We start from the raw sequence: 461373 nt of genomic DNA on the forward strand, positions 1-461373 counted from the left end.
ACAGTTGGATAAGACGCCGACTTCGGAGCTACCGCCTGAAGCAGAGAAAGCGAAAATACAGCATAGCGATGTGGCTACGCCAAGAGGGTGTAAGCGAGCGAAATGCTTGGAAATTAGCGATGTCAGATAAAGGTTGGTGGAGACTCTCAAGAACACCTCAAGTGAATCATGCACTTCCAAACGTAAAACTGATGGAGATGGGATTATACTCATTATTGGATGGGTATAAGGCACTGAAAATGTATTCGGAACCGCCGTATGCGACCCACGCTTGTACGGTGGTGTGAGAGGACGGAGGCCGCGAGGCCTCCTCCTACTCGATTGTATTACGCTGCACTATTTAGCTGAAAATCACCAATAAGCGCATTATAGAATTCGCTGTTATCCAAAATCCCGACTAATTGATTATGTTCAACCAGTAAAATAGGGTGATTGCTTCGCTGTTTTAGCTTTATTGCATCACGCATACTAATCTCTGGATTTGCGATAACCAGTGTTGAGTGATTGATCGAAGACAAATCTGTCGTTGATTCATTCCATTCAATTAAAGTTAGCGTTGGTTGGTCTTCAATATTCAATTTACCTTGGCGCTGATTTACCCAAAGATCTTTAGCGTCACAAATTTTCCAACAGTTATTTTCTTGTTTAAGTGAGTCTAAAGGCTGCATTAATGAACGACCTTTTAATACATTCAATGGATTAGTATGAGCGACAAAATCTTTCACGTATTCTGTTTTTGGGTTAAGCACGATGTCTTCTGGTTTTCCATGCTGAATTAGCTTGCCTGACTCCATGATCGCAATGTTATTGCCAATTTTTAACGCTTCATCTAAATCATGGCTAACAAACAAAATGGTTTTATTCAGTTTAGTTTGTAATAAAAGGAGTTCATCTTGAAGTTGAGCTCGAATGAGGGGATCAAGCGCCGAGAAGGGTTCATCCATTAATAGAATGTCCGTATCCATCGTAAATGCACGAGCTAAGCCTACACGTTGTTGCATACCGCCTGAAAGCTCATGAGGGTATTTTGTTTCCCATTCTGCAAGGCCAACCATTTCAATTTGTTCACGAGCTCTTTCTCTGCGTTCATTTTTTGCGATGCCTTGCATTTCTAAACCAAAAGCAACGTTATCTAGCACGGTAAGCCATGGCATTAACGCAAAGTTTTGGAAGACCATAGACACACGCTGAGTACGTAAATGGCGTAAGGTTTCTTCATCACACAGAGCGACATCAACAAGTTTGTCGCCATTCTTAATCATTAGCTCACCGCGGCTTACTTCATTTAATCCGTTAACGGCGCGAAGCAGACTTGATTTACCCGAACCCGATAATCCCATTAGAACGCAAATCTCGCCTTCTTTAACTGAAAGAGAGACATTATCAACACCGACAACTTGGCCTATCTCGTCGATAATTTCTTGGCGAGTTTTCCCTTGGTCTAATAATTCCAATGCTTGTTTAGTTTTTTTTCCAAACACCACGTCGAGGTTTTTTATAGTAATGGCATCCATGATTATACTTCCTTCTGATTCGGTGCTTTACATAAGCGATCAAGAATAATAGCGACAAGAACAATGGCTAATCCAGCTTCAAAACCTTGTGAGATATTTACGGTGTTAAGTGCTCGAACAACAGGTTTACCTAAGCCATCAGCACCAACAAGTGCGGCAATAACCACCATTGATAATGACAACATTATACATTGGGTGATGCCGGCCATAATGCTTGGTAGTGCCGCAGGTAATTCTACTTTGAGTAATAATTTCATGCGGCTTGCACCAAATGCTTTGCCTGCTTCAATTAACTCTCCCGGCACTTTTGTTACACCAAGATACGTAAGACGAATAGGGGCGGCGATAGCAAAGATAATGGTTGAGATTAATCCTGGCACAATGCCTAAACCGAATAAAACGAGAGTTGGGATCAAGTAAACAAAAGTTGGTACGGTTTGCATTAAATCAAGAATTGGCCTTAATACGGTATAAAGCCAAGGTCGGTGTGCAGCCATGATCCCAATGGGTACGCCAATTAATACGGAAATCGTTGTCGCTGCAAAAACAAGGACAAAGGTTTCCAGCATTTCTTGCCAATAACCGAGGTTTAGAATCGTCAATAATGCAGCGACGACAAAAATAACTAATGATGGTTTTCTGTGTAAATACCACGCAATGGCAGCGGTCATAAGAATAGGAAGCGCAGGTGGCATCCATTTAAATACATCGACTAAAAAGAGAATGATAGTTTCTAGAAAAAATGAAATGGCATCAAAAAAACCAGCGGCATTGATAGTTAACCAGTCAACGCCTGTTTCCATCCATTGCCCAACAGGGATTTTGTGCTCTGTAATAAAATTCACAATATTTCCTTAAATGACTGGTGGGCCGAAACCCACCATTATTGATTACGCTTTAATTTGTTTTAGGTATTCTGTAACCGCTTTTGTGGCCGAATCACCCTGTAGAGAGGTAACGTTTTCAAGCCATGCTTTTACTTGTTCCGGATTTTTCGTTAACCATTGTTGAGCCGCTTTTTCTGGCTGTACTTTCTGGTTTAGGATGGCTTCCATAAGTTCGTTTTCCATTTCTAGTGTGAACTCTAGATTTTGAAGAAGTTGGCCGACGTTTTTACACTCTGAAAGGTAGTTAGAACGAACATTGGTATAAACACTTGCTCCGCCATAATTGGCACCAAAGAAGTCGTCACCGCCTGATAGATATTCCATTTCAACATTGCTGTTCATTGGATGCGGCGCCCAACCTAAATAAACAATCCATTGACTACGGCGCACTGAACGAGAAACTTGCGACACCATTCCGGCTTCACTTGATTCAACAACACTGAAGTCTTTAAGACCAAAGGCATCAGCATCAATCATGGATTGGATAATACGGTTACCATCGTTACCCGGCTCAATTCCGTAGATACGGTCTTTGAATTTATCTGCATGTTTTGCAAGATCAGCAAAGCTTGTAACACCCGCGTCGTAGACATATTTTGGTACAGCAAGTGTGTATTTAGCGCCTTCTAAATTGGCTCGGACGGTTTCTACTGTGCCGGCTTCACGGTATTTAGCGATATCACCTTCCATCGTTGGCATCCAGTTACCTAAGAATACATCGATGTCACCATTCGCCATTGAAGAGTAAGTAACGGGTACAGAAAGAAGATCTGTTTTGGTTTTATAGCCCATACCTTTAAGTAATTCAGAGGTGACCGCGGTTGTTGCTGTGATATCTGTCCAACCAACATCTGCAAAACGTACGGTTTCACATTGATTGGCATACACGTTAAAAGCAAATGAGCTGATGGCTAATGTGGCAAGTGTCTTTTTTGTAAGTGACATAATAATTCCTTGTAATGATTCCTTTCGCCATTGGTTAGAACGGCGATGCTGACTGTATTTTTGTGTTTCTTATTATTTAAGAGAGTGAACTTGTCTCTCTTATTGGTGCGTTTATTCGTTGTTTCACTTCCCATTCCGGTGCTATCCAAACGGGTGCGTGCTCCCCTGTGAGCATAGGGTTACCAAGGATGAAATCGGCGGCACGTTCTGCAACCATAATGGTGGGTGCATTTAAGTTTCCATTCGGAATAGTTGGGAATACAGAAGAATCGACAACGCGTAAATTCGTAATTCCACGTACGCGGCACTGTTCATCGAGTACAGCCATTGGGTCTTCTTTATTGCCCATTTTGCAGCCACAAGAAGGGTGGTAAGCACTTTCTACATTTTGCTTAACCCATTCATCAATCGCCTCGTCAGAAGTGACCTCAATACCCGGTTGAATTTCTTCACCACGGAATGTATCCATTGAAGGTTGAGATAGAATTTCACGAGTAAGGCGAATGCAATCGCGCCAATCTTGGCGATCTTGCTCAGTCGAAATGTAATTAAAAACGATCTTTGGTTTTGCGTGAGGATCCGCTGAGATTATTGATACTGTTCCTCGGCTTTCTGGTTTATTTGGACCAACATGAACTTGAAATCCATGACCATCAAATGCGGCTTGTCCGTCATAACGCATCGCCGCAGGTAAGAAGTGATATTGAAGATTAGGCCACTTCAAGCCTTTGCGAGAACGAATAAAAGCACACGATTCAAAGTGGTTTGTCGCGCCTAACCCTTTGCGAGTTAATATCCATTCGGCACCAATGAGCCCTTTGCTAACTAAGTCTAATTTGCTGTTCAGCGTAATGGGTTCGTTACAATGATATTGAAAGTAAATCTCAAGGTGATCTTGCAGGTTTTCACCAACACCAGAGAGTTGATGCTTTACCTCTACGCCTGCGTTTTCTAAGACGGATTTTGGACCTATGCCTGACAGTTGCAGTAATTGAACTGAGCCAATTGAACCTGCGCTTGAAATGACTTCTTTATTTGCATGAACATTGATAATTTTTCCTGATTTTTCAAACTCAATACCAACGGCTTTGTTGTCTTTAAGTAGAATTTTTCTGGCGACAATACCTTTTTTTAATGTCAGGTTAGGACGCTTTAAGGCACGACGAAGATACGCGTTTGAGGTAGATGCTCTAACGCCTTTATCTACCGTCATATGCATTGGACCAAAACCTTCTTGTTGATAGCCGTTGTAGTCTGATGTTTCTGGGTATCCCGCATCTTTACCTGCATTGATGAAGGCTTGATATAGAGGGTTAAGTGTCATGTCATTGCCATTACACGTACCTAAAGGACCTTCGCCTCCGCGATATTGATCTGCGCCTTTACTCCATGTTTCAGCTTTACGAAAGTAAGGTAAGCAAGCTTGGTAGTTCCAGCCTGTCGCGCCATTTTCTTCCCATTCGTCATAATCACACGCGTGACCACGAACATAAACCATGCCGTTGATCGACGAGCTTCCACCAAGAACTTTACCGCGAGGGCAATGCAATTGACGTCCATCTAGCCCTGACTCTTGTTGAGTCTCGAACTGCCATGCGTACTTTTCAGAATTCATAGGATAAGAAAGTGCAGTAGGCATTTGGATAAAAATACTCTTATCCGTACCGCCTGCTTCTAATAATAAAACGCTGTGTTGACCGCTTTCGGTTAGTCTATCTGCTAACACACAGCCGGCCGAACCCGCGCCGACGATAATATAATCGTAGCGTTGTTCCATGTCTGTATTCTCCGTGACGTCTAGCGCATAGGGCTAGACGTTTTTATTGGAAGGGCAAATTAAGCGTAAGGGCTAGCGAAATCACCAAGCTCTATTAATATGCTTTTGGTTTGCGTGTAATGCAGTAGCGTTTCAGGGCCGTTTTCACGTCCAACCCCCGAATGTTTATAACCGCCTACTGGCATTTCTGCAGGAGAGTCTCCCCACGTGTTTACCCAACAAATCCCCGCTTGCATTTGATGAATAACTCGGTGAGCTCGTGATAAGTTTTGAGTAAAAATACCGGCAGCAAGCCCATATTTAGTGTCGTTTGCGCGACGAATAACCTCGTCTTCGTCAGTGAATTTAAGGACTGACATAACAGGGCCAAAGATCTCTTGTTGAACGTGTGGCATATCGTCTTCGCAATTTACAAAGACGGTAGGAACCACAAAGTTACCGTTTTCTAATCCTTTGTTGGTCACTTGATAGCCGCCAGTAAGCAGGGTTGCACCTGACTGTTTGGCTTGCTCAATGGCCTCTAATACTTTTGCTAAATGTGCTTTTGAAATCAGAGCACCGACTTGGGTTTCGATGTTCATTGGGTCCCCGATAATCAACTTTTCAGTACGAACTTTAAGTTGGCTAATGAATTCGTCATAAAGATTTTCATGAACAAAAACACGAGTACCATTAGTACAAACTTCACCTTGAGTGTAGAAGTTTGCCACCATCGCTGCGGATACGGCATCATCCAATTTTGCGTCATCAAAGACGACCATTGGTGATTTTCCACCTAACTCCATCGTGACTGATTTTAGTGTTTTTGCACTGTCAGCCATGACTGTTTTTCCTGTTCCTGTTTCACCTGTGAAAGACACTTTTACGATATCAGGGTGTGCAGTCAGCATCTGACCAACACGATAATCACCTTGAACGACGTTGAACACGCCATCTGGCAATCCCGCCTCAGTAAATATTTCAGCCAGTTTCAGTGCAGTTAAGGGCGTTTCTTCTGACGGTTTGAAGATCATCGCATTACCCGCTGCCAATGCAGGTGCTGATTTCCACATGGCGATCTGGATAGGGTAGTTCCATGCACCGATGCCAGCACAAATACCAAGTGGCTCACGACGAGTATAGAAGAATTGGTTTTCACCTAGTGGCTGTTGGTCGCCTTGCATTGCGGGAACCAACCCAGCGAAATATTCAATCACATCAGCACCAGACGCTACATCAACTTCTAATGCTTCTTGAAGTGGTTTTCCTGTATCCATAACCTCAAGATTTGCAAGGTCATTGTTTCGTTCTCTAAGTATTTTTACAGCATTGAGAAGAATACGGCTGCGTTCAATCGGTAACATTGCAGACCATATAGCAAAACCTCGCTTTGCTGATTCAACGGCAAGCTCAAGATCGGCTTGAGAGGCTTGACCTAGGGTTGCAATAGCTTCACCGTTAGCAGGGTTTGTACTAATAAAGGTTTCTCCAGACGTAGCTGGAATCGACTTTCCATCGATATATAACGAGTTAATTTCCATTTGAATATCTGACTTAATAATTATTATGAGTGATTTGTAGAGTGACTTGAATAAAAGGAAAGTTGCTTTTCAAGGTAGTCATTGATGATGGTACGCGCTTTATCTGCGTTAATGCCTTCAGGGTTTAATGTACCTCTTAACCAAACACCATCAATTAATGATGCGATCCCGTGAGCAACGAGTTCTGCTTGTTGGTTATTTAACATGGCTTTTAGTTCAATTCGTAGGTGAGACAGTAAACGCCTTTCATTTACATGCTGTAGACGCTTTAGTTGTTCGTCATGCATAGAGTAAGACCAGAATGCTAACCAAGTTTTAGCGACTTCGTTTTCTGCTTGATAGCCTTCAAAATTACCATTGATAATGGCATTGATGCGTAGTTGATGAGCGTCAACAGGTAAGGATTTTAATTGAGATGTGATGGTATTGGAGAGCTGACGGAGGATCTCACGCATGGTTTCTTCGAGAAGACCGTGCTTACCTCCGAAATAGTGATTTATGATCCCTGTAGATACACCTGCTTCTTTACTAATTAAAGCAATGCTAGCGGCGTGTAAACCAACACGATCAATGACCTTCATTGTTGCTTTTACAAGGGCTGTGGTTTTCTAATGTCAGGCATCCCAACCTTGGGCATCTTTCTGTCCTTTTATTTTTTATTGAACGTTCAATTAATTATAAAATGACAGAAAAATAGTTAGAGTTCAAATTATTATTTTATGGGCTTTTGATCTTTAGGCGCAGCGTTGTCTTTTTTATTTATAAAAAACAACGCATTATGAAGGGTTGGTGAGTGGGTATTTATTGTGTTAAAAATATTAATATTTGAACTATAAACATTTGAGGTGTAACTTTTTTGCGTTAAGCAAAGGTGAGGGTGGCAGCAAATTATGGCGATTTAATTTGATTCTAAATCATCTTTTACTGAGTTCACGGCATCGCGTGATGCATGTCCGATGGCTTTTGTCGTATCGCGAGTTGTATGGCCAATGGTTCTACCTACGTCTTTAAGTTCTGCACATCCATTGAGTGTAAATAATAGACCAATAGTGAGAAGAAATGTGGTGTGCTTATGCATAATCGTTCCTTTTTCTTAAGTAATATGTTCGATGTTATCGATATTTATTGGTGAAATTTATATCAGAAAATTGATAATAGGGCATCTTATTAATATCTTAATTTATTACGTTTTTTACTATGAAATTAAGAGACACCTAGATATTTAATCATAAGCAATCAAATTGCCATAAATCTTCTACAAAACTGTCATAAATCCCCTTTAGGCTACATCTAATTATATAAAACGCACTTATAAAAATAATGATTTCAAAGGGAAGTATGATGAGTAATTTTGTAGAGAAAGAATCAGATTTTAGTAACATGGTTAACGCACGTTTATCTCGTCGAGGATTTTTGATGGGGACGGCAGCAGCAAGTGCTGGTGCATTTTTAGCATTAAATCCAGTGGCAAAAGCGATTGCGGGTAGTATGGACAGCTCGTTATTAAATTTTGAGGCTATCTCGGTATCGTTCCAAAAGGGTATCGCTCTAGTACGTTAATGTCATGGGGTGATCCCATTTTTGCTAATGCTCCTCAATTTAATTCTAATGGCAAACAAGATTCAAAAGCACAAGCGCTGCAATTTGGTGATAATACCGATGGTATGAGTGTATTTCCTTTATCAAAAGATCGCGCCATTCTTGCGGTGAATAATGAATACACCAATTACGAATACCTGTTTGTTCATGAAGGTAAAGCAATGACAGCTGACGATGTTGCAAAAGCACAAGCTGCCGTTGGTATTACGATAGTAGAGATAGTGAAGAAAAATGGTCAATGGACGATGGACGTTGATGGCCGAGCAAACCGTCGTATTACCGCAAATACAGAAATGGAAGTGACAGGCCCTGCTGCTGGTCATGATTTATTAAAAACCAATGCAGACTCAACAGGTAAGAAAGTATTAGGAACATTCAATAATTGCGCTAATGGTGAAACGCCTTGGGGTACTTATTTAACCTGTGAAGAGAACTTCAATTCATTCTTTGGCTCTGAAGTAGCAACAGAGTTAACCTCAGACGATAAACGATATGGTATAAAATCAAAACAAAGTAAATATCAATGGCATAATTTTGATGAGCGTTTTGATGTTTCTAAAAACCCAAATGAACCAAATCGTTTTGGTTGGGTGGTTGAAATTGACCCTAATGATCCAACGTCTACACCATTAAAAAGAACCGCGTTAGGTCGCTTTAAGCATGAAAATGCTGCATTGGTTGTGAACGATGATGGTCATGTGGTGGTGTATCTTGGTGATGATGAACGTGGTGAGCATCTTTACAAATTTGTATCAAAAAACAAATACCAAGAAGGTAATAAGTCAGCTAACCGAGACTTGTTAGAAGAAGGGACACTTTACGTTGCTAAGTTTGCAATGAAAGGTGATAAATTAGAAGGTGATGGCCAATGGCTAGAGCTGACTTACGGTAAGAATGGGTTAACTAAAGAAAACGGATTTAATAGCCAAGCAGAAGTGATGATTTTTGCTCGACGTGCCGCGACACAAGTAGGGGCAACAACAATGGATAGACCTGAATGGGTTGCGGTTCATCCAGATAAAAAACACGTTTTTTGCACATTAACTAACAACAAATACCGTGGTGTTAAAGAAGGTCAAGAGGTTGATGGTGTTAATCCTCGAGCTGAAAACCACTACGGCCAAATTGTGCGTTGGGCACCAAGAAATGGCAACCATGTTAGTGATATATTCCAATGGGATTTATATGTGATAGCAGGGAATCCAAGGGTTCATGAGGGTAATTTGTACGCAGGCAGTGCCAATATAAACAAAGATAATATGTTTAATAGCCCTGATGGTATTGGTTTTGATAAAGCAGGACGTCTATGGATTCAAACCGATGGTAATTACTCAAACAAAGGCGATTTTGCAGGTCAAGGTAACAATCAAATGTTGTGTGGTGATCCTAATACAGGTGAGATTCGTCGCTTCTTAACGGGCCCAATTGGCTGCGAAATTACAGGATTGACGTTTTCTGAAGATCAAAAAACCATGTTTGTTGGCGTGCAGCATCCATCTGGGCACTTTCCTCAAGGTGGTAGCAATAAACCACGTTCAACCATTGTTATGATCACGAAAGAGAATGGCGGTGTGATAGGTAGCTAGTTTTTTTGTAGGATCGTTTATTCTTAAATTAAATAAGAAACGTCAGTTCACACCGATGAATTGGCGTTTTAATTTTAGTTCAATGCATTTTCAATCGCTTCGATTGCCATTGTTACACTTATCGGTGTTTGACCATGGAATGGATGTAATGCATACACATTAGAAGGCGCTATTTCATCGTCAGGAACCGCTTTTCGTACTGTTGCTTGATGTTGTGAATAAATAAATTCAGGAAGAAGGCCGACGCCTAATCCACTTTCAATTAACGCTAAGCTATTTTGAACCGTGTTCACTTGGTGCGTGGGGGTAAAATTTAAGCGGTGTGTGATTTTTGTTTTTATATTAACGAGGGAATGTGAGATCTGTTTTGATTGCCAATGGTTTGCAATATAAGGAACTGACTCTATATTTTCTAAGTTGATAAGGGAGTAATCACTTGCTACGCACAATACATCTTGTACTGTTCCAATGCGTTTTTGTTTTAAATTACTGAGTTTGGATTCTCCAACTCGGATCGCTAAATCAATTTCTTCTTGCATTAAATCGAGCTGCCCGTCATGCGCAATTAAATTTAACGCTACGCCTTTGTGTGTTTTAAAGGTGGAGCTTAATGCCGGAATAACAATACTATTCATTAATGCGTGTGGTGCGGTGACCGTTAGTTTCCCTTGAGGGAATTGTTGCTGGTGTAAGATATCACTCCATGCTTTTTCGGCTAATTGATGCATCTCGCAACATTGCAGATAAAAGCGCTCACCAGAAGTGGTTAATACTTGTTTACGAGTAGTACGTTTTAATAATGGAACGGAGAGATCATTCTCTAATTGTTTTAAGTGCTGGCTAATGACAGATTTAGATAGTTCAAGCTTTTCCGCTGCTTTAGTAATAGAACCAGTTTCAACGATTGTCATAAAGAGTGTCATTTGTTTTAGTTTGTTCATACTCTTACCAACCCTATTGTTTGAATTTATTAAACAGTGTTTTCTAATTAGTTTGTTTTTCAGTGTTAATAATGCACGTATAGTCCATCTCATACAAACATTAGGAGAAACAATCATGACTCAAGAACAAATTTTAGCAGCATGTAAAGCAGGCATTTCAACATGGCAGCAGGCGTTTAACTCTCAAGATGCAGCAGGTTGTGCAGCACAATACGCTGAAGGTACAGTAATGGAAGCTCGCCCATTTGGAACGTTTACTGGCCGTGAAGAGATCCAAGCATTTTGGCAAAATATTATAGATCAAGGCTTTGCTGATGTGGATTATACAGAGGTTAAATGGGAACCAATCGGTGAAGATGGTTATCTATTAACGGCTAATTGGACGATGAACAAAGCATTTGGTGTTGTACACCGTGAACATTGGACAATTCAAAGCGATGGTAAGGCACGTTTAATTGCTGATGATTTTGAAGTGCAAGGTGAGCGCTAAGAAGTACTTTTTAAATAATGTGGTTGAATTATTAATTCTTTTCAACCACGTTTGAGTTTAGAAGCCTCTTTAGTCATGTCCTCTGGGTACCTAAGCAGTAGTATAATATTCGGAATAGGATTGAATTTAGTAATTATACAATCTTAGATTCTGGCAATGAAAATTGAACTGATGATTTTATAAATATACACTGGCCACCTGTTTGATTTAGAGGATATTGATCACTGTGTTAATTACGCCGCCTTAAACGCTCCATCCCCCCTATAGCTATCATTGCTAACTAAGCACTGTACTCACCAGAGTATTCGGCTTAACTCTTTGCGCTTGTTAATTCTTTGCCGTACTTTCGGCTACTTTTCCGCGCTAAAACTCATACCATTGCCATTAATTAAATAGTCTATTTATTACGCAGGCAAACCACTTAAGAGCAAGGCAAAAATTCTGATAAGTAGTTATTCTACTTAAATAATTTTTAACGAAGCTATTATGTGATTTAACCAGCAATAATGACTAGAGAATTACTGGAATTGGTATTATCAAAGAAGCACTTATTTACACCCCAGATCTATTTCTGGTGCGTATTGCCGTGCATAAATTGAGAATTCAATGTTTAAAAATTTCAAAATTGACTGGATGTCTAATATCCGTGGTGACCTGCTTGCGGGCATCGTTGTTGCTCTTGCTTTAATTCCTGAAGCTATCGCATTTTCTATTATCGCCGGTGTTGACCCTAAAGTTGGGTTGTATGCTTCTTTCAGTATCTCGGTTGTTATTGCTTTTACTGGAGGTCGTTCAGGAATGATTTCTGCAGCGACGGGTGCAATGGCACTATTGATGGTCACGTTAGTTAAAGAACACGGGCTAGAATACCTACTTGCCGTTACTGTACTCACTGGAATATTGCAGATCTTAGCGGGTTATTTAAAACTGGGCAGCTTGATGCGTTTTGTTTCTCGCTCAGTGGTCACAGGTTTTGTGAATGCGTTAGCCATACTTATTTTTATGGCGCAACTTCCTGAATTAACAAATGTAACTTGGCATGTTTACGCCATGACAGCCGCCGGTTTAGGGATTATTTATCTTTTCCCATACCTACCGGTTATCGGTAAATTAATTCCTTCACCTTTAGTTTGTATTATCGTATTAACCGCCATTTCGATGTCATTTAATATTGATGTTCGTACTGTTGGAGATATGGGACACCTGCCTGATACTTTACCAATTTTCTTATGGCCAGATGTGCCTTTAAACTTAGATACGTTATTAATTATCTTGCCGTATTCTATTGGTTTGGCTGTGGTGGGTTTATTAGAATCCATGATGACAGCAACGATTGTTGATGACTTAACCGATACCAGCAGCGATAAAAACCGCGAGTGTAAAGGCCAAGGGCTTGCCAATATCTTTACGGGTTTTCTTGGTGGTATGGCAGGTTGTGCGATGATCGGACAATCAATGATTAATATAAAATCGGGCGGCCGTGGACGTTTATCAACGTTATCTGCTGGCGTGTTTTTGTTAATTATGGTGGTTTTTCTTGGTCCGTGGTTAAAACAAATCCCAATGGCAGCCTTAGTTGCTGTGATGATAATGGTATCTATCGGTACTTTTTCATGGAGTTCAATTACTGATTTAAGAAAGCACCCAATATCAACCAATATTGTTATGTTAGCCACGGTGATTATTGTGGTAATGACGCATAATTTAGCTATTGGTGTTCTGGTCGGTGTCTTGCTTGCGTCATTATTCTTTGCCAATAAAATCAGCCGTATGATGGTGATAAAGAATAATTCGGATGAAAATACATCGCGTGAATATACTGTAATAGGGCAAGTATTCTTCGCGTCATCGGATAAATTTATTGCTTCCTTTGATTTTAAAGAAGTGATCGAGAGCGTGACAATTGATTTATCGTCTGCGCATTTCTGGGATGTCACCTCTGTGTCAGCCTTGGATAAAGTGGTGGTCAAGTTTCGTAGAGAGGGGACACAAGTAGAGCTTATTGGTATGAATCAAGCAACCCAAACTATTGTTGATAAATTTGGTGTACATGACAAACCAGAAGAAGTTGAAAAACTATTGGCCGGACATTAAGGATTAGAAAATGAAAAATATAATAGCTTGTATTGATGGATCTCCGATGACGCTTGCAACGTGTGAAGCGAGTGCATGGGTTGCCTCTAAGATTAATGCGCCGCTTATCTTATTGCACGCTCTTGATAAAACGACCAGACCTGTTGTGAGTGAGCTTTCAGGGCAAATAGGATTAGGCAGCCAAGAAGAGTTGCTTAATGAACTTGCGGAGCTAGACGAAGTGCGCAGTAAAGTTGCTCTAAAGCATGGAAAACAATTGCTGGAAGAAGCGGCTGAATGGGTAATGAAAGAAGGCATTACTAATGTTGAGCAATTGCAACGTCATGGGAGCTTACTTGAAAGCCTGATTGATTTAGAAAATGAACTAAGAGTATTAGTTATTGGTAAATTAGGTGAAGAGCAGGGCAGTAATAAAACGATAGGTTCTCAACTTGAGAGTGTTATTCGTTCTATTAAATCTCATACACTAGTAGTTAATGCCCCATTTTCTATTCCAACGTCTTATCTCATTGCTTTTGATGGCAGTCCAACGAGTGAAAAATTGATTGAAAAAGCAATCAATACGCCTCTGCTTTTGGGATTGGATTGTCATTTAGTGATGGTGGATGACTTTGCAGAAAAAAGTGCGGCTTTTGAGAAAGCGGCCATTAAATTAAAAAATGCAGGACTTAGTGTGCATGAAGACATACTGTCAGGTTCTGTTGATGATGCTTTGCTGAAGTACCAGAAAGATCACCAGATAGGCATGATGGTAATGGGGGCTTATGGACATTCAACGCTAAGACAGTTTTTTTTAGGCAGTAACACAACCAAGGTATTAATAAAAAGTGAAGTGCCTCTGTTGTTAATACGTTAATTATTGATATTTAAGTAGAAGATTAGAAATGGATGAAACGCCTAAAGTTAATTGCTTTAGGCGTTTTTTATGGCTGAAGTTTAGGTAACAACATTGTCCCTGTTGGTTATGATTGTTGACGAAGCCACTGCTTGGTTACTTCGTCAATCGCTTTTCCTTCTCGGCAAACTTGATAATCGAGTGCGGCGATAATTTCATTAGAGAATTTAAGAGCATCTAATGTTTCAAGCTGTTCTGGAGTGAAGTTAATCGATTTGTCTTGTCGAAGTAATAAGACGGCACGATCAACTATCCCCAATAATCCTTCAGGTTCGGAAATTTCACGGATATTGTATTTATGGTGTAGAAATTGTGGTTTCCATAATGGAACAATAACCCACTCTTTATTCTCGACAGCTTGTTCAAATGCATCAAAGCAATCTTCTTCACTTCCGGTATAAAAGCGGTAACCTGCGTTGTTTAAACCGTATATTTCCATCATTTTGATTGAAAATCGGGTAATTCCGGCCCCTGGGTTAATGCCTTGAATTGTATTATTCATGCGTGAAATTACTTCAGGCTTCAGTAAATCTTTTACTTCAGATACTGCACTTTCTGGAATGTAATCAGGAACCCCCCAAAGAGCGTATGGCTTATAATGTAGCCCTAATTCAAGTAATTCGACTTTTTCTTCTACATCAGATTTGTATATTCCGTGACTAGAGGGAAGCCAAGCAGAGGCGAGCATATCAATGTCGCCAGATTTTAATTTCTCAAAATTTTCTTGGTGTGGAGAATAAATACGTTCAACGTCAAAACCCATATTAGTTAAAATATGTGAAATGATGGATGCCGTTACTCGATGAAAAGAAAGATCCGTGACACCAAGGATTATTTTGTTTTTCATAGCTCCGTCTCTAGTATTTTTTCACTGTAGGCTGGGTAGTCAATATAACCTTGTTCATTACCGCCAAATAACGTATTGCCATCTAATGTAGCGAGGTCATGATTGTTTTCTAAACGTGATACCAAGTCTGGATTTGATACGAATGGGACGACCAAAAGCGATAAGATCGGCATAGCCTTTATTTAGGATTTCATTTGCACGTTCCTGTGTGTAGCTACCTGCAACAATAATGGTATTAGTGAACAATTTTCTTAGTTCGATGCGGAAGTTTTCAGGAATAACAGGTGCATCGTCCCAATCTGCTTCTGATAAATGTAAATAAGCAATATCGCGAGCTTGCAATTCCTTTGAGGCTTCAAGAATCGTAGGGACAATATCAGGGCAATCCATGTCTTTAAATGTGATGAAAGGAGCAAGACGAACGCCAACTTTATCTGCACCGATCTCTTTACTTACTGCATCAACAACTTCAAGTAGAAAACGAAGACGGTTCTCACGAGAATCCCCATACCTATCCGTTCTATGATTAGAGTTAGTACGAAGAAATTGATCAATCAGATATCCATTTCCTCCGTGGATTTCAACACCATCAAAACCAGCTTCGATTGCGCGCTTTGCTGAGTAAGCGAAATCTTGAATGACTCGATTGATGTCGTCATGAGTCATTGCTCGTGGCTGAATACAATCAACCATATTACCGTTACCTTGTTCATCTGAAATCCACACTTTGGTTTCGACAGGAGCAAGTGCGGATGGCGCAATGGGCAATTCACCTTTTTGGAAAGTAGGATGAGATACACGACCCACATGCCATAATTGACAGAACATCGCAGCTCCTTCTTTGTGAACTGATTTGGTTATTGATTGCCATCCTTTCACTTGTTTATCGGTATAAACTCCTGGGGTAAATGAGTACCCTTGGGAGTCATCTGAAATTTGAGTCGCTTCAGAGATAATTAATCCGGCAGTTGCTCGTTGCTTGTAGTAGGTCGCCATCATGTCATTTGGAATGTTACCCGGCTGGCTAGTACGTGCGCGAGTCATTGGAGCCATGACAACTCGATTTTGTAAGTTCAGATTGTTTAGTTTTGTTTTTTCAAATAATGAATTCATGATTGTATGCCTCTTTGTTTTTTCATCGTAAGTATTGAAGAAGTCTTAGTCGTTTTTTAATGTGAAATTTGTATTCTGTTAATTAATTAGTGCGCCACCATCAACATCGATGATTGAGCCTGTCATGTATGGGTTTGCAATTGTCATCACATAGGCCATCGCAATATCTGAAGCTTGACCAATGTGCCTAACAGGTAAATTTTGTTTAGCGTTGTCATACATAGACTTGCGATATTTCTCATCCATATTTTGATAAGCCGTGGTGGCTGTTAAGCCGGGACTTACCGCGTTGACTCGTATTGGTGCCAGCTCTTTCGCAAGTACTTTGGTTACGGTTTCTAACGCGGCATTCATTGCTGATTTTACATAGGTATTTGCCACAACTTTACGTGACAACATCCCCGTAGTAAGGGTGATAGAACCATTTGGTTTTAGATATCGAGCTGCATTTTTTGCCGCATGAATTGAGCCCCAAAACTTAGTATCAAAGGCGTTTTTTGCTTCTTCGGTTACCACATCAACTACTTTTCCTGATGGAGCAAATGATCCAGCCGTGATAATAAGGTGATCAATTGGGCCAATAGATTCAAAGTAATGTTGAACTGATTTTTCATTGCTGATATCTAGACCTGTTGAGCGGCTAGCAACATGAATAATATTGCTTTCGTTAGTCAGCTGCTGTGCGACTGCTTCACCAATGCCAGAAGTACCGCCAATGATAACGAATGAGGTTTTTTCTTGATTCATAATGAGTCCCTTTTAAAAAATAATTATGGTTTTGTGTTGAGAAAATAAGCGTTAATTTACATACAAATAAATAAAGAACAGTGAGCAAATAATCAGAGACTTTTCTATTTTTTGTAGCAATGAATAATTAAAAATATCGATATCATCGGCCGTAAAACCGAAGGAGATTTCATTAATCGTCGTTTTATGTGATGGCTTTATTTCAGTAATACAATTGAGAGGCATCGTCATATTCCTTGATAAAAGGCTCAGGTGATGAGCCTTTATTTAACGAGTTAGTTAGCTAAGTTAGATATTGATGCTGCGGATGTTTTGTCATTACGATTCGCTTTTGCAATAAAGAACAATCCAATGATAGGAACAATGACGGCGGTGAAAGGGATCATACTTGCTCCGAATTGGCTATCAAGCACCATGCCGCCAAGGAAGCCACCGAACGCATTAGCTAGGTTAAACGCTGAGATATTTGCAGTTGCTGCTAGCTCTTGACCTTCACCACCGTTGTTCATTACTCGAAGCTGCATGGCAGGTACATTAGCAAATGATGCAATACCAAAGATAAACGCTGCAATGACAAATAAGATTTTGTTATCAACCACCAGACCAACAGCAATTAGTGAAACGATCATTGCAATAGCCCAGAACATAGAAGCTTTGTTTAAGTCTTTGTCTGAAGAACGACCACCTAATGTGTTGCCAATAATAAGACCAAAGCCAACAATAACGAGGATCCATGTTACTGCTGATTCACCATAGCCGGTGATGTGCATAGCAATTGGAGCAAGGTAACCATATAGAGTCATAAAACCAGACCATGATAATGCAGTGATCGCTAAGCTAATGATCAACATTGGATTTTTGAATGCAGCAAGCTGAGTTTTAATGTCTTTTGCTTCGCCATGACCTGTAGATTTAATGGAGGTTAGAATTGAAATCATTGCAATGGCACCAAAGGCTGCAACGGTAAAGAAAGTCGTGTGCCATCCGAACTGTAAACTGATCCAAGTACCTGCAGGAACACCAAGAACATTGGCAAGCGTTAAGCCCGCAAACATTTGACCTACAGCTCGTCCAGCCATTTTTTCAGAGACTAAATTGGTCGCAACAACAGCACCAATGCCATAAAAAGGCCCTTGAACAAGACCCGCAACAACGCGGCTAATGAGTAGTAAGTGATAGGTTGGCGCTAGTGCTGATAAAATATTACCGATAATAAATAGAGCCATTAATCCAGTTAAAACGAGCTTCTTATTAAAACGGGCTAAATAAATGGTTAGGATAGGACCGCCAATAACAATGGCTAATGCATACGCACTGATTAAGTAGCCAGCTTGGCCTTCAGTAATAGACAGTGACGTAGCTATTTGCGGAAGGATACCTGCAATAACAAATTCAGCAGTACCAATTGCGAAGGCCGCTAATGTTAATATCCAGACTTGAAATGGCATTTTTTCTTTATTCATGATGTTACCTTTAACTTATTTTATTGTTGTGACCTAATGATGATGATTATATACATTCGCTTTAATTTGATAATTGAGTAAAATATAAAATCATTGTTCAGGTTTTCTGAATAATGATGATTGGCAATATATAAGATTGAAATAACCGAGAAGGTGGCAATGGATAAGTTTTCTGATATGACAATGTTTGTAAGTGTCATCAAGCATCAAGGGTTGGCGGCGGCTGGGCGAGAGTTGGGTCTTTCTCCTGCAACGATGACAGCAAGATTACAGGGCTTAGAAGAGCGCTATGGTGTAAAGCTACTGAATCGAAGCACAAGGCATATATCCCTTACCGATTCTGGTTACCTGTATCATAAGGCGTGTCTCGAGATCCTTGATAATGTAAAAGAGACAGAGAATCTGATATTAAATGGGGTGAAAGAAGTAAAAGGGTCACTTAAAATCAGTGCGCCAAAAGACATTGGTAAGCAATATATCCTTCCTATTTTGTCTGAGTTTTGTGAAAAATACCCTGAGGTGGTGCCGTATTTATATTTGAATGATGATGTTTCAAATATTGCAGAATCAGGCATAGATATTGTGGTTCGATATGGAGAACTCGCTGATAGTAGTTTGATATCTCGACGGTTATCGTCAAGCCATCGAGTATTATGTGCATCACCTAAATATCTAGCAAAGTATGGTACGCCGTTAACGCCACAAGATTTAGTCAATCATAATTGCCTTGCTATGGTGCGCAGTAACGAAGAGCTTAAAACGTGGCATTTTCAAGATACAGATAAGAAGAATGTAATAACGGTATTACCTAAACGATTTTCAGATGATGGTGAAGTCGTTCGATATTGGGCATTAGAAGGCGCGGGCATTGCTTTGAAGTCAATATTAGATGTGCAGGATGATATTAATAACTTACGTCTTGTGACGGTGCTTAATGGTTATATGGCGAATTTCAATACATCGACGTCGGTATCCAGTGCCGATCTAAATGTGGTGTATATCAGTAAGAAATATCAACCAAAGCGAATTCGATTATTTTTAGATTTTTTGTTTGAGAAATTTGATGCGATGAAAGCAGGTGAGTAAATATCGAGGAATTAAGAGAGCAACACTGAGCCATTGAGATTGACTCAGTGTTTTGGTGTGAGTATTACATCATTACCAAACTTGCCGTTCCTAAGAAAGCAAAGAAACCGACCACATCCGTGACAGTGGTTAAAATAACAGAGCCAGCAAGCGCAGGATCTAACTTAAACTTATCTAACGTGATAGGAATAAGAACCCCAAACAGAGCCGCCGTAATAATGTTTACAATAATGGCGAGTGAAATTGTGGCACCTAACGCGAACGACTGGAACCAAGCACCAGCAAGACCGCCTATGATTAATGACCATAGCAACCCGTTGATAGAACCAATACCTAATTCATTTTTTAATAGTGCAAAACGGTTACCAGGGGTGATTTGATTGAGTGCCATTGCACGAACCATCAAGGTTAATGTTTGACTGCCAGCGATACCGCCCATAGAGGCAACAATTGGCATTAATACCGCAAGAGCTACCACTTGAGTTATTACATCCTCAAATAAGCCAATGGTTACAGAAGCCAAAATAGCGGTTAGTAAGTTAATACCAAGCCACACGCCACGTTTTTTTGAACTCTTAAGGATTGGAGAAAAAAGGTCGTCCCCTTCATCCATACCAGTACCCGCCATTAAGCGAGTTTCGTAAATTTCCCGTTGAGTATTAATCGCAAACTGCCAATCAAGTTGGCCAACTAAAACGTTATCGTCGTCAATAATAGCTACACTTGGTACCGCTGAGTGTTCAATGGCTTCAATACTTTCATTTAATGGTTGATGAACATTTAAAACTAAACAATCTTCCAATTTTAACGTATTAATTTTAACTGAGTCATCAGCAGTTAAAATATCAGTGTACTGAACAATACCGTGAAACTTATGCGCTCGGTTAATTAGGTGCATGTATTGATGAGATTCAAATAGATTGGTTTTTAAAAGCTTTTTCGCTCGGCCTACACTGACGTTAAAAGGTAAAGTTGCAATTTTTCTGTCAGCCCAGTGGCCTACTTCATCATCTTCATACTGCTTTGCATCATCATATAAGTCTAATTCATCGCGGCTGATAAGTTGCAAGGCAAGACTAAATAGTTCATCAGGTAGGGATTCTGCCCATTCAATTAACGATAAGTTATCTAGTTTTGCTAAGGTGAAATTTAATTCAGCTTCTGATAATTCTTCTAGGATTGCTACACGTGCGTCGGCGCGCATTTCTGTTAATACTTCAATGTGCATCTCTAGTGGCAAGTGACGCCATAATTGCACACGATCATCAACTGGAAAAGCTTCTAAAATACGAGCAACAGAGCCTATGTCTAGACCATCTTCTACAAACTCACCGAGTAAATTGATCTGTTCTTGTTGGTCGGCATTGAATAGTGTTTCAATTTGAAATGATAAATCTTGATGTTCGTTCAATGTCGTACTCCATGGGGAAGCAGGGGTCAAAAGTAATACGTGATTATAGTAATTAGATTTATTTTATTAAACCCTTTAATGATCTTATTTATCATAATGATAGATAAAGTTAAGGACTCCTTAGAGCCCTTAGTTTCATTTTTGTTAAATCAGGTTAATTATACCAATCGCTGTAAATAACTGATCATCCTAGCTGGTTAAAATACTCGATAACAGCGTTGAAATTTCTGAGTACTTACTTACTGTGATTGGTATTACACACTTTTTGTTACTTGGTTAGGGTTCACGTCAGTAATTTGTTTAATAAGATCGGCCTTATCACTTTTCTCTTGCCATACTAAATATAAGGCTTGTTCCATAATAGGTGCGCCTTCAACGACATATAATTCTTTATTATCAACGCATTGATTAATTACTGGGGCTGGTAAATATCCGGCACTTGGGTGTGCAATTAAATAATCTAACGCCATTCTTGATGAGTGAGTATGAAGAATAGGTGTTTTTTGTAATTCATTTATTTTGCTGTGCTGAATCGCAAAGCGCGCTCCCCAATCTAAGTAAACTAATGGTAGAGATTGAATGCTGTTAATTGTACTATCTGTCTGATTAGTAACTAATTGTAACTGATAATCTCGTATTTTATGAACACGTATCCCATCAATTTTAGGGGGTTCACTAGTAATAAATAGATCGACACTTTTATCGAGCAAGGATTTTGCTAGATCTTGTCGAGGAATAGACTCTAATCGCAGAGCTAGCCCTTGAACGGTGTCATAAATCCCATTAATCCAATCAGAAATACCATCAAATTCCCAAATGAGCGCGCTCGCACCAATGGTGATTTGAGAGTTGTAATCTTCAGTAAGAGCTACGTCTTGCTTGGCGCGTCCCCATGTTTGCAAAATGGCTTCAGCATAAGGCAGAAGTCGCTCGCCAGCAGCAGTTAATTGAACATTATGACGCTGACGAGTGAATAGTGGGTTGCCTAACTGTGATTCCAATTGGCGAACACGGAAACTCACAGCTGACTGTGTGAGAAATAGATGCTCTGCAGCACGTCCGAAATGGCGAGTTTTTGTCACTTCTAAGAAGGTTTTAAGCAGATCAGTATCCAAGTGTTTCATCTCTTTGATGGTGGTATTAACAACAATAAAATATTTTGATTGAAAGCGCGAATATTTTTTGTTTTACAAGCTACTCACTCTGAATTACATATACGTTTTCTGTGGTTATAAAGAAACATCAATGAGAATAACAACTAAGTTTTATGATGATAAAAACTTCAAAAGAGGTTTTAGCCGTAGTGGTTTCACAATCCGTGAATCAACGATTTTGGAAACGTATGGCCGCACTATGCAGTCTTTACTAAGTGGTGCATTTACACCAGAGTCAGATGCAGAAATACGATTTGTTGAGCAAGTACAGCATCAACCAACGGAAATTTCAGAATTTGCACAATGTTGGTTAAAGTATCAAAACAAGATTAATTTTAAGCCTAAATACTTTACTTTGTGCGGTACTCAACGAACTTCTGACAATAGTGAAGATAACTATTCATCAGATGATGATTGATTACTTAGATAAATAAAATATAAAAAGCCTGTTATTTACTTTCTCTAAAGTAAGACCAGGCTTTTTATTTATTTTAAATAAGGTGATAGTTCTTGCGCCATAAATTCTGCAATCCATGGCTGTGCTTCTGGTTTAGGGTGCAAGCCATCTTTCATCATCCATTCTGGTTTAATAATTACTTGCTCTAAGAAAAATGGAAGCAAAGGAATATCGTATTTCTCACTTAATGCAGGGTAAATCGAACCAAACGCTTGGCTATAACGCTTACCATAATTCGGTGGAACTTGAATTTGCATTAACAAAGGTTGCGCGTCAGCTGATTTAATTTGAGCAAAAAGCAGCTCCAAGTTTGCTTTTACTTTTTGTGGTGGGAATCCACGTAAGCCATCATTTGCTCCTAGTTCGATTAATACATAATTTGGTTGATGCAGGTTAAGTAAGTTTTGTAACCGGTCTAACCCATTTCCTGTCGTATCTCCAGAAATACTGCCATTGACGACCGTCATAGGTTTATTTATTTTAGCTAGTTGATCTGGTAATAGTGATGGCCAACTTTGCTCGATTGGCATGCTATAACCTGCACTTAAGCTGTCTCCGAGGATCAACAAGGTTTGGCTATAAGCACTTTTAAATGGAAGAAATAAGCTAGAAAAGACAATTAAAAAAAAAGTAAAAATCTTGCGCATAATATTCTCAAATAGTAAATATAATGAAGCATACAATGGAAAAAATACATTCATATTGCAATGTTTATTTTGATTTTAGTAATGAAAGTCTGTCAGTTGTTCGTATTAGACATCATTAATAAATTAACATAGACTTCATGGCATTAAGTAGCCGCTTGTTTATCAATAAGGACATTGAAAACCTCGTGCATGATAATACTAACAATAATACGACCTCAGTTATTATAAAAATCACGTTGATATTATTTCAAACTCTTATATTTACACTGATTTATACCAGTAATAATTGGTATGCAGAAAATCAAATGATTACTCGAAGTGTCATTACTGGGTTCGATTTAGCGCTTCCTTTTATTGAATGGATGATCATTCCTTATTTAAGTTCTGTTATTTATTTCTTACTTGCCTTTTTTTATATTGATGAACCTAAAAAATATCAACAATTAAATCAAAATATGTTATTTGCTGCCTTAATCTCTGGCTGGTGTTTTTATTTATATCCATTATATTTTGGTTCGATTGAATTAGTGAGCAGTTATCCTTGGAAGCTCGGTTTTGATGGGGTTTATTTTTTTGATAAGCCTTATAATCAAGCACCTTCCCTGCATATTGTCTACGGTATTTTATTATGGTTCTCACTACTTGGGCGATTTAATCGTGCAGTAAATTGGGTTATTACGATGGGTATTACACTAATGTTGGTATCAACGCTATTTACTTATCAGCATCGAATCATTGATGTGCTTAGTGGGCTTATTGTTTCTGTTGGAGTGCTAGGCTTCACTCGATATTGTCTTTTGAGTTATCTGTCACAAATCTATTTATCGTTAACATCGACCTGTTGGTTATTGAGCATGATATTGACGAGCTTTAATCCTATGTTAAGTCTATTGCTTGGTTATTTATCAATAGGGTTTGGGCTGCTATTTATTGCTTATTTTATGAATAAACCTTATGCACTCGGTAAGCGTTGTGATGGTAAGGTGGGAATGACTCATCTTATTTGCCTATTTCCTTATCGATTTGTGTATTGGTTTATGTGGAATGTTCGTTCTTTGGTTGATAAACAGCCAGTGGTTTCTGTCTTGCCATGGTTAAGTGTTGGTCGACGATTATCAATGATGGATAAACCAAGAAATTTTACACATGTTATTGATTTAAGTTCAGAATTATCGCTAATGTCGACTCTTCATTACGATGATGCATATCAAGGAGAGAATCAATATAGATGTTTACCTTTATTGGATTTACAGCCAATCACAATGGCTGATGCCGTGCTTTTTTGTGAATCTTTAGAAGTAATAAAAAACAGCAATGAAGCCTTTTCTGTTTATGTGCATTGTACGATGGGGATCAGTCGCAGCTATGCCATGATAGCAAGCTATCTTGTGTGGTCTGGTGAGTGTGAACCGTGTAAGGTTAAGGCGTATTTATCTACGTTAAATCCTCATGCTATGTTAAGAGAACGTTATTTAGAACAAGAATTATTACAGAAGTTGAGCGAATATAGCGTGGAGAGAGGCAAATAATGAGCTCTAACCTAATTTTTATGTTGATAATATTTACTTGTATCTCTGTCGCGATGGTTGCTGCTTTTATCAAAAAAGAGTTTCTTAGTTCTGAGTTTTATTTACGTGTTAGGTCATGGTGGTGGATGTTATTGGTTCTCACATTTTTTGTGTTACTACCTATCTCATTTATGCCTCTATTTATCTCATTTTTAGCGTTAATGGGAGCAAAAGAAATAGCAACGGTGAGTCGGTTAAACACATTAACGACTTGTATTTTGATGGCGTCAATGACGCTACCAATACTATTAAGCTATTGGTCTTTTTATATCATGCTGATAACCGGTGTTATAGGATTTGTTTGTATTTTAACGTGTTTGTTTATATCCCAAAATGGCTTTATTATGGGGGGGAGCAATAAGATCATCCCAATTTTAAGTATTATAATATTACTTGCTGCTTTTCTTTTCTCTTTTAGGTTATTACTTAATAATAAAGATAGTGAATTAGCGATGAGCTATGTGCTGTATCTTATATTTACGACGCAATTTAATGATGCGATTCAATATTTTGTTGGGAAGAAATTTGGTAAACATCAACTGTGTCCCACAATCAGTCCTAATAAAACGGTAGAAGGGGCAATTGGAGGAGGGCTAATTGTATCATTGTTAGCGACTGTGGTTGCTCTATCTATTACCCCTTTTTCTCTTATTTCAGCTATGGTGATCAGTTTTACTTTAACTGTATTAGGCGTTTCAGGTGATGTTAGTGTCTCTTGGGTTAAGCGCAAGTTTGGTGTTAAAGATATGGGGGATTTACTCCCAGGACATGGCGGAATACTTGATCGTATTGATAGTTTACTTTTAGCTACACCGATATTTTTCTTTATCGTCGAGCTCTTAAGACTTCACTAACAAGGTGTAAAGGTAAGTAATTTAAAAAACTGACAAGTAGCTTCATTCTTAGAGGAAAGACACTGAGAATTTTCTTCTTTTTAATGGCTTTGATTATGCAATTTACCGCTTGATGCTCTTCTAATAAAAAAGGCTTATGAGAAGCGTCTCCTCCATTTAACTCTCTGAGTTTTTGGGTATTAATATAACCGGGTGCGATAGCTGTCACGTTGATATTGTGATTTTCTAAGGTTGCCGCATAGTGCTTTGCTTGTGTGATCATATCGGCTTTTAAGCGACTATAAAGTGTTGGTGAAGAAGAGTGTACTAACCCTGCTATTGAAGCTATGGTCACCAAATGACCGTAGCCTTGAGATATCATCTTTTGTGATGCAAGCTCAAAACAGAGATTAAACCCTGTTGCGTTTACTGCTCTCATTTCGTTTTGCTCATCTTGATTGAGATCTAAGCGCCTTTCATTAAAATATTTTCCGGCACAATAGATTACAATATCCATTGGATTATCTTTTAACGAATCAAAAAATTGAATGAGGTCATTCTGCTGGCTCACATCTACATTCATCATGGATAATGAGGGTGTTTTTAACTCTGCAGGTACTTTGGTAATATCTCGCCCACAAATAACCACTTGATGATCAGAGTTTACATAATGTTTTGCTAGCGCAAGGCCAATACCACTTGTTCCACCAATAATGATGACATTCATGTGTGTTCCTTATTTGTGGTGTTGTTTAAATGCAATTAATGCTCGTTGATAACCATAATCCCATTGAGCTTGCATCATGGTACAAAATTGGTCATAACTTGGTGTATCAATCACTATTTGATTAGATAACAAGTCAATTTTTTTGTTAATTTGATGGGCTTTTAGTTCTTTTGGAGAATCCGAAGTGTTGATCCAAATATCTTGTGGTCTGTGTGGGATAGCTTGTTGAACATCATTGGGATTATAACCCAGAAGATACAAAAAAGCGGGGACGGCACTGAAATTTGAGAAGGGTTGTTTTGCTTCTAAGGAGAGTGTTGTTGAACAATGTTGAGCTAGATGAAAAGGGACTAGATCCAACATTCCTCCCATGTAGTTCTCTCCTGCAACTGAGTATGGTGGTAGGTAATAAATATCAGACACAGAGATACGAATTGCATCCTGAAAAGAGACGGAATCTTCTTTTTTAAACGTGTTTTTTATAAGTGAAGAGTGGGGAGAGTAAGGGGCATTTATTAGTGCTGATATTCCTTTTCTATTACTAAAAATTACTTCTTCAAACAGAGGCGAAGCGTGCCTTTTTGTTCCTACTTGATTATTATTAAAGCAGAGTTTTGATCCAATAATCGCAATGGTACAGTTGTTTGAAGCGTAGTTAGGAGTGAAAGGAAACAGAGGTGTGTCATTATCATTTATATTAAAAAGGGCATCATGGTGAAGATCAGGAAAAATATCAGTTGCTCTACGATGGAGGTACCGCTTACCAATATCTAAAAATACATTGATAAGAGAGTGTCTTTTATTATATTGAATTCGTTGAGACATTTGATGGATTTCATGACTAAGCAAGGCTTCTTTTTGCTCTTTAATTGACTCAAATGACCCAACAATTCCAGCGGCGATAGCTCCACCGCAAGTTGCAAAAATGGCGTCCGGTTTTTTGTTCGAGGCAATGGCTGCTGCATACATCCCAAGATAATAACCAAATCGTGAGCCGCCACCAGACATCAACATTGAATGCTTAAAAGGCTTATTTGTATTGTGGTATTCATGTACGTGGTTATTCTTGGGATTTACGATCATAACTAGAGACTCTTTTGAGCAATAGAAACCGTAAATATGCCGCAGGGATCAATGTTCATATCTACTTTTTTTAGTCCAGCTTCTGTGACTAAAGCATCCATTTCCGCTTGAGAGCGACAGCGCATTACCCATGGTTTCCCTCTATGATTATTAAGTGTTCTTGCTATGAACTCTTGTTGTGGGTGCCAAGGTTGATTGGTATACAATAAATATCCTCCGGGAGCTAGCTGTTCAACCATGCCTTTCAAGGCAGTTTTAATTAAGGTGTTATCAGGGAAAAGTTCAAATAACCCCGAGACAATGGCAAGATCATAGTTTGATTCATTAAGGTAACTCTCTTTAGAAAAAGCGTCGGCTTGAACAGCATTCGCTCGTGATGCTAAATTCATGCTTTCGATACGTGAAGCCATTATTTGAATGTTTGATGAGTCAAAATCTCTCATTTCAACCGAAGTCAGAGGGTTTGAATCCATAAGGTCAAACAGGTAACGCCCATTACCACTGGCAATATCAAGTACATGAAATGGTTGTGTAGTATCAAGGTATTTTTCGAGCAGTTTAGCGATGATTTCTTTTCTACAACGGATGCCTTGCCAGCCTGGACTGTCGAGGTAAATTCGATCCACTATTTTACCTATAAAGGTAGTCCCTTCTGCTTTATTGGTATAGACGTTATCGAGTGATTGACCTGAATCAAACCCATGCTGTAAACCAATATTGATCCCTTGGCTTAAACGGCCAATAGAGTTCAGCACGGCTTTAGTGATTGGGTAGATTGGATTTATGCTTGGCAGTAAAAGCGAATCCATTTTATCTTTGCTTGTACCATAGTGATTGGCGTTGTCGTAATTAACCTTAATGATAGGTTGCACAAAGCATTCATCAAGAAAGGTTTGGCATCTGTTGAAGACGTCTGTTGTTTTATCTTCATGGAAAATAGCGTGGTAAAGATCAGGGTAATAAGCCCATTCTTTTTTTGTTGAAGAGAGGCGATTATAAAATTTACGCTGTGCTGAGCGACTGACGACCCAATCTTGGCCTGCACACAGAACTAAGGTTGGCGTATGGATAGCTTCTGCATCATCAATGATCCGTTGTCCTGTTTGGTAGGTATCAATTAAAAGATCTGTTGAGATAGAGTTTGAAATAAGTGAGTCTTGATTATAAATCGCCTGTTGAGATCTATCATGAGTCAGAACTTTTGATTTTACGTAACTGGTGACTTTAGGTAACAGTGAGAGTTGCCTTGCTACTTTTAACAGTGGAATAGCAAAAGGGACATATAGACGAATATTAAACGCAGGAGTTGCAAGGATCATCCCTCGAATATTTGGCGCATAATCATGAACCCAACTTGCCGCAATAACAGCGCCCATGCTACTGGCAATAATAAACATATCTTCAGTTGAACGTTGGGTTTCTTTACTAATTTTTTCTACAAAAAGTTGAAGGTCTTTAGCAAAGACAGAGAAACTTTTTGCGTCATCTCGTGGCCCTTCGGATAATCCATTACCGCGTGCATCCCAAGCATAAACTGTGTAATTATGGTTCACAAAGAAATCAGCCATCGCTTCCATTCTTCCTGAATGTTCATGCCCTCGGTGTAACAACAAGATGATGCCTTTCGTATCTGGTTGTTGGTTCCAAGAGCGGTAGATTATCTTTGTCTCATCCCAAGACGAAAAGCTGTGGTGTTCTAATGTCATAATTTACCTAAATAATGATGTGTAAACGTTTATATATGGTGATAATTAACGCGAGATTGGCGATAAGCATTATCCAAAGACCGCTTGATGTGAAATCTACCTCAAACGCAATTAATAAGCCTAGCAACCCAAATAAGAAAGCCCGATCACTTTTCCCAAGAGGACCTTGATTAGCTCGGTTTTTTGTTATTTGAACAGAGAGAATTGCAATCACTTCGCTTAACCACGCAAGCAGAACTAAGCCAAATAATGCATAGGCGTTAAATCCTGTTATCGCGATAAAACTTAAATAGATAGCAGCATCAGAAATCAAGTCGCACACTTCATTTAACACTAACCCAAGTGAAGAGGCCATGTTGTGTTCTCGTGCAAGCATACCGTCAACGGCATTTAAAGCCATGCGTATAAAAAGAACAATAGGTAAAATCCCCCACCATACACTTGCCCCAATAGTAAAGAGGGTTATAGAGCTCACAAGCGTAAAAATAAGTGTAAATAGTGTGACTTGATTTGCGGTAACTCCAGAATGAGCAAGTCGATTAACACAAGGGCGTAAGAGAGATTGAAACTTAGGTTTAAGCTGATAAATGCTCATAGGGATGAGAAACCTTACTGAGAAGAAGATTGTGATGTTTGTTATTACTACGATTGATACAGCTTAGCTTATTCCAGAGGTATCATTATGTCTATTTTTGAGCAACACTAAATGATTATATTACGAGCAGTATCCCTTCCGTAAAACTTAAATGCAGTTAACAAGTAATCCTAAATGCAATGAGGTTCGTATTAAACATACTTTAGATACCTTGTAACCTTTAGTTAAAGAAGTGTAAATGAAATTGCTGTTCCACGGGCACTTGCGTATACAATACGAGTAATAGCATAAGAATAATCTCAAAAGGAAAGAGTCATGACCGTTGCCATAAAAGTGAGCTCAGTAGGAAAATCAGTACTTTCTAATGAAGCAGAATTAACTATTTTAAAAGATATCTCTTTTGAGGTTCAGTCAGGCCAAAGTGTAGCGATTGTAGGTACGTCTGGTGCGGGTAAATCAACGTTAATGACGTTATTGGCAGGGTTAGATATTCCCACATCTGGTGATATTAAATTATTAGGACAAAGCCTTTCTCAATTAGATGATGAAGCTCGCGCTCAAATTCGCAGTGAATCGATTGGTTTTGTGTTTCAAAGCTTCTTGCTTATCCCTTCTTTAACTGCACTTGAAAATGTTACCTTGCCCGCGATTTTACGTGGTGAAGGTGAAGATATTGCAAAAGCAAAACAGTTATTAGAGTCTGTTGGACTATCCGGCCGTGAAACCCATTTGCCTTCTCAACTGTCTGGTGGTGAGCAGCAACGTGTGGCATTGGCTCGTGCGTTTATGACTCAGCCGCGTATTTTATTTGCGGATGAACCAACAGGAAACCTCGATCAATCTACCGCAGAGCACATCATTGAACTTTTGTTTGAGATGAACCAAAAACACGGTACAACCTTAGTGCTTATCACTCATGATCCTAAGCTTGCACAGCGATGTGAGCGCACACTTACTATTAATGCTGGGCAGATTAATGAAGAGGTGAAGGGCGGATGAGTAAACAAGCATTGAGGCCAAATATCTCAGGAGACAATAAATCTTCTGGGAATAGAATGATATTGCGTTGGAGTTGGCGAGAGATATGGCAAGGTCAGCTGTGGCCTGTAATGGCAGCATTAACCTTGATAGTTGCCTGTGTGGTTGCTTTGTCTGCCTTGGCGATTCGAGTTGAAAAGGTAATGACAGATCAAGGTCGCTCAATGATGGCAGCCGATCTCGTGTTTCGCTCTGCTAATCCAACCCCCGAATTTATTCTGCAACGAGCGCATGACCAAAATTTAGTTTTATCTTCTCAAGTGCGTTTTCAAACTATGGCATTCAGCGACACTGGTATGCAATTAGTGAGTGTGAAATCGGTTGAAAGTAATTACCCACTTCGCGGTGAGCTCTTATTTAATGGGGCAGATAACCAAATCCATAATCAAGTTAAATCAGGAGAAGTATGGATCGCCGAGCGCCTCTTATCGTTATTAGAGCTGAGTATTGGTGATGTCATTGCTATTGGTGATGCTGAACTGCCAATCAGTGGTGTAATTGAATCGGAGCCAGAGTTAGCGTTTAACCCATTTAGAACCATGCCAAGTGTGTTTATTCATCAGTCTGATTTAGATAAAACTGGTGCGATTCAACTGGGCAGTCGTGTGCAATATCGAACCCTATTTAAAGGTGAAGATAGTGCAATATCGTTACTGCAAAGTGATTATGAATTGCAAGCAGGAGAACGTTGGATAAGCGAAGAAACTCAAGGTCGAACCGCCGATTTAATGCAAAAAGCCAAGCAGTATTTATCGCTGACTATCTTGATGGTGATACTAATGGCATCGGTCACCTTGGTGTTAACGTGTCAGCATTACGCGACCAGTCGTGCCAATACCGTTGCGATGTTAAAAAGTATGGGCGCGAGTAAACAATGGTTGAAACGTTGGTTATTAAGCCAAGTGGGTTTGATGTTCTTTACTGGCGTAGTTGCGGGCTCTCTTATTGGTCTAGGTTTAGAATTATTACTACGTATTCCATTAGCGGGGATCCTACCTGAGAATTTACCAAGTTATGGTTGGCAGCCGTTTGCGTTTGGTTCTGTCGTTGCGTTGTTTATTGGTTTACCTGCGTTGGGTATTCCATTATTGCGCTTATTAGACACTCCTGCGATAGCGGTACTTCAATCTCAAATGACCGCACCTTCTAAAAAAGGCTTGTGGTTAATTGCGGTACCAGTAGTCGCTTTCTTATTTATGTACGGCAATAACAGCCTAGTCTGGATGGTATCGGTTGGCTTAGTGGTACTGTTTGTTTTACTTGCAGGTATTAGTTATGGCTTAGTGCATCTGTTTGGACGCTTTAAATGGGGGGCAGCGATGACTCTAGCGCTTAGTCGTATTAAACGTTCTCCAAAAAACAGCATGATGCAATTAGCCGCCTTGTCGGGGTCATTGATGCTAGTTGCGGTGATTTGGTTAGTAAGAACCGATCTGTTGGGGGATTGGCAACAAACGCTTCCACCAGATGCCCCAAATGTATTTGCGATGAACATTGCCCCTTATGAACAACAAGAGTATTTACAAAAATTAGATAATGAGAAATTAGATCGATCGGAAGGCTATCCGATTGTTCGTGGTCGCTTAACTGACATTAATGGGGAAAGCACCAAAGATAAAATGAAAGGAGAAGGGCAAGGTTCTGAAGCATTACGACGTGAGATAAACTTTACATGGCGAGATGCGTTACCCGTTCATAATGAAGTGACAGCAGGCGAATGGAGGAGTTCTAATGGGGTTTCTGTAGAGCAAGACGTTGCTAATGACTTGGGTATTGAAATTGGTGATACATTGAGTTTTTCAGTCAACAGCCAGTCTTTTTCTGCTGTAGTTAATTCGATTCGAATTGTTGATTGGCAAAGCATGAAACCGAACTTCTATTTTATTTTCACACCGGATGTGATTGCTGAACTACCTGCCACTTGGTTAGTGAGTTTTAAAATAGATGACAACGAAAATACCTTATTGAATCAATTGGCTCGTGATTACCCAACCGTGAGTTTATTGGATTTTAGAACCATGGGTGGAAAAATTCAAGCCATGCTCGCTCAAATTACGTGGTCGTTAAGTGTATTAGCAGGCTTAGGTGTAGTGAGTGGTGTGCTGTTGATATTCACTTTGCTTCGTTTGAGTTTGTATCAGCGTCAACGTGAAATTACCCTTTATCGAACGCTTGGTGCAAGCCGTCAGCGTATTAGCCAGACGTTATGGAGTGAATACGGGGTAATGGCATTAGCCGCAGGCTTTGTTGCTGTGATGGGCGCAGAAGCCATCGTATTTAGCTTAGTGAAATGGGGCTTTAAACTTGAGCCAACATTGCACATAGGTATGTGGATTGTGTTGCCATTACTTGCCATGATGATTGTATTTATGAGTTTGGTGAGTGTGATTAAGCAACTATTGAAGCCACTGAAGTAATCCATATTTTCTTAATTTCTTAAAGAGTCATATAAATGCTCACTGTGTTATGAATTGAACCGCATTAACCCTGTGAGCATATGTAATGAGCTTCAAACCATTCTGTAGTGGCAGGTTTACCATAGAGGAAACCCTGACCATAATCACACTCTTCAAATTTAATGAAATCATCTTGAGATTGAGTCTCTACTCCCTCCGCTATTACATGAAGATCTAGTTTTTTCCCTATTGCTATGATGGCTTTAGTGAGCTCTCGATCTTGTTTGTTTTTTTCGATATTCATAATAAAGCAACGATCAATTTTGATAGTATCAAAAGAGTATTTCTGCAAATAGCTTAAAGAAGAATACCCAGTCCCAAAATCATCTAATGAGATACGAACTCCTAACTTCTGTAGTTGTTTAATCGTTTTTTGAGCCATGTGCTCATTTTGTAATAAGATCCCCTCTGTTATCTCAAGTTCTAACGAGGAAGCGGGTAAGTTGTATAAATTTAATAGATCAGAAATATGTTCGGCAAAGCCTGAATATTTAAATTGCATTGGTGAGATATTAATAGCGATGCGAAAATTCCCCTGTTGCATTATATGCCACTTTACAGCTTGAGCCATCGCCGTATGTAACACAAAATTACCGATCTCATGAATTTGACCATTATGCTCAGCTAAGCTAATAAATTGATCTGGAGGAACGTTACCTAATATCGGATTATTCCATCGTAATAAGGCTTCAGCGCCAATTACTTTATTCGTTTTTAAGCAGAAAAATGGTTGATAATTAAGGCTTAACTCTTGATTCTTTAAAGCATCAACTAAATTAGATTCAAGATGATAGCGCTGTTCAATGTTAAGTTGAGCCTGCTTAGTAAAAAATGTATATGGGGAGCCATCAGCCTTACTAATCCCCATTGCTGCTCCCGCTTTTTGAATCAATTCGGCGGCATCACAGGTATCGAGAGGTGCTTGAGCGACCCCTATGCAGCAAGGTATCGTAATAGAAAACTCAGCGATATTAAATGGTGTGTTACTGCAGGAGATTATCTTATTAATTAACGATATATTATTTACTGATTCACTGTTTGATAGAGCAATAACGAATTCAGCACCAGATACCCTAGCAAATAAGGCACTGTTAGTTAAGCAGCGTTTAATACGTTGGGTAAATAATTGCAACACTTTGTCGCCCATTACATAACCATAGCTATTATTGATGGATTTAAAATTCCTCAATGCGAAATAGATAACAGTGGTATGCTCGGATATCTGAGTGTTTAATTGCTGAGATAGTGCGTTGATAATGTTCAATCGATTAGGTAAACCAGTCAGTGCGTCGTAACTTTTATGATAATCAAGTGAGTGCTCAATCGCTTGGCGGCTTTCTATTTCTCTCATTATCTTACCACTGAGTTTTACTAGCTCAGTAGTGCGTTTTTGAACTTTATTCTCAAGGATTTGATTCAGATATTGTAACTCAGATTGTTGATATAAACTGGCTAGGTTCGCATTAATTGCATTTTGGAAACGCTCGAGTAAGTGACGAAAAGGTTGGCTATATTCTCGTTCTTTACTATCTAGCATACATAAAGTACCAAAAACACTTTGATCTGGCCAAGTTAATGGTAAACCACAATAAGCAATCATCCCTAATTCAATATCGGGGTTCTGATCCCACTCTTTATCTTTTAAGGCGTTAGGAACATGCAATTCACACTGATTTTTAATTACAGTCTCACAATATAAACCCTTGCCTAAACTTTCACTATCGTGCTGTTTATATGGATTACCTTCACTGTTACTCGAAGTGAAGACCGATATGTTTTTTTCGCTAACACGCATAATAAGCACTGCTGGGCTGTCGATTATTTCAGCTAGTAGATCAAGGGTTTGCTGCCAACCATTAAAAATGTCATCAGATACGATTATTTGAGCTGTATTAATCGTTAAATGATCAAATAAATGTTCATATTGCAGCTTTTTCAGCTCATCTTTGTATGGCATTTGTGTGAATCCCTACGATACTCTACTTATGATCCAATAATTGTAGTTCTTATTTTGAAAATAATCTGTGATACAACAGAAATTAAACAATCTTGTAGCATTGGTGGTCTGGTGAGATTTTTAGGTATAAAAAAGCCAACCCTTTAATTTTAAAGGATTGGCTTTTTATTTAGTGACTGAAAATTCTAAAAAATGATATTAAAGCTGAATGATTTTAGTGATGAAGTTATACTTTTCTGAGTCCGCTTTAGTTACCCAGTGCTCACCGCTTGCAGGAGCTGAATCTAAAGTGAATAGGTAAAAATCGATGCCTTTGCTGCCCATTACTGTATCAAAATATGTAGCTTGTTTACGGTGGCTTTCATCAGTATATGGGAATTCTTTAGCGGTCTTATCACCTTCAGCCCAACTATGAACACCAACTTGCTTATCAGCTTCAATTGCTGCGTTTGCTGTAGCACGCTCTAAGATTCGTTCGTTTCCAGCAGCAAATAAATCAGTACCGCCAGAGAAAACAGACCCTGTTGGAGTTACGATAGTTGTCATCTGATTCTTATTGATCATTAACCCTGTATACATATTGATATCATCGTCGGCACTGCCACGAATAGGGTTATCAAATCGCACTGTCATGTTACTGCCTTTGTACTGTTCAGTAATATCCTTAAGTTGTAAAAATGTAGTTACACCAAGGGTTGATGGTGTTTTTTCATCACAACTTGGCTGACATATAAGGTCACGGAAGAAACCTTCAAAAGCAAAAGAAGTAGTGATATTAATTTGGTTTTGGTTATCTACAGCCGTTAAAATGGTTGAACCAATACTAGTGATATATTCTGCGTCTTCGTGATTATATTCAACTTGAATTGGTAAGCTTGCATGAGTCGTCGTAGTTTGAATTAACGTTGTATCGTTAGAGATTGAACGTTTATCAGCGCCGCATTGAAAGCTGTCTACACGGTTGCTTGCTTCATGATAAATGATGCACTCTTCTACTTCATCTGCGCCTAATAAATAAAGGTCAATGTTGTTTCCATTATCATCAGCAAGCTGTATTAAGGTATTTTCGTCACCTAAGGATTCAGCAAACTTAACGTTAGAATACTGCTTTTCCATCGTAAGATAACATCATTGAATTAAGGATGCCTTGTCGCTCTTCGAGTAACTCATCACGAGCAGCATCAGTAAATTGGTAATTAGCAGCAGGCTTTAAAAGTGGTTTGGTTGTAGAAGAATTATTGCTTGATCCTGAGTTACAACCAGCTAATAAGATAAGAGGGGCTGCTAATAAAAAAGTGCGGTAATTATTCATTTGTGACTTCCAGTTGAGATGATGTAATGTAGTCTATTTGAATAAAATGTAATTTACTGTCGTTGTAATGTATGACTTTGTCATTATTATTTAACAGACTTATACTTCTTGATTATTAATCATTTATTACATAATGAGATTGTTTTAATTTAAAAATAAATAATTGAGTAAGTCTCATGTTGTGAGAGTGGTTCAATATTTAAGTGTGGTCTTGAGCTTTATAATGATTCTGCCAAGTTCTCAGGTTAAATTGTTACAAACTCCAATTAAAGGTTAAAGGTTAAAGATTAAAATGAATAAGTTAACAAACTTACCAACAAAATTATTAATGCTTATCGCTTTCTTTGTAACATTTATCTCATTCATGTCTATTTTTATTTCTGTAGATAACTCAAACTCAGATATTAAAAAAAACAGTGATGCAGTAGAAAAGACTTACGCGATTATGGGTTTGGTCCAGCACTCTTTGGAACAAGTAATAAACATAGAAACAGGTTTCAGGGGGTATATGCTAACTAATGATAAATCATCATTAATGCCTTATGAAATGGGGGTTAGCTCAATTAATGCTGATTTGGATGAACTATCTACACTTTTTTTGAATAATCCAACCGATGTTCAAACGAATAAATTAAATTTACTGAAAAATACATATTCTAATTGGAAAAAGAATGTGATTGATAAAGGAATAGATATTCGCACTACTAGCAGCTTAAATGAAGCTTTAGAGTTTATAGATAAAGCGAATGGTGGAAGCTATGTAAATGAAATGAGGGTGATATTTGATGAGATCTCAGCAGAAGAGGAAGAGTTTCTTATTCAACGTTCAGAATCTTTAGATGAATCACTCAGTAACTTAATTTCAATAACCTTGCTACTAACCTTTGTTGGTTGTTTTGTTTCTGGTATTTTATTTTTCTTTATCAATAAAATTCTTAAGAAAAATGTAAATGAAATGTCATCAGCGATTGCTTTATTGGCTGAGGGTGTTTTAAAACCATTATCTATATCTCCTTCTAAAAATGAATTCTTTAAAATTAAGCAAGAATTTAATAAATCAATTGAGAGACTATCAAATCTGATAAAGGAATTAACTGTTTCAGCGGAAAATACAAGTTCTTCTTCAGAGGCGTTAACTATTGTCATGCAAAATACAGCCAAAAACACTCAAAGTGAATTGGCGCAAGTTGAAGAAATTTCAACGGCTATTAGTGAGTTATCAAGTACTTCAAAAGAAGTTTCTTCAAATGCGCTTCAAGCTGAAGATGAAACCAAAAAAGCAATTGATAATGTAATTGATGGAAATAAGGCATTAGACCAATCTATTTTATTAACTCAAAATATTAATGAATCAGTTCAGGAGACTGCTGAGATGATTGAAGAGTTAAAGAACAGCGCCATTAATATAGGGGAAGTTACTAATGTAATTAGTTCTATTTCAGAACAGACTAATTTATTAGCATTGAATGCGGCAATTGAAGCTGCTCGTGCAGGAGAGCAAGGAAGAGGATTTGCAGTAGTTGCGGATGAGGTACGAAACTTAGCAGCTAAGACTCAAGAATCAACCAAAAATATTCAAGGGATAATTTCTAAACTGCAAGCGCAATCAGAAAAAGCGAATGATAATATGGTGGCAAATGTTACATCGATTCAAGACTCTGTTGCATTATCTCATAATGTAAAATCTTCGTTTGATGACATTGCACAATCAGTTCAAACTATTTCTGATATTAATGCCCTCGTCGCGACTGCTTCACAAGAGCAATATAGTGTTACTGAAGATATTGCTAAAAATACAACTAGAACATTTGATTTAGTGAATGAAAATGTAGCAGCAGTAAACCAGACAAAACATGCAGCGCAAGAGTTAGCGTCATTAGCAGAAACACAAAGCCAAGAATTATCTTTTTTCAAAGTGAATTAGATATATAAAATAAAACCAACTCTTGAATATAAAGAGTTGGTTTTTACTGTTTAGCGAATATATTTCAGATAAGGGATGTTAACCGTTATTCATTTGTCACTATAGCTTTAACCAGCCGTGAATTATGAATAGAAACATATTAACTCTGTAAGCCTTGAGGTGGATACATTACACTGCACACTTAGTTTATTTAAAGGATTACCATGAGAACTCTATTTTTAACGTTAGCCTTGACTTTTTCTGCTGGCGTTGCTGCAAATACGACCACTGACTCAACTGATGTGATTGAGAGTAACCCAACGATTTCTAGCGTATCTGTAGATATGAAAGCCGTCATGAAAAAGATGAGATTAGAGTATAAGTTAGGTGAGCGAGCGACCTCTATTGAGGATATGAATCAAGTTGTGACTAAATTAGAGTCACTCATTGATCAGTTAAAGCAGGGCGAATACACCCCAGAAAAACAAGCTATGTATCAAGAGGGATTCAAGAAGTTATCGGCTTCTGTTGCGTTAGTTAAAACAGAGTTAGATGCGGGTGATTTAGAAAAAGCACAAGCGGCTCTTGAGCAAGTTGACGAACTACGAGTTGAATATCACAAAAAGCGTAATCCAAGTATTTGGAGTAAGATCTTTGGATAGTAAAGCCTAGATCTCAAGAATAAAAAATGGAGCTAATCAGCTCCATTTTTATTCTTTACTCTTCTGCGATATAGAGCGATTAACTGTTATACATCTTATCAAAATTCTTCTGATTCCAGCCAACCATTACTTGATCGCCAATTTTAAGAACAGGGATAGAACGAGCGCCCATGGCTTGTAATTCCTTGCGTCCTCGTTGCATTTTTGCATTGGTCAACCTATATGCAATTTTTTTAGAATCAAGGTAACGCTGTGCGTCTTTGCAATGTGGGCATTTGTCAGCGACATATAAAACAACACGTTTCATTATTATCTCTCTAAGTAAATCTGGTTATACAATTAGCGTAGTTTATACAAACAAGTAAGGGAATAACTTACGACGCTCTTCTGGACTTAGTGCTTCAACACGAGCGATGTTAGTATCAGGGATCGCTTCTGGGTTTGGATAGTGTTTCAGTACTTTTGCCATGCTCTCTTCACGGATAAGGTGAAGTACAGGGTAAGGAGAACGGTTTGTTAAGTTCTCATCGTCTTCAGGTTCAGCACCACCAAAGCAATAATTTGGATGGAAAGTCGCAATTTGGAATGTGCCTTCCCATTCTTGCTGCTTGATAAGAGCATCAACCCAATCTAAGAAGAAGTTATAATCCATGAAGTCTTGCAGCATGTTTGGAATAGCAACTAATGTTGTTTCTAACTCTTCTGCTGTTTTAGAATCTAGGTTCATTAATTCTTGCAGTACGTCTTCAAGCAGAACTTCTTCTGTTGTTGCTTCAGATACAAAAACTTTGATTTGTTTATTACGGTTAGGCTTGGCTGCAAATGGGCAAAGATTAAGGCCGATCACCACATCTTCTAACCATTGTTGAACTTCTTGCTCTATTTTTTGAATATTCATGTCTGACTTATTACTGCTCTTGTTATTTTCAGCAAGAATAACAGATTCAATATTGTTTTTCTGTATCCATGAATACAAATATTATGCTACATGAATTGAAAATAAGGAGTGCCAATAGATGATTGATTAAATAAACCTTCTTTGAATTTCTCAGCGGTAATTGGTCTTGAGTAGAGGTAACCTTGAATAATATCCACACCTTCACGGATAACAAACTTCTCCTGATGTTTGTTTTCAACGCCTTCGGCGACTACTTTTAAATTCAGCTTTTTGGCTATATTGATCATTGCACATACAATATTTTGATCTGCGGTGTTGTATTCAATATTAGTAATGAAGCTTTTGTCTATTTTAAGAGTATCAAATGGGTATTTTTTCAAATATTGGAACGAAGCATAACCAGTACCAAAATCATCCAATGCAATAGCAACACCCATCTCATGTAATTGAGTTAAAGTATCAATCGCTAAGGCTTCATCTGCAATAAGTCCACTTTCGGTTACTTCCAGTTCTAAGTTGTGAGGAGGAAGATGATAAAGCTCTAGTAAATGCTTTATGTGCTGGACAAAGTTAGGATCTTTCAATTGGATGGCAGAAATATTAACGGCAGTGATAAAGTGCTGTGAATGTAAAATCCACTCAGCCGTTTGTTGGATTGCACTTCTCAGAGCAAAATTTCCCAGTTCATAAATTAAGCCATTTCGTTCAGCTAGCTGGATTAATAAGTCATTAGATATGGTGCCTAAATGAGGGTGATTCCAACGCAACAATGCTTCACAGCCTAACCAACGTTTCGAATGAGGGCAAATTTTAGGTTGGTAGTTTAAAAAAAGATCATTATTACGTACCGCTTCTAATAAATAGCCTTCGATTTTATGTTCAGATAAACTTGATTTAACAGGTAAAGAGCGATCAGATATCGTAAAGGTTTTACCTAAGTTTTGGCATTCGACAACAGTATTGTATGCACACTGAAGTAACTCAGTGCGAGAAGCACTATCTTTTGAGTGGATAGCTCCAATATAACTTTGTAAATGTATCGGTTCTCCATTATTAAAGAAAGAAGCTTGCCCTATTTCAGAAAGGTGCCTACATAGTTGAGGTAGTTTTTCTTTATCAGTATGAATCACTAATAAGATATCAGAAGAATCTAAGCGACCAGTGACAGAGGTTTCGGTAATTTTAGTTAATTTAGACCTATATTTAGTAAGCAGAAAATCAAAAACTGAATGCCCATGTTCTTGCTGTATTTTTCGACTATTAGCAAAATGAATGTGTAACAGTACAAATTTTTTATTGGTATCTATCAATTTATCCATATGTTGATAAAGAGCTATCGGGTTTAAAAAACCTGTCCCTATATCATGATTTTTATGATAATCAACTTTTTGCTCAGCTGCTCGTCGACAATCAATTTCATTCGCTAGTTTTACATTTATATCATTGATATATCGTGTTGTTGTTGTTATTTCTTTTTGTAATGTTCTGTGGCTTTTTAATAATTCATTATGTTGATATAAAGTACTAAGTTGGGCTTCAATCAATTGTTGGTATGTGTTTAACAACTCTTGGCTGGTTGGGTCAAAAGAATTTTCTTTTTCATCAAGAAGACAAATTGTGCCAAAAGGTGTGCTATCTGGCCAAAATAATGGGAGTCCGCAGTAGGCAATCATATTTAATGCTATATCTGGGTTATTTTCCCATTCATGAGATTTTAATGCATTTGTCACAATGAGTTGCTTTTTATGCTGAATAACATACTCACAATATAGCCCTTGTTTTAGTTTTTCTTTACTCCCTTTTTTATAGGGATTGTTAAGAGTATGGCTAGATGAAAACACTTCAATTTCATTATTATCGATACGCATAATAAGTGCAGCAGGAACGTTAACAAGTTTAGTTAATAAATTCAGCATATTTTGCCAGTCAAGTTGCATCTTATCAGGAACAGTAATAGGAAAAGTGGGTGATTGAGTCATGTTTGTATCCGGTAACCACTAAAAAGCTAATAACATAATGTTCATATTATCAGGTTATGATGCTAAATAATTGTCTTATATTTGATACTTTTACTTGTCTTTTTTTATAATATTTCGATTTTTGTTACAAAAACTAATGCATGGCGTTCATAGATAATTGTTATTTATAGATGTTACTTATAATTGATGTAATCATTAGTGGTTTTTTTTGAGTTGGTAATGTTACCATTTGGTTTTGTAGATGCTGGCATTTATGATGTCGGTGGTTTTTTTTTGTGATTTTAAGGAGGTTGTATGGTGTCATTGAGAAAGGTTTCGATTAATGTGCGCTTGTATTTTTTAACATTTACAGTGACTTTATTTATGCTAGTTCCGCTATTTTTATCTTCTATTGATTATAAAAATAACCTCTTAGAATCAAAGCGCATTGAAACTAAGCAATTAGTCTCTGTTGCACATTCGGTCATCCAATCTTTTTATGATCAAGCAACAACGGGTTTCATGAATGAAGAAGATGCAAAAGCTTTAGCAAAAAAAGCGATTGCAGCAATGCGCTATGATGGAAGTAATTATTATTGGATTAATGATCTTTCTGCAACGATGATAATGCACCCAGTTAAGCCTCAATTAAATGGGAAAGACCTGTCTTCTTTAGCTGATCCTAACGGTAAATATTTATTTAAAGAAATGGTGCAGGTAGCTAGTCGTGAAGGATCTGGTTATGTTGATTATCAGTGGGCAAAACCAGGTGTTGATATACCCGTAGATAAGATCTCATATATTTCTTTATTTAAACCATGGGGTTGGGTTATTGGTACTGGAGTTTATGTTGATGATGTGGCTAGCACTTATAATAATTTCCTTTTTGAGATCATGTATGAAGTGTTGATTGCGTTGATTATTATGTTGCCACTTGCTTGGAAAATTTCACAAAGCATTGTTGTGCCAGCTAAAAATTCTGCGATGGCAATGAAAGATATTGCCGAGGGTGAGGGGGATTTAACCAAGAAATTGGATGAGACAGGAACGGATGAGCTTAGTGATATTGCTCGTGCGTTTAATGTATTTACTAATAAGCTGAATATGACGGTTAATCATGTTAAGCCTGTTACTGAAGAGTTGTTGAACTCAGCAGCAAAGTTTGCACAAGTTGCAACGACAGCCTAGATCCCAAGAATAACCGACACACTTTGGTATAGATTAGAGAGTCAGTTGCCTATAAGCTTCAAGCTCTCACACAATCAACTAAGGTAACCACATGGGACACCAATATAAGCAACTGACACTAAGTGAAAGATACCAGATTGAAGCTTGGAATACACATAGTATTTCTGCTCGGGAAATAGGACAAAAATTAAAACGGAGCAATGGCTCCATTTCAAGGGAATTACGACGCTGTCCTGTTGGAAGTTATTCTGCCGAGCAAGCGCATAAACATGCTTTTCAAAAAAGAACACTTTCAATTAAGCACACAAAGTGTGGCCAAAAGAATAAGAAAATAATTCAAATATACCTACAACTTGGTTGGATCCCAGAGCAAATATCTGGACGAATGCATAAAGAAAAAATAGAAAATACAATATGTTGCAGTACTATTTACAATGTAGTTAAAAGAGAGCATTGGCAAAGAATGCTTGCTCGAAAAGGTAAAAAATACAAACAGCGTAAAGGTGTAGAAGCTGGCGCAAGACTAATTCCCAACCGTGCTGATATCTCTCTCCGGCCTGCTATTGTTGACGATAACTCAGAAATTGGCCACTGGGAAGGTGATACTGTTTATGGTCAAGATGGGTATTTAGTCACTATGGTAGAGCGAGTATCTAAGCTATTAGTTACTTGCAAAGTACGTAGCAAGTCTAAAAAAGCAGTCACTCGTGGGATAAATCGCATGATGAAGCCCTTTAAAGAACTTTGCAAAACAATCACATTTGATAATGGCGGAGAGTTTGCAGGTCATGCTAAGATAGCTAAGCATCTGAACTGTGACATTTATTTTGCTAAACCTTACCATTCCTGGCAACGAGGTTTGAATGAAAATACCAATGGTTTACTAAGGCGTTTTTTCCCAAAGGGAATGGCCATTGGAGAACTTGCTGCAAAAGAGGTTAAACAGGCAGAGTTTTTGATTAATTCGAGACCTAGAAAGGCATTAAATTTTCTGAGTCCGAGTGAGTTTTTAAGCGGTAAGCGTGTGTCGGTTATTGTTACGATCTAGCCAGCAAAGCAAAATACCAATGAGCAATTTAAAAATGTAGATAGTGTTGCTGCAGCTATGAACGAGCTATTAGCAAGTAACCAGGAGGTTGCACAAGCGGCATCAAATGCCGCATTAACCGCAGAAGAGGCGGATAAAGAAGGGCTTAAAGGAATCGCTATTGTGGACTCTACCTCAGCACATATGGCTGAACTAGCGGGTTCACTTCTTGAAACTGAAAAGAATACAGAAGCATTGGCAGAGCAAGCTAATACAATAAGCTCAGTTGTTGAAGTAATTAGAGGTATTGCAGAACAAACCAATTTATTGGCCTTAAACGCAGCGATAGAGGCTGCTCGTGCCGGGGAACAAGGACGAGGTTTTGCAGTGGTTGCTGATGAAGTTCGTACCTTAGCTACTCGAACTCAAGCCAGTACAAATGAAATATCGAGTATTATTGATAACTTGCAAGCGTCATCCCAGCAAGTATCTAACTCAATGAGAACAACAAGACATCAATCAGATTCAACGTTAGAGAAAGCGGAATTAACACGCCAAGCATTAACGGATATTTTAAGTAAAGTAAAAGATATTAGTGAATTGAATCATCAAATCGCTGATGCTAGTTCTCAACAAGCGACTGCGACGGATGAAATTAATCAAAATATTACTAATATGTCTGAGAGTTCTAGTTCGAACCTTCAACAAGCTGAAGATATTAGTCAGGTAAGTGAACAATTAATTGAACATGGTAACGAGTTAGAAAGCCTAATGAATCAATTTAAAACAACTAAATAAAACAATAAGCTATTGCCCTTTCATTAGATATTGATGGAAGGGCTTTTGCCTTATTGTCCACGTGCAAAAAGCATCACTTTAACGGTCATTAATAAAATATACATATCAATTCTTATCCAGCTGGAGATCGAGCTTAGCGATAAAGCATAACTATGGTCAAACCCCACTTTAGAGCGGACATCTTCAATACAAGTATCATAGCCTTGATTAACTTGAGCAAGACCTGTTATTCCAGGTAATACACCGTAAGTGCGTTCGCTGAAGTAAGGGATCTCATGTTCAAGTTTATTGTAAAATGTTGGTCTCTCAGGTCTAGGACCGACTAAAGACATATCTCCATTAAGAACATTGAAAAATTGAGGTATTTCATCTAAACGTGTTTTTCTTAAAAAACGGCCTACAAGCGTGATACGGCAATCTCCTTCGGTAGCGAGGGTTGCTCCTGTATTTACTTCGGCATCTTGCACCATGCTTCTAAATTTAATCATTTCAAAAACATGAACTTGCGTAGGCATTGCTTTACCAACACGTAATTGACGGTAGAAAACAGGTCCTTTGGAATTGAGTTTTATCGCAAGTGCTATCAAAGGAAATAAAGGTAAAGTCAGACCTAAACCAATAAGAGATAGGCAGACATCGAACACTCTTTTAGCCTTAACGGTTGAGTGATTTATTGTATAAGAAGAATCCATCATAGTAATTTCCCTTTGATTATTTATGTATACGGGTCCAAGGACTCGTTGGTTTATTGAATAAATAATTGAGCCCACCGAGGAAGTTAGCAAGGTGCCCTGCGATAAGATAAGCGATTGTCTGACAATATTTATTCGAAAAAATGCTAGGGAATAAAAAACTTAAAATCCCCAGTGAATAGCCGACAGTTTGGCCAATGAAAGAAATAAGGAATACAGGGTAAGAAAGCAATAGTGCTGATCCTATATAAGCTAAGATCATAAAGTAAGGCATGATGACTCTTAATCCTTTACCTGAAAAAAAAGTAAAAGCGGTTCCTCGATATTTAGGATTGAATAGCGGAAATAGACGTAAAAGTTGTTGAATATTTCCTGCTGATATACGCAAGCGTCGAGAAAAGTCGTCATCTTGAAGAGAAGGTTCAAGCTCCAATGCGCAGATGTTAGGGTCATAAATTGCGCGATAGCCTTGTTCGATAATTTTCATTGGTAAAATAAAGTCATCATTAATTGTATCTTTATCTAGTGGTGTAAATAACTCAGAGCGAAATAGATAAAATGCACCATGAGATCCTAAACTATCACCTAAAATTGCTTCTTGTTGTTTGATTTTTGTTTGATACTCCCAGTACCTTTTTTCTCCCTCTGAATTGGGGGCTAATAGTAGATAAGTTGGATTAACGACACCAATGCTTGGATCTTCAAAGTGTTTTGCTGAGATCAATAGTGAATCATAAGAAAGAAGTGCCGAAACATCACTTAACGCAATAATATCACTATGATATTGGGGGATTAATTGATTTAGTAGCGCGACTTTGCCTTGATTTTTTTCAAATGAAAGGACTTCTATATGCACTTCAGAGCACATGGCCTCTTGGATAGTATTATTGGCAATGGTAAGGGTATTATCGGTACAGCCATCGCATGCAATAATAATAGTTAGTTTTTTGGATGGATAATCTAAGCATGATAAATTGTATATTTTATCAGCGATCCATTGCTCTTCATTATAAGCAGGAATAATAATAGTAATACTTGGTAATACTCTGTCCTTTTTTGATTTATAAAACTTACGATGTGTAAATACTGTCTCTTTTTGGGGGTAGAGAGTTGAAATAATATGTAAAATAATAGGGTATAAAGCATGATGATAAATGACAGCTATTATACTGATAGAGGTAATAATGATAAGAAATAGAGTCATAGCGTCACTCCTTGAAAGTATAAATGCTCATAGGCTGTAGCCATTGATTTAGCGTGATTGTTTTCTAAAATGAATCGTCTTGATGAGCTAGTGATAGTTTGATAAGTCAGAGATTCAATCGCATTTGATAATGTGGTCGCATTGTTATTTGGAACTAAAATACTGTTATTTGGGCATAGTGTTTCACTCACTCCTCCGACATCATTTGCAATACAAGGTATACCACAGGCTTGAGCTTCTAATGTTGAAAGAGGAAAACCTTCATTATTTGATGGCAAGCAGAATAAATCCAGAGCGTGATAAAATGTAGGCATTTGGTCAATATGTCCCAAAAAATGGACTCTGTTTTCTAAGTGGTAGCGATTAACTAATGTGTTTAGCCATTCTTTTTGCGAGCCAGATCCCGCAAGTACAAGGTGATATTTAGAGCCTAAAAATCGAAAAGCTTCAATTAAGTTTTCTTGTCCTTTTACCACTTCTAGTCGAGCCGCATTACCAATAACAATGGAATATTCAGGTAGGTGCAATTGTAAATCGGCTCGTGCTTTTTGTTTGTTTCCTATTTTAAATTTATAAGGGTTTATGCCATTCTTAATTGTGTAAATTGGGTATTTATTAAAGATTAGAGACAGTGATTTTTTTACGAAAGCAGCGTCTGCGACTAATTTGGGGTGTGATAATGATAACGCCAAACGTTGTAGGTAACGATGCTTCTTTGCGCTTAGGTGCCAAGCATCATGTTCGGTGTGAATATGATTAATATTATTACTTAGCATAACAGCACAGCTTGAATAGAGAAGTGGGCCAATATGATGGGAATGAACGACATCAACGTTATGCTGCTTAAAAATGCCTAGTAATTTTTTTATAATAGTAAATGAGAAACCTTCGGATTTATTTAAGCAAAGAATTTGATCTCTGTATCGTTCTAACCGAGGCCAATGATTAATGGCTTCATCTACAGTGCCTTCTAAGCTGACGATTATAATATTGTGTTCACAATCAGTGAATTCCAACATATCTAATACCATACTTTCTAATCCGCCAGGAGAAAGATGTTGTACTACATGGGTTATCGTTTTCATTGCGCACTCCTTTTTAATCTAAATAAAGAGTTGCAGAGTTTGTGCCATTTTTTTTATATTTTATATTCAATAGGTTATGTGTTTTTATTTTGTAATTCTCAAAATGAGAATGAATTTACGAAAGAGAGTATAGTTTTTTATCAAGAAAAATAGTGGGATAAATGTGATGATTTAATAGTAGTAAATATTGATATATACAGTATTTCATGTCAGTACGATGTTCCATTGTTGTTAATGGAATGGTGTTTTTATTAAAGTGAATTTGAAGTCGGTTCAAAAATAGAGGATATAATGCAAAATCAAATGAAAACCATTGAGGTTAAGCTATGAAATATTCATTATTCACAGCTAGCGTTTTGCATTATTTATCTCACCAAACCTTATTGCCTCAGAAGAAGCAACAAGAGAAGACCAATATCGCTTTGTAGTGATGCCTTTTTATGTCCAAGTACAGATGCTGGTATTACTGTAATGCCTATCTGGGCTTTTATCCTGATGGAATCTAGCTCTGAAGCGTCCTCTGTTTCGTTATCGTTGATTTATACTCAACATGACAGTTATTTTGGTATAGGTGAAAGCATTTAACAGGTTGTGGTGGTATACGACTAAGTACAGGAGCAGAGCTAAGTGCCATGATTTCATCTTTTCTTCGAATCGTGGTATCGCATAACTCTGCAATAACAGCTAATCCAACTCCCAACCCAATACCTCCAGCTAACCCTGCGATAATAAAAAGAACATTAGGTAGATTAGATGGGCTACTTGGTTTATAAGGTCGATCTATGATCTTAACGCGTTTTTCTTGTTCAAAAACCCCTAGAGAATGCGTCAGTTTTGCCATTTCAAAGCGTTCAACTAAGTCGTTGTAGAGTTCTCTTTTTAATACTAAATCACGTTGTAACTGATGTAATTCTTTTTCATTCTGTCCAAATTGTGTTGCTTGCTCTTCAATGTCCTTGATCATGCTTTCGAGAACGCGAGTTTCTTCAGTTAATGCGTCGACTTTACTGGTCGCTTTTTGTAATTCTTCAAGTTGAGAGAGTAAAATAGGTGGGGCTTTAGCTAAATCTTCTACGCTATTACTACTTGCGATGTCCCATAATTGCTCGCTGCTTAGTCCTGGTTGAGTTTGAGAAAGCAGGCGGGATCGTTCTTCTTCTAAACGATTTAGATTTCTTATTTTACCCTGTACCTTACTGTGTAAAGGGGTGTATTGGGCTTGAAGCAATGTTAACTCTCCACGAATGCGGATAATTTGCTCTTCTATCTTCCCTATAACAGGATTCGTTTTCGATAATTGTAAATCAAGAGAGCCTAAACGTTTTTCTGCACCAGCAAGTTCAGCTTGTCGCTCATATAAGCGTTGTTTAAGTTTAGTTTAATCTGTCTAAACTGGAGATTTGCATTTCAGGAAGAATAGTATCTTTGCGACTTTTAAATGCCGCTAGTTTTTCTTCTGCTATATTTAGTCCTTTACGGCGTTGATCAATATTGTCGGCTAAAAATTGGCTAGAATCTTTCATTGATGATCGTTCAGGGGCTAATAATTGTTCTGTAAAATGCCGACTTACCGCATCTAAAGTATCTCTCATTCCTTCAGGGTTATGTGAGCGGTAATCAATACGGATTAAATCTTTTCCTGCCATTGTTACTGATAAATTGTTAGAGAGTTCTGCTACTGCATTATCAATCGCTTGAGGACTCATTGATTGGTGTGTGTAGCCTCTTTCCTCCGCAACAAGCCCTAATATGTGTCGACTGTGTAATAAGGTTTGAAGTGAACTCAATCGTTCTTTTAGCATGCTAGAAACGGCAAGATCTTCAAGAAACGGATTCATCTTGGCTGTTTCTTGAATTAACATACTTGTGTGTGAATCATAATATTTTGGCGCAAGCTTACCTATTATTAACCCAATGATAGGCATTAATAAAATAGGTATGACGATGAGGTAGCGACGACGCCATGCTGACTCAAAAATAATTAGAAATCGTTGGCTTAATGTGATCATAATTCATCCAACCATGTGGTTAATTGGGCGGATCTTGCTTGCCATGTATGTGATTTTATTAATGATGATTGCTTATTTCGTTTGTGTGGAACTTCCACAGAGCAAGTAATATTCTCTTTTTCCCATTTTTTATGGATTTTGTTTAACTGTAATGAAAAATTTTCAACTGAATTTACAGTGTGAATCGTCGATTTATAAGGGGATAGCGCAGGAAAATCAGTACTAATAATCGGTGTTCCTGTTGCAAGATATTCCAATAATTTTAATGGGTTACAAGATCTTATTTGCTCATTATCTACAAAAGGAAGCAGACTTACTTGCCAATGCTGACTGTAACTAGGTAGTTGGTGATGTTCTCTTGCCCCAAGGATATGAACGTTTTCTCTTTCAATAAGAGGATTATTCGGCAATTCATTTTGTCCGATAAATATAAAGTGCCAATCAGGGTTTTTCTCAATGGTGTGATTGAGTAAGTCATAATCGAGCCATTTTGATAGGCTGCCATAAAATCCTGCAATTGGACGACCATCATTAGGCAAGTCAATCGCTCGAGCTATGGGTAGGTTAAATAACGGAAAATCAACACCATGAGGTAAGTGTCGCACTTTATTTTGAGGAAACTTTGCACACAAGACAGAACTTGCTGCTAAAATAAGATCTGATTTTTGGATTAATTTTTCTTCATGTTTGAGTACTACTTCATGATCAACGCCTGCTAATGCGCCAAAGTCATCTCCACAGTAATAAACAATGCGTGACTCCCCTAAGTTTCCACATACATCAGCAACTGTAGGCAGTGATGTCCATAAAATAGGGTGTTGAAGCTGAGCTTGTTGAATAATGGGCTTGAGTTGTTTGATAATAAGTTGTTTAGCAAGCCAGCGAGCCAGCAAACCTTTAGGCGCCGGAATTGTTTTCAGGTTTACAGTTTGAAAAGGAGCAGAATGAACTTTATTTTTTATGGTTCCTTTTGATTGAGTGAGTTTTGGCTGAATTAGTTTTTTCCATGCTCGCTTTATATCATGTAATGACCATTTTGGTTGACGCAAGCCAATAGAATTGACCCAAACTACTTTGTGAGTGTGTGACAGTTGAGTAATTAGGTGTTGAGTACTAGAAGGTAAACCTCCCCAATCTTCCCCGAAAACAATCAAATCATGCTTCATAACGTATTTCCTCTTTCATTTCTTCTGAGGTGTTTATATCTAATTGCTTTATAACTTTTGCTGGATTTCCTCCTGCTAATACAAAAGGCGGGAGACTTTTTGTTACAACGCTCCCCGATGCAACAATAGTGCCTTCGCCAACAGTGATATTGCCTATGATGCTGACGCGGGAGCCAAGCCATACATCTTTTTCTAAAATTATGTCACCTACTTGGCTATCTAAATCAGCTTTGCCTAAGGCCCGTGCAAGAGGGTTAATTGGATGGCCGGGATAGCCACATATAAACCCTTGCCCAGCAATGCGAACGTTATCGCCAATTACGACCTTATTACCAACGGCAATAGTTGTTTGCCAGCAGATATCGACATTGTTTCCCACGCTTAACGTTGGGTTAGCTGAGTTAGTACGGCCACTGAAAGTTGTTTGTCCTGAAATACGACAATCATCACCAATTGTCATGGTTAAAGGACCACTAAAAAAAGGTAGGCCGCCATATAGTAAGGTTCGTTTTCCGTAGGAGTCTAATCGTCCTTTAAAAGCGGGGACATAAAAGACTAAATGAGTAAGTGCTTGCCACTGAGTGGTAAGGGTTTTGTGTAATCCATACAAAACCTGATTTATTAGACGAGGAGTAGGTAACTCGAAATGATGAATGGATTTAGCAACTCGAAATAAAGTTAAGGCTAGTGGGGTCTCTCCTTCTTTTAGCCACTGTTTTAATCGATAAATGGATAAAGTACTCATAGTCACATTCCTTTTTTGATTGCTCTTACTAAGAGTATTTCATGGATTGTGCCAATTATTTTTTTACCTATTATTCAATTGGTTACCTTAATTTTGTTTTATATTTTAGTTAATGCTCTTGTATTTTCTCATTCTGAGAATCGATTTGACTAGTGCAATTTATTATTTTTGCGGTGGTGTGTTTAATTCATTTAAGGCAATTTCACTGGTTTTACCAACAGCAACGACTAAGGCGGCTAAAATATAAATTGGCCAGTTAAACCCTTGGGTTAAAAACGTACCTGAAATAATGGTACCTATGAGGCCTGCAAAAACGGCTTGAGCACTGGTGTAAATAGCAGGGTCTATTTTATCTTGGACAACGGTGACTGCTTTTAAAGTACGGTTTGCGTTTTTGATTAATACGACAATCAAGCTGATAAATACAATAAAACCTAGAAATCCAGTTTCAGCTAATACTCCAAACCACGTGCTATGAACGGCGTGATTTAGTCCATCCCAATGAGGGCTATAATAAAAATAATTTGCGAGGAAGTTATCTAAACCCACTCCTGTGAATGGGTGAGAAAGCGCCATTTTAAAAGCGGCCTCCCATGCATATATACGTCCCATTGCAGAAGCATCAACCCCTTCTTCGGCAGCTCCACCTGAGGATCGATCTGATATGCCTGCAACGATAAATAAGATAGCACCAGCAAGGACTCCGATAGCTATTAACAGAGCTTTTGATTTGATACGTTGTAGACCATAAATACCAAATACAGCTATCATTCCTAATAATCCGCCTCGGCTTTGAGTTGCCATTACGGCCCAAAAAAGGATAGGAATAGATACCACTCCAATCATACGTTGATGCCATGGAAGTTGGTGGGTAACGAGTAATCCAACGGCAAAAGAAGTGGGGAACATTAACACTAATGCGAGATCGTTAGGATCACCAAGCATAGAGCCAAATTCCCGACCAATCGTAACGCGAGAGCCTTCAACTAACCCAATCCCTCCTAATTTGTTTTGAATTGCGACAATACCAACAAGAACACCTGATATGGTAATAGCCTTCAATGTGAATGCTAACTGTTGAGGACTACGGACTAAAACCGCAATAGCGAAAGTCATAAGGATAATTTTCCAATAAATACTTTTAAAATAATCAAGGGCAATGGGACGGTTACTGGCTAAAGCAATACCAATAATAATCAACACGAGAAAGCAGGTCAGTAAAGTAAATTCTTTACACCAAAATAATTTAATTTTTTTAGTTATGCCAACTTGCCAGCCCAATGCAGCAAGTGAGCCAAGAGAGAGGAGTAAAGGAATTTTTAAAGAATATAGTTGAGGGAAAACCTCATGAATGCGAAAGAATGAAAAAATAACAAAAAACAAAACCATTAAAAAAGGACGATTTAGGATATAAAGCACTGCCAAAGGAAGGAGTCCTAAAACGACGATTAAAGCAGGATGAGGAAATAATCGCCATAAAACCCCAGCAAAAAGCGAGCAGGTAACGGCTGTAAACCATTGTAGGGGGGTTGATTGCAGTGGCGTATTATTCATTGCCTTTCTCCTACTTATTTTGTCTTATAGTAAAGAGAGCAAGGGTAATGCCACATTGTTAATGTTTATATCTATATGATTTAATTTGTTATTTCTATTCTTTGGAAGGTGAATTTCGCAAATTGAGAACTGTCTTTCAAATTGAGAATAAGAGGTGTGAGGAGCTGCTTCCTCGATCCGAAGAATAACCGAGAACCGAGTAATAGATTAGCTTTTATAAGCTTTTATTATTATTGGCACAATGGCTTCTGTTGAAAAAGCATCTTGAATTGTTTGTTTTGCGGCTTGTTGTATTGGTTTTTTTTGCTGAGAAGAAAGTGAAAGCCAATGTGTCAGTGAGTCAGATAGCTGTTCTGGCTCATTTATCCAACCATTATTACCATGCTTGATTAGACGATGAAGATTACCTACAGGAGTTGAAATGACAGGGATCCCTCTTGCCATCGCTTCTAGTGCTGTCATCGGTAATCCTTCATAGCGAGAGCATATGATTAATAAACCTATATCTTGCCAGAGCGAATCCATAGAAGATTGATGACCATGAAAAATCACATTGCAACTTTCTTGATCTATAAGCTCTTTTTCCATTGGTCCTGAGCCATAAATATGGAAGTTGTGTTCAGGGTGGCGTTTAGCTAATTGAATAAATCGATCTGGGGCTTTTTCATGGTTTAAGCGTCCGACAAAAGCAATTTCTCTACCTTGAGATTGAGAAAGTGTCGCAGTATTAACGAAATTATTCAGAATTGTAGTATGCCAAGGTACTCGTTTATCAATTCTCTCACTAACTGAGAAGTTATAATGACTAAGCCAAGCGCTCCACCTATCTGCTAAATCATAATAGGCAAGTTTCCCTTTATTGATTTCTCCTGCATGAAAGGTATTAATAAAACGAATTTTTTGATGGGAAGTTAATAAAGATAGACGCAATAAGCGAGAATATAGAGCCGCTTTGTAGCCATGAGTGTGAATCACTGCTGGTGTATTATGGCGTACATTATGGAGTAAATCACGAAACGAACCCTTCAGAAATTGATAAGAAACATTAGCGTTATTTAACGCTAATGTTAATGGGTGTGTATTTTCATACTGGCAGAGGAAAACCACTCGCACGGAATGATTAAAGGACGTTAAGCCCTGTGCGAGCTGTAAAATATGGGATTCAATACCCCCTATATCCCGACTGTCGAGTAGTAACCAAATATCATTGGTAGATTTAGGAGTCTGACTCTTCATAGGCTTCCCAAGCTTGTTTTTTACGATATAGGGTTGATGGGCTTAGCTCAAGTAATACTGCGGCATTGAGAACATTTCCATCACAATGGTCAATTGCATTTTGGATGGCTTCTCTTTCAATATCAGCCATCGGACGAATAGAGTTGGTATTAATTTGATTCACTATTGGAGGATCTTCACTTAACGATTGAGGCACGACTTCATGGAATTGAGAAGCTTGAGCTGTTTCTGGGGATGTTGTTGGGGCAATAACCGTTCGTGGTTTAACTGTCGATGCTGAAAGTGGCTGATTCAATGGTGGTGGGAGGTGCTCGATAGCAACTTGAGTATCATTATGAAGTACGACTACATTGCGAATGATGTTTTGTAATTGACGCACATTTCCAGGCCATGAATAATTGCATAGCTTTAATTCAACATCTCGCTTCATTGAGGCGAATTTTTTATTATCTTCTTTAGCGTATTTCTTTAAGAAAAAAGAAGCGATATCAATAATGTCAGTACCGCGTTCACGTAATGGGGGCATTTGAATTGGAACTACATGAACTCGATAGTACAAATCTTCTCTAAATCGACCTTCGTTAACTTCAGTTAGTGGGTCTCGGTTGGTGGCGCAGATAATACGAATATCGGTACTGAGTTCCTTGCTGCCCCCTAATGGAGTAAAGACGTCCTGTCTGTAAAAAACGCAGTAATTTCTTCTGCATTTCTAATTCCATTTCGCACAATTCATCTAAAAATAGTGTACCACCGTTAGCGAGCATTGCCGCCCCTTTACGGTCAGTTGTTGCTCCTGTAAATGCGCCTTTAACATGGCCAAAAATTTCACTTTCCATTAAGTCTCGAGGAATAGCACCACAGTTAATGGCAACAAAGGATTTATTATGACGGTGACTCTGGTAATGAATTGCTTCAGCACAAACTTCTTTACCTGTACCACTTTCACCATAAATAAACACACTCGCTGTCGTGGGAGCAACGGCGTCAATTATTTTGTAAACGGCTTGCATTGGAAGGCTAGAACCGATAAACCCTTGATATTTTTTGCGGTTGAATGTGTTTTGAAGATCTTCAACAATACCTTCTAGCTTTGCTCGTTTGAGATGATTTCGAATCGAGGTTTTTAAGCGTTCTGCTTGAATTGGTTTTTCAATAAAATCATCTGCACCACTTTGTAATAAATTAACGGCAATGTTAATCGTCCCGTGAGCTGTTGCGACAATAACGGCAGTGGGTAGCTGATTTTCTTTCATCCACGCCAATACATCTTGCCCAGATATATCGGGTAATTTTAGGTCAAGGATCACCAATTGTGGTGGGTTCTTTTCCATAAATGCTTTGGCTTCTTTTCCGGTGGTAACGTGAAAGAATTCATAAGGTTCATCTTTCACATATTGTTTATAAAGAATAGCCAAAGAAGTTGAATCCTCAACTAAAAGCACTTTTTGTAGCATAAGCAACGTCCTGTTTTACCTAGCAATTGTTAATATAGTCACATTTTAGTTTGTGAATCCTTGAGCATTTCGTTTTTCTAAAGCAGCAAATGATAGAGCTGCAATATTTGGTAATTTTTCTGCTTTTTCAAGAGCTTCATCAAACTGCTGTTGTATACAATGTAATTCAATTTCACGTGAAATTGCAGATAAAGCAACGTTTCCGAGAGTTAGCGCACTACTTCCTAATGTATGAGCTTCAAATTCGAGAGCGTAGAGGTCTTTTTCTTTTGCTGATGTACTAATAGTACTGACTCTTTCTTTTGATTCAATAATATAAAATTTAATTAATTCAGGCATAACACTCGCATCAGTGTCATGGATAATTTGTTGAATAATACTTTCATCGATAAGAGATAGTGTGTCATTTTCATTATTGTTTGATGTATTTTTGTTCACAGTTATTCCTTTTTCTGTTGTCTTATCTTCGATGCTAGAGAAGGTTAAATAACGGGTTAAGCACTCTAATAAACTGGTTCTATTAAATGGTTTTGATAAATAGTCAGTCATTCCGGCTTCAATAAAACGCTCTTTATCGCCAGAGAGAGCATGAGCCGTTAATGCGATAATAGGCATTTCTTTATGGATTTTCGAGATTGCTCTTATTTTTCTTGTTGCGACCATTCCATCCATCTCTGGCATTGAGATATCCATAAAAATAAGATCATATTGTTGCCTCTTGAACCATGGCAATCGCTTCTTCGCCATTGTTAGCAATATCAATATTATAGCCCATATAATGGAGTGTGTTTTTAATTACGATTTGGTTGGCTTGATTATCTTCCACAACTAAGAGTTGTATTTGTTTACTTGTATGGCTGAGAGTTTGGGTATGGGGAACTTGTTGGTGTGTTTTAATAATGTCTATCTCCTTGGCACTAGAGTGATCTAATGTGACTTGAAAAGTAAACTCACTCCCTTTTCCATAATGGCTGCTAGCTTTTATATTACCATCCATCATAGTTACCAAGCGTTTTGTGATTGCTAGCCCTAGCCCTGACCCTTCATGTGAACGAGAAAAGCTATTATCAGCCATAGTAAACTCTTCAAATAATGAGTCTAGTTGTTCCGCTTTTATTCCGATACCAGAGTCTTTAATTGTGGCATTAAGTTGTAAGCGTTCGTTGAATGGTTGAACATCAATTGAGATAAGAATAAAGCCATCATCTGTGAATTTTAAACTATTACCGATGAGATTGAGCAATATTTGACGTAAGCGATTAACGTCACCACAAGCATATTCAGGTACAGTGTTTGATAATGACATACTTAATTTTAGTTGTTTTTTATCTGCTTGAGCTTGAAAGCTTTGTAAGGAACCTTGTAAGCATTCATGCATATTAAAGGTTTTATTATTGAGATAAAAAGTGTTCGTTTCCATTCGAGAGAAGTCCAAAATATCATTAATAATAGATAATAAAAGTTCACTAGAACTGGTTGCTGTCTCAACTAATTCTTGTTGATTTGGTTTTAATTGAGTCTCTTTTAAGATGGCAAGTAATCCTAAAACTGCGTTCATTGGTGTTCTGATCTCATGACTCATTGAAGCTAAAAATCGGCTCTTACTTTCATTGGCTGACTCCGCTTGTTGGCGTGCTTGCTGTAGATCTTGATAGTTTTGTTTTAGGCTGTAAGACATTGAGTTAAACGCGTTAGAAATTTCTTCTAGATCTCCGCTAGAGGTAATGTCAATTTGTGTTCCTGGACCTTTCTTTGTGATGGTGTTTACTGCATTTTTTAGCTTGTTTAGGTGACGAGTTAAAGCATTACCTAATAGAAAAGAGAGACCAATAACGATGAGTAATTCAACTGAGGCGATCGCAAATATCCAGGACTTTGCTTTATGTAAAAAGGTATTTTCATTATGAGTGCCAAAGCCTATCTCGACGGTACCAAGGAGTGTTGAACTACTTTTTATATAAGTTTGAATATCATAACTGCCGTCAGAGGCATTATCTAAAATCGAGCTATTAGGGTTAGGTATTTCATGTAATTTAGGTCCTCCTTCTGCGATTAATGTGCCATCAGGGTGATATATTTTTACATAACAAATATTTCCAAGGGCAATTAACTGGTTGACTAACTCAGTAATCGCAGGCTTATTTCCTTCTGTCAAAGGTTCTTTAATCGCTTTAGTAAACATGTGTAATGTCGCTGTTGAGCGCGTAACCAGTTGCTGTTCACTTGAGTCAGAAAGAAACTTAATAGAGCTAAAAACCAATACCAATAGCATTATGCATTGTATTAGAGAGATTCCTACGATGGTTTTAAGTCTGAATGTCATAATAAGCTCCTTGGTTTTTTATGCTAGGGCAATTAAATATCTTGGCGGTTATTGCTTCTCTATGATTAATAATAGAGCGTCATCATTCGGTGGAATACCTGCCAGAGAGTCGAACGTGTTCATGATGCTCTCTATTGCGAGTTCAAGTGGTAGTTCAAGTGTGCTTAGGAGCTTTTCCTTAATGGTTGATTCAAGAGTTTCTCGTTCTGATATGGAGTTTCCTGATTCAAATAATCCATCAGTAAAAACGGCAACTCTGTCGCCTTTATTTAGATGGAGTTGTGTTTCTTGATATTTAGTGTGAGGCAGCAAACCAAGTAATGTTCCTTCGGTATTGACGGTTTTTAGCCCTGTCTTGGTTATGCAAATAGGAGCAGGATGTCCCGCACTACTGACTTTTATTGTTGTGTCATTGGTTAAACTTAAACAGCAACTGGTTAGCATAGTTTGAGATAAAATTTGGTCTTTAAATGCATTGTTAGACAGTAATGAGAGTAATTGGCTTGGTTTTGTTATGTCTATATTCTGCATTAGCCCTCTGATATAACCGGCGTAGGCATAAGCAAAGAATTTTGCGCTTTCGTCGTGGCCCATAACATCTGCAAGTAACAGCTGGGTCGTATCTTCATTGGTCATTGATAAAACAAAGTCTCCTCCTCCATGTCCAGTATTACGTTGTTGAATTGCTAATTTCCAATGAGGTGATGTTAGTTCTACTTGAGGCAATAAAGTATTAGTGATTTTTTGATTAACCTGTTGTGATAAGGAACGATACACTTGGTCAAATCGTGCAAGAACACGTAAAATAGAGCGAACTAGCATCTCTTTTCGGATTGGTTTTTCTAGGTAATCATCAATGCCTAAATCGCTTGCATCCATTAACGTACCACTGTCTTGTAAGTGAGATAAAAAGATGAAAGGGATAGAAAAGTCCTTTTCTTGTTCTAATCTTTTTCTTAGCTCTAGCCCACCAACTTCTGGCATTTGAATATCAGAAATTATCAGGTCGACCGTATTGTTTTTTAGAAATTCGAGAGCTTCTTTTCCGTTGGCTTTAATTGTAAGTTTAAATTGGTCTTGTAAGTAAGCTTGGTAGAGTTTGCATTGAATGCTATCGTCTTCCACAATCAGAAGATGAGGTTGTTTCTGACCAGTTTTACGTTCCCATTTCATGGTAAATGTATTGATATTTTTAGTGGTTGTATAAACAAGAGCGTCCGTTTGATTTTGTATAATATCAATACCGCGGCCATTGCATTTTAATGAAAAATCACCAATGTCAGTGTTGCTTTTGTGTAAGGTAGGATCCCAAGGTTCACCGTCGTCACTAATGCTTAGTTGCCAGTATTGCTTAGTCTTTCTTAACGTAACGTTAATAACCTCAGTAGGTTTATCAGGATGAAGAACAAGGTTTGTACTCCATTCTGAAAAACACAGCAAACATTGATGCTTAAATGTTTGCTGTAAATCTAAACGGTCTAATATTTTAGAAAGCGATTGACGTAAAACTCGAACAGAGTTAAGAGATCCTGGTTGAGTGCTTTCAAAGAGTAAAATAGAGTCTGTCATAATTACACCACTGTAGATAAAAAACGATTATTTTGAATAGCAGAGATAAGCTTAGTAGATAAAAACGCGGGTAAAAATCGTAAACGTTCAATTTCTCTGCATATTTCATTTTTTAAGCTAGGTTGATATTTATCATTAAACACATGACCTATTAGATGAGCGCCATGATTCTCTAGGCTTTTTAGAGAATCTTTGAGCTCGGTATGCAAGGTTTGTCCTGATAAAATAACCATAATGGTGCCATCACAACAGCCAGCGATACTCTGCGCTGGAATATTATTGGCATTTAATTGAGATATTGCTGTGCTATCAATAATTATTTTGTCGAATTCATTGCGCCATATTTCGATCTGTTCTTGTAGTTTTTTTGGTTGACGTAATTCTAAAATTTTAGAGCGATTGTTTGGCACGGGAACGCCTGATATTACCTGAGAGCTGTTTTCTATCGTGCTTAAATAATGTGTTGGTGAATCGTCAGTAGTAAGGGTTGTTTGTGGCAAAGAAAGTGAAAATAAGCTGGGGTGTTGCAAATTTAAATCAACCAAAAGTGTTCGATAACCTGCAAGTAAGTGTCTTTCAGTAAGAGCCTGAGCTAAAGAGCTGACGCCTTCTCCTGGATTTGTGGAGGTGATGCACAAAGAATGGCAATCGTGTTGCTCCAACTGTAAGAATACTTGTTCTATTTCCATATAACATGAAGGAATTCTCATTATAGTGCTCCTATTAAGGCAATAGCGGCAACAACTTGGAAAACGTCTTTTACACCGGTGCGAACTTGCTCCATGATGCTTTCATCTTTATTCGGAATATAAACAGTATCGCCTGCACGTAGTACTGGTAGGCTTCTAAAATCAGCAGTACGACTAAATTTTACAAGATCAAAAGTACGAGCTTGTCCTTCGTCTAATGAGTGATTAACCACGCTGATTTTTTCAAGATAAGCCATATTACTTGGGCCACCGGCTTCGGCGAGTAAATCTAAAAGTGTCATTGAATCATTAAAGCGATAGCGACCAGGTTTATTAATGGCACCAAGCACTCGAATGGTCGTTTCTTTGCTATCATCAACCCAAAGACGGTTTTTTTCTGGAACATAAATGGTGTCGCCTGTTTTTACTTTTGGTAATAGAGATTCGTCACCTGTTTCAAAATACAATGCTAAATTGAGTTTGCTTACTCGTGAATAACTCTTATCTCGATGAGTAACGCGAATATTATGAATGTCAGCATCTTTAGTCGGTCCATCTGCTGCAGATAAGATATCTAAAAAGTGCATATCATTGGTAAAGCGATAGCGACCAGCGGCATTTACCTGACCAAAAACATAAATCGAACTGTCTGAGCTTTGACGAACCCACTGAGATTTATTGTCTGATGGATCTTGAGGTAAATCGTGTACTCTGATAGTCGCGCCAGCTCGAATAACGGGAAGTGCAGAGTCTGGTCTTCCTTTTGAAATAAAGGTATCGAGATTAAATGTGTGTACTTGGTTTCGACCTGTCGCATCAGGAGTAACAATTTCTATTCTTGTAGTGTCTCCTCGAAGTGTTGGGCCACCAACATGTGCAAGTAAATCTAAAAAGGACATTTCATCAGACCATTCAATTCGACCTGGGTGTTGTACCTCACCTAATACTCGTACGGCACGATTTGGTGTGATTTTAAGCCATGATTTCTCATTTATATCGGTTTTTTCTGGCACAAATATAGCGTCACCGGCTGTAATTGCTGGTGGGCGAACATAGTTAGTTCCCTCTGTATAGCCTGATAAATCGAAGTTAATTACAGCACCATTGGCTTTAATAATTCGAATCTGGCGAGATTCAGCAAACCGAGTTGGCCCACCTGCGTTGGCTAAAATATCCATAAAGGTTGCGCCTTTTTTACCTTCAAATGCGCCTGGTTTTGCTACTTCACCCATTACATACACCATGTTTGCACCTGATTTTATTTCTTCTTCTTGTTTTGGTACGAAGATAGTTGAGCCAACTTCAAGTGGCGGTAATAAGCTAGAGTCTCCAGTATCTAGATAACGTTTTAGATTAAATAAGGCTGGTTGGTTTTTTGAAATTACGCGGATCTGTTCGACGCCTGCATAGCGCGTTACTCCACCTGCTCTCATTAAGACATCAACAAGATTTGAACCAGATTTATAAGAGAAAGTACCAGGGGAATTTACTTCACCAAATACCTTGATGGCTTTTTTACCATCGGCAGCATCACCTGCTTGAGAGAGTTTCGCTGGGTCAAATTCTTGTTCAATATTACCGACCATAGGGGATGCCGGGATAAATAAAGTATCTAATGATTGAAGAGATGGCAGTAATGATTGCTCTCCAGAATCTAAAAAGGCTTTGTAGTTAAATGTGGTTAATTTATCTGCTCGGCGAAGTTGCAAACGGTTAAGTTGAGCACCAGAGCGAAGTCCGCCAGCGGCATATAAAGCCAGTTGAACAGAGTCACCATCGCTGAGTGTATATTCTCCAGGCTGCTTTACATACCCTTGAATATTAATGATTAATTGACGTTTACTGATGAAAATTTGCAGATTAGTGAGATCTTGTAATATCGTATTTAAGCTTAAACTAATACTGGATACCATTTGTTTCTCTGTTTTACCTGCAACAAAAATAGGACCAATTTCAGGAAGAATTACGCGTCCCTGTTTATCAACTTGAAAATCTTTATTTAGTGATTCTTCACCTGGTAATAAGATTGAGATAACGTCACCAATTCGTACATTATTCATCTCTGATGCAGAGCTAAATAGAGCAGAAGTTAATGCAATGATAAAAATAATAGTATGAAGTATACGCATTTTATTGGTCTCCATTAACTGAATGGTTATCTAGCATAAGAGGTTGGTCTAATTGCATTAACTCAATAGTAACTCGGCGATTTGTTAATCGAATATGAGGCTCTGTACCTGCAAAGTAAGGGTCGTTTGAACCAACGGCATCAACGTGGATTCGTTCCAGTGAAAGTCCGAATATACTTAAATAGCGCTTAACTTGTTTTGCTCTATTAAGGGCAAGATCTTGGTTATAATCTTCCTCACCAACTGCATCAGCATGACCTGTTACTAATAGCTTAAAATCTTTATGTTTATTAAGTAATTGCGATGCTTCTGATAAATTTACAACGTATTTAGGGTTTAACTCAGCAGAATTGAATGCAAACTGATTGTCTCTATTTAAGAGATCATAGATTTTTTTTGCTAAATCTAGATCTGAGTCACCACCATTTGAATGAGTAGGGGGCTTGCACGTTTCTTGACGTTTTACGTGATCTAACTGACGCTCTAAGCGTTTTAGTAGATTACGTTGAATAATTAAATCGTTCGCGGCATCCAGTTGTAATCCTCCTTCTAGTTCACGAGCAATACGAGTTTCGTTTTGCTTTGCTTGGTGTACTGTCGCAGGGAAACACCACTCTGCTTTCTCTAATATTAAAATATCGAGATGACGAGCTGCTAATTCCCAGTCAAAACGTAAACCGTGTTCAGGACCTAAAGGCTGATCTGGCATTACAGGAGAAAATGCTGCTTGTGGATAATTTTCTGCTTCACCACCTCTTCCAGAGTCAGCGAAGGAGGTGCAACCAGACATGATCAGTATCTCTAAACTGAGGATGCATATTAGTTTTATGTTCATAGTGATACTCCTATCTGATTGTGGGCGTATGATTAATGTTGAGTACTATTTACTGGAATTGCGTTTTCAATACGCAACAATTTCAATAGTTCTAAAGGTTGCCCGTGAGCATTTTGAATTTGCATCGTGCGTTCTCTTTCAATAAGGCGTTTATAAAGATAAACAATTGCCCCAATGCCTGATGAATCTAAGAATGTTACTTGTGCTAAATCTATTTGTACTTGGTGATGCTCTTGTTCAATGACTTCATCAATAGTGGGTTGAATATCTCGGCAGCCAATCGCATCCATATCACCTTGAACGGATAGCACTAGTGTTTCTGTGTTTGATTCAAATTGATGTAGTTCCATAATAAGCTCCTAAGGAATAATCCTTTATGTTGATGTTATGTCTGTATAGTTAATAGAGCAGTAAGCGTGCCACTTTTTAAACTCTTTACTTTCAATGATTTATATTTTTTTCTATCTGCTGTACTTGTTTTTCTCAAATTGCAATGCACTTTGCAGAGTGCGAGAACTCAGTTTGAAAGAAAAGAATGAAGGAGAGTATATGAATAGAGATAAGTTGGATTTTTATTGTGTTATTTCTGGATGCAAATTGAATCTCATAATAATAAATCAGGAATAGAATAAGTTTTCTTCAATTAAAACAGTTATTTATGATTGGCATGTTTTTTGATTGTTTAATAGGTAGTGCGATATAACAAGAAGGAAAAAACTATGTATCTATTTATTCGGTTAACCGTATGTTTATTTTTACTCTTCACGACAAAAGTATTTTCGTCCCCTTTTGATAGCTGTCCGAGTAAAGCGTATTTATTTCAAGGAAAGCCAGTTGCTGTTTATGGTATCAACTTAGTTACAGGGACCAATAGCATTTTGCAAAGTGATACTGGACTCAACGCGAATATTAATGGCGTTGGATTTAATGAATTTGATCGCTATATTTATGGTTTCAATACGACTAACTTTACTATGGTTCGGTTAGGGGATAATTTTCAAGCAACTACATTATCTGTTAGCGGTTTGCCTGCAAGTAAAACCTTCTTTGTAGGGGATGTTTATAACCATCACTATTACCTTTATAGAAAAGGTGAAGGGCTATATAAAGTGGATCTTTCTCCATTAGATTCAGATCCTAGCGCATTATTGATTGCTCAGTTGATTACAACAACGACAAGTGTGAATTTAACTGATTTTGCTTTCCATCCAGGTAATAGCAAGTTATACGGGGTTGATAACGGCAGTGGTGCATTGTATGAATTTGATATTAATACGGGAGCTTCGTCTTATATTGGGCCAACGGGGGAGACTGGAACCTTTGGTGCTATGTATTTTGATGTAGATGGGTATCTTTATCTTTCTCGCAATCAAGATGGACAAATTTATCGTGTGAATCTCTCTACTCAAACAATTATTGATTCAGGTGTTGTACCAGCAATAAAATTTGCAGATGGACCATTCTCGAGTCAAAACGATGGGGCTCGTTGTGCAAGTGCCCCATTGATTGACACTGATGAGCCCGCGACAATTGACTTTGGTGATGCTCCAGACAGTTATGGTTCAACGCTTGCGTCTAATGGTGCTCGACATGAAATGGATAATGTGACTTGGCTAGGTAGCAGTGTTGATGGCGATTATTATGCGCCTCAATCGCCAGATTCAGATGATACTATTAGTAATGATGATGAAGACGGAGTTGGCTTTGTTACCGCACTAGAGCCAGGTTTAGATTCAGTTATTGCAGTTAATGCCTCTACTACAGGCTACTTATCAGTATGGATAGATTGGAATGATGACGGTGATTTTTCAGATACAGGTGAGCAAGCTATTACTGACCAATTATTAAATGTAGGAAGTAATGCATTAGTTGTTTCTGTTCCCTTTGGTGCTAGTGTTGGTGAGACATGGAGCCGATTCCGTTTTAGTCAGCAAACAGGGTTAGCGTATTTTGGAGGAGCCAAATCAGGTGAAGTGGAGGATCATGTTGTCACTGTTGTTGCAGCAAATACTACGCTACGTCATTTTCCATCAGCCAGTGGCTACGTCACACTAGCTTATGAAGATAATTGGCCAGAAACCGCTGATTACGATATGAATGATTTAGTGGTTAGATATAGAGTGACAGAAGTACTTAAAGATAATCTAGTAGCTAAAATCATTATTAGCGGGAAATTAGTCGCAGTGGGTGCTGGGCATCACAGTGGGTTTGCCGTTCGATTACCATTCGTGAGCGGGGGGAATGTAACGGCAGCAAAAACACGCTTATTTTATAATAACGTACAGCAAGAAGGTAACGCTCAAGAGTCAGGAATGTCAGAAGCGAGCTTTATTCTGATTAATGATGCAGTAAATGTTGTTGGTTATGGGTGTAACTATTTTAGAACCTCGAACGATTGTCGTGAAAGTGTAGGGCTTGAATTTGAACTTCAATTTAGTTTCAACTCTCCAATTGCGACCGAAAGTATACCTTCAATGCCTTACGACCCATTTATTTTTGCGACACCGGGTTTTTATCGTGGAGATATGTTTTCAGGAGCCCCTGGCCGAAGTTATGAAATACATTTAGCGGATCAAGCACCAACGGAGTCATTCAATGCAAGCTATTTTCAGTTAGGACAAGATACGAGTGATCCAGCTGCTCAACGATACTTTAAAACCATCAATAATATGCCTTGGGCGCTGCTGATTTATGATGAGTGGAAATGGCCAAGAGAACGAGTTGATTTAATTGAGGCTTACCCAGATTTTGTTGGCTATACCGAGTCTGGAGGTGCCGTAGATCAATCTTGGTACAATATTAATAATGCAATAGCGAATAAATATTATTAAGAGAGGGTGTGATGATGAAAAATATACTAATGGTATTCTTAATGTCGCTATCCTTAATAGCGTGTGGTGGTGGTGATTCAGGTTCAAGTTCAGGGCCTTCAAATAGTGATAAGCCAGTAACTGTGAAAACAGAAGATCTTCTTGCTCCTGATGATTTTACATTTAATCCAATCACTTTACAGAAGCTGACTATTGATTTAAGTGGGTCGTTACCAGAAAGAACACATGTATCTGTTTATTCACTTTTTTCAGAAGTAGGGAAAGAAAACTATATTGTTAATTATGATAGTAAAATCATAGACAGTGCGATGACAAATGGACAGCTAACACTTGAATTCTCTTTAGCTGAAAGTCAATCTGAAATTGTTGTTGAAATATGGTCATATGATGGCAGTCAACCATTACAAAAGATGTTTGAAATTAATGGTGAAGCTCTTGTTTGGTAAATGATAATAGATATAACACTTTAATTTATCTGCGATAAAAAACCGCCGCTTTATTTGTTTAAAGCGACGGTTTTTATATTACCAACAATCGAATCTATTCAAACGATAGTTTTAGCGATGGATCCAATAGGGCTGTATCTTTAGAGGTTGAATCCATTTTGTGCCTTAATTCATAACTATTTTCTTTAATAAAATCAATGTTAGCATGCAAGCATTGAACTAATGAGTCTCTTTTTTTATTTAATGATTCAGACAGTGGCATATCGATTGTTAGAGCAAGAGCTTTACTGGCTTTAGTTGGATTATCTAAGCTTAATTTTACATAACATCCCAATAGGCCTAAACAAAGTTCTGTTGAGTAAGGATATTGGACTAATCCCTCTTGATAAAGTTCAAGAGCTTCATCTGGTGCTATTTCTTGTTTATGATAAGCAGCAGTGATTGTTTGTGATAATGAGGATAATGAATTTTTTAATTCAGTACTATTTTTAAGTATCGATAACGAATGACGAGCATAATTATCGATTTTTTTCTTTTGTTTTAACACTTCATTTATTTTTTCTATTAACCAAATTTCACCAAAAAAGCTAAGTAAATAAAGCGTCTCGACTAATGTAACAGAGCTAAGTTGATGCAAATTATTATAATAAGGGTGTAGGCTTTTTAATGTATTTTGTTTAGCTTGTATAATGTCGCCTTCTTCAATCAAGTGCTTAGCCATACTCAAGTTAAACATAATATTTAACTGCCCTCTTTGTATGGGCGTTAAGCGATATTCTGAGCGACGGATGAAGTTTTTTTGGTCTAAAATTAACTGATTTATATCACTTTCAGATTGTGCTTTTTGAATATAAGCATCGTAGTAATTCAAGCATTCGATAACATAAGAACACCAATTTGGGTCCGCAATCGGAAGATGATTTGCTAGTAGGTGAGTTGCTTTTAAAAAACTACTTTTATTGTTGCAAGAGAGCGCAAGTTTTATCACTTGTAGAGCTCTTGAGGGAACACTTGGAGTGAGGTTCAATGCAGTATTTGCAGATAAAAGAGCGTCTTCATAATATTTCTGATTAATATATAAAGAGGCTAAAAAGTCAAATGCAGGCGTAAACAAAGAGTATTGTTCACATAGCTGTTGAGTTTTTTTAAGTAATTCTTCTTTTGGTATCAGCTCAAGCTCATTTTCAACTTCTAATTGTGCAAGAAGGTAGTTCTTACGTGTTGAAAATTCGGGTTCTTGACAAAGAGAAAGTAATTTTTTCTTATCTGTAAGCATTAATAAATCAATTAGATACTGATCTAATTCATTAATATTATTGGTTTTAGCAAACTCAATTGCTTGACGTTGAAGTTCAATATCACTCTTATTATTCTTTAAAGAATATAATTGTTTAAACAAGCAATATTCTTGATGAGCATGAGTCATTTTATTACTGAGAATAGACTTATTGATAGGTTTACAAAGATAATCGCCATTTCCCTTTGATAAGGTACTCAAAACAGTTTGAGTGGTATTATCACCAGAAACCGTAATTACACGAGTATAAGGTTGAATGAATCCTTTTTCTTTGAGTAGATCATAAAGCTCTGATCCATTAAGTGTTTGCTCAAGATGATAATCAATAAATAGCAAAGAATAGGCTCTTTTCACACAGCTTTTGATTGCCTGTTGATATGATGTTACCAGATCAGGTGTTGGGTATCCCAAATGCTCAATAAGTTGGGATAAATATTTAGAAGAAACTTGGCAGTCATCAACAATCAAAATATTGAAATTCTGAATGGGTTTTTTTCTTATTATTTCAGGGGCTAAGATATCCATAATGGCCTCTTTACTTTATGTTCATTATTTTTTCTAATAAGGTTTCTTTTTTAAATGGCTTAGCAACGTAGTCATCCATACCTGATTCATAACATTTTGAAATATCTTGATCAAGTACACTGGCCGTAAGTGCGATAATAGGCGTCTTTTTTCTGTTTTCTACCTTCTCCACTTGGCGTATTTCTTTTGTTGCGGCAAAACCATCCTTAACCGGCATCATACAATCCATTAAAATTAAATGGTAAGTTTCACTCTCTGTAAATTTATCTACGGCTTCCTGTCCGTTGTTTGCTATATCAAAGGTATAGCCTGATTTACTGAGAAATAGAGAGGCAACTTTTTGGTTAACAAGATTATCTTCTACAATAAGAATGTGCTCCTTAGTTTGATTAGGAATCTCTTGGTCGTGAACGATTGTATTCTCTGGATAATGTTTCTTTATATCTCCCGAAATAGGAGATGTACTTGACAGGTTATCAGAATGAAAAATCAGAGAGTTGGTCAATGTTTTATTAAATCGGTAGCCCAATAAAGGATAAGTTATTAAACCATCAATTATGGATTCAAAATTCGTAGCTCTGTTTTTGTGTTTTTGAATTAAAACGACAGATATGTCTGGATGTTGATGACGGAGGTTTAAGAGATCATTTTTACACTCCATATTCATATAATCATCAATACAATACAAAAGAATAGGCTTTTCATTTGCTAAAAGTGTTATTTCATCAAGGGTATTAATAGAGATAAAATTAGATAAACTTTGATAATGCAACTCTTTAACAATATTGTCTTTAAATTCACAATTATTACCCATTAAAATAATAGGTGTGGTTAATAGCTCAGTTGCTGGTAGGCTATTTTCATGTACGATTGTGGTCTCTATACTAAACGAAAAACAACTGCCGTGATTCTTTTCTGAGCTGATAGATAAAGTGCCCCCCATCAACTCAATAAGTTGAGAAGTAATGGCTAAACCAAGCCCTGTACCACCATATTCTCGTGTAATAGAGCTGTCTTCTTGGGTAAAGGGTTTAAAGATATATTGTTGAGCCTGTTTATCAATACCAATACCAGAGTCAGAGACGGAGAGGTGAATGTATCCTTTATCTCTTGAAGTCGGCTCAAACCTTGCTGTTATTGTTACATGTCCTGTGTGAGTGAATTTAATCGCATTTGAGGTTAAATTCATTAATATTTGTCTAATACGGTGATCATCTAGCAGTAAATGAACAGGAAGGTCAGGTGATAAATTAATATTCAGGTCAAGATTTTTTTCTGTAGCTTTAGAGATACCGATAGAAATAGTATCAAAAATAACTTCCCGTAAATTAGTACTGTGTGTATGAAGAATTAGACTCCCTGCTTCAATTTTAGAAATGTCTAAAATGTCATTAATTAAAATTAAAAGTGTTTGAGATGATGTTTCTACGGTATTTAGGTAGTCATGCTGAATTGGTGAAAGCTTTGTTTCAGATAGTATTCCTGACATGCCAATAATGCCGTTGAGAGGCGTTCTTATTTCGTGGGACATATTCGCCAGAAAAGTGCTTTTAGCTAAATTTGCTCTTTGGGCCTCGTTTTTTGAATTAATCAAGTTTTCTTCATTTGAGGCTCTTTCTGAGATAAGAGTATTAATGTTTTGAGAAAATAGAGCTAACTCATCATCTCCTTCTACATTAATTTGGATGCTATAGTCATGGTTTTTTTCAATAAGTTTCATGGAATTTGTAATGGTGTTTAGGTTCGTAATTATTCGTCTAGAAAGTGAAATGCCAAAATATGAAATAAACATAAGAGATAGAACTAAGCCGGTGATAAAGGTAAAAATGGTCGTGTTAATTTTCTCTATATGAGCATTAATCTCTTTTTTTAGTTCGCTAGTAATTACAGTCGTTACTGATTGAATTAGAAGTAATCGATGGTTAAGAGCTTGTCTTCCAGTGTTTTTTTCTTCAATAGAGTAGTCTTTTGCTCTGTTTTTTATTACGGCATTACGAAATTGAATACTTAGTGCAAAACTATCATTACTAAAGGTCTTGAGTAGAAGTTCAATATTTTCTTGACTAGCATTCATGGTAATAAACTGTTCTATAAACAATTCCTGTCGATAAAACAAGGAATTCAATTCATCATGGTATTCCTCATTATGTATATTAAGGTCAAGGTTAATATACCAGTTCTCTTTAATTGCCCAGTAGTTTAGCCATTGTAGCTGGGAGACGATTTTTTCCTTTCTATTGAGAAGATCTGATGATGTTTTTAGGCGCTCTTTATTTTCTATAATATTGATATTTTCTAAAGTATCGGTGATCCAATCAGACCACTCCTCAACATCGACTGCGGTGTAATTAACAATTTCTGAATTAACGTTTGAGAGTTTTTGTATTGCCTCATATAACTGTGGCGAATTTTTTTTGTCGATGTGCTTAACTAGTTCATTTATTGCATTTACTGACGCCGATTTATCAATGTCATTGTGAATTGAATATAATGAATTCAAACGAAGGAAGTGCATCGCTGTAATGTAATTGGAAAGTTTTTCATTAAAAATCAGATGTTTACTCAATGATTTTAACGATTTTAACTCCTGTCGTTGAGAAGATATTTCTTTTATCGAAAGCATAGACAGAAGCATAAAAGGAAGAATGACAAGTATCAGCATTCTTGATTTTACGGAAAGGTGATTCATTAGTTTCATTAAACAATCCTTGTAAAAAGTCATCATTATTGACCTATATGTAAAGCATAGGATATTTAGTCAATAAAAGTAGTTAATATGAATTAAAGTTCATTTTTCATATACCCTTACAAAAATAATCCTCAAAAAGTAATTTTTTATATAAAACAAATACATATTATAAATGCCTGTTCGTGTCAATATAATGACGTCTTATTATTTGGAATGCTAGCGATATTCTTGTGATGAATATCACAAAGTATGCGAGTGATTTATTAAGTTAATAGGTTTGTATTGTGTGATTCAAACCTTTATACCATAGTGTATTTATACCGCTGAATATACAGTCGGAAATTTATAATTAGTTTGCTAGATAAAAGGAATTATTATGGCTTCTGTAAAAATAAATGATAAAAGTGATAGTTATGTAGGTGGGGACCTATATTCTAAATATTTAAAAGAAATAAATAAATATCAACTTCTTAGTGCCTCTGAAGAGTTGGTTTATAGTCGAAAATACCATGCTGGCGATATATCATCTCGTAATGTGTTAATTGAATCTAACTTAAGGCTTGTTGTTAAAATAGCAAATAAGTATCGAGGAAGAAATCAAACTGATTTATCACCGCTAGATATCATCGAAGAAGGTAACTTAGGGTTAATAAAAGCAATTGATAAATTTGATCCAGATCTTGGCTATCGATTTTCAACTTATGCTGTTTGGTGGATAAAAGAAGCAATTGAAAGTGCTTTATTTAACCATTCGAGAACAGTGCGCCTTCCAGTTCATATCACAAAAGAGTTGAATACGTACTTGCGAGCATCTCGTGAGTTATCAAAATCTCTTAAAAAAGAACCTTCCATTAGTGATATTTCAAAACATTGCGGTGTTGACTCTATAAAAGTAAATAAAATCATGAGGTTATCTTCTGGTGGTTTTATGGGGTATTCTGCATCTTCAGATGATACCCTTCCACAACTTATTGACTCATGTGTTAATAAAAAAGAAAATAATCCTGATAATTTATTATCAAAACTTAACCTTGAAGATAACCTATCATCATGGTTGAATTTACTTCAAGGCAGAGAAAAACAAATAATTATTAATCGTTTTGGGTTATTTGATAGTGATATCAAAACGTTAGAACAATTAGGTAAAGAGCTTCAACTTTCTAAAGAGAGAGTGAGACAAATACAGTCAGAGACACTAATAAAATTAAATTCAATTTTTATAAAAAATAAATTACATCATGATGTTGTATTAAATTCATAGCGATAAGTTTATTTACTTAAATTGGAGAGTAACTGTATGGATATGAAAATAATCTTTTTTCTATTATTAATATTTTATACGGTGATATTTTTATACTCCTTTAGGTTTATATTATCCTCTGGAAGTTATAAAACCATGAAGAAAAAAATATTGTCTATTTCCATATTTTTTCTGTATTTATTTTCTATTAAAAGTGCTTATTTAGCATATTCTATTAATGAAGAGTCAAATGTATTAAATTTTATTTTATTGACAGCATTAGCTCAAATATTATTCATTGTTTTATGGTGTGTAAATAATTTGAGTAATTACTTTATATCGCCCGGTAAAGAAAGAAATAATGAAAAAGTTGGTTTATTTAACTTTAGCAGACGTTGTAATTATAATAAGATTATTGATGATAAGATAAAATTAGGTATTCCATTTAGTGTTATTAAACTAAAAATTAATAATCATAAAAAGCTCATAGATGCTTCTTCAAGTAAAACCTTTGGGAAATTAGTGTCTTACTCTGTGTTAGTGTTAAAAAAATCATTGAGTAACAATCATATAGAGTTGTTTTGTGAGGGGCCAGAAATGGTTTTGGTCAGTTACTCTACTGACCAAAATGAAATTAAAAAGCTTGCAGATACGATATATGAGTTGGTGACAACTCCGATCTTGATGGAAGATAAGCATTACCTTCTTCAACCGATTATGGGCTGTGTGATTTTTTCAGAAGAGATAAAAACAACGAGTGAGATCATAAAGAGGGTTGACATTGCTTGCTATAAAGCTAAAAAATTAGGTATTCCGATTGATTTTTACCGCAGTACTTATACAAAATCAATTCATGAAGAAGTGGAGATACTTAATAAACTAATTTACGCCATCCCTAATAATGAGTTTGAGCTTTTCTATCAACCAATTGTAAATAGCATTGATAAATCTGTTCATGGTTATGAGGCTTTGATACGTTGGCCTCAAAAGGATGGAAGTATGATCCCTCCTGATAAGTTTATTTGTATTGCTGAGGAGAATAATTACATAAAAAGAATTACTCAATGGGTCGTAAATCAAGTAGCTTGTGACCTTGCTCAGTTTAAGAGGGAAGGTTTACATCCACAAGTTCATATTAATATTTCAGCGTTAGATTTACATGATGATGATCTGTACAAGCAGCTGTTTGAGTTAGTGACTAGTAATAAGTTGATACCATCTGATGTGATACTAGAGGTGACAGAGAGTGCATTAATGTCAGATATTGATATTGCCTATTTGATGTTATCAAAGCTATCTGAGTTAGGCTTCTATATTAGTATTGATGACTTTGGTACGGGTTTTTCTTCGTTATCTCTACTTAGAGTACTTTCATTTAATCAAATTAAGATAGATCAATCATTTATTCGTAATATGGCTATTGGTAATAGTGATTATGCGATTGTCGCCTCAACTATTTATCTTGCACATAGTCTTGGGTGTAATGTAGTTGCTGAAGGTGTTGAAAGTGAAGACTTATATTGTGAACTAAAAGAGTTAGGTTGCGATTATATTCAAGGATACGTAATTAGTAAGCCCCAAAATTTTGTTGAAATTGTTCATTGGTCTTTAAAGCAAATAGAAAGAGAAAAATTAGTTGCGATTGCTTAGAGCGCACTGATTTTTTCTTGCTAGAATCGATTATAATCAAGAATGATCCATTTTTTAATTAGATACACTAGCTATGTATGAAATGAATCTTAAAAAAATGCAGGAAACAGGTATGAATGGTGTGTGTTTCCTGCGTAAAAATAGATTATTGTAGTAGTACTGGTAGAAACTAAATCAATTAGCTAAGTGCTCTTCCATCTGTTTTTGTATTTGATCTAAACCCTCAATTACTTTATTTATAATGGATTGTTCTGGCTTGGTATTTGCTCTGGTCGCAGCTTCAACAGCTTTAATAGCTGGTAATGTATCTACTTCACATAAGTTACCTAGAGCACCAGAAAGGGTATGAACAGTATGAAATAAGCCTGATAGGTCTTCTGTTTTATATTGTTCTAAAAGAGTCTGACTGGTTGTTGAGTTTTCTGAAAGATAGAGCTCAAACAATTGCTCTGTGATCTCTTTATCCCCATCAAATATTTCTTCTAACATCTCTATGTTTATCATAATATTTACCTACTCTTTCAATATATCTATTTAATATAGAATATAAGCTATTATTATCCAAGGTAATATTGATATTTAAGAGTATTTGCTTTGGACTTTTAGTTAAATTTTCCCTATCTTTCTCTACTGAGTATTAGTTAGGGTGTATTGACATTTGTAAGTGTAGATAAAAAGGCAGAATGTGTATGATGGTAGAACAGAAGGTGTTAATCGTTGAAGATGAACCAATTAGTCGTCGAATTTTACAACATCATTTAAAACCATTGACGACCGTTTTGGCGAGTAATGGGGTTGAGGCTTTGCGGTTGATTAAGTCTGAGAGTATTGATCTGATTTTACTTGATATTCATATGCCTGTAATGGGGGGGTTTGAGGTTATTGAACATCTTAAAAGTAATGATAAAACCAAAAATATACCTATTATAGTTATTACAATAAATCACTCAGAAGCAGACGAAATCCGAGCTCTAGATCTAGGAGCTGTAGATTTTATTACAAAACCATTTAACTCTGTCATTTTACAAAAAAGAGTACGTAATCAATTAAGGTTAAAGCTTAAATCTGATTTACTAGAAAAATACGCTTCACTCGATGGATTAACAAATCTTTTAAACCGTCGTATGTTTGATTCTGATTTAGATAATAAGTGGTCAGAATCTCAAAGATGTGGGGTTAATCTAGGGATCATTATTTTCGATATTGACCACTTTAAAAACTATAATGATCATTATGGCCACTCAGCTGGTGATGAAGTATTGATTCAGGTGGCAAAAGCATTAATGAGAGTTTTACATAGAAAAACAGATCGAGTGTATAGATACGGTGGTGAAGAATTTACTTTAATTCAATTTGATACGGATTTTGATCAGTTGAATCAAACCGCTGAACTATTGCGAAAATGTATTTATGATTTAAACATTACTCATGATTACTCTTCGTATGGAAAAGTGACAATCAGTATAGGGGCTGCGTTAATGAACAATACAGAGGAAAACAATGAAAGTACCTTATTGGAGATGGCAGATGAGCAGCTCTATAAAGCAAAAGATAAAGGTCGAAACCGTATTGAGTCTGTAAAAGTTTAATTTTGTTGATTATTTAAGCGTTAAAGATAAAATTTAATCAGTTAGTTTTATATTTAGGCAAGTGAACATTTATTTTCAAAAAAGACTTGCACCTGATCTCATTTTCTCTATAATGCGCGACATCACTTGATGAGGCAGATGCTTCAGAAGAGTCCCGTGGAGGGATGGCTGAGTGGTCGAAAGCACCGGTCTTGAAAACCGGCAACCGTTAATAGCGGTTCTAGGGTTCAAATCCCTATCCCTCCACCACATTAATTATTGAGCTGATTGAGCTTAATGATAAAAAGATAAAGTGTGCCGACTTAGCTCAGTAGGTAGAGCAACTGACTTGTAATCAGTAGGTCACCAGTTCGACTCCGGTAGTCGGCACCATCTTTTCTCTTTATGAGATGCAACACCTGTTCCCTTTTAGTTCAGTTGGTAGAACGCCGGACTGTTAATCCGTATGTCGCTGGTTCAAGTCCAGCAAAGGGAGCCACCTTTAAGAACGCCGCTTGATAGCAATATCAAGCGGCGTTTTTGTATTTTCAGATTATGAAATAATAATTATTTATTTCAAATATTTTTAGGTGTTTGTCTTATCAGTTGTTGTTTCTATCGTTATGGAATGTGCTTTAATTTATTTCGTCACTTTACAACACTAGAGAGTCCAATACTGCATTAGTAGTTAGTTGTGTTGGTATAAAAAAGCCTCTCACTAATATTATTAGTGAGAGGCTTTTTTGGAATGACGTCTGTATTGTCCTAAAACGTACTTTTTAGTTTTTTCTTACTTCGACTAACTTATCTGTTTCTAGTTTTTCTTTTAACCATAAACCAGATGTTTTCATCGCGTAAGCAAATACAACACCTAAAATTAGAGATGGAATAACCAACTGCCAGTTACCGTTTGAAGCAAAAGTCGCACAAGATCCGATAAATGTACCGGGAATAAAGCTTAGCCATGATTTTTTTGCCTGAGCACACATAAAAAAAGCAACAACGGCAGTAATAACATAGCCGATAATTTCTAGGCTTACCATTGATGATAATTTAATTATCACCATCGCCCAGAACACTCCACTTAAATTAGTCGCAATACTTAGTCCTATACCTTTTATTCCATCGGTTGGTGAAGCAAAGTAAGTGGTGCAGCCAAGAAAACCAGCCCAGCTTAATAGGCCTAAACTAACAGCCACCCAACCCCAAAGACCAGAAAGAATACCTGTCGTAATGGCAATCGCAATTAATGTACTCATGGTTAACCTATTCATTTATTATTTTCTAATAGGCAATAATAATGAGTTTAAAAAAAATTTTAGTGACTAATGTCTCTCTAATAGATTCAGGTTACATCCTTCTCTTTCAAAATTGAGAGGGGTATCGATTGCAATTAATTTCCGTGAAAATATAAATATACTGGGTATTATGACGTCTATTTTCATATATTTGTAAAACTTTATTTCATTGCGAATTAAGTGCTTTATTAGCTAAATCTTTTAAAGTCACTCGTGGTTATTTGTATCTTTAGTTGTGGTCTTGGTTCTAATTGTGCGGTGCGTCGCATAATTATTTCCTTATTATTAAAAATTAAATAAGATGATGTGCGGTTATATGTTGATGTGATTCTCATTATTTTAATTTATACCGTGAAATATAGAATTATTTGTGATTCAAAGCATAAATTGCATTTATCTTAATTTGTAAAACTAAAAAACTTTTGTATTGTAATTCCAGATTTGAAATTTAATTACTTTATCTTTTAGGAATGGAATCATGTTGAAAAGAACGCTTCTTTCTACAATTATTATGGCGAGTTTAGCGGCTTGCTCTTCTACTTCTTCTGAGCAATCAACAGTTAACCAACTGGCTGAAAACCTAGATGTTAACTACACAGTGATTACTAACCAAGGTGCTGATGATGGCCTTGCATGTAAAGAACTTCAAGCTGAATGGGCATCATGTAACAAAGTAAACATGACTGTGACTAATACAGGTGAAGCGGTTGATTCAAAAGACTGGACAATCTACTTCCACAGCATTCGTTTAATTCTAGATGTAGAGAACGACCAATTTAAAATTACTCGTGTGACGGGTGATTTACACAAACTTGAACCAACAGATAAATTTGATGGTTTTGCTGCTGGTGAAGAAGTAGTTATTCCATTGGTTGCTGAATATTGGCAGTTATTTGAAACTGATTTCATGCCGGGCGCATTCGTAACAGCACCAGGTGCAGAAGCTCGTAATATTATTTCTTTAGATACTGAAGACACTGGTGAATACGTAGATGAGATCATCGGCAATCAACTAAAACGTACTCTTGCAGATAATAACGTAACAGCAACAGCTAATACGCGTTTTGAGAAGAATGCAGATGTAGCTGAAGTTGATGCGTCTTCTCATATTATCCCAACACCTTTAAAAACAACGCTAACTAATAAAGCCGTTGATTTAGCAAAAGGTATTTCAATTACAGCTAACGGTATTGATGCAGACCAACTTGCAGCATTAAATCAACGTGCTGAACTTCTAGGCCTAGAAACAGCGGGTGAATACCCAGTATCAGTTTCTGTAGATAAGAAGCAATTCAAAGATGGCGTATCTGGTGCATACAAACTAGATGTGACTGAAGGTAAAACTACGGTTGTAGCATTTGATGAAGCGGGTGCATTCTACGGCGTTCAATCTCTACTAGCTCTAGTTAGCCTAGATAGCTCAGAAATCCCAACACTAAACGTGGAAGATGCTCCTCGTTTTGAATACCGTGGTGTAATGGTTGATGTTGCTCGTAACTTCCACTCAAAAGAAGCGATTCTTGCGACAGTTGACCAAATGGCAGCCTACAAACTTAACAAACTACATCTTCACCTAACAGATGATGAAGGCTGGCGTTTAGAGATCCCTGGTCTTCCTGAGCTAACGGATATCGGTGGCAACCGTTGTTTTGATGAGTCAGAAACCTCTTGTCTACTGCCTCAACTAGGTTCAGGTGCTGATTCAGATAACTTTGGTTCTGGTTTCTTCACAACAGAAGATTACCTAGAGATCCTAACGTACGCGAAAAACCGTAACATTGAAGTGATTCCAGAAATCGATATGCCAGCTCACTCACGTGCAGCTGTAATGTCGATGGAAGCGCGTTACGCACGTCTTGCTGCTGAAGGCAAAATGGAAGAAGCGAACCAATACCGCTTGATGGATCCACAGGATGAGTCTAATGTAACAACGATTCAATTCTATAATAAGCAAAGCTTTATCAATCCATGTTTAGATTCATCTGCAACGTTTGTAGATAAAGTGATCACTGAAGTTGCAGCAATGCACAAAGCGGCGGGTGTGCCACTAACAACATGGCACTTCGGTGGTGATGAAGCGAAAAACATTAAACTTCATCCTGGTTTCCAAGATATTAATGATGAAGAAAAAATTGCATGGAAAGGGGATCTAGATTTATCTAAACAAGATTTCCCATTTGAAAAATCGCCACAGTGTCAGTCTCTGATTGCAAGCGGTGAAGTTGCAGATTTTGAGCACCTTCCAAGTCACTTTGCTGAGCAAGTTTCAAAAATTGTGGCAAAACATAACATCCCACACTTCCAAGCGTGGCAAGATGGTTTGAAGCACTCAAAAGGAGCTTCTGAATTTGCAACAGAATCTGTACGTGCAAACTTCTGGGATACTCTGTACTGGGGCGGTGGTTCGTCAGCATACGAATGGTCTGAAAAAGGCTACGACGTAGTTATCTCTAACCCAGACTACGTCTACATGGACTTTCCATATGAAGTAGATGCGAAAGAGCGCGGCTACTACTGGGCAACACGTGCGACAGATACTCGTAAGATGTTTGGTTTCGCACCAGAAAATTTACCTCAAAATGCAGAAACATCAGTAGATCGTGATGGTAATGGCTTTGAAAGTGCAGGAACGGTAGCTCCAGAGAAGCCATTCTATGGTCTGTCTGCACAACTTTGGTCTGAAACGGTACGTACTGATGAGCAATACGAGTACATGGTGTTCCCACGAGTTATCGCAGCAGCTGAGCGAGCATGGCATGAAGCGTCTTGGGAAAATGAATACAAAGTCGGTGTTAAGTACTCTCAAGATACTAATTTAGTAAATAAGAAAGCACAGCTTACTGATTGGACGAACTTTGCAAACACTATGGGTCAACGTGAATTAGCGAAGCTTGAAAGAGCGGGCATTGATTACCGTCTACCAATCCCAGGTGCAGAAATTGCAAACGGAGAGCTAAGCATGAACATTTCATTCCCAGGTGTAACGCTACAATATTCTGTAGATGGTGGTAAAACATGGGCTGCATACGACAATGCGAACAAACCAAAAGTAACAGGTGATGTTCAAATTCGTTCAGCATCATTTACTGGCGAGCGGGTTAGCCGAGTAACTAGCGTTAAGTAATTAAGCTAGAAATACATTAAAAACAGTCATTAAATAATCAAACGGCACTTCTTTTATAAGAGGTGCCGTTTTTTATTTTTTATAATTGCAAGCGATTGTTTACCAAGTGTATTTTATACCAACACGATAACGAGTTTGGCGGTTGTCGCTGTAACTGTCTTGCCTTACGTTACCAACCTCAACAAATGGACGCCATTTAGTGCCATCAGGGTTCACAAAACTATACATGATGCGGAAATTGTGTAGATAGTCATAGCTTTCGTTATCAAATTGAGGTTTTGCATCATCAGTCATTTCATTCCAAATTTGGAACTCATATTGGAAATCCCATTTACCAGTGTTATAGCCAAGCCAAGTATCTACCTCTTGAATTTTAGAGGTATAGCTTTCGCCTGCTTTATTAGTTTGTGAATAATCCCAAAGTTTCCATTTATAACGTGCTTGTACTCTAAAACCGTTATCAAAAGAGTGGTTCACACGAACATAAGGAACATAAACTAAACCGTCAGGGTTAAAGTCAAGTGATGAGCCAACTAGCCCTGTTGTATTTTCAGCAATTTTATCGTAATAGAAAATAGAGAGTTCAGAGCCATTCATGCTCATCTCATCAAACATTTGATCTTCGTCTTTATTGTTGTACCTTGCATCTAATTCAAACCCAATATTCTTCCCTGTATCTAAGAACATTTTTACTCTATCTGCATGTTTGTTATTACCATCTTTATATTCATGACGGTATTCCACAGTTGTTTTATAGTCATTTGCTAAAGCTTGAGACGCAAATACGGCTAAACCAGAAGCGATAATGATTTTGTAAGATTGTTTCATAATATTCCCTATTTATTATTAGTGTTTCACTGCTAAATCTTGAATGTGTTTTTTATATGGGGTTAATTAGGTGTAAGCATTGGCGGTATTTTTAGGTACTTCTGTTGGGCGCCAAGGATCACCTGTGTGCTCAAGCCAAGGCATTAATTCATCTTGGATAAGTTGAGTAATAAGCTTGGGTTGCTCTGCTGCTATGTTTTTCATTTGATATGGATCGGCTTGGTTATCATGAAGAACATAGGTCAGTGGTTTACCTATTTTTCTGTCAATCATAAGCGTGTATTTTTCGTTACGAATTCCGCGTCGACCGTAAGATTGTCCGCCATAAGGCATAAAGGTATAAAACTGTGAGGTTGGTTTTTCATCACCGCTTTCCCCTTTTACAGTTTTTGAAAAATCAGTCCCTTCTACTGTATCTGGGATCAAATCGTTCATTCCTATTAACCCAAAAAGTGTTGGATAGATGTCAGGAGCGGAGAATAATATGTCGTCTGAGGTCGGTTTTATTTTTCCTGGCCAACGAAACATCATTGGTATACGCATTGCTTCTTCATAATGAACATTTTTGGTTGGATTTCCATTAGAACCCATACAGCAACCATGATCTGAGAAGAACACGACTAAAGTATCTTCGGCGAGATTTAAGGTGTCGAGCTCATCGATAATACGACCAAATTGTTCATCAACGCCATTAACCATGGCCATGTATTCTTTGAAATATTCAGGACCATAACCTTCAAGATATTCCTTATCCCATATAACATTTGGGCGAGAGTTTAGTTCTTTCGAACTTTTGTTAAATCGGTCAAGATATTTTTGAGGGACTTGATCATAAGGAGAATGAGGAGGGTTCATAGACACAACAAGCGTAAAAGGTTTTGTGCTATCTCTATACTTACCATTCTCATTTCTTAGGTAGTTAATTGCGATATCAGCTTCATGCTCAGGACTCCATTGATTAATGTGAAGAGGTTTGTCTCGAGGCGTATCATTCGTCCAATACATTGGCGTTAAATGTTTATCGTAAGTCCCGTATGAATACCAAAAATCAAAACCATGGCGACGATCTGGCGCAGTCCAATCATTCCAGTAACGACCTTCCATTGGATTGTTGTAGCTAGGAACGAAAGGCGTTTCGGGAGTATCTAAATGCCATTTCCCGATATAGCCCATGCTATATCCTTCTTTGCTTAGAATATCGGACCATGTTGATTGGTTTTTTTTCAACTCAATTCCAAAGTCTTTCCCACCAAACATTCCAGGGGTTGCTGTATGGCTATTTCCTTGAATACCATTGCGATATGGGTATTGCCCTGTCATTAACATTCCTCTAAATGGAGTACATAAAGGAAAGTTTGAAACTGCTTGTTTTAATACTGAACTTTGTTTAGCAAATCTATTTAAATTAGGAGTAAGAGAAGGATCTTGGTTCATAAAACCAAGAGCTTGAGCTCTCATTTCATCAGGGAAAATAATCAGTAGATTCGGGCGCTTAACTTTTCTAGCTAGTTCGCCCATAGGATCTTGCACTGTATTTTTTTGGCAACCAGTTATTGCAGACGTTGCTGCAAGCGCTCCTGTTGCTGCGACACCTTTTAAAATGTCACGGCGAGTAATTGACATAATGTCTCCTTTCTTATTCTATTTTTTTAGGGTTACGTTATTGGTTGTTTGCTTTCGAACTGTTGCGGATCGTAAGTGATCGAAAGTTAACTTGCTGTGTTAGCGATCACAAATATTGAGAGTGGCGATGGATTTTTAATCAAAGGTGATTTTCTTTTGCCATAGATATAAAAATAAATGAAAGACAAGTCGCATTAACTATGCGTTTTATTTGGTGTTTTTACTTTCAAAGAGTAATATATGAAGAAATACGAAAATCAACGTAAGATAAAAACAAATCGAAAATTAACGAAAGAATGTGAAAGAGATCAAAAGTTTTATACTTCCATATTGTGGGAATAATTTTTAGGTGTAAGGTTAATTCGAAATCAAACGAAAGAAATTTCGTTGATTTTAGGGAGACGAGAAAAAATGATTAGTGCTGTCGAAAGGCGCATGGAAATCGTAAACGTGGTGAACCAAGATGGTAAAGCACGTGTAGAGGACCTTGCTGCACGATTTGATGTCTCTAGTGTCACTATTCGCAGTGATCTGAGCTTTTTAGAAAAGAATGGGTATGTTGTTCGTTCTCATGGGGCGGCGATTCCAAATACTGGCGTAATTGCAGAACTTACGGTTCATGAAAAACGCCATCAAAATATTGGAACGAAATCCTCCATTGGGTATGCAGCAGCGCAGCTGATAGAGAATGGTGACACCGTTATTCTGGATTCAGGTACGACTACGCGAGAAATTGCATCTAACTTAAAGTTGTTAGAGCAAGCTGTAGTCATGACTAATGGTCTAGATGTAGCTATGGAGTTAGCATCAGCTTCTGGTATAGAAGTATTGATGTCAGGTGGAGTTCTTCGTAAGAAGGCTCTCTCTTTCTCTGGATCTCAAGCAGAGGCAAGCCTGAAGAATTACCGTTTTGATAAGGTTTTTCTTGGGGTTGATGGTTTTGATTTGAGGTCAGGTATCACCACACATAATGAACAAGAAGCAAGTTTAAATCGACTTATGTGTGATATTTCAGAACAAGTCATTGCTGTTGCGGATTCTACCAAATTTGGTAAGCGCAGCTGCCATATGATTAGAGAGTTTGGAAATATTGATATCTTAGTAACGGATTCTGATATTCCCGAAGAATATTTACAAGGTCTTCGTGAAATGAAAGTTGAAGTTATTATTGTAGAGAAAGATAAATAACCTAACTAACTCCATAGCTGCATTTAGATACAGTATGGAGTTAGTAAATGAACACCTTTCAACACCTTGTACAGCGTCATAAAGCGGGTGAACAAAATGGTATTTATTCTGTTTGTTCTGCACACCCGCTTGTTATTGAAGCGGCGCTTTCTCAAGCTTTAAGTGATGATTCCTTGCTATTAATTGAAGCAACTTCTAATCAAGTTGATCAATTTGGTGGCTATACAGGTATGAAACCAGCAGATTTTCGAGATTTCGTTTTAGATCTAGCTCAATCACTTCATTTTCCAGTCGATAAACTTATCTTGGGTGGCGATCATCTTGGACCTAATCGCTGGCAAAAACTAACGGCTAAAGAAGCCATGATAAATGCTGACGATCTTATCGCAGCTTATGTTGCTGCTGGATTCAAAAAAATCCATCTTGATTGCAGCATGTCTTGTTCTGATGATCCAAGGCCTCTCTCTGATGAAATTGTTGCCGAACGTGCAGCAAGATTAGCTAAAATTGCAGAAAAAACTGCAAATACATGTTTTGGCCATAGTGATCTTGTTTATGTTATTGGCACTGAAGTTCCTGTTCCTGGAGGCGCTGCAGAAGAGTTAGATACCCTCCAAGTTACTTCTCCGGAAGCTGCTCGAAAAACGATCCAAGCACACCAATTTGCATTTGAAAGAGTAGACATTGCGGAATGTTGGCAGCGTGTTGTCGGGTTAGTTGTGCAGCCTGGCGTTGAGTTTGACCACACTGGCGTGATTGATTACCGCCCTGAAGACGCAACCGAACTGAGTAAAGTTGTGAATGACTTTGATCACATGGTGTTTGAAGCTCATTCAACGGATTATCAAACCGATAAAGCTTATCAATCTCTTGTTAAAGATCATTTCGCTATTTTGAAAGTAGGACCAGCGTTGACTTTTGCTCTACGCGAAGCCTTATACAATTTATGTGATATCGAAGAACAACTTATCCCTAAAGCACATTGTTCAGATCTGCGTGAGCATATCGAAAAAGAAATGTGTGACTCTCCAGAATATTGGCAACCGTATTATCAAGGTAATGAAGCTCAACAACGTTTCTCTCGTAGCTACAGCTTTAGTGACCGAATTCGTTATTACTGGCCAGATGAAAATATTAATCAAGCACAAACAACGTTGTTTAACAATTTATCTCGTAGTGGTATCCCACTTCCTTTACTTAGCCAACATTTATCTGCGCAATTTCATGCGGTTCGTGAAGGACAATTAAGTTCAGATCCGAAAGCATTAGTACTCGACAAAATTCGTCAAACTCTTCGTAGTTATGCGAAGGCATGCAAACAAAATAAAGAAGAAGGCATTGCATTATGAACCATTACCTTGGCTACTCAGAATCAGAATTAGAACAGCTTTCCGGCTTTTGGACAGCAAAAGAAATAACACAACAACCAATGAGCTGGAGAAGAACTAACTCAATAATTCAAGACAATATTGTTGAGATCTCAGCGTTTATGGAGGAGTGGGATACTCATACTGAACGTCGAATTATATTAACTGGAGCAGGCACTTCAGCATTTGCAGGGCAAGCTATTGCTCCTACATTATCTCGTGTACTTAAGTGTCGTGTAGAAGACATTTCAACAACTGATATTGTGTCGAACCCCGCAGAAATATTAGCGGAGGATATTCCAACATTATTGGTTTCTTTTGCCCGTTCAGGTAATAGCCCCGAAAGCGTAGCTGCTGCAAATCTGGCTAACCAGTGTTTATCTAATTGTTATCATCTGATCTTAACCTGCAATGGTGAAGGGGCGTTGTTTATTCAGTTTCAGCATGAGAAAAATGCACTTGTTTTATTGATGCCTGAAGAAACAAACGATAAGTCATTCGCGATGACCTCTAGTTTCTCGTCAATGACATTAGCTTGTTTTTCTGCTTTAACGCACAAAAACAACAAATCGAAAGAAATCGAAAGCATTTGTAAGTGTTCTGAGGAGTTGATCAAAGAAATTAATTCCAATGTCAGAGATACTGCTTCCCATGATTTTAGTAGGGTTATTTATTTAGGTAGCGGTGGTTTGAAAGGATTAGCTCAAGAGTCTGCATTAAAATTATTAGAACTTACCGCAGGTAAAGTCGTTGGTTATTTCGATTCACCTCTTGGCTTTCGTCATGGCCCTAAATCTATCGTTAATAATGAAACCATGATTATTGTTTTCATTTCAAACGACCCTTACACCCGTCAATACGATTTAGATTTATTAGCTGAACTACGTCGTGACAATATCGCTAAAAAAGTCATTGCGATCACCGCTCAATTTAATGATGTGGTTGCTGATGAGAACATTATTCGTGTACCTGAGATGGAAAAGGCTTCAGATGTTGAACTGCTGTTTCCTTATATGTTGTTTGCTCAAGCTTACGCATTCCATCGCGCAGTTGCACTTGGTAATACCCCTGATAATCCGTGCCCTACAGGTGAAGTTAATCGGGTTGTTCAAGGTGTCAATATTCATACTTTTAATAATAAAAATTAAAGCAGGGAACTATTATGACAGGACCACAAATCGTTTGGACACGTATCGATGAGCGTCTACTTCATGGCCAAATTCGAATTACTTGGGGAAAACATTCTGAAGCTAATTTGATTCTTGTAGCTAATGATGATGCAGCTGAAGGACCGAATGCTGCATTTATGCAAGCAGGAATGAAAGCATCTGCTGGTGGAGAATATGCGGTGCGTTTCTTCTCAATCCAAAAAACAATCGATGTGATTCATAAAGCATCACCGAAACAGAAAATTTTCATCTTATGTAATAACCCAACAGACGTGGCGCGTTTAGTCGAAGGTGGGGTTCCTATTACACATTGTAATGTTGGCAACATGCATTATCACGATGGAAAACGTCAAATAGCTAAAACGGTTTCAGTTGATAAAACCGACATATTAGCGTTTGAAAGAATGGTGGAGAAAGGGGTGACATGTACCATTCAAAATACACCTGACCAAACACCAATTAACGTTCTTGAACTAGCAAAAACAGCAGCCTAGGTAGGTATTTATGTTATTTGAAGCAAGTTTAGTGGCAGTGTGGGCATTCTTTTGTGGTATCGATAAATACGATGTTGCACTGAATATTCATAGACCACTTATCACTGGGCCAGTTGTTGGCCTCATTATGGGCGATATGCAAATAGGCTTAATCGCAGGTGCAACCCTGGAATTAGCATGGTTAGGCTTAGTGCCTAATGCTGGAGCTCAGCCGCCAGATGTAACTATGGGGACGATAGCTGCTGTTGCGTTTGCTGTTATGACTGGTCAATCACCAGAAGTTGCAATGGGTGTTGGTATGCCTATCGCAGTACTTATGCAAATGCTGATCATTGGTTTCTTTGCTATGACCTCATTCACTATGGGTAAAGCAGACAAATACGCTGAAGAAGCAAACACGAATGGCATAGACTTTCTCTTACTTTCAACCATTACGATGCGGTCAATGCTCTACGCTTTTGTTGCCTTTCTTACCGTTTACTTTGGCGAGCATGGTGCCGCTTGGATTGATGCCAACGCGCCAAAAACATTATTAGAAGGCTTAGGTATTGGCGCGAAGATGGTTCCTGCAATTGGTTTTGCAATGTTACTGAAAATTATGTGGTCAAAAGAAGTGGCAGGGGTGTTCTTTATTGGGTTTGTAATGACGACTTACTTACAACTACCAATTATGGCCGTGGCAATTTTAGGTGCGTCAGCTGCTGCCTTATATTACTTCTTTAGTGGAAATGGAAATTCAAATCAAGAGCCAGAGGATTTTGAAGATGGTATCTAAAACAGAAATTTTAATTGATGGTGCTGATGAATACCAAGGCACGCAAGTTGCGAATCCAAATAGCTTAGTTGATGGTATTGATGAATATCAAGATACTGAAGTTAGAAAAGTTATTTCGAAAAAGGATTTATGGAAATGCGCCATTCGTGGCTTGTTCATGGAAGGCAACTTTAACTTTGAACGAATGCAAGGTGGTGGTTTTGCTTATTCAATTGTCCCAGCATTGAAAAAAATACATGGCAATAATAAGCGTGATTTAGCAACAGCAACAAAAAACCATCTTCAATTTTTTAATGCCAGTCCAAAACTGTTTACTTTCTTGCTTGGTACTGCCATTGCAATGGAAGAGAACAAAGAAAAGCCATCCACTGTTAACGTAATGAAAGTAGCAGGTATGGGACCAACGGGTGGGATCGGTGATGCAATAGATCATATGACACTTATGCCTTTGACTCTTGCATTAGGTGCATCAATTGCAATGCAGGGCTCAATTGCTGGTCCATTTGTATTCTTCTTCCTATATCAAATTGTGCACTTCTTCGTGTATTTCGGTTTGATGTTTATGGGATACAAAGCGGGTACCGCGGCCATGGTTAACATGAGCGATGCGACTGAGAAATTGGCCAAAGCCGCTAATATCATGGGTATCTTTGTTATTGGGGCATTATCCGCTTCCTTTATTAAAGTTCAAACCACGCTTTCGCTTGAACTTGGAGGGAAAGTGGTTGAGTTGCAAACTGCGTTATTTGACAAAATCATGCCAAATATTTTGCCATTAGCTCTTGTGTTCTTCATGTTGAAAATGGTGAAAGGAACCGGTTTTTGGGCGAAACCACCAGTATTAATATTCTCAACGTTGGCGGCAGGTGTTGTTGGGCATTACTTAGGTATTTTATAAAAAAAACAAGTGAAAGCGGCATAAGGGGGAGTGATTTCCCCCTTTAATTTCAACAGATTATATAACGCATTAGTAACAGGGATTAAATCATGATTGGTATTGTAGTTTCAGGGCATATTAATTTTGCAACGGGGGTTGAGTCGGCAGTAAAAGCAATTGCTGGTGAGCAAGAGCAAATGGAGTTTGTCGACTTTGTTGAATCTATGTCGACCGATGAGTTAGAGCAAGCACTGCGAGCAGCGGCAAAACGTGTTGATTCTGGTGAAGGGGTACTTTTTTTAACTGATATCCCTGGTGGTTCTCCTGCGAATCGTGCTTTAACCATTTTAATGGACACAGAAAACGTTGAGTTGATAGGTGGTGCGAACTTACCAATGATTGCTAATGCTGCTTTTGAGCGAGACGACACAACCGTCAAAGAATTAGTGGTTACTTTATTAGAAATTGGTTCTTCATGTATGCAAGACATGCGATTACAGCTTGAATTGTTTATGGAGCCGGAACCTGAATGTGAAGATGGGCTGTAATATGCGTTATGCTTTATATCCACAAAGGGTGTTTGTCTCTGATGGTATTAAAGAAAACCATTATGTAGTCGTCAATGATGGGAAAGTAGAGGCGGTCACAGACACGCTGCCAACTGATTGTGAAATCCTATCGTTAGAAGGTAAAACATTGCTGCCGGGTTTTATTGATATTCACATTCATGGTCGAGCTGGCTCTGATGTTATGGATGCAACACCGGAAGCATTACAAACGATTTCAGACGCATTACTTCAAACAGGAGTCGTTGCTTGGGTTGGGACTACAGTTACTGCGCCATGGAGTAGCATTGTTTATTCGCTTGATGCGATAAAAACATGGTTAGAACAATCACAGCAATGTGGATCTGAATTATTAGGTAGTTTTTTAGAAGGCCCTTATTTTACAGAAGCACATCGAGGATCTCATCCAACTGCTTATTTAAAATCGCCGACAATTCAAGAATTAGAAGAGCTTTATCAAGTCGCGGATCATTCGTTATTACGTGTGGCGATAGCTCCTGAAGCTGATGGTGCGATGGAAGCCATTCAATGGTTACAGAGTAAAAACATCAAAACGTCGGTTGCTCATACTGATTCTACGTTCGAACAAGTCACACAAGCTCATCAACTTGGAGCAGATTGTGGAGTGCATTTGTTTAATGGCATGCGTGGATTACATCATCGAGAACCAGGTTGTACAGGTGCGATTTTATATCACGATATGTTAGCGGAGCTTATTGCTGATGGTATCCATGTTCATCCAGTCATGATGCAACTTGCTTATCGAATGAAAGGCTACCAAAACATTGCGCTTATTACTGATTGTATGCGAGCAGGAGGCCTTGATGATGGTGACTATCAACTTGGCGCTCAAACCATCACAGTCACTAATGGTGAAGCAAGAACAAAGTGTGGATCGCTTGCTGGTAGTACGTGCAGTTTAGATCAAGCTTTGAGAAATATGATTCAATTAAGCGGAGTTCCTGAATGGGAAGCTGTGCAAATGGCAACTTCAGTTCCTGCTAAATACTTAGAAATAGATCAACGTTTAGGAAGTATCGCTTCAGGAATGGATGCAAGTTTCACCGTCGTTAATCAAGATTTTGAAGTACAAAACACAATGATGAAAGGCAAATGGGTTTATTAACTCTTGCCATTTATATAAATGAAAATATTAAGATAATGTTTAGAGGTTTAAAATGGAAATTCGTCAACCAATTCATAGTGACCATGCAAAACAATTAGATACTGCAGGTTTACGCGAGCAATTCCTTATTGAAGGTATGTTCCAAGAAAATCACATTACGCTTACTTACAGCCATATCGACCGTATTATTGTCGGTGGTGTTGTACCAACATCAGAAACGATTCAATTTGAAGGTGGCAAAGAAATTGGTGTTGATTTCTTTTTGCAACGCCGTGAGTTAGGGATCATCAATATAGGTCAAGCTGGTCGAGTTACTGTCGATGGTGAAACCTTTGAGATTGCCGCACGTGAAGCAATGTACGTGGGTATGGGGGCAAAGGAGATCAATTTTGAAAGTATTGATCCAAAAGATCCTGCTCGTTTTTATCTTAATTGTGCACCAGCGCACCACGCTTACCCAACTCGTAAAATTACACGTGAAGAAGCTTCTCCTGAAACATTGGGTAACCAAGAAAACTGCAATGTTCGAACCATTTATAAGTATCTACATCCATCAGTATTACCAACCTGCCAATTATTAATGGGAATGACAGAATTAGCCCCAGGTAGTCTATGGAATACCATGCCTTGTCATACTCATGAACGTCGTATGGAAGTGTACTTATACTTTGACATGAAAGACGACAACATTGTTTTTCATTACATGGGAGAGCCACAAGAAACTCGTCATATGGTTATCCGTAATGAGCAAGCAGTAATTAGCCCTAGTTGGTCTATTCACTCGGGTGTGGGAACCTCGTCATATACCTTTATTTGGGGAATGGTCGGTGAAAATCAGACTTTCCATGATATGGACCACGTAGCAATGACTGATATTAAATAGTCGTTTTAATTACATTGTTATGTTGCTTGTATTCATTGGCAACATATTCTCAAAAGAATAGGGATAAACATGAAACTTTTTGATTTAACTGGCAAAGTTGCCATCGTAACGGGGTGTAATACAGGTCTTGGTCAAGGAATGGCATTAGGGTTAGCAAAAGCCGGTGCAGATATTGTAGGTGTCGGTCACCAAGCTGCACCAGAGACAGAAGAGCAAGTGAAAGCATTAGGTCGTAAATTTTATTACATTACTGCAAATCTGATGGAGCAAGAAGGATTAGAAGAACTCGTTGCTGAAGCGGTCGAGGTGATGGGGCATGTTGATATCTTAATTAATAATGCCGGTATTATTCGTCGAGAAGACTTACTTGAGTTCTCTGAAAAAGATTGGGATGACGTTATTAATATTAATCAAAAGACATTATTCTTCCTTTCTCAAAAAGTGGCTAAGCAATTTGTTAAACAGGGAAATGGCGGTAAGATCATCAATATTGCATCGATGTTATCGTATCAAGGTGGGATCCGTGTTCCTTCTTATACCGCAAGTAAGTCAGCGGTTATGGGATTAACTCGTGCTCTAGCAACTGAACTTGCAGAACATAATATCAATGTTAATGCGATTGCTCCGGGTTATATGGCAACAGATAACACAACAGCCCTCCGTGCCGATGAGGCTCGAAATGCGGCTATTTTAGAGCGTATCCCTGCAAATCGCTGGGGATTACCTTCTGATCTTGAAGGACCAGCAATTTTCTTGTCATCATCAGCAAGTGATTACATTAATGGCTATACAATTGCGGTTGATGGTGGTTGGTTAGCTCGTTAATGCAATACAGAAGGATCGGTAAAATGAAATTAGGAACAAAGCAAGACGTATTACAGGCAATGAAGCGGGTTTATCGTTACCAAGCTGAAAACCAAACAAGAAGTGTAATAAGACGGAGTGGTAAAACACGTTTTATCAAAGACACGGATTGGGAGCGTGGAGTATTTTGGTCGTGCGCCGCCGCTGCATGGAAAGCAACAGGTGATACCGAGTATTTAGATGGAGTAAAAGATTATGCCTTACATACAGGGTTTAGAACTGGGCCTAATGCTCGCTTTGCTGATGACCATGTTTGTTGCCAAGCATATCTTGATATTTACCCAGAGTTTAATCAACCAGAAGCATTAGAACCAACAATCAAAGCGCTTGATATTATGGTTGATTCACCAGAGCTAGGTCGTAAAGATTGGTGGTGGTGTGATTCATTATTTATGGCGCCACCAGCTTTTGTTGCGCTATCAAAGCAAACAGGTGATCCAAAATATTTGGATTACATGAATACTGCTTTTTGGGATTCGGCAGAACATTTATTAGATACGGAAACTGGGCTGTATTATCGTGATCATCGTTATATTCCAACGGGAAATGGCGAAGAATTACGAGAAGAAAATGGTAATAAAGTTTTCTGGAGTCGTGGTATAGGGTGGGTATTAGCTTCTGTTCCTCGTATTTTAGCGAATATGCCAGAAGATTATATGAATCGTTCTGAGTACATTACTCTATTTACGCATTTAGCGACTGAAGTTATTAAATACCAACAAGACGATGGTTTTTGGCGTACTAGCTTATTAGCGCCAGAAAATTTCCCAGCCCCAGAAAGCAGTGCAACAGCTCTGTTTTGTTATGGTTTAGCATGGGGGGTTAATACTGGTGAGTTAGATAAAGAAATCTACTTACCTGTCATCGAAAAAGCGTGGGCAGCGTTACTCGAATGCATTCACGATAACGGTATGATTGGTTGGGTACAGTTACCAGCCTTTAATCCACGTGACGTGAAGTTTGAGCATAACATCGATTATGGCGCGGGAGCATTTATGTTAGCGGCTACAGAAGTTGCTAAGCTAGCTGAATAAACGGATTTTCATCTTAATTAGTATAAAAAAAGCCAATCATCGTGAAGTGACCCCGTTAAGTTGGACATTTTAGTTAAGCGGCTTGTAAGGCCTGGTTTCGATATTCTATCGGAGTCAGGCCTTTTAGTTTTACCTTAATCCGCTTCGTATTGTAATACTCGATATATTCTTCGATCTTTTCTATTAACTCATCTGCATCCTTGAAGATGTATCCATGATACATTTCAGTTTTAAGTAAACCAAAGAAATTTTCAGCTACTGCATTATCTAAGCAGTTTCCTTTTCTAGACATACTTTGTTGAAGCCTATGCTTTACAAGTTCCTGTTGATAAGTCTTATGTCGATATTGCCAACCTTGATCACTGTGTAAAATTGGCTTCGAGCCCTTACTTAGTTTGCCTATTGCTTCTTTAAGCATATCCGTGACTAGCGGTAAACGTGCATTCTTTGTCACTTTATAAGCGATAACTTCTTGATTGAATAAATCAACCACTGGCGATAGGTAAACTTTTTGTCCGTTAACTTTAAATTCTGTTACATCGGTTACCCATTTCTCATCTGGTTTCGTAGCACTAAAATCCCTTTCAAGTACATTTGGGACTGATTTACCCACCTCTCCTCGATAAGAACGATATTTTTTGGGTCTTACTATAGATTTTAGGTTTAGTTGCGCCATCAGCCTTTGTACTGTTTTATGATTCAGCTCTACACCTTTTCTTCGCATAGCTAAATGGATCCGTCGATAGCCATAACGTCCTTTATGTTCATGGTAGATAGACTCCAATCATCTCTAACTCATGCTCATAAGTATCAGGCCTTCTACTTATTTGAGCCTGATAATAGAAGACACTTTTTGCCAAACTGGTGATACGAAGTAAATATTTTAAAGGGTAATTAGCTTTGAGAGCTAAAACAATTAACGCTTTTTCTTTGTTTGTTGGCGTTTTTTCTGTTTCAGCTCTTCGAACTTTTTTAGAACAGCATTCTCTGTTCGTAAATAACTTAACTCTTCTCTTAGCTCTTCAATGGTCATTTCGTCATCTGATTTTTGTGTAGTATTGGATAATAATTTCATTGAAGGCCTTCCTATATTACTATTCTTGAGTCCCTTAAACCCCGCTTCATTATATGTTTTAAGCCAGACTGATAGCGTGCCAGGGGAGGATAAGTTTAATACTGCACTAGTGTGAGTGAGAGACCAACTGTTAGTCCACATTAATTTCAATGCTTGTAATTTTGTTTTGGCATTATCGGCATGTGTAGTTGGTAAAAATGAGTTTTTACCATGGATAGAAAATACTTGAGTCCAATATCGTATCTGACGAGCAGATATCGAATATTCTTTAGATAATTGAATTGATGTACGACTAACTAAGCACTGCTTAGCAATAATTAGTTTTAGCTCACGACTATATTTGGACATAAAAAAGACCCTCAGTAATTGGTTGTCCAATTATTGGGGGTCAGTTCATCGATCGGCTTTTTTATTTATTGATCCTGTGTTATTTTACTGAATCACTAAGCTGCTGTTTTTGTTTTTATTAATTTCTTTGTTTGATTTTTCGTTAATACAAAAAGAATACTTAATGTAGCTATGTATGCGATAAGTTGCGCTAGACTTGGTTTTTCTGTGTATCCAAACATCACGTGAATAAATAGGCCAAACCAATTTGAATGGTGATCAAGTAAGGCTGTGCTATTCCATAATGGATTGATTATTGGGTTAATGAGCCCAGCAGAAGTAAACTTACTTACCGCATTTATAGCCATACCTGCTGCTAAAAATGACATCAATACGGCAAAGAAATTGAATACTTTACCAAGATTGATTTTGATAAAGCCAAAGTACATTGCAATGCCTGAAGCAATCGCACCAACAGCTCCAACTAAGCTTCCACTTAATATTGAAACCCCAGTGGTTACGCTATCGCTGGTTAAACCTAAAAGAAATAATACAACTTCAATACCTTCACGGAACACACAAAAGAAAGCAACTAAACTTAATGAAAATAAAGGTTTATTGTTTTCTTTGATATCATTTACTGAAGCTTTGATATCTTGAGAAGCTTTCATTCCGTTTGATTTCATCCAAATAACCGTATAGCCAATTAAAATACTAGATAATGCAAGAATAACCCCTCCGGTCATTTTCCCTTCAATTAATGCTGTAATAGTTGAGTTGTTTAACGCTAGAATGGCTAACAATAAAGAGATAAAGATTCCAATTCCTGTACCTCCTAAAATCCATCTTGATCTGTTGGGTATATCTTTTGTCGCGGCTAAAAGCAAAGAAACAATAATGGCCATTTCTAAGCCTTCTCTAAATACAATCGTCATACTGGAAAACATAAAAAACATCCTATTTCATCGAGTAAAATCATAATAATGCAAATCATTATCAATTCCATTTGCATTTGTGGGAACTTATATTGATAAAATAGAGAAGAAGTAGAGAGATAAGAGAAAGACCACAAGAGACAGTTCCTGCGGCCTTGTTGGTAGTTTAATCTTGAGTCGTTAGTTGGAAAGAATAAGACTGTCCCTGTAAACCAGAGGTATTAATGGTAATCGTTGTGCCATTTAGTACCACACGGTTTTCAATATCGTCTTTAATTACAATGTCTTGTTTATCAAAGGTAAAGTTTACGCTATCGATAGTTTGAATTGGTTCACTAACTGCAACAGTGAACGTATTTGAACTTTCTTCTTTAATCATAAAGCCCATCATCGAGTTAAGCATAATAGTATCGGTGATATCAACGGGACTATTTTTCCAATTATTTGCAGCAATGATATTTAAGGTGTTTTCTTGTACCGCGTGTGCTTGTTCATCTTGACGTAGAATGGTGACATCAGGATGTTGAGCGTAGTTTTGTACAGCATCATTGTTTTGATTAGGAAGTAGAGCATATTGATAATCAGCTTGATCTACTTGAGTTAATGTTGCTTGTAAGTACGAGTCTGAAACATCACCTTTGCTATTGCCAATATCGCTCCAATTACCATCTACATTATTTTGGCTTATTGATATGGTTTTAGGCGTTAACATAACATAGCTTAAATCACTGTTAGCGAGTGTGTCATTACGAATACTAAAAGTGGTTGGTGTTCCTTGATATGGCAGTACTGTTTGCTCTATACCATCAATAAATAATTGCGTATCTGCTAAGCGCTTTCTATTTTCAATCGTAGTTATGTTATTTCCATTACTTTGGTCTTTAATGTTAGAACCAAGCATGACGACTTCATTATCAAACATAAACCAAGATTTATAGGCACTTAGTGTGTCACTCCAGTTATAAAATTGCATACCAGCAATACCATAATTGTTTAGTGATGTACTGCCAACCCATTGCATATTTGTATTTAAATTCGTCCCTCCTCGCTCACCACTACAATCGGTCATTGGTTGATTATCAACGGTAGTTCCTGGTATGCGAGATGAATTTACGGTTGGCCAATATCCTGTGTAATGATCAAGCTGATCGTTATATAAATAGGTCATGCCATCGCCAGTGAACCAGCCTTTAAGGTTTTCACCATTCATACATTCGTAGTTACCAATACGATATGAATGCATAGCTAAAGCGAAAGCCCAATCATTTCTACGGTGCACAACACGATCCATTGAAGGGTAGTTGAAGTTACCAATCAAAGGGTCTTTAAGTGAAACCGTTGGGTCATTAACAATATGCTGAGCTGCTTGGTACGTGGATACATAATAAATTTTATCAAAAAAGTTTTGGTAAGTATCATCGGTTATTTGGGTTTTGATCAGTGATGACAGCTGTTTATTCTTATCGCTATCTGGTCCATTGGTATAGAACAACATAGAGTTGACAATATTTAATCCAACATCATGATTTTGTTCTGCACTTCGAGAAATAGAGCGACCATTAACCATATCCATCATTGCTCCTTTATACAGTAAAGGTTCATACGATTGGTTAATGATATTGTAAACGGCGCTAATGGTTTGGCTATCCATACTCCAAGGTGAGCCTGCGACTGCGTTCATTTGAATGCCTAAACCACCAAGTAATACATTGCCATATGTGCCGTTATAAGCAATATCAGAGTGCTGCAAGAATGACCCGTCAGTGTAATAGCCATCCCCTTCGCTAACATATTCAATAACCGCTGGCAGAGCCGCAATTGCTTGGCTGATTTCTTCACTATTGTTTTCAAGCATGCCACGAATAAGTACAACTTGAGCGTTGTCGGTTCGGTTACCGCCAGTTGATTCTCGATAGTTAGGATTCGTCGATTCAGCTGCACCAGGACTGACTCCTAAGTGGGTTGGGTCTGGTGTGAAATAGCGAGTGGCATTAAGGTGATTGGTTATAATGGTTTGGTAATTGTCTTTAATATCATCAAAAAGTAGTACTAAAATGTTATGAATATCTTTTGGAATTGCCAACTCCCATTGCCACCAATTTCCATATTCTAATTGATTAACAAAGTAAAAGTTTTGATTTATGTAGTTCATGGCAGTCATGATGTCGTTTAGCATTAATTGATTATTTTCTAAATTGCCATTACGCAAACGATAGGCTTTTGCCATGGTAAATAAACGTTGATAAGAGCTGCGTATATTAGGGCCGAGCGTTTTATCTTTATCTATTAATGGTAAATCATCCCAAATTCCAGAAGAGTTTGGTTGTGGTGTCATGCTATCCCAGTTATTTTGAGCTGAAGTGTTGGTGCTGGTCACCATATTTTTTAGTGCTTGATCAAATGTGGTTGTGGGATCTCCTAAATAGTTTTCTGCCCAATTGCTTCTTACTTGTTCAAAATCACTCGGTAAATATTGTGGTGACTCAGCATTTTTTGCAGCATAAGTGCCTCCTGTAAATAGAAATAACATAGAGAGAGCAATAGTATTTAAACGATGTTTTCTTGCGTTATACATAATCCATTCCCTTTAAATATTTATGAATTTGTGAAATTTATAATTAAAAAATTTACTTTCGATGAGTTTCGTTTATATGGTAATGAAAATAAATTGGTTATTTATCGATCAATATCGCAAATTATTTATTTTTGTTTTCTTTCGTTTGTTTGTGATGTCGATCTTTAAATCTTAATTTACTTTCGTGTATTGTTGTCTTGCTTTCAAATTCTTTCGATAGGGATCGTTATGGCTTCTAATGCTCAATCTGCTGCTTTCCATATGATGGCAAAACCAACCAGTTTTCATTGCAACTTGAAATGCGATTACTGCTTCTATTTAGAAAAAGATGGCGTAGTGAACAAGACGAGATCTGAGCCAAGTGAAAATATGTCGAATGGAATGCTCAAACGTTATGTACGTGATTATATTCGCTCACATCAGGGACAAGAGGTCGATTTCTCTTGGCAGGGTGGTGAGCCAACATTAGCAGGCTTAGATTTTTATCGAAATGCGGTGATATATCAGCAGCAGTATGCTGAAGGTAAAACGATTACTAATAGCTTTCAAACCAATGCTGTAGCTATTAACCGTCAATGGGCTGAGTTCTTTTCTCAACATGATTTTTTACTTGGTGTTTCTATTGATGGGATTGCTGAGGTTCATGATAAATATCGTATTTCAGTTAATGGTAAGCCTACGTTTGAGCGGGTGAAGCGAGCACTTGAATTATTAAAAGAGTATAAGGTTGAATTTAATACATTAACGGTGATTAACGATCAAAATTGGCAACGTGGTAAAGAAACGTATCTAGCATTAAAAGATCTCGGTTCAACTCATATGCAATTTATCCCAATTGTTGAAGTTAATGCGAATTGCCAAGAGCCAACCAGTGGGCATTATTCTCCACAGAAAAATGCAGAGTTAGCGCACTTCTCTGTGCCTTCTCATGGTTATGGTAAGTTCATGATGTCAGTATTTAATGAATGGTTTAAAGAAGATGTAGGCCACATTTTTATTCGCATGTTTGACAGTATTTTAGGCAGTTGGATGGGATACCCAGCATCGACTTGTGTTCAATCAAAAGAGTGCGGACAAGCGATGGTAATTGAAGCTAATGGGGATGTTTATTCTTGCGATCACTATGTTTATCCCGTAAATAAATTAGGAAATATTGAGCAGACGACATTGGCTCAAATGGCGACAAGCAAACAACAAAAAAGGTTTGGCACCGCAAAATCTCTTAAATTAACGAGTCAATGTGAGACATGCGATGTGCATCGTTTATGTCATGGAGGCTGCCCTAAACATCGACTTGTTTCTCTTGATGGAGAAAAGCATAAACACAATTACCTTTGTGAATCCTATCAGCAAATTTTTACGCAAACCGCACCTGCCATGCATTTAATGTCGCAAGCCATTCAACAGGGAGGGACTGCGATTGACGCGGTATCTCTTATCAAAAATACCCTACGGATCTAATGCAACAATATAAATTTAAAAATAATAACAAGGAGTGAAAAATGAACCTGTCCTCATCGAAGAAGACAGTAATTGCAAGCCTAGTCGCTGCTGCCTGTGTAGCTGCACCTTCGCTTTCTTATGCTGCAAATCACAATCCTGATCAACCTAACGTGTTACTTGTCGTTATGGATGATTTAGGTACGGGCCAACTTAATTTTGCCCTAGACAGTTTAGATAAAACTGAGTTAGCTAAACGCTCTGTACCTGTTCGTTATCAGGGCGATTTGGATAAGATGATCGATGCCGCACAACGAGCGATGCCAAATGTTGAAAAACTGGCGGCGAATGGCATAAAAATGACCAATGCGTTTGTGGCTCATCCTGTATGTGGCCCATCACGTGCGGGTATTTTTACAGGCCGTCACCCAACCAGTTTTGGTACGTATAGTAATGATGATGCTAAATTGGGCATCCCGCTTGATATCAAACTATTACCTGCTCTTTTCCAAGAAAATGGTTACCGAACTGCGACTATAGGTAAATGGCATAATGCTAAAATTGCTGGGAAGAATTTAGTTGATGAAGATAAACGCACCCGTGATTACCATGATAATCAAATAACAGTAACACCAAAAGGCTATGGACCAGAAGATCGTGGTTTTGATTATTCTTATAGTTTTTATGCATCTGGTGCCGCTTTATGGGATTCTCCTGCAATTTGGCAGAATGGAAAAAACATCTCCGCTCCGGGTTATTTAACGCATAACTTAACTGATCAAGCGTTGAAGTTCATCGATGAAAGTGGCGATAAACCTTTCTTTGTTAATCTTGCATTTAGCGTGCCTCATATTCCGTTAGAAGAAGCATCTCCGGCGAAATACATGGATAGATTTAATACAGGTAATGTCGAGGCAGATAAGTATTTTGCGGCTATTAATGCGGCGGATGAAAGCCTTGGTATTATCATGGATAACTTAGAGAAGAAAGGGGAGTTAGATAACACCATCATCTTTTTCTTGTCTGATAACGGTGCAGTACATGAGTCACCAATGCCAATGAACGGGATGGATAAAGGCTTTAAAGGACAAATGTATAATGGTGGGGTAAGAGTTCCATTCGTTGCTTATTGGCCAAAACATATACCTGCGGGCGGTGAAAGCGATTCATTAATTTCTGCACTCGATATCCTACCAACAGCGCTAGCTGCTGCAGGCATTGATATTCCGAAAGATATGCAGGTTGATGGTAAAAACATTATGCCTGTTTTGGAGGGGAAGGCAGAAACATCACCTCATCAATACTTATATTGGGCAGGTCCTGGAGCGAAACATTACAGTGAAGAAAATGATGCGTTCTGGTACGGCTATTGGAAATGGCTCACTTACGAAACCAACACAATTCCTGAGAATCCAAATTTAGAAAAACTGTCTAAAGGATCATGGGCTATTCGTGATCAAGATTGGGCTTTATATTTCTATGATGATGGTTCAAATAAAGTGAAGTTATTCAATGATAAAGAAGATCCGTCTGAGTCGATTGATTTAGCTAAAAAATACCCAGAGAAAGTAAAAGAGATGAAAAACGCCTTTTATAACTGGATTAAAGATAAACCAAAACCAGTCGCGTGGGGTCAAGATCGTTATCAAGTTTTAACTGAATCTGCCAAAGAGTAAATCAGCACTTTGTTTAAGCCACATAACCTCTGTGTTTTGTGGCTTTTTTCGTTTTTGAGAGGAGTATAAAAAATGAAGCAAAAAGTCGAAAATCAAACGCTTTTATATCAACCAAAACAGATAAGAGAAACTGCTCGGCCAACCATTGCTTATGAACACCCAAATTTAATGATGTATGTAATATCGATTAAAGAAAATATCATTAGATACAAAAATAAAAAGCTTGCATATACGCAACATGATGAATATATAAAAAACCTTCTTTCAGATGAAAATACAGTTTTAAAACAACAATGTGATTTCATTGTTAGTTATATTTCAGAGGCGTTTGTACATTACTCTGTATGGGATTATAGCAATGCTTATTATCCGGGAAGACCAAGCCAGCAAACAGCAAGAACAGATGCAATGGAGGGAACAAGTCGAACTTTGCCTACATTAGCTGCGTGGCTACATGCCAATGGAAAATCTAATACAATAATTACAGGTTTAAATCAGCAGCCAATTTTAGTTCCAGAGGTCCTCCGTAAGGCTTTCTTGGCAGGAACCAATCCGCAACATAAAGGATATTGGGGCACTCTTCATCATTGTGATCAGAGAGTCTGCGAGAGTGCAGATTTAGCTTTAGCATTATGGTTGAGTAAAGAATGGGGGTGGGACAGTTTCTCAATAAGTGAAAAAACTACAAATAGTGACGTGGTTTAAACAAGTTAATCATTGTGAAACGGTTGATAATAATTGGCATTTATTTGTACTTACGGTGCAAGTCGTATTGAAAGCATTGAACGGTGAAGATGTTATTCAATATGATAAATACGAAAGAATAAAAGAGTTTTATGTCGGCGATGGTTGGTTTCGTGATGGGGCTAAGGGTAATTACGATTATTACAATGCGTGGGCTTTTCATTATAGTTTATATTGGTTCACCCAGATTAATCCTGATTTTGATTCTGATTTTATAAAAAATGTATTGTCTGATTTTGTCGGCAATTATCGATATTTCTTTACAGAGAAAGGCTTACCGTTTTTTGGGAGGAGTGCATGTTATCGCTTAGCTGCTGCTGCACCATTATTAGCTGCTGTCGATTTACGAAGTAATAACATTTCTGTTGGAGAAGCCAAAAGAGCTTTCCACTGTAATCTTAAATATTTTATTAGTCATGGATCTCTAAAAGCAGGATTACCCACACAAGGGATGTTTGATGAAGATGTCCGTTTGGTAGATAACTACAGTGGACCTGCCAGCAGTTTATGGTCATTGAGAGCCCTCAATGTAGCACTCTTCTGTGGAGATAAAATCAACCTTTGGGAGGCAGAAGAGGCGCCATTAGAAATAGAACAGGGAGGCTTTGAATTCGATATTCCTGCAATTAATATGAAGGTACTTGGCATATACGAAACTCAAGAGGTGATAGCCATATTTAAAAATGAGTATATTGCGGAACAGTCCCCATTAAGTCGTCGTCTGTTAACACAATCTGTATGGCGTGAATTAAAAGAAAAGGTAACGGGGCGAGCAGATAGACCCAAGAATAATTTATTAAGAAAAGGGGTCACTTGCTATTCATCAAAAATGGAATCATTCTTTTAATATTTAGAAGTTCATAATTACGTTGCTAAAATTAGAGAAAATGCAGCCTAAAGTTATTAACTTCTTATAAGGTATATTTTATTTAATAGCATTATTTTCTAACCTTTAAATGTGTATGTAAAATGAATCTTTAAAGGTTTACTATGTTCCCAATGAATTATTTATCGAATCATCAGTATTGATAAGTAACTAACACTACGGAATGTATTATGGCTATTTCTCGACGTACCTTTTTAAAAACATCCATTGCTACTGCTGTTGTTGCGGGTGGTGGTTTAATGGTTTATCCAGCTTCGAAATTCTTTGATGATGAAGATGTCGAGGTTATTCCACACGCCAGTCATTGGGGACCATTTAATGCCATAGTCAAAGCTGGCGTGCTTGTTGGTATTCAACCGCGTAAAGAACTAGACGCAATGCCAACTGAAATGCTCACTGAGGGTTTAATTGGTCGAGTCTACGATAAAACTCGCGTTAAATATCCTATGGTAAGGGCATCTTATCTCGCTGACCCTAAAGGTGATACCAAGCCTCATTTACGTGGAAAAGAACCTTTTGTGAGAGTGAGTTGGGAAACCGCATTATCTCTAGTGGCAGACGCGATTCAAACGACGGCAACAGATTATGGTAATGAAGCTATTTTTAGTAGCTCTTATGGTGGTTGGTCGCACGCAGGCCTAATGAGGCCGCAGGTATTGCAAGGTCGGTTCTTTAACTTAATTGGTGGACAAAGCACCACTACAGGGGATTATTCAGGTGGTGCTTCTCAAGTTATACTTCCTCATGTTATTGGTGATATGGAAGTATACTCGCCACAAACCGCATGGCCTGTAATTCAAGAGAACACAGAAATCTTTGTATTGATAGGTTGTGATCCTTGGAAAAACAACCGCATTGAATTTCGCGTTGCAGATCATCAAATGTATTCTCATTGGAAGCAGTTTGCTGAAAATGGCATTCAGTTTATTTCAATTAACCCACAACAGACCCGTACCGATGATGAATTGGATGCAGAGTGGGTGAAAATTGTTCCAAATACAGACACCGCTTTATTTTTAGCTATGGCACAGCATGTTTATGTCAACGATCTTCATGATACCGCTTATTTGGATCGTTATACTGTAGGGGCTGACAAATACATCAACCATTTAATGGGAAAAAATGATGGCATTGTAAAATCACCAGAATGGGCTGCAAAGATCACGGGTATTCCTGCTGAGGATATTCAAAAAATGGCTATTCGATTAGCAACCAGTAAAACCCAATTTGCGGCGGGTTGGTCATTACAAAGAGCCGATCATGGTGAGATGATCCACTGGGCGATCATTAACTTTGCAGCCATGCTAGGCAAAATTGGTAAGCCGGGAGAAGGGGTTGGTTTTAGTTGGCATTATGGTAATGGTGGTATGCCACAATCAGGGAAAACACTTCCTATTGGCTTATCTCAAGGTAAAAATCCGGTGAGTGCGATTTGTCCTGCTTCACGCATTTCTGAAATGTTGATGAATCCAGGAAAAACCTTTACTAGAGATGGCATTGAATACACGTATCCGGATGTCAAAATGGTGTATAACGCAGGTAATAACCTCCTTTCTCATCAGCAAGATACGAATGAACTTATTAATGCACTTAATGAAAAAGTTGAAACGTTTGTCTGCCAAGACCCATGGTGGTGTGCTTCTTCTCGATATGCCGATATTGTATTGCCAGCAACCAGTACGTTAGAACGAAATGATCTCTCTTCTGGAGGAACTTACAGTAATGATAAAATTTATGCGATGCGCCAAGTTATTAAGCCTTACGGTGAAAGCTTAGATGATTTTGAAATATTTAGAAAACTGGCTGAGATCTTTAAAGTAGAAGATAAATTTACGGATGGTTTGCCATTTGATGATATTTTAAAACGTGCTTATAAAGCGTCTTCTGCAACGTTATCGTTTGATGAATTTTGGAAAAATGGCGTAGCTTTATTACCAGTGCCACAAGAAGCAAACCAATGGGTAAGGCATGGAGATTTTTATCAAGATCCAGATAAGCATCCTTTGCATACCACATCAGGAAAAATAGAGCTTTACTGCCAAGATATTGCAAACTTTGATGTGAAAAATTGTCCACCAATGCCAACATTTTTAGAACCGTTTGAATATTTAGGGAACGCAAAATCAAACCAAGTTCATGTTGTGAGCCCTCACCCTTATATGCGTTTGCATTCGCAATTGGCAAATACAGAGGTTCGCAAATATGAAAGTGTGCAAGGGCGACAATACGTACTGATCAATGATAATGATGCAGAGAAGCACGGTATTCGTTCTGGCCAATTAGTTGAGATATTTAATGAACGTGGCCGAGTGATCGCTGGGGCGAAAGTATCTGATCAGATCATGCCCGGAGTCATCAGTTTAGAAGAGGGTGCTTGGCTGCAATTTGATAGCCAAGGACGCTGTAATAGTGGGTCCATTAATGTGTTAACTTCAAGTCAAGCATGTAGTGATTTAAGTCAGGCAAATAGCGCAAATACTTGCTTGGCATATATCCAACGATGCCGTGATCCTGAGTCATCTAACCTTGCTTTTGAGCCACCAAGAATAGTCACTGTAGATACGGATATTCGCATTGATAAAGTGAATACAACATTAGGTATTGAGGGGGCAGAGGTGGAGGCTACGGCACAAAGTGTTGGTGAGGCGCTGTTCTATCAACGATGTACGATGTGCCACTCAGCCAAAGATCCTAAGCAATATACAAAAACTCAATGGCATGGAATCACTAAAAGTATGTTCCCTCGGGCTGGATTAAATCCATTAGAGCGTGAAGAAGTGATGGCTTTTTTAGAAGCCAATGCCAAAGACACACAATAATGTAAGTGAGTTCCTGTTTTATTTAAGCCCAAATAGCATTGCTGCTGTTTGGGCTTTTTTATACGTAATAATAAAAAACAAACAATGAAAGTGTTCGAAAGTTAATTTCGTCAGTTTAACCTCATTAATTCTTAGTTTTTTGCTTTCATTTGCTTTCGCTGATTGTTTGTTCTGTGATCTTGCTCATCTTATTTATGTTTTCTTTCGAATACTATAATAGCGAAAGAAAACGAAGAATTTAATTTGAGGTTATTATGTTTCTTGTATCATCCCGTGAAATGCTCCATAAAGCGCAGTTGGGTGGTTATGCCGTTCCTGCATTCAATATTCATAACTTAGAAACAGCTCAAGTTGTTGTAGAAACAGCGGCTGAAATGCAAACCCCAGTCATTCTTGCTGGCACTCCCGGTACTTTTTCTTATGCAGGGACAGATTACTTAATTGGCATTTGTAAAGAAGCAGCAAAGCGTTATCACATGCCTATTGCTCTTCATCTTGATCATCACGAGTCTTTTTCTGATATTCAACAAAAAGTAGAAGCGGGCATTAAATCTGCAATGATTGATGGTTCTCATTTAAGCTTTGATAAAAATATCGAGTTAGTTCGTAAAGTGGTTCAATTTTGTCATCGTTGGGATTGCTCGGTAGAAGCAGAGTTAGGTCGTTTAGGTGGACAGGAAGATGATCTAATTGTTGATGCTAAAGATGCACTATTTACTGACCCTGATGCTGCGGTTGAATTTATCGAAGCGACAGGAATTGATTCATTAGCGATTGCAATTGGTACTGCCCATGGTCTTTATAAAGAAAAACCATGTTTAGATTTTGATCGATTAGGTATTATTCGCCGTAAAACAGATGTCCCATTAGTATTGCACGGTGCATCAGATGTACCAGATGAAGACGTTCGCCGTTGTATCGAATTAGGCATTACAAAAGTGAATGTCGCAACCGAATTAAAAATTGCATTTTCAGATGCTGTGAAAGCATATTTTATTGAGAACCCAGGAGCTAACGATCCTCGTCATTACATTATCCCTGGCAAAGAAGCGATGAAAAAAGTCGTGCAAGATAAAATTCGAGTTTGTGGCAGTGAAGGTAAATTATAATTTAGGATTTTAATTCTGTTTTGAACCTTACATGGTTTTGCCACATTGATTTAATAAACCCTCTAATTGAATCAATGTGGCTTTTTTAGGTTGTCTTATGAAAAAAACAAAAATAGCCATCATTGGCGAATGCATGATTGAGTTAAGTGGCAATGCTTTTTCTACACAAACTCAAAGTTTTGGCGGGGATACTCTAAATACGGCAGTGTATTTATCTCGTTTACTTCCTCATATTTCCCCTCATTATATAACCGCATTAGGTCTAGATGAATATAGCTCATTAATGCTTCAAGCTTGGGAGTCGGAGGGGATCAATTGTTCATTAGTTCTACGAGATAAGGAGCGACTTCCCGGTTTATATAGTATTAATATCGATGGTGCAGGGGAGCGCAGTTTTCATTATTGGCGTGATAATTCAGCAGCCAAGCATATGTGTCAGCACCTTATGTTTGTACCGAACATAGCTAAAATCATGGATGCTGATATTGTCTATTTATCAGGTATTTCTCTCGCAATATTACCCATTCATGATCGTGAAATTCTTTTAGATGTACTGGCCACATTGAAACAACATGGTGCAACGATTATTACTGATTCAAATTACCGTCCCACTCTATGGAAAGACCAAATAGATGCGAAGTTTTGGTTAGATAATTTATATCGACTGAGCGATGTCACTTTAGTCACAGGAGATGATGAAGAATTACTTCTAGGAACTGAACACATATCAGCACAAGAAATAGCAGACCGATTGCATACTCTAGGGGTGGAGCAAGTTGTAGTAAAACTTGGAGCAGAAGGCGCTATGTGGTCTATCAATACTGGTGATACAGGTAGTATGAATGCGGAACGAATTGATAAATTGGTAGATACGACGGCTGCTGGTGATTCATTTAATGCGGCATTTATAGCTGCCTATAGTCAGGGAGAGTCCATCGCAAATTGTTGTGCTTGGGGGAATCTATTAGCCTCTAAAGTTATACAGCATAAGGGGGCGATTATCCCGATTTCATACATACAAACACTCATTACTAATATGGAACAGATTAATGAAAAATAACCTTTGGATAGAAACAGTAAAAGCATTAAAAGTCATGCCTGTAATTCAAATTGAAAACGCAGATGATGCTGTTCCTTTAGCTAAAATACTTGTCGAAAATGGATTACCTGCGGCAGAAATCACCTTCAGAACTGAAGCGGCAGAAGAATCGATTCGTCGTATTCGTCAAGCATACCCAGATATTATTTTATGTGCAGGAACAGTATTAACAAAAGAGCAAGCCAAGCTCGCTGTCGATGCAGGAGCCGATTTTGTTGTGAGCCCTGGTTTTAATCCAAAGACGGTTCAATATTGTTTAGATAACAATATTAAGATTATTCCGGGAATCAATAATCCAAGCTTAGTTGAGCAAGCGTTAGAGATGGGACTCTCGGCATTAAAATTCTTTCCTGCAGAAGCATCTGGTGGGTTGAATATGTTGAAATCATTAACTGGACCTTATGGCAATATTCAATTAATGCCTACAGGTGGGGTTAACCTGAAAAACTTATTAAGTTATTTGGCAATACCACAGGTTATTGCGTGTGGTGGAACATGGATAGCTCCAACGGATGCGATTAAAAATCATGACTGGAAGGTTATCGCTAAAAATGTACGTGAAACTTGTTCATTAATTACTGGTGATGAAGATGGAAAATAATCAAATAACGAAACACGTTGCTGTTTTACTTGCTGATGGTTTTGAAGAAGGCGAAGCGGTTGTTTTTATCGATATAATGCGTCGTTTAGATATTAAGGTTGATGTCTTATCTTGTATGAAAACGACCGCATTAGAAACCTATTTTGAAACTCGAATTTCTGCCGATTATACGTTAAAAGATAAACAAAACGTTCTGTATGATGCAGTAATGATGCCAGGAGGCCCAAAAGGTACGGATAATTTATCTGCCAACCCAATGGTTATTGCTTTTCTTGAACGCCACATAACGAAAGAAAAATACATTTGTGCATTGTGCTCTTCTGGTGCAAAGGTACTTGCGGCAAATCATTTATTGAATGGACGAAATTATACAACAGGCGGAGGTCTTGAGAAGAAGTTTTCGGATGGTACTTTCCAAGATAAGAAAGTTGTTGTAGATGGATATTTTATTAGTGGTAAGGGGCTTGGTGTTAGTTTTGAATTTGCGTTTACAGTAGCTAAATATGTGCTTTCTGACAATATTGAAAAAGTAGAGTGGCAAGCTCAGCATATTTATTTTGATTACATTTAATAAATGATCCCCCCTATTTTTTACAAACGGCACTTCTTCGGAAGTGTCTTTTTTTATTCTATTTTCTGGTTTTAATTGATCGCTGTCCTATGCTTGTTACTTAAGTGTTAAAAATAAGATTGGGTGAGATAAATGGATTTAGCTAATGTATCAATTAAAGGGCGACTATTAGGCAGTAATATTGTGATTTGTTTTTTAATAATTGCATTAAATATTGTGGTGTTTCAATCTATTTCAACGATGGAAAAAGCCTCTGAATGGGTAGAGCATACCGAAGAGGTTATCGCAAATAGTAAAGGTCTTGTTAATTCAATGGTCAATCAAGAAACTGGCTTACGAGGATTTGCTATTGCCGGTCAAGAAAGTTATTTAGAACCTTATGTAGCAGGTAAAGCTAATTTTAAAACCTATTTGCAAGAAGCCAAATCGTTAACATCGGATAACCCAGCGCAACAGGTACGTTTTGATGAAGTCTCTGCTCTGGCTCAGAACTGGTCAAATTATGCAGAATCCATTATTGAGCTAAGAAGAAGCATTAGGCAAGGAGAGGGTATAAATCATCAGCTAACGGAATTAATTCAATCGGGTATTGGCAAAAATAGAATGGATGGGTTGCGAGCAGAAGTCGATACACGAAGCTTTGGAATGGTTGGAAATATTATCATCAATGCGATGGTCAATATGGAAACAGGCTTAAGAGGTTATATTCTTAATCGTGAAGAACAATATTTAGAACCGTATTATGCCGGGCTAAAAGTGATCAAAAAACAGAATCAATTTATTGAAGGGACAGCGCTATCTAAACATGTTAATGGGTGGATAAATGATTATAGTGAAAAAGCCATATCTCTTGTAAAAACATCAACTGATTATAAAACGATGGAAGCTCTGTATACAGAGCTTGATAAAAAGAAAGGTAAAATCTATATGGATGATCTTCGCAGTAAGGTCTCGGCAATTATAGATATTGAAGCTAGCTTAATGGGTCAAAGAAAGATTGAATCAAGTAATACGGCAACAATGGCAAATAATGTCATTCTTTTTGGTAGTGTAATTGTTGTTTTACTTGCACTTATTTTTTCATACTTTACTGCTACTAGTATAACAGGGCCAATTCAAAAGGCTGTAGCTTATGCGAAGCAATTAGCTGCTGGTGATTTGAATATCAATGTTGGTAAACAAGGAACGAGTGAGGCCGGAACACTGTTACTTGCCATTCAAACGGTATCAAATAATCTAAAGGAAATGATCGGACAGATAGCTGAAACGAGTAATAAGCTTAAGGAATCATCAAACTATTTAACGAGTGCATTAGAAAAGACCGATAATGGTGCGAAAGAGCAGTTAACTCGAACAGAGCAGATCTCAGACGCAATGCAGCAGTTGTCTATTGCAGTTCAAGAGGTATCTCAAAATACAGTTAATGCGGCACATGTAGCAACTCATGCAGATGAAGAGGCTCAAGCTGGTTTTAATGTGATTCAAAGCACCATTGGTCATATTGCCCAGCTGGATAAAGAGATAAAACAAACCTCTTCACAAATAACAGACTTGGCAGAAGAAACTAATAATATTGGTAAAATTTTAGAGGTTATTGGAGGAATTGCTGAGCAAACTAATTTACTAGCATTAAATGCAGCGATAGAGGCAGCAAGAGCGGGTGAGCAGGGCAGAGGCTTTGCAGTAGTTGCTGATGAGGTTCGAGTTTTGGCTAAGAGAACTCAAGAGTCGACGACTGAGATCCATACTCTTATTGACCGAATTCAGAATGGAACAAATGATGTTGTAGCTAGCATGGAGCAGAGTACAAATTTATTAACCTCCAGCATAAATTCAGCGAGTAAATCAGGCAGTGCATTTTCAGTAATAACGGGCTCAATTACTAAGATAAATGATATGAATACTCAAAGCGCTAGTGCCTCTGAAGAGCAAAGTGTTGCCACGGAACAAGTAAATGAGAGTATGCAAGCTGTGAACAGTATTTCACACGAGAATCATACGACAATGATGGAGACGGTTAAATCGTGTGACGATCTTGCTAAGTTGTCAAATGAGCTAAATGCATCAGTTAAACAATTTAAGATGTAGTCTTTGTGTGCCTATACAGAGGATTACGTGAGGTAATAGTGAAAGTTTGCACCAGATTACATTATTGACTTTTAAACGATTATTTATAGCTCCTGATGCGGATAAATGTGCTAAACCTATAAGAAGAATATAAAAAAATGAGGTAACTGATGGATCTTTTTTCTGATTATCGGAGCGATGTACAAACTGATTCTCCTGAGAATCGAGTGCAGAAATTAGTTAAACCTTGGCGTGTTTTGTTAGTTGATGATGATGAACAAATGCATCAAATAACAAAACTGGCGTTAAGTGGCTTTACTTTTCAAGACCGAAAACTGGATTTGATCTCAGCATTATCGGGTGAAGAAGCAAGACTCATTCTAGAGTCGAATTCTGATATTGCTATTGCGCTAATTGATGTTGTTATGGAAACTGAACATGCTGGATTAGATTTAGTTCAATATATTCGAGAAAATTTAGATAATCAATTAATTCGATTGGTGCTTAGAACTGGACAAGCAGGCCAAGCGCCAGAAGATATTGTTATTCAAGAATATGAAATTGATGATTATAAAGAAAAAACAGAATTGACCACTCAGAAACTTCGAACACTACTGTATTCAATGTTAAGATCTTATCGAGATTTATGTTTGATTGATGAACAGAAAGAAGGGCTAAGTTTGGTTATTAAGGCCTCGGCGAATGTTCAAAATACTACAACCCTAAAGGCGTATGCGACTGCTGTGTTACAACAAGTCACTTCATTACTTAAATTAGAAGCTTCCGCTTTTTATGGCGTTGTTCAACCCGAACCAAACGGTGAAGAATCTCGAGCATTAACGATAGCGGCAACGGGAGGATATGTTAATTCCTATGATGAATGTGCGTACGAGCGTTTGCCTGATATCGTTTCAGAACGCTGTAAAAATGCGGTAACAAATCAATCAAGCCAGAGTTATGATGATGCGTATGTCTTTTTCATGTCGGATGAGCGAGGGGTTAATAACCTTTTATATATTAATATTAATAGCGAATTATCAGAATTAGATAAACAGCTCCTTGAAATTTATATGAATAATATAGGGCTGACTTTTGAAAATTTAAACTTGCTTGAAGATTTAAAAGAGACAGCGAAAGAGTTAGTTTACAACTTAGCTAATGCAGTTGAAGCAAGAAGCAAAGAAACTGGAGCACATGTTCAAAGAGTTGCTTTGGTATCAGAACAGCTGGCTATTTTATATGGACTTTCTGATTTTGATTGCTTGATGATTAAACAATCATCTCCGTTACATGATGTTGGGAAAGTCGCAATTCCGGATTCTATTTTGCATAAACCAGGTAAATTAACACCTGAAGAATGGCATATAATGCAAAAGCATGTGGAATATGGTGTTGATATCCTTAGTCGTTCGAAACGCAAACTGATTTTAGTCGCCAAAGATATAGCAGCTTATCATCATGAAAAATGGGATGGAACAGGTTACCCGAATCAATTAAGTGGTGAAAATATACCAATTAGTGGTCGGATTACAGCACTTGCTGACGTATTTGATGCTCTTGGTTCAAAGAGAAGCTATAAACAACCTTGGTCTAGTGAAGATATACGACAAGAAATCGCCTTACAGAGAGGGAAGCATTTTGAACCCAAATTGGTTGATTTAATGTTGGATAATTGGACTTTATTTACTTCAATTCGTGATAATCACCCTGATTAGTGAATCTCCTTTCTGATTTATACTTTATTCATTATTTTAATAAGAAGAAGGGCTCATTATTAAATGAGCCCTTCTTCTTATGCAACATACTAACTGTTAAAAGGCGAATTGTTTAATCGAGAAAGGTAAATAAATACTCTCTAGTTTTATATGTCTTTTGAGATAATTGTCAGTGGTAGTTCTTTCGGTAAAGTAAAAGTAAAATGAACCCCTTGATTCAAGGTTGAGTTGAATACTAAACTTCCAGCTAATTTTTGATGAATAAGATTGAAAACTAAGTTTAACCCTAGTCCAGAGCCTCCTTTCCCTCGCTTACTAGTATAAAATGGTTCGAATATTTTTTGATGCAAGGCTTCTTCTACACCGGACCCATTATCAACATATTCACAAATAATATTGTCTCCCTCTTCATAGAAGGAGATATGTATTTCTGCGGCCTTTGTGGTGTCGGTAAAAGCATGATTAACACTGTTCATTATTAGATTAGAAATAACTTGAGTGAGTACTCCTGGCAAGCTGTTCATGGTTAATGAATGGCTACCTGAAATGATAGGAACAACTGGTATTTTGCGTGTTTCGGAGTGTAAGCTGGCAATTAATGAATCGAGAGTTTGGTGAATAACGAATTGGCTACGGCATTCTGATACTTGATCTACGGCCGTTTGTTTGAAGTCACGAATTAATTTAGCCCCTCTGTTAAGGTTATCTTCTAGCATTGTTGTTGTTTCATTCATACGTTGCATTAGATCAGAGAATTGTGTGCTAGTTAATGTTTGATTAGCGAATGCATTGTTTAACTCTTGAGTTATTTCTTTAATGATAGAGGCTGCTGTTACTGAGATCCCTAGTGGTGTATTTACTTCATGTGCCACACCAGCAACAAGTCCACCAAGAGCAGCTAATTTCTCTGATTCGACTAATTGGTCTTGAGTTTTTTGTAGCTTCTTCATATTATCTTTCAGATCTTTAGTTCGCTCTTTTACCTTATCTTCAAGACCCTGGTTAAGTTCTTCTAAATCTCGTTTTGCTTGAGTAAGAGCTGAAATATCTAGAGCTGTGCCCCTAAATCCAATAAAACGCTTATTTTGGTAATTGGCTGTTCCTTGGAAAAGGAGATACTGAGTTCGATTATCGATATGGAGAGCTTCTTCACATAAGGAGAAATCCGTTCGTTCATGAATATAAGATAATAACGTTGTTGCCATTTTTAGAGAGGGTATATCTGTAATCATAATGTGGTGCTCTATATCTAAATTTAAACTTTTTCTCATTTCCTCTGAAGCATAAATAAGCTGTCCTAATTCATTCGTTTCCCATAACCAGTCAGATGAAATGTTGGCGAAATCAGCAAAACGTTCTTGTTGAAACTTTAAATTTTGATATAGCAAGGTGACATCTTTAGTAATTTTATTTGCCTCATCTCCAAGCCATTTTAACTCATCTTCTTTTTCCATTATGCATGGTGTATACCTTAACTTTAAGGGTTTAGGTGGTTCTAGAGGGTTAAATTGACGTAGGTATCTTGCAATAGAGAATATGCGTCGATTAATACTTTGATGAACAATCATTAGTATGATGTAGCAGATAATCGTGATCTTAAAAGCATTAATTCCTAACGAAATTAAAAATTGTTCAAGCAAATAGTTATAAATTTTCTTTGCATCAGATTGTACATATAAACTGCCAATGACTTCTGGGGTTGCTTCTTCTGAGGCTTTAAAGGTAACAGGGTATAGACTTGAAATAGTTTGCTCAAACACTGGAGTTCCAGCTGTAAATGTATAGTTTTCAGTTTCAATCTTTAGATAATCAATTTTTGATAAATTAACTAAGCCCTCTAAACGTTGTTGTAAGAGAACGAGATCAAATCGCCATAATGACGTTGCGAGTAAATCAATATGTATACTTTGTAGTTCTTGATGACGGCTCTCCACTGCATCAAATTCACGGTTGTAGTCCCAGTAGAGTTGCATAAAACTCGTTAGTAATGTCACGATACTGCTTATAATTATTAAAATTAATATAATACGTCGGCCAATATGACTGGAAATAGGATTTTTTTTATTATGTATGAACTGGTTAGTGCGATTCATTCTTATCCCTCACTTTAACTGATTTACTAAGTAAGTATAGTCAGGTTTTCTTACTTGAGTGCATAGTTAATATATCAACTACACTAAATAGGTTGGTAAAAAGAAACCGGAGGCGTAATGAAAACTTGCTTATTAGTGATGTTAACTCTGTTTAGTAATATGCTTTATGCTGGAAAAGTACTGGTTATCGAAAGTTATCATGCCGAATATTCTTGGGATAAAAGCTATTTAGCAGGGATTAATTTAATTCTAGATGGTGAACATGAAATTACTACTTTTCAAATGAATACGAAAAGACTGCCGAGTGAACAACACGAAAAAATGGCAGATAAGGCTTACCTCAAATATGCGACATATCAACCGGATTTAGTGATCTTAGGTGATGATAATGCGTTGAATTATATGTTACCTAAATTATATGACAAAGGTATTCCAATTGTATTTTTGGGAATAAATGCTAATCCAAGAAAACTTCTTGAAAAATATAGGGGAAGCTCTCAAATTACAGGAGTTTTAGAGCAACCTTTGTTAGCAAAAACGATGGGTGAAATAGGGTCGATGCTACCCGTTAATAAAAAGAAAATTCGAGTCCTTTTTGATTCTGGCACGACCTCCAAAATAGCAACATCTTATATGAAACAACAATACAAAATGCTTAACAAAAAAATTGGACTTGAAGCTGAAGTAATAATAGTCAGTCACTTTTCTGATTGGCAATCTTTAATTTTAGATGCTGATAGCCAAGGTATAGGAGCTGTCGTCATTGGTTTATATCATACCTTGATGGATGAAAATGGAATTCATGTCAATGAAGATACGGTAATTTCATGGACAAATAAGGAATCAAAAGTACCATTATTTGGTTTTTGGGACTTCTCTATTGGTGAAGGAAAAGCAGCTGGAGGGGTTGTCTTATTTGGTGAATCTCAAGGTATTGCTGCAGGTGAGATTGCCCAGAAAATCTTATCAGGTAAGGCATTAGCAAAAGATATTCCGATAACTATTGGTCGAAAAGGAAAGGCGATTTATACGCTAAAAGAGATGAAACGTTGGGACTTAACTCCCCCAAAACACTGGAAAGCAATTGAGTAAGGCTAAGCCATGCCTTTTATTCGCATGACTTAGTCCTAACTGAATATTTGCTAACTTTACTTTTTATTAAAAAAAGTTAGATACATACAAGGAATAATAATTAACACCACAGGTAACGAAAACAGCAAGCCGTAGCCAAGTGTTAACGACATTGGGCCCATAAACACATCGGTCCCACCTAATCCATAAGCTAATGGTAGCAAACCTACAACAGTGGTGATAGATGTCAATAATATGGGTCTAAAGCGACTGCTTGTTGCTTGAGTTACCGATTCTAGTGTCGATAACCCTTCAGCTACTAACTCGTTAATTTTATTAATTAATACCAATGAGTTATTCACTACAACACCTGTCATGCCTAGCACACCAATTAATGCAAATAATGATAAAGCTTGAGCATGAATAAATAACGCCATTAATGCAGAGATAACCGCAAACGGAATAACTGTCATTACCAATAGTGGTTGTAGTAATGAATTGAACATTACTGCTAAAACAAAGTAGATCCCTAATAATCCAGCAGGAAAGGCAATCATAAATCCACTCATGGTTTCATTGGTGCTTTCTGCTTCGCCACCTGCTTGAATGATCACGTTGCTTGGGTACTTTCCTTGCAGTTCAGCCAATAATGTTTCACTCAGCGCCACAGACGAAAGTTCGTCATTTATGATTTGTGCTGTTATGGTAACTTCGCGATCACCGTTATAATGTTGAATTAAACGTGGAGCATCAATGTTTTCTACTTTTGCTAAACGGCTTAATGGAACCTGTGCGCCTTTAGCTGTATATATCTTGGTTGTTTTTAGTTTTTCTATGCTGCGATAGTTTTCATCCATAATTACTCGAATATTGACTTCTTGATCGCCAAGCCAAGTCGATGTCACGCTCTCGCCCTCAAAGGCAATACGAAGTGTAGAGGCAAGATCTGAAGTGGTTAAATTATAACGAGCAAGCCACTCGTACTGTGGAATAATTTGTAATTGAGGATCTTTTAATTCCTCGTTATTCGTTATTTTATTAAGCCCTGATTGTTCTTTTAACCATGCCATTACTAATTGAACGGTAGCGTCTCGTTCTACGGTTGTTCCGCCTAATACTCTTAGTTCAACAGGCTCTCCTGGTGGGGGGCCTCCAGCATCGACAGAGAGTTTTACAAACGATAATGTATCAATGTTTGCCAATTTTGAATCCAATTCTGTGATAATTTCATCAGCGGTGCGGTCACGATTTTCAAAACTTGTTAAGGCAATTAAGCCAGTACTTACTGGACTAGAGTAGGTGATTTCTACACTTTTTAGTTCATTGTCAGGCAGTGCGGCAATTACTTCTTCTAAAGTGATGTGTGCTGCTCGGATCTTCTCTATCGGTGTTCCTGGCTTTACCTCTGTGTATATTTCTATGTATTTTGCCGCTTCAGAAGGAAATATATCGAGCTTTAAGTTTGTGACTAACCATGTGCTCCCCATTAAGCTGACAACTGCAATAACTAATACGCTTTTCTTGTAGTTTAAACAGTGGGTTAAGAAGCGTTGATACTGGTTGATAATAATTTGAAATTTATCGACTTTTTCTTCTTTCTTCGCTTTTTTATCCAGAGAGTTTGCTAAGTGAGCAGGTAAGGTAAATGTACATTCAGCGAGTGAAAATAACAGTGCAGCAATAACCGTAACTGGGATCACAAAAATAGCTTTACCCATAGTTCCAGGAATAAACAGCATTGGGATGAATACTAATGCTGTGGTGGTTAAGCTAGCAATTATTGGTTTAATGACTTTTTGAGTACCTGACACCGCTGCATCTAATGCACTTAGACCTTTCTCTTTTTCTTGGTAAATACTCTCGGCAACAATCACTGAATCATCGACAATAACGCCAATCACCAATAACAAGGCGGCTAAAGTAATGCTGTCTAAATTCATGCCTAACATTGGTAAAATAGCGATGACGCCTAAAATACAGAACGGGATAGACATTGAAACCCAAAAGGCAATTTGACGCTTTAGAATTAAACTTAATACCGCTAAGACAAGGATAAGACCTATCATTCCATTGGTTGATACAATCGAGAATTTTTCGCTCATGTCATCGGCAAGATTGAGCCCATAATCAAAAGCGAATTGGCCTTCAAATGTGCTGCCTTCTTTTTCAAGTAAGGCTTTGATGTTATCGACTGTGGTAATGATGTCCGCATTGGCGCTGTTGGTGAGACTAAATAAGATAGCATCTTGCCCATTGATCATGCCTTTTTGGGTCGAATTTTCAAAGGTATCAATGATTGTTGCAACATCACTAAGGCGGATCAAAGCGCCAGTAGGTAGTACTTTGATAATGGTTTGTGCAAGTTCATCAGTTGATTGCACTTGAGTCATGGTGACAATTTTTTGCTCACTGTTCCATGATTCAACGACACCACCAGAGAGTGATAAACTACGATTATTTACTGCATTAATTACTTCGTTAAACGTTAATTTATAACGGCTTACTTTTGTCGGGTCGATTTCAATCCAAAACTCACGTTCGTTATAACCTGTCATCGATATTGCAGCAACACCCGAGGTGTTTTTCAGTTGTTTTTCTAATTTACGAGCGTAATTTTGTAAGGCTGTTTCGCTATCTTTATTTGCTTTACCAATATAACTAACCCCAAAAGTCAGCACTTCAAATGAAGACGTACCGCGTTGTGCAACCATTGGAGGGTTGGAAATATTTTTTGGCAAACCACTCACACGATCAACTGCTTGTTGTACATCACGAATAACTTTATTCATGTCGTTATTAGGGTCTAATTCAACACTAATGGCCGATAAACCATCAGAAGATTGAGAGGTAAATAGTTTTATCCCTTCAACTGACTTTAGCTCTTTCTCTATGAGATTAGTAATATTGATTTCTACATCTTGTGCAGTAGAACCAGGGTAGGTAGTAGTAATATCTAGCTCTTCAAAAGCGACATCAGGGTATTCTTGTAGGTTCAATGTACTTAATGAGGCCGCACCAATAAACAGCACCATGATTGTCATAATGCGAGCAAGAAAACTGCGTTGTGCAAAGTAACTAATAAATGAATTCATTGCTTAGCCTTACTGTGGATTTGAAAGAATGGTAGAGGCATGGATAGACATACCTGGCTTTAATTTGTGATCTGCATTTTGAATTTCAACATCAATAGGGTAAGCAAAAGTTTGAGGGTCAATCTCTACTCCAATACGTTTTATTGACGACAATATTTTCATGTTAGGATTAGTTTCAGGCCAAACGACCATTTCTTGACCTACAGTTAATTCGGCAATATCAAATTCACTGGCAAGTAATCGAATAGTTAGGGTATCTATGTTAATAACTTGATAAAGTAAATCCCCTTGATTTACCCATGCACCATCTTCTATTGAACGATTCACCACATAACCATCAATGGCAGACGCAATAATTGTGCTTTGTAAATCTAATTGCGCTTTATCTAACTCAATTTTTGCTAATGATACGGTTGCTTTAGCACTGTCATAATCGGCAGACGCTATATCTAATTCATTTTGAGATAGGCTGTTTTTCTTTTTTAACTCTTGGTAGCGAATAAAGAGTGATTTTTTAAGTTTTAGATCCGCTTGAGCTAAAGATAAATTTGCTTTTTGTTTACTTACTTCTAATTTGAAATCTTGGTTTTTAATTGTTGCTAGTGTGGTGTTTTTTACAATTTTCTCACCGAGTTCAATATTGGCTTGTTCAACCATGCCACTGATTTCTGAAACGACGTTAAGTGGGCTTTTACTTTTGGTTTGACCGATTAATTCAACAGCGAAAAGAGACGACGAAATTAAGCTTGTTGCTAAGCTCAATGCTAATAATGTTTTTTTCATAATGATGTCCTCATTTGGTATGAGAGTAGTATCAATCATGAAATGTCGTTTTTTTGTCAAAGAGCACGACATTTATTCGACAAAAATTTGTTATGATGAAATTAAATCAAAAACAGAGAGTGATGATGTTTACTAACAAACGCATCTTAGTGGTTGAAGATAACGAAGAACTTCAAGGAATATTAGCTGACTTTTTAGAGATAAAAGGTGCAGAAGTAGATTTTGCTGATAATGGAGAATTAGGATTGCAACTAGCTTTAACTCATTCTTTTGATGCCATTATTCTTGATGTAATGTTACCCAAAAAAGACGGAATGACAGTAGCTAAAGAGTTGCGTGAACAAGGCTGTGCCACGCCCGTACTAATGCTGACAGCATTAAATGGTCAAAATGATTTGGTCAAAGGTTTTGAAAGTGGAGTCGATGACTTTGTGAGCAAACCATTTAACTTTATTGAACTTGAAGTCCGCTTACTGGCATTAATAAAACGATTTAGGGGCGAGGTTGCAAGTGCTCTATTATCCTTTGGTGATCTTCATGTTGATCAAAGTAGTCATAAAGTCATTCGTAATAAACAAGAACTTACGCTCACACCTGTAATGTATCAGATTATTGTAAAATTGATTAAATCAGCTCCTGAGATGGTAACAAGAGAAGCGCTAATTTATGAAATATGGGGAGATGATGCTCCCGATAAAGATATTTTACGCAGTCATATTCACTTGCTAAGAGCGGTATTGGATAAACCATTTAGTTATCCAATGCTAAAAACAGTTCCTAAATTTGGCTTTAAATTGGAGTTATAATTATGAGCTGGAGGCAACGTATTTTTCCATCGCGAACAACGCATTCAATTGAAGATGTAAAAAAACGATTGTTGTTTACATTTTCTGCAATTTCTCTTAGCTCAGCTTTTTTTGTTTTTTTTGGATTTTCACTACATTTAGTTTTTAATGAAGATGCACAAATTGAACACCACTTGCAATCATTTGAACAAATCGCAAAAGATCATTACGCTTTAGCTAAAGAGGATAAAGTACAAATCAGTCCTCATATTATGGCGTATTATTCCGAAGCTGCGTTAGATGCGAAACTTAGTCATAGTCTGCCTTATCAACTAGCACAGGTCAGTAAATTCAATACGTTCGATGAAGATGGTTATATGGTTTACCATGATACCTTCTATAATGAAGAGGGAGATCTAATCCCATTATTCTTAACTATTGGCAGTCGTTCTATTAATTTTGGCGATGATACATGGGATACACTCATGTTGTTATCATTTGCGTTAATGATTTTTTTAATTGGTTTTTTACGTTTCTCATTACGACGTGTCTTTGATGGGTTAATGTCGCCATTGTCTGAATTAAGTACACAATTAGAAAGTAAAAATGAAAAAGACTTTGTGGTATCAGAGCGTTCAATTGATGAGTTAAAACAATTTACGCATCATCTAAACGACTACAAACAAATGAAAGAACGATTAGCGAAACAAGAAATGATGTTTGCCAAATATGCTAGTCATGAATTAAAAACCCCGATTGCTGTTGTGTTAGGTGCTGCAAATCTTCAAGCGATGAAAGAGGGTGATGAACCATTTCAAGTCAAGCAACGGAACAGAATATTAATAGCTGCTTCTAATATGCAAGTCACGGTTGAATTACTGCTGAATATTGTGAAACAAGAAAATGTAACTCAAGATGGCCGCTATGACATTAATGAAACGGCATTGAACCTTAATTATTATGAATCTCTCTTGTCTGAGGGCGTATCGTTATTAGTTAATATTGACTCGTCTGAGCAAACCAATTTACCTGAAGGGGTTATTAATATGGTCCTGAAGAATTTACTCAATAATGCGATTCGATTTACTCAAACTGGAAGCATTACGGTTACTGTAGCCGGAGACCTTATTTCGGTTGTGGATACTGGTAAGGGGCTAAGCGGTAAACCAGAAACAGAACATGGTTTAGGTTTACTTATTGTTCAACGTTTATGTGCTAGCTATGGCTGGTGTTTTGAACTAAAGGACAATAGTGATTCTAAAAAAGGGCCGGGATGCTCTGCGATATTGTCTAGATAAAATTGAATAACATAAAGAATCCTATGTTTATTATTACACAAGGTCTTTATTCGTTGTTATGTTTGATATTAACTTTCAAGTAACCATATTTTTTAGAAACGACTTTTATTAATTTATCGGTGATTCTAGTGATTCTGTTTCACAAACTCTAAGAAAGTACGGTCGGCTCTTGAGAGGTAGCCTTTTTTTCTCCATGCAATTGATATATCTAAAAAGATAGGCTCACTAAAAGGAATGGATACAATATCGGGTTCATTTTCTGTGGCTAACTCAAGCAAGGCACTAATGGCAAAATCTCGTTTTACAATTTTTAATATTACTGGTAATAAATTGGTTTCAAAAGAAAAATCGGCAGTTAAATTCTCTCGCTTACAAATCGAATCTAGCCTTTCTCGGTGAAAGTAGCCTTGCTTAAACATCACCAATTCTTGAGAGAAAAACTCTTTAAATGACAGCGTTTCTTTTGTTGAAAATTCATGCTCAGGACTTACTACTGCAACCATTTGAGAGCGTAATAAATGGTCGGAATCTAGCTCTTCTGGTAAATTTCTAACTTGAGTAATACCGAGATCGATCTCTCCATCAAGTAGCATTTTTTGAATAGATTGAGCTCCCGCTTCTACCATGGTGAGTTTTAATTTTGGATATCGACTTTTAAAAGCCATCAGTACATCAGGAAAATAATAGGTTCCCATTATACTCGGTACGCCTAATCGAACTTCTCCCTTTTCTAGTCCCCTTAATTCTTTCATAGCTAAGGTAGCATCATCTAATTGCTGTAGGATTAGTTTTGCATGAGTAAGCAATACTTCACCTTCGTGGGTTAGTGCTATTTTTCGTTCATTACGACGGAAGAGTTCAAGTTCTAATTGGCTTTCTAATTTCTTGATAGCAACACTAAGAGCGGGTTGGGCAATGTGCAAAGCTTTGGCTGCATGAGTGATATTTTGGTGTTCAGCAACTGCAACAAAATACTTCAGTAATCTTGTATCCATCTTAATAACCCACCATAACTAAAAACTATCAAATCAATAATTATTATATATTTTCACTATTTCAATGAACTTGCTACTGTTTTGATATTGTTTTCCTGATGATGATCACTGAGATGATTGAATTTCGTAGTCGAGCCTATTACCAAGTGAGTGCTGCATTAGCCTTTGGGTCGTTTTTGGTCTTTTGTAATCTGTATTTATTTCAGCCTATGCTACCTGTTTTGGCGGATCATTTTTCGGTCTCTGCAACTCGAATCAATTGGCTATTAGCCGCAGGTACATTCGCTCTCGCTTTAATGTTATTACCTTGGGCTATTGCTTCTGAAATGATAGGTAGGCGTAGGGTATTGCTTATCAGCCTATTCTTATTGCCTGTTATTGGTTTAACATCGTTGCTGACTGACAATTTACTGTTACTTATCATTAGTCGTGCATTAATGGGCTTTGCTCTGGCTGGGTTTGCGGCGGTGGCGGTGGCCTACATGGCGGAAGAGTTTTCGGCAAAGGCATTCAGCCATGCAATTGGGGCGTACATTAGTGCTAACTCATTAGGTGGGATTTCTGGACGTATTTTGGGCGGTATGATTACTGATCATTTTGATTGGCAGACTGCCGTTATTAGTATGGCAATTCTCAGTTTAATTGGGGCCATAGTGGTCGCTTTCGTTCTTCCTAAAGAAGCTCAACCAACCGCTAAAGTGCCGCAACTTTCTCAGTATCATCGAGTTATTTTTCAACACCTTAGAAATAAAAAAATCCTGTTCGCTATGTTGATTGGTGGGGTGAATTTTGCCTTGTTCGTTAATCTATATACAGTGACAGGTTTTCGCTTAGTCAGTGCGCCTTATATGCTGCCTATTAGTATTGCTTCTATGATTTTCCTCTGTTATTTATCCGGGACTGTCAGCTCTCGATTAGTCGGGATATGGTGTCAATATTTTAGCTCGGTATCAGGAATGTTTTTTGGATCATTATTAAGTTTAGTGGGAATGTTAATTGCTAGCCATGAATCACTTCTTATGATCATTATTGGATTGAATGTGCTTAGTTTTGGCGCTTTTTTTACTCATTCTTTGGCTTATGGTTGGGTCAGTCAACAAGCGAAAACTGCGAAATCTACAGCAACGGCGTTATATTTGGTTCATTACTATGTCAGCGGTAGTTTGGGTGGTTTTTATTTGATGTATTGCTGGCAGCATGGTGGATGGGAGAGAGTAATATTAGGCGCTAGTGTCTTATATGGCATGGTTTTCTGGTTGTGTTGGCGTTTATATTATTACGCCCATACCAAAATGGAATGGGCGTAATCTGTATGGATAGATTACTTAATGAGTGCTACTTATTATAAATATGGAACCCATTTTTTCCTGAACGCTTAATATAATACATTGCTTCATCGGCATTATGCATTAAATCGTTGATGCTTGTACCGTGTTCAGGGTAGTAAGCGACACCAATACTGGTATTAAGTATATGCTTCTCACTATCTAACATGATTGGTTGATGAGAGAGTGATAAGTAAGAGCTTACCTGTGAAATAACGTCTTCTGTATCAAGTACATCATAAATAAGTACGGCAAACTCATCGCCTCCAATTCGAGCGACATAGGCATTAGTAGAAAATATATATTCTAAATTATCAGCTATGGCTTTTAAGGCTAAATCTCCAACGCTGTGACCAAAGGTGTCATTGAGCTCCTTAAAGCTATCAAGGTCAATGTAAATTAAGGCTACTTTAGTTTCTGTATGACGTGCATTTTGTAATTTCCAATGAAATAATTTTTTGAAATACCCACGGTTAACTAATCCCGTTAAACTATCATGATGAGCTAATTTTCGTATTTCATTATGGTCGATGTTTTTCTTGAGCTGAAGTCGAGTAATAATGTAAGCCATAGAAACGGAAAAGAGTAATATCACCAATAAAATATAGAACTCAATCGTGGAACATATTTTTCGGTGTCCATTGAGCTTCGTGTGGTGCAAAGGTGATTAATCGCCAACAAGTATCTTGCTTTACAATACGAACCTCTTCTAATGAGGTAACGCTTTTAGGGTAGGAGAATACAGAATCAAATGTTAATACACCACTTAGTAAGTTAAATTGGCCATATTCATTATTCTTAACGCAGTCGTAAGTTTTAGGATAAATATTAGAGTATTTTTTTTCTTCACTATTAGGGAACATGAAAGCAAATTCAAGATCAGGCCTTCTATCATAAAATAAAAAATAATCATCGCTGTTAATTAACATATGATGATCTTTATTATTTAAGTTAAATATCTTTAAACCATCAAGTAGGTGTTCTGCTAAATAGTTTAAAATAACAACACCACGCTTACGGCCATTATCGTCAAATACAGGGGTTGCAAGGCGGATCATCGGTTTATAAGGTGTTTCTATTTCACCATGCTCGATATTAAGGTCAAGGATAGAGATATACACATCCCCATCTCGCAGTTTTAAACTGTCTTTAAAGTAGTATCGACTCGCTTTATTTTGAAGTAGATTTTTGGGTACGATAGAAGGGACACCATCATTATAGTTGATCCGAATAATTTCATTCCCTTTTAAATCAAGGTAACGAAGCTGATCATATAGGCCTTTACGTAAACTTAATGCTAGGGTGTTTAATTCAGCCAATTGGATGAGCTTTTTGTCTGAATTATTATAAGCATGATGAATCTCAATAAAATCAGATAGGAGAAGTAGATCTTGTCCAATGCTATCAAGTGTTATAGAAATATATTTTTTCTGTGCTGAAATAATAGCTTTTTGTTCTGATTCAATTTTGTTTATCTTTATTTCATTTTCTGAGTATTTGTATAAATAGAACGCAGAAAATAAGAGAGTAAAAAATGTTGAAAATAAAATGATAAGGCGTGGCCAAAAATGGAATATATTAGGTTTATTGAACTTCATTACTTTAATCACTTAACACAAGTTTAACAAAAGGCATGAAATTTATGCCACGAGCGCTACTTAGTTTATCCATTATCTAAGGAAGGCGTTAATTCGATGGACTGTATAATATCTGAGTGACTCAATCAATAAGTAGCCAAAGATAGTTACGATTAGCTTGACCTATATCGTATTATTTTTGCTGAAGAAACTAGAGGTATATCTAATCTTAAGTAATGTTATTTATTATTGTTTTTATGGTTGTTTTTCACTTCATTTAAACTACATGGCTATAACCCTATATACTACGTTAAATAACATTGATTTCAGTGTTCTATTTTGGGTTTGGATAATTAATACTAATATATTCTGGCTCTTCAATCCCTGATTCTTGATTTAATACACGGGTTAGCACGAAATAGTAGTTAGCTAATACATTGGCAAACCTAGGCAGTGTTTCAGGTATTTTCTTTGTGGTCAATTTATCTACTTGAACTAATGCGCGGACTACTTTCTTACTTAAGCTACGGCATTGGTGCAATTGGATCACAGGTCCAGTTCCCCTTGGAAGAACAAAGCGTTTTCCTTTGTCTTCGACTTGTTCTTTAAAGGCGATCATTTCAGTGAGTAATTCTTGTACGTCTTCTTCAAAGATCCCACATTTACCACGAATCGAACCGTTTAAATGGAAAATTTTTGGTTGTAAGCGTTCTAATGATTCTCGGACTTCTTGATTTGAAATTTGAGAAATAGCGAGGCCAGTGTAGGTGCATAATTCGTCGGTTAAAATCTCAAAATCACACAGTGGACTGTCTTCAAAAATGAAGGGGTACGAAAGTTCACCAACCACACCAGAGGCTTTTAGTGTCATAATTAAATCACTTAGTTATCAATAAGAATTGAACGTACTTTATCATGAGGTTAGAAATTAATTCTAATTAATCTAATATTTATCTTATTGATAGAATATCTACGTTGAGCAAAGTACAATACCGCCTATCTTCGGAATACGGTGAAAGTCCGTAACGGGCGCGCCACTGTGAGAATACCTAGGTGTATTTAAGTCAGATACGAAGATCATGGTTTACAATGACGTAAGCCATTTCACTAGGTACGCGATTTACAGGAGTTGCCATGCATTGGCCGGCGTTTAAGTATTTTTTCATTATTTCCTCTTTATTCTTATCTGTATCTTCATTGGCAAATACAGTGTATCCGCTTTCTTTGATTGATGGTCTTGGCAACAAAGTTACTATAAAAACAGAGCCTCAAAAGATTTCATCTAAAACCTTATTTACTGATGCGGTGTTACTCGAGTTGGTGGATGATAGTTCACTATCCAGTTTGACTGATTTAGCTAATAATCCTAATTACTCAGCGGTAAAAGACATTCTTCCAAAATCAGTGCCTTTATTAGCGTTGAATGTAGAAATGATTATTGCTAATCGTCCTGATATTGTGTTTGCAGCCAATTGGAGTGATGCGTCAAAATTGGCGATTATTGAAAGTGCGGGCATTCCGGTTTATCGAATTCAAACACCTAAAACGATTGCTGAGATCGAATCTGAGATCTTACGTGTTGGTGAGATAGTTAACAAAAGCGAAGCGGCTAAAAAAGTCGTTGCCAAAATGAAAGCACGATTAATTCAAGATGTGATTAAGCCAAAACAAAGATTAACAGCATTAGATTACAACCCTTGGGGAACCTCTAGTGGACAAGACTCCACATGGGATGAAGTATTAGAACAAGCGGAACTGGATAATGCGATTGAAGGATTAGTGAGTGATAAATACGGCCAAGTGCCAGTATCAAAAGAAATGGTGATTGTGCTTAATCCGGATGTGTTGTTTATTCCTGCTTGGGTTTATGGCGATGACAATGGAGCAGAGCAGTTCAAGCAAGATGTAATGTCTGATCCATCACTACAATCTGTCACTGCGATTAAAGAAGGGCGTGTGTATCAAATGCCTCATGTATTAAGAAGTGTTTATAGTCAGTACATTATTGATGCTGTTCTTTTTGTTAATCATTCTGCATATAAGAAGCCCTAATGCCTTTTTATCGTTTAACTTCAGTTCAAATTCTTATTTCTGTGAGTCTTTTTGTTGGCTTATTTTTGGCGTATCTCAGCCTTGGTGCTGTTCATATTCCAATTATCGATATATTGGCGATGTTTAAGAGTTATTTGCTTAATGGTAGCGAACTCGCAGCAAAAGAATACCCATTAGCCTCTGCGATTGTTATGCATATTCGTTTACCTAGAGCGTGCGCCGCTATTCTTGCTGGTGGTGCATTGGCCTTGGCTGGGGCGTGTACTCAAGGTTTATTTAAAAATCCACTCGCGAGTCCAGATGTGTTAGGAGTGAGTTCGGGCAGTAGTTTTGGGGCGGTGATTGCGATAGTCACGGGCTTTTCATTTATGAACCCGATGTGGCTACCGATTTTTACTACAGTAGGGGCATTAGCAGCGTCAGCATTTATCTATGTATTGGCTTCTCGCAGTTCTTCTTCGCAGATCTTGTTTTTAATCTTAACGGGCTTGGCGTTATCGAGCTTATTGGGTGGCGCTCGCATGGGGCTATTATTAATGGCTCAACAATATGAAGTCAGCCAATTTGTTTTTTGGGCAATGGGTGGCTTAGATGGCCGTATGTGGCAGCATTTATTATGGCCAACGCCTGTCATTATCATTGTCTCGTTCTTATTGCTAAAAGAGAGTAGAGCCTTGAATTTATTGGCTTTAGGTGAAGAAAGCGCGCACGGCATGGGGCTTAATGTAAAACAGACTCGATTCAAGCTATTGATGTTTGCTACCTTGCTTACAGCGATGTCGATAGCGATTGCCGGACCTATAGGTTTTATTGGCTTGATGGTGCCGCATTTGGTGCGTTTATTAGTGGGCCCTGCACATGAAAAGCTGTTGCCATTTTCTGCTATTTTTGGTGTGATTTTCTTATTAGTGTGTGATTTGTTAGGTCGTTGGATTATCGCGCCAAATGAGTTAAAAGCGGGGATCATCACGTCGTTTATTGGTGGTTGTTACTTTATTGGTTTAATTATTCGATTCCAAAGAAAAGGGCGTTTAGCATGATGAATTCAACAGCGGCACTACTAAACGTATCAAACCTAAGTTATCAAGTTGGTTCAAAAACGTTATTAAACGACATCTCATTTTCAGTGAATGCGGGTGAGTTAGTTGGTGTTATTGGCCCTAATGGTGCTGGTAAAAGTACCTTGATGAAATGCATCAGTGGTTTTCAAGCCTATTCTCAGGGGGAGATATCAATTAAAGGCGAATCGCTATCGAGTCTTTCACATATTGAACGTGCATTAAGTATGAGCTACTTACCCCAATACAGTGAAGCCGCATTTCCATTCAGCGTGATGGAAACCATTGGTTTAGGGTTTCATGCGCGTCAGCAACAAGAAGTGATTTCAACTGCTCTGATTAAAAACCAAAGCAAAGACGCGTTAGAAAGAGTTGGAATAGGGCATTTACATAATCGGACAGTAACTGATTTATCTGGTGGTGAAAAACAGCTAGTACACTTTGCGCGATCGTTAGTGCAAGGAACGTCATTAATGCTACTTGATGAACCAACGGCCAGTTTGGATATTGGTCATGAATCGCAGTTAATGAATGTGCTTTATCAAGAATGCCAAAACGGGAAATCAGCTCTAGTCGCTATTCATAATTTAAACACTGCGGCAGAGTTTTGTGATCGCCTCATCTTGATTAACCAAGGTGAAGTGATGGCAGAAGGTAAGCCAAATGAGGTGTTGAGTGAAGAGAATATTCGAACCTTATATCAAGACTTAGTCATGGTGTCGAATCATGCGGTGACAGGAAATACGATAGTGTCGCCGTATAAGAAATAACTCGTATTAATATAGTGCATATCGTTTATATTAAATTAATATTTAGATTTACATTTAATATATTAGGTTTGATAATTGTGTTAATTAACAGAAGATCACATATTGAAGCTTATATTTATTAGTGAGTTTGACTGTGAAGATTAAATTATTAATTATAGATGTCCCATAATTAATAAGTTTAATATAATGAAAAAAACAAAAGTAATATTGTTGTCTTTCTTGTTTCCTTTTTCTGTTAATGCTTTTGCAGAAGAGGCTCTTTTAATCCCTGAAGCGATTACCGCTGCACAAGTGGATAGTGTTCAAGGCTCGAATACTTATACTTATGTTCGTTGTTGGTATCGACCTCATACTGATCACAATGATCCTGCTACTGATTGGGAATGGGCAAAAAATACTGATGGTAGTGATTATAAGGTTCAAGGTTATTGGTGGTCATCTTCCTCATTTAAAAATATGTTCTATAGTAATGAACCACAAAGTAAGATCCAAGAGCGTTGTGAAGAAACTTTAGACGTTACTCATGACACAGCAGATATTACCTACTTTGCGGCAGATAATAGGCTGTCATATAATCATTCTATCTGGACAAACGATGAAGTATTTCAGGCTAATACAATAAACCGATTAGTCGCGTTTGGAGACAGTCTTTCCGATACTGGTAATATTTTTAATGGTTCTCAATGGATATTTCCTAATCGTAATTCATGGTTCTTAGGGCATTTTTCAAATGGTTTAGTTTGGACTGAATATTTAGCAAAAGAGAAAAATATCCCGCTTTATAATTGGGCTGTAGGAGGTGCTGCTGGTGAAAATAAATACGTAGCTCTAACTGGGGTATATGATCAGGTAACATCTTATTTAACCTATATAAAAATGGCGAAAAACTATAAACCAGAGAACACATTATTTACATTAGAGTTTGGTTTAAATGACTTTATGAATTATCACCGTGAACTTTCGGAAGTTAAAGGGGATTTAAGTCGAGCCCTTATTCGATTAGTGGATGCAGGAGCAGAAAATATTTTGCTATTTACTTTACCTGACGCAACAAAAGCACCACAATTTAAATACTCAACTCAAGATGAAATTGTCACGATACGTAACCAAATAAATGAATTTAATTTATTTATTAAAGAACAGGCAAAATACTATAAAGAGACAGGTAAAAACGTAGTTTTGTTTGATGCTGGAGAGTTATTTTCACAAATCACGGCTGATCCACAAGAGCATGGTTTCCAAAATTCGACAGATGCGTGTTTAGATATTAACCGTAGCTCATCGCTTGATTATTTATATAGCCATAGTTTAACTAAAGACTGTGAATATTACGGATCGGATGCGTATGTATTTTGGGGTGTTACTCATCCAACAACAGCTACTCATAGATACATTGCCGATAAAATACTGGAAACGTCATTTAGTACTTTCTCATTTAAATAAATAATTAATAAACTAATCACTTACGGTAAGAATATAACCGTAAGTGATTTTTCAGAGTAAGATGTAGGTCTCCTAATGGCAGCATTTGTAGATTGTTATACTCTATAGGTATTAAGCACAACCACCATTACTTTATCTATTATTCACACGGCGGTGCCATGTGAATTAACGCTAAACCGCCGAGAGAGGTTTCACGGTATTTACGGTTCATGTCTTTACCTGTTTGATACATGGTATCGATCACTTTATCGAGTGAGATAAGACATTTGCTTGTTCGCTTAAGCGCCATACGAGAAGCGTTAATCGCCTTCATTGAGCCCATTGCATTACGCTCGATACAAGGCACTTGAACAAGACCACCAATAGGATCACACGTCATACCTAACGAATGTTCCATGGCAATTTCAGCCGCCATACAAATTTGCTCATTACTGCCACCGCGAAGTGCCGTTAAGCCAGCCGCTGCCATGGATGAAGAAACACCAACCTCACCCTGACAACCTACCTCAGCGCCAGAAATGGAAGCATTAGTTTTGTATAAAATACCAATCGCACCAGATACCGCTAAGAAGTCTTTTAGTTGCTTTGTATCAAGCTCTTTAATGAAACGATGGTAATACATCAATACACCAGGAATAACACCGGCTGCGCCATTGGTTGGAGAAGTAACAACTTGTCCACCTGCGGCGTTTTCTTCACTTACTGCAAAAGCAAATAAGTTAATCCAATCCATGATTTCCATCGGGTCGTTTTCAATAGAGGCGTTTGCTTCTAGTTTTTTCAATAAAGCAGGCGCACGACGAACTACATTTAAGCCGCCATCAAGAATGCCCTCGGTTTGGAAGCCACGTTCCATACACAGTGACATTACTTTCCAGATTTGGTCCGCTTTCGCGTCAATCGCTTCCATTGGTTGGAAAGAGATTTCGTTACGTAGAATCAGATTACCTAAACTTAGGCCTTGTTTCTCAGCTTTTTCTAGCATCTCATCTGCTGATTTGAATGGGAATTCAACCTCAACATCAGCGGTGCTTTTGCCATTAGTTAGTTCATCTGCGGTTGCAATAAAACCACCACCCACAGAGTAATAAGTTTCGATAGCAAGTTGTTGCCCTGCGGCGTCAAAAATTGAAATCGTCATACCATTTTCATGTAATGGCAGGTTGGTTTTATGAAAAAGCATATCAGTTTCATAATCAAAGGTGATTTCATGTTCGCCGGCAACGGTAAGTACTTTATCTTCAATGGCTTTTTTCATTGCCAAATTTGCGCTAGTAATCTTGATGGTATCAGGACGGTTACCTAGTAAACCTAAAATGGTTGCGCGATCGGTGTGGTGTCCGATACCCGTCAGCGAGAGCGAACCATATAAATCAACTTGAACACGAGTGACTTGCTTTAAATGAGGTTGAATAAGTTGAGTAAAATTATACCCAGCAATCATAGGACCGTTTGTGTGTGAGCTAGATGGCCCAACACCAATTTTGTAGATATCAAAGATAGACAGCATAAGACATTACCTATTTAAATGCAGTAAAACCAAAATCATAAACGTGTGAGCATCGCTTACTGGCTTTACTATTATAATTATTAAGTTTAGTTGTTTTGTAGAATTGTGCTTAAAAATGACAAATCCCAAGCACTAACAACTAGAACTTGGGATTAAGACAGTGAAACGTAACATAAATGAGCGAAGAGAAATACCCCAAAAAAGAAGGGGTAAATTGTTTATTATTACTTAATCGCTAAATCTTTGTTATTTAAATACCCTTTGAATTATTACATTCCGAAGAAAGTACCTACAGCTAATCCTAAGAAGATGATAGCAGTTATCCGATGAATTAAGGTTAGCGGCAATTTATCGGCAGAAAATTTACCAATCAATACGACTGGAACATTTGCCAGTAACATACCTACCGTTGTACCTAATATAACCCAACTTAGCGCATCTGAGTATTGAGCGCCTAGGATAGACGTTGCGATTTGTGTTTTATCACCAATCTCCGCAATGAAAAAGGCAATGAAGCTAGCAACAAAAGGACCTCTGTTTGATATTTTCTCGTCATCATCCAGTTTATCTGGGATCAAGATCCAACCCGCCATTGCAACAAAGCTAACAATAAGAACCCATTTTAAGGTTTCTGGGGTTAAAAAATCGGCAATAACAACGCCTAAATAAGCCGCTAAAGCATGGTTCAAAATGGTCGCAAAAAAGATCGCGGCAATAATAGGGATTGGTTTTCGGTATCTACTGGCAAGCAGTAAAGAGAGGAGTTGGGTTTTATCACCGATTTCAGCTAACGCGACGGTGGTTATTGATATTACTAATACACTCACGACATTACTCATTTGGGCGGGATTATAATTATAAGATCCATAGAAAAACCTCACGCCCACCCAATGGTTCGTGATGTTAATCTAAGGTCTTGCCGAACAAGCTGCTCATGCTTGCCTCGCACACCATGGTGATTTTGCACCAATTATGTTGATGTACGAACTCTCTGTTTATTTTTGATTATTAAAACAAGAAAGCGGGCTACTCCCCAAAGAGTAAGGCGGTGGATATTAAAGGATGTTATTTCTTATTTCAACTGCAAAGTGTTTTATAATGTTTCAAGGTTTAACTTTTATCTGTGGGCAATAATGGATCTTATACAACTCTCTCGTATTAACTTTAAACAGCTAACTGCTTTACACGTCATGCTATCGACTTATAGCGTTACGAAAAGTGCTGAAGTGTTGTGTATGAGTCCATCAAGTGTGAGTAAAACTTTATCTCAGTTACGAACTTTACTCGATGATGAGCTCTTTTATCGTGATGGGACTAAATTAATTCCCACGTCTTATGCGTTAAAAACAGGTCCTGTACTGCATCAAATTTTAAATAACATGAATGGGTTATTGAATCAGCCTACTTTTAAACCTAAAGACTTCTCGGGTAAATATTCTCTTTCAATGCGAGAAAGTACTTTTGAAGTATTCGCGCCAATCATTAGTGATATTTTATCTAATCAAGCCCAAAATTCTCATATAGATATTCACTCAAAAGAGCAATTGGGGTTTGATGCCTTATTAAATGGTCAAGTTGATGTGATTTTGCTACCACATGATAGAAGCCAGCCACCAACAACGGAAAAACAGTTGGTATGGGAAACGGTGATTGAAGATGAAATGGTCTGTCTCATGAATGCCGACCATCCCTTAGTTGATAAAGAGTTAACAGTTGAGGGCTATTTAGCTTATAAGCATATTGGTATTTTTGATAAGGAATTAAATGTGCCTTATTTTGAGCAATGTTTGGCTCAGCAATACCAACCAAGGGACGTTGCGATTTCTGTGGCTGATTTTGGTAGTGCCGCAACCTTGTGCCATCACACTGACTTTTTATTTACCAGTTCTAAAAAATGGGCAGAAATGGCAAGCCAAGCAAAGGGGTTAGTGATAAAACCTATGCCGTTTGATTATGGGCAAGTGGCATATAGCATGGTTTACAATAAATTAAGTATCAATGATCAAGCAGTAAGCTGGCTCTGTGATCGCATTAAGGAAAAATAAGACATTATAACTAAACAATTAATGTTACTATTTTTTGAATGATATTGGCGTAATTTTTATCGTCTATGTTTTATAACCAATTGTTTATCAAGGCAGTAAAATGGATTTACCACAAGAAAAGATCACCGCAGAACACTCTTTAGAACGCATTTACCCAAAACAGCTTAATCAAGATGATAAAGGTCATCAAGATGTGTTGGAAATCCATTTAGAGCGTTATCAATTTGCCTCAGAACAACTACGTGGCACGCATATTTTAGATATCGCTTGCGGTTGTGGTTACGGTACTGCGCTAATGGCAGAAGCGCATCCAGATAAACAATTTGTGGGTGTTGATGTAGATCCAATGGCAGTGAAGTATGCCAAAGAGCATTATCAAGCAGAAAATTTACGTTATGAATGCGGTAATGGTATGGATTTTCAATTAGCTAAAAAAGGGGGTGGTTTTCAGCTGTTTGATACCATCATTAGCTTAGAAACCATAGAGCATGTGCCTGAGCCTCAAAAAATGGTGACGCATCTTTTAACTCAGTTGAATGAGAAAGGCGTGATGATTGCTTCAGTTCCGACCACGCCAACGGTCGATGGTAACCCGCATCATTTGCATGATTTTACAGTAGCCTCTTTTTATCGTCTGTTTTCAGCCTCAAATTATCAAGCGGGTGAAACGTTTGAGCAGATCCAATATTGGGAATTTAAAGGATTGTTTTCAAAGAAAGAGTCAAAAGAAAACCGTTCACAAGGTGTAGGACGAAATATCATTAAGCACTATGTTAAAAAGCCAAGTGCGTTGTTCTTTCGAGTGCATTCGATATTAACGAAAGGGCTAAACAATCGTTATCTAACCGCTGTTTTTTCTAAGTAACCAATAATAAAAGCATCACGTATAAACCGATGGGGTGATAACTGGTCGCCCCAATCTAGTAATTAACTTGTCCTCAAATTCTTCCATTTGTGCTTTATTGCATTTATCCCACCCTAACGCTTCACCAATCACGCCATGATGTTGAAAGGCATTTAGTCGAATGTTGATATGATCGGGCAGTGTCTTTAAATACTCACTAACAGCATCGATTTCACACAGTAAATCGGTTTTATTGGGAATATACAATAAACGAACTTCGTGTAATTTTCCGTGTTGAGCCAATAAATTAATAGAGTGTAATACTCGATGGTTTTCCCTGCCGACCAACCATAAATGCGTGTCGTTTTGCCATGCTTTTAAGTCAATCATGGAGCCATCAAGGTAAGGTAAAACCTTGTACCAGCCTTGCTCTGATAAGCTGCCATTGCTATCAATAAAGCACGTAAGGTGGCTTAATGAGGGAGTTGATTTTATGGCTTTAAAGTATTCAACAATAAACGGTAATTGTAAGGTTGCTTCACCACCAGAAATAGTAACGCCACTTAAAAATGGCGCGTGTTTTAGCGTTAATTCAAGTAATTGTTGAACAGAGTAAGTGATTGTTTTTGGATTGGATTTACTTGGGCAGACATCAATGCATTTATCACATTGAGTACACAACGCTTCATTCCATATGACTTTCTTATTTGGTGAATCATCGAAGGTTAATGCTCCAGTAGGGCACGGTTCGACGCAATCACCACAATGGTCACAGTGATTAATGGTATGAGGGTTATGACAAGTAATGCAATCATAGTTACAACCTTGCAAAAAAATCACAAGTCGGTTACCGGGACCATCGACACAAGAAAAGGTCAGTATTTTACTGACCAATCCTGTTTTGTCGTAGTTGATGGTATTGCTCTGTTGAGTGATAGCGTCAACCATAATTTATCTAACTTATTCTGCGTACGTTGGTGTCATTTCTAACGCAGCAACACGAGGCGTTCGGTTTAATACTTCCGTGTTTTTCGCCGCTTCTGCTCCTAAGAACGTGGTATTGGTGCGCGAGCCTTCTGCATCATATTTTGCAATATCAGACAATTTGACCATATAACCTGTAATACGAACTAAATCGTTAGAAGCAACATTGGCAGTAAACTCGCGATAGCCTAATTGCAGTGCGCCTTTCGCTAAATTAAACATTGCTTCTGGGTTTGATTTAACTGTTTCATCAATGGTCAAAATATCACTGACACCAGAGGTGTAATATTGATGGTGTTCAGCAGTCGCTTGCACATAAGAGACTGGGTCAGGCTCTGTTCCATAAGGGATACGAACACCAGGAGTTACATCAATATCTAAACTAATACCGCCTTGAGCGTGAAGTAAGGCTTTTCCGTGATAGCCGTATTTTACCTCGGTAGAATCAACGATCTCTGATAATTGTTTTGAAATAGTGTGACCTAATTGATTTGCCATTTCGTCATGACCGTATTTTGCGTCAATGCCTTCTTTTTCCATAAGAATATCTACGGCTTCAGCCATACCGTAGATACCAAACATGGGTGCAAAGCGGTCTTCACTAATCAAGCCTTCTTTGGTTAAGAAACCTTCAAAGAAATTTGATTGTTCATGCAAAAATGCACTTCTTGTATTAATTAAGCCAAACATAACGTTGCAGTATTTAGGGAGCACGTTATTAACAAAGTCCGCTTTGTTTTGGGCTTTTTTAGCCACTTCTTTTAAGTTCATACGGACAAGGGTATTTGAGCCACCCGCTAATGGTAGCGAGTTGTAGCAACTGACGATGCCAAAGCCGGTGTTATTGTATGCTTTTGCGTGTACTGGGTAGTTTGCAATGTGCGGTTTACTGCACTCACAAATGTTCGATGCGGCGTGACGAAGCAGATCATCTGGTGTGATTTCAGCGTCGTACATAAAGGTTAAATTCGGTGCAATTTGTTTTAATTCAGCATCAACACGTAAGATAGTACGACAAATAATATTATCTGTAGGGCCAATGTTTACGTGCATGAAAGCATCAGGAAGCGTGCGATCAAGCATGATCCAAAAACGTTTTATTTTTTGATAAATTTCTTCATCACTAAGGGAACCAACAAAAGGCATAAGCACAGTATCAAGTTGGCCAAGATAAACAGGGATAGAAGTAACAGAAGGAACATGATGATAAATTATAGTTAGTAAATTTAATGCATCATCAAAATTTTCCGCTGCAGATAGCTCTAGGTATTCTGAACCTTGAGTTAAAAACTTAGCGTAATCTGGCAATACATAGCGAGGCTTAAATGGGGCGTGACCTTCAAACATGTCACATAACACACCGTCTTTTAAGGCTTGTTGGGTTTCTGAGTCAATCTCCATATATGGAAGGCTGGCTTCTGCTTCTAATGCCAAATAATTTGATTTTTGCTTTGGAGAAAGAGTAGCGTCAGTAATAATGCGGTAGAAACGTTCTTGACTCATGATAAAACCCTTTTTATTAGTATGGTTTTATTTTAAGTGATAAATCCACTTTCATTTAGTGAAATTATATAAACTACTCATTTCCTTTTTTGAAATAAGGTAAGGAGTAAAGATACGAAGCTCCCGTTGTAATCTGGGGGGATTTCATCACAGGAGCTTCGCCGACAAGTGAGTTATAACTCCATTTTGCCGTGCGATGTACTATATATAATCTAATGCTGTTTGAAAGTGAAACTAATAGGAATACTTATTTCTATTATGGAAATATAAACCGTTAGTAGTAGGGATGGTCATAACATAAAGCGTGTCGGAGTCTCTCCAGTATGTTGTTTAAAAAAGTGGATAAACGCACTGTCACTGGAGAACTCTAGGGAATGCGCGACTTCTGAAACACTTTTATTTTCGGCAAGGCGTTCAATTGCGGTAAGTAAGCGCCATTGTTGTCGCCATGCTTGATAAGGCATACCTGTTTCTTTAATGAATAAACGTGAGATGGTTTTGCTGCTGGCTCCAATTTGGATCGACATTTCATTTAATGGCTGAGGAAGAGAATGTCCTGTTTTTATCCTTTCTAACCATACAGTGAGGCGTTTATCTGTAGGTAGGGGCAATGTAAGATCGTATTTTTCTGCGTACAATAATTCTTCACAACATAAAGCCAAGGTATTTGCTTGCTCACTACTTGGTTTATCCCATTCCCAAAAAGCCATTCGTTCAATTAATTCTTTTAATAATGACGTAACGTTAAAAACCGCAAGATCGCAGGGTAAGTTATTAATTATCGAGGGATCAAAATAGAGTGAGCGATAAGCGACAACATTTCTCATAACGGCACAATGCTCAACCCCCGCAGGTATCCAAGCCGCTTTGGTTGGAGGTAGCACGCAATGCAATCCATCCAGAGTAATACTCATGCAACCATGTGGTGCAAATAACAATTGAGCACGATTATGCTTATGCATGCCGGAATCATGTTTGCCAATCTTGGCTGCAATACCTACAAAAGAGTAAGGAGTTGCATCAACATTGAATGGTGTTTTTTCATCAATCAGCATGAGTTGTCCTTATTTTGATATTTATTGTTCTATTGTTGATATTTGACCATAGCACAAATCTCTATACTTCTCTTATTCCAAATAGAAGAGAAAAGAGAATGAATAGAAAACCTCACGTTGGTCTCATTGTTATTTTAATGATGTTTCCACAAATTATAGAAACCATTTATAGCCCTGTACTACCACATTTAGCGAGTTATTTTGATGTAAGTATCGGAACGGCTAGCCAAACGCTATCGATTTATTTTATCGCTTTTGCTGTGGGTGTTGTTGTCTGGGGACGCGTTGCTGATGTTATTGGACGTCGAAAAGCCATGTTAAGTGGTTTGTTTATCTATGGCATTGGTAGTGGATTGGCAATCACCGCGAATCATTTTGACATTATTATTATTGCTCGTGTGTTGTCTGCATTTGGTGCTGCGGTTGGCTCTGTAGTGACTCAAACTATGCTGAGAGACAGTTATAATGGAAAAGAATTAGGTAAAGTATTTTCATTGATGGGGATGGGAATTTCCATTAGCCCAGTACTTGGTTTAATGAGTGGCGGTGCACTTTCACAATACGCAGGACATTTTGCGGTATTTAGTGTGCTGCTTGTTCTTGCTATTGTGTTGTTTAGTGGCTCACTATTAACACTACCAGAAACCAAACCTGATCAGATTCAGCCAACGAGCTTTATTGTTGTGTTGAAAACCATGTCAAAAGATAAGGCGATCTGGAAAAGTGCGATTCTTGTGGCTTGTTTTAATATAATGATGTTTAGTTACTATTCCTTGGCTCCGTTTATTTTTGATAGATTAGGATTAAGTTCAATGGAATTTGGCTACAGTGGTGCAGTACTTGCGCTGGCTTCCGTTATCGGCAGTGCGATGAATCGACATTTATTATCAAGAAACATGAAAGCAGACAAATTGGTAATTTTTGCGGTGTTATCTAGCCTTATCGGAGCAATTGGCGTTTACTTATTGCAAGATGATTTATGGTTTTTAATTCCGATGATGTTGGTTGTTATCGGTTTTGGTATCGCGATTCCTAATATTTTATCTACCGCATTAGTGAGTTATAAACACCAAGCAGGAACGGCTGGGGCGATTTTAGGTTTGTTTTATTATTTGATGATTGGAACAGGTTTAGGGCTTGCAGGAATGATCGGAAATCTTGGTGCGGTATTGATTATTACATCGTTACTTGCAGCTGTAATGGCTTGTCGTAAATAGTCGCCATAACTAATTCAGGATGAATCAATAAAAAGCCCTTATTCACGCCAAGGGGTAGAAGTGAATAAGGGCAAGCTAATTGACGTTGCTATTTTATTATTTTAATTAGGCTGTGTTATTAATACGAGTGTTCACCTAATACTTTTCCATTTACGGTTTTCCCGTAGTAACCTTGGTGGTTATGGTATTTTTCTTGGTTTGCTTTTAAGTCACCTTTAAAGCGAGGATCTTGAGGGCGTTCATGACTGTTCATAAAGGCTGCTACATCCCATGCTTCTTGTTTGGTGATCTGGATACTTTTTCCTAATGGCATGTTTTCATAGATAAAGAAGGCTGCTGTATTTACACGGTGCATACCTGCTCCCCAGTTAAATGAGTCTTTACCCCATAGTGGTGGGAAAGATTGCACGCCGTTAGATTTTATCCCTTCGCCATTTTCACCGTGACAACTTGCACAGGTGGTGTTGTAAACAATCTCACCACGTTCAATAGAAGGTTCTTGCTCTGGCTTATCTAATTTAGGGAAACTACGACCAGCAAGTTTACCGCGCTTTCCTGCCAGTAAATCTTGCATCATCTCAGCAGGTAAGATGAACGACTCGTCGTTACCGCCTAGTTGAATTGCAGCATCTGATAACTCAGGAATTGGAGTATCTTGCATATCATATTTATCTAATAACCCGCCCATAGCTAACCAATATGAATAAGCACTTAATGCGACTAATTCTGGAGAGTCTTTAGGTGGTGGAGTCCCGTTCATTGAATAAGTAAAACACCCTTGAATACGCTCGGCGTAGGTGTTTACTTTGTCATTCTTTTTACGATAAGCAGGATAGGCCATATACGCCCCCCAAAGTGGGGCGGAATCGGCTTTCATGCCTGCTTGCATATGACAATTAACGCAGTTTTGTTCGTTGGCAACATACTTTCCGCGCATGGTTTGAGAGTTTACAAACAACGAGTAACCTTGTTTTACTTTTTCACCAAAGGGTGTGTTTGGGATTGTACTTAAATCTCGTGGAACTAGGTGATCAGACTTTTCTGTTTTAGGATGAGCAGGCAGTTCGGCTTGTTTATCCGGTAATTCTGTCGCTGCTAATACAGTGTGTGAAAACAAGGTTGCCGCTGCCAGAGTGATTAGGGTTTTATTCATCGTAGGTTCCTTATTTCACAGTGGCAAAATAGTGTGATAATTGGGTGATTTCAGTATCTGTAAGTTGTCGTGCAATACTGCCCATTACGTCATTATGATCGCCTGAACGGGTTTTGTTTTTCCATGCTTTTAGTTGTTTTTCAAGATAATCAGGATGTTGATTTGCTAAACGAGGGAAAGCTTCAATGCCAATACCACTAGCGCCATGGCAAGTCGAACAGGCTGGAATATTACGATTCCAATCACCTTGGTAGACGAGCTTGCGAGCAGGATCTTCGATAATGGCATGATCACCACGGTGTTCTGGGGTTTTAACTTCAGGGGCAGTTAAAGAAGCGAAGTAATTAATCGCTTCGGCTTTTTTTTGTGGATCAGAAACGAGGGCTGCCATTGGTGTCATTAGCGGGTCAGAACGGTCACCATTAAGAAATAAATCGATTTGATGGCTAAGGTATTCTGCGTTTTTCCCTGCAATCATAGGGGCCATATTGGGCAACCCCATTCCTGTGGGCATATGACAGCTTGTGCAGACTGTCGCGGATGGTGGAATTGGGGTGGCAAAGGAAGAACTGATAGAGAAAAGAAGGACTCCTAACCCCATGCTGCTTTGAACGATTTTGGTTAATGACATACTTGCTCCACAAGAATTATTTTATCTTTATCGGTTTTTTTCTTTTTATTATCAGTATTATTCATAGTCTTGGGTATTGTGGTTTTCCACATTTATAAGAAGTGTGTGATGTGTATTGTGACTATCTGGTAAAAGAGGCAACTTGAAGAATGTATATGTATGACATTCTTTAAGTTGCAAGATGATGTTTTTTTGCTAGTATTATCTTATTGTGCAATGGACTGTAAACTAACTAATGCGAAAATATATTAATAAATATGCTATTCCTTGCAGTGTTCTTATTACCTTCTTCTCAATAATATTAACGATTGATAGGTATAAGAAAATCGAAGAGTCTTTTGAAAGCATTACTAAAAGCTATTTTAGGACACTCTTCATGAATCGATAAAACATTGTCTAAAAGGCATTGCAGAGATCACCAAAAAGAATTTAATTCTAGGTGGAGATGATTACCAGAAAACAATTTTCTCTCAAGTTTAAAGCTTCCCACCGTCTCTTTAGTTGAGTAGGGTTTTAATATCTACATCGTGGAATAAAGGAATAAAGGAATAAAGGAATAAGAGATTTTGCCACTCGTAGTTAAGCCAATTATCTTCAATAAATGGTTCTCGTCAATAAAAATCAAGCGACAAATATCTTTCAAGATAGGGTTAGCATTGGAAATATAAAATCAAATTATTTTATTTACAATGCCATTATAGTTTTCGGTAATGATATTTATCGGGTTGGATTTTTTATTTATATAGTGTTCAATAGTTCGACTATAAACTTTTCTAATAATTATTATTATCTCTAATGAATTTAAATTTATGGTGTTTAAATGAAATAAAGGATTTGCACCCAAGTTGATTTCAAGTAGATTAGAGTTAAATCTATCACTCAAAGTTATTGATTTAATTGTATTTCTATAGAGTGACAACCTTTTTATACTAGTTGGGAAGTTCCTGAAATTAATAGAAGATATGTTGTTTTTATATGCTAGTAATGTCGATAACTCTTTTAAATTTATTAATGATTCTGGGAGTTCTCTTATTTTACATGCGCTTATATTAAGATGTTTAATGTTTTTAAACTTAAAAATATTAGATAAGTCAATATTTTCATTACCCCTTAAATCAAGTTTTTGTACATTACGAAATACTGGTAGTGATGTTATATTCGAAAATGATAAATTTATTTCTTTTAATGTATCGATATTGCTAAGTATAGATAATATTATACTTTTATCCTTTTCTGAGTATTGTGATAAATAACTTTCTGAATATATGGAACTTTTTGAAAAGTCTATGGAGAAAATGTAACCATTATTATCCAAAGTGTATTTAGGGGTGAAACCTAATATATATGTAATCTGCTTTAATTCAGGAATGTTACAAACCAACGTTGGAAAATATTCTTTTAATTTGTAATTATCTTTACAATCAATCGCAATGCTTTTCGCAATTGAATTGTATTCTATAAGGTCTCCATCATACCAATGTATAATGATATCCAACCCATGTAATAAAAATAACAAATGATTTCGTACAATCCATTGGGATTTTGGAATGTTTATTAAATCACCTAAAATATGGATTTCAATAATCTTATTGGTTTGAATGAAATCTAAGTTTATATACTCTGATAATTTATCATCAGAGTATATAGATGCTATTATTTTATTCTTCTTACAATTTAGTTGTTCAGATAGCATTGAACATTTATTGCCACCAAGAATAAAGTCCATAATTAATTCACATTATTTATTAAATATTTATTTAAAATAGAACTGCATAAATGCAATATTTCCAAATTATAGTCGGTTTGGTTAAATGAATTTATTATTTTATAAATGCTAAGAGTGTCAGTTGAATTGGAATTCTGAATCCAAAAATCAAAACCTAAATCAATCGAACGACTGAACTCATTTGTTTCACAATAATGATTTAATGCGCCAACTCTAAAAAATGTTTTTATTAGCCTTATGTATTTTTGGTTGTATATTTCAGTATCATGCGGTTTTTTTTTGATATATAGGTTAAGTGATGATTTTTTCGTGAAAAAACTTTTAATGTATAAGTTTGTTATTTTTTTCTTTTCGGAAATTGTGATTTTATTTAATGGTGAGAGATCAATGCTATCTCCTTTTATTAAACGTGAGCTATCTTTTAATAAAAGTAAGGTGTGAAGATATTTAAGATTATTTTTATCGACATTTAAGTTTATTATCCTGATATCCATTGGTGGATTAGGCTTGAGTTGATGATTTATTTTTAATAACTCATCATAAAATGAAAGTATTTCTTCTTTTGTTTTTTTCTGTTCTCCTTTAACTCCTAATACAAAGTCGACATCCCAAGGCGTATATTTAATTTTCTCATAACTTCTGGAGGAACTCCCTCTAATATATAAAGATGACACATTTGGAAAGAAATTCCAAATGAATTCAATATAAGGTTTATATATCTCTGAACTTAAATCATAAAATGATTTGTTATCTCTATTTTTTATCATTTACAGCTATCCAACGCAAAATATCAAATATTGATGAAAGGTCATCATCTGCTAAACTGCTTTTAATTACTTTGCCATCTATATAATTTAATGGCATATCATGCCTTAATTGATGGTATTTAGCCGCACTATTTATAATTAAATCATTTAAAAACTCAAATATTCTTGTTGTATGTATACCAATAGCAATGTGAATGGATGATTTTTCCGTATAGGCTCGATGTTGTAATCCTGGTGGAATATATAGAATTTCACCTATATTAGTTTCAACAGTTAAAGTGTTTAATGGTTCTACTGGCTCTTTGATCATAAAGTCTATATGAGGGTTCTCGACAATTTTGTCACTGATTTCCCACTTTTTTGTACCATGAAGCTGCATTGCAAATATATGATAGGAGTCATAGTGTGATGGTATTCCATAAGCAGGGCCTTTGGAGATATAAGCATTCATTGTTATTTTTGTATCTATAAAAAAACTTTCTAAAGAAAACTTAATATCTTTCATTTCTGATGATAATAGATCAATGTTTTCAAGTTTTATTGTACCTAATTTATTTAGTAATAATAAAGTTTTATCTTTGTCAATTTCTTCAGACAACTTTCTTCTTGTCGATTTTGTATATAGTAATGGATTGACTTGACCTTCTGGATTGACAGCTCGTAATGTTGGGTAATAAATTATATTATTATTTATTACTCTATTTAAAAATTCACAAGGGTCAATTGTATTAGATATATGTGTTGGAAATATATAATGTTCCTTAGACCATTTTTCGTTAATGAATTTTTCAAAATTAATTTTAGAGAAAATTGAACACATAGGTTTATACTCTGCTTAAATGAACTTTAGATATGACAGGACAGCGTGGATCACCGTAGTTGTTGAACCGAGCGCTAACGCCTGGGCAGCCACCTTTACATATATTCCAAGCGGTACATTTATAGCAAATTGAGTCATTGTTGGGAGATATTGTTAATAATGACAATTTATCTTTTATTAAATCAAAGCTATCAAAATTAAAGTCTCCAATAATCTTATCTTCCATACAAGCACATGGATATACAGAACCATTGGGATTTATATATAATTTTGATCTTCCTGTGCCACAGTTGGTTCCAAAGTTTGCTAACTTAGTATTTGAAAAAAATGGATAATCTTGATTTATACTATTTATAGTAAACATTGGAGAAGCCTTAATTCTCGGAGAATTAAAAAATGAATCACTACTAAAGATAAAAGAGTTCCAAGCTTCAGTACTTAAGTCATCACTATCATCAGCTCGACCATAACCTACAATACGCTTAATACTCCATCTAGTAAAGGAAATATCTTTTAAATGTCTATCAAGAAGTATAATAGAATTGAGGTTGTTATTTGTTACTGTTGTAGCTATTTCTATTTTAAACCCTTGCTCAGATAGTTTAATTATATTGTTTATAGTTTTATTAAAAGTACCTTTTCCTCTGATCATATCGTGAGAGATACGATCGCCATCAAGGGATACCTGTATAGTTAATAGATCTGAGATATCAGTTAGAGTTGATATTTGTCTTATTTTAATTCCATTTGTATTAATAACAACATGTTGGAATTGATTGGCTGCATTTCTTACAATATTAGTAAAGTTTGGATGTAATGTAGGTTCACCACCACTAATCATGATAGTGGATTTAGAGTTTTTACTACTAACTTTTTTTATAATAGAATTAGCTAAGCTTTCAGGCATAAATGTAGTATGCTCGGGACTAGATGTCCTAATGCAGTGGGTGCAAGAAATATTACATTTACGTGTTAAAAGTAAATAGGTTTGCTGTAAAACAAACCTATCATTTTCTATAAAATTAATCGAAGTCATGATCAGCTTCAAACCAAGAACCGAATAATTCTGGCTTTTTAAGTTCATCTTTTTTGATATTTTTATCACAAAAATTCGAACTGATCTCTAATAAAACTTGAGAGAAATTAGGTAAGGTTGTTTTAGCTGTTGATGTAACAGTTGTTTGGTTCATTTTCTTATTCCTTAATGAAAAGTTGAATTTTAAATTATCCGATATTTTGTGTTTTTGTCAACTATAATGATGCTTTGTTTAGTGATTATTAGAATTAAGTACTGTTAAGTGGAGTGTTTCTGGTTATATCAGGATTAACTGGCTTCTATCTAATAGTAACCTTCCTTTTTATAATAAAATTACTACGAGATAGAACTACAATAGTGCTGAGTAACTAATTGAGATTTGTAGAATCAATGCAATATAGGTGTGCTACAAACTTTGAAATGCACCGCTTAGAAGAGGGCATTGTAGCGCCAATTTAACATCCTTCAAGTCAACAACAGAACTATGTTTTTTTGTTTGATTAAGCAACTACTAGGTAGAACTCTAAAACTTGTTACAACGATTCTCTTAAGCTCTTTGATTTAATTAGTTAAGATCTACGGTTTGCATACTATACGGGTATTGAACAACAAGTATGAGGGGGCGATAGGTTGTTTAACACTTACAATGAGGCAGGTAAAGCAAGAGCGATATATTGCTCTTGTTTATAACCTCATAATAAGACCTATTGTTTAATAGTTGGCTCTATGTAGCCTTAGTTCCCCACAGTGGCACTGTAGATAAACTATGCTTGAAGTTACCCTCTGTTTCTTTAGTCGATGCTAGCGATCATCTCTGGTGTGATTTCGCCGGTTTGACGACACGAGATTGAACTATCACTTGGATCTGCAAGACTAAAATCTGCCTCAACTGAAGCTATATGACAAGTTACCCCAGAAATTTTATCATCATCTAAATTCGACACTTTTATGTCCTTAGATGAACTCTTTATTACCAATACTGTGATAAATTCAATTTTAATTATCTAACACTTCTAATAACTGAAAAATATTCATTTTTTAAACTTAATCTTTTCATTATTACAAACCCATCCGACACAAACTGTCGCAGTAATACGTTATCATATTGGTAACTGTTATGCATTATAACAACAAGAACGTTGGCTATAGGTTTGAAACAAGACCTGAACTATTAGAAACATAAGGCTTATCTATGTTATTAAAACAAAAATTAGAGCAACTGATCCCAATCATTGAAAAACTCTCTGAAGAGTATGGATTTGAAAAACAAAGCGAACAGGCGATTAACAAACATAATCAATTCAAATTGCGTTTGCCACTTGTAGGATCATTTAGCTCAGGGAAATCGACACTGATTAACGCTCTACTTGGTGAAAAATTATTGAGTGTAGAAGTTACACCTGAAACCTGTCTTCCAACGGGAAATTAGCTACTCTGAAGTCGAATTTATTCGTTTAATGAACGAAGATAAGAAGGTTGCCGATCTATCAAGAACACAATTAAAAGACCAAGACTACCTTTTATCTTTACAGCAAAATCTTAATGATGATTTTGCGAATATTTGGATTGAAATGGGTTCTTCTCATCCAGTACTAGAACAAAACAAAGATCTGGTTTTAGTCGATATGCCAGGATGGGATTCTGGCATATCTGACAGGGCAAGATCACGAATGTTTTTTAATCAATTAAACGATCGATTTGACGATCAGATTTACCTGTGATCATATACCTCCTTTAACGAGGAGAATTCGATGCACATTGACCATTTTAAAGAACACTTTCATGAAATAACAGACCAAAGACAAGGTGCAAAAGTAACCTATTGCCTTTTTGAAGTTCTATTCGGCTCAATGTGTGCTGTTATTGCAGGAGCAAAAGGCTGGTTTGATATTAGAGAATACATTCTTGCTCATCACGCTTGGTTTGAACGTAATACTATGTTTTTAAATGACATTCCTGTCGATGATACGATTGCTAGGATTGTTTCAAATATTGAACCAGAGCAATTTCATCAAGGCTTCGTCTCTTGGATGTCTTCAGTGCATTCTTTAACTCAAGGCCAAGTCGTTGCTATTGATGGCAGACACTTCGTGGCTCTTATGATCGAGACGACCGCTCAAGTACTATCCATATGGTGAGTGCTTACGCCTCTTCAAACAAATTGGTTTTAGGGCAGTTAAAAACAGAGCAAAAAAGTAATGAAATAACAGCTATTCCAGAGCTTATTAAGATGCTTGATATTAAAGGCGCATTAGTGACTATTGATGGCATGCCAAACGGCAATAGCCAAAGTCATAATAGATAAGGGCGCAGACTACTTATTAGCAGTAAAAAACAATCTTTTCTCGTTGGAAAGGCTTAAAAAGTATCATCATGATTGAAAGCTTTCGTGCGATTAAAGGAAAACAGCCCAGTTTAGAATATCGTTATTACATTAGCTCAAAAGAATTAAGTGCAGAGCAAGCAGCAGTGGCGGTCAGAGAGCATTGGGGGATCGAATCAATGCACTGGGTACTCGATGTCAGCATGAATGAAGATGCTTGCTCCATATTCAAAGATAATGGTGCCGAAAACCTTTCCTGCTTACGACACATGAGCTTGAACATGCTCAGAGTTGAGCCCACAAAACTGAGTATCGTGGGTAAACAAAAGCTATGCATGATGAACACTTCAATGCTTGAATCTGTTTTAACGGTAGGTTTTTTCGCAGAGGTTGAAATTTAACCACTCATGCGGTTGCCCTGGGCTTGATCACCACGGTGTTCTGGGGTTTTAACTTCAGGGGCAGTTAAAGAAGCGAAGTAATTAATCGCTTCGGCTTTTTTTTGTGGATCAGAAACGAGGGCTGCCATTGGTGTCATTAGCGGGTCAGAACGGCCACCATTAAGAAATAAATCGATTTGATGACTAAGGTATTCTGCGTTTTTCCCTGCAATCATAGGGGCCATATTGGGCAACCCCATTCCAGTGGGCATATGACAGCTTGTGCAGACCGTCGCGGATGGTGGAATAGGGGCAGAGAAAGCTGAGCTTGTCGAGAGTAATAACACTCCCAATCCAATGCAGTATTGGCTTATTTTTGTTGGTGACATAGTTGCTCCACATAGGCTAATAGTTACTTATTATTATTTTTATATAGACTGGTTTTTGTTCTATTATTAACGGTATTAATAAGCTTGGGTATTGTGGTTTTCCACATTTACAAGAAGTGTGTGATGTGTATTGTGATTATCTGGTAAAAGAGGCAACTTGAAGAATGTATATGTATGGCATTCTTTAAGTTGCAAGATGATGTTTTTTTGCTAGTATTATCTTATTGTACAATGGACTGTAAACTAACTAATGCGAAAATATATTAATAAATATGCTATTCCTTGCAGTGTTCTTATTACCTTCGTCTCAATAATATTAACGATTGATAGGTATAAGAAAATTGAAGAGTCTTTTGAAAGCATTACTAAAAGCTATTTTAGGATGTCAGTCGATTCTCGTTATGACATTATCGATCTCACTCTTCATGAATCGATAAAACATTATCTAAAAGGCATTGCAGAGATCACCAAAAAGAATTTAATTCTAGGTGGGGATGATTACCAAAAAACAATTTTCACTCAAGTTGTTGAGCTACATCGTATTGGTTTTCAGGGCTATATTTATTTAATGGATCGCAATGGAAAACTCCTTTATCACCCTTATATCGCTGGGACGAATTTGAACGAGTTTCCTCACATTCAAGAGCAACTTGCTAAGCCTGAGGCGTTAATTGAGTATCAATGGAAGAACCCTGAGGATGATAAGGCCAAAGATAAAATTGTTTACTCTTTACGGTTAGATTCAGGTGAAGTGATTGGGATTTCAGCTTATAAAAGTGAATTGCTGCATTTGATCAATCAGTCAGAATTAATCTCTAAACTTAATAAGTATCAGCTTGGGGAAAGTGGATATTTATTCATTGTTAATGGAAAAGGCAAGTTATTGCTTCATCCAAGTAGAGAGGGGGTTAACATTGAGTATCTGATTGGACTATCAACTCCTGAGTTTCTTGAACGAGTAAAAGCCGATCCAGAAGGGTCATTTACTTATCGACTGCAACCTGATGCTGGTGGGAAGCGGATTAAGCCATTTGAAGATAACTCAGCGGTAATTAAAGATGTTCAATATCGTTATTATCCATATCTTGACTGGGTTATCGTCTCGGGCATAGAAAGAGATGAATTACTTTTTCATAGTGATAGTTTATTTGAAGCTGCGCTCGTGACTATTTCTGCATTATGTTCAATTATCTTAATGTTGGTTTTATTATTGAACATGAGACACCGACAATTAACAAGTGTTCTGAAACGAGATTATTTAACGGGTTTACGTAATCGCCGTAGTTTTATGGAGATGGCAGTAGAGCGAGTTGATGTGTGTAATCTTCAAAAAACTTCTTTTTAGTACCTTGTTGTTAGATATTGATTTCTTTAAAAGTGTTAATGATACCTTTGGTCACCAGCAAGGCGATATAGTGATTAAAGCTGTTGCTAAAACCATTGAAAAACATGAAGGAGAGCACTCTCTATGTGCAAGATATGGTGGCGAAGAATTTATTATCTTATTAACGGATGTTGATCATCATGAAGCGCTAAAAATAGCGAATCGTATTCGATTGGACATTGAAGCGATTAAAGGGCTTTGTCGAAAAGTGACAGTCAGCATTGGTGTCCATACTTCTGTTAATAGTCTGACACTAGAGCAGTCAATTATTTATGCAGATACCGCACTTTATGAAGCGAAAGGTAATGGAAGAAATCAGGTTGTGGATCATTGGCCTGAGGTGATCCGTAAAGTCGGTTAATGTTTGTTTAACTTGAATCGTTACTACAGTGATGTACAGTAAAAGGCTGGTGCAATATACACCAGCCTTGTTTTTTTAAGCGGTAAGGTATTAAGCTAAAGTAATCTTCGCTGGTAGCGCTTGTCTTGCTGCTGCGCCAACCACCCAATCAAGTAAGACACCTTTGCCTTCACGGGTTGGATCTATCAAACCAATGTCATTAATATTTACGCCATCGTTTGATTTCATTTTAACGGGTTGCTGAGCATCACCAATCCAGTGAGCACGTTCTCCAAGCTCTTTATGACCAAAGCCATGTTCAAAGCCAAGGGTTCCTATTTGGATACCATCAACCAGCATAGCTAACGCTTTGGTTGAGCTGCTTGGTGTTGTGATGGTAAATAGGTCTCCTGTTTTTATTCCCATTTTTTGTGCGTCTGTCGGATGAATATAAACAGGGTTTACGCCTTTAATCGAATTCAAGCGAGGAGATAGATTAGACACCGCACTGTGAATGTTTGATTTAAAGTTAGTTAACGTAAATGGCCATTCTGATTTTGGGTATTTATCACTTAACGGTGTACCATCAGCGAGTTTTTGTGGATACCAAGTTGGACACCCTACATATTGCTCTCCTGTCATGGTATTGCGAGACGTTCCTACCTTCTCATTCCAAATAGAGAGCGGTTTTTTCCATTTATGCTTCATCTCATCATCTTTGTAGGCTTCTGTAGCATCTTCAAATCGACCGCCACGAGCAAAAATATAAGCGACTTTGCCAAACTCTTCTTGCGTTAATACTCGCTGCATATCAGGGACTAGGCGCTCTAATCCTGAAAGAACAATGTCTTCCGCCGTGGCTGTTGGTGCGCCATTCGCTGCATAAGCTAAGTTTGCCGCTGAGCGTAAATAGAAGTCTTCTGCTGAGTGAATTGAGTGCCAGTTGCCTTTGGTATCTGGCATTGCATTGTCACCAAAGCCGCCAAGATCCATTGATTTTGCAATATCGATAAAGAAGTTTTCTAGGTTAATCGATCGGCCATCAGCGGTTTTTTCAGTTAATGGTTCAACAATCGGCCAACGCGCCGTCACAGCTTTGGTTGGTACGCCATGCCACGGTGTTGCCATTCCCCAACTTTCATAAGTCACTGTATCTGGTACTAGGTAATCAGATAGCGCAGTTGTTTCGTTAATAAAGGCATCGACAGAGACAATTAATCCGAGCTGTTTTGGATCTTTCAGTTTATCACCCAGTAAATTGTCGAGTCCTGGAACGCCATAAAGAGGATTCGCCATATGGTTGATCCATGCTTTAGCACGGTACGGGTAGCCATCAATCGCCGCTGATAAATGCTCTGTCAGTAATGGCGCTGAGATAGGGTACCAAGGTGAGCGAGTTGGATAAGGCGATTGGCCTGCCGCTATTTTTCGTTTGTATTCACTGGTTTTTTCATAAGGGAATTTACTGCGAGATAAAAATACGCCTTTTGGTTTTACTTTGCCTTTGAATTTAGCAAAATTATAACGAGGGCCTGCTGCGGAAGTAGGGTAACCACCGGCTTTTGCCATCGTGCCGCCTTTTAGGTTGATATTACCGATAAGGGCGTTAAGCATTAAAATAGAGAATGAATTATAGAAACCATTACTGTGCATGTTACCGCCATGGGTATCTACCACCGCTTTGGTACCATGACTGGTAAATTTAGTCGCGAGAGCAATAATATCGTCTTGTGAAATACCACATTGCTCACTGTAGAAAGCCAAGTCATATTTAAAGGCTTCTTCTTTTAGGCGTTGCAGAGAAGATTTGACGGTGACAGTGCCATTAATAGTCTCTAATTGTTGGCTAACAAATAACTTCGCAGGTTGGTTTTGCGTATTAAGTGATGGCTCATTACTTTGTGCATCAATAATGACATAAGGATCACTCTCAGACAGCGCTTTACCTTCAAAAGGAAGGCCCATTTCAGACGCACGTAAGAATGCACCGTTTCTCGGATGGTTTTCATCACTGATAACAAGGTGAGTGGCGTTACACCAATGAGCTGTGCCTGCACTTTTCATCGCATTCGCACTTGGTTGCGCTAAGAAGGTTTTATTATAACGCTCGTTAGTGATGATCCATTGGATCATACCCAAAACTAAGGCTGAATCCGTCCCTGAGTTAATTGGCATCCAACGGTTATTGTCACCTGCGGCTAGGCTTGATGAACCAGCGGGTAAACTTGGTGTAATAATGGTGTATTCAAAATTACCACGAGTACGAGCTGCCGCTAATTGGCGAGCTTGACGCTTAAATGGATTACCGGCTTGAGCAGGAGACATACCAATAAATATCGCAAATTCGGTGTGCTCTAAATCCGGTTTAACGTGAGCAAATTTATTGAGATCACTCATTAAAGCCCCTGAGCCTGCACGGAATGCATAACCACAATACGAACCATGATGACCAAAGTTACGTGTGCCATAACTGTTAAAAGCAAAGCGTTTTAAAATATCATCACGACCTTCGTTACCGGCATTAGTGACTAACAGTTGGTTTGATTTTGGACCATATTCAGGGTTATTTGGGTCTAGTGGTGTTTTAATATCACGGATCTCACGTAAGCCTTCAACGTGACCTTCACCAAACAGGTCGCCGCCTTCAACCACTTCTTTGAGGAGTTGCTCATAGCTGATAGGAACCCATTTTCCTTCACCACGGTTACCCACACGTTTTAATGGCTGAGTAATACGATATGGGCTATTACGGATCTCCATCATGCCGTTACCGCGAGCACAGGCTGTTGAGCGCCCGGCTAATCCTGCTTCACCTGCCATGCCAATGTACGCGTCTTTTACTGACGTATTGAATGGGATTTGCTGCTCGTGTGATAACGGATGGTACGGATTGCCAGAGATACGTAAGATCTTATCGCTGTCATTGTCAATACGAACTCGCAGGCCACAAAGTGTCCAACAGCCAAAACACATAGAGGGTGCTACACGCTGCTTTGGATTTGCAATCAACTTGCCGTTTTCCGTGACCGTGTATTCTGGCTCTAATGAATTACCATGATGAATATGATTGGTTTTCTTACCAGCGGTTCCATCAATGACACCGTGCGCCATGTGTGTGCCTGTGGTGGCATACCCTGCTGCAAAAGCGCCTACACCCCCCACAGCAAGGCCTGATTTTAAAAACTGACGACGTTTGTTATCCATAATTAAATCCTACTTTGTTGTGTGTGTTGTGGCTGAAGTTGATGATTTTTGAGTATTTACGATTTCGGATGCAGCTAACGCGAGTGCCATCCATAAGCCAAACATTCCTAAGATGCCAAGTAAACCTGCGCCTCCCATTGGTAGTTCGTATGGATAAGCGCCAACATCAAACTTTGGAATGGTTTGTACGTCCATCATGGTCACCCAACGCAAATAGAAGCTCGTAAATAGAGTCGTTGTGGTAATGATTATAAAGTTGATTCGATTAAGTTTTTTTAAGATTTGAGCAATAACAAAACAAGCAATAAAGCCAAGAGATAACAAGCCTAATCGAGTAATCCATGCGTGATTTTCATATAGAGAAAAAGTCGGATTATTTGAAGCCCATAACGGTACTAAAATAAGAGAAAGTACAGAGCTCAATACTAATGTGCGTTTGATAAGCGATGCATCGCCTTCACTCATTGAATGGCTGTTTATAGGGTTTGAGGGAAATAAAAATAGCAATAATGTACTAAAACCAATGGCACCCAGAAAAGCAGTCACAAACCAAAGAATAGGAGAGGCGGCTTGATTCCATAATGGACGACTCTCAATGATGGCAATTTCAGCGCCAGTATAAAGAGCAATACTCAGCCCTGATAAGGTCGTGATGGCTGCGACGATGATCATTTGTGTATGAGTTATTTTCCAATCGCCTAAGGTCAGTAAACCAACGAGTTTTGCTATGGGATTAGTGCTGTTTTTTAGCTCAGCAATATCATCGCGCAAATACAACCATGCAGTGGCTACCGCTAATGCAGAGAACAGAGGCAAGAAAAGTGAACCAAGAGACATCCAAGACCAAGGCGTAATATGGAAGAAGAAATGCCAAGCACGGCCAGGTTGATGCAAATCACCGGTTAACGCTAATGGACCAACAATCGCACCAATCGCCAGGGTTAATACCAATGCAGATCGCATTTTATGGCTTGTGAATTGTTGAAATACCAAACTCAGTAAAAACAAAATAGCAGCGGCGTAAGCAGAGCCAATGTATAAGAAATATTGCACGGCCCACGGAAGCCACGCGGTTGCTTGTGGTTGAACTAAAACTTCAGTGATGTTCATGCGTTATCTCCTTTTGGATCGTAAATCGCCGCCTTGCCCTCAATGTGAGAGGTAAAGCGCTCGTCCATACCGATATAGAACACGTGAGGTTGTGTTTCTTCTTCCGGTTTTAGTACTTTAATGTCGGCTTGGTTTTCTGCCATTAAGCGCACAATTTCACTGCTTGGATCGTTTAAGTCACCAATCACGCGCGCGCCACCTACACAGGTTTCAACACAAGCGGGCAATAAGCCTTTTTCTAAACGGTGAGCACAGAAGGTGCATTTATCAGCGGTTAAGGTTTCTTCATTAATAAAGCGAGCGTCGTAAGGGCAAGCTTGAACACAATAGGCACAGGCTACGCAGCGTTCGTTATCAACCATGACAATGCCATCTTCACGTTGGAATGTGGCTTGAACTGGGCAGACTTTGACACAAGGAGGATTTTCACAGTGGTTACACAAGCGCGGTAACATGAATGATTTGACGTTTTGAACTTCAGTATCGCCATTATCTAGCGTGACTTCATACTGTTTTACGGTTGTTCTAAACTGCCCAATAGGCGCTTGGTTTTCGATGGAACAACCCACGGTACAGGCTTGGCAGCCTACACATTTTCGTAAATCAACAACCATCGCGTAACGTTTACCCACCATGCCTTTGCGGTCTGGTTGGTTATTGTTACGGATAATGGTATTGGCTGATAATGTGCCTGCGCCAGCGACAGGAATAATCGCAGCGCCTGCGGTAAGGGTGCCAAGACGACTGAGAAATCGACGTTTGGTATTGTCCATAAAACACCTTTTTGGTTAGGAGTTAAGAGTGCATTTCATAATATGAACGGATTATTAAGAATTAAGTCAGTGTCGCCTATTGTGGTTTTCCACATAGCGTAAGGTGAGTTGATCTAAAACAAGAAAAAGCTTGGGAAATGAAGAGATATTGATATCCTAAAAAAGAACATCAATGAATTGAGAGTAAGTAATGAGTGAAAGCAGATACAATTGGCAAACAAAAAATCGACGTATTTACCCTCTGTTAGCTGGTGTAATGTTTTGTCTTATCTCTTCATTATCTTACGCTCAACCAAATGTGATTAAAGTGGGCGTACTGGCAACGAGAGGCAGCAACGAAGCGGATCTACGTTGGCAGCCCACAATGATGTGGCTCTCGCAACATATTCCGGATACTCAATTTGTTTTATTGCCATTTACTCTTAATCAAATGGAAAAAGCGGTGACTTATCAAACGGTTGATTTTGTTATTACCAATCCAGGACAAGCAGTTCGATTAGGAAGGCAATTTCCTCTTTCTTGGTTAGCAACGTTAAATAAAGCCAATGGAAATAGAGAAAGCAGCACTACTCATGCAATTGGTTCTGCACTAATAGTAAGAAACGATTCCAGTTTTACAACGATTGAATCCTTGAGTGGTCAGTCATTATCAGCCGTTAATCAAAATGCGTTTGGTGGGTACTTAACCATGCGATTTGAAGTGGCCAAATTAGGGATAAATCAAGAACGCTATTTTTCTGATATTCAGTTTTTAGGCTTTCCTTTAGATGCACAGATTTATCAATTACGAGATAAACACATTGATGGGGCAATTGTTCCTGTCTGTTTATTAGAGAAAATGTCGCAAGAAGGCTTGATCGATAAAAATGAATTTAGAGCGATAAATAACATCGCACCACAAGGGTTTGCGTGTGTAGCTTCAACGCCGCTCTATCCAAATTGGTCGTTTGCTAAGGTGGGCAGTGGCAATGAAGAATTAGCGAAAAAAATCGCACGGTCTTTGCTCGCATTACCTCAAGATAATGCCGCCGCGATAGCTGCTAATTCTCTTGGGTGGACAACGCCAATCAGTCCATTGTCGGTAGACCAATTATACCGTGGTTTGGATATGCACCCATTGCAAAAACCGTGGTGGCAAGAAGCCGTATCGTGGCTAAAGCAGAATCAGCAATGGGGTTGGATGTTATTTATATTAGTGATTGCGCTTAATGGTTATCATTTTCTACTGGAGTACCGATTCAGCCGCAGTAAACGAGAGTTAGAAAGTACGCTGCATAGCTTGAAAGAGAAGAACTCTATGCTAGAACATGCTCAGCGAGTCAGTATTGTGGGAGAGCTAGGAAGCAGTTTGGCGCATGAAATTAATCAACCATTAGCCGCCATCCGTAATTATAGCCAAGGAGGATTGTTACGTCTCAGAAAAGGATTACCAGCACAAGAGTTAATTCCCATTTTAGAGAAAATAGAGCAGCAGGTAATTCGTGCCGATAGTATTGTACAGCGGTTACGTAAACTGATTAATAAGCGCCAAATAGCCAAAGCGGAATGTGATATTAACGGCATCATTAGCGATACCTTAGTGTTATTAGACTACGATTTCCAAAAGAAACAGATACACCTTACACGAGACAACGCAGCTGAAGCGTGTCTTTTGTGGGGAGATGCGGTAGGAATACAACAGGTGCTGCTGAATGTTTTTAATAATGCAGCAGATGCCTGTATACAGCGCGAAGAACAAGACAACAATGTCACACATCAAATTCATATTGAAACACACTGTGATGACAGCAACGTCGTGATTAAAGTACAAGATAATGGTATCGGGCTTGAAGATGATAGCGAGTTGTTATCTAAAGCATTCTTTACTACCAAAGAGAACGGGTTAGGACTAGGGCTTGCGATTTGTCGTGATGTAATTGAAGCGCATCAAGGGCAATTTTTATTAGAACCGGCCTCACCGCAAGGGTGTTGTGTCACAGTAATATTGCCACGATTAAGTAAACTGTCGGTCGATAAAAAAGAGATTGAAAAATAATGGTTTTGGATAAGGAAATCGAATGTCTGAATTAAAGTTACCCGTGTATGTGGTGGACGATGATGAATCGGTACGTGACTCATTGGCTTTTATGCTTGAAGGGCATGATTTTAAGGTAACTACCTTTGATGATGGGCAGGTGTTTATTGACCAAGTAGATCTGATGACTCCCGGCTGTGTGGTGCTGGATAGTCGAATGCCAATCCTTCGTGGTCAAGAAGTGCATGCCATTCTTAATCAACAACAAAGTCCACTATCCGTGATATTTTTAACTGGGCACGGTGACGTACCAATGGCGGTGGATGCCCTAAAATTAGGCGCGGTGGATTTCTTTCAAAAACCCGTTGATGGTGAGCAACTGGCTGTCGCTATTCACAAAGCAATGACGCATTCTCTAGGTCGACATGAGTACCAAGAAAATAAAAGTATGTTTGACTCTCTAACAGAAAGAGAGAGAGAGATTTTACAGCTCATAGTAAAAGGTAAACGTAATCAACAGATTGCCGATGAATTATGTGTTGCAGTGCGCACTATTGAAGTGCATCGTTCGAGTTTAATGAAAAAATGCCAAGCAAAAACCGTGGCTGATCTTGTCATGAGTTTTGCAAAGATAAAATAAGAGAGTCGTTGAAATCACTTCAATTGATTGGCTATTTTATTCATGTGTTCTTCTAAGGTATAGAGTCGTTTATATTAGTGAGTAACATAATATAAAATAGATTATTGATAATAAAAGTAATAGAATGGTGTACATTATTAATTCGAATTTGAGATAACATGCGTAATTATTTTTTCGCGATAAGCCTCAGTGTTTTTAGTGTGTGTGCCAACGCGAAAACCCTCAATATTCCAGGAAAACCTAGCGATGATAAGTTAGCGATTACCTTAGTTAAAGAAATGGTTAGCCGCAGTGATATTTATGACAATGTGCATTTTTATTATGGTGACGCGGGTGACCCACCAATTACTAAAATGACTGCCGACTTAGATCTTGGCCATATTGATATCGCATGGTCAGGAACGACAAGCCAGTTTGAACAAGAGATGAAAGCGATTTATTTTCCTATTTATCGTGGTTTATTAGGGATGCGTTTACCTATTGTCGAACGTAATAAATCATCCATGTTTAACAATGTAAACACGTGGTCTCAATTTGTTCAATATGTACCTTGTCAGGGCAAAGCATGGCCAGATACCACTATTCTTGAAGCGAATGGTTTGACGGTTGCTAAAAGTTTAAAGTACCCAAATATGTTCCCGATGCTAGAGGGCGATCGCTGTGATTACTTTCCACGTGGTGTGTTTGAACCTTTCCGTGAAGTGAAAACCCAGTCTCAATATAATTTGGTGGTTGATACTAACGTGATGCTGCGTTACAAGATGCCTTATTACCTCTTTACCAAAAAATCTAATTCAGAACTAGCAGAGCATATTAGTCAAATATTCACTGAAATGTATAACGATGGTACTTTCCAAACTATTTTCTTTGCTGACCACGAAGTACGTGAAGCAATGACTCTTGGTGGGTTATCCGATCGCGTTATTTTTGATTTAAAGAATCCAGATTTAACAGAAAGTACCAAATCAATTCCTTCTTTATATTGGTTTGATCCAATTTCAGGGCAATAAAATGAAAACAATTACCGCTAAAATTTTAACTTCATTAATCATTGTGATGGTGATCATCGCCTCATTAGTGACCGCAACAATACAGTATCGAAATAATACGCTACTTACAGCAGAATATGACTCTCATAAGGCAGAGCTTAAAGAGCAAATGCACGTTATCTTACAAGAACCTGTATTTGTGTATGATAGTACGGTGTCGCAAGCTATTATAGAATCATTCAAAAAAGATCCGGTAATCACGGCAATTAAAGTTGTTGATCAGCGTAATCAAGTGTTAGCACAATTTTCTTCTAATAAAAAAAGTGATGATAACCTGTTGGTTGATTTAGTTTGGAATGGAGAAAAAATTGGTTCTGTTGAAATGGAGTTAACCACACAACCTATAACCGACGGTTTGGTTCAAACATTCAATCAGACTTTATTTACCGTGTTATTACTTGCAGTATTGATGGCGATATCTATTATCGTGTTATTACAAAAATTAGTATTAACACCACTGAACGAAGTGAAAGATGTACTAGCAGATATCGCGGGTGGTGGTGGTAACTTAACGGCTCGTATTCCTGTGAAATCTGAAGATGAAATTGGGCAACTTGCAGGCAGTTTTAATGGTTTTATCTATACCGTTCAAGCGATAATTAAAGATATGTCTGTGGCAGCCTTGACGCTTAAAGACGTCTCTTCAACCGTTGCTGGAATTAAAGATAAAACATTAGTAAGTACTAACACACAAATGGACTTAACAACGTCATCAGTGACCAATATTGAGCAGTTGGATATTGCAACTCAAGAGATTGCCAATAGCACTGAATCAACACTTATTAAGGCTACGAAAGCGTGTAGTGTTACTGCTGAAAGCCGCACCGCAATTAAAGCAAGTATTGATAATATCAACGCGTTAGTTTCTAACTTAGAGCATACTGCAAATGAAGTATCACATTTAAAAGAGACCAGTGATAATATTGGTAGTGTTTTAGATGTTATTAAAGGCATTGCAGAGCAAACGAATTTATTAGCATTAAATGCAGCGATTGAAGCAGCACGAGCGGGCGAGACTGGTCGTGGGTTTGCAGTGGTTGCTGATGAAGTTCGTGCACTAGCAAGTAAGACACATGACTCTACGCGAGAGATTGAAACCATTATTATTAAATTACAGACTCAAGCTGAAGCTTCTTTTCAAGCGACGCAAACCAGTAAAAATATGGTGTCTGAAACGATTGAAAAATCAGAGCAAACTGGATCAGCGCTTGATCACATAGCCCTGGAAATCACGAGTATTAATGACATGATTATGGTGATTTCAAGTGCCTGTGAAGAGCAATCGAATGTAACTGCGAATGTAAGTTCGGATATGAATCATTTACGTAATGGAGCGAATGAATTAGAGCAAGACAGTCAGCAGCTTGAACATTCGATTGAGAACTTGATTGAAGTAGGTAATACCATGGTTGGACAGATTGAGCGCTTTAAGTATTAACCCAACACATAGTATATAAATAAATTATCAGCCTGTGAATGCCATGTTCATGGGCTGTATCAATACCAATAATCACTAGCCATGCACTCAAGCTACTTTCCTGCATAATTGATTCAATGAATAATCTCAGTATTACTTGATTCTATGACTTCACAATAACCAATATTACTATATAAATTCTCGTCAATTTCTTGCCAATTAATGAATCTACACCATTGCTTCTAGCTTTATCTGTTATAATTATCGTTTCGACATAACAGACTTTCATGCTGTTTAATTATTATTAATTTCAATAGATATTCAATTATTATGCGTAGATTTTTTGTATTTATGATGTTTCTTAGCCCGCTGATGTCTGAAGCAAAAGTGCTTGAATTTTGGAGTGCTTTTGGTGACAACGTCGATACTAAATTAGCTCAAGAGTTTGAAGCGAGAACGGGGAACCAATTAATCGTCCGCAAGTTTTCTATTGATGAAATGAAGGCGGAGCTGTTACTGGCCTCGCGTTCTAAAAATTATATGCCAGATGTTGCATGGGTACCTTCTGATTTTTTAGGACTACATGAATTTATAGGATTGAAGCCAATTCCAGAACACTGGATTAACATAAAACAGCTGGAAGATGCTGCAAAACAAAGTGCTATTGTTGACAATGAATATATGGGCTTGCCTCTGTTTCTGGGTAATCATTTGATGTTATTTTATGATAAAAATAACATCAAAACACCAATCACTCAGTGGGAACAACTACAGTTACTATCAGAGCAAGAACCAACAAAAACACACATTACTTTTAGTGTGAGAAATATGTATTATTTCTCGGCATTTTTTAGTCTATTTCATCCTGACATTCCTCTTGATCAGATTAAATTTGATGATGAAAGAAGTGTCGATGCATTACGATTATTTTATGATTTTGCCAACCTTAACCATATTGGTACAAATTGTGATAGCAGCTGTAGCCGTCAGCGATTTATTGATGGGCAAGCGTCATATTTAATTGATGGTGATTGGGCTGTTAGTGATTTACTTGATGTCTTTGGTGATGATCTTGGAGTTATTTCTTTACCTAGCTATAAAGGTAAACCAATGAAATCATTATCAGGAGGTAAAATTTTGATAATGACTAAAGCAGGCTATCAAAATCCAGAAAAAAGAGAAATGATCCAACAGTTAATTGAATTGGCTCAAGATAAGGAATTTTTAACGCTACTTATTAATGAGCATCAATATATCTCAGCTTCTGTTGAAGTAAACCGAGCATCAATATCTCCGGATAAAAATATTATGTATTTAGTTTACCAGCAGTACCTTCTTTCCCAACCGATGCCTACAAGTTTACGAGTGTCTTTTATTTGGGAAGCATTAGCAAGGGGGGCCGCACGTCATGTAGATGGAATGCCTGAAGAGCAGACTATGAAATATATCGAAAACTTAATAGAACGATTTTCTAAGAAGGTGGAGGAGCAATGATTTCTCGCCCATTTTTAAGTCTACGTAAAGTATTTACTTACGTACTATTATTTACAGCATTAGCCCCATTACTATTTATTAGTCACTTTTTAACCAATAGTATCGGTCAAACATTATTAGATCAAAAAGAGCAACAGGTTCAAAATGCTGTATCGACAATAGCACAGGAAATTGTAACTGAATTTGATCGGATTCAGCAGAGTTTGAATTGGCTTTCTCGTGATAGGTTTAATATCCAAGCACTTGAAAATATTCTTTATTCTAGCGTTGTTACGCATAACCTTACTCGGTTTAGTGAGTTGTCTAATTTGATTAATAGTGTCTATATATTAAATGATGATTGGGAGCCATTGTATGACCTATATGGCCGTCCATATCATTTTGAAAATAGTCAGTTATTAAAAGAGATTAGTAAAGATAAGTCAATCTATGAAAAAGGATCAACTGAAGCTCGGTTTTATACTGAACCCAATCTAATAAAAGGAATGTCGTCTTCACGTGGTGTCGCTTTGATCACTCCGATGTTGGCGTATAATTTAGAAGGTGCGGGGCGATATCGGGCTTCTGGTTATGTAGTCGTACTAATTTCATTTGATACTATTGAAAAGCACTTTCAACACTTTCTGTTACAGGATGAAAGTTTTAATGTTAATCAACATATTGGTTCTAGCTTGATAAGGAGTTCGGTGACGGATAGAGATGATATTATTACAGACAATAATGATGCATTAGACCGATTGTTTATTTTAAATAATCCATTTTTCTCATCACCATTAAAACTAGATATTTCTTATCGATTTTCTGATATTGCTCGTTTGAAAGAGATGAAATCAACACTAGTTGCTCTATTTAGTGTTATCGGTTGGACATTTATTACCGTATTGTTCATTGCTATGGGGATCAGCCGTTGGCTCTCTAGAGAGCTTTTTGAAATGCAAGATACAATAGTTGCTTATGCTTTAAATAAATCACCGAAAGAAAAAAAATACCAATTTACTGAATTTGATCGAATGGCTGTAGTGTTAAATAAAATGAGCATAACAATTCAGAGTCAACTTTTTGAATTGAAGTCAAAAAATACCGAATTGAATGCATCTAAAGGTTTAATTGAATTAAATAATGAGAAGCTATCCAACTTTAATCAAGAGCTTGAAATACAAGTTAAAAAACAAACCTCATTAATTCGTGATGCGCTATTTCGTGAAGAGTTAAATAAGAACAATTTAGCTGCGGTTATTGAGTTTGGAACTGAGTATAAATCTCTTGATTTTCATGAGGTCCCTCATACTGTAGAGCTGCAATTATCTCAACTTTTCCCTCACACTGAGTGGGCGCTACGATTTGCGCCATTAGGTGAGCATTTAGGTATTCAAATCAACTCAAGTGAAGATAAATTATTAGCAAGTTTACGCTTTGTATCAACCCCTGAGCTTGAAGAGCAAGTGCTTGTGTTTGAGCTTTTTGTTAAGCAACTCTCTTCTTGGTTAGAGCTTGCTGATATCGCTAGAACTGATTCTTTATTATCATGTGGAAACAGAAAAGCATTTAATGAAGATTTACTGAGCTTCCAAAAGCGCTTTAGAGATTCTGAAGTCAATTGGAATTTTGGTTTATTTATCTTTGATGTGAATGGATTAAAAGCCATCAATGATAAGCACGGACACTATTTAGGTGATGAGCTAATTAGAGTGACGGGCAATAATATTTCTAATTTATTACTTGATAATATGAAGTTTTATCGTATTGGTGGTGATGAATTTGCATTATTAGCCAAAAATACGACAACAAAAGAGTGTGAACTATTCTTTGAACAGCTACAAAAAAACCAACAAAATTTGAAGTATTTAGATAATAGAGGTGAAGCTTATCTAGCGCATTATTCTATTGGTTGGTCATGCTCAGATAGCACGGAACTTATTGATATGTTTCGTGTATCTGATGAGCTAATGTACCAATATAAAAGAGCGTATTACCTGAAAAAATAAGTAGTTTCTAGGCTAGCTTTGTGATTTTGTATGTGCGTATTTATTTATGTTAACCATTTCTTATGCGCTAATGCTTGAGTGAACCATGCACATGCATTTCCTTTGTTATCTTTATGCCAAGCAATAAATAAAGGAGGATTGACTCTTGCCACTGTACACTCTTTCTCGATTAATTCTCTTGAATCTAAATAGGGTTGGATTAAATGTCTAGGCAAAAAACCAACCCCAACGCCAGCCAGTTGTGCTTGGATTTTTGCTTGCATGGTTTGGAATCGAATACGACGTTTACTTTTAAATAACCCAGTGTCTCTAGTCGGTAATAAAATAGAGGAATCAGAGACTATTAATGAAGGGTATTGCAATAAATCACTTGCTTCGATAGGACGCTTAAGTTGAGCTAGTGGATGGTGTTGTGCAACGGAAAAAACGAAAGTTCACACGACCAATCTCTGTGATTTGATACTCGCCTTTAGGTAAGTCATCTGAAACACCAATGGCAATATCTGCTCGATTACTGTGCAATGCATCCCAACCACCACTCAGAGATTCTTCTGAAATTGTGATACTAGTGCCATGTTCTAATTTATTGAACTCATTTAGAGTATCAAGTAAAGGATTTAATGGAACTATTGTATCTCGTGAAATGGTGATCTCTCGTTCCCATCCCGAATCTAGCTCTTTTACTGCGGACTCAAGTCTATCAGTTGCAATTAATATTTCTCGCCCTTGCTCTAGAATCAACTTACCTGCAGAGGTCAATTGGGCTTTCTGTTTTGAGCGATCAAACAAAACTACATTAAGGTCATCTTCGAGCTTTTTAATGGTATAAGTGAGTGCAGAAGGGACTTTAAATAAGGACTTAGCTGCAGCTGCAAAACTGCCTTTTCTATCAATGGCATCTAATGCTCTTAGTGCATCAAGCGTGATGGGTGATTGCATGATATTCCTTATTGTAGATGTATTGATTTGTAATATGACAGAATAGGATGAATTCTAGACCTCTTACCCTACCATGCCTATTTATATATTCAAAAAAATTGAACTATAAGCTCAAATACTTCCAATTTTCTTTATGAACTGATTATCTATACTGATTAGCAACGACAGAGGGAACTCCTCTTACATTGAATTTTGGTAAGGAAATAAAATGAAACAGAAAATTGAGCAACTACTAGCTTCAAATGCAGGTTTTAACACATTAGCACTTCGTATTCCTGTTGGTATTATCTTCATGGCACATGGTGCTCAAAAACTATTTGCGTGGTTTGGTGGTTATGGTTTAGCTGGCACTGGACAATTCTTTGAATCTATTGGACTAGCACCGGGTGTTGCAATGGCATTTTTAGCAGGCAGTGCTGAGTTTTTTGGTGGCCTATTTATTATTCTTGGTTTATTGACTCGACCATCGGCCTTTGTATTGGCGTTTACTATGTTGATTGCGATTGTAAGCGTTCACTTACCTAATGGATTGTTTATGTCTAATGGTGGTTATGAGTTTGGTTTAGCACTATTGGCAGCGAGTGTTTCTTTGATGTTATCTGGTGGCGGTAAAGTGGCTGTAGATAGTTGGTTAGCAGCTCGACTATCTGTACAAAAGTAACTTTCAGTTAGTTATGGGTAGTAGACAAAGGGGAAGAAGATGTTTGAATTAAGAAAAGCGAATGAGCGTGGTAGTGCAAATTTTGGCTGGTTGAATGCAAAACATACCTTCTCCTTTGGTCACTACTATGATGTGAGTTACATGGGTTTTGGTCCTTTACGAGTGATTAATGAAGATCGAGTTAAGCCTGAAGGTGGCTTTGCAACCCATGGTCATGAAAATATGGAAATCTTAACCGTTGTGTTGTCAGGTGCAATTGCTCACAAAGACAGCATGGGACAAAGTGAGAAACTTGTACCTGGTGAATATCAGCTGATGTCGGCAGGGGCAGGGGTTCAACACAGTGAGTTTAATCCCTCTTCAAATGAAGAATTGCACTTATTGCAAATATGGTTACAACCAAATGTATTTAATGGTAAGCCGAGCTATCAACAGAAGGCTTTCTCTCAAGAGCAAGGCTTTGTAGATATAGCAACGCCAACAGCTAGTGGAGATTCATTTTTAATTAAACAAGATGCAGTTATAAAACAACTTATTTTAGAACCAAATACTCAGCAATCACTTTCTATCGAGTTAAGTAATAAGGTCTTTGTACAAAGTATTAATGATGAATTATCGGTCGGTAAGACGGAACTAAACTCTGGTGATGGGCTTAAAATAACTCAAGAATCAGAATTATTATTTAGCAATAACAGTTCAGAGAAGGTTAAGGCTATCGTTTTTATTATGTAACTGTCTTTATTATGCATCCAAGCTAGCTAAAGCAGTCGATTATTTACTGATAATCAACTGCTTTACAAATTGACATTATTTCTATTTACTAGCCATAACGTCAAGATTTGAATGATGCTCTTTTAGATAGTCGATTAAGCTTAGTGGTTTAGCGATAGCATAGCCTTGGGCATAATCTATACCAGCTTCACGCAGCAGAGGAATATGTTCTTCGGACTCAACAAACTCAGCAACCGTAGCTAACTTCATACCTTGAGCAACCTGACTCATTGCTTTTACTATCGTATTGTCAATATTACTTTGTGTGATATTACGAACAAAAGATCCATCAATTTTCAATATATCAATAGGAAGTCGACGTAAATAGTCAAAACTAGCGTACCCTGTTCCAAAGTCATCTAACGCAATTTTACATCCATATTCTCTTAGTTTTTGAATAGTGGTAAAAGCGGCTTCTTCATTGTTTATTGCACTACTTTCTGTTATTTCAAAACATATTTTACTTAGGTCAATATTATATTTTTTTGCCTCTGTTAAAATAAACGGAGCTATTGAATGTGTGTTTAATGCTTGTGCTGTTAAATTTATTGAGCACCGACCCAGTGAATCCCAGTGAGAAATAAATTCGTTTAACGTTTTAAATGTCTCTTTTATTACCCATCGGTCAAGTTCTGTTTCTAATCCAAATTCAGTAATTGATGGAAAAAATTCCGCAGGTGTTAAATTAGCTTTACTTTTTTTGTCTTGGGATAAACGAATAAGAACTTCAAAATATGCAGGTGCTGTCGAGTTATTTAGGTTTAGATAGGGCTGACACACGAGAACAAATTTATTTTCTTTAAATGCCATTTGTATGCGGCTTAATTTATTCAGTTTATGATCTTCATTTTCATCTATGGTAATCCAATTAATATCACTACCGTGAGTATGAGTCTCTGATGGTGTGCAAAGACTTGATAATGTGAGGTTTATATCAACATGCTTATCAAGTTTGGTACAAATTATTTTATGGCTGATTAGATTGAAGGTCTCATGCTTCCATTTAAACTTAAATAGATGAAGTGAATTTACAAGTGCATTGATATCCAATTTAGATGTGTTATCGGTAGGGAATACATATAAAAGCCCAGGGCAAGATCACGAATGTTTTTTAATCAATTAAACGATCGATTTGACGATCAGATTTACCTGTGATCATATACCTCCTTTAACGAGGAGAATTCGATGCACATTGACCATTTTAAAGAACACTTTCATGAAATAACAGACCAAAGACAAGGTGCAAAAGTAACCTATTGCCTTTTTGAAGTTCTATTCGGCTCAATGTGTGCTGTTATTGCAGGAGCAAAAGGCTGGTTTGATATTAGAGAATACATTCTTGGTCATCACGCTTGGTTTGAACGTAATGGTATGTTTTTAAATGACATTCCTGTCGATGATACGATTGCTAGGATTGTTTCAAATATTGAACCAGAGCAATTTCATCAATGCTTCGTCTCTTGGATGTCTTCAGTGCATTCTTTAACTCAAGGCCAAGTCGTTGCTATTGATGGCAAGACACTTCGTGGCTCTTATGATCGAGACGACCGCTCAAGTACTATCCATATGGTGAGTGCTTACGCCTCTTCAAACAAATTGGTTTTAGGGCAGTTAAAAACAGAGCAAAAAAGTAATGAAATAACAGCTATTCCAGAGCTTATTAAGATGCTTGATATTAAAGGCGCATTAGTGACTATTGATGCCATGGCATGCCAAACGGCAATAGCCAAAGTCATAATAGATAAGGGCGCAGACTACTTATTAGCAGTAAAAAACAATCAAGGCTCGCTACGCAAATCTGTTGAAAAAGCATTTTCAAATCAACGCTCTACAGTAAACAAACTCATTAACCTTGAGCAAGGTCATGGCCGTATTGAATCACGTCAAAGTTATGTATTACCAAGTACAGCTCTAGAAGGTAACTTTTCTCGTTGGAAAGGCTTAAAAAGTATCATCATGATTGAAAGCTTTCGTGCCATTAAAGGAAAACAGCCCAGTCTAGAATATCGTTATTACATTAGCTCAAAAGAATTAAGTGCAGAGCAAGCAGCAGTGGCGGTCAGAGAGCATTGGGGGATCGAATCAATGCACTGGGTACTCGATGTCAGCATGAATGAAGATGCTTGCTCTATATTCAAAGATAATGGTGCCGAAAACCTTTCCTGCTTACGACACATGAGCTTGAACATGCTCAGAGCTGAGCCCACAAAACTGAGTATCGTGGGTAAACAAAAGCGATGCATGATGAATACTTCAATGCTTGAATCTGTTTTAACGGCAGGTTTTTTCTCAGAGGTTAAAATTTAACCACTCATGCGGTTGCCCTGTATAAAAGCCCCTGTGAAAAAGGGGGTAAATAAGCCTTTCCTTTATTTTTCTTTAGTAAGATTATAAATTTTGCTAAGCGTTTAATTAAGTGTATTTTACCTTCAAAACCTAAAGCTTTTAATTTATTAACCATCTCGTGAATATCAATAAATAGAACCGTATTACCATGATTATTCTCAATGTCACTTTTAAATTGTGACATTGATAGTAACCCTGTATATGGATCTAAACGTTCTTTTTGTATGGTGTTCTCAAGAGTGTAATGGTTCTTAATAGCTTGAACTGTAAGTAATAAAATAAATGTAACAATGGAGAAAAGTACCGTTATCATACTATAAAAAGTTTCTTCACTAATTAATTGTGAATTAATACTTGATATTCCATTGTGAGTAGCCAAAAGGCAACTAATTATAGTTATAATATAAGGTTCAATTATTCCAAATCGACCAACGCCGAGTGCAACAATAGGGACAATTAATAAAGAAAGTGTATTTATTGTCATTAAATTTGTTGTGAAAAACATACTTATTAATAGTACGGTACAGCTGATCGCCCATAAATAATGTAGACGTGTTTTTACTGTGTCTTTTTTCATCGAAAGATCAATCTCTAGATATTTCTTTCTAAGTTTAGGGTCAATGAAGCCAAATAAAAGATAAAAAAGAGGCGTTAAAAGTAATTGTGAAATAGCCCCTGCTAATACAGAGTAAGAGAGGAAGTTAGGTCTACCGATAAATGGATAGCCTAGTATATCACTGATAAAAATCATTGAGAGTGTGTTAATTAGAGGTAGGAAGAGACCAATAACTACAGTGTAGAAAGAAGCTCTTAACATGTAATCTTCATGATTTAAACGTGTATTAATAAGCTGATATAAGGTAACAAAGACGTAGTTTGATAAGGGCAAAAAGAAAGAGAAGGTGGCTGCTATATGTAAAGGTCGTTCGGAAATAAAGATATAGTGATATAACAAGGCCACAATAATGCTCGGAACGACTTTAAATCCATAGCGGATTAAAGCAGCGACAACAAATGCTGATGTGAATGAGATAACATGAACACGATCAATATCGGATGCAAAAAAAACAGACAGTCGCATGCTCAATAACGTTAAGGTAATGATAGATAAATAGAATATTATCTCAGTAGCCAAACTTTTTTTGGTTTGCATTTTTAAGTAGCCTGTTTTTTATTACATAACGTTTCAATTAATGGGGTATTGTACCATAAAGTAAGTCTTTAGAAAATTGCATGGCTTTAGCTTAATTCTTTAGTTTGCTTTTAGGTAATCTCCTAGTTCCTTCCCATCATCTTGATTACCCAAATAGTATAGCATGGTTGTAATCGTTTAAAAATTAATCATATAGAGTGTGTTTTTATTTATATAATGTTACGCACTCGACAAAAAAACAAATAAGTTCACAATCGAGCGCTCGAATGCTCATTTTGTTTGTTTGTGTCACATTTATGAAATGTTCTTAAGGTTATTATCCTCATATCTTCTAACACGTAAAATAGGTTAAACAATGAAAACACTAATAGCGCATCGTGGAATGTCTTCCCTGGCACCTGAAAATACACTTTCCGCTTTTTCATTATGTAAAGATCATGGTGTTCAGTGGTTTGAATGTGATGTTGATATTCTACAAGATGGCACAGTGATTATTTCTCATGATGATACATTAGATCGCTGCACTGATAAAAGTGGTCGCTTATGTGACATTAGCAATGCTGATTTGTCTTCTATTGATGCAGGTAGTTGGTTTAGTGATGATTATATTGATGAGCGTTTACCTACAGTTCAACAATTAATCGCAATGGCAAACGAAAAAGAACTTAACTTAAATATTGAGATTAAGTCATGTTCAGCAAGTGCGAAGTTGAGCCATTTATTAATTGATAATTTGATCATTGCTCTTAAAGAATTAGCCCCAGAGAGAGAGCTGATTATTTCAAGTTTTAACCACCTTGTACTATCAGAGTTTAAGCGCAAAAGCCCTCAAACTAAAATTGCGTGTTTGTTTGAAAGCCATAACTTATGGGATGACTGGAATTCAATTATTGAATGGTGTGAAGCCGATTATATTCACCCTGAAGAGAAAGGTTTGACTCGTGAAATGGTACAAAAATTCAAAGCATCAGGCATTAAAGTCAATGTTTGGACTGTGAATGATTTAGCTCGTGCAAACGAACTGTTTAATTGGGGAGTTGATGGTATTTGTACTGATATAGCACATCAATTTCCATCGAAATACAAAGCTAGAAAATAATAATTACAATATTAAAAACAATAACGTGAAAGGATACCCGCTATGAACTTATTTGAAAAAATAGGGTTTACCAGTCGAAACCAACTATTTGGCTTCTTCTCAGTCGTGATGTCAGGACAGATCATTTACTCTGCTTTTGAGGCATTTAAAGGCACATTCTACAATTTACTTTTAGAAGTACTTCAAATAGACAATACCCAAATGGGGATCTTGTTTACGCTGATTGGTTCGGCAATGTTCTTCTATATTCCTGCTGGCTGGGTCAACAACCGTTTTTCTGTAAAATCCATTTTAATGACCAGCTTAGCAATACGTTTTTTAAGTATGATGGGGATCATTTTCTTAGAACCTGGCTTTAGTGTACTGGTTGTGATTGCTGGGCTTTGGGGCTTAGTTGATGCGGCATTCTGGCCTGCAGTTGTGAATGGTGTGACATTAATGTCAGGCGATAAAAACAAAGGCATGGCGTTTGGTTTGTTAGAGTCTGTGCGACGCGCAGCTGAAATGAGTATGAATGCGGTGATCGTTGGTATCATGGCATTGGTTGGCGGTTCAATCCTTGTATTCCAAGGCGCGATTGTTTTCTATACACTATTAATTCTTCCTATGATTTTCTGTGTATGGAAATTTGTACCAGATAACCACATGGAAATTAAACAAGGTGAAAGTAAAAATAAAGAAGCGTTAAAAGGACTGCTTCATGTATTGAAAATGCCAACAGTATGGTTAGCTGCAATTACTTCTCTGACGGTATATTGGATTTACATTACTTTGATTTACACAGTGCCTTACCTACAAGCGGTATTTGGGTTATCGACAGCACAAGCGGCTATCTTCGGCATTATTAATACAGGTGCGATGGGCGTAGTTGCTGGTTTGGTTGCGGGCTCTATTGCTGATTTCGTATTTAAATCGTCGATCAAAATGATGTTTTTTGCACTAGCTTTAACAGCGGTTTGTTTAGGTGTGACAATCGCACTGCCTAAAACGGAAGGTATGTTAATGATGAACATGGTGCTGCTAATGTGTTTCTCATTTAGCATCTTCTTAGCAAAAGGTATCATTCTAGCGCCAGTAGCCGAAGCAGGTGTGCCAAAAGATTATAGTGGCTCTGCAATGAGTGTTGGTTCGTTTGCGGCTTACGCTTCTGTGTTCTGGGCTTATGCATTAAATGGTTGGATCATCGACACTTACCCTGCGATTGAAGCTTACCAAATGATCTTTGGTATTGGTTTAACTGTAGCGGTACTTGGTATGGTGTGTTCACTGATCTTGATTTCACTGAAAAAGAAAAACAGTGGTAATGACCAAGATGAAAAGTTAGTTGAATCAGAAGCCTAGTAATTCAGAACAAAGCGAATCAGAATTAACAACAGTTTAGCATTAAATAAAAACCCCAGAGTATGTAAGTGTTCTGGGGTTTTATTTGTTAGATTCCTTGAGTGGCGAACGTAATGTAAATAATTAAACGTTTAACACAAACTCTTCAATCACTTTAGCAACACCGTGATCATTATTACTGACGGTAATATGGTTCGCAATTTCTTTGATATCATCAGTCGCATTCGCCATTGCAACACCAAGTCCTGCATATTTAATCATGTGCCAGTCATTGCCTGCATCGCCCATGCAAATAACTTCATCTGCACTAATACCAAGGTGATCCGCTAATGCTTTTACGCCCACACCCTTATTGCTGTTTGGGTTTAAGAATTCTAAGAAGAAAGGGGCACTTTGCACAATAGTAAATTGTTCGTATAACTCTGCTGGCAGCTGTTTAATCGCAGCAGAAAGCAGTTCTGGCTCATCAATCATCATGGCTTTCATGATTTGCTCGTCATCTGCGAGTTCTTCAAAATCAATCACTGTAATTGGCATACCAGTGATGCTAGATTCATGTTCTGTGTAATGATTTAACTGTGGGGTGATTAAGCCTTTTTCTTGAGAGAAAGCGTGGATATGAACACCTAATTTTTTGGCTAGCTTAGCAATAGTTTTTGCATCATCACCAGTAATGATTTGACTACGGATCACTTCTTCGCTTTTTACTTTTTGAACTAATGATGCATTGTAACTAAGAACGTAATCGTCCTCTGTTGTCATGCCTAGCTCTTCAAGTTGTGGTTTCATGCCATTTAACGGACGACCAGAGGCCAATACAACCACAACCCCTTTTTCACGAGCTGTTGCAATTGCGGCTTTGTTTTCCGCTGAGATTTGCTTATCAGAGTTAAGCAGAGTGCCGTCCATATCCAGTGCGATCAGTTTATACATTATATAGTTACCATTGGATTAAAAATTCTATCTGGTAGCTTACCTGATTTTTATGAAAAAAATACTATATACTGTGGCTGATTTTCACTACCGATATAAGAGTCATGAAATTAAGTTCTCGTTTAGATACCATCAAAAATAAAGTCACAAAGCATTACGATCATATTTGGGATTGCTGCTGCGATCATGGTCAATTAGGCGTTGCATTATTGGCTTCACAACCAAAGAGTGTGATTCACTTTGTTGATGTCGTGGATGAGTTGATGGTTGAGCTTGAAAGTCAGCTTCAAAAACACGCATCGGCGATTCAACCTCAGTGGAAAGTGCATTGTATGGATGTCGCTAAATTACCATTAGTGGAGAATAAAAAGAATCTGATTATTATCGCTGGTGTTGGTGGTGATTTATTGATTGAGTTGGTTCGTTCTATTCAATTACGTAATAGTGACACTGAATTGGAGTTTATCCTTTGTCCTGTTCTGCATAACTATATGGTTAGGAGTGACCTGATAAAGATGGGCTTTGGATTGATTTCAGAAACTTTGCTTAAAGAGAATAAACGTTTTTATGAAGTACTGCATGTTAGTAATCAAACGCCTAAAATGCTTACGGCGGTTGGAAGTGAAATGTGGAATTTGTCTGATGGTGATCATCAAGAGTATCTAAATAAGACTATTTCACATTATCAGCGAATGGAAGCTAACCCTAGGTGTATGGATAGGGTTAGCGAGTTGTATGAAAGCTTGATGTTCGAAAATAGCAATTAATTATTTAATTCGTATTTATTTAAAAAACTTTGAAATGGAACTGGTTTGGCTACAAAAAAACCTTGAAAATAGGTTATACCTAATTCTTTTAGTAATTTACATTGTTCTTCTGTTTCAACAAATTCGGCTACGGTTTCTTTATTCATATCTAAACAAAAGTTATTGATGGCTTTGACTATCGAGTAGTCACTTTCATTTCGTTCAATATTTTTAATGAACTCTCCATCAAACTTGATTATGTCATAAGGCAGGTTTTTTAAATAATTAAAACCAGAACACCCTGAACCAAGGTCATCAATCGCAATTTTTACCCCTCGTTTTTTTAGTCCAATAATGTTGGACATATAAATATTTGAATCTAAAGAAATTTCACTTTCTGATATTTCAAAACAATATTTTTCAGGAATAACAGAAAACTCTGTAAATAGTAAATCTATTTTTTCTAAAAATACATCACTCGATAAGCTTTGTGTTGATATATTTAAGGATATGTAGCCAACTTTACTTAAATCAAGGTTGTTAGTATTTATTAATGAAAATGTTTTTTCTAGTACAATGAAATCTAGTTTCATAAAAAGAGAAAATTTACTCATCATAGGGAAATATTTATAAATACTTTCAATTTTATCTTTATGAACGACTCGGGTTAATATTTCACCATATAAGTGGTCGCTAAAGTTTGATTGGTACTGTTGAAAATGTATAGATATATAATCATCTGATATCAATGACTTAGAGTATATGGTTTCTTCTATCTTGCAATCTATAATATCACTTTCAATCCATAATGGTGTATTGTTAATAGATGTACTATCGCATAGTTTTGAAATACTATCTACAAGTGAACTATTACTAAGTAGGTTAATTTTCATTCCCTTAATATTTATATTGTCAATATTTAAAATATTGTTACTAACGGTAACTTCGATATTGGAAACTATATCATTTATTTTATTCAATAAAGTTTCATTATGTACATTATCTATATCTTCTGAAAAAGATAAAATAAGGCCAGAGGAGTTAGGTGAAAGGTATGAATTTACAAGGTAGTAATTTTCAAGCACGACTTTCACTTTATTATAAATTGATATTTTATCTTTGAATTTCAATCCAATATAAGAAGAAAAGAAATCTTGAAAATTAATCTCTATTAATATTAAATTATTCTTATTTTTGCAGTCATCCAGTAAGCAATTTATATTATTTATTAGTGTGACAGGGTCTCTACTTAATATTTTATTCTTGTTTTTTAATAGTGAATTATAAAAAGTTCCCTTTATTAATAATAGGAATAAAAAGAAATTTATTACAACTAAAAATAGTAATGATGAGTTGAATTCATATATTGATATTATCCCATTATTAAGCTGTTCACATTTACCTATATATATTCCGATTGAAACTATTGCACAAATTAACCATGGTTCTAATCGTCCTTTAAATCCGATTATGAACCCAATAGATGGAACGAATAAGAATAAAATTAATTCTTTATACTGTTCTGATGGGTAAAGTAAATAAAGTATAAAAACAAGGGTGAATGGTATGTAGTAAAAAATTTCTAATTTTGGCGTTGATAATTTAATCTTGTTGTTATTTAAGTAATATTCAGAAATTATAAAAAATATAGGTGTAATGCTAAGAGAGTTTAGAACATCTGAAAAATACAAACTGATCAGGGCCCCATCCATTGAGAAAATATTTAAATCTATAACCCAAATATGAGATAGCAGGTAGTAAAATAAATTATATACTATTGGGAGTGCAACTACATAGACTATCATATAATTTAATTCATTATTGTTAATATTTATCTTGTTTAAGTGTTTGAATACTATTGATGATACAAATGAAATAAATAGTGATGAAAGTAAACAAAAGAATGAAAACTTATCATTGATTAAGAAATATGGATCATAGTAAATTATGAATGAAATCAATATTGATGGTACATACTTTAAGCCACTATAATTAATTAAAGTAATGATTAAAGAGTGAACTAAAAAAATATAATAAACATTGTATTCCACTATAAAGAAAAATGAGGATAGCTCATACATGAGAATAGATAAAATAAATATAATTATACTTTTATACAAATGATTCACAATAATCCCAAGCCAGTTAGTTTTTTATAGTGTACATGAAACCGGCTTAAATAAAACACCATTCTGAAAATTTTCAATGTTAATTAACTTGTTGTTTTTAATGTTTTTTGAACGGTATTTTTTATAATTTCATTGAATTTAAAGCTTAAAAACAAAAAATTAACGCCGTTATTTTTCTTTGGTAATTAACATATATCTACATATGGTTAATGGTTTAGGTGTAATGAGTTTACATATCTTAAGGTATTGTTTACTTCAGGATGAAAAGGAATGGATTTTATCCTTTATACAGGTACTTACAGTTTCTATATGTGGAAGTCTTTAATAGGAAAAGAATATGGAGAAGCATGACAGCTTTAAGATTTATTTATCACTATAAAACGAATAAATCAGTATGTACGTACCCATTTATTAAAAGTAGGGTGCAACTTTAAGAAACTGTCATGCTGTAAATTTTATTATGAAGCGTAATTCATAATATATAGTAGAGAGGTTGTTGATATCACAACCCACAAGCTAACACCAAAGATCAATGGCTTTGCGCCTGCTGCTTTGATTTTTTCAATCGAAATTCCACAGCCGATAAAGAATAAGCACAATACCAATAGCTTTTTCGATAGTTCAAAAATACCCTCATAAACCACATGAAACTGCGGTAAGTTATCACTAATTAAAATAGCGAAGCAATAGAAAAGGATGAAGTAAGGGATCGTGATTTTTTTACTGTTGCTACGAAAAAGTAGAGCACTAATAAAGGCAACAGGAACAATCCATAATGCACGTGCTAATTTAAGCGTTGTTGCGGTTTTTAACGCTTCTTCGCCGTATGCTGAGGCGGCACCAACCACGGATGAAGTATCGTGAATCGCAATAGCTGCCCAAGTACCAAAGGCGTGTTGGCTTAGCTCTAATGCATGTCCAATGACAGGGAAAATAAAGAGTGCAATTGAGTTCAATACAAATACGGTAGCTAAAGCAAGACCTGTAGATTCTTCATCAGCATTAATCGCAGGGGCAACTGCAGCAATAGCGCTACCGCCACAAATCGCAGTACCAGATGCGATCAAATGCCCAGTCACTTTATCAAGTTTCATGAGTCGAGCGAGCACCCAACCCAGAACTAATGTACCAACAATCGTTGATAAAATGATACCAATCCCATTTGACGTTGCTTCTACCGCCTCATTTAGTTGAATACCAAATCCTAAGCCAACGATAGAGTAAGCCAATAATTTTTTAGTGACTTTACCAAGTGCAAAAGTAGTAGGTACAAAACCAAAACTTGCTAGAGCAAACCCCATAACTAAAGCGGTTGGTGAACTAACCCAAGGTGTTAGAGTTAATAGTGCTGCTAGGTAAAAAGGAAAGAAACGCTGTAAATGGGGTTTATTAAAAGTCATGTTCATTATTCATAGAGACAGGAAGGGCAAAGATATCACTTTTATCTTGTTTAGTAAGTTTAATAATTCAATATATGAGGTTAAATAAACCTTAACATAAGTAAGGGTTTTTGTAGTGGCATAGTGAATTTGGCCACCTAATTAGAAATGATATAATCATTTCAGAATTAAATAGGTGTACATAATGACAAAACGTCCAAGAAAGAACTATAGCGCAACATACAAGTTAGAAGCCGCTCAGTTAGTCATTGAGCAAGGATACTCAATTACTGAAGCTTCCCAGGTTATGAACGTAAGTAAATCCGCGATGACTAAGTGGGTTCAGCAGCTAAAAGATGAGTTAAGTGGAGTGATGCCAGCGGCATCTCCCATCACTCCCGAACAAATAGAAATTCGCGAGTTAAAAAAGTAAACTTGCTCGTCTCGAGGAGCATAATGAAATACTAAAAAAGGCTACGGCTCTGTTGATGTCAGACTCACTGAACAATTCGCATTAATAGATAAACTCAGGCAGAGCCACAGTATAAGCATTCTTTGTGAAACCTTTGGTATTCATCGGAGTAGTTATAAGTATTGGAAGGCAAAACCAAGAAATATTGACGGTGAATTATTAGAGCTATACTCAGAAGTTAAAGAAGTACATCGCATTAGTAATGGCTCTGCTGGGGCGAGAAGTATAGCAAAAATGGTATCCCAAAGAGGGATACCACTTAGCCGCTATCGTGCGACTAAGTTAATGAAATTGCTTAATTTAGTAAGCACGCAAATACCGAAGCATAATTATAAGAAAGCGGATCATGAGAGTATTATTGCCCCTAATTTATTGAAACGACAATTTGACGTTAAGCAACCAAATCAAATTTGGTGTGGTGATGTCACTTACATTTGGATTGGTACAAGGTGGGCTTATTTAGCTGTTGTTATTGACCTATTTTCACGAAAACCGATTGGTTGGTCATTGTCACTTTCACCTGATAGTAACCTTACAGCGAAAGCACTTTCAATAGCGTATGAATTACGAGGAAAACCATCAAATGTCATGTTCCATAGCGATCAAGGTTGCCACTATACAAGTTTAAAGTTCAGGCAAAAATTATGGCAATATCAAATAACTCAAAGCATGAGTCGTCGTGGTAATTGCTGGGATAATAGTCCAATGGAAAGATTCTTTAGAAGTTTAAAAAGTGAATGGGTTCCTAAGAATGGATATAAAAGTTTTGCTGAAGCAAAACATTCAATAACCAAATATATAATTGGTTACTTCAGTAATATCAGGCCTCATCAGCACAATGATGGATTACCACCTAACCTTGCAGAGCAACAATATTGGTTAGAATATAAAACGGTGGCCAGTTTTACTTGACCACTACATTTGGGAATGGGGAATAACGCAGTGTAATAGACTGGTTTTATTCAAAATAACAGTAAACTTAAGAGACTTATACTCTTATAAATTTAATGCTAATCGGTATACTTTTTAAACAAAGGGAAATGATAAAAATAAGCTAGGTAGAAGATCCCAAGGAGGGAGTATGGAAGAGACGAAAATAGCAAAGGACAACAGTAAAATGGAAGAAAGTGGAAGCGTATTACAATGGGGACGTCTTTCTCGTTTTAACCATATTATTTGGACGGTATTAGTTGGAACTCTTCTGGCTCGAACTACGTATTTTATGGCTTGGCCATTTCTCATCGTTATTCTTTATCAAGACTTTAATGCCAGTGCAGTTATGGTTGGATCTATTTTAGCTGGTTCAGCGGTAGTGGGATCATTTACTGGATTATATTCAGGTTGGCTATCTGATAAATTTGGTCGTAAATGGGTTATGGTATCTGGGTGTATTATTGCTGCATTTTCGTATTCAGGGATTGGCATTGCGAACTCTATTTTTCAACTGTTTATCTTAGTTGCTATGTGCGGCTTAATGCGACCTATGATAGAGGCACCAGCTAAAGCGGTAATTGGAGATAATTTAGACGATGAAAAGGATAGAGAGCTTGCGCTTAATGTGCGCTATTTTCTCATTAATGTAGGAGGAGCTATTGGTCCTTTGATTGGGATTACTCTAGGCTTAGCTCATCCTAAAGTACTGTTCTTAGTTACGGGGATTACCTATTTAGCTTTCGGCCTTTTTTTGTTTCTCTCTTTTGCTAGAAGTAATAGTGAAACATTACTGTCTAAAAGTACAAGTGATGTAACATCGTTTTTATCAACGATGCGTATTATTAGTAAAGATAAACTCTTTATTAAGCTAATTGCAGCGAACTTAATCATGATGTTTGTGTATGGCCAGTATGAATCGTCTATTCCCCAAGTTATTGTTCGTACCGATATTGTCGATGCGGCTAAGTTTATTAGTGGCTTGGTGTTAGTGAATACATTAACGATTGTGGTGTTGCAATTCCCAATGCTCAAGTTACTTGAAAATGTACCATTATTTACACGCACTCGGATTGGTATGGTGATGATGGCACTAGCTCAAATTGGTTTTTTAATGGTACCGGTTGATTTTCCAGAAGGCTGGTTGATGGCATGTTTTATTTTAAGTGTAGGGGAGGTAATTGCTTTTCCAACTTTGAATGTGCAAATAGATCAATTAGCCCCGAAACATTTACGAGGTAGTTACTTTGGTGCCGCAGCTATTTATGGACTAGGTTTTGCGCTTGCGCCTTTAGTGGGCGGTATTTTGATTCAATTGGGCGGAGCTACACCATTATTTATTGTGTGTTTTATTCTTTCATTAGCTATGATCGGATTATATAAATGGGCGGAGAGGGAGATTTAGTCCTCATAATGATGGCTTAACAACATTGTCGGTTCAATCAGAAATATCTCATAAACTAGCAGTCGCAATATTTTTTGATATTTCAAAACAGACTCCTAAAGTAGATAGATTAATACGAAGCATAATAATAGTATTAATATACTTATTAAATACATTAAAAAATACACCTTATATATTATACTTTTAGCTCTTATGATTAATATATTATAGTTTAAGCCGTTTAGTTGAATGAGCGGCTATTGTTATGATATAGCTTTTATATTGGTATTTTTATGATAAATTTAGCACCATTCATTGTACTGTCGGTGACCTTAATTTCCCAATCTAGGCGTGTTGCAGCTGCATGAGCAATAGCAAGTCCAAGCCCAAAGCCTCCTGTTTTACTGTTTCGACTTTTATCTAGACGAGCAAAGGGCATAAAAACTTCTTTTCGTTTGGTTTCTGGAATACCAGCCCCGTCATCTTCAATTGATATTTCGAGATAGTCATTATGGTTTATTAAGCGTATATCTACGAGAGTATTGGTGTATTTGATGGCATTTTTAATTAAATTATCGACGACTAATCTTGCCATTGTACTGTCGCATCGAATCGTTGGGCTGTTTTGAAGAGTAGAGCTAAGATTGATATGTTTATGAGAGTGAGCTTCAATTCTTAAAGGGATAAAAAGCGTCATGTTGAGATTAGAACAATGTGTTTCATAAAAAGAAGACTCCATTGAGGTTAATTTAGATAACATAATAATCTTGGTTGTTAGGTTATTAATGTCTTCAATATATAAATCAATATCATCATGCAGAGTCGCTTCACTCGGCTTACTTTTTATTCTAAGTAAATCATTTACTAATTGAATACGACTAAGAGGTGTTCGAACTTCATGAGGGATCGCTTGTGCAAATATTTGGCTTTGAATTACTCGACTTTCAATTTCATTAGCCATTTTATTGAAACTGGTTGCAAGATGACCTACAGGTGCTGGTAATGTCTCATCAGCTCTCTCTTGAAGGTTACCATTGCCAAATATTCTTTGTGTTTGCTGGAAGTTATGTGTTTGTTTCTGTAATTGACGTAAAGGGAGATAAATAGAAATACAGAGAACAAAAACAACACAGCCTGTGAGAGCTAAAATGAATATAATTTCAGGATCTTCGTACCAAGGAGTACCATCAGAAAAAAACTCTTCATGTTCACTAAAAACAAAATGATCATTCGTATTTGGAATGGGGAGGATTGTAACGTATAGGTCATTTTTGGTTAAGTAGATAGGGATTGAGTCTAAGTTGAATATTTCTTCGCAAGTATCACATGGAGGGGAACCGTCCCAATTTGAAATTATCTCTAATTTAAAGATGTAAAAAGTCTCTTTTTTTGTCTTCTCTAATTCTTTATATAATGAGTTTTCACTGCCTTTTTGCGCTTGGTATTGTGCTAAAAAATAATGACCATCGTTTAAAAATATTGCCACATCATTTTTTCTAAGGTAATTATCACTAAAGGTAAGAAAAATATATAAAGTAGCAATTAATGAAACAGTAAGGCCAAAATAGAGCCTTGAAAACATTGAGGGCAGTGATTTAAAGTGAAACAAGCATATATCCTTTGTTACGGATGGTACGAATTAAATTGTTTGGCGAGTTATTGGAAATTAATTTTTTCCTTAAACCAGAAATTCTCATGTCGATGGATCTATCATTAAACCCATAATCAATCCCTCTAAATACTTTACAGCACTCTTCTCTTGTAACTACTTGCCCCACATTGTCGATTAATACATGTAATATCTCGAACTCTGCACTGGTTAATTGAAGATCTGAAAGTTTGTACCAAGCGGTTTGTGATTTAATGTCTATAGTGATATTTTGGTGCGTAACCTTAGGTTTTTGGTCATCATTTTTAAGTCGTGTTCGACGAAGTAAAGCTTCAATTCGTGCAAGTAATATGTGCCCTCTAATTGGCTTAGTGACATAATCATCAGCCCCAAACTTAAATAGACTTACTTCACTCATTTCATCATCAGATGCAGTAAGGATTAAAATCATGCCGTTATAGAAACGTCTGGCTTCACGGCAAATATCCGCTCCGCTCATGCCTGGCAGCATAAGGTCCAATAAAATCAAGTCGGGTTTGTATTCTCGTATTGCATCGATTACAGCTAAACCATTATCAATAATATAAGAATCATAGAGTTCAGCTTCCAAATACATTTGAGTAAGACGACCTATTTCAGGATCATCTTCAACAATAAGTATTTTACCTTTAGCCATGTTATTTTCCTCGAGAATGATTTCCGGGCAATTATATATATTGAGAATGGAAAATAAAGGAATTTTTTGATGAAGTTAATGACTCTTCCTTATATTAAATAATATGACAAACGGTATTTATATTTAGGGGTAGGTTCTGAGTATTAAGGTTGTAAAACATAAAAATCAATTTATTATTAATTTCTGTAGGTTTTTTAACATTACTTGGTTTATTTTAACGTATCTAAGTTTGATTATAGTATTACACTAGGGTTTATGTATCAAAGCCTAGTATTTTAAAGATAGTAGTGAGCCTTTAGTCCATCAAAATATAAGAGGATATTAAAGACTCTGTGTTCTTTTCTATTTATATTAAATTTATTATATATGTAATTAGGTAAATGTTATTCTCCATCTTTATATGTATGTGGGCTTTATCACCTTAAATGCAGGTATTACGGAGATAAACTCATTGGAGAAGATTGAAGATATTTGGTTTGATGCGGAAGATAATTTGATTCTTGCAAAAGAGTATGGAAATAATTGTGCGTTTAAAACTAATACGTTGTTTTTTACGTCTTAGTTTTTGTACTTAAATATGTGACAACTGCACTGTGATCAGAGCCCGAAAATTGAGATAAAACCTCACGTTTACAGATGAACAATGATGAAGATTCTGTTGATCTTAACCAAAAATGATCAATGGCAATTTGAGTAAAAGAGGGGATGAATATACCGCTAATTTTTCTTGGCCAACTTTGAACGGGAGCCGTTTGATAATCTTGATAAGTATGCTCAAAACGGGATGTATTCGCTGATAAATTGAAATCACCAATAATCAGAGTGTCGGGATATGGAGAGTAATTAGCTAGGCGTTCTAAACTGTTAATTAAAGCATTCCTTTCATGCCAAAGTTGTTCTGTTCTTGGCGAGGGAGGGTGTGCAGTATATAAGCTAATCGGACGATTTTCACTACTTTGCCATACACCACTTATCATATAATGACCTGCAAGTGTATTGTGTGCTCTTAAGTTAATAGGTTGTTTACTTATTACCATTTGACCACTCGGGTAGCCTATTTTAGGTTTCCCACCAAATTGATAAGGGTACTCATCAATTAGTGCCATTAATTTATCTCCATGCCATGGTGCAGTCTCTTGAAGTACAACAAGATCAATATCATTTTTTCCCAAGTAGTCTAAAAAGGGTGAAAGTTCAGGATTGGTATAATAGAGGTTATATTGAAGTACTTTTAAAGGGTCTTGACAGGAGGCGGTCGTGTATTGTTGCGACGGACTTTGGTATAGCCATAGAGAAGCAAGTATTAAGCAAATAAATGAATAAAGATAGTACCTGCAAAGTAATAATAAAACAAAAGAGAGGCAATAAATTCCGGTGATAATACTAGGAATACCGATGATATTTTCTACCCACCATACCTCAGTAAAACGTGATGCGGCACCCCATAAAACGGTGGGCACCAATAACAATAAAGAAAACCCTATTTTTTTCATTATGCTGTACCCTCCAATAAATGACTTACTTGTTCATATAGTTAAGTATGATATATAAAGTGGTTGAGTGCTGATGATTTTAGATGAATTTATTAGTAATTTTAAAGTGCTATTTATCAATTACATTTAAGGCATAAGCAATAAAACAGTCGATCATAAGTCTATCTTCAGTGGATCTTAAGTTTGATATGTGACACTCGTCTCATTCTTAAAAGATCTGAAGGTATGCTTGTGTTGTCGGAACTGTTCTCAAAATTTAAAAATCAAAAAATAGAGCTGAACATGGTGTCTTTAATCACTATTGTTTCGTTGTATTTTGCTGTTGTGTTTAATTACCCAATTAATGAAAAGATTTATGCGCTTTCTCAAGGTCAGGCAGTCTTTTTGTTTTTGACACCCGCACTTTTAACTTGTGCATTTATCATGATTTTCTCTCTTATTGCTTTTCCTTATGTATTTAAAGGTGTTGTTACGGTATTAGTTATTACATCAGCCATGGCGTTTTATGCCGGGTTGCAGTACAACACCATGTTTGATTATGCCATGATAGAGAATATCTTTGAGACTAATGTGGATGAAGCCTCTTCCTATTTAAGTGGTGCTTCAATTTTATATGTGGTTTTTTTGGGGTTCATGCCGGCGGCACTGCTATTAAGGGTCAAAATTGTACGTCATACATCATGGGCGAAAGAACTTTTTCATCGAGCAACATTAATAAGTATAGCGATTGTAGGCATATTATTAATTTCAGTTTTTTATTTTAAAGATTACGTCTCTATTGGTCGAAATAACTCATACCTTAATAAAATGATTAATCCAGCAGACGCTTTCAATACAGTAAAATATATTAATAATGAGTATTTAACAGCTCCTTTGGATTACATCAAGATTGGTGAAGATGCGGCGCTTATTCCTGCGAAGAATGGTAAGCCAACTCTAATGGTGATGTTAGTGGGTGAAACAGCTCGCGCCCAAAACAGCACTTACAATGGTTATGTAAGAGAAACAAACCCATACACAAAAGATTTAGGACTAATAGCATTTCAGAATGTTAGTTCATGTGGTACTGCAACGGCACACTCATTACCATGCATGTTCTCTAACATGAAGCGTACTAATTACAATAAAGATCGTGCGAATAGCCAAGACGATTTATTGGATGTGTTAACCCATGCGGGTGTAAAAATAGTGTGGATTGACAATGACGGCGGTGATAAAGCGGTAGCTAAAAACATTGAAAAAGAGATGATTACCAATCATGAAAAATCAGCATTATGTAATGGCTCAAGTTGTTATGATGAAATCTTATTAGAGGGATTGGATGAGCGAATTCAACATACCAAAGGCGATCAAATGTATGTGCTGCATATGATTGGTAGCCATGGTCCAACGTATTGGAAGCGTTATCCTGAAAATATGGCAGTATATACACCGGCCTGTAATCGTAGTGATATTGAGAACTGTACAGACAGAGAGATCATCAATGTTTATGATAATACTCTGGTGTATACCGATTATGTTATAGCACAAACGATTAAAAAATTAGAAGCCTATTCAAATAAATACAATGTAGTATTACTGTATATTTCAGATCATGGTGAGTCATTAGGTGAGAATGGTTTATATCTTCATGGTGCGCCATACATGATTGCGCCAAAAGAGCAGACTCATGTGCCTTGGTATATTTGGATGAGTAATGATTACGCAAACCAAAAAGGGCTAGATAAAGCGAGTGTTGTTAAAAAATCGGCAATAGGTGACTACTCTCACGATAACTTATTTCATACCACATTAGGTTTATTTGGTGTGAAAACAAAAGCTAAAGATAACACATTAGATATTATGTTAACTCAAGGACTATAATTGGTCTATTAAGTTGAGAGATGAAATGGGGGGATCATGAGAATGATTTCCCCATTTTTGCTATTATCAGTTTATAAAAAGTAGCTATGGTATAAATAAATGAAGATACTCTTGATTGAAGACTCTGAACATTTGCGACGTAGTTTGGTCGTTGGCTTAAGTAATCTAGGTTTTACGATTGATGAAACTGGAGATGGCTCAGTTGGCTTGTCAATGGCGCTCATTAATGAGTATGATTTTATTATTTTAGATTTGATGTTACCTAACGTTGATGGCATCACGTTATTAAAAAGTATTCGTAAAATGGGCAATGACGTTAAAGTGATTATTTTATCAGCAAAATCACAGCCAGAAGATCGTATTGAGGGTTTGCTTTCAGGTGCGGATGATTATCTAGTAAAACCATTTTCTTTTGATGAACTGCATGCAAGAATTCTAACAGTTGCTCGCAGAGGTACAGTGAAAAATAATGATGATGAGGTAAAGTCAGGTGGTTTTAGGCTCGACCTTGCTAAAAAAGAGTTGGAGTTTAATGGGCAATTAATTGACTTAACGAAAAATGAATACAAAATCATTGAGTGTCTATTCTTATCGAAAAACCAAGTAATGACGACTGAGAATATTAGTAGTTACGTCGTAGGATCATTTGATTCTCTTTCAAAAAATACCATAGAGTCACACCTTTCTTCTGTGCGTAAAAAAGCAAAAGCGTTAGAGGGTGAGTTACCCATTAAAAATAAACGTGGTTTTGGTTATTACTTGGAAAAACGCTCATGTACTCAATAAAAGATAGGTTAGTTAATGCACTGACAGTAATTATTGGTATCATTTTGTTAGTCGTTTTTTTGTCTTTGGATTTTATTTTAGATGCCTGGGTGGATCAGCAGTTTGATGATGCGTTAGTTGAAAAATCAAATTACTTCAAATCTTTGATTGAAATAGAAAATGATGGTATTGAGTTTGAATATCATAAAGGTTTTATGCCTCAGTTTGAGCGACAAGAAAATGCACAATATTTTCAGATATGGACAGAAGAGGGCACCTTTGCTAAATCTAAATCACTTGATTTTTTTGATAATGTAGATTTAGATTACCAAGATGTTATGACTCATGATAGTCAAATCTTCGATATTAAGCTTCCGGATGGCAGTATGGGAAAAGCCATTTCAGCTCGATTTCAGCCACAGCTATCATCCGATGTTAAGCCAAGTGAAATTACTTATATAGAGACTATGTATCTAACTCTGGCCATCTCTAATCAAAGAGTAAGTAATATATTACTTATTGCAGATATATCCCTACTGTTTGTTTTCATTACCGTAATTTTTGGTATTCGATTTGTGGTGATCCGAGTTGTGGATAAAGAGCTTGATTCACTATATCTATTAAATAAAGAAATTTCAGAATTAGATGCGAATACTCAAAAAATAGCAAAAAATCCGCAAGAGAGCAGAGAAATAGCACCTATAAGAAAAGAGCTCAATCGATATATTGAATTGAATATTCAAAATATTGATAATGAAAAGCGGTTGTCTTCTGATATTGCCCATGAGCTTAAAACACCGATTGCAGAACTTATAAGCTTGAGTGAAATGAACATTCGTTTCCCTGATGATATTCGAATCTCAGCAACTTACAAAGAAGATGTACTTTCGATTGCATCTAATATGAAAGATATAGTTAACCAATTAATGATGTTGAATCAGAGTGCATCAGGTTATTACCGCATTGAGAAAAAAGATATTGATATAAATATCTTTGCTGAAAGGATAAGTGCAGAGTTACAATTTAAATACCCTGATATATTTACCCGCTTAACGTTTACTTCATCTTTGGAGTCGTCTTTTATTCATGCTGATAAATTTAGTCTAGAAACTATAGTGAAAAACTTACTGGATAACGCATTATTTTATAGTGCCGAGAATACCGACGTTATTGCTTCTATAAGGTATGACAGTGTTAGTCATATTATGTTAGAGGTTAGAAATACGACAGCGATCAAACTGACACAAGAAAATCTAGATAATCTATTTAAACCACTCTATCAGGCTGATAGTTCACGAACCCACACTGACAGGCATGGCCTAGGCCTTTCGATTGTGAAGAATATCGCGCAATTAAATGGTTATGATATATCAGTTGATTATACGGAAGATCAGTTAATAACGTTTAGAGTTTTGATTTCTCAAGCATAGATATTATTAGTGTTTTTATTATTAAATATAACGACAAAGCTCTGAATAATCATTATTTATACACTATAATCGGGACTAACATAATAAAAATACTCTTTAATGGATAAAGGAAAAAAGATGAAAAAATGGTTGTTATTGCTCAATAGCGTAATACTTTCTTTTGGTGTTAATGCTACGGACACATGGAAAGAGATAGAGCAGAAAGCGAAGGGACAAACTGTATATTTTCATGCTTGGGGGGGCAGCCAAGAGATAAATAACTATCTTCGTTGGGCTGATAAAGAGTTACAGCGTAATTATGGTGTGACTTTAAAGCACGTTAAAGTTGCTGATATTGCAGAAAGTACATCACGCCTGATTGCAGAAAAGACTGTTGGAAAAAATGAAGGCGGTAGCGTGGATATGGTTTGGATTAATGGTGAAAACTTTAAATCCATGAAAAATAATAAGCTATTATTTGGTCCATTTACTGAGAGATTACCGAGTTGGGAGTTTATTAATAAAACTCTACCCGTTGATAGCGATTTTGCAGAGCCAACATTAGGCTTAGAAGCGCCATGGGGTGTAGGTCAACTTGTTTTCATCCATGATAAACAGACTCTAAGCAATCCGCCACAATCTTTTGCTGAACTACTCAGTTATGGCAAGGCGTTTCCAGGCAAAGTAACTTATCCAAAACCACCAGAGTTTCATGGAACCAGCTTTTTAAAAGCGTTATTGATTGAACTGACAGATAATAATCCTCAGTTAATGAAGCCAGTAGAGCAGGCAAATTTTGCTGAAATAACACAACCGCTATGGATATATCTGGACGAGCTTCATCAAAATGCATGGCGCAAAGGAAAGCAGTTCCCATCAGGCACAGCACAATCATTACAACTACTAGATGACGGTCAGATTGATCTTGCTGTGACGTTTAATCCAAATGAAGTGTTTTCAGCACAAGCGAGTGGTAAGTTAGCGGAAACAACGCAAGCTTATGCAATGGAAGCGGGCGCACTATCAAATATTCACTTTTTAGCAATTCCATGGAATGCGTCAGCAAAAGAGGGCGCACAAGTTGCGATTAACTTCTTGCTCAGTCCTGAAGCGCAATCTCGTAAAGGGGATTTAAGTGTGTGGGGTGACCCGTCTGTTGTATCATCACAGTATTTAACTGGCTCAGCAAAAAATACCAAATTATTTAAATCTTTAGCAGAACCACATCCAAGCTGGCAGGTGGCGTTAGAGAAGGAGTGGTTAGTTCGTTACGGAAAATAATTTGAATCTAATCTAATCTAATGAAATGTTCGTTTTGATGGTTAATGTATCCAAACGAACATTTATTTTATAAAAGAATAAATATCTCACATAAGTACCTTGTTACTAATCTTGTCTATAATATCGCTGTTAGCCGAATTTTATTGAGCTATAGAGAAGAACTACCTTAATTTCCTTTTGTTTCTCCCTTTTTTTTAATTATCACCCTACCTGGTCATACCTGTTCGTTTGCTTATTTCATGCTCTAGATCTTCTTTTTGTTATTCTAACACGCATTTTTTGTGCTCGAATGCTCAATTTGGCTTTGCTGACATTTCAATTAATTATAAAAGGAGTACATTTCTCGCTGCTTAACGTGAATGCTGTATAACAATTTTTATAATAATTGAGCCCTTTATCTTGTGTAGTAAACCTGCAATGCAGAGTTTGATGAAGTGAGTTCATAACAAACAAAGGAATGAATTATGACAACTAAAAAACAACACACTCTGTTTGGCGAATGTCTCGCTGAGTTTATAGGAACAGGCTTATTGATCTTCTTTGGTGTTGGCTGTGTTGCTGCACTCGTACTTACTGGAGCTGAGTTTGGTCAATGGGAAGTGAGTATCATTTGGGGCTTTGGTGTCTCGATAGCTATTTATTGTACTGCAGGTGTATCAGGTGCACATATTAATCCAGCAGTAACTATTGCTCTTGCTGCTTTTCATGGATTCAATAAAGCAAAAGTGATTCCATATATTATTTCCCAACTGCTAGGGGCTTTCTGCTCGGCGGCATTGATCTATGCTTTATATAGTAACCTGTTTGCTGATTATGAAATTGCGAATGGTTTTTTACGAAGCAGTGAAGCTGCACTATCAACGGCTGGTATCTTTTCAACTTATCCCCACCCTTCTTTATCGATGCTAGGCGCGTTTGCTGTTGAATTTGTAATTACTGCAGTTCTTATGTTTGGTATTTTAGCATTAGGTGATGAGCATAATGGCGCATCTCGTGGTGCAATGAACCCATTACTTATTGGTATTCTGATTGCGGTTATCGGTGGTTCTCTCTTGGTCCTCTAACTGGCTTTGCAATGAACCCTGCTCGTGATTTTGGACCAAAACTGTTTGCTTACTTAGCTGGTTGGGATTACGCCCTAACAGGAGCAAAAGAAATCCCATACTTTATCGTACCAATCCTAGCGCCAATTGCAGGTGCGTGTTTCGGTGGCTGGGCTTACCCAAAAATGATTGGTGCTTATCTACCAACAGCAGGTCAAGGCTGTACAATTCCGAATCAGTGTGAAACGGAAGAAGAAGTAAAAACAGCTGAAGCTTAATATAATAAATAAAAAACTAACAAGTTTATCCCTACGAGTTAATACATTAAAACTTATATATAAAAGGATTCCATCATGACTGAGCAAAAATACATTGTTGCACTTGACCAAGGAACTACCAGCTCTCGTGCCGTCATTCTTGACCACGACGCGAATATTGTCAGTGTTTCTCAGCGTGAATTCACTCAGATTTATCCTCAAGCAGGATGGGTTGAGCATGATCCACTCGAAATCTACGCAACACAAAGCTCTACGTTAGTTGAAACCTTAGCGAAAGCGGGGATCCGAAGTGATCAAATTGCTGCGATTGGTATTACTAACCAACGTGAAACAACGATTGTTTGGAATAAAGAAACGGGTAAGCCTGTCTATAACGCCATTGTTTGGCAATGTCGTCGTACTGCAGATACGTGTGAAAAACTGAAAGAAGCAGGCCTTGAAGAATACATTCGTGAAAATACAGGTTTAGTTGTTGACCCATATTTCTCAGGTACAAAAATTAAGTGGATTCTTGATAACGTTGAAGGCGCTCGCGAAGACGCAGAAGCGGGTAAATTATTGTTTGGTACAGTAGATACATGGCTTGTGTGGAAAATGACGCAAGGACGTGTTCACGTTACTGATTACACAAATGCTTCTCGTACCATGGTATTCAATATCAATACATTGCAATGGGATGAAAAACTACTAAAAGAGTTAGATATTCCACTTTCAATGATGCCAGAAGTTAAGTCATCATCTGAAGTATATGGTGAAACAAACATTGGTGGTAAAGGCGGTACGCGTATTCCAATTGCTGGGATTGCAGGGGATCAACAAGCAGCACTTTACGGTCAAATGTGTGTTGAACAAGGCCAAGCGAAGAACACCTACGGCACAGGTTGTTTCTTACTAATGAACACCGGTAAAGAAAAAGTAACGTCTCGCAATGGCCTATTAACAACACTAGCGTGCGGACCTCGCGGTGAAGCGTCTTATGCACTTGAAGGTGCGGTATTCATGGGCGGAGCATCGATTCAATGGTTACGTGATGAAATGAAATTACTGGCTGATGCAAAAGACTCTGAATACTTTGCAACTAAAGTTGATTCATCGAATGGCGTATACGTAGTTCCAGCCTTTACAGGTCTTGGTGCTCCATATTGGGATGCGTATGCTCGTGGTACGATTGTTGGATTAACACGTGGTTGTGGCTCTAACCATATTATTCGTGCAACGCTAGAGAGTATTGCTTACCAAACTCGTGATGTTATTGATGCAATGCAAGCGGATTCAGGTATCAAATTATCAGCGCTTCGTGTTGATGGTGGCGCGGTTGCCAATAACTTCTTAATGCAGTTCCAGTCTGATGTATTAGATGTTGCTGTTCATCGTCCACAAGTCACAGAAGTTACCGCTTTAGGTGCTGCTTATCTTGCTGGTTTAGCCGTTGGATTCTGGGGTGGCTTAGATGAATTAGCTGGTAAGGCTGTCATTGACCGTTCGTTTGAACCTCATCATGATGAAGAGAAGCGTAACCAACGTTATCGTGGTTGGAAACGCGCAGTAAAATGTGCACAATCGTGGGCAGAGATGCATGACGAAGAGTAATTAATCTAATTTGATGGTTAAATAAACGAAAGGAGTGCATTTTATGTGCTCCTTTTTCTTTTCCGAACTTTGTTTGATATATATCACGCATATTTACGTCAAAAATTTCATTCCTTATATTTTCTTTAGTACACTGATTTGAGTTGAAAAATATAAGTCATTGATTGATCGAAATTAGGGGAGTAATTCGTGAAGCAATTATCAAGACACCAAGAAATAGTAAACCTTGTGCAACAACATGGATATGTTAGTACCGAAGATTTAGTGGAGCAATTCAAAGTCAGCCCACAGACCATTCGCCGTGATTTAAACGAACTGGCAGATGAGAATAAAATCCGTCGCCATCATGGTGGTGCAACTATTCCATTAAGCTCGGTTAATACAGAATACACCACCCGTAAAGTAATGCAGTTGAATGAGAAAGATACGATTGCAGAAGCGTTAGCGAAACATATCCCAGATGGTGCAACCCTATTTATTGATATTGGTACTACGCCAGAATCTGTAGCAAAGGCACTGGTTAAAAACCATAAAGATTTACGTGTGGTAACGAACAACATCAACGTAGCTATGATCTTAATGGCAAATCCAGATTTTAAAGTTATCCTTGCTGGTGGTGAAGTCCGAAATCGTGATGGTGGAATTGTAGGCGAAGCAACGCTCGATTTCATTAAGCAGTTCCGTTTAGATTTTGGTATCTTGGGGATCAGTGGTATTGATTATGATGGTTCACTATTGGATTTTGATTATCATGAAGTTCGAGTGAAAAAAGCGATTATTGAGAATAGTCGTAGTGTTTACCTTGCGGTTGATCATACAAAATTTGGTCGTAATGCAATGGTGAACTTAGGTAATATTAGTGAACTGCAAATGATTATTACCGATCAAGAGCCACCAGAAGAGATCGTCGCAATTCTAAAAGATAATGAAGTCCCTTATGAAGTAATTTCAAAGTAGCGCTCACTTCTAATAAATAAAAAATCCCTGTTCTTGACTAAGATCAGGGATTTTTTGTATCTGTATCACACTAAATGTTCGAAATCGAAAATAAAAAGTGACTAAAAACGAAAGTTAAGATATCGTATCTTTATCGTAATTAATGTTCGTTCGCTCATTGTTGGGCATTTGAGGTCACTACTATGAATAATGAAAACCAAACACACACAACTTGCGCTGTTTTAGATTTAATTGTAGTTGGTGGTGGTATTAATGGGGCCGGTGTTGCTGCTGATGCTGCTGGTCGAGGACTAACTGTTGGCTTATATGAAGCATCTGACTTTGCTTCTGCAACATCATCAGCAAGCTCAAAGTTAATTCACGGTGGTTTGCGCTATTTAGAACATTATGAGTTTCGTTTAGTCTCTGAAGCACTTGCTGAACGTGAAGTGTTATTAGCTAAAGCGCCACATATTGCAAAGCCAATGCGTTTTCGTTTACCTCATCGCCCATTCTTACGACCTGCATGGATGATCCGTGCTGGTCTGTTCCTTTACGATAATCTAGGTAAACGTACAACTCTTCCTGCAAGTCATTCAGTTAACCTTGCTGCATCAGGTTTATTAAAGCCTGAAATGACTAAAGGTTTTGAATATTCAGACTGTTGGGTTGATGATGCTCGTTTGGTGATCCTAAATGCAATGGCTGCAGAGAAAAACGGCGCAGAAGTAAAGAATTATTGTCGTGTTGAAAAAGCCACTCGTGTTGATGATATTTGGCATGTGACTATTTTTGATGAGCAAACAAACACGCGTTTTGAGCGAAAAGCCAAGGCACTTGTTAATGCGGCGGGGCCATGGGTTAAACAGTTCTTTGATGACAGCTTAGAAGATGAGTCCCCTCGTAATATCCGCTTGGTAAAAGGCTCACATATTGTCGTGCCAAAAATTCATGATGAAGAGCAAGCGTATATTCTACAAAATAAAGATAACCGAATTGTGTTTGTAATTCCTTACATGGAAGACTTTTCAATCATAGGCACCACAGATGTTGAGTACAAAGGCGATCCGAGAAAAGTAGAAATTTCAGAAGATGAAGTTAACTATTTAATTGATGTTGTAAATCAACATTTTGTTGAACAAATAGAGCGTGATGATGTGGTATGGACTTACAGTGGCGTGCGTCCATTGTGTGATGATGAGTCTGATTCACCTCAAGCGATTACTCGTGATTACACTCTAGAGTTAGAGCAAGAGTTAGACCAAGCGCCTTTATTGTCTATTTTTGGTGGAAAGCTAACAACGTATAGAAAACTGGGTGAAACAGCAATGAAGATGCTGACTCCTTACTTTTCTAAAATGGGAACCCCATGGACAAGAAATGTAGCATTACCAGGTGGCGATTTTGATTATCCGCGAACGCAATTGGTTAGTAATATTTGTAGTCAACATTCATGGTTGTCAGAGAAAACAGCAACACGATATGTAAATCAATTTGGTACATTAGTCTGGACATTATTGGAAAATATAAACTCTGAAACTGATATGGGGCGTGTATTTTCTGAAGGGGTATATCAAGCTGAGATTGATTATTTGATCAATCATGAATTCTCTCAAAAAGCTGAAGATATCTTATGGCGAAGAACTAAACTTGGTTTATATTTGACTCAAGAGCAGCAAGCTGAAGTTACTCAATATATGATTGAGAAATTAGGAACAAAAAAGAGAGCTATACTTGCTCAAGTAAGCTAAACGATAAAGCGACCCTCAAATAATCTTTATTATGAAATAACCCCCAATGTTGGATAATCAACTGTGGGGGTTATAAGATTTTAGTACTAACTAAAACATAAATTGGTATAAAAATCCTGCACTTACTGCCATACCCAAGATCACGATTAAGAATGCCGCAATCATTTGGTTTTTGAAGATAGATTTAAGTAAAATTACTTCGGTTAAACTTGCCCCTGCACTACCAATAATTAATGCCATTACCGCTCCAAGGCTCATACCTTTTGCTGCTAATGCTGCACTTAGTGGAATGACCGCTTCTGCACGAATATACAAAGGAATACCAATCACGGCTGCTACTGGGATAGCAAATGGGTTATTTTCACTTGCGATACGAGCAACAAATTCTGTTGGCATAAAGCCGTAGATCATCGAGCCAAGTGCGATACCACCAATCAAATAAGGCAATACTTTTTTAAAATCGGTCCAGGTACTGTTCCAAATTTTGATCCATTTACTTTGAGGTGCTTTTTTTGTGCCGCCACAAGTTGAACCACAACACTTTGGTTCAGGTGCGAGATACGCAGTTTCTTTTACGTATTTTTCAAAGCCCAGTTTTTCTAACGTGTAGCCTGCAATGATTGAAACGCCCATCGCAATCGTAAAGTAGAACACGGTAACTTTAAGTCCAAAGGTCACTGCAAATAGACCAATAATAATTGGGTTAAGCAGTGGACTTGCAAATAAGAATACCATCATCGTGCCAAAGCCTGCTTTTGCTCGTAATAGACCTTTCAAAAAAGGAATGGTTGAGCATGAGCAAAATGGCGTAATTGCACCTAATAAACCAGCCACAATATAGCCACGGCCATTTTTACCACTTAGGATACTTTGGATCTTTGCTGGTGGAATGTATTCCTGTAAGACGCCAACAAGGTAGCTAATCAATAAGAATAGTACGGTTAACTCAGCCGCTAAGAAAGCGAACATATTTAAGGTGTCCATCACCATGTCTTGTGTAATTGTAAACATAATCTAAATCTCTATATTTCTGGAATAGTCGAAATATATACTTAAGGATTAGTATGATCAAGTTATTTCTAGTATTATCGAAATATAAATTTAAAGAGGATTAAACTATGGACATCGAGATTGTCGCTAAAGCATTGAAAGAGCTAGGTCACCCTACCCGTTTAGCTATTTATAAAAGTGTAGTGAGAGCGGGTTACCAAGGAATTGCGGTTGGTGGGCTTCAAGATAAATTGGATATTCCGGGATCTACGTTGTCTCATCATGTATCAGGTTTAGCGTCTGCGGGGCTAATTTCACAACGTCGTGAAGGCCGTACTCTTTTTTGTGTGGCTGAATATGAAAAACTAACCTCAGTGATTGGTTTCTTACAAGATGAATGCTGCTTTGATGAAGCGTGTGAAGAAGAGGAACAATAAAATGAATGTATATACGCAATTTGATAGCCCAATAGGGATGATCACCGTTAATGGCAATGATGAAGGACTCCTTGGCGTTTGGTATGAAAGCCACGCAAGGGTACTTAGTGATTTTGGAGTGCAAGCTGATGATCATCCTATATTGAAGCTTACTGTTAGCCAATTAAAAGAATACTTTAATGGTGACCGTCGTGAGTTTTCTATCCCACTAGCTGCGAATGGTACTGAATTTCAAAATAAAGTATGGAAGGCTTTAACGGCAATCCCATATGGTGAAACTTGGTGTTATAAAGATCTCGCTATTGCAGTGGGTAACCCAAAAGCTTCTCAAGCAGTGGGCGGCGCTAATGGTAAAAATCCAATTTCAATTATTGTTCCATGCCATCGTGTTATTGGTAAAAATGGTAGCTTAACTGGTTATGCCGGAGGCATTGATATTAAACAGGCATTATTAGAATTAGAAGCGAAATCGTAAGCCTAGATTGCTGTAATACCTATAATAACGAGTGATTATTTTATTATTAACGTGGTAATTAACCTTCTAGCTCCTACACTTACCTTGTAAGGGGGCGCTATGGACGATATTAATAATAAATGCAGCTATCAAAACCTTGAAGGGTGGCAGTGCGATCAAACGTGTGGTGAGTCTGGTCTTTGCTATTGGCATGATCCTGGGGTTGATAAAAGCAAGGATGATATAAAACATCAGGTTGAAGCGTGGGCGAAATCCGGCAAGCCTCTAGATGGTTTTCAGTTAGCGAAAACTGATCTTCAGGATATCGACTTAGTAAATCGAGGTTGTAAGCAAGGGTTTCAGTGCCACGGAGCCGATTTTTATCGTGCTGATTTAAGTGATGCTCATTTCTTCGGTTTAGACCTACGTGGCACGTCTTTAATGAAGGCTAAGTTGATTAATGCCAATTTGCATTGTGCTCAGTTAGAAAATTGTAATTTGCTAGGCGCGGACCTGACTCGGGCTCGTTTAGAGAATGTCGATTGGGGTGGGTGTTTAAAACAAGAGATAGAAGTGATCAATGAGATTAAAAGTAGAGATAAGAGACTGAGTGTTGCGTTGTGCCAAGAAGCTGAAGAAGTATGTCGAAATATTAGAAAGCAGTGTGAAAAACAAGGGCTGTTTGAAACCGCAGGAACGTTTTTCAAAAAAGAAATGCGCTATCGTCGTTATCAAATGCCGCTATTTAGTTCTAAGCGTATCATATCTAAATGTGTCGACCTTTTTTGTGGCTATGGTGAATCCCCATTACGTGTTGTGATGTTTTCTTTTGTGATCATTTTCGCCTCTGCAATGGCTTATTTTTTGTTAGATACGACATCAAGTAATCCCATCTATGCAGGTATTACAGGTTGGAAATTTTACATTTTTGAATTTTTCAACGCTATTTATTTCAGTGTGGTGACGTTTACTACTTTGGGTTACGGTGATATATCCCCGGTAGGTGTCGCTCGATTTATAGCTGCGTTTGAAGCTTTTCTTGGTAGCTTTACCATGGCTCTATTTGTTGTGGTGTTCGTAAAGAAAATGACTCGTTAACTGTCACTTTAATCCTTCTTTTTCTAAGGTAATATAGCATTGATTTATTAAATTAACGTTAAGCCGCCAATTTTGAGTTTCTTTATAGGTGGCTTTTTAACTTATTCCTTCAATATTTCATTGCTTCGTTTTTGAGCTAAAAGATGCGGGGTATTTCTAAGTATTAACTTGGGTTCTAAAAGAAACTCTGTCTGTTGTATTTCTTGTTTATTGAGAGCATCAAGCATTAATTCAAAGCCACGAAGGGCAATTTGATGCATCGGTTGGTGAACACTAGAAAAGCCGAGTGATTGTGCAATAAAGGTGTCATCAAAACCAACTATCTCGACCTGTTTAGTTAGATTAGTGTTATTAAGCAGGTTATACACATGGCTCGCTGAAATATCATCAGAGCAGAAGAGTGCTTCCAATGGTGTATCTGAGCTTAGTATGTGGTTTTGTACGAACTCTTTCAAAGACTCTATTGTATAAGGCGTGAGAATACGTTCCTCGATAAGATCTCTGCCTTTACTTAATAAGGTATTTTGAAAGCCAATAAAACGGTCAGATTGCTGGTTAGTACTGCCAATAAACCCAATACGTCGATAACCTTGCTTAATAAAGTGCTCTGCGACTAAATTACCCCCCTGCTTATGGTGTGTTCCAATGCTCAAGCAGAGTGGTGAAGTTACCGTTAATAGAATAATAGGAAAGGAAGCGTTCTGAAGAGGACGAATATGTTGATCTTTTAACGAGCGAGGAATAAGAAATACCCCATCCACATTATGATGTTTACACTCCTCTAAAAAAGTCTGCTCAAGCTTTAAATTATTACGACTATTGAACAACAGAATACTGCGCCCGTGCTTATAAGCTTCCTCTTCTAATACATCAATCAATTTAGCGAAAAACGGATTACTCATATTACGTACAATCACACCAAATAGCTTGGTTGCTTTCTTTTTCTTAGGCTCTGGTTTTTGGTAATTAAATTTAGCAATAGCAGCTTCTACTGAGTGTCGTGCGGCGTCAGATACCTTGCCATTGTTATTGATCACTCTTGATACCGTAGCGATAGAAACGCCTGAATATTTTGCAATGTCTCTGATGGTCATTTTCTATCTCTTAAAAGGCGATTTGGTGGTGGCGCTCATCATACGATTATTTGTGTAACAAGTTTTTGTGTTACATCACATAAATTTAGTCAATATGCGTAAATGATAACTTACTTATCTATTGGGTCTTGTTTATAGTTTCTAAAGTGAAGATGAGACTCTATTATCAACTCAACAAGTTAATGATTGGGTATCACCGTGGATTTAGATAAATATAAAACGATTAACGCTGCAACGAAGCAAGACAATGAAAATTTTAATGCTATTCGTTGCAATACAGTATATCGACCACAATTACATATTACGCCACCGTATGGATTATTAAATGATCCAAATGGATTTTGTTATTTTAATGGTGAGTATCATTTATTTTATCAGTGGTATCCATTTGGTACTTTTCACGGAATGAAACATTGGATGCATTTAACATCGAGTGATTTATATTCTTGGAATGAACATGGAAGTAAAATAACTCCAGTAGACAAATACGAGTCACATGGTGCTTATTCTGGAGCGGCTTTTGTTGAGGATGGTTCTGCGTATTTATTTTATACAGGTAATGTAAAAAATGGCGAAGAGCGTGATGCAAATCAGTGTATCGCTATTTTAGGTAAAGATAATCAAGTGACAAAATCAGAGCACAATCCAATTATAAAGTCGTTCCCTAAAGGGTATACGGGTCAGGGCAACCGCATGAGTGGTTAAATTTTAACCTCTGAGAAAAAACCTGCCGTTAAAACAGATTCAAGCATTGAAGTATTCATCATGCATCGCTTTTGTTTACCCACGATACTCAGTTTTGTGGGCTCAGCTCTGAGCATGTTCAAGCTCATGTGTCGTAAGCAGGAAAGGTTTTCGGCACCATTATCTTTGAATATAGAGCAAGCATCTTCATTCATGCTGACATCGAGTACCCAGTGCATTGATTCGATCCCCCAATGCTCTCTGACCGCCACTGCTGCTTGCTCTGCACTTAATTCTTTTGAGCTAATGTAATAACGATATTCTAGACTGGGCTGTTTTCCTTTAATGGCACGAAAGCTTTCAATCATGATGATACTTTTTAAGCCTTTCCAACGAGAAAAGTTACCTTCTAGAGCTGTACTTGGTAATACATAACTTTGACGTGATTCAATACGGCCATGACCTTGCTCAAGGTTAATGAGTTTGTTTACTGTAGAGCGTTGATTTGAAAATGCTTTTTCAACAGATTTGCGTAGCGAGCCTTGATTGTTTTTTACTGCTAATAAGTAGTCTGCGCCCTTATCTATTATGACTTTGGCTATTGCCGTTTGGCATGCCATGGCATCAATAGTCACTAATGCGCCTTTAATATCAAGCATCTTAATAAGCTCTGGAATAGCTGTTATTTCATTACTTTTTTGCTCTGTTTTTAACTGCCCTAAAACCAATTTGTTTGAAGAGGCGTAAGCACTCACCATATGGATAGTACTTGAGCGGTCGTCTCGATCATAAGAGCCACGAAGTGTCTTGCCATCAATAGCAACGACTTGGCCTTGAGTTAAAGAATGCACTGAAGACATCCAAGAGACGAAGCATTGATGAAATTGCTCTGGTTCAATATTTGAAACAATCCTAGCAATCGTATCATCGACAGGAATGTCATTTAAAAACATACCATTACGTTCAAACCAAGCGTGATGACCAAGAATGTATTCTCTAATATCAAACCAGCCTTTTGCTCCTGCAATAACAGCACACATTGAGCCGAATAGAACTTCAAAAAGGCAATAGGTTACTTTTGCACCTTGTCTTTGGTCTGTTATTTCATGAAAGTGTTCTTTAAAATGGTCAATGTGCATCGAATTCTCCTCGTTAAAGGAGGTATATGATCACAGGTAAATCTGATCGTCAAATCGATCGTTTAATTGATTAAAAAACATTCGTGATCTTGCCCTGGTATACGGGTCATGTAAGAGATCCCAAAATCATTAAAGACGGTGATGTTTATTACATGCTGCTTGGCGCTCAAAGAGAGGCTGATCTAAAAGGTTCTATTATTGTTTATAGCTCTGATAATTTGCTTGAGTGGGCATTGAAAGGGGAGTTATCCATTGATATTGATGCTGATTTTAATGAAGCCTATATGTTTGAATGCCCTGATTTACTAGAGGTCGATGGTCAAGATGTACTTATCTTTTCTCCACAAGGGATTTCACCAAAGCAAGAGCGATTCCAGAACCGTTATAACGTGGTGTATTGCATTGGTCGGATTGATTGGGCATCACTAACATTTACTGTAACTCATTGGGATGAACTTGATCGAGGGTTTGACTTTTACGCTCCACAAACCATGAACAACAACCCAAATGAGCCAACATTAATCGCATGGGCGGGAACGGATGGTGATTTACCATCAGAGCAATACGGTTGGGTTAATTGCTTAACCGCACCAAGAAAACTGTCGATTAAAGAGAATAAGCTATACCAAGAATTAGAACCGATTAATGAGACTAAATTGAATTCGGTATTAGTAAATTTAAATATAAAGACTGAGAGAATAATTAAATTAGAGTCATTGTCATTTTTATTAGATATTGATTTTAGCCAAGCTGAAAATATAGCAGTGGTTATTTTTGACGACTTTAATAATGAGTTTTTATTTACGGTTGATAATGAAAGTAAACAACTAACACTAGACAGATCAAATTATGATCATAATGAAAAAGAGTATGAATTTGGATCAATTCGTTCTTGTTCATTAACTGAAAAAAGTAAAAATCTGACATTATTTTGTGATCAAAGCATTATCGAAATATTTTCAGACCAAGGACGTAATGTATTTACGTCACTGTTTTTCCCATCAAAAGGAAACCAATACTTAAAAATAACTTTTGATGAGCCTGCTGAAATAAAAGCAACCCTACAATATGTGAATGGAATTTAGGTATAACACTATGAATTATGACGCTATTACCAATGAGATACTCGATAGTATCGGTGGAATCGACAACATAAAAAACGCAGAGCATTGTGCAACACGCTTACGTTTAATCTTAAAAGACAATGATAAAGTTAATGTTGATGAAGCCAAAGCGATTGAACAGATCAGCGGTTATTTTTATCAATCAGGCCAGCACCAGTTTATTATTGGCACAGGTAAAGTTACTCACGTTTACAATGTACTGAAGCAGAGACTGGGTGGTACAGCTGAAGGTGGTGATTTTAAGCAAGACGCTTTCTCGGACATGACTGCAAGCCAAAAAGTGGTTCGTACTTTAGCTGATATTTTGGTTCCATTAATCCCAGCGCTAGTGACTACAGGCTTGCTAATGGGATTACGTGGCATGCTTCTGCATTCAGGTGTGGAATTTTCACCTGAGCTATTGGCACTGTTTAGCATGTTAACTGACACTGCTTTTGCCTTCTTACCAGTATTGATTGCTTTTTCTGCCTCGAAAAAATTTGGTGGTAACCCAGTTATTGCGATAGTGGTTGGCTTGATGATGGTTGCACCGCAACTGCCTAACGCATGGGCAGTAGCAAGTGGTGGCGCAGAACCGATGATGGTCACTTTATTTGGACTCTCTTTCCCATTAGTCGGTTATCAGGGCACAGTTTTACCTGCTATTTTTGCTGGTTGGTTTACCTCTTACCTTGAACGTAATCTGAGAAAGTTTGTTCCAACGAGTATGGACTTGATTGTTACGCCATTTATGACCATCACCATCGCTATTGTGGTTATCTTGTTTGGCTTTGGTCCTTTACTACAAAGTATTGAGCATGGTTGTACATCATTGGTACGTTTGGCGCTTGATCTTCCATTAGGTATTGGTTACATCTTATATGGTGCTTTCCAACAAATGATTGTAATCACCGGCCTACATCACGCGTTGGGTGTGATTGAAATTGGTTTATTAAATGACACAGGACTGAACCCGTTACAACCATTAGGTACAGCGTCTATGGCGGGTCAATTTGGTGCAGCAATTGCGGTAGCGACACTGTTGAAGAACAAACAGAAAAAGAGCAATGCGTACGGTGCATCAATGTCGACACTGTTTGGTATTACAGAGCCACTACTGTTTGGTGTAAACCTTCAATATGGCAAAGTCTTTATCTTCGGGATGGTTGGTGGTGCAGTCGGTGGTTTGGTTACTTATGTATTAAATATCAGTGCAACAGGTATGGGCATTACCTTTATTCCAGGTATCTTATTGTACTCACACTCACTGACTGCGGTATTAGGATACTTAACGGTAATTGCGAGTGCATTTGTTACTGCCTTCATGTTAACTAGAATTTATAACCCGATTAGAAGAATAAAATAGTAGATTATAAATCCCCTTATAATCCTGTTATTACTTGCCTCGATGGTTTGCCGTTGGGGCCTTTTTGTACGAGTGAAGATGAATATGAATAAAGTTTGGTTAACGGGTGATGCCGTGGTGGATCTGATCCCAGAAACAGCAAATACCTATTTGAAATGCCCTGGTGGTGCTCCAGCGAATGTGGCGGTGGGTGTTGCTCGTTTAGGTGGTGATTGTGCTTTCTTTGGCCGTGTTGGAGAAGATCCATTAGGCCGATTTATGCGTGAAACATTAAGCTCTGAAGGGGTAGATGTCACTCATCTTCAGCTTGATAAAGCGCAACGAACCTCTACCGTGTTGGTTGATCTAGATGACACCGGTGAGAGAACCTTTACTTTTATGGTAAAACCGAGTGCTGATCAGTTTGTTGAAAAATCGGACGTGCCTTCTTTCTTGGCGGGTGAGTGGTTGCATACTTGTTCAATTTCATTAGCTAATGAGCCAAGCCGAAGCTCTACATTATATGCTCTGGCAGCTATTAAATCTGTGGGTGGTTTTGTTAGTTTCGATCCTAATCTACGTGATGAAGTGTGGCAAAACCCATCAGAGATTAAAGATGTCGTGATGAAAGCGGTCGCATTAGCAGATGTGGTTAAATTCTCTGAAGAAGAGTTATTGTTTTTAACTGATACAACGGATTTACAGCAAGGTTTAGCGTTTATAGAATCACTGAATATCCCATTAGTAGCGATCACTTTAGGGGCTAAAGGCGCATTAGTTGTATTTGATGGTAAGCAACAAGTTATCTCAGGCATCTCTGTTGATGTTGTAGATACAACCGGTGCCGGTGATGCGTTTGTATGTGGTCTTTTAGCGCAATTATCTCAGCACGTTGAGTGGGATAATATTACCGTTATCGAGAAGGCCGTTTGCTGGGGAAATATTTGCGGTGCATTAGCAACAACTCAAAAAGGGGCGATGACCGCACTTCCGACGCAACAATCATTATTCGAATTAGAAGGTATACGATAGTTTGTTAGTCCGTTACACTGCTCAGACATTTTGGGCAGCTTAAGGATAGGATATGCACGCCATTTTAAAAATTATTACTGATTTGATTAATAAGCATTTTATGGCAATCAATGCGTATATTTTACTGTTATTGACAAGTGGTTATGTACTGCTTAGTTGGGTTGGGCTTATTATCACAAATGAAGCCCATTTAACTGATAATATCGCTAACTTTTTATACTATTTAGTGACTACAAGCAGTACGGTTGGTTATGGAGATTTAAGCCCAGCAACCAGCAGTGGTCGTTTATTTTCAGCCTTATTTATTATTCCATGTGGTGTGGGGTTATTTGCATTGTCCGTTGGACGAATTGCGGTTTTTTTTACGGACTTTTGGCGTACGAATCGAAGAGGAAAACAAAATTTGAACATAGAAAATCACATCATTGTTATTGGCATTAATAGCGCTAGAACACCTCATTTACTAGAAATGCTAAAAAGAGAAGAGAAAGGTCGTCGTGAAGTGGTGGTGGTATCTTGTGAGTATGAAGAATCTCCATTTGATTCAAGCACTCATTTTGTTCGAGTTAATTCATTTACTGATGCGTTAGAAATGGAACGTACAAACCTAGCGAAAGCCAGTGCGGTCATTGTAGATACCGATTTGGATGATGTAACGTTAACAGTTAGCTTGTTTGTTGCAGAGCAGAACAGTGATGCTCATTTAGTTGCTCATTTTGAAGATCCGATTAAACGTAATTTATTGCACAAATATTGTCCTAATTCTGAATGCATTTCATCACTTTCTACTGAATTAGTTGCAAAATCGGTGATGGATAAGGGTTCAAGCTTTATTCATTCTGAGCTAGTTAGTGCACATGAAGGTCAAACTCAATATTCAATTGAAGTACCAAGTGATCTTGAGAGCTTTACTCTTGAATCAATATATTCTTCATTTAAAAAACAATATGAAGCTATCATTATAGCGGTGCAGCAAAAAGATCAAGGCTGTAAAGTAAACCCAAGTTTAGAGACACAATTAGCCTCTGGTGATGTGGTTTATTACATTGCTGATGAGCGTATTATGGACCTTGATTGGCAGAAAACCATAAATAATTAAAGGTTATTGATGGTTTTATAATAAGTCTGTTGCACAACGCTTTTCTCAAGATTAGAATACGAACGATTTTCATTTGATAGGAAAGTAAACGTGTCCCGTATTTTAGTGGTCGATGACGACATAGCGTTGTGCAATTTATTGCAAGAAGTTTTACAAGATGAAGGCTATGATGTTGATTGTGTCCATTGTGGTGAAAGTGCCCTAGAGTTTATCCAGAGCCATTCAGTTGATCTTGTTTTATTAGATGTCATGCTTCCCAAGCTTGATGGCTATCAAGTGGCACGCCGTATTTGTCAGCGTTTTGCTACCCCTATTCTTATGCTCACTGCTCTAGGTGATGAAGCGTCTATGCTTGATGGCTTACAAGCTGGTGCCGATCATTTTATTGCCAAACCTTTTAATGTTCCGGAATTACTGGCACGTATTACTGCTATATTACGTCGTGTAGGGTTAGAGCGTCAGCGTCAAAATTATGTGGGTGCGACAGAAGATTTGGCAGAACAATTCTTGCGGTTACCACTGACTGAAACAGAATCGGAATTACTGCAATATTTGATTAAGAATGCCGATTTAGTGGTCTCTAAGTCTGATTTACAAATTAATATACTTAAGAAAGAGCTGTGTCCCTTTGATCGAAATTTAGATATGCACATCAGTAATATTCGTCGTAAGCTCTTGAAGTCAGGTTTATCTAAACAGCATATAAAAACGGTGCGCGGTCGCGGATACAGTTTTATTAAAGTCGTTCATGAGTAATAAGTCATGAAGATTATTTGCTGGCTTAAAATTTGCCCTTCTTTATTTTATAAACATAAAAACGGGTTAGCATTTCGTCTGTTTAGTGCTTTTGCTACCAGTTTATTTCTAATCATTTCCTTACAAAGCTTAGCTGAAATAGCATTAATGAAATCTATGCTGCGTGTCCCCTCTTCAATCCAAGAAGAAATGTTGGATTTAGCCAATCAAGCAAATATATTGATTGCAGAAGGCGATATGGATGAATTAGCTGATTGGGGCAGAGCGCAAGAATATTATCTTTTTGTTTTAGATAAGAATAAACACCCAATTACGCATCGCGACATGCATCCTCATTTTGAATTTAAGCTCCGGTATTTACGTCCATTAGATACTCAATTGGATAATGAAGTGAATCGTCCCATTATTGGTATCCCATTAGATAATGGTTTGACTATTGTGATTCAAATGCCGTATCAACAGCACCCTGCAAATGATTTTCCATTTTATTTTGGTATTATTAAGCTCGTTATTTCTGCATTGATTTTAGGTTTGTTCTCTTGGGTTATTGCTCGCTATTTACAGCAGCCTTTAGATAAATTACGAGCCGTTAGTCATAAATTATCTCAAGGTGATTTTGAGGTAAAAGTAAGTGATGAGATTGGGCACTCTGTTCGAGAGTTTAGCGAGTTGGCTCATGACTTTGATAATATGACACATGAGATTCACTCCTTAGCTGAAAAGCAACAGCGATTGATTCGCGATGTTTCTCATGAATTACGAACGCCATTAGCTCGACATAACTTAGCGCTGCATTTACTAAGAAAGAAAGTAGACAGTGAACATCAACATTTATTAGATAGATTAGAAAATGAATCTAATGAAATGAACACATTAGTTGGTGAGATCTTAGAATTTAGTCGTTTGGAGAGTGCTCGGTATTCAGCAAAACTAGAAGCGGTCACGCTAGACAGTTATAGCAGTGCTCAAATTGCTCAACGCCAAGTAGATTTAAAACCAAATCAAACGTTAAGTATGCAATGTTCTACGACTATTCCAATAATAATGGCTGATCCACGCTTGGTGACTCGCGCGATCAGTAACTTGATTGGTAATGCGATCAAATATGCTGGTGAAAATGCGATGATTCAGGTTGTCGTAACACCATACACAGAACAAGGTAATGAGTATGTTGCGGTGATCGTAGAAGATGATGGCCTTGGGATCCCAGAACACCAGCTATCAGATATATTCTCCCCATTTACCCGTTTAGAGTCAGCCAGGGATAAGCAATCCGGTGGCTATGGTTTAGGGCTTGCGATAGTTAAAGAAGCTATGTTAGTGATGAAAGGTAAAGTGAAAGCTGAGAATAGAAAAGAGGGAGGCTTAAGAGTTTCACTGCTATTTAATGTATGAAGCTAATTTCTCTTGTTAAGTGTATTTATTTATATAGGTGTATTTTTATATATAAGATGATGAAATCACTTCATATTTTATAATAGATAGGCAAATACCAATATCTTTACGAATGCAAAGAATGTAAATTCAATTGCAAATAATAACGATTATCATTTATATTCCATCTCAGAATTTAATCACCCGTTTATTAATAAAAGATTTGGAGATAATGGAATATGTTTTCTAAAAGTCAGTTGGCTCTTGTTATTGGCGCAGTTTTGTCTACCCCTCTTGCTTACGCTGAAACAGACGCATCAACCACTGATGAGCACATGGTCGTTACTGGTCGTGATTACGGTTATAAAGCAGACACAAACTCAACGTCAATGCGTATGGAAGCAACGCAATTAGAAACTCCTGGACAAGTAACTGTTATTGATGAGCAAATCATTGATGAACAACGTGCGAGTACACTAGGTGAAGTGTTGAAGAATGACTCAAGTATTTCAGAAGGGTCTAAATCAACAAACCGTGAACGTTTTTATCTACGTGGTTTTGAGCTAAGCAGCAGCTCAAGCTTCTTACGTGATGGTGTTCAACACTGGTCTCATTATCGTCAACCAATTGAGTTATTAGAACGAGTCGAAGTCGTTAAGGGGCCAGCAGGTTTACTTTACGGTAAATCGACACCTGGTGGCTTAGTGAATATGATTTCTAAAAAACCAACGTATGAAACGCAAGTAAATCTTAGCCAAGATATCGGTTCAAATAATTCAACTCGTACCATGGCTGATATTAGTGGTGCATTGAATGAAGACAAAACATTGCGTGCTCGTGTTGTTTTATCTGAAGAACATAAAGAGTCATGGCGAACTCGTTTTGATGGTACTGCCGTTGAAACTGATCGTACTGTCGGTGGTCTGTTTGTTGATTATGATATTAATGACGACATTATGTTATCTGCACACTATGACAGAACTAACGAGCAAGGCGATTTAGATAACGGTTCAAAAGTAGATACAACAACGGGTGAAGTCATTGATCCAAATACTGTGAAGGATCAACATTGGGCTGAAACTGATAACGATGTGGCTAACTATGGTCTGGGGCTTACAGCGAACTTGACTGACTCATGGTCTGTTAAAACGGGTATTAGTCGTCAGTTTTATGAGCGTCAACGTACAGAATCTGACATACATAAAGATGGTAGTGGCTATAAATCATCAGATCGTCATGATGAGTGGACATTCGATACCGCTTATGTTGATTTCACGGGGGATGTTGATGCTCTAGGTGTTAACCACCGTTTATTAGTTGGTGGTAATGGTTTGCATTATGACTACAAGCGTGAATACGACAAAACAACATCATGTACTACAGGTACAGATACGTGTAGTGACGGTTTTAATCGCCCAGATGATTTGAGTTCAAATAATGATACTGTTGGTTCTCATTCAAAGAGCCAACATTACGGAATTTATTTACAAGATTTAGTGACATTTAATGATTCTTGGCAATTACTTGCAGGGGTACGCTTTGCTGTTGATAAAACTGAAAGTAGCAAGGGTGTAAAAGCAGATTACTCAAATGTTCTTCCAAAAGTGGGTGCTATTTATCATCCTGCTGAAAACGGTTCTATTTATGCCGTGTACTCTGAAAGCTTTGAGCCAGTGGCAGATATTAACGATGAAGATGATGTTAACCACGGTAAAGAACAAGATCCTCAAAAAGGTCACTTATACGAGTTGGGTACAAAATGGGAATTATTAGATAACAGCCTATATGTATCAGGTGCTTTATTCCAAATTGTACAATCGAATATGCAAGTATCTGAAGACTTAAAGGATGGAACAGATCGTACAAGAACATCACAAGTTGGTGAGCAAGTTCATACAGGTATTGAGTTAGCAGCAACAGGCTATGTAACGGAAGCGTTCTCATTAAGTGCATCAACCACTATTCTCGATGCTAAATATGAAAATGATCCAGCGCTAGAAGGTAAAACACCTGCAGATGTACCTGAGTTTAGTGCAAGCATTTGGTCGCAGTATGATTTCAACAATGGCACAGGGATTAACCTTGGTGTTTACCATGTAGGTGAGCGTTACTATGATTCTTCAAACGAGCTTAAGAAAGACGCATATACACGAGTAGATATGGGTATTTCTCATACTATTAAATATGATGAAAATTTAGATTTTGTCGCACGATTTAATGTAGAAAATTTATTAGATACTGATTACCTAGCCGGAGGTAGTACTAGTGGTGTAGTGGTTGGTGAAGGCCGAAACTACATGGCGACACTACAAGTTAAATACTAATTTAGCGCATTAAATATAAGGGAGGCTTCGGTCTCCCTTTAGTGCGTTTATTTGAATGTAAATTTTAAGAACATAGATAGTTAAGATAAAAAATATGAATATTCTAAAAGCCAGTATTGGATTAGCGTTAGCTACTGTAATGACCTCAGCTCAAGCCTCTACGCTTGATCAAGCTCGATCTATCGAGAATAAATCAAATACAGCTTCAGCAGTTAGCCAAAGCAAAATTGATAAAAGCGCAGAAGCCACATTGACCTATAAAGCAGAGATCGAACAACTGCAAGAAGAAGTGAAAAATCTTGCGGTTTATCGTAATCACTTAGCTGGCTTGGTGAATAGTCAACAACAAGAGATGACAAATTTAAACAGCCAAATTGAAACCATAAAAGACACTCGTCAAGGCGTAGTGCCGTTGATGTATAAGATGCTGTCAGGTCTTACGGTATTAGTTGAACAAGATAAACCAATCAAGATTTCAGAACGTACCTTACGCATCGAAAAGCTTGAGCATATGATGACAAGAGCCGATGTTAGTGATGCTGAAAAATACCGCCGTATTCTGGAAGCGTATCAAATTGAGATGGATTACGGTTCAAAGTTGGGAACATACCAAACTCAAATTACGGTTGAAAATGATGAACTAATCGATGCCGATATGCTGCATCTAGGGCGTGTATCTTTGCTTGCTCGTCGCTTAGACTCTTCGCAATACTGGAGTTGGGATACTTATAACAATCGATGGACATTATTGGATTCATCATTCAATGATGAGTTAGCAAAAGCCTATTCAGTGGGTTATAAGCAAGTCGCGCCAAGTTTATTAACTTTGCCTGTTTCTCTATCACTGAAAGAGGTGAAATAACATGACAATCAAACCACTTATTTTAGCTATTTCAGTATTAAGCTTTTCAGCTAACACATCGGCAGCAAGCTCTGAATTAGTTCAAGATACAAAGCAAGCAAGCCAAATTCAAAAGCAACACAATACACAGCGAGAAGCGGGCTTTGCGTTGACTGAGAAAGGAATTTAAAGCACAAAAGAACGCCCTCATTGCAGAGCGTAAAAAACTGCAAAAAGAGAGCGATGAACTGAGTTCAACCTTCAGTAAAAACGAACAATCACTTGCTACGCTAGAGCAACAATTGCATTTAGAAACAGGCAGTTTAGGTGAGTTGTTTGGCGTGGTAAGACAAGCGGCAAAAGATCTTAATGCTGAATTAAAAAACTCAGTGACAGGTTCAATTAATGCTAATAATGCACAAGTGATTAATGACATTGTAGAGGCTAAATCATTGCCATCAATGACTCAGTTAACAGGGTTATGGCAAACAATGACTCAACAAGTGCAGGCGAGTTCAGCGTTGGAATTAATGCCAGTGACCCTAATTAATGGTGCAGGGCATCGTTCTGAAATTAATGCTTATCGTTTAGGAAATATGGCGCTTGTTGGTGACGAAGGCTTCCTACGTTGGGATAACAAAAAGAGCGTAGCAACGTATTATTCACAACAGCCTGATCTTGCGCCATCAGTCGCTACATTATCTGATATGCAACAACAGCAAGTGATGATGATGTCTGTTGATCCATCTCGTGGGATCATGTTGGAACAACTAGCAAACTTACCAACACTTAAAGATCGTTTTCAAGCCGGTGGTGTAGTTGGACAAATCATTATTGTTTTATTGGCGATTGGTTTACTTATCTCATTATTTAATGGCGTTAGATTGTTGGTTATTCGTCAGCAAATACGTACTCAATTAAAAGATCCGACAAACATTGGAAAGAATCCGCTAGGTCGTGTGTTATCTGTTTATGATGCAGAGCAGAATCGCTCAGTAGAAGCTTTGGAATTGCGCTTATTAGAAACCATTGTTGATGAGCAGCAAGGATTAGAAAAAGGCCTATCAATGCTTAAATTACTTGCCGCATTAGCCCCGATGTTAGGGCTTTTAGGTACCGTTACCGGCATGATCGAAACGTTCCAAGTGATTACTCAATTTGGTAATGGCGATCCTAAAGTGATGGCAGGTGGTATTTCAATGGCGCTAGTGACGACGGTTCTTGGCTTAGTAGCAGCAATGCCACTGTTATTAACTCACAACATTTTAAGCTCACAAGCAGAAAGTATTCGTACCATTCTTGAAAAGCAGGGCTTGAGCTTAGTTGCAGAGCAAGCAGAAAAAGAAACGTTGAATAAACCAATGGGAATCGCAGCCTAATGACGGCATTTCTATCCCACTTTATGGCACAAGGCGGCCCCATATTATGGTGGTTAGGGGCTGTTGTCGCGGTATGTTGGTTACTGGTGGTTGAGCGTGTGTTTTTCTTATTATTCACTTTTCCTGCACAACGAAAAGTATGGTTAGAGAAATGGCAACAGCGAGACGATCACGATTCGTGGTATGCGAAAACCATTCGTGATGGATGGATAAGTGAAGCGCACCTTCAACTTAATCAATATTTGAATTTTATCAAAGTTCTTGTGGCAATTTGCCCAATGCTTGGATTATTAGGCACAGTAACTGGCATGATTTCTGTGTTTGATGTAATGGCAAATCAAGGCAGTAGCCAGCCTAAACTAATGGCATCGGGCATTTCGTTAGCGACCTTACCAACCATGGCTGGAATGGTTGCAGCGTTAGCGGGTATGTTTGTTCATGCTCGTTTAGCCAAAGTGTGTCGTCGTAAAGAACATCATTTAGAAAAAGCATTAAGGAGTCAGTCATGAGACTTGGCCGTCGTTCTTCAAATCAAGAAGAAGCACAAATCGATTTAACATCAATGCTTGATATCGTATTTATCATGCTGATCTTTTTTATCGTAACCAGTTCATTTGTTCGAGAGTCAGGCGTTGAAGTTAATCGCCCTCAAGCAAGCAATGTATCTAGCCAAAAAGACGCGGGTATCTTTGTTGCTATTACGGCTTCAAACGATATTTTCATTGATAAACGCATGGTGGATGCAGAGCGAGTTCAAGCAACATTGGAACATTTGTTACTAGAGCAACCAGACGCATCGCTAGTCATTCAGGCTGATGAACATGCTTATAATGGCACGGTTGTAAAAGTGATGGATGCAGCTAAAGGTGCAGGAGTTAAAGGTATCGCATTGGCTGCGGAGAAAAACTAATGTGGCGATTATTGTTAGCGGTTCCAGTTGCACTTTCTATAACCGTTGGATTGTTTACGTTTATGGCGTGGATGGTAGACAACGGGCATAACGGTAAACCAGAAAGTGATGAGACGATTCGTTTTGATATGGTGATGGTTGAGCAAGAACAAGATGTTCAGCGCCGTCAACGTCGTGTGCCTGAAAAACCAGAAACACCAGAGCCGCCACCAGAGGCAAAACCAATGGCGTCTCAAACTCAAACCTCGATGGCGACGCCACAAAGTTCAATGCCACCAATGAGCTTGGATTCTGGAATTTCTGGTTTAGCGATTAACGCACCTAGTTTTTCTGATTTTACAGGTAATCAGCAAGCCATGCCTTTGTATCGTGTTGAGCCTCGTTACCCATCAAAGGCATTAAAAAGAGGTGCTGAAGGATTTGTTGTGATGTCATTTACCATTGATGAGCAGGGTCGCCCAACCAATGTAAAAGTGACGGATGCTAAACCACGGCGAATGTTTGAAAGAGAAGCGTTAAAAGCGTTGAAAAAATGGAAATATCAACCAAAAGTGGTCGATGGAAAAGCCATTGCTCAACTTGGACAAACGGTGAAATTGGAGTTTACGTTAGCAAAATGATGAAATTATTATCAACCTCGTCAGCACTGGTTCTGAGCTTTATTTTGTTTTTTAGTCACTCAATACAAGCAGGGCAACTTAGCCAATATAACGCAGCTAAAGTACAGCGAGCTATTCAACTCCAGCAGCAAGATAAGATGAAAGAAGCCATTGGTGTGCTTGCCGATTTATCGCCTTCACTAGAGTATGATAAAGCCTATATTCAACGTATGCTGGGTGTTTTTTATTGGCAATCAGGCAACAGTAATTCAGCGGTCAGCTATCTTTCAAAAGCCGGTTAGCAGCAAGCAATTAGCAGATGAGCAAGCATGGGTAACTCAACGTATGTTGGCAGATCTTCTACTTACCGAGCAGCGTTTTTCTGATGCCTTGCCTCATTATTATCAATTAACCAAAACGCTCCCTGAAAAGCAGAGTATTGGGGATTTATGGTTCCGAATTTCTCAAACCCATTACCAGCTATCACAATGGAATAAGGTCCTTTCTGCATTAAATAAGCATGAACGTGTTGCGATATATAAGAAACAAAGTGAAAAAAGCCAATCGCTAGTACTGAAATTAGGGGCGCAGTTGCAGTTAAAACAATGGAAATCGGCTATCCCTACATTGAACAGCTTAATTGTACTTGAACCAAATAAAGCGACGTGGTGGCAGCAGTTAACTAGTATTCAGCTTCGCTTGAATCAACCTAAAAATGCGTTAGATACCCTTATTCTAGCAGAGCGACAAGGAATTGAGTTGAGTCAATCAGAGCTGAAATTGTCGGCTCAACTTTATGCTCAACGCGGTATCCCAGAGAAAGCCGCTGAAGTACTAAGTCAGTTAGATGAAGCGCAAAGTGATATTGATTTACTGACAATGCAGGCAAGTTATTGGCAAGCAGCAAAAGAGTGGGATAAAGCCATTGTTACTTGGTCAAAAGCCGCGACACTAGATTCACGTTTTTACTGGCAGGTTGCACAATTACAAATTCAAGAAGGTCGCCATCAACAGGGCTTGAAAACCTTAGATAAAGTAAAAGATTACAAAAAGACAGAGGATATCGCGCTAGCTAAAGTGAGAGCTTATTACAAATTAAACCAAATAGACTCGGCTTTACTTTATGCCAAGAGAGCCAATGATTTTACCCCATCAAATGAAGCGAAAGGGTGGATAAAGTATTTGTCTCAACTGAGAAAGACTGTCAATAATTCAGTGTAAACTCTCTTTAATGCCCTTATTGAATGATGAGGGCTTTCACACCTTCAATAAAGATAGGCGTTAAAAATCTTCCCAAACGTAAATAATGTAAATTGAATGGCAATGCAAATCATTACCAATTACATTGCCGTCCATTATTCTTAATTGACTCTGTCTTATTCATGCTGCTTAAAAACAAACAAGTACAATTGTGGGCGCGTCGCTTACATGTTTACGTATCAATGGCGCTTCTACTCGTTGTCTTATTTTTTTCGATCACAGGGATCACGCTAAATCGTCCTGATTGGTTTGTCAGCAGCTCTCCAGACATAAAAAATACCACTCTTTCTATTCCTCATGATGTGCTTTTTTCTCTAGATGAAAAGCAGCAAGTTCTGTGGAATAAACCAAACACTGCCGCTTTGCTTAATTACTTAAATCAACATACCGATCTCTCTGGAACGCCTTCTAATGTCGATGTTTTTACCGAGGTTGAAGACGGTGAATTAGTCGAGGGTGAATTGTCATTAAACTATAAAGGACCCGGTTATAACGCGTCTGTTTATATTGATTTAACGACAGGCATAGCAGACATCGAAAGCTCAAATTATGGTGTTGTTGCGTTATTAAATGATTTACATAAAGGACGAAATAGTGGTGAGGTCTGGAAGGCATTCATTGATATTACCGCGCTATTAATGGTCTTTTTTGTACTTACGGGCGTGTGCTTAATTTTACCGAAAAAAAGAACACTGATGACATCAATGAAGTGGATGGCATTTGGCTCATCAATCACGCTTGCATTGTATTTTATTGCCGTACCTTAACCCTTTTAATCTTGTATCCATAAGGACATCACAATGGCTTCACTCTCTACTTATTTACGTCATTCAATTGCAGCAATGATATTAACGACGCCTCTTTTGGTTCATTCAGCGGCTATTTCTGAGAGTGCGAAAGTCGATATCGCTTTTGAGCTTCCTGCGATTACAACCACTATGTATGCACGCCCTTATGTGGCGGTGTGGATTGAAAACAGTGAACGTAAATCAGTAAAAACGATTGAGCTGTGGGTAGGTAAAGATGAGTGGCTAAAAAGATTTAAGAAGTTGGTGGCGCAAAGTCGGTCGTTACGATCGTGAATTAGTTGATGCTGTTACTTCTGCAACACGACCAGCCGGAAAATATAAATTCAGTTGGGATGGAAAGGATGATTCAGGTCAGGCGTTACCACAAGGTGACTATACGTTACACGTTGAAGTGGTTCGTGAGCATGGTGGTCGTAACTATTTACGTCAAAAAATGAAATTGGCCGATAGTGATATGTCATACCAACTTGCTCCAACTGAAGAGACTGGCTTAATCACAATCGAATATAAAAATTAATACAGATGTCTATTTACAGGGAATTAAACAAATTATGAGAACGACAATAATGAACAATAAAGTAAAGGCTGCAATATTAAGTGGCGTAATGGCTGCGGGTTTATTGGTTGCTACTACTGCGAACGCTCACCCTCGTTGGGTGTTACCTTCTCATTTTACTGTATCTAAAGAAGGCGGTGATTGGCTTACATTTGATGTGACCGCGTCACACGGTACATTTGTATTTGATAAACCAGCGGGCAGCGATAAAGCACAAGTTGTGATGCCAGATGGTCGAACTGAGCGTCCAAACTTTGTGGTTAAGGGTAAGCGCCGCTCAATGTTTGATTTCTATTTTGAAGAAGAAGGCACACATAAAGTTCGTATTAATAATGAACCAACGTATTACACCCAATATAAAGCAGGCCGTCGTGATACGGTTAAATGGATTAAAGCGACCAAGGCTGATCGTGCGTTAGTTCTTCCAGAGAAAGCCCGTGATATTGTGACTCAAATTAGTTTTACTCGTGCTGAAAGTTACGTGACAGTAGGCAAGCCTACAACAGAAGCAATGAAGCTTGATAATACGCTGTTAGAGCTTAAACCATTAACTCACCCATCAGATATTCTTGAAGGTGAGCCAGTTACTTTTCAGTTCTTCTTTAATGGCAAACCTCAAGCAGGCGTAACGGCTGACATTACTCGTGAAGGGACGTTATATCGAAATCATCAAGAGCAGATTGATGTAGTGAGTGATAAAGAGGGAAAGATCACCTTTACTCCTGAAACTGCGGGTCGTTACCTGATGAAATCAAATTATAAAGGTGAATTGAAAGACCACCCACTTGCAGAACAAGCAAGCGTAAATGTTCACTTAACGTTTGAAGCTCTACTTCAATAATGCAGTTAGCACCACTTTCTATAAAGGTTTGTGGTGCTTTTTTATCGAGATGTATCCATGACTAAAGTAAACCTGAAAACCCTTTTTGTTTCTTCTCTTCTTTTTTCTTCTGCGAGTTTTGCTCACTTTCCATTAATGAGCTGTTGGTTTGAATCGGATTTAGTACTGTGTGAAACAGGTTACAGTGATGGCAGTAAAGCGGTTGATTACGATGTAAATATGTATGATTACGATGATAATTTGATTGCAAAAGTAACCACAGATAAACGTTCAATTGCGGAATTTACGAATCCTGAAACGGATTTTTATCTAGTGTTTGATTCAGGACATGAAAGCCCTGTTGAAGTCGATGTTGTCGAGATCTCAGAGAAATGATCATTCAATCAGTTACTCCAGATAATGGAAGCGCAGAAGGAAAATGGATAGCACTCATTATTGGGTGCATTTCGCTTATTGCAGTGGTCGCGTTGCCATATCATCAATCGAACGATGAAGGTGTAAAGCTTGAATCACACCAAGTGCTTATTACCGATTTGACACAAGACGATTTAGCTATGATCGCTGAACTACGTTTAGCCTATGAAGAAATTTACGATATTCAGGCTGAATCAGAAGAAGAAAATACATGGCCAGATATCGCTTATTTAGCCGATGAGTGGTTGCCTCCTTTTGTACAAGACCAAAGCTGGGAGCGCCGTGGAAAGCACCAATGGCAGCATTTAGGCAATGGCATTTATTTAGGCTTAGCCTCTAAAAAAGAAGGGTCTGCATCATTCATCTTTAATGCGAAAGGCGATGATATTGAACTTTGGCTGAACCCTGATTTGATGTCTACGTCTATCTCCCCTGATTCAATCTCTTGGAATGAAAGCGAACTCATTCAACTGCATTGGATACAAGTTGTCTTTCCTGCTCATGACACTCATTTAAATTGATACCAATTAAAGATAAATAATAATGATGAAATCTATTTTATACGTACGTTCTTTTATTCTGCTTAGCTTAGTCTCTTTGTTTTCTGCGTCGGCGATGTCGGCAACAAAACCTTTAGTGATTGGCATTACCTTACAACCTTACTACAGCTATGTGAAAGCAGTGGTAGGTGATAAAGCAGAAATCCTTCCTTTGGTTGATGCTGGGTTTAATCCACATAATTATTTACCTCAACCAAACGATTTAAAACGTTTAAATAAAATGGATGTGATTGTTGTTAATGGCATTGGCCATGATGACTTTGCGTTAAAAGTAATTTCGGCAGCAAACAACAGCGAGTTAATGGTATTAGAAGCCAATAAAGACGTTCCGTTGTTGCCTGCGATGGGACAATCTGTCGGTAAAGGGGCGGTGAATCCTCATACGTTTGTTGGTTTATCTACGACGATTCAAAAGGTTTACACCATTGCCAATGAACTATCTCGAATTGATCCTGAAAATGCCTCGTTCTACCGTAAAAATGCACGTAAATACGCGAAAAAATTCCGATTAATGAAGCGTGATGCCATGCTCTCTCTTGGAGAATTAGATACCGCAGGAATGAAAGTAGCAACCACGCACAATGCTTATGGTTATATTCTTCAAGAATTTGGTGTTGATGTTGCTGCAGTCATTGAACCCGCTCACGGAGTAGAACCAAGTGCGAGTCAACTGCAAGGGACAATTGAAAAGATCCGTGAATCTGACATTGATGTTTTATTTTATGAATTGAACATGCCAAACCGTTTTGTCGACACGATTGAAGAGGCAACAGGCGTTCAGCTGTATCGTTTCTCACACATGACGCACGGCCCTTATGAAGACAATAAAGTTGAAATCGAAATGAAATCAAATTTAGACACCTTAATCGAAGCCATGAAATTTGCCGCAGATAAGGACGCTGAATAATGTCAGGACCAGCAATTTCGTTAACCAATGTAGGGTTAACTTATGGTGAAAATACCATTCTCGAAGGGGTTAATCAACGCTTTGAAGCGGGTCAATGCCATGTGGTTATGGGGCCTAATGGCGGTGGTAAAACCTCGTTATTGCGTTCAATTTTAGGATTAACCGCGTTCCAGGGTGAAATTAATATTGAGTGGCCAGAGCAGAAAGGCGTGATTGGTTATGTACCACAAAAAGCCGTTTTTGAATCTAGCCTGCCGCTAACCGTGAAAGATTTCATTTTATTGAATCAAACGCGAGTGCCTCTATTTTTAAGTGCGCTATGGCGTAAGAAAAGCAGCCAAGAAGCATTTGCAATGGCGCAGTTAGAGCGCGTTGGAATGTCTAATCGTGCCGATCGTCGCATGGGGCAACTTTCTGGTGGTGAGCAACAACGCGTGTTATTCGCACAAGCGTTACTGGATAATCCTGATCTACTTGTTCTTGATGAACCAACGACAGGGATGGATGAACACGGCGTTCGTTACCTTGAATCATTAATGCATGAATTTATCGCACAAGGTAAAACCGTATTAGCCGTTCATCACGATGTCACGGCTGTTCGCCGTCTTAAAGCATATGTTCATGTGATTAATCGTAATTTGGTTGATTCTGGTTGTTATTCAGAAGTATTAAAACCTGAGAAAATTGAACGATTATTCAATCATTATACGGGTGCAAGTGCTCAGTACGATGCATCAAAAACTAATAATGAAGAGGCTGCATAATGGAGCTGTTTCGTCAGTGGGCGTTATATGGCGTCGAGCAAGGCTTCTTAAGTGACAGTTTTTCGTATGCCTTTATGGTTAATGCTATTGTTGCTGCGATCCTTTTAGGACCATTGTTAGGTGGGTTGGGGACGTTAGTGATTGCAAAGCGTTTGGCCTTTTTCTCTGAAGCCGTTGGTCACGCCGCCTTAACGGGTATCGCGTTAGGCGTGTTATTGGGAGAGCCAGCAGAGAATCCAATTATCGGCTTATTTAGTTTCTGTATGATCTTTGCTTTGTTACTGCATTTTGTAAGAAACAGAACCAATGTGCCTTACGATACGTTAGTTGGAGTGTTCCTTGCCTTAGCATTGGCTGTGGGTGCAGCATTACTGATGTACGTAGCACGTAAAATTAATATTCACATGCTAGAGAACGTATTATTTGGTTCTATCTTAACGGTTACGGACCAAGACATTGCGATTCTAGCAGGCAGTTGCTTATTGATTGTGGTGGTATTAATTCCAACGTTTAATCGTATTTTATTAACTTGTATCAGCCCTGATATTGCCAGAGTTCGTGGTTACAAAACCAATTTTTATGACTACTTGTTTGTGATGATGATTACCCTTGTGACGATTGCATCGGTAAAAATTGTCGGTGCGGTTTTAGTTGGCGCGTTATTGCTCATACCTGGTGCGACGGCTCGATTGTTAACTAAGAACATGGGCAGTTTTGTCTTGATGTCTGCATTGTTAGCGACAATATCGTGCTTGATTGGCACGGTATTACCGATGGAATTAGAACTGCCAGTGCCTTCTGGTGCGGCGATTATTATTGTTTCAGCTTTCTTCTTTTTACTTGCGACTAGCTACCGAATTATTCGTAAGAATTAACAGAGTAGAAACCAAGAAGAATTGAAGAATATTGGTATAGATAGGATAAGAAATGAAACAGAATTTAATGAAATGGATAGCGATTGTTAGTGTATGTGTAGCATCTCTATTTAGCATCAAAACAGTAATAGCGGCAGATGTATTAACGGCAACCCCTGTGACGTATATGCTATCAAGCGAGTTATTAAAAGATACTTCATTAACGACAAAATATTTACCACCAAATCGTTATGGGATTGAGCGTTTACCCAATTGGTTTGCCAACAAGGGGTCGAAAGCCGTTCAAGATTCAGCAAAAATAGCCCAAGCGGTTGTGACTATTGGTGCGGTATGGGCAGAAGATCCTCTGTATGTGAACGCAAGATACAGCAATATTCAGATTATTGAGGTTGATGCCTCTCAAGCAATCACACCTCGTGCACAAGGTGTGGCAGCATTACGTTTATCTGATGGAACGACTTCAAAATATGCATGGTTAAACCCAACAAACTTAATCAGAATGGTAGCGATTGTGAGTGATGATTTTCAACGTATCTGGCCTGATAAATCAGATCAGATCCAAAAAAACCAAGAGCAATTTATGTTATCGGTACGTCAATTAATTAATCAGCAACAAAAAGTGATTTTAGAGAATGATATCGACTCGGTTATTTTGTTGTCTGAGCAGTTAGAAGACTTTGCCTCTGGCAATCAATTGTTTGTGGTTGACCGTTTAACAAAACCTGCTCTTGAGTGGACTGAAGACGATAAAGTACAACTGCAAGAATTATTGGAAGAAGACGATTCAGTTTGGATTATTACTACTCAAAAACCAAATAAGCAGATGCAAGCATTACTCCCAATGGAACGTGTATTAATTGTCGATGCGGTTGATCGTTGGGGCAGAGCAGGAATAAACAGTAAAGTACCATTACAGAGATGGCAATTAGCGTTATAGCCTTATCTAGATTTGGCTAGTTTACTCTAAACAGAAAAGCAGTAGGGGCTTATTGTTACGATCTAACACCTACTGCTTTTTTATTGTTTTATCATGGTTATTTTATGAGGTAATAAATTTAATGGGGGGACATTAAATTTGGAGTGTTACTGCTATTTAACGATTCATTCCAAGAAAGGCTCGCCATTAATTTAACGTGCATTTCAATTAATGAGAGTGCTTTTTCATGCCATGTTGATTGGTCTTGTTGCTGATTACAAAACTCCAGACTGAGTACCGTGAGGTGTTGCAATCGCTTTAAGCACCAATCTTTAATATCAATATCCGTTGCAGAGTTAAAGGCGGCCACTTCTAACTTTGCACTGGCGTACTGTAATGTTTGGTATGCTTTCTTCGTATTATTATACTTGGTGTGCTCAAATACTCTTAGACACCCATCCAACCAACAGGCTATCGCTTTACTTTGATCATCAGTTAATTCTGGACCCCAAATAGAATTAGGTGCAGAGTATAAGAGTGCTTCAAGCGTTTCTATTTGGTTGTATTGCTTTGCATGATACCAACCAGAAATTGAGGTTAACCAAGTATCTAATGTCATTATGCTGCCTCATCCCAATGTTTAACGAAATGGTTGTCGCCAACCTGCTTACATCCTTCTATTACAATACTGCTGCGTTTTCGTATTTCATCAGCATCTATAGAATAGTTTGGTTCACTTTCGACTAAATTGCCAAAAGGTAAATCAGGATCTGGCACTGCTGAGATTAATAGCTTGGTGTAAGGGTGCTGAGGATTACGTAAAATTGAACGAGTGTCTCCCCATTCTACGATCTGACCTTTGTACATCACAGCGGTTTCTTCTGCAATATAATGAGCAGTGGCAAGATCATGAGTGATGTACAAAAAACCAATTCCGAGATCTTTTTTCATATTCTGCATTAGATTAAGAACGCCTAACCTAATTGATACATCAAGCATTGAAGTAGGTTCATCTGCCAGAATAATCTTAGAACCAACCGCTAATGCACGAGCTAGATTGACTCGTTGACGTTGACCACCACTGAGCTCATGAGGAAACTTAGCTAAAGTGTCGTGATCCAATTCAACCAAATCCAATAATTCAAGTAAGCGTGTAGGTATGTCTTTATCATTCGCTATTTGTTTATGAATTTTAAGTGGTCGAGTTAAATGATGTGCAATAGTATGCGTTGGGTTTAATGATCCAAACGGATCTTGGAATATCATTTGCACTTGGCTGCGGTAATCTAAAATGTCTTTCGATGAATTTATCTCATTGATATTTTTTCCATCAAAGAGAATTTCTCCGTCCGTTGCTGGGTATACCTTGGTAATTAAACGTGCACAGGTACTTTTTCCACAACCAGACTCTCCAACCAAGGCTAAGGTTCGTCCAGCATAGAGATCAAAACTGATCCCTTGTAATGCTTTGAAGGTATCTTCTTGGGAGAATCCTCCTCCAACAGTAAATTCTTTAACAATGTTTTTGACTTGAATAAGAGGCTTGTCCATTATAAAACTCCTTCTAATGTTGGAGATTGACGTCTTTCTTCATGGATATTTGGGAATGAAGCCCATAATTTTTGAGTGTAAGGATGTTGCGGGTTGTTTCTGATTTCTGATGATGTACCAACTTCAACTATTTCACCGTGGCGCATAATCGCAATGCGATCACAAAGCTGGCTCATTAAGGCTAAGTCGTGAGTGATGAATAAAACTGAGAATCCAAACTCTTGCTTTAATTGATATATTTGTTGCAAGATTTCTCGTTGGACAACCACATCTAGGGCGGTTGTTGGTTCATCCATTACGATCAATTTGGGACTTAAAGAGAGCGCAATAGCAATCACGAGACGTTGTCTCATTCCGCCACTAAATTGATGGGGATAATCAGCTAACCGTTCACGGGGGATATTAACTAAATCTAATAATTTCTCTGCTCTGTCTTTCGCTTGTTCGTTTGTCATGCCCTTGTGGTGGCGTAATACGTCTGCAAATTGTTCTTGAATTGGAAGGACAGGGTTTAGTGAATTCATGGCACTTTGAAATACCATGGCAATCTCACTCCACCGGATAGTATTTAATTGTCCATCAGATAACCGAAGTAAGTCTTTATCTTGAAATAAAATACTTCCACCAGAAATAAATGCAGGTGGTTTATGAAGACGGTTAATAGCAAAGGCAATGGTACTTTTTCCACAACCAGATTCACCGGCAAGACCGAATATTTCACCTTTACCCACATCAAAGCTTACAGATTTCACAGCATTGAAATCACCGTTATCAGTGATGTAATCAACACAGAGTTCTTTTATTTGAATTAACGGATCAGGGTGAGAGCCGTTAGTGGTGTTTATATTATTCATTGCAGTCACTCGTTAAATACTCAAAAGATAATAATTATCATTAGTATTAACATGTGTGATTTTTGTAAGAAAGAGAAAGAGGCTTGTTAAGTGAAGTGACTCGAAGTATCAATGTAAGTATTTTATTGTTTCAATAAAAGATGTCGGTGATATTACTATATTTAAAGGAAGAAAAGAGGGTATTGATACCCTCCTTGAGCTGCTTTATTTTTTTTCTAAATTGTCAATTCCAGCCATCCCATTTAATACAATGTTGTTATAACTTACCATGCCAACGACCTCACCATTTTTTATAACAGGGGCACGACTGATCCCAAAGCGTTCAAATAGACGAGCGCAATACTTTACATTCATATCGGGTGAGACTGAAAGTGCAGGCTTGGTCATGATCTCATAGATATTGGTACGTTCTGTCGGGCGGTTTTGAGCGAGCACTTTTTTAGCAATATCGTTCATTAAGACAATGCCGAATTCATCATCATCATGGCGTTTTTTTACAATTAGGGCTTTGACCTGTTTCTGTTTTGCCAATTGAATTCCTTCTGCTACTGTTATTAAACCATCAACCATTACGTAGGTATTCGACATAACATTTTCTACTTTAATCTTGTTCATATTTTTTCCTCTACGACCTTGGTTAATGTTTCAACTTGATGTGCTACTCCAACGGCATCTTCAATATCGATTTGAATTGCGATTCCTTGGCCAGATTCAGTATCAAACTCACCGACTTCATTAATTTTTTCTAAAATAGATCGAGCAAGGTGTTCTTCTACCACAAATAATAGAACATCTTTTTGTACTTCAAGAGTGAGACCAAAAAAGGTTTTTTTCTTATTTAATCCTTCGCCACGTGCATGGTTGATTACGGTTGCTCCTGTCGCTCCCGCATTACGTGCAGCATCAAGAACTGCATTTGTTTTGGCTTCTTCTACAAAAGCGAGTAATAATTTAAAGCGCATTGGCTTTCTCCTAAATTAATCTATTAATTCGATTTTTCTTGGGATATAGGTTTGGTTTTGCCCCTATAGGCACTGATTTGCGCATAAGCCATTACGGAGATAATAGGAAATAGGCTTGCAAAGGCAATGAGTCCAAATCCATCAATCATAGGATTGCGTCCTGGTACAGTAGAGGCAAGCCCAAGTCCCAGAGCGGTTACTAAAGGTACAGTCACGGTAGAGGTAGTGACTCCTCCTGAATCATATGCAAGCGGGATAATCATTTTAGGTGCATAGAAAGTTTGGATCACAACAATTACATAACCAGCCATGATGTAATAATGGATAGGGTCACCCACAACAATACGATAGCTACCTAATGAGATACCAAAAGCAACCCCCAGAGCGACGGAAATTCTCAACCCGTTAACACTAATACTACCGCCAGAGACGGCATTAGCTTTAATAGCTACAGCGATTAATGAAGGTTCTGCAATAGTGGTACTAAAACCAATGGTAGCGGCAAAAATATACACCCAATAATAATCTATCCAATCAAAAGTTTGATTTAAAATGTCTTGTCCTTGATAGATAAATTCAGGTGCAGTTAATTGTGTTGCCATCGATTCACCAAGAGGAAAAAGAGCGAGTTCTAATCCCATAAGAAATAGAGTTAACCCAAGAATTACATAGAAGAAACCAAGAATTACTTTGGGTAAATTAGCGATTGGTTTTTTTAATACAGCAAATTGGAAGCCAAAAATAATTACGACAATCGGTAATACATCACGAATGGTTGATAAGAAGGTTTCAAAAAATAGAGTCAGATTGTTCATGCTAATACCATCCCATAGAGCATGACAAATATCATCGGAAGCAGGGAGGCGAAGGCGATTAAACCAAAACCATCAAGCATAGGGTTTCGTCCTTTAATGGTAGAAGCAAGACCGACACCAAGAGCGGTAACTAAGGGAACGGTAATGGTAGATGTTGTCACGCCACCAGAATCATAAGCAATACCAATAATGTTCTCAGGTGCGAACCATGTAAGAGCGACCACGGTAATATAACCCCCGATGATCATGATATGGATTGGCCAACCTTTTAAAATACGTAACACCCCAATCACAATGGCAAAACCAACAGAGAGTGCGACAGTCAAACGTAGCCCATTGGCATAATCATCCATATCGTTTTTTGTATGGGGGATCATTCCTCCTTCGGCAGCGACGTCAGCGGCCTCTGCTGCTACGGCGGTGAGAGCTGGCTCTGCTATGGTTGTTCCAAAGCCTAAACAAAAGGCGAATAAAAGCAGCCATGCAACACTGCCTTTTCTAGCAAAGGCTTGAGCCATAGACTCACCTATAGGAAATAAGCCCATTTCTAATCCAAAGATAAAAAAGGTAAGCCCCAAAACAACAAGAAGGAGCCCAAAAAGAATGGAACCAAGGTTTGGCAAAGGCTCTTGTAGTACCACTAATTGAAAGAAAGCGATGACTAAAATAATAGGCAGGAGATCTCGAAAACTTCCAAGCATGGAATGTAACATAGCTTTAATTGCGTTCACTTACTCTCCTTATAAGTTCTTTATCTACCTATTATTTATACTGTACGAATAAATAATAGAGTGTGATCAAAAGTAGATTTTAAGTTATTCCCAAAGGAAATGTTTCAAAATGTTAACTTCGTGTGATTGCATTGATTTTGCGAGAGAGTTCCAGAATAGGAATATTTAATATGAAGACATTATTAAGTTGGCATGTTTTTTTGTTTGATGGTTTTTTATATGGCTTTGACTGAATTTCAATCAAAAGCCGCCTAAGTTATATTGATTTAATTGTTAACTTGTTGATTGTAAATATAATATTTTCTGGCACACCTTTAGCAATAGGAAAGGGGAACATTCATTATTATTGATTAAAAAGGAATATAGTATGCCAACCCCAGCTTATATGCGCATCGAAGGCGAAAAACAAGGATTGATCACGGCAGGTACATTTACTGAAGATTCAGTAGGTAATATTTACCAAGAAGGTCATGAAGATGAAGTGCTTGTTCAAGGTTTTGAGCACCAAGTTTTATTACCTCGTGATCCTCAATCTGGTCAACCTACGGGTCAGCGTGTGCATAAGCCAGTACGCATTACTAAGGTGTTCGATAAAGCATCTCCATTAATGTATAACGCACTGACCTCTGGTGAGAAACTGCCAAAAGTTGAAATCAAATGGTACCGAACTTCAGCAACAGGTACTCAAGAGCATTATTTCACAACCGTTTTGCATGACGCGATCATTGTTGATATCACGGCTTCAATGCCAAACTGTCAAGATCCAGCACAAGCGCATTTTACTCACTTAGAAGACGTATTTATGACATACCGTGCAATTGATTGGACGCATGAAGTCGCAGGTACATCAGGTAATGATGACTGGCGTACAGCAATGAAAGCGTAACCACTCGCATTTTCGGGAGAGTCATTATCATAAACAACCCTAGCTGTTTATGATGGCTCTCCCTTTTTGCGTTTTAGTTGTACTGACTTCATATAATTTAGTGATAGTGCTGTTGGTATATGAGTTGAATATACATTTGTTTTTCAGGAAGGATCATTATGCAGGATGCAAACCAAGCTCAGTTTGAAATTAATGTCGCCACGATAGATATGCCTTTACAAGTCTATGCGTTTTCTGGGCATGAGGCATTAGGTGATGGCTATGAATTTGATGTTACCTTTATTTGTGATGATCCTGAATTACCGTTGGGTGAGTGGCTCCAGTTACCGGTTTGTTTAACCCTTTATCATAAAAATGACCCTGAGCTAATACCTCGATATATACATGGCATTATTGAGTCTATAGAACAGTTAGGATCTTCATTTCGCTATAGTACTTATAAACTGAGTTTGGTTCCTATTTTTTCACTTCTTAACTACCGAACGAATTTTCAGATATTTCAGAATAAAAAAGTCCCAGACATAATTAGTGAGATTTATCAACAAGCTGGAATTTTAACAAATCATTTTGAAATCGAATTATTTAACACTCATCAACCGCGTGAATATTGTGTGCAATATGGTGAATCGGATTTTGGGTTTATTCAACGACTGATGGCAGAGGAAGGCCTAGTTTCTTATTTTGAGCATACTGATGTAGGGTCTAAACTCATTATATCTGATGGCCCTGAAATCTATACAGAGCTTCCTCCTCTTTGCGTTGTTGCCGACAATGGAATGGTAAAAGATGGTAATACCATTACCTCATTAATGAAGAAGCAGAAGGTCAGTGTTGGTAAGGTATCAGTAAAAGACTATCATTTTGAAACCCCGCAACGTCATCCTGTTGGCGTTCATCAGCAAGACGATAAAGAAAATCAAGCTTCGGAGTTAGGATTAGAGCAATATCATTATCCTGCGAATAAGAGCACATCAGAAGCCGCAACCCTACAAGCTGCATTAGTATTGAAACAAGCGAGAACGAATACACTAGAGTTAATTGGCGAGAGTGATTGCGCCCAATTAACGGTAGGTCATTTTCAACCGATCCAAGAACATCCTAATTCAGAATGGAACGATACTTGGTTGCTCACTCAAGTGTTTCATAGTGGCCAACAACCACAAGTGCTCGAAGAGTTAGCGGATGGGAGTTCAAGTTATCATGCCAGCTTTCGATGTTCGCCTTGGCACCTTCCTTTTAAAACAAAATCAGAGCCGAAACCACTTATTCATAATGTCGATACTGCGATAGTCACAGGCCCTGAAAATGAAGAAATCTATTGTGATGAGCATGGTCGTGTAAAAGTGCAATTTCATTGGGATAGAAACGGCCAAGGAAATGAAAAGACCAGTTGTTGGTTACGAACTTCTCAAGGCTGGGCGGGCAATCAATATGGGCAGTTTGTTTTGCCAAGAATAGGACACGAAGTGATTGTCAGTTTTATTCACGGTGATCCAGATAAACCTATCATTACTGGCTCTCTTTATAATGGCGATAATAAGCCGCCATATACCTTGCCTGAGCACAAGACGCGCAGCACTTTTAAAACCTCAAGCTCTCCTGGTGGTGAAAACTTCAATGAATTGCGTTTTGAAGATAAAAAAGACGCAGAGCAAGTTTATATTCATGCGGCAAAAGACATGGATAGTCAGATCCAAAATGATCATACGATAGAAGTGTTTAATGATGAGCACAAAATAGTACATAACAATCAATTTAATGAGATGAAAAACAATAGACATACGACCGTTGGTGGTAGCCAATTTGAAACCATTAAAGGGGACTCTCATCATCAAATTAATGGCTCTGTTCATAGCAAAGTAGGAAAAAAGCGATTAGAAGAGATCGGCTCTGAATTGCACTTAAAATCAGGGCAAAAAATCATATTAGAAGCGGGAACTGAAATTACGATTAAAGCAGGCGGTAGTGTCGTAAAAATAGATCCGGCAGGCGTTCATCTTATTGGCTCAGCGATTAACCTAAACTCCGGCGGAAGTGCAGGGAGTGGCAGTGGTTATGAAGGAAAAATTGCAGTATTACCGATGGGGAAAGAGGTTGAGCTGGCGGGAGACGTTTCTAATACTGTAAATGCGATATCTTATGATTTTGAAGAGTTAGAGGTTAATTCATTTTCAAATGAAAAAATATCTAAAAATCAAAAAAAAGAAATAGTTAGTATATTTTGGTCTTATGGAAAAGATAATGTAAAAATTAATGAAGTATCAAAGCATTATACCGACTTGAATTTAAATATAAAAACAAAAGGTTATATTGAAGGGGATTTAGTAAAAGTAGATATTTTAAATAAATCATTTCATGTAACAATTGGGGAAAATGGTAATGGTTTTGTTGAAAATATATTAGAGCATGAATTTATTGAAATAGGTGAAAGGTGATGATTAATGAAATAATTGCAACTGTTGGTGAACAACAAACTAGCTTATATATAAAAAGACCTAGATGGATAAATATACATAATTCTTATAAGGAAATAGGAATGCTAAATGCGTATTTGACTTATCAAAAAGTTGGAGGTTATGCATTTCAATTACATGTTGAAAATCCAAATGATTATGCAAATGCTTGTGCTTTAAGAATTAGTTGGGCATTTAACTATGGTGGATATAAGATTCCATCAGGAACAATCTTCTCTGGTAGAAATATTTATAGAGTAAAAGGGGAAGATGAACTACCTTATATTTTGAGAGTTGAAGACATAATATTTTTTATTAAAAATAAATGGGGAGATCCAGAAATAGATAATATAGACTTTTTAGATATATCAAGAAAGTTATCTGGTAAAAAAGGTATCATTATATATACCATTTCTGGTTGGGATGATGCCAGTGGTCATGTTACTTTATGGAATGGCAATGGAGTTGAAGATCAGGGCAAGATCACGAATGTTTTTTAATCAATTAAACGATCGATTTGACGATCAGATTTACCTGTGATCATATACCTCCTTTAACGAGGAGAATTCGATGCACATTGACCATTTTAAAGAACACTTTCATGAAATAACAGACCAAAGACAAGGTGCAAAAGTAACCTATTGCCTTTTTGAAGTTCTATTCGGCTCAATGTGTGCTGTTATTGCAGGAGCAAAAGGCTGGTTTGATATTAGAGAATACATTCTTGGATCATCACGCTTGGTTTGAACGTAATGGTATGTTTTTAAATGACATTCCTGTCGATGATACGATTGCTAGGATTGTTTCAAATATTGAACCAGAGCAATTTCATCAATGCTTCGTCTCTTGGATGTCTTCAGTGCATTCTTTAACTCAAGGCCAAGTCGTTGCTATTGATGGCAAGACACTTCGTGGCTCTTATGATCGAGACGACCGCTCAAGTACTATCCATATGGTGAGTGCTTACGCCTCTTCAAACAAATTGGTTTTAGGGCAGTTAAAAACAGAGCAAAAAAGTAATGAAATAACAGCTATTCCAGAGCTTATTAAGATGCTTGATATTAAAGGCGCATTAGTGACTATTGATGCCATGGCATGCCAAACGGCAATAGCCAAAGTCATAATAGATAAGGGCGCAGACTACTTATTAGCAGTAAAAAACAATCAAGGCTCGCTACGCAAATCTGTTGAAAAAGCATTTTCAAATCAACGCTCTACAGTAAACAAACTCATTAACCTTGAGCAAGGTCATGGCCGTATTGAATCACGTCAAAGTTATGTATTACCAAGTACAGCTCTAGAAGGTAACTTTTCTCGTTGGAAAGGCTTAAAAAGTATCATCATGATTGAAAGCTTTCGTGCCATTAAAGGAAAACAGCCCAGTCTAGAATATCGTTATTACATTAGCTCAAAAGAATTAAGTGCAGAGCAAGCAGCAGTGGCGGTCAGAGAGCATTGGGGGATCGAATCAATGCACTGGGTACTCGATGTCAGCATGAATGAAGATGCTTGCTCTATATTCAAAGATAATGGTGCCGAAAACCTTTCCTGCTTACGACACATGAGCTTGAACATGCTCAGAGCTGAGCCCACAAAACTGAGTATCGTGGGTAAACAAAAGCGATGCATGATGAATACTTCAATGCTTGAATCTGTTTTAACGGCAGGTTTTTTCTCAGAGGTTAAAATTTAACCACTCATGCGGTTGCCCTGAGTTGAAGATGAGTCAAATTATCATAATGATGATTATTATGAGTCAAAAATTTTAAATGTACAATTTTGGGAATTAAAATAAATGAAATCGTTCTTAATATATTTAATTTTTTCTGTATGCTTAACTTCAAGCTATGCTTATTCCAAAGATTTGCATTTAGAATTAGCTCGATTATCTCTGAAAAATTATGGTTTAGTGAATTGTATATATAATGGTTTAAAAAAAGAAAATAAAATTAAAGTCGATGATATTGGTTCCGCTTCTAGAGTTTTTAGTTTTATGGGACAAGGATATTATAAAATAGAGCAAGACAGGGTAACATTTGAAGAGTTACATAATCCATATAGAGATGTTAATATTTATATGAAAAGTAGATATAATAAAGTTAATTCTAATATTAAAAATGGAACGAATAATGTAACAGTTAGATGTTTGATGATATTTGATTCTTTAGAGTTTAAAAAAAAGATAAAAGAACAAGATAAATATATTAATGATATTGATAATATAAACTTACCTTATGAAATAGACAATTAATTACAATGTTTAATATTGATTGTTAAATCAATGTCGGATGCGATGTGGTATGAATTTTTGATAATGATTCCTGCTGTTTTTTTTGCTGCTTTGTCTATGGCTTGGGGTGTGACCGCGATTATAATATTACCTACAGTCTCCTTGAGGAGCTTTAAACATATTATTTTTATTGATAAGCAATTAGATAAACTAACTCAAAAAACACTTAATATTCCAGTGAATAAAAGTATTAAGAAGACCTTAGGGGTTAATTCAACAAAGTCTCTTATCCATAATGCAGATGAAATACTGAAAGAAGGTAGCGTTAGTGAGCTAGGTAAGCGTATTGCTAATACGGCTAAATGGGTTAAACATGCAGAATCTGCGGGTAATGTAGCTGTAGGATTAAGTGGTCATAAGTGGTGTATATAATGTAACTCAAAATTGTGATGGACTTGAATCATGTACTCGAAATGTTGCAATTGAAACCGGTGGAGTTATTGGTGGTTGGGCTGGCGGAACGGCTGGAACCGTAATTGCTAGTGGATTTGTAGTTCTAATCGGGGCTTCTTCAGCTCCGATTGTTATGGTTATTGTTGGTATAGGAGCCGCGGGCTTTGGTATTCTTGGTGCAGGTGCTGGCAAGGATGTATTTGAATCATTCTATGAAATGTCTAAATTGGATGAAATTTTAGAGGGTGTTGAAAGCCGTGTAGAAAAAAGGATACCTCAAGAAATAGAAGATTACATTATAGAATCAAGATTTAATAACTTTTCAATAAATGCTTCATTCTAGAAGGTAGATGTAATGTTAGAAATATTAAAAATGTTTGTTGGTTGGTATGGGATTATTTGGGGTTTAATATATTTTTATTATCTTGTGATTTATAGCCTAGGAGATAAAAAACATATAAACCAATTAGTAGATGATTTGGTAAAAGAACCTGAAACTTTTAAAAAGAAGCATTATATATCAATGGTAAGTATTGGTGCTGGTGGTTTATTTTCTTATTTTTGCCTCATATATCCATTCATTAGGCATAGACGAAAAAATAAAAAAATCACGTTTGATTTATTTATGTGGCTGAATTGGGTGTTTTTTATTGTGGTGATCGTTGCTTATATTTATGCGTAAGTCATACGTCGTTTGAAACGTATTGGAAATATAGCGATAGGTATTTTAGCCTCTAGAGGGTTGGGATATGTAGGTCTATTGATTGGTGCTAATAGTGCAATCAATAATTTTTATGAAGCGTGTAAGGTTGATAGCTCTGGTGATTGCGGTAGGTACTGTATTGTTTGTTGTTGGCTCGACGACAGGTAAAGCTGTTGGAGATGGTATGTATGATTTTTATGAATGATGGTGGAATAAATGTCGGATGCGGAATGGTGGGAATTATTGATTATGGTTCCTGGCTCTATTTTTGCGGGATACGCTATAGCTTGGTCTGTTCCTGGTGTGATTATGAGTGCAATTGTTTCGTTGGGAAGCTTTAAACATATTATTTTTATTGATAAGCAATTAGCAAAAGACCTTGATAAATATTATGACAAAAATGGGTATATGCGGCTTCAATATCAAATGTCTTGGGAAATTGGTAGTCGTTGTTTTGATTATTGGGTTAAGTTCCCATTCATTCGTAAGCGTATAACAACTGACTCCATGAAATTTAAGGTTTTTATGTGGGTTAATGCGTTAGGGGTATGGAGCTATATTCTTTTTATTTTTTGTTCATCAATGGCTAAATTTCTTGATATTATTTAACTAAGTGTTGTATACCATATAAACAAGCTAAAACTGGCTGCCACAACAGCCAGTTTAATGGTTAACGAATAACTATCTTTCTAGGAATCAATTCAATCCCTGCTTGATAACGCTTTGCTGAAGCATTTAATCCTAATGCCAGCGCACTATCTGCAATCAATTCAAACTGCTGAGGTAAAGAGTTGATCTTAATTGGTAAGAAGTCTAATAAGCGGTTATCACCAAAGGTGCCTAGTTTTACTGTTCCCATCAGCTCAGGCTTCTCAATCAATACATCCAAAATACCTTCAAGCAGGATATAAGAGGTCGTGATGATGGCATCTGGTACCGTGTCTTCTTTTATCCACTGTTCAAAAATTTCTTTGCCAGATTCACTGTTAAAGTGTTCGCCATAACCAGTAATGCTTGTTAAGCCTTTCTCTTTGGCCTTTGCTTCAAATCCCAACTGACGCTGACGAGATATATTTAGATCTGGTAGAGCTCCAATTAAGCCTATTGATTTTACGTTCTCATTAACTACCGACTTGGTTAACTCGTAAGCCGCATCAAAATCTTCGCTAATAACACAGCCAAAGTGCTCATCATCTAATGAACGGTCAATCGCGATAATTGGCGTGCCTTTCTCTTGAATCGTTAAATAGTAATCACTGCCATCTGGTAAGCAACTTGCAACGAATAGGGCATCAATACGACGACTAATTAGGGCATGAGCCACATTTTTTTCTGTTTCAGGATCATCATCAGAACAACCAATTAAGATTTGATAGCCCGCTTGACGAGAGTTGTATTCTAAAAGTTTAGCAAGTTTGGCGTAACTGGTGTTTTCAAGATCAGGAATGATTAATCCGAACGAACGGCTACTGCCTGCACGTAATGCAGAAGCGGCATGATCTGGACGATAATTATGTTCATCAACTACCGCCATTACTTTTAACTGGGTCTTTTCACTGATGCGATATTTCTGCGCTTTACCATTAATGACATAGCTTGCAGTGGTTTTTGAGACGCCAGCAAGTTTGGCAATTTCATCTAATGTCATGACTGAGAACCTCAAATTCTGTGGGTCGGATCATATAAATTTAGATCCAATCATTTTATGGGTTGAATTATATGCTGAATCGTTTCAGTATAAAAGCTGAAAGGATTCAGCAAATTTGAAAAACGTGATATTCGCGTTATTTTTACTCTTTATGAGACATAAGTTAGGGTAGAAAACATTTGCTGAACTTTTTTTACCTGTTTTGCTGAATCGATTAAGCAGTTCTTGAACAATAGTAAACCGATGGAACAGCAAGGCACAATATAGACAAACAAGCGAGAGGCTAAGACCCATGCTGACATTGACAAAGAATGACATTACGTTGCAACAAGCAGCAACGGACAAAACAACAGCAATCAAAGCGATTGCAAAGCAACTGACAAAGAAAGGATTAGTTGCAGAGAAGTACGTAGAAGGGATGCTAAACCGTGAGCAACAAAACTCAACGTTTTTAGGCAACGGTATTGCTATCCCACATGGTACAACCGATACCCGTGATTTAGTCAATAACACAGGCGTTGCTGTTCATCATTTTCCTCAAGGTGTTAACTGGGGTGATGGTAATGTGGCTTATGTTGCTATTGGTATTGCAGCTAAATCAGATGAGCATTTAGGCATTCTAAAGCAACTAACTAAAGTGCTGTCTGCTGATGGTGTAGAAGAGAAGCTAAAACAAGCGAAAACAGAAGCAGATATTATTGCATTACTAAATGGTGACGTGCAGTTTGAAGCAGATTTCGATGCCTCATTGATTCAATTGCTATTCCCAGCAAGCGACATGATCCAAATGAGCGCGGTTGCTGGTGGCTTACTAAAAAATAGCGGCAATGCTGAAAACCAATTTGTTGCAGAGCTAGTGACTAAAGAACCTACGCATTTAGGCAAAGGTTTATGGTTGGTAAGTACTGACAAAGGCGTTAAGCGCTCTGGTATGTCTATCGTAACAACAGCGAATGGCTGTGAGTTTAATGGCTTACCTGTAAAAGGTTTGATTGCAATCGCCTCTTGTAATGCCTCTCATAAATCGTTTTTAACGACGATTACAAAAGTGGTTTCAGAGCAGCAACAAGACTCTATTTTATCTGCAACTTCAGAGCAGTTACTAGCGATGTTCTCTACTTCTACTGAAGAAACAACAGTAAGTGTTGATGCAGATAATACAGCAACGTTTAAGATTAAAAATGCACATGGCTTACACGCTCGTCCAGGAGCAATGTTAGTTGCAGAAGCGAAGAAATACGAATCAAAAATCACTGTGTTAAATGTAAATGGTGATGGTAAATCAGTGAATGCGAAGAGCTTGATGAAAGTGATTGCATTGGGCGTTAAACACGGTCACGAACTGCAATTTACAGCAGACGGTTCAGATGCAAAAGAAGCGCTAGCCGGTATTGGTGATGCGATCGCTTCTGGTTTAGGTGAGGGTTAATTTATGAGCATTAATCCAAAAAGCAAAGTGGTTACTATCACGTTGAATCCTGCTTTAGATTTAACTGGCAGCTTAGGTGCGTTATCGGTTGGCTCTGTAAGTTTAGTAAGTAAAGGCTCACTTCATGCAGCAGGTAAAGGCGTTAATGTTGCAAAAGTACTGTCTGACTTAGGTGCTAAAGTTACGGTTACTGGCTTTTTAGGCCGTGATAATGAAGAGTTGTTCTGCCAATTGTTTGAAGAAATGAAAGCCAACGATGAGTTTATTCGTGTCGATGGTGCCACTCGAATTAATGTGAAATTGGTCGAAACTGACGGTCGAGTGAGTGATATCAACTTTCCAGGAGTTGAAGTATCACAACAAGCGATTGCTGAGTTTGAAGTTCGTTTATTTGAATTAGCTAAAACACATGAATTCTTCGTATTAGCAGGCAGTCTGCCAAAAGGTATCTCTCCTGAGCAGTGCGCTGAATGGATTGATAAACTGCATCAAATGGGTAAAAAAGTCTTATTTGATAGTAGCCGTGCCGCGTTAGCAGCAGGTTTAGATGCTCACCCATGGTTAATTAAACCAAACGATGAAGAGCTATCTGAATTTGTGGGGCGTGAGTTAGATACTCCAGAAGCGTGTCAGCAAGCGGCTCAAGATATTGCACAAAAAGGCATTGAAAATATCGTCGTTTCATTAGGCTCAAAAGGCGTAATGTGGCTTGGTAAAAATGAACAAGCACAACCTGAATGGATGTATTCGCAACCACCAAAAATGAATGTAGTAAGTACCGTTGGTGCGGGTGATACGTTAGTTGCTGGTCTTTGCTGGGGTCATATGCAGCAAGATTGGGATCGTTCACAAATATTATCTTTTGCTACCGCTTTATCTGCTTTAGCTGTATCGCAGGTTGGCGTTGGTGTACCAAATGTCGAAGACGTAAAAGAATTACAAAAACAAGTAACCCTACACAACCCTATTTCTACAAACGTGCAGTAATGCGTTTAGACTTAGTTTAAGGACAGATTATGAAAAATATAGCTATCGTTACTGCATGCCCAAGCGGTGTAGCAAACAGTATCATTGCAGCAGGTTTATTAGAGCAAGCTGCAACTAAACTGAATTGGAAAGCATCGATTGAATGTCAATCAAGTGTGTTACCCGTTGAGGTTTTAACTCAAGAAATAATTGATACGGCAGATGCAATTGTTATTGCCGCAAATTCTGTTGTTGATACATCTCGCTTTGTTGGTAAAAAAGTACATCAAGGTTCAATTTCTGAATGTGCAATTAACTCGGAAGTTTGGCTAGAAAATGCAGTAAACAATGCAAAAGAACTAACGGCATCTGAAGTCACTGTACCAGAAACAGCAATAGTGACAGATGCAACAGGGCCTAAGAAAATCGTAGCGATTACGGCATGTCCAACGGGTGTTGCGCATACTTTCATGGCAGCTGAAGCGCTAGAGGAAGAAGGTAAGCGCCAAGGCCACATTATTAAAGTAGAAACTCGTGGCTCTGTTGGTGCTAAAAACCAATTAACAGACCAAGAAATTGCAGAAGCTGATTTAGTTATCATTGCTGCTGACATTGAAGTTGCACTTGATCGCTTTAATGGTAAACGTCTGTACAAAACAAGTACAGGTTTAGCGCTGAAGAAAACAGAACAAGAGATGAATAAAGCCTTCTCTTGATGCGATGGTTTTCCAAGCATCAGGTAAAGCACAATCTTCTCAAACAGAAGAGAAAAAAGGCATGTACAAACACCTTATGACAGGGGTATCACACATGCTTCCTGTTGTTATCGCTGGTGGTTTGCTAATTGCACTGTCATTTGTCTTTGGTATCGAAGCATTTAAAGAGCCAGGTACGATTGCAGCAACATTAATGGACATTGGTGGTGGCGCAGCATTTGCGTTGATGATCCCTGTTCTTGCTGGTTTCATTGCGTTCTCAATTGCTGATCGTCCGGGTCTGGCTCCTGGTCTAATCGGTGGTATGTTGGCTAGCTCAACAGGTGCGGGTTTCCTTGGTGGTATCGCGGCTGGTTTCATTGCGGGTTATTCTGCAAAATTCATTGCTGATAAAGTGTCTCTTCCTCAGTCAATGGAAGCACTTAAACCAATATTAATCATTCCGTTTGTGGCTAGTTTGTTCACAGGTCTGGTAATGGTTTACATCGTTGGTGGCCCTGTCGCAGGTATCATGTCTGCACTGACAGAGTTCCTAAACAACATGGGTTCAACTAACGCAGTATTACTGGGCGTTATCCTTGGCTGTATGATGTGTTTCGACTTAGGTGGTCCAGTAAACAAAGCAGCATATACGTTCGGTGTCGGTCTTTTGGCTTCACAAACGTACGGTCCAATGGCGGCTATCATGGCGGCTGGTATGGTTCCTGCACTAGGTATGGGGCTAGCGACATTCCTTGCTAAGAATAAGTTTGAAGCCGGTGAGCGTGAAGCCGGTAAAGCATCATTTGTGCTTGGCTTATGTTTTATCTCTGAAGGTGCGATTCCATTTGCAGCGAAAGATCCAATGCGTGTAATCCCAAGTTGTATGGCGGGTGGTGCATTAACAGGTGGCTTATCTATGCTATTTGGCGCAGAGTTGCTTGCTCCACACGGTGGTTTGTTTGTACTACTGATTCCAAATGCAATTTCTCCCGTATTAATGTATTTAGTAGCAATCGCAGCAGGTACCGCAGTAACAGGTTTCACTTACGCTTTCTTGAAAAATAAAGCAGATGAGAAAGAAGCAGTTACAGCATAATACCAATCACAGTAAGTGAGCAGAAATAGCACAGGAAAAACTCTTGAGAATAAGACGAAATTTTTCGATAAGTAGTTATTCTACAATCAAAAATTTCAACGCAGTTATCGATCATTTTAACCAACTAGGATGATCAGTTATTTACTACGATTGGTATAACATTAGTCAATATTACTGTTTGTTTTAAAATAGCTTAAACAAAATGGGCGCTTTCAATGTAGATTGGAAGCGCCCATTTCTATAGATAGTGATAACTAGAAAAAGATGTTGATACCTGCACCGATAGAAGATGCGTAATTATTTGATGATAAACCAATATATTGATATTCAAAGTTTACAGCCATTGAAGGAAATAAATAAGACATCCCTCCTACTGCAATATAAGGTTTTGTTGTAGTTTCATTTTCATCATAAGGTAGGGTTATTGCTGTTGAGCTATATTTTAATTCAGTATGATTAAACCCTAATTTACCGTAAAAAGATCCGTAATAAGTCGCAGGGAAATAGAGTTTGCTAGATATTGAGTAACCAGAAATAGAAGCGCTATCCCCTGATACGGCGATATTTTTGATGCTTCCAGTTGAAAGATAACTGATATCAGCAGCAAACATTGGGGTAAAATGATAAGTATAACCGACTTGTGTCATTAAACCGCTCGCATCAGAGCCGTTAACGTGTAAGCTAGCAATGCTTGGCTGAATATATATTTGGTTTATTGTTCCAACAGCATGTACTGGAGCTGCGATTCCTAGCAATAAAACAGGGATTATCCTTTTCATTATAAACTCATCTTTTTTTGATTGATGGTAATAGTTTATGGTGAATAAGATAATTTTGTAAAGAAGATTCAAGGATAGATATGACATTAACAATCTGGGTTTCACTTTTTATGGTTTCATTATTGGGCGCAATGTCTCCAGGCCCGAGTTTGGCAACAGTGGCAAAACATACCTTATCGGGTCGGCGGGTTAATGGTATTTCTGCTGCATGGGCTCATTCTATTGGTATTGGTATCTATGCATTTGTCACTGTGATTGGTTTAGCTGTTGTACTGAAACAATCTCCAATGTTATTTAAAACAATTAGCTATTTAGGTGCCGCGTATTTGGCATATTTAGGATATGGAGCATTACGGTCAACGGGAGGGATTGCAGCGAAATTAGAATCTGGTAAACAAGTGAGTATTCTTGAGTCGGCAAAAGAGGGTTTACTTATCTCTCTTCTGAATCCTAAAATTGCGTTATTTTTCTTAGCGTTATTCAGCCAATTTGTGGCTGTAGGTAATGATCCATTAGATAAAGCAATCATAGTGATTACGCCTATTATTGTTGATGGTCTGTGGTATACAATGATTAGTTGTTTAATATCCGCACCTAAAATTGTTGATAAGTTGCGTACTCAAGCAAAGTGGATTGACCGTTTATCTGGTGTAGTGCTTATTCTTCTGGCTATTCGAGTCGTGTTTTCTGCGTAAAATTAGTTCATCTAAATGCTTATTTTGTGTAATTTAAAAGAGGAAGTGGACTTAAAAGAAGAGTTCACTTTTTTATCCAATAGTTTTGACTTAGTATGAGCCATCTCAAGCGTATAGTTCTGTAATTTTATACGTAAAGTCATTCTATTTTTGTTATTTAAGACATAAGGTTTCTCATGACATTTCAAGCTGCAATTTTCGATATGGATGGACTGCTATTAGACACAGAACGTGTGTGTATGGGGATCTTTAAAGAGGCGTGTGAAGCTCAAAATGTTCCATTTATTGAAGAGCTATACCTTTCTATCATTGGTTGTAATGCGAAACGTATTGAGCAACTGTTTCGTGAAGGTTATGGGCCAAGTGTTGACTACCCTGCATTAAATCAAGAGTGGAGAGTGCGTTACACTGCTGTCGTTAAGCACCAAGCGATCCCTGTAAAAGAAGGCGTTATTGAGCTGTTAGAATGGTTAAAAGCCAATAAAATTCCAATGGCAGTTGCGACATCAACACAGCATGATATTGCGATTAAAAAATTGGAATTAGCAGGACTTGATGCTTACTTTGATGTACTGGCCACAGGTTGTGAAGTTGAGCATGGTAAACCACACCCTGAGATCTATTTCTTAGCGGCGGAGCGTTTAGGCATGGCAGCTGATACTTGTCTTGCGTTTGAAGACTCTAATAACGGAACTCATGCAGCCGTTGCGGCGAATATGATCACCTACCAGATCCCTGATTTAGTAGAACCAAGTGCAGAAGTGATTAAGCTTGGCCATCAAATTCTGCCTTCTATGATTGATGTGTTGGTTGATTTGAAAACGCGTAAAGCTTAAGTTGGTTTTAAATTAACTAATACTGAAATAAAAGAAAGGCGACTCACTATTTAGTACGTCGCCTTTTTTAGTTCTTGGAAGGTATTAATTTAGTTTTTAGCTAATAGTCCGTCTAATTTAGGTTGAAGGATTTTTATCCATGTAGCGTAAGCCCTTGCATTTAAATGTAAGTCATCACAGGTAAATTCATTTGATAATAACTCGTTAGGGCTTAAAACTTGATTGACGTTTAAATAATGAAAGTTGTTTTGTTGGCAATATTCCTCTAAACGTTCATTTAGTTCTGTGACTTTTACATTCAAGTGGGCTAATTTGTTGCCGCAATATAAGGTGCTTTGCACTAACACGGGGCAATGATTTTCTTGCCAATAAGTAAGCATTGTCGTGTAGTTTTCAAAGACTGAATCAACAGAGAAGCCTTGAGACAAATCGTTGATCCCTGCCATAATCGAAATAAGCTTAGGCTTTACAGCAAGTGTTGTATCAATTCGACGCAGCATTCCAAAAGTGGTATCACCAGCAATTCCACGGTTTACGTGAGTGATATCGGTAAAAACATCTTGCCATGGGCCCCATTCGGTAATGGAATCTCCAAATAACACAATATCGACTTTAGGCGTAAAGGTTTGGTGAGAATCAACCAAATGAATATAACGACTCATACTATGACCTCGATGTGCAAGATCTATCTCTTGGCAAAGAAAATTTACTTTATCTGTAGGTTCTTTAATCGAATCTAGTGTAGGTAGCAGTCCTTCTATTTGTGATATTAGAGGACTAAGTTTAGTTGTAAGCTGTAGTTCTTGCTTAATCTGTTGTAATTCATCAATTATAGTGTAAATAGAAGTAGGTTTAAGCTGATGAAAAAGCTCATATAAATCAACAGAATCATTGTTTAACATATGTTGGTTTAATAGGTGTTCTTTTAATGTTTTTTTCATAAGCTGCTTATCTTTTTATTACTTGGTAAAAGTATGCTCAATTTCATCTAGCATCCACTCCATGATATTACCCATGCCACTGTCTCTACGTTTTACAACACCCATCTCAACTTGTAAAGCATTTGGTATGTTGTAAGTGGATAATGTAATCGTTTGGTTTTTATACCACTCAGATTCAATCACATGCTCTGGAACTAAAGCCCAACCAACGTTGCGTATCACTAAAGCGGTAATATAGTAGTAACTATCGATATACCAATGATTGGCAGAAATAGCTTTTTCTTGGGAGTGTCCGACGCGATCACGAATAACCAACTGTCGATGTTGATTCAATTGAATTAACGTTGGTTTTTCTGTTTGAGCCAAAGGATGTTGTGGAGAAACGATTAAAGAGTGATTAAATACACCAAGAGAAAGATATTCTAGCGAATCAGCAAGTTGATTAATTCGAAACATAAACCCAATGTCCGCTTTTTTTTCATCTACCCATTTAGCAATATCATCTTGAGAGCCATTAATGATTGTTAGTTTTAATAATGGATATCGATTCGCTATCTTTTGGAAAAAGGCTTCAAAAATATCAATCGGGACCGCTTCATCAAGTGCGACAGTAAGCACAATTTCTTCGCCAGTGGCAACGGTATCTGCACGAGCTTGTAAGCGTTCACATTGTTCTAAAATTGCTTGAGCCTCAATAAACATATCTTGGCCATCTTGGGTTAATACTGGTAAACGAGCACTTCTATCAAATAGGTCAAATCCAAGATCTGCTTCTAAATTTGAAATGGCGGTACTGATACGTGATTGAGCTTTCCCTATTTTCCGAGCGGCGGCAGAAAAAGAGCCACATTTTACCGAGGTAACAAAAGCGTTGAGTTGATCTAAAGTCCAATTCATTCTCTCTCGCCTTTTTGTAAACGTATATGGCGATTGGAGCAATTTGGTGAAGGCTTAGGGTTAACGGTTCTTTTTTCTGACAGTAAGTGCCTAACCGCTAATATTGGATGATGAAGTAACATTCGTGGACCAGAAAAGCGCATCACCAAACGCATTTGTTCCTTTGGTTCAGGCTTATAGCAATGAATAGGGCAGGTATTACAAGTAGGTTTTTCTTCTCCATATGGACAGCGATCTAAGCGAATTTCTGCATAATTCATTAAGCTTTCACACTCTTTACATAGTTCTTTAGAGTGATGATGTTGACAAAAGATTTCAATCATTGCTGAAACGGTTTTAAATTCCGTGTTGAGTTTTCCAATAAGAATGTCACTTGTTTTCATATTACACTTATCCACGTAGCCATGAAGTTAGTAATTATAAAGTGAGAATTATCAAAGAGGAAATAATAATCAATAATAAATCCCCCTTCTTCATTGTTTTGGCTAAAAGGGTGATGATTAGGAAGTTTCAATTTATGAATGAATGTCTTTATTTTTTGCTTAGCTATTAATATTGGAGTGATAGCGAGAATAAATAAAAGTATCATGTATTTTATATCTCTTTAGAGGTATCTACATATATAAGAAAGGTAATATTAAATGGATTTTGTTAATTCAACGTTTGTTTTTTGTTATTTATCGCAAAGCAGTAAGTGGTTTGTTTATCATGAAATATGATTTTCTAGGTTGAAATTATAGTTGTAGTAAGTGTTTTTTATAAGTGAAATCGTGATATTTATTATAATGCGATGATTTTATGTTTACTTATTTCGCATGAAAACTTAATGAATGTCTTTTTTTATTTAATGGTGAATACTACTGGATATCAAGTCAGACCACTTTTCAGTTTTATTTTAAATTATATATTTGACTTTAATATCAATTAGTTGCGCTGTTGTTATTGATGTGGGTATTAGTAGTTGTTAATAGATATATTGTTTTGTGTAAATTTTCATTTGTTAATGCACCGAATTTATAATATGCTCAATAGCATTGAAATCATCAATGAATGCATGAGTTTAATAATAGAAACTGATCGGTGTGATTAATAAATTTAATTACTGTTTTTTAGATAGGGATTATAACTAGTGCACATATTGGTTGGTCTATTATATTCACTTTAGTTACCCAAAAAATAGCTTATATAGCATGATGATATTAAAAATACTTCAGCATTTACCGAGGGTTTTAGAAAGTCCATAAATGTTGGAAATAAAATATACTAGTGATACTGAGAAAAAGTATAAAAGAACAGCCATCTACGAAGTCTACAGCGTTTTGTAGGTGAATATATTTTACTAAAATAAGGGAAAAAATATGGCGAGTATTTACATGCGTATTGAAGGTGTCGATGTCAAAGGTGGCGCGACGGTTGAAGGTCTAGAAGGAACGGGTTGGTTTGCAGTTTCTTCTTATTCTTGGGGTGGTGTGCGCAATGTAGCGATGGACATCGGTAATGGTAATAATGCCGATGGTGGCATGGTTGCATTAAGCGAAGTAAATCTAAGCAAGCAAGTTGACGGAGCATCTGAAGATTTACTTTCTTACCTATTTAACCCAGGTAAAGAAGGTAAAACGGTTGAGATTGCATTTACTAAACCAGAATCAGATGGTTCAGGTGCAAAATTGTATTTCCAAGTGAAATTATCTAAAGCTCGTCTTGTTTCTTATAACGTAACAGGCAGTGATGGTTCTCAACCACAAGAAAGTATTTCACTATCTTATGTTGAGATAGCGCAGAAGCACAATTACGAATTAGATGGCGGTGAAGTTAAAGATGGCGGCATCGTTAGCTATAACTTACCTCAAGGTAAGCTACTGTCTGGCGCTAAGTAATCTTCATAATTAAGTACCTTGTAATGAGGTACTTTTTATTTATAAGCTCTTACTATCTTATGGGTCTAGATAATGTTCATGAATTTGTGAGTGTTCTAATTCATTAGAAGAAAGCTAAAAGTATAGGTACACCGATAGGAGATGTATTATGCCTACATGTAGTAACCAAGGTTGTAACATTGAATTGTCCTGGACGATTTCACAAAAAGGATTGGAATTACCTGACAGAATCGAGCGATTTAAGATTTTTGAGGTTAAGGCTGCACTACAAAAAATCCTGTCTGAAGCATTAAATGGCAAGAAAATGCCAACTATTAATAATAATATAACAATTAATGCATTATGCCCTGATTGTTGGACTGAACAAGCTCGAATTTGGGGGGATGTCAGGACATATGCAGCAGCTCGCGCTAAAACAGATGTAACTGGTGTCTATATGCAAGTGGAAAGTCCTGCATTTTTTACATTCGAAAAACCTGATCCTGCTTCAATCTTATCGTGTCTGATCCATGAAATGATGCATATATGGTCTCACAATTCCTGTGGTCTTCAAGATTATAACCGTACTCTCAATGTTGATTGGGATGAAGCAGCAGCCGATTTATTTGGTTATCTTGTTTTTAAGGAATACTACAAGAGTCAGGGGAAAAAATACATTACGCCTTATAATGAATATGCAAAATGTATTGGCGCAGCAAAAGACTCTGCAAAAGTACAATTTTCCCGTAAGTTTTTTTGGAATAAATTGGTTTCACAAAGTGATTTACATATAGATAAAAACCCTTTGTCCGGTGATTTCCCAGAAAAATTAATTATTAAACTCTCGGAATTACGAGCGGCAACACCAGAAATTCCCGAAAGTCTAATTAAGGATAAATTGGCTGAATACCTTGCTAGCAACATGCTGTATCCAACGATGGCCAACTGTTTTTTCTTTGGACCACAAGCAATACCAGAATCCTGGGGCCAGGATTTCAATAGTTTCGTTTCATCGAAAGGCATTAAACAATTGCTTAACTTAAGCCAAACTTTCCCACCTTATGATGGTAATAACAAAGCACATGATATTAGTTGATAGCAGATACTAAATACATGAAATAAATTACAGGGATTGTGATTATACTTGCTGTGCCTTATCTTCCGAAATCTTGAATAATAATTCAAATGAAATTATTCACCTCTCTCCCTAACTATTTTCTAATACCAATTCGAGTAAGTATTGAGTGCGTACTTATCTGGCTTGGTATTAGAGCTTATGATATTTATCATTTTGACTAACTAGGCAGGTTTAGTTTATCTGTATTGGTAGATAATGAACCGTTTATATTTAATTTTTTATTATGGTTAATATCAATTGAATCAGAAAGTTTTATTAAATTGGCTATATACTGAAATAAACATGGTATGTTAGTCCTGCATAATTAATGAATAAATGGCAGTCTTTTAATCGGCTACAATGCCATATAATAAAGGAATGATAATCACAATGACTCAATTATTGCATGAATCCCGTCCTCTTACGGTTAAATTAGCTGATAATAAAACTTATATTGTGACTCAGCTAGAGTGCGATGAAGTATTATCTAAAGGAACAAATTTTACGCTTTCGGTGGCGAGTAATAATGAGATTGGTGATAAAGCATTAGGTAAAAGTGTTGATGTTACTTTTCAGCAAGAGGAAGAGGAACGTCATTTTTTCGGTTTAGCGATTAGTATTGAATTAGTAGGTTATAGTGAGGAAAAGTCATTATTCTTTTATCGAATTCAAGCTTCAGATCCTCTCTCGCTCCTAGCGTATCGCCATAACCGCCAAATCTTTCAAGATATGACGACAAAACAGATTATAGATAAAGTACTCGGTGAGTCTGACTTTAAAAGTTATTTTAAATTTTCAGTCTCTGGAGAGGGGCAAAAACATAAGTATTGTGCTCAATTAGATGAAAGTGATCTCTCGTTTGTGCAACGCTTATTGTCTAGTGAGGGATGGCATTATCATGTTGATCATACTGGCAGTAAGGCCATTGTTATTATTGCTGATTCAAACCAAGGCTTTAAATCGATAGAGAAAAGCTCAGTATACTTTCAAGATGGAAGTTCAGATCCTGAGCGAGTTGTGAATACGTGGCAACTGAAAACTAGTATTGGAACTGCTAAGCTATCATTAGCTGATCATACTCAGGAGTTGGCTGAGGTTTTCAGCAGTGGTGAGCGTAAAAGTGAATTCACTCATTCACCTACATCACTTTCTTCTTATCATTATGGGCAGGGATTTACCGATAAAGGTGATATTCGTTCTGCTGTAAAACGCCAAATGGAAGCATTGGATATAGGAAAGACTTTAGCTACTTCCGAATCCTATATTGCCGCCCTTTCTTGTGGTAAACGCTTTAAGTTAGTTAAGCATCCAGTTGGTAGTTTTAATCAAGAATATGTAATTTCACAGGTAACTCATAGTATTAATTGTGATGAGTCAGGCAGAGGAGTGACTTATCAAAATTATTTTCAATGCCTTACAGCATCATCACCATATCGACCAGTATTGTTGCCAAAACCTCAAATGCATTCAGTCCACACAGCTACAGTAACTGGCCCTAAAGATAAAGAGATTTATCGTGATGAGATGGGACGCATTAAAGTCCAATTTCATTGGGATCAACAAGGCAAAGAAGATGAAAATACATCGTGTTGGCTTCCCGTTTCTCAAGGGCTAGCGAGTAAAGGGTTTGGAATGCAGTTTGTGCCACGTATTGGTGATGAAGTACTTGTGCAATACATTGATGGAAACCCTGATCAGCCTATTGTCGTTGGTTCTATTTATAATAAAGCAAATACCACACCTTACTCTTCGGCTTCTCAAAGTGGGATTAAAACGCGTACTACGCCAAAGGGCAGCAGTAAGCAAGGTAATGAATTGCGTTTTGAAGATCAAAAAGATAAAGAACATGTATTTCTCCATGCTGAAAAGGATTTTTTACTTGATGCAAACAATGATTGGATAACAACCATTAAAGGGAAGCAAACAACAACGATAGAAAAAACATCTGATCTATTAGTAAAAGAAGCACTATCTCTTAAAAGTGAAAAAACAATAGAGATAAGCAGTAAAGATAATTGGTCTTCAAGCAGTGACAAAGAAGTAAAACTAAATGCAGGCTCAAACATGTCATTGGAAGCAAAATCCTCTGTGACGGTTGATGGCAGCTCTATTGCAATTACAGGAAAAAGTAAAATTGAGCTGAAAGTCGGTGCTAGTAAAATAGAAATTAGTGCTAGCGGTATTAAGATCGATGCCCCACAAGTCAGTATTACAGGGAAAGCAAAAGCGGAAATGAAAGCGGCAATGGTGACTGTTGAAGGTCAAGGAAAAGCGGATATCAAAGCTGCGATGGTTACTCTTAATGGAAGTGCCATGACTCAAGTAAAGGCTGGTGCTATGGTTCAAATCCAAGGCGCAATTACGAAGGTAAATTAATGAAATTGTTAAAAGTTCCATATCAAAAGGCTCAAGATATTTTAGCGCTTTATTCTGCTAATGAGGATTTTTCTAAATTAGCAGATGAGACGATGACGCCCTATTCATTGATCCAAGCAGCATTAGAGCAGTCATTACATGCTGATGTCGTTTGCTATTTAGCTCATGCCCTTCCTGTTCGTGAGGCTGTTTGGTGGGCATATTGTTGTTCAAATAGCCGAGAAGATTGGAGCCCTCAAGAGTGGGATGCTATTCGTGCAGCAAAAGTATGGGTACATGCACCCGATGAAACAAATCGTCGTTTTGCAGAAGATATGGCACTTAAATCGGGTCTTGATTCTGGTGCTGGTTGGGCTGCACAATCAGCATTTTGGAGCGGAGGGAGTATGACAAGCCCTAGTGATCCAATTGTACCTCCCCCACAGTATTTATATGCCCAAGCCGTGGCTGGTTGTATTAATTTAAGTGCGGTTTTGCCTGATGGTGAATTCGCGATAGAACGTTACCAGCATTATATGGACATTGGTTTTGACATTGCTAAAGGTGGTAGTGGCGATATTTAGGAGAATAAGATGTTACCAGCAGCTAGAGCAACAGATATGCATATGTGTCCAATGCAGACTCCTGCTATTGTACCTATTCCACATGTAGGTGGGCCTTTATTACCCTTACCTACAACTGTTTTAATTGGTAATTTACCAGCCGCTACTTTAGGGCAAATATGTATTTGCGTAGGTCCACCCGACAGCGTAGTAAAAGGCAGCGCAACGGTACTTATTAATAATAAACCAGCAGCTCGAATGGGAGATATGACAGCTCATGGGGGAACTATTATTATGGGAATGCCAACAGTACTAATTGGAGGTTAGGTTGTTGTTATTTTACGTTAAAAAATAACAACAATGTGTTCGTTATATTTTGTTCATTATTAAAGGGTGTTATTGGCAAATATATTAATAATCAGTATGTATATTGTCTGTTTTTAATTTTATTGCTGAAAATACACCCTAGTTTTTATTCTTTATTTTCATTTCTTATTTATTACTTGCCAATTTTAACTCATAACGTGATGAATATTCGCGTGAGTTTTGTTCAATAAAAAACAGGCCCCCGTACTGAATATCAAGTCTGACCACTCTGTGTTTTTTTATTTTTAAAATATTAATTGACTTTAATATCAGTTACTTAAGTTGGTGCTAGGTTGTTGTTTATGATATGTGTTGTTAATGATTGTAAATATTTGTGTATTTATAAGTTTGTGCATTCATTATATTTATAATAAGCTCCAATATATCGAATTTATTAATATGTGGTTTGGGTGATTAATGGGATTTACACAAGAAAATATTCTAGAGCTACAAAATCCTATTACGGAGGACTTAACGTGCGGAGTCTATTTAAAAGTAGATAAAAGCGCATTTCGCCCTCTACGTAATGAATTTAATGTTGCTCAAACCTCTTTGCGTAAACTTAGTCAAAACCCAAGCAGTCAAGAATTAGAATCTCTTCAAGACGAAAATAATGAAAATTGGCAAGCTCTATCTACTAGCCTGATGACAACTTTTCAGAATGTCACAAGAGATATTGAGCTCATTGGATGGTATATCGCTTCTCAAGTGCTACTTGATAACTCACTTAGCAGTGTTGCACATTCAATGAATTGGCTTGCTGAATTATTAGATCAGCAGTGGGATGCAATAAATCCTATATTGCCTGAAGTAAAACTAAAAAGTGACTCAGATATTGGGCGTCTCGCTGAGCAATCTGAAGCGAAAGTTAAGGCGTTCTTCCAACTGCTTGGTGATAGTGAAGAAAGTAGCTTATTGTATGCACCGTTATTATTACAACCGTTGGTTGGTGATATTACATTTTATGATTTTCAAAGCGCAGAGCGTAAAGGCGAACTAAGCCAGCTTAAACAACAAGCGACCTCATCAATTACTCACCATCGTAATGATATTCAACAGCGATTAGAGAACGTAACTGCTTGTCTTTTTCAAATAGACCGTTTAATCACTATCACAGCTACCTATACGAAAAAAGCCAATATTAGCGCGCCTAATTTTAACTTCGTGAAAGCCTTGTTTACTAAATATAACAAGGCACTGCAGCAGTTATCTGGAATGAAAACTGAAGTTAATGTGGCAAATAAACCTCAGATAGAAAAGCAACCACCTACCAGCCAATCAGTGAGTATGGAGACTAGTGAAAACGTTATTTCACCAGATGTCACTGCAACTGGAACTCAAACGAGAGCTTCATCTACACCTCTGATACTAACAGCAGATAACTTATCTCAGGCTGGTTTAGCAAATAGTATGAATCGTGATTTAGCGTTCCATTTACTTCGAGAAGTGTCTGATTATTTCCGTCAAAGTGAACCACATAGCCCAGTATCGTTTTTGTTAGAGAAAGCGATACGTTGGGGGTATTTATCGTTGCCTGAGCTACTACAAGAAATGATGGCTGAGCAAGATGGCGATAATGTAAGTAAAATTTTTAATGCCGCAGGATTAAATCACCTTGAACAGGTTTTGCTGCCAGATGTGAGTATTCCACCTAGTGACATTAAAAAGACTTCAACATCTACTGAACGTTCTTCTTTTTCTGAACCAGTAAATGTTGACGATAAGGTATCTCAAACATCTATTAATGATACTGAACTAAAACAACATGAAGATCAGTCATCTTCGGGGCCTACAGCGCTTCGTTGGTGAATATGTGTGCTTAAAATAAGGAAGAAAAAACATGGCGAGTATTTACATGCGTATTGAAGGTGTCGATGTCAAAGGTGGCGCGACGGTTGAAGGTCTAGAAGGAACGGGTTGGTTTGCAGTTTCTTCTTATTCTTGGGGTGGTGTGCGCAATGTAGCGATGGACATCGGTAATGGTAATAATGCCGATGGTGGCATGGTTGCATTAAGCGAAGTAAATCTAAGCAAGCAAGTTGACGGAGCATCTGAAGATTTACTTTCTTACCTATTTAACCCAGGTAAAGAAGGTAAAACGGTTGAGATTGCATTTACTAAACCAGAATCAGATGGTTCAGGTGCAAAATTGTATTTCCAAGTGAAATTATCTAAAGCTCGTCTTGTTTCTTATAACGTAACAGGTAGTGATGGTTCTCAACCACAAGAAAGTATTTCACTGTCTTATGTTGAGATAGCGCAGAAGCACAATTACGAATTAGATGGCGGTGAAGTTAAAGATGGCGGCATCGTTAGCTATAACTTACCTCAAGGTAAGCTACTGTCTGGCGCTAAGTAATCTTCATAATTAAGTACCTTGTAAAGAGGTACTTTTTCTTGCTATTTAATTTATAAACGAGGACACAGCTATGGCTTTGAATTCACAGCATAAGCGAGTTAGTAAAAACCGTGTAAGCATTACTTATGATGTTGAAACAAACGGCGCAGTAGAAACCAAAGAATTACCATTTGTTGTTGGTGTTATTGGCGACTTTTCTGGACATAAACCAGAATCAGAAAAAGTTGATTTAGAAGAGCGCGAATTTACTGGTATCGATAAAGATAATTTCGATATGGTTATGGGTCAAGTAAACCCAACACTCTCTTATAAAGTTGATAATAAATTAGCGAGTGATGATAGCCAGTTTGAAGTGAATATGAATTTCAGCTCAATGAAAGATTTTCACCCTGAAAACGTGGTAGAGCAAATTGATCCACTGAAGAAATTAGTAGAAACACGTAATCAGCTTAAAGTTTTATTAAGCAAAGCTGATCGTTCTCGAGATCTTGAGCGATTACTAAAAGAAGTCCTACAAAGTACAGATGCAATTCAAGGCTTAGCGCAAGAATTGGGTTTGAATAACGAAGGAGCAGAATAATGTCTACAGAACAACAAACTACACCACAAGGTGCTGTAGAAGCGGAAGCATCATCAGTTAGTATTCTTGATCGTGCAATTACCGCTACAGCTCAAACGCCTGTTGATACAACAAAAGAGCTTTTGAGTATTCTGACTTCACAAGCACTTGACGGTACGGTGACATGGGATAAGAATTTAACCCTAACTATCGAAAAAGCAATTAGTGCAATTGATACTAAAATTTCTGAACAACTTTCATCTGTTATGCAAAACAGTGATTTTCAGAAATTAGAAGGTACTTGGCTTGGCTTACAAAAACTAGTTAAAAATAGTGAGCTTGGACCAGACCTTAAGATTAAATTAGCAGACTACACCAAAGATGAGTTGCTAGAGCAATTTGAAGATGCTCCAGCAATCGATCGTAGCCGCTTCTTTACTATGGTTTACCAAGAAGAATTTGGTACGGCCGGTGGTCAACCTTATGGTGCTTTGATTGGTGATTATGAGTTTGGCTATGGTGACGAAGACGTTGCTTTATTGCGTTATATGGGCGAAGTCGCTTCAGCTTCTCACGCTCCATTTATTGCAGCAGCAAATGCGAGTATGTTTGACTTTACAAGTTACGCAACATTTTCAGATGGTAAACCTGTCGCTGCAGGTTTTGATTCTCCAGCATATGCTAGTTGGAATGCTTTCCGTGCAAGTGACGATTCTCGCTATGTGGCATTAACTCTGCCTAAAACAATCGCACGTTTACCTTATGGTGCTGAAACTGTACCTGTTAAATCATTCGATTTTGAAGAATTAAAAACGCGTGATAATGGTCAACAAATAGTAGGTTCAGATAAAGATTTTGTCTGGAGTAATGCGGCGTATGAATTCGGTTTACTACTAACACAATCATTTACTCAATTTGGTTGGTGTACTGCAATTCGTGGTACTGAAAATGGTGGTAAAGTTGAGAACTTACCAAACTTTACTTATTACTCAAATGCAGGTGATTTACTGCAACAATGCCCAACTGAAGTTAATTTGACTGATGAGCGTGAAAAAGAGCTGAGTGATCTTGGGTTCCTTCCATTAGTTCACTACAAAAATACAAATTATGCTGTATTTATGGGTGCGCAAACGGCTCATAAACCAAAGACTTATACAGATCCAGATGCAACGGCAAACGCAGCTATTTCAGCGCGTTTACCCTACACAATGGCAAGTAGCCGTATCGCTCAATACTTAAAAGTAATGGGTCGAGATCGTATCGGTTCAAACATCGATCCTAATGATGTTGAAAAAGATCTAAACACTTGGATCCACCAATACGTTAATCCAAATGCGATTGGTAATGAAGCGAAGGCGCGCCATCCATTAGTTGAAGCAAAAGTGACAGTTGAAGAGCAAGCTGGCCGTCCTGGAGCATATTCTGCTGTGGCATATCTGCGCCCTTGGCTACAGATGGAAGAATTAAGCACATCATTACGTATGGTTGCGAATATTCCTGGTTAATCATATTCGGGGGGAGTATCTCTCCCCGAACTGTTTTGAATTGGATAGTTAATGAATACAATCAATCAATCAATAACGATTCCATCAGAGCTAACAGACTTGCCTTGGGAGGAATTATTATCAATTTCTCAAAAAGGTGACACTGCCCAATTCAAAGCATTGATAGCTAAATTGATCGCTAATTTAGATCATGTAATTAGTGATCAACTTTCAACGATCATGCAACACAAACACTTTAAAAAACTGGAAGCAAGTTGGCTTGATCTTCAGTTGCTAACAGAGCGACAGGTATCACAGCGACGAGTTAAGGTTAAAGTGTTAGATCTAAGTTGGAGTATGGTGTCAGATGATCTTAATTACTCGTTTGATATAAAACAGACTGCTCTATTTAAAAAAATATATTCCAATGAATTTGACACTGCTGGTGGGACTCCTTTTGGCCTTGTTGTTATTGATCATAAAATTACGTCTGATTATGGTGAAGATGAGAACCATGATGATCTTTACACTTTGCAACTATTATCAGAGCTTGCAGAGCGTTCATTATGTCCTGTGGCATTAGGAGTTGATGAATTCTTCTTCGGTGATGACCCTAATCGTCAACTCCATGATAATGCGAGAGTAAAGCGAATTTTAGATAGTCGTGATTTTCTTTCATGGCAGTTACTAAGAAATAAATCATCTTCTCGTTTTTTGCATTTGGTTTTACCTGAATATTTGCAACGTCCCCCTTATCAGAATTATGCTGCAGGGTTTCTTTTTACTGAAAGCAATCATCGTGATAATGCACTTTGGGGAAATAGTGCATACCTACTTGCGGGAAATGTTATTCAAGAGTTTGAACGTATTAGCTGGTTTGGTTTTTTACGTTCATACAACGAAACTGGTACATATGGTGCGATTATTCAGCATGATTCACCACTTATAGCTAAAGTTGATATCTATAATGAAGATGATGGTTTTTGGGCAGAACAAGGTTTTGTTCCATTAAGCAGTCTATATTTAACTGAGCAAAAAGGATTCTTTAGTAATCAATCGGTTTGGAAAGCACCAACAGAAGAGCTACGAATGTTGGGGATGTTGCAAACTAATTTAATGGCATGTCGTTTCGGACACTATATTAAAGCCCAGATCCGAGACCAAATAGGCCGTTACGATAGTATGGAAGATTGCAAACGCGGCTTAGAGAATTGGCTAAAACGTTACATTAGCGAAGTGGACTATGGAGAGGACTCTGTTATGGCCCGTTATCCACTAAAAGCGTGTGAAGTACGTATTAAAGAAGATAGCCAAGACAGTACACGCTATTTATGCGAAATCATGCTTCAGCCTCAATATCAATATGAAATGATGGATGCTCAAGTGTTATTAACTACCTCTGTATCAGATCAAGAAGTGGGAGAATCCTCATGAGTTTAATGGCGAAATTAACTCAATCTTGGAGTAATGATATTGATGCAATGCGTGATGCTATTATCGATAATGTATGTGACCTTATCTCTAGCCGAGCTCCTATTTGGGCAACGATAGAATCGTCAGATGAGTTAGCAGACACGATTGCGCATATTGGTTTACGCAACATGACGCGCGCACAGAGTAAATCTAACAGTGATGTGATCATTACTGATATTACTCATTTAATCCGTCGTTATGAGCCTAGGTTAATTGATGTTTTAATCGAAATTGAAGAACAAGAAAAATCAAAAAATCAATTACAGTTTCGTATTTCTGCGGTGATGTTATCTGACCAAGGTGAAGAGGCCATTGTATTGGATTCCTTTTTGGATTTAAGTCGAAACACATTGGATGTAAGGAAATCAAATTTTGTCTGATACATTACTGTCATATTTTGAACAAGAGCTGCGTTTTATTCGAGAAGAAGCGTCGCAATTTTCAGCTCGTCATCCGGGAGCTGCGGACGCACTCGGCATAAGAAAAGACAGTATTGATGATCCTCAAATAGCTCGTTTAATTGAAAGCGTTGCTTTTTTGAATGGAAAATTACAACAGCGTTTAGATGACTCTTTTCCAGAGTTTACTGAAAGCCTTATTCGTTTGCTTTTTCCTCATTATTTACGCCCAATTCCTTCATATAGTTTACTTGATTTTGTGGTTGATAATGATACTAATGCAACTCACCATATTCCTACAGGGACTGAATTTGAAGTTCGTGATGAACAGGGCAGTAGTGCTGTATTTCGCACAACAGAAGAAGTGGCACTTTTTCCATTAAAAATAGAAAAAGTAAATGTATCTTTTGCTCCGTTTGAATTAGCTAAACCAAGAGGTGCAGAGCAATCAAATGCTTTGATAGAAATATCTATATCAGCTGTAGATGACACAGTAGCACTGTCTGAGTTGTCTATTGAATCATTAAAGCTTCATCTTAAAGGTGAAACTAATTTTGCATTGCGTTTGTTTGATCTTCTGTCACAAGGAACATCTCAAATTTGTGTCTCAGAACAAGGTAAAAGTTGTGAGCTGGGGCGAAATTCGATGGAACCTATTGGTTTTGATGTTAATGATACGATTCTTCCTTATCAAGCAGCAAGCTTTGGCGGCTTTAAATTATTAACTGAATTCTTTATGTTTTCTGAACGATTTAATGGTTTTCATTTTAACTTTGGTGATGTTTTAAAGCAGATAGACAGTCATCAATTTAAGCTTCAGATATTTATTGATGAGCTAAGTGTTGATTTTGCTCGAAGCTTATCTGTCGAGCGTTTTTCGCTATTTACTACACCTATAGTGAATTTACATCAAATGGTTTCAGATCCGCTTGAGGTTGATTTTTTTAAAAAACAGTACCCAATAGTACTTGATGCAAACCAAGGGCATAGTTTAGAGCTATTTTCTGTTGATGAAGTCATGGATGTTACGCAAGCTGAGCCTGCAAAAATTGCTCAAATTTACGGTGAAAAGTTTAATGGTAGTGAATCAGGATTACGTTGGCAGTTGGTGCAGACTTTACATGAAAATGGCTTATTAGAAAGCGGATTAAAAATAGCAGATCTTGAACATGTTAGTGCTGAAAGCGAACCTCAAACGTGGTTAGTTACTGCAACCGTTACTGATGGTATGGCTGCTGGGCATTTATCATTACTCAGTAGAATAGAGTGTCGTGAATCACTAACCATTCCAGCTAATATCCAATTATTACGCCGTCCATCATTACCTATGCGTAGCAAAGAAAGCAATAAAAATGTATGGGCTTTATTGTGTCACCTACATTTTAATTATCATGCGATTTTAGGCTCAGACGATCCTGTAGAGACACTTAAGAATGTCTTTGATTTGTATAACCATAATCAAAACTCACAAAATCATGCATACATAGAATCTGTAACCTCGATTGAACAAGAACAAGTGGTTGCTCCAATTCGAGTTTCAGGAAAAACGTGTTTTGCCTATGGGACGAAGATAGTGATAACTCTTGACCCAACCAATGTTAATGGAGGGATCTGCTTATTTAGTCATCTGCTTGATCGTTTCTTTGCATATTTTGCAGGGTTTAATAGTTTCACTCAGATAGATATTAAGCTAAAAGGACAAGATGATCTTTATATGAGCTTTCCAAGGAGGGCTGGATGCAAAAATCTGCTGTAGTACGTTTAAATAATAATCAACAGGATGTTGAGTTAGATAAAGCGTGGCAGCTATTTAAGCATCAAGCTGAGTGTAATGGAGTTCGGCCAAATGTGGCTTTTAGTGCAGAGCAACTGCCAGCATATTATCAAACTCAAGTTACTGAGGTGTATAGTAACAAGAGCGGTCGCTATGTCATCAAAACCCCTCTAGCAGCTTTGTCAGGCTGCAAAGGTGCGATACCAAGACAAATGTATCGTCAGGCATTGAGTGCTCAATTTGATTTGGGTGATGAAGCTCCCGTTGATTTTTTTGATGTCTTTAACAATCGTTATTTTCGTTTGTATTGTCAAACAGAATTGAAGCATGACCTAAGCAGTCAAGCCGAGGAAGAAACTTTTACATGGAATAAGCATCAGAAGTCTCTTACGACCATGTTATCGAGTTTGTGCGGTCTTGGAGAAAATAACAACACGATCCCAAAGCAGCATTTAATTCAATATACCGGTTTATTAGGTTTGAAATTAACGTGTCCGTTTACGCTCAAGTTGTTGTTAGAAGATTATTTTGATGCAGAGTTTGTTATACAAACAAGTGAACTAGAGTATCAACCTCTAACTCCTTGTTCACTAACTCAGTTAGGTAAAACAGGACAGAATAGACAGTTAGGTATGGGGGCACTCGTTGGAAAAAGTGCACCTATGGTTGGCCAAAAATTACATATAAAAGTGTGTCCACGAAATTATCGTCACTATATTAAGATCCGTAGTGATAAAAAAATGATTGGAGCCATTGAACACCTAGTACGAAGTTACATGGGAATTAACATTAAATATAAGCTTTACATGAAAGTGGATAGCCGATATTTGCCAAGAGTCCAATTAACTAGCAGTGCAGACAAAGGCTTAAAAGTAGGTCAATCAGCCTGGATGAACAGTCGTTTAAATAAGCAATTGTATGTTGAAATGCTACTAACAACGAGTTAATAAATTATGATAAATATTGAATTGCAAAGTCTAGTAAAAAGATTAACACCGGACATGAAGGCTTCACTTGAAGCGGCAGCAGGAGAGTGTGTTCAGCGTGGTCATTTTTCAATCGAACTTGAACATTGGTTTGTTCAATTACTGCAACAACCTACGATGGGTTGGCAAAAAGCGGTTGAGCAAGCAGGAATGGCAAGTGAAAGTATTCTTGAGCAACTTAATAATCACCTGTCTAGTTTACCTCGTGGCAATGATACTGCACCGTCACTGTCACCTCAATTAGTTGAATTATTAAAAGACGCTTGGATGATTGGTTCTCTTAATCACGCTCAATTATCGGTGAATGAATTTCATGTGTTAATTGTATTAAAACAAAGGATTGAGCAGGGTGCATATAACGGTGCGTTATCTACTTGGATAAAAAGTTTGTCGTCTGAGTGGCTGAATCGTCAATCGATTACCAAGACGGCATCAAGTCATTTTTCATCAACTTCAGTGTTATCTGGTGAAAACCAAGGTATGACAGGTGCAGAAGAAGGTGATATGAGTACACCCGCTCTTGATAAGTACTCACAAAATTTAACTCAAGCGGCAAGAAATGGCGATTTAGACCCAATCTCTGGGCGTGGTAATGAGATCAGAAAAGCCATCGATATCTTGTGCCGTCGCCGTCAAAATAGTCCAATTTTAGTTGGTGACCCAGGAGTGGGTAAGACTGCTATTGTGGAAGGCTTAGCACAACAAATTGTAGATGGTAACGTGCCTCCGGCATTAGCAAACGTAGAATTACGCAGTTTAGATTTATCACTACTTCAGGCCGGAGCCAGTATTAAAGGTGAGTTTGAGAACCGTCTTAAAGATGTGATTAATGAAATTAAACAATCAGCAACACCAATTATTATGTTTATTGATGAAGCACATACTTTAATTGGTGCAGGTGGCGCAGCTGGTCAAAATGATGCTGCGAACATTTTAAAACCTGCGTTGGCTCGTGGTGAGTTTCGTTCTATTGCAGCGACAACATGGGCAGAGTATAAGCAGTATTTTGAATCTGATGCTGCTCTAACTCGTCGTTTTCAAGTGGTATCGATTGGTGAGCCGAATGAAGATGATGCGATACACATGCTCAGCGGTGTAAAGAAGAGTTTAGAGAAACACCATAATGTAAAAGTAATGCAAGAAGCAATTAATGCTGCTGTTTCATTATCTATTCGTTATTTACCTGAGCGTAAATTACCAGATAAGGCGATAAGCTTATTAGACACAGCTTGCTCTCGTATTGGATTAAGCCAAAGTGCTACACCCCGTCAGTTAGAAGCAGTAGCAGAGCAGATCCGTTATGTTGAAAATGAAATCACAACCTTGAATCATGAAGCGGCATTATGGTCAATTGATGATGGTCGTTTAGAGCAAGTTCAACAACGTTTAATTGATTTGAAAGAACAGCATCAAGAAATAGACAAGTGTTGGGAGCAAGAAAAAACCTTAGTAGCAGAGATCATTGATCTGCAAACAACACTAGATGAGCAGTTTCTAAATGGTGATGATTTATCAGAAAATGAAGATAAAGTCCTTTTAGCAACAAAGATGGCAGAGTTGCATGCAATACAAGGTGAGCAACCTTTAGTTCTTCCTCAAGTGAACCAACAGACCGTGGCGGAAGTGATCTCTTTATGGACCGGGATCCCTGTTGGAAACATGCTAAAAGAAGAAGTTGAACGCTTAATGCATCTTGAAAAGCATATCGGTGAGCGAGTGATTGGTCAAATAGCCCCTATTGCTGAGATCTCTCAAGCGATCCGTATGTCTCGTGCTGGATTAACCGACCCTCGTAAGCCTGTCGGTGTGTTTTTGATGTGTGGTCCAAGTGGTGTTGGTAAAACAGAAACCGCATTAGCGTTAACAGATCTGCTTTATGGCGGTGAGCGTAACATAACCACAATCAACATGACTGAATTTAAAGAAGAACATAAAGTGTCTATGCTTCTTGGTTCTCCTGCTGGGTATGTAGGCTACGGTAAAGGTGGAGTATTAACTGAAGCGGTACGTAAAAATCCGTACTCCGTTTTATTATTGGATGAAATGGAAAAAGCTCATCCTGGTGTTCATGATATTTTCTATCAAATTTTTGATAAAGGTTCGATTTCTGACAGCGAAGGTCGTGAAATTGATTTCCGTAACACCATCATTATTATGACATCCAATGCAGCCGATAGTGCAGTAGTGAATGGCTGTGTTGATGGTCGCCCTTCTATACCAACGTTAACTAAAGCAATTTTCCCTGAACTGCAGAGTTTCTTTAAACCTGCTTTCTTAGGCCGAACAACGATAGTTCCTTATTTTCCATTGAATGACGAAGAGATGAGTAAAATTGCTCAATTATCTCTGCGTCGTATTGAAAAACGAGTTAAGCAGCATTATAACGCGACGTTCGATTATGACACTCAAGTTATTGACTTGTTAGTGAGTATGAATCAGTCACCGGAAACAGGTGCTCGTGCTATTGAGCAGCTAATAAATCGTCAATTAATGCCGGAATTAGCGAATCAATGCATAGTGCGCATGAGTCAATCACAATCTATTAGTGAAGTAGCATTAACTGTTAATGAAAATAAGTTTCAAATAAACATCAAATAAAATATCTGTCAGGTCATGTAGATAGTGGCCTGACATTAATTATAAAAATAATAAATTAATTTTCATTTTGCATAAGAGTTCAAGATAAGAACCGTGCATATTTAGTAATTTTTTAATAGGTAACACTATGAGAACCTTAAACTTTTCGCAAGCACAATTAGAATGGATCCGTCATCACGTACATATTGCCGTGGTGCATGGGGGAGATAAAGCACAACCAGAAGGTTATGTCTTTGAGAATTTAAGTCCGCGCTCAACAAAAACGTATGAAGCGGTGGCTCATGATATGGCAAATGCACTGCGTGAATCAGGTTTTAAATTTATTAGCGTATTCGCTGAAGATATTTATTTGGCTGAAAAACTGCGTAGTGAAAAAGTTGATTTAGTGATCACTAATAGTGGTGGTTTACAAGGTTTTGATTCAATGTGTCATTTACCATCAACATTAGAAATGCTAGGAGTGCCTTATGTCGGTCATTCGCCAATGGTGGCAGGGATCTTAGATAATAAGCACTTGTTTAAGCATGAAATTCAGGCCGCGGGTTTACCTACAGCACCATTTATTACTGTGGGGGTTGAAGAAGACTTTCTTAGTGAAAGAAACCAATATGAACTGGATCTTATTTGTAAGCGCTTTTCTGATGGGTTTATTGTAAAACCTGTGTCTGGTCGAGCGTCTATTCATGTTTATCCAGTTTTTGAACGTAGTGAATTACAAGCCGTGGTTGAGAAAGTACACCAAGCAACGAATAATACCGTCATGATAGAACCTTTCTTAGGTGGTCGAGAGTTTGTCGTAGCCGTTGCTGGAGAGTGCATAATTAAGCAAGGTGAATTTACTCGACTACCAGCCCCTTTAGCGTTCTCTATTACAGAACGAATTTTAGAAGAAGATGAAGCCATTTTCACCTCAATGGACATTAAACCAATTACTCAAGACCGTCTTATTGCAGTGACAGAGGAACCTCTGCGTAGCGAGTTGGCGAAAATCGGTCAGAAAATATTCAATCAATTTGGTCTGCAAACGTTAGTTCGTGTTGATGTTCGTATGGATAATGAGAATAACTTATACGTACTTGAGACAAACCCAAAACCAGATCTTAAACGTCCAAAAGGCGACAAAGTGAGCTTGGTGTGTCACGACCTTGATCGTGAAAATATGAGCTATACTGATTTAATTCAATCTTTAGTATTCAATCGTTTGTCTTTTCTTAAAGCGAAACGTCCATCTGCTTTGGCACACTGCTTAACTGCGCAGTTTGACCTTATTAACGATATTTAGGAGCTGATAGTGGAGATGATAAAACAACACAGCCGATTAGTGCTAGGAGCTATGTTAGTCGTATTCTCCCTATCTTTGATCTTTGTTGTTGGGTATGCGCAAGCACTAAAAAGCTACCAACAACAAAGTCGAGATGCGGTTTTATCACAAACGGAAGCTGCTCGTATTGGAATTGAACAAATTTTAAGTTCAGGTGTACCTTTACAAGATATCGCAGGGATTGAAAAAGTTTTATCACCTATTGTGCTATCAGATCGTTCGGTTGTTGATATTCGAGTTATTTCAGGTAAACAAGAACTTTATCGTTATAAAACCGATGCTCTAGAAGGAAGCCTTATTACTATCCCATTAAGTAACAAATTTACTCAAGTGGGTGCAATAGAGGTATTACTTAGTAACGAAGAAGTCAAAAAAGAGATAGCTAAACGTTTCCAGCCGATGATGTGGTTAGTGGTTTTTTTAGTGATTGGCTTTATTTTTATGATCCTTAGAACTGAGAATCGTAAAATTTATTTTACTGCATTCGGTGTTGTTTTTTTTGCCATGTCCGTCAGCGTTATGCTGCTGGTTGGGGCATTGTATAAATCTGGTCTTGAGAATAAAGCCAACTCAATGGCTAATATAGTAACTCAGCGTTTAGCTCCAGTTCTAACGCTCGGTATTGCGCCGCAAAGAGTTAGCGGAATGGATCAAATGTTGGATAATTTCCGTAGCTCTAATCAAGAAGTATCAAGTATCTTGGTAGAGCATCAAACGGAAGTAATTGCATATAGCAATGCTGAACACAACATGATGCTAGTTGAAAATTTGGCTGAATTTCCAATAATAGATACATTGGGAAATCAAGTGACTATCGCTTTTGACCCTAAGATGTTATTGGTACAATTTTTAGAGATTTTAAAGAACTTTGCTATTTTGTTTGCAGGCTGTGCGTTCATTTGTTTTGCCTTTATTCGCTTATTAAGCCGTGAAGAAACTCAAAGTCATTCTGATCTTGTTTTAGCTCAAGTGAAACCATTACTTTTAGTTACTGTATTAATGGAGGCGTTAATGGCGCCTCTATTACCTCAATACTTAACTGAAATAGCGATTAGTAATGGAGGCACAGAAGCATGGTCATCGTACTTCTTTACACTTTATTTTGTTGGTTTTGCAAGCTCTCTTTTACCAGCATCACGCTTAGTTGAGTTATTTGATATTCGAAGAGTACTTGCTGCTGGAATTGTATTATCTAGCTTGGGCTGTGTACTACTAGCATCAGACAACCATTTAAGTACGGTCTTAATTGCTCGTTTTATTTCTGGGGTTGGTCAGGCTGTTATCTTTATTTCGGCTCAAGGGTATATTTTACGTTTTAGTGATAAATCTAACAAAACTCAAGCCGCAGGTATTATTGTTTTTTGTTTTAATGCTGGATTTATTTCTGGTGCTGCGATTGGAGCATTACTAGCCGATACTCTGGGTATTCAAGGTATCTTTATGATGTCAGCCTTTGTTGGTGTGTTAATGTTTTTATTTAGTTTAGTACTTCCATCAATGAGAATTAAAAATAAAGAGAATGGCAGCCTATTCAATAGCATGAAATTAATGATGCATGACTCAATGCAATTAATTCGTATCCCTTCTTTTATGCGCACCATGTTATTAGTTGGGATCCCAACGAAAATGGTCTTAACAGGCGTTGTTTTTTTTGCTGTGCCTATCTTATTGAGCCAGAAAGGCGTATCAAAAGAAAGTATTGGTCAGGTAATGATGGCTTATGCCTTTTCGGTGTTATTTATCAGTGACAAAATATCCCCACTGATTGATAAATTAGGGTCAAGTAAGTGGGCATTATGCTTAGGTAACATGATAGCAGCTATCTCATTGTTGATATTAGGGTCGGCATTCTCAATGGTTGAATCGAACTATTTTGTACTTATAGCAACGGTTTCAATGCTTGTTATGGGTATTTCTCATGGCTTAATTAATGCTCCAGTGGTGACACATGTCGTGAGTACCGTTCAAGGTAAAAGTGCAAACTCTGTTGCTGCAACGTATCGTTTTCTGGAGCGAATTGGTCATGTCTTAGGTGCTGTGATTGTTGGTCAATTACTGGCTTCATATGGCCAACAAGATGCATTTTGGTTGTTAGGTGCCTTTTTTGGTCTTGCAGGTATTGTGATGTGGTTTTCTGATCGCAGTGTAAACAAGGAGGTGTTGTCATGATAGCTAGAGCTTATTACTTGGTTATATTACTTATGTCCTTAACCGTCATGCCAGTTCTTGCTGCATGGCCAAATTGGCTTGGAGAAGAACTGAGAAATGACGACGTTTGGCAAATTAATGAAGACAAAAATTTCGTTGAGTTTATTCCTTATGCAGAGCACCCAAAAGTATGGGTTTTAGTTTCACGCAAAGCTAAATCGTACGATACAGCTTTGGGAGCAATGCTTAAAGTGTATAAACGAGAACTGAGTACTGCCACATTCAGGGTTTTCTTATTACCTAGTGAACCAGAACAGTTACAACACTTACTTAATCAGGCTGAAAAACAGGCTAGTTTGATTTATACCGTTGGATCTAAAGCGACAGTTGCGGTTCATCAACTTTATGCAGGCGGCCAACTTCCTGTGGTTTCTGTTAACGCGAAAGACCCTGTGTTACTCGGTTTAACCGACACCTATAAAAGCAGTCATAATAACTTTGCTTATACATCGCTTAATTTGCCAGCAAATATAACGTTAAGCTTTTTATCTCGATTTAACCCTGAATTGCGTCAGATTGGGGTGTTATACGCAAAAAGTAATACTAGCGCTTATGTGACTCAGTTTTTACCGTTAAAGCAAGAAGCTGAAGCAAATGGTATTTCTGTATTTGCTATTGAGGTGGATGAAAGCCAATCAGAATCATCATTAGACGCTATTATGAGTAAACAAGTAAGCTTAATGGAGAAGCAAGACCCAAATTTTGAACAGTCATTATTATGGTTAACGGGGAGTTCAAGTTTACTGTCTAGAGTTGATGATATTTATCTTTCATCGAAACAATTACCACTGCTAACAGTTGTACCAAATGCGGTGAATAATAGTGAGCATAGTGCTTTAATGTCAGTGGGTGTTGGTTTTGAGAATAATGCCCATCAAGCTGCATTATATGGCATAAAAATATTACGGGACAACGTGGAGCCTCAGGACTTGCCTGTAGGTTTATTATCACCACCTGATATTTCGATTAGTTTTATGCAAGCTGAGCGCCTTAATACTACGATCCCTTTTGTGTTACTTGAAATGGCTAGTGATATTTATGCTGACAATGGTGAAATGATCCGTTCAGCAGGTATGAGTATGGAGAAGAGTAATCCGTGAAGTCGATATTGATAGCAACTGTAATTATTGGAGCAACGCTTTTTGCTCAATCAGCTAATGCTTACAGTCGTCCTGAGCGTTTATTGCTTGCGACTCAAGAGTGGTTTCCTTATCAGTACCAAGAAAATGGTGAGATGAAAGGATCTGGTATTGAAAAGCTAAAATGCATAATGAAGAAAATGGACCAGCCCTATCAATTAATGATGACCAAATGGGATAAAGCGCAATTGTTAACGGAAGTGGGCAGTCAGCATGGTTTTTTCTTAGCTTCTCATAACAGTAAACGAGATGAATACGCCATTTATTCAGAGCCTGTGATGGATCAACACTGGAGTTGGTTTTCGCTTTCAGACTCTATTGATATCAACAGTATGATGTTTAAAAGCCAAGTAGAAGTTGTTGCATTATTCGGTTCAAATAAATGGTTTTGGCTACAAAAAAATGATTATCAAGTATCAATGAAGCCGCGAAGTGCAAAAGCTATGGTTCAATTAATGTTAAAAGGTGAGATCGGTGCGATTTTAGGTAATGATGAGGTAATAGAAGAAACCATTAAGCAGTTAGGGATTAGTTATCGAGCTATCTCAAAAAAACAAATGAAATCTCAACCGCTTGGTGTCTATTTTTCGAAAACATTTGTAAAAAAATACCCGCAGTTCTTAACTGAATTTAATCGTACGATACAACAATGTAAGGGTAAGTAATATGCCTATATCGATAAGAATAATTAGTTCACCAGATGGTGAAAGTATTTCAGAATGGAATAAATCACTACCTGAAGAAGGGGGAAGCATTGGGCGTGCTTTTGGTGCTTCTATGCAACTAAGTGATGCCACACGAGAGGTATCAGGCTCTCATGCAGTCATTAAAAAAACATCGCGAGGTTATCAAGTTATCGATGATAGTACTAATGGCTTATTTATCAATGGTTCAGATAAACAGCTTGGTTTAGGTAACCAAACAACATTAAATGATGGGGATATACTTGATATAGGTCGTTATCGTTTATTAGTGTCTTGTTTTGTTCCTGAAGACGCTCAAGCTCAGGAATTTTCAGTGTTATCTGAGAGTTCGTCGTTTGGAGATGACCCTTTTAGTACCTCAGAAGATGAGTCTTCATTTTCTTCAAATTCTGTCTATCAAGAGCCTGAATTAGATTTTACGTTTACCGATCGTAATGTTATTGATGATGACCCGTTTAGCACCGCTGATATGAAAAAAGTACGGGAACATAAAGAAGTAAATTTAAGTTTTGCTGCATTAGATGACGACCCATTTTCGGGGGCAGAATTTCAATCTAATTTGCCTCTTCAATCATTAGAAGAAATACCAAAACGAGAAAGTGTCGAGGCAGAAGAGGATAAGTATGCATTGATAGCTTATCGAAAAAGTGAAGAAAGAATGCAACAACATATGGATAGAGCATTAGAAATGGCATTAACCCGTTTGTTGTCAGACATATCTCCTCATGCAATGGAAGATATGTTTAATGATCTTTCTACGCCGAGCTTTTTTGGTGGTAAACCAAAATATTGGGATATGTATAAGCGTTACTTTACTAGACAAGTTGAAAATAAGGATTGGCAAATTAAATTCCATGCTTATTTTCATGATGCCATTCGTCTACAGCGTAATCTAGAAGGAGATAACAAATGAGAAAATGGTTAATGTCATCTCTTTTTATTTCCTTGCTGTCTGGTTGCAGTTTTGGTGGTGCAGAGCTTGCTCCTCAAGTCGTACTAAATATAAAAGCAGCTTCAAATATTAATCCAAATGTGGAAGGAAAACCTTCACCATTAGAGCTACGTGTATATCAATTAACAGATAGCCAAGCGTTTTCACAAGCAGATTTTATTCAAATTTATAATGATGAGCAGGGTGTTTTAAAAGCAGAGTTGTTACTTACTCGTCAGTTAGAAAGTATTTTACCAGGAGAGACACGCCAAGAAGTATTTCCTCTTGCAGCAGAAACTAAATATATCGGTGTTATAGCAGGATTTGCTGCCTACCGTGAAGCAAAGAATAAAGTTATCTATAAACCGATAATCTTAGGAACTACAGCCATTAATATTGAAATAGATGGAATTAATCTATCAGTATCAGGCGAAGAGGAATAATAATGGATAATAAAAAAGTCGTTTGGAGTGAAGGGATGTTCCTTTCTCCGCAGCATTTTCAACAGCAAACACGTTATGTTGAACATTTAACTCGTGAGTTTACAGAGCAGATTGCACCTCAAGGAAATGGATTAACTTTACTTGAACTTGATCGCTCTATGCTGAATATAGGCAAAGTATCTGTTCGTCGCGCAAAGGGTATCTTTCCTGATGGAACACCATTTGAAATTAATCGTGGACTTGTTCTAGATATTCCTAAAAATATGAATCACAAAAAAGTATATCTTGCTTTACCAGTATCGCGACCAGGAGCCGTAGATGTTGGCGTTGATCAGCGTTTGCGACACTCTTCTGTAGAACATCCAGTATTTGATACTAGCCGTGAGCATAGTGAATCAGTACTGTTAGAGCTCGCCGAGCTTAATATTGTTCTTAAATTAGAAGATGAAGAGCTACAAGATTATACCTTAATAGCAGTTTGTGAAGTTAGCGAGCATAAATCAGAAGGTGCAGTAATTCTGAATCAAGCTTTTGTACCACATTGTTTGCACTTTGGTGTATCTAATTATCTTAAAGATTGTGTGGCTGATGTGCTCTCTCAAGTGCAATACCGTGCAATGACGATATCTACTCGCCTTCAAGCTGAAAATGAAAGTAAAAGTTACCAAGCCATGATGCGTGATTATTTATGGTTGCAAGCCTTAGGCGCTTGGATGCCAAAACTACAACAGTGGAATCAAGATAGTACCTTATTAACCAAGCACTTGTATTTAGAATGTTTATCAATGGCAGGACAGATGCAAGGCCTAGAAGGAAAAATGCCTAAAGATTCATTAGTATGGGATCAAAATGACTTATACAGCATTTTCTCTGTGATTTTCTCTGAGTTATTAGTGCTATTGCGTGAAGTTCAAATTGATAATTTAACGACCTTATCATGGGATACACAATTATTTGTTTCTCGACGTCTGCTTCGTACATTAGTGAAAGATCGTAGTTTATATAATGAAGGGCGCTTTATTCTTGTCGCTACTTCGCCATTGGGTGCATCACGCCTTAGCGAAGAATTTCCTAAAGCTATCAAGCTTGCAGGCAACAGTGATATTGCTGGCTTGGTTCGTAACGCATTATCAGGTGTTGCATTGCGTAATCTACCTTATGCTCCTTCTGAGCTTAAATCTAAGCATGATGCTGCGTACTTTGAGATTGATACCAAATCAGAGTTATGGCAAGCCTTGGTGAAAAAAGATGAGCCAATTGCCTTACATATCGATGAGCGTATAGAAGATGTACACGTTGAATTTCACGTGATTAGGTAGGTGAGTTGTGAGCGGATTATTTAATGAAGAAGCGACGGTAGAAGTTCGTCACGCTAAAGAAAAAGTATCGGCAAAGAAAAAAATTGCCGAGCTTAAGGATGTTGATCTTTCAGGATCAGAGCGATTGATAGATAGTCTGGCAGTTTATAATAGCCCGCTACTGAACTCTGCAACGGAACTGTTTGCAATCTTAGTAACCTTGCCTCGTCAAGGAGAGCCAAGGGACATAAACCGTTTTAGACAGCGTTTATTGGATGAAATTGCCGTTTTTCGCCAACGTGGTACGTATCTTGAGTATCACCCAAGTATTATAGAAAAAAGTTGTTTTGTATTATGCGCAGCCTTTGATGAGGCCATTCTTTACACCCAATGGGGTGAGAGTGCTCGTTGGGAAAATCACTCTTTATTGAGTAAAGTTTTTTCTCAACGTAATGGAGGTGAAGCTTTTTTCACTCTGTTAGATAAAGCGAGTCAGCAGCCTGCAAAACTAGTGGATTTTTTAGAGCTTCAATACGTTCTACTTATGCTGGGATTTAAAGGGCGCTTCCGACACGATGATGAGAGTGTTCTGCATGAGATCCAATCGAATGTGTATTCCATTATTCGACATTATCGCAGTGAAAACGTATTACCTGTACCAAAAGTACCTGAACTTATTGAAGGAAAACAACCGTGGTTAATGCTGAGCATGCCCAAAACATTAGCGATTGCATTTCTATGCATTATGTCTGCTTATGGTGCATCAGAGTATTGGTATTTTAATCGCAGCCAGCCAATTCTTGCTCAATTTAATGCTATCGATATGTCTAGTGTTGGTAAGAAAAACAGCGAAGAGTTGATTTATATTAGCTCAGATGCAGATATAGGAAAAACAACTGAAAATACTGAACTTGATGAGAAAAAACAAACATCTAAAGCCACTCAGCAGTGGGAAGTTGTGCTTGCAGTGTTTACTCGTTCATTAGATGCGGTGCGATTAGTTTCAGAATTACAACAAGCGGGATATGAACCATTCACGCGTGAAACAGATCATGGTGTCGAGCTTTATATTAGAGCCGGAGATAATTTATCGGTGATACGAAAGCTTAAAAATGAGTTGAATATTCGCTTTGGCTTGAATGCTACGATTAAGAGAGCGCAGAAATAATATGATGAAAAAAATCAGTGCGGTTTTATTTGCGATATTGATGATCACAGGTACAGCATTATGTTGGGTTTACTTACCTGACGAGGAATGGGAGTGGTTAAAACTCACCACAATAGCACTCAGCTCAGTGGTATTTTTATTGTTAATGTGGTGGTGGTATAAGCAATATAAAAACGATCAATCAGTTAGTGAAAAACACGATCAACAGATTTTACTCAAACAAGATACACGTATTATCCAACAGTTGTTTAAAGTAGCGACAAAAAAAGTACGAGGTACAGGCCGAAATAAACTGGATAGTTTGTATAGCCTGCCTTGGTACTTAGTGTTAGGTGGTGAAAAAGACGCCAAAAGTTATCTACTGCAACAAAATGGACTAGAACCTGTCTTTGATAAACTCCTTGAAGGTGGAGACTCAGAGCAATACCTTAAGTTTTGGAATAACGATCAGATAGTCGTAATTGAAGTTGGTCATCGTTTATTTGATGACGAAGGAATTGATGAGAAATTATGGGAGGTATTCGCTAATCAGCTATTAAAATACCGCCCTCGCCAAGGTTTAAACGGGGCGATTTCTATCATTGGTTGTGATCGTTTACTTGAAAGTGATCGAAAAGACCGTCAAAAACTGAGTAGCATTTATCAAGAAGCAATTCTGTCAATGGGCGGAATGTTAGATCTAACACTCCCTGTTTATAGCGTTTTCTCAAAAGCAGATACTATTGCAGATTTTGTTGAGTTTTTTGAAGATTTTTCTGGTTGTGATGTAGAAAACCCATTTGGGATGACATTCCCATGTACTGAATCTCGTCGTTTTGATAAATATCAATTTGAAGAACAAAGTAAAACATTGATTAAATCTGTTGCTCAACAACAATTTGAGTTGCTGCGAAATATTAATAGCGAAAAATCTAGCTCAGTAATTGCTTTGCCTTATCAACTTCGTATTTTCCTTGAAAGAGTGAATGAATTATTGACTGATATTGGTCATGAAAACCGAGTTCGTGAAGCGGTATGGATACGTGGGGCTTATTTATTATCATCTGGCCAGAAAGGACGAGAGCATGACTTATTAACACAAGTAATTGCTGAGCGAACAGAATTTAACTCTCAAAGTTATCGTGAGCAAAAACCAAGTCGCCGTAGTTACTTTTCAACTCGTTTGTTTAGTAATGTTATTTTGCCAGAAAAAGGCATCACAGGTGTCAATGAATGGCGTCATGCTGGTTATCTTGCTGTGCGAAGTGCCATGGTTTTATTGATTATCGGGGCGATCTTTTTTACAGGGGTCTTATTAAAAAATAATTGGAACCAAGATGAGCAATGGCGTGCAGATGCCATGACGCAGTTAAAATTGTACAGTAATGATGTTAAACGTCTTGATAATAATTACTCAACCTCAGATATGATAGCCTTACTTAATGAGTTGCGTGATGTTTCGGCAAAAGGAGTGGAGCCTAAAGCTTGGTATCAACAAGTTAGTATTAAACAAGATGAAACTGCGGACCGAATCTATGAAGCTTATGAAGAGCAGCTTAATCTAATATTATTACCAAAAATTGAAGAATTGATCAGTTCTGAATTATACGTATTTGTTAGCTTAGGTAACCCAAGTAAAATCTTTGAGGTGTTACGCTATTACCAAATGTTGTTTGATGTACAGCGTTTAGATATTAATGAAATGCAAGCTTATCTTATTGATAATATGAAAGATCAAGGCGATGTCTCTTCAGATGATATTAATATTCTGTCGTTATTAATTACAGACTTATTTAATAGTAATTACCAACATCGTTTAGAACCTAATAATGCCTTGATTGCTGTAGCCACTAATAACTTAGAAGGATTATCTCCAGAGCGTCTTATTTATGCTCGTATAAAAGAGCTACCAGAATATCGTAATCAGGTGGACATACGCCGTCAACTTGGGGACAAGTTTGATACTATTTTTGAGTTCTCAAATGACTTTCATGGTTATTTAATACCTGAGATTTATACCAAACAAGGGTATAGCACTATTGATTTAACGGCAAAATCAGAACTATTACGTCGTCAATTGGGTGAATTTAAAGAGATCCAGGGCAATATGTCTGGTGCATCAGTGACGGAATTGACCGATCTAAGCAAGCAAATACAGCGCCTATATTTTGCCGATTATATTTATTACTGGAAAGATTTAGTTAATAACATCCGAATAAAAAGCTTTAACTCTCAGGTGGAATTTGCTTACGCATTGAAAAATGCACGAGAGCCAGCAACAAGCCCTGTTCTAGATGTACTGGGAGCGCTTGTGGTTAATACTACATTAGCAGTAGAAGAGCAGCCAGATACAAAAGGTAATAAAAAAATAGCCAATCAACTTGGTCTGAAAAAAGTAGCCAAAGGGCTAGGAAAAGCCGATAAAATCAATCGAGCAGTCGGTGGGAAGTTACTACGTTTACAACCATCTTATGTTGTTAATGAAGCTTTTATTGGCTATGGAAATTATGTTAATGGTAATGGTAAAGCAGGGGCTGTTATTCCGCTTGATGGGTTGATCCAAGAGTTTGATTCGTTAAATACTTATTTTGATGTTGCGTTATCAAGTTCAGAACCTGGGAAGATGATGCATGAATACTCCTTAGCGCACGCAGCAGGAAGTCAAGATGCGATTGTTCAATTTCAGCGTCAAGGTGCCAAAGCGCCTAGCCAAGTCGCGCTCTGGACAAAAGAGTTATCACAGAAAGCGTGGAGTCAGGTTATTAATGGTAGCGTTGGTTATTTAAATCAACAATGGAATGAGCAAGTATACCAATTTTATGGCTCAGCAATTGAAGGGCGTTTTCCATTCTCCTTAAATGGTCGTGGAGAGGTTGACCTGAATGATTTTTCTCAATTTTTTAAGCCACAAGGGCGAGTTGATAAATTTATTGATGAACAGTTAAAGCCTTTTGTTTACTGGGATAATGGAGTTCTTAAGCGTAAAGCGATTGATGGTTTAACGTTACCTATTAGTAATAAAGCTCTGACTCAACTTCGTCAATCTCGTAAGTTAACTCAAACTTTCTTTGGTTCAGCAGGTCAAGAATTAGCGTTGAGATTTGCATTTCGTCCTAGCTCGATGAGTACTACGGTTACTGAGTTTCAGGTACGTGAATCAGAAAGTATCTTTAGCTATCGTCATGGGCCTAGAATATGGACAGATTTAAATTGGCCAACAACTGGGGTTGATGGTTACCTTTCAACTAATTTTTACCAAGGTGAGAATCGCATTGCTACTCGTTCATATACTGGTCAATGGGCCTTATTTAGAGCGTTGTTTGAGGGAAGTTCAAGTGCGACATCAGATCGTTTGATCCGCAAGCTTAACTATAAAATTGAAGACAATAATATAGTTCTTGATTACACCCTGCGAGATACCAATCAGAGCTTGAATAAATCACTATTTACCTCTTTTTCACTTCCAAGACAATTGTAAGCGATGAGAGAAAAAGAGGTACCTTTTCACAGACCTTTCTCCCATTGTCTTTTAGATGATGAGAGTTGGGATCTATCTCAAATAGGTAAGCATTATGCTAATCAAGAAGAAATGGAAAGAGAGTGGACTGCTGTGAATGAGTGTGCAGGGTTTTATGTTCAAAAAACAGTCACGTTAGATAAGACAAATAGCGTTATTTATTTTGAATATGACTCAACAGCAAAGCCATTAAGTACCTTTGGTAAGAAAGACGCAGAACAATTTGTATGGGTGCTACCAAAAATCATAAAAGCAATAAAATATTGCCATGATAAAGGATGGGTACATGGTGATATTAAGCCGTCGAATATTTTGTTTATTCCTGCTTTTGACTCCATTCGATTAATTGATTTTGGTGCAAGTTATCGCATAGGAACTGTTCGAAAAACTTTGTCATGTTGGCAAGCTACTCCATCATTTGCAAGCCCTTCTCAACTACAGGGTAAAGGGTTAGTAAAAAAAGAGGATGATTGGTACGCGTTAGTGAAAATAATTGATCAATTAATAGATATACAAATTGAACCAAAAATTAAAAAAAAAGCGAACTCTATCCGAGAGATGCTTATTCATTGGGTATAAATAACTAAATTGTTATTGCTCAGAACAAATTTTAGCCTTTAATTATGTAGAGCTGAAATGGACTTATAATAAATAATGATAACTAGGAGGGCGTATGCCTGTTTCGATTGCTGATGTAACCAATTGTACCGATATGGAAGGGTGGAACTACCAAGAGAAAGAATTATATTTTGGTCGTGTAAATATCATTAATTATCTTGCTTCCCTTGAAGTAGACAGAAAACCAAGTGTTGCAGCAGATTTTGTTGGTAACTTCGTGATTGACACGACGGCTATTTCAGATATCGGAGGTTTTGTAAAAAGCAAAGTTAGCGACATCATGGCTAAGTCTAAAGTGTTGACGAATGTGACTAAAGTAGCAGGAGCTGTTAGCGAAGCGATAAAATCAAGCAGACCTGTTGAGTTCTTTAGAAGTATTGGCCAAGCTATAAAACATAAAGTTGAAGTAACAAAAGACAACCTAATGGAAAAGCTAACGAAATTAATTGAAGGCTTTTGTCAAAATCTGATTACACAATTGAAGAAAGCGTATAAAGATATTAAATGGGTTGCTAATTACCTAACTGATATAGGTTTATGGTTAGCTGCATCTATTATTGGTGATTTATCATCTTTAATTCCAGGATTAGGATACCTGCAAAATGCAGCTGATTTATATAAAGGTGTTAAAAAATGTGTTACAGGTTTTAGCAGCTATATTTCAATGAAATTAGCAGGACGAGGTGTGACACTAAACTCTGGTTACCCTGAAGTTATTGCGAGAGATCTACGCTCTCATATGATAGCTAAAGGACTATTAGGGCTAAAAGATATGGCTGTGAAAACAGGTCAGATTGCGATGGCTGCAGCGGGGGATGTTGCAGCAGGGATCGGTTCTATTTTAAGTTATGTTGCGAATGTTTTAGGACGTGTAGCAACTCTTATCGATTATATCATCCAACGAGTTAACTTATATAAAACATGCCAAACAGCAGAGAAAGAACAGCTTCAATTGCTTAATAGCTCTAGTATTGCTTTAGATGCAGGGCGATTTAACGATTGGTTTATTGATAAATTAGCACTAAGCCCTATTTTAGGGGCACTTTTATTGCAATCAGGCTCAATTGCAGCCCCAGGAACCTTCCTTGCTTTGCTTAATTCACGTGGACGCTTAGTGAGTGATGCCGAAGCTAACTTCCAAAAAGGGGTGGTTTATATTAATAATATGAAATCACAATCAGTGAGTTACATTAAAGAATACTCAGCTCAATACAGTTTAGAGTTTAAACCTGGTTTAGCATGGCAACGAGAGATCTTGAAACAACAGCTAAACCCTGTTGAGCTTCCTGAGCCTCCTAAGTTAAGAAGGCAAGGTGCAATAAGAAGAAAATAGTTGCTTTGATTGCCAATCTAAATAAATATTATTACTTGTTGTATAAACGATTTATCAGATTGACGTAGTAATTATAGTTTGAATGTTTCTGTCGAGAGGTGTGTTGTGTACCTCTTGACTGAAAATCAATTAAGAGAAAGTGTATGACTAGTTACATTTATATTCCAGTAGCGACTCCTGAAATGTGTGCTTTTGCAGAAGACTGGCAACAAGGCCAGATTGCGAAAGGAAAACAGCCTTATCAAATCCTTAGTAATTGTGAGAGCGGAATATTAAAAGGAATAAAACGAAAAGCTAAACTAGGAGTTCTTCGTGATGTTTCAGTTAGTGATAAAGTTTATATTTTAGCTCACGGGCATGGACTGGGTTCAAGTGCTATTGGGGCGAGACGCGGAGCAAAAAAAGAACTCAAGCTGGGAATTGAAAACTGGCAAGGCGGCGATCTGAAAAAATATACTCCACTGGATCTAGCTGAAGTATTAAAAGATGAGGGTCTGCGTACTGGCTTTCAGGATTTAAGAGTATTTGCTTGTGGCAGTGCAAATGTTCCACCAAAAGAAGGTTGTACTTCCTCTTTTGCGCAAGGATTAGCTGAAGCGTTAAGAGAGTGTGGGTATAATAGTATTAAAGTGACGGGATATCAGGGAATGGTGAAAACTTCCTATGCACATAGAACCATAGCACCTATGTCCAGTCAGTTTTCAGCTGATAAACATAAAGGTGTAGTAATAGGAAATCAGATCCTACCAGCATCAACCAAACGAGTCGTGTTTTAATCTTTCTAAAGTGTTTATATTTATATAGCGAGTACTACTTGGCTCAACTTGAAATAGATAAAATAGCCAATATTTAAACTAAATATTGGCTATTTTATTTGCTAGTGTAGATGATTTATTGATAACTCTTAATTGTTTTAAGCACTATTTTTACTAATTACGAGTAGGATTTATCGTTAGAGGCTCTAACGTTACAACGGCATTGCCACTTGCTGCTGGGTGATCTGTATAGCTAGTGTCTTGCATTAAAGTATAATATACATCGACAAAGTCATCGTCGTTGACTAATAGCCCATCAGGAATAGCACTAATAATTTTTCCAGTGATTTGAGGAATGATAGCATACGCTTGAACTTCAGGGTCTGGAATAAGTTTTAGAACTTCTTCTGCAACTTGAACCAATAGTTTTGCTAGCTCTTTATAATCAGTACCATCATCTTGTTCCATTAAGATAAGGTCCGCAGCACCCCAACGATAACGAGACCACTGAATAACGATTTGATTTGGGTGGTAATCTTTGTTGTCGTAGTCCAAATAAGGCATTTCTACTAAATCAATAGTTGGCTTGTCACGACTCGGATTGATCCCCGTTACAATTGCATAAACCTCAGCTTTACCTGAAATCCATGGTTCTTGATCATCGGCTAGACGAATTTTTTTCAACACAGTAGTAGAAATTGGTTTAGCTTCTGTAGTATCAGCACTGTTAAGCATTGGTGTCGCAACAACAGCGTCGCTTGGATTAACACTTAGTGCGATACCTTGATCTAACCTATTCATTTCTGCACGCATGGCTTGTATACCAGCTCGAAGCTCTTTGTCACTGTTACTGTCAACGACAAATACAGGTACATCAGGTAATTGGTATACATCTAACTGGTGGACTTGTCCATAAATATCAAAGGCTTCAATATACTGCCAAGATGCATCATTACCCTTAGGTTCGAAAGCAAATAGTGGGCTTTGTCCTTCTTTCCACTCTTTTACCATTGAGATATCAGCAAGACGTAACTCTAATATATCAGGGGTAAATTCTTGGATCCCTTTCATTGAACGGATCTGAGCATCTGCAGTTACCATTTTTTGGCTAAAATCAGCATTTGGTTGCTCATCTAGCAGGGTAGATACAGAGACATTTAGTTTTTGATCGTTAATTTGTGCTTTTAATGTAGTTTCAAGTCCAGCATAGCTTTGGCTAAGTTGTAATGCTAAATCGCGCTTTTGTTGTGCAATAGCGTTGGCATTTGCTTGAGAAGATGATTCAGAACTGGTTTCTTCTGATTGACAGCCAACCAGAGTTACCGCGAAAAGAAGTGAAAGGGGGGTTATATACTTCATAAATATATCCTATTTTTCTACGCAATTACCTGAACAAGAGCTTATTCAGAATGGTATTAGAGTATCAACTCTATGTAGTAACAATACCAACCTTTCAATTTATAAACCAGGTGAATGGTTACATTTTGAAACAAAATCACAGTTTAATTTATAAATTTAAAGGTGGTGTCATCGCAGATGAAAATGGCGATGACGAAATCACAAAGGGCAATGTTATTAATGAATTTGGATTATGCTCTTTAGGTTAAGACTTAGAGTAATCGATGGGAAGGAATTACAAGTGGGTTTATTTTCAATAAATATTATTTATTACTGATACATTTCAGGGCTCAGTATTGAGTTTGCTAAGTAGGGTCTTACCCAGGGCAACCGCATGAGTGGTTAAATTTTAACCTCTGAGAAAAAACCTGCCGTTAAAACAGATTCAAGCATTGAAGTATTCATCATGCATCGCTTTTGTTTACCCACGATACTCAGTTTTGTGGGCTCAGCTCTGAGCATGTTCAAGCTCATGTGTCGTAAGCAGGAAAGGTTTTCGGCACCATTATCTTTGAATATAGAGCAAGCATCTTCATTCATGCTGACATCGAGTACCCAGTGCATTGATTCGATCCCCCAATGCTCTCTGACCGCCACTGCTGCTTGCTCTGCACTTAATTCTTTTGAGCTAATGTAATAACGATATTCTAGACTGGGCTGTTTTCCTTTAATGGCACGAAAGCTTTCAATCATGATGATACTTTTTAAGCCTTTCCAACGAGAAAAGTTACCTTCTAGAGCTGTACTTGGTAATACATAACTTTGACGTGATTCAATACGGCCATGACCTTGCTCAAGGTTAATGAGTTTGTTTACTGTAGAGCGTTGATTTGAAAATGCTTTTTCAACAGATTTGCGTAGCGAGCCTTGATTGTTTTTTACTGCTAATAAGTAGTCTGCGCCCTTATCTATTATGACTTTGGCTATTGCCGTTTGGCATGCCATGGCATCAATAGTCACTAATGCGCCTTTAATATCAAGCATCTTAATAAGCTCTGGAATAGCTGTTATTTCATTACTTTTTTGCTCTGTTTTTAACTGCCCTAAAACCAATTTGTTTGAAGAGGCGTAAGCACTCACCATATGGATAGTACTTGAGCGGTCGTCTCGATCATAAGAGCCACGAAGTGTCTTGCCATCAATAGCAACGACTTGGCCTTGAGTTAAAGAATGCACTGAAGACATCCAAGAGACGAAGCATTGATGAAATTGCTCTGGTTCAATATTTGAAACAATCCTAGCAATCGTATCATCGACAGGAATGTCATTTAAAAACATACCATTACGTTCAAACCAAGCGTGATGACCAAGAATGTATTCTCTAATATCAAACCAGCCTTTTGCTCCTGCAATAACAGCACACATTGAGCCGAATAGAACTTCAAAAAGGCAATAGGTTACTTTTGCACCTTGTCTTTGGTCTGTTATTTCATGAAAGTGTTCTTTAAAATGGTCAATGTGCATCGAATTCTCCTCGTTAAAGGAGGTATATGATCACAGGTAAATCTGATCGTCAAATCGATCGTTTAATTGATTAAAAAACATTCGTGATCTTGCCCTGGGGTCTTACCGCTTTTCATGTCTACCCCATGCATTTTTGGATCTTAATCAAACCAGTATAAAAGAGGAAATGATATTGGGTGAAGTGTTCACTTTTTCGTAAGCCGATTTTGTCTTATTATTCTTTTACCCCCTAAAGCATATTTCTCCTAAGTGTATGCGCCAAAAGCCATTTAGTTTAGTACTAAGTGGCTTTTTTATTTTATTCTTATTTATCTTCAGATGTATAACTAGAGTATGAACAGTAATAGCAACCATTTGATTTTGGATATATTTCTTTAGCTGCATTTAATGCTGTGCTGCAGGCAGTATGATAGCCAAGCGGTTCACATTTTGTGATCCCTGGACTGTGGGTGCATGTTGCAGTATGAACTTCATGTTCACCATTAGCTTGTTCGTTTTTATCTACATAAAATAAACTCATAACCACCTCTAATCATTAATGTTTCATCGTAATATTGAATAATTACAATACGCCGATTAAATAGACTTGATAGCTATAATTCTAAATAGTTAGATGTATATCACTTGTAATAATTAAACTTGTGAGGCGTCTTTAATACGCTACTTTTTAATTTATCTATACCATTACAAAGAATACTTGTGAACTTATTAACTAATGATGTATATGAGTGAAGTTTATCTTGTTTAAATTACTCCAATGTAAATGATTCATAAATTTAATTCGATTTTTGTTTTTACTATAAGTATCATTTTTGAGCTATTTTTAATGAATACTGCTACTTAGTGGTAACTTTTAGTTCTATTGATCTTTAATAATGTCCTTGTACTTACTTAACATTCTTTCTAAAAATAAAGGAAATTATTATGAACAAAGCATTATTGGTGTTACTTACTCTTGCCTCATTCTCTAGCCAAGCTTTTGAAGTATCAAGCTCTGATATACACGAAGGTCAATTAATGAATAGCAAGTTTACCTTTTCAGGTATGGGCTGTGCTGGTGACAACATCTCTCCACAATTAAGCTGGAAAGATGCACCAGAGGGAACTAAAAGCTTTGCCATTACGGTATTTGACCCAGATGCACCTACAGGTAGCGGTTGGTGGCACTGGTTAGCGCTTAATATTCCTGCAAACGTAAGCAGTATTGATCAAGGTTCTCCAATGAAAGATATACTACAAACTAAGAATGACTTTGGTACTATGAGCTACGGTGGCGCATGTCCTCCTGTTGGTGATGGAATGCATCGATACCAATATACGGTTTGGGCATTACCACAAGAGAAAATAGATTTACCTGCAGATATCTCACCTGCTGTTGTTGGTTATACTTTAAATAGCATGGCATTAGACAAAGCAGTATTAACCGCGACATACGTACGCTAATTACGGCATAAACATAAATATAGGGGTATAAAATGGATAAAGTAATGTTGAATGATCCCATGTTTCGAGTTCAAACTTACTCGGGTCAGAGTGATCAGCATTTACGCAATGTTCATATTTATGCCCCTAGTATTATTTGGGTTAAGTCGGGTGTAAAAACCGTATTTCAAGAGACTGAGCAATTTGATGTTAATACGCACTTTTGGTTGCTTACATCAGCCAACCAAGGGTTAAACTTTATTAATAAAACGACAGAGGATAATTTTTATTCTGTTCAGATCTGTTTTTTCTTAGCACCACCTAAAGAGATGTTAGAGGAGAGCCAACAAAATGAAAGTATTCGTATACATACTCATGCGATTACGGTGTCACCATTGTTGGCTTACGGTTTCACATTATTAACGGATGTTAATACGCAAAAGCTGAGTACTAAGGCTCAACAATTTCATTTGTTAGCTTTATATCAACAATTGGCTGAGTTGGGTGTACTGCATGTTTTATTCTCTCCAACGTTCACTTCTTTTCAAAATGAGCTGAGTGCGTATTTTTCTAAAAATCCGTCAGAAAATTATCAATTAGAAACCGTATGCGATGACTTTTCTATGAGCCGTGCAACGCTAATTCGTCGATTAAAGCGAGATGATACAAATTTTAGAACTGTTTTATCGAATGTTAGAATGACTTATGCACTTTCTCTAATGCAAAAGAAGCGCCAAACCCAATTAGATTTGGCATTACAGTGTGGCTATCAATCAGAAAGCCGATTTAGCCAACGCTTCTATCAGCAATTTGGCATGACACCAAAGCAATATATGAATAGCATTCTTTATTAATAGAATTTTACATTGTAATTTTAAATAAATAAAGCAGTGAGATGGTTTTAAATTCTCACTGTTTTTTTGTTTATAATATAGTGGTTGTGAGTTTGATAAAACCAATTTAAGTACTGATTTATAATGGAATGATTAAATCCATCCTGTAGATGTTAACTTACTTGTTTGTTTTTTGATTTATTTTGTTATTTATTTTTTTCGTCAATGTTTAATTTTATTTATTTTTACTTATGTCTGTGTGTTTTTTATATTTAGGTTTTAATGGGTACCCTATTCTGATAGCATAAATTATTAATTGGAACTCTATTTTATAAAAACATAAAGGTGAATATGAAACTTAAGTTGGTTGGTAGCTTTATCTGTATAGCAATGTTGTCTGGTTGTACTAGTATGATGCAAAAGGACGATTTTGGTAATTTTCATGCCAAATTAGATGGAGGTGATTTTAAAGGAGCTTCAGAAGTTGCTCTTGATAATGCAGGCTATGATTCTGAAACGGGTGAAACAAGTGACTTAATCTGGACTTTACAAGCTGGAGCAACATTAAGTTATGTAGGTGAAACTGAATTATCGACTAAACTACTTGATGCTTCTGAAGTTATGATGAAGGAAGAAGATAAGGAAGGAGCAATAGAAACAGGATTGGAAACTGTTGGTTCTATCATTGGTAATGATGCGATGCTTGATTATACGCAAACGCAATATGACGGTGTTATGACCAATACTATTAAGGCTTGGAATTTTATTGCAGAAGAGAACTATCAAGATGCAAGAGTTGAATTAAATAGAGCTGAAGAGCGACAACGTCGTGCTGCTGATCATTTTGCTTCAGTAATAAAAAAGCATAAAGAAGAGATTGAATCTGAAGCGGGTGAATCTACAGAATCCATTAAGAAAACCATAGACTCAGATGCGACGCAAGCAGCATTAAAAAATGCAGGTATTGAGACGGGTCAATGGAAGCCATACGAAGGGTATATTAATCCTTTTACTACCTATACCTATGGGCTTAATTTATTATTAACGGGTAAAACTAAGTCTGATTTTCAGAAAGCAGCAGATGCATTTAAACGAGTCTATTCAATTACTGGTTCTAAATCAGTGAAAAAAGATTATGACTTAGCGCGTTCAATGGCTAAATCAGTAAGGGCATCAAAACTCAATGAAAAAGTGTGGGTGATTTTTGAAAATGGTCAATCAGTAGTTAAAGAAGAAAAACGTTTAGATTTACCTGTTTTTATTCTTTCTGAAAATGTAGCTTATGCTGGTATTGCTCTTCCTCGGTTAAAAGAAAGAGGGGTTGCATTTAATTCTATTTCTGTAAATAAAGAAAAAACAGAAGTAATTGCTGATATGGATAAAATTATTGGTTCTGAATTTGAGCAAGAGTTTCCTTATATTTTGGCAAGAGAGATCACTCGAGTTACTTTAAAAACTATCGCTCAAAAACAAATTAAAGATGAAAATCAATTATTGGGCAATGCTTTTGCTGCGATTCAAGCGTTAAGTACTGGAGCTGATATCCGTACATTTTCAGCTCTACCTAGCCAATATCAAGTTGTTCAAGTAGAAAAGAAAAATAATATTGTTGAGATAAAAGCAGGTAATTTTACAATTCCTGTAGTGTTGGATGAATTGTCTAATAAACATATTATCTATGTAAAAGCGGTATCACCTAAAACTCAACCTTTAATTAATGTTGTAAATATTTAAGGAATATAAAATGAAAAAATATCTTTTAGCTTCAGCAATTTCAGTATTAGCGTTGAGTGGTTGTCAAACAACGACTGGTTATATTGATGCAGCAGATACATCAAGCAATGTGGTAGCAACTCTTTCATACGCTGACTTCTCAAAAGCTGCAACAGGTATGGCGGAAGAAATTGTTGCGAGTAAGTTAATGACTCACCCTAAGGCAGATCAAGGTGGTCGTTATATTATTTATGTAAATGATATTTCAAATGACACAATGCAACGTTTGGATACAGATCAACTAGCTAAAACACTTCGTATCCAATTACTTCAATCTGGTAAGTTTCTTGTAACTACAGCATTTGGTGAAGATGATGCGACTAAGAAAATGCGAGAGCTCAAAGATTCTAAGATGGTTAAACAATCGAGTGTGAAAAGCAGTAATCAAGTACTAGCACCAGACTTCAGCCTTACTGGTAAGATCTTACAACGTAACTCAACTCTTGATAATGGCGATACTCGAATTGAATACTATTTCCAAATGTCATTGACCAATATTGAAAATGGTCTTGCATATTGGGAAGGTGAGCGAGTAGTTGGCAAAGTAGCAGACGGTGATTCTGTTAGCTGGTAGTTGATTAAAGATGTTTAAGGGTGAGCTATGCTCCCCTTTTTTTTAAAGAATACAATATGGCTATCATTAAGGCTTACAGGGTTTATTAGAGATAGTGTTAGTTGGTATAGGGCATTGAAATATGAATAAATTAGCACTAATGGCTTTAGGGATACTTTTAGTTACGAGTAATACTTATGCTTTTGATGAGCCTCTAGAAACTGAAGTTGATGTACAAAAGATTACCGATGCAGAGGAACAAATAAACAATATTATTGTTAATGACTCTACTGCCATTGAAGTATCAGAGTCTGAAGTTGATCTTGTGATTGATACTGTGAGTGATTCTGAAGGGTTTATTGAAGAGCAATATGAGGATTGGCTTAGTAGTCCACTTGGTAGCGATTTTGAGTCAATGACTGAAAATGATGATGGTGTGAATTACGCACAAATGCACTTTGGTATCGCAACGTCTAGAAGTTCAGATTTAACGATGCGCACTGTACGCAGAACATTTGAACAAGCATTTGAGAATGCCATTGAAAAAATAGCATTAGAAGGTCGCGCAGATGTGACAAGTGACCGAATTTCAACACTCTCCGAAAGTGTTCCTGATTTCGGTGATTATATCTGTCCAACTAGTGCTAGTGCTCAAAAGCAGCTAGTGCAAGAAAAGTTAATTCAATTGGCTGAAATAGCGTTTAGAGATAAGTTGTCAGCTGAAGGGGTATCTCAAGAAGCCATCGATCAAGCTATGAGAGAAACGGCAATTAAAGATAAGCAAACTATTCTAGAAGATTCGCTAAAGAATTCTGTGAATATTGAGACTGGCTGGCGTGGGGTTTCCTCTTTTTTTGTTCAGAAAGTATTTATGGCAGAGCAAGAAGATGGTGCAGTTTCAGTTGGTGTTGTTATTGTAAAAACAACGCCTGCTCATGAAATGATCCAATATGTCACTAAGGCTCGTGGAGATTTTGACCCTAATGCTTGGAACTTACCAAAAACATTTAAACCAATCTCACAAACGTTTAAAACACCAGATGGCGAATACAAGCAGTTCAATTCTACGAGTCAATACGTTCGTTATTTGGTAAATAAAAAACAAGATGAGACTGTTATTGGCTCGCACCTTGTTTATGATAATAATGGTTATCCAACAGTAATTTCAGTTTCATATGAATCAGTAAATAAACGTTCAAGTAATTCCGCTGAGATGCGAACGTATAAAAAAATAGCTAAGAAAAGAGCAACAACTTATGCAATGAATGAACTTTATCGCTTAGTTAATCTAAAAGCAAAAGTAAGCATTGAAGTTTTGGATGAAGTTTCATTAACAAAAAAAGCAGTAGCGAACTATTTAGATTGTTCATTGGATAGTATTGATATTGAAGATACTCAAATTAACTCAACAACGGACACTAAGGTAACTGTTCAATCTAAAGTTGATAAATTGTCGTTGAAAGGTGTTAAAACTAACACTATGTCTTTCTACAACCCATTCAACCCAAAGCAGATTTCGTACTATTCATACGCAATTTGGAGCCCTCTGCAAGATGCGAAACAGCGTAAAATAGAGAGTTCAAAAGGGACTTTTACTAAGAAAACAATTGAAGTTAAAGTGCAACCTAAAATCATGCCTACCTCTAAATCAGTTAATGGTCAGAAGAATATTTATACCGAGTCTCCAGAGCTAGGTGATGCACAATTTTAATTATTACATTTTAGTTATCAAGGTTAATCTTGATTGCTATTTTAAGGAAATATAATGAAGAAGTTTTTATCAACGGTGCTGATTTTATTCTCTATTAGCGTATCAGCTGTTGAAGTTCAACGAGAAGTTGTTGGCTATGGTATTAGTCGCACTGAAGCCATAAATGATGCTATTTCGGAAGCAGTAAGACAACAGTTTGGCGTTACTGTTTCTTCGGACACCATAAGCAAATTAGTAGCAAAAGAGACAGAGGATGCTTTAGAGTTTTCTCAATCTTCAGATACAGGTTCTAAGCAGCAATTTTCTGGTCGAGTAAGTTCGTATGACATTATTGATGTTGTCTGTGCAAGCAATGAGTGTGAAGCCCGCTTGAATGTGAAATTTGAATTAAGTCAGCGTGAGATTAATAAGAGAAAAGATCAGCAAAGTATAGATAATCGAAAGACGCTCTTCCTTGATGTTAAAGGTAAGTATGCGGATCAGTTTCACACAAACTTAGAGTCTCGATTTGTTCAAGCTAGAAAATTTGCGATTTTACAAAATAGAAAAGAGGCTGATTATATTCTGACTGTTAATGTAATTCGTGCTGCTACATCTTCTAGTAAAACAACGAAAGTTGTTGAATTAACAGGTGAAAGTTCAACGATAAATACTAAATACTCAGTCGTAAACGTTGAATATAAAGTGTTAAAAGTATCGACAGGTCAGATTGTTTCATCGAACTCACAACGAACAACATCAAGTTCGCATGAAGTCTCTACTTTACTGGAACGCTGGGCATCAGAAAAGCTGTTTAAAGATGTTCACAGCCATATATTTCCAATTCGTATTGTTATGACGAACAACACACAAATCATTATTGGTGAAGGTGGAAAAAATATACGAGTAGGTGACTATTTTGATGTTTATCGTGTCGGTGAGAATATCATTGATCCATATACTGGTGAGTCTTTAGGTGCTGAAGAGCTGCATATCGGAGTGGTTCGTATTACAAAAGTAGGTTCGAAGAAGTCTTATGCGACAAGCATTAGCGGTGAGTCTGTTTCTCGTCTAGATATTTTACGAAAAAAGAAGCAAGCTCATATAACTAATAATTCTTCTAAATCGAAATCAAGTGTACTTAAAATTGAAGAGAAAACTGTTGGTATCATTCTTTAGCCGATAAAGTTTTGATTGGGAAAATGAAACAAAAAACAGCGAGCACTCAGGCTCGCTGTTTTTATTCTTACTCACTAAATATTACTTAGCCAATTTAGTCAGCACACTCATCAACAACTTGATACGTGGTTCGATTGACTCAAGCAATAAGTACTCATCGGCACTGTGGAAGCCTGCACCGATTGGACCTAAACCATCAAGTGTCGGAACACCTAAGATAGCCGTGTTGTTGGCATCAGAGCCGCCGCCAGCTTCTTTCCAGTTGATATCAATGTTTAGCTCTTGCGCTGATTCTTCAATCATTGCCATTAGTGATACAGTTAAATCAGATGGTACCATTGATGGTTTATAAGCTTCACGCTCTAGAGTGATAGAGACACCTTCAACAAATGGCGTTGTAATCATGCCATTTAACGTCGTATCTACTTGATCATACTCTGCGTTATCCCAGAAACGAACATCAACAATCGCTGTTGCTAAATCAGGAACGATGTTAGCGCCAGCACCACCAGAAACCACACCTACATTTAATGTCGTGCCTGATTCAAAGTTAGTCATTGCGTTAGCAGCTAAGATCCAGTTAGCCATTTCAGTGATTGCACTGCGGCCATTTTCTGGTTCGTTACCAGCGTGAGCTGCTTTACCATTGAAGGTCATTTTGTAGCGAGCCATGCCTTTACGAGCTTTAACTAAACCACCGTCCGCACGAGCTGCTTCTGCTACTAATACATTTTTCGCTTTTTTCGCGGTCTCTTGGATCCAATCAACGGAATCTAAAGATCCTGTCTCTTCATCTGGGTTCATGCAGACACAAATAGACAGCTTATCTAATACCGCTTGGTCTAGGTTACGCAGTGCATATACCACGTTTAGTAGACCAGACTTCATATCAGAAACACCCGGACCATAGGCTTTTTCAGCATCCATAGACATTGGGCGTTCTGCCGCTGTACCTACAGGGAAAACCGTATCCATATGACCAATCATCATCACATCAATGTGTTCTGCATCTGGCTTGTTACGAACTTCAAGACCAACGCCTGCTTTACCACAATCAATACGTTTAATAGACCAGTCATTCATTGCTTCATATTTTGCAGCCATTTGATTGGCAATGACTTCGATGCCTTCAACAGTGTAAGTACCACAATCCACATCAATCAGTGGACGTAGCTCTTCTAGATAATCATTTAAAGAAAAATTCATGTAAACCTCTTATAGAATCATGTTCATAACAAACATTGCACCGAATGCGTTTAATACTGAAATCGCGATCATTACTGGGATGTAGCGGCCTTCAGTACCGATAGGGCCCATGATACGGCCCATGTATTGTACTTGTGAGCCCATTAGGTAAATCGCAGGGGCAAGGATTGCAATGTGAGTACCGTTTAGAATACCTTGGTCAAACAGAGTAATAACTACACCAACCGCGCCGCCCATAGACATCCAAGCACCAATTAATACGGCTGCGGCCTCACCTGGCAAACCAAAAATAGCCATGATAGGAGAGAATAAAGTCCCCATTAACTCAAGAGCGCCAGTGATTTGCAGCGCTTTGATGATAACAAACGCCATTAATACGTTAGGAACCGTTGAAGTGGTTGCAATAACCCAGCCTTTTTTAGCGCCTTCAACGAAGATATCAGTCACCATTGGTTTTTTTGCTTTAACGTCGCTCATTATGCTGTCTCCTCAGTTAGCTTCTTGTCTTGCTTATCACTGTTTTGGCCTTCTTTACCTTCTGTAATGTTTAGGTAAATACGGAATAAGTTTGCGCCAACAAATTTGAAAGCAAACATAACAATAACAGCTAGGCCGATAGAAGAAGGAACAGCTAAAGAACCATCAGGATTTGTTAATGTGAATAGCACCGCACCAGACGAGAAGAAGTTTACAATTGCTGCACCAGCAGTGAATTGGAACATAGTGAAGATGTCTGTTTCGCGCTTGGTTAAATGTTTCTCATCTTTTAGCTGACGAGTCATTGCGGCACCCGCATCGGTACTTTGTAATGATGCAATTAAGGCTAAACCAGAGTTACCAGGAATTCCCATTAAAGGACGTAGAAGAGGAGTAAGTAGTTTACGAGCTGCATTAAGTGCGCCGTAATGCTCAAGAACGTTGATCATACCTAATGCAAACATAACAGTAGGAATTAGTGTAAGTGCAAAGATGAAACCATCACGAGCACCGCTACCGCCTTTACCGCGAAGAGAAGTGGTTGCTGCTTGAACGCCATCCGCTGTTTCAGAAACAGAATAAGCGACTTGTCCAAAAGAGCCATTTAGCGTGGTAAAGTCGAGAACACCATACCATTCATTAGATTGCATTAAGCCAGAAAAGAACACAACAGCAAAGGCCAAAGCCACGTAGCTGCCAATACCGACTTTAGAATCTTTGTCAGTCGATTGAGTCATAATTACCTCGTTTAAAAGTTAAGATTAGAAATTGTAAGTAGTTAACCATTAAGTGGTATTCTGCGTTAATCTGGTTTAGAGGGTTTGATACGAATCAATAACTGTTTCTAAAAGTAATATTCTAGATATGTAGATTATTATTTTGTGATCTATCTGAAATTGTAGATTTTTATGTTGATTTGTTGGGTTTTTTGGCTGTCTGTTACTTTATTGGGTATGATGTTTTGGATGTGAATACCTTGTTCATCTTCTGTTCAGAATTGAAATGTTAAAGTAGCATTTCATTCATAAAAGAGAGTTAAAATATGAAACAGTTATTTGCTACGATTGTTGCTTTGTTTGTTGGTTTTTTTGTATTGCTTTCAAGTCTATTTTTTGCGGTTGGATTGAGTATTGTTGGGTTCTTTATATCGAAAACACACAGTAAGAAAGTAAATTCTACAGAAGATAAAGAAGCGAAGATTATTGAAGGCGAATGCTCTAATGTGACGTATTCTTAATCGGTTTAGATAAATTGGTTACTATAAAGTGAACTAAGTTCGAGGAAATAGAGAGATAGGGGTGAAATTATCGCTAGCCTATGGGATATTTACTGCTGATATTATGTAATTCAGCAGTAGAGTGAGGGGTTAGCGTGGAGAGACTGTTATTGGTCATGGATTTTTTATTAACGCATAAGATGATTTTTAGTGTGTTAATTATTAGCTTTATTTTTCTATTGCGTCATTATGCAGTTAAACGGATTAGGGGAGATATTCCTTTTTTAACCGAAGACCAGCGCAAATGGATTTCTCGAACTAAGAATGGTTCATTTAGTTTTATTCTTCTGGTTTTATTCATTTTATGGAAATCAGAAATAAATGAGTTTGCCTTATCAGTTACAGCGATTGCAGTTGCTATTGTGGTGGCATCAAAAGAAATCATTCTCTGTTTTACTGGATCAATCCAGCGTGCGAGTTCGCGTTCTTTTAGAATTGGAGACTGGATAGAAGTTGGCACATTATGTGGTGAGGTGATCGAACACAATATGATGGCAACAGTGATCCAAGAAATTGATTTACACCATGGACAATACGATTACACTGGAAAAACAGCCACTCTTCCCAACAGTATGTTCTTTACTTACCCAGTTAAAAATCTCAACTTCATGAAGCGCTATGTTTATCATAACTTTTCTATCTGTGTGAGAGAGTTTGATAACCTATACCCAATGCTTCCTGAGTTATTACAAAAAATTGATGCACACTGTGAAGAGTTTATTGAGGTGGCAAAGCGTTACAATGGCGTAATAGAGAAACATGCAGGAGTCGATTTACCAGGAGCTGAACCTCATATTCATATTACAACCACGTCAATGGGTGATCAAAAAGTACATTACATGATCTTTTGTCCAACAGAAAAGGCATCGCATTTAGAGCAGTTAATTCGACAAGATTTTATGGAAATGTATGAGGTGAAGTTTCCTAAAGAGCTTAAAGAAAAATCGTAACTACATCGGCATCTATATAGTTGTAATTAATGGTTTGGAATCCTGTCTTGAAATCGCTCAAGCTTAGCCTTGTCTCAAGACAGGATATATTTATCTTTATTTAAGTGCGTCTAGTGGTAGCCATGTCACCTCTACGCCAGCCTGAGCAAACATATCTTGGCTGATCTGAATCTTCTCACCCCAACGAGATAAGAAATCTTCAGTTTGTTCTGGGCAATATACCTTTGAAATATCAGTCTGAATGATCTTTGCTGCGCAATTAGGGCAAGGAAAATGAGTAACCCAAATATCACAGCCTTCCAAATCTCGCTTAGCAAATAAAATTGCATTTTCTTCAGCGTGAAGTGTTTTTAAGTATTTCAGTTCTCGATCATCAGTATCTGCACTGTCTGAGACGCCATGTGGATAGCCATTAAACCCAACAGAAACAATACGGTTATGCTTAGTGATCACTGCACCAACCTGTGTTGAAGGATCTTTACTCCACGAACCGACTAATTCTGCCATTTGGAAAAATCGTTTTGCCCATTTAGTTACCATAATATTGCCCTTTGTTTCTATATACATTAAGAATATCTATATACATCAAGAATAGTATTTATTTCATAAGCTTATAACATACCTTGAGTGAGTCAAGACAGATAATCAATAATTATACCAATTCCAGTAATTATCTAATCATTGTTACTGGTTGAGTCACTTAATAATTGCATCGGTATTAGCACTATTCTATCTTAAAACCGGATGGATACTAACTTTTACAATCTTAAAATCTGTTATAGACTCGCGAAATTCTTTGTTGTTACTGAGGTTAATATGACAACATTTCATGCTGAATCATCCATCACTCGTACTTTTTGGCGTTACGCTATACCATCTATTGCTGCAATGGTGGTGAGTGGTCTATATCAAATTATTGATGGGATTTTTGTCGGACACTATATTGGTTTTGAAGGCTTAGCTGGCATTAATATGGCGTGGCCTGTTATTTGCGTACTAGGTGCATTAGGCGTAATGATCGGTATGGGAAGTGGCAGTGTTATGTCGATTTACCGTGGTGAGGATAAGCTTAGTAAAACTAAAATAACGTTAACAACAGGTCTTTGGCTATTGGTTTTATTAAGTGCTGTTTGTACCGCATTTATTATTGTATTTTCAGATAGTATATTATTACTTCAAGGTGCTGAAGGACGGAATTATGAATTGGCGAAAGACTATATCAATGTATTAGTTTTCGGCGGGTTGTTTTACTGCCTGTGCTACAGCTGTTCCTATGTTAGTGCGTAATGATGAATCTCCAAATATTGCTACGTTCTTATTAGTTTCTGGGGCATTAACTAACATCGTTTTAGATTACCTTTTTATTGGTGTTTTAGGTTGGGGCCTTCATGGTGCAGCATTAGCTACTTTAATTGCTCAGTCATGTGTAACAGTGCTTGGTATTGGTTATTTCTTTACTGCTCGTTCAAGCATTCAAGTTTCATTTAATGAAGTTCTTTTCTCATGGAACAAAGCAAAGCAATCATTGATGTTAGGTGTTTCTGCATTGGTGATGTACCTATATGGAAGCTTCGTTGTAGGGATTCATAATGGATTAATGATGCATTATGGCTCAGCAACAACAGTTGGAGCCTATGCCATTGTCGGTTACTTAATGATGTTGTATTACTTTTTAGCTCAAGGTATTGCTGAAGGGGCACAACCACCGATCAGTTACTATTTTGGCGCACGTGAAACGGACAAAGTGTATCAGATATTTAAGTTGGCTTTAAAGTGGGTAGTGATTACAGGTATTGGCTGGGTGGCTCTTTTAAATATATCGCCAGAATTCACTACAGCATTGTTTACCAATGGAGATAAAGCCTTAGTTGCTGAAACTGTTGTAGGGATCCGGTATCACCTATTTGCTCTATTTTTAGATGGTATTCTTGTATTGGCCACTATTTATTTCTTGTCAGTAAATGAAGGAGGGAAAGCCATGCTTATCTCAATAAGTAATATTCTAATTCAGTTGCCATTTTTAGCTATATTGCCTCATTGGTTTGGTATTGATGGCGTTTGGTTGGCAATGCCACTGTCTAATATTGCGTTGATTGTAGTGGTTGCTCCTATGGTTTGGAAACATGTAAAATCGCAGAAAGCAACCATACCATCAATTAGAACCGCTTCTTTTAGTCATAATACTTAAAAGCGGAAACTTTTATTTTGCAGCTTTACTCTATTTACACTGCTCAATTGGAATATACTGCAATTTATATTGTTTTATATCTAATTGAGCCTTAGAGGTGAGTCATGTCAGAATTTGAAAAAATGAAAAATGGACAAATATTTAATGGGTTAGATCCAGAAATAGAAGCCATTCGTAATAAGACACAACAAAGGCTTCAGGAATTTAACCTTCACCCTTCTAAGGAAGATAAAGACTCTATTTTATCTCAAATATTTAACTCGTTTGGCCAGAGTGTTGTTCAATCACCGTTTTTCTGTGAGTTTGGTAAAACGATTTCAATTGGTGAGCAAACTTTTATAAATATGAATGTCACCATGTTAGATGGAGCTGAAATTACTATTGGCAATCATGTATTAATCGGTCCAAATGTACAGTTTTATACCGCATCACACTCTCTTGATTATACAAGCCGTAGACGGTGGGAGACTTTCTGTAAGCCGATTGTTATTGAAGATGATGTTTGGGTTGGTGGGAGTGTTGTTATTAATCAGGGGGTTACTATAGGGTCTCGCTCTGTAATTGCTGCAAACTCGGTAGTTAATCATGATATACCATCAGATTGTTTATACGGCGGTACGCCAGCCAAATTGATTAAGCGACTTGACCAAAAGTAGATTAAAAGATGCCTACTATTCTTTATGCTAGTTAAAATATTTAAGTAAATGTAAGAATATGGTGGTGTATTTTCGATTGCTTAAAATAAGGTCAATATAGTTATTGACCTTAATGAAAATCAGGAATATAAGAGTAGAAATTTTCAGCACCTTTGCTGATTTTCATTATTTTATTTTCGAGGTTTACATTGGATATTGCCATATTACTTTTTTTGATTGTGATTAATGGTGTGTTTGCTATGTCTGAAATTGCATTGATGACAGCAAAAAAGAGTCGATTACAAAAACTGGCAGCAGAAGGGAGTTCATCTGCGGCTAAAGCAATTAAATTAGCTGAAGAGCCAACACAGTTTTTATCTACTGTGCAGATAGGTATTACCGTTATTGGTATTCTTAATGGTATTTTAGGCGAAGCCGCACTGGCTGGGCCGATATCTGAGCTGATCGTATCTTTAGGAGTGCCTATAACGATAGCGCCAACTATATCAACTATCTCTACGGTTGTGATTATTACGTACATTTCTATTGTTATTGGTGAATTAGTGCCAAAACGTATAGCGCAGTTCCATGCTGAGCGTATATCTACACTTATAGCACCATTAATTAGTGTACTAGCGTCTATTTCTAGGCCTTTTGTTTTTTTGTTATCTATCTCGACAGATGCAATATTGCGTTTACTTGGACGTTCAAATCAAGATGAGGTATCTATTACTGAGGATGATATTCAAGCGTTATTGAATGAAGGTTCAGAGCAAGGCGTAATAGAGAAACAAGAGCATAATATGATGCGTAATATTTTTCATTTGGATGATCGGAAAGTAGCATCATTAATGACGCCAAGAAGTGAATTGGTTTATTTTGATACTGAACAATCATGGGATGAAAACTTACCAAAGTTATTGCGATCTGATTATTCAATTTATCCTGTAACTCGTGGTGGAATGGACAACGTGCTTGGTTTTACTACCTCGCGATTTTTACTTAAAGCATCACATCAAGAGCATGGCACTAAATGGTTAATGCGTAATTTATTACCGTGTTTAACCATATTAGAAAATAAATTTGGCAGTCAACTGCTTGAGCTGCTAAGAACGACAGGTGAAGAGATTGCTCTGGTTGTTGATGAATACGGTGACGCGCAAGGCATTGTGACTCAAAAAGATCTCTTAGAAGCGCTAGCTGGTGAATTCAAATCTGAAAATCCGAATGATTCATGGGCAGAACAGATCTCAGAACAAGAGTGGATTCTTGATGGTTCAATTCCTATTACCGTATTAAAAGATACCTTATGCTTGGCATCATTGCCTGAAGAAAAAAAAGCTGATTATCAAACATTAACAGGAATGTTTATGTGGTTAACTAGTAATGTACCTGCGATTGGCGATTCGATTCAATATCAAGATTGGAACTTTGAGGTACTTTCTGTTGATAATAATCGTGCAAATAAAGTTAGAGTGACTTATCAGGTATTTGATAGCTAAATTTAGTTTTATAGTGATTTAACTTAACATTGGTATAGGACATACTGAAAAGCCAGTAGAGGGAGTAGTTAAGCGCTTTTATTTATGAGATAGACTATCTGTATTTACAGATAGTCATCTTAATTTTCGCATTCATAAAATAATTTCAAGTAGAAATTTGAATAATGACTTATTTCTATTGGTTAAATGAATGTTGGTGCAGGAATAGATAAGATTAATGAAAGGTCTCTTTAATAAATATATGATTGGGGTGATTGCTGTATTTGTTTTTTTTAAATACGTTATTTATGCTGATTATACGCAATATGTTGAAACTAATATTAAAATCACAGTCGAAAATATTGAGACACGGTTTGATAAAATAAAAACATCAGTTCAAGAACTTTCTTCTCTCAAAGAGCAAACTTGCCAAGAGATGATGCTGTCATTACAGAAAAAAGTGGCGCGTTGCCCGTTGATTAATAGTATCTCTGTGATCCGAGATGGTCAGTACTTTTGTAGCTCTATTGTTGGTGAAAAAATATCCAAAAAAGAGGTGCCTAAAAAAGAAATATATATAAAAGAAAATAATCTGTTAACTAATCAACCAAGTATTTCATATTATCATCGGTATGATAATGATAACGGTCTTCAGTTTTTTATGAAAGAGGTACCTGTAGAGTTAGAAGATAGGCGACTTGGGCATATCGTATTATCAAATTCTGAATATACGATATCGAAAGGTAATGTGTTTGGTATTCATGATCCAATAGATGAGAAAATATACTCATCAAATAAGTATGATTTTTATTTATTACTCAAATATGACAGATGGACTTCAATTAAATCTTATCTACTTGATAATCAACTTATTATTGTTATTTTTGTATTAATAGTGTTGCCGTTATGTGCTTTATCGAGCAAGGTTACATATCTTAACTTCGGGTTCTATAAGCTAAGAAATGCAATTAGAAAAAATCAAATAACACCTTTTGTTCAGCCTATCGTAAATAGTAATGAACGAATTATCGGGGGTGAAATACTCGCCCGATGGATCATGCCTTGTGGTAATATAATTTCACCAATAGAGTTTATTCCTAAAGTGGAACGGTTTGGATTAATGGAAAAAATGACCAAATCGATATTATTTCAGCTGAATGATCATTATAAAGATTCATTGCATAATGGGTTAAGGATCAGCGTTAATTTAACGGAAAGCTGCCTGTATGATGATGAGATTTACCACTTGTGCAAACTGTTGTGTGATAAGTTTATATTAGTTTTAGAGTTCACTGAATCGACTGAATTTGAAGATAGACACAAAATTATTTTATACATGCAAAAGTTCAGAGATATCGGGGTTCAGTTTGCGCTAGATGATTATGGAACTGGGTATTCGTCATTGCAGTATTTGAATTATTATCAGTTTGATTTTGTGAAAATTGATAAATCATTTATTGATGATATTGAAACCAATAAACAGTCTCTAAAAATATTAGAGAACATTATTTTATTGGCGAATAATTTGAATATAAACCTGGTGGCTGAGGGGGTTGAAAATAAGAATCAGAAACAGATTTTGAATGATTTAAATATCTCATCACATCAAGGTTTCTTGTACTTCAAACCGATGCCACTCAGTGAGTTTTATTCAATCGTAAAGGGATAAAATTGACTCAATAGAAAAGGGAGAGACTAATTAGCCTCTCCCTTTTTTTGTTGCATGTTTGTAGGAGTTAAGCTGTTATCTTTTAAATACCCAATTTGGATTGAGTGATTGCCAAGATACCTCAGTCGTACGATACAAAGACACACTCACAAATAGGGAAATAGCACCAATAAGTGAGTAAAGCATTAGAAAGCCAACACCTGCATTAGCAAAACTCATTAATGGATTATTCGACAGTAAAATCGTTGTTGGTATCTTATAAATATGGGTTAAAAACACCGCAATACCATCCCATCCTAATATCCATGTAGACATTACTTTCAGTGCGTAACCTCCTAAAAATACGACGATTAATGGTGAATTACTGACTTGTGAAATACTAAGAATTAACGCCGCTATCGGTAACATTACAAGGCTGACTAGCATCATGCGACCCATAAATTGGAACCAGTTGGTGATAATCGAAATGAAGGATGTGTGTTCATGAAGCATCACTAAAACCGTGTCACTTGATAAACTAATAATCCAGAAGAAAAGGTTCGCAACTAACACAAGTAAAGAGAAAATTAGCGGAATAGCGATAAGACCAAAGGCCAATTTCACGGCATGCGTATATTGACTTGATATTGGCATACTGCGCCAAAATGCAGAGCTGCCTTCTTTACGTTCTTTTCTGAGCGTTTTTGAGAAGTAGGTTGTCGTTAGTGCCAATGACAAAATACCAGCCATAAAGCTCAACATCATTTGTAAATCATCAGAAAACTCAGTCGAAAATGGCGTGAAATCACCTTGAGTTTGGACTGAAATAAATAGGTTATCTTGCAGGCTCGTGTTCATCATCAAACTAATGAAAAGTGCTACGCCGCAAACAAGGATAAATAGTGGAACACGAGTAACTGTTTTGTGTTCAATAAATTCTTTTTCAAGCATAAATAGAAATGGACGCATTAGATTGACTCCTTTTGAAGCGTGATAAAGAGTTCGGCTAACGTGCCTTGTGGAATGTTATCCATGTTTTCTTGTTTCACTATTCGGCCTTGCTTCAATATTAGAACATCCGTTAATAAGTGTTCAATTTCGGACACTTCGTGGCTTGCAATAATCAAGCAGCGTTCTCCAGCATTAAACCAAGACGTTAAATGCTGATAAAAGGTGTCGCGGTACAATAAATCCAGCCCTAATGTAGGTTCATCCAAAATAAGCACTTTCGTATTTGTTGCTATTACGATGGCTAAATGAACTTGCACCTTCATCCCTTTAGACAGGCTTTTAATGGTACTTTTTAGCTTGATGTTGGTGTTTTCTAAGACGGCAGTCGCTTTATTAATATCAAAACTAGGGTGAATGCCTGAAGTGTATTTTAATAATTGCTTGACGCTCATCCATTCAGGCAAGACATTTACATCTGAAATATATGCAAGGTGTTGCATTAATTCAGCATGCTGGTCGATAGGATGCAATCCATTAATACTGATGTCGCCTTGATAGCGATGTGCACCGAGCAAGGCATTGATCAGTGTCGATTTCCCTGCACCATTGTGGCCGAGTAAACCTAAAACTTGACCTGCATTAAGATCAAAACTGATGTCATTAATCGCTTGCTGATTTGAGTCTGAATATTGTTTAGATACGTGCTTTACATGAACAAGAGACGTCATTTTGTGCCTACATTATTGAATTACTTAGTACTATTGAGTAGAAATACCATGATAAGTTCCATAATGAAAGGAGTGGGTGAGAATCTCCTTATCAAATGATCTCTCACCTATTAAAAATTCGCTATTGAGTCGCTTCTATTAGTGGACGCTCTTTTGGTTTTCTTATTACTAAATAAACCGCAACAGCAGCAAGAGCAAATCCTACTGCACCTTGGGTATAAAAATGCTCATCAAAGATGATCCATGCTTGAAATGCGGTCATTGGTGGGATGAGATAAAAAGTAGAAGCAACGCTAGAAGAGTCACCTTTTTTTATCATATAAAGCAGCAATGAAATAGCAGTAACCGAGACAACCAACACTAACCATGATAAACCAAAAATAAATTCGGCATTCCATGTTACAACCATGGTTTCGTTCAACAAAGCGACAGGCAAAAAGATGAAAGAAGCCGCACTGTATTGCCAAACCATGCTACCGACTAAATCTACGTTTTGGCAGTATCTTTTTTGGTATAACGTGCCAAAGGTAATACCAATTAACGCGATAAACGCAAATAGGTAAGCGGTGTATTGGTTGCTGGTGTCCTGCCATTCGATATTACCTTGTAATACTAAGGTTATCCCTATTAAACCAAGCACTAAGCCTAACCATTGCACTGGTTGTAGGCGTTGGTTGCCAAAGTTAACCAATAATACCGCTGTGAGAATGGGTTGAACTCCCACCAATAAAGCACACAGGCCAGAGGACATTCCAAGGGCAATTGCTTGATAGGTTCCGCCTAAATAGAACCCATGAATTAATACACCGGCAATCAAAGAATGAATTGCTTCTTTCCCCTTTGGAAGATGAGCTTTGAATATAAATAACAATATAATAAAAACGGTAATATTCCCGATCATTCTAATCAGCAAAAAAGTGGCAGGCTCAGCAAATTGCAATCCATATTGAGCGCCGATAAAGCCAGAACTCCATAAAGCGACGAAGATAAAAGGGATGAATTTAGTTAGCATGAGAATTCCTGTGTATTGTTTTATATTGTTGTCTTTCGCGTACTTTAACTGGGTACAGCTATTGAGGTAAGAGACAGTTTTCGTTATTTTATTGGGTACAGATGGTGGCTGTTGATAATTGGATTAGGGTGATGAAGAAATACCAACAAGTAAAAGCGCATATACAACGAGGAATTGAACATGGATTGTATCAAGCAGGAGATAAGTTACCTTCTATTCGAGAGTTAAGTGCGAGTTTATCTGTTGGGAAAAACACAGTAATTCGAGCGTATGAAGAACTAGAAGCAAAGCAAGTATTGGTCGTGCATGATCGTTCGGGATATATGGTTGCTGATATAAATCTGCCCAAAGAGCTTAAAAATGACACCTTGAACGCACCTTGTGATATTGATTTACTTTCACTCAGTAAAGCCATTTTACGCCAACCTAATCAACAAAACTTATTACCAATGGGATCGGCACATCCTGATATTGATTTTCCTGCGATTCGAAGTTTATATGCTGAAATTGGTCGTCACAGCCGCCAACAAGTGAATATTCCCAGTTCGTATTTATTGCCTCCAGGTAATGCTTCTTTGCTTAAATACATTGCGAATATCACTCAAGATTTAGGGATCTCAGTATCAGCAAATGAAGTCCTTATTACCCATGGAGCACAGCAAGCCATTAGTTTAAGTTTGCAAGCATTAACACGGCCTGGAGACATTGTTCTTGTCGATTCTCCGTGTTATTTCGGCTCTTTATTATTACTTGAATCATTGAATTTAAAGGTCATCGAGATCCCTAATCATTTCAATTATGGGCTAGATATTAGTGCGGTAGAGCAAGCCGTAAAAACATGGGATGTAAAAGCCATTTTGGTTAACCCGACCAATAATAACCCAACGGGATATACCCAATCTGAATCCGCACGTCGAGCATTACTAAAAGCGACAGAAGGTATTCCTTTTATTGAAGAAGATGTGTTTGGTGGCCTGACTTATGAAGGGATACAAAAAACCTTTAAATCGCTAGATACTGAAGACAGAGTGATTTATTGTAGCTCGCTTTCAAAAACCTTAGATTCGCGATTACGAATAGGGTGGATCCTGGCTGGGAAATACCAAGCACAAATAGAAAAACGATTAATGTCAGAGAACATGGGCAGCGTTAATCTTATTCAATCAGCGGTCAGTGATTTCTTGAAAAAAGGCAAATATAAACAACATATTCATCGAGTTCAACGCAGTTATAAGCATAATCAAAAACGGGTGTCTCAACAGCTGACAGAAGCGTTAAATCATTATGATCACATGAGAGAACGTTATTATATCTCTCAACCTGAAGGTGGCTTTTTATGTTGGTTAACCTTGCCAGTAGGAGCCGACGGGACTGAGATTTATAAGCAAGCGCTGAAAGAACAAATCAGTGTATTGCCCGGCACGATGTTTTGTACTCAAGAGCAGTATAAGCATTGCCTTAGAGTGAGCTTTGCCTCTTATCGAGAGAATGATAAGTGGATAAATGGCATAAAGACATTGGCTAGAATTATTGCAGATCACTGTAAAACCATTGAGAATAATTAAATTTTGTTATTAACGTAATTGATAGCATCTTAGCGTGGGATACGGTAGATTCGGATCTCATAAGATCATTAACATCAGAGGTCATCATGTTCAGTCAACGTCCCGTAAAACCTGCAAAAACCATTGATAACGTGTATGGCAGTGCTTTTTATCATCTTGAAGCCAAAGACAGAACCATTGATGAATTACGTAAGAAATTGATTGCTAAAACCGATAATCAAGAATGGATTGATACGGTTTTGAATGACTTGATTGAGCGTGGCTATCTAAAATCAGATAAGAACTTTGCGATTAACTTTGTCGAAATGGCCTTTAGTGGCGAGAAGGGCAGCCAGTTTATTTTATCTAAATTGAGAGAAAAAGGCATTAATGAATCGATTGTTAATGAAGCAATAGCGTATGTCTCTAATCGTGATGAAGTGTGTGAAATAACGTTATTGAATAATCGATTAGCGAATATGAATTTAGACTCATTATCGAGTGATAAATTATATGCAACGCTAACTAAGTTTGGTTTTAAATCTGCCGATGTCCGTGAGGCAATTAAATCTCATCCTGTTGCGTCAGCACTGCCTTCTAAAATGCAAATTAAAGCCGATAAAGCCGACCTCGTTAAAGAAATTGAGAAGCTTGCCCGTAAACTAAAAGGTAAGTCTGTTATCAAAAGGGAGTTAAAACAAAAGCTGATCGATATATCTACTTTTGATGAAGAAATTGAAAAACTAGAGATGGACGGCTCGATTGATTTTTATGAGAACTGCCAATTACGATTAGATAAAAAACGCTTTGATTTGAGCAACTCAAAAGACAAAAGCAAAGCTTATGCGTATTTGTATTCTCATGGCTTTAGCTCGGATGAAATTAAAGAAACATTGAACTAATGGTATTGATAATAGGTATAAGCTAATGGCTACCAAAAGGTGAAAGATAAAAAAGCCCCATAGTTCGAGAGAGTGAACTATAGGGCTAAAACATCTTTAGTATTACAATGAATAGAAGAAGTAAATTTGTGATTTCATACGGATAATAATGCCGCGAATTACATCTAAAAACGCCATAAAGCCAACTGGTTTCTCACCAGAGATCCAGGCTAATCCAACCGATCCAACCGGAATATCATAGCCTTCACCTTCTTGCAGTTTTAAACGAACAAAGTGGTGTTTATTATTGACGTTTAATCCTGTTGTTTGACGGACATTATCTTCTTTTGCAAGCAATGACCCTTGTGCTTCCCCTGTTGCTTCAACAATGCCTTCCACTTCAGCCACAAAGACTTTTCCAGGGTAAACCGCACTAGAGAACTCAGCAGGGCGACCAACCGTCACATTACGTATAGCTTGATGATTTACGCGCATTAGTACGTATTTCTCGTTGGTGTACATTTGCATACGTGGAACAGCACCAATATATTGACCTTCTCGTAGAATAAAGTTTGTCACATAACCATTCGCAGGTGCATATACTTTTGTGTTGTCTAAGTTCCACTGTGCTTGAGCAACGCTTTCTTTTGCACTTGCAAGCTCACTTTCTTTAGCTTTTACGCCTAACTTTGCGTTATCAAAATCAAGCAGTGCTTTTTCATTGGCAAGTTTGGCTTTATCTAATTGAGCAACAGCACTGGCTACTTCGATGTCACCAATTGATACCAAGGTGCCTTGTTCATCTAGCGTACTTTGAGTAATGGTATTTTTTACTTTACGGTTTTGATCTACGTAGCGTTTTAGTGTGATCTGCTTGTATTTCAAATCTTGTTTTTTTGCTTCAATTTGTTTTTGGCTAACCACAATATCACTTTCAGATGCGGTAATAGCTTGTTGTGCTAGTCTTACATTTTGCTTAGCGACTTCAAGAGCAACTTCGCTGGCTTCTTGTGATACATCAGCCTTGTTTAGCGCAATTTGATATAACTCATCATCAATCTCATACACTAATTGGCCTTTTGTGATCTCTTGGTTTGGCTTAACGTAGATTTTAGTGACAACGCCTTTAATCTGGGTACTTGCTGGACGAAGTTGAATATGTGGCGATTGCACTACAAGAACCGCCAGAAAGATCCATAGGAGTGAAATTAAGTAATCCCGCCCATACAAATAACAACCAAGATCCGCCGCCAATGTAAGCAAAACCTTGAGTAAATTTATTCCAAGGCATTCCAACTAGACGAAGAAGATAAATAAATAGTGCCCATACCGCTAATCCCTCAAGCATTGTGATTCTCCTCTTGAGTTGATGATGTATCTACGGTGTTGATTGCGGATGTTTGTGATGTTGTTGGTATATGAGTAACTGGTTGGTGCCAAATATCACGAATTTTAATTAATGCTTTTTCTGCATCAACAAAAGCACAAATCACGGCTAAAACCCAAACCCAGTGCCAGACAAATCCTATCCACGTGAGGGCAGTAATTAGTCCAATTTGTTGGTGTTGTTTACTGTGTGCTTTGTTGATTGGTAGCTCATGAAGTTTCCAGAAACCATAAGCGAGAGCGACAATACTTCCTATCATGACGACGCTCGCAGCAATATGTAGCCCTAGATCCTGACCTGATCCAACAAAGGGCATACTGACTAAACTCATAAATGACTTACCTCAAATAATAATGAAAGGTAATAATGAGGTCTAAATAAGGATAGATCGATAAAATAAGTTTGATTGTATCGATCTATAATGATTTTTGATGTGATTAAATGTTTATTCGTTGGGGATAAGCGTGTTTCTATATTGAATAGGAGTTACACCATACATACGCTTAAAGGCAACAGAAAAGGATGCGGTATTTTTATAACCAACCCGTTGAGCTATCTCATTCATGGATAATGAACTGTTCATGTAAGTTATGGCTTCATCACAAATACTGTGATGAACAATGTCTGTAAATGAAATACTTTGATCTTGTAAGCGACGTTGAAGAGTTAAGGGTTTCATTCCCATTTTATTAGCCACAAACTCAAGGGTAGGATAACCAAAAAACAGCGCGTATTTAGTGAGTTCAAATACGACTTTTAAAATATCTTGAGGGAGAGGAATAAGCATATAACTCATCGCTTGCTCAACGGTAAATGCTTTTACTTGTGGTGTTGGCAACTCAAAAGTTCTTGGGCAAGTGATATCTTTAACGGGAAACCAGACTTGAGTGTTTGGACTATTCCATACGATTGGGCAGTTGAAAATAGCTTCAATTTCTCCTTTGTTGCCTATAGGTGTACCTGTTAAATGAATTGAAATTGGCTGGTAATCTTTACCATGAAATAAGCGTAATAATCGAACAAAGGATCCGGCGGCTAAGATACTTTCATGAATTCGAGCTTGAGGGATCAATGTTGGTGTTAAGATGCGCCACTTACCAATTGAGCCACTTAACATCATGTTGACTTGAACACCCGATTGCAACGCATTATGAATAGTGTTCATGCGCTTTATTGCCATGCCAAGATTGGTAGAACTTGCTAGTAATTGCACAAAAGGACCAAATTGCTTAAAGCTGTCTGATTGGCTAAGTTTGGCGGTATAGGTAGGATCGTTAGTTAATATCTCAATTTTGCACAGTAAAGATTCAAGATCTCTTAATGGCATGAGTTTTAATTGATAATCCAATAAAAGAGGTGGGATATTAAAATCTGCATACGTTAACCCATAATGCTTCATGGCATGCTCAATAAGCATTTTTGCAGTATGAACACGAACGAGATAAGTCGCGGTAGGTTTTGCCATGATGCCTCATTAAAAGTCACTTTTAAACAGCATTATATCTTACTGATATTAATATCTCATGCTACTATTTTTAACTTCATAATCGATATCATTGAGAGGCTATCTTGTTTAAAGGAAAATGGAGTGACGACATTCAAGGGGCGGCATTACACCCTGTAATCATTGAAATTATTCAAAAAGTAAAAGAGCAAACAATAGAAAATACAGAAGTAGGCAACTACCCATTACCTGATGAGTCAGTCTATTTTATTGTGAATGATAAAACGGAATTGAAAGAAAATCGTCGTTCAGAGATTCACCATAAATATCTTGATGTTCAATTAATTTTGGAAGGCACTGAGACGTTTGGTTACAGTGAATATCCATTATTATCGATTGAAGATGATTACTTAGAAGAGAAAGATATCGCATTCAGTAACGATGTCCAAGATGAACAGTTTGTCACGTTAGAGGCAGGAGAGTTTATTATCTTCAATCCTAAGCAGCCACATCGCCCATTGGTTGCGGTTGATGATAAGCCAGCAGCAGTGAAGAAGCTGATCATTAAAGTGAATAGTGCGCTGTTGGTTTAGCTGTAGTTATATATTTAGATTTAAAAAACCGATGATAGTAAATATTCATCGGTTTTTTGAGATTGGTTATAAAGAAAAAGCTAGATTAAGCTCACTTCAACATCACTCTGTACTTGGCTTGAACACGCCAATGTATAACCTTGCGCTAGTTCTTCTTCGGTTAGCGTTTCAGTACTGGTTCGACTTACTTCACCTTTTTCAACCTTACACTTACACGAGCCACACATTCCGCTACGACAAGCGATAATAATTGGAACGCCGCTTTCTTCTAAAACGTCCGCTAAGGTTGCGCCTTTATCTATTTCTTTTGAAACACCAAAAGCGGGTACTTCAAACTGAACCACGCCAGAAGCGTCTTCAGTGTTACTTACTTCCGCTTCAATAGGCGTAAAGCTTTCTTGGAAGAAGTGAGCCATATCTAAACCAAGGTTTTCTACGTTGGTTGTCATGTCTTGCATAAATACATTAGGGCCGCATAAGTAAACTGTGCGCTCTGCTAGATCAGGGCAAAGCGTGTTTAACCACTCTTGGTCTAGGCGGCCTTGTGGGTGATTTGTCTGGGTATTATCTTTTAATAACAGTTTTAAATGAAAGTTAGCGTGAGTTTCATGTAACAGTTCTAACTCTTCAAAAAAGATGGTTTGTTCTTTGCTTTTTGCCATATGGATAAAGGTAATATCGATCTCAATATCTTGAGCTATCCATGTTTTAGCCATAGACATTAAAGGTGTAATGCCACAGCCTGCGCTTAATAATGCTACTTTTTTTCTTGGCTTGCAGTCGATTGAGTTGAATGGACCGGTTGGTGCTAAAACAGCAATCTCATCACCTTCATTTAATTGATCAATTAGGTAGTTTGATATCTTGCCGCCTTCAACACGTTTAATCGTTAATTGTAGGAAATCTTGATTTGGCATTGAGCTGATAGAGTAGGCGCGGTATTCCACCTTACCTTCAATTTCAATACCGACACTAATAAACTGACCCGGTTTAAAATCGAAGCTTTCTTGGTTGTGGCTTGTCAGCTGTAAGCTAATGGTATCAGCAGTTTCAAACCATTTTTTATTACAACGAAGTTGAACTGGGGTTGCTGGCCAAATAAATTGTGTCATGGTTTTCTCTATTCAGTTTATTGCGAGGATTGGTATTTGCGAAAAATGCCCCAGGTAACTGAGGCATAAATTCATTAAAAACGAAAAGCAGCGATTATGCGGCTAAAATCGTTTTTAAATCGTCTTCTACGTTACTAATGCTACGCATATCGAATTTCTCTTGCATGATAGCAAGTAGGTTATCGGTTAAGAACGCAGGGGCAGTTGGGCCTGTGTAAATGCCTTTTACGCCAAGAGCGAATAGAGTTAATAGAATAACAATCGCTTTTTGCTCGAACCAAGAAAGTACCAGCGTTAATGGAAGTTCGTTAATGCCACAATCAAACTCTTTTGCTAATGCAAGTGCGAGTTGAATAGCTGAGTAAGCATCGTTACATTGACCAACATCCAATAAACGCGGGATACCATTAATATCGCCGAATTGGTTTTTGTTGAAACGGTATTTACCACAAGCAAGAGTCAGGATAACTGAATCTTCAGGTGCTTGAGCGGTAAAGTCTGTGAAATAGCTACGTTCAGCTTTGTCACCATCACAACCGCCAACAAGGAAGAAGTGACTGATGTTACCTTCTTTTACTTGTTCAATAACAGCAGGTGCTGCTGCCATTAGCGCGTTACGACCAAACCCAACGGTGATCATTTGTTCGATCTCGTTATGTTTAAAGCCTTCTTGCGCTAATGCACAATCAACAACAGCGGTGAAATCGTCACCTTCTAAGTGAGCAACGCCAGGCCAACCAACAATGCTACGTGTGAATAGACGATCTGCGTATAGACCTACATTTGGGTTCAATAGGCAGTTAGACGTCATTACGATTGCGCCAGGGAAGTTAGCAAATTCTTTTTGCTGGTTCTGCCATGCGCTGCCGTAGTTACCTACAAGGTGAGGGTATTTTTTAAGCTCTGGGTAAGAGTGAGCAGGAAGCATTTCACCGTTAGTGTAAACGTTGATGCCTTTGCCTTCAGTTTGTTGAAGGATTTTTTCTAAGTCATGTAAATCGTGACCAGAAACAAGAATACATTTACCTTCAATGGTTTTAACGTTTACTTGTGATGGTTCTGGGTGACCAAAGGTATCAGTCTCGCCTAAATCTAGCATTTCCATGATGCGGTAGTTCATTAAACCGATTTGCATAGAACATTCTAGTAATGCGTTTAGCTCAGTTGGGTCCGTTCCCAGCCATGCCATGATTTGGTGATATTCAGCAAAAACAGCGTCATCAGTTTGACCAAGAACACGTGCGTGCTCCATATAAGCTGCTGCACCTTTTAAGCCGTAAAGACAAAGTAGACGTAGACCAATCACATCTTCATGCTCTGAATCGTGACCGCGGTTAACGGCTGCTTGTGGAGCTAATGCGATTAACTCTTCTACGTTGGTTGGTAAATCAAATAGTGCCGCAGGAGAAAGCTCTGATAATTCAGTATTGCTAAGAAGAGCCGCTGCACGAACTTGTTCTTCAAGTTGTTTTTTATAAGCGTGCGCTTGCAGTGCGAATTCGATAACACGCTCAGGATCAAAGTTAACGTTGGTTAGTGTTGCGAAGAAGGCTTTTGGTGCCCAGTGATCGATCTCATCAATCACTACATTTACTTTACGACCTTGTTCTGCCCAGAAAGATACACCTTGTAGTGTATAAACTAGGATATCTTGTAAGTCAGATACTTCTGCTGTTTTACCACACATACCTTGTGCAAAAGAACAGCCTTTCGTTGTAGGTGTTTGAATTGTTTGCTCACATTGGATACAGAACATAGTTGGAACTCCAGTCATTGAATACTTATTGTTCAAATCCTGTTAGTTCAGTACGTTCTGCTGCCTTGAGCAAATTGCTGAACTAATCGAGACTTGATTCTACATTGATGAGTTCTCTATTGCATAGGACGTGCCAACTTTAACTTGTTGATTTATAATGATTTTTAAAGTTGATAATGTTTCAGTGATGTATTTATAACAACATTCCCGATGTCATAAATACATCATTAGATGGTTTTTTATAAGATTTACAGGCCGAATTTTTTCCCCATTCGATATAAATTACCGCGATCCATTTGAAGAAACTCGGCGGCTTTTGACCATGTTCCATTCGATTCGGATAAAGCGTGCTCAATCAGCTGCTTTTGATAGCTTTCTACCAATTCTCGCATCGGTTTACTCTCTTTCGGTAATAATGCTGTTGTTATTTTAACATCATTTGTGTGCTCAACATCCCCTAAAAAGTGCGCAAGAGTAATGCTGCTGTCACTTTCTTGTATTGCTCTAAGCCCTGCACGCATTAACGTATGTTCAAGTTCTCGTACATTACCTAGCCACTGGCTATTCTCTAAATGAGTTAACGTTCGTGGATGAATATGAAGAGTTGGCACGTTAAATTGGGTACGAACTTTATCTAATAAATACCCAGCTAAAACAGAAATATCACCGTCACGATCACGCAGTGGTGGCACGTTTATTGGGAACACATTTAAACGGTGAAATAAGTCAGCTCGAAAGCGTCCTGCTTCTACTTCTTGCTCTAAATTACGGTTGGTTGCGGCGATGATACGCACATTTACCATGACGTTTTTATCAGAGCCGACACGTTGTACTTCACCTTGCTGAATAACACGCAATAATTTGGCTTGAATTAACAAGGGCAATTCACCAATTTCATCTAAGAAAATAGTGCCATTATCCGCCAATTCAAATTTACCTGCTCGGTGATTATTGGCGCCAGTAAACGCGCCTTTGACGTGACCAAACAGCTCACTTTCAGCTAAGGATTCAGGCAAGGCTGCACAGTTTACATAAATCATTGCTTGTTCATTACGAAGAGATTGTTCATGTACAGAATGAGCGACCAATTCTTTACCACAACCGGTCTCACCGCTGATCAAAACGGCATAGTCAGAAGAGGCTACCATCTTGATATTGGTACGTAATCGTTGGATCTGAGGGCTAATGCCAATCAACTCACCTTTTTGGTTTCGAGCTTGTTGGATTAGCGCTTGGTTGATGGATTTTTGTTGTTGATTGCTGTTCTTTAAGGTTTCTATTAATGCTTTGTTGTGCAAGGTAGCTGCAGCAAGGGCTGCGAAGGTTTCAATCGTGATGTTATCTATCTTTTTAAAGGCACCCACCTCTAACGCATCTAAGGTTAATAGACCGACTAAAGTATCTTCTACGTACAGGCTACAACCTAGGCAATCATGCACTTCAATACTGACGTGTTCATCCACCAATAATAAGCCATCAAAGGGGTCTGGTAAGTCTGAATTGGATTCAAAACGGACAGGGTGTTTGCTCTCTAAAATGGCTTGTAATCGAGGGTGTACTTTTGGTGGAAAACAACGGCCCAAAACCGCAGTAGAAAGCCCTTGTACAGCGACAGGTTTAAGGCAGCCATCAGCATCTAATACAAATAATGCACTGGCGTCGCAAGGGAATACGTGATGAATAGAAGAGATTAAGCGCTGATAATGCAAATCACTGGATAAGTTAGAGCTAAGATCCAATGCGATTTGAAGTAAGACTTTTTCGATAGAGGGTTTCATAAGAGCCACTTTGGTAGATGATGTTATATTAACATCATCTACCATATCATATTTAGTGAACTTTATAATTAACAATAGCACTAAGACTAAGTTATTAGTTATTCCATTGACTTAATTTTCCAGTAAATTTTGTGGTTAGAGTTTTTATTTCAGGAAAGTCTTCATAGATAGTTAAATCATCGCCATCTAATTTATATGCGTAAAATAGTAACCTATGTTCTTTTGACATTTGAATAGTATCATCTAATTTATTTTTATAATTTGGTTCAATTAAAGGTGTTCGAGTTTCAATAAAGTAAATTAATTGATTTGATAAATTAAATTGTTTTCCTGTTACTTTCCATTTTGCTATACCCTCACTATATTTTAACGTATGAAGAGCAACAAAATCACCTCGATAACAGGTCATTTTTATTTTGTGACCAGGGTTGATTGAATCTATAATGTTAATCTTATAATTACAACCGCTACCATTAATAAATGCATAAAAAGAAACGGAAGTGATAAAGATACTTAATGATATATTTATTCTTTTCATTATGATTTAAATTATTACCCATGAGTGAATTACGGTTAAAATAAAATATGTCAATAATAAAAACATTATTAGTTGGGTTGGTGATGATAAAAATATAGATTTTAATTTATTACTATCGTTAGCTATAATAATGTTATCTTTATCTATGCTTTCTTGATATATTTCCTTTTCCTTTTCCTTTTCCTTTTCCTTTTCCTTTTCCTTTTCCTTTTCCTTTTCCTTGTAGCTAAGTTTATAACCTACTCTAGGAGTGTTGATTATTAGAATATTGTCATGTTTTAGTATCTTCCTTATATTTGATATAGCGACAGCGAGAGAGTTTGGACCGATAAAATCAGGGTGGTCCCAAGCCGCAACTATTAGTGAGTTTTTATCAATAGATTTATTCGTATTTTTTATAAGAAGTTGAAGTACTTTACTTTCTGGTATTGAAATAGAGTAGGACTGATTATTTATTATAATCTCTGGCCTATCTTCTATTAATAAAATTGAGTTGTTAAGCGTGAGTCTCATTGTTGTCGTTTTTTAGTGTTAGTAATGTAAAATAATATAGCACTTGAGATTTATAAAATACAGCATTGAGATCACAATTAATAGAATTGTTATTATAATTTAGATAGTGGTGAGTTTTACTTAAGTTGATGTTTTTTAATAAATTATAACTAATTAATGTTTATTATTAACTTATAATTAGTGAGTGGTTGATACTTATGCTTCTAAAAGTTTATAAATCAACAAGCCTTAAAAGGAGAGGTTTTTATGTCGGCGGTATATTGCTTTTCATTATGTAAAAATACAAAAACGTTAAACTCTATTGAGTGCCTAACTTTAGATGAAATATCTCATCTCAATGATGTTTTTGGAATAACATTTCAGCTTGATATTAATAATGATGGGCTTTATGAGTTTGAAATAGTACTACATTAGATTTCCAAGTTTGTAATGAGTGAATCTAACTTGTAGAGATTGATTTTCACGGTTATGTATAATTAAATTCTCTTGAATATGAGTGTTTAATAATGAGTATAAAGATAAGTTTATTTAGGGTTTAATTTAATGAGTTTGAAAAATAAGATATTAACATCTACATTTATATTACTTTTTATTGTGTCTGGAGGATTAACATGGCTTGGATACTCTTCATTTAAGAATTATAATGAAAAAATAACATACACCAATCTAGATAAAACGGATGAGCTTTATTCAGAATCATTAGAAAGTGCGTTAGATAAATATCTTATAGCACTAGAAACATTTAGTGTAGAGTTTAATCGTGATGGAGAGTTATCAAATCAAGAATTAGTAGTTGAGCAGTTAAGGTTGATTTATAATAGATTAGGGGTTGATGATGCTTGGCTAGGTATGGCTGATGGTAGAGCGTTAGAGTATACAGGCCAATTTCACCCTACTTTTAATGCTATAGAAGATAAGAGAGAATGGTATTTAAGAGGTATTAAAGGAGAAGAGCGAATAGTAACGGATAGTTACTTAAACTCTAATGGTGATACTGTTTTTGGTATCGCACATCCAATAATTAATAAAGGAATAGTTGTAGCAATTGTTGCTGTAGGAGTAAAGGTTAATGCTCTTGATAAAATAATGGATAATATAGCTGAAGATGGGCAGATATATTTATATGAGATAAAAACAGAGCAGGTGATTAGCTCAAAAAATAAGAAACATATAGGAAAATTATTATTTAATATTAATCCGGATTTAGATGGATTTGTTGATGGAACTTTAAGATTTAAAAGTGTCTTTAGAGATGATTATGTTATAGCTTCAGTTGCAGATGTAGATTCAGCTGATTGGAGATTGATTATTTATCAGTATGAAGGTGAAGTGTATGCTGAAAGTAACAATATGCTAAAAGAGTCATTGATTGCTTTCTTTGTGATTTTAGTAATCTCATTAGTTCTTGTTTATTACTCGGTTATTCATCTTATTTATAAACCTATAGGTGGGGAACCTACTGAAATATCAAGTGTTTTATCTAAAATATCAAAAGGTGATTTATCACAAGAACTAGTTTCATCAGGCAAAGATACCGGCATTTATTTATCGCTTTTGGCTTTAAATAAAAGGTTGTCTGAAATTGTCACAACCAGCCATTCTATTTCAAATAGTGTATCTGCTTCATCTGAGGAATTAACTGTTGTGATGTCTGATACTGCAAAAAACTCACAGCATGAATTAGCGCAGATAGAAGAGATCTCGACTGCAATTAGTGAATTATCTAGCACCTCTAAAGAAGTAACAACAAATGCATCTCATGCAGAGGAAGAAGCTCAAAAGGCTATAACTAATGTATCAAGTGGTCGTTCGACATTAGAAGACTCTATAGCATTAACGATTAATATTAATGAGTCGGTTCAGCAAACGGCTGAAATGATTACAGCCTTAAGAGATGATGCTATAAATATTGGCGAAGTCACCGATGTTATTAGAAGCATATCAGAACAAACAAATCTACTTGCTTTAAATGCGGCGATTGAAGCGGCGAGAGCGGGAGAGGCAGGAAGAGGTTTTGCGGTTGTTGCAGATGAAGTGAGAAATCTTGCAGCGAAAACTCAAGAATCAACAATCAATATTCAGGGGATCATTAGTAAACTGCAAGCTCAATCAGAAAATGCTAATAAGAATATGTTAGAGAATGTCCATTCAATTCAAGAATCAGTGGATCTGACTGAAAGTGTAAAAGAATCGTTTAATGAAATTGTAAATGCTGTCCAGTCTATTTCTGATATTAATACGTTAGTTGCTACGGCATCGCAAGAGCAGTTTAGTGTAACTGAAGATATCGCTAAGAATACGACACGAACCTTTGATTTGGTAACTCAGAATGTTTCAGCTGTAAACCAAACGCAGCAAGCTGCTGATGAATTATCTAAGTTGGCAGTTGCTCAAAAAACAGAGTTAGATTTTTTTAAAACGAATTGAACCTAAAATAATGGCCTTTAGAGTATCATACCTAAAGGCTTTATTTATATTTAAGGTTTGATGTTCTGTAATTTTTTAGGCAAAATAGTATTGTTTATTTTCTAGGCGAGCTTGAGTATCTATGCATTCATTAAAAAACAGTAAACTACTACGATTGCTACAGTATTTACCAATTATGGTAATCGTTGTGTTTACTATTGTTTTAAATATGAATGTTATTAATAGTAACGAGAGAAAAATCACGGCTTTACTTGATGCGGTGCATAGTGAGGTACTAGAAACAAAACAACAGCAAGCACAAGTTGTTGTAGAGCAAGCCTACCAACAAATCGAGCATGAAAAAGCACTTATTGATAGAATTGCACGTGAGAAATTACGCCTTCGAGTACAAACCGCTTTTAGTATTGCCTAGATCCCAAGAATAACCGACACACTTTGGTATAGATTAGAGAGTCAGTTGCCTATAAGCTTCAAGCTCTCACACAATCAACTAAGGTAATCCCATGGGACACCAATATAAGCAACTGACACTGGGTGAAAGATACCAGATCGAAGCTTGGAATACACACAGTATTTCTGCTCGTGAAATAGGACAAAAATTAAAACGGAGCAACGGCTCCATTTCAAGGGAGTTACGACGTTGTCCTGCTGGAAGTTATTGTGCCGAGCAAGCGCATAGGCATGCTTTTCAAAAAAGAACACTTTCAATTAAGCACACAAAATGCAACAAAAAGAATAAGAAAATAATTCAAATATACCTGCAACTTGGTTGGAGTCCCGAGCAGATATCTGGACGAATGCGTAAAGAAAAAATAGAAAATACAATATGTTGCAGTACGATTTACAATATAGTCAAAAGAGAGTGTTGGCAAAGGATGCTTGCTCGAAAAGGTAAAAAATACAAACAGCGTAAAGGTGTAGAAGCTGGCGCAAGACTAATTCCCAACCGCACTGATATCTCTCTTCGGCCTACTATTGTTGACGATAACTCAGAGATTGGTCACTGGGAAGGTGATACTGTTTATGGTCAAGATGGGTATTTAGTCACGATGGTAGAGCGAGTATCTAAGCTATTAGTTACCTGCAAAGTACGTAGCAAGTCCAAAAAAGCAGTCACTCGTGGGATAAATCGCATGATGAAGCCCTTTAAAGGGCTTTGCAAAACAATCACATTTGATAATGGCGGAGAGTTTGCGGGTCATGCTAAGATAGCTAAGCATCTGAGCTGTGACATTTATTTTGCTAAACCTTACCATTCCTGGCAACGAGGTTTGAATGAAAATACCAATGGTTTACTAAGGCGTTTTTTCCCAAAGGGAATGGCCATTGGAGAACTTGCTGCAAAAGAGATTAAACAGGCAGAGTTTTTGATTAATTCGAGACCTAGAAAGGCATTAAATTTTCTGAGTCCGAGTGAGTTTTTAAACGGTAAGCGTGTGTCGGTTATTGTTACGATCTAGCTTGTAGATGGTTTACTTCAGATAAATAGAGATAAACCCCTGAGTGAAGTTAAGCAGTTGATAATAGATACATTAAGAGCGATGAGATTTGATGATGGCACAGGCTATTTTTATATTTATGATTTGAATGGCAACAATATCATGCATCCAATCTTACCTGAAATGGAAAATACACTGATGCTTGATATGGTTGATTCGCGTGGTAATTACATTATTCAGAACCAGCTTAAGTCAATAAAGGAAACTGGCCAAGCATATAACCATTACTGGTATATAAAACCAAATCAGCAAGATAGAGAGTTTGAAAAAGTCAGTTTTGATCGCTATTTAGAGTCTCTTGATTGGTATATTGGCTCAGGTGCTTATGTAGAAGATATTGAGAAGCAAATACAAGCTCAAGTACTAAGCATGCTCTCGAGTGTGAATTTGGGCAATACTGGTTATATATTTGTTTCGGATATTGACGGTAGTGTTAAACTACAGAATCAGAAAATCATCACTGATCATCCTTCTTTATTTTTGTCTAATGATAATGAGAAACACCAAGAATTAATTCAAATAGCTAAAACAGGTGATTTTTTTACTTATGAACACACTGATGTTCATTCTGGAGATATTGAAGAAAAAATCAGTTACGTTCGCCTTATTAAGGATTGGAATTGGGTCATAGGAACAGGTTTTTATACTTCTGATATCACAAAGCTAACTGAGCAAAAGAAACAAAAATTGATTGTCGAATCTCATCTCGAATTACAAATTATGTTGGCATTCAGCGTGCTGCTAACCATCTTGTTAACTGTGATTGTTCTTGTAATTGGTAAGCGAGTGACTAATCACGTTATCTTGTTAGAAGAGCAAGTCATTGGGGATTATGAGCGTCTTGAGAGCAGTAAAAATGAGATGCAGTACATGGCTGAGTTTGATTTGCTAACGAACCTGCCAAATCGCACCTTATTATCGACTAAAATTCAAAAAAATATTGGTTTATCTAGATTAGAAGATAAAAAAGTGGCGGTTGTTTTTGTTGATCTTGATGATTTTAAAAATGTGAATGATCAGTTTGGTCATTCTGCTGGTGACCAATTATTACAACAAATAGGCAAACGCTTTGAGTTAATTCTAGGAAAAAATGATTTTGTTGCCCGATTTGGAGGAGATGAATTTGTTTTTTGTTTGCCATTATTAAAAAACAGTGATGAAGCAAGGCATAAAGTTGAGCAAATTTTAGGAACCTTTGAGAAACCGTTTTTGTTAGCTGGCAACCAAGTACAAACAAGTTGTTCTATTGGTGTTTCTATGTATCCAGATGATGGACATAGTGTCGAAGAGTTAATTTCAAAAGCAGATATCGTTTTATATAGAGTAAAAGATCAAGAGAAAGGAAATGTTTTATTCTATGATGCTGAAATTAATCAGCAAGTCCAGCATGATTTTCAATTAGAAAACCATTTAAGACAAGCGTTAGGCAGTAATGAGATCGGTGTTGTGTATCAACCTCAGATTGATGCAGAAACACAACAAATCTGTGCCGTAGAAGCGTTATGCCGTTGGAATAGTGATGATCTTGGTTTTATCTCACCACTGGATTTTATTCCTTTAGCTGAACGTACTGGTTTGATCCATCAAGTGGGTGAGTTTGTATTTGAAACGGCGTGTCGAGATACATTGGCGCTTATGCCTAATGGCGTTAATGCAATAGGGGTCTCGATTAATATTTCGCCAAAGCAATTCTCATATCCTGGTTTTGAAGATAAGGTACTATCCATTGTTAAGCGTGTTGGCATTGATATTGAGCGCATTACCTTAGAGATCACTGAGAATATCTTTATTGAAGATCTACATTCTATTTCACCTATCTTAAATCGCTTTAGAGCTCATGGTTTTGGTATTTCATTAGATGATTTTTGTACTGGCTATTCGTCACTGAATTACTTAAATAACCTGCCTATTACTGAAATTAAAATAGATCGCTCTTTTGTTGATAAATTACTGAGTAATAAGCAAAGTGATACGTTAGTGAAAGCGATTATAGCGATTGGCTCTTCTTGTCATATGAAAGTGGTAGCAGAAGGGGTCGAAACTATAGAGCAGCATCAAAAATTAAAAGAGTATCATTGTGACTTACTGCAAGGCTATTACTTTGATAAGCCATTAATGATTGATGATTTAGTTGATCGCTACGGTGAGAAAAAGACATTAGCAAGTTAGTATTAATGAAAATAATGGAGTGGGTTTAACACTCCATTATTGTTTTTATAAAGATTAAACGACCGCTTTGTCTTCTGATTTTCCTTTCATTTTTAATGCGATATTAACCAAAGCGATTAAAACTGGCACTTCGATTAGAGGCCCAATAACACCAGCAAAAGCTTGATCGGAGTTCAAACCAAATACCGCAATAGAAACAGCAATCGCTAGTTCAAAGTTATTTCCCGTTGCTGTGAAAGCAATAGAGGCGTTTTTATCATAAGGTATTCCCATCTTTTTACCGATAAAGAAACTAGAGAAGAACATTAAGACAAAATAGATAGCCAGCGGAATAGCAATACGAACAACGTCCATTGGTAACTCAAGGATCATTTCACCTTTTAGGCTAAACATAAGAACAATTGTACCTAGCAGCGCAATCAAGGTAATCGGTGAAATCTTAGGAATGAAAACCGTGTTGTACCAAGCTTCGCCTTTTTTAGCGACTAAGATTTTACGGCTTAAAAATCCAGCTAGGAATGGGATACCAAGATAAATTAAAACACTTTCAGCAATGTCCATCATAGAGATATCAACCACCATGCTTTCATAACCAAATACAGGTGGAAGAACACTAATAAACAACCATGCCATAAAACTGTATGTCACGATTTGAAACGCAGAGTTAATCGCAACTAAAGCGGCACCATATTCTTTATTTCCTCCCCCAATATCATTCCATACTAATACCATAGCAATACAGCGAGCTAGGCCAATCAGAATAATACCGACCATGTAACCTGGGTGATCACCTAAAAAGGTCAATGCCAGAATAAACATAAGAATAGGGCCAACAACCCAGTTCATAATAAGAGAGAGTGTAATGGCTTGTTTGTCTTTTACGACAGTACCAAGCAAGTTGTAATTCACTTTGGCTAGTGGTGGATACATCATTAAGATCAAACCAATAGCTAAAGGAATATTGGTTGTCCCGACCGACATGGATTCATTCCATTGTGCAACTTGAGGGAGCTGAACCCCAAGTAATACACCAATAGCCATAGCGATAAAAATCCACAGTGTTAAATATCTATCTAGAAAATTGAGTTTTGGTTGCATAAAAGCTCCTTATATAACCATCGTAAATCGTCGAAAGGCGATTTTTGAGGGTGATGTTGAGAATATTAAATGAAAAGTGTTTAACTACGTGATTATCTAAATAATTAAGGTTACATTTTAGTCCAAAATCGTATGAGTTAAGTTATCAAACTTCTGAAGACAGTCTCTATTAATGCGATAGCACATTTTGGGTGGAATAGGTTCAGCCGTAATAAAACCTGCTTCTTTAAGTACACGTAGATGCTCAGATACAGTCGATTGGGCCAGACCTAAATCGGAGACTAAATCACTATTCAAACACCCGCCTGATTTTTCTAATGATGACAAAATACGTAAGATACGAATACGAGCAGGGTGTGAAAGTGCTTTTGCTAATGTAGCTAACGTCTTCTCTTGCTGATTATCTTGTTCTGTTGAGCTAAAACGACATATAGTATTAGTTTTGCAAGTTGCTGGCATCGCTTATCCTCCCTAAGTTCTTAATCGTTTAATTGCGATTAATATTAGAGGTAAGAAAGAAAGAGATCAAGTGATGATTAAAATAAATAAAAGAAACGAGAATATACTTGCAAAAAATAGTGACATACATCAATAAATCAAATAATCATGCTTAAAGATTCACAAGTTTTCTACATATTGACCGCTATAGTTATAAGAAGATGAATTATTAACCAAAAGGTAATGACAATGTTAAATGGTGTTTCTTCATATCAAAATGCAATGACATACTCTAAGCCAATGCATCCTATTGCAACGGCTGATAATCCAAGTGTGAAAGTATCTTCAATGGGTTCGGCAGTAAAGGTGAGTGACAACCAAGTAAGCCTATCAAGTGAAGGAAAAGCGTTATTGTATGCATTGCAAGATATTGAGAAAGAAAGCCAAGCAAATCGTGAGTTAAACAAGGGCGTTACAGATGATGTTGAATCTTTTGCTCATGGTGCTTTGGGCATTGATCACCCGGATAAAATCGAAGAAGAAAATGATTCCTCTTATTCTGCAGGGCAATACTTGTCTGCAGCTTTAACTGTTGGTGGGGTGTTATTAGCACTGGTTTGATAATTGGTTCTCATAATCGTGTATTCTTATCTAAACTTAGGCTATCGTTAAGAAAATACAACAATAGGCATGATTATGTTGGCTCGATTAGGAATAGCAATACAGGCGTTATTAGCGATCTCAATTTTTTATTTGGGGTACACGATTTACGCGTTTACCAACTCAGTAAATACCATTGTCGAGAAATATCCAGAGTTAATGAGTGAAGTGAATAAAACGGCTGATAAATTGGAAATTGAACAGTGGTTATTATTAGCGCAACATATTGAAGATCTAACTCCTCAAGTTTTAACCTTAGTCAGTGAAGTAAAGGACACCATTAAGGATGTAAACAAGACGGTTGCTTCTGTTGACCATAAAATCCCGATGATCCTCAATGAAGTAAAGTCCATTCGTACAGAATCGTTACCTGAAGTGATCACGGTAATGAATGTGATAAATGAAAAAACAGTACCTACCGCATTGGTAGAATTAAAAAATTATCGTGAGCAAGTTTTCCCTAAAGCGTTTGTAGAGAGTAAGGGATACCGTGTAACGACCATTCCTGCGGTAATCAAAGAGTCGGAAAGATTACGTAAAGAAATCCCACCTATTATGCTCAAAGCCGATCAAATTATAGATAAAACGGAAGAGCTTTCTCAGCAAGCAACGCAAGGTGCAGTAAAAGGCGTGATTATGTCACCGTTTAATTTATTGAGGGAAGCCGGTACAGAGATTCAATCTAAAGTTAATCAATAGGTATCAAATAAGACGTAATAAGAAGCCGACTATTGAACTGACCCCCAATAATTGGACAACCAATTACTGAGGGTCTTTTTTATGTCCAAATATAGTCGTGAGCTAAAACTCATTATTGCTAAGCAATGCTTAGTTAGTCGTACATCAATTCAATTATCTAAGGAATATTCGATATCTGCTCGTCAGATACGATACTGGACTCAAGTATTTTCTATCCATGGTAAAAACTCATTTTTACCAACTACACATGCCGATAATGCCAAAACAAAATTACAAGCATTGAAATTAATGTGGACTAACAGTTGGTCTCTCACTCACACTAGTGCAGTATTAAACTTATCCTCCCCTGGCACGCTATCAGTCTGGCTTAAAACATATAATGAAGCGGGGTTTAAGGGACTCAAGAATAGCAATATAGGAAGGCCTTCAATGAAATCATTATCCAATACTACACAAAAATCAGATGGCGAAATGACCATTGAAGAGCTAAGAGAAGAGTTAAGTTATTTACGAACAGAGAATGCTGTTCTAAAAAAGTTCGAAGAGCTGAAACAGAAAAAACGCCAACAAACAAAGAAAAAGCGTTAATTGTTTTAGCTCTCAAAGCTAATTACCCTTTAAAATATTTACTTCGTATCACCAGTTTGGCAAAAAGTGTCTTCTATTATCAGGCTCAAATAAGTAGAAGGCCTGATACTTATGAGCATGAGTTAAAGATGATTGAGTCTATCTACCATGAACATAAAGGGCGTTATGGCTATCGACGGATCCATTTAGCTATGCGAAGAAAAGGTGTAGAGCTGAATCATAAAACAGTACAAAGGCTGATGGCGCAACTAAACCTAAAATCTATAGTAAGGCCCAAAAAATATCGTTCTTATCGAGGAGAGGTGGGTAAATCAGTCCCAAATGTACTTGAAAGGGATTTTAGTGCTACGAAACCAGATGAAAAATGGGTAACCGATGTAACAGAATTTAAAGTTAACGGACAGAAAGTTTACCTATCGCCAGTGGTTGATTTATTCAATCAAGAAGTTATCGCTTATAAAGTAACAAAGAATGCACGTTTACCGCTAGTCACGGATATGCTTAAAGAGGCAATAGGCAAACTAAGTAAGGGCTCGAAGCCAATTTTACACAGTGATCAAGGTTGGCAATATCGACATAAGACTTATCAACAGGAACTTGTAAAGCATAGGCTTCAACAAAGTATGTCTAGAAAAGGAAACTGCTTAGATAATGCAGTAGCTGAAAATTTCTTTGGTTTACTTAAAACTGAAATGTATCATGGATACACTTTCAAGGATGCAGATGAGTTAATAGAAAAGATCGAAGAATATATCGAGTATTACAATACGAAGCGGATTAAGGTAAAACTAAAAGGCCTGACTCCGATAGAATATCGAAACCAGGCCTTACAAGCCGCTTAACTAAAATGTCCAACTTAACGGGGTCACTTCATATTCGATCGGCTTTTTTGTTTTTCTATCAAATTCATGTGTTATTTATTCTATAATTTGAATTTCTGTAGAGAATTTGATGGTTCTTAGTGAGATAGAAGTATGAAATTTACGAATATTTAAATCAGTATGAAGTACACGTTCTACAAAATGTTCATAGGCTTGTATGTCTTTAACTATGATAATCAACATGAAGTCGTAATTGCCCGAGATTTGATAGCATTGGGTTACTTCTAGTGCTTTTTTCATTGATTGACGGAAGTTTTGATATATATCACCTCGGTCACGTTCCATTTCTACTGAGACTAAAAAGGTCAATGTCTTTCCTGCTAATTCAGGGTTAACGATTGATACATCCCCAATAATTACGTCATTATCTCGTAATCTCTTAATGCGTTTTAAACAGGCAGGAGCCGATAGGCCGACAAGCTCGGCTAATTCAACATTAGGTATCCGATTATTTTTTTGTAATCGAACTAAGATATTACGATCAATTCGGTCTAATTCCATAATTTCCTATAGCTCTATTTAATCTGCTTAATATTTCTCATTATAATTAAAATAAGAAATTTTCTGTACTTTTTATGGTTGCTTTTGAAATATACGTCATAATTAAGTTGATAGAATAGAATCTTCTTACATTAACATATGGATATGATATGACTCCTTTCCTTAATTTTTTCAAAGAGCTCATTAGAGACATCATCAACGTAACATGGACACTATTTAAGATTATGATACCAATCATTATTCTTATTAAAGTAGTGGAAGAGATGGGAGGGATCGTACTTCTTAGTAACCTATTAAGTCCCTTAATGGAAACGGTCGGTTTACCAAAGGAAATGGGCTTAGTATGGGCAACAACGTTATTAACCAATATTTATGGTGGGTTAATCGTTTTTATTAATACAGATATGCCATTAAGTGTGGCTCAAGTTTCTATATTAGGCAGCATGATGTTATTAGCCCACTCGTTACCGATTGAAGCCGCGATAGCGAAAAAAGCAGGGGTGAATTTATCTATGACCTTGCTCATTAGGATTGGCGGTAGTTTTGTTCTTGCGTGGTTACTCCACCAAACTTACCAAACGGGTGATTATCTTAACCAACCTGCTGTGACCTTGTGGCAGCCCGATGCTGTAACGGATACTGGCTATCTTGCATGGGGAATCGGACAAGTTAAAAACTTCGGGGTTATTTTTGGGGTTATTTCTGGGCTATTGTTTACGTTGAAAATTCTGAAATTACTGGGAATTGAGAAACTGATGGCGGTTCTATTGAGGCCTTTTTTAAAAATATTAGGGATCAGCAAAGAAGCAACTAACTTAACCATTATTGGCATTACATTAGGGTTGTCGTTTGGTGGGGGATTATTGATTAATGAAGCTAAAACTGGACATATACCCGCAAGAGACGTGTTTACTGCCATTATGCTACTCAATTTACTGCACAGTTTAATAGAAGATACGTTATTGATCCTATTAATTGGTGCAGATTTTAATACGATTTTTTGGGGAAGATTAGTCTTTTCTGTTGTGGTTATATCAGCCATTTCTGCGGGTGTGAGAAGATTAAGCCCTCAATTGTGTGAAAAGTATTTCTATCGTAACGTCGCGTTATCTCATTAAGGTTAGAAAGTGATTACGGCACAAAAGAGCCGATCATAAGTGAAGTGACCCCGTTAAGTTGGACATTTTAGTTAAGCGGCTTGTAAGGCCTGGTTTCGATATTCTATCGGAGTCAGGCCTTTTAGTTTTACCTTAATCCGCTTCGTATTGTAATACTCGATATATTCTTCGATCTTTTCTATTAACTCATCTGCATCCTTGAAAGTGTATCCATGATACATTTCAGTTTTAAGTAAACCAAAGAAATTTTCAGCTACTGCATTATCTAAGCAGTTTCCTTTTCTAGACATACTTTGTTGAAGCCTATGCTTTACAAGTTCCTGTTGATAAGTCTTATGTCGATATTGCCAACCTTGATCACTGTGTAAAATTGGCTTCGAGCCCTTACTTAGTTTGCCTATTGCCTCTTTAAGCATATCCGTGACTAGCGGTAAACGTGCATTCTTTGTTACTTTATAAGCGATAACTTCTTGATTGAATAAATCAACCACTGGCGATAGGTAAACTTTCTGTCCGTTAACTTTAAATTCTGTTACATCGGTTACCCATTTTTCATCTGGTTTCGTAGCACTAAAATCCCTTTCAAGTACATTTGGGACTGATTTACCCACCTCTCCTCGATAAGAACGATATTTTTTGGGCCTTACTATAGATTTTAGGTTTAGTTGCGCCATCAGCCTTTGTACTGTTTTATGATTCAGCTCTACACCTTTTCTTCGCATAGCTAAATGGATCCGTCGATAGCCATAACGCCCTTTATGTTCATGGTAGATAGACTCAATCATCTTTAACTCATGCTCATAAGTATCAGGCCTTCTACTTATTTGAGCCTGATAATAGAAGACACTTTTTGCCAAACTGGTGATACGAAGTAAATATTTTAAAGGGTAATTAGCTTTGAGAGCTAAAACAATTAACGCTTTTTCTTTGTTTGTTGGCGTTTTTTCTGTTTCAGCTCTTCGAACTTTTTTAGAACAGCATTCTCTGTTCGTAAATAACTTAACTCTTCTCTTAGCTCTTCAATGGTCATTTCGCCATCTGATTTTTGTGTAGTATTGGATAATGATTTCATTGAAGGCCTTCCTATATTGCTATTCTTGAGTCCCTTAAACCCCGCTTCATTATATGTTTTAAGCCAGACTGATAGCGTGCCAGGGGAGGATAAGTTTAATACTGCACTAGTGTGAGTGAGAGACCAACTGTTAGTCCACATTAATTTCAATGCTTGTAATTTTGTTTTGGCATTATCGGCATGTGTAGTTGGTAAAAATGAGTTTTTACCATGGATAGAAAATACTTGAGTCCAGTATCGTATCTGACGAGCAGATATCGAATATTCCTTAGATAATTGAATTGATGTACGACTAACTAAGCATTGCTTAGCAATAATGAGTTTTAGCTCACGACTATATTTGGACATAAAAAAGACCCTCAGTAATTGGTTGTCCAATTATTGGGGGTCAGTTCATATGATCGGCTTTTAGTATTATTACAGCTTACCAACGGTAGCCCAGATTGCAGATAACGTGTCTTGACCAAAGGCAATGCTTCGCTCTGGAGACCAACCATACAGCTCATCAGCGTGGCTAATATGATCTTTAAATGGCATTTCAACAGTATAAGAAAGACATTTAAATTGCTCACCAACCCAGTTAGAGCCAACGGTTAAGTTTGCAGTGCCTGGCTCATCTTTGTCGTAACCAATCTCGTCTTGGAACTCAGGAGTAATGGTTAATAGAGCTTGTTTAAAGGTATTCTCTAAATCAGCAATACGTTCGTTATAAGAAGGAAGGCCTTCACTACCAGCAACGAAGTTGTATGGGATAGCTTCATCACCGTGGATGTCTAAGAACATATCAACACCAGTTGCTAACATACGCTCACGAACTAAAAATACTTCTGGTGATCTTTCCATTGACGGCGTTTGCCATTCACGGTTCAAATTCACACCAATCGCATTAGTACGTAAGTGACCACGGATACTGCCATCTGGGTTCATGTTAGGAACAATATGGAAAACAGAGGTATCAAGTAGGGCACGACCAACAGTGTCAGTTTCATCTAATAGGCGTGATAATAAACCTTCAATGAACCATTCCGCCATTGTTTCACCAGGATGTTGACGACCAGTGATCCAGATGTTCTTCTTACCTTCGGCTGGCTCACCAATAGTTAGTATACTGATGTCATTGTTATCTAGTGTCACACCAAGTGTTTCTAACTGACAGCTGTGGTGGGTTTGTGCACCGTGTAGTAAGTCTTGATGGCGATCGTACGAGTAAGGTGCAAAGTATGCGAAATACATTGAACGGTACTCAGGCATCACATTAAAGCTAAGTGTATCGCCATCAAATTCTGTAGGGATGCGAAACCACTCTTCGCGATCATAAGACGCTACCACATCATAATCTTGCCAACCTTCAGGGTAAGCTGATTTTGCTAACCCTAAGATCTTAAATGAATGCTGTTGTTGAGGCTGGCTTTCTAAACGAAAGTGAAACCACTGAGCGATCTCAGTTTGGTTATCAGCAGGAATAGTTAGCTGAATATCATCAGGTGTATTCGCTGCAACTACATGGATATTACCACTTTCAAAATTACTGAATATTTTCATTTATATACTACTCAAATTATAAATATCGTGATTATTAGTCTACGCCTAGTTTAGCGCTTCATTCAATACTTTAGTTAAACGACCTACCGCTTCAACCAACTCTTCAGGATTTGCATTGGTAAAGTTTAAACGTAACGCTGACGGTGCGCCTTCTGGTTTTGGATAAAACACAGGGCTTGGTACAACCGCAACACCATTAGCAATTAATGTTTTAGCCAGAGCGAAAGTGTCGCAATCTGGTAGAGATAACCAAATAAACATGCCGCCATCTACAGGGTTTAGCACGCAAGTTTCAGGTAATTGTTTTTTCAATTCAGCGAATAAAACGTCATAACGTGTTTTGTAAAGCGCTTGAATTTGTTCCATGTGCAGACCAAAATCAGCGTGTTTTAATAAGCCAACTAGTAGTGCTTGCATTGGTACGCTTGAGTGTAAATCAGCGCCTTGTTTTACTTTAATCAATGGTTCTAAGTAACTTTTCTTGCCAGTTACTGCACCAATACGTAAACCTGGAGAGGCAATTTTTGAGAATGAACGCAGTACAATAGAATCGTCAGGACAAAAAGTTGAAACCATTGGAAGTGCTTCGCCAGTAAAGCGTAGTTCACGATATGGCGCATCTTCAATGAAAGCGACTTTGTATTTAATACACAACGCAGCCACTTTTTTGCGTGTTTCTAAAGACCAACATACGCCAGTTGGGTTGTGGAAATCTGGCACTGCATAGAACATTTTTGGTGAGTCTTGAATAAAGCATTGCTCTAGCTCTTCAAGATTAGGACCAAAGTCTGTTTGAGATACAGTTGCAATATTAGCTTGAACCAAACCAAAGACTTGCATTGCACCGAGGTAACTCGGCGCTTCCATAACCACAGTATCATTCGGGTTCATATACGCGCGTGCAATAAGGTCTAAGCCTTGCTGAGAGCCAGTACAGATCATTGGCATGTGTGTTTCTGGTAATTGGTACATTTCTGTCAGTAGGTCTAACAGAGGGCCGTAACCTGCGGTAGCACCGTATTGAAAGACTTCTGGCATATCAGACAGGCTTTCTAATGTTGGTTTCATTAAATCAATAGGGAACGTTTTCTCATCAGGTAATCCGCCTGCGAGAGAGATTACATTCTTGTCCGTTGCTGCTGCTAAGATCTCTCTGATATAAGAAGATTGGATCTGTTGCAGTGAGTGAGCTATTTCCATATGTGTTCCCATCATTATCTTATTTATTTTATCCTTTGATAGTACAAGGCGTTGCACAACTATGTTTGTCCGTTTATGCTTATAAATATGTCCATTTATGCTATTTTGAATTTATGACCCAACAACACATATCAAGAATCAATGATGTTCTGTTTTATATACATAAAGACATCAGTAAAGAGCTTGCTGCAAAAGATCTTGCTGAGATTGCTGCGTATTCAGAACAACATTTTCATCGCATTTTTAAACAAGTGGTGGGGGAGTCTATTCATCAATATATTCGCCGAACTCGCATGGAGTATGCCGCGAATCAGCTTATGTTTGATACCAAATCAACTGTATTGGATATTGCAAATACGTGTGGATTTAGCTCACTCTCTTCTTTTAGTCGTGCATTTAAGTCGACTTTTGATATGTCTCCGGGGGAATGGCGCAAGCATGATTTACAGATATCAGATAAACCGTATTTGAAAGATCCTGAAATTGCAGAGGGGTATTTAAGTGTGGCTGATAGAGTATTACCTCAACCAAAAATCACAGAGGTTCCAGAGTTATTGGCCGCCTATGTGAGACATGATGGCTATAACCGTTCAATTCGAAATGCGTGGCTAGTATTAAAAGCGTGGGCAAATACTGAGAATCGAGATTTCTCTACTCAGTTTGGCTTACACCATTCAAATCCTGCATGGGTTGAGCTTAATAAGTGTCGTTATGTAGCGTGTATTGCGATTGATAAACCATTGAAATATCGTGGTGTGGTAAATCAAATGGTGATCCCTGGTGGATTACATGCGGTGTTTCGGTTACATGGTGTATATGGGCAACTACTGCCACAAATCAGTACAGTATTAGAGAAATGGTTGCCGGCGTCAGGCTTTAAATTAAGATCGACACCAGCGTATGTACGTTACCATAAAAACCATTTTTTAAATGAAACCGAAGAATTTGAGTTGGATTTTTATCTGCCAATTAGCTTTTATTAGCAAGATTCGGCTTATTTGGTTTCTTCATTTTGATGTTAGCAACCATGATAGAAAGAATAACCAATATTAGGGCACATTTTTGACCATTAGAGATAGGCTCATGATAAATCCATATTGCTAAGGCGAGATGCAAAGTCGGTTCAATATATTGAAGTAAGCTTATCTTGCTTAATGGTGTTTTGAGAATAGATATACTCAATAGCAGAATTGAAGCGAGCTGCAATGGCGCCGTTCCCATTAACTTGCCAAAATCTGCCAATAAAAGGCCATCAGAATGAGTCATGATGTACCACAAGGCAATAGGTGCAAAAAGGATATGCTCAAAGAAAATTGCACCAAACGTATTTAATTTAATCAGTTTTTTAATGGCAATATAGCTAGCAAAAGAGAGTGAAATAGCCAAACTTAAAACAGGCAATTGTTGATCTAAATAAACATAACTAACAATGGCCAATACCATCAAAAATAGAGCAATTTTTTGGGGTGATTTAAGCTCTTCTTTAAAAAAGACAAAGCCCATAAAGAACACAAAAACAGGCGTAATATAAAAGGCTAATGATGCTGCCATGATATTATTGGTGATGGTTGCATACACAAATCCCAACCATGATAAATTCATCATGATCCCTGCCATAAACGCAATTGAGATATTTCTAGCCGTACATTGCTTTTTGTCTATCAAGTTGGGTTTAAAGCAAAAAACAGCAATTAGAATCACAGCCGACCAAAAGATACGGTTAGATAGAATTAATGCAGGGCTGAAGCCTTCCAGTTGGTGGAAGTAAACAGGAACTAATCCCCATATAATAAAAGCCAAAGCCCCAAAAAATGTATACATAACGAACCTTTTAATAATCTACATCAACATGACAGTAGTGCGCTATTTGAATAGTGTCGATTCTATGCCCTTCTTTGATATTTTGCTATTAAGTAATGCATCCCATATGATGAAAGGAATTATTACTGATATTAATATAAAGGAATTAAATTATGTCAGAGGAAAAAGCGATACTTTATTACGTCTATGATCCAATGTGTTCATGGTGTTGGGGCTATAAGCCTGTATGGGAGAAAGTAAAACAAGCTATCTCTAATGACGTTGAAATCGTCTATGTTCTTGGTGGGTTAGCGTCAGATTCAGCCGAGCCTATGCCACAAGAGATGCAGACCCAAATTGCGTCGTATTGGCAAAAAATAGAAAATTACTTAGGTACTTCTTTCAATCATGACTTTTGGGATAAAAACACACCGCGTCGTTCTACATATCCCTCTTGCCGTGCCATTCTTGCTGCGCGAGCTCAAGGTGCTGAATTAGCAATGCTTGAAGCAATTCAAACCGCTTATTATTTAAAAGCGATGAACCCGAGTGATAATGAAGTATTGCTTTGCTGTGCGAGAGACATTGGCTTAGATATGGCGAGATTTGAGTTGGACTTATTATCTCCAGAGACGCACCAAGCATTGTTAGATGAAATTACATTTTCTCGTTCAATTGGTCGAAGTGGTTTTCCTTCTTTATTTTTTAAAACAGAGGATGAGTTGATTGAGTTCCCAATTGATTATGAAAAATCAGAAGGGACCGTTGCACTGTTAAAAAGTCGTCTATATTAATAAGTAATAAAGAAATTTACACCAATCTCCTCACTGGATAAGGAATTATCAATGGCTGCAGAATACACACCAGCAAAAATTTGGGTTAATGACACTGATGGCGGTAATAAATGGGCAAATATAAATAGCCCTGAATCAGGTGCAAGGCATGAGAAAAAGCTTCCAGTAGGTGAGCATTCTTTACAGCTTTATTCTTTGGCGACACCAAATGGACAAAAGGTAACGATTCTATTAGAAGAGTTATTGGCACTAGGCATTAAAGAGGCTGAATACGATGCCTACTTAATCAATATTGGTGAGAGTGACCAATTTTCATCAGGCTTTGTGGATGTTAATCCAAATTCAAAAATTCCTGCATTGGTTGATCACTCTGTTGATCCTGAAGTTCATGTTTTTGAATCCGCTTCTATTTTGGTTCATCTTGCTGAAAAGTTTGATAAGTTTTTACCAAAAGAAGGCAGTGCAAGAACCCAAACCTTTAATTGGCTATTTTGGGCACAAGGCTCAGCCCCATTCTTAGGTGGCGGTTTTGGTCATTTCTATGCCTATGCTGATGAAAAACAAGAATACCCAATTAACCGCTTTTCTATGGAAGCAAAACGCCAACTCGACGTACTTGATAAGCAACTTGCTAAAAATACTTATGTTGCAGGAGAAGAATACAGTATTGCTGATATGGCGATTTGGCCGTGGTATGGCAACCTAGTATTAGGTAATTTGTATGATGCTGCTGAGTTTTTACAAGTAGAGAGTTATACCAACGTAGTGCGCTGGGCAAAAATGCTTGAAGCCAGAGAAGCGGTGCAACGAGGAAAAATCGTAAACCGTTCATGGGGTGAAGAGTGGGAACAAGCTCCAGAGCGTCATAGTGCAGAAGACATTGATGTGGTGTTAAAAAAGCAATAGTAAATTTCTAACTTTATTTAGATAAATAAAATGATGATTCGAAAGAGTGAGTTGTTTTTCTACTTACTCTTTCTATCATTTTTGTTGTAATAGCTATAATTCCTCTCAATAATAGTCATTAACTGGTGCGAAGTCTGTATCGAAGATACCTTCTATGCAAACATTATTTACAAATAATTTAGTACCATAAACTAGGTCTTGGCGACCATTGTCACCTACTTTCACTGAATGCTTAATTTCAACAATATCATGGCTATTCGTATCAATATATAAGACATAATTTTCCAAATCTATCTTGTAGTCCATAGTTTTTTTAAAGTTACTTAATCTAACGTACTCATTTATTTATTTGTAAATGGCGATTAATTAAATAATAAAAATAGGCATGAGCTGGATATTATGATGGCACTGGCGAAACATATAATGAATCCTTTTCTTCTTGATGGTTTAATTAACACCACTGATGAATGTGTAGGTATGCAGTCAGGCTTGTTTTGATGTAACTCTGGGATGTAGTCATAAAAATCATTCATTGTGTCTCTCCTCTAAACTATGCTTAAAGGATCTATTATTGAAACTTTATCTGCAATTGTTACGATAAAAGTGACGTTATATGATACCTTGAAGGTATTGGTTAGATACGAGTAGATGAGATGGATAAGTTAAAACAATGAAACTTGTGAAGTAATAAAGAGAGAATTAAAAAAAGCTAGCTTATCTTATAGAGATCTAAGTGAGAATATGGGAGTCTCTGAAGTTAGTATAAAAAGAATGTTGAATGGACACCAATCGTTATCTATTTTAAGGGTTTCAGAAATATCTGAAATAATCCAAGTTTCTTTATCTTCCATTATAGCTGAGGCAGAAAAAAATATAGCATCTGTTCCATTATTTACTAAAGAACAAGATATCGCTTTTACTAAGTCACCAGAGTTATATACATTATTATATAGTATTCTTAGTGAAAAAATGAACTCAAAACAATTGATGAATTTTTATGATTTGAATGAATCATCAATGTATCTTTATTTACGAGAGTTAGAAAAATTAGATTTAATATCAATAATTTCTAATCTAACGTTTAAGTTGATTGTTCCAAGACATATTGCGTTTCCTGATACGTCAAGATTTCAAATATATTATAAAAATCATGTAATTGATGGATTGAAAAGAAGGGTAGAATACGTTAACCCATTGAAGAAAGATGCTTATTTTATTACAAGTAAGCTACGTTTAACGGAAGAAGAGTTTTTCGAGTATAATCTGAAATTAGAAGAGTTAATGATGAATGCATTAAAATTGAGTCAAACGAGGAATTCTTCTGTGGGTGATACTTTTGAATATACGATTGTTGATATGGGAGCAAAGGGGGCTTATCACCCTGAGTTAAAGAGACCTGAAAATCTAGTATAAATTATCGATAGTAGAATCGCCTCATTATTAGAGGCGACGTATCTTTACTGCTTATAATTTACATTTCAAACAAGAAGTAATAACCATAACCAACCACAAAGGCTGGAACTGCTGAGTAGAAGGTCGCAACCATTGCCGCTTTTGGTGCTAATGCAATCGCTGGGAATAGGGCGTCACCATCGTTTGATATTGCATTTGAAAGCTGTGCTGACATTGGCATTGCGCCGGATAAATACAGGCTCGTAACTAAAATCTGAGGACCACAACCTGGAAGTAAACCAATCGCCAAACCAATCAGTGGCATCCACATTCCATAGCCTAAGAATACCGTTTGTAAATTGATGCCTGAAAAGTAGGTGGTTAGTTCAAAAATTAAGAAAGCGACAATTACCCAAGCTGAGACAAAGTTAGTGTCTTGTGCTGCCTTTTGCATTGGATGAGAACTTACACACTTATTATCTTCTGAAACTGTTGATTGATAATCACTGATCTCTTTGGTTAATGACCATAACATCATGCTGCCAATCGCTAATATTGCGCCAATCCATTCAATGCTGTGTTGGGGTAAATGAAACAGCTGATTTATATCCACTTGGAACGAACCGAGTAGGGCAATCACTGTTGCAGGAATTAATACCCATTTCCAAAATACACCCTGTAAGTTGATCGCCTTTACTTGTAAGCATGATGTGCTTTGCTCTGAATTTTCAGAGTTTTGATCTTGTTGTTTATCTTGAGTCTCAGGGCGTAAAAAGTCGTCTTTATGTAATGCATTTACAACAATGCCTGAGATGGCACCAACCACAACGCCTAATGCCATTACACCAAACCCCACTTTAGGTTGCGCTGCAATTAATAAGAAAGCCGCATCACCCATAGTAGCCGTTAAAACCGCAACCACTGACCCAAAACCTACTTTGCCACTAATGTATTGGGTGGTAACTACAATGGCACCGCCACAGCCAGGCAGAGCACCAAGTAAAGATGAAAACACCACTTGGTTGGTACGAGACTTATTATAAAGCGCAGTAATACGATTGGTTTTACCCATTATATTCGAGAGGTAATGGTAAATAACCAATGTGAAAGCTACGTAGGTAGATACCGCCCAAAAAGCATCAGATAAGGTTGTGACGGTGATCTCTCTTGTCGTTTCGGCCCCCACTAAGGCTAATAAAGTGATAGGCAATAATAGACGCTTGTGTTGCAGTGAAAACTGCGAAAGCGAGAGTGATTGTGAGAAAGAATGAGTAGTCATCATAATAATAAAGCCATCAGTAAATGCGAATGATTATTAGTATATGCAAATGAGAATTATTATCAACTATCATTTTAATAGTTTTTCCTGATGAATAAGTAGCTGGTCACCGTATAAATTATGATATGACCCAGCGTTGGAATAGAAATCTGCATAGATATTTGATTACGGAGAATAGTTAATTAAAATCGCGTAAATGTTAAATAAAAGTTGTGATTGCACGCTTGTTTGATGAGATTAAATGCTGCTGACTGAGTTTAATTTGCTACTATCAGCGAAATAGATTGAGTCAAAGAACTCAATACGCAGTAAAGAACAGTCATGAGGGAATATATGAAAGCAGTTGAAGCGAATTTTGATGGCCTTGTTGGGCCAACGCATAACTACAGCGGTTTATCGGTAGGGAACATCGCCTCTAAAAATAATAAATCCGGCGCATCGAACCCAAAACAAGCAGTAAAGCAAGGCCTAGAAAAAATGAAGGCTCTGCATGATATGGGCTTTACTCAAGGGGTGTTAGCGCCACAAGAGCGTCCAGACATTCATACTCTGCGTCGTTTAGGTTTTTCTGGTTCAGACGCAGAGGTGTTACAAAAATCTCATCAATATTCACCACAACTACTCGCTGCGTGTAGCTCAGCCTCAAGCATGTGGACAGCAAACGCAGGTACGGTTTCTCCAAGTGCTGATACCTCTGATGGCAAAGTTCATTTTACTCCTGCTAACTTAATTAATAAATTTCACCGTTCAATTGAAGATGAAGTGACGGGTAATATCTTAAAAGCCACGTTTGCGGATGAAAAACACTTTGCTCACCATGAAGCGTTGCCTCACAGTGATTACTTTGGTGATGAAGGTGCAGCAAACCACACTCGTTTTTGTAATGAATATGGCGAACAAGGCGTCGAGTTTTTTGTCTTTGGTAAAAGTGCGTTTGATGAGAGCTACCTTGCTCCGAAAAAATACCCAGCACGCCAGACATTGGAAGCGAGTGAAGCAATTGCACGAACGCATGGTTTACGCGAGCAATTTACGGTGTTTGCACAACAGAACCCTGATGTTATTGACCAAGGTGTATTCCATAATGATGTTATTGCTGTTGGTAATAAGAACACCTTATTTTGCCATCAACAAGCATTTTTGAATCAAGAACAAGTGAAGTTAGAGCTAAGTGCTTCTTATGGTTCTGACTTTAATGTTATTGAGGTTCCAACAGATAAGGTATCGGTTCAAGATGCGGTTGAAACTTACCTATTTAATAGTCAATTAATCACTAAACCAGATGGGACTACCTTGATCATTCTTCCACAGCATTGCCGTGAGAATCCAAGAGTATGGGCGTATCTAAATGAGCTTGTAGAGCAAAAACGTGGCATTGATGAATTGCATACCTTTGATTTAAAACAGAGCATGCAAAATGGCGGTGGGCCAGCGTGTTTACGTCTACGTGTGGTGTTAAATGAAGCAGAGCAAAAAGCCGTCAATCAGCATACCTTGATGAACGCTCAGCTATTTACAACGTTAAATTTGTGGGCTGATAAGCATTACCGAGATCGTATTGAAGATAAAGATCTTGCGGATCCACAATTGTTATTGGAATCGCGTGCAGCATTGGATGAGTTAACACAAATCATGCAGTTAGGCTCGGTGTATCCTTTCCAAAAATAAGTGATTAATGGCTTTAAATCAGATTATGCTTAAGCGAATTAAGTCGTAGTTAAGTATAAATTTGATATAAAGCCATTTTTTATTCTTCAATTTAGCTTATAGAGTAAAAAAGTGAGATTCTAACGCTTCATAATCCTGGTGTTGATTGAGTGTCAATAACCACTCCTTTTGGCTGTTTTCTATTTTATTACTAACAATAAATGCAGCCTGTAAGTGTGAATTAGTCAGCACGATTTGACGATATTCTCCTTTTGGCTCTAGTATTAGTTTTTTATCAATCTTATTGTTTTTATTGGCTAACAAATTACTTAGTTGGATTATTAGTTCTATTGTGTTCAGTGCGCTAGCAATGCGATATAAATAGCCATTTGGTATTTTCTCTATCACCCAATAATCAAACTTTACAGTGTTTATTTTAGTCTTAGTGATAAATAAGGCTTCGCTCTTGTGTTGCCATGCTTTGATATTAACAGGTGTGTGTTTGAATTCCGGTTGGCCTGATATCTCATCTACGTAGGGGTTAATTAATAGGCAAGGCTTGCTGTTTTTAGCCGTTGAACTGTTCCAATGAATTGGCATAAACAGGGAGGACTCAGTAATGTCGTCAGTGATTTTTACTCGTGCTTGAATTTCACTGTTTACATTGTAAATCGTCGCTATATGGTCGTTTTCGAGTTGATATGCCTTTGCTGTATTAGGATGAATTTGCACAAAAGGCTCAGGAGCGTGAGAGGCTAATGTTTCTGATAATCCAGTTCGGCTCATGGTGTGCCAGTGATCTCGTGTTCTTCCCGTATTTAATAACAAAGGAAAAGTAGCCGTTGTGGTTTGTTGAGGAGGTTGATAGTTTACTGCAATAAAATGAGCCTTTTTATCTGCAGTATAAAATTGCCCATCAGAAAATAAACGCTGATGCTCAATTTTGGTTTGTAACTCTAATACCGGCCATTGCTGAGGCGATAATTCACTGTAGCCTTGGTCATCTAGCGTTGTTAAGCCAATTAAATTAAGATCTCTAGACTTATCTTTCTGCCCTAATGTGGTCATCTGTGCGTATTCTTTAAATACATCTCCTTCATGTCGATAACTAAATTGCTTTTTAAAGCCCATTTGTTGGGCAACTTGAGAGATTATCCACCAATCAGGTTTGGCTTGTTCAGGGCTAGGTAAGATACGGCGTTGACGTGAAATCCTTCGTTCTGAATTCGTTACCGTGCCTGATTTTTCACTCCAGCCTTGAGCAGGAAGCACCACGTCGGCAAATTCCATGGTATCGGTGTTATTAATACAATCAGACACCACAACAAAAGGACATTTTCTTAAAGCGGACATGATTTTTTGAGTATCAGGTAAGCTCACCACAGGGTTAGTAGCCATGATCCAAATCGCTTTTATCTTTCCGTTATCCATTGCATCAAACAGATCAATCGCTTTTACCCCTTCTTTTGTTGCAAGAGCGTCTGTTTGCCAAAAATCAGAGACCAATTGATGATGTGTTGGGTTATCAAACTCCATATGGGCGGCAAGGGTGTTGGCTAATCCACCGACTTCACGGCCTCCCATTGCGTTTGGCTGACCGGTAATAGAGAAAGGACCACAGCCTTGATAACCGATTTTCCCCGTAGCTAAATGGCAATTAAGAATACTATTTACTTTATCTGATCCCTGTGATGATTGGTTTACACCTTGAGAGTAAATGGTAATTACATTTTTATATTGGGAAAACCATTGATAAAACTGCTCTATTTGATAATGGTTAATATTAGTTACTTCTTCTATTATGCCATCACTTTCGGTGCTATGAGCTGCATTATCGAAGCCGTTAGTGTGTTTGCTTATGTAATCATGATTAAGCTTATTGTGCTTGGCAAGGTAGCTAAGTAAGCCATTGAATAAAGCCACATCTGATCCAGATTGAATAGGAAGGTGGAGATCGGCAATGTCACAGGTTTCTGTTTTACGAGGATCAATAACGACAATTTTTAGATCCGGATTATCCTGCTTTGCTGTTCGTAAGCGTTGAAATAAAACGGGATGACACCAAGCCAAGTTTGATCCGGTAATAACAACTAACTCGGCGTGTTCAAGATCATCATAACAGATGGGAACCGTATCACTGCCAAATGCACGTTTATGCCCAACCACGCTAGAAGCCATACAAAGTCGTGAGTTACTGTCGATATTAGCACTGCCGATAAAACCCTTCATTAGTTTATTTGCGACATAGTAATCTTCAGTTAACAGCTGTCCTGAAACATAAAAGGCGACAGAATCAGGACCGTATTTTTGTATGGTTTGCTGAAATTGCTCTGCAATGTGTTGAGTCACTTCAGGCCAATTACTAGTGGATAGATTATGATCTTTTCTAGCTCTTAACATTGGGTGAAGTAGACGATTATCACTCTTTACTGTCTCACCTAATGCGGCTCCTTTTGTGCATAAACGACCATAATTGGAAGGATGATCTTTATCTCCTCTGATGGTTAATGAGCCATTGGAATTCGGAATTGCTTCTATACCACAACCGACACCACAATACGCACAGGTGGTTTTTGTCCATTTATCATCACTCATCTCTATTCCTTATTAAAATGCTATTAATAAAGATAGAGCAAAGTTTGAGCCATTATTTCACTATTTCAAAATGAGTCTTTATTTAAATATAATTCTTATTATTCAGTGGTTTATTGGATGATTTGTCATGGTGTAGATTGTGGGCTCTACTAGAGTGATAACTTTAATTTAATAATTGCACTGTTTTAGATAAAAATGCACTACAAGTGAGCATTTTTAGTTATTTTAAATGTATTTATGTTTTATTTTCCCTCATGTAACTAGAGATTTTATTTATTAACGTATTGAAAATAATTGATAATTTAAATTTGTTTATCTTAATTTATCTAGAGTGGCACTCTCTTTGCTGAATGTGTTTATATACTTTTAAAAAGGATAGCCATATGAGTAAGCAAAGGATTGTTGTGGTTGGTAATGGCATGGTAGGGCATAAATTTATCGAAACCCTCTTAGCCTCATCACAAAGAGAAATAGAAATTATCACTTTTTCAGAAGAGCCGAGATTGGCGTATGACCGTGTGCAATTAACGTCTTATTTAACAGGTAAAACAGCCGATGATTTAGCACTGACAACGCATGATTATTATCAACAAAATGGGGTTAAATTTGTTGTTAATGAAAAGGTGATCCGTCTTGATTGCGCTAAAAATCAAATATTGACTAATAAAGGTCGAATTGAAAGCTACGATAAATTGATACTTGCTACAGGGTCTTATCCTTTTGTTCCGCCGATCCCTGGAAATGATCAAGAGCATTGCCATGTGTATCGGACATTGGAAGATTTAGATGCTATTGAAGCCTCAAGCAAAGAGAGTAAAACAGGGGTGGTTATTGGTGGAGGCTTACTAGGGTTAGAGGCGGCTAATGCGGTACAAAACCTTGGTTTAAATACTCATGTTGTTGAGTTTGCGCCTCGATTAATGGCGGTACAGCTCGATGAAGGCGGAGGCGCTTTATTACGTCGTAAAATTGAAGACTTAGGGGTGTCAGTTCATACCGAAAAAGCGACCACAGAAATTATTGCAGGGGAGACGTCTCGTTATCGAATGAATTTTGCGGATGGCTCCTATTTAGAAACTGATATGATCGTTTTTTCTGCAGGCATTCGACCACAAGATACATTAGCAAAAGGGACTGAAATCCAACTGGGAGAGCGAGGTGGGATTGCGATTAATGATCAATGCCAAACCTCGATTGATAATGTGTACGCTATTGGTGAATGTGCGTTATGGCAACAGCAGATCTTTGGCCTAGTTGCTCCTGGCTATCAAATGGCTAAAGTCGCAGCTAAGCATATTTTAGGAGAAGTCTCTGAGTTTTCTGGTGCGGATATGAGTACCAAGTTAAAGCTATTAGGAGTAGATGTCGCCAGTATTGGAGAAGTTCATGATAAAACGGAAGGCGCACAATCATATACTTATCATGATGAAATCGAGCAAGTGTATAAACGACTAATTATTTCAAAAGATGGTAAGAAAATTGTGGGAGCAGTACTTGTTGGCGATGCTGATGCGTATGGCACGCTACTTCAATTAAAGCAAAATGACATGCCATTGCCAGAGCAACCTTCAGTGTTAATCTTACCCAATGTAAAAGAGGATAATTCATCAGCTATCGGCGTTGAAGCCCTGCCTGATACCGCGGTAATTTGTTCGTGTTTTGATGTAACTAAAGGCGATATAAAGCAAGCGGTAAGTGCTGGCTGCACCAGTATGTCGATGCTAAAAGAAACCACAAATGCTTCTACTGGGTGTGGTGGTTGTTCTGCCCTAGCAAAGCAAGTATTAGACAGTGAGTTAAGTCAGCTAGGTGTCGAGGTGAATAACCATTTATGTGAACACTTTTCTTATTCTCGACAAGAGCTCGCAGATATTATTCGTATCAATAAGATTAGTACTTTTGATGAGGTGCTAAACAGCCACGGCTCAGGTTTAGGCTGTATTACTTGTAAACCTGCGATTGGGTCAATTTTGGCTTCTTATTGGAATGAGTACGTTCTTGAAAACCATCATGCAGAGTTACAAGATACTAATGATATTTATCTTGGCAATATGCAAAAAGATGGTACTTATTCGGTTGTCCCACGTATTGCAGGGGGAGAGATCACTCCTGATAAATTGATTGTACTAGGAGAGGTAGCGAAAGAGTTTGATTTATATACCAAGATCACTGGTGGGCAACGAGTGGATCTGTTTGGTGCGCATCTTAGTGAGCTGCCTGTTATTTGGAAAAAGCTGATTGATGCTGGATTTGAGACGGGTCATGCCTATGGTAAGTCGGTGCGAACCGTTAAGTCGTGTGTTGGTAGTACATGGTGTCGTTATGGTGTTAATGACAGCGTTGGTTTAGCGATTAAATTAGAAAACCGATACAAAGGGTTACGCTCTCCTCATAAGATAAAATTTGCAGTCTCTGGTTGTACTCGTGAGTGTGCAGAAGCGCAATCAAAAGACATTGGCGTTATCGCGACAGATAAAGGTTGGAACTTATATGTGTGTGGAAATGGTGGAATGCGTCCACGTCATGGGGACTTGTTTGTTACTGATTTAGATGAAGATACGTTAATTGCTTATATCGACCGGATCTTAATGTTTTATATTCGTACCGCTGATCGCCTGCAACGTACCTCTGTCTGGCTTGAAAATCTGGAGGGCGGATTGGAGTATTTAAGATCCGTAATTATCGATGATTCACTCCATTTAGCTGAAACGCTAGAGAAAGAAATGGCGTATAACATTAGAAATTATCAATGTGAATGGAAAACTACGATTGAAAACCCTGAGAAACTGAAACGATTCCAACACTACATCAATAGTAATGATGTGGATGAAGGAGTTAAGTTTATAAAGGCGCGTGAGCAAAAATTTCCCAAAGTTAAAAGCGACAGCTCTGCTATTGAAATCACATTGGTCGAATAAGGAATAAGATCATGAGTAATTGGATTACCATCTGTAAAATTAATGAGTTAACGCCACAATTAGGGGCGTGTGCCAAAGTCGAGGATAAGCAAGTTGCGCTATTTTACTGTAAGCGAAGTGAGCGTCTGTATGCGTTATCAAATTACGATCCGATAGGCCAAGCGAACGTGATCTCACGAGGAATGATGGGGTCATTAGAGGGTGAACCTTACCTATCTTCTCCGCTTTATAAGCATCACTTTCATTTAGAAACCGGGGTGTGTATAGAGCAACCGGATATATCGTTAACGATTTACCCTGTGCGGGTGATGGATCACCATGTACAAATATGTCTAACTCATTAAAGGACTCAATGATGACCGATAAATTTTCACTGTTTTCATTTTCAGGAAAGATGAAAGTACTGCATTTAAGCTGGATGGCTTTTTTTATTACATTCATGGTGTGGTTTAACTTTGCCCCTTTACTTAATGTTGTTAAAGAAACGCTTGGATTAAGCTCTGAGCAGATAAAAACCTTATTAATTCTGAACGTCGCTTTGACGATCCCTGCACGAGTTATTGTCGGAATGCTAACGGATAAATATGGACCGAGAGTGCTCTATTCTGCCTTACTTGCAGTCTGTTCTCTTCCTTGCTTTATGTTCGCTTTTTCTGATTCGTTTATGCAAGCAGCCATTGCTCGCTTTTTACTTGGATTCATAGGAGCAGGCTTTGTCGTCGGTATTCGTTTAGTTTCTGAATGGTTCCCTCATCATGAGCTAGGTACTGCTGAAGGCATTTATGGCGGCTGGGGTAACTTTGGCTCTGCCGCCGCGGCCTTTACGTTGCCAACGGTTGCCTTATGGTTTGGTGGTGATGAGGGCTGGCGTTATGCAGTTGCGATCACCGGAGTAATGAGTTTACTGTTTGCTTTTGTATTTTATGCGAATGTTACTGATACACCAAAAGGCGCTACGTATTTTAAACCTGCCCATTTAACGGCAATGGAAGTGACCTCTATCAGTGACTTCTATCTGCTTTTGATTATGAAAATCCCAATGTATGCCGCATTAGCGTTGTTGGCTTGGAAATTGTCACCATCGGGCATCGATATGCTTTCAATCATGATGGTTAATGCAATTTATATCGCGTTAATTGTGATTTATTTTTATGAAGTATCGCAAGTCTGGAAGGTTAATAAAGACATATTTACTAATGATGTTGCGCCACATCACCAATACAAATTTAAGCAAGTCGCGGTATTAAACGTTTTGTATTTTGCGACCTTTGGGTCAGAGTTAGCCGTTGTATCTATGCTGCCATTATTCTTTTTAGATACGTTTGAGCTGACGCCCTGTTATGGCAGGGATGGTAGCTTCGGCGTATGCGTTCATGAACTTAATGTCACGTCCTGGAGGCGGATGGATATCGGATCGATTTGGTCGAAAACCGACATTAATGATCTTAACCGCAGGGTTGGCAGTCGGCTATTTTGTTATGGGGCAAGTTGATAGTGAGTGGCCACTATGGCTTGCTGTAGTGGCTGCGATGGCATGTTCTTTCTTTGTTCAAGCGGGTGAAGGTGCCGTATTTGCTACGGTGCCATTAATTAAACGTCGTATGACAGGACAAATAGCGGGGATGACTGGGGCGTATGGCAATGTAGGCGCTGTGGTTTATCTAACGATACTTTCCTTTGTTGAGTATCAAACCTTTTTCTTGGTGATAGCAGCAACGGCAGTGCTTGGCTTTGCAACGTTATTGTTGATGGAAGAGCCAAAAGGGAAGATCACCGAAGTGAATGATGACGGCAGCATTACACTCATCGATGTCTCTCATTAAACTAAGCTTTAGGTAGCCATCTTTGAAAGTGGCTTTTCGATGGGTAACAGCAAGGAGGCGTGTTTCATGTCGCATCAAATGATCTCTCAGCATGAGTTAGATTTACGTATTGGTGGTTACTCGACTCAAGGAAAGAGAGAGGTTAATCAAGATGCATTTATCGTTAAACACGCCTCTGTTTCTGAGCAACGATTTAAAGGTGATGTGGTTTGTATTGCAGATGGCGTCAGTTGCAGCGATAAAGGACAACAAGCGAGTCATACTTGCGTGACTCAGTTTGTTGATGATTACTTTTCAACGCCTGATAGTTGGAGTGTAAAACAATCGGCAACCAAAGTATTACTCTCGATAAATTCATGGTTGTATCAGCAACGAAAAGACAATGATCTTCATCATAATGGTTGGCTAACCACATTTTCAGCGGTGGTGATTAAATCTAATACGGCGCATGTTTTTCATGTTGGAGACAGCCGTATCTACCTTTATCGAAAAGATAAATTACAACAGTTAACACATGATCATCAACGACAAGGCGTAAGGAGGGAAGCTTACCTTACCCGAGCATTGGGGATGGACAGTAAATTAGATGTTGATTATCACTCTGTCGCTTTAAAAGAAGGCGATGTATTACTGCTGACCACGGATGGAGTTCATGATGTATTGTCTAATGAGGAGTTGAGTCTTGAGTTGTCGCAAAAGGGCATGAGTCAACTGTCATTAGAATCAATGGCGACGCATCTTTGCCATCAATCACTGGATAATGGCTCACAAGATAACGTAAGTTGTTTATTGGTTGATGTACTTCAACTGCCCAATAAGACCTCACAAGAGCTATTACACTTATTAGATCAGTGCCATATTCCACCAGTATTGAAAGTAAGCCAGAAGATTGATCATTATCGAATTGAAGAGACTATCTATTCAGGAGTTCGTAGTCATGTGTATTTAGCTACCAATGAAAAGAACGCTGAACGTTGCGTCATTAAAGCACCATCACAACAATTTAGCGAAGATAAGCCCTATCTGTATTCATATCTCAGAGAGCAGTGGATAGGAGAAAAGGTGAACAGCAAGAGAGTGATGAAAATACTGCCACGCGTGAGTGATAGTCGTTTTATCTATCATGTGTGTGAGTATATTGAAGGCATTACACTAAGACAATGGATGCGAGATAATCCGACGCCTGAGCTTAGTCAAATGCGCTTTATTATTGATGGCATTATAAAATCGGTAAGAGTGCTACAACGATTACAGATTGTGCATAGAGATTTAAAACCTGAGAATATTATGATCACTCTAGACAATATCGTCGTGGTGATTGATTTTGGTGCAGCAACAGCGGATGGATTGGAAGAAGCATTGCAAGTGTTAGGCGATACTTATCCTTTGGGCGAGCTAAATTACACCGCGCCTGAATATATAACAGGTGATAAAGCAACGCATCAATCTGATATTTATTCCATAGGTGTTATTTGTTATGAGATTTTATCAGATAAAGATCGTACTCATTGTTTGCCCTACAAGCAGATAACTCAGCAAGGATTATTGACAAGGCACCCACAACAAAGCGAATACTATTCGTTGTTATTACACAATGTAGATCTTCCAATTTGGATTGATGAAGCGATAAAGAAAGCGTGTCACATTATTCCTTCAAAGCGTTACCAACACATGAGTGAGTTTATGGCTGATTTAACCATACCAAACCCTCAATTACTAATAAACAAACGCGCCCAACCCTTAATGGAAAGAGAGCCGCTTTTGTTTTGGAAAGGGCTCTCTATTGTTCTCGGTTTAATAGTTATTATTGAGTTTGTTTATTTGATGTAATTAAAATATGTTTTCGCTTAATTATGCTTTTGAGTGAAGCACACTCATTAAATCATCGGCAAAATGATTCAATGCTCGTTCTTCAATAGTTCTAATTTTTAGCTGCTGAGAGTCACTTAGCATGTGGTACATACTCGCGGCACCAAAGTCGCCAAAGATAATATTTGCGTCTGCATCAAATAAGGTGTTATGCGCATATAAATCCCCATGACACACTTGGTTATCATGCAGGTGCTCAAACACATTACGCATTTCAGCGGTCATTTTATTAATGTGCTCTAGTGATAGTGTGAAACCATCAGGGAAAGTATCACGCGTACAGCTTTCTAAGCTTGGTGGTAAACCTAAGTTTTGGTAATGCGATGGGATCAAATTCATGATCAACGCGAGATGATTGTCTTCACTTACTTGCGCTAATGATTGCACTACGCTTGGGTGATTGCCCACTTTCAAGCATGCTTGTAATTCATCTTCAGGGTAACCGTCGCTTGTGACCTCACCTTTAAATACTTTAACGGCAATTTCTTGTGGGAAATCAGTTTGTTCTTTATTCCAACGAGCTTTAGAAATAACACCTGAAGCCCCTTGGCCTAAAACGTTTTCTAAGGTGTAACTTGAAGACGCAAGACTCGGCACTGATTTTACTTTTAAATCCGATTTACAGAATGGATTACCCGCAAAGGCAAACCACGCCAGTTTTGGTAAATCAAATAGCTGTTCTGGACATTCGATTAACTGATTTGCTGAAATACGCAGTAATTCCAAGTTGTGTAACTGGGACAGGTTACTTGGTAATTCTGTCAACTTGTTGCCTGCTAATGCCAATTTTTGCATTAAGTGGCAATCACCTAATGAGTTAGGTAATGCTTCAACTTGGTTATCAGTTAAGATCAACCAACGCAATTTTGGTGGAAAGGCATTTTCAGGAACATGCTGAATTTGACACGATTTGAATCCAATCATCTCAAGGTTTTGACACTGCGCCAGAACATCAGGGAACACAGTAAACGGGTTATTAGAAGCAAAGAAGATTTTTAGCTTGGTTAACTGGGTGATTTCTTCTGGTAGCGTAGTTAGTTGATTATTCGATAAATCTAAGATCTCCAAAGAATCAGCCAAAGATAAAATGTCTAATGGGAATTCGGTTAGGTTGTCACTTAATTGAAGTCGAGTAATACCTTGTAGTTCACCAGAGGTTAACTGAGCTAATGTATGCAAACTTATCTTCCTACTATTGAAATGTTAACGGAAATTAGCCGCAGATTGTACGGTGTTTATGCTCAGAAATCTAATAACAGTGAATCTCGATTAATGCCTAGTCATCTTAGGGGGCAAAATGTTATCCACTAATCGTTCTATCCACTAATCGTTCTATCCAGTTAAACTTTTCTGAATTCATATACTTAGTATTGTAAATTAATGCGATTTTCATCTCATGCCGCTTTAGTTTGTCTTCTACTTTAACAAGAGCGTATTTTTTAGGGTCAAGTACATCCATTAAGCTCTGTGGGGCAATAAACAGCATGTTTGAGTTTTCAAGAGCTTTCAAAATGGGATTGACTTGCTGAGAGCGGAATTCAGGTTGATTGGTAATATCTCTATCTGAGTATTGAGGCGCTAACATGGTTTTAAAGTTAAATTCAGGAACGATTAATCCGGCAAGGGGATAATTAAAAACTTCTTGAAGGTCGATAGTCTTATTTGCCATCGGATGGTTAATATTACAGATACCAGCATAAGTAAATAAACCGACCGGTACTTGTCGTAACTCTTTGGATACATCAATAGGATAATAGTTAAGAGCAAAATCGAGCTCGCCGTTAATTAAATCATCCGCAGTTGTTTGAGTAAAACTGTGGAGTTCAATGCTGACATTAGGCGCATCTTTTTTAATTGCTTGGCAGATCTGATACCCATGAGTTTCAATCACAAAACCATTCATTGCGATCTTGATTTGTCCTGTTAGTTGCTTGGGCGAGAAGCTGTCGTTCTGTAGTGTTCCTTCAAGCGCTTCGAAGATCTTAGGTAAACTGATCGCCAATTCTTCAGCTTTTGGTGTGAGTTTTAATCCGCGAGACTGCCGGATAAATAAAGGATCATCAAATTCTTCTCGGATCTTGGCTAGAGTACGACTTACTGCCGGTTGACTAGTGTTAAGCCGTTCCGCTGCTTTATTGGTGTTTTTTTCTTGCAGTAGCACTAAGAGGGTTTTAAGTAGATTAAGATCAAATTTGGCTAAATCCATTTTATGCCCTTATTGATAGATATCGATTAACTATAAACTAACGTCATTCATTAGAAATATCAAATCTGTTATATCAGAAATACATATATGCCATTGGTAGAGCGCTTCGTATTCGTTACTTTAATTGCATCAAATTTAGATGTGCCATTTTAAGGAATAAGAGGGCTTTTAAATCTAGGGATAATAAAAATTTAAAGAGTGGTGGCAATATGCAGATACACCCTACAAGTTTAGAGTTTGAAAACCTCCCTAGTGTTTATGCACTTCTCGATTCCATTGTATTTATGTGGTTTATCATTTTAGTTACGGTTGGCATTATTTCATGGGTAGCCGCTAAGATTTGGCATATTCATTCTATTCCAAAGCATCTGGCAAAAGAAAAGGGATTAGCACAGGCCAAATTGATTTTTTGGATGTGTATTTTAGGTCTAGTGTGGAAACCATTATGGGTGCTTGCAGTTCTTGCCATTGTCACCGATTGGGATAAAGTCCAAATTTGGTTTAGAGGAGCGCAATCATGAAAGAGATTATGCTGCCGTATATCTTAATCGTTTGGTTATTGTTTAAATTTAATGTCTTAAAGCGAACCGCAGGGAATTACTTTGTCACAACGTTTGTCGGTGTAATTTTAGCGCTAGCACTATTTTTTGGACATCGATTCTATTCGCCAGCGGATTTAACCAATTCGACCACAGTGAAAGCGCCTCATGCCGTATTATCTCCTTCTGTAGGCCAACATATTGATAAGATTTATATTGATCATAATCAAAATGTCAAAAAAGGTGAGGTTCTTTATTTACTCAAAGATGACAAAATCACTTCTGCCATTATTGAGGTGGAATCTGCTCAACTTGAGGTAGAAAAAAGCATTGAAGCAAAGCAAGTCGCATTGCAACAAGCGGAACGCAACCATAAACGTAATGTAGGAATGAAAGAGCATGTCTCGGTTCGTGATACTGAAGAGTCTTTAGATTTGGTTGAAATGCTTATTGCCGATATTCATGTACTTGAAGCGAAGCAACTTGGGTTAGAAGCACAATTAAAAAACCTAAATTTTGAATTAGACCGCTTAACGATTACTGCACCGTTTGATGGCATGGTGACACACATATTTATTGCTGATGGCTCTCGTATTGGTTCACTCCATTTGTGGGATACGAGTAAAAAGTTTGTTGAAATGCGTATACCAGATCAATCGTATAAAAATATTAAGCCGGGGCAATTTAGTGAGTTTTTTGTTAGTGCTTACCCTGGTGAGATTTTTAGATCAAGAGTGCATAGCGTAGTAAAAGCAACAGGTGAAGCTCAAGGCAGCTTATTACCTCAAGAGCAGTCAGTATCCAGTCATATTCAACGGGGGTCTGCACCAGTCGGCCGAACGGTTATTCTTGAAATAGATCAAGATACGATGGATATGCTACCTATTGGAGCGACAGGTTCGGCATGGATCAGTGCTGAGAAGCCACATTCAATCTTAGGGTTTATGGATATTATTGGTGGAGCGACGGTTCGTTTAACTGCGGCAAAGTCATATTTACAAGCTTTGTAGTTATACTGTTTAGTCTACATTTTAAAGAAAGCGAGTTAACTGCGGAGAGGGCAGTTAATTCGCTTTTTTTGATCCTTACTTATGATGTCGTATTACCAAGCTAAGTACTATGCACTTTTTGTTTGTTTAATTATTCTGTTTAAGTATGTGGTACCGATAGGTCTAAAATACGAATAGCCTATTACTATAATTGTCATGAAAATTATGACATAGTGGATTTTTAATGATGAAGGGAAAGTATGAAAGTTGAAGATTTAACCTTGTTTACTGTCGTCGTTAAGCTTGGTAGTTTTACTGCGGCGGCTAATGCTTTGGATCTACCAAGAGGGAACGTAAGCCGTAGAATAAGTGAGTTAGAACAGCATTTAGGTGTTTCGTTATTCTTTCGTACTACTCGACAATTATCTCTGACGCAACATGGTGAGGCTTATCATCAAAAATTATTGAAAGCGTTAGAGGCGTTAGAACAAGCCAATGATGCGGCTCAGCAGGTGTCTGATTCTCCGAAGGGTAAAATCAAATTTGGTTTACTTCCAGAAAGTAATGGCCCGTTGCAAGACATTATTTTTTCATTTCAAGATAAGTATCCAGACATTGAGTTGGATATTCGTATTATTAATAATGGTTTTCTAGACATGTACCCACAAGGATTAGATTTGGCGGTACATGGAGGGGAATTACACAACAGTAATATTATTGCGAGAAAAGTATTTGGATTGAAACGAATTTTAGTCGCAAGCCCTGAGTATCTCGCGCTGAATCCGAATATAAATAAAATACAAGATATTGAAAACTGCGATTGTGTTTGTTATCGCTGGCCAAATGGTGAAATAGAAAACCAATGGCATTTGAATGATGAACATCTACAGGTCGGGACTAAATTAACCAGTAACAGCATTGGTTTTGTGAAAAACTCCATTATTCATGGGCGTGGAATTGGCTTTTTACCGCCAATGCTTATTGGGGATGAAATACGAAATGGGCAGCTCATTCATATTTTGCCAGAGTATTGCTCAGCAAATGAGGATGTTTGGTTACTGTCACCTGAAAAAAAAGGGATCTCTCGAGTCACTCGATTATTAATTGACCATTTATTAATCGAAATGCCGAAGCTTGTATCATTGTCTTGAATTTTGAGACAGTGTTTGTCGCGTTTACTGGCTTATCTCACTCCTTTATATCTATACACTGACTCTAAAATCTTAGGAGTCAGTGATGAAAAAACAACAATTAATAAGTGTATTGGCGTTATCTAGTGTAGCGTTGGTTGGCTGTAACCAAACTCAGCCTTTGGTTGTACAAAAAACACCTCGTCCAATTGAAGTTGTAGAATTAAGCACACAACAAACTCATAGCATTAAACAATTTTCTGGTACGTTACAAGCCAGTGAGACTGCGGAGCTGTCATTTCGTGTTCCCGGTACTATTCATGATGTTTTGGTACAAGAAGGCCAGAGCATTTCTAAAGGGGATGTGATTGCACGTTTAGATCCACACGATTACAAAATATCAGTATTAGAAATTGAAGCGCGATTAAGTGAAGCAAAAGCCGCGCATCAGTTAGCGAAATCAGAATACCTTCGAGTAAAACAAGCTACAGAAGATGATGCAATAGCTAAAGTGAATCTTGATCGAGCATTAAGTGGTTATAAACGCAGTGCTGCAATGGTAAAAGTGGTGCAACAAAACCTAATCAGAGCAAATGATGCATTAGGCTATACCGAGTTAAAAGCCCCATTTGATGGTGTGATCTCAAATCAAAAATTTGAACAGTTTGAGCAAGCCATTCCGGGAATAAGCATCTTTACGTTACATCAACCAAACCAACTGGAAGCGGTGATTGATGTACCTGAAAACCTCGCGCATTTATTTCAAGAAAACCAACGTGCCAATATCAGTTGGTATCAAGAAAAACAGATTTACAGTGCCTCATTAAAAGAGGTCGGAACGCAACCTCATCCTATTAAGCAAACCTACCGAGTCACTTTTCAATTAGATGGCTTTGATGTGTCAGAAAAGCCGGCCTATTTACTTCCGGGTAAAGCCGTAAAAGTATCAGTCCCTTTTGCCTATGCAAATAATGCGTACTGTTTACCTTATTCTGCACTTATCGGGCAAAAAGACGAACAAAAAGTCTTATTGGCGAATGACCATGAAATTGAAAGTAGACACGTAGAACTGGCTTCATTAGATGCAAACCAAGCGTGTATTAATACGGGGCTAATGGTTGGCGATAAAGTCGTGGTTACGGGTGCTGATTATCTAAAAGACGGTGACCCTGTTGGTCCACTGCGCTTTGTTACTCAATAGGAGGTTATGATGAATTTAGCTGAATTTGCTATAAGACAACGAACCTTCGTTATTTTCTTTACCGTGTTGTGTGTGATAGCGGGTGGGTTATCGTATTTTAAATTGGGTAAATTAGAAGACCCAAGCTTTACGGTAAAAAGTGCCGTGGTTGTCACGCTATATCCTGGCGCTTCTGCTGAAGAAGTTGAACAGCAAGTGACAGACAAAGTTGAAACAAAATTACAAGAAATGGGATCGCTTTGGAAATTACGATCGCTATCTAAACCGGGTATGTCGATGGTGTTTATTGATTTGAAAGAATCGATTTCATCAAAGCAATTACCTCAAGAATGGGATTTATTACGCCGTAAAGTTTCGGATGTGAAGCTTGGTTTACCAGCCACAGCACAGATAAGTATTGTGCAAGATGAATTCTCTGAAGTGTACGGCATGCTTTTCTCTGTTTATGGAGAAGATACGTCACCTGCCGATTTACGTTTATACGCGAAAGAGTTACAACGTCGTTTAAAAACGGTCGATGGGATTAAAAAAATTGAGCTACATGGTGTTCAAAACCAAGTGGTGAATATTGATATTACCGATGAGCGTTTAGCGGCTTATGGTTTATCTACCGTTCAAGTATTGAACCAATTAAATAGTCAAAACATGGTGTTCGATGCAGGCAGTATGGCAGCAGGTCATGAACGTATTCGTATTGATCAAAGTAGCTCATTCCAATCGCTGCAAGATATTCAAAACTTCACTCTAAAAGGGGGGATAAGCGAGCTAGGTACTGGACTTATTCGATTGCAAGATGTTGCAGATGTATCAATGGGTTATCAAACGCCTGCGTTATCTCTAAGTCGTTATAATGGCATTGATGCAGTGACGTTAGCGGTGAGCCCTGTGAGTGGTATTAACGTAGTGAGTTTAGGATCAAGCATTGATGAGGTCATTGCTGAGTATCAATCAACATTACCTGTTGGCGTTGAAGTTGGGATTGTTGCTTTTCAGCCCGATGAAGTACAAAAATCGATTGATAATTTCGTTTTAAACTTATTAGAAAGTGTGCTGATTGTTGTCGTTGTATTGTGGATCTTTATGGGATTCAAAAGCGCGACCATTGTTGGGACCAGTTTGCTCGTTACGATATTATTAACGCTTATTTATATGTACCTAGCGAGTATTGATTTACAGCGAGTCTCATTAGGTACCTTCATTTTAGCTCTGGGTATGTTAGTTGATAACGCCATTGTTATTACCGATATGTACACCTCAAAAGTAAAAAGTGGCATTGAAAAAACCAAAGCCGCGACCGATTGTATTCAGGAAACAGCATTGCCATTATTAGGGGCAACGTTCATTGCCATTATGGGCGCTAGCCCTGTGTTATTCTCACAAACCGATGCGGCTGAGTTTGCTGGCTCTGTGTTTAAAATCATGTGTTCATCGTTGTTACTTTCATGGTTGGTTGCAATGACCATTACGCCATTGATGTGTTGGTTATGGCTAAAACCAGAAGTGGGCAGTGAAGAGTTCGTGAAGCCAAGTCGTTTTAAAAAGGTGATAGGTTGGACAGTCGATAATCCTAAAAAGAGCGTTGTCTGCGGTGGTTCCGTTGCTGCTAATGACGGCGGTGGTTATCCCTCAAATCTCGGTTAACTTTATGCCAAGTTCGGATCGTCCTGTTGTATTCCTTGATTATTGGTTGCCAAATGGCGCTAAAATTGAAGAAACCTCAAAAGACATGAAGCGTATAGAAGCGTGGTTATTAGAACAACCTGAAGTGGATTTAATCTCAACCTATGTGGGCGCAAGTGCTCCTCGATTCTCAGTGACGGTAGAGCCTGAGCCGTTTGATCCAAGTTACGGCCAAATCGTGATTAATACGACTGATTACGACGCAATTAAGCCGTTAATTAAACGTGGTGATGCATGGTTAGAGAGTGAATTTCCTCAAGCTGAACCAAGATTCCGTTCATTGAAACTGGCAACGAAAGATAAGTTCAGCATTGAAGCGCGATTTACAGGGCCAGATCCAGATGTATTACGTGGATTGTCTCAAGAAGCTCAAGCGATTTTTAACGAGAACCCATACACCAAGTACGTGCGTGATGATTGGCGTCAAACCAGTAAAGTATTAGTACCCATCATTAACCAAGAACAGGCGCGTCGTGCGGGGATTAATCGTGCTGATATTGCAATGGCATTAAAACGCTCGTCAGATGGCATGATATTAGGGGCAATGCAGCAAGGTGATGAGTTAATTCCATTACTATTAAAAAGCCCAGAATCAAGCATGGCATCATTAGAAACTATCCCAGTAAAATCATTGTTAGGCATTCATTCTGTACCATTAGGGCAAGTTGTTGATGGCTTTGAATTGAAAAACGAAGAAAGCATGATTTGGCGACGTGATCGTGTGCCATCAATCACGGCTCAAGCGGCGATTACAGAAAAAACCGCAGCGCAAGTTCGCTCACAAGTACTCGAAGAGATTGAAGCGATTCAATTGCCTTATGGTTACACATTGGAATGGGGTGGGGAATATTATGATGAACATCGCTCAATCATGGATACCTTCTCACAACTACCAAAAGCACTGATCTTTATGGTGATTATTTTGGTGGCAATGTTTAACGGCTTTAAGCAGCCTGTGATTATTCTAACCACCGTGCCTTTGGCGGCGACGGGGGCAAGTTTAAGTCTGCTGTTATTTGATAAGCCTTTCGGTTACATGGCGTTAATTGGTGCAGTAGCGCTGTCTGGCATGATAGTGAAAAACGGCATTGTATTGATGGACCAAATTGAACTAGAACGTAAGCAAGGCAAGTTATTAGATGATGCGATTAAAGACGCAACGCTAAACAGAACCATGGCGATTTCATTAGGTGCATTAACCACGGCATTAGGCATGATCCCATTATTATCAGATAGATTATTCGATCAAATGGCGGCAACCATTATTGGTGGACTTGCAGCGGCAACGTTCTTATCACTGCTAGCAATGCCTGCAATGTATAAATTGTTCTATAAAAATGATCGCGCAAATAACGATGTAAATGTGGAAATGGCGTCAATCAAAAATGAACTTAACATGAAGGGTATTCGTCATGAAAATGCATAAAGTATCGACAATAACAAAAGCGTTATTCTTGGCTGGTATGCTGACAGGTTGTAGCATGACGCCAGATTATACTCCGCCAGAAATGACGATGAGCGAAGCCTATACGCAGATTGAAGGCGTAAATGGTTCACAAACATTATCAAGTGATCAAGCGTGGTGGAAAGGGTTTAATGACCCAATATTAAACCAATTGGTTGAAGACGCACAGCAGCAGAATATTCCGTTACGAATTGCTTCTGAGCGCATTAAAATGGCGCAGTCTTATCATGAAATGGTGTCGTCATTTAAAGTGCCAACCGTTAGCCTTGGTGCTGGGTATGTCAATTATCAAATCAGTGAAAATGATCCTTTATTAGGCGCTGCGGTTTCGCCTATTGGAGTACCTGCTGCGGCTCAACCTCTTGTTGGTTCTAGCGTGACATTAATGGATCAACAGCAAGATGGCTTTGGTGTAGGGGCCACCATCGCTTGGGAAATGGATTTATTTGGTCGCATTGATAGCCAAGCTGATGCGGCTGAAATAAGAAAAGAACAAGTCGAGATTTACCGTAGTGGGTTAAACACCTTGGTAACGGCTGATGTGATAAGTAACTATTTGCAATATCGCGGCGCAATAGAGCGTAAAGCGATTGCAATGGGAACGATTGAAGATCAAAAAAGCACGTTGAAACTGGTGAAAAAAGTGGTTGATAATGGTTATGGCTCAGAGCTTGATATTTCTCAGGCAAGTGCCATGCTGGCGGCGACAGAGGCGATTATTCCTCAATTAGACATTGCAGCGAATATTCACAAGCAGCGACTGGCTATTTTGTTAGGGCAACCGACCCGTTCATTAAACCTAGGAGATGATTCGATTGAACAAGTCACTCCAGAATTAGCCGGTATTATCCCTACTGGGCTGCCGTCAGATTTATTGCAACGTCGCCCTGATGTTCGTATGGCAGAGAGAGAAATAGCGGCAATGAATGAAGAGTTAGGTGCCGCTATCGCAAGTCGTTATCCGAAAGTATTTTTAACCGGCACGCCAGGATTAGTTGCAGGAGATTTTGATGATTTGTTTAACAGTGGTTCATTTGGTTGGATGGCAAGTGCAGGCGTAAGTTGGACTGTATTTGATGGTGGTCGAGGAGAGGCAATGGTCGATATTCAAGAAGCGCGTCTTGAAACGTCCGTTCTTACTTATCAACACGCGGTAAATGGCGCCTTTGCAGAAGTAGAAACGTTGCTGTTTGCTTATGGTAACAGCCAGAAATACCAAGCAAGCATTACCGAAGCACAGCAACAAACAGAGACCGCGTTAAGCAAAGCCAATGCTTTATACAATGCAGGCTTGATTGATTATCTGTCAGTATTAGATGCACAACGACAACATAATATGATGAAAGACAGAGTCGTGGCCGCTAAGTTACAAACGGCGCAATCAGTGGTGGGGTTACACAAAGCTCTGGGTGGAGAGTGGGAGATTTAGTGTCACATAGTAAATGACTTACACCGTGAACGTTCATTGATAGTTCACGGTGAGAGTGGCCTCAAATTACCACGTTATTACGGCTATTAAAGTACCGTTTCTTATGTACTTCATTACGTGTTTTCAACATAAAGAGAATGAATTTATGTCCATTATTTCGATACTTAGGCAATGGCCTTTTATTATTTTATGCACCACATCCTTAATTGGTTGTTCAACTAGCGCTCCTTTCATCGCCGTTCCAAGTGAACAAAGCGATCAGGTTTATCCTTTAGGAAAAGACAATTTACGCTACTGGGGTGACAGCAGTGATCTGTTTTTTGATGAAGTGTACTTATCTCATTTCCAACAAGAAAAAGACGATCATCATTATTTAGCGTTATCTGGTGGTGGCGCTAATGGGGCTTATGGTGCAGGCATTTTAACCGCATGGAGCGAGATGGGTGGAAGACCCGACTTTGATATTGTGACGGGGGTAAGTACAGGGGCATTAATCGCGGTGTTTGCGTATTTAGGAGAAGACTATGATGATGAACTCACCGAATTTTATACCACAACAGAAACTGACGATATTTTTATTACCAAACGTATATTCAATATGCTAAGCGGAACGGCATTGTTAGACAGTTCACCACTTGAAAACACAATAAGAGAAACCGTCACAACAGAATTGCTTGATAAAGTGGCTGAATATAATGCTCAAGGTCGCTTGTTATTGGTCGGTACAACCGATTTAGGTAGCCAGCGATTGTCGATCTGGAACATGGGAGAGATTGCAGCGTTAAAATCTGACGAGAGCCAGCGTTTATTTGAAGACATTATTTTAGCGTCAGCGTCCATTCCTGGAGCGTTTCCGGCGGTAAGAATTAACGTAGAAGGAGAAGATGAAACCTATCAAGAACTTCATGTTGATGGTGGAGTAACAAGGCAAGTCTTTTTAATCTCAGATTCTTTATCTGTAGTGAATAATCAAAATAAAAATCATCACATTTATGTGATAAGAAATGGGGAATTTGAACCCAAGGTTGACGATCCAGAATTGAACTTAAATTACGTTGCTTCACGCTCATTATCTACGTTAATTAAGTATCAAGGTCGAGGAGATGTCATGCGAATTTATAACTTGGCGCAGCGCTCAAACATTGATTTCTATTTTAGTCACATGGAAAGTGATATGGCATTGGAGGTAGAGCAAGATCCTGATCAGCCGTTTGATTCGACTTACATGCAACATTTGTATAAATATGGGTATGAACAGACTTTAATTGGTAACGTTTGGGATGATAAGCCACCTCAGTTTAATACCTTCTCGGTTGATCTTTAAGGTTCTGACTTAATGCATTAAACATGTGATGTTGAATTAGGTTCTATTGATGCTATTGGTAGTGAAAGCGTTCGTTTAACCGCGGCAACATCATATTTACAGGCAATGTTTATGGATGGCGTTAAATAGGTGTGATAAAAATAATCGTGGTAAGTGATCTTTTTACACGGACTGTTCGTAATAATAAAAAGATAAAGTTAATGGAGTTAACGATGATAAAGAAGATAACAAAATTTGGTGTTATAGGCGCAACGTTGATGATGCTAAGTGGTTGTTTAGGAATGCCCAAAGACGTTCAGCCTATTTCAGGGTTTGATCTTAATCGCTACCTTGGAGAATGGTACGAAATTGCGAGATTGGATCATTCGTTTGAGCGTGGGTTAAGTCAAGTTAGTGCGACTTACAGCGTGAACGATGACGGCTCGGTTAAGGTTATTAATAAGGGATTTTCGGCAGAAGATAATGAATGGAGCGAAGCGCTTGGCAAAGCTAAATTTGTTAATCAACCAGATGAAGGTTATTTAAAAGTGTCTTTTTTTGGGCCTTTTTATGGTTCATACGTTATTTTTGAATTAGATAAAGAAAACTATGAATACGCATTTGTGTCGGGGCCTGATTTAGATTATTTATGGCTACTCTCTCGAACAAAAGAAGTTGACCAAGATGTGATTGAGCGCTTTGTATCAACCGCTCAATCTCTAGGTTTTAAAACAAATGAACTTATCTTTGTTGAACAATAATTAAATTGTCGCGTTAGTTAACGGATATTGGATATCCCCGCCTATTAACTAGCGCGCTAATTTATGATGTGCTCGTGAAAAATGTCCCGCACAAAATGCACCTACAATAGATAGTTCACCTGCCAAACAGAGTGCTGCACATACTTCAGCTAACGCTTGTGATTTTCCTGAACCGTGTAATCCCATTATTTCCAAACAGGCTTTTTGACTTGGTAATCCGGTACCACCGCCAACGGTTCCTAGCATTAGGTTTGGTAGCGTCACACTTGCGTACAATCCGCCATCTCTATCCACTTCAATTCGTGTCATACCAACGGCCGACTCTGCAACACACGCCGCATCTTGGCCACAAGCAATATATAACGCAGCCAGTGCATTGGCGTAATGCGCATTAATACCAATAGTGCCACTGAGCGTAGCCCCAACCGTACTCATTTGAGTAAATTGCATCATTTTTTCTGGTGTGGTGTGCAGATATTTCTGAACTAATTCAGCAGGAATATGTACTTCTGCGGTTACTTTCTTACCACGAACGCTACGAAGAGACTGGCTACTGGCTTTTTTATCGCCTGATAAATTGCCATCTAAATAGGCGTTCTCAGGAGTGATTGGAGAGTTTTCTAAGATATAACCGAAAATCGCATTAGTCGCAATGGTCACCATGTTCTGACCAGACGCATCACCAGTTAAAAATTCAAATACTAAGTAAACGTGATTGCCTTCAATACTGATATTAATATCGCTGAGTTTTCCGTGAGAAGTGGTCGCTTCAGCCAATTGTTTGAAGGTATCGTATTGAGTGACGGCCCACGCTACAAATTGCCCAGCTTCGGCTAAGTTATAAAAGGCAAATGCAGGAGTTCGAGTAACACCTTCATTTAATAACATGGCACTTGCACCACCACTGGCAGTGATCAGCTGTGAACCTCGGCTATAAGAAGCCACTAATGCCGCTTCAGTCGTAGCAAGAGGAACTAGGTAATCGCCTTTGGCAAATAAACCATTCACACGTAAAGGGCTCGTTAGTCCGACAGGGACTTTGACAGTACCAATAAAGTGTTCAATGTTTTTTTCGTAGGCTTGGCTTTGTGCTTGGGTATGAACATCAAACAGTTCCGCTTGCAGCGCAGGATTCGCTAGCTTATCCCAACGACGGATAAGGTTTTTATCGGTGAGATATGGGCTTGGAGTCAGTTTTTTTGTTGGTTTTTCAAAGTTAGGTTTGAGCGATTGCTCTAACTTATCTGCGGAGATATCGCCTCCTAAGATAGATACATAGTCACGACGGTGCAGATTCAATTTTGGCATAAAACATATTAATTACAGCAAATGTTGAGAGGGATTTTACTGAGTAATGAGTGAGAAACAAGAGGAAGATATAAACGGTTACAGTTTGCTTAGATTTATCGTGTTTATTCGAACCAAAATAAGGTGATAAAACCGCACAATAAAGGTCACATTTAGCGACAAGTTTTTTTGATTGTAACGATAAATATTAATGATTGGACTCATTGTTGATTATATAAGTTAATGCGTATGGACATGATTGTAGACTTACGATCCTTGTCAGGTTTTATCTCGCATTCCAACGAGGTATTTTCTGTTGATGGCCCTATTGTGTGAGGTCTCTAAATTTGGAACATTCGGTTAATTTGGAACGCATCCGTGCTGAGTATAATGTAAAGCATTGGAGCCAAGGTTTTTACGGTATTGATGATAATGGTGAAGTGTATGTTTCACCACGTAGTGAATCAGATCATCAAGTACCACTAAGTCATATTGTGAATCAATTAGAGCAGCGAAATATTGGATTGCCTGCTTTGGTTCGTTTTCCTCAAATCGTACATCAGCGTGTGCATAATATTTGTAACGCATTTAACCAAGCGATTGAAGAATACCAATATGAAAACCATTATCTTCTTGTTTACCCTATTAAAGTAAACCAACAAAAAGAAGTGGTTGATGAAATTCTTGCAAGTCAGGCGCAATTAGAGCAAAAGCAATTAGGTTTAGAAGCGGGCAGTAAGCCTGAGCTATTGGCCGTATTAGCATTAGCTCAAAAAGCGAGTTCAGTGATTGTATGTAATGGTTATAAAGACCGTGAATACGTTCGCTTAGCACTGATTGGTGAGAAACTTGGTCACAGTGTTTTTATCGTTCTAGAAAAATTATCAGAATTAGATTTAGTTCTATCTGAAGCTAAAGCATTAGGTGTTAAACCTCGCCTTGGTTTACGTATTCGTCTTGCTTCTCAAGGTGCGGGTAAGTGGCAAGCAAGTGGTGGCGAAAAATCGAAATTTGGTTTGTCTGCCTCTCAAGTATTGACGGTAATTAATCGTCTAAAAGCAGAAGATCAGTTAGATATTTTAGAGTTGGTGCATTTCCACCTTGGCTCACAAATGGCGAACATTCGTGATGTACGTAATGGCGTAAGTGAAGCGGCACGATTCTATTGTGAATTACGTGATATTGGCGCAAAACTAAAATATCTCGATGTGGGTGGCGGTTTGGCGGTGGATTACGACGGTACTCGTAGTCAATCATCTAATTCTATGAACTACGGTTTGGCGGAGTACGCACGTAACATTGTGATGACTATTGGTGATATTTGTCAGCTTTACTCACAACCAATGCCAGTGATCATTTCTGAATCTGGACGTTCGTTAACAGCGCATCACGCAGTGTTAATTACTAACGTTATTGGTACAGAAAGCTACACGCCAGAAGCGATTGAAAAGCCTCATGGTGATGATCCTCTGTTATTACACAATATGTGGCGTAACCTAGAGCAGTTAGAGAATGGTGGTGATGACCGCGCACTTATTGAGATTTATAACGATACTCAATGTGACGTAGCTGAAGCACATAACCAGTTTGCGACAGGTATGATTAACCTTCAGCATCGTGCATGGGCAGAGCAAGTTTCATTACGTATTAACTATGAGTTAAGCGTAAAAATGAGTACCAAGAACCGTTACCACCGTCCAATTTTAGATGAATTGAGTGAGCGTTTAGCGGATAAATTCTTTGTGAACTTCTCTCTGTTCCAATCATTACCAGATGCATGGGGCATTGATCAGGTATTCCCTGTGATGCCATTAAGTGGTCTTGATAATGCGGATGAACATCGCGCAGTTGTATTAGATATAACGTGTGACTCAGACGGTACTATTGATCAATACGTTGATGGTCAAGGTATTGAAACCACATTGCCAGTACCAGCGTGGAACCCAGATGAGCCTTATTTGATGGGCTTCTTCTTAGTGGGTGCATACCAAGAGATCTTGGGTGATATGCATAACCTATTTGGTGACACCCATAGCGTTGTTGTAAATGTTGATGAAAATGGTGAAGCGAATATTGATTACATCAATGAAGGTGACACCGTTGAAGATATGATGCGTTATGTGCATATCGATGTAGATTTGATCCGTCAAAATTACAAAGACATGGTAACAGCGAAAGTAGCAAAAGAAGAACAACAAAGCGTGCTTGAAGAGTTAGAGCAGGGCTTGATGGGCTACACCTATTTGGAAGATTTTTAATGAACGATTTATTCACTAAAAAAGATTACTCATTGTACTCAAATGCAATGACATTTATGCGTCGTCCATTGGTACAGAACCCAATCGATAATGATGCAGATATCGTTGTATTAGGTGCACCGTTAGATATGGCAACTTCTGGTCGTCCTGGTGCACGTTTAGGCCCTGACGCGATCCGTCGTGCATCAGTAAATCTAGCGTGGGAAGGCAAAAAATTCCCATGGGATTTCAATGTATTTGATCATACTAAAGTTATCGATTCTGGTGATTTAGTATTTGATACCGGTGATGCAGAAGATTTTACTGTACGCCTTGAAGCCGCTGCTGATGCGATTTTAGATAGTGGTAAAACGTTATTAGGCTTAGGTGGTGATCATTTCATTACTTTGCCATTGCTTCGTTCTTATGCGAAAAAATACGGTGAAATGGCATTGATTCATTTTGATGCACATACTGATACTTACAGTCATGGTAGCCGTTACGATCACGGTACTATGTTCTATCATGCGCCTAACGAAGGGTTAATTTCACCAGAGCATTCAGTGCAAATTGGTATTCGTACTGAATATGATCAAAAAGATCATGGCTTTAATGTGATCAATGCGATGCAAGCGAATGACATGAGTGTTGATGCGATTATTGAACAAGTAAAAGGCATTGTTGGTGATAAACCAGTATACCTAACGTTCGATATTGATTGTCTTGATCCAGCGTTTGCTCCGGGTACAGGTACACCTGTTTGTGGTGGCTTGAACTCAGATAAGATCTTAAAAATCATCCGTGGTTTACAAGGTATCAATATGGTTGGTATGGATGTGGTAGAAGTATCACCCGCTTACGACCAAAGTGATATTACAGCACTCGCTGGTGCGACAATTGCACTTGAATTGTTATATGTTTGGACTGCAAATCGTTTAACCAAATAAGCGTTCTTAGAGCTAAGTAAATAATATAAACCCGTTGAATGAACGTTCAACGGGTTTATGCTGTTCAGGATTCAGGATTCAGGATTCAGGATTCAGGATTCAGGATTTAAAGCAGCGAGACTTTGATACTTGTGCTTTCTTGTTTATTGCTTGCATAACCGCGCTAGGGTTTGCTTTATATAGGCGATTTAAAGAGGTCGTTGTTTTTAATTCAGTTTTTAAATACGCGCTGTAATCTTTGAATTTATTCATGTTTTCAGAACCATAATTGTTCTGGCAAGATTGAACCCAACTAACATAGTTTTTAAAGAAGGTAGATGCCTCTTTGGTTGGCATTGTTGTCATTAAATACGCCATATCACGACTGGTTTGAAAGTGTTGAAAATCAATCGGTGTATCCCAATAGCCACCCCAGTAGACAAACCCGTTACTGGTAAAGGTACTTATTATCTCTTCTGCAAACCCCTTTCTGTCCTCTTTTCCGAAGCGCTGTAGCATTCGGTTTGCGTATTCGTGACCCTTAAGAGGTTTGAATGTCGCCGTGCCCCAAGAGGTAAATTCAACAAATGGGTTTTGTAATGGATTGATGTCAACGGCCACGCCATAAGCGTGTAATGAAAGAGAGGACTTGCCAGCAATAGGACGATAGTTAAAAGCTGATGTGTTATTTGCATCCATTGATTTGTTATCATCACCGCCAAATTGTTCAATCGGTTGTGCTTGAGCAATAGGAAAACCTTTCTTATATAACTCATTAAAAATGCGATCCACATAAGGAGCTACGGCATCAAGTACCACCACTTTTCCTGTGGCGGTTTTTCCTTCAAAATTATAATGAGTGAAGGTCACATTACGCAAGCGGTCACATTGCACCGGGGCTTTGGCTGACATGACATTCTTATTTGTCATGGCTTGGCATTGTGATGGAGTAACGTTTGAAACACTTGCCAGAACAGAAGTCGAGCAAAGTCCCAGTAGTAATGATCCAATTAGATGAGTGTTATTCATAATTCGTCCTAGCTACGTTTATATTTTTGATTATAAAAAAGGCTATGCCATGGTTTGCGTATTGATCATAGCAACAAGAAAGAGTGCATTATTTATTCATGATACGTCATGATCCTTATTCCAAACTAAATATCTTTGGATTTTGTGAGCCGATGGGGTAAGAGCGGTAGACATCCTTACGCCGTAGGGATAAAATTTTCATGTTACCGAGAGTTTATAGACAACAGTAACAGTTATATTTATGCCATTGATGGCCATTATTTAGAATAATCAGGGATAAATACTTATCTGAATAAGTTTCTTAAACGAGAGTTACCCAGATGAGTATCAGATTATTGTCGATATAGACGTAGGAGTAGAGAGTCATAATGTCGAACAAATTTAAAGCAGCAGTTGCAACGTTTCGTGCTTTTCCTCGATACATTCGTTGGAGTGCGTATACATTAAGCGCATACCTTTTTTATGCTGCTTTACTTGGGCTACTTGTTCCTTATATTGCGAAGCAACAAATCCCAGAGCAAGTATCAAAACTGATTGAACGTCCTGTGACATTAACAGATATTACAATCAATCCTTTTACACTTCAGCTTGATGTTCATCAATTCGCTATTTTAGAAGACGACAAACCGTTCGTACAGTTTGAACATGCCAGTGTTCAGGTTAATTTTTGGCAATCTATTTTTAATGCCGCTGTTTCGGTCGAATATATTTCCCTTGATAAGCCCTACATTAATCTTGAGCGTGTAAATAATACGAATGAATTGCGGTTTAATTTTAGTGATATTATCGATGCTGTTGCTCGTAATACGGTGACAACAGAAGAGCCAGAACCAAAGACTGATGAAGTCATTGATAGAAACGCACCGTTATTTCCTGTATTGATTAAACACACCGCCTTAACTCAAGCTGAGGTTCGTTTATTAGATGGAGTAACAGGAACTCAGCTTGCTTATCCAAATATTACTATCACGCTTGGTGAGTTTTCGACTCAAAGCTTGCTAACGGATATAGAGAAAAAGAACGACTACCGCTTACATATTACTGATGTGGATTCAGGCACGGTTGAGTTGACTGGCCAAGTTCAATTAAAACCGCTAGAAGTTGTCGGTGATATTGATGTTCAGCATATTCAATTACCACGTTTATGGGGCTTTATTGAAAAAGATATTATTGCCAAATTAACATCGGGTAATGTGAATTTTTCATCTAACTATCATTTGGCTCAAACCATCGGTAATACCGAACATGATGATTCGATGAGCATTACTAGTGATAAGGGCATGTTCTCTGTTAATGATTTGAATTTTAATACTGAGGGGAAATCGATTGTCTCTTTGCCTGATTTTTCAGTCAATGGTATTGCGACGAATGTAGAGAAGCAAACCGTTAACATTGATTCTGTTACTTCTCATGGTTTAAATGTATCAGCAAAGGTTGATGATAAAGGGGCAGATCTTGTTAGATTATTCACTCCTAAATTTATTACTGAAGCATCAAAAGAAAATAAAGCAAAACCTGTAGAAAAAGAGTCAAAATCTACTGCTGATGCTCCTACATGGTTAGTGACACTTGATGGCGTAGAAATTAAAGACTACCAATTAAACGTTGAAGAGAAAGTCGTTACTAAAAAAGCCCATCAATGGCAGATCTCTCCAATTAATATAACCACAAGTCAGATCGTGAGTGATTTATCTAAACCGATTGATTTTGATTTCTTTACGTCGGTTAATGGTAAAGGTGATATCAGCATTAAAGGGCAAGCGGATGCGAAACAACAAGCGGTATTAGCGGATATTGATGTTAAATCATTGAAGCTAGCTCAGTTCCAGCCTTACCTAGCAACCGCTGTCAATGCGACGCTAACTAAAGGTGAAGTGAATACCCAAGTAAAATTAGATGCCAATGCAGAAGGTAACGTTGAAGTGAGTGGGGGCGTGCAAGTTAATAACCTCTCTATTCGTGATAACAAATTAAGAAAACCGTTTGTAAAATGGCGCTCGCTGGCAGTCAACAAATTTGATTTTAATTTACAAAAAAATAAACTGGCGGTTGATACATTAAGTGTAAGTCAGCCCTATGCACGAGTTGTGATTAATGAAGACCGAAGCACTAATATTGGTGATTTGATCGTTGCTCAACCAACAGCTAAAAAGAAGAAGCCAGCACCCACTGCGGCAAAGGGTAAGAAAGAGAAGCCGTTTGCATTAAGCGTCCGAAAAATCGCGTTTAATAACGGCTCAGCGTTCTTTGCAGATAATTCTTTAACGCCAAATTTCTCATCGGGTATCGAACAACTAAAAGGTAATATTGGCCATGTGTCTAGTATTCCAGGAACAAAAGCAACGGTGGATATCAGCGGTAGTATCGAGAAATATGCACCAATGAAAGTAAAAGGCGAGATCAACCCATTAATAGAACAACCTTACTTAGATCTGGATGTTATCTTTAAAAGTGTTGAACTAACCACGGTAAATCCTTATTCAGGTACGTATGCTGGACATTACATTGATAAAGGACAGTTAACGTTAGCGCTTAATTATCAATTAGAAAACAACCAATTAAAGGGATCGAACCACGTTATTATCGACCAATTACAATTAGGTAAAGCCAGTGATAGTGATATTGCGACGTCACTGCCGTTAGAGTTGGCTATTGCTTTGCTGCAAGATAATAATGGGGTGATTGACTTAGGCGTTGAAGTTTCTGGTGATGTGAATGACCCTGAATTTGGATTGGGGGCGGTGATTTGGGACACGATTACGAATATCATCACTAAAGCCGTGACAGCCCCATTTTCGTTCATTGCGGGCCTTGCCGGTTCTGATGAAGAGTTAAACATTATCGCCTTTGAGTTTGGCGCGAATACATTAACGCCTGAAGAGCAAGAGAAGTTGCAAACACTCGGTTCGGCATTAGAAACTCGCCCTAAACTGAAGCTAACCGTTGATGGTGCAGTGAATGCAGCAGAAGACAGTAAAGCGTTAGCGCTTATGCAATTTAATGAGAAATTAGCAGAGACAGCGCAAATGACAGTGGCTGAGTTACCTGCAAATTTAAGCGCCACCACCATACCAACATCTGGGCCTTTATCGAATGCATTAAAGGCATTGTATGAAACAGAATCAGGGCAAGATGCTAATGATGTGGAAGACAGGATTGAACAAGAACAAGCAGAAAAAGGGACAGAGTTAACCGATGAAGCGTTAACTCAGCGCTGGCACATTGCACTGTATAATTTGACACTTAATAAGCAAGAAGTCGCGAAAGGTGAATTAGGTCACTTGGCTCAACAACGCGCACAAGCGGTGAAAGCGTACCTAGTGGATGTCGTAAAAGTGGATGCATCACGCGTGTTCTTATTAGACAGTCGATTTGATATCGAACAAGACACAAGCAGCGTGTTGTTATCGTTAGAAGCTAAATAATAGCTGATTAAATAGCTGATTAAATAGCTGTGAAAATGACAAAAAAATAGCGCACCATGAAGAGGTTGCGCTATTTTTTTTATCTACAATTTATGATTAAAACGGCATTGGGAACTTTCTAAAGACCACATTAATATCGGCTAAAGCTTCTTCACTTAATGGTTTAGAAAACGCTTCAATGTCTTCTTTTAACTGCTCTAGAGACGTTGCGCCAATAATCGTTGATGTCACGCCATCCACTTGGTCACACCATGCTAATGCAAGCTGACAAGGTGTGTAACCGTGTTTTTCTGCAACCTCCATATAAGCCTTGACCGCTTCGTTTGCCGCTGGCGTATCACGGAAGATCCCATTACGTTGTGAATAGGTCCAGCGACTTCCTTCAGGCATTTTACCATCCAGATATTTACCACTTAACATACCTCCGGCTAATGGTGACCAAGGTAAATAGGCAACGTTTTCATGAACACAGTTTTCAATCAAATAAGGCCAATCTTTCGCATGTAATAAACTGAACTCATTTTGGATTGAAACCATGCGTGGTAAATCGTATTTAGCACTCAATTTAAGGTAAGTATTAATGCCCCAAGGCGTGTCATCAGATAATCCAATATGAAGAATTTTACCTGCCTTAATGCATTCGTTTAATGCTTTTAAGATCTCAAGCATATCGGCTTCTTCTTTTTTTGCATCAAAATCACTGAATTTGAATTGATTCGGAAAATGCTTACCAAAATGGGGAGAAGTACGATTAGGCCAATGCAGTTGGTATAGATCAATATAATCGGTTTGTAAACGCGCAAGTGAGGAATCTACCGCGGCAATAACGGCTTCACCAGTAATTGCGCCTGCGTTGCGAACCCAAGGTAAACCAGGGCCTGCAATTTTAGTTGCTAGTACAATCTCTTTACGGCGTTCTGGATTTTCGGCAAGCCAATTACCAATGATGGTTTCTGTTTTACCGTAGGTTTCTGGGGAAGGTGGAACCGCGTACATCTCAGCGGTATCGATGAAGTTGATACCTTGGCTAAGCGCGTATTCGATCTGTTGATTCGCGTCTTCTTGAGAGTTTTGTTGTCCCCACGTCATGCTACCAAGGCAGATACGAGAAACAGACACATTGCTGCTACCGAGTGTTGTATATTCCATGTAAGAAGGCTCCTTTATTTGATTTTTTATTCGATCATTGATCTAGAAAACGTACCCATACTTTCCCTTCTTTTGAGATGTTTTGTTTAAGGGTAAGGTGTAATGTAATGGTGACTGACAGGGTCAGCATAACAAAAATAGCGATTAAAATAAGTAGTTGATATTTTATGGCAACCATTGGGTTAACCCCGCCTAAAATTTGACCTGTCATCATGCCGGGCAAAGTAACCAGGCCAGTTGTCGCCATAGATGCCATTATAGGGGCAAACGCTTTTTGCATCGCAGCACGAACAAAAGGGATTGTGGCATAATGAGGTGAAGCACCAAGCGCAATGGCTGCGTGATATTCACTTTCTCGTTCTTTAAATGCCGTAAACAGGTTTTGTAATGCGACGATGTTACCACTTAGACTGTTGCCTAATAGCATTCCCGCCAAAGGGATCACATATTGTGCGCTATACAAAGGGGTTGGTTGAATAATTACGGCACTTAATAACACCACTAATGGCAATAAACCTATCAATAAACCTATTGAAACGGGAAGCAGTAAGCGTTTTTTTGGCAGTTTGGACTTTGTGATAATAGAGCTAGAGCCAATTGCTATCATCAACACAATCCACAATGTGTTTAATAATGGGCTGTTTAATTGAAAGACAAACTCTAGATATAAGCCAATAAATGCCAATTGTGCAACCATTCGAACCACACTCACCGTCATCTCTTTAGCAAGATCTAACTGATAGAGGCGATTAATCGTAAATGGAATAAGCAACGTAAGACTAAAGAGTCCCATTAATGTCCAACTGATATCTAAGGATTCTTGCATTAAGTTTACCTAGAACGGTTAATTAAGGTTATTTGAACATAAAAAAACCGCTGATGTCAGCGGTTTTTGTTATTTATGAACTTAGGGATAAAATATGCGTTAATTACAAAGAACGAACCACACGGAAACCAGTGTAGTTAGCGCTTGTTGATGGATTAAGTTCTAGAGACTCATACACTTTTGCTTTTGTTGGTGCAAAGCTCCATGCGCCGCCACGAACAACACCTGACTTAGTATTTGTCCATTCCCAAACGTTACCTGCAGTATCATAGATACCGTAAGGGTTTGCGCCAAAGCTGCCTACAGGAGATGTTGATTTGTTTGCCCAAGACGAGCCGCCCCAACCTGTATTAGCGTTACCTGAACCAATGTCAGATCCCCACCAGTAAGCTGCTTTGCTACCCGCTCGTGCTGCAACTTCCCACTGAACTTCAGAAGGCAGTGTGTATTTAAAGCCAGTTTGTTTTGTTAGCCATTGAGCGTATGTTTCTGCATCTTTTTTAGAGATACATACTGCAGGTGCATTTTTTGACTGTTCAAAACCAGGTTTACGCCAGTTTTGGTTTTGGTGACGTTTAGTTTCACCACCATTGATAGCATTACAACCTGCACCTTTTTCTGCTTCAGTGATGTAACCAGAGCTAGCAACAAACGCATCAAACTGATTTACTGTTACAGGAGTAGCAGCGATAGAGTAGGCTTTTGAGATGCTGATATTTTGCTTAGCATTTTTACCAACGTGATAATTACCAGAACCAATGACAACCATTTGTGGAGCTTGTTGATTATTACTTAAACGGTCAGCAAACTTCTTCCCTGGTTTTGGGCGGTTTTCTTGATCTTTTAACTCGGCCCAAACTGTCATATCTTTGGTTAATGACATTTGACGGCTATACGGTTCAAAGCCTGCTTTTTCAACGGTAACTTGATGTTGACCAGCTGGTAGCATGACATCTACAGGTGTGCTGCCGTAATTTACGCCATTGACGGTTACGTTATCTTCATGACGGTTTGAACGAATGGTAATACCAACCCATTTCTTTTCTTTCTTGATTTTGTCATTAGATGTTTGAGCTGTACTCTGCTCAATACAGTAACGGTTTTCTAATCCCAGCATTTGACATGCTGCTGTTGAGTTTGGACGAGCACGTAACGATGCTTGTAGTTTTGTTGTGTAGCGATTACTACCATTAAAGCCACTATCAAGAATAGCACTGTCTAATACGTGAATATTTAATGATACATTATCAATGTGTTGTTTCACTGAATCAGACTCTGTGAAACCATTGATCAATTGTTGCTGAAAATTATTTACTGCTTTTTGCATGCTCAATGTTTTACCTTGGCTTGAACAAGCACTTAATGTCATCGATATTTTACAAGTAATGGTATGAACAACATCTAAAGTATCTTGAGCAATCAATTCTTCTTGTAAACGAAGAACGCGCGCTTCTTGACGAGATTCACCTAGAATTTCAAGTTCATCTAAAGCTCGTTGTTTTTTAGAACTACTTGTTTTTAATACACGGGTTTGTTCTTGAATATCTTGTTGAATAGCTAGTTTAGCAATTTGGTTTTCTTTTACAGCTTTCCAAGAATCTTGGTATTGTTTTTGGAAAGGAGTAATGTCCAGATCTGGATCATCGATCATACGGTTATACTGCTCATCTAGATTACGCTGAGCTAGCTTACGTTTTGCATCTAATTGTTGTGCTTTCTCATCTAAAGTCGAGTTTTGGTTACGTAGTTCTCTTAGACGATTTTGGTCATTAATAACCGTACTTTCAAGTTGTTTTACTTCATTGCGTTTATGAGTCAATTTAGTATCAATTGAAGCTACGGAATCAACAGCCTGAGGGGCTGGTGGTGCGTCGGTATTAGCAAGCGCAATAGAGGTAAAAAGTGCCGGCGATAACAGTAGTGCTAGAGCGGGTAGTCCTTTACGATTCATAATAATTCTGCTTTTTATATTAGACATAACATGATTTTTTATCTTAAATTCGTTTAAATTAACCATTAATTAAGTATACGATGATAGGCATTTAACTTAACGTTATTGAAAGCCGTATCCATACAAGGGTTAATAGTATATTGATACTGATCTACAAAGGGTACTTACAAAGTAGCCTATGTAGATTAGTATCTATTATTTTGACACCATAAAACCCAAGCAATTTTTATACCAAATTTATAGGGTGTAAGTCTATGTAAATTTTGATTTTCTTGCTCATTCTTTCAGAGTTTTGAGATAATGATCAAGGCTGTGATTTCTGTATTAGAAAGGTTGATTAGAACATATATTCTAATTGGTTGTTTATTAATGTGTTTTATATTAATTTACTGAAATCATTGGTTGGTTTTACATCAACAGTATTATCATTCGTCATGATCATGCTTTCGCAGATGTCAGGGTTATATAGTTGATTGACGAATGAAGAAGGAGAGTAATGAGTATGCAATGGATTTCACCAACACAAATTATCATGTTACCAGAAGAGCGAGATCTTCATTCCCATGATTATCATCAGTTAGTCATAGGATTAAAAGGTCAAGCTGAATTTGAGATTAATGGTTGTGATAGTTTGATTTATGCAGGAAAGGTTGGAGTTATTCCTGCGCAGCATCAGCATGCATTTTCTAGTCTACATCACGCAGAGGTGTTAGTACTTAATTTCCCTAAATACTTTGAAGATGAAGCACTTGGAAATCGAGTTAATCAGTTGTTTGTTAATTCAGGTTATTACCAACTCGATAGTCAGATTCAGCATTTGATACAATTACTCGTTAGTGAGATCCAAGCGAGTTCAGATGACTATCTATTAAATAGAGCGTGCAGTGATACGATAATTTCACTTCTTCACCGTCATTTAATTGATGAAAATTCCGAAAAAAAAGTTAAACGTCTAAATTCAGATGTGATCGACAATTTTATAACGCAAAATATAGGAAGCAAGATCACAGTTTCTCAATTGGCAAGCACTATTTTTCTAGGGGAGAGTCAATTTTATGCCATTTTTAAGCAAGAGCTTGGACTAACTCCTCATCAATATATTGTCGTTCAGCGGATCCAATACGCAAAAGAATTGTTAGGGGAGAGTACATTAACTGTTGGTGAAATTGCACAGCAAACAGGATTTGCTAATCAAAGCGCGTTTAGCCACGCATTTATGAAGAATGTAGGTCACTCCCCGAGTAAATATCGTCAATTGCACTTTATTCGTAATTAAAAATTTCTGCTTTTGTTCTCATTTTGTAACTGCATGGACGATTTAGCAATTAAATCGGAGTTTTTGACAAGTATTTATTATAAATAGAAAATAGACTCTTTCGCAACTAGAACTATTAATAGACGAGATAACTAAAGGATGTTGTTCTTTTAGTTAATCATGTTAGACAAATAAGAGGAAACAGGTATGTTTCAAGCGAAAGATGTATTGTCTCCATCCATTATTGACCAACCTTTAGCGATATTATGGTCAACTATTTCCCCTCTTTATATGGTTGATGAAGCAAAGTGGTTAAAAGAATTGATGCCACTGGCTAAACCTAGTGCACGTGAAGCCATAATGATGGAAGATCAGGCTTCTCAATTGATCCAACGTGTTCGCAATGATAAGCAAGCTGTTCAAATGATTGATGCGTTATTATTGGAGTACAGCTTAGACACTAAAGAAGGTATATTATTGATGTGCCTTGCAGAAGCTCTAATGCGTATCCCAGATGCAGAAACTGCCGATGCATTGATACGTGACAAGTTAAGCGTTGCGGATTGGAAATCTCACCTTAAAAATTCAGATTCAGCCTTTGTTAATGCCTCTACTTGGGGGTTATTACTGACAGGGAAAGTTGTCAGTATGGATGTGAAATCGGATGGCTCACCTTCTAATGCTATCAGTCGTTTAGTTAATAAGTTTTCCGAACCAGTGATCCGTCAAGCAATGAATCAAGCGATGAAGGTCATGGGGCATCAATTTGTGCTAGGTAGAACGATAGAAGAAGCGCAAAAGAAAGGTAAACCAATGCGAGAGAAGGGCTACACTTATTCCTTTGATATGCTAGGGTGAAGCCGCGTTAACTCAAGCAGATGCACATAAATACTTTAAAGATTACATTATGGCAATTGAGAGTGTTGGCCGTGCGAGTAGCATTGGAAACTCTCCCGATCCCACCGTTTCTATTAAACTTTCGGCATTACACCCTCGTTATGAGGTTGCAAATAAAGCACGAGTTATGGGAGAAATGTGCGATTCTGTACTTCAACTTCTTACACGAGCTCGTGAATTAGATGTTGGTATTACTATTGATGCAGAAGAAGCTGATCGTTTAGAAATATCACTAGAATTATTTGAGAAACTATACAGAAGTGACATAGTAAAAGGTTGGGGTAAGTTTGGTATCGTAGTTCAAGCGTATTCAAAACGTGCTTTGCCTGTGTTGGTTTGGCTAACGGCATTAGCAAAAGAGCAAGGTGATACTATTCCGCTTCGCTTAGTTAAAGGGGCATATTGGGACACTGAGCTTAAATTGTCTCAGCAATTTGGCTATGCACGTTATCCGGTATTTACACGAAAAGAAGCAACTGATGTTTCTTATCTAGCCTGTGCTCGTTATTTACTTAGTGACCATGTTAAAGGGAATATTTTCCCTCAGTTTGCCAGCCACAATGCTCATACAGTAGCAGCGATAGCATCAATGGCAATGCATGATGAGTTTGAATTTCAACGTTTGCACGGTATGGGTGATGCCCTATACGATCACGCAATGGATATGTTTAATCGTAGTGTTCGAATTTATGCACCGGTTGGAAGCCATAAAGATTTATTACCATATTTAGTTAGACGTTTACTTGAGAATGGTGCAAATAGCTCATTTGTCCACCGTCTGGTAGATGCAAACTGTCCGATTGAAGATTTAACAGAGCACCCAGTTGATACATTACTTGCGTGCCCTTCCTTAGAAAATCAGTTGATCCCATTGCCGCCACAGATTTTCTCTGAACGTAAAAATTCATACAGTATTAATTTTGATGTTGAGAGCGAAGCGCTGCCTTTTGAAGCCTTAGTCAAAGCTCAAATGAGCACGTATTGGCAAGGGGGACCGATAATTAATAACGTTCGTGATTACGAAAGCATGATCAAGGAGCATGAAAATGCATTACATGTGATTTCTTCCCCATATGATCGCGGTAATGACGTAGGCTCTTTAATTTGGAGTTCAGAAGAACAAGTTGCCTCTGCGTTGGATATCGCTGATGAATACTTTCCAATATGGCAGGGTACACCAGTTGCAGAAAGAGCAGAGTATCTTGATGCCTTAGCCGACAAACTGGAAGATAATATGCCAGAGCTGGTTGCTTTGTGTCATAAAGAAGCGGGAAAAACCATTCATGACAGCATTGATGAGGTGCGTGAAGCGGTAGATTTTTGTCGTTATTATGCAGTTCAAGCCAAGCTGAATTTTACAACGCCTGAAACTATTGTTGGTTTTGATGACGTGTCACATCAAATCGCACGCCAAGGTCGTGGTGTATTTGTGTGTATTAGCCCGTGGAACTTCCCATTGGCTATTTTCTTAGGTCAAGTTGTCGCAGCGTTAGTCGCAGGTAATACTGTAGTAGCAAAACCAGCTGAACAAACCTCGTTAATTGCGGTTCGCTCGATGGAGTTGCTATTAGAAACGGGTATCGCACCACAAGCCGTTCACCTATTACCGGGGGATGGTAAAACAGTAGGGGCACCATTAACCTCTGATCCTCGTGTGGCTGGGGTTGCCTTTACAGGTTCAACGGAAACAGCACAATTGATTAATCGCACTTTGGCAAATCGAACCTTTGAAGGATGTGGCGTAGCTCCTGTTCCTTTTATTGCGGAAACTGGTGGTCAAAATGCCATGATAGTTGATAGTACAGCATTGCCAGAGCAGGTTGTTCGTGATGTAGTTCGTTCAGCTTTTGCGTCTGCAGGTCAGCGTTGTTCTGCACTGCGTGTTCTTTTTGTTCAACAAGATATTGCCGATAGGGTTGTAAACCTAATTAAAGGTGCAATGGCAGAGTTAAACGTAGGATTACCTGAATTACATAGTACAGATGTTGGCCCTGTCATTGATTTAAAAGCCAAAGAAAAATTATTGGCTCACATTGAAAAAATGACGATGCAAGGTAAGTTAATTGCCCAAGCAGAATTACCAGAATGGGCAGAGAAGGGAGATTTTGTTCCACCAACGGCTTTTGAAATTGATTCAATCAGTCAACTAGAAAATGAACAATTTGGTCCAATTCTTCATATTGTACGCTTTAAGGCGAATGAACTTGATAAGATTGTTGATGATATTAATGCAACCGGTTTTGGATTAACTATGGGCATTCATAGCCGTAATGAAGTGGCGTATACCCGTATAGAAAAAAATATCAAAGTAGGAAATTGTTATATCAATCGCGACCAAGTTGGTGCTGTAGTTGGAGTGCAACCTTTTGGCGGACAAGGCCTGTCAGGTACAGGACCAAAAGCCGGTGGTCCTCGTTATTTATTCCGTTATACCAATGCAGTAACGATTAATGCGACATTGACTAAATGAGAAAGGAGACACTCATGAATACTTTTACAAAAATTATTGATTCTGCGCTTTCTCAAGGTCAGGTTGAATGGCAAGCGGACTCATTTGCACAACGAATGGAGAAGTTACTCCAATGGTCTCATTATTTAGCAGAACATCCTGATTTTGGAGTGCTGGCTGCTAAAATGGTACGTTTTCAATGTCAGCGTGCTCAGCACCTAATTGCTGAAACAGAGTTAATGCCAGGGCCAACGGGTGAAAGTAACGAACTTTATACGGCTGCAAGAGGTGTTTTTTACATCACTTCGGATGAAAAAGCATCGGTTGTCGCATTGGTTGGGCAAATAACTGCAGCATTAATATCAGGAAACGCTATTATTGTTGCCCTTCCGAGCCAGGATACTGCAATTTCATCAATAATTACTGATGGTTTGTATCAAGTAAAGATCCCTAAATTAGCGGCTCAACAGGTAGATTCAACAACAGCAGATATAGATAATGTTCGTCTGGCTGGGGTTTGTTTTGTTGGTCATAAGCAAAAGGAGATAGAGCTTAACCAACAACTTGCAAAACGAGATGGTTTATTAGCGCAATTGATCTCAGAAACAGATCAAGATCGTTTACCAAATATTACTGATCCTCATTTTGTTTTACGCTTTATCACAGAGCGAACACGAACAATTAATGTGACAGCGGTAGGCGGAAACGCAACGCTGCTAGAACTCGGAGGTGGTAACCACTGATATTCAATAAGTGAATATCCATTGTCGTTATTGCACTATAACAATAGAGCTTTGATGCTCATACAGCAAGGATACCAATCTAGTTTTCTAGATTGGTATGGCGACGTTAAATTGACTGCCAATAAATAAAATAAAGGAAATATTAATGATAGAAAATAATTTTGCCATTACAGGTACATTCATTGCTTACCTGATAATGATGCTTGCTATTGGATTATACGCATATAAGCAAACAAGCAGTTCTTCTGACTACTTCTTAGGTGGTCGAACTCTAGGGCCTTGGCCTGCGGCACTGTCAGCGGGTGCCTCTGATATGAGTGGTTGGTTGTTACTTGGTCTACCTGGTTATGCTTATGCTGCGGGTTTAGAGTCTTTATGGCTTGCTGGTGGTCTATTGGTAGGTACATGGCTGAACTGGTTAATCTGTGCTAAACGTTTAAGAACCTACAGCATGACAACCGATGATGCATTAACACTGCCTGAGTTCTTATCACGTCGTTTCAATGATAAATCTAAACTTATCCAAACCATTTCAGCGTTGTTTATTTTGCTGTTTTTCCTTTTCTATACAAGTTCTGGTTTGGTTGCTGGTGGTAAATTATTTGAAACTGTATTTGGCCTAGATTACAAAATAGCGGTGGTTATTGGTACACTTTGTGTTGTGTCTTATACCTTATTTGGTGGTTTCTTAGCAGTAGCTTGGACTGATTTAGTTCAAGGTCTATTAATGTCAGCAGCGCTTATGATTGTTCCTATTGCTGCGATGCAAGGTGGTTTTGGTCAGTTGAGTGCTGATTTAGTTGCGATTAATCCAGAGCTTATGACGCTATGGACAGGTATGGATGGCAAACCGCTAAGTGCGATTGCGATTATTTCATTAGTGGCTTGGGGTCTTGGTTACTTTGGTCAGCCACATATTCTAGCGCGTTTCCTTGCTTCTCGCACAAACAGAGAGCTGACGACTGCTCGTCGTATTGCAGTGGTATGGACTGCGTTATCAATGGTTGGTGCTGTGTTGGTTGGCCTTGTTGGTTTACTTTATGTAAATGGCTCAATGGCAGGTCAAGCGATTGATGGCGAAAAAATCTTCATGCTATTAGTGAATGCGATGTTCCATCCAGTTATTGCAGGTGTCTTATTGGCTGCGATCCTTGCTGCCATCATGAGTACTGCAGATTCACAATTATTAGTTTCTTCTTCAGCATTATCTGAAGATCTATATAAACAACTAGTGAAAAAAGACGCAACCAGTAAAGAGATCGTCAACGTAGGACGTATTGCTGTGATTGCTTTATCACTTATCGCATTAGCGTTAGCGATGAACCCTGATAGCTCAGTGCTTGGCTTAGTTTCTTATGCTTGGGCTGGTTTTGGTGCCGCATTTGGTCCAGCAATTGTACTAAGCCTTTACTGGAAAGGAATGAACCGTAATGGTGCTCTTGCTGGTATCGTCGTTGGTGGTATCACTATTGTTGTTTGGAAACAGCTAACAGGCGGTTGGTTCGATGTGTACGAAATTGTACCGGGGATCATTTTCGCAACGACGGCAATTATTGCTGTGAGTAAGTTGACAGGTAAACCTGAAGAAGCGGTCGCTCAGCAACATGAGAAATTTGAACGTAACTTGGTTGAGTTTGAATAAGCTTCTGTAAATCAATAATAGAATTTAGCCCCATTAGAGTGTTCTTTTTTGGGGCTTTTTTGTAGGTTTGAATTAGGTGCTCTGTTACAATCACGTGAATTAAATGCGATAAAGAATAATAATTATTATTACTAGGAGAGTAAAATGAAGTTGATCCGCTTGGTGCTTGGCAAGATTATTTTAGCAGCAGATTTTGTCTTTACACCATCAGGGGCAAAACGTGATCCTGCCAAGCAGGCTGAAATTGATGCAGCAACCGCTGGTTATTCTCTGTATCAATTTGAAGCTTGTCCGTTTTGTGTAAAGGTTCGTCGTACCATTAAACGTCAATCACTTAAAATAGAGATCCGTGACGCAAAAAATAATGAGACACACAAGGCTGACTTACTGGCTGGCGGTGGTCGTGTAAAAGTACCATGCTTACGAATTGATAAAGATGGGGAGACAACATGGATGTACGAATCATCCGATATCATGTCTTTCTTGGAAGAAAAATATCCTTAAATTTCACAAACTTAAGCTACTACTTAGGTGGTAATTTTAAGGCGCATTTTCAGAATGCGCTTTTTTTATGTTTTTTTAATGTAAATTTTTCACTATCTTATTTATAAGATCTGCTTGTTAATAGTTCTATTACTAGCCATTTATCTTACTTTATGAGACTCATGTCACAAAAAGCTTGGTTTTAAGTTAATCTTCAGTTAAACTAATCTACGTGACTTGATTCACAATAAAATAAAAACATATTAGGCTAGTTATTATGGAAAGAATGAGTATGACTCATAAATGGTCAATTAAAAATTGTCCCAAGGATATAGAGAGCCAAGTTTTATCTGTTATTGGATTAATCGATAAGAAAGGTTCAGCATCAGACATGGATCTCTGTAAGATCTTTGGTGAAGTGTTATGGAGTGATGGGAAATATTTTAATTCTCATGCATTTCGTTTCTTGTTCGATCATGAGACTCTTTCATGTGAAATAACGAAGAGACACTTACACTAAAGTAAACCAGCTATGTATTTTTAAGGCCATTATTATTCCCCAATAATGGCCTTTTTTAATGTTTAAATTTTATAATTAGACTGATTAATCATTTCAATTTCTGCTTTGTTTTAATTAAGTTTTCTATGCAATTATCTGCTTATTAACTTATCTAGGTTCGATCATTTAACCCTATATATTATGCGTCTTTACAATCTTTACTTTTTTCTTGTAGCGAATGAGAGTGATTTTCATTATAGTTAGTTTAAATACGAATGGTTATCACTTGAGTGTAAATGATATGAAAAAAACGATCGCTACAATGTTATTTAGTTTGGCTATGTCTCCATTAGTTCAGGCAGAAACTATTACAATATCCCATGAGCTTGGTAAAACAACGCTAGAAAGCAAACCTCAGCGTGTGGTGGTGATTGGAACGGGTACATTAGATGCCATTGACTATTTTGGTATCAAGCCAGTAGCGGTAACCCAAGCGACAACCATGCCAGATTATTTACTTAAGTATAAGACGAAAGAGTTTGCTTCATCTGGTAGTTTGAATGAACCTGATTTTGAAACTATTTATATGCAAAAGCCTGATGTAATTATCATTGGCCCTCGTGCAGTGAAAGCGTACAAAGAATTGTCTGAAATCGCACCAACGATTATGTTCAATGCGGATTCTAAAGGCTATTGGAAAAGCACTCAAGAGCAGTGGCGTATGCTAGGTAAAGTTTTTGAAATTGAAGATGAAGTAGAAGCAAAAGTATCTAGCGTTAATGCTGAGATTAATAAAATTGCAGCGTATAACAAAGCACATAACATTGCGGCCTTAACCGTTATGAGTGCGGGTGGAAACATCACTACTTTTGGTGCTCAATCTCGTTTCTCTGCGATTTACAAAGATTTTGGTTTTCAAGAAGCCGTGAAGGGGATCAAAGAGTCTCGCCATGGTGACTTAGTATCTTATGAATATATTCGTGATGTAAATCCATCGAATCTTCTGATTGTTGATAAAGATAAATTGATCAACAAAGACAAAAGTCGTACGCGTGAAGAGTTTGCTAATCCATTAGTGCAAGCTACCGATGCGTATAAAAACGATAGCTTAACTTACCTAGATATTAATGCGTGGTATTTAGCCATCGCAGGGGTTACAGCAACAGATCAGATGATTAAAGACGTAAAACAGTCTATTCATCTTTAAGGTCTAAGACCCAGTGTTTACCTATTTTTGAACCCCTTTTTAAGCGTGTTATTTCTTTGAGATAACGCGCTTTGTGCAGGCTGAGGTTAGCTTTGAAAAAGTTATTGCTTGTTCTTATTGTATTGAGTTTTTCTTCTGTTTTTGTTGGTGTTGCGGATCTGCCTTTATCGGCTATTTTTCGTGGAGATACCGAAGCGCTAGAGTTACTTGCAGTAAGTCGTTTACCACGTTTATTGGCTATTTTATTATCGGGTGCTGGTCTCAGTATTGCGGGTTTGATTATGCAGCAGATCAGCCAGAATCGATTTGCTGCCCCTTCAACATCAGGCACGATTGAGTGCGCGATGCTTGGTTATGTTCTTAGCTTAGTCATTTTTGGCCATGGTGATAATTTACTTTTGATTTTCGGCATGTCGATTGCTGGCACATTGTTGTTCATTCAATTTATCCATCGTATTCAATTTAAAAATGCCATATTTGTCCCTTTAGTTGGGATTATTTTTGGTAACGTCGTCTCTTCTGCGGCGACCTTTATCGCTTACAAATATGATGCTGTTCAAAACCTTTCAGCATGGACCGTTGCGAATTTTGCCAGTATTCTCCAAGGTAACTATGAACTGCTTTATATTGCGGTACCCATATCAATAATTAGCTATTGGTATGCAACTCGTCTTTCTGCTGTTGGCATGGGTAAAGATTTTGCCACTAATATTGGTCTCAAATACAAACAGGTGTTGTTTGTTGGCATTATGTTGGTATCGGTGATGTCAGCAACAGTAGTTATGATTGTTGGTCAATTACCGTTTTTGGGTTTAATTGTGCCAAATTTAGTAGCGCAATTTTATGGTGATAATTTACGTAAAAATATTCCACTAACCGCAATTGTGGGGGCGATCCTTATTCTTATCTGTGATGTGGTTGGCCGTATTGTCATTTTCCCCTATGAAATTCCAATCTCAATGATCATTAGTATTCTTGGCGGTGTCGTGTTTATTGGCCTTATCGTGAAAGGAAAACAGAATGTCTGATTCAATTAAATTAGTAGGTTTAGCATTCATTACCGTTCTGTTTACGTTTTTATTTATTGGTATTGGGTTAGATGCATCAAATTACGAGTACTTCTTATCTCGTCGAGTGCCTAAAGTATTGGCAATGGTATTAGCCAGTATTGCGATTGCTCAATCGTCATTGGTGTTTCAAACCATTACACATAACCGTATTTTAACCCCAAGTATTATGGGTTTTGATGCCTTGTATTTGTTAACTCAAGTCTTGGTCGTTGTGATTTTTGGCAGCATTAGTATTTTAGTTATTAATCCATTTGTTAACTTTGCTCTATCAGTAGTCATTATGATTGGTTTTTCATTATTGCTATTTGGTTTTTATTTTAAGAAGAACAACAGCAATGTGATTACGTTATTGTTGCTTGGTGTGATTTTTGGACAATTATTCTCGAATATATCTTCTTTCTTCATGATGTTGGTTGACCCAAATGATTTTGCATCGATTCAATCAAGTATGTTTGCGAGCTTTAATAATATTAATAAAGAGTTAGTGTATTTCTGCGTTATTCCTTTATTGCTTATCAGTGGAGTATTGTTTCGAATGTCCAATATCCTTGATGTATTTTGGCTTGATAACGATAACGCGATCAGTTTGGGGGTTGATGTTGGCAAGGTAACTAAACACATACTTATTCTAGTAGCTATTCTAATTTCGGTATCTACTGCGTTAGTTGGTCCTGTCATGTTCTTTGGTTTATTAGTGGCAAATTTAGCTAAAGAATTCTTTCATACTTACCGTCACCGAACTTTGTTATTGGGCAGCAGTTTAATGGCGATGTCTATGTTGCTTTCTGGACAGTGGGCTATCGAAAACATCTTTAAATTTGAAACAACCTTAAGTGTAGTGATTAATTTTATTGGTGGTTTGTATTTCTTATCACTGCTAGTTAGACAAAAAATTCAATAGAGAAACGTATGATTTCATTATCTCAACTATCTAAATCATTCGGTCAGCAAAAAGTTGTTGATCAAGCATCTGCTTCTTTTATTAAAGGAGAAGTGACGTCAATCATTGGACCTAACGGTGCAGGTAAAAGTACCGTGTTATCAATGGCAAGCCGTCTGTTAGCGAAAGACAGCGGTAGTGTGCTGATCGAAAATCAAGAAGTGGTCGATTGGGACACAAAGGCATTAGCAAAAAAGCTGTCGGTACTTCGTCAATCAAATAATTTAAATATGCGTTTTACGGTGCGTGAATTGGTGGCCTTTGGACGGTTTCCTTATAGTCAAGGAAAACTAACGAAGCATGATAATGAGGTGATTGATAACGCGATTAATTACCTTGATTTAACGGCAATCCAAAATAAATATTTAGATGAATTGAGTGGCGGCCAACGTCAATTAGCTTTTATTGCTATGGTCGTAGCTCAAGATACAGATTATGTGTTCTTAGATGAGCCATTAAATAATCTGGATATTAAACATTCACTACAAATCATGAAAAACATTAAAACGCTAGCGCATGAGTTAGGGAAAGCGGTTGTGATTGTGATTCATGACATTAATTTTGCATCATGCTATTCAGACAATATCGTGGCGCTTAAAAAAGGCAAAGTTGTAGCTAACGGCACGGTAGTAGAAGTTATCAGAAAGGATGTTCTTTCAGAGATTTATGACACTGAATTTGATATCCATGAAGTTAATGGACAACGTATTTGTATGTACTATGGTCAGTAATAGACGATGTACAAAATAAGATAAGGAAGCGTTTATGAGTAAGCCATCACCACGAATATTAACGGTTATTAGTAGCGTACTGCTGACATCAAATATGCAGCGTATTACGTTTAAAGCCGATGATTTATCTGATTTTGAAACCGAGAGTGAAGGCGGTTACATTAAGCTGTTGTTTAATGATAATGGTGGAACGGACCTTTCTGGTATTGAAGAAGGCACTCGTCCAAAAATGCGTACTTATACCATTCGTCATTTTCGTCAAGAGCAGAATGAATTGGATGTGGACTTTGTACGTCATCATCATTCTGTTGATTGTGTGAGTGCTGATAGTGGCGGTTTTGCATCTAATTGGTCGCAACAAGCTAAAGCTGGCAGTCAAATATCCATTGTTGGTCCGGGTTCTATCAAAGGTCTATCGAAAGAGGCCGATTGGTTTTTCTTAGTGGCGGACATGACGGCGTTACCTGCGCTATCTGCAAAATTAGAAACCCTGCCATCAAGTGCGGTGGGTTATGCTGTGATTGAAATTAACCATGAATCCGACAAGCAAGCTTTAGTTAAACCAGAAGGGATGAGTATTGTTTGGGTGAGTAAATCGGAAATGAACTCAGAAGAAAGTGGATTGATTCAAGCGGTTCGTACTCAAGAGTGGAAATCAGGTCGAGTGGCTATTTGGAGTGCCTGCGAGTTTAATAGTATGAAACAACTTCGTACGTATTTTCGAAATGAAAAAGCAGTAGATAAAGATGATATTTATATTAGTAGCTATTGGAAAGAAGGCTGCACAGAAGATGGTCATAAAATTGCTAAGCATGAAGATCAGCTAGCGGATTGATAATGAGTGACAGAGTGCGTAGAGGCATTAATAGTAAATAACGAAAAAGACCTAACTATCATTAGGCCTCTTGTTATTTATGATAAGCGCTCTTATATCGAGATTTACTTATAAAAGGCTTCAACAGTGCCTTTTAATTTAATTAGGATCGGTTGACCACGACGGTCTAGTGCTTTAGGTGATGGGATTTTTACCCAGCTTTCACTAATGCAGTACTCTTCAACGTCAAAGCGTTCTTTGCCGTTTAGATTAATACCAATATGGTGCTCAAAGCACTCTGCTACATGATGTGGACTACGAGGGTTACCTGAAAGGTGATCCGGTAAAGCTGGTTTTTGTGTAGTATCGTTCATGATTTTGACCTGTAATTAACGAAAAGTGCGCTATTGTAGGCGTTATAAGCCTAACGCTCAAGAGTTGTAGTCATAAATAGTGTTGATCAAGCATATACAATATCTTAGTTGATTGATTTAACTGCGATAATATTCACTTTGTGTTGTAAACCACATTTATTTTTTTTGATAACTTCTATACTGCTAAGTAATCCAAATGAATAAGGGAATGCCGATGCTAAATGAAAACCATGCTTTTATCCTAGATTTTCCAGAGTTAAAATTAGACATTGTTCAGCTAAATCATGACGATCCTAAGTTCAAAGCCGATCTCCAACAATATCACCAATTGGATTATGATATCCGTCAGTTAGAGATATCAGGGAGCCCAATTGATGATGATAATATGCACGCATTAAAGCTTCAGCGTATGGAGTTAAAGGATATTTTGCATAAGCAGTTAGTTGCTCATCATGAGTTGGCTATTAATTAAAATAGTTATGAATCATATCAATTTCAAGAACTATTTTGTTCATCATTGAATGAGAAAACCACTTCTTAATAGTAGCGTGAAAATTAATATTGCTATTAAAATCTAGTTCACAAAAAGCCGGCTTTTATAAAGAGTCGGCTTTTCTATAACAAGATAATGAACGATACCTATTAAGCTTTAATAAGAGCACTCGTTTCTTGCTTGGATTTTTTAGTTTTAATTTGTGCCAAGATAACACCAGAGATAACCATTATTCCCCCCATTAAATGATAGCTTTCAATTTCTTCACCCAATAAAATAGCAGCTAATGATACTGCTACCACTGGCAGTAAATTCATAAACATAGCACTGGACTCTGCACCTATCACATCAATGGCTTTTACCCACATCCAAGGCGCTAAGATGGAAGCTGCAATGGAGGCGTACATAATTAATGGAAGAGAAGCTTCAGTTGGTAATAACGTCTCGCTGCTTAGCCATAAAGGTGTCAGCATAGCAACAGCAAACAGACCTTGTATATAAATAAGCTGCCAGTTACTGATGGGCATTTTCCAACGTTTAAGCAATACACAATAAGTTGCGTAAGAGAGAGCTGCGATTACCATTAGGCCATCGCCTTCTGTTATTGGTTGGTGTAAGAAAAACGTAATATCGCCATGACCTAACATAAAAGTTAGACCCGCTAATGAAATTACCGCGCCAACAATACTTAGGGCTGAAATACGCTTACCTAGTAATGGTAAGCTAAGGAAGATGCTGACTAATGGTACTAATGAGGTGATTAAGGACATATTAGAAGCTGTAGTCGTTAAGCCGGCGTAGTAACCTAAAGATTGGTTTAGAACCATCCCAAGTAAGGCTAAAAAAGCGAGTTTACTAAAATAGGGACGGATCACATGGCGTGATTTGATAACAGATGGTAGACAAAATGGAGTTAAGATCAGCATCGCAAATGCCCAACGATAAAAACTCATGGCGCTAGGTTCTATGGCAGATGCAGCCATCTTATTAATGATTGAGTTACCGCCCCAAATAAGAACAGTAAATAGTGGTAATAAATAATACATGTGATCTGCATCTCGTTAGGGGTTAATGAGATGCAGTTTGACAGGTCTATTAGAATATATATATCTCTAATCGGACACTTTGACTTATTAGAAAGACAGTGTGATTACATTTTATGTTTCATTCCAGATATTACTTTTTTGATTGGTGCTTTGAATTGCTCTTTATCGCCATTTTTGAAGTTTAACGTTACATTAATGAACTCTTCTTCTTTTAGTGGTTGAGTAAGACCAAATAGCATAATGTGCAGACCACCAGGTTTTAAAATTGTGTCTTCATTTTTTGGAAGCTCTATTGCGTTTACTTCACGCATTTTCATCATGCCATCTACTTCAATTACTGTATGTAACTCAACGGTTTTCGCGACAGGTGTTGTTGCAGAAATAAGCGTTCTTAGGTCATTACTCTGATTTTTAATCGTCATGAAAATAGCGCTGTTTGTTGCATTTGGTGGCGTTGCTCGAGCGTAAGGATTTTCAATCGTAAGATCATTTTTGGCAAAAGCTGCTGAACTTAATAAAAGTGCGCTAAGAGCAAAAACTGTTTTTTTCATCTGTGGTTCCTTTAAGGGGTAATGGTTAATTATAATATGAGTTATTGTTGTGCAAGAGAATGGATCGCTTTCACTATTGGCTCGGGTGTAATGGTATGTGGCACTTTAGTAATTAATGTACCGTTAGGTTGTAAGAAATAAAAATAGGAAGAGTGATCGATTGTGTATACCAAAGCAGAGTCTTCGAGCTCTGTTTTTTTTGAGATAACATGGTAGCGATCTGCTAATGTTTTGATTGTTTGTACAGAGCCTGAGCTGCCTTCTATATTCGAATGAAAGTAATGAGCATATTCGGCAGAATGCTCTGCACTGTCTCTTTCTGGGTCAAGAGTTACAAACACTGGGCGAAATTGAGACAAGGTGTTTTGGTCAATTTGATTCAATGCGCCAGATAACATAGCTAGCGATGTAGGACATACATCAGGGCAGCGAGTAAATCCAAAATAAACAATACGAATTCTAGGATCGTTTGGATCAAATAGATCGAGACGTTCATTGTCTAAGCCATAAAGTTCAGTTCCAGTACTTGAATAGTTCACATATGCGTGTTTTATCCCAAATCCAGAAAAGAAGACCGCGAGAATTAATAAAACTTTTTTCATTTTTTTGCCTTTAATGAAACGGTAATTATATTGTTATTATTTGCACGAAGAGTTCCAACCCATAGCATTGTATCTTGTATACAAATAGGCAGTAATATTTCACCAGTAAAAGTATCGTTAGTCGTTCGATTTAATTGGAAAATAGGGTTTCCCATATCCATATCAACGGCTTGAAGTGATAGAGTGAGTTTTTCAGCTGTAATGTTTGGCCAATTTACGATAATAGAACTAGGCTCTAAAGGCATGAGAGTATCTTTTTGCAATTGGATATCTACTCCATTTTGTGTGCATATTTGACTTGATAGCAAGCAAGTATTCTCCAGAGTAATGGGAGAGGAAGTATGAGTTTCTACAAAATCACTTAGCTCAGAAAAAAAGAACCCAATGAAAAATAACGCAATAATACCCAGGAGTTTGAATGCAGAAGAAAGTATTTTCATACAGATAGTTACCTCCAAAAAAATTGAGGAAATAGTAGCATAAGGTAAATACCGGATAGGGTACTTGTAGTTGTTATGTGAGCTTAGTTAACAACCAAGAATAAAGGTGAGTGAGGAATGAACAAAAATCGATGTGATTGGGCTGAGGTGTCAGATTTAGACAGAAAATATCATGATAACGAATGGGGCGTTCCAATTTATAACGATCGTGAATTATTTGAATGTTTAATTTTGGAAGGAGCACAAGCTGGACTTAGTTGGTCAACAGTTTTGAAAAAGCGTGAAGGGTATCGACTTTTATTTGATAACTTTGATATTGAAAACATTAGCCAGTACGAGCAAAAGAAAGTGGAAGAATTAATGCTAGATGCTCGAATTGTGAGACATCGATTGAAAATTAATTCAGTGATTACCAATGCACAAGCTTTTATTAAAATACAACAAGAATTCGGCTGCTTTTCTGATTATTTATGGGGGTATGTAAATTATCAACCATTGAATAATTGTTGGAAGACTATGTCAGAAGTCCCTGTGACTACAGAATTATCAGATAAATTGAGTAAAGATTTAAAAAAGAGAGGCTTTAAATTTGTTGGTTCAACTATCTGTTATGCATTTTTACAAGCGGTAGGAGTGGTTAATGATCATGTGATAACTTGCCATTGCTATGTCAGCAGAAAAACAAATAAAACGTAAAATTTAAATCTTATATTTACTTAATGAGTGTGAACTATGTCACATTTTGTATTTTTTGGAAATAGTTGTAATTTTTCTCAATTTTAATGCTTTCAAGTTAGAAAATCGCTTGTATTCCGTACAAAATAGGAGGATTATCCGACTTCCTTTTCACTTGTATCAAAATGTTTCTAATATGAACCAGTTCGACTCTTTATTACCGCCACAAATGGCTGAACGCGCTGCTGAAGTTGGCGTAGCAAAAGCAACTAAAGACCCATTCAAATCATTTTTATTAGCAATTACCGCAGGTATACACATTGGTATTGCTTTCATCTTTTATACTACGGTAACAACCGGTGCTGAAGATATGCCTTGGGGGATGACTCACTTTATTGGTGGTTTAGCCTTCAGTCTTGGTCTAATTTTAGTAGTAGTAACTGGTGGCGAACTCTTTACCAGTTCTGTATTAACACTGGTTGCTCGTGCAAGTGGAAAAATTAGCTGGAAAAGCCTTTGTGCTAACTGGGCTGTGGTTTATGTAGGTAACTTTATTGGTGCCATGCTACTTGTTGGTATCATGTTAGTTGCAAAACAATACATGAGTGATGGTGGTGCTGTTGGTATTAATACGATGAAAATTGCTCAGCATAAACTGCATCATGGTTTTTGGCAGGCGATTGCATTAGGTTTAATGTGTAACGTGTTGGTATGTGTTGGTGTATGGATGACATTCTCAGGTCGTACATTAACAGATAAGATTTTAGTTATGATCCTTCCTGTTGCTATGTTTGTATCTGCAGGTTTTGAGCACTGTATTGCAAACATGTTTCAAATCCCAATGGCTGTTGGTATCAAAACATTTGCGTCACCAGAGTTCTGGGCGACAAGTGGTTATACTGCATTAGATTTCGCAGATTTAACATTACGTAATTTTGTAATCAATAACCTTATCCCAGTGACGATTGGTAATATCATCGGTGGTGGTATCTTTGTTGGTATGGGTTACTGGATTATTTATCTACGCGAGCCGAATAATCATTAATTCGATGCTTAAAACTACTGATGTAGATTTTAGATAGATGTTAGATAAAGAAAAGGAGCGTATTGAACGCTCCTTTTTTGTGTCTGTTATTTGGTGAATTATTTCTTGTTTTTCTTCGCGTACATTTCTAAACCAACGACTAAGCCAATACCAAGAACTACACCAACAACAGCATAACCAATAAGGGCTGGTTGTTGTGTTACTTGCTCATAATTGAATGGTGATAAGTTGTGCTCAATTAGCGGTACTTGCTCGCCTTTTGAGTTGGTACGCCATTCAATCACTTCTTTCCAAGGCCAAATTTTACCTAATGTGCCTACCATTAAACCCGTTAAAAAGATTAAGGTAATGTCTCGGAGTTTTCTTAATAAGAAAGATAAAACATGAGAAAAGCTTAATAGGCCAATGGCACAACCTGACGCAAACAATCCCATAGTCACTAAATCAAGAGATTTAACAGCATCAAGAATGGGGCTATACATGCCGATAAGCAGAAGAATGAAGCTGCCAGAAATACCAGGTAAAATCATGGCACAAATCGCAATAGAACCAGCAAGAATATAAGTAAAGGTTGATGGTGTCATGGTCATTGGGTTTAGTACCGTAATGCTATAAGCAAATGCTGCTCCAGCCAATAACATAACAAAGCGATCTAATGACCACTTTTCAATTTGTTTTGTGATATGAATGATTGAGATGATGATCAAACCAAAGAAGAATGACCACAGAGGAATTGGGTGCGTGTGCAGCATCCATGTGATGAATTTTGCGAGTGTTAAGATGCTTGTTAAAATGCCACCAAAAAGAGAAATAAGGAAAAAACCATTAATGTGGGCAAATGCCGCTTTAAAGCCTTCGCGTTTCCATAACCCTAAAATAGAAGGATTAATGCGACGAATGCTTTCTAAAAGCGTGTCATAAATACCAGTAATAAAGGCAATTGTACCGCCAGATACACCAGGAACAACATCAGCTGCACCCATTGCCATACCTTTAAAGAATGTCGTTAAATAGTTCATTTTAGCTCTATATAGATGAAAAAAACTTATGCATAATGCACGAAGGTACGTGATTATACATAAGTTTTGTATAAAAAATGTCGTAAAAATAATGATACAATGAGTATTATTTCATCATGCTTACTAATTCATCAGCCATAGCAATAGCTGCTTTTCTATTTGGTAAATTTAGCTTTTGATACAAATTACGAATATGCGTTTTAATGGTTGTTGGAGCGACGTCAAATTCAGCAGCAATTTGTTCATTACTGAACCCTGAGTAAATTAACCCCAATACTTGCCACTCTCTATGAGTTAGAGGACTTGTTCTGATCAGTTCTGGAACCTCTGGATTATTAATCACTTTTTCAATAAAGGTCTCATCAAAATGCGCAGAGCGAGAGCGTTCATTATTTGATAAAGCTTTTTGTAGTTGCTCAATACGATGTTTTTCAAGCTCACTAATATTGCCTTTTTGCTGTAATTTCGCTAGAGGTTTTAATATAACTCTACCTGCCATTAAGAAACTGCCGATGATCCCTGTTTGATTTGATTGTTTAATTGCAAGGTGCATAGCTTCAGTTGATTCAGTAAATTGTTTATTTTCATACAATAAAACTGATTCCATAATGGCATTGCGATTAATATCAGTGACCAATTTATGTTGTTGTGCAATTGCTTGAGACGTTTGCAGCGTATTGATTGCTACTTCAATATCCCCTAAATGAAACTGAGCTCTAGCAATGTTACGCCATTGCAGTTGCGTAAAATGGTTACTACGCGTTTCAGGTTTCTCTGTATGAGTTAACCAATAGCTAATGGCCTCTGTGTTGCCTTTTGCTTGCCAATAGAATAGCTGTGCTGATGAAGCATTCGCTTTCCAGTCAATGTGATAATCAGCGTGGCTTAGTAACTGCTGACATTTTTCTAAGTAACGTTCAGCTTTATCTAGCTCACCACGAGCAACGGCTAAGCGAGCAAGCATAGAGTAGCCACGTAGATGTTTGGTTTCATCAAAAGGAGACAGAACATCTAGTCCTTTCCAAGTACATTGCTCTGCTTCATCAAATCGGAACCAAAACCAGTAAATTTGTGCACGAGCTCGTAATAAAAATTCATGTAAAGGAAGTTGGCCTAATTCTTGGTCTTCAATTAACTTAAAACCGTTATCTTGTAAGTCAAAGGCAGCCTGCATAAAGCCTTGTGCCATTAATATTTCACTTTGCTGTAAAATAGCCCATAGTGCTTGATGGTATATACCATAGGTCATTGCCATTTTTTCAGTTTGCTGCATTAGTGCCAATGCCTGAGCAAGATTACCTGAAACATGGTGATATTCACCAATAACAGAAGTGGCAACAATACGGCTGCGGTATTTATTAGTTTCAAGCTCTTCGAGTGCTTTTTCTGCAAAAGAGAGTGCTGCTTCAGGCTCATTTTTATTAATGGCAACCTGAGCTCGTAGGGCATCTAACTCTCCTTGCATATGTCTGTCTAACGTTATATTACGTGCAGACATTTCTCTTTGGCCCTCGGATAGTAAATCGTCTACTTGTAAATAGTTGTGTTGACTTTGTGCTAGCCATGCACGAATGATGACGAGTCTTGGTGAGGTAAATAATATCTCAGGATCTAATTGTGTAATGGTTAATTCAAGAAGTGCTAACTCCCCATTATTAAATAAATGCCAACCATATTGAGTTAAAATTTCTGCGATTAATTGGTCATCTTTGGCATTTTTTGCATGTCTAAGTGCTTGATAAATATTCTTTTGCAATAACCAAGCATGTGCGGCATTTTGCTGTAGTTGTATTTCTTCATGTGCTAAATGGTTTTGGCGTTGGTGGCTAAGAAATTCAGCAAAAAGATTATGGAATTTATACCAATCACTATGTTCGCCATTCGTGTTAATAAAAAGACCAAAACGATTTAAGTTTTCAATAAGCAGTTGAGCGTCATTACGACCTGTAACTTTAACTAATAATTGAGTGTTAAAATGTTCAAAAACAGCACAACGCATTAAGAATTGTTGAGTATCACTATCTAAATTATCAAATACTTCCTCTGCAAGATAATCCCATAAGTGTGAATGATTAAGCTGAATCATTGCTTGAGCTGAATTACTTAAAGATTGTTTATTTTGAATGCTATGTAATGCAATTAACTGCAGCGCTGACGGCCAGCCTTCAACATGCTCACGAACATGAGTGATGGCTTCTTGATCGATCTCATCATTAAGACGTTGATTAAAAAAGAGAGAGGTTTCAGATTGATCAAACGCTAAGCTTTGATTATCAATTTCAATTAAGAGATCTCTTACTCGTAAATTTGCGGTATTTAGAGGGGGTTGAGAGCGGCTAGTAATAACAAGGGTTAGATTATCAGGTAAATGTTTAAGGAAAAACTTCAAACCTAAATGAATAGCATCGTTAGTAATTAAGTGATAATCATCCAATATTAAATATGCGCTGTGCTGAAAAGAAATTAATTCAGTGAATACTTGCGAAAATAAGCTTGATAAAGAGGCAAACTGACGCTTTTCTGTCAACGCTTTTGAATGAGGTAACTCTAATCCAGTTGCATTACTAATGGTTTGAATAAAATACTTTGCGAATTTATATTCGTCATTATCACCTTCATCCAAACTATACCAACCAGTAGCCTCTTTGTTGGATAGCCATTGTGCAGCCATCGTAGTTTTACCGTAACCTGCGGGAGAGCGAAATAAAACCAACTTATAATGTATAGCATCTGCAAGCGTATCTAATACACGTTGTCTAATGATTGCGTTATGTAAGCGTTTTGGGAAATGTAATTTTGATGGTATTAACATAATTATTGTTCTTCTTAAAAATACTGACAAGATTATCCTTAATTATGAGGGAAAATGTATCTTCTACGCCCTATAAGTGTGATCTATATTACCTTTTACTTTTAATTTAATTTATAAATTAAGGCATTCTATTACACGAGGTGAATATATTCCCTGAATGTTTAAAAATGTGATATTGCTAACACTTTGTGTTTAATGCCGTAAAAATGTGTTTTCTGTCACGCTCAACTACGCTGTAAGCCTACAAAACTTGAGTTATATCACGCTAAATATTATCAATTTTCACTACGCCTTTTCTTACTTTAGTCTCATCCCCCAAGGAGGAGGATGCGAGGTTTAAGTGAAAAAGGCAGGATTGATGCCAGTTGATTATGAACCTTCGTGAGAGATAGAAGATGAAAACGAATAACATCAAAAATTTTGATAAAGCAACATTTCAAGCATCTGTAAAACAGCATTTAGTGACAACGTTTGGTGCTGATGAGAAAACAGCAACAGCAAAAGTTTGGTATTTAGCAATGGGTAAAGCCCTAGCTGAGCTAACAACATTTGATTTAGTTAATACTGAAAATGATGAGAAAATTAAAAACGCACGTAGTGTGAACTACTTATCACTTGAGTTTCTAATTGGACGCTTAACAGGTAATAACTTAATTAGCATGGGTCTTTATGAAGATATCACCGATGCAATGGGTGAACTTGGTCATAACTTAACTGATCTGTTAGAAGAAGAACGTGATCCTGCATTAGGTAATGGTGGCCTTGGTCGTTTAGCCGCATGTTTCATGGATTCTTTAGCGGCGCAAGAGTTCCCTGCGATTGGTTACGGCCTTCACTATGAATATGGTCTATTCCGTCAATCGTTTGATGATTGTCGTCAACAAGAAGCGCCTGATGCATGGCGTGGTGTTGAAGGTTACCCATGGGAAGTAGCTCGTCCTGATTACGCTCAACAAGTAGGCTTCTACGGCAAAGTTGAAGTATCTGAAGAAAATGGTGTTGAAGTACGTCGTTGGGTTCCAGGTATGTCAGTTGAAGGTATGCCTTGGGATTTACCAATTGTTGGCTACCAAAGTGATACAGTTTACCCATTACGTTTATGGGAATGCCGCGCAAAAGCACCGTTCAGCTTAGCAAGTTTTAATAATGGTGATTACTTTGAAGCGCAACATGCTCTAATTGATGCGGGTAATGTAACAAAAGTACTTTACCCGAATGATAACCACGAGAAAGGTAAAACACTGCGTCTAATGCAGCAGTACTTCCACTGTGCATGTTCAATTGCAGATATCCTACGTCGCCATGATGCGGCAGGCCATAAGATTGAAGATCTTCCAAAATACGAAACGATCCAACTAAACGATACTCACCCTACAATTGGTATTCCAGAATTGATGCGCATTCTAGTTGATGAGCGCGGCTTAACATGGGATGCAGCGTGGGCAATTTGTTCTAAGACGTTTGCTTACACCAACCATACACTACTTCCGGAAGCATTAGAAACGTGGAGTGAGTCGTTAATTTCTCAACTACTTCCTCGCCATATGGAAATCATTTTCCACATTAACTACCTATTCCTAGAGGGTGTTAAACTTAAGTGGCCTGGTGATGTTGATAAACTACGTAAACTGTCAATCATTGAAGAAGGGACTCACCGCATGGTGCGCATGGCGAATTTATGTGTTGTTTCTTCTTATGCAGTTAACGGTGTAGCAGCACTTCACTCTGAGTTAGTTAAACGTGATTTATTCCCTGAATTTGATGAGTATTTCCCTGGTAAACTGACTAATGTAACAAATGGTGTAACTCCTCGTCGTTGGTTGAAGTTCTGTAATCCAGGTCTTTCTAGCCTAATCTCTGAGAAGATTGGTAATGAGTGGCCAGCTAAGCTAGATCAACTGCGTGATATTGCAAAATTTGCTGACGATGCGAAATTCCAAAAAGAATTTATGGCCGTTAAGAAGCAAAACAAACAACGTCTTGCTGAGTGGGTTCAAGAAAACATGGGTATTGAGTTAAATACTGATGCAATCTTTGATGTACAGATTAAGCGTTTGCATGAATATAAACGTCAGCATTTAGATCTATTGAACATTCTTTCTCTATATCATCGTATTTTGAATGAACCTGGTTTTGATATGCACCCTCGTGTGTTCTTCTTTGCAGCAAAAGCTGCACCTGGTTACCACTTAGCAAAAGAGATCATCTTTGCTATTAATAAAGTGGCTGAGAAAGTAAATAACGACCCTCGAGTATCTGATTTCTTAAAAGTAGTCTTTATCCCAGATTATCGAGTAAGCATGGCTGAAATCATTATTCCAGCAGCAGACGTTTCTGAGCAAATATCTACAGCAGGTAAAGAAGCATCAGGTACTGGTAACATGAAAATGGCGCTAAACGGTGCATTGACTGTCGGTACGATGGATGGAGCAAACGTTGAGATCCGTGAAGAAGTTGGCGATGAAAACATCTTTATCTTCGGCCTTGACGTTGACGAAGTTGAAGCGCTAAAAGCATCGGGTTACAACCCATACAAATACTATGAAGCGGATTCATTACTGCAAGCGTCATTAGACCTTCTTGCTGGTGATGAGTTTACTCCAGGTCAAGTGGGTCTGTTATCAGCAACTCGTGATAACCTACTTTACGGTGGTGACCCATATCTAGTACTTGCTGATTTTGCAGATTATGTTCGTGCTCAAAATGACATTGATGCTGCATATCGTGACCAAAAGTTGTGGGCGAAAATGGCTATTTTAAACACAGCTTTGGTTGGTAAATTCAGCTCTGACCGCAGTATCCGTGATTATGTTAATAACATCTGGAAACTGAAAGCGGTAAACCGTTAATTTGATTTAGAAATATAAAATGAGGGCAGTGAGATGCTGCCCTTGGAGAAAAGCGATGAAAGATAATAATAATGTACTACATCAAGTCGCAGAGCAGGCTGGGTTAGCAAATAGTTATATAAGTGCTTGGGGCGATGAAGCAAAAGTCAGTGACGATACCTTAACTCGTTTACTGGCTTCTTTGGGTTATGATACAAAGAATGATAAAACACTTCTTAGCTCTTCTGAAAAAATGCAAAAAAAAGAAGTGCTAGCATCAGTAAAAGTTATTCGTGATAACGAACCTCTACAAGTGGAAATGTATCTAGGTAAGAGTGCGCGCATCAGCGAGTTTAGTTGGAAAGTGACCACCGAAAAAGGTGAAATCCTAGAAGGCTACTTACAATCACAGATTATTGAAGATGATCGTGAAAATGATGGTGTATTATTATTCTCTTTACCAACTCTACCTTGGGGTTATCATCAATTAGAGATTATTCGTAAGCGCCGTAAAGCGCCTTATAAAATGACACTGATTGTGACGCCACAAGCGTGCTTTAAGCAAGAAGCTATCAATCAAGATAAAAAAATGTGGGGACCAAGTGTTCAGCTTTACACATTAAGAACCGCTCATAATTGGGGTATTGGTGATTTTGGTGACTTAAAGCAATTAGTTGGTGATATTGCAAATCGTGGTGGTGATTTTGTAGGCTTAAATCCAATTCACTCACTATTCCCTGCAAACCCAGAAGGTGCAAGCCCATACAGCCCATCATCACGCCGTTGGTTGAATATTCTGTATATTGATGTTTGTTCAGTGCCTGAATTTGCCTTATGTAACAAAGCTCAAGAGTTAGTAGGTAGTGCTGCATTCCAACAACGTTTAAATGACGCTCGCCAATCACATTGGGTGAATTATACGGAAGTATCTTCACTTAAAATGAGTGTATTACCTTTCTTATTTGAAGAGTTTAAAGCTCGTCATTTAGATAAGAAAAGTGCTCGTGCTGAAGCTTTTCTTGCATTTGTTGAGCAAGGTGGAGAAAGCTTACTTCATCAAGCTGCATTTGATGCGCTTCATAATACACTATATACCCAAGATCAAAGTATTTGGGGCTGGCCTGTTTTCCCAAATGAGCTTCAACATTTTGATAACAAGCAAGTACAACAATTTATTACGGAAAACCGTGATCAAGTTAACTTGTACATGTACCTACAATGGCTTGCTTTTACACAAATTAATGATGTTCAACAGTTTGCTGAAAACAAAGGAATGGATGTAGGTCTTTATCGTGACTTAGCCGTCGGTGTTGCTGATTCTGGCTCAGAAACGTGGGCTGACCATGGTAACTTATGTTTGGACGTGAGCATCGGCGCTCCACCTGATATCTTAGGGCCACTAGGCCAAAATTGGGGTTTACCGCCATTGAACCCTCATGCATTAAAAGCAACGGCTTATGATGCATATATTGAATTATTACGTGCGAACATGAAAGCATGTGGCGCATTACGTATTGACCATGTATTAGGTTTGTTGCGCTTGTGGTGGATCCCTAAAGGTGAAGATGCCACTAAAGGTGCATACATGTACTACCCAGTAGAAGACATGTTATCAATCCTTGCATTAGAAAGTCATCGTCATGAATGCTCTGTGATTGGTGAAGATTTAGGTACAGTACCTGATGAGATTGTTGATTTACTGGCTGATGCAGGTATTCATTCATATAAAGTATTCTTCTTTGAAACAGCAGAAGATGGTGGTTTTTATTCACCAACGCATTATCAAGAACAGTCAATGTCGGCATTATGTACGCATGATATGCCAACATTACGCGGTTTCTGGCATTGTGATGATTTAAAAATGGGTGAAGAGATTGGTTTGTATCCAGATGCTGAACAACTTAAAGAGTTGTTTGCGACTCGTGCAGAATCAAAGCAAGAGATTTTAAATAGTGTTGATTTCCACGGTTATCTACCAGAAGGTGTTGGTCGTGACGCATCTTTTGTTCCTATGGATAGACATTTAAGTGATGCTTTACAATGTCATTTAGCAGCGGGATCGAGCACACTTCTCAGTTTACAGCTTGAAGATTGGCTAGAGATGGATAAACCAGTTAACATACCGGGAACTGTTGATGAATATCCAAACTGGCGTCGTAAGTTATCCATCACTTTAGATGAAATTTTTAATCGTCAAGAAGTGAATGAGTTAACTAAGCGTTTAACTGACATTCGTGCTCAAGCGAGCCGAAAATAATAAGGAGTATTTACGTTGAACTTACTTGTTGAACGTAAAGAAAAGGACATTTATATGCAGCTTGAAAGGGCTGCATTTTCCGATCCGTTTTCTTTTCTAGGTCCACAATATCAATCTAATGACATAGCACTACGTGTTTGGCTTCCAGGAGCAACATCTGTTCGTGTTCGTCCTTCTATTGGTTCAGAGCGTTTATTGAACCCTGCCCCTCAGCAAGCAGGCTTGTTTATCTTAAATGAAGCACTTGATCTTACTGAGCAGCATTATCAATTAGTCATTGATTGGAATGGCTCAGAACAAGTGATTGATGACCCGTATCAATATCACAATATATCTCCAACTGACGCGCAAGCACATACACCCAAAGAAATGTACAATCACTTAGGTGCACATTTAGTTACGCTAGAACGAGGTAATAAGACCGTTCAAGGTGTGCGCTATGTCGTATTTGCTCCTAATGCTTCAGCGGTAAGTATTATTGGTGATTTTAATCAGTGGGATGGCCGACGTCATCCAATGCAGCGTATTGATAATGGACTGTGGGCATTATTTATTCCAGAGCAAGTAGCAGGTGTAAAATATAAGTTTGAACTAAAGGGACCGCATGGGGAGATTTTACCTCATAAAATGGACCCATTCGGTGCTTATAATGAACAATACCCTTCGTTTGCTTCTGTAGTTTATGATCAAGCTGATTACCAATGGCAAGATACAGCGTGGCAAACTCGACCGGTAACCCAAAAGCAAAAAGAAGCATTGTCATTTTACGAGCTTCATGCTGGCTCTTGGAAACGAAATGCGCAAGGCGATTTTTTAACTTATCGTGAATTGGCAAAAGAGCTGATCCCGTATATGGTTGAAATGGGGTATACTCACCTTGAATTAATGCCTGTATCTGAGCATCCATTTTATGGCTCTTGGGGCTATCAACCGATTGGTTTATTCTCTCCAACTAGCCGTTTTGGTACACCTGATGATTTCAAATTCTTTGTTGATCAGTGTCACCAAGCAGGAATTGGAGTTGTATTGGATTGGGTTCCAGCACACTTCCCATCCGATTCTCACGGCTTAGCGAACTTTGATGGGACGTCACTGTTTAATGACCCTGATCCTCGTCGTGGTTGGCATAATGATTGGCAGAGTTATATTTATAACTACGATCAACAACATGTTCGTGAATTTTTAGTATCTAATGCATTGTATTGGTTTGAGCATTTCCATATTGATGGTTTACGTGTTGATGCGGTTGCTTCAATGCTTTACTTAGACTATTCACGTGAAGATGATGAATGGATCCCTAACTGGGATGGTGGTAATCATAACCATGGTGCCATCGCATTGCTAAAGTGGATGAATGAAGAAGTCTATTCTCATTACCCAAATGCCATGACAATCGCTGAAGAGTCGACTGCTTTCCCGGGAGTTTCTGCACCAACTTTTGATGGTGGTTTAGGCTTTGGTTTCAAATGGAATATGGGTTGGATGCACGATAGTCTGAGTTATATTCAAGAAGATCCAATTCACCGACGTTACCATCATGATACTATTACCTTCCCAATGGTCTATGCATTTAGTGAAAACTATGTATTGTCACTGTCTCATGATGAAGTTGTATACGGTAAAGGCTCAATTTTAGATAAAATGCCTGGTGATGAGTGGCAGAAAACAGCGAACATGCGTGCTTATATGGGTTATATGTATGGGCAACCAGGTAAAAAACTGAATTTTATGGGTGCAGAAATTGCTCAAAGTGCAGAGTGGGATCATGATGATCAGCTACAATGGTTCTTAACGCAATTTGAACGTCATTCAGGTATGCAGCGCTTAGTACGTGATTTAAATAAAATGTACACCTCAGAGCCTGCGTTATATCAAAATGATTGTAGTCCAATGGGTTTTGAGTGGCGTTTACAAGATGAAGCAGAAATGAGTGTGTTAGCTCATGAACGCTTGGGTGACAATGGCGAACGTATTTTGGTGGTGAGTAACTTTACTCCCGCACCAAGAGAAGGTTTCCGTTTGGGCATGCCAATGTCTGGTGAGTATGAGCTAATTTTAAATAGTGATGCTCACATGTATGGCGGTAGTGAATATTCTGTTAGTAGTAACGTCAAGACTGAAAGCGTTGAATCTCAAGGGATATCACAGTCTATTTCAATTACGTTACCACCATTATCGACGATATTTTATCGTTTGAAGTGATTCAGTAATTAAATCATAAATAAAAGCCTTGAATGATATTATTCAGGGCTTTTTGTCTTTATGGGTTGAATTAGTTAGATAAGAGATGTTCATCAAACCCGAGTTTAGTCAAATTTTCAAAAGCTTCCCATACACCTTTAGGGATATCTTGTGCTTCTTGATAACCAAGTGTTGGATAAACCTTCAAACGATGTAATTCACCTAAAATAATACTAGCGACATGATCAAACGTAACTTCATCAGTTGGGTAATTGATAAAACTAATATTAGGTGAGCTAATACAGAACTCAATATCATTCCAATTTTTTAAGAACGTAGCTAACAACCTCCTTTCCATATAGGGCTTTTGCACTAAAAGTAGCGAGTTAAGTGTAATGCTTTTCTTTTTTAGCAATGCTTGGGTGAAGAATATATTTTCTCCCGTATTTGTTGCTTTAGTCTCGACAATAATTGCAGAAGAGGGAACCCCCATATCTTTTGCTACATTCGCAAAGGTTTCAGCTTCACTTAAGGTAAATAAACCTTCAGTAGCTCGACCTTGAGCCCCTGAAAATATTAATAATGGAGCATAACCATCGAGATACAATTGTGCCGCATGCTCTGCAACTCTTAGGTCATAACTACATAAGACAAAAATAGCATCACTTTTTTGGATAGGTTGATGGAGTAAATGGTAATCCCACACCAGTTGTAATTGCTGAAAAAGAGAAGATGACATAGCTACCTCTGATTAGGTTAATTAAGTGATTAGAGTATTACACTTGTTGAATTTAGGGTAATGCTTTTTAAGGAGCGATATATTGTATTTAAGCGCTGGCATTGTTATGAAAATGTTACTTCTCTCTGTGAAATATTGATGTGATGCACATTCTTGATTGAATATTATTTATAAATAAACAGAAGTTACCTAGTTCACAGTTTTGAAACTTATATGTGTTAACTTACTCCCAAATAAATAGATTAATTACGACGATTTCATGTCGTAATAACATAAAAATTAAATAAAGGGAGAAACAATGGCTGGTGTATTAGGAATGATTTTGGCTGGTGGTGAAGGTTCACGTCTTCGCCCATTAACTGAGTCTAGAACGAAACCTGCGGTACCATTTGGCGGAAGCTATCGTTTAATTGATTTTGCATTGAATAACTTCGTAAATGCAGATTTGATGCGAATTTATGTACTAACTCAGTTTAAGTCTCAATCCTTATTTCAACACATGAAAAAAGGTTGGAATGTAAATGGAATTACTGATCGCTTTATTGACCCAATACCAGCTCAGATGCGTACTGGCAAACGTTGGTATGAAGGTACTGCTGATGCTATTTATCAAAACATCAGTTTTATAGAAGCTTCTGAACCAGAGCACGTTTGTATTTTTGGGTCCGATCATATTTATAAAATGGACATTAGGCAAATGCTTGATTTTCATAAGAAAAAAGAAGCTTCTTTAACGGTATCAGCACTTCGTATGCCAGCAAAAGATGCAACTGGTTTTGGTGTTATTGAAGTTGACGAACATGGGAAAATGATTGGTTTTGAAGAAAAACCAGCAAATCCAAAGTGTATTCCAGGCCATCCAGGTATTGCATTAGTCTCAATGGGTAATTACATTTTTGAATCAGAAAGTTTATGTAAAGAGCTAAAATATGATGCAGAACTAGATGATTCGTCTCATGATTTTGGTAAAGACATTATTCCAAAAATGTTCCCTGAAGGTAATGTTTATGTTTATGACTTTAGTACTAACCATATTACGGGTGAAAAAGAAGAGGTTTACTGGCGTGATGTAGGTACGATCGAATCGTACTGGGAAGCGCATATGGATTTACTTAAGAAAGATGCACCATTCTCTTTGTATAATCGTAAATGGCCTCTGCATACTTATTATCCGCCGTTACCACCAGCAACTTTTACTGACTCAGATAATGGTCGTGTACAAATTATTGATAGTCTTGTATGTGGGGGTAGTTATGTCCGTGGCTCTCGTATAGAAAAATCAGTATTAGGCTTCCGTAGTAATATTGCTTCAGCGTGTGATATTAGTGAAAGTATTCTTTTAGGTGATGTTAAAATAGGCGAAGGTTGTGTTTTACGTCGTGTTATTGTAGATAAAGGCGTAGATATTGCCGCTGGAACTGAAATTGGTGTTAATCTTCAAGAAGACAAGAAGAAGTATCATGTTTCAGATGAAGGAATAGTGGTTATCCCTAAAGGAGAGAGAATTGGTTACTAAGACGCTTTCAATTTTATTTGTAGCATCTGAGGTCGAAGGATTGATCAAAAGTGGAGGCTTGGCAGATGTTGCCAAGGCTTTGCCTAAGTCACTTAAAAAGTTAGGTCACCAAGTTACTATTGCGATGCCTGCTTATAAAACGATCCCAGGTCGAGACGACGCAGAGATTGTGTTGGAAACAAAATTAGAACACTGGCCACATACCTCTTACCAAGTAAGAGCGTTAGAAGTAGATGGTATTTCTGTGCTTGGTGTGGAGTGTGCTGAGTATTTTGACCGTGCAGAAATGTATGCGGTAAATAATCAAGCATATTCAGATAATGGTGAGCGTTTTGCATTTTTCAGTGCAGCTTGCTTAGATATGTTACAAAAGCTCAATGTAAAGTCTGATGTTATTCATGCAAATGATTGGCATACAGGGTTAGTACCATATCTATTGAAGAAACGTTATGAAAATGATGTGTTCTTTTTGCAAACTCGTAGTGTTCTGTCTGTGCATAATGCGGTATTTAAAGGTATTTTTCACTATGATGAAATTGAATGCCTCGCTGAATTTAAATCTCATTATGTACCAGAAGCCGCTGTAAGTCATACGCATATTAGTATGTTAAAAGCGGGTGTATCATGTGCTGATAAAATAAATGCAGTAAGCCCAACTTATGCTAAAGAGCTACTAACTGAACTAGGTTCGCATGGTATGTCTGGTGATTTCCAAGCAAGAGAGTCTGATTTGTTTGGAATTTTAAACGGCTGTGATTATAGTGAGTGGAACCCTGAAGTTGATAGTTTTATTCCTAAACAGTTTAAAGCTAATCGTCTAAGCATGGTTCGAGGTAAGAAAGCTTGTAAAGCACTTTTACAGCAAGAAGTATCTCTTCCAGCAAAAGACGTTGCTGTGTATGGTATGGTTTGTCGTCTGACTAATCAAAAGGGTATTCATTATTTATTGCCTATATTAGAGCAATTCTTAAAAAATGATGTTCAAATGATTATTGTTGGTACTGGCGACTCGGCTCTTGCTAGTCAATTAGCTAAAATTGCAGATAAGCATAGCGATAAGTTGGCTTTTGTTGAAGCTTACAGTAATAAATTAGCCCATTGGGTTGAAGCTGCCGCTGATTTCTTTTTAATGCCATCAGAGTTTGAACCGTGTGGATTAAATCAGATCTACAGTATGGCTTATGGAACACTTCCAATTGTTCGTGAAGTCGGTGGGCTTAAAGATAGTGTGATTGATTATGATAATAATCCTGAAAATGCTACGGGCTTTAGCTTTAAAAACCCAGATCCGGTTGAGTTATTATTGGTATTGATGCGTTCATTATTACTTTACAGTCAGAACCTAAATGAAATAAAACGCGTGCAATTACATGCAATGACGCAAAATTTTAGTTGGGATGAAGCGGCTGAGAAATATGTGAAAATGTATTTATCGTAGTTTGAATAAAACGACTAATTAAAAATATTTAGAGGAAAGACATTGCGTCTTTCCTTTTTATTTACTGTCGATAAGCGTACAGAGTTAGATAAATTTTACTGAAACTGTATCTTGACGTTACATGGGTATAGAATAACGCTCTTTACTGGCTAGGTATCGCATCGTGATTTCAAAACTACCTAAATGGGTCGAATACGGCACCTTCTTTCTAGCACTTTTAGCTGGGATCACTAACTCAGTAGGCTTATTGGGTTTTCAGCATCAATCTATCTCTCATCTCTCTGGTACTGCAACGTTGCTTGGAACTCAATTACTTGGGTTTAATGAAACAACATGGCATTTATTCTTTATTATATTTAGCCTTTATCTTAGGCTCTTCATTAAGTAGCTTAATTGTCGGTTGTACGGCATTAAAATTAGGGCGACGATATAATTTCGCACTCTGTATTGAAAGTGTGTTGTTGTTTGCTGCAATGATTGTTTTAGGTGAAGGAAGTCAGTGGGGCCATTATTTGGCTTCTGCAGCCTGTGGTTTGCAAAATGGGCTTGTTACGACCTACAGTGGAGCAGTGGTACGAACAACCCATGTGACAGGGGTTTTAACCGATTTGGGAATTATGTTAGGTATGAAGCTTAAAGGAGAGGTTATTCATCGTCGTCGTCTTGCTCTTTACTTATTTATTGCTTTTGGTTTTGTATTTGGTGGAGTAATTGGCGGTTATGCTTATCCATCTTTGGGAATTAATACTTTAGCAATACCAGCAACATTATGTGCTTTATTAGCATTTTTCTATTCTATTTATTTATACCAACACAACGAACATTAACAATATAAAAATGGCAGCTAAAAGCTGCCATTTTTGATTTTAATTCTTAATTTTGGTTAAGAATTTGATGTTTGAACTAGTGGCTTGTATGGATTATCCGCTTTGCGACAAGCAGCAGTTGTGAAAATAACATCTGTTGAGCTGTTTAGTGCCGTTTCTGCAGAATCTTGTACTACGCCAATGATGAAGCCGATAGCAACAACTTGCATTGCAACTTCGTTAGGAATACCAAATAAGCTACATGCTAATGGAATTAGAAGTAGTGAACCACCAGCAACGCCAGATGCCCCACATGCAGAGACTGCAGCAACAAGACTAAGAAGTACTGCTGTTGGTAAATCTACCGTTACGCCAACAGTATGAACCGCAGCCAATGTAAGCACTGTGATAGTAATCGCAGCACCGGCCATGTTAATTGTTGCACCAAGTGGGATTGATACTGAGTAAGTGTCTTTATGTAAATTCAGACGCTCACATAGTGCCATATTAACTGGAATGTTTGCGGCAGAGCTTCGTGTGAAGAATGCTGTTACGCCGCTCTCACGTAGACACAAGAACACTAGTGGGTATGGATTACGTTTAGTACGAATAAATACGATCAATGGATTAACAACAAGAGCAATAAATACCATTGAGCCAAGTAGTACTGCTAATAGGTGCGAGTAACCAGCCAGTGCATCAAAACCAGTTTCAGCAAAAGTATTTGATACTAAGCCAAAGATACCAATAGGTGCGAAACGGATAACAACCGTCACAATACTTGAAATACAGTTTGAAAGATCAATAAATACTTTCTTTGTTGCATCAGATGCTGAATGAAGTCCAAGTCCAAGTGCAACAGCCCAACCCAAAATACCAATAAAATTACCAGTCATGATTGCATTGATTGGGTTATCAATGATTTTGAATAGTAATGTATGAAGAACTTCAGCAATCCCTTCTGGGGCACTATTAGTGGCAGCATCAGTAACTAGAGAGAGAGTTGTCGGAAAAAGGAAGCTCATACCCACTGCGGTTAATGAAGCACAAAAGGTACCGACTAAATATAAAACCACAACAGGTTTCATGTTTGAATCTTGTCCGCGTTTTTGATTAGCAATAGAAGATGCGACTAAGATAAAAACTAGAATAGGAGCAATAGCTTTTAGTGCACTTACGAACAGTTGACCAAAGAGACCTGCTGATACTGCAAGATCTGGTGATAATGTAGCTAGAGTAACACCTGCTATAATACCAATAAGGATTTGTATAACGATGTTAGTATTCATCATACGAACGAGTAGCGGTTGGGGCTGTGTTTGAGGCATAGAAAATTCCTTAGATTTAGTACAACACACATCTTATCTGATGCTTATTTTGGGAATGGTAACATTATTGTCTATTTTTTTGCACCAACTTGTTAAAGAGTTCTCAAAATTGCCGATAATATATAGCATTAGTGTGCTATAAAAACATTTACTAACTATATTGTTAGTGTATTTTTATTTTTAAGTGGGTGTAATCGATGAGTGGAATGTTAAATAGTGTTGATCAGCGAACCCAGCTAGTGGGTGAAAATCGATTGGAATTGTTGCTTTTTAAGCTAAACACCACTCAAATTTTCGCGATCAATGTCTTTAAAGTAAAAGAAATTCTTAAAGTACCTAAGTTAACTAGGCTGCCGGGATCTCATTATCATATTTCTGGTGTAGCAAGCTTACGTGGTGAATCAGTACCAGTTATTGATTTACGTGGTGCTATTGGTATGAAAGCAATGGGGGATAATGAAGAAACAACATTAATAATTACTGAATATAATCGAACAACTCAAGGCTTCTTAGTTGGTCAAGTTCAAAATATTATCAATACGACTTGGGCTGATATTCAACCACCACCAAAAACAGTGGGTCGTCATAATTTTCTTACTGCAATTACGCAAGTTGAAGTTGAACCCAATACAACACGTATTGTTGAAATTATTGATGTTGAAAAAGTACTGGCTGAAATAATTGAATACGATATTTCAATTTCAGAAGGAGTATTAGACCAAAAGCTTGTTAATCATATGCACGGACGCAAAGTTTTGATTGTTGATGATTCAAGTACAGCTCGTACGCAGGTTAGAAATACACTTCAACAATTGGGACTTGAAGTAATAGAAAAAAGTGATGGTAGGCAAGCTCTAAATTTATTAAAAGGCTGGTGTGATGAAGGTAAGGTGGTTACTGATGAGATCTTATTAATGATTACCGATGCTGAAATGCCAGAGATGGACGGCTATAAATTAACACATGAGATCAGAACGGATCCTAGAATGAGTGATTTATTTATTACTCTAAATACTTCGCTAAGTGGTAGCTTTAATGATGCGATGGTAGAAAAAGTCGGGTGTGATCGATTTATTTCTAAATTTCAGCCAGATTTAATTGTTGGTGTTGTACAAGAACGCCTTGCACAAATTATATAGCTTTATAAATTTAACCGAAAAGCTTACAATATAAATGAAATGGTACGTCGTTTTGTATGTAGATTGTGACAATCTTGTTATTTTTTGATAGTGTTGTTCTGTCTTAGATTCAGTAAGATGAAATTTTTAACTAGAGACTTTGTCTTTTTACACATCAATTTTTTAAGGTAGATTGTTCGTATATGATCTGGATGACTTCCAAATTACTAATTACGCTGATGGCTTTAGCGTATAGGACATATCACAAAGGACGTGTAAAATCTGAAGCTGAGTTAGATTAACTTGGTGGAAGTAAAAAAAAGGAGGCTAATTGCCTCCTTTTTTATTTCCTATTCTGCGTGAAATACAGCAATAGATAATGGAGATAGGCTGTAATCAAATACAACTTGTTTTGGTTTTAGACTCGTATGTTGAGTATTACAAATTAGTGACCAACGAGAGTGTTTTGTCGGCTTTGGTAACTCAAAACGAGTTGGCACATTTGATTGATTGATTAGGATAAGCAGTTCTTTTTCACCATCGTAAATATTAAGGTGAAGACATAATGATTCAGCGCCATGCCAATCACTATGTGTCATATTATTACCTTCCGGGGTATACCATTCTACTTTTTGTTGTGATCTTTTTGTGCCACTGAAAGCATTGATAATTGGCACCATATGAGTTTGCCTTGCATGATTCATTGCAGCAAGCCATATAGAAAACTCTTGAGCTGTTTTATCTAAATCCCATTTAACCCAACTAATATCGCTGTCTTGGCAGTAAGCATTATTATTGCCTTGTTGAGTGTGTGAGCATGCATCCGCAGCTAAAAGATGTGGGATACCAAAACTAAATAACAAAGTTGTCATCATATTACGCTTCTGCTTTTCACGAAGAGCAATGATTCTTGGATTATCAGTTACACCTTCAATACCATAGTTATCAGAACGATTATCGCCGTGTCCATCTCTATTCTCTTCACCATTAGCATAGTTATGACGCTCTTTGTAGCTTACAAGGTCTTGTAGGGTGAATCCATCATGGTAGCTTATGTAGTTTACTGGCAACTTATGAGGCCAGCGAGAGGCGCTGACTAGATCTCTAGAACCCATTAAACGCGTAGCGACAGATTTAAGATAGTTTTGCTCTCCACGCCAAAAACTTTTGATGGTATCTCGAAACTTATCGCTACATTCATTCCAGCCATCGGGAAACTGTCCGACCTGGTAACCATTAGGACCAATATCCCAAGGTTCTGCAATTAATTTTACTTTTTGAAGAATAGGATCTTGAGCGACGGCTTTGAAAAAAGCATTGTTAGGATTAAATTGATCATACTCACGACCTAATGTAGCAGCTAAATCAAAGCGAAACCCGTCAATATGGTAGTGTTCTACCCAATATCTTAAGGTATCCATCACTAGATTTAGACTTGGCTGATGAGTGATATCTAAAGTATTACCACACCCAGTATAATTGGTGTAATTGCCATGATGGTGAAGATAATAATCTTGGTCTAGGCCTTTTAAATTAAAAATTGTCCCGCCATTTCCACCTTCGGCAGTATGGTTGTATACCACATCTAAAATGACTTCAATATTATTTTTATGCAGCTCTCGAACTGCTGTCTTGAATTCTGTTACTGCATCTTGGTGTGCATATCTTGGGTCAGGAGCCATAAAAGAGATTGGGTTATAACCCCAATAGTTCACCATATCCATTTCAAGCAAGTGTGGTTCATGCATACAAGCAGCAACAGGGAGTAGCTGAACAGTAGTAATACCTTGCTGCTTTAAATGATTGATTGTTGCTGGGTCAGCTAAACCAAGATAAGTACCACGGACTTCCTCATTAACTTTTGAATTAAGTAGAGTAAATCCTTTAACATGAGTTTCTAATAAAATAGTTTCAGAACGAGAAATTGATGGCTTTTTAGTTTCCTGCCAATCAAAATTATCATTTACCACAACACATTGAGCAAGCTCCCAACTTTGTTCTTCTGTGTAAGGTACTTGATAGTGAGGGGGATTCTTTAATGCTTTCGCATAAGGGTCGAGTAAAAGAAGAGCCTTGTTTTTCTGAAGGATTTGAAAACCATAGATAGTGTTTTCAGTAATTCCCTCAATAAACGTATATTTGATTGAACCATACTCTTCAGTGAATGGATATTCATGGTAAGTGCCATCATCATTAAAGATAATTAATGATACTGGGTATTGAGAAGTATGGTGAACTGAAAAGTTACATCCATGGGAAGTAAGAGTTGCACCTAAAGGGTGCGGAAATGCATGATGTGTGTTCACAATATACCTCTGAATAAACAACAAAAGCCCAATTCATTGTTGGGCTTTGTAATAATAAATTAATGTCTGTTAAGCGCCGGCTTCTTTATAGAGCCTTTGGCATGCTTTTCCGTCATCATGGAATAAGTGACAACGATGGGCTGGTATACCAACAGAGAAAGCATCTCCTGCCTCTACTAAAGCAGTATCAGGTACACGGTATATCATATCGGCATCACCATCTTCAATTGTTAAATAAATTTGTGTTTCATATCCCAATTTTTCAACAACAAGAACATCACCTTCAATAACAGCATCGCTATCTTCTGCGGCAACTAAGTGTTCAGGGCGGATCCCTAAAGACATTCTTTCTCCACGAGTGACATGTGTTCCATCTACTGGGATCCAGAATGAAGAGCCATTTTTAAATTGTACTTTGACTTGGTTTTTTTCAACATCTTCAATGAACACACTCATAAAGTTCATTTTAGGTGAGCCAATAAACCCTGCAACAAAACGGTTTTTAGGGTAATGGTATAATTCTAGTGGGGCTCCCACTTGAGAAACATAACCCCCATCAAGGACCACTATTTTTTCAGCCATTGTCATTGCTTCTACTTGATCATGAGTTACATAGATCATGGTACAACCAAGTTTTTTATGCAGTTTAGCAATTTCAATACGCATTTGAACACGTAGTGCGGCATCTAGGTTTGATAGAGGCTCATCAAGAAGAAAAACATCTGGTTGAGACACTAAAGTACGACCGATAGCAACACGCTGACGTTGACCCCCAGAAAGGGCTTTTGGTTGGCGCTCTAGCAAGTGACCTAGTTGAAGAATATCAGCAGCATGATCAACTCGCTTTTTCACTTCATTCTTATCTGCTTTAGCTAATTTTAAACCAAAAGACATGTTATCAAATAAGTTTAGGTGTGGATAAAGAGCATAAGATTGGAATACCATGCCGACACCACGCTTAGAAGGCTCGATGTCATTCATACGCTTGTCACCCATGTATAAATCACCAGAAGTAATGTCTTCTAAGCCTGCAATACAGCGTAATAAGGTTGACTTACCACAGCCAGACGGCCCAACAAAAACAACGAACTCTCCTGAGTTTATGTCTAAATCAATGTTTTTCGATATTTTAACGTCGCCGTAGGCTTTACAAACGTTACGTAAAGTGACACTCGTCATTGTGTCCATCCTCATTATATTTCAATTTTAAATACGATTAGCTAATTAGCTTTATGGTGTCATTCTTCAGTAAAAATGAGATTACGTCATCCTCCTCCTTCTGCTTTTTTTTGGGGGAGTAGGGGGGAGGAGTACCTAGGTCACATTTTTTGAAAATATCGATGGAGTTCAAAGTTTTTTTAAATTTCAATGTGAAGGTGATCTCGTTTGGCGCGTCTTTTGTGAGGTGGCGCAAGGCATAAGTCGACTGAGATCACGATTTTTGTTGAGTAAGAAAAAGGCGTAGGGAGTAGGAGGATGAATTAAAGGTAATAATTCATGAGAATACAGCCTGAAAACTGAATCATCACCAACTTTATTTCAACCCTACGGATGATTCGCTAATTATAAAGGAAGGATTCACAATGAAAAAAGTCCTCAGTACTGTCGCACTTTGCACAATGGCAGCTCTTGGTTCAATTAACGCTTCTGCTGCAATCGAAGAAGGTCAACTTACTATCTGGGTAACTGGCGATAAAGCATATGAAGGTATGGCTGAAGTAGGTAAACGTTTTGAAGAAGATACAGGGATTAAAGTAACCGTTGCTTTCCCTGATAAAGCGGAAGAAAAATTTGCTCAAGTAGCGGCCGCTGGTGATGGTCCAGACATGATTTTCTATGCTCACGACCGTTTTGGTGGTTTTGCTGAGGCTGGTCTTTTAGCTGAAATTAAGCCATCAGATGAATTGAAATCTGAAATTGTTGATTTTGCATGGGATGCGGTAGATTACAAAGGTAAGACAATTGCTTACCCAGTAGCAATCGAATCTGTATCGCTTATCTACAACAAAGCATTGGTGAAAACGCCACCAAAAAATTGGGAAGACATTCCAGCATTAGATAAAAAATTAATGAAAAATGATCAAAAAGCGATCATGTGGCCTTTACGTGGTGGTGCTTACTTCACTTGGCCTCTATTAGCGGCTGACGGTGGCTACGCATTTGAAAAAACAGCAGAAGGCTATGACATCAAGAACGCAGGTGTGAACCAAAAAGGTGTTCAAGATGCGATGGGCTTCATCGAAACAATGGTAAAAGATAAAACTATTTCTGCAGATATGGATTACTCAGTAGCAGAATCTGAGTTTGTCAAAGGCAACGTAGCAATGATGATTAATGGTCCTTGGGGCTGGGCAAACATCGAAAAAGCGGGTATCGATTATGGTGTAACTACATTGCCTAAGTTCCATGGTCAAGCGTCTAAACCATTCGTTGGTGTTTGGGTTGGTGGTATTAGTGCCGTGTCTCCGAATAAAGACCTAGCTGTTGAATTCTTCGAAAGTTACTTATTAACAGATGAAGGCTTGAAGAGCTTAAATGATGATAAACCACTAGGCGCAGTTGCTTTAAATTCATTCCAAGAGCAACTAGGTAATGATCCTCGCATTGCAGCAACAATGGATAATGCAATGAACGGTGAAATCATGCCAAATATTCCACAATTCACTACTTTCTGGTACAGCATGGAAGAGGCATTAGGAAACGTAGTTGACGGTCGTCAGAGCATTAAAGACGCTTTATCTGCTGCTGAACAGCGCATGACTAAGTAAAAATAAATTAGAGAGGAGGAGCATGAGCTTCTTCTCTATTCTTAACTTAACAAATTATTCTCTAATACTCATCATAGTAAGTCTGTTGTTCAATTTAATTGACTTACTAGGTTGGTATTTTTAAAAAGGTCTTGGAGCTTATGACAACAGCAGTCGCTTCGCACACAAATCTAAAATCACTTGCAAAATGGGGCTTATTGTCTTCTATTGCTGCGATAAATGGCTATGTATGCGTACTTATGTATTCTCGTGGTGAAACTGCATTTGCAATGTTAACGCTTGTATTAGCATCGTTAGCCGTTTATGTATTTGGTAGTAAAAAAACATACGCTCATCGATATACTTATCCCGGTATCGCTGGCATGATTTTGTTCATTATATTTCCCTTGGTTTACACTATTGGGTTGGCATTTACCAACTACAGTGCAACGAACCAAGTTACCTTAGAGCGTGCTCAAACGGTTCATTTATCCAAGACTTACCAAAGTGGTAAAAGTTATAAGTTTCAATTAATGAATCAAGGTGATGGTTATGTCTTAACCATTAAAGATTCAGGTCAACTATTAGCGACTGATACTTTTCAGATTTCAGAGGCGGTTGAGCGTCATCTAGATCTTAAATCTGTAGAAACCGTAAAAGGAAAAAAAGCGAAGATCAAAGAGATCATTGCTAAGCGTCCTAGCTTAAACTTAATTACCTTATCTATGCCATCAGGCGAGGAAATTAAGATGAGTGGCTTACGTAAGTTTGCTGCAGTTGGTCCATTGTTTGTATTACAAGATGATGGGGAAACGTTATACAACAAAAAAACAGAAACCTACTTTAAAGCAAATCATGAAACAGGTTTTTATCAAGAAGTAAATGATAACGATGTTTTTGTTGGTGACCCTGTTTCTCCGGGGTTTGTTGTGAATGTTGGAACTGCAAATTTTGAACGTATTTGGAAAGATGACGGTATTAAAGAACCCTTTATTAGTATCTTTATCTGGACTGTTATTTTTGCAACTTGTACCGTGGTTTTCACATTAGCGATCGGTTTAGTACTTGCTGCTGTCGTACAGTGGGAAGAGCTTAAAGGTCGTGCAGTATATCGTTTGCTTCTCATTCTGCCTTATGCCGTTCCCGCGTTTATTTCGATCTTGATATTCCGTGGTTTGTTTAACCAAAGTTTCGGTGAAATTAATATGCTGCTTGATAGCATGTTTGGTATTCAGCCTAATTGGTTCTCTGACCCGTTCACGGCAAAAGTGATGGTTTTGATAGTGAATACCTGGTTAGGTTTCCCTTATATGATGATCTTATGTATGGGTTTATTAAAATCAATACCGGAAGATCTATATGAAGCATCAGCAATTGATGGTGCAGGGCCACTTCAGAACTTTCTTAAAATTACAGTGCCAATGATGGTGAAACCATTAACTCCACTACTGATTGCTGCCTTTGCCTTTAACTTTAATAACTTTGTTATGATTGCGTTATTAACCAAAGGTGGGCCAAACATGATAGGTACAACAGAGCCTGCCGGTTATACAGATTTACTAGTAAGTTATACTTACCGAATCGCATTTGAAGGCAGTGGTGGCCAAGACTTTGGTTTAGCAAGTGCAATTGCAACACTTATTTTCTTACTGGTTGGTGGCTTAGCGTTACTGAACCTACGTTTTACTAAATTATCAAATAATTAATAATTAAGTAGCTATGTATTAAAAATTAATATGTAGCTACTAAATATACCCAATAAATAAGGATTCATTGATATGGCAATGGTTCAAGGACAAAACTTAAAATATCGTGTATGGGCAACTCATGTAGCCATGTGGATTTTCCTAGCAATGATTATTTTTCCACTACTTATGGTTATTACTATTTCGTTTCGTGAGGGTAATTTTGCAACAGGGAGTATTATTCCTGAAAATCCATCGCTAGAGCATTGGAAATTAGCACTTGGTATTGCTGTCGAACATGCTGATGGTTCAACAACACAGCCTCCATTCCCAGTATTAACTTGGCTATGGAACTCAATTAAAGTTGCTGCTATCAGCTCTATTTTAATTGTAGCACTCTCGACAACCAGTGCTTATGCATTTGCTCGACTACGTTTTAAAGGAAAAGAGACTATACTCAAAGGTATGATGATTTTCCAAATGTTCCCAGCAGTATTAGCACTTGTTGCTTTATATGCATTGTTTGATAAGTTAGGTCAATATATTCCATTTTTAGGTTTAAATACTCATGGTGGCTTAGTCTTTGCTTATTTAGGCGGAATAGCATTACACGTTTGGACAATCAAAGGTTACTTTGAAACTATAGATAACTCATTAGAAGAAGCAGCTGCGTTAGATGGGGCAACACCATGGCAGGCATTCCGCTTAGTATTGTTACCATTGTCGGTGCCGATTCTGGCCGTTGTATTTATTTTGTCATTTATTGGTGTTATTACTGAAGTACCAGTGGCATCTTTACTGCTTTCTGATGTAAACTCATACACATTAGCGGTTGGTATGCAACAGTATTTGTACCCTCAGAACTATTTATGGGGTGATTTTGCGGCCGCTGCGGTATTATCAGCATTACCTATTACATTGGTTTTCTTACTTGCTCAGAAGTTTCTTGTGGGTGGTTTGACAGCTGGTGGTGTGAAAGGATAACGATAATTATATGGACCCGTACATTTTTGGGCAGGGTCCACTTGTGTGAAGAGCTTTATGATGGTTTGGTCGCCGATCAATAAAGTGTTCAGCACAGTATTGGCATTACGCATAGCTGGGTAAGTGTTATAGGATATAACTTTACTTTTTGTAATCAAAGCCTGAGTGTTTTCACTCAGGCTTTTTATTTAGTTTAATTACTTCGATTGATGTTCTAAGAGATAAGATTTTTCGAAAAAATGGTAGATTGATTTCGACCATTTTCTTTTGAATAATAGAGAGCCTTATCTGCCATTTCTAACCAAGTTAAATAGTCTTTTAAATGGGGGGTTAACTCGCAGATACCTAGGCTGATTTTATATTTAACCTCATTACCTTCACACTTAACGATAGCTTTTTCAATTCTTTTACGTAACCGTTCAGCAAAGTACAAAGCTTGCTCTGCATTGGAGCTAGGAAGGATAACGGTAAATTCCTCACCGCCATAACGCCCACAAATATCGGTATTACGAGAAGTTTTACGCAGTAATTCTGCTACATTTCTAATTACATCATCACCAACGGTATGGCCATAGGTATCATTTACACATTTGAAGTGGTCAATATCAAAAATGACAACAGAAGACATACATCCAGATATGATTGATTGTTCAAATTCACGTTGTAAACAAGATTCCCAATATGCACGATTAAATAATCTAGTTAGTCCATCTGTTTTGCTTAGGGTTGAAAGTTGCTCATTTGATTGCTCTAAATGGAGTTTATTTTTAGCAATATCAGTAACATCATTGATCACTATACTTATATGAGATACTTTGCCATTGAGAGAGGTTAAAGGTGAAAATGTAATATTTTGTCGCATCTCAGTTAAGCTATTTGATATCGGAGTGAAATTCTTAAACCTGAATAGGTAAGGTCGGTCTTCCCAGCAAGAAAAACCACGCGTATTAAGCTTAAAGGCCGTATTTACTTTTTTTCTAAACCATGTTTCAGGTAAATCAGGGATCACAGAAAAAATATTTTTACCTAAGATTTTGTCAGAAGTAATCCCACTGTATGATTGCATAAATGCATTCCAGGCACAGACTTGATAATCTTCGTCCAATACAATTAACCCCGCATCTAGGTCACCAATTACTTGCATTGCCCAGTGAAAATCACTCATATCAGTATTCATTATAATACACTCTCTAACGTTGATTTGATTGAGCTTAGTGAATCATTATCCATTAAAAAAATAACATCACATTTTAAATTCAATGTTTCAGCTGAATATACAAATTCAATCGTGAAAATGTTGGTGTCATAACCACTGAGAAATGAACCCTCTTCTTTTAAGGCCACTTTCAATTGCTCAGTTTCTAAAACAATAGGTTGACGTAATGATACTGTAATATCCAGTTGCTTATTGAATGAAGATAAAAATGAAGAAACCAATAAATTTGAGATATCTAAAATAGCTTCATTTTCTGTAACTTCCTCATCCTCATTCTCAATAAGCTTCGATAAATCACTTCCTTGTAGGCAAACTAAGGCTTCACCATTAATTCCGTTACCAACAAATCGTTGTGATATTGCGCGATACTCAGAATTATTAACAATATCTTGAAGTGTCATTTGTAATTCAGAGTGATGGAGTGAGGCTACATTCGGCAGTGGCATGTCAATAAAGCGATCAAACTGTTCAGAAATCAGTGCGGCACTGGTTCCAAGTGCTACATTACTAATCTCTTTTATGTTAGTGATAACATCGTGTTCACTTAATTCATATTTAGGGCGGAGATGCGCTAACTTTTGAGCAACGGGGATACCATATCGAAGAAGAACATCTGCAATTTCTTCTGGTTTAAATGGTTTCTCTATAAATTCATGAGCTCCGAGTTGGTAGCAACGTTGTTTAGCTTTCTGTTGAATGTCACCTGATATGACAATTATTTGAGTTGGATGCTTATTTACAGGAAGGTGATTAAGAACTCCAAAACCATCCAGAACGGGCATAGTAAGATCAAGGAAGAGTATATCAATAGGGTTATCTCTTATTATACGCAACCCTTCTTTACCATTCTCAGCATGGAAGAGAGTACTATTAGAAGATAATGCGATGTTGCTTGAGAGTGCTTTTCGGGCGATAGCAGAGTCATCGCAAATTAATATATTCATGTCATTCATAAGTCAAAAAACAGACGGTATACCATTCTTGTTCTTATGCTATGTAAAATCAACCAGTTCAGAAGTAAACATTGTATTTATAAGACTTAGTTAACATTTTAAAGTTCGAATTATTTAGGATGCCATGAGGTAAATGGGTGGGAATTGATCTGAAGCAAAGATTTGAGAGATAAAATGGGTGTAAAGGGAAACAAAAGTTGAATAATTAAAAAAAAGTTGAATAATAGGGGTGTAACAAAAGGCACAAATATATGTGTATCCTACAGTTTATAAAAAGAGAATAATGATGAACAACGAATACGTATTAGTTATCAATTCAGGCAGCTCTTCACTAAAGTTTGCTGTTATCGATTCTGCTTCTGGTGATGCAGTATTAAGTGGACTTGGTGAGTGTTTTGGTCTGGAAGATGCTCGTATGAGCTGGAAGTATCAGGGACAGAAAACTGAAATCGCCATTGAAGGCGAAGAGAACCACCATAAAATCGCAATTGGTAAATTAGTAGGGTTAACTGAAGAGTTAGGTTTTACTGATGGTATCGTTGCTATTGGTCATCGTATCGTTCATGGCGGAGAGAAATTTACGGAGACAGTACGTATTTCTGAAGAAGTCACGGCAGAGATTGAAAGCCTATCAGACCTTGCTCCATTACATAATCCAGCGGGTGCTATTGGTATCCGTGCTGCTGTTGAAGCCTTCCCTTCTCTTCCTCAATTTGCGGTATTTGACACAGCTTTCCACCAAACTATGCCTAAGCGAGCATACACAGGTGCTATTGCTAAAGAACTATATACTGATTTTGGTGTTCGTCGCTACGGTTTCCACGGTACAAGCCATTATTTTGTAAGCCGTGAAGCTGCGAAAATGATTAACAAGCCAATCGAAGAATCTAGCTTTATCTCAGTTCACCTAGGTAATGGCGCATCAGTGTGTGCAATTAAAGACGGTAACAGTGTTGATACATCAATGGGCTTTACTCCACTTTCTGGCCTAATGATGGGTACACGTTGTGGTGACTTAGATCCAGGTATCATTGAGTACCTACTTAAGAAAGGTTGGTCACAAGAGCAAGTATTTAATTCTCTAAACAAAGAGTCTGGTTTCTTAGGGGTGTCCGGTCTAACAAGTGATGCTCGTGGTATCCTTGAAGCGATGGAAGAAGGTCACGAAGGTGCAACATTAGCATTCCAAGTGTTCACATACCGTGTAGCTAAATACGTAGCTTCTTACCTAGCTGCGTTAGATTCTCTAGATGGCATCATCTTTACTGGTGGTATCGGTGAGAACTCATTACCAATTCGTCGTGAAATCTTAAACAACCTTAAAATTCTTGGTTTTGTTGAAGACGTTGCTGGTAACGAAGGTGCTCGTTTTGGCGCTGATGGCATTATTGCTAAATCAGAAATGCTAAATGCTGTAGCCATGGTTATCCCAACTAACGAAGAATTTGTAATTGCTCAACAATCAGTTGAACTGCTGTAAGTTCTTCTAATACCAATCACAGTAAGTAAGTGATCAGAAATAGCGAAGGAAAAATGCTTGAGAATAAGGCAGAATTTTTCGATAAGTAGTTATTCTACAATCAAAAATTCTAACGTAGTTATCGAGCATTTTAACAAGCTAGAGCGATCAGTTATTTACTACGATTGGTATAATATATAGAATATTAAAAAGCGAGCTATGATGGCTCGCTTTTTTTGTTTTTTGGATTTGTTATTACATGTTCATGCAAAGGAAAGGCTTGTTGATAATTAGCGTTGATTTTTGCATCTTATTGATTTTATTATTGATAAGTCCTATCCAATTTCGTAAATAAAACTAGCCAGCTTCCTACAATTTCTTTCATTCAAAGTGTGAACCTTCTCGGGGCAATTTTATTTTTCAGCCTTAAAGTGTGTGATTTCATTGTGTCTTATTTCTCTCCTATATAGAGTTTTCACATCTTGATTTAACAGGAATCTGACTTGTTAGTTTTTAGCTAGGAACCAGTCAGAATAAATATGAAACACATATAAGGAAGAGTATCGAATGAGTACTGCCAACAAAGCCGCTATGTGCGCATCAACCCGTGACGTAAGAAGTCCTGCTGGCTTGTGCCCCTTTCAGCGTAGTGATATTGGCATTATTCCTGTTCGCTATGCCTTGGATGACATGGATGAACAAGGGGGGCAAATGCACCCACTTCCAAGTACTGATACGCAATGGAAAGGTCGATTTACGCCTCAGCAGCGTCAATATACGTTAAGGCAACTCCGTGATGGTTGGTTGTATGTGTATGATGAAACAGATACAACGTTTCATGAATATCAAATTGAAGGGTATGAGTTTACTAAAATTGATTGGTCAAACGATGAAGCCGATAAGCCCGCTAATGAGCGAGGTAGTAAAGGTGAAACGAAGAGTTGCTTAGTGTACCCAGCGAAAAATACGCTCTATATGGCATTTGCGCATCAACGTTGGACATGGCGATTGTGTGAGCATATGCGCTCCCATACATCTAATCGCTCATTATGGATGCGTAAGGTTAATTTAAAACAATTTAAATCGGACTTAGCTCATCCTCATGCAGGACTTTCTTCTAAGCTTGGCCACTATGCAGCAGATATAGGAGTAGATGGTGCTCCAACAGGGATTTTTGACTCGACTTGCACACCATTAACTTCAACTGAAGCTCAAACAAACAGCTTTAAACATGTAGCAGATAAGCCAGGATGTTGGGATGTTGATTATCGAGTCGATTTACCAGCTCAAGATTGTGGGATGTTTATTGCGCTTGATGATCCTCTAGCGGATGTATCCGATTTATTCTTACCACTTGCAGAAGAAATCACACTACGCAGTGCAATACACAAAGATGAAGATAATCTTTATAAACTACAAATGGCTGAAATTACCCGTAATCTTGGTCGAGTAAGGTTAAAGCATGAGGAGTTACCAGAGCAAATTAACGATGACCAAATTAAGATATTGAAGTTTGAACGCCAGTTAACCGAATATCTAGCCATTCAATCTCTGGCAAATAAAGAGTCTGCGGCTTTTGAGTCAAATCCAAGCATTGGTAATATCCCATTTACCCCACTTCAAGAAGAGGCGTTAGAGAAACACTCTGAACTAAAAGAGAGATACAATTTTACGCCCAGTGATGAGCAGAAAACTGCATGGGAAAAGAATTCGGTATTCAGTGATGAAGTCAATTGGGATGAGTTAGATGAGTTTCTTACTCAACACTACACTCAACTTAAAGATCAAGACAAGCGTATTGCCATGCTTTATCAAGATTTTATGGAGGCATTTGAGCAACTAGGAACAGATCCGCTAGTCATTGGTATTGATAATCAAGATGAAGCGCATATTACTTATTTATTAAGTTTAATTAGCCAATATTTACAGGTAATAAAACAAGCGGTGAATACCGAGAAGGAGTATGCCAGCCTAGAAAACGCACTTTCCCTCGATTCCCCAAAAACACTGTTTGCTTTAGCCTCGTTGGGTTTTTCGAACGATAATTCTCAAGCGCTTAACGATCACGTGAAAGAGCTGAATAATCACCTTCTTTCTATGGATAGTACCGGTGATATGATCGCATTATCAGGTGCGATAGCTAATTGGGGAGGCTTTACTGGTGATATTCGTATTCAAGATAATAAGTGGTTTAAAGCATTAGCAAAGCCTGTTCAATTAAGTTTTACTGCTTTGCAAAATGCGGTGACAGGACAGGCTAAAGAAAGTTGGCGAGGGATCGCTAATTTATTGTTTCCACATCAAATGAACACAGCAACAACGCCTCAGGGTATGATCAGTAATTTAAGGTTGGTCATATTGGAAGTTTTGGTTAATCCAGAGGCGATTATGATTCACAATCCAAATTATCCAGTGCAATTTGCTGCGTGGCAGCGAAAGGTGAATGCAGAAGCGATGCTCATTCGTCGAATCAGTCAGACCCCATCAGGGCAACCTACACCGAAAAATCATCAAATACAAACCATGCGCAGCGCTCAACAAAGAATGCAAAAGCTATTGAGTAGTGAACTTCCAAGGATGGTGACGCTAAAAAACGAAGCCATTAATAATGCCGCCAAGCAAATGCTCAATGAAGCAATAGAGCGTAGTTGGCTGCAAGGCAAACAATCGGTTCAAGCATCGTGGAATAAAATGGGGAAGATGGGGGGTATTGTAGCCATCCTCAACCTTTGGAATACGGCTGCAGTGCTTCAAAATATCCACCATAAAGTAGGACAACATCCAGAGAGTGATTTATGGACCAACCCAGCGGTTAGAGAAGCAACCTATGCGACGAGTTATGCGGTATCGGCTGTTATCGCAGTTTGGAGAGATGTGGCGTGGAGTAAGATGGCTACAGATGGAGAATTACTTAAAAAGAGTTTAAGTCGAGCAATCACAACATCCAATGCTTCAGAGGTTGTAACACTTAAAACCTTTGCCAAAACTACCGCTGCGGTATCTTTATTTGGCTTAATCGCGACAGGATTAGAGACGTGGGAGAGCTATGATAAATTTAAAGATACGAGTCATTCACCGATGGAACGGTTTGGGTATGGGTTAAAGGGTTTCTCTACCGTTATTCAAACGATTGCCTTTGGAGGTCAATTGACTGCATTAATTTCTAGTCGCTTAGGATGGACTTTCCGTTCATTTGGTCTTCTCGGTTCTATTATTGCGCCCTGGATTCTTACTACATTTATGGTGGGGTCTATTCTCTTTCTTATCTCGATTATAATTATCAATGCTTTTAAACGTACTGAACTAGAAAAGTGGCTATTACATTCCACATGGGGGAAAGATGCAAAACATTGGGAAGCCGTTGATGAGTTGGCCAGACTGGAGCGTATTATTCATAAGCCTCAAGTAAGGCTCAACAAAGTATTTTCTAGCTCTCCTTCTAAAGCAATATATGGCTCCGCTGCGGGGCAACAATGGCAATTAGAGATATCTTTACCGATGCACACAAAAGGTAAATCCATTGGTTTACAAGTTACGCGTAAACCAGAACAAAATAAATATAGTTATTTGGCGTCTTCATTAAAATCAGAGGTGGTAGTAAACGAACAAAATGGCGTTTGGAGTAAAGATGAAGCGGGAAATCCAGTTTATCGGTTAGATTTAGGCGGCACAACCCGAGATACCATTAGCGTCTTAGTTAATATGCCTTTTAACTGGCAAGCATCAGAGCATGATCAGTTAGGCTATATTGCTTCAGGTAGTAGCAAGGGAGAACTCGTTATATTGCCAGCACGGAAAGATAACGTCATCCGCACTATTAAAGTTGAGGTGAATGATGAGTTCTAAAGAAAAAATAGATAAATTAAAAGAGCAGCTATATCAGGCAAAAATTATCTACAGTTGGGAGGATATAGGAGGAGGCTTAAAGGATAAATTAGTAGTTTGGGGAGTCGCTACTGTTATTGGTTGGCTTTTACCTTTATTTCTAATATGTGTTGAAAGTATTCCTTTATGGAGTAACGAGTTTTGGTTTTTTACAGGTTGTGCAATAGCTGGAATGCTGGTCGTAAGATATTTATTTTTTCCTGATAAACATTTTTGTTATCACCTAACTCCAATGGGGATTCATTACACTGAACAAGACATGATCCCAGAGGTGGCTTATAAAATTGCACGAGGCTTTGCTTGGGTTGGTATTGTGGTCTGTATTATTGTTGCCTTTATGTTTGGTCCATTGGCTTTTGTTGGTGCAGGGGCCTTTGCGCTCATGTCATTTGGGATGACGAATTTCCAGTCAGCCGTAGATAAGAGCCATATATTCATCGATGAACGCAGTGTTGTTTTTCACATAATTAATGATGGTGTGGTGTCGTTAGCGATCCCTGAAAAAGGTGCGTATGGGTATATAGGTGATATATATACTCAGACCCTCGAACAAAAAGCTGAATTGTTATCCCATTTAAAATCACTTTTCCCAGAAATGGAAATTGTCAAAATAAAAAGGTTAAATGACCAATATAAACATCCTGTTTATCAGCAAGATGAAGTTGCTGAGTGATTTATTTATAAGCCTCAGATATTCAATAAGGTTAAACAATGCTCTTTAATACTCCTAACAAACCAGAACAAAATAAATATAGTTATTTGGCGTCTTCATTAAAATCAGAGGTGGTAGTAAATAAACAAAATGGTATTTGGAGTAAAGATGAAACGGGAAATCCAGTCTATCGGTTAGATTTAGGCGGCACAACCCGAGATACCATTAGCGTCTTAGTTAATATGCCTTTTAACTGGCAAGCATCAGAGCATGATATGTTGGGCTATATTGCTTCAGGTAATAGCCAAGGTGAACTTGTTATATTACCAGCACGGAAAGATAACATTACTCGCACTATTAAAGTTGAGGTGAATGATGGGGTCTAAAGAAAAAATAGATCAATTAAAAGAGCAGCTATATCAGGCAAAAATTATCTACAGTTGGGAGGATATAGGAGGAGGCTTAAAGGATAAATTAGTAGTTTGGGGAGTCGCTACTGTTATTGGTTGGCTTTTACCTTTATTTCTAATATGTGTTGAAAGTATTCCTTTATGGAGTAACGAGTTTTGGTTTTTTACAGGTTGTGCAATAGCTGGAATGCTGGTCGTAAGATATTTATTTTTTCCTGATAAACATTTTTGCTACCACCTAACTCCAATGGGGATTCATTACACTGAACAATACATGATCCCAGAGGTGGCTTATAAAATTGCGCGAGGCTTTGCTTGGGTTGGCATTGTGGTCTGTATTATCGTTGCCTTTATGTTTGGTCCATTGGCTTTTGTTGGAGCAGGTGCCTTTGCGCTCATGTCATTTGGGATGACAAATTTCCAGTCAACCGTAGATAAGAGCCATATATTCATTGATGAACGCAGTGTTGTTTTTCACATAATTAATGATGGAGTGGTGTCATTAGCGATCCCTGAAAAAGGTGCGTATGGGTATATAGGTGATATATATACTCAGACCCTCGAACAAAAAGCTGAATTGTTATCCCATTTAAAATTACTTTTCCCAGAAATGGAAATTGTCAAAATAAAAAGATTAAATGATCAATATAAACATCCTGTTTATCAGCAAGATGAAGTTGCAGAGTGATTCATTTATAGGCCTCAGATATTCAATAAGGTTAAACAATGCTCTTTAATACTCCTAACAAACCAGAACAAAATAAATATAGTTATGTGACTTCTTCATTAAAATCAGAGGTGGTAGCAAATGAACAAAATGGTATTTGGAGTAAAGATGAAACGGGAAATCCAATTTATCGTTTAGATTTAGGCGGTATAACCCGAGATAGTATTACGATCTTAGTTAATATGCCTTTTAACTGGCAAGCATCAGAGCATGAACAGTTAGGTAATAGCTAAGGTGAACTCGTTATATCGTAAGCACGGAAAGGTAGCGTGCATCGCACTGTTAAAGTTGAGGTGAATGATGAGTTCTAAAGAAAAAATAGATAAGTTAAAAGAGCAGCTATATAAGGCAAAGATTATCTACAGTTGGGAGGATATAGGAGGAGGCTTAAAGGATAAATTAGTAGTTTGGGGAGTCGCTACTGTTATTGGTTGGCTTTTACCTTTATTTCTAATATGTGTTGAAAGTATTCCTTTATGGAGTAATGAATTTTGGTTTTTTACAGGTTGTGCAATAGCTGGAATGCTGGTCGTAAGATATTTATTTTTTCCTGATAAACATTTTTGTTATCACCTAACTCCAATGGGGATTCATTACACTGAACAAGACATGATCCCAGAGGTGGCTTATAAAATTGCGCGAGGCTTTGCTTGGGTTGGCATTGTGGTCTGTATTATCGTTGCCTTTATGTTTGGTCCATTGGCTTTTGTTGGAGCAGGTGCCTTTGCGCTCATGTCATTTGGGATGACAAATTTCCAGTCAACTATACAAGAGCATGAAGTTTTTTTCTCTGATAGTCCAATTTTATTTAATCCAGTTAACGATACTATGTTCAGAGTAGACAGTAATACAGCTCCTGATTATTGTTGTCGTCGAGACTTTTACGTACCTTCTTTAGAGCAAAAGAAACAAATTATAACAGCGATTCAAAATAGCCAAAAAAATATAGAGTACGTAGAGTTAGCTAAGTTAAATGATATGTTTAAGCACCCTATTTTCATTCAAGATTAGAATGAAGTAATCGAAATTGACCTACCTATTAGATTTAGGCGTTATAATTCGAGATAGCATTATGGTCTGTATTAGCTTGCCTTTTAACTGGCAAGCATCAGAGCATGAACAGTTAGGTAATAGCTACGGTGAACTCGTTATATCGTAAGCACGGAAAGGTAGCGTGCATCGCACTGTTAAAGTTGAGGTGAATGATGAGTTCTAAAGAAAAAATAGATAAGTTAAAAGAGCAGCTATATCAGGCAAAAATTATCTACAGTTGGGAGGATATAGGAGGAGGCTTAAAGGATAAATTAGTAGTTTGGGGAGTCGCTACTGTTATTGGTTGGCTTTTACCTTTATTTCTAATATGTGTTGAAAGTATTCCTTTATGGAGTAATGAATTTTGGTTTTTTACAGGTTGTGCAATAGCTGGAATGCTGGTCGTGAGATACTTATTTTTTCCTGATAAACATTTTTGTTATCACCTAACTCCAATGGGGGTTCATTACACTGAACAAGACATGATCCCAGAAGTGGCTTATAAAATTGCGCGAGGCTTTGCTTGGGTTGGCATTGTGGTCTGTATTATCGTTGCGTTTATGTTTGGTCCACTGGCTTTTGTTGGTGCAGGGGCTTTTGCGCTCATGTCATTTGGGATGACGAATTTCCAGTCAGCCGTAGATAAGAGCCATATATTCATCGATGAACGCAGTGTTGTTTTTCACATAATTAATGATGGTGTGGTGTCGTTAGCGATCCCTGAAAAAGGTGCGTATGGGTATATAGGTGATATATATACTCAGACCCTCGAACAAAAAGCTGAATTGTTATCCCATTTAAAATCACTTTTCCCAGAAATGGAAATTGTCAAAATAAAAAGGTTAAATGACCAATACAAACATCCTGTTTATCAGCAAGATGAAGTTGCAGAGTGATTCATTTATAAGCCTCAGATATTCCATAAGGTTAAACAATGCTCTTTAATACTCCTAACAAACCAGAACAAAATAAATATAGTTATTTGGCGTCTTCATTAAAATCAGAGGTGGTAGCAAATGAACAAAATGGTATTTGGAGTAAAGATGAAACGGGAAATCCAATTTATCGTTTAGATTTAGGCGGTATAACCCGAGATAGTATTACGATCTTAGTTAATATGCCTTTTAACTGGCAAGCATCAGAGCATGATATGTTGGGCTATATTGCTTCAGGTAATAGCCAAGGTGAACTTGTTATATTACCAGCACGGAAAGATAACATTACTCGCACTATTAAAGTTGAGGTGAATGATGGGGTCTAAAGAAAAAATAGATCAATTAAAAGAGCAGCTATATCAGGCAAAAATTATCTACAGTTGGGAGGATATAGGAGGAGGCTTAAAGGATAAATTAGTAGTTTGGGGAGTCGCTACTGTTATTGGTTGGCTTTTACCTTTATTTCTAATATGTGTTGAAAGTATTCCTTTATGGAGTAACGAGTTTTGGTTTTTTACAGGTTGTGCAATAGCTGGAATGCTGGTCGTAAGATATTTATTTTTTCCTGATAAACATTTTTGCTACCACCTAACTCCAATGGGGATTCATTACACTGAACAATACATGATCCCAGAGGTGGCTTATAAAATTGCGCGAGGCTTTGCTTGGGTTGGCATTGTGGTCTGTATTATCGTTGCCTTTATGTTTGGTCCATTGGCTTTTGTTGGAGCAGGTGCCTTTGCGCTCATGTCATTTGGGATGACGAATTTCCAGTCAACGACACAAGAGCATGAAGTTTTTTTCTCTGAACGGCCAATTTTATTTAATCCAGTTAACGATACTATGTTTAGAGTAGACAGTAATACAGCTCCTGATTATTGTTGTCGTCGAGACTTTTACGTACCTTCTTTAGAGCAAAAGAAACAAATTATAACAGCGATTCAAAATAGCCAAAAAAATATAGAGTACGTAGAGCTAGCTAAGTTAAATGATATGTTTAAGCACCCTATTTTCATTCAAGATTAGAATGAAGTAATCGAAATTGATCTACCTATTAGATTTAGGCGTTATAATTCGAGATAGCATTGTGGTCTGTATTAGCTTGCCTTTTAACTGGCAAGTATCAGAGCATGATCAGTTAGGCTATATTGCTTCAGGTAATAGCCACTGTGAGCTTTTGATATCACCTTCGTTGAAAGGATTTGCAATTCGTATGATCGAAGTGAGAGGCGAATAAATGAACTCATCTGAAAGTATAGTGCAATTAAAAGAACAATTGTATCAATCAGAGGTTATATATCGTTGGAGGTACACAGGCGCAGGGCAAAAGCTTTATAAGAAAGTAAGATGGTTATGCGCAATTTTAACAGGGGCATTATTTCCTTCTTTTTTGTTAATTGTAGAGGAGGATGCTATGACGGAACCCGCTTTTTGGTTATTTTCTTCTGTTAGCTTAGTTATGATTTTTGTATCGAGATATTTATTTGCACCCGATAAAAACCATTGCTACCACCTAACTCCAATGGGGATTCATTACACTGAACAAGACATGATCCCTGAGGTGGCTTATAAAATTGCGCGAGGCTTTGCTTGGGTTGGCATTGTGGTCTGTATTATCGTTGCGTTTATGTTTGGTCCACTGGCTCTTGTTGGATCAGGTGCCTTTGCGCTCATGTCATTTGGGATGACAAATTTCCAGTCAGCCGTAGATAAGAGCCATATATTCATCGATGAACGCAGTGTTGTTTTTCACATAATTAATGATGGAGTGGTGTCATTAGCGATCCCTGAAAAAGGTGCGTATGGGTATATAGGTGATATATATACTCAGACCCTCGAACAAAAAACGGAATTGTTATCCCATTTAAAATTACTTTTCCCTGAAATGGAAATTGTCAAAATAAAAAGGTTAAATGACCAATATAAACATCCTGTTTATCAGCAAGATGAAGTTGCTGAGTGATTTATTTATAAGCCTCAGATATTCAATAAGGTTAAACAATGCTCTTTAATACTCCTAACAAACCAGAACAAAATAAATATAGTTATTTGGCGTCTTCATTAAAATCAGAGGTGGTAGTAAATGAACAAAATGGTATTTGGAGTAAAGATGAAACGGGAAATCCAGTCTATCGGTTAGATTTGGGCGGCACAACCCGAGATACCATTGCGATCTTAGTTAATATACCTTTTAACTGGCAAGCATCAGAGCATGATCAGCTAGGTTATATTGCTTCAGGTAATAGCCAGGGTGAGCTTTTGATATCCCCTTCGTTGAAAGAACTTGCAACTCGTATGATCGAAATGATAGGCGAATAAATGAACTCACCTGAAAGTATAGTGCAACTAAAAGAGCAATTGTATCAATCAGAGGTTATATATCGTTGGAGGTATACTGGCGCAGGGCAAAAGCTTTATAAGAAAGTAAGATGGTTATGCGCAATTTTAACAGGGGCATTATTTCCTTCTTTTTTGTTAATTGTAGAGGAGGATGCTATGACGGAACCCGCTTTTTGGTTATTTTCTTCTGTTAGCTTAGTTATGATTTTTGTATCGAGATATTTATTTGCACCCGATAAAGACTATTGCTACCACCTAACTCCAATGGGGATTCATTACACTGAACAAGACATGATCCCTGAAGTGGCTTATAAAATTGCGCGAGGCTTTGCTTGGGTTGGCATTGTGGTCTGTATTATCGTTGCGTTTATGTTTGGTCCACTGGCTCTTGTTGGATCAGGTGCCTTTGCGCTTATGTCATTTGGGATGACGAATTTCCAGTCAGCCGTAGATAAAAGCTATATATTCATTGATGAACGCAGTGTTGTTTTTCACATAATTAATGATGGAGTGGTGTCATTTACGATCCCTGAAAAAGGTAAGCTTCAATATAAAGGGCTTGTATACACTTCGACTCTCGAAGAAAAAATGGAGTTACTTACCAACTTACAATCACTTTTCATAAATATGAAAATCATGGAAATAAAAAGATTGAATGATCAATACAAGCATCCTATTTATCAGCAAGATGAAGTTTCAGAGTGATTTATTTATAGGCATCAGATATTCAATAAGGTTAAACAATGCTCTTTAATACTCCTAACAAACCAGAACAAACATAAATATAGTTATGTGACTTCTTCATTAAAATCAGCAGTGGTTATAAACGAACAAAATGGTATTTGGAGTAAAGATGAAACGGGAAATCCAGTTTATCGGTTAGATTTAGGCGGTACAACCCGAGATACCATTACGGTCTTCGTTAATATGCCTTTTAACTGGCAAGCATCAGAGTATGAACAGTTAGGTTATATTGCTTCAGGTAATAGCTAAGGTGACCTTGTTTATCACCTGAATTTAAAGAATCTTCTATTAGAACAATTAATATGGATGTGAACTAAATGAATGCAGATGAACAAAAAAAACGGCTAAGAGATCAACTTTACAAAGCGAATACAATTTATTCTTGGGAGTATCAGGGCGCGGGTCAAAAATACACTAATTTAGCCTATTGGATTTTGTCAATATTTTCGGGAGGGATACCACTATTGTTTCTTTGGTCGGTTACTGACCTGGCAGTAGACTCACCTGTTTTTTTTGGGCTCTTTATTTTATCAACGACGTTGGTGTTTATAGGGAGATACTTATTTGCACCCGATAAAGATTATTGCTACCACCTAACTCCGATGGGTATTCATTACACTGAACAAGACATGATCCCAGAGGTGGCTTATAAAATAGCGCGAGGCTTTGCTTGGGTTGGCATTGTGGTCTGTATTATCGTTGCCTTTATGTTTGGCCCTTTAGCTTTTGTTGGAGCAGGTGCTTTTGCGCTCATGTCATTTGGGATGACGAATTTCCAGTCAACGATACTATGTTTAGAGTAGACAGTAATACAGCTCCTGATTATTGTTGTCGTCGAGACTTTTACGTACCTTCTTTAGAGCAAAAGAAACAAATTATAACAGCGATTCAAAATAGCCAAAAAAATATAGAGTACGTAGAGCTAGCTAAGTTAAATGATATGTTTAAGCACCCTATTTTCATTCAAGATTAGAATGAAGTAATCGAAATTGATCTACCTATTAGATTTAGGCGTTATAATTCGAGATAGCATTATGGTCTGTATTAGCTTGCCTTTTAACTGGCAAGTATCAGAGCATGATCAGCTAGGTTATATTGCTTCAGGTAATAGCCAGGGTGAGCTTTTGATATCCCCTTCGTTGAAAGAACTTGCAACTCGTATGATCGAAATGATAGGCGAATAAATGAACTCACCTGAAAGTATAGTGCAACTAAAAGAGCAATTGTATCAATCAGAGGTTATATATCGTTGGAGGTATACTGGCGCAGGGCAAAAGCTTTATAAGAAAGTAAGATGGTTATGCGCAATTTTAACAGGGGCATTATTTCCTTCTTTTTTGTTAATTGTAGAGGAGGATGCTATGACGGAACCCGCTTTTTGGTTATTTTCTTCTGTTAGCTTAGTTATGATTTTTGTATCGAGATATTTATTTGCACCCGATAAAGACTATTGCTACCACCTAACTCCAATGGGGATTCATTACACTGAACAAGACATGATCCCAGAGGTGGCTTATAAAATAGCGCGAGGCTTTGCTTGGGTTGGCATTGTGGTCTGTATTATCGTTGCCTTTATGTTTGGCCCTTTAGCTTTTGTTGGAGCAGGGGCTTTTGCGCTCATGTCATTTGGGATGACGAATTTCCAGTCAACGATACAAGAGCATGAAGTTTTTTTCTCTGATCGGCCAATTTTATTTAATCCAGTTAACGATACTATGTTCAGAGTAGACAGTAATACAGCTCCTGATTATTGTTGTCGTCGAGACTTTTACGTACCTTCTTTAGAGCAAAAGAAACAAATTATAACAGCGATTCAAAATAGCCAAAAAAATATAGAGTACGTAGAGTTAGCTAAGTTAAATGATATGTTTAAGCACCCTATTTTCATTCAAGATTAGAATGAAGTAATCGAAATTGACCTACCTATTAGATTTAGGCGTTATAATTCGAGATAGCATTATGGTCTGTATTAGCTTGCCTTTTAACTGGCAAGCATCAGAGCATGAACAGTTAGGTAATAGCTACGGTGAACTCGTTATATCGTAAGCACGGAAAGGTAGCGTGCATCGCACTGTTAAAGTTGAGGTGAATGATGAGTTCTAAAGAAAAAATAGATAAGTTAAAAGAGCAGCTATATAAGGCAAAGATTATCTACAGTTGGGAGGATATAGGAGGAGGCTTAAAGGATAAATTAGTAGTTTGGGGAGTCGCTACTGTTATTGGTTGGCTTTTACCTTTATTTCTAATATGTGTTGAAAGTATTCCTTTATGGAGTAATGAATTTTGGTTTTTTACAGGTTGTGCAATAGCTGGAATGCTGGTCGTGAGATACTTATTTTTTCCTGATAAACATTTTTGTTATCACCTAACTCCAATGGGGGTTCATTACACTGAACAAGACATGATCCCAGAAGTGGCTTATAAAATTGCGCGAGGCTTTGCTTGGGTTGGCATTGTGGTCTGTATTATCGTTGCGTTTATGTTTGGTCCACTGGCTTTTGTTGGTGCAGGGGCTTTTGCGCTCATGTCATTTGGGATGACAAATTTCCAGTCAAGCGTAGATAAGAGCCATATATTCATTGATGAACGCAGTGTTGTTTTTAATGTGATGAACGATAGTGTACTTTCACTCTCAGTCCCTGGGAAGGGAGGCTTTGAATATGTAGGTGATATATATACGCCGACTCTCGAAAAAAAAGCTGAGTTGCTAACTCATTTGATTTCACTTTTCCCAGAAATGGAAGTTGCCAAAATTAAAAGACTAAATGATAAATATAAACATCCAATTTATCAGCAAGATGAAGTTGCAGAGTGATTTATTGATTTTTGATGTATGGATAATTGTATTTATAACATTATTAAGCTGAAGATATTAGGGCGACTATGATTGTCGATTTTTTGTTGATTTGATAATTTTTAATATGAAAACTAATTAGTTAAGTTACTGAAAAATAATAAGGCAGAATAAACAGTGATGTAAATCACAAATGCTGCTATAATCGCCTGAAATTCGAAAAGCTGGACATATGGGCCAGTTTTTTTATGTCTATTTGAATAACTAATTGGAATGTACTGTGCTAACGACTGCTAACATCACAATGCAATTTGGCGATAAGCCACTTTTTGAAAATATTTCTGTTAAGTTTGGTAACGGTAACCGTTACGGTTTAATCGGCGCAAACGGCTGTGGTAAATCTACCTTTATGAAGATTTTGGGTGGCGAGTTAGAACAGTCTGGCGGTACAGTATCTACTGATCCTAATGAGCGTATGGCTAAATTAGGTCAAGACCAGTTTGCATTTGAAGAATACACAGTGATCGACACTGTGATCATGGGTCATAAAGAGCTATGGAAAGTAAAAGAAGAGCGTGACCGTATCTATTCTTTGCCTGAAATGTCAGATGAAGATGGTATGCGTGTTGGCGATTTAGAAACTGAATTCGGTGAAATGGATGGCTACTCAGCAGAAGCTCGTGCTGGTGAACTTCTATTAGGCCTAGGTCTTCCTGAGTCACAACACTTTGGTTTAATGAGCGAAGTTGCTCCAGGCCTTAAAGTTCGTGTTCTACTAGCTCAAGTATTATTTGCTGAACCAGACATCATGCTTCTTGATGAACCAACGAACAACTTGGATATGCATACTATCGCGTGGTTAGAAGAAATCCTTCTGGCTCGTAACTGCACAATGATCATCATCTCGCATGACCGTCATTTCTTAAACGCAGTATGTACACACATGGCTGATGTCGATTACGGAAATATTTGCCTATTCCCTGGCAACTACGATGAATACATGACAGCAGCAACGCAAGCTCGTGAACAACTTCAAGCAGACAATGCGAAGAAGAAAGCACAGATTGCTGATTTACAAACGTTCGTAAGCCGTTTCTCTGCAAACGCATCGAAAGCAAAACAAGCAACATCTCGTCAAAAGCGTTTGGATAAAATTGAACTAACAGAGATTAAAGCATCTAGCCGCCAATCTCCGTTCATTCGTTTTGACCAAGAAAAACCTCTTTTCCGTAATGCGTTAGAAGTTGAAGGTCTAAAACAAGGCTATGGCGAAAACATTTTAATCAATGGTGTAAACCTAATGGTTGAAGTGGGTGAGCGTATTGCAATCATCGGTGAAAATGGTATTGGTAAATCAACGTTACTAAACACACTTGCTGGTGCAATGGATCCAATGTCAGGCATGATTAAATGGTCTGAGAATCATAACATTGGTATGTATGCTCAAGATCACGGACATGATTTCGCGGAAGACTTAACGTTATTAGATTGGATGGGTCAGTGGAAGCAAGAAGGCGATGACGAGCAAGTAGTTCGTGGTATCCTTGGTCGTATGCTTTTCTCTCAAAGTGACATCAAGAAATCTGTAAAAGTAATTTCTGGTGGTGAGCAAGGTCGTATGCTATTTGGTAAGCTAATCATGCAAAAGCCAAACATCCTTCTTATGGATGAACCAACAAACCACATGGATATGGAATCAATCGAAGCATTGAACTTGGCGCTTGAGAACTACAAAGGAACATTAATGTTTGTATCTCATGACCGTCAGTTCGTATCTTCTATTGCAACACGTATTATTGAACTTACTAAAGATGGCGTTAACGATTTCCACGGTACTTATGAAGAGTACTTAACAAAACAAGGTCTAAAAGGCTAGTTCAGAAATAAAACATTCTGGATATAAATAAAAATGGAAGACTAGAGATAGTCTTCCATTTTTTATATCTATAGTAAGTGAACTTTAGCTTCAGGCTAATTAGTGAATACATCAAACTCTGGGATAGAAGTACGTCCACGTAGTGCTAAAAATTGAAGGAACTGCTTAGGAGTATGAGTAATTATTTTCTCTACAGGAAAGTCTACAGAATCAATCAGTAATTCTACCTTTTCAAACTTACCAATATCCGCACAGAAATGCGCATCACTTCCTGTGGTGATATAGGCTCCTAGCTCTTTAGCTGCTTTAGCAATTTCATAGCAACGATCAATACTGCCAATGCGACTGCCACCTTTTAGAGAAGTATTGTTGATCTCTATTGCGACGTTGTTATCAACTGCACATTGAATGACTTCTTCAAAATTAAAATCAAAGTTAGGGTTTCCAAGGTGACCTAATGCATCAACTCGACCTGATTGAATAATATTCAAAAGAGCTTGTGTATGAACTTCTTTATTTTGAGGAGGAAAAACCGGTTCATGGAAGCTTGCAATAACCCAATCAAGGTTTTGATCTACAGAGGAGGGTATATCGATGTCGCCTTCAATATTGCATATATTAACCTCACAGCCTCTTACTATAGCAACGCCATGAAGAAAACGAGGTAACACTCTCTGATTACTAAAAAACCAATAATGAGGAGCTCCAGGCATTGAAGAGGCATGGTCTGTGGTACAAAACATAGGAATTCGAAGCTGAGAGGCAGCAAGCGCATTTTCGCTGATTGTACTGTAAGCATGACCGCTAGCGTAAGTATGAGTGTGTGTATCTACTTGAATGCGCATTTGTTTCTCCCTATAAAACCGATATCAGTAGTATAACTGATTTTTGAAACTTTTAGCTTTTACATTTGTCTGACATATGGCAGAAAAAGATAAGTAAGATTGATTCTATTAATAAGAAAGTTAAATTATTTGAGGTTTATTATGGTTAATGTAGATACCCTGAAAATTGAGCTAAACGAATTGACCGTATATCAATTACGCAGCCTTCAGCATGCAATCAGCCAAAAGCTACAAGAGAAAACATCAATAAAGATGAAAGGTAGCAATAACCTGTTAACGGATGAAGAGCTAGAGATGCTTGCTGAGGTGATGAGTAGTTAGTATGTAGGCGTCATAAATATGGCGATACATAATTCATATAAACTAGCAAATAGAGATCATTAAAAATAAACTGCTTTATAATTACTTCTCCGAATCCTCCTAAATTTCCTACCTAAAAATGTGATCAATGTCTAAAAAATATGGTTTTAATTTATTTTATAAATGATACTGCTCGCATTTATTTATGATAAAAAATTTAAACGATATTGGCTAAGCTTTTGAATACAAAGTAAAAGTCATCCGTTTAATGAGAGGTTCCTCGCAAGACAATAAGGTCTATTGTAAATAATGGCGTTAATTTGTAACTAAAATTAACCACGAGCTATTGATCTGACATTAAATTGACAGTATTATCACCGTCAATGAAAAGGCAGTCTAACACACTGTCTTTGTTATCAGATATATTATAAATACCTAAGAAGGGACATGAAATGCTTACTAAACTATTTGTTAAATCATCAATTGCGCTACAAAACTTCAAAAATGATCAACGTGGTGTAACTGCAATTGAATATGCAATTATTGGTGTTGCTATCTCTGCAATCGTTTTAGCTGTGTTTCAGAGTGATAATGGCCTAGAAGGTGCGTTACAAGGTGCAATGGATACGATTACAAGTAACATTACAGATGCAAATACTGTAAATTAATATGTTTTATACATGGTGGCTTATGGCCACCATATCAATTTTCATCATGTATATTGATGTCAAAAAAAGAACAATCCCAAATAATACGATAGTTTTGATTTTAACTTTATGTTTTATAAAAATGTGTTTCCTTGGGGACCTATCTATATTGCCATACAGTTTTGTAATATTAATTATTGGTTTTTTTCTACATGTATTCAATATATTAGCAGCAGGAGATACTAAGTTACTCTTTGCTTTTTCTTTGGCAATCTCGCCAGAATTTCTACCATTAAGTTTATTCATTATCACTGCTTTAGGTGGTGTATTGGCATTGGTGTATTACCTTTATGGTTTATGTACTGATTTAGAGAAAGTTAAAAAACGTGGAGTTCCGTATGGCGTTCCAATTTGTTTAGGTTCGTTATTTGGCATTGCTGCATCGTTTTAGGATAAAACATGAGAACAAAAGCGATTATCGCAGTAGCTATACTGGCTATTTTATTTGGGCTATATGGCTTAGCAGGTAGCTTAAAGCCGCCTAAAGTAGTAACAAATGCTGTTATTGAAATACAAAAAGAAAAAACTATTAAAGTGTGGTTTGTTAAGCAAGATGTTCGACTTGGTGAGCTACTACAGCGTAATGCTCTTGAGTTAAAGATCATTAAAGAGAGTGAAGCCAATCAATTAGCAATTACAGATGATATCAATATCAATTTTGATAAAAAAGCTGTTTATAATAGAGACATCTTGAAGGGAGCCCCTTTATTCCCAGAAGATATCATTTCCTCACAAGATGTGGGTTTTGTCGATCTTGTTATTAGTCCAAATAAAGTCCCTTTTGCTATTAAAGTTAATCATAGTGATATCGTTGGTGGTGTTATTAACTATGGCTCTCACATTGATGTGCTTGCTTTAGCCGCTGGTGGAAGTAAATTATCTTTAGATAACAGTGAACTGGGATCAAATCAATTTAAATCAGTTTCTGTCTCTCCAGTATTAATCAATATTAAAGTTCTACAAGTTCAGCGTCGTACGCTAGAAACGCATAGTACAGATAATTCACTTGAAGAAATTCACATCGTTTTAGAATTAACACGAAAGCAAGTAGCTAAAATGACGGTAGCTAAACATATTGCTGAAATTGAAATTCATAAATCAATAGGGCAGTACAAGCTATCAGATTTAACTGCAGATGCTGGTGATGTTTTAGCTGATTATAAAGCCGTAAAAGAATTTCGTGCAAACGAAGTAACCATTAAGTAGAGACAAGAATATGTTGAAATTACTAAAGCCTGTTTTACTGATGGTAAGTATCGGTTTAGTTACACATCCAGTACTTGCTGCACGTATTTTGAATTTAGCAGAAGGTGACGCACAAACGATTAAAACAAAACATGATATTGCTTCTGTATTTATATCAGATCCAACGGTAGCAGATTATCAAGTCATCGATCAAAAAAAGGTCGTAGTATTTGGCAAAAAGCTAGGTAGTACTTCTTTGATTATTTTTGATGAAGATGGCGAGACTTTGGCCTCTCGTAAATTAATTATTAATAAAAGTTTAGTGCACATACAGCAACAAATTCAACTTAAATATCCTAATACAGAAGTTACTATTTATAACTTGGGTGATCAAGTCGTATTAAATGGCACTGTGGCAACAGAAAAAGAAAAAGATGATATAAATATCCTAGTTGGTGAATTACTAGGTAAAAAATCAGAAAACTTTAATCTGGAATGGGATATAGGCGAGAATCAGTATGAAATGGAGTTTATGGAGCGCCGCCATTTTGATGGACTAGTGAATAATATTGAAGTCGCAGCAACCAAACAGGTTAACGTGAAGTTATCGATAGCAGAGGTATCGCATTCATTTTTAGAAGAGTTCGGTATTGAATATGGGAGCAACAGTGCATCAGTAGGTAAGTTTGTTGACCAAATAACAAGTTTTAGTGCGAGTGATATTGTTTCTGTTATTACGGCAATGGGTGATGACACCGTAGGACAAATTTTAGCTGAACCAAACCTATCGGTAATTTCTGGTGAGAGTGCAAGCTTTCTTGTTGGTGGTGAGTTACCTGTCGTTACCATTATTGATGGTGGAACGAACGTATTATATAAAGAATTTGGTATTCGCTTAGAGCTAATGGCAAAAGTACTTAATGATAATAAAATTAAGCTGTCACTAATGCCTGAGGTTAGCTCCCTTGATTCACAATACAGTAATGAATCTTATAATCTACCAGCATTAAAAACACGTAAAGCCCGTACAACCGTTGAGTTAGGTGATGGTCAAAGTTTTGTTTTAGGTGGTTTATTGAGCACTGAAGATAAAGAATCTATTAGCAAAGTTCCTTTTGTTGGTGATATTCCAATTCTAGGAGCGTTATTTAGGAAAACAGGTACAGAGCGTAATAAAACAGAACTAATAATTGTTGCGACTGTGAATCTTGTACAGCCTGTTCATCCATCTCAAATTCAGTTACCTACGATGGAAAAAACCTCAACTCTACAACGCTTTTTTGCTTTAGATGCAACGTATGAAAAGGCGAGTCAGCATTGGGCAAATGAAGTTTTGGCAACAGGTGGGTTTAAAAAATGATTAAGATAGTATCTAAAACCGTATTGTTAGTGTTAGCTGCTTTATCTATTAGTGGTTGTGCGGAACATATTAGTGAACGAAATGGAACAAAAGTTGATGTTGTTCCTGTAACGTATTCATTGAGTTTGAAAGTTAAGCCTGAGCAATTTAAAAGTGCAGAAAAAGAATTAAATATATTTTTAAATGAGCATAAAAAATTGATTCTGACGCAAAAAATCACTTTAACTTGGCGAACTAAACTTGGAAAAGAGTGGGTGAATGAAACCCAGAAACGTTTACTTATTAAAGGAGTAAGCGAACACAATATTACTGTAGAACAAAACCGCGCGGGCTTTGGAGAACGGTTTGATTATGAAATTAAAGTGACGGTACATAAAGCGTTATTAAGCGTATGCCAGTATCCCAAAGTTGGGCATTATGGTGAACCTGGTGACGGATGTTATTCTGAAAGTGCCCGATGGCAATCAATGGTCAACCCAGAGAAAATGTTAAATAAATCGCTTAATGCAGACTACACTAATAAATAGGAGGTCACATGTTTGATTTAGTTGATCTTCTGAAAAAAGAAGAACAAACAACGATAAAAGAAGAAAAGCTAACAACGGTATTATTTCACCAAACTGAAGCATGCCGCGAGTTAGTTCTAGAAGCATTTCGATTTGAAGGTATTACTGCACCAGCTATTATTGAAAATAGTGATAGTAATATTAAGCAGCATGTCCGTGAAGCAAGCATTGAAATCGTATTAGTAGAGCTTAATAATAGCCTTAATGTTAGCTTGGATATGGAGCGTATTAGTCATCTTTTACCAAACAATGCTTCTGTTATTGTTATTGGTAGTGAGGATGCAATTTCTACTATTCGTAATTTAAAAGCAATGGGTTTCTATTATTTATTTTGGCCGATTACAAAACAAGAACTTATTGATTTCGTTCGAAGTGTTAGTGACAATAGAATGAGAAATAGTGGGCTTGGACAAAATCGTATAGCGAAGAAAGTAGCTATTTGGGGTTCAAAAGGAGGTGTTGGTACTTCAATGCTAACATCTGAAATAGCGTTTCAGCTTTCAGAGCAAAAAAATAGTAATTGCATTGTAGTTGATCATAATTTTCAAGGTGGAAATCTTGATATCTTAATGGGTCTACGTCAATTTGAAAAACGCAAAGTCCAAAGAGGTGCGCTATCAGGTTCACTAGATGTGAATTACGCGTTAGGAATGACTCGTAAAATTAACGAGATGCTATCAATCCTTGCTTTAACATCAGAAGAGCTAAATGAATTAGAACTAAAGGATTATGTAGGCACTTTAAATAAAGAGCTATCAAAGCAGACTAACTTTATTATCGAAGACTTGTCACGTTCAGCGAATAGCCGTCAAGATTTAAATTATGTAGCTTCAGATTGTGACAGCATTCTACTTGTCTTAGAGCCAACAGTTTCTAGCCTGCGTGAAGCGACAAAAGTAAAATCTGATCTTGAGAAAGCTAAATCTAAAGCCCGTTTTTTTATTGTATTAAATTACACTATGCAAGAAAAATATGCCTCAGTTTCGGTGGAAGAAATTGAGAAATATTTACGCCAACCGCTTGATGTTACTTGCCCTTATGAACCTAAATTAGATGCTCTTCTTTTAGAAGGAAAGCGCTTATATCAGCAAAAAGGGAAGATGAGTGAAAGTTTATGCCGTCTGACATCACTTTTGATCGGTGAAAAACCGAATCAATTAAAAAGTAATGTATTACAACGTCTATTAAAAAGAGTGTAATGTCGTATGCATGATTCTAAAACTATATATATACATATTCGAAAAAAAATCTTTGATGCTCTAGAGCCTGAAGCCGTTAATTCGCTAAATCGAGAGCAATTAAGTAAGCAATTAGGTAATGCCATTGATCTATTAATAGAGCGTGATGGTATTAATGTTCCTATGGTCATTCGTGGCGATTTTGTAAGAAGCCTTGTAGATGAATTACATGGTTTAGGTCCTTTGCAAACGTTGATGGATGATGAATCGATCAGTGATATTATGATCAATGGGCATGAGAATATTTTTATCGAACGTAATGGACTTGTCGAAAAAGCAGTTGTTAATTTTATTGACGAAGAACAGTTACTTCAGATAGCAAAACGTATTGCTTCTCGTGTAGGGCGCCGCGTTGATGACTCACAACCTACGTGTGATGCTCGTTTAGAAGATGGAAGTCGTGTCAATATTGTTATCCCACCAATCTCTATTGATGGGACATCTATTTCGATTCGTAAATTCAAAAAACACAGTATTGATTTTCCAAAGCTAGTTGAATTTGGTGCAATGAGCCCTGAAATGGCTCAATTGCTAATGATAGCTTCACGTTGCCGTTTGAATATTCTTATCTCTGGTGGTACGGGTTCAGGTAAAACGACCATGTTAAACGCATTGTCTCAATTTATTTCAGAAAATGAACGTATAGTTACCATTGAAGATGCTGCAGAATTAAAATTATTACAGCCTCACGTAGTTCGATTAGAAACAAGAAAAGCAGGTATTGAAGGGACAGGAAGTATTGACCAGAGAGATCTGGTTATTAATTCACTTCGTATGCGCCCAGATCGAATTGTTGTTGGTGAGTGTCGTGGTGCAGAAGCATTTGAAATGCTTCAAGCGATGAATACTGGTCATGATGGTTCAATGTCAACATTGCATGCTAATACACCAAGAGATGCTTTAGCTCGTGTGGAAGCAATGGTCATGATGGCAACCAATAATTTACCCCTTGAAGCTATTCGACGGACCATTGTCAGTGCAGTTGATATTGTAATTCAAATTAGTCGCTTACATGATGGCTCTCGTAAAGTTATGAGTATTGCTGAAGTGATAGGGATTGAAGGTTCCAATGTTGTCTTGGAAGAAATATTCCGCTTTCAACCAATGGGTAAAGCATCTGAAGATGGAAAGGTGAGAGGGAACTTTGTGACAGCAGGATTAATGCAGCGTTCAGTGTTAGTTGAAAAAGCTCGATTCTTTGGTTTAGAAGAGCAATTAAATACCGCATTCAGAGTTACAGGAGCTGTTTAATGTACTTTCTTGCTTTTATTTTTGGCGGTGTTTTACTTCTTTATTTGGCATTGTCAAAGAAAGAAAAGAAAGTTGATTATATGCAAGAGTTTAATCAAACTCTCTTTATTGATTCAATGGATAATGATCAACAAGCAATTAACTTAAAGTCATTATCTGATCAGAGTTTAAAGCAAAAAATAGAGCAAATTTGGGGTAATGTTAATCGACAACTTGGTAAGCTTGCTTTTGTCAAAGTCATTGTATTTGTTATGGCTGTTGCATTATTGGCAGTAAAGGTAAATGAACAATTCTTTAGGGTTTCAATTACTTATGTAATCATTGTTATGGAAGTACTTGCAATTATATTTGGCTACCTCTGGCTTAAAAAGAGAGAAAAATCTCAATTTGAAGAATCATTCCCTGATGCATTGAATATGCTTGCGAGTGCAGTAAGTGCTGGTGAGAGTATTATGCATGCGATTATTTTTGTTGGTAAATCATTAGAGGGTGAAGTAGGTAAAGAGTTTAAAGTAATGGGAGAGCGTCTACAGCTTGGTGATACTCCAGATAGTGTGTTTAGAAAGTCATGTCATAGATTTCCATATGCTTCTTTTCATTTTTTTGTCATTACATTACGTGCCAATATGCAGCGTGGTGGCCAGTTAAAAGAGGTTATGTCACGCTTAAATCGCTTAATGTTTGATGCTCGTGCAATTGAAAAGAAAAAGTATGCATTAACTTCTGAAGCTCGTACATCAGCTAAAATTGTGGGCTCTATTCCATTTTTCTTTCTGTTTATGTTGCAATATTTAAGCCCTGAAAACTATGAGTTTATTATGTTTCATCCAGATGGTCGTTCTATATTATATTACGTATTAGTTAGTGAATTTATTGGTATTTCGATTGTATGGTCGCTAATGAAGGGAGTTAAATAAAATGGACTTGTTATCACCAAGAATGATGATTTTCTATTTTTTAAGCCTTTTAATTCTAGGTGGCTTTCTAGTTTGTTTAGTTTTTTTTAGATTAATCAAAAGAAAAAAATTACTAGATGCTTTTCAAGAAAAAGAAAAAGAACATCAAAAAATTAATTATTTTGTACGATTTTTTTCTAAAGTATTTACTTCTAATAATGAAGAGATAAAGAATAAATTTATTTCTGCTGGATTCTATGATTTTAAATATGCCTCTTTGTATATGCCAATAAAATATATGGTGTTATTAATTGGTAGTGCATTAATTATTTGGTTTACTAAGCAACAAGAGATACAAACGACGATGATAATAGCTTTATCTTCTGGTTGGTTAGTTATTATTATTATTTTACCTGATGCATTGTTAGATCGTAAATCGAAAAAATTAACTCATAAAGTGTCAACGCAATTACCTTATTTATTAGATTTGATGGCGGTTTGTGTACAAACGGGTATGACCATTGAAGCTGCAATGAGTTATTTAAGTAAAGAAATGGCAGGGTTTGATAAAGACTTAACTCAAGTATTAGTTAAAACAAATGATAGAGCACGAATTGTAGGTCTAGCTAAAGCATTAGATGAACTTTATATACGTGTTCCATCAAATGAAATGAGAAGTTTTGTAATGACATTGAAGCAAAGTTTACAATATGGAACTTCAATATATACAGTGTTGACGACATTAGCGGCAGACATCAGAGATGTTCAAATGCTTGAGTTAGAAGAAAAAATTGGTAAGTTAGCTGCAAAAATGTCAATACCATTAATCGTATTTATAATGGTACCAATTGTGATTTTGATAGCAGCCCCTGGAATAATGAGAATGATGGTCAATGTATAAAAGAATAATATATCTGCTTAGTTTATCCTTACTTATTGGTTGCTCTTCAAAGGAAGGGTTACAAGAGTTTCATAATAAAGAAACTATGCTTATGAAGGCAAATAATTATCAACAACTTATACCTTTATATAAGAATAAGCTTATTGAGAAAGAGGATGATGAAATACGTCTAAAGCTTGCTAAGGCTTATTTAACGTCAGGAGATCCAGAGTCCTCACTGTTCACTGTGGTCCCTTTAGTAACTAAAAAAAATGCTAAAGTAGATGCTTTTATAATTCAAGCTAATAGTGAGTATGAGCTTGGAGAGTTAGATCAAGCAATGCGTACTGCAAAAATTGCAGAGAATATGAACCTAAATAATCCAGATATAGAAAATTTATTGGGAGTGATTTATTCAGCCCAGCATGATTATATTAAAGCAAGAGAATACTTTACATTAGCTCGTACTCATTTATATGACGATATAAAGATAAAGAATAATTTGGCAGTATTAGATATTATTGATGGTGATTATAAAAAAGCAGTTCAAAGATTATTACCAATATACCTAAATAATCAATCAGATGATCAAGTTGAGGCCAACTTATTATTAGCAATGGCAAAATTAGGGAATTATAATTATGTTCAATCATTATTGGCTGATAAGTATTCTGAACGTGAGATTATAGAAAAATATATAGCTTTAAAAGGTATCTCTACTATTAGTATAAAAGATACAGAACTTTTGTCTGATAAAAATACAGTTGTAGGTGAGTAGATGCGGCTAATTAAGTATAAGAAAAATCAAAAAGGTGTTGTTGCCATTGAGTTCGCTCTTGGTTTTTTTGGTTTTTGGTTAATGTGCATGGCATGGGTTGAAATGTCATATATGTCTTACATCTCAGCAATTGGCGATCTTGCGATAGCAGAAGCATCCCGTAGTTCAAAAGTAGAAGAAGAAAAGTATTTAGAGTCGTTTGAAAATATTATTTATGACAGTGATTCATTATGGGCTGGTCTCGTTGATACGAGTAATTTTAGGATTTCAATTCAATATTTAAGTGATATTGATGATCTAGTTGCCCAAAAAGATCCTTGCTTACCTGAAGATAAAAACGTATCTGCAGAATGTGGTTCAGAAGTTAAAAGTGCTTTGGCCATTTATAGAATTGATTATGATTTTAATTCGATTTTTACTTATTTTATGAGTGAAACTAATGTATTTAGTCGCGAAGTGATTGTTATTCAGGAGTATGAGCGTAGTGAATTTGAAATCTAAGCGTTTCCTTATAAAGCAGCGCGGTACATTTAGTGTTGAGTTTGCCATTGTTGGTATATTTTTTAGTCTATTACTAGCATTTAGTGGTGATGTGATTATTAAATTATCAGTAAAAGGTAAGCTCGATCGACTTTCTTTTTCTTTAGTTAATATTGTTAAAGAGCAGACACAATTTTATGATCCTGATAGTAATAAAGCTTTATTACGGACAGATGCTCAACATTTAGAAGAAATAGCGAGTAACTCACTAAGGCGAACATTGGGTACTTTTGATGTGAGTAATTTTGGTGTTCTAGTCGAAGAGGTTAAATTTTCGAGTGAAAATGTAGTTAGTTCATTTGTTAGTTATGATCTCGCTCAACAAACGTGTGCAGTTTCTAGGACTCTTCAAGAGTTGAAAAATATTTCTGTAATGTCATCTTGGGATCGACAAGTTCCTTTATATAGAGTCACTTTATGTTATGAAACAGATAACTGGATTGGTGATTTGCTCGGTTCTGACTTCACAACAGTAAGTTCATCATCCATTATGATAGGTAGATAATATGAATTATTCATTATCAAAACAATCTGGTCATGCAGCAATATTGTTTGCCATGATCATCCCTGTCTTATTTGGTTTATTTACCATAGCAAGTGATGGAGCCAGAGCATTACAATCTAAAGCTCGAATTCAAGATGCAGCAGAAGTTGCGACTTTAGCTATTTCTGCTCATAACGCAGATAATACAGATTCTAATGGTACTGGGAGTGGAAGCCAAGTAAATAGAGATATTGCGACCGACTTTATTGAACAGTACATGATTGATATGACACAAGTTTCAGATCTTAAAGTGATTAAGAAAACATGTGATCAAATTAAAGAATGTAAAGATGGATTAGTAAAAGGAGATTCACGATTTTTCCAATACCAAGTGGAAGCTAGAACGGATCATAAGTCTTGGTTTCCAGGTAATGAAGCTATTGTTGGCTTTGGTGATAGCTTTACAGTTGCAGGTGCTGCCACTGCACGTAAATACCAAAGTGAAGCCGTAGATGTTGTATTTGCCGCTGACTTTTCAGGTTCAATGAAAAACTCATGGGCTGGTGGTTCTAACCCAAAGTATCTGGATCTCATCAATGTAATGAATGATGTTATTGATGAATTAGAAAAATTTAATGAATTAAATAACGGACAGGTTAATAAAGTAAGTGTGATTCCTTTTAATACAAATACGAGGAGTTATACAGATTATTATAATCGGACATGTTTTGTGGATCAATTAAAATATAATGGAAATAATGTCAATTATAATTCAACACTAAGTTCTATTTTTGTCGATAAAAGTAACTGTGAATCACAAATAACCAGCAGTTCGATATTTGATGATATATTGTTAACCGAAGACTTTAGTCGTGTGAAAACAGAAATAAATAACTTCTATCCTAATGATGGAACGGCATCATATTCGGGGATTATCCGTGGAGCACAAATACTAAATAAAGGGAAAAATCCAAGAAGAATTTTAATTGTTCTATCAGATGGCTATGATGAGCCAAATTACACACCTGTATATGGTAAACCAAGTTATATTTATTATGGTGAACCATCGTACAAAAAAATTGGTGAGGAATTGATAGTAGCACATAACCTTTGTGGCGTTATTTCCAATGAGTTGAATAATGATAAGACGGATGATGGGCGTAAAATAGAGGCTAAAATGGCTGTTGTAGGTTTTGATTATCCATTAGATCAGAATATAGCACTAAAAGAGTGTGTAGGCGTAAATAATGTATATAAAGCAGAAAATAAGCAAGATATCTTAGATAGAATTTTAGAGCTTATCACTGAAGAAATAGGGCATTTAAAATAATGATTTTATTAAAAAAAATAGGGATGTTCCTATTTTTAACTATTGTTTCTTATTCATTAATAGCAAAAGAAGTAAAAACTTATATATTTATTAATAGTGATATCGTTCAGCATCAATCGACCATTAATCAACTAAATAATGTATTATTAAAAGCCGAAGACTTGCAAGAGCGTATTTATGTTATTGATATTTCAGAATCCAAAAAAGAATTTAGAGGTGAGGTGACATATATTCACGATAATACAGGCTATTATCTAGCAGAGTTAATGCCCCTTCAGATCCCAGAAGTAGTAGAGACTTTCTCAGGTGATATTATTCAACATTATAGTTTAGATATCTATGGCTTGAACTTGATCAATGTTTTAATAACAACTTACCAGGAAAATAATAATGAAAAATAAATATAGCATGGCTCTTTCAGCATTAGCCTTATTGTCATCCCCTTTGACTTTTGCACAATCTATTGATAATCAAGCGCTAAGTTATTATTGCGGTAACGATAATGTTGAATATGAGAAAAAAATCACAGTAGGGAAAGGTACTCGTGTTTACCTGAATGAGGGCTCTTTTTATCAGATTGAGCAAGAAGGTGAATATAATGCGACTCTTGATTTTATTAATAAGCAAATTGTAAGTTCTGGAGTCAGCGAAGAGTGTTCAGAGTTTTTATTAACTAATGGATTTTTACAGTCTATGGACAGTGGAGAGGTAATGGCTCGAGTTTATTTTGATTTTGATCGAGCAAGCTTAACAGATAAATCGAAATATGTATTAGGAAATATTATCAAGCTCTTAAAGATCAATGGAAAAAATTTAACACTAGAAGGGCATTCGGACTCTATTGGTGATGAAAAGTATAATTTTGCATTAGGTTTAAAACGTTCAGAATCAGTTGAAAAATATCTTATATCTCATGGCATTGAACAGAATAGACTGGATTCTATATCTGCTGGTGAATTAAAACCTATTGCTAGTAATAATGATGAGAAGAGCCGTGAGCAAAATCGTCGTGTTGAAATTAAATAATAAGGGATAATTATGAATATAAAGTGGTTAGCAGTATTTGGACTTTGCCCTTTGATTGTTCAAGCTGAATATATTTCAGAAAAGAATAGTTCTTTTTCAATAGGTTACTCTCAACTTATGCTTAAAGAGGGTTCATTTAAAGAGGATTTAAATGGTATTGGTTTTTCAGGCGTCTCCTTTAAGCAGAAAAAAAATATTGGCTTTGTAGTTAGTGCTGATTATTTTCAAAAAGACATGGTGTCAGGTGATACGGCTGAGATATGGGATTTAACAGTAGGGCCTGCATTTCGTTTTGATGATATAAATTGGTTACGAGTCTATCCTTTAATTGGTGCATCATTTTCTTCTTTTGAACCAGTAGCTAGAGATACAGATAAAGTTCATTTTACAGTAGGTTTCGGAACACAATTTCATTTAGGTGAAAGTGGCATGTTAATTGATATTAATTATAAAAAAATAGATATGGAAATAGAATCTAACATGCTATTTATTGGCTTAGGATACGCTTTTTAATCATAGTATTTTTATATTAGGTATATTTTATGTTTTCAAGATTAAAGTTTCTTGTGAATAGAGACTATTTTATAGTTAAATTAGCAATGTTTTCATTTATATGTATGCTGTTAATTACTCATAACTTGAGCTTGATATATTTTGATATCCTTATTAGTATCTATAAGAATATGATATATGCTACTGCTGTGATATTGTTTATTTTCTGTATTTGGTTGTTTTTCTACATGATTATTAATCAAGTAGAAAGACCTCTATTATCCTATTGGGAGTATACGAAGAAAGTAATAAGTTATGATGGAGTTTGGTATTGCATAATTATGTTCTTATTATCAATATCTCTTCTGTCATATACGGTAATTAAATCTTCAATTCCAGAGGTAAATTTTTTCTATCTAGACTTTAAGATGGTTGAATTAGATGAGTGGTTACATTTTGGTACCGCTCCTTGGAAAATAACACACTTTATTTTTAGTAGTTATTATTTTACCGGGTTTATTAATTTTATTTATAACTGTTGGTTTTTCATCATATGGCTATTTTTGGTATTTTATTGTATATCGACCAAAGATTTAGAACATAGAAAGGTTGTCTTAACCTCTTATATTTTATGTTGGGTGATCAATGGTGGAATTTTTGCTACCTTATTATCATCTGTAGGTCCATGTTATATAATGGATTTTTATTCATCTTCTTATTATTCTGAATTATTTACAATCTTAGGTAGTCAGAATGAGCAACTGATTTCTAGTGAATCTTGGCTAAGGGTATGGGTGTTAAAGACGCAGCCATTCTTATATGATCGTTATCTTGAAAGAAGTTCTGAAGTTGGTAGTGGCATTTCAGCAATGCCTAGTATGCACGTCTCTATCGCTTTCTTAATGGCTTTATGTGTACCAAAAGATTATAAAGCATTAAAGGTATTGTTTATCATATTTGCACTATTAATTTTTATTGGCTCAATACATCTAGGTTGGCATTATGCTCTTGATGGATATGTAAGTATTTTCCTTACGTTATTGATTTATAAAACAACCCATTACTATGTGTATTATCAATATAAGAATGAATCAGCGACAGCATTAAAATAAATCAGCTGAGATATTATTACCCAATGACCGCTTTATTTCTACCTTGCTCTTTTGCTGAGTATAAAGCGGCATCAGCTTTAATAAGTAACTCTTCACAGCTGTATCCTTGTTTAAACTGTGCAATACCAAAGCTCATTGTTACCTTGTGCTCATTTTTCGATGGCATATTCTCAATTATGATTCGTAAATTATTTGCCAATATTTCAGCGCCTTCTGCTTTGGTGTTTGGGCAAATAATAAGAAATTCTTCACCACCCCAACGGCCAACAATATCTGATTTTCTTATGTTTTCTAATAATTGTGCGGCGAGATCAATGATCACTTCATCCCCGACAAGGTGACCAAAATTATCATTTATGTGTTTGAAATGGTCAATATCGCAAATAATAATACTTAATGGAAAAGCATTTCGGTGAGCAAGTTCTTTCTGTTTGGATAAATGCGTATCAATAACTCGACGGTTATATAACTGAGTTAAAGAATCAAAAGTTGAAAGAGCCTTGAGTTTTTTATTATACTCTTTTAATACTTTTTGACGATAGAGTAAAAAAGCTAGAATAGAAAACACAACAAATGATAACCCTTTGAATAATTTAACATTATATGGGCTAGTATAACGCACAGAAAGCCAAGAGTTTACAATATTTCGTTGTTCTGTCGTAGAGATATTATCTAGCGCTTTTTCAATAATATTTTTCAATACAGGTTCATCATTAATTTTCACCCTTGAAGATATTCTAAGACGATAACTTTGACAATTTCATAGAAAAATCTTCTTTAACAGTGGTTTAGGTTGATATTTTTCATTTATCAACTACAAATATAGCAGTTGTCATAATTTTTGTAAATTTGGTTATATTTACCGACTTTCCAAGATGAAAATCTGTCATAAAAATCTTAGGAGAGGTATGAAGTGGAGCCACTAGGCCATACGACTGAATCGCTTGGTGATTACACCTGTATGATTGAACTTGTAACTCACTTCTGGAAAAAGATGAGTTGGCGACTCTCATGTTCTCATAAGTGCATTAAATATTGTCTAATATATTACACATTACGGTCATATAAGCGACACTTCGTGATGTTTAAATTGATTTATGTTACTAATAGCAAGAGCCACCTAACTGCTAAATTTTGGTGTGAGCCTTTAGCCTAAAAGAACGGGCATAGAATATATTACTATCTCGTTAATTAAGGTTTGATAAAGGAACACCAAGCCTTAATTCATTCGAGGATAGTTACTGTTGACTATTACTATACTCTGTAAACTTTTTAATACCTTTCTTATTCAACTCTAAGGCCCAGTCGTATTCTCCTTCAGTTGGATTATAATTATGTATGACCCAGTTTTTATGAATACCTACCTGGAACCTGCTACCTTTTGATATAAGGGTCTAACAATGTATATAAATACTCTAGACAACATTGAGTTCAATTTTAATGATTATGAGCGAGGACTAGAGCGAATCATTCGTGCTTATTGGGAACTTCAAATGTTGAGGTTTCATATTGTTACTGATGAATTAGACTCTTCCTTAGTTCATGAAATGAATCGAATTAACAAGTCACTTGGTATTACAGTTATAAGTATTAATCTAAATGATTTTTACATTGAATCTGATGAGATTAACAAGGCAATTGAACAAAATGAATACCCTAAATGGATTTGGTTTTATGGCATTGATGCTTTGAAAGACACTCAATTTTCAGGATGGCTAAGATCACGGTTGACAGTTAGGGCTATAGAAAATATACGAGTTGTATTTGTTGCTGATTCTAAAGAAGATCTTAGTAAGGTATTTGGAGATATTAAAAAGCCGTTCTACCATTCAACGATGCCTTTAGATATCAATTTTAATACAAATATATAGTAAGGCTTCTAAGTTATCTTCACTGCCCTTGATGGATCTGTTTTAGATTGTTCATACTAAGGCGTTTCCGCCTCAGAGCTACTCATGCAATGCCCTCATTACTATTCAGTAACATCTTACTTCAATTGATTAAAAAAAGAGTACGACACGAGAGAAATCAGAGCAACCACTGGCGACAATTGTATGTAGTGGTGTAGGGGCTAGAAGCGGGTTGTTAAGGCAGCTTAAAGTTTGTTAATAGTATTAACTTTTAGCAAGCTAGATACAGTTTCTTGTCCATATTTTGTAATCATTTTTTCTAGGAAATCAGATTCGATAAATGCTGCATGAGCTAATTTCCCGCTCAGCTTTAATGCATCTTCACTCTCTAGAAGATTAAGCGAAAAATGGTGAATTCCTGCTGATATTTTACGTTTTTTCTCTCTACCTAGACTAATGTTGCCGTCATTTGAAAGAGTTATACCTGTAACATGTCGATTATGCCCTTTGGAGGACAAGACCGTTTTTTCTTAAGTTAACTTTAAAATTTCCATCATAAAGAATCCCGATAATTCTTCTCACCTTTGCCTGATAAGATAAAAGTACGCCTTTTTTATTTGTTGAGAAAGTAAGATCATCTGCATAACGAGTATAAGTTACTCCCTCCGCATGGCATGCCTTGATTATTTCTTCATCAAATCTATATAAGATAAAGTTAGAGATTAAAGGAGAACTTGGAGCTCCAATACTCAACTTAAGCTGATTTGAGCGTCTTGTTTTCCAAAAAAGAAATCCTTCTAATAAATTCTTATCAATATCTGAAACTTCAATATTATGGTATCGACATTCTTTAAAAAATAGCTCAGGTTTTATGCTTGGGAAAAAATTTTTCAAATCCATTTTCAGTAAATACTTCTTACTAGCATGTGGTAATGCATTGTCTTTGATACTTTTTCCTTTTATATACGCAGTAGCTGCAGAGTGAATAGGAAGGTTTGGTGCAAGCAGAGCTATTATTAATCTTTGGACAAACTTAAGCTCTTTTGAGGGATGAGCGATGAGCCTTGTTTCATCTGAATTTCTCTTGGCTATAGTATAAACTTTGTAGCGATAAGGAGCGGTAGTTGCAAAAGAACGGAGCTCTTTTTCATCCATGAGTAGTATTGTAGAAAGTGACTTGAATAAACTCATTTCTGTGCCTCCTCAAGGATAGTATGAATTTCTTTACCTGCAGCGATTCGTTTTCGAGAAGCGCCATCTGAAATATCCGTGACGTATGACATTTTTAGACTCATCTGTAACTTCTTTTCATCGAATGGAATACCTGTTTTACTTATACCAAATTTAACTCGTGGTTTGTCTCTAATTATCGGGTAGTAATACTTATAACCGCTGTATTCATAAGTATCCAAATAACCAAGTTTGTTCAATAAGTACAGTAAACGTGTCACTTTAGATTTATCTTCATCCAAGTTTAGAGACGCAAGTGCTAGCTCTATCTCAGTCAACAATATAGGGTAAGAGAGTCGAACTACTTCTAAGATCAACAGAGCAACATGCCCTGAGTTGTCAGGAGAATATTTAGGGTGTTTAGGAATATTATCTCGCTTTTCTAGTAGAGAAGCGCACAAATCTTGTAGATGTATATCTGGGTATTCAAGTACTGCTGTGGATGGCCAAGGATATATAGCAACTGACGATGGTTCTTTGCTTCGGATGTGATAAAGAGGACCGAGATAAATGAAAGAATCTTCTTCTTCCGTCTCTTTTCTTGGGGCAATGATAAGTAATTTTTTATAAAAATTTGGTTTGGTACAGAACATACCGAGTTCAACTAGAGACCCTGGGCTTTCAAGAAAAATAACAACGACAGAAGCCACTTGTGCTATGTCATCTTCAAAAGTCAATAAATCACGATATGCGTGTTCTTTAAAATAATCCTTAAATGATTCCGCAAGAATAATTTCGCTTTCAATATGTGGGTGTTTTACAGCAAGATCGCTGATGAAACGCTGACGGAAGCTAAGTGGTATGGTTTCTCTGATGTCAATTTGTCCACCACAAACAAAAATTCGATGGTCTGGATAATTAATTTTAAAATTATTTACATCAAATGACTCAAATGCATCAATTACCGCATTTTCAAATTTTTTGCTCACAGTAGTCCTGTTTTATCAAAAAAGATAGACGGTTCCAAATGAAGAACCGTCTATTGCTTTTAACTCTTTACTCAGAGGCTAGCGTTAGAACTTTTCTGACGCTCCTGAGGCACGAAGGATCGTTAGAAAAGTTCTAACGCAACCCTAAATGCACTCAATAAGTTAGTGTCTGGCGAATCGCCCGACAAGGTGTGATATTTATCAACCCAAACGCTAAAGAGTGATTCGATTGTATGTGACCTGATTACTTATAGCAAGAACTAACAATGGGTTAAGAGAAGCAAGGAACAACATCATGGGATGAATTCAGATAATTCTAGCAATAAAAATCTCATTAGTAGCGTGTGAATGAGTATTTTCCATAGCTGATAAATAGGGTAAAACTATTGTAATTTACCTTGCTTCAACTAATTCATATTTTGAATCACAACGTAAACGATGTCGTTTAATCTGATATTATCGAATATTGTTCTTAATACGCTATGCATATACACGTGCAATTCTTGCGTCAAACCATGAGAGCCGTTAACGAAATGAATAAACACCTCAACCTTTTTAGAACCTACGCAAAGAAAGAACGTACCTACCAATTAGAGAACGACTTAACCCGGGCTCTGGCAATTTGTCTTCAAGAAGATGCTTTATTTCTTCATGAAGTTCTCCAGTTTATTTTTGATGGGGATGCACGCTACAACAAACTTTTTCAAGACATAAATAAACAGCCAGAACTTAATATCTCAATTCAAAAAAATGCCCAAAGTATTGAGGGCTATAAGCACATCTATGCAGTTAGTTTGAGTCAAGCGGAGATGGTTAATTTCTGGGATCAATCGCGAGTGGATGAATATGATCCAATATGTGATTTAGTACTTACTATTAACGATGTTTGTATAGTAGTTGAAGCCAAAAGAGACGGTATTGATTGTACGGCTCAGCTGTATAACCAAATCTTTAATATCCTCCGTAAGGACAATTTATCTCTAACTGAATGCAAAGATATGGTTACAGACAGGGATCTAAATTGGAAGAGGTTAATGACAATTGCTGTGAAAGTATCTAGCTTTGAAAAAATGAGTGGCAACAAAAACCGTTTCTTAGCTGATTTTATTCAATTGGTGCGAGATCATAACCCTGAGTGGCTTCCTGCAACGCCAATTGCTTCTCTAAGCCCTAAAAGTTGTAATGCGATATATAGACGAATTCGTATTGCTGTAGAGGATTTTGAAGCAGCTAGGGGGAACTTGAAGCTCTTAACCTACAATGACCGCCTTGGGACAAACTTTTCTAAGGGATGGGCAGATGAAGTACTTTATGAGGCTTGTCCAGAAACAGGTGATTTGGTGGCCTCAATCTATCCTGGAAATACTAAAACACAGGGATGGCATATCTTTCACAAAGATCCCGAATTTAGCACAGATATACTTTTAAATGGTCAATCTTACCCTCTATCTATTGGCTATCACGTTAAATTTTCAGGGCAGGCTTATGTAAGCGGCCTATGGTTTGATGATCGTAAGATGAAAAAGAACCTATACACTCATGAAATTTTCAAAAACAAGACTGGTCGGTACATGAAAGAAATTTGGTCTGATATTGAAGAATTGCTTGATGAGCATTTATCTTACGATTGGAGAAAGCAATGTGAGTGGCAGACGAAGATTCTAGACTCAAATCGCACGGTTATAAATATGGCGATTGGCTACGTAATTACATTAACAATACCTAAAGAAGCTTTGGATAAGCTCGATACACAAATTCATGATACAACGCAGTTAACAAAGATTGTTGGCGATATCTATGATGCCTTTGAAAATGATTTGATAAAAGACTAGTAGATTATTTCGGCAGTATATGACCAGCTTTCAGGTGTGGATAAATACTGCCGAGTATCAGACGATAAAGATGAAAGTATCGTTTTGACTCTTTGAGTAATGCGTCTAACTTTATTACATGGTAGAAAACGCCGAAATAACCCTCTGCCTAAAAGCTCCAAGCCGAAGCTCATCAAACGTCCCTAGAGTCCCATAAAGAGTGCTTGTACTGCCTGTACCACTTCCCCAAGATACTTTTGAACCAGTATGACTTTGAGGCTCAAACAAAGGCTTTTTATCATTCAAGCTATTTCGTTTATTGGGGAGTTCGGTTTCGATTGGTTTTCCCATATACGCATAAAGACATGACTCAGGAATATCGTGTTCAATTCGTTCTGCAAACTGGATAAGGTTTTGCTCCGCAAACGTAAATAACCATGCGTGTTGAGCCGTGGAAGAGTCGACTCGCAAAATACGCCCTAGCACTTGCCTGAAATACAATTCCGTCTTTACAGAGCTCATATGGCAACACACTTGAAGTCTAGGGATGTCTGTCCCTTCACTTATCATACCTACGCTAACGATCCATTGAGCGTCGCTTTGTCGATAACGATCTATTTCTGCAAGCGGTTCTTCATGTCGATAAGTAACAATCGAAACGGTTTGGCCAAACTTTTGAGAGAGTACTTCTTTGATAGCTTGTGCATGCTGAACTGATGCAGCGACAACGAGTCCACCGGCATTTGGAGAGTCTAAGCGCACTCTTGCTAGTCGCTCACACCCTAAACTTAGTAGATATTCCATCGCTTCTTGGTTGTGAATTACACTCTGGTAAGATGCTTTTGTCTGCTTAAGCATCTCTAATATTGATGAAAAAGATTCCACTTTTTCGCTACTACTAACAGACAAGTGTTCATTATCAATTAACACGATTTTAGGCGATCTACAGACACCATCAGTAATCGCTTGTTTAAGAGTATATTGGTAATCGACAAGAAGCTGTCCGTCTGGATCGCTGTATTCACCCATCACAATAGGTAAAGAGTCTGAGCGCCATGGTGTTCCTGAAAGTGCAAGTGTAAAAGTAGCAAGCCCTTGAATCTTAGTTAGAACTTGCTGCCCCCAAATGTTCGCATTTTCAACCTCAGAGCCAGAGCAGTGGTGTATTTCATCAAAAACAACAAAGACTCTGTGATTGCGTAATGTTTGCCAAAACTCATCATTGAGGAACTGGATAGATTGGTAGGTTAAAGATTGCCCGATAGCTCCCATCCCACCATTAAATGTGCAATTAAGGAATGATGAAAAGGTTCTTTTAATACCATCAGAAACCGTCAACGATGGTGAAAAACACAATACAAGATCCACCATGTCGTTTTGTAGCAGTCTTGATGCAATATTAGCAGCAAGTACCGTCTTTCCAGCCCCAGGTGTAGCTTGGCAAAAAAAATGGGAGCAGTTAGATTGGTATTTCCCCAACGCTCTGTCAGAACATTCACTTTGCCACTCTCTTAACATGCTTCATTTCCTTCATAAAGAGTGTTAAGAACCTTTGTTAAAACGTTCACTTTACCGAGTAATAAAGCTGCGCGCTCCTTAGTCTGCTGATGCAAAGGGGCCAGTTTATTTTCTAGCTCAGGAAATCGGGATATGATCGACTGATACTCGTCAACCTCCCCAAGCACTATCTCTAGTTCGCCCTTGTATTCATTGCGCTCATTGTTCAAAACAGAATAGTCTTGAACGAGTACTTGAGATTTTTTAATCACTTGATTATTCGTGGTTACATTTTCATGTAACTCTTTAAATTGATCAGTTTGAAAGTAACGTTTTGCCCGTCCAGAGCCCTCCGTTCGCAACCAACTTTTCTTTTCAAAGTGAAAAATTGCTCGATATACTTTTTTACGAGCTTCAGTAGAACTGGAGTTTACGTTATTAAGTGATAGCCACAAATCCCTAGCTTCTAGTACGGTGAACCCATTTAACCCATTTTCTATTAATAACTTGTGCATCACCGCACCAATTCTTCGAGATTGTTTCATTTTCAAAATCACACCAACTAAAAACTAAGTATTGCTTAGTATACAAGAATCAATAAAACTAAGACAATCTTAGTTATTAGAGTCTACCAAAATGAAATTTAAGTGTTATTTATTAATCCAATCCCAGAGCGACTCAAACAAGCTCGTAAAAAAGCGAAACTCTCTCAAAAAGCATTGGGAGTGTGCATAGGTATGGATGAAAGTTCAGCAAGCCCTCGAATGAATCAATACGAGAAAGGCAAGCACACCCCTGATGTTCAAACCTTAAAACTCATCGCTGATGAACTAGGTGTGCCGCTTAATTATTTCTTTTGTGAAGATGAAAGCGCAGCCGAGTTAGCGTGCTTAATTTCTCAAATGACTAAGAGCGAAAGAAAAAAACTTATTGCATCACTAAATCAAAGTAAAGACTAAAGAAAAAGGGTATATTCCCCCTAATTTCATAATTCAATTTGCTATGGGTTTCTCTGGAGAATATTAAGCCTCCTTCCCATAACTTAGCCGCTATCAGGACATTCAAAACATGTTTGAACAAGTATTCAAGAACGTTGATGACATCTTCCATAAAGATGCAGGTTGCTCTTCTGAGCTAGATTACACAGAACAATCCTCATGGATGCTGTTTTTAAAATACCTTGACGATCTTGAGTTCACCAAATCCCAAGAAGCGGAAATGATGATGGAGACTTATGAGTACATCATCGAAGAGCAATTCCGTTGGAGCAATTGGGCTGCGCCTAAAGATGCTGATGGTAAGTTTGATCACAACAACGCTTTAACGGGTGATGACCTGATGGATTTCGTTGATGGTCAGCTTTTCCCATACCTAAAAGGCTTTAAGCAACGTGCTGATAGCGCAAACACCATTGAGTACAAAATTGGTGAGATTTTTAGCGAGATAAAAAACAAGATTCAAAGTGGTTATTCACTGCGTGATGCACTTGAAAAGATTGACTCATTACGTTTTCGCTCACAGCAAGAAAAACACGAATTAAGTCATTTATATGAAGCTAAAATTAAAAACATGGGTAACGCCGGTCGTAACGGTGGTGAATACTACACTCCGCGTCCATTAATCCGAGCGATGATCGATGTTGTTCAGCCTAAAATCGGTGAAACCATTTACGATGGCGCAGCAGGCTCGGCGGGGTTCTTGTGTGAAGCCTTTGATTATCTACGTCAAGGTGGTCGCGAAAAAGTGAAGCTTAGCACCACTGATTTAACGACACTGCAAAACGATACGTTTTATGCCAAAGAGAAAAAATCTCTGGCGTATGTTATCGCTATCATGAACATGATTTTGCACGGCATTGAAGCGCCTAACGTATTACACACCAATACACTTTCTGAAAAGCTACAAGATATTCAACCAAGCAGCCAACACAGCATCATCCTAGCTAACCCACCGTTTGGTGGTAAAGAACGTAAAGAGGTTCAAGAGAACTTCCCTATCCAAACGGGTGAAACAGCATTTTTGTTCTTGCAACACTTTATCAAAATGCTCAAACCCGGTGGTCGTGCAGCGGTTGTTATTAAAAATACCTTCCTAAGTAATACTGATAAGGCGGCAATTGCACTTCGTAAGGAACTGCTTGAAAACTGTAATTTACACACCGTGCTTGATTGCCCAGGTGGTACGTTCTTAGGTGCGGGTGTAAAAACGGTCGTGCTCTTCTTTACTAAAGGCGAACCAACGCTTAACACTTGGTTCTATGAGCTAAATGTCGGTCGTAATATGGGCAAAACAAACCCACTAAACGACAAAGATTTAGAAGACTTTGTTAAGCTGCAAAAAGCCGCGATGGGTGATTTGAAAAAAGGGGTTTCAGATAAATCATGGTCATTAGCCATTAGTGATATTGATGAAGCCACTTATGACCTATCGGTTAAAAACCCGAATGTTGAAGAAGCGGCACCACTGCGTGAGCCTAAAGTAATTATTGAGGACATTATTAAACTCGACAAAGAATCTGAAGCAATTTTGGCTAAGATTCAGGAGTTGTTGTAATGATTGAAGCTGTTAACGAGTTATCAAATGGCTGGTTGGAGTCTACTTTAGGGGATGTTGGTAAAGTATCGATGTGCAAGAGGATTTTAAAAAAACAAACCTCTGCTACTGGTGATATTCCATTTTTTAAAATAGGTACGTTTGGTAAAGAGGCAAATGCCTTTATTACTGATGAGATCTACCAAGACTTTAAAGAAAAATATTCATTTCCTAAGAAAGGCGATATCTTAATTTCAGCTTCAGGAACGATTGGACGCAGAGTTATTTATGATGGGAAGCCTGCTTATTTTCAAGATTCAAATATCGTTTGGATCGATAATAATGAAAAAGTAGTATTAAACGAATATTTATATATGTTTTATGGCGCTTGCGACTGGAATCCGTCAAAAGGAGCAACTATTGCAAGGTTGTACAATGATGATTTGCGACGGATTAAAATACAATTTCCTGAAAGCCTAGAAGAACAAAAACGCATTGTGGCATTACTCGACACTATATTTGCCGACTTAGAACAAACACGCGCTAAAACCGAACAAAACCTAAAAAATGCCCGTGAGTTGTTTGAAAGCAAAAAGCTTAATTTGTTTGAAAGTCTTGGTGAATCTTCGAATTTAAGTTCTTTACCATTAGTTTGCGATGATATATTTGCAGGTGGCGACGCCCCTAAAAAAGGTTTATTTTCAAAGGAGCAAACCAAAGAATTTAATATCCCTATCTACGCCAATGCAGTGAAGAATAATGGCCTCTATGGATTTACTGATTACTCTAGAGCCGATGAACCGTCAATAACTATTGCAGCCAGGGGAAGTGGTACTGGTCATATCGAATTGAGAAAAGAACCATTTTTTCCAATTGTGCGACTAATTGTATTAACACCAAATAAAGAAATTATTGGTTTAGAGTATTTGAAGCATGCCCTACAAACACTAGATATTTTAAGAAGTGGGTCGGCTATTCCTCAATTAACAGTGCCTATGATCAAAGAATATTCGGTCCCCGTACCAGATATGATTACTCAGGAAAAGATAGTCAGCGAACTACAAAGTTTGAAGCGATATATTGACAAGATAGAGGTTATTTACCGTAAGAAAATCTTAAAGATAGACGAACTTAAAAAATCCATCTTACAAAAAGCCTTTAGCGGCGAGTTAACGCACGACTAATAGTCGGCCTAAACAGTATACACAAGGTAAGTGTCATGAGTAGAAATGAATCTGAAACCCGTGCTGAGTTAATCTCGCCTAAATTAACGGTAGATGGTTGGGGTAAAGCTGATCACAGCATTATTCGCCGTGAGGTGAGTATTACTGCTGGACGTATTTTAGGTGGCGGTAAACGTGGCTCAAAACTCAGTGCAGATTACGTTTTAGAGTTTCAAGGCCGTAAACTTGCTGCCGTTGAAGCTAAACGTGAAAGCCTAAGTTACACCGAAGGTGTGCGCCAAGCCAAAGACTACGCTCAACGTTTACAGTGCCGTTTTGCTTATGCCACAAATGGTCATGACATTTACCAAATAGACATGCTGACGGGTGAAGAACAACTCGTTGAACGCTATTTAAGCCCTGAAGAGATGTGGGCGATTGCCTTTAACGGTGATGATGGTAAAGCCGAGCCAGCATTTACGAGCACTTGGCGTGAAAACTTTGCAAAAATTCCGTTTGAATGTAAAGGCGATTGGCAACCACGTTATTACCAAGAAAACGCCATTAACCAAGCGTTAGAGGCAATAGCAAAAGGCAAAGACCGTATTCTACTCACACTTGCAACAGGCACGGGTAAAACCTGCATTGCCTTTCAACTGTCATGGAAGCTGTTTAAAAGTCGTTGGAGTTTACAAGCAGCTAAGAATCCAAGTAACGCTAAAAAACGCCCACGTATTCTATTTTTAGCCGACCGAAATGTATTAACCAAGCAAGCCTTTAATGATTTTGGCGCTTTTGGTGAAGATGCCGTCGTGCGTATTACCCCAAGTGAAATCAAAAAAGCTAAGGGTGTGCCTAAAAACGCCAGTATATTTATGGCAATTTTCCAAACGCTAATGACCGATTCTGCAAATAAACACAGCTTAAATGCAGAAGAAGTTGAAGATGAAGAGTTTGAACAAGCGGTAATAACAGATACAAGCAACTGTAACTTCAGACAATACCCAGAAGACTTTTTCGATTTTATCATTATTGATGAGTGTCACCGAGGCGGTGCGAATGATGAGAGTTCATGGCGAGATATTCTGGATTATTTCTCTCCTGCGGTGCAGTTAGGTTTAACAGCAACACCAAAACGTACTGACAATGCTGATAGTTATAAATACTTTGGTGAGCCAGTTTACAGCTATACCTTGAAACAAGGCATTAACGATGGTTTTTTAACGCCATTTAAGGTGTATCCGATAGTCGGCACCATGGATGAGTATATCTATACACCGGGCGATGCTGTTACGTTTAAAGGCAAACCAGAAGTAGGCAAAGTTTACAAAGAAGGTGACTTTAACCGCATCATTGTAATGCCGCAGCGTGAGCAAAAGCGTGTGCAGTATTGGATGGACCATATCAATCCACGTGAGAAAACCATCGTGTTTTGTGCCACACAAGAACACGCAGGCATGGTACGTGACTTAATCAATCAATACGCGGTTAAAAAAGGGTGGACGACTAACCCAAGCTATTGTGTGCGTATTACTGCAAATGATGGTGCAGCAGGCGAAAACGATCTTCGTACATTCTGTGATAATGAAAAAACCATTCCGACCATATTAACTACTTCACGCAAGTTATCGACAGGTGTAGATGCCCGTAATGTGCGAAACATTGTGTTAATGCGTGAATGTAAAAACATGATTGAGTTTAAGCAGATCATTGGCCGTGGTACGCGGATGTACGATGGAAAGTCATTCTTCACGGTGTATGATTTTGTCAAAGCGCATCATAACTTTTCTGATCCTGAATGGGACGGAGAGCCGTTACCGCCAGACGAAAAACCAGAGCAAGAGCCATGTGATATCTGTAATAACAATCCATGTAGTTGCGTATGCGAAACCTGTGGATTTAACCCATGTAACTGTGTCATAGAAGATCCTGACGTGCTTTGTGGCAAATGTTTTCACTCTCCTTGTCAATGTGTTGTAGAGCCTTGTAATAACTGCGGAGACTCGCCGTGTAGTTGTCCTATAGGTGATAATGAAGACGATACGGGTAAACCAGAGAAGATATTCATTACGTTAACCGATGGGAAAGTGCGTCAAATACAGCACATGAAAAGTGTGTTGTTTATGGGAGCCGATGGCGCAATGCTGACAGCCAAACAGTTCGTAGAGCAATTGTTTGGGGACTTACCAAGGTTTTTTGCTAATGAAGATCAGTTACGTGAGATATGGAGTAATCCAAATACCCGTGAAAAACTATTAGCTGATTTATATGAAGCTGGGTACGACGATGAAAAACTCGATAGTATGAAAAATATTATCGATGCCAAAGACAGTGACGTATACGACTTATTATCTTTTGTGGCTTACGCTAGAGATACGCATACACGTAAAGAGCGTGTCGCAATTGCAAAACCTGCTATTTCAAGTCATTTTGACGATCACCAAGTCGCGTTTATAGAGTTCATTCTAGATAAGTATGTTGACGAAGGGGTTCAAGAACT

Annotated in this window: 392 protein-coding genes, 3 tRNA genes, 25 pseudogenes and 1 riboswitch (2 of these 421 only partly in view); of the genes and pseudogenes, 265 read left to right on the top strand and 155 right to left on the bottom strand. The window is 37.6% G+C overall.

The window, feature by feature from the left end; all coding sequences use genetic code 11:
* A protein-coding gene (gene ltrA / locus ACU5DF_RS05775) for a group II intron reverse transcriptase/maturase (RefSeq protein WP_446711496.1) crosses the window boundary here: on the top strand, positions 1-287 show its 3' end. Its footprint begins 1024 nt before the window's first position; 287 of the gene's 1311 nt are visible here — the last part of the coding sequence; the start codon falls outside the window, past its left edge; it ends in the stop codon at positions 285-287.
* 39 nt (positions 288-326) lie between these two features.
* Here ltrA and choV read toward each other — a convergent pair whose 3' ends face one another.
* The 7 genes and pseudogenes from choV to ACU5DF_RS05810 form a co-directional block, all read right to left on the bottom strand.
* Positions 327-1514, bottom strand: coding sequence for a choline ABC transporter ATP-binding protein (gene choV / locus ACU5DF_RS05780; RefSeq protein ID WP_446712141.1), 1188 nt, complete (start codon positions 1512-1514; stop codon positions 327-329).
* Between the two features lie 2 nt (positions 1515-1516).
* Positions 1517-2359: a choline ABC transporter permease subunit gene (choW, locus tag ACU5DF_RS05785; protein WP_065592013.1), complete on the bottom strand. Its 843-nt coding sequence runs from the start codon at positions 2357-2359 to the stop codon at positions 1517-1519.
* 45 nt (positions 2360-2404) lie between these two features.
* Positions 2405-3346, bottom strand: coding sequence for a choline ABC transporter substrate-binding protein (locus tag ACU5DF_RS05790; RefSeq protein ID WP_446712142.1), 942 nt, complete (start codon positions 3344-3346; stop codon positions 2405-2407).
* Positions 3347-3422: 76 nt separating this feature from the next.
* On the bottom strand, positions 3423-5123 hold the full coding sequence (betA, locus tag ACU5DF_RS05795; protein WP_446712143.1) for a choline dehydrogenase: 1701 nt from the start codon (positions 5121-5123) through the stop codon (positions 3423-3425).
* 59 nt (positions 5124-5182) lie between these two features.
* Entirely contained in the window at positions 5183-6643 is a 1461-nt protein-coding gene (gene betB / locus ACU5DF_RS05800) for a betaine-aldehyde dehydrogenase (protein WP_446712144.1), read from the bottom strand.
* Between the two features lie 23 nt (positions 6644-6666).
* Positions 6667-7280: pseudogene (gene betI, locus ACU5DF_RS05805) on the bottom strand (transcriptional regulator BetI).
* A 261-nt stretch (positions 7281-7541) separates the two neighbouring features.
* Entirely contained in the window at positions 7542-7721 is a 180-nt protein-coding gene (locus ACU5DF_RS05810) for a hypothetical protein (protein WP_446712145.1), read from the bottom strand.
* A gap of 263 nt (positions 7722-7984) precedes the next feature.
* Here ACU5DF_RS05810 and ACU5DF_RS05815 point away from each other — a divergent pair.
* A pseudogene (locus ACU5DF_RS05815) lies at positions 7985-9828 on the top strand (PhoX family protein).
* A 74-nt stretch (positions 9829-9902) separates the two neighbouring features.
* Here the strand turns inward: ACU5DF_RS05815 and ACU5DF_RS05820 are convergent.
* Positions 9903-10769 (bottom strand): LysR family transcriptional regulator, encoded by an 867-nt coding sequence (locus tag ACU5DF_RS05820; protein WP_446712146.1) that lies wholly within the window; start codon positions 10767-10769, stop codon positions 9903-9905.
* Between the two features lie 115 nt (positions 10770-10884).
* On the opposite strand from ACU5DF_RS05820, the gene ACU5DF_RS05825 reads away from it, so the two are divergent.
* From ACU5DF_RS05825 to ACU5DF_RS05835, 3 genes are all read left to right on the top strand, one after another.
* A complete protein-coding gene (locus ACU5DF_RS05825; protein WP_446712147.1) occupies positions 10885-11259 on the top strand; it encodes a nuclear transport factor 2 family protein in 375 nt (124 codons plus the stop codon).
* 606 nt (positions 11260-11865) lie between these two features.
* Positions 11866-13353, top strand: coding sequence for a SulP family inorganic anion transporter (locus ACU5DF_RS05830; RefSeq protein WP_446712148.1), 1488 nt, complete (start codon positions 11866-11868; stop codon positions 13351-13353).
* A 10-nt stretch (positions 13354-13363) separates the two neighbouring features.
* Positions 13364-14209, top strand: coding sequence for a universal stress protein (locus ACU5DF_RS05835; RefSeq protein WP_446712149.1), 846 nt, complete (start codon positions 13364-13366; stop codon positions 14207-14209).
* Positions 14210-14315: 106 nt separating this feature from the next.
* On the opposite strand, the gene ACU5DF_RS05840 is transcribed toward ACU5DF_RS05835, so the two are convergent.
* From ACU5DF_RS05840 to ACU5DF_RS05855, 4 genes and pseudogenes are all read right to left on the bottom strand, one after another.
* Positions 14316-15095, bottom strand: coding sequence for a glycine betaine ABC transporter substrate-binding protein (locus ACU5DF_RS05840; RefSeq protein WP_446712150.1), 780 nt, complete (start codon positions 15093-15095; stop codon positions 14316-14318).
* A pseudogene (locus ACU5DF_RS05845) lies at positions 15092-16208 on the bottom strand (alkene reductase). The gene ACU5DF_RS05840 and the pseudogene ACU5DF_RS05845 overlap by 4 nt, the downstream one beginning before the upstream one ends.
* 78 nt (positions 16209-16286) lie before the next feature.
* Positions 16287-16955, bottom strand: a complete 669-nt coding sequence (locus tag ACU5DF_RS05850; RefSeq protein ID WP_446712151.1) for an SDR family oxidoreductase — start codon at positions 16953-16955, stop codon at positions 16287-16289.
* A gap of 275 nt (positions 16956-17230) precedes the next feature.
* On the bottom strand, positions 17231-18418 hold the full coding sequence (locus ACU5DF_RS05855; protein ID WP_446712152.1) for an MFS transporter: 1188 nt from the start codon (positions 18416-18418) through the stop codon (positions 17231-17233).
* A gap of 159 nt (positions 18419-18577) precedes the next feature.
* Between ACU5DF_RS05855 and ACU5DF_RS05860 the strand changes: the two genes are divergently transcribed.
* Complete coding sequence (locus ACU5DF_RS05860; protein WP_446712153.1) at positions 18578-19504, top strand: LysR family transcriptional regulator; 927 nt, start codon at positions 18578-18580, stop codon at positions 19502-19504.
* 64 nt (positions 19505-19568) lie between these two features.
* Here the strand turns inward: ACU5DF_RS05860 and ACU5DF_RS05865 are convergent, their stop codons facing one another.
* On the bottom strand, positions 19569-20915 hold the full coding sequence (locus tag ACU5DF_RS05865) for a magnesium transporter (RefSeq protein WP_446712154.1): 1347 nt from the start codon (positions 20913-20915) through the stop codon (positions 19569-19571).
* Positions 20916-21169: 254 nt separating this feature from the next.
* Positions 21170-22030, bottom strand: coding sequence for an HTH-type transcriptional regulator HdfR (gene hdfR / locus ACU5DF_RS05870; RefSeq protein WP_446712155.1), 861 nt, complete (start codon positions 22028-22030; stop codon positions 21170-21172).
* A 130-nt stretch (positions 22031-22160) separates the two neighbouring features.
* On the opposite strand from hdfR, the gene ACU5DF_RS05875 reads away from it, so the two are divergent.
* Positions 22161-22487, top strand: coding sequence for a MaoP family protein (locus ACU5DF_RS05875; protein WP_045104405.1), 327 nt, complete (start codon positions 22161-22163; stop codon positions 22485-22487).
* Between the two features lie 68 nt (positions 22488-22555).
* Here ACU5DF_RS05875 and tesA read toward each other — a convergent pair whose 3' ends face one another.
* Complete coding sequence (gene tesA / locus ACU5DF_RS05880) at positions 22556-23173, bottom strand: multifunctional acyl-CoA thioesterase I/protease I/lysophospholipase L1 (protein ID WP_446712156.1); 618 nt, start codon at positions 23171-23173, stop codon at positions 22556-22558.
* 305 nt (positions 23174-23478) lie between these two features.
* On the opposite strand from tesA, the gene ACU5DF_RS05885 reads away from it, so the two are divergent.
* Both ACU5DF_RS05885 and ACU5DF_RS05890 read left to right on the top strand, forming a co-directional pair.
* Positions 23479-24702, top strand: a complete 1224-nt coding sequence (locus tag ACU5DF_RS05885; RefSeq protein WP_446712157.1) for a phosphatase PAP2 family protein — start codon at positions 23479-23481, stop codon at positions 24700-24702.
* On the top strand, positions 24702-25595 hold the full coding sequence (locus ACU5DF_RS05890) for a phosphatidate cytidylyltransferase (protein WP_446712158.1): 894 nt from the start codon (positions 24702-24704) through the stop codon (positions 25593-25595). Before ACU5DF_RS05885 ends, ACU5DF_RS05890 begins: the two co-directional genes overlap by 1 nt.
* Here the strand turns inward: ACU5DF_RS05890 and ACU5DF_RS05895 are convergent.
* The 4 genes from ACU5DF_RS05895 to ACU5DF_RS05910 are packed head-to-tail and all read right to left on the bottom strand — an operon-like array spanning position 25567 to position 29685.
* Positions 25567-26301 carry an SDR family NAD(P)-dependent oxidoreductase gene (locus tag ACU5DF_RS05895; RefSeq protein ID WP_446712159.1) on the bottom strand — a complete coding sequence of 245 codons (735 nt, stop codon included), beginning with the start codon at positions 26299-26301 and terminating at the stop codon, positions 25567-25569. The two genes, ACU5DF_RS05890 and ACU5DF_RS05895, sit on opposite strands and share 29 nt — an antisense overlap.
* Before the next feature lie 9 nt (positions 26302-26310).
* Positions 26311-27384 carry a patatin-like phospholipase family protein gene (locus tag ACU5DF_RS05900; protein ID WP_446712160.1) on the bottom strand — a complete coding sequence of 358 codons (1074 nt, stop codon included), beginning with the start codon at positions 27382-27384 and terminating at the stop codon, positions 26311-26313.
* A gap of 2 nt (positions 27385-27386) precedes the next feature.
* Complete coding sequence (locus tag ACU5DF_RS05905; protein ID WP_446712161.1) at positions 27387-29090, bottom strand: bifunctional alpha/beta hydrolase/class I SAM-dependent methyltransferase; 1704 nt, start codon at positions 29088-29090, stop codon at positions 27387-27389.
* 7 nt (positions 29091-29097) lie between these two features.
* Positions 29098-29685 carry a CDP-alcohol phosphatidyltransferase family protein gene (locus tag ACU5DF_RS05910; RefSeq protein WP_446712162.1) on the bottom strand — a complete coding sequence of 196 codons (588 nt, stop codon included), beginning with the start codon at positions 29683-29685 and terminating at the stop codon, positions 29098-29100.
* Between the two features lie 315 nt (positions 29686-30000).
* Here ACU5DF_RS05910 and ACU5DF_RS05915 point away from each other — a divergent pair, with 315 nt between their 5' ends.
* Together ACU5DF_RS05915 and ACU5DF_RS05920 are read left to right on the top strand one after the other, a co-directional pair.
* On the top strand, positions 30001-30684 hold the full coding sequence (locus ACU5DF_RS05915) for an ABC transporter ATP-binding protein (protein WP_446712163.1): 684 nt from the start codon (positions 30001-30003) through the stop codon (positions 30682-30684).
* A complete protein-coding gene (locus tag ACU5DF_RS05920; protein ID WP_446712164.1) occupies positions 30681-33140 on the top strand; it encodes an ABC transporter permease in 2460 nt (819 codons plus the stop codon). The genes ACU5DF_RS05915 and ACU5DF_RS05920 overlap by 4 nt, the downstream gene beginning before the upstream one ends.
* A 64-nt stretch (positions 33141-33204) precedes the next feature.
* Here ACU5DF_RS05920 and ACU5DF_RS05925 read toward each other — a convergent pair whose 3' ends face one another.
* Both ACU5DF_RS05925 and ACU5DF_RS05930 read right to left on the bottom strand, forming a co-directional pair.
* Positions 33205-35136, bottom strand: a complete 1932-nt coding sequence (locus tag ACU5DF_RS05925) for a sensor domain-containing phosphodiesterase (protein WP_446712165.1) — start codon at positions 35134-35136, stop codon at positions 33205-33207.
* A gap of 198 nt (positions 35137-35334) precedes the next feature.
* Positions 35335-36448: pseudogene (locus ACU5DF_RS05930) on the bottom strand (alpha/beta hydrolase).
* Between the two features lie 292 nt (positions 36449-36740).
* Between ACU5DF_RS05930 and ACU5DF_RS05935 the strand changes: the two are divergent.
* Both ACU5DF_RS05935 and ACU5DF_RS05940 read left to right on the top strand, forming a co-directional pair.
* Positions 36741-38372, top strand: coding sequence for a methyl-accepting chemotaxis protein (locus ACU5DF_RS05935; protein WP_446712166.1), 1632 nt, complete (start codon positions 36741-36743; stop codon positions 38370-38372).
* A 203-nt stretch (positions 38373-38575) separates the two neighbouring features.
* Positions 38576-39013, top strand: coding sequence for a cytochrome b562 (locus ACU5DF_RS05940; RefSeq protein WP_446712167.1), 438 nt, complete (start codon positions 38576-38578; stop codon positions 39011-39013).
* Between the two features lie 79 nt (positions 39014-39092).
* Here the strand turns inward: ACU5DF_RS05940 and ACU5DF_RS05945 are convergent, their stop codons facing one another.
* From ACU5DF_RS05945 to ACU5DF_RS05955, 3 genes are all read right to left on the bottom strand, one after another.
* The gene (locus ACU5DF_RS05945) at positions 39093-39320 is read right to left on the bottom strand and encodes a glutaredoxin family protein (RefSeq protein WP_045104395.1); all 228 of its coding nucleotides are present in this window, start codon (positions 39318-39320) and stop codon (positions 39093-39095) included.
* 42 nt (positions 39321-39362) lie between these two features.
* The gene (locus ACU5DF_RS05950) at positions 39363-39911 is read right to left on the bottom strand and encodes a DUF1415 domain-containing protein (RefSeq protein WP_446712487.1); all 549 of its coding nucleotides are present in this window, start codon (positions 39909-39911) and stop codon (positions 39363-39365) included.
* 86 nt (positions 39912-39997) lie between these two features.
* A complete protein-coding gene (locus tag ACU5DF_RS05955) occupies positions 39998-41890 on the bottom strand; it encodes a bifunctional diguanylate cyclase/phosphodiesterase (RefSeq protein ID WP_446712168.1) in 1893 nt (630 codons plus the stop codon).
* 294 nt (positions 41891-42184) lie between these two features.
* On the opposite strand from ACU5DF_RS05955, the gene ACU5DF_RS05960 reads away from it, so the two are divergent.
* The 3 genes from ACU5DF_RS05960 (at position 42185) to ACU5DF_RS05970 (ending at position 44882) form a co-directional block, all read left to right on the top strand.
* On the top strand, positions 42185-43057 hold the full coding sequence (locus tag ACU5DF_RS05960) for a cache domain-containing protein (RefSeq protein WP_446712169.1): 873 nt from the start codon (positions 42185-42187) through the stop codon (positions 43055-43057).
* A gap of 91 nt (positions 43058-43148) precedes the next feature.
* Positions 43149-44105 carry an IS30 family transposase gene (locus ACU5DF_RS05965; protein WP_446712170.1) on the top strand — a complete coding sequence of 319 codons (957 nt, stop codon included), beginning with the start codon at positions 43149-43151 and terminating at the stop codon, positions 44103-44105.
* 57 nt (positions 44106-44162) lie between these two features.
* Positions 44163-44882, top strand: coding sequence for a methyl-accepting chemotaxis protein (locus tag ACU5DF_RS05970; protein ID WP_446712171.1), 720 nt, complete (start codon positions 44163-44165; stop codon positions 44880-44882).
* A 50-nt stretch (positions 44883-44932) separates the two neighbouring features.
* Here ACU5DF_RS05970 and ACU5DF_RS05975 read toward each other — a convergent pair whose 3' ends face one another.
* The 16 genes and pseudogenes from ACU5DF_RS05975 to ACU5DF_RS06050 form a co-directional block, all read right to left on the bottom strand.
* Positions 44933-45577: a sugar transferase gene (locus ACU5DF_RS05975; RefSeq protein ID WP_446712172.1), complete on the bottom strand. Its 645-nt coding sequence runs from the start codon at positions 45575-45577 to the stop codon at positions 44933-44935.
* A gap of 16 nt (positions 45578-45593) precedes the next feature.
* A complete protein-coding gene (locus tag ACU5DF_RS05980) occupies positions 45594-46778 on the bottom strand; it encodes a glycosyltransferase family 2 protein (RefSeq protein ID WP_446712173.1) in 1185 nt (394 codons plus the stop codon).
* Complete coding sequence (locus ACU5DF_RS05985) at positions 46775-47863, bottom strand: glycosyltransferase family 4 protein (protein ID WP_446712174.1); 1089 nt, start codon at positions 47861-47863, stop codon at positions 46775-46777. The genes ACU5DF_RS05980 and ACU5DF_RS05985 overlap by 4 nt, the downstream gene beginning before the upstream one ends.
* Positions 47864-48365: 502 nt before the next feature.
* A pseudogene (locus ACU5DF_RS05990) lies at positions 48366-49872 on the bottom strand (GumC family protein).
* Positions 49869-51038, bottom strand: coding sequence for a glycosyltransferase (locus ACU5DF_RS05995; RefSeq protein ID WP_446712175.1), 1170 nt, complete (start codon positions 51036-51038; stop codon positions 49869-49871). The pseudogene ACU5DF_RS05990 and the gene ACU5DF_RS05995 overlap by 4 nt, the downstream one beginning before the upstream one ends.
* On the bottom strand, positions 51028-51783 hold the full coding sequence (locus ACU5DF_RS06000) for an acyltransferase (protein ID WP_446712176.1): 756 nt from the start codon (positions 51781-51783) through the stop codon (positions 51028-51030). Before ACU5DF_RS06000 ends, ACU5DF_RS05995 begins: the two co-directional genes overlap by 11 nt.
* A gap of 162 nt (positions 51784-51945) precedes the next feature.
* Positions 51946-53337 (bottom strand): O-antigen ligase family protein, encoded by a 1392-nt coding sequence (locus tag ACU5DF_RS06005; protein WP_446712177.1) that lies wholly within the window; start codon positions 53335-53337, stop codon positions 51946-51948.
* Between the two features lie 207 nt (positions 53338-53544).
* Positions 53545-54573, bottom strand: coding sequence for a glycosyltransferase family 4 protein (locus ACU5DF_RS06010; RefSeq protein WP_446712178.1), 1029 nt, complete (start codon positions 54571-54573; stop codon positions 53545-53547).
* Positions 54554-56027, bottom strand: a pseudogene (locus ACU5DF_RS06015) (sigma-54-dependent transcriptional regulator). The gene ACU5DF_RS06010 and the pseudogene ACU5DF_RS06015 overlap by 20 nt, the downstream one beginning before the upstream one ends.
* Positions 56028-56072: 45 nt before the next feature.
* The gene (locus ACU5DF_RS06020; protein WP_446712179.1) at positions 56073-56720 is read right to left on the bottom strand and encodes a response regulator; all 648 of its coding nucleotides are present in this window, start codon (positions 56718-56720) and stop codon (positions 56073-56075) included.
* A 10-nt stretch (positions 56721-56730) separates the two neighbouring features.
* Positions 56731-58350: an ATP-binding protein gene (locus ACU5DF_RS06025; RefSeq protein ID WP_446712180.1), complete on the bottom strand. Its 1620-nt coding sequence runs from the start codon at positions 58348-58350 to the stop codon at positions 56731-56733.
* A 48-nt stretch (positions 58351-58398) separates the two neighbouring features.
* Positions 58399-59919, bottom strand: a complete 1521-nt coding sequence (locus ACU5DF_RS06030; protein WP_446712181.1) for a SpoIIE family protein phosphatase — start codon at positions 59917-59919, stop codon at positions 58399-58401.
* A gap of 2 nt (positions 59920-59921) precedes the next feature.
* Positions 59922-60608, bottom strand: coding sequence for a CpsD/CapB family tyrosine-protein kinase (locus ACU5DF_RS06035; protein WP_446712182.1), 687 nt, complete (start codon positions 60606-60608; stop codon positions 59922-59924).
* A 20-nt stretch (positions 60609-60628) separates the two neighbouring features.
* The gene (locus ACU5DF_RS06040; RefSeq protein WP_446712183.1) at positions 60629-62737 is read right to left on the bottom strand and encodes an SLBB domain-containing protein; all 2109 of its coding nucleotides are present in this window, start codon (positions 62735-62737) and stop codon (positions 60629-60631) included.
* 1 nt (position 62738) lies between these two features.
* On the bottom strand, positions 62739-63572 hold the full coding sequence (locus tag ACU5DF_RS06045) for an OmpA family protein (RefSeq protein ID WP_446712184.1): 834 nt from the start codon (positions 63570-63572) through the stop codon (positions 62739-62741).
* 32 nt (positions 63573-63604) lie between these two features.
* Positions 63605-63922, bottom strand: a complete 318-nt coding sequence (locus ACU5DF_RS06050) for an STAS domain-containing protein (RefSeq protein WP_446712185.1) — start codon at positions 63920-63922, stop codon at positions 63605-63607.
* Positions 63923-64291: 369 nt separating this feature from the next.
* Between ACU5DF_RS06050 and ACU5DF_RS06055 the strand changes: the two genes are divergently transcribed.
* Positions 64292-66403 carry an LruC domain-containing protein gene (locus tag ACU5DF_RS06055; RefSeq protein WP_446712186.1) on the top strand — a complete coding sequence of 704 codons (2112 nt, stop codon included), beginning with the start codon at positions 64292-64294 and terminating at the stop codon, positions 66401-66403.
* Between the two features lie 11 nt (positions 66404-66414).
* Positions 66415-66849 (top strand): hypothetical protein, encoded by a 435-nt coding sequence (locus ACU5DF_RS06060; RefSeq protein WP_446712187.1) that lies wholly within the window; start codon positions 66415-66417, stop codon positions 66847-66849.
* A 94-nt stretch (positions 66850-66943) separates the two neighbouring features.
* Here ACU5DF_RS06060 and ACU5DF_RS06065 read toward each other — a convergent pair whose 3' ends face one another.
* Positions 66944-68671 carry a response regulator gene (locus ACU5DF_RS06065; RefSeq protein WP_446712188.1) on the bottom strand — a complete coding sequence of 576 codons (1728 nt, stop codon included), beginning with the start codon at positions 68669-68671 and terminating at the stop codon, positions 66944-66946.
* A 10-nt stretch (positions 68672-68681) separates the two neighbouring features.
* On the bottom strand, positions 68682-71369 hold the full coding sequence (locus ACU5DF_RS06070; RefSeq protein ID WP_446712189.1) for a hybrid sensor histidine kinase/response regulator: 2688 nt from the start codon (positions 71367-71369) through the stop codon (positions 68682-68684).
* 367 nt (positions 71370-71736) lie between these two features.
* Between ACU5DF_RS06070 and ACU5DF_RS06075 the strand changes: the two genes are divergently transcribed.
* The gene (locus ACU5DF_RS06075; protein ID WP_446712190.1) at positions 71737-72621 is read left to right on the top strand and encodes a sigma-70 family RNA polymerase sigma factor; all 885 of its coding nucleotides are present in this window, start codon (positions 71737-71739) and stop codon (positions 72619-72621) included.
* A gap of 135 nt (positions 72622-72756) precedes the next feature.
* Positions 72757-74250: a bifunctional diguanylate cyclase/phosphodiesterase gene (locus ACU5DF_RS06080; protein ID WP_446712191.1), complete on the top strand. Its 1494-nt coding sequence runs from the start codon at positions 72757-72759 to the stop codon at positions 74248-74250.
* A gap of 174 nt (positions 74251-74424) precedes the next feature.
* Here the strand turns inward: ACU5DF_RS06080 and ACU5DF_RS06085 are convergent, their stop codons facing one another.
* On the bottom strand, positions 74425-74754 hold the full coding sequence (locus ACU5DF_RS06085; protein WP_446712192.1) for an Hpt domain-containing protein: 330 nt from the start codon (positions 74752-74754) through the stop codon (positions 74425-74427).
* Positions 74755-74939: 185 nt separating this feature from the next.
* Here ACU5DF_RS06085 and ACU5DF_RS06090 point away from each other — a divergent pair, with 185 nt between their 5' ends.
* From ACU5DF_RS06090 to ACU5DF_RS06105, 4 genes are all read left to right on the top strand, one after another.
* Positions 74940-75839, top strand: coding sequence for a diguanylate cyclase (locus ACU5DF_RS06090; RefSeq protein WP_446712193.1), 900 nt, complete (start codon positions 74940-74942; stop codon positions 75837-75839).
* A 158-nt stretch (positions 75840-75997) separates the two neighbouring features.
* A tRNA-Ser gene (locus ACU5DF_RS06095) sits at positions 75998-76088 on the top strand.
* A 47-nt stretch (positions 76089-76135) separates the two neighbouring features.
* Positions 76136-76211 (top strand) — tRNA-Thr (locus ACU5DF_RS06100).
* 30 nt (positions 76212-76241) lie between these two features.
* Positions 76242-76317: transfer RNA gene (locus ACU5DF_RS06105), tRNA-Asn, on the top strand.
* A 280-nt stretch (positions 76318-76597) separates the two neighbouring features.
* Here the strand turns inward: ACU5DF_RS06105 and ACU5DF_RS06110 are convergent.
* Positions 76598-77077: a DUF1097 domain-containing protein gene (locus ACU5DF_RS06110; protein WP_045104368.1), complete on the bottom strand. Its 480-nt coding sequence runs from the start codon at positions 77075-77077 to the stop codon at positions 76598-76600.
* A gap of 517 nt (positions 77078-77594) precedes the next feature.
* Between ACU5DF_RS06110 and ACU5DF_RS06115 the strand changes: the two genes are divergently transcribed.
* The gene (locus tag ACU5DF_RS06115; protein WP_446712194.1) at positions 77595-80240 is read left to right on the top strand and encodes a beta-N-acetylhexosaminidase; all 2646 of its coding nucleotides are present in this window, start codon (positions 77595-77597) and stop codon (positions 80238-80240) included.
* 99 nt (positions 80241-80339) lie between these two features.
* Here the strand turns inward: ACU5DF_RS06115 and ACU5DF_RS06120 are convergent, their stop codons facing one another.
* Both ACU5DF_RS06120 and ACU5DF_RS06125 read right to left on the bottom strand, forming a co-directional pair.
* Complete coding sequence (locus ACU5DF_RS06120; RefSeq protein WP_060993197.1) at positions 80340-81068, bottom strand: oligogalacturonate-specific porin KdgM family protein; 729 nt, start codon at positions 81066-81068, stop codon at positions 80340-80342.
* A 66-nt stretch (positions 81069-81134) separates the two neighbouring features.
* Positions 81135-82691: a sulfatase-like hydrolase/transferase gene (locus tag ACU5DF_RS06125; protein WP_446712195.1), complete on the bottom strand. Its 1557-nt coding sequence runs from the start codon at positions 82689-82691 to the stop codon at positions 81135-81137.
* Positions 82692-83102: 411 nt separating this feature from the next.
* On the opposite strand from ACU5DF_RS06125, the gene agaR reads away from it, so the two are divergent.
* The 11 genes from agaR to ACU5DF_RS06180 all read left to right on the top strand — a co-directional run bounded on the left by agaR (position 83103) and on the right by ACU5DF_RS06180 (position 93034).
* Positions 83103-83879, top strand: coding sequence for a transcriptional repressor AgaR (agaR, locus tag ACU5DF_RS06130; protein WP_060993199.1), 777 nt, complete (start codon positions 83103-83105; stop codon positions 83877-83879).
* 47 nt (positions 83880-83926) lie between these two features.
* Positions 83927-85228 (top strand): tagatose-bisphosphate aldolase subunit KbaZ, encoded by a 1302-nt coding sequence (kbaZ, locus tag ACU5DF_RS06135; protein WP_446712196.1) that lies wholly within the window; start codon positions 83927-83929, stop codon positions 85226-85228.
* Entirely contained in the window at positions 85225-86394 is a 1170-nt protein-coding gene (locus ACU5DF_RS06140) for an SIS domain-containing protein (protein ID WP_446712197.1), read from the top strand. The genes kbaZ and ACU5DF_RS06140 overlap by 4 nt, the downstream gene beginning before the upstream one ends.
* Positions 86395-86408: 14 nt before the next feature.
* Positions 86409-86909, top strand: coding sequence for a PTS N-acetylgalactosamine transporter subunit IIB (agaV, locus tag ACU5DF_RS06145; protein ID WP_446712198.1), 501 nt, complete (start codon positions 86409-86411; stop codon positions 86907-86909).
* A 10-nt stretch (positions 86910-86919) separates the two neighbouring features.
* The gene (gene agaW / locus ACU5DF_RS06150; protein WP_061012466.1) at positions 86920-87684 is read left to right on the top strand and encodes a PTS N-acetylgalactosamine transporter subunit IIC; all 765 of its coding nucleotides are present in this window, start codon (positions 86920-86922) and stop codon (positions 87682-87684) included.
* Positions 87674-88582, top strand: coding sequence for a PTS system mannose/fructose/sorbose family transporter subunit IID (locus ACU5DF_RS06155; RefSeq protein ID WP_060993204.1), 909 nt, complete (start codon positions 87674-87676; stop codon positions 88580-88582). Before agaW ends, ACU5DF_RS06155 begins: the two co-directional genes overlap by 11 nt.
* 89 nt (positions 88583-88671) lie before the next feature.
* Positions 88672-89109: a PTS galactosamine/N-acetylgalactosamine transporter subunit IIA gene (agaF, locus tag ACU5DF_RS06160; protein ID WP_060993205.1), complete on the top strand. Its 438-nt coding sequence runs from the start codon at positions 88672-88674 to the stop codon at positions 89107-89109.
* Position 89110: 1 nt separating this feature from the next.
* Positions 89111-90253, top strand: coding sequence for an N-acetylglucosamine-6-phosphate deacetylase (gene nagA, locus ACU5DF_RS06165; protein WP_446712199.1), 1143 nt, complete (start codon positions 89111-89113; stop codon positions 90251-90253).
* Positions 90254-90305: 52 nt separating this feature from the next.
* On the top strand, positions 90306-91136 hold the full coding sequence (kduI, locus tag ACU5DF_RS06170) for a 5-dehydro-4-deoxy-D-glucuronate isomerase (RefSeq protein WP_446712200.1): 831 nt from the start codon (positions 90306-90308) through the stop codon (positions 91134-91136).
* A 69-nt stretch (positions 91137-91205) separates the two neighbouring features.
* Complete coding sequence (gene kduD / locus ACU5DF_RS06175; protein WP_060993208.1) at positions 91206-91961, top strand: 2-dehydro-3-deoxy-D-gluconate 5-dehydrogenase KduD; 756 nt, start codon at positions 91206-91208, stop codon at positions 91959-91961.
* Positions 91962-91984: 23 nt separating this feature from the next.
* On the top strand, positions 91985-93034 hold the full coding sequence (locus ACU5DF_RS06180; protein ID WP_446712201.1) for a glycoside hydrolase family 88/105 protein: 1050 nt from the start codon (positions 91985-91987) through the stop codon (positions 93032-93034).
* Between the two features lie 73 nt (positions 93035-93107).
* Here ACU5DF_RS06180 and ACU5DF_RS06185 read toward each other — a convergent pair whose 3' ends face one another.
* The 4 genes from ACU5DF_RS06185 to ACU5DF_RS06200 form a co-directional block, all read right to left on the bottom strand.
* On the bottom strand, positions 93108-93818 hold the full coding sequence (locus ACU5DF_RS06185) for an IS3 family transposase (protein ID WP_446712202.1): 711 nt from the start codon (positions 93816-93818) through the stop codon (positions 93108-93110).
* Positions 93819-93950: 132 nt separating this feature from the next.
* Complete coding sequence (locus ACU5DF_RS06190; protein WP_446711479.1) at positions 93951-94457, bottom strand: helix-turn-helix domain-containing protein; 507 nt, start codon at positions 94455-94457, stop codon at positions 93951-93953.
* A 95-nt stretch (positions 94458-94552) separates the two neighbouring features.
* Entirely contained in the window at positions 94553-95383 is an 831-nt protein-coding gene (locus tag ACU5DF_RS06195; protein ID WP_446712203.1) for an FTR1 family iron permease, read from the bottom strand.
* A 154-nt stretch (positions 95384-95537) separates the two neighbouring features.
* Positions 95538-97946: a polysaccharide lyase 8 family protein gene (locus ACU5DF_RS06200; protein ID WP_446712204.1), complete on the bottom strand. Its 2409-nt coding sequence runs from the start codon at positions 97944-97946 to the stop codon at positions 95538-95540.
* Positions 97947-98174: 228 nt separating this feature from the next.
* Here ACU5DF_RS06200 and ACU5DF_RS06205 point away from each other — a divergent pair, with 228 nt between their 5' ends.
* The 10 genes and pseudogenes from ACU5DF_RS06205 (at position 98175) to ACU5DF_RS06250 (ending at position 112673) form a co-directional block, all read left to right on the top strand.
* Positions 98175-99407, top strand: coding sequence for an anaerobic sulfatase maturase (locus tag ACU5DF_RS06205; protein WP_446712205.1), 1233 nt, complete (start codon positions 98175-98177; stop codon positions 99405-99407).
* A gap of 41 nt (positions 99408-99448) precedes the next feature.
* Positions 99449-101062, top strand: coding sequence for a sulfatase family protein (locus tag ACU5DF_RS06210; RefSeq protein WP_446712206.1), 1614 nt, complete (start codon positions 99449-99451; stop codon positions 101060-101062).
* Between the two features lie 72 nt (positions 101063-101134).
* A pseudogene (locus ACU5DF_RS06215) lies at positions 101135-102653 on the top strand (DUF2264 domain-containing protein).
* 209 nt (positions 102654-102862) lie between these two features.
* Positions 102863-105511 carry a molybdopterin-dependent oxidoreductase gene (locus ACU5DF_RS06220; protein WP_446712207.1) on the top strand — a complete coding sequence of 883 codons (2649 nt, stop codon included), beginning with the start codon at positions 102863-102865 and terminating at the stop codon, positions 105509-105511.
* A gap of 254 nt (positions 105512-105765) precedes the next feature.
* The gene (locus ACU5DF_RS06225; protein ID WP_061036864.1) at positions 105766-106620 is read left to right on the top strand and encodes a tagatose bisphosphate family class II aldolase; all 855 of its coding nucleotides are present in this window, start codon (positions 105766-105768) and stop codon (positions 106618-106620) included.
* 97 nt (positions 106621-106717) lie between these two features.
* A complete protein-coding gene (locus tag ACU5DF_RS06230; RefSeq protein ID WP_446712208.1) occupies positions 106718-107680 on the top strand; it encodes a sugar kinase in 963 nt (320 codons plus the stop codon).
* A complete protein-coding gene (locus ACU5DF_RS06235; RefSeq protein WP_060993218.1) occupies positions 107670-108320 on the top strand; it encodes a bifunctional 4-hydroxy-2-oxoglutarate aldolase/2-dehydro-3-deoxy-phosphogluconate aldolase in 651 nt (216 codons plus the stop codon). Before ACU5DF_RS06230 ends, ACU5DF_RS06235 begins: the two co-directional genes overlap by 11 nt.
* Positions 108310-108891 (top strand): DJ-1/PfpI family protein, encoded by a 582-nt coding sequence (locus tag ACU5DF_RS06240; protein ID WP_446712209.1) that lies wholly within the window; start codon positions 108310-108312, stop codon positions 108889-108891. Before ACU5DF_RS06235 ends, ACU5DF_RS06240 begins: the two co-directional genes overlap by 11 nt.
* A 132-nt stretch (positions 108892-109023) precedes the next feature.
* The gene (locus ACU5DF_RS06245) at positions 109024-110979 is read left to right on the top strand and encodes a CHASE3 domain-containing protein (RefSeq protein WP_446712210.1); all 1956 of its coding nucleotides are present in this window, start codon (positions 109024-109026) and stop codon (positions 110977-110979) included.
* Between the two features lie 149 nt (positions 110980-111128).
* The gene (locus ACU5DF_RS06250) at positions 111129-112673 is read left to right on the top strand and encodes a DUF3369 domain-containing protein (protein WP_446712211.1); all 1545 of its coding nucleotides are present in this window, start codon (positions 111129-111131) and stop codon (positions 112671-112673) included.
* 146 nt (positions 112674-112819) lie between these two features.
* Here the strand turns inward: ACU5DF_RS06250 and ACU5DF_RS06255 are convergent, their stop codons facing one another.
* The gene (locus ACU5DF_RS06255; protein WP_446712212.1) at positions 112820-114766 is read right to left on the bottom strand and encodes a sensor histidine kinase; all 1947 of its coding nucleotides are present in this window, start codon (positions 114764-114766) and stop codon (positions 112820-112822) included.
* Between the two features lie 117 nt (positions 114767-114883).
* Between ACU5DF_RS06255 and ACU5DF_RS06260 the strand changes: the two genes are divergently transcribed.
* Positions 114884-115858: an ABC transporter substrate-binding protein gene (locus ACU5DF_RS06260; protein ID WP_446712213.1), complete on the top strand. Its 975-nt coding sequence runs from the start codon at positions 114884-114886 to the stop codon at positions 115856-115858.
* Between the two features lie 56 nt (positions 115859-115914).
* Here ACU5DF_RS06260 and ACU5DF_RS06265 read toward each other — a convergent pair whose 3' ends face one another.
* Complete coding sequence (locus tag ACU5DF_RS06265; RefSeq protein WP_446712214.1) at positions 115915-118929, bottom strand: efflux RND transporter permease subunit; 3015 nt, start codon at positions 118927-118929, stop codon at positions 115915-115917.
* A 9-nt stretch (positions 118930-118938) separates the two neighbouring features.
* Complete coding sequence (locus ACU5DF_RS06270; RefSeq protein ID WP_446712215.1) at positions 118939-119712, bottom strand: efflux RND transporter periplasmic adaptor subunit; 774 nt, start codon at positions 119710-119712, stop codon at positions 118939-118941.
* Positions 119713-119837: 125 nt separating this feature from the next.
* Here ACU5DF_RS06270 and ACU5DF_RS06275 point away from each other — a divergent pair, with 125 nt between their 5' ends.
* Together ACU5DF_RS06275 and ACU5DF_RS06280 are read left to right on the top strand one after the other, a co-directional pair.
* Positions 119838-120518, top strand: a complete 681-nt coding sequence (locus tag ACU5DF_RS06275; protein WP_446712488.1) for a response regulator transcription factor — start codon at positions 119838-119840, stop codon at positions 120516-120518.
* 2 nt (positions 120519-120520) lie between these two features.
* Entirely contained in the window at positions 120521-121795 is a 1275-nt protein-coding gene (locus tag ACU5DF_RS06280; RefSeq protein ID WP_446712216.1) for a sensor histidine kinase, read from the top strand.
* Positions 121796-121920: 125 nt separating this feature from the next.
* Here the strand turns inward: ACU5DF_RS06280 and ACU5DF_RS06285 are convergent, their stop codons facing one another.
* Positions 121921-122790, bottom strand: coding sequence for a LysR family transcriptional regulator (locus ACU5DF_RS06285; protein WP_446712217.1), 870 nt, complete (start codon positions 122788-122790; stop codon positions 121921-121923).
* A 113-nt stretch (positions 122791-122903) separates the two neighbouring features.
* On the opposite strand from ACU5DF_RS06285, the gene ACU5DF_RS06290 reads away from it, so the two are divergent.
* Complete coding sequence (locus ACU5DF_RS06290) at positions 122904-124097, top strand: MFS transporter (RefSeq protein WP_446712218.1); 1194 nt, start codon at positions 122904-122906, stop codon at positions 124095-124097.
* Between the two features lie 28 nt (positions 124098-124125).
* On the opposite strand, the gene ACU5DF_RS06295 is transcribed toward ACU5DF_RS06290, so the two are convergent.
* The 3 genes from ACU5DF_RS06295 to ACU5DF_RS06305 form a co-directional block, all read right to left on the bottom strand.
* On the bottom strand, positions 124126-124686 hold the full coding sequence (locus ACU5DF_RS06295) for a diguanylate cyclase domain-containing protein (protein ID WP_446712219.1): 561 nt from the start codon (positions 124684-124686) through the stop codon (positions 124126-124128).
* A gap of 40 nt (positions 124687-124726) precedes the next feature.
* On the bottom strand, positions 124727-125713 hold the full coding sequence (locus tag ACU5DF_RS06300) for a cache domain-containing protein (protein WP_446712220.1): 987 nt from the start codon (positions 125711-125713) through the stop codon (positions 124727-124729).
* 313 nt (positions 125714-126026) lie between these two features.
* Entirely contained in the window at positions 126027-126563 is a 537-nt protein-coding gene (locus ACU5DF_RS06305) for a cobalamin adenosyltransferase family protein (RefSeq protein ID WP_446712221.1), read from the bottom strand.
* Between the two features lie 263 nt (positions 126564-126826).
* On the opposite strand from ACU5DF_RS06305, the gene ACU5DF_RS06310 reads away from it, so the two are divergent.
* The 4 genes from ACU5DF_RS06310 to ACU5DF_RS06325 all read left to right on the top strand — a co-directional run bounded on the left by ACU5DF_RS06310 (position 126827) and on the right by ACU5DF_RS06325 (position 131015).
* Positions 126827-127744 (top strand): ABC transporter substrate-binding protein, encoded by a 918-nt coding sequence (locus tag ACU5DF_RS06310; protein WP_446712222.1) that lies wholly within the window; start codon positions 126827-126829, stop codon positions 127742-127744.
* Entirely contained in the window at positions 127744-128784 is a 1041-nt protein-coding gene (locus ACU5DF_RS06315) for a FecCD family ABC transporter permease (RefSeq protein ID WP_446712223.1), read from the top strand. Before ACU5DF_RS06310 ends, ACU5DF_RS06315 begins: the two co-directional genes overlap by 1 nt.
* Positions 128781-129572 carry an ABC transporter ATP-binding protein gene (locus tag ACU5DF_RS06320; protein ID WP_446712224.1) on the top strand — a complete coding sequence of 264 codons (792 nt, stop codon included), beginning with the start codon at positions 128781-128783 and terminating at the stop codon, positions 129570-129572. The genes ACU5DF_RS06315 and ACU5DF_RS06320 overlap by 4 nt, the downstream gene beginning before the upstream one ends.
* 186 nt (positions 129573-129758) lie before the next feature.
* The gene (locus ACU5DF_RS06325) at positions 129759-131015 is read left to right on the top strand and encodes an SGNH/GDSL hydrolase family protein (RefSeq protein WP_045104353.1); all 1257 of its coding nucleotides are present in this window, start codon (positions 129759-129761) and stop codon (positions 131013-131015) included.
* 139 nt (positions 131016-131154) lie between these two features.
* Here the strand turns inward: ACU5DF_RS06325 and ACU5DF_RS06330 are convergent, their stop codons facing one another.
* Entirely contained in the window at positions 131155-132525 is a 1371-nt protein-coding gene (locus tag ACU5DF_RS06330) for an L-serine ammonia-lyase (RefSeq protein WP_446712225.1), read from the bottom strand.
* 269 nt (positions 132526-132794) lie between these two features.
* Positions 132795-133352, bottom strand: coding sequence for a TMEM165/GDT1 family protein (locus tag ACU5DF_RS06335; RefSeq protein ID WP_446712226.1), 558 nt, complete (start codon positions 133350-133352; stop codon positions 132795-132797).
* A 94-nt stretch (positions 133353-133446) separates the two neighbouring features.
* Positions 133447-133577, bottom strand: a riboswitch (yybP-ykoY riboswitch).
* Between the two features lie 81 nt (positions 133578-133658).
* Here ACU5DF_RS06335 and ACU5DF_RS06340 point away from each other — a divergent pair.
* Together ACU5DF_RS06340 and ACU5DF_RS06345 are read left to right on the top strand one after the other, a co-directional pair.
* Positions 133659-134570 (top strand): LysR family transcriptional regulator, encoded by a 912-nt coding sequence (locus ACU5DF_RS06340; protein WP_446712227.1) that lies wholly within the window; start codon positions 133659-133661, stop codon positions 134568-134570.
* Between the two features lie 100 nt (positions 134571-134670).
* A complete protein-coding gene (locus tag ACU5DF_RS06345) occupies positions 134671-135435 on the top strand; it encodes a class I SAM-dependent methyltransferase (RefSeq protein WP_446712228.1) in 765 nt (254 codons plus the stop codon).
* Between the two features lie 15 nt (positions 135436-135450).
* Here ACU5DF_RS06345 and ACU5DF_RS06350 read toward each other — a convergent pair whose 3' ends face one another.
* The 3 genes from ACU5DF_RS06350 to ACU5DF_RS06360 all read right to left on the bottom strand — a co-directional run bounded on the left by ACU5DF_RS06350 (position 135451) and on the right by ACU5DF_RS06360 (position 138956).
* The gene (locus ACU5DF_RS06350) at positions 135451-136362 is read right to left on the bottom strand and encodes a YjjW family glycine radical enzyme activase (RefSeq protein ID WP_446712229.1); all 912 of its coding nucleotides are present in this window, start codon (positions 136360-136362) and stop codon (positions 135451-135453) included.
* Between the two features lie 12 nt (positions 136363-136374).
* Positions 136375-137901 carry a YjjI family glycine radical enzyme gene (locus ACU5DF_RS06355; RefSeq protein ID WP_446712230.1) on the bottom strand — a complete coding sequence of 509 codons (1527 nt, stop codon included), beginning with the start codon at positions 137899-137901 and terminating at the stop codon, positions 136375-136377.
* A 290-nt stretch (positions 137902-138191) separates the two neighbouring features.
* Positions 138192-138956 carry an AraC family transcriptional regulator gene (locus ACU5DF_RS06360; RefSeq protein WP_446712231.1) on the bottom strand — a complete coding sequence of 255 codons (765 nt, stop codon included), beginning with the start codon at positions 138954-138956 and terminating at the stop codon, positions 138192-138194.
* A gap of 98 nt (positions 138957-139054) precedes the next feature.
* Here ACU5DF_RS06360 and ACU5DF_RS06365 point away from each other — a divergent pair, with 98 nt between their 5' ends.
* A complete protein-coding gene (locus tag ACU5DF_RS06365; protein WP_446712232.1) occupies positions 139055-140173 on the top strand; it encodes a multidrug effflux MFS transporter in 1119 nt (372 codons plus the stop codon).
* 118 nt (positions 140174-140291) lie between these two features.
* On the opposite strand, the gene ACU5DF_RS06370 is transcribed toward ACU5DF_RS06365, so the two are convergent.
* From ACU5DF_RS06370 to ACU5DF_RS06405, 8 genes and pseudogenes are all read right to left on the bottom strand, one after another.
* Positions 140292-141326 carry a c-type cytochrome gene (locus tag ACU5DF_RS06370; protein ID WP_446712233.1) on the bottom strand — a complete coding sequence of 345 codons (1035 nt, stop codon included), beginning with the start codon at positions 141324-141326 and terminating at the stop codon, positions 140292-140294.
* Between the two features lie 10 nt (positions 141327-141336).
* A complete protein-coding gene (locus tag ACU5DF_RS06375) occupies positions 141337-141957 on the bottom strand; it encodes a c-type cytochrome (RefSeq protein WP_446712234.1) in 621 nt (206 codons plus the stop codon).
* 670 nt (positions 141958-142627) lie between these two features.
* Positions 142628-143683 (bottom strand): leucine-rich repeat domain-containing protein, encoded by a 1056-nt coding sequence (locus ACU5DF_RS06380; RefSeq protein ID WP_446712235.1) that lies wholly within the window; start codon positions 143681-143683, stop codon positions 142628-142630.
* Between the two features lie 2 nt (positions 143684-143685).
* The gene (locus ACU5DF_RS06385; protein ID WP_446712236.1) at positions 143686-144450 is read right to left on the bottom strand and encodes a hypothetical protein; all 765 of its coding nucleotides are present in this window, start codon (positions 144448-144450) and stop codon (positions 143686-143688) included.
* On the bottom strand, positions 144437-145270 hold the full coding sequence (locus tag ACU5DF_RS06390; RefSeq protein ID WP_446712237.1) for a JmjC domain-containing protein: 834 nt from the start codon (positions 145268-145270) through the stop codon (positions 144437-144439). Before ACU5DF_RS06390 ends, ACU5DF_RS06385 begins: the two co-directional genes overlap by 14 nt.
* Positions 145271-145274: 4 nt before the next feature.
* Positions 145275-146306: a radical SAM protein gene (locus ACU5DF_RS06395; RefSeq protein WP_446712238.1), complete on the bottom strand. Its 1032-nt coding sequence runs from the start codon at positions 146304-146306 to the stop codon at positions 145275-145277.
* The gene (locus tag ACU5DF_RS06400; protein WP_446712239.1) at positions 146293-146460 is read right to left on the bottom strand and encodes a hypothetical protein; all 168 of its coding nucleotides are present in this window, start codon (positions 146458-146460) and stop codon (positions 146293-146295) included. Before ACU5DF_RS06400 ends, ACU5DF_RS06395 begins: the two co-directional genes overlap by 14 nt.
* A 570-nt stretch (positions 146461-147030) precedes the next feature.
* Positions 147031-147262: pseudogene (locus tag ACU5DF_RS06405) on the bottom strand (CreA family protein); the annotation flags it as partial.
* 236 nt (positions 147263-147498) lie between these two features.
* On the opposite strand from ACU5DF_RS06405, the gene ACU5DF_RS06410 reads away from it, so the two are divergent.
* The 3 genes and pseudogenes from ACU5DF_RS06410 to ACU5DF_RS06420 all read left to right on the top strand — a co-directional run bounded on the left by ACU5DF_RS06410 (position 147499) and on the right by ACU5DF_RS06420 (position 149030).
* Complete coding sequence (locus ACU5DF_RS06410) at positions 147499-147735, top strand: dynamin family protein (protein WP_446712240.1); 237 nt, start codon at positions 147499-147501, stop codon at positions 147733-147735.
* A 28-nt stretch (positions 147736-147763) separates the two neighbouring features.
* Positions 147764-148027: a hypothetical protein gene (locus tag ACU5DF_RS06415; RefSeq protein WP_446712241.1), complete on the top strand. Its 264-nt coding sequence runs from the start codon at positions 147764-147766 to the stop codon at positions 148025-148027.
* Between the two features lie 30 nt (positions 148028-148057).
* Positions 148058-149030, top strand: a pseudogene (locus tag ACU5DF_RS06420) (ISAs1 family transposase).
* On the opposite strand, the gene ACU5DF_RS06425 reads toward ACU5DF_RS06420, so the two are convergent.
* Entirely contained in the window at positions 149027-149398 is a 372-nt protein-coding gene (locus ACU5DF_RS06425; protein ID WP_446712242.1) for a c-type cytochrome, read from the bottom strand. The pseudogene ACU5DF_RS06420 and the gene ACU5DF_RS06425 overlap by 4 nt on opposite strands.
* Before the next feature lie 250 nt (positions 149399-149648).
* Here ACU5DF_RS06425 and ACU5DF_RS06430 point away from each other — a divergent pair, with 250 nt between their 5' ends.
* Both ACU5DF_RS06430 and ACU5DF_RS06435 read left to right on the top strand, forming a co-directional pair.
* A complete protein-coding gene (locus tag ACU5DF_RS06430) occupies positions 149649-150743 on the top strand; it encodes a Cache 3/Cache 2 fusion domain-containing protein (RefSeq protein ID WP_446712243.1) in 1095 nt (364 codons plus the stop codon).
* On the top strand, positions 150712-151143 hold the full coding sequence (locus ACU5DF_RS06435) for a GGDEF domain-containing protein (protein ID WP_446712244.1): 432 nt from the start codon (positions 150712-150714) through the stop codon (positions 151141-151143). The genes ACU5DF_RS06430 and ACU5DF_RS06435 overlap by 32 nt, the downstream gene beginning before the upstream one ends.
* Positions 151144-151233: 90 nt before the next feature.
* On the opposite strand, the gene ACU5DF_RS06440 is transcribed toward ACU5DF_RS06435, so the two are convergent.
* Genes ACU5DF_RS06440 through dsrO form a run of 3 tightly spaced genes read right to left on the bottom strand, consistent with a single transcriptional unit; the run spans position 151234 to position 156209 of the window.
* Positions 151234-154326: a tetrathionate reductase subunit A gene (locus tag ACU5DF_RS06440; RefSeq protein ID WP_446712245.1), complete on the bottom strand. Its 3093-nt coding sequence runs from the start codon at positions 154324-154326 to the stop codon at positions 151234-151236.
* Between the two features lie 9 nt (positions 154327-154335).
* Positions 154336-155436: an NrfD/PsrC family molybdoenzyme membrane anchor subunit gene (nrfD, locus tag ACU5DF_RS06445; RefSeq protein WP_446712246.1), complete on the bottom strand. Its 1101-nt coding sequence runs from the start codon at positions 155434-155436 to the stop codon at positions 154336-154338.
* Positions 155433-156209 carry a sulfate reduction electron transfer complex DsrMKJOP subunit DsrO gene (gene dsrO / locus ACU5DF_RS06450; protein ID WP_446712247.1) on the bottom strand — a complete coding sequence of 259 codons (777 nt, stop codon included), beginning with the start codon at positions 156207-156209 and terminating at the stop codon, positions 155433-155435. Before dsrO ends, nrfD begins: the two co-directional genes overlap by 4 nt.
* Positions 156210-156399: 190 nt before the next feature.
* Between dsrO and ACU5DF_RS06455 the strand changes: the two genes are divergently transcribed.
* From ACU5DF_RS06455 to ACU5DF_RS06480, 6 genes are all read left to right on the top strand, one after another.
* Entirely contained in the window at positions 156400-158244 is a 1845-nt protein-coding gene (locus ACU5DF_RS06455) for a sensor histidine kinase (RefSeq protein ID WP_446712248.1), read from the top strand.
* A 22-nt stretch (positions 158245-158266) separates the two neighbouring features.
* Positions 158267-158863 carry a response regulator transcription factor gene (locus tag ACU5DF_RS06460; RefSeq protein WP_446712249.1) on the top strand — a complete coding sequence of 199 codons (597 nt, stop codon included), beginning with the start codon at positions 158267-158269 and terminating at the stop codon, positions 158861-158863.
* A gap of 158 nt (positions 158864-159021) precedes the next feature.
* Positions 159022-159873, top strand: a complete 852-nt coding sequence (locus ACU5DF_RS06465) for a transporter substrate-binding domain-containing protein (RefSeq protein WP_446712250.1) — start codon at positions 159022-159024, stop codon at positions 159871-159873.
* 1 nt (position 159874) lies between these two features.
* The gene (locus ACU5DF_RS06470) at positions 159875-161350 is read left to right on the top strand and encodes a methyl-accepting chemotaxis protein (RefSeq protein ID WP_446712251.1); all 1476 of its coding nucleotides are present in this window, start codon (positions 159875-159877) and stop codon (positions 161348-161350) included.
* A 309-nt stretch (positions 161351-161659) separates the two neighbouring features.
* Complete coding sequence (locus tag ACU5DF_RS06475) at positions 161660-162823, top strand: sugar ABC transporter substrate-binding protein (RefSeq protein ID WP_446712252.1); 1164 nt, start codon at positions 161660-161662, stop codon at positions 162821-162823.
* Positions 162820-164808 (top strand): GGDEF domain-containing protein, encoded by a 1989-nt coding sequence (locus ACU5DF_RS06480; protein ID WP_446712253.1) that lies wholly within the window; start codon positions 162820-162822, stop codon positions 164806-164808. Before ACU5DF_RS06475 ends, ACU5DF_RS06480 begins: the two co-directional genes overlap by 4 nt.
* A gap of 44 nt (positions 164809-164852) precedes the next feature.
* Here ACU5DF_RS06480 and ACU5DF_RS06485 read toward each other — a convergent pair whose 3' ends face one another.
* Together ACU5DF_RS06485 and ACU5DF_RS06490 are read right to left on the bottom strand one after the other, a co-directional pair.
* Positions 164853-165188: a LysR substrate-binding domain-containing protein gene (locus ACU5DF_RS06485; RefSeq protein WP_446712489.1), complete on the bottom strand. Its 336-nt coding sequence runs from the start codon at positions 165186-165188 to the stop codon at positions 164853-164855.
* Positions 165189-165195: 7 nt separating this feature from the next.
* Entirely contained in the window at positions 165196-165747 is a 552-nt protein-coding gene (locus tag ACU5DF_RS06490) for a LysR family transcriptional regulator (protein WP_446712254.1), read from the bottom strand.
* A gap of 208 nt (positions 165748-165955) precedes the next feature.
* Here ACU5DF_RS06490 and ACU5DF_RS06495 point away from each other — a divergent pair, with 208 nt between their 5' ends.
* Positions 165956-166408, top strand: coding sequence for a DoxX family protein (locus tag ACU5DF_RS06495; RefSeq protein ID WP_045104315.1), 453 nt, complete (start codon positions 165956-165958; stop codon positions 166406-166408).
* 39 nt (positions 166409-166447) lie between these two features.
* Positions 166448-167140: a pirin family protein gene (locus ACU5DF_RS06500; protein WP_446712255.1), complete on the top strand. Its 693-nt coding sequence runs from the start codon at positions 166448-166450 to the stop codon at positions 167138-167140.
* A gap of 81 nt (positions 167141-167221) precedes the next feature.
* Here ACU5DF_RS06500 and ACU5DF_RS06505 read toward each other — a convergent pair whose 3' ends face one another.
* The gene (locus ACU5DF_RS06505; protein ID WP_446712256.1) at positions 167222-168229 is read right to left on the bottom strand and encodes an EAL domain-containing protein; all 1008 of its coding nucleotides are present in this window, start codon (positions 168227-168229) and stop codon (positions 167222-167224) included.
* Between the two features lie 135 nt (positions 168230-168364).
* Here ACU5DF_RS06505 and ACU5DF_RS06510 point away from each other — a divergent pair, with 135 nt between their 5' ends.
* The gene (locus tag ACU5DF_RS06510; protein ID WP_446711344.1) at positions 168365-169486 is read left to right on the top strand and encodes an ISAs1 family transposase; all 1122 of its coding nucleotides are present in this window, start codon (positions 168365-168367) and stop codon (positions 169484-169486) included.
* Between the two features lie 4 nt (positions 169487-169490).
* On the opposite strand, the gene ACU5DF_RS06515 is transcribed toward ACU5DF_RS06510, so the two are convergent.
* Complete coding sequence (locus ACU5DF_RS06515; RefSeq protein ID WP_446712257.1) at positions 169491-170678, bottom strand: hypothetical protein; 1188 nt, start codon at positions 170676-170678, stop codon at positions 169491-169493.
* A 355-nt stretch (positions 170679-171033) separates the two neighbouring features.
* On the opposite strand from ACU5DF_RS06515, the gene ACU5DF_RS06520 reads away from it, so the two are divergent.
* Together ACU5DF_RS06520 and ACU5DF_RS06525 are read left to right on the top strand one after the other, a co-directional pair.
* The gene (locus ACU5DF_RS06520; RefSeq protein ID WP_045104312.1) at positions 171034-171777 is read left to right on the top strand and encodes a glycerophosphodiester phosphodiesterase family protein; all 744 of its coding nucleotides are present in this window, start codon (positions 171034-171036) and stop codon (positions 171775-171777) included.
* Between the two features lie 42 nt (positions 171778-171819).
* On the top strand, positions 171820-173118 hold the full coding sequence (locus tag ACU5DF_RS06525; RefSeq protein WP_446712258.1) for an MFS transporter: 1299 nt from the start codon (positions 171820-171822) through the stop codon (positions 173116-173118).
* A 123-nt stretch (positions 173119-173241) separates the two neighbouring features.
* Here ACU5DF_RS06525 and yidA read toward each other — a convergent pair whose 3' ends face one another.
* Positions 173242-174051 carry a sugar-phosphatase gene (gene yidA, locus ACU5DF_RS06530; RefSeq protein WP_446712259.1) on the bottom strand — a complete coding sequence of 270 codons (810 nt, stop codon included), beginning with the start codon at positions 174049-174051 and terminating at the stop codon, positions 173242-173244.
* 104 nt (positions 174052-174155) lie between these two features.
* Here yidA and ACU5DF_RS06535 point away from each other — a divergent pair, with 104 nt between their 5' ends.
* Positions 174156-174818, top strand: a complete 663-nt coding sequence (locus ACU5DF_RS06535) for a tRNA (adenine(22)-N(1))-methyltransferase (protein WP_446712260.1) — start codon at positions 174156-174158, stop codon at positions 174816-174818.
* On the opposite strand, the gene ACU5DF_RS06540 is transcribed toward ACU5DF_RS06535, so the two are convergent.
* A complete protein-coding gene (locus ACU5DF_RS06540; RefSeq protein WP_446712261.1) occupies positions 174815-176602 on the bottom strand; it encodes an EAL domain-containing protein in 1788 nt (595 codons plus the stop codon). The two genes, ACU5DF_RS06535 and ACU5DF_RS06540, sit on opposite strands and share 4 nt — an antisense overlap.
* 782 nt (positions 176603-177384) lie before the next feature.
* A complete protein-coding gene (locus ACU5DF_RS06545; RefSeq protein WP_446712262.1) occupies positions 177385-178326 on the bottom strand; it encodes a YeiH family protein in 942 nt (313 codons plus the stop codon).
* A 184-nt stretch (positions 178327-178510) separates the two neighbouring features.
* On the opposite strand from ACU5DF_RS06545, the pseudogene ACU5DF_RS06550 reads away from it, so the two are divergent.
* Together ACU5DF_RS06550 and ACU5DF_RS06555 are read left to right on the top strand one after the other, a co-directional pair.
* Positions 178511-179689, top strand: a pseudogene (locus tag ACU5DF_RS06550) (IS3 family transposase).
* A 169-nt stretch (positions 179690-179858) separates the two neighbouring features.
* A complete protein-coding gene (locus ACU5DF_RS06555; protein ID WP_446712263.1) occupies positions 179859-181112 on the top strand; it encodes an MDR family MFS transporter in 1254 nt (417 codons plus the stop codon).
* 256 nt (positions 181113-181368) lie between these two features.
* On the opposite strand, the gene ACU5DF_RS06560 is transcribed toward ACU5DF_RS06555, so the two are convergent.
* From ACU5DF_RS06560 to ACU5DF_RS06570, 3 genes are all read right to left on the bottom strand, one after another.
* Positions 181369-182700, bottom strand: a complete 1332-nt coding sequence (locus ACU5DF_RS06560; RefSeq protein ID WP_446712264.1) for an ATP-binding protein — start codon at positions 182698-182700, stop codon at positions 181369-181371.
* Entirely contained in the window at positions 182687-183376 is a 690-nt protein-coding gene (locus tag ACU5DF_RS06565) for a response regulator transcription factor (protein WP_446712265.1), read from the bottom strand. Before ACU5DF_RS06565 ends, ACU5DF_RS06560 begins: the two co-directional genes overlap by 14 nt.
* A gap of 551 nt (positions 183377-183927) precedes the next feature.
* Positions 183928-184869 carry an endonuclease/exonuclease/phosphatase family protein gene (locus ACU5DF_RS06570; protein ID WP_446712266.1) on the bottom strand — a complete coding sequence of 314 codons (942 nt, stop codon included), beginning with the start codon at positions 184867-184869 and terminating at the stop codon, positions 183928-183930.
* A 225-nt stretch (positions 184870-185094) separates the two neighbouring features.
* Between ACU5DF_RS06570 and ACU5DF_RS06575 the strand changes: the two genes are divergently transcribed.
* From ACU5DF_RS06575 to glpD, 8 genes and pseudogenes are all read left to right on the top strand, one after another.
* Positions 185095-186732, top strand: a complete 1638-nt coding sequence (locus ACU5DF_RS06575; protein WP_446712267.1) for a phosphoethanolamine transferase — start codon at positions 185095-185097, stop codon at positions 186730-186732.
* A 99-nt stretch (positions 186733-186831) separates the two neighbouring features.
* Positions 186832-187518 (top strand): response regulator transcription factor, encoded by a 687-nt coding sequence (locus ACU5DF_RS06580; protein WP_446712268.1) that lies wholly within the window; start codon positions 186832-186834, stop codon positions 187516-187518.
* On the top strand, positions 187506-188927 hold the full coding sequence (locus tag ACU5DF_RS06585; RefSeq protein ID WP_446712269.1) for a sensor histidine kinase: 1422 nt from the start codon (positions 187506-187508) through the stop codon (positions 188925-188927). The genes ACU5DF_RS06580 and ACU5DF_RS06585 overlap by 13 nt, the downstream gene beginning before the upstream one ends.
* Before the next feature lie 117 nt (positions 188928-189044).
* Complete coding sequence (locus ACU5DF_RS06590; protein ID WP_045104302.1) at positions 189045-190187, top strand: ABC transporter substrate-binding protein; 1143 nt, start codon at positions 189045-189047, stop codon at positions 190185-190187.
* Between the two features lie 464 nt (positions 190188-190651).
* A pseudogene (locus ACU5DF_RS06595) lies at positions 190652-191508 on the top strand (MIP/aquaporin family protein).
* 75 nt (positions 191509-191583) lie between these two features.
* Positions 191584-193098, top strand: coding sequence for a glycerol kinase GlpK (gene glpK, locus ACU5DF_RS06600; protein ID WP_045104300.1), 1515 nt, complete (start codon positions 191584-191586; stop codon positions 193096-193098).
* A 189-nt stretch (positions 193099-193287) separates the two neighbouring features.
* Complete coding sequence (locus ACU5DF_RS06605; protein ID WP_045104299.1) at positions 193288-194055, top strand: DeoR/GlpR family transcriptional regulator; 768 nt, start codon at positions 193288-193290, stop codon at positions 194053-194055.
* A 182-nt stretch (positions 194056-194237) separates the two neighbouring features.
* On the top strand, positions 194238-195785 hold the full coding sequence (gene glpD, locus ACU5DF_RS06610; RefSeq protein WP_446712270.1) for a glycerol-3-phosphate dehydrogenase: 1548 nt from the start codon (positions 194238-194240) through the stop codon (positions 195783-195785).
* A 90-nt stretch (positions 195786-195875) separates the two neighbouring features.
* On the opposite strand, the gene ACU5DF_RS06615 is transcribed toward glpD, so the two are convergent.
* A complete protein-coding gene (locus ACU5DF_RS06615) occupies positions 195876-196796 on the bottom strand; it encodes a permease (RefSeq protein WP_446712271.1) in 921 nt (306 codons plus the stop codon).
* Between the two features lie 107 nt (positions 196797-196903).
* Between ACU5DF_RS06615 and ACU5DF_RS06620 the strand changes: the two genes are divergently transcribed.
* From ACU5DF_RS06620 to ACU5DF_RS06630, 3 genes are all read left to right on the top strand, one after another.
* Positions 196904-197212: an ArsR/SmtB family transcription factor gene (locus tag ACU5DF_RS06620; protein ID WP_446712272.1), complete on the top strand. Its 309-nt coding sequence runs from the start codon at positions 196904-196906 to the stop codon at positions 197210-197212.
* A gap of 1 nt (position 197213) precedes the next feature.
* The gene (locus ACU5DF_RS06625; RefSeq protein WP_446712273.1) at positions 197214-197687 is read left to right on the top strand and encodes a methylated-DNA--[protein]-cysteine S-methyltransferase; all 474 of its coding nucleotides are present in this window, start codon (positions 197214-197216) and stop codon (positions 197685-197687) included.
* 99 nt (positions 197688-197786) lie between these two features.
* Positions 197787-198764 carry a pentapeptide repeat-containing protein gene (locus ACU5DF_RS06630; protein ID WP_446712274.1) on the top strand — a complete coding sequence of 326 codons (978 nt, stop codon included), beginning with the start codon at positions 197787-197789 and terminating at the stop codon, positions 198762-198764.
* A gap of 101 nt (positions 198765-198865) precedes the next feature.
* Here the strand turns inward: ACU5DF_RS06630 and ACU5DF_RS06635 are convergent, their stop codons facing one another.
* The gene (locus ACU5DF_RS06635) at positions 198866-199858 is read right to left on the bottom strand and encodes a LacI family DNA-binding transcriptional regulator (protein ID WP_446712275.1); all 993 of its coding nucleotides are present in this window, start codon (positions 199856-199858) and stop codon (positions 198866-198868) included.
* Between the two features lie 198 nt (positions 199859-200056).
* Between ACU5DF_RS06635 and ACU5DF_RS06640 the strand changes: the two genes are divergently transcribed.
* The gene (locus ACU5DF_RS06640; RefSeq protein WP_446712276.1) at positions 200057-200563 is read left to right on the top strand and encodes a glycoside hydrolase family 32 protein; all 507 of its coding nucleotides are present in this window, start codon (positions 200057-200059) and stop codon (positions 200561-200563) included.
* Here ACU5DF_RS06640 and ACU5DF_RS06645 read toward each other — a convergent pair.
* The gene (locus ACU5DF_RS06645) at positions 200560-201681 is read right to left on the bottom strand and encodes an ISAs1 family transposase (protein ID WP_446711344.1); all 1122 of its coding nucleotides are present in this window, start codon (positions 201679-201681) and stop codon (positions 200560-200562) included. The two genes, ACU5DF_RS06640 and ACU5DF_RS06645, sit on opposite strands and share 4 nt — an antisense overlap.
* 83 nt (positions 201682-201764) lie before the next feature.
* Between ACU5DF_RS06645 and ACU5DF_RS06650 the strand changes: the two genes are divergently transcribed.
* The 22 genes and pseudogenes from ACU5DF_RS06650 (at position 201765) to ACU5DF_RS06755 (ending at position 222366) form a co-directional block, all read left to right on the top strand.
* Positions 201765-202766 carry a glycoside hydrolase family 32 protein gene (locus tag ACU5DF_RS06650; protein ID WP_446712277.1) on the top strand — a complete coding sequence of 334 codons (1002 nt, stop codon included), beginning with the start codon at positions 201765-201767 and terminating at the stop codon, positions 202764-202766.
* Positions 202767-202776: 10 nt separating this feature from the next.
* On the top strand, positions 202777-204150 hold the full coding sequence (locus ACU5DF_RS06655; protein WP_446712278.1) for a PTS transporter subunit EIIC: 1374 nt from the start codon (positions 202777-202779) through the stop codon (positions 204148-204150).
* 84 nt (positions 204151-204234) lie between these two features.
* Positions 204235-205161 (top strand): fructokinase, encoded by a 927-nt coding sequence (gene cscK, locus ACU5DF_RS06660; protein ID WP_446712279.1) that lies wholly within the window; start codon positions 204235-204237, stop codon positions 205159-205161.
* Positions 205162-205213: 52 nt separating this feature from the next.
* A complete protein-coding gene (locus ACU5DF_RS06665) occupies positions 205214-206260 on the top strand; it encodes an ion channel (protein ID WP_446712280.1) in 1047 nt (348 codons plus the stop codon).
* Positions 206261-206350: 90 nt separating this feature from the next.
* Positions 206351-207016, top strand: coding sequence for a response regulator transcription factor (locus tag ACU5DF_RS06670; RefSeq protein WP_446712281.1), 666 nt, complete (start codon positions 206351-206353; stop codon positions 207014-207016).
* Between the two features lie 6 nt (positions 207017-207022).
* Complete coding sequence (locus tag ACU5DF_RS06675; protein ID WP_446712282.1) at positions 207023-208411, top strand: sensor histidine kinase; 1389 nt, start codon at positions 207023-207025, stop codon at positions 208409-208411.
* 218 nt (positions 208412-208629) lie between these two features.
* Positions 208630-210714: a TonB-dependent siderophore receptor gene (locus ACU5DF_RS06680; RefSeq protein ID WP_446712283.1), complete on the top strand. Its 2085-nt coding sequence runs from the start codon at positions 208630-208632 to the stop codon at positions 210712-210714.
* Between the two features lie 94 nt (positions 210715-210808).
* Entirely contained in the window at positions 210809-211576 is a 768-nt protein-coding gene (locus ACU5DF_RS06685; protein WP_446712284.1) for a DUF3450 domain-containing protein, read from the top strand.
* Between the two features lies 1 nt (position 211577).
* Positions 211578-212934, top strand: a pseudogene (locus ACU5DF_RS06690) (MotA/TolQ/ExbB proton channel family protein).
* The gene (locus tag ACU5DF_RS06695; protein ID WP_446712285.1) at positions 212934-213443 is read left to right on the top strand and encodes a MotA/TolQ/ExbB proton channel family protein; all 510 of its coding nucleotides are present in this window, start codon (positions 212934-212936) and stop codon (positions 213441-213443) included. The pseudogene ACU5DF_RS06690 and the gene ACU5DF_RS06695 overlap by 1 nt, the downstream one beginning before the upstream one ends.
* Complete coding sequence (locus ACU5DF_RS06700; protein WP_017021643.1) at positions 213440-213844, top strand: ExbD/TolR family protein; 405 nt, start codon at positions 213440-213442, stop codon at positions 213842-213844. Before ACU5DF_RS06695 ends, ACU5DF_RS06700 begins: the two co-directional genes overlap by 4 nt.
* Positions 213844-214464 (top strand): energy transducer TonB, encoded by a 621-nt coding sequence (locus ACU5DF_RS06705; protein ID WP_446712286.1) that lies wholly within the window; start codon positions 213844-213846, stop codon positions 214462-214464. Before ACU5DF_RS06700 ends, ACU5DF_RS06705 begins: the two co-directional genes overlap by 1 nt.
* Positions 214461-215664, top strand: a pseudogene (locus tag ACU5DF_RS06710) (tetratricopeptide repeat protein). The gene ACU5DF_RS06705 and the pseudogene ACU5DF_RS06710 overlap by 4 nt, the downstream one beginning before the upstream one ends.
* 161 nt (positions 215665-215825) lie before the next feature.
* On the top strand, positions 215826-216470 hold the full coding sequence (locus tag ACU5DF_RS06715; RefSeq protein WP_446712490.1) for a PepSY-associated TM helix domain-containing protein: 645 nt from the start codon (positions 215826-215828) through the stop codon (positions 216468-216470).
* Positions 216471-216545: 75 nt separating this feature from the next.
* Positions 216546-217029 (top strand): annotated as a pseudogene (locus ACU5DF_RS06720) (DUF2271 domain-containing protein).
* 49 nt (positions 217030-217078) lie between these two features.
* On the top strand, positions 217079-217909 hold the full coding sequence (locus ACU5DF_RS06725; protein ID WP_446712491.1) for a DUF4198 domain-containing protein: 831 nt from the start codon (positions 217079-217081) through the stop codon (positions 217907-217909).
* Positions 217910-217966: 57 nt separating this feature from the next.
* Positions 217967-218284, top strand: coding sequence for a hypothetical protein (locus ACU5DF_RS06730; RefSeq protein WP_017021649.1), 318 nt, complete (start codon positions 217967-217969; stop codon positions 218282-218284).
* A complete protein-coding gene (locus ACU5DF_RS06735) occupies positions 218281-218844 on the top strand; it encodes a DUF6162 family protein (RefSeq protein WP_446712287.1) in 564 nt (187 codons plus the stop codon). Before ACU5DF_RS06730 ends, ACU5DF_RS06735 begins: the two co-directional genes overlap by 4 nt.
* Positions 218845-218866: 22 nt before the next feature.
* A complete protein-coding gene (locus tag ACU5DF_RS06740; RefSeq protein WP_446712288.1) occupies positions 218867-219790 on the top strand; it encodes a metal ABC transporter solute-binding protein, Zn/Mn family in 924 nt (307 codons plus the stop codon).
* A complete protein-coding gene (locus ACU5DF_RS06745) occupies positions 219790-220554 on the top strand; it encodes a metal ABC transporter ATP-binding protein (RefSeq protein ID WP_446712289.1) in 765 nt (254 codons plus the stop codon). Before ACU5DF_RS06740 ends, ACU5DF_RS06745 begins: the two co-directional genes overlap by 1 nt.
* On the top strand, positions 220554-221429 hold the full coding sequence (locus tag ACU5DF_RS06750) for a metal ABC transporter permease (protein WP_446712290.1): 876 nt from the start codon (positions 220554-220556) through the stop codon (positions 221427-221429). The genes ACU5DF_RS06745 and ACU5DF_RS06750 overlap by 1 nt, the downstream gene beginning before the upstream one ends.
* A gap of 52 nt (positions 221430-221481) precedes the next feature.
* The gene (locus tag ACU5DF_RS06755; RefSeq protein WP_446712291.1) at positions 221482-222366 is read left to right on the top strand and encodes a metal ABC transporter substrate-binding protein; all 885 of its coding nucleotides are present in this window, start codon (positions 221482-221484) and stop codon (positions 222364-222366) included.
* A gap of 118 nt (positions 222367-222484) precedes the next feature.
* On the opposite strand, the gene ACU5DF_RS06760 is transcribed toward ACU5DF_RS06755, so the two are convergent.
* The 7 genes from ACU5DF_RS06760 to ACU5DF_RS06790 form a co-directional block, all read right to left on the bottom strand.
* Positions 222485-222964: a transcriptional regulator gene (locus ACU5DF_RS06760; RefSeq protein ID WP_446712292.1), complete on the bottom strand. Its 480-nt coding sequence runs from the start codon at positions 222962-222964 to the stop codon at positions 222485-222487.
* Complete coding sequence (locus tag ACU5DF_RS06765; RefSeq protein WP_446712293.1) at positions 222964-223896, bottom strand: ATP-binding cassette domain-containing protein; 933 nt, start codon at positions 223894-223896, stop codon at positions 222964-222966. Before ACU5DF_RS06765 ends, ACU5DF_RS06760 begins: the two co-directional genes overlap by 1 nt.
* On the bottom strand, positions 223896-224750 hold the full coding sequence (locus ACU5DF_RS06770) for an ABC transporter ATP-binding protein (RefSeq protein ID WP_446712294.1): 855 nt from the start codon (positions 224748-224750) through the stop codon (positions 223896-223898). Before ACU5DF_RS06770 ends, ACU5DF_RS06765 begins: the two co-directional genes overlap by 1 nt.
* A 204-nt stretch (positions 224751-224954) precedes the next feature.
* Complete coding sequence (locus ACU5DF_RS06775) at positions 224955-225365, bottom strand: CBS domain-containing protein (protein ID WP_446712295.1); 411 nt, start codon at positions 225363-225365, stop codon at positions 224955-224957.
* Complete coding sequence (locus ACU5DF_RS06780) at positions 225362-225712, bottom strand: P-II family nitrogen regulator (protein ID WP_446712296.1); 351 nt, start codon at positions 225710-225712, stop codon at positions 225362-225364. Before ACU5DF_RS06780 ends, ACU5DF_RS06775 begins: the two co-directional genes overlap by 4 nt.
* A 23-nt stretch (positions 225713-225735) precedes the next feature.
* Complete coding sequence (locus ACU5DF_RS06785) at positions 225736-226527, bottom strand: DUF1538 domain-containing protein (RefSeq protein ID WP_446712297.1); 792 nt, start codon at positions 226525-226527, stop codon at positions 225736-225738.
* Positions 226524-227258 (bottom strand): DUF1538 family protein, encoded by a 735-nt coding sequence (locus ACU5DF_RS06790; RefSeq protein ID WP_446712298.1) that lies wholly within the window; start codon positions 227256-227258, stop codon positions 226524-226526. Before ACU5DF_RS06790 ends, ACU5DF_RS06785 begins: the two co-directional genes overlap by 4 nt.
* 367 nt (positions 227259-227625) lie before the next feature.
* Between ACU5DF_RS06790 and ACU5DF_RS06795 the strand changes: the two genes are divergently transcribed.
* The 10 genes and pseudogenes from ACU5DF_RS06795 to ACU5DF_RS06840 all read left to right on the top strand — a co-directional run bounded on the left by ACU5DF_RS06795 (position 227626) and on the right by ACU5DF_RS06840 (position 234592).
* Positions 227626-228144, top strand: a complete 519-nt coding sequence (locus ACU5DF_RS06795; protein ID WP_045104268.1) for an Hcp family type VI secretion system effector — start codon at positions 227626-227628, stop codon at positions 228142-228144.
* Positions 228145-228302: 158 nt separating this feature from the next.
* Entirely contained in the window at positions 228303-230579 is a 2277-nt protein-coding gene (locus tag ACU5DF_RS06800) for a type VI secretion system Vgr family protein (protein WP_446712299.1), read from the top strand.
* The gene (locus ACU5DF_RS06805) at positions 230579-231097 is read left to right on the top strand and encodes a T6SS effector amidase Tae4 family protein (protein ID WP_446712300.1); all 519 of its coding nucleotides are present in this window, start codon (positions 230579-230581) and stop codon (positions 231095-231097) included. Before ACU5DF_RS06800 ends, ACU5DF_RS06805 begins: the two co-directional genes overlap by 1 nt.
* A 70-nt stretch (positions 231098-231167) precedes the next feature.
* Positions 231168-232290 (top strand): annotated as a pseudogene (locus ACU5DF_RS06810) (ISAs1 family transposase).
* A gap of 102 nt (positions 232291-232392) precedes the next feature.
* Entirely contained in the window at positions 232393-232848 is a 456-nt protein-coding gene (locus ACU5DF_RS06815; protein ID WP_446712301.1) for a hypothetical protein, read from the top strand.
* 15 nt (positions 232849-232863) lie between these two features.
* A complete protein-coding gene (locus tag ACU5DF_RS06820) occupies positions 232864-233259 on the top strand; it encodes a hypothetical protein (protein WP_446712302.1) in 396 nt (131 codons plus the stop codon).
* Positions 233237-233623, top strand: coding sequence for a hypothetical protein (locus ACU5DF_RS06825; RefSeq protein WP_446712303.1), 387 nt, complete (start codon positions 233237-233239; stop codon positions 233621-233623). The genes ACU5DF_RS06820 and ACU5DF_RS06825 overlap by 23 nt, the downstream gene beginning before the upstream one ends.
* Positions 233624-233653: 30 nt before the next feature.
* A complete protein-coding gene (locus ACU5DF_RS06830; RefSeq protein WP_446712492.1) occupies positions 233654-233962 on the top strand; it encodes a hypothetical protein in 309 nt (102 codons plus the stop codon).
* A 15-nt stretch (positions 233963-233977) separates the two neighbouring features.
* Positions 233978-234188: pseudogene (locus ACU5DF_RS06835) on the top strand (hypothetical protein); the annotation flags it as partial.
* Between the two features lie 11 nt (positions 234189-234199).
* Positions 234200-234592: a hypothetical protein gene (locus ACU5DF_RS06840; RefSeq protein ID WP_446712304.1), complete on the top strand. Its 393-nt coding sequence runs from the start codon at positions 234200-234202 to the stop codon at positions 234590-234592.
* 61 nt (positions 234593-234653) lie between these two features.
* Here ACU5DF_RS06840 and cra read toward each other — a convergent pair whose 3' ends face one another.
* Complete coding sequence (cra, locus tag ACU5DF_RS06845; RefSeq protein ID WP_446712305.1) at positions 234654-235631, bottom strand: catabolite repressor/activator; 978 nt, start codon at positions 235629-235631, stop codon at positions 234654-234656.
* A 292-nt stretch (positions 235632-235923) separates the two neighbouring features.
* On the opposite strand from cra, the gene fruB reads away from it, so the two are divergent.
* The 3 genes and pseudogenes from fruB to fruA all read left to right on the top strand — a co-directional run bounded on the left by fruB (position 235924) and on the right by fruA (position 239820).
* A complete protein-coding gene (gene fruB, locus ACU5DF_RS06850; RefSeq protein WP_446712306.1) occupies positions 235924-237060 on the top strand; it encodes a fused PTS fructose transporter subunit IIA/HPr protein in 1137 nt (378 codons plus the stop codon).
* 3 nt (positions 237061-237063) lie between these two features.
* On the top strand, positions 237064-238047 hold the full coding sequence (gene pfkB, locus ACU5DF_RS06855) for a 1-phosphofructokinase (protein ID WP_446712307.1): 984 nt from the start codon (positions 237064-237066) through the stop codon (positions 238045-238047).
* A 29-nt stretch (positions 238048-238076) separates the two neighbouring features.
* Positions 238077-239820 (top strand): annotated as a pseudogene (fruA, locus tag ACU5DF_RS06860) (PTS fructose transporter subunit IIBC).
* Between the two features lie 254 nt (positions 239821-240074).
* Here fruA and ACU5DF_RS06865 read toward each other — a convergent pair.
* Positions 240075-240599 (bottom strand): outer membrane beta-barrel protein, encoded by a 525-nt coding sequence (locus tag ACU5DF_RS06865; RefSeq protein ID WP_446712308.1) that lies wholly within the window; start codon positions 240597-240599, stop codon positions 240075-240077.
* Positions 240600-240679: 80 nt separating this feature from the next.
* On the opposite strand from ACU5DF_RS06865, the gene ACU5DF_RS06870 reads away from it, so the two are divergent.
* Positions 240680-241294 (top strand): LysE family translocator, encoded by a 615-nt coding sequence (locus tag ACU5DF_RS06870; protein WP_446712309.1) that lies wholly within the window; start codon positions 240680-240682, stop codon positions 241292-241294.
* A 176-nt stretch (positions 241295-241470) separates the two neighbouring features.
* A complete protein-coding gene (locus tag ACU5DF_RS06875) occupies positions 241471-242130 on the top strand; it encodes an HAD family hydrolase (RefSeq protein ID WP_446712310.1) in 660 nt (219 codons plus the stop codon).
* 89 nt (positions 242131-242219) lie between these two features.
* Here ACU5DF_RS06875 and ACU5DF_RS06880 read toward each other — a convergent pair whose 3' ends face one another.
* The 3 genes from ACU5DF_RS06880 to ACU5DF_RS06890 are packed head-to-tail and all read right to left on the bottom strand — an operon-like array spanning position 242220 to position 244351.
* On the bottom strand, positions 242220-243071 hold the full coding sequence (locus ACU5DF_RS06880; protein ID WP_446712311.1) for an SGNH/GDSL hydrolase family protein: 852 nt from the start codon (positions 243069-243071) through the stop codon (positions 242220-242222).
* Between the two features lie 18 nt (positions 243072-243089).
* On the bottom strand, positions 243090-243968 hold the full coding sequence (locus ACU5DF_RS06885) for a LysR family transcriptional regulator (protein WP_446712312.1): 879 nt from the start codon (positions 243966-243968) through the stop codon (positions 243090-243092).
* Positions 243965-244351, bottom strand: coding sequence for a nitrous oxide-stimulated promoter family protein (locus tag ACU5DF_RS06890; RefSeq protein WP_446712313.1), 387 nt, complete (start codon positions 244349-244351; stop codon positions 243965-243967). The genes ACU5DF_RS06885 and ACU5DF_RS06890 overlap by 4 nt, the downstream gene beginning before the upstream one ends.
* Positions 244352-245326: 975 nt before the next feature.
* Here ACU5DF_RS06890 and ACU5DF_RS06895 point away from each other — a divergent pair.
* The 26 genes from ACU5DF_RS06895 to ACU5DF_RS07020 all read left to right on the top strand — a co-directional run bounded on the left by ACU5DF_RS06895 (position 245327) and on the right by ACU5DF_RS07020 (position 277291).
* Positions 245327-245845, top strand: a complete 519-nt coding sequence (locus ACU5DF_RS06895; RefSeq protein ID WP_045104242.1) for an Hcp family type VI secretion system effector — start codon at positions 245327-245329, stop codon at positions 245843-245845.
* A 148-nt stretch (positions 245846-245993) separates the two neighbouring features.
* Positions 245994-246920, top strand: a complete 927-nt coding sequence (locus ACU5DF_RS06900) for a hypothetical protein (RefSeq protein WP_446712314.1) — start codon at positions 245994-245996, stop codon at positions 246918-246920.
* A 411-nt stretch (positions 246921-247331) separates the two neighbouring features.
* On the top strand, positions 247332-249317 hold the full coding sequence (locus ACU5DF_RS06905; protein WP_446712315.1) for a type VI secretion system Vgr family protein: 1986 nt from the start codon (positions 247332-247334) through the stop codon (positions 249315-249317).
* Positions 249317-249880 carry a DUF6931 family protein gene (locus ACU5DF_RS06910; RefSeq protein ID WP_045104245.1) on the top strand — a complete coding sequence of 188 codons (564 nt, stop codon included), beginning with the start codon at positions 249317-249319 and terminating at the stop codon, positions 249878-249880. The genes ACU5DF_RS06905 and ACU5DF_RS06910 overlap by 1 nt, the downstream gene beginning before the upstream one ends.
* A gap of 9 nt (positions 249881-249889) precedes the next feature.
* Positions 249890-250186: a PAAR domain-containing contractile injection system baseplate protein gene (locus ACU5DF_RS06915; RefSeq protein ID WP_045104244.1), complete on the top strand. Its 297-nt coding sequence runs from the start codon at positions 249890-249892 to the stop codon at positions 250184-250186.
* Positions 250187-250642: 456 nt separating this feature from the next.
* Positions 250643-252034, top strand: coding sequence for a type VI secretion system protein TssA (locus tag ACU5DF_RS06920; RefSeq protein ID WP_446712316.1), 1392 nt, complete (start codon positions 250643-250645; stop codon positions 252032-252034).
* 31 nt (positions 252035-252065) lie between these two features.
* Positions 252066-252584, top strand: a complete 519-nt coding sequence (locus tag ACU5DF_RS06925) for an Hcp family type VI secretion system effector (RefSeq protein ID WP_045104242.1) — start codon at positions 252066-252068, stop codon at positions 252582-252584.
* A 70-nt stretch (positions 252585-252654) separates the two neighbouring features.
* Complete coding sequence (tssB, locus tag ACU5DF_RS06930; RefSeq protein WP_045104241.1) at positions 252655-253164, top strand: type VI secretion system contractile sheath small subunit; 510 nt, start codon at positions 252655-252657, stop codon at positions 253162-253164.
* Positions 253164-254648: a type VI secretion system contractile sheath large subunit gene (gene tssC / locus ACU5DF_RS06935; protein ID WP_446712317.1), complete on the top strand. Its 1485-nt coding sequence runs from the start codon at positions 253164-253166 to the stop codon at positions 254646-254648. Before tssB ends, tssC begins: the two co-directional genes overlap by 1 nt.
* 51 nt (positions 254649-254699) lie before the next feature.
* On the top strand, positions 254700-256061 hold the full coding sequence (locus tag ACU5DF_RS06940) for a type VI secretion system contractile sheath domain-containing protein (protein ID WP_045104239.1): 1362 nt from the start codon (positions 254700-254702) through the stop codon (positions 256059-256061).
* Positions 256058-256480 (top strand): type VI secretion system baseplate subunit TssE, encoded by a 423-nt coding sequence (gene tssE / locus ACU5DF_RS06945; protein WP_045104238.1) that lies wholly within the window; start codon positions 256058-256060, stop codon positions 256478-256480. The genes ACU5DF_RS06940 and tssE overlap by 4 nt, the downstream gene beginning before the upstream one ends.
* Positions 256473-258254 (top strand): type VI secretion system baseplate subunit TssF, encoded by a 1782-nt coding sequence (tssF, locus tag ACU5DF_RS06950; RefSeq protein WP_446712318.1) that lies wholly within the window; start codon positions 256473-256475, stop codon positions 258252-258254. Before tssE ends, tssF begins: the two co-directional genes overlap by 8 nt.
* On the top strand, positions 258236-259219 hold the full coding sequence (locus tag ACU5DF_RS06955; protein WP_045104236.1) for a type VI secretion system baseplate subunit TssG: 984 nt from the start codon (positions 258236-258238) through the stop codon (positions 259217-259219). Before tssF ends, ACU5DF_RS06955 begins: the two co-directional genes overlap by 19 nt.
* A gap of 6 nt (positions 259220-259225) precedes the next feature.
* Positions 259226-261856 (top strand): type VI secretion system ATPase TssH, encoded by a 2631-nt coding sequence (gene tssH, locus ACU5DF_RS06960; protein WP_446712319.1) that lies wholly within the window; start codon positions 259226-259228, stop codon positions 261854-261856.
* A gap of 127 nt (positions 261857-261983) precedes the next feature.
* Positions 261984-263138 (top strand): D-alanine--D-alanine ligase family protein, encoded by a 1155-nt coding sequence (locus ACU5DF_RS06965; protein WP_045104234.1) that lies wholly within the window; start codon positions 261984-261986, stop codon positions 263136-263138.
* A 9-nt stretch (positions 263139-263147) separates the two neighbouring features.
* Positions 263148-265346, top strand: a complete 2199-nt coding sequence (locus ACU5DF_RS06970; RefSeq protein ID WP_446712320.1) for an MFS transporter — start codon at positions 263148-263150, stop codon at positions 265344-265346.
* Positions 265343-266485: an ABC transporter substrate-binding protein gene (locus tag ACU5DF_RS06975; RefSeq protein ID WP_446712321.1), complete on the top strand. Its 1143-nt coding sequence runs from the start codon at positions 265343-265345 to the stop codon at positions 266483-266485. The genes ACU5DF_RS06970 and ACU5DF_RS06975 overlap by 4 nt, the downstream gene beginning before the upstream one ends.
* A 5-nt stretch (positions 266486-266490) precedes the next feature.
* A complete protein-coding gene (locus tag ACU5DF_RS06980) occupies positions 266491-267189 on the top strand; it encodes a substrate-binding periplasmic protein (protein ID WP_446712493.1) in 699 nt (232 codons plus the stop codon).
* Between the two features lies 1 nt (position 267190).
* On the top strand, positions 267191-268141 hold the full coding sequence (locus tag ACU5DF_RS06985) for a type VI secretion system-associated FHA domain protein (protein ID WP_045104231.1): 951 nt from the start codon (positions 267191-267193) through the stop codon (positions 268139-268141).
* The gene (tssJ, locus tag ACU5DF_RS06990; RefSeq protein ID WP_045104230.1) at positions 268138-268602 is read left to right on the top strand and encodes a type VI secretion system lipoprotein TssJ; all 465 of its coding nucleotides are present in this window, start codon (positions 268138-268140) and stop codon (positions 268600-268602) included. The genes ACU5DF_RS06985 and tssJ overlap by 4 nt, the downstream gene beginning before the upstream one ends.
* Positions 268603-268604: 2 nt before the next feature.
* Positions 268605-269921 (top strand): type VI secretion system baseplate subunit TssK, encoded by a 1317-nt coding sequence (tssK, locus tag ACU5DF_RS06995; RefSeq protein WP_446712322.1) that lies wholly within the window; start codon positions 268605-268607, stop codon positions 269919-269921.
* Positions 269922-269928: 7 nt separating this feature from the next.
* A complete protein-coding gene (gene icmH, locus ACU5DF_RS07000; RefSeq protein WP_446712323.1) occupies positions 269929-271068 on the top strand; it encodes a type IVB secretion system protein IcmH/DotU in 1140 nt (379 codons plus the stop codon).
* Between the two features lies 1 nt (position 271069).
* Positions 271070-274525 (top strand): type VI secretion system membrane subunit TssM, encoded by a 3456-nt coding sequence (gene tssM / locus ACU5DF_RS07005; protein ID WP_446712324.1) that lies wholly within the window; start codon positions 271070-271072, stop codon positions 274523-274525.
* Positions 274526-274528: 3 nt separating this feature from the next.
* Positions 274529-275143 carry a protein kinase domain-containing protein gene (locus ACU5DF_RS07010; protein WP_446712325.1) on the top strand — a complete coding sequence of 205 codons (615 nt, stop codon included), beginning with the start codon at positions 274529-274531 and terminating at the stop codon, positions 275141-275143.
* Positions 275144-275237: 94 nt separating this feature from the next.
* Complete coding sequence (locus ACU5DF_RS07015; RefSeq protein WP_446712326.1) at positions 275238-276515, top strand: hypothetical protein; 1278 nt, start codon at positions 275238-275240, stop codon at positions 276513-276515.
* Positions 276516-276658: 143 nt separating this feature from the next.
* Positions 276659-277291 carry a hypothetical protein gene (locus ACU5DF_RS07020; RefSeq protein ID WP_446712327.1) on the top strand — a complete coding sequence of 211 codons (633 nt, stop codon included), beginning with the start codon at positions 276659-276661 and terminating at the stop codon, positions 277289-277291.
* A 153-nt stretch (positions 277292-277444) separates the two neighbouring features.
* On the opposite strand, the gene ACU5DF_RS07025 is transcribed toward ACU5DF_RS07020, so the two are convergent.
* Positions 277445-278629, bottom strand: a complete 1185-nt coding sequence (locus ACU5DF_RS07025) for a DUF3103 domain-containing protein (RefSeq protein WP_446712328.1) — start codon at positions 278627-278629, stop codon at positions 277445-277447.
* Positions 278630-278679: 50 nt separating this feature from the next.
* On the opposite strand from ACU5DF_RS07025, the gene ACU5DF_RS07030 reads away from it, so the two are divergent.
* On the top strand, positions 278680-278877 hold the full coding sequence (locus ACU5DF_RS07030) for a hypothetical protein (RefSeq protein ID WP_446712329.1): 198 nt from the start codon (positions 278680-278682) through the stop codon (positions 278875-278877).
* Between the two features lie 133 nt (positions 278878-279010).
* On the opposite strand, the gene ACU5DF_RS07035 is transcribed toward ACU5DF_RS07030, so the two are convergent.
* Positions 279011-280132 carry an ISAs1 family transposase gene (locus ACU5DF_RS07035; protein WP_446711344.1) on the bottom strand — a complete coding sequence of 374 codons (1122 nt, stop codon included), beginning with the start codon at positions 280130-280132 and terminating at the stop codon, positions 279011-279013.
* Positions 280133-280436: 304 nt separating this feature from the next.
* On the bottom strand, positions 280437-280652 hold the full coding sequence (locus ACU5DF_RS07040) for a hypothetical protein (RefSeq protein ID WP_045104221.1): 216 nt from the start codon (positions 280650-280652) through the stop codon (positions 280437-280439).
* A 404-nt stretch (positions 280653-281056) separates the two neighbouring features.
* On the opposite strand from ACU5DF_RS07040, the gene ACU5DF_RS07045 reads away from it, so the two are divergent.
* The 6 genes from ACU5DF_RS07045 to ACU5DF_RS07070 all read left to right on the top strand — a co-directional run bounded on the left by ACU5DF_RS07045 (position 281057) and on the right by ACU5DF_RS07070 (position 287582).
* Positions 281057-281575, top strand: a complete 519-nt coding sequence (locus tag ACU5DF_RS07045; RefSeq protein WP_045104220.1) for a YbhB/YbcL family Raf kinase inhibitor-like protein — start codon at positions 281057-281059, stop codon at positions 281573-281575.
* A 32-nt stretch (positions 281576-281607) separates the two neighbouring features.
* Positions 281608-282408, top strand: coding sequence for a helix-turn-helix domain-containing protein (locus ACU5DF_RS07050; protein WP_446712330.1), 801 nt, complete (start codon positions 281608-281610; stop codon positions 282406-282408).
* A gap of 330 nt (positions 282409-282738) precedes the next feature.
* Positions 282739-284121, top strand: coding sequence for a COG3014 family protein (locus ACU5DF_RS07055; RefSeq protein WP_446712331.1), 1383 nt, complete (start codon positions 282739-282741; stop codon positions 284119-284121).
* Positions 284122-284131: 10 nt separating this feature from the next.
* A complete protein-coding gene (lpoB, locus tag ACU5DF_RS07060; protein WP_045104217.1) occupies positions 284132-284734 on the top strand; it encodes a penicillin-binding protein activator LpoB in 603 nt (200 codons plus the stop codon).
* 121 nt (positions 284735-284855) lie between these two features.
* Positions 284856-286424 carry a DUF6844 domain-containing protein gene (locus ACU5DF_RS07065; protein WP_446712332.1) on the top strand — a complete coding sequence of 523 codons (1569 nt, stop codon included), beginning with the start codon at positions 284856-284858 and terminating at the stop codon, positions 286422-286424.
* A 54-nt stretch (positions 286425-286478) separates the two neighbouring features.
* Complete coding sequence (locus tag ACU5DF_RS07070; protein WP_446712333.1) at positions 286479-287582, top strand: hypothetical protein; 1104 nt, start codon at positions 286479-286481, stop codon at positions 287580-287582.
* Positions 287583-287663: 81 nt separating this feature from the next.
* Here ACU5DF_RS07070 and ACU5DF_RS07075 read toward each other — a convergent pair whose 3' ends face one another.
* Genes ACU5DF_RS07075 through ACU5DF_RS07085 form a run of 3 tightly spaced genes read right to left on the bottom strand, consistent with a single transcriptional unit; the run spans position 287664 to position 290002 of the window.
* A complete protein-coding gene (locus ACU5DF_RS07075) occupies positions 287664-288788 on the bottom strand; it encodes a M20 family metallopeptidase (protein WP_446712334.1) in 1125 nt (374 codons plus the stop codon).
* A 9-nt stretch (positions 288789-288797) separates the two neighbouring features.
* Positions 288798-289265, bottom strand: a complete 468-nt coding sequence (locus ACU5DF_RS07080; protein ID WP_060992119.1) for a YjiG family protein — start codon at positions 289263-289265, stop codon at positions 288798-288800.
* Positions 289265-290002, bottom strand: coding sequence for a nucleoside recognition domain-containing protein (locus ACU5DF_RS07085; protein WP_446712335.1), 738 nt, complete (start codon positions 290000-290002; stop codon positions 289265-289267). Before ACU5DF_RS07085 ends, ACU5DF_RS07080 begins: the two co-directional genes overlap by 1 nt.
* A gap of 305 nt (positions 290003-290307) precedes the next feature.
* Here ACU5DF_RS07085 and ACU5DF_RS07090 point away from each other — a divergent pair, with 305 nt between their 5' ends.
* Complete coding sequence (locus ACU5DF_RS07090; protein ID WP_045104211.1) at positions 290308-290502, top strand: hypothetical protein; 195 nt, start codon at positions 290308-290310, stop codon at positions 290500-290502.
* A gap of 179 nt (positions 290503-290681) precedes the next feature.
* Positions 290682-291491 carry a mechanosensitive ion channel family protein gene (locus tag ACU5DF_RS07095; RefSeq protein ID WP_446712494.1) on the top strand — a complete coding sequence of 270 codons (810 nt, stop codon included), beginning with the start codon at positions 290682-290684 and terminating at the stop codon, positions 291489-291491.
* Positions 291492-291587: 96 nt separating this feature from the next.
* Here the strand turns inward: ACU5DF_RS07095 and ACU5DF_RS07100 are convergent, their stop codons facing one another.
* Positions 291588-292031, bottom strand: coding sequence for a dCMP deaminase family protein (locus ACU5DF_RS07100; RefSeq protein WP_045104210.1), 444 nt, complete (start codon positions 292029-292031; stop codon positions 291588-291590).
* A 276-nt stretch (positions 292032-292307) separates the two neighbouring features.
* Here ACU5DF_RS07100 and ACU5DF_RS07105 point away from each other — a divergent pair.
* From ACU5DF_RS07105 to ACU5DF_RS07120, 4 genes and pseudogenes are all read left to right on the top strand, one after another.
* Positions 292308-293679: pseudogene (locus ACU5DF_RS07105) on the top strand (MATE family efflux transporter).
* A gap of 104 nt (positions 293680-293783) precedes the next feature.
* The gene (locus tag ACU5DF_RS07110; RefSeq protein ID WP_045104208.1) at positions 293784-294335 is read left to right on the top strand and encodes a sugar O-acetyltransferase; all 552 of its coding nucleotides are present in this window, start codon (positions 293784-293786) and stop codon (positions 294333-294335) included.
* A 188-nt stretch (positions 294336-294523) separates the two neighbouring features.
* Entirely contained in the window at positions 294524-295816 is a 1293-nt protein-coding gene (locus ACU5DF_RS07115) for a hemolysin family protein (protein WP_446712336.1), read from the top strand.
* A 217-nt stretch (positions 295817-296033) separates the two neighbouring features.
* A complete protein-coding gene (locus tag ACU5DF_RS07120; RefSeq protein ID WP_446712337.1) occupies positions 296034-297464 on the top strand; it encodes an EAL domain-containing protein in 1431 nt (476 codons plus the stop codon).
* Between the two features lie 75 nt (positions 297465-297539).
* On the opposite strand, the gene ACU5DF_RS07125 is transcribed toward ACU5DF_RS07120, so the two are convergent.
* The 3 genes from ACU5DF_RS07125 to ACU5DF_RS07135 form a co-directional block, all read right to left on the bottom strand.
* Positions 297540-298412 carry a hypothetical protein gene (locus tag ACU5DF_RS07125; protein WP_446712338.1) on the bottom strand — a complete coding sequence of 291 codons (873 nt, stop codon included), beginning with the start codon at positions 298410-298412 and terminating at the stop codon, positions 297540-297542.
* Complete coding sequence (locus tag ACU5DF_RS07130) at positions 298412-299122, bottom strand: ABC transporter ATP-binding protein (RefSeq protein ID WP_446712339.1); 711 nt, start codon at positions 299120-299122, stop codon at positions 298412-298414. Before ACU5DF_RS07130 ends, ACU5DF_RS07125 begins: the two co-directional genes overlap by 1 nt.
* Positions 299123-299243: 121 nt before the next feature.
* The gene (locus tag ACU5DF_RS07135) at positions 299244-300134 is read right to left on the bottom strand and encodes a DMT family transporter (RefSeq protein WP_446712340.1); all 891 of its coding nucleotides are present in this window, start codon (positions 300132-300134) and stop codon (positions 299244-299246) included.
* Between the two features lie 131 nt (positions 300135-300265).
* On the opposite strand from ACU5DF_RS07135, the gene ACU5DF_RS07140 reads away from it, so the two are divergent.
* Positions 300266-301699, top strand: a complete 1434-nt coding sequence (locus ACU5DF_RS07140; protein ID WP_446712341.1) for an aminotransferase-like domain-containing protein — start codon at positions 300266-300268, stop codon at positions 301697-301699.
* An 86-nt stretch (positions 301700-301785) separates the two neighbouring features.
* On the top strand, positions 301786-302580 hold the full coding sequence (locus tag ACU5DF_RS07145) for a RecX family transcriptional regulator (protein WP_446712342.1): 795 nt from the start codon (positions 301786-301788) through the stop codon (positions 302578-302580).
* A gap of 102 nt (positions 302581-302682) precedes the next feature.
* Here the strand turns inward: ACU5DF_RS07145 and ACU5DF_RS07150 are convergent.
* The 3 genes and pseudogenes from ACU5DF_RS07150 to ACU5DF_RS07160 all read right to left on the bottom strand — a co-directional run bounded on the left by ACU5DF_RS07150 (position 302683) and on the right by ACU5DF_RS07160 (position 305411).
* Positions 302683-303907, bottom strand: a pseudogene (locus ACU5DF_RS07150) (HlyD family secretion protein).
* Complete coding sequence (locus tag ACU5DF_RS07155; protein ID WP_446712343.1) at positions 303900-304277, bottom strand: MFS transporter; 378 nt, start codon at positions 304275-304277, stop codon at positions 303900-303902. Before ACU5DF_RS07155 ends, ACU5DF_RS07150 begins: the two are co-directional and overlap by 8 nt.
* Positions 304278-304391: 114 nt before the next feature.
* On the bottom strand, positions 304392-305411 hold the full coding sequence (locus ACU5DF_RS07160) for a helix-turn-helix domain-containing protein (RefSeq protein WP_446712344.1): 1020 nt from the start codon (positions 305409-305411) through the stop codon (positions 304392-304394).
* A 104-nt stretch (positions 305412-305515) separates the two neighbouring features.
* Here ACU5DF_RS07160 and ACU5DF_RS07165 point away from each other — a divergent pair, with 104 nt between their 5' ends.
* Positions 305516-305983: a NanQ anomerase/TabA/YiaL family protein gene (locus ACU5DF_RS07165; protein WP_446712345.1), complete on the top strand. Its 468-nt coding sequence runs from the start codon at positions 305516-305518 to the stop codon at positions 305981-305983.
* 80 nt (positions 305984-306063) lie between these two features.
* Here ACU5DF_RS07165 and ACU5DF_RS07170 read toward each other — a convergent pair whose 3' ends face one another.
* From ACU5DF_RS07170 to ACU5DF_RS07190, 5 genes are all read right to left on the bottom strand, one after another.
* On the bottom strand, positions 306064-307095 hold the full coding sequence (locus tag ACU5DF_RS07170; protein ID WP_446712346.1) for a hybrid-cluster NAD(P)-dependent oxidoreductase: 1032 nt from the start codon (positions 307093-307095) through the stop codon (positions 306064-306066).
* Positions 307096-307189: 94 nt separating this feature from the next.
* Positions 307190-308851 (bottom strand): hydroxylamine reductase, encoded by a 1662-nt coding sequence (hcp, locus tag ACU5DF_RS07175; protein WP_446712495.1) that lies wholly within the window; start codon positions 308849-308851, stop codon positions 307190-307192.
* A 248-nt stretch (positions 308852-309099) separates the two neighbouring features.
* On the bottom strand, positions 309100-310629 hold the full coding sequence (norR, locus tag ACU5DF_RS07180; RefSeq protein WP_446712347.1) for a nitric oxide reductase transcriptional regulator NorR: 1530 nt from the start codon (positions 310627-310629) through the stop codon (positions 309100-309102).
* A 94-nt stretch (positions 310630-310723) separates the two neighbouring features.
* Positions 310724-311167 carry a hypothetical protein gene (locus tag ACU5DF_RS07185; RefSeq protein ID WP_446712348.1) on the bottom strand — a complete coding sequence of 148 codons (444 nt, stop codon included), beginning with the start codon at positions 311165-311167 and terminating at the stop codon, positions 310724-310726.
* A 6-nt stretch (positions 311168-311173) separates the two neighbouring features.
* A complete protein-coding gene (locus tag ACU5DF_RS07190; protein ID WP_446712349.1) occupies positions 311174-311680 on the bottom strand; it encodes a winged helix-turn-helix domain-containing protein in 507 nt (168 codons plus the stop codon).
* Between the two features lie 543 nt (positions 311681-312223).
* Between ACU5DF_RS07190 and ACU5DF_RS07195 the strand changes: the two genes are divergently transcribed.
* The 4 genes from ACU5DF_RS07195 (at position 312224) to ACU5DF_RS07210 (ending at position 317775) form a co-directional block, all read left to right on the top strand.
* Entirely contained in the window at positions 312224-314107 is a 1884-nt protein-coding gene (locus ACU5DF_RS07195; RefSeq protein ID WP_446712350.1) for a methyl-accepting chemotaxis protein, read from the top strand.
* A gap of 121 nt (positions 314108-314228) precedes the next feature.
* Positions 314229-314519, top strand: coding sequence for a hypothetical protein (locus tag ACU5DF_RS07200; protein WP_446712351.1), 291 nt, complete (start codon positions 314229-314231; stop codon positions 314517-314519).
* Between the two features lie 91 nt (positions 314520-314610).
* A complete protein-coding gene (locus ACU5DF_RS07205; RefSeq protein ID WP_446711658.1) occupies positions 314611-315567 on the top strand; it encodes an IS30 family transposase in 957 nt (318 codons plus the stop codon).
* Between the two features lie 39 nt (positions 315568-315606).
* Positions 315607-317775 carry a bifunctional diguanylate cyclase/phosphodiesterase gene (locus ACU5DF_RS07210; RefSeq protein ID WP_446712496.1) on the top strand — a complete coding sequence of 723 codons (2169 nt, stop codon included), beginning with the start codon at positions 315607-315609 and terminating at the stop codon, positions 317773-317775.
* A gap of 54 nt (positions 317776-317829) precedes the next feature.
* On the opposite strand, the gene arsB is transcribed toward ACU5DF_RS07210, so the two are convergent.
* Both arsB and ACU5DF_RS07220 read right to left on the bottom strand, forming a co-directional pair.
* On the bottom strand, positions 317830-318873 hold the full coding sequence (gene arsB, locus ACU5DF_RS07215; protein ID WP_446712352.1) for an ACR3 family arsenite efflux transporter: 1044 nt from the start codon (positions 318871-318873) through the stop codon (positions 317830-317832).
* Between the two features lie 117 nt (positions 318874-318990).
* Positions 318991-319332, bottom strand: a complete 342-nt coding sequence (locus ACU5DF_RS07220; protein WP_045104195.1) for an ArsR/SmtB family transcription factor — start codon at positions 319330-319332, stop codon at positions 318991-318993.
* A gap of 279 nt (positions 319333-319611) precedes the next feature.
* On the opposite strand from ACU5DF_RS07220, the gene ACU5DF_RS07225 reads away from it, so the two are divergent.
* The 4 genes and pseudogenes from ACU5DF_RS07225 to ACU5DF_RS07240 form a co-directional block, all read left to right on the top strand.
* Positions 319612-319932 carry a hypothetical protein gene (locus ACU5DF_RS07225; RefSeq protein ID WP_446712497.1) on the top strand — a complete coding sequence of 107 codons (321 nt, stop codon included), beginning with the start codon at positions 319612-319614 and terminating at the stop codon, positions 319930-319932.
* 75 nt (positions 319933-320007) lie between these two features.
* Entirely contained in the window at positions 320008-320670 is a 663-nt protein-coding gene (locus ACU5DF_RS07230) for a hypothetical protein (RefSeq protein WP_446712353.1), read from the top strand.
* A gap of 81 nt (positions 320671-320751) precedes the next feature.
* Positions 320752-321258, top strand: a complete 507-nt coding sequence (locus tag ACU5DF_RS07235) for a helix-turn-helix domain-containing protein (protein WP_446712354.1) — start codon at positions 320752-320754, stop codon at positions 321256-321258.
* Positions 321222-322100, top strand: a pseudogene (locus ACU5DF_RS07240) (IS3 family transposase); the annotation flags it as partial. The gene ACU5DF_RS07235 and the pseudogene ACU5DF_RS07240, both read left to right, overlap by 37 nt.
* A 75-nt stretch (positions 322101-322175) precedes the next feature.
* Here the strand turns inward: ACU5DF_RS07240 and ACU5DF_RS07245 are convergent.
* Positions 322176-322640 (bottom strand): Lrp/AsnC family transcriptional regulator, encoded by a 465-nt coding sequence (locus tag ACU5DF_RS07245; RefSeq protein WP_446712355.1) that lies wholly within the window; start codon positions 322638-322640, stop codon positions 322176-322178.
* Between the two features lie 149 nt (positions 322641-322789).
* On the opposite strand from ACU5DF_RS07245, the gene ACU5DF_RS07250 reads away from it, so the two are divergent.
* Positions 322790-323758, top strand: a complete 969-nt coding sequence (locus ACU5DF_RS07250; protein ID WP_446712356.1) for a hypothetical protein — start codon at positions 322790-322792, stop codon at positions 323756-323758.
* Positions 323759-323829: 71 nt separating this feature from the next.
* On the opposite strand, the pseudogene ACU5DF_RS07255 reads toward ACU5DF_RS07250, so the two are convergent.
* The 4 genes and pseudogenes from ACU5DF_RS07255 to ACU5DF_RS07270 all read right to left on the bottom strand — a co-directional run.
* A pseudogene (locus tag ACU5DF_RS07255) lies at positions 323830-324708 on the bottom strand (IS3 family transposase); the annotation flags it as partial.
* Entirely contained in the window at positions 324672-325178 is a 507-nt protein-coding gene (locus ACU5DF_RS07260; RefSeq protein WP_446712354.1) for a helix-turn-helix domain-containing protein, read from the bottom strand. The pseudogene ACU5DF_RS07255 and the gene ACU5DF_RS07260, both read right to left, overlap by 37 nt.
* Positions 325179-325247: 69 nt before the next feature.
* Positions 325248-326372 carry a M14 family metallopeptidase gene (locus ACU5DF_RS07265; RefSeq protein WP_446712357.1) on the bottom strand — a complete coding sequence of 375 codons (1125 nt, stop codon included), beginning with the start codon at positions 326370-326372 and terminating at the stop codon, positions 325248-325250.
* A gap of 45 nt (positions 326373-326417) precedes the next feature.
* Positions 326418-327572, bottom strand: coding sequence for an aminotransferase-like domain-containing protein (locus ACU5DF_RS07270; RefSeq protein ID WP_446712358.1), 1155 nt, complete (start codon positions 327570-327572; stop codon positions 326418-326420).
* Positions 327573-327685: 113 nt separating this feature from the next.
* Here ACU5DF_RS07270 and ACU5DF_RS07275 point away from each other — a divergent pair, with 113 nt between their 5' ends.
* The gene (locus ACU5DF_RS07275; RefSeq protein ID WP_446712498.1) at positions 327686-328555 is read left to right on the top strand and encodes an AraC family transcriptional regulator; all 870 of its coding nucleotides are present in this window, start codon (positions 327686-327688) and stop codon (positions 328553-328555) included.
* On the opposite strand, the gene ACU5DF_RS07280 is transcribed toward ACU5DF_RS07275, so the two are convergent.
* On the bottom strand, positions 328542-329393 hold the full coding sequence (locus ACU5DF_RS07280) for an EamA family transporter (RefSeq protein ID WP_446712359.1): 852 nt from the start codon (positions 329391-329393) through the stop codon (positions 328542-328544). The two genes, ACU5DF_RS07275 and ACU5DF_RS07280, sit on opposite strands and share 14 nt — an antisense overlap.
* Before the next feature lie 152 nt (positions 329394-329545).
* Here ACU5DF_RS07280 and ACU5DF_RS07285 point away from each other — a divergent pair, with 152 nt between their 5' ends.
* Positions 329546-330166 (top strand): DsbA family protein, encoded by a 621-nt coding sequence (locus ACU5DF_RS07285; protein WP_446712360.1) that lies wholly within the window; start codon positions 329546-329548, stop codon positions 330164-330166.
* Positions 330167-330217: 51 nt separating this feature from the next.
* The gene (gene yghU, locus ACU5DF_RS07290) at positions 330218-331072 is read left to right on the top strand and encodes a glutathione-dependent disulfide-bond oxidoreductase (protein WP_446712361.1); all 855 of its coding nucleotides are present in this window, start codon (positions 330218-330220) and stop codon (positions 331070-331072) included.
* A gap of 105 nt (positions 331073-331177) precedes the next feature.
* Here yghU and ACU5DF_RS07295 read toward each other — a convergent pair whose 3' ends face one another.
* Entirely contained in the window at positions 331178-331360 is a 183-nt protein-coding gene (locus ACU5DF_RS07295) for a hypothetical protein (RefSeq protein ID WP_446712362.1), read from the bottom strand.
* A gap of 399 nt (positions 331361-331759) precedes the next feature.
* On the opposite strand from ACU5DF_RS07295, the gene ACU5DF_RS07300 reads away from it, so the two are divergent.
* On the top strand, positions 331760-332485 hold the full coding sequence (locus tag ACU5DF_RS07300; protein WP_446712499.1) for a helix-turn-helix domain-containing protein: 726 nt from the start codon (positions 331760-331762) through the stop codon (positions 332483-332485).
* A gap of 58 nt (positions 332486-332543) precedes the next feature.
* Here ACU5DF_RS07300 and ACU5DF_RS07305 read toward each other — a convergent pair whose 3' ends face one another.
* On the bottom strand, positions 332544-333746 hold the full coding sequence (locus ACU5DF_RS07305; protein WP_446712363.1) for a putative manganese transporter: 1203 nt from the start codon (positions 333744-333746) through the stop codon (positions 332544-332546).
* A 330-nt stretch (positions 333747-334076) separates the two neighbouring features.
* On the opposite strand from ACU5DF_RS07305, the gene astB reads away from it, so the two are divergent.
* Complete coding sequence (gene astB, locus ACU5DF_RS07310; protein ID WP_446712364.1) at positions 334077-335411, top strand: N-succinylarginine dihydrolase; 1335 nt, start codon at positions 334077-334079, stop codon at positions 335409-335411.
* Between the two features lie 96 nt (positions 335412-335507).
* Here astB and ACU5DF_RS07315 read toward each other — a convergent pair whose 3' ends face one another.
* Positions 335508-337985, bottom strand: a complete 2478-nt coding sequence (locus ACU5DF_RS07315; protein ID WP_446712365.1) for a molybdopterin oxidoreductase family protein — start codon at positions 337983-337985, stop codon at positions 335508-335510.
* Between the two features lie 383 nt (positions 337986-338368).
* Between ACU5DF_RS07315 and nirB the strand changes: the two genes are divergently transcribed.
* From nirB to ACU5DF_RS07335, 4 genes and pseudogenes are all read left to right on the top strand, one after another.
* On the top strand, positions 338369-340903 hold the full coding sequence (nirB, locus tag ACU5DF_RS07320; protein WP_446712366.1) for a nitrite reductase large subunit NirB: 2535 nt from the start codon (positions 338369-338371) through the stop codon (positions 340901-340903).
* Positions 340904-340914: 11 nt separating this feature from the next.
* A complete protein-coding gene (gene nirD / locus ACU5DF_RS07325; protein WP_446712367.1) occupies positions 340915-341247 on the top strand; it encodes a nitrite reductase small subunit NirD in 333 nt (110 codons plus the stop codon).
* Positions 341248-341255: 8 nt separating this feature from the next.
* Positions 341256-342726, top strand: a pseudogene (locus ACU5DF_RS07330) (NarK family nitrate/nitrite MFS transporter).
* A gap of 66 nt (positions 342727-342792) precedes the next feature.
* On the top strand, positions 342793-344556 hold the full coding sequence (locus ACU5DF_RS07335; RefSeq protein ID WP_446712368.1) for a bifunctional protein-serine/threonine kinase/phosphatase: 1764 nt from the start codon (positions 342793-342795) through the stop codon (positions 344554-344556).
* Between the two features lie 21 nt (positions 344557-344577).
* Here the strand turns inward: ACU5DF_RS07335 and ACU5DF_RS07340 are convergent, their stop codons facing one another.
* Together ACU5DF_RS07340 and ACU5DF_RS07345 are read right to left on the bottom strand one after the other, a co-directional pair.
* Complete coding sequence (locus tag ACU5DF_RS07340) at positions 344578-345774, bottom strand: leucine-rich repeat-containing protein kinase family protein (protein ID WP_446712369.1); 1197 nt, start codon at positions 345772-345774, stop codon at positions 344578-344580.
* A gap of 121 nt (positions 345775-345895) precedes the next feature.
* Complete coding sequence (locus ACU5DF_RS07345) at positions 345896-346801, bottom strand: LysR family transcriptional regulator (protein ID WP_446712370.1); 906 nt, start codon at positions 346799-346801, stop codon at positions 345896-345898.
* Between the two features lie 209 nt (positions 346802-347010).
* Here ACU5DF_RS07345 and ACU5DF_RS07350 point away from each other — a divergent pair, with 209 nt between their 5' ends.
* The 8 genes and pseudogenes from ACU5DF_RS07350 (at position 347011) to ACU5DF_RS07385 (ending at position 357298) form a co-directional block, all read left to right on the top strand.
* Entirely contained in the window at positions 347011-347322 is a 312-nt protein-coding gene (locus ACU5DF_RS07350) for an Mg2+ and Co2+ transporter (protein WP_446712371.1), read from the top strand.
* Positions 347319-348350, top strand: a complete 1032-nt coding sequence (locus tag ACU5DF_RS07355; protein ID WP_446712372.1) for an HlyD family secretion protein — start codon at positions 347319-347321, stop codon at positions 348348-348350. The genes ACU5DF_RS07350 and ACU5DF_RS07355 overlap by 4 nt, the downstream gene beginning before the upstream one ends.
* A gap of 239 nt (positions 348351-348589) precedes the next feature.
* Entirely contained in the window at positions 348590-349480 is an 891-nt protein-coding gene (locus tag ACU5DF_RS07360) for a LysR family transcriptional regulator (protein ID WP_446712373.1), read from the top strand.
* An 85-nt stretch (positions 349481-349565) separates the two neighbouring features.
* Complete coding sequence (locus ACU5DF_RS07365) at positions 349566-350660, top strand: efflux RND transporter periplasmic adaptor subunit (protein ID WP_446712374.1); 1095 nt, start codon at positions 349566-349568, stop codon at positions 350658-350660.
* 6 nt (positions 350661-350666) lie between these two features.
* Positions 350667-353766 (top strand): annotated as a pseudogene (locus ACU5DF_RS07370) (efflux RND transporter permease subunit).
* A complete protein-coding gene (locus ACU5DF_RS07375) occupies positions 353753-355234 on the top strand; it encodes an efflux transporter outer membrane subunit (protein WP_446712375.1) in 1482 nt (493 codons plus the stop codon). The pseudogene ACU5DF_RS07370 and the gene ACU5DF_RS07375 overlap by 14 nt, the downstream one beginning before the upstream one ends.
* Positions 355235-355379: 145 nt before the next feature.
* The gene (locus ACU5DF_RS07380; RefSeq protein ID WP_446712376.1) at positions 355380-356558 is read left to right on the top strand and encodes a patatin-like phospholipase family protein; all 1179 of its coding nucleotides are present in this window, start codon (positions 355380-355382) and stop codon (positions 356556-356558) included.
* Positions 356559-356773: 215 nt separating this feature from the next.
* Complete coding sequence (locus tag ACU5DF_RS07385) at positions 356774-357298, top strand: lipocalin family protein (RefSeq protein WP_446712500.1); 525 nt, start codon at positions 356774-356776, stop codon at positions 357296-357298.
* Positions 357299-357346: 48 nt separating this feature from the next.
* On the opposite strand, the gene ACU5DF_RS07390 is transcribed toward ACU5DF_RS07385, so the two are convergent.
* Positions 357347-358606: a hydroxymethylglutaryl-CoA reductase gene (locus tag ACU5DF_RS07390; RefSeq protein ID WP_446712377.1), complete on the bottom strand. Its 1260-nt coding sequence runs from the start codon at positions 358604-358606 to the stop codon at positions 357347-357349.
* A 344-nt stretch (positions 358607-358950) separates the two neighbouring features.
* On the opposite strand from ACU5DF_RS07390, the gene speA reads away from it, so the two are divergent.
* Both speA and speB read left to right on the top strand, forming a co-directional pair.
* Positions 358951-360843 (top strand): arginine decarboxylase, encoded by a 1893-nt coding sequence (speA, locus tag ACU5DF_RS07395; RefSeq protein WP_446712501.1) that lies wholly within the window; start codon positions 358951-358953, stop codon positions 360841-360843.
* Positions 360843-361769: an agmatinase gene (gene speB / locus ACU5DF_RS07400; RefSeq protein WP_446712378.1), complete on the top strand. Its 927-nt coding sequence runs from the start codon at positions 360843-360845 to the stop codon at positions 361767-361769. Before speA ends, speB begins: the two co-directional genes overlap by 1 nt.
* Before the next feature lie 99 nt (positions 361770-361868).
* On the opposite strand, the gene ACU5DF_RS07405 is transcribed toward speB, so the two are convergent.
* Positions 361869-362777 carry a M15 family metallopeptidase gene (locus tag ACU5DF_RS07405; RefSeq protein WP_446712379.1) on the bottom strand — a complete coding sequence of 303 codons (909 nt, stop codon included), beginning with the start codon at positions 362775-362777 and terminating at the stop codon, positions 361869-361871.
* A 368-nt stretch (positions 362778-363145) separates the two neighbouring features.
* Here ACU5DF_RS07405 and ACU5DF_RS07410 point away from each other — a divergent pair, with 368 nt between their 5' ends.
* Positions 363146-366202 carry a DUF748 domain-containing protein gene (locus ACU5DF_RS07410; protein WP_446712380.1) on the top strand — a complete coding sequence of 1019 codons (3057 nt, stop codon included), beginning with the start codon at positions 363146-363148 and terminating at the stop codon, positions 366200-366202.
* Between the two features lie 96 nt (positions 366203-366298).
* Here ACU5DF_RS07410 and ACU5DF_RS07415 read toward each other — a convergent pair whose 3' ends face one another.
* The 3 genes from ACU5DF_RS07415 to ACU5DF_RS07425 form a co-directional block, all read right to left on the bottom strand.
* Entirely contained in the window at positions 366299-367351 is a 1053-nt protein-coding gene (locus ACU5DF_RS07415; RefSeq protein WP_446712381.1) for an aldo/keto reductase, read from the bottom strand.
* Between the two features lie 34 nt (positions 367352-367385).
* The gene (locus ACU5DF_RS07420) at positions 367386-368177 is read right to left on the bottom strand and encodes an ABC transporter permease (protein ID WP_446712382.1); all 792 of its coding nucleotides are present in this window, start codon (positions 368175-368177) and stop codon (positions 367386-367388) included.
* A gap of 103 nt (positions 368178-368280) precedes the next feature.
* A complete protein-coding gene (locus tag ACU5DF_RS07425) occupies positions 368281-370128 on the bottom strand; it encodes an SUMF1/EgtB/PvdO family nonheme iron enzyme (protein WP_446712383.1) in 1848 nt (615 codons plus the stop codon).
* 496 nt (positions 370129-370624) lie between these two features.
* Between ACU5DF_RS07425 and ACU5DF_RS07430 the strand changes: the two genes are divergently transcribed.
* The 11 genes and pseudogenes from ACU5DF_RS07430 (at position 370625) to ACU5DF_RS07480 (ending at position 382879) form a co-directional block, all read left to right on the top strand.
* Positions 370625-371404, top strand: coding sequence for a helix-turn-helix domain-containing protein (locus ACU5DF_RS07430; RefSeq protein WP_446712384.1), 780 nt, complete (start codon positions 370625-370627; stop codon positions 371402-371404).
* A 186-nt stretch (positions 371405-371590) separates the two neighbouring features.
* A pseudogene (gene putA / locus ACU5DF_RS07435) lies at positions 371591-374750 on the top strand (bifunctional proline dehydrogenase/L-glutamate gamma-semialdehyde dehydrogenase PutA).
* A gap of 14 nt (positions 374751-374764) precedes the next feature.
* On the top strand, positions 374765-375472 hold the full coding sequence (locus ACU5DF_RS07440; protein ID WP_446712385.1) for an aldehyde dehydrogenase family protein: 708 nt from the start codon (positions 374765-374767) through the stop codon (positions 375470-375472).
* A gap of 145 nt (positions 375473-375617) precedes the next feature.
* Entirely contained in the window at positions 375618-377114 is a 1497-nt protein-coding gene (gene putP / locus ACU5DF_RS07445) for a sodium/proline symporter PutP (protein WP_446712386.1), read from the top strand.
* 144 nt (positions 377115-377258) lie between these two features.
* The gene (locus tag ACU5DF_RS07450; protein WP_446712387.1) at positions 377259-377618 is read left to right on the top strand and encodes a glutaredoxin family protein; all 360 of its coding nucleotides are present in this window, start codon (positions 377259-377261) and stop codon (positions 377616-377618) included.
* A 271-nt stretch (positions 377619-377889) separates the two neighbouring features.
* The gene (locus tag ACU5DF_RS07455; protein ID WP_446712388.1) at positions 377890-378117 is read left to right on the top strand and encodes a hypothetical protein; all 228 of its coding nucleotides are present in this window, start codon (positions 377890-377892) and stop codon (positions 378115-378117) included.
* A 280-nt stretch (positions 378118-378397) separates the two neighbouring features.
* A complete protein-coding gene (locus ACU5DF_RS07460; protein ID WP_446712389.1) occupies positions 378398-379303 on the top strand; it encodes a siderophore ABC transporter substrate-binding protein in 906 nt (301 codons plus the stop codon).
* 92 nt (positions 379304-379395) lie between these two features.
* Positions 379396-380331: an iron chelate uptake ABC transporter permease subunit VctD gene (gene vctD / locus ACU5DF_RS07465; protein WP_446712390.1), complete on the top strand. Its 936-nt coding sequence runs from the start codon at positions 379396-379398 to the stop codon at positions 380329-380331.
* The gene (locus ACU5DF_RS07470; RefSeq protein WP_446712391.1) at positions 380324-381274 is read left to right on the top strand and encodes an iron chelate uptake ABC transporter family permease subunit; all 951 of its coding nucleotides are present in this window, start codon (positions 380324-380326) and stop codon (positions 381272-381274) included. Before vctD ends, ACU5DF_RS07470 begins: the two co-directional genes overlap by 8 nt.
* An 8-nt stretch (positions 381275-381282) precedes the next feature.
* Positions 381283-382044, top strand: a complete 762-nt coding sequence (gene vctC / locus ACU5DF_RS07475; protein WP_446712392.1) for an iron chelate ABC transporter ATP-binding protein VctC — start codon at positions 381283-381285, stop codon at positions 382042-382044.
* A 34-nt stretch (positions 382045-382078) separates the two neighbouring features.
* Complete coding sequence (locus tag ACU5DF_RS07480) at positions 382079-382879, top strand: siderophore-interacting protein (protein WP_446712393.1); 801 nt, start codon at positions 382079-382081, stop codon at positions 382877-382879.
* A 104-nt stretch (positions 382880-382983) separates the two neighbouring features.
* Here ACU5DF_RS07480 and ACU5DF_RS07485 read toward each other — a convergent pair whose 3' ends face one another.
* Positions 382984-383232 (bottom strand): DUF3297 family protein, encoded by a 249-nt coding sequence (locus ACU5DF_RS07485; protein WP_446712394.1) that lies wholly within the window; start codon positions 383230-383232, stop codon positions 382984-382986.
* 214 nt (positions 383233-383446) lie between these two features.
* On the opposite strand from ACU5DF_RS07485, the gene ACU5DF_RS07490 reads away from it, so the two are divergent.
* Entirely contained in the window at positions 383447-383704 is a 258-nt protein-coding gene (locus ACU5DF_RS07490; protein ID WP_446712395.1) for an HP1242/YdcH family protein, read from the top strand.
* 170 nt (positions 383705-383874) lie between these two features.
* Here the strand turns inward: ACU5DF_RS07490 and ACU5DF_RS07495 are convergent, their stop codons facing one another.
* The 4 genes from ACU5DF_RS07495 to ACU5DF_RS07510 all read right to left on the bottom strand — a co-directional run bounded on the left by ACU5DF_RS07495 (position 383875) and on the right by ACU5DF_RS07510 (position 386364).
* Complete coding sequence (locus tag ACU5DF_RS07495) at positions 383875-384771, bottom strand: DMT family transporter (RefSeq protein WP_446712396.1); 897 nt, start codon at positions 384769-384771, stop codon at positions 383875-383877.
* A gap of 104 nt (positions 384772-384875) precedes the next feature.
* The gene (locus tag ACU5DF_RS07500; RefSeq protein WP_446712397.1) at positions 384876-385322 is read right to left on the bottom strand and encodes a copper chaperone PCu(A)C; all 447 of its coding nucleotides are present in this window, start codon (positions 385320-385322) and stop codon (positions 384876-384878) included.
* A 41-nt stretch (positions 385323-385363) separates the two neighbouring features.
* The gene (locus ACU5DF_RS07505) at positions 385364-385924 is read right to left on the bottom strand and encodes an SCO family protein (protein ID WP_446712398.1); all 561 of its coding nucleotides are present in this window, start codon (positions 385922-385924) and stop codon (positions 385364-385366) included.
* Positions 385921-386364: a hypothetical protein gene (locus tag ACU5DF_RS07510; RefSeq protein WP_446712399.1), complete on the bottom strand. Its 444-nt coding sequence runs from the start codon at positions 386362-386364 to the stop codon at positions 385921-385923. Before ACU5DF_RS07510 ends, ACU5DF_RS07505 begins: the two co-directional genes overlap by 4 nt.
* A 117-nt stretch (positions 386365-386481) precedes the next feature.
* Between ACU5DF_RS07510 and ACU5DF_RS07515 the strand changes: the two genes are divergently transcribed.
* Both ACU5DF_RS07515 and focA read left to right on the top strand, forming a co-directional pair.
* Positions 386482-387060, top strand: a complete 579-nt coding sequence (locus ACU5DF_RS07515) for a DNA-3-methyladenine glycosylase I (RefSeq protein ID WP_446712400.1) — start codon at positions 386482-386484, stop codon at positions 387058-387060.
* Positions 387061-387235: 175 nt separating this feature from the next.
* Positions 387236-388084: a formate transporter FocA gene (gene focA / locus ACU5DF_RS07520; protein WP_446702317.1), complete on the top strand. Its 849-nt coding sequence runs from the start codon at positions 387236-387238 to the stop codon at positions 388082-388084.
* A gap of 98 nt (positions 388085-388182) precedes the next feature.
* Here the strand turns inward: focA and ACU5DF_RS07525 are convergent, their stop codons facing one another.
* A complete protein-coding gene (locus ACU5DF_RS07525; RefSeq protein ID WP_446712401.1) occupies positions 388183-389103 on the bottom strand; it encodes a polyprenyl-phosphate transporter in 921 nt (306 codons plus the stop codon).
* A 106-nt stretch (positions 389104-389209) separates the two neighbouring features.
* Positions 389210-391915: an HTH-type transcriptional regulator MalT gene (gene malT, locus ACU5DF_RS07530; protein ID WP_045104138.1), complete on the bottom strand. Its 2706-nt coding sequence runs from the start codon at positions 391913-391915 to the stop codon at positions 389210-389212.
* A gap of 395 nt (positions 391916-392310) precedes the next feature.
* On the opposite strand from malT, the gene ACU5DF_RS07535 reads away from it, so the two are divergent.
* Genes ACU5DF_RS07535 through glgB form a run of 3 tightly spaced genes read left to right on the top strand, consistent with a single transcriptional unit; the run spans position 392311 to position 399202 of the window.
* A complete protein-coding gene (locus tag ACU5DF_RS07535) occupies positions 392311-394764 on the top strand; it encodes a glycogen/starch/alpha-glucan phosphorylase (RefSeq protein ID WP_446712402.1) in 2454 nt (817 codons plus the stop codon).
* A 55-nt stretch (positions 394765-394819) separates the two neighbouring features.
* On the top strand, positions 394820-397000 hold the full coding sequence (gene malQ / locus ACU5DF_RS07540) for a 4-alpha-glucanotransferase (RefSeq protein WP_446712403.1): 2181 nt from the start codon (positions 394820-394822) through the stop codon (positions 396998-397000).
* Between the two features lie 54 nt (positions 397001-397054).
* Entirely contained in the window at positions 397055-399202 is a 2148-nt protein-coding gene (glgB, locus tag ACU5DF_RS07545; RefSeq protein ID WP_446712502.1) for a 1,4-alpha-glucan branching protein GlgB, read from the top strand.
* A 70-nt stretch (positions 399203-399272) separates the two neighbouring features.
* Here glgB and ACU5DF_RS07550 read toward each other — a convergent pair whose 3' ends face one another.
* Positions 399273-399920: a YdcF family protein gene (locus ACU5DF_RS07550; RefSeq protein WP_446712404.1), complete on the bottom strand. Its 648-nt coding sequence runs from the start codon at positions 399918-399920 to the stop codon at positions 399273-399275.
* Between the two features lie 298 nt (positions 399921-400218).
* Here ACU5DF_RS07550 and glgC point away from each other — a divergent pair, with 298 nt between their 5' ends.
* From glgC to ACU5DF_RS07565, 3 genes and pseudogenes are all read left to right on the top strand, one after another.
* Positions 400219-401436: a glucose-1-phosphate adenylyltransferase gene (glgC, locus tag ACU5DF_RS07555; protein ID WP_446712405.1), complete on the top strand. Its 1218-nt coding sequence runs from the start codon at positions 400219-400221 to the stop codon at positions 401434-401436.
* On the top strand, positions 401426-402874 hold the full coding sequence (glgA, locus tag ACU5DF_RS07560) for a glycogen synthase GlgA (protein WP_446712406.1): 1449 nt from the start codon (positions 401426-401428) through the stop codon (positions 402872-402874). The genes glgC and glgA overlap by 11 nt, the downstream gene beginning before the upstream one ends.
* Before the next feature lie 163 nt (positions 402875-403037).
* A pseudogene (locus ACU5DF_RS07565) lies at positions 403038-403701 on the top strand (YoaK family protein).
* A gap of 56 nt (positions 403702-403757) precedes the next feature.
* On the opposite strand, the gene sstT reads toward ACU5DF_RS07565, so the two are convergent.
* The gene (gene sstT / locus ACU5DF_RS07570; protein WP_446712407.1) at positions 403758-405008 is read right to left on the bottom strand and encodes a serine/threonine transporter SstT; all 1251 of its coding nucleotides are present in this window, start codon (positions 405006-405008) and stop codon (positions 403758-403760) included.
* Between the two features lie 197 nt (positions 405009-405205).
* Here sstT and ACU5DF_RS07575 point away from each other — a divergent pair, with 197 nt between their 5' ends.
* The gene (locus tag ACU5DF_RS07575; RefSeq protein ID WP_446712408.1) at positions 405206-406147 is read left to right on the top strand and encodes a chemotaxis protein CheV; all 942 of its coding nucleotides are present in this window, start codon (positions 405206-405208) and stop codon (positions 406145-406147) included.
* A 329-nt stretch (positions 406148-406476) separates the two neighbouring features.
* Here the strand turns inward: ACU5DF_RS07575 and glgX are convergent, their stop codons facing one another.
* Both glgX and malK read right to left on the bottom strand, forming a co-directional pair.
* Positions 406477-408432 (bottom strand): glycogen debranching protein GlgX, encoded by a 1956-nt coding sequence (gene glgX, locus ACU5DF_RS07580; RefSeq protein ID WP_446712409.1) that lies wholly within the window; start codon positions 408430-408432, stop codon positions 406477-406479.
* A gap of 69 nt (positions 408433-408501) precedes the next feature.
* Positions 408502-409611, bottom strand: coding sequence for a maltose/maltodextrin ABC transporter ATP-binding protein MalK (gene malK / locus ACU5DF_RS07585; RefSeq protein WP_045104128.1), 1110 nt, complete (start codon positions 409609-409611; stop codon positions 408502-408504).
* A gap of 404 nt (positions 409612-410015) precedes the next feature.
* Here malK and malE point away from each other — a divergent pair, with 404 nt between their 5' ends.
* From malE to malG, 3 genes are all read left to right on the top strand, one after another.
* Positions 410016-411200: a maltose/maltodextrin ABC transporter substrate-binding protein MalE gene (gene malE, locus ACU5DF_RS07590; protein WP_045104127.1), complete on the top strand. Its 1185-nt coding sequence runs from the start codon at positions 410016-410018 to the stop codon at positions 411198-411200.
* Between the two features lie 140 nt (positions 411201-411340).
* The gene (gene malF, locus ACU5DF_RS07595; RefSeq protein WP_446712410.1) at positions 411341-412885 is read left to right on the top strand and encodes a maltose ABC transporter permease MalF; all 1545 of its coding nucleotides are present in this window, start codon (positions 411341-411343) and stop codon (positions 412883-412885) included.
* Positions 412886-412957: 72 nt separating this feature from the next.
* Positions 412958-413848 (top strand): maltose ABC transporter permease MalG, encoded by an 891-nt coding sequence (gene malG, locus ACU5DF_RS07600; protein ID WP_045104125.1) that lies wholly within the window; start codon positions 412958-412960, stop codon positions 413846-413848.
* Between the two features lie 214 nt (positions 413849-414062).
* On the opposite strand, the gene ACU5DF_RS07605 is transcribed toward malG, so the two are convergent.
* Complete coding sequence (locus ACU5DF_RS07605; RefSeq protein WP_446712411.1) at positions 414063-415025, bottom strand: GGDEF domain-containing protein; 963 nt, start codon at positions 415023-415025, stop codon at positions 414063-414065.
* On the bottom strand, positions 415025-416008 hold the full coding sequence (locus ACU5DF_RS07610; protein WP_446712412.1) for a response regulator: 984 nt from the start codon (positions 416006-416008) through the stop codon (positions 415025-415027). The genes ACU5DF_RS07605 and ACU5DF_RS07610 overlap by 1 nt, the downstream gene beginning before the upstream one ends.
* Positions 416009-416303: 295 nt before the next feature.
* On the opposite strand from ACU5DF_RS07610, the gene ACU5DF_RS07615 reads away from it, so the two are divergent.
* The 21 genes from ACU5DF_RS07615 to ACU5DF_RS07715 all read left to right on the top strand — a co-directional run bounded on the left by ACU5DF_RS07615 (position 416304) and on the right by ACU5DF_RS07715 (position 432871).
* Positions 416304-417497: an acetate/propionate family kinase gene (locus ACU5DF_RS07615; protein WP_446712503.1), complete on the top strand. Its 1194-nt coding sequence runs from the start codon at positions 416304-416306 to the stop codon at positions 417495-417497.
* Between the two features lie 546 nt (positions 417498-418043).
* The gene (locus ACU5DF_RS07620) at positions 418044-421322 is read left to right on the top strand and encodes a T6SS effector BTH_I2691 family protein (protein ID WP_446712413.1); all 3279 of its coding nucleotides are present in this window, start codon (positions 418044-418046) and stop codon (positions 421320-421322) included.
* Positions 421309-422034 carry an immunity protein TsiV2 protein gene (locus ACU5DF_RS07625; RefSeq protein ID WP_446712414.1) on the top strand — a complete coding sequence of 242 codons (726 nt, stop codon included), beginning with the start codon at positions 421309-421311 and terminating at the stop codon, positions 422032-422034. The genes ACU5DF_RS07620 and ACU5DF_RS07625 overlap by 14 nt, the downstream gene beginning before the upstream one ends.
* A 38-nt stretch (positions 422035-422072) precedes the next feature.
* Entirely contained in the window at positions 422073-422399 is a 327-nt protein-coding gene (locus ACU5DF_RS07630; RefSeq protein ID WP_446712415.1) for a hypothetical protein, read from the top strand.
* Entirely contained in the window at positions 422386-423111 is a 726-nt protein-coding gene (locus ACU5DF_RS07635) for an immunity protein TsiV2 protein (RefSeq protein ID WP_446712416.1), read from the top strand. Before ACU5DF_RS07630 ends, ACU5DF_RS07635 begins: the two co-directional genes overlap by 14 nt.
* A 38-nt stretch (positions 423112-423149) precedes the next feature.
* A complete protein-coding gene (locus ACU5DF_RS07640) occupies positions 423150-423383 on the top strand; it encodes a hypothetical protein (RefSeq protein WP_446712417.1) in 234 nt (77 codons plus the stop codon).
* 64 nt (positions 423384-423447) lie between these two features.
* Positions 423448-424161, top strand: coding sequence for an immunity protein TsiV2 protein (locus tag ACU5DF_RS07645; protein WP_446712418.1), 714 nt, complete (start codon positions 423448-423450; stop codon positions 424159-424161).
* A 191-nt stretch (positions 424162-424352) separates the two neighbouring features.
* Positions 424353-425078 (top strand): immunity protein TsiV2 protein, encoded by a 726-nt coding sequence (locus ACU5DF_RS07650; protein WP_446712419.1) that lies wholly within the window; start codon positions 424353-424355, stop codon positions 425076-425078.
* Positions 425079-425116: 38 nt separating this feature from the next.
* Positions 425117-425443 (top strand): hypothetical protein, encoded by a 327-nt coding sequence (locus ACU5DF_RS07655; protein ID WP_446712420.1) that lies wholly within the window; start codon positions 425117-425119, stop codon positions 425441-425443.
* On the top strand, positions 425430-426143 hold the full coding sequence (locus ACU5DF_RS07660; RefSeq protein ID WP_446712421.1) for an immunity protein TsiV2 protein: 714 nt from the start codon (positions 425430-425432) through the stop codon (positions 426141-426143). Before ACU5DF_RS07655 ends, ACU5DF_RS07660 begins: the two co-directional genes overlap by 14 nt.
* A 16-nt stretch (positions 426144-426159) precedes the next feature.
* A complete protein-coding gene (locus ACU5DF_RS07665) occupies positions 426160-426354 on the top strand; it encodes a hypothetical protein (protein WP_446712422.1) in 195 nt (64 codons plus the stop codon).
* Positions 426355-427080, top strand: coding sequence for an immunity protein TsiV2 protein (locus ACU5DF_RS07670; protein WP_446712423.1), 726 nt, complete (start codon positions 426355-426357; stop codon positions 427078-427080).
* A gap of 38 nt (positions 427081-427118) precedes the next feature.
* Positions 427119-427436, top strand: a complete 318-nt coding sequence (locus tag ACU5DF_RS07675; RefSeq protein WP_446712424.1) for a hypothetical protein — start codon at positions 427119-427121, stop codon at positions 427434-427436.
* Positions 427437-428162 (top strand): immunity protein TsiV2 protein, encoded by a 726-nt coding sequence (locus ACU5DF_RS07680; protein WP_446712425.1) that lies wholly within the window; start codon positions 427437-427439, stop codon positions 428160-428162.
* 87 nt (positions 428163-428249) lie between these two features.
* The gene (locus ACU5DF_RS07685; protein WP_446712426.1) at positions 428250-428450 is read left to right on the top strand and encodes a hypothetical protein; all 201 of its coding nucleotides are present in this window, start codon (positions 428250-428252) and stop codon (positions 428448-428450) included.
* Between the two features lie 68 nt (positions 428451-428518).
* Positions 428519-429004, top strand: a complete 486-nt coding sequence (locus ACU5DF_RS07690) for an immunity protein TsiV2 protein (protein WP_446712427.1) — start codon at positions 428519-428521, stop codon at positions 429002-429004.
* On the top strand, positions 428992-429174 hold the full coding sequence (locus tag ACU5DF_RS07695; protein ID WP_446712428.1) for an immunity protein TsiV2 protein: 183 nt from the start codon (positions 428992-428994) through the stop codon (positions 429172-429174). Before ACU5DF_RS07690 ends, ACU5DF_RS07695 begins: the two co-directional genes overlap by 13 nt.
* A gap of 16 nt (positions 429175-429190) precedes the next feature.
* Positions 429191-429385 (top strand): hypothetical protein, encoded by a 195-nt coding sequence (locus ACU5DF_RS07700; protein WP_446712429.1) that lies wholly within the window; start codon positions 429191-429193, stop codon positions 429383-429385.
* A complete protein-coding gene (locus ACU5DF_RS07705; RefSeq protein ID WP_446712430.1) occupies positions 429386-430099 on the top strand; it encodes an immunity protein TsiV2 protein in 714 nt (237 codons plus the stop codon). It begins immediately after the preceding gene.
* A 191-nt stretch (positions 430100-430290) separates the two neighbouring features.
* Positions 430291-431016 carry an immunity protein TsiV2 protein gene (locus tag ACU5DF_RS07710; protein ID WP_446712431.1) on the top strand — a complete coding sequence of 242 codons (726 nt, stop codon included), beginning with the start codon at positions 430291-430293 and terminating at the stop codon, positions 431014-431016.
* A gap of 259 nt (positions 431017-431275) precedes the next feature.
* Positions 431276-432871, top strand: a complete 1596-nt coding sequence (locus ACU5DF_RS07715) for an ABC-F family ATPase (protein ID WP_446712432.1) — start codon at positions 431276-431278, stop codon at positions 432869-432871.
* Between the two features lie 95 nt (positions 432872-432966).
* On the opposite strand, the gene ACU5DF_RS07720 is transcribed toward ACU5DF_RS07715, so the two are convergent.
* Entirely contained in the window at positions 432967-433716 is a 750-nt protein-coding gene (locus ACU5DF_RS07720; protein WP_446712433.1) for a phosphatase, read from the bottom strand.
* Positions 433717-433857: 141 nt separating this feature from the next.
* Here ACU5DF_RS07720 and ACU5DF_RS07725 point away from each other — a divergent pair, with 141 nt between their 5' ends.
* The 18 genes from ACU5DF_RS07725 to ACU5DF_RS07810 all read left to right on the top strand — a co-directional run bounded on the left by ACU5DF_RS07725 (position 433858) and on the right by ACU5DF_RS07810 (position 447861).
* Positions 433858-434037, top strand: coding sequence for a hypothetical protein (locus ACU5DF_RS07725; protein ID WP_446712434.1), 180 nt, complete (start codon positions 433858-433860; stop codon positions 434035-434037).
* Positions 434038-434468: 431 nt separating this feature from the next.
* Positions 434469-434684 carry a Flp family type IVb pilin gene (locus ACU5DF_RS07730; RefSeq protein WP_045104114.1) on the top strand — a complete coding sequence of 72 codons (216 nt, stop codon included), beginning with the start codon at positions 434469-434471 and terminating at the stop codon, positions 434682-434684.
* 22 nt (positions 434685-434706) lie between these two features.
* The gene (locus ACU5DF_RS07735) at positions 434707-435114 is read left to right on the top strand and encodes an A24 family peptidase (RefSeq protein WP_446712435.1); all 408 of its coding nucleotides are present in this window, start codon (positions 434707-434709) and stop codon (positions 435112-435114) included.
* 8 nt (positions 435115-435122) lie between these two features.
* The gene (cpaB, locus tag ACU5DF_RS07740) at positions 435123-435929 is read left to right on the top strand and encodes a Flp pilus assembly protein CpaB (RefSeq protein WP_446712436.1); all 807 of its coding nucleotides are present in this window, start codon (positions 435123-435125) and stop codon (positions 435927-435929) included.
* A 10-nt stretch (positions 435930-435939) separates the two neighbouring features.
* Positions 435940-437268, top strand: a complete 1329-nt coding sequence (locus ACU5DF_RS07745; protein WP_045104111.1) for a type II and III secretion system protein family protein — start codon at positions 435940-435942, stop codon at positions 437266-437268.
* On the top strand, positions 437265-437795 hold the full coding sequence (locus ACU5DF_RS07750) for a hypothetical protein (RefSeq protein WP_045104110.1): 531 nt from the start codon (positions 437265-437267) through the stop codon (positions 437793-437795). The genes ACU5DF_RS07745 and ACU5DF_RS07750 overlap by 4 nt, the downstream gene beginning before the upstream one ends.
* 8 nt (positions 437796-437803) lie before the next feature.
* Positions 437804-439033 (top strand): CpaE/TadZ family protein, encoded by a 1230-nt coding sequence (locus tag ACU5DF_RS07755; protein ID WP_446712437.1) that lies wholly within the window; start codon positions 437804-437806, stop codon positions 439031-439033.
* A gap of 6 nt (positions 439034-439039) precedes the next feature.
* Complete coding sequence (locus tag ACU5DF_RS07760) at positions 439040-440323, top strand: TadA family conjugal transfer-associated ATPase (RefSeq protein ID WP_045104109.1); 1284 nt, start codon at positions 439040-439042, stop codon at positions 440321-440323.
* Positions 440323-441240, top strand: a complete 918-nt coding sequence (locus ACU5DF_RS07765) for a type II secretion system F family protein (protein WP_045104108.1) — start codon at positions 440323-440325, stop codon at positions 441238-441240. Before ACU5DF_RS07760 ends, ACU5DF_RS07765 begins: the two co-directional genes overlap by 1 nt.
* Before the next feature lies 1 nt (position 441241).
* Positions 441242-442120, top strand: a complete 879-nt coding sequence (locus ACU5DF_RS07770; protein ID WP_446712438.1) for a type II secretion system F family protein — start codon at positions 441242-441244, stop codon at positions 442118-442120.
* Positions 442113-442877 (top strand): tetratricopeptide repeat protein, encoded by a 765-nt coding sequence (locus ACU5DF_RS07775; protein WP_446712439.1) that lies wholly within the window; start codon positions 442113-442115, stop codon positions 442875-442877. Before ACU5DF_RS07770 ends, ACU5DF_RS07775 begins: the two co-directional genes overlap by 8 nt.
* Complete coding sequence (locus ACU5DF_RS07780) at positions 442878-443378, top strand: TadE/TadG family type IV pilus assembly protein (RefSeq protein ID WP_045104105.1); 501 nt, start codon at positions 442878-442880, stop codon at positions 443376-443378.
* Positions 443353-443922 carry a tight adherence pilus pseudopilin TadF gene (gene tadF / locus ACU5DF_RS07785; protein WP_045104104.1) on the top strand — a complete coding sequence of 190 codons (570 nt, stop codon included), beginning with the start codon at positions 443353-443355 and terminating at the stop codon, positions 443920-443922. Before ACU5DF_RS07780 ends, tadF begins: the two co-directional genes overlap by 26 nt.
* A gap of 1 nt (position 443923) precedes the next feature.
* The gene (locus tag ACU5DF_RS07790; protein WP_045104103.1) at positions 443924-445231 is read left to right on the top strand and encodes a TadE/TadG family type IV pilus assembly protein; all 1308 of its coding nucleotides are present in this window, start codon (positions 443924-443926) and stop codon (positions 445229-445231) included.
* Entirely contained in the window at positions 445231-445632 is a 402-nt protein-coding gene (locus ACU5DF_RS07795) for a hypothetical protein (protein ID WP_446712440.1), read from the top strand. The genes ACU5DF_RS07790 and ACU5DF_RS07795 overlap by 1 nt, the downstream gene beginning before the upstream one ends.
* A complete protein-coding gene (locus ACU5DF_RS07800; RefSeq protein ID WP_446712441.1) occupies positions 445622-446257 on the top strand; it encodes an OmpA family protein in 636 nt (211 codons plus the stop codon). Before ACU5DF_RS07795 ends, ACU5DF_RS07800 begins: the two co-directional genes overlap by 11 nt.
* A gap of 12 nt (positions 446258-446269) precedes the next feature.
* Complete coding sequence (locus ACU5DF_RS07805; protein ID WP_446712442.1) at positions 446270-446770, top strand: porin family protein; 501 nt, start codon at positions 446270-446272, stop codon at positions 446768-446770.
* Positions 446771-447177: 407 nt separating this feature from the next.
* Positions 447178-447861, top strand: coding sequence for a phosphatase PAP2 family protein (locus tag ACU5DF_RS07810; RefSeq protein ID WP_446712443.1), 684 nt, complete (start codon positions 447178-447180; stop codon positions 447859-447861).
* A gap of 16 nt (positions 447862-447877) precedes the next feature.
* On the opposite strand, the gene ACU5DF_RS07815 is transcribed toward ACU5DF_RS07810, so the two are convergent.
* A complete protein-coding gene (locus ACU5DF_RS07815; RefSeq protein ID WP_446712444.1) occupies positions 447878-448561 on the bottom strand; it encodes a GGDEF domain-containing protein in 684 nt (227 codons plus the stop codon).
* A 700-nt stretch (positions 448562-449261) separates the two neighbouring features.
* Here ACU5DF_RS07815 and ACU5DF_RS07820 point away from each other — a divergent pair.
* On the top strand, positions 449262-449732 hold the full coding sequence (locus ACU5DF_RS07820; RefSeq protein WP_446712445.1) for a hypothetical protein: 471 nt from the start codon (positions 449262-449264) through the stop codon (positions 449730-449732).
* Between the two features lie 224 nt (positions 449733-449956).
* On the opposite strand, the gene ACU5DF_RS07825 is transcribed toward ACU5DF_RS07820, so the two are convergent.
* The 3 genes from ACU5DF_RS07825 to ACU5DF_RS07835 are packed head-to-tail and all read right to left on the bottom strand — an operon-like array spanning position 449957 to position 451870.
* On the bottom strand, positions 449957-450229 hold the full coding sequence (locus ACU5DF_RS07825) for a hypothetical protein (RefSeq protein ID WP_446712446.1): 273 nt from the start codon (positions 450227-450229) through the stop codon (positions 449957-449959).
* Complete coding sequence (locus tag ACU5DF_RS07830; protein ID WP_446712447.1) at positions 450210-450902, bottom strand: retron St85 family RNA-directed DNA polymerase; 693 nt, start codon at positions 450900-450902, stop codon at positions 450210-450212. Before ACU5DF_RS07830 ends, ACU5DF_RS07825 begins: the two co-directional genes overlap by 20 nt.
* The gene (locus ACU5DF_RS07835) at positions 450899-451870 is read right to left on the bottom strand and encodes a retron St85 family effector protein (protein ID WP_446712448.1); all 972 of its coding nucleotides are present in this window, start codon (positions 451868-451870) and stop codon (positions 450899-450901) included. The genes ACU5DF_RS07830 and ACU5DF_RS07835 overlap by 4 nt, the downstream gene beginning before the upstream one ends.
* Before the next feature lie 533 nt (positions 451871-452403).
* On the opposite strand from ACU5DF_RS07835, the gene ACU5DF_RS07840 reads away from it, so the two are divergent.
* Positions 452404-453702, top strand: a complete 1299-nt coding sequence (locus ACU5DF_RS07840) for a hypothetical protein (RefSeq protein ID WP_446711289.1) — start codon at positions 452404-452406, stop codon at positions 453700-453702.
* Positions 453703-453816: 114 nt separating this feature from the next.
* On the opposite strand, the gene ACU5DF_RS07845 is transcribed toward ACU5DF_RS07840, so the two are convergent.
* Both ACU5DF_RS07845 and ACU5DF_RS07850 read right to left on the bottom strand, forming a co-directional pair.
* Positions 453817-455199, bottom strand: coding sequence for a DEAD/DEAH box helicase (locus ACU5DF_RS07845; RefSeq protein ID WP_446711290.1), 1383 nt, complete (start codon positions 455197-455199; stop codon positions 453817-453819).
* On the bottom strand, positions 455193-455723 hold the full coding sequence (locus ACU5DF_RS07850) for a VspR family transcription factor (protein WP_446712450.1): 531 nt from the start codon (positions 455721-455723) through the stop codon (positions 455193-455195). Before ACU5DF_RS07850 ends, ACU5DF_RS07845 begins: the two co-directional genes overlap by 7 nt.
* Before the next feature lie 102 nt (positions 455724-455825).
* Between ACU5DF_RS07850 and ACU5DF_RS07855 the strand changes: the two genes are divergently transcribed.
* From ACU5DF_RS07855 to hsdR, 4 genes are all read left to right on the top strand, one after another.
* Positions 455826-456137 (top strand): helix-turn-helix domain-containing protein, encoded by a 312-nt coding sequence (locus tag ACU5DF_RS07855; protein WP_446711291.1) that lies wholly within the window; start codon positions 455826-455828, stop codon positions 456135-456137.
* A 109-nt stretch (positions 456138-456246) separates the two neighbouring features.
* Positions 456247-457731 carry a class I SAM-dependent DNA methyltransferase gene (locus ACU5DF_RS07860; RefSeq protein ID WP_446711292.1) on the top strand — a complete coding sequence of 495 codons (1485 nt, stop codon included), beginning with the start codon at positions 456247-456249 and terminating at the stop codon, positions 457729-457731.
* Positions 457731-458894 (top strand): restriction endonuclease subunit S, encoded by a 1164-nt coding sequence (locus tag ACU5DF_RS07865; protein WP_446711293.1) that lies wholly within the window; start codon positions 457731-457733, stop codon positions 458892-458894. Before ACU5DF_RS07860 ends, ACU5DF_RS07865 begins: the two co-directional genes overlap by 1 nt.
* Before the next feature lie 35 nt (positions 458895-458929).
* Positions 458930-461373, top strand: partial view of an EcoAI/FtnUII family type I restriction enzme subunit R gene (gene hsdR, locus ACU5DF_RS07870; RefSeq protein WP_446711294.1) — the 5' portion only. The gene runs 130 nt beyond the window's last position; only the first 2444 of its 2574 coding nucleotides appear in the window; the start codon lies at positions 458930-458932; its stop codon lies off the right edge, out of view.

Source organism: Aliivibrio wodanis (assembly GCF_052920805.1).

Coding starts and splice junctions, on each gene's coding strand:
- choV (WP_446712141.1), bottom strand. CDS start 1,514: ATGGATGCCATTACTATAAAAAACCTCGACGTGGTGTTTGGAAAAAAA.
- ACU5DF_RS05790 (WP_446712142.1), bottom strand. CDS start 3,346: ATGTCACTTACAAAAAAGACACTTGCCACATTAGCCATCAGCTCATTT.
- betA (WP_446712143.1), bottom strand. CDS start 5,123: ATGGAACAACGCTACGATTATATTATCGTCGGCGCGGGTTCGGCCGGC.
- betB (WP_446712144.1), bottom strand. CDS start 6,643: ATGGAAATTAACTCGTTATATATCGATGGAAAGTCGATTCCAGCTACG.
- ACU5DF_RS05810 (WP_446712145.1), bottom strand. CDS start 7,721: ATGCATAAGCACACCACATTTCTTCTCACTATTGGTCTATTATTTACA.
- ACU5DF_RS05820 (WP_446712146.1), bottom strand. CDS start 10,769: ATGAACAAACTAAAACAAATGACACTCTTTATGACAATCGTTGAAACT.
- ACU5DF_RS05825 (WP_446712147.1), top strand. CDS start 10,885: ATGACTCAAGAACAAATTTTAGCAGCATGTAAAGCAGGCATTTCAACA.
- ACU5DF_RS05830 (WP_446712148.1), top strand. CDS start 11,866: ATGTTTAAAAATTTCAAAATTGACTGGATGTCTAATATCCGTGGTGAC.
- ACU5DF_RS05835 (WP_446712149.1), top strand. CDS start 13,364: ATGAAAAATATAATAGCTTGTATTGATGGATCTCCGATGACGCTTGCA.
- ACU5DF_RS05840 (WP_446712150.1), bottom strand. CDS start 15,095: ATGAAAAACAAAATAATCCTTGGTGTCACGGATCTTTCTTTTCATCGA.
- ACU5DF_RS05850 (WP_446712151.1), bottom strand. CDS start 16,955: ATGAATCAAGAAAAAACCTCATTCGTTATCATTGGCGGTACTTCTGGC.
- ACU5DF_RS05855 (WP_446712152.1), bottom strand. CDS start 18,418: ATGAATAAAGAAAAAATGCCATTTCAAGTCTGGATATTAACATTAGCG.
- ACU5DF_RS05860 (WP_446712153.1), top strand. CDS start 18,578: ATGGATAAGTTTTCTGATATGACAATGTTTGTAAGTGTCATCAAGCAT.
- ACU5DF_RS05875 (WP_045104405.1), top strand. CDS start 22,161: ATGAGAATAACAACTAAGTTTTATGATGATAAAAACTTCAAAAGAGGT.
- tesA (WP_446712156.1), bottom strand. CDS start 23,173: ATGCGCAAGATTTTTACTTTTTTTTTAATTGTCTTTTCTAGCTTATTT.
- ACU5DF_RS05885 (WP_446712157.1), top strand. CDS start 23,479: ATGATTACTCGAAGTGTCATTACTGGGTTCGATTTAGCGCTTCCTTTT.
- ACU5DF_RS05890 (WP_446712158.1), top strand. CDS start 24,702: ATGAGCTCTAACCTAATTTTTATGTTGATAATATTTACTTGTATCTCT.
- ACU5DF_RS05895 (WP_446712159.1), bottom strand. CDS start 26,301: ATGAATGTCATCATTATTGGTGGAACAAGTGGTATTGGCCTTGCGCTA.
- ACU5DF_RS05900 (WP_446712160.1), bottom strand. CDS start 27,384: ATGATCGTAAATCCCAAGAATAACCACGTACATGAATACCACAATACA.
- ACU5DF_RS05905 (WP_446712161.1), bottom strand. CDS start 29,090: ATGACATTAGAACACCACAGCTTTTCGTCTTGGGATGAGACAAAGATA.
- ACU5DF_RS05910 (WP_446712162.1), bottom strand. CDS start 29,685: ATGAGCATTTATCAGCTTAAACCTAAGTTTCAATCTCTCTTACGCCCT.
- ACU5DF_RS05915 (WP_446712163.1), top strand. CDS start 30,001: ATGACCGTTGCCATAAAAGTGAGCTCAGTAGGAAAATCAGTACTTTCT.
- ACU5DF_RS05920 (WP_446712164.1), top strand. CDS start 30,681: ATGAGTAAACAAGCATTGAGGCCAAATATCTCAGGAGACAATAAATCT.
- ACU5DF_RS05925 (WP_446712165.1), bottom strand. CDS start 35,136: ATGCCATACAAAGATGAGCTGAAAAAGCTGCAATATGAACATTTATTT.
- ACU5DF_RS05935 (WP_446712166.1), top strand. CDS start 36,741: ATGAATAAGTTAACAAACTTACCAACAAAATTATTAATGCTTATCGCT.
- ACU5DF_RS05940 (WP_446712167.1), top strand. CDS start 38,576: ATGAGAACTCTATTTTTAACGTTAGCCTTGACTTTTTCTGCTGGCGTT.
- ACU5DF_RS05945 (WP_045104395.1), bottom strand. CDS start 39,320: ATGAAACGTGTTGTTTTATATGTCGCTGACAAATGCCCACATTGCAAA.
- ACU5DF_RS05950 (WP_446712487.1), bottom strand. CDS start 39,911: ATGAATATTCAAAAAATAGAGCAAGAAGTTCAACAATGGTTAGAAGAT.
- ACU5DF_RS05955 (WP_446712168.1), bottom strand. CDS start 41,890: ATGACTCAATCACCCACTTTTCCTATTACTGTTCCTGATAAGATGCAA.
- ACU5DF_RS05960 (WP_446712169.1), top strand. CDS start 42,185: ATGGTGTCATTGAGAAAGGTTTCGATTAATGTGCGCTTGTATTTTTTA.
- ACU5DF_RS05965 (WP_446712170.1), top strand. CDS start 43,149: ATGGGACACCAATATAAGCAACTGACACTAAGTGAAAGATACCAGATT.
- ACU5DF_RS05970 (WP_446712171.1), top strand. CDS start 44,163: ATGAACGAGCTATTAGCAAGTAACCAGGAGGTTGCACAAGCGGCATCA.
- ACU5DF_RS05975 (WP_446712172.1), bottom strand. CDS start 45,577: ATGATGGATTCTTCTTATACAATAAATCACTCAACCGTTAAGGCTAAA.
- ACU5DF_RS05980 (WP_446712173.1), bottom strand. CDS start 46,778: ATGACTCTATTTCTTATCATTATTACCTCTATCAGTATAATAGCTGTC.
- ACU5DF_RS05985 (WP_446712174.1), bottom strand. CDS start 47,863: ATGAAAACGATAACCCATGTAGTACAACATCTTTCTCCTGGCGGATTA.
- ACU5DF_RS05995 (WP_446712175.1), bottom strand. CDS start 51,038: ATGAAGCATGATTTGATTGTTTTCGGGGAAGATTGGGGAGGTTTACCT.
- ACU5DF_RS06000 (WP_446712176.1), bottom strand. CDS start 51,783: ATGAGTACTTTATCCATTTATCGATTAAAACAGTGGCTAAAAGAAGGA.
- ACU5DF_RS06005 (WP_446712177.1), bottom strand. CDS start 53,337: ATGAATAATACGCCACTGCAATCAACCCCCCTACAATGGTTTACAGCC.
- ACU5DF_RS06010 (WP_446712178.1), bottom strand. CDS start 54,573: ATGAAGAGTCAGACTCCTAAATCTACCAATGATATTTGGTTACTACTC.
- ACU5DF_RS06020 (WP_446712179.1), bottom strand. CDS start 56,720: ATGGATATCTCAATGCCAGAGATGGATGGAATGGTCGCAACAAGAAAA.
- ACU5DF_RS06025 (WP_446712180.1), bottom strand. CDS start 58,350: ATGACATTCAGACTTAAAACCATCGTAGGAATCTCTCTAATACAATGC.
- ACU5DF_RS06030 (WP_446712181.1), bottom strand. CDS start 59,919: ATGACAGACTCTATTTTACTCTTTGAAAGCACTCAACCAGGATCTCTT.
- ACU5DF_RS06035 (WP_446712182.1), bottom strand. CDS start 60,608: ATGGAAATAGAACAAGTATTCTTACAGTTGGAGCAACACGATTGCCAT.
- ACU5DF_RS06040 (WP_446712183.1), bottom strand. CDS start 62,737: ATGCGTATACTTCATACTATTATTTTTATCATTGCATTAACTTCTGCT.
- ACU5DF_RS06045 (WP_446712184.1), bottom strand. CDS start 63,572: ATGAACATAAAACTAATATGCATCCTCAGTTTAGAGATACTGATCATG.
- ACU5DF_RS06050 (WP_446712185.1), bottom strand. CDS start 63,922: ATGGAACTACATCAATTTGAATCAAACACAGAAACACTAGTGCTATCC.
- ACU5DF_RS06055 (WP_446712186.1), top strand. CDS start 64,292: ATGTATCTATTTATTCGGTTAACCGTATGTTTATTTTTACTCTTCACG.
- ACU5DF_RS06060 (WP_446712187.1), top strand. CDS start 66,415: ATGATGAAAAATATACTAATGGTATTCTTAATGTCGCTATCCTTAATA.
- ACU5DF_RS06065 (WP_446712188.1), bottom strand. CDS start 68,671: ATGGATATCTTAGCCCCTGAAATAATAAGAAAAAAACCCATTCAGAAT.
- ACU5DF_RS06070 (WP_446712189.1), bottom strand. CDS start 71,369: ATGAAACTAATGAATCACCTTTCCGTAAAATCAAGAATGCTGATACTT.
- ACU5DF_RS06075 (WP_446712190.1), top strand. CDS start 71,737: ATGGCTTCTGTAAAAATAAATGATAAAAGTGATAGTTATGTAGGTGGG.
- ACU5DF_RS06080 (WP_446712191.1), top strand. CDS start 72,757: ATGAAGAAAAAAATATTGTCTATTTCCATATTTTTTCTGTATTTATTT.
- ACU5DF_RS06085 (WP_446712192.1), bottom strand. CDS start 74,754: ATGATAAACATAGAGATGTTAGAAGAAATATTTGATGGGGATAAAGAG.
- ACU5DF_RS06090 (WP_446712193.1), top strand. CDS start 74,940: ATGATGGTAGAACAGAAGGTGTTAATCGTTGAAGATGAACCAATTAGT.
- ACU5DF_RS06110 (WP_045104368.1), bottom strand. CDS start 77,077: ATGAGTACATTAATTGCGATTGCCATTACGACAGGTATTCTTTCTGGT.
- ACU5DF_RS06115 (WP_446712194.1), top strand. CDS start 77,595: ATGTTGAAAAGAACGCTTCTTTCTACAATTATTATGGCGAGTTTAGCG.
- ACU5DF_RS06120 (WP_060993197.1), bottom strand. CDS start 81,068: ATGAAACAATCTTACAAAATCATTATCGCTTCTGGTTTAGCCGTATTT.
- ACU5DF_RS06125 (WP_446712195.1), bottom strand. CDS start 82,691: ATGTCAATTACTCGCCGTGACATTTTAAAAGGTGTCGCAGCAACAGGA.
- agaR (WP_060993199.1), top strand. CDS start 83,103: ATGATTAGTGCTGTCGAAAGGCGCATGGAAATCGTAAACGTGGTGAAC.
- kbaZ (WP_446712196.1), top strand. CDS start 83,927: ATGAACACCTTTCAACACCTTGTACAGCGTCATAAAGCGGGTGAACAA.
- ACU5DF_RS06140 (WP_446712197.1), top strand. CDS start 85,225: ATGAACCATTACCTTGGCTACTCAGAATCAGAATTAGAACAGCTTTCC.
- agaV (WP_446712198.1), top strand. CDS start 86,409: ATGACAGGACCACAAATCGTTTGGACACGTATCGATGAGCGTCTACTT.
- agaW (WP_061012466.1), top strand. CDS start 86,920: ATGTTATTTGAAGCAAGTTTAGTGGCAGTGTGGGCATTCTTTTGTGGT.
- ACU5DF_RS06155 (WP_060993204.1), top strand. CDS start 87,674: ATGGTATCTAAAACAGAAATTTTAATTGATGGTGCTGATGAATACCAA.
- agaF (WP_060993205.1), top strand. CDS start 88,672: ATGATTGGTATTGTAGTTTCAGGGCATATTAATTTTGCAACGGGGGTT.
- nagA (WP_446712199.1), top strand. CDS start 89,111: ATGCGTTATGCTTTATATCCACAAAGGGTGTTTGTCTCTGATGGTATT.
- kduI (WP_446712200.1), top strand. CDS start 90,306: ATGGAAATTCGTCAACCAATTCATAGTGACCATGCAAAACAATTAGAT.
- kduD (WP_060993208.1), top strand. CDS start 91,206: ATGAAACTTTTTGATTTAACTGGCAAAGTTGCCATCGTAACGGGGTGT.
- ACU5DF_RS06180 (WP_446712201.1), top strand. CDS start 91,985: ATGAAATTAGGAACAAAGCAAGACGTATTACAGGCAATGAAGCGGGTT.
- ACU5DF_RS06190 (WP_446711479.1), bottom strand. CDS start 94,457: ATGTCCAAATATAGTCGTGAGCTAAAACTAATTATTGCTAAGCAGTGC.
- ACU5DF_RS06195 (WP_446712203.1), bottom strand. CDS start 95,383: ATGTTTTCCAGTATGACGATTGTATTTAGAGAAGGCTTAGAAATGGCC.
- ACU5DF_RS06200 (WP_446712204.1), bottom strand. CDS start 97,946: ATGTATAACGCAAGAAAACATCGTTTAAATACTATTGCTCTCTCTATG.
- ACU5DF_RS06205 (WP_446712205.1), top strand. CDS start 98,175: ATGGCTTCTAATGCTCAATCTGCTGCTTTCCATATGATGGCAAAACCA.
- ACU5DF_RS06210 (WP_446712206.1), top strand. CDS start 99,449: ATGAACCTGTCCTCATCGAAGAAGACAGTAATTGCAAGCCTAGTCGCT.
- ACU5DF_RS06220 (WP_446712207.1), top strand. CDS start 102,863: ATGGCTATTTCTCGACGTACCTTTTTAAAAACATCCATTGCTACTGCT.
- ACU5DF_RS06225 (WP_061036864.1), top strand. CDS start 105,766: ATGTTTCTTGTATCATCCCGTGAAATGCTCCATAAAGCGCAGTTGGGT.
- ACU5DF_RS06230 (WP_446712208.1), top strand. CDS start 106,718: ATGAAAAAAACAAAAATAGCCATCATTGGCGAATGCATGATTGAGTTA.
- ACU5DF_RS06235 (WP_060993218.1), top strand. CDS start 107,670: ATGAAAAATAACCTTTGGATAGAAACAGTAAAAGCATTAAAAGTCATG.
- ACU5DF_RS06240 (WP_446712209.1), top strand. CDS start 108,310: ATGGAAAATAATCAAATAACGAAACACGTTGCTGTTTTACTTGCTGAT.
- ACU5DF_RS06245 (WP_446712210.1), top strand. CDS start 109,024: ATGGATTTAGCTAATGTATCAATTAAAGGGCGACTATTAGGCAGTAAT.
- ACU5DF_RS06250 (WP_446712211.1), top strand. CDS start 111,129: ATGGATCTTTTTTCTGATTATCGGAGCGATGTACAAACTGATTCTCCT.
- ACU5DF_RS06255 (WP_446712212.1), bottom strand. CDS start 114,766: ATGAATCGCACTAACCAGTTCATACATAATAAAAAAAATCCTATTTCC.
- ACU5DF_RS06260 (WP_446712213.1), top strand. CDS start 114,884: ATGAAAACTTGCTTATTAGTGATGTTAACTCTGTTTAGTAATATGCTT.
- ACU5DF_RS06265 (WP_446712214.1), bottom strand. CDS start 118,929: ATGAATTCATTTATTAGTTACTTTGCACAACGCAGTTTTCTTGCTCGC.
- ACU5DF_RS06270 (WP_446712215.1), bottom strand. CDS start 119,712: ATGAAAAAAACATTATTAGCATTGAGCTTAGCAACAAGCTTAATTTCG.
- ACU5DF_RS06275 (WP_446712488.1), top strand. CDS start 119,838: ATGTTTACTAACAAACGCATCTTAGTGGTTGAAGATAACGAAGAACTT.
- ACU5DF_RS06280 (WP_446712216.1), top strand. CDS start 120,521: ATGAGCTGGAGGCAACGTATTTTTCCATCGCGAACAACGCATTCAATT.
- ACU5DF_RS06285 (WP_446712217.1), bottom strand. CDS start 122,790: ATGGATACAAGATTACTGAAGTATTTTGTTGCAGTTGCTGAACACCAA.
- ACU5DF_RS06290 (WP_446712218.1), top strand. CDS start 122,904: ATGATTGAATTTCGTAGTCGAGCCTATTACCAAGTGAGTGCTGCATTA.
- ACU5DF_RS06295 (WP_446712219.1), bottom strand. CDS start 124,686: ATGGCTTACATTATTACTCGACTTCAGCTCAAGAAAAACATCGACCAT.
- ACU5DF_RS06300 (WP_446712220.1), bottom strand. CDS start 125,713: ATGAAGTTCAATAAACCTAATATATTCCATTTTTGGCCACGCCTTATC.
- ACU5DF_RS06305 (WP_446712221.1), bottom strand. CDS start 126,563: ATGACACTAAAAGCCTCTGGTGTGGTTGGTGAACTTTCGTACCCCTTC.
- ACU5DF_RS06310 (WP_446712222.1), top strand. CDS start 126,827: ATGCATTGGCCGGCGTTTAAGTATTTTTTCATTATTTCCTCTTTATTC.
- ACU5DF_RS06315 (WP_446712223.1), top strand. CDS start 127,744: ATGCCTTTTTATCGTTTAACTTCAGTTCAAATTCTTATTTCTGTGAGT.
- ACU5DF_RS06320 (WP_446712224.1), top strand. CDS start 128,781: ATGATGAATTCAACAGCGGCACTACTAAACGTATCAAACCTAAGTTAT.
- ACU5DF_RS06325 (WP_045104353.1), top strand. CDS start 129,759: ATGAAAAAAACAAAAGTAATATTGTTGTCTTTCTTGTTTCCTTTTTCT.
- ACU5DF_RS06330 (WP_446712225.1), bottom strand. CDS start 132,525: ATGCTGTCTATCTTTGATATCTACAAAATTGGTGTTGGGCCATCTAGC.
- ACU5DF_RS06340 (WP_446712227.1), top strand. CDS start 133,659: ATGGATCTTATACAACTCTCTCGTATTAACTTTAAACAGCTAACTGCT.
- ACU5DF_RS06345 (WP_446712228.1), top strand. CDS start 134,671: ATGGATTTACCACAAGAAAAGATCACCGCAGAACACTCTTTAGAACGC.
- ACU5DF_RS06350 (WP_446712229.1), bottom strand. CDS start 136,362: ATGGTTGACGCTATCACTCAACAGAGCAATACCATCAACTACGACAAA.
- ACU5DF_RS06355 (WP_446712230.1), bottom strand. CDS start 137,901: ATGAGTCAAGAACGTTTCTACCGCATTATTACTGACGCTACTCTTTCT.
- ACU5DF_RS06360 (WP_446712231.1), bottom strand. CDS start 138,956: ATGCTGATTGATGAAAAAACACCATTCAATGTTGATGCAACTCCTTAC.
- ACU5DF_RS06365 (WP_446712232.1), top strand. CDS start 139,055: ATGAATAGAAAACCTCACGTTGGTCTCATTGTTATTTTAATGATGTTT.
- ACU5DF_RS06370 (WP_446712233.1), bottom strand. CDS start 141,326: ATGAATAAAACCCTAATCACTCTGGCAGCGGCAACCTTGTTTTCACAC.
- ACU5DF_RS06375 (WP_446712234.1), bottom strand. CDS start 141,957: ATGTCATTAACCAAAATCGTTCAAAGCAGCATGGGGTTAGGAGTCCTT.
- ACU5DF_RS06380 (WP_446712235.1), bottom strand. CDS start 143,683: ATGGACTTTATTCTTGGTGGCAATAAATGTTCAATGCTATCTGAACAA.
- ACU5DF_RS06385 (WP_446712236.1), bottom strand. CDS start 144,450: ATGATAAAAAATAGAGATAACAAATCATTTTATGATTTAAGTTCAGAG.
- ACU5DF_RS06390 (WP_446712237.1), bottom strand. CDS start 145,270: ATGTGTTCAATTTTCTCTAAAATTAATTTTGAAAAATTCATTAACGAA.
- ACU5DF_RS06395 (WP_446712238.1), bottom strand. CDS start 146,306: ATGACTTCGATTAATTTTATAGAAAATGATAGGTTTGTTTTACAGCAA.
- ACU5DF_RS06400 (WP_446712239.1), bottom strand. CDS start 146,460: ATGAACCAAACAACTGTTACATCAACAGCTAAAACAACCTTACCTAAT.
- ACU5DF_RS06410 (WP_446712240.1), top strand. CDS start 147,499: ATGTTATTAAAACAAAAATTAGAGCAACTGATCCCAATCATTGAAAAA.
- ACU5DF_RS06415 (WP_446712241.1), top strand. CDS start 147,764: ATGAACGAAGATAAGAAGGTTGCCGATCTATCAAGAACACAATTAAAA.
- ACU5DF_RS06425 (WP_446712242.1), bottom strand. CDS start 149,398: ATGTCACCAACAAAAATAAGCCAATACTGCATTGGATTGGGAGTGTTA.
- ACU5DF_RS06430 (WP_446712243.1), top strand. CDS start 149,649: ATGCGAAAATATATTAATAAATATGCTATTCCTTGCAGTGTTCTTATT.
- ACU5DF_RS06435 (WP_446712244.1), top strand. CDS start 150,712: ATGTGTGTAATCTTCAAAAAACTTCTTTTTAGTACCTTGTTGTTAGAT.
- ACU5DF_RS06440 (WP_446712245.1), bottom strand. CDS start 154,326: ATGGATAACAAACGTCGTCAGTTTTTAAAATCAGGCCTTGCTGTGGGG.
- nrfD (WP_446712246.1), bottom strand. CDS start 155,436: ATGAACATCACTGAAGTTTTAGTTCAACCACAAGCAACCGCGTGGCTT.
- dsrO (WP_446712247.1), bottom strand. CDS start 156,209: ATGGACAATACCAAACGTCGATTTCTCAGTCGTCTTGGCACCCTTACC.
- ACU5DF_RS06455 (WP_446712248.1), top strand. CDS start 156,400: ATGAGTGAAAGCAGATACAATTGGCAAACAAAAAATCGACGTATTTAC.
- ACU5DF_RS06460 (WP_446712249.1), top strand. CDS start 158,267: ATGTCTGAATTAAAGTTACCCGTGTATGTGGTGGACGATGATGAATCG.
- ACU5DF_RS06465 (WP_446712250.1), top strand. CDS start 159,022: ATGCGTAATTATTTTTTCGCGATAAGCCTCAGTGTTTTTAGTGTGTGT.
- ACU5DF_RS06470 (WP_446712251.1), top strand. CDS start 159,875: ATGAAAACAATTACCGCTAAAATTTTAACTTCATTAATCATTGTGATG.
- ACU5DF_RS06475 (WP_446712252.1), top strand. CDS start 161,660: ATGCGTAGATTTTTTGTATTTATGATGTTTCTTAGCCCGCTGATGTCT.
- ACU5DF_RS06480 (WP_446712253.1), top strand. CDS start 162,820: ATGATTTCTCGCCCATTTTTAAGTCTACGTAAAGTATTTACTTACGTA.
- ACU5DF_RS06490 (WP_446712254.1), bottom strand. CDS start 165,747: ATGCAATCACCCATCACGCTTGATGCACTAAGAGCATTAGATGCCATT.
- ACU5DF_RS06495 (WP_045104315.1), top strand. CDS start 165,956: ATGAAACAGAAAATTGAGCAACTACTAGCTTCAAATGCAGGTTTTAAC.
- ACU5DF_RS06500 (WP_446712255.1), top strand. CDS start 166,448: ATGTTTGAATTAAGAAAAGCGAATGAGCGTGGTAGTGCAAATTTTGGC.
- ACU5DF_RS06510 (WP_446711344.1), top strand. CDS start 168,365: ATGCACATTGACCATTTTAAAGAACACTTTCATGAAATAACAGACCAA.
- ACU5DF_RS06515 (WP_446712257.1), bottom strand. CDS start 170,678: ATGCAAACCAAAAAAAGTTTGGCTACTGAGATAATATTCTATTTATCT.
- ACU5DF_RS06520 (WP_045104312.1), top strand. CDS start 171,034: ATGAAAACACTAATAGCGCATCGTGGAATGTCTTCCCTGGCACCTGAA.
- ACU5DF_RS06525 (WP_446712258.1), top strand. CDS start 171,820: ATGAACTTATTTGAAAAAATAGGGTTTACCAGTCGAAACCAACTATTT.
- yidA (WP_446712259.1), bottom strand. CDS start 174,051: ATGTATAAACTGATCGCACTGGATATGGACGGCACTCTGCTTAACTCT.
- ACU5DF_RS06535 (WP_446712260.1), top strand. CDS start 174,156: ATGAAATTAAGTTCTCGTTTAGATACCATCAAAAATAAAGTCACAAAG.
- ACU5DF_RS06540 (WP_446712261.1), bottom strand. CDS start 176,602: ATGATAGTCTATGTAGTTGCACTCCCAATAGTATATAATTTATTTTAC.
- ACU5DF_RS06545 (WP_446712262.1), bottom strand. CDS start 178,326: ATGACTTTTAATAAACCCCATTTACAGCGTTTCTTTCCTTTTTACCTA.
- ACU5DF_RS06555 (WP_446712263.1), top strand. CDS start 179,859: ATGGAAGAGACGAAAATAGCAAAGGACAACAGTAAAATGGAAGAAAGT.
- ACU5DF_RS06565 (WP_446712265.1), bottom strand. CDS start 183,376: ATGGCTAAAGGTAAAATACTTATTGTTGAAGATGATCCTGAAATAGGT.
- ACU5DF_RS06570 (WP_446712266.1), bottom strand. CDS start 184,869: ATGAAAAAAATAGGGTTTTCTTTATTGTTATTGGTGCCCACCGTTTTA.
- ACU5DF_RS06575 (WP_446712267.1), top strand. CDS start 185,095: ATGCTTGTGTTGTCGGAACTGTTCTCAAAATTTAAAAATCAAAAAATA.
- ACU5DF_RS06580 (WP_446712268.1), top strand. CDS start 186,832: ATGAAGATACTCTTGATTGAAGACTCTGAACATTTGCGACGTAGTTTG.
- ACU5DF_RS06585 (WP_446712269.1), top strand. CDS start 187,506: ATGTACTCAATAAAAGATAGGTTAGTTAATGCACTGACAGTAATTATT.
- ACU5DF_RS06590 (WP_045104302.1), top strand. CDS start 189,045: ATGAAAAAATGGTTGTTATTGCTCAATAGCGTAATACTTTCTTTTGGT.
- glpK (WP_045104300.1), top strand. CDS start 191,584: ATGACTGAGCAAAAATACATTGTTGCACTTGACCAAGGAACTACCAGC.
- glpD (WP_446712270.1), top strand. CDS start 194,238: ATGAATAATGAAAACCAAACACACACAACTTGCGCTGTTTTAGATTTA.
- ACU5DF_RS06615 (WP_446712271.1), bottom strand. CDS start 196,796: ATGTTTACAATTACACAAGACATGGTGATGGACACCTTAAATATGTTC.
- ACU5DF_RS06620 (WP_446712272.1), top strand. CDS start 196,904: ATGGACATCGAGATTGTCGCTAAAGCATTGAAAGAGCTAGGTCACCCT.
- ACU5DF_RS06625 (WP_446712273.1), top strand. CDS start 197,214: ATGAATGTATATACGCAATTTGATAGCCCAATAGGGATGATCACCGTT.
- ACU5DF_RS06630 (WP_446712274.1), top strand. CDS start 197,787: ATGGACGATATTAATAATAAATGCAGCTATCAAAACCTTGAAGGGTGG.
- ACU5DF_RS06635 (WP_446712275.1), bottom strand. CDS start 199,858: ATGACCATCAGAGACATTGCAAAATATTCAGGCGTTTCTATCGCTACG.
- ACU5DF_RS06645 (WP_446711344.1), bottom strand. CDS start 201,681: ATGCACATTGACCATTTTAAAGAACACTTTCATGAAATAACAGACCAA.
- ACU5DF_RS06655 (WP_446712278.1), top strand. CDS start 202,777: ATGAATTATGACGCTATTACCAATGAGATACTCGATAGTATCGGTGGA.
- cscK (WP_446712279.1), top strand. CDS start 204,235: ATGAATAAAGTTTGGTTAACGGGTGATGCCGTGGTGGATCTGATCCCA.
- ACU5DF_RS06665 (WP_446712280.1), top strand. CDS start 205,214: ATGCACGCCATTTTAAAAATTATTACTGATTTGATTAATAAGCATTTT.
- ACU5DF_RS06675 (WP_446712282.1), top strand. CDS start 207,023: ATGAAGATTATTTGCTGGCTTAAAATTTGCCCTTCTTTATTTTATAAA.
- ACU5DF_RS06680 (WP_446712283.1), top strand. CDS start 208,630: ATGTTTTCTAAAAGTCAGTTGGCTCTTGTTATTGGCGCAGTTTTGTCT.
- ACU5DF_RS06685 (WP_446712284.1), top strand. CDS start 210,809: ATGAATATTCTAAAAGCCAGTATTGGATTAGCGTTAGCTACTGTAATG.
- ACU5DF_RS06695 (WP_446712285.1), top strand. CDS start 212,934: ATGACGGCATTTCTATCCCACTTTATGGCACAAGGCGGCCCCATATTA.
- ACU5DF_RS06700 (WP_017021643.1), top strand. CDS start 213,440: ATGAGACTTGGCCGTCGTTCTTCAAATCAAGAAGAAGCACAAATCGAT.
- ACU5DF_RS06705 (WP_446712286.1), top strand. CDS start 213,844: ATGTGGCGATTATTGTTAGCGGTTCCAGTTGCACTTTCTATAACCGTT.
- ACU5DF_RS06715 (WP_446712490.1), top strand. CDS start 215,826: ATGCTGCTTAAAAACAAACAAGTACAATTGTGGGCGCGTCGCTTACAT.
- ACU5DF_RS06725 (WP_446712491.1), top strand. CDS start 217,079: ATGAACAATAAAGTAAAGGCTGCAATATTAAGTGGCGTAATGGCTGCG.
- ACU5DF_RS06730 (WP_017021649.1), top strand. CDS start 217,967: ATGACTAAAGTAAACCTGAAAACCCTTTTTGTTTCTTCTCTTCTTTTT.
- ACU5DF_RS06735 (WP_446712287.1), top strand. CDS start 218,281: ATGATCATTCAATCAGTTACTCCAGATAATGGAAGCGCAGAAGGAAAA.
- ACU5DF_RS06740 (WP_446712288.1), top strand. CDS start 218,867: ATGATGAAATCTATTTTATACGTACGTTCTTTTATTCTGCTTAGCTTA.
- ACU5DF_RS06745 (WP_446712289.1), top strand. CDS start 219,790: ATGTCAGGACCAGCAATTTCGTTAACCAATGTAGGGTTAACTTATGGT.
- ACU5DF_RS06750 (WP_446712290.1), top strand. CDS start 220,554: ATGGAGCTGTTTCGTCAGTGGGCGTTATATGGCGTCGAGCAAGGCTTC.
- ACU5DF_RS06755 (WP_446712291.1), top strand. CDS start 221,482: ATGAAACAGAATTTAATGAAATGGATAGCGATTGTTAGTGTATGTGTA.
- ACU5DF_RS06760 (WP_446712292.1), bottom strand. CDS start 222,964: ATGACATTAGATACTTGGTTAACCTCAATTTCTGGTTGGTATCATGCA.
- ACU5DF_RS06765 (WP_446712293.1), bottom strand. CDS start 223,896: ATGGACAAGCCTCTTATTCAAGTCAAAAACATTGTTAAAGAATTTACT.
- ACU5DF_RS06770 (WP_446712294.1), bottom strand. CDS start 224,750: ATGAATAATATAAACACCACTAACGGCTCTCACCCTGATCCGTTAATT.
- ACU5DF_RS06775 (WP_446712295.1), bottom strand. CDS start 225,365: ATGAACAAGATTAAAGTAGAAAATGTTATGTCGAATACCTACGTAATG.
- ACU5DF_RS06780 (WP_446712296.1), bottom strand. CDS start 225,712: ATGCGCTTTAAATTATTACTCGCTTTTGTAGAAGAAGCCAAAACAAAT.
- ACU5DF_RS06785 (WP_446712297.1), bottom strand. CDS start 226,527: ATGAACAATCTGACTCTATTTTTTGAAACCTTCTTATCAACCATTCGT.
- ACU5DF_RS06795 (WP_045104268.1), top strand. CDS start 227,626: ATGCCAACCCCAGCTTATATGCGCATCGAAGGCGAAAAACAAGGATTG.
- ACU5DF_RS06800 (WP_446712299.1), top strand. CDS start 228,303: ATGCAGGATGCAAACCAAGCTCAGTTTGAAATTAATGTCGCCACGATA.
- ACU5DF_RS06805 (WP_446712300.1), top strand. CDS start 230,579: ATGATTAATGAAATAATTGCAACTGTTGGTGAACAACAAACTAGCTTA.
- ACU5DF_RS06815 (WP_446712301.1), top strand. CDS start 232,393: ATGAAATCGTTCTTAATATATTTAATTTTTTCTGTATGCTTAACTTCA.
- ACU5DF_RS06830 (WP_446712492.1), top strand. CDS start 233,654: ATGTTTGTTGGTTGGTATGGGATTATTTGGGGTTTAATATATTTTTAT.
- ACU5DF_RS06840 (WP_446712304.1), top strand. CDS start 234,200: ATGTCGGATGCGGAATGGTGGGAATTATTGATTATGGTTCCTGGCTCT.
- cra (WP_446712305.1), bottom strand. CDS start 235,631: ATGACATTAGATGAAATTGCCAAACTTGCTGGCGTCTCAAAAACCACT.
- fruB (WP_446712306.1), top strand. CDS start 235,924: ATGCTGACATTGACAAAGAATGACATTACGTTGCAACAAGCAGCAACG.
- pfkB (WP_446712307.1), top strand. CDS start 237,064: ATGAGCATTAATCCAAAAAGCAAAGTGGTTACTATCACGTTGAATCCT.
- ACU5DF_RS06865 (WP_446712308.1), bottom strand. CDS start 240,599: ATGAAAAGGATAATCCCTGTTTTATTGCTAGGAATCGCAGCTCCAGTA.
- ACU5DF_RS06870 (WP_446712309.1), top strand. CDS start 240,680: ATGACATTAACAATCTGGGTTTCACTTTTTATGGTTTCATTATTGGGC.
- ACU5DF_RS06875 (WP_446712310.1), top strand. CDS start 241,471: ATGACATTTCAAGCTGCAATTTTCGATATGGATGGACTGCTATTAGAC.
- ACU5DF_RS06880 (WP_446712311.1), bottom strand. CDS start 243,071: ATGAAAAAAACATTAAAAGAACACCTATTAAACCAACATATGTTAAAC.
- ACU5DF_RS06885 (WP_446712312.1), bottom strand. CDS start 243,968: ATGAATTGGACTTTAGATCAACTCAACGCTTTTGTTACCTCGGTAAAA.
- ACU5DF_RS06890 (WP_446712313.1), bottom strand. CDS start 244,351: ATGAAAACAAGTGACATTCTTATTGGAAAACTCAACACGGAATTTAAA.
- ACU5DF_RS06895 (WP_045104242.1), top strand. CDS start 245,327: ATGGCGAGTATTTACATGCGTATTGAAGGTGTCGATGTCAAAGGTGGC.
- ACU5DF_RS06900 (WP_446712314.1), top strand. CDS start 245,994: ATGCCTACATGTAGTAACCAAGGTTGTAACATTGAATTGTCCTGGACG.
- ACU5DF_RS06905 (WP_446712315.1), top strand. CDS start 247,332: ATGACTCAATTATTGCATGAATCCCGTCCTCTTACGGTTAAATTAGCT.
- ACU5DF_RS06910 (WP_045104245.1), top strand. CDS start 249,317: ATGAAATTGTTAAAAGTTCCATATCAAAAGGCTCAAGATATTTTAGCG.
- ACU5DF_RS06915 (WP_045104244.1), top strand. CDS start 249,890: ATGTTACCAGCAGCTAGAGCAACAGATATGCATATGTGTCCAATGCAG.
- ACU5DF_RS06920 (WP_446712316.1), top strand. CDS start 250,643: ATGGGATTTACACAAGAAAATATTCTAGAGCTACAAAATCCTATTACG.
- ACU5DF_RS06925 (WP_045104242.1), top strand. CDS start 252,066: ATGGCGAGTATTTACATGCGTATTGAAGGTGTCGATGTCAAAGGTGGC.
- tssB (WP_045104241.1), top strand. CDS start 252,655: ATGGCTTTGAATTCACAGCATAAGCGAGTTAGTAAAAACCGTGTAAGC.
- tssC (WP_446712317.1), top strand. CDS start 253,164: ATGTCTACAGAACAACAAACTACACCACAAGGTGCTGTAGAAGCGGAA.
- ACU5DF_RS06940 (WP_045104239.1), top strand. CDS start 254,700: ATGAATACAATCAATCAATCAATAACGATTCCATCAGAGCTAACAGAC.
- tssE (WP_045104238.1), top strand. CDS start 256,058: ATGAGTTTAATGGCGAAATTAACTCAATCTTGGAGTAATGATATTGAT.
- ACU5DF_RS06955 (WP_045104236.1), top strand. CDS start 258,236: ATGCAAAAATCTGCTGTAGTACGTTTAAATAATAATCAACAGGATGTT.
- tssH (WP_446712319.1), top strand. CDS start 259,226: ATGATAAATATTGAATTGCAAAGTCTAGTAAAAAGATTAACACCGGAC.
- ACU5DF_RS06965 (WP_045104234.1), top strand. CDS start 261,984: ATGAGAACCTTAAACTTTTCGCAAGCACAATTAGAATGGATCCGTCAT.
- ACU5DF_RS06975 (WP_446712321.1), top strand. CDS start 265,343: ATGATAGCTAGAGCTTATTACTTGGTTATATTACTTATGTCCTTAACC.
- ACU5DF_RS06985 (WP_045104231.1), top strand. CDS start 267,191: ATGCCTATATCGATAAGAATAATTAGTTCACCAGATGGTGAAAGTATT.
- tssJ (WP_045104230.1), top strand. CDS start 268,138: ATGAGAAAATGGTTAATGTCATCTCTTTTTATTTCCTTGCTGTCTGGT.
- tssK (WP_446712322.1), top strand. CDS start 268,605: ATGGATAATAAAAAAGTCGTTTGGAGTGAAGGGATGTTCCTTTCTCCG.
- tssM (WP_446712324.1), top strand. CDS start 271,070: ATGATGAAAAAAATCAGTGCGGTTTTATTTGCGATATTGATGATCACA.
- ACU5DF_RS07010 (WP_446712325.1), top strand. CDS start 274,529: ATGAGAGAAAAAGAGGTACCTTTTCACAGACCTTTCTCCCATTGTCTT.
- ACU5DF_RS07015 (WP_446712326.1), top strand. CDS start 275,238: ATGCCTGTTTCGATTGCTGATGTAACCAATTGTACCGATATGGAAGGG.
- ACU5DF_RS07020 (WP_446712327.1), top strand. CDS start 276,659: ATGACTAGTTACATTTATATTCCAGTAGCGACTCCTGAAATGTGTGCT.
- ACU5DF_RS07025 (WP_446712328.1), bottom strand. CDS start 278,629: ATGAAGTATATAACCCCCCTTTCACTTCTTTTCGCGGTAACTCTGGTT.
- ACU5DF_RS07030 (WP_446712329.1), top strand. CDS start 278,680: ATGGTATTAGAGTATCAACTCTATGTAGTAACAATACCAACCTTTCAA.
- ACU5DF_RS07035 (WP_446711344.1), bottom strand. CDS start 280,132: ATGCACATTGACCATTTTAAAGAACACTTTCATGAAATAACAGACCAA.
- ACU5DF_RS07040 (WP_045104221.1), bottom strand. CDS start 280,652: ATGAGTTTATTTTATGTAGATAAAAACGAACAAGCTAATGGTGAACAT.
- ACU5DF_RS07045 (WP_045104220.1), top strand. CDS start 281,057: ATGAACAAAGCATTATTGGTGTTACTTACTCTTGCCTCATTCTCTAGC.
- ACU5DF_RS07050 (WP_446712330.1), top strand. CDS start 281,608: ATGGATAAAGTAATGTTGAATGATCCCATGTTTCGAGTTCAAACTTAC.
- ACU5DF_RS07055 (WP_446712331.1), top strand. CDS start 282,739: ATGAAACTTAAGTTGGTTGGTAGCTTTATCTGTATAGCAATGTTGTCT.
- lpoB (WP_045104217.1), top strand. CDS start 284,132: ATGAAAAAATATCTTTTAGCTTCAGCAATTTCAGTATTAGCGTTGAGT.
- ACU5DF_RS07065 (WP_446712332.1), top strand. CDS start 284,856: ATGAATAAATTAGCACTAATGGCTTTAGGGATACTTTTAGTTACGAGT.
- ACU5DF_RS07070 (WP_446712333.1), top strand. CDS start 286,479: ATGAAGAAGTTTTTATCAACGGTGCTGATTTTATTCTCTATTAGCGTA.
- ACU5DF_RS07075 (WP_446712334.1), bottom strand. CDS start 288,788: ATGAATTTTTCTTTAAATGATTATCTAGAAGAGCTACGTCCACTGATT.
- ACU5DF_RS07080 (WP_060992119.1), bottom strand. CDS start 289,265: ATGAGCGACGTTAAAGCAAAAAAACCAATGGTGACTGATATCTTCGTT.
- ACU5DF_RS07085 (WP_446712335.1), bottom strand. CDS start 290,002: ATGACTCAATCGACTGACAAAGATTCTAAAGTCGGTATTGGCAGCTAC.
- ACU5DF_RS07090 (WP_045104211.1), top strand. CDS start 290,308: ATGAAACAGTTATTTGCTACGATTGTTGCTTTGTTTGTTGGTTTTTTT.
- ACU5DF_RS07095 (WP_446712494.1), top strand. CDS start 290,682: ATGATTTTTAGTGTGTTAATTATTAGCTTTATTTTTCTATTGCGTCAT.
- ACU5DF_RS07100 (WP_045104210.1), bottom strand. CDS start 292,031: ATGGTAACTAAATGGGCAAAACGATTTTTCCAAATGGCAGAATTAGTC.
- ACU5DF_RS07110 (WP_045104208.1), top strand. CDS start 293,784: ATGTCAGAATTTGAAAAAATGAAAAATGGACAAATATTTAATGGGTTA.
- ACU5DF_RS07120 (WP_446712337.1), top strand. CDS start 296,034: ATGAAAGGTCTCTTTAATAAATATATGATTGGGGTGATTGCTGTATTT.
- ACU5DF_RS07125 (WP_446712338.1), bottom strand. CDS start 298,412: ATGCGTCCATTTCTATTTATGCTTGAAAAAGAATTTATTGAACACAAA.
- ACU5DF_RS07130 (WP_446712339.1), bottom strand. CDS start 299,122: ATGACGTCTCTTGTTCATGTAAAGCACGTATCTAAACAATATTCAGAC.
- ACU5DF_RS07135 (WP_446712340.1), bottom strand. CDS start 300,134: ATGCTAACTAAATTCATCCCTTTTATCTTCGTCGCTTTATGGAGTTCT.
- ACU5DF_RS07140 (WP_446712341.1), top strand. CDS start 300,266: ATGAAGAAATACCAACAAGTAAAAGCGCATATACAACGAGGAATTGAA.
- ACU5DF_RS07145 (WP_446712342.1), top strand. CDS start 301,786: ATGTTCAGTCAACGTCCCGTAAAACCTGCAAAAACCATTGATAACGTG.
- ACU5DF_RS07155 (WP_446712343.1), bottom strand. CDS start 304,277: ATGAGTTTAGTCAGTATGCCCTTTGTTGGATCAGGTCAGGATCTAGGG.
- ACU5DF_RS07160 (WP_446712344.1), bottom strand. CDS start 305,411: ATGGCAAAACCTACCGCGACTTATCTCGTTCGTGTTCATACTGCAAAA.
- ACU5DF_RS07170 (WP_446712346.1), bottom strand. CDS start 307,095: ATGACACAATTTATTTGGCCAGCAACCCCAGTTCAACTTCGTTGTAAT.
- hcp (WP_446712495.1), bottom strand. CDS start 308,851: ATGTTCTGTATCCAATGTGAGCAAACAATTCAAACACCTACAACGAAA.
- norR (WP_446712347.1), bottom strand. CDS start 310,629: ATGAAACCCTCTATCGAAAAAGTCTTACTTCAAATCGCATTGGATCTT.
- ACU5DF_RS07185 (WP_446712348.1), bottom strand. CDS start 311,167: ATGAAAAGAATAAATATATCATTAAGTATCTTTATCACTTCCGTTTCT.
- ACU5DF_RS07190 (WP_446712349.1), bottom strand. CDS start 311,680: ATGAGACTCACGCTTAACAACTCAATTTTATTAATAGAAGATAGGCCA.
- ACU5DF_RS07195 (WP_446712350.1), top strand. CDS start 312,224: ATGAGTTTGAAAAATAAGATATTAACATCTACATTTATATTACTTTTT.
- ACU5DF_RS07200 (WP_446712351.1), top strand. CDS start 314,229: ATGCATTCATTAAAAAACAGTAAACTACTACGATTGCTACAGTATTTA.
- ACU5DF_RS07205 (WP_446711658.1), top strand. CDS start 314,611: ATGGGACACCAATATAAGCAACTGACACTGGGTGAAAGATACCAGATC.
- arsB (WP_446712352.1), bottom strand. CDS start 318,873: ATGCAACCAAAACTCAATTTTCTAGATAGATATTTAACACTGTGGATT.
- ACU5DF_RS07220 (WP_045104195.1), bottom strand. CDS start 319,332: ATGCCAGCAACTTGCAAAACTAATACTATATGTCGTTTTAGCTCAACA.
- ACU5DF_RS07225 (WP_446712497.1), top strand. CDS start 319,612: ATGCATCCTATTGCAACGGCTGATAATCCAAGTGTGAAAGTATCTTCA.
- ACU5DF_RS07230 (WP_446712353.1), top strand. CDS start 320,008: ATGTTGGCTCGATTAGGAATAGCAATACAGGCGTTATTAGCGATCTCA.
- ACU5DF_RS07235 (WP_446712354.1), top strand. CDS start 320,752: ATGTCCAAATATAGTCGTGAGCTAAAACTCATTATTGCTAAGCAATGC.
- ACU5DF_RS07245 (WP_446712355.1), bottom strand. CDS start 322,640: ATGGAATTAGACCGAATTGATCGTAATATCTTAGTTCGATTACAAAAA.
- ACU5DF_RS07250 (WP_446712356.1), top strand. CDS start 322,790: ATGACTCCTTTCCTTAATTTTTTCAAAGAGCTCATTAGAGACATCATC.
- ACU5DF_RS07260 (WP_446712354.1), bottom strand. CDS start 325,178: ATGTCCAAATATAGTCGTGAGCTAAAACTCATTATTGCTAAGCAATGC.
- ACU5DF_RS07265 (WP_446712357.1), bottom strand. CDS start 326,372: ATGAAAATATTCAGTAATTTTGAAAGTGGTAATATCCATGTAGTTGCA.
- ACU5DF_RS07270 (WP_446712358.1), bottom strand. CDS start 327,572: ATGGAAATAGCTCACTCACTGCAACAGATCCAATCTTCTTATATCAGA.
- ACU5DF_RS07275 (WP_446712498.1), top strand. CDS start 327,686: ATGACCCAACAACACATATCAAGAATCAATGATGTTCTGTTTTATATA.
- ACU5DF_RS07280 (WP_446712359.1), bottom strand. CDS start 329,393: ATGTATACATTTTTTGGGGCTTTGGCTTTTATTATATGGGGATTAGTT.
- ACU5DF_RS07285 (WP_446712360.1), top strand. CDS start 329,546: ATGTCAGAGGAAAAAGCGATACTTTATTACGTCTATGATCCAATGTGT.
- yghU (WP_446712361.1), top strand. CDS start 330,218: ATGGCTGCAGAATACACACCAGCAAAAATTTGGGTTAATGACACTGAT.
- ACU5DF_RS07305 (WP_446712363.1), bottom strand. CDS start 333,746: ATGATGACTACTCATTCTTTCTCACAATCACTCTCGCTTTCGCAGTTT.
- astB (WP_446712364.1), top strand. CDS start 334,077: ATGAAAGCAGTTGAAGCGAATTTTGATGGCCTTGTTGGGCCAACGCAT.
- ACU5DF_RS07315 (WP_446712365.1), bottom strand. CDS start 337,985: ATGAGTGATGATAAATGGACAAAAACCACCTGTGCGTATTGTGGTGTC.
- nirB (WP_446712366.1), top strand. CDS start 338,369: ATGAGTAAGCAAAGGATTGTTGTGGTTGGTAATGGCATGGTAGGGCAT.
- nirD (WP_446712367.1), top strand. CDS start 340,915: ATGAGTAATTGGATTACCATCTGTAAAATTAATGAGTTAACGCCACAA.
- ACU5DF_RS07335 (WP_446712368.1), top strand. CDS start 342,793: ATGTCGCATCAAATGATCTCTCAGCATGAGTTAGATTTACGTATTGGT.
- ACU5DF_RS07345 (WP_446712370.1), bottom strand. CDS start 346,801: ATGGATTTAGCCAAATTTGATCTTAATCTACTTAAAACCCTCTTAGTG.
- ACU5DF_RS07350 (WP_446712371.1), top strand. CDS start 347,011: ATGCAGATACACCCTACAAGTTTAGAGTTTGAAAACCTCCCTAGTGTT.
- ACU5DF_RS07355 (WP_446712372.1), top strand. CDS start 347,319: ATGAAAGAGATTATGCTGCCGTATATCTTAATCGTTTGGTTATTGTTT.
- ACU5DF_RS07360 (WP_446712373.1), top strand. CDS start 348,590: ATGAAAGTTGAAGATTTAACCTTGTTTACTGTCGTCGTTAAGCTTGGT.
- ACU5DF_RS07365 (WP_446712374.1), top strand. CDS start 349,566: ATGAAAAAACAACAATTAATAAGTGTATTGGCGTTATCTAGTGTAGCG.
- ACU5DF_RS07375 (WP_446712375.1), top strand. CDS start 353,753: ATGAAAATGCATAAAGTATCGACAATAACAAAAGCGTTATTCTTGGCT.
- ACU5DF_RS07380 (WP_446712376.1), top strand. CDS start 355,380: ATGTCCATTATTTCGATACTTAGGCAATGGCCTTTTATTATTTTATGC.
- ACU5DF_RS07390 (WP_446712377.1), bottom strand. CDS start 358,606: ATGCCAAAATTGAATCTGCACCGTCGTGACTATGTATCTATCTTAGGA.
- speB (WP_446712378.1), top strand. CDS start 360,843: ATGAACGATTTATTCACTAAAAAAGATTACTCATTGTACTCAAATGCA.
- ACU5DF_RS07405 (WP_446712379.1), bottom strand. CDS start 362,777: ATGAATAACACTCATCTAATTGGATCATTACTACTGGGACTTTGCTCG.
- ACU5DF_RS07410 (WP_446712380.1), top strand. CDS start 363,146: ATGTCGAACAAATTTAAAGCAGCAGTTGCAACGTTTCGTGCTTTTCCT.
- ACU5DF_RS07415 (WP_446712381.1), bottom strand. CDS start 367,351: ATGGAATATACAACACTCGGTAGCAGCAATGTGTCTGTTTCTCGTATC.
- ACU5DF_RS07420 (WP_446712382.1), bottom strand. CDS start 368,177: ATGCAAGAATCCTTAGATATCAGTTGGACATTAATGGGACTCTTTAGT.
- ACU5DF_RS07425 (WP_446712383.1), bottom strand. CDS start 370,128: ATGAATCGTAAAGGACTACCCGCTCTAGCACTACTGTTATCGCCGGCA.
- ACU5DF_RS07430 (WP_446712384.1), top strand. CDS start 370,625: ATGAGTATGCAATGGATTTCACCAACACAAATTATCATGTTACCAGAA.
- ACU5DF_RS07440 (WP_446712385.1), top strand. CDS start 374,765: ATGAATACTTTTACAAAAATTATTGATTCTGCGCTTTCTCAAGGTCAG.
- putP (WP_446712386.1), top strand. CDS start 375,618: ATGATAGAAAATAATTTTGCCATTACAGGTACATTCATTGCTTACCTG.
- ACU5DF_RS07450 (WP_446712387.1), top strand. CDS start 377,259: ATGAAGTTGATCCGCTTGGTGCTTGGCAAGATTATTTTAGCAGCAGAT.
- ACU5DF_RS07455 (WP_446712388.1), top strand. CDS start 377,890: ATGACTCATAAATGGTCAATTAAAAATTGTCCCAAGGATATAGAGAGC.
- ACU5DF_RS07460 (WP_446712389.1), top strand. CDS start 378,398: ATGAAAAAAACGATCGCTACAATGTTATTTAGTTTGGCTATGTCTCCA.
- ACU5DF_RS07470 (WP_446712391.1), top strand. CDS start 380,324: ATGTCTGATTCAATTAAATTAGTAGGTTTAGCATTCATTACCGTTCTG.
- vctC (WP_446712392.1), top strand. CDS start 381,283: ATGATTTCATTATCTCAACTATCTAAATCATTCGGTCAGCAAAAAGTT.
- ACU5DF_RS07480 (WP_446712393.1), top strand. CDS start 382,079: ATGAGTAAGCCATCACCACGAATATTAACGGTTATTAGTAGCGTACTG.
- ACU5DF_RS07485 (WP_446712394.1), bottom strand. CDS start 383,232: ATGAACGATACTACACAAAAACCAGCTTTACCGGATCACCTTTCAGGT.
- ACU5DF_RS07490 (WP_446712395.1), top strand. CDS start 383,447: ATGCTAAATGAAAACCATGCTTTTATCCTAGATTTTCCAGAGTTAAAA.
- ACU5DF_RS07495 (WP_446712396.1), bottom strand. CDS start 384,771: ATGTATTATTTATTACCACTATTTACTGTTCTTATTTGGGGCGGTAAC.
- ACU5DF_RS07500 (WP_446712397.1), bottom strand. CDS start 385,322: ATGAAAAAAACAGTTTTTGCTCTTAGCGCACTTTTATTAAGTTCAGCA.
- ACU5DF_RS07505 (WP_446712398.1), bottom strand. CDS start 385,924: ATGAAAAAAGTTTTATTAATTCTCGCGGTCTTCTTTTCTGGATTTGGG.
- ACU5DF_RS07510 (WP_446712399.1), bottom strand. CDS start 386,364: ATGAAAATACTTTCTTCTGCATTCAAACTCCTGGGTATTATTGCGTTA.
- ACU5DF_RS07515 (WP_446712400.1), top strand. CDS start 386,482: ATGAACAAAAATCGATGTGATTGGGCTGAGGTGTCAGATTTAGACAGA.
- focA (WP_446702317.1), top strand. CDS start 387,236: ATGAACCAGTTCGACTCTTTATTACCGCCACAAATGGCTGAACGCGCT.
- ACU5DF_RS07525 (WP_446712401.1), bottom strand. CDS start 389,103: ATGAACTATTTAACGACATTCTTTAAAGGTATGGCAATGGGTGCAGCT.
- malT (WP_045104138.1), bottom strand. CDS start 391,915: ATGTTAATACCATCAAAATTACATTTCCCAAAACGCTTACATAACGCA.
- ACU5DF_RS07535 (WP_446712402.1), top strand. CDS start 392,311: ATGAAAACGAATAACATCAAAAATTTTGATAAAGCAACATTTCAAGCA.
- malQ (WP_446712403.1), top strand. CDS start 394,820: ATGAAAGATAATAATAATGTACTACATCAAGTCGCAGAGCAGGCTGGG.
- glgB (WP_446712502.1), top strand. CDS start 397,055: ATGCAGCTTGAAAGGGCTGCATTTTCCGATCCGTTTTCTTTTCTAGGT.
- ACU5DF_RS07550 (WP_446712404.1), bottom strand. CDS start 399,920: ATGTCATCTTCTCTTTTTCAGCAATTACAACTGGTGTGGGATTACCAT.
- glgC (WP_446712405.1), top strand. CDS start 400,219: ATGGCTGGTGTATTAGGAATGATTTTGGCTGGTGGTGAAGGTTCACGT.
- sstT (WP_446712407.1), bottom strand. CDS start 405,008: ATGCCTCAAACACAGCCCCAACCGCTACTCGTTCGTATGATGAATACT.
- ACU5DF_RS07575 (WP_446712408.1), top strand. CDS start 405,206: ATGAGTGGAATGTTAAATAGTGTTGATCAGCGAACCCAGCTAGTGGGT.
- malK (WP_045104128.1), bottom strand. CDS start 409,611: ATGACGAGTGTCACTTTACGTAACGTTTGTAAAGCCTACGGCGACGTT.
- malE (WP_045104127.1), top strand. CDS start 410,016: ATGAAAAAAGTCCTCAGTACTGTCGCACTTTGCACAATGGCAGCTCTT.
- malF (WP_446712410.1), top strand. CDS start 411,341: ATGACAACAGCAGTCGCTTCGCACACAAATCTAAAATCACTTGCAAAA.
- malG (WP_045104125.1), top strand. CDS start 412,958: ATGGCAATGGTTCAAGGACAAAACTTAAAATATCGTGTATGGGCAACT.
- ACU5DF_RS07605 (WP_446712411.1), bottom strand. CDS start 415,025: ATGAATACTGATATGAGTGATTTTCACTGGGCAATGCAAGTAATTGGT.
- ACU5DF_RS07610 (WP_446712412.1), bottom strand. CDS start 416,008: ATGAATATATTAATTTGCGATGACTCTGCTATCGCCCGAAAAGCACTC.
- ACU5DF_RS07615 (WP_446712503.1), top strand. CDS start 416,304: ATGAACAACGAATACGTATTAGTTATCAATTCAGGCAGCTCTTCACTA.
- ACU5DF_RS07620 (WP_446712413.1), top strand. CDS start 418,044: ATGAGTACTGCCAACAAAGCCGCTATGTGCGCATCAACCCGTGACGTA.
- ACU5DF_RS07625 (WP_446712414.1), top strand. CDS start 421,309: ATGATGAGTTCTAAAGAAAAAATAGATAAATTAAAAGAGCAGCTATAT.
- ACU5DF_RS07630 (WP_446712415.1), top strand. CDS start 422,073: ATGCTCTTTAATACTCCTAACAAACCAGAACAAAATAAATATAGTTAT.
- ACU5DF_RS07635 (WP_446712416.1), top strand. CDS start 422,386: ATGATGGGGTCTAAAGAAAAAATAGATCAATTAAAAGAGCAGCTATAT.
- ACU5DF_RS07640 (WP_446712417.1), top strand. CDS start 423,150: ATGCTCTTTAATACTCCTAACAAACCAGAACAAAATAAATATAGTTAT.
- ACU5DF_RS07645 (WP_446712418.1), top strand. CDS start 423,448: ATGATGAGTTCTAAAGAAAAAATAGATAAGTTAAAAGAGCAGCTATAT.
- ACU5DF_RS07650 (WP_446712419.1), top strand. CDS start 424,353: ATGATGAGTTCTAAAGAAAAAATAGATAAGTTAAAAGAGCAGCTATAT.
- ACU5DF_RS07655 (WP_446712420.1), top strand. CDS start 425,117: ATGCTCTTTAATACTCCTAACAAACCAGAACAAAATAAATATAGTTAT.
- ACU5DF_RS07660 (WP_446712421.1), top strand. CDS start 425,430: ATGATGGGGTCTAAAGAAAAAATAGATCAATTAAAAGAGCAGCTATAT.
- ACU5DF_RS07670 (WP_446712423.1), top strand. CDS start 426,355: ATGAACTCATCTGAAAGTATAGTGCAATTAAAAGAACAATTGTATCAA.
- ACU5DF_RS07675 (WP_446712424.1), top strand. CDS start 427,119: ATGCTCTTTAATACTCCTAACAAACCAGAACAAAATAAATATAGTTAT.
- ACU5DF_RS07680 (WP_446712425.1), top strand. CDS start 427,437: ATGAACTCACCTGAAAGTATAGTGCAACTAAAAGAGCAATTGTATCAA.
- ACU5DF_RS07690 (WP_446712427.1), top strand. CDS start 428,519: ATGAATGCAGATGAACAAAAAAAACGGCTAAGAGATCAACTTTACAAA.
- ACU5DF_RS07695 (WP_446712428.1), top strand. CDS start 428,992: ATGTTTAGAGTAGACAGTAATACAGCTCCTGATTATTGTTGTCGTCGA.
- ACU5DF_RS07705 (WP_446712430.1), top strand. CDS start 429,386: ATGAACTCACCTGAAAGTATAGTGCAACTAAAAGAGCAATTGTATCAA.
- ACU5DF_RS07710 (WP_446712431.1), top strand. CDS start 430,291: ATGATGAGTTCTAAAGAAAAAATAGATAAGTTAAAAGAGCAGCTATAT.
- ACU5DF_RS07720 (WP_446712433.1), bottom strand. CDS start 433,716: ATGCGCATTCAAGTAGATACACACACTCATACTTACGCTAGCGGTCAT.
- ACU5DF_RS07725 (WP_446712434.1), top strand. CDS start 433,858: ATGGTTAATGTAGATACCCTGAAAATTGAGCTAAACGAATTGACCGTA.
- ACU5DF_RS07730 (WP_045104114.1), top strand. CDS start 434,469: ATGCTTACTAAACTATTTGTTAAATCATCAATTGCGCTACAAAACTTC.
- ACU5DF_RS07735 (WP_446712435.1), top strand. CDS start 434,707: ATGGCCACCATATCAATTTTCATCATGTATATTGATGTCAAAAAAAGA.
- cpaB (WP_446712436.1), top strand. CDS start 435,123: ATGAGAACAAAAGCGATTATCGCAGTAGCTATACTGGCTATTTTATTT.
- ACU5DF_RS07745 (WP_045104111.1), top strand. CDS start 435,940: ATGTTGAAATTACTAAAGCCTGTTTTACTGATGGTAAGTATCGGTTTA.
- ACU5DF_RS07750 (WP_045104110.1), top strand. CDS start 437,265: ATGATTAAGATAGTATCTAAAACCGTATTGTTAGTGTTAGCTGCTTTA.
- ACU5DF_RS07755 (WP_446712437.1), top strand. CDS start 437,804: ATGTTTGATTTAGTTGATCTTCTGAAAAAAGAAGAACAAACAACGATA.
- ACU5DF_RS07760 (WP_045104109.1), top strand. CDS start 439,040: ATGCATGATTCTAAAACTATATATATACATATTCGAAAAAAAATCTTT.
- ACU5DF_RS07765 (WP_045104108.1), top strand. CDS start 440,323: ATGTACTTTCTTGCTTTTATTTTTGGCGGTGTTTTACTTCTTTATTTG.
- ACU5DF_RS07770 (WP_446712438.1), top strand. CDS start 441,242: ATGGACTTGTTATCACCAAGAATGATGATTTTCTATTTTTTAAGCCTT.
- ACU5DF_RS07775 (WP_446712439.1), top strand. CDS start 442,113: ATGTATAAAAGAATAATATATCTGCTTAGTTTATCCTTACTTATTGGT.
- ACU5DF_RS07780 (WP_045104105.1), top strand. CDS start 442,878: ATGCGGCTAATTAAGTATAAGAAAAATCAAAAAGGTGTTGTTGCCATT.
- tadF (WP_045104104.1), top strand. CDS start 443,353: ATGAGCGTAGTGAATTTGAAATCTAAGCGTTTCCTTATAAAGCAGCGC.
- ACU5DF_RS07790 (WP_045104103.1), top strand. CDS start 443,924: ATGAATTATTCATTATCAAAACAATCTGGTCATGCAGCAATATTGTTT.
- ACU5DF_RS07795 (WP_446712440.1), top strand. CDS start 445,231: ATGATTTTATTAAAAAAAATAGGGATGTTCCTATTTTTAACTATTGTT.
- ACU5DF_RS07800 (WP_446712441.1), top strand. CDS start 445,622: ATGAAAAATAAATATAGCATGGCTCTTTCAGCATTAGCCTTATTGTCA.
- ACU5DF_RS07805 (WP_446712442.1), top strand. CDS start 446,270: ATGAATATAAAGTGGTTAGCAGTATTTGGACTTTGCCCTTTGATTGTT.
- ACU5DF_RS07810 (WP_446712443.1), top strand. CDS start 447,178: ATGGTTGAATTAGATGAGTGGTTACATTTTGGTACCGCTCCTTGGAAA.
- ACU5DF_RS07820 (WP_446712445.1), top strand. CDS start 449,262: ATGTATATAAATACTCTAGACAACATTGAGTTCAATTTTAATGATTAT.
- ACU5DF_RS07830 (WP_446712447.1), bottom strand. CDS start 450,902: ATGAGTTTATTCAAGTCACTTTCTACAATACTACTCATGGATGAAAAA.
- ACU5DF_RS07840 (WP_446711289.1), top strand. CDS start 452,404: ATGAATAAACACCTCAACCTTTTTAGAACCTACGCAAAGAAAGAACGT.
- ACU5DF_RS07845 (WP_446711290.1), bottom strand. CDS start 455,199: ATGTTAAGAGAGTGGCAAAGTGAATGTTCTGACAGAGCGTTGGGGAAA.
- ACU5DF_RS07850 (WP_446712450.1), bottom strand. CDS start 455,723: ATGAAACAATCTCGAAGAATTGGTGCGGTGATGCACAAGTTATTAATA.
- ACU5DF_RS07860 (WP_446711292.1), top strand. CDS start 456,247: ATGTTTGAACAAGTATTCAAGAACGTTGATGACATCTTCCATAAAGAT.
- ACU5DF_RS07865 (WP_446711293.1), top strand. CDS start 457,731: ATGATTGAAGCTGTTAACGAGTTATCAAATGGCTGGTTGGAGTCTACT.